This window comes from Rahnella selenatireducens, from assembly GCF_046449555.1.
Lineage (GTDB): Bacteria > Pseudomonadota > Gammaproteobacteria > Enterobacterales > Enterobacteriaceae > Rahnella > Rahnella selenatireducens.
On the sequence record NZ_JBKEZJ010000001.1, the window covers coordinates 115343 to 573847 of the forward strand.

General features: G+C 53.0%; 434 protein-coding genes, 14 tRNA genes, 1 other RNA gene, 4 pseudogenes and 2 riboswitches (2 of these 455 only partly in view). Of the genes and pseudogenes, 217 read left to right on the forward strand and 236 right to left on the reverse strand.

The genetic code is table 11. The features are described from left to right. A protein-coding gene (locus ACLBVC_RS00520; protein ID WP_410147480.1) for a DUF986 family protein crosses the window boundary here: on the forward strand, positions 1–357 show its 3' portion. It extends 102 nt beyond the left edge of the window; the window shows 357 of its 459 coding nt (coding positions 103–459); its start codon lies beyond the left edge, outside the window; its stop codon occupies positions 355–357. 166 nt (positions 358–523) lie between these two features. Here ACLBVC_RS00520 and rlmA read toward each other — a convergent pair whose 3' ends face one another. After that, the gene (gene rlmA, locus ACLBVC_RS00525) at positions 524–1345 is read right to left on the reverse strand and encodes a 23S rRNA (guanine(745)-N(1))-methyltransferase (RefSeq protein WP_410147481.1); all 822 of its coding nucleotides are present in this window, start codon (positions 1343–1345) and stop codon (positions 524–526) included. Between the two features lie 148 nt (positions 1346–1493). Here rlmA and pgeF point away from each other — a divergent pair, with 148 nt between their 5' ends. Continuing rightward, the gene (gene pgeF / locus ACLBVC_RS00530) at positions 1494–2195 is read left to right on the forward strand and encodes a peptidoglycan editing factor PgeF (RefSeq protein ID WP_410147482.1); all 702 of its coding nucleotides are present in this window, start codon (positions 1494–1496) and stop codon (positions 2193–2195) included. Positions 2196–2267: 72 nt separating this feature from the next. Here pgeF and cspE (ACLBVC_RS00535) read toward each other — a convergent pair whose 3' ends face one another. Next, positions 2268–2477 (reverse strand): transcription antiterminator/RNA stability regulator CspE, encoded by a 210-nt coding sequence (gene cspE / locus ACLBVC_RS00535; protein ID WP_002221949.1) that lies wholly within the window; start codon positions 2475–2477, stop codon positions 2268–2270. A 41-nt stretch (positions 2478–2518) separates the two neighbouring features. Beyond that, positions 2519–2635, reverse strand: a complete 117-nt coding sequence (locus ACLBVC_RS00540) for a DUF2627 domain-containing protein (protein ID WP_071823629.1) — start codon at positions 2633–2635, stop codon at positions 2519–2521. A gap of 139 nt (positions 2636–2774) precedes the next feature. Between ACLBVC_RS00540 and ACLBVC_RS00545 the strand changes: the two genes are divergently transcribed. Continuing rightward, entirely contained in the window at positions 2775–3107 is a 333-nt protein-coding gene (locus tag ACLBVC_RS00545) for a hypothetical protein (RefSeq protein ID WP_410147483.1), read from the forward strand. A gap of 656 nt (positions 3108–3763) precedes the next feature. Here the strand turns inward: ACLBVC_RS00545 and ACLBVC_RS00550 are convergent. Further along, positions 3764–4753, reverse strand: a complete 990-nt coding sequence (locus ACLBVC_RS00550; protein ID WP_410147484.1) for an MBL fold metallo-hydrolase — start codon at positions 4751–4753, stop codon at positions 3764–3766. A 186-nt stretch (positions 4754–4939) separates the two neighbouring features. Between ACLBVC_RS00550 and ACLBVC_RS00555 the strand changes: the two genes are divergently transcribed. Beyond that, complete coding sequence (locus ACLBVC_RS00555) at positions 4940–5230, forward strand: hypothetical protein (protein ID WP_410147485.1); 291 nt, start codon at positions 4940–4942, stop codon at positions 5228–5230. A 60-nt stretch (positions 5231–5290) separates the two neighbouring features. Here ACLBVC_RS00555 and ACLBVC_RS00560 read toward each other — a convergent pair whose 3' ends face one another. The 4 genes from ACLBVC_RS00560 to mgrB form a co-directional block, all read right to left on the reverse strand. Beyond that, positions 5291–5527, reverse strand: a complete 237-nt coding sequence (locus ACLBVC_RS00560; protein ID WP_104922655.1) for a DUF4060 family protein — start codon at positions 5525–5527, stop codon at positions 5291–5293. A gap of 135 nt (positions 5528–5662) precedes the next feature. After that, positions 5663–5965, reverse strand: a complete 303-nt coding sequence (locus ACLBVC_RS00565; protein ID WP_410147487.1) for a phage protein NinX family protein — start codon at positions 5963–5965, stop codon at positions 5663–5665. Between the two features lie 114 nt (positions 5966–6079). After that, a complete protein-coding gene (locus tag ACLBVC_RS00570) occupies positions 6080–6352 on the reverse strand; it encodes a YebO family protein (RefSeq protein WP_410147488.1) in 273 nt (90 codons plus the stop codon). Positions 6353–6488: 136 nt separating this feature from the next. Further along, positions 6489–6614: a PhoP/PhoQ regulator MgrB gene (gene mgrB / locus ACLBVC_RS00575; protein ID WP_410147489.1), complete on the reverse strand. Its 126-nt coding sequence runs from the start codon at positions 6612–6614 to the stop codon at positions 6489–6491. 802 nt (positions 6615–7416) lie between these two features. Between mgrB and ACLBVC_RS00580 the strand changes: the two genes are divergently transcribed. Both ACLBVC_RS00580 and ACLBVC_RS00585 read left to right on the forward strand, forming a co-directional pair. Then, positions 7417–10122: an autotransporter outer membrane beta-barrel domain-containing protein gene (locus ACLBVC_RS00580; protein ID WP_410147490.1), complete on the forward strand. Its 2706-nt coding sequence runs from the start codon at positions 7417–7419 to the stop codon at positions 10120–10122. 186 nt (positions 10123–10308) lie between these two features. Further along, positions 10309–10545, forward strand: a complete 237-nt coding sequence (locus tag ACLBVC_RS00585; protein WP_410147491.1) for a YobH family protein — start codon at positions 10309–10311, stop codon at positions 10543–10545. 51 nt (positions 10546–10596) lie between these two features. On the opposite strand, the gene ACLBVC_RS00590 is transcribed toward ACLBVC_RS00585, so the two are convergent. Beyond that, a complete protein-coding gene (locus ACLBVC_RS00590) occupies positions 10597–10842 on the reverse strand; it encodes a DUF2766 family protein (protein WP_104922661.1) in 246 nt (81 codons plus the stop codon). 201 nt (positions 10843–11043) lie between these two features. Here ACLBVC_RS00590 and ACLBVC_RS00595 point away from each other — a divergent pair, with 201 nt between their 5' ends. The 3 genes from ACLBVC_RS00595 (at position 11044) to ACLBVC_RS00605 (ending at position 13357) form a co-directional block, all read left to right on the forward strand. Beyond that, positions 11044–11235: a YdfD/YebW family protein gene (locus ACLBVC_RS00595; RefSeq protein WP_410147492.1), complete on the forward strand. Its 192-nt coding sequence runs from the start codon at positions 11044–11046 to the stop codon at positions 11233–11235. A 128-nt stretch (positions 11236–11363) separates the two neighbouring features. Beyond that, positions 11364–13004, forward strand: a complete 1641-nt coding sequence (locus tag ACLBVC_RS00600) for an ABC transporter substrate-binding protein (protein ID WP_410147494.1) — start codon at positions 11364–11366, stop codon at positions 13002–13004. 137 nt (positions 13005–13141) lie between these two features. After that, on the forward strand, positions 13142–13357 hold the full coding sequence (locus tag ACLBVC_RS00605; RefSeq protein ID WP_195814347.1) for a hypothetical protein: 216 nt from the start codon (positions 13142–13144) through the stop codon (positions 13355–13357). 68 nt (positions 13358–13425) lie between these two features. Here the strand turns inward: ACLBVC_RS00605 and ACLBVC_RS00610 are convergent, their stop codons facing one another. Continuing rightward, positions 13426–13713 (reverse strand): hypothetical protein, encoded by a 288-nt coding sequence (locus ACLBVC_RS00610; protein WP_101077160.1) that lies wholly within the window; start codon positions 13711–13713, stop codon positions 13426–13428. Positions 13714–14035: 322 nt separating this feature from the next. Between ACLBVC_RS00610 and ACLBVC_RS00615 the strand changes: the two genes are divergently transcribed. Beyond that, on the forward strand, positions 14036–14248 hold the full coding sequence (locus tag ACLBVC_RS00615) for a hypothetical protein (RefSeq protein WP_410147496.1): 213 nt from the start codon (positions 14036–14038) through the stop codon (positions 14246–14248). Positions 14249–14292: 44 nt separating this feature from the next. Here the strand turns inward: ACLBVC_RS00615 and ACLBVC_RS00620 are convergent, their stop codons facing one another. Beyond that, complete coding sequence (locus tag ACLBVC_RS00620; RefSeq protein ID WP_458351911.1) at positions 14293–15801, reverse strand: sensor domain-containing diguanylate cyclase; 1509 nt, start codon at positions 15799–15801, stop codon at positions 14293–14295. 373 nt (positions 15802–16174) lie between these two features. Between ACLBVC_RS00620 and ACLBVC_RS00625 the strand changes: the two genes are divergently transcribed. Further along, entirely contained in the window at positions 16175–16501 is a 327-nt protein-coding gene (locus tag ACLBVC_RS00625) for a DUF2623 family protein (RefSeq protein ID WP_410147500.1), read from the forward strand. A gap of 75 nt (positions 16502–16576) precedes the next feature. Here the strand turns inward: ACLBVC_RS00625 and icd are convergent, their stop codons facing one another. Beyond that, entirely contained in the window at positions 16577–17830 is a 1254-nt protein-coding gene (icd, locus tag ACLBVC_RS00630; protein ID WP_095921371.1) for an NADP-dependent isocitrate dehydrogenase, read from the reverse strand. Positions 17831–17962: 132 nt separating this feature from the next. Between icd and rluE the strand changes: the two genes are divergently transcribed. The 5 genes from rluE to purB all read left to right on the forward strand — a co-directional run bounded on the left by rluE (position 17963) and on the right by purB (position 22584). After that, the gene (gene rluE / locus ACLBVC_RS00635; protein WP_410147502.1) at positions 17963–18589 is read left to right on the forward strand and encodes a 23S rRNA pseudouridine(2457) synthase RluE; all 627 of its coding nucleotides are present in this window, start codon (positions 17963–17965) and stop codon (positions 18587–18589) included. Then, complete coding sequence (locus ACLBVC_RS00640; protein WP_410147504.1) at positions 18582–19028, forward strand: NUDIX hydrolase; 447 nt, start codon at positions 18582–18584, stop codon at positions 19026–19028. The genes rluE and ACLBVC_RS00640 overlap by 8 nt, the downstream gene beginning before the upstream one ends. Before the next feature lie 234 nt (positions 19029–19262). Further along, entirely contained in the window at positions 19263–20372 is a 1110-nt protein-coding gene (gene mnmA / locus ACLBVC_RS00645; protein ID WP_195822875.1) for a tRNA 2-thiouridine(34) synthase MnmA, read from the forward strand. Between the two features lie 191 nt (positions 20373–20563). Then, the gene (hflD, locus tag ACLBVC_RS00650) at positions 20564–21190 is read left to right on the forward strand and encodes a high frequency lysogenization protein HflD (protein WP_410147506.1); all 627 of its coding nucleotides are present in this window, start codon (positions 20564–20566) and stop codon (positions 21188–21190) included. A 23-nt stretch (positions 21191–21213) separates the two neighbouring features. Then, a complete protein-coding gene (purB, locus tag ACLBVC_RS00655) occupies positions 21214–22584 on the forward strand; it encodes an adenylosuccinate lyase (RefSeq protein ID WP_410147507.1) in 1371 nt (456 codons plus the stop codon). Positions 22585–22667: 83 nt separating this feature from the next. Here the strand turns inward: purB and ACLBVC_RS00660 are convergent, their stop codons facing one another. Beyond that, positions 22668–24032 (reverse strand): glycoside-pentoside-hexuronide (GPH):cation symporter, encoded by a 1365-nt coding sequence (locus tag ACLBVC_RS00660; protein ID WP_410147508.1) that lies wholly within the window; start codon positions 24030–24032, stop codon positions 22668–22670. Positions 24033–24319: 287 nt separating this feature from the next. Here ACLBVC_RS00660 and ACLBVC_RS00665 point away from each other — a divergent pair, with 287 nt between their 5' ends. Further along, positions 24320–25081 carry a GntR family transcriptional regulator gene (locus ACLBVC_RS00665; protein ID WP_410147509.1) on the forward strand — a complete coding sequence of 254 codons (762 nt, stop codon included), beginning with the start codon at positions 24320–24322 and terminating at the stop codon, positions 25079–25081. A 7-nt stretch (positions 25082–25088) separates the two neighbouring features. Here ACLBVC_RS00665 and ACLBVC_RS00670 read toward each other — a convergent pair whose 3' ends face one another. From ACLBVC_RS00670 to ACLBVC_RS00680, 3 genes are all read right to left on the reverse strand, one after another. Next, positions 25089–26060, reverse strand: a complete 972-nt coding sequence (locus ACLBVC_RS00670; RefSeq protein ID WP_410147510.1) for a PfkB family carbohydrate kinase — start codon at positions 26058–26060, stop codon at positions 25089–25091. Further along, complete coding sequence (locus ACLBVC_RS00675; RefSeq protein ID WP_410147512.1) at positions 26057–27076, reverse strand: ADP-ribosylglycohydrolase family protein; 1020 nt, start codon at positions 27074–27076, stop codon at positions 26057–26059. The genes ACLBVC_RS00670 and ACLBVC_RS00675 overlap by 4 nt, the downstream gene beginning before the upstream one ends. Positions 27077–27142: 66 nt before the next feature. After that, positions 27143–28396, reverse strand: a complete 1254-nt coding sequence (locus ACLBVC_RS00680) for a nucleoside permease (RefSeq protein ID WP_410147513.1) — start codon at positions 28394–28396, stop codon at positions 27143–27145. A 296-nt stretch (positions 28397–28692) separates the two neighbouring features. Here ACLBVC_RS00680 and phoP point away from each other — a divergent pair, with 296 nt between their 5' ends. The 3 genes from phoP to ACLBVC_RS00695 all read left to right on the forward strand — a co-directional run bounded on the left by phoP (position 28693) and on the right by ACLBVC_RS00695 (position 32121). Further along, a complete protein-coding gene (gene phoP / locus ACLBVC_RS00685) occupies positions 28693–29367 on the forward strand; it encodes a two-component system response regulator PhoP (protein WP_095921366.1) in 675 nt (224 codons plus the stop codon). A gap of 30 nt (positions 29368–29397) precedes the next feature. Next, entirely contained in the window at positions 29398–30852 is a 1455-nt protein-coding gene (gene phoQ, locus ACLBVC_RS00690) for a two-component system sensor histidine kinase PhoQ (RefSeq protein WP_410147514.1), read from the forward strand. 147 nt (positions 30853–30999) lie between these two features. After that, entirely contained in the window at positions 31000–32121 is a 1122-nt protein-coding gene (locus ACLBVC_RS00695) for a ribosomal protein uL16 3-hydroxylase (protein ID WP_410147515.1), read from the forward strand. 94 nt (positions 32122–32215) lie between these two features. On the opposite strand, the gene pepT is transcribed toward ACLBVC_RS00695, so the two are convergent. The 6 genes from pepT to lolC form a co-directional block, all read right to left on the reverse strand. After that, positions 32216–33451: a peptidase T gene (gene pepT / locus ACLBVC_RS00700; protein WP_410147516.1), complete on the reverse strand. Its 1236-nt coding sequence runs from the start codon at positions 33449–33451 to the stop codon at positions 32216–32218. Between the two features lie 114 nt (positions 33452–33565). Further along, positions 33566–33697: a hypothetical protein gene (locus tag ACLBVC_RS00705; protein ID WP_410147517.1), complete on the reverse strand. Its 132-nt coding sequence runs from the start codon at positions 33695–33697 to the stop codon at positions 33566–33568. Then, complete coding sequence (cobB, locus tag ACLBVC_RS00710) at positions 33681–34511, reverse strand: Sir2 family NAD+-dependent deacetylase (RefSeq protein ID WP_410147519.1); 831 nt, start codon at positions 34509–34511, stop codon at positions 33681–33683. Before cobB ends, ACLBVC_RS00705 begins: the two co-directional genes overlap by 17 nt. 51 nt (positions 34512–34562) lie before the next feature. Beyond that, the gene (gene lolE / locus ACLBVC_RS00715) at positions 34563–35813 is read right to left on the reverse strand and encodes a lipoprotein-releasing ABC transporter permease subunit LolE (protein ID WP_410147521.1); all 1251 of its coding nucleotides are present in this window, start codon (positions 35811–35813) and stop codon (positions 34563–34565) included. After that, positions 35813–36517 (reverse strand): lipoprotein-releasing ABC transporter ATP-binding protein LolD, encoded by a 705-nt coding sequence (gene lolD / locus ACLBVC_RS00720; protein WP_410147523.1) that lies wholly within the window; start codon positions 36515–36517, stop codon positions 35813–35815. Before lolD ends, lolE begins: the two co-directional genes overlap by 1 nt. Continuing rightward, on the reverse strand, positions 36510–37712 hold the full coding sequence (gene lolC / locus ACLBVC_RS00725) for a lipoprotein-releasing ABC transporter permease subunit LolC (protein ID WP_410147525.1): 1203 nt from the start codon (positions 37710–37712) through the stop codon (positions 36510–36512). Before lolC ends, lolD begins: the two co-directional genes overlap by 8 nt. A gap of 239 nt (positions 37713–37951) precedes the next feature. Between lolC and mfd the strand changes: the two genes are divergently transcribed. The 4 genes from mfd to ACLBVC_RS00745 all read left to right on the forward strand — a co-directional run bounded on the left by mfd (position 37952) and on the right by ACLBVC_RS00745 (position 47660). After that, positions 37952–41395, forward strand: a complete 3444-nt coding sequence (gene mfd, locus ACLBVC_RS00730) for a transcription-repair coupling factor (RefSeq protein ID WP_410147526.1) — start codon at positions 37952–37954, stop codon at positions 41393–41395. Positions 41396–41684: 289 nt separating this feature from the next. Continuing rightward, on the forward strand, positions 41685–42935 hold the full coding sequence (locus ACLBVC_RS00735) for a DUF2169 family type VI secretion system accessory protein (protein ID WP_410147527.1): 1251 nt from the start codon (positions 41685–41687) through the stop codon (positions 42933–42935). Further along, positions 42928–47259 (forward strand): PAAR-like domain-containing protein, encoded by a 4332-nt coding sequence (locus tag ACLBVC_RS00740; protein ID WP_410147528.1) that lies wholly within the window; start codon positions 42928–42930, stop codon positions 47257–47259. Before ACLBVC_RS00735 ends, ACLBVC_RS00740 begins: the two co-directional genes overlap by 8 nt. Positions 47260–47270: 11 nt before the next feature. Next, complete coding sequence (locus ACLBVC_RS00745) at positions 47271–47660, forward strand: Imm50 family immunity protein (protein WP_410147529.1); 390 nt, start codon at positions 47271–47273, stop codon at positions 47658–47660. Between the two features lie 62 nt (positions 47661–47722). On the opposite strand, the gene ACLBVC_RS00750 is transcribed toward ACLBVC_RS00745, so the two are convergent. After that, complete coding sequence (locus tag ACLBVC_RS00750) at positions 47723–48010, reverse strand: SymE family type I addiction module toxin (protein ID WP_410147530.1); 288 nt, start codon at positions 48008–48010, stop codon at positions 47723–47725. Positions 48011–48104: 94 nt separating this feature from the next. On the opposite strand from ACLBVC_RS00750, the pseudogene ACLBVC_RS00755 reads away from it, so the two are divergent. From ACLBVC_RS00755 to ACLBVC_RS00765, 3 genes and pseudogenes are all read left to right on the forward strand, one after another. Continuing rightward, positions 48105–49103, forward strand: a pseudogene (locus ACLBVC_RS00755) (RHS repeat domain-containing protein); the annotation flags it as partial. Positions 49104–49261: 158 nt separating this feature from the next. Beyond that, positions 49262–49768 (forward strand): Imm15 family immunity protein, encoded by a 507-nt coding sequence (locus ACLBVC_RS00760; protein WP_410147531.1) that lies wholly within the window; start codon positions 49262–49264, stop codon positions 49766–49768. Between the two features lie 404 nt (positions 49769–50172). Then, a pseudogene (locus tag ACLBVC_RS00765) lies at positions 50173–50511 on the forward strand (RHS domain-containing protein); the annotation flags it as partial. Between the two features lie 80 nt (positions 50512–50591). On the opposite strand, the gene ACLBVC_RS00770 reads toward ACLBVC_RS00765, so the two are convergent. The 3 genes from ACLBVC_RS00770 to ACLBVC_RS00780 are packed head-to-tail and all read right to left on the reverse strand — an operon-like array spanning position 50592 to position 55167. After that, positions 50592–51833 carry a c-type cytochrome gene (locus ACLBVC_RS00770; RefSeq protein WP_410147532.1) on the reverse strand — a complete coding sequence of 414 codons (1242 nt, stop codon included), beginning with the start codon at positions 51831–51833 and terminating at the stop codon, positions 50592–50594. Then, entirely contained in the window at positions 51833–52381 is a 549-nt protein-coding gene (locus tag ACLBVC_RS00775; protein WP_410147533.1) for a (2Fe-2S)-binding protein, read from the reverse strand. The genes ACLBVC_RS00770 and ACLBVC_RS00775 overlap by 1 nt, the downstream gene beginning before the upstream one ends. Further along, entirely contained in the window at positions 52378–55167 is a 2790-nt protein-coding gene (locus tag ACLBVC_RS00780) for a xanthine dehydrogenase family protein molybdopterin-binding subunit (protein ID WP_410147534.1), read from the reverse strand. The genes ACLBVC_RS00775 and ACLBVC_RS00780 overlap by 4 nt, the downstream gene beginning before the upstream one ends. A gap of 217 nt (positions 55168–55384) precedes the next feature. On the opposite strand from ACLBVC_RS00780, the gene ACLBVC_RS00785 reads away from it, so the two are divergent. Together ACLBVC_RS00785 and ACLBVC_RS00790 are read left to right on the forward strand one after the other, a co-directional pair. After that, the gene (locus ACLBVC_RS00785; protein WP_410147535.1) at positions 55385–55993 is read left to right on the forward strand and encodes a nucleotidyltransferase family protein; all 609 of its coding nucleotides are present in this window, start codon (positions 55385–55387) and stop codon (positions 55991–55993) included. Then, positions 55980–56963: an XdhC family protein gene (locus ACLBVC_RS00790; RefSeq protein WP_410147536.1), complete on the forward strand. Its 984-nt coding sequence runs from the start codon at positions 55980–55982 to the stop codon at positions 56961–56963. Before ACLBVC_RS00785 ends, ACLBVC_RS00790 begins: the two co-directional genes overlap by 14 nt. A gap of 75 nt (positions 56964–57038) precedes the next feature. Here ACLBVC_RS00790 and ACLBVC_RS00795 read toward each other — a convergent pair whose 3' ends face one another. The 22 genes from ACLBVC_RS00795 to yceD form a co-directional block, all read right to left on the reverse strand. Further along, positions 57039–57575, reverse strand: a complete 537-nt coding sequence (locus tag ACLBVC_RS00795; RefSeq protein WP_410147538.1) for a glycine zipper 2TM domain-containing protein — start codon at positions 57573–57575, stop codon at positions 57039–57041. Positions 57576–57916: 341 nt separating this feature from the next. Then, on the reverse strand, positions 57917–59221 hold the full coding sequence (locus ACLBVC_RS00800; protein ID WP_410147539.1) for an NAD(P)/FAD-dependent oxidoreductase: 1305 nt from the start codon (positions 59219–59221) through the stop codon (positions 57917–57919). 311 nt (positions 59222–59532) lie between these two features. After that, positions 59533–60075: an alpha/beta hydrolase YcfP gene (ycfP, locus tag ACLBVC_RS00805; RefSeq protein WP_410147541.1), complete on the reverse strand. Its 543-nt coding sequence runs from the start codon at positions 60073–60075 to the stop codon at positions 59533–59535. 52 nt (positions 60076–60127) lie between these two features. Then, positions 60128–61168, reverse strand: coding sequence for a beta-N-acetylhexosaminidase (nagZ, locus tag ACLBVC_RS00810; RefSeq protein WP_410148065.1), 1041 nt, complete (start codon positions 61166–61168; stop codon positions 60128–60130). Positions 61169–61200: 32 nt separating this feature from the next. Further along, the gene (locus tag ACLBVC_RS00815; RefSeq protein WP_410147542.1) at positions 61201–62103 is read right to left on the reverse strand and encodes a phosphotransferase; all 903 of its coding nucleotides are present in this window, start codon (positions 62101–62103) and stop codon (positions 61201–61203) included. Next, entirely contained in the window at positions 62069–62671 is a 603-nt protein-coding gene (lpoB, locus tag ACLBVC_RS00820; protein ID WP_410147543.1) for a penicillin-binding protein activator LpoB, read from the reverse strand. The genes ACLBVC_RS00815 and lpoB overlap by 35 nt, the downstream gene beginning before the upstream one ends. Before the next feature lie 21 nt (positions 62672–62692). Further along, positions 62693–63061 carry a YcfL family protein gene (locus ACLBVC_RS00825; protein ID WP_410147544.1) on the reverse strand — a complete coding sequence of 123 codons (369 nt, stop codon included), beginning with the start codon at positions 63059–63061 and terminating at the stop codon, positions 62693–62695. 8 nt (positions 63062–63069) lie between these two features. Then, positions 63070–63423 carry a purine nucleoside phosphoramidase gene (gene hinT / locus ACLBVC_RS00830; protein WP_152325607.1) on the reverse strand — a complete coding sequence of 118 codons (354 nt, stop codon included), beginning with the start codon at positions 63421–63423 and terminating at the stop codon, positions 63070–63072. Between the two features lie 200 nt (positions 63424–63623). Further along, positions 63624–65057, reverse strand: a complete 1434-nt coding sequence (ptsG, locus tag ACLBVC_RS00835) for a PTS glucose transporter subunit IIBC (RefSeq protein WP_195814023.1) — start codon at positions 65055–65057, stop codon at positions 63624–63626. 338 nt (positions 65058–65395) lie between these two features. Further along, entirely contained in the window at positions 65396–66190 is a 795-nt protein-coding gene (locus tag ACLBVC_RS00840; RefSeq protein ID WP_410147545.1) for a metal-dependent hydrolase, read from the reverse strand. Between the two features lie 39 nt (positions 66191–66229). Beyond that, on the reverse strand, positions 66230–67249 hold the full coding sequence (gene holB, locus ACLBVC_RS00845) for a DNA polymerase III subunit delta' (protein ID WP_410147547.1): 1020 nt from the start codon (positions 67247–67249) through the stop codon (positions 66230–66232). Next, positions 67246–67896, reverse strand: coding sequence for a dTMP kinase (gene tmk / locus ACLBVC_RS00850; protein ID WP_410147549.1), 651 nt, complete (start codon positions 67894–67896; stop codon positions 67246–67248). The genes holB and tmk overlap by 4 nt, the downstream gene beginning before the upstream one ends. Continuing rightward, the gene (gene mltG / locus ACLBVC_RS00855) at positions 67886–68911 is read right to left on the reverse strand and encodes an endolytic transglycosylase MltG (RefSeq protein WP_410147550.1); all 1026 of its coding nucleotides are present in this window, start codon (positions 68909–68911) and stop codon (positions 67886–67888) included. Before mltG ends, tmk begins: the two co-directional genes overlap by 11 nt. A 14-nt stretch (positions 68912–68925) precedes the next feature. Continuing rightward, the gene (gene pabC, locus ACLBVC_RS00860; RefSeq protein ID WP_410147551.1) at positions 68926–69723 is read right to left on the reverse strand and encodes an aminodeoxychorismate lyase; all 798 of its coding nucleotides are present in this window, start codon (positions 69721–69723) and stop codon (positions 68926–68928) included. A 218-nt stretch (positions 69724–69941) separates the two neighbouring features. After that, positions 69942–71183: a beta-ketoacyl-ACP synthase II gene (gene fabF / locus ACLBVC_RS00865; protein ID WP_152325601.1), complete on the reverse strand. Its 1242-nt coding sequence runs from the start codon at positions 71181–71183 to the stop codon at positions 69942–69944. Positions 71184–71282: 99 nt separating this feature from the next. Beyond that, the gene (gene acpP, locus ACLBVC_RS00870) at positions 71283–71519 is read right to left on the reverse strand and encodes an acyl carrier protein (RefSeq protein ID WP_015690190.1); all 237 of its coding nucleotides are present in this window, start codon (positions 71517–71519) and stop codon (positions 71283–71285) included. A gap of 153 nt (positions 71520–71672) precedes the next feature. Further along, the gene (fabG, locus tag ACLBVC_RS00875) at positions 71673–72407 is read right to left on the reverse strand and encodes a 3-oxoacyl-ACP reductase FabG (RefSeq protein WP_013576245.1); all 735 of its coding nucleotides are present in this window, start codon (positions 72405–72407) and stop codon (positions 71673–71675) included. Positions 72408–72421: 14 nt separating this feature from the next. Further along, positions 72422–73351: an ACP S-malonyltransferase gene (fabD, locus tag ACLBVC_RS00880; RefSeq protein WP_410147554.1), complete on the reverse strand. Its 930-nt coding sequence runs from the start codon at positions 73349–73351 to the stop codon at positions 72422–72424. Positions 73352–73369: 18 nt separating this feature from the next. Continuing rightward, complete coding sequence (locus ACLBVC_RS00885; RefSeq protein ID WP_195814031.1) at positions 73370–74323, reverse strand: beta-ketoacyl-ACP synthase III; 954 nt, start codon at positions 74321–74323, stop codon at positions 73370–73372. Positions 74324–74329: 6 nt separating this feature from the next. After that, complete coding sequence (plsX, locus tag ACLBVC_RS00890) at positions 74330–75364, reverse strand: phosphate acyltransferase PlsX (RefSeq protein ID WP_410147555.1); 1035 nt, start codon at positions 75362–75364, stop codon at positions 74330–74332. A gap of 48 nt (positions 75365–75412) precedes the next feature. Beyond that, positions 75413–75580, reverse strand: coding sequence for a 50S ribosomal protein L32 (rpmF, locus tag ACLBVC_RS00895; protein WP_013576249.1), 168 nt, complete (start codon positions 75578–75580; stop codon positions 75413–75415). Between the two features lie 12 nt (positions 75581–75592). Then, positions 75593–76117: a 23S rRNA accumulation protein YceD gene (gene yceD, locus ACLBVC_RS00900; RefSeq protein ID WP_195822849.1), complete on the reverse strand. Its 525-nt coding sequence runs from the start codon at positions 76115–76117 to the stop codon at positions 75593–75595. A 142-nt stretch (positions 76118–76259) separates the two neighbouring features. Here yceD and ACLBVC_RS00905 point away from each other — a divergent pair, with 142 nt between their 5' ends. Continuing rightward, complete coding sequence (locus ACLBVC_RS00905; RefSeq protein WP_410147557.1) at positions 76260–76853, forward strand: Maf family protein; 594 nt, start codon at positions 76260–76262, stop codon at positions 76851–76853. Between the two features lie 62 nt (positions 76854–76915). On the opposite strand, the gene rluC is transcribed toward ACLBVC_RS00905, so the two are convergent. Continuing rightward, positions 76916–77878, reverse strand: a complete 963-nt coding sequence (gene rluC, locus ACLBVC_RS00910; RefSeq protein WP_410147558.1) for a 23S rRNA pseudouridine(955/2504/2580) synthase RluC — start codon at positions 77876–77878, stop codon at positions 76916–76918. A 600-nt stretch (positions 77879–78478) separates the two neighbouring features. Here rluC and rne point away from each other — a divergent pair. Continuing rightward, complete coding sequence (rne, locus tag ACLBVC_RS00915) at positions 78479–81769, forward strand: ribonuclease E (protein ID WP_410147559.1); 3291 nt, start codon at positions 78479–78481, stop codon at positions 81767–81769. Between the two features lie 84 nt (positions 81770–81853). Here the strand turns inward: rne and ACLBVC_RS00920 are convergent, their stop codons facing one another. Next, a complete protein-coding gene (locus ACLBVC_RS00920) occupies positions 81854–82141 on the reverse strand; it encodes a putative quinol monooxygenase (RefSeq protein WP_410147561.1) in 288 nt (95 codons plus the stop codon). Between the two features lie 225 nt (positions 82142–82366). Between ACLBVC_RS00920 and pyrC the strand changes: the two genes are divergently transcribed. From pyrC to ACLBVC_RS00950, 6 genes are all read left to right on the forward strand, one after another. Continuing rightward, on the forward strand, positions 82367–83416 hold the full coding sequence (pyrC, locus tag ACLBVC_RS00925) for a dihydroorotase (RefSeq protein WP_410147562.1): 1050 nt from the start codon (positions 82367–82369) through the stop codon (positions 83414–83416). A gap of 82 nt (positions 83417–83498) precedes the next feature. Then, positions 83499–83753, forward strand: a complete 255-nt coding sequence (dinI, locus tag ACLBVC_RS00930) for a DNA damage-inducible protein I (RefSeq protein ID WP_013576257.1) — start codon at positions 83499–83501, stop codon at positions 83751–83753. Positions 83754–84098: 345 nt separating this feature from the next. Then, positions 84099–84353, forward strand: a complete 255-nt coding sequence (gene bssS, locus ACLBVC_RS00935) for a biofilm formation regulator BssS (RefSeq protein WP_013576258.1) — start codon at positions 84099–84101, stop codon at positions 84351–84353. Between the two features lie 143 nt (positions 84354–84496). Then, positions 84497–85612 carry an N-methyl-L-tryptophan oxidase gene (gene solA / locus ACLBVC_RS00940; protein ID WP_410147563.1) on the forward strand — a complete coding sequence of 372 codons (1116 nt, stop codon included), beginning with the start codon at positions 84497–84499 and terminating at the stop codon, positions 85610–85612. Between the two features lie 146 nt (positions 85613–85758). Continuing rightward, the gene (locus ACLBVC_RS00945; RefSeq protein WP_410147564.1) at positions 85759–86487 is read left to right on the forward strand and encodes a LuxR C-terminal-related transcriptional regulator; all 729 of its coding nucleotides are present in this window, start codon (positions 85759–85761) and stop codon (positions 86485–86487) included. Positions 86488–86657: 170 nt separating this feature from the next. Then, positions 86658–87122 (forward strand): MarR family winged helix-turn-helix transcriptional regulator, encoded by a 465-nt coding sequence (locus ACLBVC_RS00950; protein WP_410147565.1) that lies wholly within the window; start codon positions 86658–86660, stop codon positions 87120–87122. Here the strand turns inward: ACLBVC_RS00950 and ACLBVC_RS00955 are convergent. Genes ACLBVC_RS00955 through ACLBVC_RS00965 form a run of 3 tightly spaced genes read right to left on the reverse strand, consistent with a single transcriptional unit; the run spans position 87119 to position 92434 of the window. After that, complete coding sequence (locus ACLBVC_RS00955; RefSeq protein WP_410147567.1) at positions 87119–88159, reverse strand: AI-2E family transporter; 1041 nt, start codon at positions 88157–88159, stop codon at positions 87119–87121. The two genes, ACLBVC_RS00950 and ACLBVC_RS00955, sit on opposite strands and share 4 nt — an antisense overlap. A 27-nt stretch (positions 88160–88186) precedes the next feature. Beyond that, positions 88187–91282: an efflux RND transporter permease subunit gene (locus ACLBVC_RS00960; protein WP_410147569.1), complete on the reverse strand. Its 3096-nt coding sequence runs from the start codon at positions 91280–91282 to the stop codon at positions 88187–88189. A 9-nt stretch (positions 91283–91291) separates the two neighbouring features. After that, complete coding sequence (locus tag ACLBVC_RS00965) at positions 91292–92434, reverse strand: efflux RND transporter periplasmic adaptor subunit (RefSeq protein ID WP_410147570.1); 1143 nt, start codon at positions 92432–92434, stop codon at positions 91292–91294. Between the two features lie 553 nt (positions 92435–92987). On the opposite strand from ACLBVC_RS00965, the gene ACLBVC_RS00970 reads away from it, so the two are divergent. Together ACLBVC_RS00970 and ACLBVC_RS00975 are read left to right on the forward strand one after the other, a co-directional pair. Then, positions 92988–93533 carry a cytochrome b gene (locus ACLBVC_RS00970; protein ID WP_410147571.1) on the forward strand — a complete coding sequence of 182 codons (546 nt, stop codon included), beginning with the start codon at positions 92988–92990 and terminating at the stop codon, positions 93531–93533. A gap of 46 nt (positions 93534–93579) precedes the next feature. Next, positions 93580–94158, forward strand: coding sequence for a YceI family protein (locus ACLBVC_RS00975; RefSeq protein WP_101077223.1), 579 nt, complete (start codon positions 93580–93582; stop codon positions 94156–94158). A gap of 71 nt (positions 94159–94229) precedes the next feature. On the opposite strand, the gene trhO is transcribed toward ACLBVC_RS00975, so the two are convergent. Next, on the reverse strand, positions 94230–95285 hold the full coding sequence (gene trhO / locus ACLBVC_RS00980) for an oxygen-dependent tRNA uridine(34) hydroxylase TrhO (RefSeq protein ID WP_410147572.1): 1056 nt from the start codon (positions 95283–95285) through the stop codon (positions 94230–94232). A 231-nt stretch (positions 95286–95516) separates the two neighbouring features. On the opposite strand from trhO, the gene ACLBVC_RS00985 reads away from it, so the two are divergent. From ACLBVC_RS00985 to mdtG (ACLBVC_RS01000), 4 genes are all read left to right on the forward strand, one after another. Then, positions 95517–96614 (forward strand): NADH:flavin oxidoreductase/NADH oxidase, encoded by a 1098-nt coding sequence (locus tag ACLBVC_RS00985; protein ID WP_410147573.1) that lies wholly within the window; start codon positions 95517–95519, stop codon positions 96612–96614. Between the two features lie 350 nt (positions 96615–96964). Then, on the forward strand, positions 96965–97900 hold the full coding sequence (locus ACLBVC_RS00990) for a Kdo(2)-lipid IV(A) acyltransferase (protein ID WP_410147574.1): 936 nt from the start codon (positions 96965–96967) through the stop codon (positions 97898–97900). Between the two features lie 198 nt (positions 97901–98098). Continuing rightward, positions 98099–98533 carry a DoxX family protein gene (locus tag ACLBVC_RS00995; protein WP_195822837.1) on the forward strand — a complete coding sequence of 145 codons (435 nt, stop codon included), beginning with the start codon at positions 98099–98101 and terminating at the stop codon, positions 98531–98533. Between the two features lie 293 nt (positions 98534–98826). Further along, entirely contained in the window at positions 98827–100059 is a 1233-nt protein-coding gene (gene mdtG / locus ACLBVC_RS01000; protein ID WP_410147575.1) for a multidrug efflux MFS transporter MdtG, read from the forward strand. A 24-nt stretch (positions 100060–100083) separates the two neighbouring features. Here the strand turns inward: mdtG (ACLBVC_RS01000) and ACLBVC_RS01005 are convergent, their stop codons facing one another. Further along, positions 100084–100440 (reverse strand): hypothetical protein, encoded by a 357-nt coding sequence (locus ACLBVC_RS01005; RefSeq protein WP_410147576.1) that lies wholly within the window; start codon positions 100438–100440, stop codon positions 100084–100086. Between the two features lie 131 nt (positions 100441–100571). Then, positions 100572–100970: a VOC family protein gene (locus ACLBVC_RS01010; protein ID WP_410147578.1), complete on the reverse strand. Its 399-nt coding sequence runs from the start codon at positions 100968–100970 to the stop codon at positions 100572–100574. Between the two features lie 226 nt (positions 100971–101196). Between ACLBVC_RS01010 and ACLBVC_RS01015 the strand changes: the two genes are divergently transcribed. Beyond that, positions 101197–101604 carry a MysB family protein gene (locus tag ACLBVC_RS01015; RefSeq protein WP_410147580.1) on the forward strand — a complete coding sequence of 136 codons (408 nt, stop codon included), beginning with the start codon at positions 101197–101199 and terminating at the stop codon, positions 101602–101604. 15 nt (positions 101605–101619) lie between these two features. Here ACLBVC_RS01015 and ACLBVC_RS01020 read toward each other — a convergent pair whose 3' ends face one another. The 3 genes from ACLBVC_RS01020 to ACLBVC_RS01030 form a co-directional block, all read right to left on the reverse strand. Then, positions 101620–101865 (reverse strand): YceK/YidQ family lipoprotein, encoded by a 246-nt coding sequence (locus ACLBVC_RS01020; protein ID WP_410147582.1) that lies wholly within the window; start codon positions 101863–101865, stop codon positions 101620–101622. Between the two features lie 242 nt (positions 101866–102107). Next, positions 102108–104690, reverse strand: a complete 2583-nt coding sequence (gene mdoH, locus ACLBVC_RS01025) for a glucans biosynthesis glucosyltransferase MdoH (protein WP_410147584.1) — start codon at positions 104688–104690, stop codon at positions 102108–102110. Further along, positions 104683–106218 (reverse strand): glucan biosynthesis protein G, encoded by a 1536-nt coding sequence (locus tag ACLBVC_RS01030; protein ID WP_410147586.1) that lies wholly within the window; start codon positions 106216–106218, stop codon positions 104683–104685. The genes mdoH and ACLBVC_RS01030 overlap by 8 nt, the downstream gene beginning before the upstream one ends. Before the next feature lie 330 nt (positions 106219–106548). Between ACLBVC_RS01030 and mdoC the strand changes: the two genes are divergently transcribed. Beyond that, on the forward strand, positions 106549–107733 hold the full coding sequence (gene mdoC / locus ACLBVC_RS01035; protein WP_410147588.1) for a glucans biosynthesis protein MdoC: 1185 nt from the start codon (positions 106549–106551) through the stop codon (positions 107731–107733). A 98-nt stretch (positions 107734–107831) separates the two neighbouring features. Here mdoC and ACLBVC_RS01040 read toward each other — a convergent pair whose 3' ends face one another. Next, positions 107832–108866, reverse strand: a complete 1035-nt coding sequence (locus ACLBVC_RS01040) for an HlyD family secretion protein (protein ID WP_410147589.1) — start codon at positions 108864–108866, stop codon at positions 107832–107834. 58 nt (positions 108867–108924) lie between these two features. Continuing rightward, positions 108925–110535 (reverse strand): MFS transporter, encoded by a 1611-nt coding sequence (locus ACLBVC_RS01045; protein WP_410148066.1) that lies wholly within the window; start codon positions 110533–110535, stop codon positions 108925–108927. A 255-nt stretch (positions 110536–110790) separates the two neighbouring features. On the opposite strand from ACLBVC_RS01045, the gene ACLBVC_RS01050 reads away from it, so the two are divergent. Next, positions 110791–111555: an IclR family transcriptional regulator gene (locus ACLBVC_RS01050; protein ID WP_410147591.1), complete on the forward strand. Its 765-nt coding sequence runs from the start codon at positions 110791–110793 to the stop codon at positions 111553–111555. A 38-nt stretch (positions 111556–111593) separates the two neighbouring features. Continuing rightward, positions 111594–112040, forward strand: coding sequence for a universal stress protein (locus ACLBVC_RS01055; RefSeq protein WP_410147592.1), 447 nt, complete (start codon positions 111594–111596; stop codon positions 112038–112040). Between the two features lie 75 nt (positions 112041–112115). Here the strand turns inward: ACLBVC_RS01055 and ACLBVC_RS01060 are convergent, their stop codons facing one another. From ACLBVC_RS01060 to ACLBVC_RS01070, 3 genes are all read right to left on the reverse strand, one after another. Further along, positions 112116–112376, reverse strand: a complete 261-nt coding sequence (locus ACLBVC_RS01060; protein WP_410147594.1) for a hypothetical protein — start codon at positions 112374–112376, stop codon at positions 112116–112118. A 428-nt stretch (positions 112377–112804) separates the two neighbouring features. Then, complete coding sequence (locus tag ACLBVC_RS01065) at positions 112805–113146, reverse strand: DUF2502 domain-containing protein (protein WP_410148067.1); 342 nt, start codon at positions 113144–113146, stop codon at positions 112805–112807. Between the two features lie 251 nt (positions 113147–113397). Beyond that, positions 113398–113529: a hypothetical protein gene (locus ACLBVC_RS01070; RefSeq protein ID WP_013576285.1), complete on the reverse strand. Its 132-nt coding sequence runs from the start codon at positions 113527–113529 to the stop codon at positions 113398–113400. Between the two features lie 213 nt (positions 113530–113742). Here ACLBVC_RS01070 and ACLBVC_RS01075 point away from each other — a divergent pair, with 213 nt between their 5' ends. Further along, a complete protein-coding gene (locus ACLBVC_RS01075) occupies positions 113743–113955 on the forward strand; it encodes a YccJ family protein (RefSeq protein ID WP_152325570.1) in 213 nt (70 codons plus the stop codon). A gap of 70 nt (positions 113956–114025) precedes the next feature. On the opposite strand, the gene ACLBVC_RS01080 is transcribed toward ACLBVC_RS01075, so the two are convergent. The 3 genes from ACLBVC_RS01080 to ACLBVC_RS01090 all read right to left on the reverse strand — a co-directional run bounded on the left by ACLBVC_RS01080 (position 114026) and on the right by ACLBVC_RS01090 (position 115247). Then, positions 114026–114289: a hypothetical protein gene (locus tag ACLBVC_RS01080; RefSeq protein ID WP_226790063.1), complete on the reverse strand. Its 264-nt coding sequence runs from the start codon at positions 114287–114289 to the stop codon at positions 114026–114028. Between the two features lie 48 nt (positions 114290–114337). Next, positions 114338–114613 (reverse strand): hypothetical protein, encoded by a 276-nt coding sequence (locus tag ACLBVC_RS01085; RefSeq protein ID WP_410147597.1) that lies wholly within the window; start codon positions 114611–114613, stop codon positions 114338–114340. A gap of 127 nt (positions 114614–114740) precedes the next feature. Next, entirely contained in the window at positions 114741–115247 is a 507-nt protein-coding gene (locus ACLBVC_RS01090; protein ID WP_410147599.1) for a YlaC family protein, read from the reverse strand. Positions 115248–115429: 182 nt separating this feature from the next. Here ACLBVC_RS01090 and ACLBVC_RS01095 point away from each other — a divergent pair, with 182 nt between their 5' ends. Beyond that, positions 115430–115906 (forward strand): GyrI-like domain-containing protein, encoded by a 477-nt coding sequence (locus ACLBVC_RS01095; RefSeq protein ID WP_410147601.1) that lies wholly within the window; start codon positions 115430–115432, stop codon positions 115904–115906. A 6-nt stretch (positions 115907–115912) separates the two neighbouring features. On the opposite strand, the gene deoR is transcribed toward ACLBVC_RS01095, so the two are convergent. Then, positions 115913–116677, reverse strand: a complete 765-nt coding sequence (deoR, locus tag ACLBVC_RS01100; RefSeq protein ID WP_410147602.1) for a DNA-binding transcriptional repressor DeoR — start codon at positions 116675–116677, stop codon at positions 115913–115915. 84 nt (positions 116678–116761) lie between these two features. Beyond that, entirely contained in the window at positions 116762–117421 is a 660-nt protein-coding gene (locus ACLBVC_RS01105; RefSeq protein ID WP_410147603.1) for a metallophosphoesterase, read from the reverse strand. A gap of 226 nt (positions 117422–117647) precedes the next feature. On the opposite strand from ACLBVC_RS01105, the gene ACLBVC_RS01110 reads away from it, so the two are divergent. Next, positions 117648–117914, forward strand: coding sequence for a hypothetical protein (locus tag ACLBVC_RS01110; RefSeq protein WP_152325564.1), 267 nt, complete (start codon positions 117648–117650; stop codon positions 117912–117914). A 185-nt stretch (positions 117915–118099) separates the two neighbouring features. Here ACLBVC_RS01110 and ACLBVC_RS01115 read toward each other — a convergent pair. The 6 genes from ACLBVC_RS01115 to uvrY form a co-directional block, all read right to left on the reverse strand. Then, a tRNA-Leu gene (locus tag ACLBVC_RS01115) sits at positions 118100–118185 on the reverse strand. Positions 118186–118196: 11 nt separating this feature from the next. Beyond that, positions 118197–118270: transfer RNA gene (locus tag ACLBVC_RS01120), tRNA-Cys, on the reverse strand. Between the two features lie 58 nt (positions 118271–118328). Further along, a tRNA-Gly gene (locus ACLBVC_RS01125) sits at positions 118329–118404 on the reverse strand. Between the two features lie 147 nt (positions 118405–118551). Continuing rightward, positions 118552–119100 (reverse strand): CDP-diacylglycerol--glycerol-3-phosphate 3-phosphatidyltransferase, encoded by a 549-nt coding sequence (pgsA, locus tag ACLBVC_RS01130; protein WP_152325563.1) that lies wholly within the window; start codon positions 119098–119100, stop codon positions 118552–118554. Positions 119101–119156: 56 nt separating this feature from the next. Then, on the reverse strand, positions 119157–120992 hold the full coding sequence (gene uvrC / locus ACLBVC_RS01135; RefSeq protein ID WP_410147604.1) for an excinuclease ABC subunit UvrC: 1836 nt from the start codon (positions 120990–120992) through the stop codon (positions 119157–119159). Further along, positions 120985–121641, reverse strand: a complete 657-nt coding sequence (uvrY, locus tag ACLBVC_RS01140) for a UvrY/SirA/GacA family response regulator transcription factor (protein ID WP_410148068.1) — start codon at positions 121639–121641, stop codon at positions 120985–120987. Before uvrY ends, uvrC begins: the two co-directional genes overlap by 8 nt. Positions 121642–122416: 775 nt before the next feature. On the opposite strand from uvrY, the gene ACLBVC_RS01145 reads away from it, so the two are divergent. The 3 genes from ACLBVC_RS01145 to ACLBVC_RS01155 all read left to right on the forward strand — a co-directional run bounded on the left by ACLBVC_RS01145 (position 122417) and on the right by ACLBVC_RS01155 (position 123725). Further along, the gene (locus ACLBVC_RS01145) at positions 122417–122641 is read left to right on the forward strand and encodes a DUF2594 family protein (RefSeq protein WP_015697982.1); all 225 of its coding nucleotides are present in this window, start codon (positions 122417–122419) and stop codon (positions 122639–122641) included. A 133-nt stretch (positions 122642–122774) separates the two neighbouring features. Beyond that, positions 122775–122945, forward strand: a complete 171-nt coding sequence (locus tag ACLBVC_RS01150) for a hypothetical protein (protein ID WP_410147606.1) — start codon at positions 122775–122777, stop codon at positions 122943–122945. Positions 122946–122948: 3 nt separating this feature from the next. After that, complete coding sequence (locus ACLBVC_RS01155; RefSeq protein ID WP_410147608.1) at positions 122949–123725, forward strand: AraC family transcriptional regulator; 777 nt, start codon at positions 122949–122951, stop codon at positions 123723–123725. On the opposite strand, the gene leuA is transcribed toward ACLBVC_RS01155, so the two are convergent. Next, on the reverse strand, positions 123694–125364 hold the full coding sequence (leuA, locus tag ACLBVC_RS01160; RefSeq protein WP_410147610.1) for a 2-isopropylmalate synthase: 1671 nt from the start codon (positions 125362–125364) through the stop codon (positions 123694–123696). The two genes, ACLBVC_RS01155 and leuA, sit on opposite strands and share 32 nt — an antisense overlap. Before the next feature lie 192 nt (positions 125365–125556). Between leuA and ACLBVC_RS01165 the strand changes: the two genes are divergently transcribed. Beyond that, positions 125557–127323 (forward strand): sensor domain-containing phosphodiesterase, encoded by a 1767-nt coding sequence (locus ACLBVC_RS01165; protein ID WP_410147612.1) that lies wholly within the window; start codon positions 125557–125559, stop codon positions 127321–127323. Between the two features lie 72 nt (positions 127324–127395). On the opposite strand, the gene ACLBVC_RS01170 is transcribed toward ACLBVC_RS01165, so the two are convergent. After that, positions 127396–127809, reverse strand: coding sequence for a hypothetical protein (locus ACLBVC_RS01170; RefSeq protein ID WP_410147613.1), 414 nt, complete (start codon positions 127807–127809; stop codon positions 127396–127398). Between the two features lie 415 nt (positions 127810–128224). Further along, positions 128225–128300: transfer RNA gene (locus ACLBVC_RS01175), tRNA-Lys, on the reverse strand. A 372-nt stretch (positions 128301–128672) separates the two neighbouring features. Between ACLBVC_RS01175 and cycA the strand changes: the two genes are divergently transcribed. Then, on the forward strand, positions 128673–130073 hold the full coding sequence (cycA, locus tag ACLBVC_RS01180) for a D-serine/D-alanine/glycine transporter (RefSeq protein ID WP_410147615.1): 1401 nt from the start codon (positions 128673–128675) through the stop codon (positions 130071–130073). A gap of 53 nt (positions 130074–130126) precedes the next feature. On the opposite strand, the gene ACLBVC_RS01185 is transcribed toward cycA, so the two are convergent. Both ACLBVC_RS01185 and rutR read right to left on the reverse strand, forming a co-directional pair. Further along, positions 130127–131116 (reverse strand): metal-dependent hydrolase, encoded by a 990-nt coding sequence (locus ACLBVC_RS01185; protein WP_410147617.1) that lies wholly within the window; start codon positions 131114–131116, stop codon positions 130127–130129. Positions 131117–131126: 10 nt separating this feature from the next. Further along, positions 131127–131816 carry an HTH-type transcriptional regulator RutR gene (rutR, locus tag ACLBVC_RS01190; protein WP_410147618.1) on the reverse strand — a complete coding sequence of 230 codons (690 nt, stop codon included), beginning with the start codon at positions 131814–131816 and terminating at the stop codon, positions 131127–131129. A gap of 398 nt (positions 131817–132214) precedes the next feature. Here rutR and rutA point away from each other — a divergent pair, with 398 nt between their 5' ends. From rutA to ACLBVC_RS01255, 13 genes are all read left to right on the forward strand, one after another. After that, on the forward strand, positions 132215–133306 hold the full coding sequence (gene rutA, locus ACLBVC_RS01195) for a pyrimidine utilization protein A (RefSeq protein ID WP_410147620.1): 1092 nt from the start codon (positions 132215–132217) through the stop codon (positions 133304–133306). After that, positions 133306–134073, forward strand: a complete 768-nt coding sequence (rutB, locus tag ACLBVC_RS01200) for a pyrimidine utilization protein B (RefSeq protein WP_410147622.1) — start codon at positions 133306–133308, stop codon at positions 134071–134073. Before rutA ends, rutB begins: the two co-directional genes overlap by 1 nt. Positions 134074–134099: 26 nt before the next feature. Continuing rightward, entirely contained in the window at positions 134100–134486 is a 387-nt protein-coding gene (gene rutC / locus ACLBVC_RS01205; RefSeq protein WP_410147623.1) for a pyrimidine utilization protein C, read from the forward strand. Between the two features lie 41 nt (positions 134487–134527). Beyond that, the gene (rutD, locus tag ACLBVC_RS01210; RefSeq protein ID WP_410147624.1) at positions 134528–135367 is read left to right on the forward strand and encodes a pyrimidine utilization protein D; all 840 of its coding nucleotides are present in this window, start codon (positions 134528–134530) and stop codon (positions 135365–135367) included. Further along, complete coding sequence (gene rutF / locus ACLBVC_RS01215) at positions 135352–135897, forward strand: NADH-dependent FMN reductase RutF (protein ID WP_410147625.1); 546 nt, start codon at positions 135352–135354, stop codon at positions 135895–135897. The genes rutD and rutF overlap by 16 nt, the downstream gene beginning before the upstream one ends. 25 nt (positions 135898–135922) lie before the next feature. Beyond that, positions 135923–137278 carry a pyrimidine utilization transport protein G gene (rutG, locus tag ACLBVC_RS01220; protein ID WP_410147627.1) on the forward strand — a complete coding sequence of 452 codons (1356 nt, stop codon included), beginning with the start codon at positions 135923–135925 and terminating at the stop codon, positions 137276–137278. Between the two features lie 249 nt (positions 137279–137527). Next, positions 137528–139168: a TIGR04028 family ABC transporter substrate-binding protein gene (locus tag ACLBVC_RS01225; RefSeq protein ID WP_410147628.1), complete on the forward strand. Its 1641-nt coding sequence runs from the start codon at positions 137528–137530 to the stop codon at positions 139166–139168. A 16-nt stretch (positions 139169–139184) separates the two neighbouring features. Then, entirely contained in the window at positions 139185–140144 is a 960-nt protein-coding gene (locus ACLBVC_RS01230; protein WP_410147629.1) for an ABC transporter permease, read from the forward strand. Beyond that, entirely contained in the window at positions 140141–141004 is an 864-nt protein-coding gene (locus tag ACLBVC_RS01235) for an ABC transporter permease (protein ID WP_410147631.1), read from the forward strand. Before ACLBVC_RS01230 ends, ACLBVC_RS01235 begins: the two co-directional genes overlap by 4 nt. Then, complete coding sequence (locus ACLBVC_RS01240) at positions 141001–142620, forward strand: dipeptide ABC transporter ATP-binding protein (RefSeq protein WP_410147633.1); 1620 nt, start codon at positions 141001–141003, stop codon at positions 142618–142620. The genes ACLBVC_RS01235 and ACLBVC_RS01240 overlap by 4 nt, the downstream gene beginning before the upstream one ends. A gap of 31 nt (positions 142621–142651) precedes the next feature. Further along, positions 142652–143728 carry a putative FMN-dependent luciferase-like monooxygenase gene (locus ACLBVC_RS01245; protein WP_410147634.1) on the forward strand — a complete coding sequence of 359 codons (1077 nt, stop codon included), beginning with the start codon at positions 142652–142654 and terminating at the stop codon, positions 143726–143728. After that, a complete protein-coding gene (locus ACLBVC_RS01250) occupies positions 143725–144834 on the forward strand; it encodes an alkylhydroperoxidase domain protein (protein ID WP_410147636.1) in 1110 nt (369 codons plus the stop codon). Before ACLBVC_RS01245 ends, ACLBVC_RS01250 begins: the two co-directional genes overlap by 4 nt. Next, positions 144827–145687 carry a VOC family protein gene (locus ACLBVC_RS01255; RefSeq protein ID WP_410147637.1) on the forward strand — a complete coding sequence of 287 codons (861 nt, stop codon included), beginning with the start codon at positions 144827–144829 and terminating at the stop codon, positions 145685–145687. The genes ACLBVC_RS01250 and ACLBVC_RS01255 overlap by 8 nt, the downstream gene beginning before the upstream one ends. A 234-nt stretch (positions 145688–145921) precedes the next feature. On the opposite strand, the gene ACLBVC_RS01260 is transcribed toward ACLBVC_RS01255, so the two are convergent. From ACLBVC_RS01260 to ACLBVC_RS01270, 3 genes are read right to left on the reverse strand one after another with little or no spacing between them, the layout of a single operon-like run. After that, positions 145922–146857, reverse strand: a complete 936-nt coding sequence (locus tag ACLBVC_RS01260) for a phosphatidate cytidylyltransferase (RefSeq protein WP_410147638.1) — start codon at positions 146855–146857, stop codon at positions 145922–145924. Further along, positions 146854–147504, reverse strand: coding sequence for a lysophospholipid acyltransferase family protein (locus ACLBVC_RS01265; RefSeq protein ID WP_410147640.1), 651 nt, complete (start codon positions 147502–147504; stop codon positions 146854–146856). Before ACLBVC_RS01265 ends, ACLBVC_RS01260 begins: the two co-directional genes overlap by 4 nt. Continuing rightward, positions 147488–148180: a CDP-alcohol phosphatidyltransferase family protein gene (locus ACLBVC_RS01270; RefSeq protein WP_410147641.1), complete on the reverse strand. Its 693-nt coding sequence runs from the start codon at positions 148178–148180 to the stop codon at positions 147488–147490. Before ACLBVC_RS01270 ends, ACLBVC_RS01265 begins: the two co-directional genes overlap by 17 nt. A 294-nt stretch (positions 148181–148474) precedes the next feature. Between ACLBVC_RS01270 and ACLBVC_RS01275 the strand changes: the two genes are divergently transcribed. Beyond that, positions 148475–149956, forward strand: coding sequence for a sugar ABC transporter ATP-binding protein (locus tag ACLBVC_RS01275; RefSeq protein WP_410148069.1), 1482 nt, complete (start codon positions 148475–148477; stop codon positions 149954–149956). A gap of 11 nt (positions 149957–149967) precedes the next feature. Then, positions 149968–150963 carry an ABC transporter permease gene (locus tag ACLBVC_RS01280; protein ID WP_195814330.1) on the forward strand — a complete coding sequence of 332 codons (996 nt, stop codon included), beginning with the start codon at positions 149968–149970 and terminating at the stop codon, positions 150961–150963. 55 nt (positions 150964–151018) lie between these two features. Here the strand turns inward: ACLBVC_RS01280 and ACLBVC_RS01285 are convergent, their stop codons facing one another. Both ACLBVC_RS01285 and ACLBVC_RS01290 read right to left on the reverse strand, forming a co-directional pair. Continuing rightward, entirely contained in the window at positions 151019–151570 is a 552-nt protein-coding gene (locus ACLBVC_RS01285; RefSeq protein WP_410147643.1) for a GNAT family N-acetyltransferase, read from the reverse strand. A gap of 25 nt (positions 151571–151595) precedes the next feature. Beyond that, a complete protein-coding gene (locus ACLBVC_RS01290) occupies positions 151596–152165 on the reverse strand; it encodes a helix-turn-helix domain-containing protein (RefSeq protein ID WP_410147645.1) in 570 nt (189 codons plus the stop codon). A gap of 177 nt (positions 152166–152342) precedes the next feature. Between ACLBVC_RS01290 and ACLBVC_RS01295 the strand changes: the two genes are divergently transcribed. Genes ACLBVC_RS01295 through ACLBVC_RS01335 form a run of 9 tightly spaced genes read left to right on the forward strand, consistent with a single transcriptional unit; the run spans position 152343 to position 159252 of the window. Next, positions 152343–153203 (forward strand): MerR family transcriptional regulator, encoded by an 861-nt coding sequence (locus ACLBVC_RS01295; protein ID WP_410147647.1) that lies wholly within the window; start codon positions 152343–152345, stop codon positions 153201–153203. After that, on the forward strand, positions 153196–153648 hold the full coding sequence (locus ACLBVC_RS01300) for a nuclear transport factor 2 family protein (protein ID WP_410147648.1): 453 nt from the start codon (positions 153196–153198) through the stop codon (positions 153646–153648). The genes ACLBVC_RS01295 and ACLBVC_RS01300 overlap by 8 nt, the downstream gene beginning before the upstream one ends. Further along, a complete protein-coding gene (locus ACLBVC_RS01305; protein WP_410147650.1) occupies positions 153648–154364 on the forward strand; it encodes an SDR family NAD(P)-dependent oxidoreductase in 717 nt (238 codons plus the stop codon). The genes ACLBVC_RS01300 and ACLBVC_RS01305 overlap by 1 nt, the downstream gene beginning before the upstream one ends. Position 154365: 1 nt before the next feature. Beyond that, positions 154366–155721: an NAD(P)/FAD-dependent oxidoreductase gene (locus ACLBVC_RS01310; RefSeq protein WP_410147651.1), complete on the forward strand. Its 1356-nt coding sequence runs from the start codon at positions 154366–154368 to the stop codon at positions 155719–155721. Further along, positions 155718–156434 carry a DUF1365 domain-containing protein gene (locus ACLBVC_RS01315; protein ID WP_410147653.1) on the forward strand — a complete coding sequence of 239 codons (717 nt, stop codon included), beginning with the start codon at positions 155718–155720 and terminating at the stop codon, positions 156432–156434. Before ACLBVC_RS01310 ends, ACLBVC_RS01315 begins: the two co-directional genes overlap by 4 nt. Positions 156435–156436: 2 nt before the next feature. Further along, positions 156437–157669: a class I SAM-dependent methyltransferase gene (locus ACLBVC_RS01320; protein ID WP_410147654.1), complete on the forward strand. Its 1233-nt coding sequence runs from the start codon at positions 156437–156439 to the stop codon at positions 157667–157669. Next, entirely contained in the window at positions 157666–158166 is a 501-nt protein-coding gene (locus ACLBVC_RS01325; protein ID WP_410147655.1) for a DUF2878 domain-containing protein, read from the forward strand. The genes ACLBVC_RS01320 and ACLBVC_RS01325 overlap by 4 nt, the downstream gene beginning before the upstream one ends. After that, positions 158166–158693, forward strand: a complete 528-nt coding sequence (locus tag ACLBVC_RS01330) for a chalcone isomerase family protein (RefSeq protein WP_410147656.1) — start codon at positions 158166–158168, stop codon at positions 158691–158693. The genes ACLBVC_RS01325 and ACLBVC_RS01330 overlap by 1 nt, the downstream gene beginning before the upstream one ends. A gap of 22 nt (positions 158694–158715) precedes the next feature. Then, positions 158716–159252 (forward strand): DUF3833 domain-containing protein, encoded by a 537-nt coding sequence (locus ACLBVC_RS01335; RefSeq protein ID WP_410147657.1) that lies wholly within the window; start codon positions 158716–158718, stop codon positions 159250–159252. Positions 159253–159806: 554 nt separating this feature from the next. On the opposite strand, the pseudogene ACLBVC_RS01340 reads toward ACLBVC_RS01335, so the two are convergent. From ACLBVC_RS01340 to yedA, 4 genes and pseudogenes are all read right to left on the reverse strand, one after another. Next, a pseudogene (locus ACLBVC_RS01340) lies at positions 159807–160138 on the reverse strand (DUF6258 family protein). Positions 160139–160195: 57 nt separating this feature from the next. Next, positions 160196–160531 (reverse strand): Imm58 family immunity protein, encoded by a 336-nt coding sequence (locus ACLBVC_RS01345; protein WP_410147658.1) that lies wholly within the window; start codon positions 160529–160531, stop codon positions 160196–160198. Between the two features lie 5 nt (positions 160532–160536). Further along, complete coding sequence (locus tag ACLBVC_RS01350; protein ID WP_410147660.1) at positions 160537–164664, reverse strand: RHS repeat-associated core domain-containing protein; 4128 nt, start codon at positions 164662–164664, stop codon at positions 160537–160539. Positions 164665–164907: 243 nt separating this feature from the next. After that, a complete protein-coding gene (gene yedA / locus ACLBVC_RS01355; protein WP_410147662.1) occupies positions 164908–165825 on the reverse strand; it encodes a drug/metabolite exporter YedA in 918 nt (305 codons plus the stop codon). A gap of 224 nt (positions 165826–166049) precedes the next feature. On the opposite strand from yedA, the pseudogene ACLBVC_RS01360 reads away from it, so the two are divergent. Further along, positions 166050–166151 (forward strand): annotated as a pseudogene (locus tag ACLBVC_RS01360) (hypothetical protein); the annotation flags it as partial. A 63-nt stretch (positions 166152–166214) separates the two neighbouring features. Here the strand turns inward: ACLBVC_RS01360 and ACLBVC_RS01365 are convergent. From ACLBVC_RS01365 to osmF, 4 genes are read right to left on the reverse strand one after another with little or no spacing between them, the layout of a single operon-like run. After that, entirely contained in the window at positions 166215–166985 is a 771-nt protein-coding gene (locus ACLBVC_RS01365) for an ABC transporter permease (RefSeq protein ID WP_410147663.1), read from the reverse strand. Then, entirely contained in the window at positions 166982–167926 is a 945-nt protein-coding gene (locus ACLBVC_RS01370) for an ABC transporter ATP-binding protein (RefSeq protein WP_410147664.1), read from the reverse strand. Before ACLBVC_RS01370 ends, ACLBVC_RS01365 begins: the two co-directional genes overlap by 4 nt. Beyond that, on the reverse strand, positions 167923–169092 hold the full coding sequence (locus ACLBVC_RS01375) for an ABC transporter permease (RefSeq protein ID WP_410147665.1): 1170 nt from the start codon (positions 169090–169092) through the stop codon (positions 167923–167925). Before ACLBVC_RS01375 ends, ACLBVC_RS01370 begins: the two co-directional genes overlap by 4 nt. 60 nt (positions 169093–169152) lie before the next feature. Next, a complete protein-coding gene (gene osmF / locus ACLBVC_RS01380; protein WP_410147666.1) occupies positions 169153–170088 on the reverse strand; it encodes a glycine betaine ABC transporter substrate-binding protein OsmF in 936 nt (311 codons plus the stop codon). Positions 170089–170451: 363 nt separating this feature from the next. On the opposite strand from osmF, the gene ACLBVC_RS01385 reads away from it, so the two are divergent. Beyond that, the gene (locus tag ACLBVC_RS01385) at positions 170452–171948 is read left to right on the forward strand and encodes an MFS transporter (protein WP_410147667.1); all 1497 of its coding nucleotides are present in this window, start codon (positions 170452–170454) and stop codon (positions 171946–171948) included. A gap of 330 nt (positions 171949–172278) precedes the next feature. Here ACLBVC_RS01385 and ACLBVC_RS01390 read toward each other — a convergent pair whose 3' ends face one another. Beyond that, on the reverse strand, positions 172279–173385 hold the full coding sequence (locus tag ACLBVC_RS01390; RefSeq protein WP_410147668.1) for a suppressor of fused domain protein: 1107 nt from the start codon (positions 173383–173385) through the stop codon (positions 172279–172281). Positions 173386–173558: 173 nt separating this feature from the next. Beyond that, positions 173559–174455, reverse strand: coding sequence for a LysR family transcriptional regulator (locus tag ACLBVC_RS01395; protein WP_410147669.1), 897 nt, complete (start codon positions 174453–174455; stop codon positions 173559–173561). A 345-nt stretch (positions 174456–174800) separates the two neighbouring features. Here ACLBVC_RS01395 and ACLBVC_RS01400 point away from each other — a divergent pair, with 345 nt between their 5' ends. The 3 genes from ACLBVC_RS01400 (at position 174801) to abgT (ending at position 179186) form a co-directional block, all read left to right on the forward strand. Further along, positions 174801–176117: a M20 family metallo-hydrolase gene (locus ACLBVC_RS01400; RefSeq protein ID WP_101077292.1), complete on the forward strand. Its 1317-nt coding sequence runs from the start codon at positions 174801–174803 to the stop codon at positions 176115–176117. Beyond that, a complete protein-coding gene (locus ACLBVC_RS01405; protein ID WP_410147670.1) occupies positions 176117–177571 on the forward strand; it encodes a M20 family metallopeptidase in 1455 nt (484 codons plus the stop codon). Before ACLBVC_RS01400 ends, ACLBVC_RS01405 begins: the two co-directional genes overlap by 1 nt. Positions 177572–177662: 91 nt before the next feature. Next, entirely contained in the window at positions 177663–179186 is a 1524-nt protein-coding gene (abgT, locus tag ACLBVC_RS01410) for a p-aminobenzoyl-glutamate transporter (protein ID WP_101077294.1), read from the forward strand. Positions 179187–179188: 2 nt separating this feature from the next. On the opposite strand, the gene ACLBVC_RS01415 is transcribed toward abgT, so the two are convergent. Beyond that, a complete protein-coding gene (locus tag ACLBVC_RS01415; protein ID WP_410147671.1) occupies positions 179189–180076 on the reverse strand; it encodes an oxygenase MpaB family protein in 888 nt (295 codons plus the stop codon). A gap of 3 nt (positions 180077–180079) precedes the next feature. Continuing rightward, entirely contained in the window at positions 180080–180739 is a 660-nt protein-coding gene (locus ACLBVC_RS01420) for a TetR/AcrR family transcriptional regulator (RefSeq protein ID WP_410147673.1), read from the reverse strand. Between the two features lie 202 nt (positions 180740–180941). Between ACLBVC_RS01420 and ACLBVC_RS01425 the strand changes: the two genes are divergently transcribed. From ACLBVC_RS01425 to ACLBVC_RS01445, 5 genes are all read left to right on the forward strand, one after another. Further along, on the forward strand, positions 180942–181199 hold the full coding sequence (locus ACLBVC_RS01425; protein WP_410147675.1) for a hypothetical protein: 258 nt from the start codon (positions 180942–180944) through the stop codon (positions 181197–181199). Positions 181200–181616: 417 nt separating this feature from the next. Beyond that, positions 181617–181874, forward strand: coding sequence for a multiple stress resistance protein BhsA (bhsA, locus tag ACLBVC_RS01430; protein ID WP_410147677.1), 258 nt, complete (start codon positions 181617–181619; stop codon positions 181872–181874). Between the two features lie 167 nt (positions 181875–182041). Beyond that, positions 182042–182299, forward strand: coding sequence for a multiple stress resistance protein BhsA (gene bhsA, locus ACLBVC_RS01435; RefSeq protein WP_410147679.1), 258 nt, complete (start codon positions 182042–182044; stop codon positions 182297–182299). A 153-nt stretch (positions 182300–182452) separates the two neighbouring features. After that, positions 182453–182710: a multiple stress resistance protein BhsA gene (bhsA, locus tag ACLBVC_RS01440; protein ID WP_410147680.1), complete on the forward strand. Its 258-nt coding sequence runs from the start codon at positions 182453–182455 to the stop codon at positions 182708–182710. Positions 182711–182943: 233 nt separating this feature from the next. Further along, positions 182944–184155: an MFS transporter gene (locus tag ACLBVC_RS01445; RefSeq protein WP_410147682.1), complete on the forward strand. Its 1212-nt coding sequence runs from the start codon at positions 182944–182946 to the stop codon at positions 184153–184155. A gap of 56 nt (positions 184156–184211) precedes the next feature. Here ACLBVC_RS01445 and ddlA read toward each other — a convergent pair whose 3' ends face one another. Continuing rightward, positions 184212–185309: a D-alanine--D-alanine ligase gene (gene ddlA, locus ACLBVC_RS01450; protein ID WP_410147684.1), complete on the reverse strand. Its 1098-nt coding sequence runs from the start codon at positions 185307–185309 to the stop codon at positions 184212–184214. Between the two features lie 52 nt (positions 185310–185361). Then, positions 185362–185691: a DHCW motif cupin fold protein gene (locus ACLBVC_RS01455; protein ID WP_410147685.1), complete on the reverse strand. Its 330-nt coding sequence runs from the start codon at positions 185689–185691 to the stop codon at positions 185362–185364. A gap of 360 nt (positions 185692–186051) precedes the next feature. Here ACLBVC_RS01455 and ACLBVC_RS01460 point away from each other — a divergent pair, with 360 nt between their 5' ends. Continuing rightward, positions 186052–187431 (forward strand): NAD-dependent succinate-semialdehyde dehydrogenase, encoded by a 1380-nt coding sequence (locus ACLBVC_RS01460; RefSeq protein ID WP_410147686.1) that lies wholly within the window; start codon positions 186052–186054, stop codon positions 187429–187431. A 157-nt stretch (positions 187432–187588) separates the two neighbouring features. Continuing rightward, positions 187589–188710 (forward strand): ribosomal protein uL16 3-hydroxylase, encoded by a 1122-nt coding sequence (locus ACLBVC_RS01465; RefSeq protein WP_410147687.1) that lies wholly within the window; start codon positions 187589–187591, stop codon positions 188708–188710. 76 nt (positions 188711–188786) lie between these two features. Here the strand turns inward: ACLBVC_RS01465 and phnE (ACLBVC_RS01470) are convergent, their stop codons facing one another. The 4 genes from phnE (ACLBVC_RS01470) to phnC form a co-directional block, all read right to left on the reverse strand. Beyond that, entirely contained in the window at positions 188787–189710 is a 924-nt protein-coding gene (phnE, locus tag ACLBVC_RS01470; RefSeq protein ID WP_410147688.1) for a phosphonate ABC transporter, permease protein PhnE, read from the reverse strand. Beyond that, on the reverse strand, positions 189710–190573 hold the full coding sequence (phnE, locus tag ACLBVC_RS01475; protein WP_152325506.1) for a phosphonate ABC transporter, permease protein PhnE: 864 nt from the start codon (positions 190571–190573) through the stop codon (positions 189710–189712). Before phnE (ACLBVC_RS01475) ends, phnE (ACLBVC_RS01470) begins: the two co-directional genes overlap by 1 nt. A 67-nt stretch (positions 190574–190640) precedes the next feature. After that, on the reverse strand, positions 190641–191573 hold the full coding sequence (gene phnD / locus ACLBVC_RS01480; RefSeq protein ID WP_410147690.1) for a phosphonate ABC transporter substrate-binding protein: 933 nt from the start codon (positions 191571–191573) through the stop codon (positions 190641–190643). A gap of 113 nt (positions 191574–191686) precedes the next feature. Further along, positions 191687–192520, reverse strand: coding sequence for a phosphonate ABC transporter ATP-binding protein (phnC, locus tag ACLBVC_RS01485; protein WP_410147691.1), 834 nt, complete (start codon positions 192518–192520; stop codon positions 191687–191689). Between the two features lie 206 nt (positions 192521–192726). Here phnC and dld point away from each other — a divergent pair, with 206 nt between their 5' ends. Then, a complete protein-coding gene (gene dld / locus ACLBVC_RS01490) occupies positions 192727–194418 on the forward strand; it encodes a D-lactate dehydrogenase (RefSeq protein ID WP_410147693.1) in 1692 nt (563 codons plus the stop codon). Positions 194419–194494: 76 nt separating this feature from the next. Here dld and ACLBVC_RS01495 read toward each other — a convergent pair whose 3' ends face one another. The 5 genes from ACLBVC_RS01495 to ACLBVC_RS01515 all read right to left on the reverse strand — a co-directional run bounded on the left by ACLBVC_RS01495 (position 194495) and on the right by ACLBVC_RS01515 (position 199986). After that, on the reverse strand, positions 194495–195085 hold the full coding sequence (locus ACLBVC_RS01495) for a Yip1 family protein (protein ID WP_410147695.1): 591 nt from the start codon (positions 195083–195085) through the stop codon (positions 194495–194497). A gap of 200 nt (positions 195086–195285) precedes the next feature. Then, on the reverse strand, positions 195286–195900 hold the full coding sequence (locus ACLBVC_RS01500; protein WP_410147696.1) for a hypothetical protein: 615 nt from the start codon (positions 195898–195900) through the stop codon (positions 195286–195288). 228 nt (positions 195901–196128) lie between these two features. After that, a complete protein-coding gene (locus ACLBVC_RS01505) occupies positions 196129–197436 on the reverse strand; it encodes a c-type cytochrome (protein WP_410147697.1) in 1308 nt (435 codons plus the stop codon). Between the two features lie 2 nt (positions 197437–197438). Next, positions 197439–199211 carry a GMC family oxidoreductase gene (locus ACLBVC_RS01510; RefSeq protein ID WP_410147698.1) on the reverse strand — a complete coding sequence of 591 codons (1773 nt, stop codon included), beginning with the start codon at positions 199209–199211 and terminating at the stop codon, positions 197439–197441. A 55-nt stretch (positions 199212–199266) separates the two neighbouring features. Beyond that, entirely contained in the window at positions 199267–199986 is a 720-nt protein-coding gene (locus ACLBVC_RS01515; RefSeq protein ID WP_410147699.1) for a gluconate 2-dehydrogenase subunit 3 family protein, read from the reverse strand. A gap of 266 nt (positions 199987–200252) precedes the next feature. Between ACLBVC_RS01515 and ACLBVC_RS01520 the strand changes: the two genes are divergently transcribed. Next, positions 200253–200885 (forward strand): aspartate/glutamate racemase family protein, encoded by a 633-nt coding sequence (locus ACLBVC_RS01520; RefSeq protein WP_410147701.1) that lies wholly within the window; start codon positions 200253–200255, stop codon positions 200883–200885. Between the two features lie 108 nt (positions 200886–200993). Next, positions 200994–201077: a small membrane protein YohP gene (locus ACLBVC_RS24840; protein WP_019105993.1), complete on the forward strand. Its 84-nt coding sequence runs from the start codon at positions 200994–200996 to the stop codon at positions 201075–201077. A 196-nt stretch (positions 201078–201273) separates the two neighbouring features. Here ACLBVC_RS24840 and pbpG read toward each other — a convergent pair whose 3' ends face one another. The 4 genes from pbpG to ACLBVC_RS01540 all read right to left on the reverse strand — a co-directional run bounded on the left by pbpG (position 201274) and on the right by ACLBVC_RS01540 (position 205363). Further along, entirely contained in the window at positions 201274–202212 is a 939-nt protein-coding gene (gene pbpG, locus ACLBVC_RS01525; protein ID WP_410147702.1) for a D-alanyl-D-alanine endopeptidase, read from the reverse strand. Positions 202213–202452: 240 nt separating this feature from the next. Continuing rightward, complete coding sequence (locus tag ACLBVC_RS01530) at positions 202453–202878, reverse strand: VOC family protein (protein WP_410147703.1); 426 nt, start codon at positions 202876–202878, stop codon at positions 202453–202455. Between the two features lie 51 nt (positions 202879–202929). After that, entirely contained in the window at positions 202930–203859 is a 930-nt protein-coding gene (dusC, locus tag ACLBVC_RS01535; RefSeq protein ID WP_410147705.1) for a tRNA dihydrouridine(16) synthase DusC, read from the reverse strand. A gap of 58 nt (positions 203860–203917) precedes the next feature. Next, entirely contained in the window at positions 203918–205363 is a 1446-nt protein-coding gene (locus ACLBVC_RS01540) for an MFS transporter (protein WP_410147706.1), read from the reverse strand. Between the two features lie 120 nt (positions 205364–205483). Between ACLBVC_RS01540 and ACLBVC_RS01545 the strand changes: the two genes are divergently transcribed. After that, positions 205484–206131, forward strand: coding sequence for a helix-turn-helix transcriptional regulator (locus ACLBVC_RS01545; protein WP_410147708.1), 648 nt, complete (start codon positions 205484–205486; stop codon positions 206129–206131). 71 nt (positions 206132–206202) lie between these two features. Here the strand turns inward: ACLBVC_RS01545 and rhlE are convergent, their stop codons facing one another. Beyond that, on the reverse strand, positions 206203–207606 hold the full coding sequence (gene rhlE, locus ACLBVC_RS01550) for an ATP-dependent RNA helicase RhlE (protein ID WP_195814125.1): 1404 nt from the start codon (positions 207604–207606) through the stop codon (positions 206203–206205). 380 nt (positions 207607–207986) lie between these two features. Here rhlE and mdtG (ACLBVC_RS01555) point away from each other — a divergent pair, with 380 nt between their 5' ends. After that, positions 207987–209192 carry a multidrug efflux MFS transporter MdtG gene (gene mdtG / locus ACLBVC_RS01555; protein WP_195814126.1) on the forward strand — a complete coding sequence of 402 codons (1206 nt, stop codon included), beginning with the start codon at positions 207987–207989 and terminating at the stop codon, positions 209190–209192. 147 nt (positions 209193–209339) lie between these two features. Here the strand turns inward: mdtG (ACLBVC_RS01555) and ACLBVC_RS01560 are convergent, their stop codons facing one another. The 6 genes from ACLBVC_RS01560 to moaA all read right to left on the reverse strand — a co-directional run bounded on the left by ACLBVC_RS01560 (position 209340) and on the right by moaA (position 212901). Beyond that, a complete protein-coding gene (locus ACLBVC_RS01560; RefSeq protein WP_013576373.1) occupies positions 209340–210050 on the reverse strand; it encodes a Bax inhibitor-1/YccA family protein in 711 nt (236 codons plus the stop codon). Positions 210051–210168: 118 nt separating this feature from the next. Next, positions 210169–210621 carry a molybdopterin synthase catalytic subunit MoaE gene (moaE, locus tag ACLBVC_RS01565; RefSeq protein WP_152325490.1) on the reverse strand — a complete coding sequence of 151 codons (453 nt, stop codon included), beginning with the start codon at positions 210619–210621 and terminating at the stop codon, positions 210169–210171. Position 210622: 1 nt separating this feature from the next. After that, positions 210623–210868 carry a molybdopterin synthase sulfur carrier subunit gene (gene moaD / locus ACLBVC_RS01570; RefSeq protein WP_195823483.1) on the reverse strand — a complete coding sequence of 82 codons (246 nt, stop codon included), beginning with the start codon at positions 210866–210868 and terminating at the stop codon, positions 210623–210625. Further along, a complete protein-coding gene (moaC, locus tag ACLBVC_RS01575; RefSeq protein ID WP_410147710.1) occupies positions 210865–211368 on the reverse strand; it encodes a cyclic pyranopterin monophosphate synthase MoaC in 504 nt (167 codons plus the stop codon). Before moaC ends, moaD begins: the two co-directional genes overlap by 4 nt. A 2-nt stretch (positions 211369–211370) precedes the next feature. Then, entirely contained in the window at positions 211371–211883 is a 513-nt protein-coding gene (gene moaB, locus ACLBVC_RS01580) for a molybdenum cofactor biosynthesis protein B (RefSeq protein WP_410147712.1), read from the reverse strand. A 31-nt stretch (positions 211884–211914) separates the two neighbouring features. Beyond that, on the reverse strand, positions 211915–212901 hold the full coding sequence (moaA, locus tag ACLBVC_RS01585) for a GTP 3',8-cyclase MoaA (protein WP_410147713.1): 987 nt from the start codon (positions 212899–212901) through the stop codon (positions 211915–211917). Next, positions 212891–213048, reverse strand: a riboswitch (molybdenum cofactor riboswitch). Its footprint overlaps the gene before it by 11 nt. 296 nt (positions 213049–213344) lie before the next feature. Here moaA and ACLBVC_RS01590 point away from each other — a divergent pair. Then, positions 213345–214253: a gluconeogenesis factor YvcK family protein gene (locus ACLBVC_RS01590; protein WP_410147714.1), complete on the forward strand. Its 909-nt coding sequence runs from the start codon at positions 213345–213347 to the stop codon at positions 214251–214253. Between the two features lie 89 nt (positions 214254–214342). Here the strand turns inward: ACLBVC_RS01590 and ACLBVC_RS01595 are convergent, their stop codons facing one another. The 3 genes from ACLBVC_RS01595 to uvrB form a co-directional block, all read right to left on the reverse strand. Then, positions 214343–214867 (reverse strand): isochorismatase family protein, encoded by a 525-nt coding sequence (locus ACLBVC_RS01595; protein WP_195814132.1) that lies wholly within the window; start codon positions 214865–214867, stop codon positions 214343–214345. Between the two features lie 87 nt (positions 214868–214954). Continuing rightward, positions 214955–215323 (reverse strand): VF530 family protein, encoded by a 369-nt coding sequence (locus ACLBVC_RS01600; RefSeq protein ID WP_410147716.1) that lies wholly within the window; start codon positions 215321–215323, stop codon positions 214955–214957. Between the two features lie 52 nt (positions 215324–215375). Then, entirely contained in the window at positions 215376–217382 is a 2007-nt protein-coding gene (gene uvrB, locus ACLBVC_RS01605) for an excinuclease ABC subunit UvrB (RefSeq protein ID WP_152325483.1), read from the reverse strand. Positions 217383–218526: 1144 nt separating this feature from the next. Between uvrB and ACLBVC_RS01610 the strand changes: the two genes are divergently transcribed. Continuing rightward, positions 218527–219237 (forward strand): ABC transporter ATP-binding protein, encoded by a 711-nt coding sequence (locus tag ACLBVC_RS01610; RefSeq protein ID WP_410147717.1) that lies wholly within the window; start codon positions 218527–218529, stop codon positions 219235–219237. A gap of 9 nt (positions 219238–219246) precedes the next feature. Here the strand turns inward: ACLBVC_RS01610 and bioD are convergent, their stop codons facing one another. Genes bioD through bioB form a run of 4 tightly spaced genes read right to left on the reverse strand, consistent with a single transcriptional unit; the run spans position 219247 to position 222950 of the window. Continuing rightward, complete coding sequence (gene bioD, locus ACLBVC_RS01615) at positions 219247–219936, reverse strand: dethiobiotin synthase (RefSeq protein WP_410147719.1); 690 nt, start codon at positions 219934–219936, stop codon at positions 219247–219249. 47 nt (positions 219937–219983) lie between these two features. Further along, on the reverse strand, positions 219984–220775 hold the full coding sequence (gene bioC, locus ACLBVC_RS01620) for a malonyl-ACP O-methyltransferase BioC (protein WP_410147720.1): 792 nt from the start codon (positions 220773–220775) through the stop codon (positions 219984–219986). Beyond that, positions 220759–221910, reverse strand: a complete 1152-nt coding sequence (bioF, locus tag ACLBVC_RS01625) for an 8-amino-7-oxononanoate synthase (RefSeq protein ID WP_410147722.1) — start codon at positions 221908–221910, stop codon at positions 220759–220761. The genes bioC and bioF overlap by 17 nt, the downstream gene beginning before the upstream one ends. A 2-nt stretch (positions 221911–221912) precedes the next feature. Further along, complete coding sequence (gene bioB / locus ACLBVC_RS01630; RefSeq protein ID WP_410147724.1) at positions 221913–222950, reverse strand: biotin synthase BioB; 1038 nt, start codon at positions 222948–222950, stop codon at positions 221913–221915. A 136-nt stretch (positions 222951–223086) separates the two neighbouring features. On the opposite strand from bioB, the gene bioA reads away from it, so the two are divergent. Beyond that, positions 223087–224364, forward strand: a complete 1278-nt coding sequence (gene bioA / locus ACLBVC_RS01635) for an adenosylmethionine--8-amino-7-oxononanoate transaminase (protein WP_410147725.1) — start codon at positions 223087–223089, stop codon at positions 224362–224364. Between the two features lie 28 nt (positions 224365–224392). On the opposite strand, the gene ACLBVC_RS01640 is transcribed toward bioA, so the two are convergent. Continuing rightward, on the reverse strand, positions 224393–225355 hold the full coding sequence (locus tag ACLBVC_RS01640) for a LysR substrate-binding domain-containing protein (protein ID WP_410147726.1): 963 nt from the start codon (positions 225353–225355) through the stop codon (positions 224393–224395). A 157-nt stretch (positions 225356–225512) separates the two neighbouring features. On the opposite strand from ACLBVC_RS01640, the gene ACLBVC_RS01645 reads away from it, so the two are divergent. Continuing rightward, complete coding sequence (locus tag ACLBVC_RS01645) at positions 225513–226667, forward strand: methionine aminotransferase (RefSeq protein ID WP_410147728.1); 1155 nt, start codon at positions 225513–225515, stop codon at positions 226665–226667. A gap of 35 nt (positions 226668–226702) precedes the next feature. Beyond that, positions 226703–227482, forward strand: coding sequence for an ABC transporter substrate-binding protein (locus tag ACLBVC_RS01650; RefSeq protein WP_410147730.1), 780 nt, complete (start codon positions 226703–226705; stop codon positions 227480–227482). Between the two features lie 65 nt (positions 227483–227547). Here ACLBVC_RS01650 and aphA read toward each other — a convergent pair whose 3' ends face one another. After that, complete coding sequence (gene aphA / locus ACLBVC_RS01655; protein WP_410147732.1) at positions 227548–228261, reverse strand: acid phosphatase AphA; 714 nt, start codon at positions 228259–228261, stop codon at positions 227548–227550. A gap of 270 nt (positions 228262–228531) precedes the next feature. On the opposite strand from aphA, the gene ACLBVC_RS01660 reads away from it, so the two are divergent. The 3 genes from ACLBVC_RS01660 to ACLBVC_RS01670 all read left to right on the forward strand — a co-directional run bounded on the left by ACLBVC_RS01660 (position 228532) and on the right by ACLBVC_RS01670 (position 231743). Continuing rightward, positions 228532–229569, forward strand: a complete 1038-nt coding sequence (locus ACLBVC_RS01660; RefSeq protein ID WP_410147734.1) for an NADP-dependent oxidoreductase — start codon at positions 228532–228534, stop codon at positions 229567–229569. Between the two features lie 27 nt (positions 229570–229596). Further along, positions 229597–230292 (forward strand): type 1 glutamine amidotransferase domain-containing protein, encoded by a 696-nt coding sequence (locus ACLBVC_RS01665; RefSeq protein WP_410147735.1) that lies wholly within the window; start codon positions 229597–229599, stop codon positions 230290–230292. Positions 230293–230462: 170 nt separating this feature from the next. Beyond that, positions 230463–231743 (forward strand): putative acyl-CoA thioester hydrolase, encoded by a 1281-nt coding sequence (locus ACLBVC_RS01670; RefSeq protein WP_410147736.1) that lies wholly within the window; start codon positions 230463–230465, stop codon positions 231741–231743. A gap of 72 nt (positions 231744–231815) precedes the next feature. Here ACLBVC_RS01670 and ACLBVC_RS01675 read toward each other — a convergent pair whose 3' ends face one another. Together ACLBVC_RS01675 and pgl are read right to left on the reverse strand one after the other, a co-directional pair. Continuing rightward, positions 231816–233327, reverse strand: coding sequence for a methyl-accepting chemotaxis protein (locus ACLBVC_RS01675; protein ID WP_410147737.1), 1512 nt, complete (start codon positions 233325–233327; stop codon positions 231816–231818). 254 nt (positions 233328–233581) lie between these two features. After that, positions 233582–234583, reverse strand: coding sequence for a 6-phosphogluconolactonase (gene pgl, locus ACLBVC_RS01680; RefSeq protein WP_410147738.1), 1002 nt, complete (start codon positions 234581–234583; stop codon positions 233582–233584). 181 nt (positions 234584–234764) lie between these two features. On the opposite strand from pgl, the gene ACLBVC_RS01685 reads away from it, so the two are divergent. Then, positions 234765–235586, forward strand: a complete 822-nt coding sequence (locus ACLBVC_RS01685; RefSeq protein WP_152325467.1) for a pyridoxal phosphatase — start codon at positions 234765–234767, stop codon at positions 235584–235586. Positions 235587–235649: 63 nt separating this feature from the next. On the opposite strand, the gene ACLBVC_RS01690 is transcribed toward ACLBVC_RS01685, so the two are convergent. After that, positions 235650–235922, reverse strand: coding sequence for a helix-turn-helix domain-containing protein (locus ACLBVC_RS01690; protein WP_218520982.1), 273 nt, complete (start codon positions 235920–235922; stop codon positions 235650–235652). 143 nt (positions 235923–236065) lie between these two features. Here ACLBVC_RS01690 and ACLBVC_RS01695 point away from each other — a divergent pair, with 143 nt between their 5' ends. Then, on the forward strand, positions 236066–236320 hold the full coding sequence (locus tag ACLBVC_RS01695) for a helix-turn-helix domain-containing protein (RefSeq protein WP_195814147.1): 255 nt from the start codon (positions 236066–236068) through the stop codon (positions 236318–236320). Here the strand turns inward: ACLBVC_RS01695 and modC are convergent. The 4 genes from modC to ACLBVC_RS01715 form a co-directional block, all read right to left on the reverse strand. After that, on the reverse strand, positions 236317–237378 hold the full coding sequence (gene modC, locus ACLBVC_RS01700; protein ID WP_410147740.1) for a molybdenum ABC transporter ATP-binding protein ModC: 1062 nt from the start codon (positions 237376–237378) through the stop codon (positions 236317–236319). The two genes, ACLBVC_RS01695 and modC, sit on opposite strands and share 4 nt — an antisense overlap. 1 nt (position 237379) lies before the next feature. Beyond that, complete coding sequence (gene modB / locus ACLBVC_RS01705; RefSeq protein ID WP_104922867.1) at positions 237380–238069, reverse strand: molybdate ABC transporter permease subunit; 690 nt, start codon at positions 238067–238069, stop codon at positions 237380–237382. A 227-nt stretch (positions 238070–238296) separates the two neighbouring features. Next, complete coding sequence (modA, locus tag ACLBVC_RS01710; protein ID WP_410147742.1) at positions 238297–239070, reverse strand: molybdate ABC transporter substrate-binding protein; 774 nt, start codon at positions 239068–239070, stop codon at positions 238297–238299. A 184-nt stretch (positions 239071–239254) separates the two neighbouring features. Then, positions 239255–239413, reverse strand: a complete 159-nt coding sequence (locus ACLBVC_RS01715) for an AcrZ family multidrug efflux pump-associated protein (RefSeq protein ID WP_410147743.1) — start codon at positions 239411–239413, stop codon at positions 239255–239257. A gap of 188 nt (positions 239414–239601) precedes the next feature. On the opposite strand from ACLBVC_RS01715, the gene modE reads away from it, so the two are divergent. Then, entirely contained in the window at positions 239602–240384 is a 783-nt protein-coding gene (modE, locus tag ACLBVC_RS01720) for a molybdenum-dependent transcriptional regulator (RefSeq protein ID WP_410147745.1), read from the forward strand. Positions 240385–240630: 246 nt separating this feature from the next. Next, positions 240631–242100, forward strand: coding sequence for a molybdate ABC transporter ATP-binding protein ModF (gene modF / locus ACLBVC_RS01725; RefSeq protein WP_410147746.1), 1470 nt, complete (start codon positions 240631–240633; stop codon positions 242098–242100). A gap of 35 nt (positions 242101–242135) precedes the next feature. Here modF and ACLBVC_RS01730 read toward each other — a convergent pair whose 3' ends face one another. Further along, on the reverse strand, positions 242136–242900 hold the full coding sequence (locus ACLBVC_RS01730; protein ID WP_410147747.1) for a hypothetical protein: 765 nt from the start codon (positions 242898–242900) through the stop codon (positions 242136–242138). 137 nt (positions 242901–243037) lie between these two features. Here ACLBVC_RS01730 and ACLBVC_RS01735 point away from each other — a divergent pair, with 137 nt between their 5' ends. The 8 genes from ACLBVC_RS01735 to ACLBVC_RS01770 all read left to right on the forward strand — a co-directional run bounded on the left by ACLBVC_RS01735 (position 243038) and on the right by ACLBVC_RS01770 (position 250468). Then, complete coding sequence (locus ACLBVC_RS01735) at positions 243038–243943, forward strand: LysR substrate-binding domain-containing protein (RefSeq protein ID WP_410147748.1); 906 nt, start codon at positions 243038–243040, stop codon at positions 243941–243943. A 243-nt stretch (positions 243944–244186) separates the two neighbouring features. Further along, positions 244187–245203, forward strand: a complete 1017-nt coding sequence (gene galE, locus ACLBVC_RS01740) for a UDP-glucose 4-epimerase GalE (RefSeq protein WP_410147749.1) — start codon at positions 244187–244189, stop codon at positions 245201–245203. A 19-nt stretch (positions 245204–245222) separates the two neighbouring features. Continuing rightward, positions 245223–246272, forward strand: coding sequence for a galactose-1-phosphate uridylyltransferase (galT, locus tag ACLBVC_RS01745; RefSeq protein ID WP_410147751.1), 1050 nt, complete (start codon positions 245223–245225; stop codon positions 246270–246272). Further along, on the forward strand, positions 246272–247420 hold the full coding sequence (gene galK, locus ACLBVC_RS01750) for a galactokinase (protein ID WP_410147753.1): 1149 nt from the start codon (positions 246272–246274) through the stop codon (positions 247418–247420). Before galT ends, galK begins: the two co-directional genes overlap by 1 nt. Then, positions 247414–248460 (forward strand): galactose-1-epimerase, encoded by a 1047-nt coding sequence (gene galM / locus ACLBVC_RS01755; RefSeq protein ID WP_410147755.1) that lies wholly within the window; start codon positions 247414–247416, stop codon positions 248458–248460. The genes galK and galM overlap by 7 nt, the downstream gene beginning before the upstream one ends. 163 nt (positions 248461–248623) lie before the next feature. Next, a complete protein-coding gene (locus tag ACLBVC_RS01760; RefSeq protein WP_410147756.1) occupies positions 248624–248956 on the forward strand; it encodes a PsiF family protein in 333 nt (110 codons plus the stop codon). 205 nt (positions 248957–249161) lie between these two features. Beyond that, positions 249162–249914 carry a 2,3-diphosphoglycerate-dependent phosphoglycerate mutase gene (gpmA, locus tag ACLBVC_RS01765; protein ID WP_410147758.1) on the forward strand — a complete coding sequence of 251 codons (753 nt, stop codon included), beginning with the start codon at positions 249162–249164 and terminating at the stop codon, positions 249912–249914. An 83-nt stretch (positions 249915–249997) separates the two neighbouring features. Beyond that, entirely contained in the window at positions 249998–250468 is a 471-nt protein-coding gene (locus ACLBVC_RS01770; protein WP_410148071.1) for a GNAT family N-acetyltransferase, read from the forward strand. Positions 250469–250534: 66 nt separating this feature from the next. On the opposite strand, the gene aroG is transcribed toward ACLBVC_RS01770, so the two are convergent. Then, on the reverse strand, positions 250535–251587 hold the full coding sequence (gene aroG, locus ACLBVC_RS01775; protein ID WP_410147760.1) for a 3-deoxy-7-phosphoheptulonate synthase AroG: 1053 nt from the start codon (positions 251585–251587) through the stop codon (positions 250535–250537). A gap of 212 nt (positions 251588–251799) precedes the next feature. Here aroG and ACLBVC_RS01780 point away from each other — a divergent pair, with 212 nt between their 5' ends. Continuing rightward, a complete protein-coding gene (locus tag ACLBVC_RS01780) occupies positions 251800–252126 on the forward strand; it encodes a protein YbgS (protein ID WP_410147761.1) in 327 nt (108 codons plus the stop codon). 128 nt (positions 252127–252254) lie between these two features. Beyond that, positions 252255–253205, forward strand: coding sequence for a CDF family zinc transporter ZitB (zitB, locus tag ACLBVC_RS01785; RefSeq protein WP_410147762.1), 951 nt, complete (start codon positions 252255–252257; stop codon positions 253203–253205). A 62-nt stretch (positions 253206–253267) separates the two neighbouring features. Here zitB and pnuC read toward each other — a convergent pair whose 3' ends face one another. From pnuC to sdhC, 25 genes are all read right to left on the reverse strand, one after another. Then, the gene (gene pnuC / locus ACLBVC_RS01790) at positions 253268–253990 is read right to left on the reverse strand and encodes a nicotinamide riboside transporter PnuC (protein ID WP_410148072.1); all 723 of its coding nucleotides are present in this window, start codon (positions 253988–253990) and stop codon (positions 253268–253270) included. A gap of 41 nt (positions 253991–254031) precedes the next feature. Further along, complete coding sequence (gene nadA, locus ACLBVC_RS01795; RefSeq protein ID WP_410147763.1) at positions 254032–255096, reverse strand: quinolinate synthase NadA; 1065 nt, start codon at positions 255094–255096, stop codon at positions 254032–254034. A gap of 314 nt (positions 255097–255410) precedes the next feature. Continuing rightward, positions 255411–255486: transfer RNA gene (locus ACLBVC_RS01800), tRNA-Lys, on the reverse strand. 45 nt (positions 255487–255531) lie between these two features. Beyond that, a non-coding RNA gene (locus ACLBVC_RS01805) (RtT sRNA) lies at positions 255532–255652 on the reverse strand. A 14-nt stretch (positions 255653–255666) separates the two neighbouring features. Continuing rightward, a tRNA-Lys gene (locus tag ACLBVC_RS01810) sits at positions 255667–255742 on the reverse strand. Positions 255743–255937: 195 nt separating this feature from the next. Continuing rightward, positions 255938–256013, reverse strand: a tRNA-Lys gene (locus tag ACLBVC_RS01815). Positions 256014–256210: 197 nt separating this feature from the next. Continuing rightward, a complete protein-coding gene (gene cpoB, locus ACLBVC_RS01820; protein WP_410147764.1) occupies positions 256211–257005 on the reverse strand; it encodes a cell division protein CpoB in 795 nt (264 codons plus the stop codon). Positions 257006–257014: 9 nt separating this feature from the next. Beyond that, on the reverse strand, positions 257015–257524 hold the full coding sequence (gene pal, locus ACLBVC_RS01825; RefSeq protein ID WP_152326499.1) for a peptidoglycan-associated lipoprotein Pal: 510 nt from the start codon (positions 257522–257524) through the stop codon (positions 257015–257017). Between the two features lie 47 nt (positions 257525–257571). Next, positions 257572–258864, reverse strand: coding sequence for a Tol-Pal system beta propeller repeat protein TolB (gene tolB / locus ACLBVC_RS01830; RefSeq protein ID WP_104922885.1), 1293 nt, complete (start codon positions 258862–258864; stop codon positions 257572–257574). Between the two features lie 130 nt (positions 258865–258994). After that, on the reverse strand, positions 258995–260248 hold the full coding sequence (gene tolA / locus ACLBVC_RS01835; RefSeq protein WP_410147765.1) for a cell envelope integrity protein TolA: 1254 nt from the start codon (positions 260246–260248) through the stop codon (positions 258995–258997). A gap of 115 nt (positions 260249–260363) precedes the next feature. Next, entirely contained in the window at positions 260364–260795 is a 432-nt protein-coding gene (tolR, locus tag ACLBVC_RS01840; protein ID WP_410147766.1) for a colicin uptake protein TolR, read from the reverse strand. Positions 260796–260806: 11 nt separating this feature from the next. After that, complete coding sequence (gene tolQ / locus ACLBVC_RS01845) at positions 260807–261496, reverse strand: Tol-Pal system protein TolQ (protein ID WP_013576430.1); 690 nt, start codon at positions 261494–261496, stop codon at positions 260807–260809. Next, complete coding sequence (gene ybgC / locus ACLBVC_RS01850) at positions 261493–261897, reverse strand: tol-pal system-associated acyl-CoA thioesterase (RefSeq protein ID WP_095921211.1); 405 nt, start codon at positions 261895–261897, stop codon at positions 261493–261495. Before ybgC ends, tolQ begins: the two co-directional genes overlap by 4 nt. A gap of 151 nt (positions 261898–262048) precedes the next feature. Then, entirely contained in the window at positions 262049–262342 is a 294-nt protein-coding gene (gene ybgE / locus ACLBVC_RS01855) for a cyd operon protein YbgE (RefSeq protein ID WP_195814165.1), read from the reverse strand. A 2-nt stretch (positions 262343–262344) separates the two neighbouring features. Further along, the gene (gene cydX, locus ACLBVC_RS01860; protein WP_101077375.1) at positions 262345–262458 is read right to left on the reverse strand and encodes a cytochrome bd-I oxidase subunit CydX; all 114 of its coding nucleotides are present in this window, start codon (positions 262456–262458) and stop codon (positions 262345–262347) included. Positions 262459–262468: 10 nt separating this feature from the next. Further along, entirely contained in the window at positions 262469–263608 is a 1140-nt protein-coding gene (gene cydB / locus ACLBVC_RS01865; RefSeq protein WP_195814166.1) for a cytochrome d ubiquinol oxidase subunit II, read from the reverse strand. Between the two features lie 15 nt (positions 263609–263623). Next, positions 263624–265192, reverse strand: coding sequence for a cytochrome ubiquinol oxidase subunit I (gene cydA / locus ACLBVC_RS01870; RefSeq protein ID WP_218520691.1), 1569 nt, complete (start codon positions 265190–265192; stop codon positions 263624–263626). A gap of 717 nt (positions 265193–265909) precedes the next feature. Continuing rightward, positions 265910–266782, reverse strand: coding sequence for a succinate--CoA ligase subunit alpha (sucD, locus tag ACLBVC_RS01875; protein WP_195814167.1), 873 nt, complete (start codon positions 266780–266782; stop codon positions 265910–265912). Further along, positions 266782–267948 (reverse strand): ADP-forming succinate--CoA ligase subunit beta, encoded by a 1167-nt coding sequence (sucC, locus tag ACLBVC_RS01880; RefSeq protein WP_101077379.1) that lies wholly within the window; start codon positions 267946–267948, stop codon positions 266782–266784. The genes sucD and sucC overlap by 1 nt, the downstream gene beginning before the upstream one ends. Before the next feature lie 96 nt (positions 267949–268044). Then, positions 268045–269274, reverse strand: a complete 1230-nt coding sequence (gene odhB / locus ACLBVC_RS01885; protein ID WP_101077380.1) for a 2-oxoglutarate dehydrogenase complex dihydrolipoyllysine-residue succinyltransferase — start codon at positions 269272–269274, stop codon at positions 268045–268047. Between the two features lie 45 nt (positions 269275–269319). After that, positions 269320–272127, reverse strand: coding sequence for a 2-oxoglutarate dehydrogenase E1 component (gene sucA, locus ACLBVC_RS01890; RefSeq protein WP_195814168.1), 2808 nt, complete (start codon positions 272125–272127; stop codon positions 269320–269322). Positions 272128–272519: 392 nt separating this feature from the next. Further along, positions 272520–273236 carry a succinate dehydrogenase iron-sulfur subunit gene (locus tag ACLBVC_RS01895; RefSeq protein ID WP_195814169.1) on the reverse strand — a complete coding sequence of 239 codons (717 nt, stop codon included), beginning with the start codon at positions 273234–273236 and terminating at the stop codon, positions 272520–272522. A gap of 19 nt (positions 273237–273255) precedes the next feature. Further along, the gene (sdhA, locus tag ACLBVC_RS01900) at positions 273256–275022 is read right to left on the reverse strand and encodes a succinate dehydrogenase flavoprotein subunit (RefSeq protein ID WP_152326491.1); all 1767 of its coding nucleotides are present in this window, start codon (positions 275020–275022) and stop codon (positions 273256–273258) included. A 3-nt stretch (positions 275023–275025) separates the two neighbouring features. After that, on the reverse strand, positions 275026–275373 hold the full coding sequence (sdhD, locus tag ACLBVC_RS01905; protein WP_152326490.1) for a succinate dehydrogenase membrane anchor subunit: 348 nt from the start codon (positions 275371–275373) through the stop codon (positions 275026–275028). Then, positions 275367–275756, reverse strand: a complete 390-nt coding sequence (gene sdhC / locus ACLBVC_RS01910) for a succinate dehydrogenase cytochrome b556 subunit (RefSeq protein WP_104922897.1) — start codon at positions 275754–275756, stop codon at positions 275367–275369. Before sdhC ends, sdhD begins: the two co-directional genes overlap by 7 nt. Before the next feature lie 39 nt (positions 275757–275795). Here sdhC and ACLBVC_RS01915 point away from each other — a divergent pair, with 39 nt between their 5' ends. Then, positions 275796–276050: a hypothetical protein gene (locus ACLBVC_RS01915; protein WP_410147768.1), complete on the forward strand. Its 255-nt coding sequence runs from the start codon at positions 275796–275798 to the stop codon at positions 276048–276050. A 670-nt stretch (positions 276051–276720) separates the two neighbouring features. Further along, positions 276721–278004 carry a citrate synthase gene (locus ACLBVC_RS01920; RefSeq protein WP_152326489.1) on the forward strand — a complete coding sequence of 428 codons (1284 nt, stop codon included), beginning with the start codon at positions 276721–276723 and terminating at the stop codon, positions 278002–278004. A gap of 60 nt (positions 278005–278064) precedes the next feature. Here ACLBVC_RS01920 and nei read toward each other — a convergent pair whose 3' ends face one another. The 5 genes from nei to pxpB are packed head-to-tail and all read right to left on the reverse strand — an operon-like array spanning position 278065 to position 281850. Next, a complete protein-coding gene (gene nei, locus ACLBVC_RS01925) occupies positions 278065–278859 on the reverse strand; it encodes an endonuclease VIII (RefSeq protein WP_410147771.1) in 795 nt (264 codons plus the stop codon). Continuing rightward, on the reverse strand, positions 278859–279509 hold the full coding sequence (pcp, locus tag ACLBVC_RS01930; protein WP_410147772.1) for a pyroglutamyl-peptidase I: 651 nt from the start codon (positions 279507–279509) through the stop codon (positions 278859–278861). The genes nei and pcp overlap by 1 nt, the downstream gene beginning before the upstream one ends. A gap of 25 nt (positions 279510–279534) precedes the next feature. Continuing rightward, the gene (gene pxpA / locus ACLBVC_RS01935) at positions 279535–280272 is read right to left on the reverse strand and encodes a 5-oxoprolinase subunit PxpA (protein WP_410147774.1); all 738 of its coding nucleotides are present in this window, start codon (positions 280270–280272) and stop codon (positions 279535–279537) included. Beyond that, positions 280262–281191 carry a 5-oxoprolinase subunit PxpC gene (gene pxpC / locus ACLBVC_RS01940; RefSeq protein WP_410147775.1) on the reverse strand — a complete coding sequence of 310 codons (930 nt, stop codon included), beginning with the start codon at positions 281189–281191 and terminating at the stop codon, positions 280262–280264. The genes pxpA and pxpC overlap by 11 nt, the downstream gene beginning before the upstream one ends. Beyond that, positions 281185–281850, reverse strand: a complete 666-nt coding sequence (gene pxpB, locus ACLBVC_RS01945) for a 5-oxoprolinase subunit PxpB (RefSeq protein WP_410147776.1) — start codon at positions 281848–281850, stop codon at positions 281185–281187. The genes pxpC and pxpB overlap by 7 nt, the downstream gene beginning before the upstream one ends. 227 nt (positions 281851–282077) lie before the next feature. On the opposite strand from pxpB, the gene ACLBVC_RS01950 reads away from it, so the two are divergent. Continuing rightward, entirely contained in the window at positions 282078–283526 is a 1449-nt protein-coding gene (locus tag ACLBVC_RS01950; protein ID WP_410147778.1) for an MFS transporter, read from the forward strand. 116 nt (positions 283527–283642) lie between these two features. Here ACLBVC_RS01950 and ACLBVC_RS01955 read toward each other — a convergent pair whose 3' ends face one another. Beyond that, positions 283643–284386 carry a type 2 GTP cyclohydrolase I gene (locus ACLBVC_RS01955; RefSeq protein WP_410147779.1) on the reverse strand — a complete coding sequence of 248 codons (744 nt, stop codon included), beginning with the start codon at positions 284384–284386 and terminating at the stop codon, positions 283643–283645. Positions 284387–284515: 129 nt separating this feature from the next. On the opposite strand from ACLBVC_RS01955, the gene ACLBVC_RS01960 reads away from it, so the two are divergent. The 3 genes from ACLBVC_RS01960 to ACLBVC_RS01970 all read left to right on the forward strand — a co-directional run bounded on the left by ACLBVC_RS01960 (position 284516) and on the right by ACLBVC_RS01970 (position 286722). After that, positions 284516–285799, forward strand: coding sequence for an FAD-dependent oxidoreductase (locus tag ACLBVC_RS01960; protein ID WP_410147781.1), 1284 nt, complete (start codon positions 284516–284518; stop codon positions 285797–285799). After that, positions 285796–286068 (forward strand): ferredoxin family protein, encoded by a 273-nt coding sequence (locus ACLBVC_RS01965; protein WP_410147783.1) that lies wholly within the window; start codon positions 285796–285798, stop codon positions 286066–286068. The genes ACLBVC_RS01960 and ACLBVC_RS01965 overlap by 4 nt, the downstream gene beginning before the upstream one ends. Positions 286069–286155: 87 nt before the next feature. Continuing rightward, positions 286156–286722, forward strand: coding sequence for a glycerol-3-phosphate responsive antiterminator (locus tag ACLBVC_RS01970; protein ID WP_101075745.1), 567 nt, complete (start codon positions 286156–286158; stop codon positions 286720–286722). Here the strand turns inward: ACLBVC_RS01970 and ACLBVC_RS01975 are convergent. From ACLBVC_RS01975 to ACLBVC_RS01995, 5 genes are all read right to left on the reverse strand, one after another. Next, positions 286719–287678, reverse strand: coding sequence for an electron transfer flavoprotein subunit alpha/FixB family protein (locus ACLBVC_RS01975; protein ID WP_410147784.1), 960 nt, complete (start codon positions 287676–287678; stop codon positions 286719–286721). The genes ACLBVC_RS01970 and ACLBVC_RS01975 overlap by 4 nt on opposite strands. Next, a complete protein-coding gene (locus ACLBVC_RS01980) occupies positions 287675–288457 on the reverse strand; it encodes an electron transfer flavoprotein subunit beta/FixA family protein (RefSeq protein ID WP_410147785.1) in 783 nt (260 codons plus the stop codon). Before ACLBVC_RS01980 ends, ACLBVC_RS01975 begins: the two co-directional genes overlap by 4 nt. Beyond that, entirely contained in the window at positions 288454–289818 is a 1365-nt protein-coding gene (locus ACLBVC_RS01985) for an MFS transporter (RefSeq protein WP_410147787.1), read from the reverse strand. The genes ACLBVC_RS01980 and ACLBVC_RS01985 overlap by 4 nt, the downstream gene beginning before the upstream one ends. An 83-nt stretch (positions 289819–289901) precedes the next feature. Next, the gene (locus ACLBVC_RS01990; protein WP_410147789.1) at positions 289902–291356 is read right to left on the reverse strand and encodes an FAD-binding oxidoreductase; all 1455 of its coding nucleotides are present in this window, start codon (positions 291354–291356) and stop codon (positions 289902–289904) included. Positions 291357–291424: 68 nt separating this feature from the next. Further along, on the reverse strand, positions 291425–292210 hold the full coding sequence (locus ACLBVC_RS01995) for an SDR family oxidoreductase (RefSeq protein WP_195814185.1): 786 nt from the start codon (positions 292208–292210) through the stop codon (positions 291425–291427). A 319-nt stretch (positions 292211–292529) separates the two neighbouring features. Between ACLBVC_RS01995 and ACLBVC_RS02000 the strand changes: the two genes are divergently transcribed. Together ACLBVC_RS02000 and ACLBVC_RS02005 are read left to right on the forward strand one after the other, a co-directional pair. Further along, positions 292530–293819, forward strand: coding sequence for an MFS transporter (locus tag ACLBVC_RS02000; protein ID WP_410147791.1), 1290 nt, complete (start codon positions 292530–292532; stop codon positions 293817–293819). Positions 293820–293832: 13 nt separating this feature from the next. Further along, on the forward strand, positions 293833–295296 hold the full coding sequence (locus tag ACLBVC_RS02005) for an FGGY-family carbohydrate kinase (protein WP_410147793.1): 1464 nt from the start codon (positions 293833–293835) through the stop codon (positions 295294–295296). Between the two features lie 48 nt (positions 295297–295344). Here ACLBVC_RS02005 and ACLBVC_RS02010 read toward each other — a convergent pair whose 3' ends face one another. The 4 genes from ACLBVC_RS02010 to ACLBVC_RS02025 all read right to left on the reverse strand — a co-directional run bounded on the left by ACLBVC_RS02010 (position 295345) and on the right by ACLBVC_RS02025 (position 299236). Beyond that, the gene (locus ACLBVC_RS02010) at positions 295345–296328 is read right to left on the reverse strand and encodes an MBL fold metallo-hydrolase (protein ID WP_410147794.1); all 984 of its coding nucleotides are present in this window, start codon (positions 296326–296328) and stop codon (positions 295345–295347) included. Positions 296329–296359: 31 nt separating this feature from the next. Next, positions 296360–297790, reverse strand: coding sequence for a deoxyribodipyrimidine photo-lyase (gene phrB, locus ACLBVC_RS02015; RefSeq protein ID WP_410147795.1), 1431 nt, complete (start codon positions 297788–297790; stop codon positions 296360–296362). A 9-nt stretch (positions 297791–297799) separates the two neighbouring features. Beyond that, entirely contained in the window at positions 297800–298753 is a 954-nt protein-coding gene (locus ACLBVC_RS02020; protein ID WP_410147797.1) for a YbgA family protein, read from the reverse strand. A 276-nt stretch (positions 298754–299029) separates the two neighbouring features. Continuing rightward, on the reverse strand, positions 299030–299236 hold the full coding sequence (locus ACLBVC_RS02025; RefSeq protein WP_104924772.1) for a YbfA family protein: 207 nt from the start codon (positions 299234–299236) through the stop codon (positions 299030–299032). Between the two features lie 306 nt (positions 299237–299542). Between ACLBVC_RS02025 and ACLBVC_RS02030 the strand changes: the two genes are divergently transcribed. From ACLBVC_RS02030 to kdpE, 6 genes are read left to right on the forward strand one after another with little or no spacing between them, the layout of a single operon-like run. Continuing rightward, positions 299543–299632: a K(+)-transporting ATPase subunit F gene (locus tag ACLBVC_RS02030; protein ID WP_101075733.1), complete on the forward strand. Its 90-nt coding sequence runs from the start codon at positions 299543–299545 to the stop codon at positions 299630–299632. Further along, a complete protein-coding gene (kdpA, locus tag ACLBVC_RS02035) occupies positions 299633–301321 on the forward strand; it encodes a potassium-transporting ATPase subunit KdpA (protein WP_410147798.1) in 1689 nt (562 codons plus the stop codon). Positions 301322–301364: 43 nt separating this feature from the next. Beyond that, on the forward strand, positions 301365–303431 hold the full coding sequence (gene kdpB / locus ACLBVC_RS02040) for a potassium-transporting ATPase subunit KdpB (RefSeq protein ID WP_410147800.1): 2067 nt from the start codon (positions 301365–301367) through the stop codon (positions 303429–303431). Positions 303432–303461: 30 nt separating this feature from the next. Further along, entirely contained in the window at positions 303462–304055 is a 594-nt protein-coding gene (gene kdpC, locus ACLBVC_RS02045) for a potassium-transporting ATPase subunit KdpC (RefSeq protein ID WP_410148073.1), read from the forward strand. 11 nt (positions 304056–304066) lie between these two features. Next, positions 304067–306769, forward strand: coding sequence for a two-component system sensor histidine kinase KdpD (gene kdpD, locus ACLBVC_RS02050; protein WP_410147802.1), 2703 nt, complete (start codon positions 304067–304069; stop codon positions 306767–306769). Beyond that, positions 306766–307455 (forward strand): two-component system response regulator KdpE, encoded by a 690-nt coding sequence (gene kdpE / locus ACLBVC_RS02055; RefSeq protein WP_410147803.1) that lies wholly within the window; start codon positions 306766–306768, stop codon positions 307453–307455. Before kdpD ends, kdpE begins: the two co-directional genes overlap by 4 nt. Here kdpE and ACLBVC_RS02060 read toward each other — a convergent pair. From ACLBVC_RS02060 to seqA, 3 genes are all read right to left on the reverse strand, one after another. Then, positions 307445–308185 carry a PadR family transcriptional regulator gene (locus ACLBVC_RS02060; protein ID WP_410147804.1) on the reverse strand — a complete coding sequence of 247 codons (741 nt, stop codon included), beginning with the start codon at positions 308183–308185 and terminating at the stop codon, positions 307445–307447. The genes kdpE and ACLBVC_RS02060 overlap by 11 nt on opposite strands. Positions 308186–308357: 172 nt before the next feature. Then, positions 308358–310001, reverse strand: a complete 1644-nt coding sequence (gene pgm, locus ACLBVC_RS02065) for a phosphoglucomutase (alpha-D-glucose-1,6-bisphosphate-dependent) (RefSeq protein ID WP_410147805.1) — start codon at positions 309999–310001, stop codon at positions 308358–308360. 25 nt (positions 310002–310026) lie between these two features. Beyond that, positions 310027–310581, reverse strand: coding sequence for a replication initiation negative regulator SeqA (gene seqA, locus ACLBVC_RS02070; protein WP_410147806.1), 555 nt, complete (start codon positions 310579–310581; stop codon positions 310027–310029). A gap of 242 nt (positions 310582–310823) precedes the next feature. On the opposite strand from seqA, the gene ybfF reads away from it, so the two are divergent. Both ybfF and ybfE read left to right on the forward strand, forming a co-directional pair. Continuing rightward, positions 310824–311612 carry an esterase gene (gene ybfF / locus ACLBVC_RS02075; RefSeq protein WP_410148075.1) on the forward strand — a complete coding sequence of 263 codons (789 nt, stop codon included), beginning with the start codon at positions 310824–310826 and terminating at the stop codon, positions 311610–311612. A gap of 255 nt (positions 311613–311867) precedes the next feature. After that, positions 311868–312149, forward strand: a complete 282-nt coding sequence (gene ybfE / locus ACLBVC_RS02080) for a LexA regulated protein (RefSeq protein WP_104924773.1) — start codon at positions 311868–311870, stop codon at positions 312147–312149. 65 nt (positions 312150–312214) lie between these two features. Here the strand turns inward: ybfE and ACLBVC_RS02085 are convergent, their stop codons facing one another. Beyond that, positions 312215–313879 carry a methyl-accepting chemotaxis protein gene (locus ACLBVC_RS02085; RefSeq protein ID WP_410147807.1) on the reverse strand — a complete coding sequence of 555 codons (1665 nt, stop codon included), beginning with the start codon at positions 313877–313879 and terminating at the stop codon, positions 312215–312217. Positions 313880–314289: 410 nt separating this feature from the next. Here ACLBVC_RS02085 and fldA point away from each other — a divergent pair, with 410 nt between their 5' ends. Both fldA and fur read left to right on the forward strand, forming a co-directional pair. After that, complete coding sequence (gene fldA / locus ACLBVC_RS02090) at positions 314290–314817, forward strand: flavodoxin FldA (RefSeq protein WP_410147808.1); 528 nt, start codon at positions 314290–314292, stop codon at positions 314815–314817. 315 nt (positions 314818–315132) lie between these two features. Further along, the gene (gene fur / locus ACLBVC_RS02095; RefSeq protein ID WP_152326459.1) at positions 315133–315588 is read left to right on the forward strand and encodes a ferric iron uptake transcriptional regulator; all 456 of its coding nucleotides are present in this window, start codon (positions 315133–315135) and stop codon (positions 315586–315588) included. Between the two features lie 140 nt (positions 315589–315728). On the opposite strand, the gene chiQ is transcribed toward fur, so the two are convergent. The 4 genes from chiQ to nagE form a co-directional block, all read right to left on the reverse strand. After that, positions 315729–316070, reverse strand: a complete 342-nt coding sequence (gene chiQ / locus ACLBVC_RS02100; RefSeq protein ID WP_410147809.1) for a ChiQ/YbfN family lipoprotein — start codon at positions 316068–316070, stop codon at positions 315729–315731. A gap of 13 nt (positions 316071–316083) precedes the next feature. Beyond that, positions 316084–317496, reverse strand: coding sequence for a chitoporin ChiP (chiP, locus tag ACLBVC_RS02105; RefSeq protein WP_410148077.1), 1413 nt, complete (start codon positions 317494–317496; stop codon positions 316084–316086). 466 nt (positions 317497–317962) lie between these two features. Then, positions 317963–319633: a glutamine--tRNA ligase gene (gene glnS / locus ACLBVC_RS02110; protein ID WP_410147811.1), complete on the reverse strand. Its 1671-nt coding sequence runs from the start codon at positions 319631–319633 to the stop codon at positions 317963–317965. A 191-nt stretch (positions 319634–319824) separates the two neighbouring features. Continuing rightward, the gene (gene nagE, locus ACLBVC_RS02115) at positions 319825–321771 is read right to left on the reverse strand and encodes a PTS N-acetyl glucosamine transporter subunit IIABC (RefSeq protein ID WP_410147813.1); all 1947 of its coding nucleotides are present in this window, start codon (positions 321769–321771) and stop codon (positions 319825–319827) included. A gap of 487 nt (positions 321772–322258) precedes the next feature. On the opposite strand from nagE, the gene nagB reads away from it, so the two are divergent. The 11 genes from nagB to ACLBVC_RS02170 all read left to right on the forward strand — a co-directional run bounded on the left by nagB (position 322259) and on the right by ACLBVC_RS02170 (position 329353). Further along, positions 322259–323059, forward strand: a complete 801-nt coding sequence (nagB, locus tag ACLBVC_RS02120) for a glucosamine-6-phosphate deaminase (protein ID WP_152326454.1) — start codon at positions 322259–322261, stop codon at positions 323057–323059. A 149-nt stretch (positions 323060–323208) separates the two neighbouring features. Continuing rightward, on the forward strand, positions 323209–324348 hold the full coding sequence (nagA, locus tag ACLBVC_RS02125; RefSeq protein WP_410148078.1) for an N-acetylglucosamine-6-phosphate deacetylase: 1140 nt from the start codon (positions 323209–323211) through the stop codon (positions 324346–324348). Between the two features lie 20 nt (positions 324349–324368). After that, entirely contained in the window at positions 324369–325592 is a 1224-nt protein-coding gene (nagC, locus tag ACLBVC_RS02130) for a DNA-binding transcriptional regulator NagC (protein WP_410147814.1), read from the forward strand. 57 nt (positions 325593–325649) lie between these two features. Next, the gene (locus tag ACLBVC_RS02135; protein ID WP_101075809.1) at positions 325650–326402 is read left to right on the forward strand and encodes an HAD-IIA family hydrolase; all 753 of its coding nucleotides are present in this window, start codon (positions 325650–325652) and stop codon (positions 326400–326402) included. A 362-nt stretch (positions 326403–326764) separates the two neighbouring features. Further along, entirely contained in the window at positions 326765–328429 is a 1665-nt protein-coding gene (gene asnB / locus ACLBVC_RS02140; protein ID WP_410147815.1) for an asparagine synthase B, read from the forward strand. Positions 328430–328657: 228 nt separating this feature from the next. Then, positions 328658–328734, forward strand: a tRNA-Met gene (locus ACLBVC_RS02145). A gap of 8 nt (positions 328735–328742) precedes the next feature. Then, a tRNA-Leu gene (locus ACLBVC_RS02150) sits at positions 328743–328827 on the forward strand. 23 nt (positions 328828–328850) lie between these two features. Beyond that, positions 328851–328925, forward strand: a tRNA-Gln gene (locus tag ACLBVC_RS02155). Positions 328926–328990: 65 nt separating this feature from the next. After that, positions 328991–329065 (forward strand) — tRNA-Gln (locus tag ACLBVC_RS02160). 92 nt (positions 329066–329157) lie between these two features. Further along, positions 329158–329234, forward strand: a tRNA-Met gene (locus tag ACLBVC_RS02165). A 44-nt stretch (positions 329235–329278) separates the two neighbouring features. After that, positions 329279–329353, forward strand: a tRNA-Gln gene (locus ACLBVC_RS02170). Between the two features lie 106 nt (positions 329354–329459). Here the strand turns inward: ACLBVC_RS02170 and ubiF are convergent. Then, positions 329460–330644: a 3-demethoxyubiquinol 3-hydroxylase gene (ubiF, locus tag ACLBVC_RS02175; protein ID WP_410147817.1), complete on the reverse strand. Its 1185-nt coding sequence runs from the start codon at positions 330642–330644 to the stop codon at positions 329460–329462. 188 nt (positions 330645–330832) lie between these two features. On the opposite strand from ubiF, the gene miaB reads away from it, so the two are divergent. The 9 genes from miaB (at position 330833) to ACLBVC_RS02220 (ending at position 340266) form a co-directional block, all read left to right on the forward strand. After that, positions 330833–332257 (forward strand): tRNA (N6-isopentenyl adenosine(37)-C2)-methylthiotransferase MiaB, encoded by a 1425-nt coding sequence (gene miaB, locus ACLBVC_RS02180; RefSeq protein WP_410147818.1) that lies wholly within the window; start codon positions 330833–330835, stop codon positions 332255–332257. A 268-nt stretch (positions 332258–332525) separates the two neighbouring features. Then, the gene (locus tag ACLBVC_RS02185; RefSeq protein WP_410147820.1) at positions 332526–333602 is read left to right on the forward strand and encodes a PhoH family protein; all 1077 of its coding nucleotides are present in this window, start codon (positions 332526–332528) and stop codon (positions 333600–333602) included. Then, positions 333599–334072, forward strand: a complete 474-nt coding sequence (gene ybeY / locus ACLBVC_RS02190) for an rRNA maturation RNase YbeY (RefSeq protein ID WP_410147822.1) — start codon at positions 333599–333601, stop codon at positions 334070–334072. Before ACLBVC_RS02185 ends, ybeY begins: the two co-directional genes overlap by 4 nt. A gap of 111 nt (positions 334073–334183) precedes the next feature. Continuing rightward, positions 334184–335062: a CNNM family magnesium/cobalt transport protein CorC gene (gene corC / locus ACLBVC_RS02195; RefSeq protein WP_101075684.1), complete on the forward strand. Its 879-nt coding sequence runs from the start codon at positions 334184–334186 to the stop codon at positions 335060–335062. A gap of 7 nt (positions 335063–335069) precedes the next feature. Then, entirely contained in the window at positions 335070–336599 is a 1530-nt protein-coding gene (lnt, locus tag ACLBVC_RS02200) for an apolipoprotein N-acyltransferase (RefSeq protein ID WP_410147823.1), read from the forward strand. A gap of 437 nt (positions 336600–337036) precedes the next feature. Further along, the gene (locus ACLBVC_RS02205; RefSeq protein ID WP_165059420.1) at positions 337037–337933 is read left to right on the forward strand and encodes an amino acid ABC transporter substrate-binding protein; all 897 of its coding nucleotides are present in this window, start codon (positions 337037–337039) and stop codon (positions 337931–337933) included. Between the two features lie 190 nt (positions 337934–338123). Beyond that, positions 338124–338864, forward strand: coding sequence for an amino acid ABC transporter permease (locus ACLBVC_RS02210; RefSeq protein ID WP_410147825.1), 741 nt, complete (start codon positions 338124–338126; stop codon positions 338862–338864). A gap of 2 nt (positions 338865–338866) precedes the next feature. After that, positions 338867–339544, forward strand: a complete 678-nt coding sequence (gene gltK / locus ACLBVC_RS02215) for a glutamate/aspartate ABC transporter permease GltK (protein ID WP_195823554.1) — start codon at positions 338867–338869, stop codon at positions 339542–339544. After that, positions 339541–340266 carry an amino acid ABC transporter ATP-binding protein gene (locus ACLBVC_RS02220; RefSeq protein ID WP_195814211.1) on the forward strand — a complete coding sequence of 242 codons (726 nt, stop codon included), beginning with the start codon at positions 339541–339543 and terminating at the stop codon, positions 340264–340266. The genes gltK and ACLBVC_RS02220 overlap by 4 nt, the downstream gene beginning before the upstream one ends. 49 nt (positions 340267–340315) lie before the next feature. Here ACLBVC_RS02220 and ACLBVC_RS02225 read toward each other — a convergent pair whose 3' ends face one another. Beyond that, on the reverse strand, positions 340316–340813 hold the full coding sequence (locus ACLBVC_RS02225; RefSeq protein WP_410147826.1) for a zinc ribbon-containing protein: 498 nt from the start codon (positions 340811–340813) through the stop codon (positions 340316–340318). 269 nt (positions 340814–341082) lie between these two features. Between ACLBVC_RS02225 and leuS the strand changes: the two genes are divergently transcribed. The 14 genes from leuS to lipA all read left to right on the forward strand — a co-directional run bounded on the left by leuS (position 341083) and on the right by lipA (position 356127). Next, positions 341083–343665, forward strand: a complete 2583-nt coding sequence (leuS, locus tag ACLBVC_RS02230) for a leucine--tRNA ligase (protein WP_410147827.1) — start codon at positions 341083–341085, stop codon at positions 343663–343665. 14 nt (positions 343666–343679) lie between these two features. Beyond that, the gene (gene lptE, locus ACLBVC_RS02235) at positions 343680–344309 is read left to right on the forward strand and encodes an LPS assembly lipoprotein LptE (protein WP_410147829.1); all 630 of its coding nucleotides are present in this window, start codon (positions 343680–343682) and stop codon (positions 344307–344309) included. Then, positions 344306–345346 (forward strand): DNA polymerase III subunit delta, encoded by a 1041-nt coding sequence (holA, locus tag ACLBVC_RS02240; protein WP_410147831.1) that lies wholly within the window; start codon positions 344306–344308, stop codon positions 345344–345346. The genes lptE and holA overlap by 4 nt, the downstream gene beginning before the upstream one ends. Before the next feature lie 14 nt (positions 345347–345360). Next, positions 345361–346038, forward strand: coding sequence for a nicotinate-nucleotide adenylyltransferase (gene nadD / locus ACLBVC_RS02245; protein ID WP_410147832.1), 678 nt, complete (start codon positions 345361–345363; stop codon positions 346036–346038). A 205-nt stretch (positions 346039–346243) separates the two neighbouring features. Next, positions 346244–346561 (forward strand): ribosome silencing factor, encoded by a 318-nt coding sequence (rsfS, locus tag ACLBVC_RS02250; protein ID WP_152326436.1) that lies wholly within the window; start codon positions 346244–346246, stop codon positions 346559–346561. A 3-nt stretch (positions 346562–346564) separates the two neighbouring features. Further along, the gene (gene rlmH, locus ACLBVC_RS02255) at positions 346565–347035 is read left to right on the forward strand and encodes a 23S rRNA (pseudouridine(1915)-N(3))-methyltransferase RlmH (protein ID WP_013576495.1); all 471 of its coding nucleotides are present in this window, start codon (positions 346565–346567) and stop codon (positions 347033–347035) included. 38 nt (positions 347036–347073) lie between these two features. Beyond that, positions 347074–348978 (forward strand): peptidoglycan DD-transpeptidase MrdA, encoded by a 1905-nt coding sequence (gene mrdA / locus ACLBVC_RS02260; protein WP_152326435.1) that lies wholly within the window; start codon positions 347074–347076, stop codon positions 348976–348978. Between the two features lie 6 nt (positions 348979–348984). Beyond that, a complete protein-coding gene (gene mrdB, locus ACLBVC_RS02265; protein ID WP_112287630.1) occupies positions 348985–350097 on the forward strand; it encodes a peptidoglycan glycosyltransferase MrdB in 1113 nt (370 codons plus the stop codon). 9 nt (positions 350098–350106) lie between these two features. Continuing rightward, positions 350107–351255, forward strand: coding sequence for an endolytic peptidoglycan transglycosylase RlpA (rlpA, locus tag ACLBVC_RS02270; protein ID WP_410147833.1), 1149 nt, complete (start codon positions 350107–350109; stop codon positions 351253–351255). 153 nt (positions 351256–351408) lie between these two features. Continuing rightward, a complete protein-coding gene (gene dacA / locus ACLBVC_RS02275; protein ID WP_101075658.1) occupies positions 351409–352617 on the forward strand; it encodes a D-alanyl-D-alanine carboxypeptidase DacA in 1209 nt (402 codons plus the stop codon). A 113-nt stretch (positions 352618–352730) separates the two neighbouring features. Further along, a complete protein-coding gene (gene ybeD, locus ACLBVC_RS02280) occupies positions 352731–352994 on the forward strand; it encodes a DUF493 family protein YbeD (RefSeq protein ID WP_101075657.1) in 264 nt (87 codons plus the stop codon). Between the two features lie 72 nt (positions 352995–353066). Continuing rightward, entirely contained in the window at positions 353067–353750 is a 684-nt protein-coding gene (gene lipB / locus ACLBVC_RS02285; protein WP_410147836.1) for a lipoyl(octanoyl) transferase LipB, read from the forward strand. Positions 353751–353910: 160 nt separating this feature from the next. Next, entirely contained in the window at positions 353911–354852 is a 942-nt protein-coding gene (locus ACLBVC_RS02290) for a YbeF family transcriptional regulator (RefSeq protein WP_410147837.1), read from the forward strand. Between the two features lie 309 nt (positions 354853–355161). Then, complete coding sequence (gene lipA, locus ACLBVC_RS02295; RefSeq protein WP_152326431.1) at positions 355162–356127, forward strand: lipoyl synthase; 966 nt, start codon at positions 355162–355164, stop codon at positions 356125–356127. Positions 356128–356229: 102 nt separating this feature from the next. Here lipA and tatE read toward each other — a convergent pair whose 3' ends face one another. Then, a complete protein-coding gene (tatE, locus tag ACLBVC_RS02300; RefSeq protein ID WP_410147838.1) occupies positions 356230–356433 on the reverse strand; it encodes a twin-arginine translocase subunit TatE in 204 nt (67 codons plus the stop codon). A 257-nt stretch (positions 356434–356690) separates the two neighbouring features. Between tatE and ACLBVC_RS02305 the strand changes: the two genes are divergently transcribed. Further along, positions 356691–357755, forward strand: coding sequence for a diguanylate cyclase (locus ACLBVC_RS02305; RefSeq protein ID WP_410147839.1), 1065 nt, complete (start codon positions 356691–356693; stop codon positions 357753–357755). Positions 357756–357803: 48 nt separating this feature from the next. Here the strand turns inward: ACLBVC_RS02305 and ACLBVC_RS02310 are convergent, their stop codons facing one another. The 5 genes from ACLBVC_RS02310 to ACLBVC_RS02330 form a co-directional block, all read right to left on the reverse strand. Beyond that, positions 357804–358601, reverse strand: coding sequence for an amino acid ABC transporter ATP-binding protein (locus ACLBVC_RS02310; RefSeq protein WP_410147841.1), 798 nt, complete (start codon positions 358599–358601; stop codon positions 357804–357806). Next, entirely contained in the window at positions 358598–359581 is a 984-nt protein-coding gene (locus ACLBVC_RS02315; protein WP_410147843.1) for an amino acid ABC transporter permease, read from the reverse strand. The genes ACLBVC_RS02310 and ACLBVC_RS02315 overlap by 4 nt, the downstream gene beginning before the upstream one ends. After that, on the reverse strand, positions 359578–360486 hold the full coding sequence (locus ACLBVC_RS02320) for an ABC transporter substrate-binding protein (RefSeq protein WP_410147845.1): 909 nt from the start codon (positions 360484–360486) through the stop codon (positions 359578–359580). Before ACLBVC_RS02320 ends, ACLBVC_RS02315 begins: the two co-directional genes overlap by 4 nt. Positions 360487–360668: 182 nt before the next feature. Further along, positions 360669–361463 carry a deaminated glutathione amidase gene (locus ACLBVC_RS02325; RefSeq protein WP_410147847.1) on the reverse strand — a complete coding sequence of 265 codons (795 nt, stop codon included), beginning with the start codon at positions 361461–361463 and terminating at the stop codon, positions 360669–360671. Between the two features lie 13 nt (positions 361464–361476). Next, the gene (locus ACLBVC_RS02330) at positions 361477–362439 is read right to left on the reverse strand and encodes a substrate-binding domain-containing protein (RefSeq protein WP_410147848.1); all 963 of its coding nucleotides are present in this window, start codon (positions 362437–362439) and stop codon (positions 361477–361479) included. A 210-nt stretch (positions 362440–362649) separates the two neighbouring features. Here ACLBVC_RS02330 and ACLBVC_RS02335 point away from each other — a divergent pair, with 210 nt between their 5' ends. Next, the gene (locus ACLBVC_RS02335) at positions 362650–363996 is read left to right on the forward strand and encodes an aminotransferase class I/II-fold pyridoxal phosphate-dependent enzyme (protein WP_410147849.1); all 1347 of its coding nucleotides are present in this window, start codon (positions 362650–362652) and stop codon (positions 363994–363996) included. 3 nt (positions 363997–363999) lie between these two features. Here the strand turns inward: ACLBVC_RS02335 and ACLBVC_RS02340 are convergent, their stop codons facing one another. Then, complete coding sequence (locus tag ACLBVC_RS02340; RefSeq protein WP_410147850.1) at positions 364000–364431, reverse strand: GNAT family N-acetyltransferase; 432 nt, start codon at positions 364429–364431, stop codon at positions 364000–364002. 73 nt (positions 364432–364504) lie between these two features. Further along, positions 364505–364567, forward strand: a riboswitch (Fluoride riboswitch). Between the two features lie 64 nt (positions 364568–364631). On the opposite strand from ACLBVC_RS02340, the gene crcB reads away from it, so the two are divergent. The 3 genes from crcB (at position 364632) to ACLBVC_RS02355 (ending at position 367334) form a co-directional block, all read left to right on the forward strand. Further along, a complete protein-coding gene (gene crcB, locus ACLBVC_RS02345; protein WP_104922959.1) occupies positions 364632–365015 on the forward strand; it encodes a fluoride efflux transporter CrcB in 384 nt (127 codons plus the stop codon). A gap of 465 nt (positions 365016–365480) precedes the next feature. Then, the gene (locus ACLBVC_RS02350; protein ID WP_410147852.1) at positions 365481–366137 is read left to right on the forward strand and encodes a TetR/AcrR family transcriptional regulator; all 657 of its coding nucleotides are present in this window, start codon (positions 365481–365483) and stop codon (positions 366135–366137) included. Between the two features lie 9 nt (positions 366138–366146). Then, positions 366147–367334 (forward strand): multidrug effflux MFS transporter, encoded by a 1188-nt coding sequence (locus ACLBVC_RS02355; RefSeq protein ID WP_410147854.1) that lies wholly within the window; start codon positions 366147–366149, stop codon positions 367332–367334. Positions 367335–367409: 75 nt separating this feature from the next. On the opposite strand, the gene cspE (ACLBVC_RS02360) is transcribed toward ACLBVC_RS02355, so the two are convergent. The 4 genes from cspE (ACLBVC_RS02360) to ACLBVC_RS02375 form a co-directional block, all read right to left on the reverse strand. Continuing rightward, positions 367410–367619 (reverse strand): transcription antiterminator/RNA stability regulator CspE, encoded by a 210-nt coding sequence (gene cspE / locus ACLBVC_RS02360; RefSeq protein WP_009636912.1) that lies wholly within the window; start codon positions 367617–367619, stop codon positions 367410–367412. 177 nt (positions 367620–367796) lie between these two features. After that, a complete protein-coding gene (locus ACLBVC_RS02365; protein WP_410147856.1) occupies positions 367797–368540 on the reverse strand; it encodes a DUF2076 domain-containing protein in 744 nt (247 codons plus the stop codon). Between the two features lie 184 nt (positions 368541–368724). Continuing rightward, positions 368725–369858, reverse strand: a complete 1134-nt coding sequence (locus ACLBVC_RS02370; protein WP_410147857.1) for an ABC transporter substrate-binding protein — start codon at positions 369856–369858, stop codon at positions 368725–368727. A 189-nt stretch (positions 369859–370047) separates the two neighbouring features. Beyond that, entirely contained in the window at positions 370048–372165 is a 2118-nt protein-coding gene (locus ACLBVC_RS02375; RefSeq protein ID WP_410147858.1) for a prolyl oligopeptidase family serine peptidase, read from the reverse strand. Between the two features lie 299 nt (positions 372166–372464). Here ACLBVC_RS02375 and ACLBVC_RS02380 point away from each other — a divergent pair, with 299 nt between their 5' ends. Beyond that, on the forward strand, positions 372465–372710 hold the full coding sequence (locus tag ACLBVC_RS02380) for a hypothetical protein (protein ID WP_104922965.1): 246 nt from the start codon (positions 372465–372467) through the stop codon (positions 372708–372710). A gap of 42 nt (positions 372711–372752) precedes the next feature. Here the strand turns inward: ACLBVC_RS02380 and ACLBVC_RS02385 are convergent, their stop codons facing one another. The 4 genes from ACLBVC_RS02385 to ACLBVC_RS02400 all read right to left on the reverse strand — a co-directional run bounded on the left by ACLBVC_RS02385 (position 372753) and on the right by ACLBVC_RS02400 (position 377234). Then, entirely contained in the window at positions 372753–373271 is a 519-nt protein-coding gene (locus ACLBVC_RS02385) for a cupin domain-containing protein (protein ID WP_410147860.1), read from the reverse strand. A gap of 50 nt (positions 373272–373321) precedes the next feature. After that, on the reverse strand, positions 373322–373687 hold the full coding sequence (locus tag ACLBVC_RS02390) for a hypothetical protein (protein WP_410147861.1): 366 nt from the start codon (positions 373685–373687) through the stop codon (positions 373322–373324). Positions 373688–373737: 50 nt separating this feature from the next. Then, entirely contained in the window at positions 373738–374721 is a 984-nt protein-coding gene (locus ACLBVC_RS02395) for a diguanylate cyclase (protein WP_410147863.1), read from the reverse strand. Positions 374722–375047: 326 nt separating this feature from the next. Then, the gene (locus ACLBVC_RS02400) at positions 375048–377234 is read right to left on the reverse strand and encodes a TonB-dependent siderophore receptor (protein WP_410147865.1); all 2187 of its coding nucleotides are present in this window, start codon (positions 377232–377234) and stop codon (positions 375048–375050) included. Positions 377235–377752: 518 nt separating this feature from the next. Here ACLBVC_RS02400 and ACLBVC_RS02405 point away from each other — a divergent pair. Genes ACLBVC_RS02405 through ACLBVC_RS02415 form a run of 3 tightly spaced genes read left to right on the forward strand, consistent with a single transcriptional unit; the run spans position 377753 to position 380478 of the window. Beyond that, positions 377753–378598: a substrate-binding domain-containing protein gene (locus tag ACLBVC_RS02405; RefSeq protein WP_410147867.1), complete on the forward strand. Its 846-nt coding sequence runs from the start codon at positions 377753–377755 to the stop codon at positions 378596–378598. Continuing rightward, positions 378595–379515 (forward strand): PstS family phosphate ABC transporter substrate-binding protein, encoded by a 921-nt coding sequence (locus ACLBVC_RS02410; protein ID WP_410147868.1) that lies wholly within the window; start codon positions 378595–378597, stop codon positions 379513–379515. The genes ACLBVC_RS02405 and ACLBVC_RS02410 overlap by 4 nt, the downstream gene beginning before the upstream one ends. 57 nt (positions 379516–379572) lie before the next feature. After that, entirely contained in the window at positions 379573–380478 is a 906-nt protein-coding gene (locus ACLBVC_RS02415; RefSeq protein ID WP_410147869.1) for a MurR/RpiR family transcriptional regulator, read from the forward strand. A gap of 64 nt (positions 380479–380542) precedes the next feature. Here the strand turns inward: ACLBVC_RS02415 and ACLBVC_RS02420 are convergent, their stop codons facing one another. From ACLBVC_RS02420 to ACLBVC_RS02430, 3 genes are all read right to left on the reverse strand, one after another. Continuing rightward, complete coding sequence (locus tag ACLBVC_RS02420) at positions 380543–380938, reverse strand: (R)-mandelonitrile lyase (RefSeq protein ID WP_410148080.1); 396 nt, start codon at positions 380936–380938, stop codon at positions 380543–380545. A 294-nt stretch (positions 380939–381232) separates the two neighbouring features. Then, a complete protein-coding gene (locus ACLBVC_RS02425; protein ID WP_410147870.1) occupies positions 381233–381787 on the reverse strand; it encodes a sugar O-acetyltransferase in 555 nt (184 codons plus the stop codon). 33 nt (positions 381788–381820) lie between these two features. Continuing rightward, positions 381821–383260: a sugar porter family MFS transporter gene (locus tag ACLBVC_RS02430; RefSeq protein WP_410148082.1), complete on the reverse strand. Its 1440-nt coding sequence runs from the start codon at positions 383258–383260 to the stop codon at positions 381821–381823. Positions 383261–383582: 322 nt separating this feature from the next. On the opposite strand from ACLBVC_RS02430, the gene ACLBVC_RS02435 reads away from it, so the two are divergent. Beyond that, positions 383583–383918, forward strand: coding sequence for a hypothetical protein (locus ACLBVC_RS02435; protein ID WP_410147871.1), 336 nt, complete (start codon positions 383583–383585; stop codon positions 383916–383918). A gap of 17 nt (positions 383919–383935) precedes the next feature. Here ACLBVC_RS02435 and ACLBVC_RS02440 read toward each other — a convergent pair whose 3' ends face one another. After that, positions 383936–384826, reverse strand: a complete 891-nt coding sequence (locus ACLBVC_RS02440) for a LysR family transcriptional regulator (RefSeq protein ID WP_410147872.1) — start codon at positions 384824–384826, stop codon at positions 383936–383938. 137 nt (positions 384827–384963) lie between these two features. Between ACLBVC_RS02440 and ACLBVC_RS02445 the strand changes: the two genes are divergently transcribed. Further along, positions 384964–385923 carry a quinone oxidoreductase family protein gene (locus ACLBVC_RS02445; protein WP_410147873.1) on the forward strand — a complete coding sequence of 320 codons (960 nt, stop codon included), beginning with the start codon at positions 384964–384966 and terminating at the stop codon, positions 385921–385923. 46 nt (positions 385924–385969) lie between these two features. On the opposite strand, the gene ACLBVC_RS02450 is transcribed toward ACLBVC_RS02445, so the two are convergent. Together ACLBVC_RS02450 and ACLBVC_RS02455 are read right to left on the reverse strand one after the other, a co-directional pair. After that, positions 385970–386046 (reverse strand) — tRNA-Arg (locus tag ACLBVC_RS02450). Positions 386047–386192: 146 nt separating this feature from the next. Then, entirely contained in the window at positions 386193–387110 is a 918-nt protein-coding gene (locus ACLBVC_RS02455; RefSeq protein WP_410147875.1) for an L-lactate dehydrogenase, read from the reverse strand. 185 nt (positions 387111–387295) lie between these two features. Here ACLBVC_RS02455 and folD point away from each other — a divergent pair, with 185 nt between their 5' ends. Together folD and ybcJ are read left to right on the forward strand one after the other, a co-directional pair. Continuing rightward, entirely contained in the window at positions 387296–388168 is an 873-nt protein-coding gene (folD, locus tag ACLBVC_RS02460; protein ID WP_195823599.1) for a bifunctional methylenetetrahydrofolate dehydrogenase/methenyltetrahydrofolate cyclohydrolase FolD, read from the forward strand. 32 nt (positions 388169–388200) lie between these two features. Then, entirely contained in the window at positions 388201–388419 is a 219-nt protein-coding gene (ybcJ, locus tag ACLBVC_RS02465) for a ribosome-associated protein YbcJ (protein ID WP_152327959.1), read from the forward strand. 79 nt (positions 388420–388498) lie between these two features. Here ybcJ and ACLBVC_RS02470 read toward each other — a convergent pair whose 3' ends face one another. Beyond that, a complete protein-coding gene (locus tag ACLBVC_RS02470; RefSeq protein WP_410147877.1) occupies positions 388499–389569 on the reverse strand; it encodes a DUF1176 domain-containing protein in 1071 nt (356 codons plus the stop codon). A gap of 256 nt (positions 389570–389825) precedes the next feature. Here ACLBVC_RS02470 and ACLBVC_RS02475 point away from each other — a divergent pair, with 256 nt between their 5' ends. Continuing rightward, complete coding sequence (locus ACLBVC_RS02475; protein ID WP_410147878.1) at positions 389826–391001, forward strand: hypothetical protein; 1176 nt, start codon at positions 389826–389828, stop codon at positions 390999–391001. Positions 391002–391068: 67 nt separating this feature from the next. Here ACLBVC_RS02475 and nudK read toward each other — a convergent pair whose 3' ends face one another. Further along, positions 391069–391659, reverse strand: coding sequence for a GDP-mannose pyrophosphatase NudK (gene nudK / locus ACLBVC_RS02480; RefSeq protein WP_104922977.1), 591 nt, complete (start codon positions 391657–391659; stop codon positions 391069–391071). A 72-nt stretch (positions 391660–391731) separates the two neighbouring features. Beyond that, complete coding sequence (locus ACLBVC_RS02485; protein WP_195814246.1) at positions 391732–392022, reverse strand: winged helix-turn-helix domain-containing protein; 291 nt, start codon at positions 392020–392022, stop codon at positions 391732–391734. Positions 392023–392337: 315 nt separating this feature from the next. Here ACLBVC_RS02485 and acrD point away from each other — a divergent pair, with 315 nt between their 5' ends. Next, the gene (gene acrD / locus ACLBVC_RS02490) at positions 392338–395493 is read left to right on the forward strand and encodes a multidrug efflux RND transporter permease AcrD (protein ID WP_410147879.1); all 3156 of its coding nucleotides are present in this window, start codon (positions 392338–392340) and stop codon (positions 395491–395493) included. A 174-nt stretch (positions 395494–395667) separates the two neighbouring features. Here the strand turns inward: acrD and ypfM are convergent, their stop codons facing one another. Next, positions 395668–395727, reverse strand: coding sequence for a protein YpfM (ypfM, locus tag ACLBVC_RS02495; RefSeq protein ID WP_152328030.1), 60 nt, complete (start codon positions 395725–395727; stop codon positions 395668–395670). Between the two features lie 199 nt (positions 395728–395926). On the opposite strand from ypfM, the gene ACLBVC_RS02500 reads away from it, so the two are divergent. From ACLBVC_RS02500 to ACLBVC_RS02525, 6 genes are all read left to right on the forward strand, one after another. Then, positions 395927–396310: an ArsC family reductase gene (locus tag ACLBVC_RS02500; protein ID WP_410147880.1), complete on the forward strand. Its 384-nt coding sequence runs from the start codon at positions 395927–395929 to the stop codon at positions 396308–396310. Position 396311: 1 nt separating this feature from the next. Next, positions 396312–397439, forward strand: coding sequence for a succinyl-diaminopimelate desuccinylase (dapE, locus tag ACLBVC_RS02505; RefSeq protein WP_410147881.1), 1128 nt, complete (start codon positions 396312–396314; stop codon positions 397437–397439). Further along, a complete protein-coding gene (locus tag ACLBVC_RS02510) occupies positions 397436–398110 on the forward strand; it encodes a M15 family metallopeptidase (RefSeq protein WP_410147882.1) in 675 nt (224 codons plus the stop codon). Before dapE ends, ACLBVC_RS02510 begins: the two co-directional genes overlap by 4 nt. 15 nt (positions 398111–398125) lie before the next feature. After that, complete coding sequence (locus tag ACLBVC_RS02515; protein ID WP_152327950.1) at positions 398126–398311, forward strand: YpfN family protein; 186 nt, start codon at positions 398126–398128, stop codon at positions 398309–398311. Between the two features lie 129 nt (positions 398312–398440). Next, complete coding sequence (locus ACLBVC_RS02520; RefSeq protein ID WP_410147883.1) at positions 398441–399712, forward strand: ATP-grasp domain-containing protein; 1272 nt, start codon at positions 398441–398443, stop codon at positions 399710–399712. 2 nt (positions 399713–399714) lie between these two features. Next, complete coding sequence (locus ACLBVC_RS02525) at positions 399715–400815, forward strand: phosphoserine transaminase (protein WP_410147884.1); 1101 nt, start codon at positions 399715–399717, stop codon at positions 400813–400815. 66 nt (positions 400816–400881) lie between these two features. Here ACLBVC_RS02525 and ypfH read toward each other — a convergent pair whose 3' ends face one another. The 7 genes from ypfH to dapA form a co-directional block, all read right to left on the reverse strand. Continuing rightward, positions 400882–401532: an esterase gene (gene ypfH / locus ACLBVC_RS02530; protein WP_410147885.1), complete on the reverse strand. Its 651-nt coding sequence runs from the start codon at positions 401530–401532 to the stop codon at positions 400882–400884. A gap of 108 nt (positions 401533–401640) precedes the next feature. Then, complete coding sequence (locus tag ACLBVC_RS02535) at positions 401641–403680, reverse strand: tRNA(Met) cytidine acetyltransferase TmcA (protein WP_410147886.1); 2040 nt, start codon at positions 403678–403680, stop codon at positions 401641–401643. A 10-nt stretch (positions 403681–403690) separates the two neighbouring features. After that, positions 403691–404143, reverse strand: coding sequence for a DUF441 domain-containing protein (locus tag ACLBVC_RS02540; RefSeq protein WP_101075569.1), 453 nt, complete (start codon positions 404141–404143; stop codon positions 403691–403693). Between the two features lie 114 nt (positions 404144–404257). After that, complete coding sequence (gene ypfJ / locus ACLBVC_RS02545) at positions 404258–405136, reverse strand: KPN_02809 family neutral zinc metallopeptidase (RefSeq protein ID WP_195814254.1); 879 nt, start codon at positions 405134–405136, stop codon at positions 404258–404260. Positions 405137–405361: 225 nt separating this feature from the next. Beyond that, the gene (gene purC, locus ACLBVC_RS02550) at positions 405362–406075 is read right to left on the reverse strand and encodes a phosphoribosylaminoimidazolesuccinocarboxamide synthase (protein ID WP_410147888.1); all 714 of its coding nucleotides are present in this window, start codon (positions 406073–406075) and stop codon (positions 405362–405364) included. A 56-nt stretch (positions 406076–406131) separates the two neighbouring features. After that, positions 406132–407211 (reverse strand): outer membrane protein assembly factor BamC, encoded by a 1080-nt coding sequence (bamC, locus tag ACLBVC_RS02555; protein ID WP_410147889.1) that lies wholly within the window; start codon positions 407209–407211, stop codon positions 406132–406134. A 16-nt stretch (positions 407212–407227) separates the two neighbouring features. Next, on the reverse strand, positions 407228–408109 hold the full coding sequence (gene dapA, locus ACLBVC_RS02560) for a 4-hydroxy-tetrahydrodipicolinate synthase (protein WP_410147890.1): 882 nt from the start codon (positions 408107–408109) through the stop codon (positions 407228–407230). A gap of 145 nt (positions 408110–408254) precedes the next feature. On the opposite strand from dapA, the gene ACLBVC_RS02565 reads away from it, so the two are divergent. Then, a complete protein-coding gene (locus tag ACLBVC_RS02565; protein ID WP_152327942.1) occupies positions 408255–408821 on the forward strand; it encodes a glycine cleavage system transcriptional repressor in 567 nt (188 codons plus the stop codon). A gap of 25 nt (positions 408822–408846) precedes the next feature. Next, positions 408847–409314 (forward strand): thioredoxin-dependent thiol peroxidase, encoded by a 468-nt coding sequence (gene bcp / locus ACLBVC_RS02570; protein WP_165059358.1) that lies wholly within the window; start codon positions 408847–408849, stop codon positions 409312–409314. Positions 409315–409422: 108 nt separating this feature from the next. Here the strand turns inward: bcp and ACLBVC_RS02575 are convergent, their stop codons facing one another. After that, entirely contained in the window at positions 409423–410487 is a 1065-nt protein-coding gene (locus ACLBVC_RS02575) for an AI-2E family transporter (RefSeq protein ID WP_410147891.1), read from the reverse strand. A gap of 261 nt (positions 410488–410748) precedes the next feature. Between ACLBVC_RS02575 and bepA the strand changes: the two genes are divergently transcribed. Next, positions 410749–412284 (forward strand): beta-barrel assembly-enhancing protease, encoded by a 1536-nt coding sequence (gene bepA / locus ACLBVC_RS02580; RefSeq protein ID WP_458351912.1) that lies wholly within the window; start codon positions 410749–410751, stop codon positions 412282–412284. A 26-nt stretch (positions 412285–412310) separates the two neighbouring features. Further along, the gene (gene arsC / locus ACLBVC_RS02585; RefSeq protein ID WP_410147892.1) at positions 412311–412667 is read left to right on the forward strand and encodes an arsenate reductase (glutaredoxin); all 357 of its coding nucleotides are present in this window, start codon (positions 412311–412313) and stop codon (positions 412665–412667) included. 60 nt (positions 412668–412727) lie between these two features. Here the strand turns inward: arsC and hda are convergent, their stop codons facing one another. The 3 genes from hda to upp form a co-directional block, all read right to left on the reverse strand. Beyond that, on the reverse strand, positions 412728–413435 hold the full coding sequence (gene hda / locus ACLBVC_RS02590) for a DnaA inactivator Hda (RefSeq protein ID WP_410148085.1): 708 nt from the start codon (positions 413433–413435) through the stop codon (positions 412728–412730). Between the two features lie 165 nt (positions 413436–413600). Further along, positions 413601–414893 (reverse strand): uracil permease, encoded by a 1293-nt coding sequence (gene uraA / locus ACLBVC_RS02595; protein WP_410147893.1) that lies wholly within the window; start codon positions 414891–414893, stop codon positions 413601–413603. Between the two features lie 79 nt (positions 414894–414972). Beyond that, positions 414973–415599: a uracil phosphoribosyltransferase gene (gene upp / locus ACLBVC_RS02600; protein WP_104922995.1), complete on the reverse strand. Its 627-nt coding sequence runs from the start codon at positions 415597–415599 to the stop codon at positions 414973–414975. A 233-nt stretch (positions 415600–415832) separates the two neighbouring features. On the opposite strand from upp, the gene purM reads away from it, so the two are divergent. The 5 genes from purM to ppx all read left to right on the forward strand — a co-directional run bounded on the left by purM (position 415833) and on the right by ppx (position 422283). Continuing rightward, the gene (purM, locus tag ACLBVC_RS02605; protein ID WP_410147894.1) at positions 415833–416870 is read left to right on the forward strand and encodes a phosphoribosylformylglycinamidine cyclo-ligase; all 1038 of its coding nucleotides are present in this window, start codon (positions 415833–415835) and stop codon (positions 416868–416870) included. Between the two features lie 27 nt (positions 416871–416897). Next, positions 416898–417536 (forward strand): phosphoribosylglycinamide formyltransferase, encoded by a 639-nt coding sequence (gene purN / locus ACLBVC_RS02610; RefSeq protein ID WP_410147895.1) that lies wholly within the window; start codon positions 416898–416900, stop codon positions 417534–417536. 224 nt (positions 417537–417760) lie between these two features. Then, complete coding sequence (speG, locus tag ACLBVC_RS02615; RefSeq protein WP_152327934.1) at positions 417761–418336, forward strand: spermidine N1-acetyltransferase; 576 nt, start codon at positions 417761–417763, stop codon at positions 418334–418336. 304 nt (positions 418337–418640) lie between these two features. Continuing rightward, positions 418641–420710: a polyphosphate kinase 1 gene (gene ppk1, locus ACLBVC_RS02620; RefSeq protein ID WP_410148087.1), complete on the forward strand. Its 2070-nt coding sequence runs from the start codon at positions 418641–418643 to the stop codon at positions 420708–420710. 22 nt (positions 420711–420732) lie between these two features. Beyond that, complete coding sequence (gene ppx / locus ACLBVC_RS02625) at positions 420733–422283, forward strand: exopolyphosphatase (protein WP_410147896.1); 1551 nt, start codon at positions 420733–420735, stop codon at positions 422281–422283. 72 nt (positions 422284–422355) lie between these two features. On the opposite strand, the gene ACLBVC_RS02630 is transcribed toward ppx, so the two are convergent. Continuing rightward, entirely contained in the window at positions 422356–424587 is a 2232-nt protein-coding gene (locus tag ACLBVC_RS02630; protein ID WP_410147897.1) for a sensor domain-containing phosphodiesterase, read from the reverse strand. Positions 424588–425328: 741 nt separating this feature from the next. Between ACLBVC_RS02630 and mgtE the strand changes: the two genes are divergently transcribed. Both mgtE and ACLBVC_RS02640 read left to right on the forward strand, forming a co-directional pair. Further along, positions 425329–426768 (forward strand): magnesium transporter, encoded by a 1440-nt coding sequence (mgtE, locus tag ACLBVC_RS02635; RefSeq protein WP_410147899.1) that lies wholly within the window; start codon positions 425329–425331, stop codon positions 426766–426768. Positions 426769–426973: 205 nt separating this feature from the next. After that, positions 426974–429241 carry a PAS domain S-box protein gene (locus tag ACLBVC_RS02640; RefSeq protein ID WP_410147901.1) on the forward strand — a complete coding sequence of 756 codons (2268 nt, stop codon included), beginning with the start codon at positions 426974–426976 and terminating at the stop codon, positions 429239–429241. On the opposite strand, the gene alkA is transcribed toward ACLBVC_RS02640, so the two are convergent. Together alkA and cysS are read right to left on the reverse strand one after the other, a co-directional pair. Then, positions 429242–430105, reverse strand: a complete 864-nt coding sequence (alkA, locus tag ACLBVC_RS02645) for a DNA-3-methyladenine glycosylase 2 (protein ID WP_410148089.1) — start codon at positions 430103–430105, stop codon at positions 429242–429244. 73 nt (positions 430106–430178) lie between these two features. After that, a complete protein-coding gene (cysS, locus tag ACLBVC_RS02650; RefSeq protein WP_410147903.1) occupies positions 430179–431570 on the reverse strand; it encodes a cysteine--tRNA ligase in 1392 nt (463 codons plus the stop codon). A 228-nt stretch (positions 431571–431798) separates the two neighbouring features. Here cysS and ppiB point away from each other — a divergent pair, with 228 nt between their 5' ends. Then, entirely contained in the window at positions 431799–432293 is a 495-nt protein-coding gene (gene ppiB / locus ACLBVC_RS02655; RefSeq protein ID WP_152327925.1) for a peptidylprolyl isomerase B, read from the forward strand. Positions 432294–432304: 11 nt separating this feature from the next. Beyond that, on the forward strand, positions 432305–433027 hold the full coding sequence (gene lpxH, locus ACLBVC_RS02660) for a UDP-2,3-diacylglucosamine diphosphatase (protein WP_410147905.1): 723 nt from the start codon (positions 432305–432307) through the stop codon (positions 433025–433027). On the opposite strand, the gene miaE is transcribed toward lpxH, so the two are convergent. After that, positions 433011–433643, reverse strand: a complete 633-nt coding sequence (miaE, locus tag ACLBVC_RS02665) for a tRNA-(ms[2]io[6]A)-hydroxylase (protein WP_195823618.1) — start codon at positions 433641–433643, stop codon at positions 433011–433013. The two genes, lpxH and miaE, sit on opposite strands and share 17 nt — an antisense overlap. A gap of 180 nt (positions 433644–433823) precedes the next feature. On the opposite strand from miaE, the gene purE reads away from it, so the two are divergent. Then, a complete protein-coding gene (purE, locus tag ACLBVC_RS02670) occupies positions 433824–434333 on the forward strand; it encodes a 5-(carboxyamino)imidazole ribonucleotide mutase (protein WP_152327922.1) in 510 nt (169 codons plus the stop codon). Next, positions 434330–435394: a 5-(carboxyamino)imidazole ribonucleotide synthase gene (purK, locus tag ACLBVC_RS02675; RefSeq protein WP_410147907.1), complete on the forward strand. Its 1065-nt coding sequence runs from the start codon at positions 434330–434332 to the stop codon at positions 435392–435394. Before purE ends, purK begins: the two co-directional genes overlap by 4 nt. A 158-nt stretch (positions 435395–435552) precedes the next feature. Here purK and ybbP read toward each other — a convergent pair whose 3' ends face one another. Both ybbP and ybbA read right to left on the reverse strand, forming a co-directional pair. Then, the gene (gene ybbP, locus ACLBVC_RS02680; protein WP_410147909.1) at positions 435553–437985 is read right to left on the reverse strand and encodes a putative ABC transporter permease subunit YbbP; all 2433 of its coding nucleotides are present in this window, start codon (positions 437983–437985) and stop codon (positions 435553–435555) included. Then, positions 437982–438668 (reverse strand): putative ABC transporter ATP-binding protein YbbA, encoded by a 687-nt coding sequence (ybbA, locus tag ACLBVC_RS02685; protein ID WP_410147911.1) that lies wholly within the window; start codon positions 438666–438668, stop codon positions 437982–437984. Before ybbA ends, ybbP begins: the two co-directional genes overlap by 4 nt. Between ybbA and tesA the strand changes: the two genes are divergently transcribed. From tesA to ACLBVC_RS02710, 5 genes are all read left to right on the forward strand, one after another. Beyond that, entirely contained in the window at positions 438639–439268 is a 630-nt protein-coding gene (tesA, locus tag ACLBVC_RS02690) for a multifunctional acyl-CoA thioesterase I/protease I/lysophospholipase L1 (RefSeq protein WP_410148090.1), read from the forward strand. The two genes, ybbA and tesA, sit on opposite strands and share 30 nt — an antisense overlap. A 111-nt stretch (positions 439269–439379) precedes the next feature. Further along, the gene (locus tag ACLBVC_RS02695) at positions 439380–440156 is read left to right on the forward strand and encodes an SDR family oxidoreductase (protein WP_410147912.1); all 777 of its coding nucleotides are present in this window, start codon (positions 439380–439382) and stop codon (positions 440154–440156) included. Between the two features lie 135 nt (positions 440157–440291). After that, positions 440292–441149, forward strand: coding sequence for a co-chaperone YbbN (locus ACLBVC_RS02700; RefSeq protein ID WP_410147914.1), 858 nt, complete (start codon positions 440292–440294; stop codon positions 441147–441149). A 235-nt stretch (positions 441150–441384) separates the two neighbouring features. Next, the gene (locus ACLBVC_RS02705) at positions 441385–442305 is read left to right on the forward strand and encodes an SPFH domain-containing protein (protein ID WP_152327915.1); all 921 of its coding nucleotides are present in this window, start codon (positions 441385–441387) and stop codon (positions 442303–442305) included. Beyond that, positions 442305–442760 carry an NfeD family protein gene (locus ACLBVC_RS02710; RefSeq protein WP_410147916.1) on the forward strand — a complete coding sequence of 152 codons (456 nt, stop codon included), beginning with the start codon at positions 442305–442307 and terminating at the stop codon, positions 442758–442760. The genes ACLBVC_RS02705 and ACLBVC_RS02710 overlap by 1 nt, the downstream gene beginning before the upstream one ends. Before the next feature lie 9 nt (positions 442761–442769). Here ACLBVC_RS02710 and cueR read toward each other — a convergent pair whose 3' ends face one another. The 3 genes from cueR to ACLBVC_RS02725 all read right to left on the reverse strand — a co-directional run bounded on the left by cueR (position 442770) and on the right by ACLBVC_RS02725 (position 444935). Then, a complete protein-coding gene (gene cueR / locus ACLBVC_RS02715; RefSeq protein ID WP_410147917.1) occupies positions 442770–443171 on the reverse strand; it encodes a Cu(I)-responsive transcriptional regulator in 402 nt (133 codons plus the stop codon). An 86-nt stretch (positions 443172–443257) separates the two neighbouring features. Beyond that, positions 443258–443998: a molybdate ABC transporter permease subunit gene (locus tag ACLBVC_RS02720; RefSeq protein ID WP_410148092.1), complete on the reverse strand. Its 741-nt coding sequence runs from the start codon at positions 443996–443998 to the stop codon at positions 443258–443260. Between the two features lie 16 nt (positions 443999–444014). Then, positions 444015–444935, reverse strand: a complete 921-nt coding sequence (locus ACLBVC_RS02725) for an extracellular solute-binding protein (RefSeq protein ID WP_410147918.1) — start codon at positions 444933–444935, stop codon at positions 444015–444017. A 195-nt stretch (positions 444936–445130) separates the two neighbouring features. Here ACLBVC_RS02725 and copA point away from each other — a divergent pair, with 195 nt between their 5' ends. The 6 genes from copA to ACLBVC_RS02755 all read left to right on the forward strand — a co-directional run bounded on the left by copA (position 445131) and on the right by ACLBVC_RS02755 (position 453892). Beyond that, complete coding sequence (copA, locus tag ACLBVC_RS02730) at positions 445131–447680, forward strand: copper-exporting P-type ATPase CopA (protein ID WP_410147920.1); 2550 nt, start codon at positions 445131–445133, stop codon at positions 447678–447680. 49 nt (positions 447681–447729) lie between these two features. Then, entirely contained in the window at positions 447730–448530 is an 801-nt protein-coding gene (locus tag ACLBVC_RS02735; protein WP_410147921.1) for a TraB/GumN family protein, read from the forward strand. A 247-nt stretch (positions 448531–448777) separates the two neighbouring features. Beyond that, positions 448778–449257 (forward strand): Cys-tRNA(Pro)/Cys-tRNA(Cys) deacylase YbaK, encoded by a 480-nt coding sequence (gene ybaK / locus ACLBVC_RS02740; RefSeq protein WP_410147922.1) that lies wholly within the window; start codon positions 448778–448780, stop codon positions 449255–449257. 62 nt (positions 449258–449319) lie between these two features. Further along, positions 449320–450537 (forward strand): MFS transporter, encoded by a 1218-nt coding sequence (locus ACLBVC_RS02745; RefSeq protein ID WP_410147923.1) that lies wholly within the window; start codon positions 449320–449322, stop codon positions 450535–450537. Between the two features lie 230 nt (positions 450538–450767). Beyond that, positions 450768–452459 (forward strand): YbaL family putative K(+) efflux transporter, encoded by a 1692-nt coding sequence (gene ybaL, locus ACLBVC_RS02750; RefSeq protein ID WP_410147924.1) that lies wholly within the window; start codon positions 450768–450770, stop codon positions 452457–452459. A gap of 146 nt (positions 452460–452605) precedes the next feature. Beyond that, positions 452606–453892: a GGDEF domain-containing protein gene (locus ACLBVC_RS02755; protein WP_410147925.1), complete on the forward strand. Its 1287-nt coding sequence runs from the start codon at positions 452606–452608 to the stop codon at positions 453890–453892. A gap of 1 nt (position 453893) precedes the next feature. On the opposite strand, the gene ACLBVC_RS02760 is transcribed toward ACLBVC_RS02755, so the two are convergent. The 4 genes from ACLBVC_RS02760 to htpG all read right to left on the reverse strand — a co-directional run. Next, entirely contained in the window at positions 453894–455213 is a 1320-nt protein-coding gene (locus ACLBVC_RS02760) for an inosine/guanosine kinase (protein WP_410147926.1), read from the reverse strand. A gap of 38 nt (positions 455214–455251) precedes the next feature. Beyond that, complete coding sequence (gene hemH / locus ACLBVC_RS02765) at positions 455252–456214, reverse strand: ferrochelatase (protein WP_410147928.1); 963 nt, start codon at positions 456212–456214, stop codon at positions 455252–455254. Positions 456215–456443: 229 nt separating this feature from the next. After that, complete coding sequence (adk, locus tag ACLBVC_RS02770) at positions 456444–457088, reverse strand: adenylate kinase (RefSeq protein ID WP_101075522.1); 645 nt, start codon at positions 457086–457088, stop codon at positions 456444–456446. 216 nt (positions 457089–457304) lie between these two features. Then, positions 457305–458505, reverse strand: partial view of a molecular chaperone HtpG gene (gene htpG / locus ACLBVC_RS02775; RefSeq protein WP_410148094.1) — the 3' portion only. 665 nt of this gene lie beyond the right edge of the window; 1201 of the gene's 1866 nt are visible here — the last part of the coding sequence; the start codon falls outside the window, past its right edge; its stop codon occupies positions 457305–457307.

Consider the following 458505-nt stretch of genomic DNA (forward strand, 5'->3'; position numbering starts at 1 on the left):
CTGCGGGTGAACCTGCGACGCCGCAACAGACTGGATTCCATCATTTTCATTGGCCTGCTGGCGATCCTTCTGTACAACAATATCCATTCAAACGGCACGGCGATAACGAATTATCTGTTAATAGGTTTAGGGCTGATTGCCTTCTATTTGTCGTTTATTCGCTGGCCAAAAATGCTGTTCAAACCGCAGGGTTTTTATTTCGCTAATACATTCATCACCTACGACAGGATTCGTAGCATGAATCTTTCCGAAGATGGTGTACTGGTATTTGAGTTAGAGCAGAAAAAATTACTCATTCGCGTCAATGAACTGGACGACCTTGAAAGAATTTATAATTTAATGGTTAGCCATCAGTAAGTTGAATTTAAACCCTTATGTGTCAGTGATAACCTGGCGCATGACGCAGATGCCCATGTCTATGCCAGGCATTATGCTGGGCGGTTTATTGGCCCGCTGCCGGAGGAATGGGCCGAAGTGTTGGGAGGCGTGGGCTCGAAGGTTGACTGTGGAAAAACCAGCTCTGTTAGTCAGACTGACGCTGGTGCAGTCTGATCACAAAATCAGTCTCACATTCGAACGCAGACTGAGATTTTAAATTCGCCATCACCTCTTCCGTCGCCCGCCATGCGAACGGCGTCATTTGCAGCAAATCAAACGCTTCAGCACCTGTAAGTCGCATATCGTAAGCCAGCGTTTCTGTACTGATGCGCTCAAAACCTTCCAGCTGTTCATCCAGATCCGCGTGCAGCTGAACATCATGATAAATCATACCTTTCAGCTGATATAAATGGCGAGGCCCGGGTGCGACGGTCAGGACCACACCACCGGGTTTAATCGCACGGTAAAGCTCCTGCGCTTTGCATGGCGCATAGATTCGCACCACGGCGTCCAGAGAGTTGTCGGCAAACGGTAAACGGTGGCTGGAAGCAACGCAAAATGACGCATTGTGGTAGCGTTTAGCCGCGTAGCGGATGGCTACTTTCGCCACGTCCAGACCGAAGACATTCATCTTACGATGCTGCGATAAGCGTTCCGCCAGCGCGGTGGTGTAATAGCCTTCCCCGCAACCGATATCGAGCAACGTTTGCGTGTTTTCCGGCAGCGCGTTATTCAGAATATCAATCAGCCGGTCGCGCAATGGCTGGTAATGTCCGGTGTCGAGAAAAGCACGGCGCGAAACCATCATTTCAGTGCTGTCCCCGGGCTGTTTCGAGCGTTTATGCTGCACCGGCATCAGATTAACGTAGCCTTCTTTGGCGTTATCAAACTGATGATTAGCGGCACATCGCCATTGCTGGCCTGTCAGCTCAAGCGGCTGGAAACAAAGTGGACATTGATAAGTCATGCGGGAAACCTGCAAGGAAAGTCTGAAAGGGCGAAAATTCGCAACAGGGCTAAGTCTAAAGAAGGCGTACTGTTGTTGCAACTGCTGGAAAATCCGGTTCAAAGACGGCTACACTGAGTCGACAACATTTTTCTAACCGAGAAACGAGATGAGTGATAACTCAGCTTTACTCAGCCCTATCCCCGGGATCCTGCATGGATTCGGCGACAAAGAAAATCTGCTCCCCGCACATTTGCAAGCTTATGAATCCACCCGCCCTGAAAAGAAACAGGTTCACGGCACACGTATTGCGGATGTCGTCCAGCCCGGGCAAGACTGCGGCGAGGCCGATGGTTTTATCACGTCAACGCCCGGAATTCTGTTAGCTGTTTTCACGGCTGACTGTCTGCCGGTTATTTTTTGCCGCAAGGATGGTAAGGAAGTCGCGGCGATACATGCAGGCTGGCGCGGACTCATCGACGGTATTCTTGAAAAAATGGCTGAGCGGATTAATGAGAACGGCGATACCTCAAACTGGTTTGCGGCGATTGGTCCGGCGGCAGGAAACTGCTGTTATGAAGTCAGCCAGGAATTGGTGGATGATTTTATGCAACGCCTCGATTTGCCTCCTGCACTGATTTCACCCCGGCACCGGCATCTCGATCTGGCGGCAATCACCAGTGCCAAACTGCATTCCCTCGGCTTTGCGGGCATTGATCATGCCGGCAGCTGTACAATCTGTACCGAAGCGCCTGCCGGAAACGGATTTAAATACACCAGTTTTCGCCGCAACAGTCATCAGCGCGCAAAAGACCCGACGCATCCAGGGATCAGTGGCCGCAACCAGCAATCTGGCATTATGATCTTATAATCCAGAGAAACGGCGGATCAACAAGCACAAAAAAACCCGCGCATGGCGGGTTTTTTTACAGCTAAGCGCTGCTTAGATTGCAGTTACGTTAACTGCTGACGGGCCTTTTTGGCCGTCTTGGATTTCGAACTCTACGTTCTGGCCTTCAGCCAGAGTTTTGAAGCCGTTACCCTGGATTGCAGAGAAGTGTACGAACACGTCTTTGCTGCCGTCAGCAGGAGTAATGAAACCGAAACCTTTAGACTCGTTGAACCACTTAACTTGACCTTTGATCTTTGCCATCTTGAGTATTTCCTTTGGATTGTTTAAACCGCCCGAGGGCGTTACATAGACAAACTAGAGTCGTTACTGCTTGAGGCACTAAGATTAGAATCGGCAGAGAAGCGGTATTCAACGTGAACGTCTTTACTCAGAACTTCTATACTGAAAATGCCACACATATACAGAACTGTACCTCGTTTTACCCAGATGCGTTATCACATACTCTGAATTCGATGGCAAGCCATTTTTAATCAGCGATGGACATGTCGCACATATTTGAGCCGGTTAAAGGCACTTCGTGTTCAGTTATGCTGAAATATGTTGATAGACATGCTTTTTTCTGCTTTGCAGTTTTACCTGCATATCAAACAAAACAATAACGACCTGTTTTTGATTATTGATCATTTAATGCAGATCCGTAAGCGTAAAACACATCTTTATTTGAATTTTTATTGCAGCGCGCATTCCAGACTTCTTCCGGAAGTTGGGATTCTGCGTGATAGTCGGGCACCTTCCGGCAGGCAACACTCGGCTTATAGCCTGTCTGGCGGGCGAGTTGCACACTTGTCAGACAGATCGGGCATACCGACAGGAACATATCCGGATGGTATGACTGGTTATGCAATAATCAATTACGCCATAGATGGATAAAATGGTGCAAAACAAAGGGGATAAAGGAATAAATGCACCCAAACTGTGCGGCTTTATCTCAACAGGATAATACAGAGAAACACAGCCACCTGAGAGAATTCAATTCCACACCGGTACATATATAAATCCAATTTTTCGACATTCCGGATTTTGACATTATAATGAATTAAAGTTTGCGAGTTGGTTAAATCGAGATAACAGTTAATAAACATCCTCACCCAGACTTATTCAAATACTAAATATCGATATAAAAAATAAATATTAAATACCGTGATCGAAATCCCATCTTAGATTTATCACTTAAAGATATGAGTCACATAACCCTTTCAATCTTTCATCAGAAAACGACAACCAAGGTTGACTGATTCCTGCACACAGATGTCCAGTGTAGCACCCTATAATCTACTGTATAATCTAAAAAAATCGCGGTTAACGCTCAAAACAGCACATTGAGTATGTCCTGACACGCCATAATTCCTCACAGACATACTTCATTGGCCTGATAATTAATCAGCACCGGGATTATAATTAACAACTTCATAACCCCTCTTTTTTGTAGGCGTTTCGGGGAATCGACTCCTTTAATTGATAATACTTCTCATTTAATGATGAGCCATTTTCTTTTCGCCTCCTGTTTGCCTGATGAAAAATGAAATTCAACCTTTAGACATGCTTGCCCCAATTTTTAACGGTTTGAATTCCATTTCAGGCAAGTCACTTTGACTTATAGCCTGAGATAATTCTCGCAAAGGTTCATCAAGGGATTCATCCGCTAATTCAAAAACGCCCCAGTGAATGGGCACTGCTTTGTGACAACGCAATTCCTTAAACACTTCGACAGCCTGCTGCGGGTCCATGTGCTGCGCGCTCATGAACCATCTTGGTGCATACGCGCCAACCGGAATCGCCGCCAAATCAAATGGCCCAAGGCGTTGCCCGATTTTTTCAAACTGATCGCTGTAACCACTGTCCCCGGAAAAGTAGAACTTTAGCAAAGGATGACGCACTACCCATCCACACCACAGCGAACGGTTGCGATCCCACAGAGTACGCATACTCCAGTGGCGTGCCGGAACCGCGGAAATCGTGATCTCACCGAACGTTCGCTCTTCCCACCAGTCGAGTTCCTCGACGTATTTCGCACCATGTCGCGTCAGCCAGAGCTTCATTCCCAGCGGCACCATAAACTGCACATCGGGGAAGCGGCGCAGGAGACGAAGAACCGTCATACGATCCAGATGGTCGTAGTGATTGTGCGAAAACAGTACGACGTCGATTTTTGGCAGCTTATCGACGGAAGCCGCGACTGGCGTTTTCCTTTTCGGACCGTAAAAACTCAGCGGCGAAGCGCGGTCAGAAAGCGCCGGATCGGTCAGAATGTAACGACCCGAGACCCTAAGCAACAGGCAGGCGTGGCCTAAAAACCATAACCGGTCATCAGTTCCGCTGAAATCAGCCGCCTGCCACCACTGGCTGACAAAATGTGCATACCCTTTATTAGGAGGAACCGGCAAACCCTGTTCTCTGCGTTCTTTCCTCCAGCGTTTCAGGTCGCCTTCCTGTCGGTTTTGCGGTTCGGCATTAGTGAAACCCTCAGGCGTATGATGGGCTTTTGAAGGATCGTAATAGGGATTTTTACCAGGCATAAGGCTCCTGTGAGATGACGGTTCCGGCGTGCAGTTCAGGTCTGCAATATTGAATAACTATCATACTTGCAGGGTACACCACAGACAGAAAGTGCAAAATAATGTGGCAAATGAACGTTTAGCGGCCATTAAGAAAATCTTAATAACTCTGTGTTGTACTAGAGATGTTCTGAAAGGAGACGCTTTATGACAATGAACACAACGAAAAATCGCAAGTCGTTCAGTGCGCGACTGACGCACATTATGCAGATCCAGACACAATATGGACGTCTGTGGCTGCGCTCTCGCTTTCGCCGGTTCACGCTGCCGCCGGCGCTAAAACTAGTCATCCTGGCATTTGCCGGGCTTATGATTCTGGCCATCACGGGCACATTGCTGCTGATGATGGATCTCATCTCCCTGATGCTCAGGCTGATAAAACGCCCCTTCCCTCGCGGCAGCTTGCATCAGGTTCGCCTGTCAACGAAGACGGTGTAAAGAAAAACCGTGTCGGAAAATCCGGCACGGTTTTAAGTTTGAGACTCTTCATTCTGCTTATCAGGCAGGCATACCACAAAGTTTGGTCAGATTTCTGGCGCCGATCATGAGAGTTGCCACATAGGATTGTCTGCGGGTCACGACTTCGACCGCAACACGCGCATCTTTGTATTTAATGAGGTAGGTAGAAGGCCAGCCCTGACGGCGTTTGCCGTAGGCTTTTTCATGACTGTCGATAGCTGCATGAGCAACCACCAGATGGGAAAGATTTTTATCACCTTTAATGATGCGCTTCATAATGGACTCCGCCTTAGACACAACTGTCAAAATGAGGAAACATTAATCACTTGATACGCATCGCTTTATGCGATGCTTATTCGAATCACTTCTCTGCAAAACCTTGTCACAATCTGAGTATCTCTGCCCTTTTAATTATGCGCAAGTCTTACTAAGCAGGAAACATACCATTGCTGCACGAAGAGGCCGTTTGCTCTGCGCTTGCCATTGACCGTTCGGGCTGCTGATTTCTGCCAGCCAGAGAGGATCGTTCTGTAACTCTTTAAAATTTATGCTGATTTTGTTGGCGCAAATAATCGGCCACGCATCGGAGGGGTTGTTGCAATAATCTTTGCCTTTAATGCCGCCATAGGGATACCACTTCTCAGGCTCCTCTCCGGTCAATAAGGCAATGTTGTGGTTTACTTCACTGTCGTTTTCTTCAGACCATTTGATCATCTGTTCTTCCATCCTGCAGGGCACATGCGTGGAGACTACCGGAAGATTAAGACACTTTTGTGAATGAAAAGCATAAATGAAAAACCCGCCAATTGGCGGGTTAACAAAACGGAACTATCTTTCAGGAATAAATCCGCGCAGGCTGAGAGCAGAATCATCGTCTGCCTCAACCGAGGGCGCATTGCCCTTTGCCTGTGCAGCCAGAACCTTGAGCAACTCGGTTTGCTGGCGTTGCTGCTCAGCGATCTCGTGCAACAAAGCAATTTGCTCATTTGCTCTGACGCTGGCGCGGCTGACAAAAAACCATACCAGAAGGAATAACAGCGCTGAGAGTGCACACAGCACCAATGAAGCCAGGCTGTTTTGGCCCATTGCGAAATCAAACATTGACTACCCTACCACTGAATGTTCAGAGCAAGCATCTTACCATCCCCGGCAGGTCAGGGAAGCCATTCACAAAAAAACAGGGTTTTCTTACTGGTTTGCGAATCCCAAAGCTCGCAGATTCGTCTGGCAGCATTACTCAGAAGGGAATAAAGGAGGTGATAGAGCAAACACCAAGGTCAAAGTTGCCGCCCTGATCGCAATAGCTGTTGAGGGCAAGCAAGTACAGACCGATACAGATGAGCAGGAAAAGGACAAACATCATGATCCTCCTGACACTGAAAACAGGCTTTTTCAATTTGATGGCAGGTCTCTTTTGTTTTAAAAAGCGTCTATCAGGGCTCAAAGGGATAGTCCAAACATAGCAGAACAGAAACCCATAGTACGACGTAAATCCTAAACAACGATATAACGAAGTATCGCCTTTTACTCTCAGCGCACCCCGCAATTATCACATACAGAAATCATACACGATAATGCATAACCCTTATCAATTAATACCGAATAACTCCGGTTGATCTGCATCAAATAAATAAACATTTACTGCATACCTATCACCCCTATTGTTCATCAAAACAGTTTCCGATAAATAAATTTTTTTAACCAACACATTGCACAATGTAAGAAATTAAAAAAAACAGGTTATATACTCACCCTAACAATGCACCTCAGCAATTTTCACTCAAATAAACATGGCCAATATCCTGAAAAACCCTGTCCACAGGGGGCTTAGCGGATTATCACGCATAAAACCCCTTTACAGAGTCTGCCAGGCGAGGGGCTGCACAGAATCATAAATTCTAATATACCGAAATTATTCAGAAAACATAAAGAAAAACATTATTTAAAACACTCCAAATAAATTAAACCCAGAACTTTAAACAACAAGAATAATTCATTTTTCTTTCAGGTTTGTTTGAACTTCTTTATTGAATAACACCCTGCATTAAAATATCATCCCGCCGTCGAACAGCACTTCTGTCTCTTCGGTAATATAAATCAAAGCATAGTAACTGGAATTATTTCAGTTGGTTCATGCTGACTATTTTTTGTTGAGGGATTAATAAATGCATGCATGGAATAAAAAGTTCTTCGTTTCTAAAATAGCGCTGGCCTGCGCTGTTGCAGTAACAGCACCTGCGGCGATGTCAGCAGACATCTCCGGCACCGTATACGATACTTTCTACAGTGACTCGATTCAGTCTGGTTATATTGGTTATCACGGCTATGTGGATAATGATGGTGCCAATAACAGTTACACTGGCGGAGACATCTACTCTTCTATCAATAATGCAGTCGTAAACGGCGTTATCTCTACGCATTACCTGGGCTTTGATAGCAATACCAGCAATGTTCTGAATATCACCAATACCACCGTGAATGGCATGATCACTTCCCGTTGCGTTGGTTCTACGGACTCTACTTGTGGCTCTACAGCCCGCAATGAATACGATCAGTTACCCCTGCAGCTGACCATTGATAATTCTACAATCAATGATACTTACGAAAACTTCGGTTATGACGTCGTTGGCGCAGACAATAAAATTACGCATCAGCAATACCCAACTTCTGCTTTAGGTGTTGCCGTAACACTTGAGCAAGAAAGCAACATCGTTATCCAGAACAATTCCCATGTTGCTGGCATTGCGCTGACACAGGGTTATGGTTGGGCTGATACCACTGTTAATAATGGTAATACCTACGATACTAATATCACCGTTAATGATTCTGTTCTGACTTCAGGTTCATACAGTGAACTGAATAATAATAGTTTTTATGGTCAGTCTGATAAACCTAGCGATTACGGTTCCAGAACCGACGGCGCAACAGACCCTCGCGATGATGTTGCGCTATCTGTAGCAGCAACCGCACAAGATAACTCAATGAAGACTAACGCCGTCTTTAATAATTCCACCCTTAAAGGCGATGTCACTTTCGCAAGCTCATTTGACAATAATTATTATAAGGGTGGCCACGACAACAATGGCGACGGCAATCTTGATACTAATGGTTGGGATGACACCGACGAACTGAATCTGACCCTGGATAACGGCAGTAAATGGGTTGGTGCAGCGACTTCTAATGTCGACAAAGATTATACTTTGTATGACCGCTCGGCTAACAGCATCTGGCCGGATTCACTCTATAGCAATACTACTAACCTTTTAATCGGCGACAGCGTCTATCAGAGCGGTCTGTTCAATGTTGCTCTGAACAATGGTTCTGAGTGGGATACCACAAAGGCATCCAACATTGATAACCTGACCCTGAATAACCAGTCACAGATGAATGTTGTTGATTCGACTCTGGTTGCAGACAACATTTCTCTGACTAATCAGTCTAGCCTGAAAATTGCAGCACACGGCGGCGTTGCAACTGACGCGCTGAACCTGAACTCAGGCAGTAAAGCGACCCTGACCGAAGAAACTGCTTCACTGTACGCGAACACCATTACCGTTGGTAACGGTTCTCAGCTGAATTTAGGCGCTGGTGAGGTTGATACTCACAACATGGTGCTGACTGATGACGGTACCTTCAACGTTGGCAGCCGTGAGTATATTCTGAACTCCGACATGAACAACGCCCGCGACAAAACTGCTGCGGATTACGTTTACGACCGCGGTACTATCGGTATGAATTCCGATGGTCATCTGGCTGTTAATGGCGTAACTAACGGCAATTATCAGGTCCGTATTGATAACGCGACCGGCGAGGGCCGTGTTGCGGACTATCAGAATAAAGAACTGATCCGCACTTACGGTGGCAATGCAACCTTTACTCACGCAAATACCGCTGACCTGGGTCCTTATAAGTATCAGGCAGAACAAGTTGGCGATACCGTGGTTCTGGCTAAACAAGGCATCACTTCTACCGCTAACGCGGCGCTGAGCCTGCCTTCTTCTAATGCTGCAACCTGGCACATAGAGCAGGATACTCTGAGCAACCGTATGGACAGTTCACGTCACACCCAGGGTGATGACAAAGGAGGCGTATGGGTTAACTACTTTGGCGGTCAGCAAAACGGCGACAATGGCGTTGTTGATTACGATCAGGACGTTAACGGCATCATGGTTGGTTTGGATAAAGTCACTGAAGGTGGCGGCGATCGCCAATGGCTGGTTGGTATGGCAGCCAGCTTCGCGAAATCCAGCCTGTCTATGGACAACGCAAGCGCAGATACTGACAGCCAGTCAGCACGCGTTTACTCAAGCCTGGACTTCAAAAATGGCGTATTCATTGATTCGTCTCTGAGCTACAGCCACTTCAATAACTCCACTGACAGCACCATGAGCAATGGTCAGCAAGTGTCTGGTGATAACGCCACCGACGCATGGGGCTTCGGTCTGAAAGCCGGTTACGACTGGAAATTCGCACCTCAGGCTTATCTGACGCCTTACGCTAGCATCACTGGCGTATTCATCGGTGATGACGACTACAGCATGAGCAACAACATGCGCGTCAGCGATCAGGCTTATGACAGCATGCGTTACGAGCTGGGTACCAATATCGGTTACACCTTTGATCTGGGTGCCGATCAGGCCATCAGCCCTTACGCAACACTGGCATACGTTTATGAAGATGCGAACAATGACGCGGATATCAACGGTGACCGTATCGATAACGGCATCGACGGCTCAGCAGTTCGCGTTGGTTTAGGCGGTCAGTTCGACATGAGTAAAAGCTTCACCGTTTACGCGGGTGCTAACTACCTGGGCGGCAGCGATGTTGACCAGCCGTGGGCAGCAAACGTGGGTATGAAATACCGCTGGTAATTTCTGCCTGCTCTGTGTCAGACGCAGAGTTAAGTCATCAATTGGCCTCTTTTCAGGGGCCAATTTTTTTGCTTTCAGACCGAACACCGCGATTCAGAATTTGCTGGAATGACATTTACCCGGAAATAACTTCTACTAGACTTATCAATATCCTGAAACATCAGGATGAACATGGGGAGTTTTGGGATGAGTGTGATTAAAACAATTATTGTGTTGGCCGTTATTTACGCCGTTTTTCTTTTTTCCGGCTACGGTGTGACCGTCGGCAGCAGTGAAAATGCAGCGGGTCTTGGGCTAAAATGTCAGTATCTGACCGCACGCGGGATTGTCAGCTCGCAGTATATCCATTCCGACAGCGGCGTCATTGGCGTGGCTAATTGCCCGATCTTCAAACAAGTCGGCGATGTGGTGGATAATAAATAAAGAAAAGTTTGGCGTGTTATGCCCACCCCAGCGGCGGGCATAACAAAAGCATCAGCTGTCGTGTCGGGTAAATTTCAGTTCAATGAGTGAAATAGCCTTTTCTATAGCCCGCTTAGTGACCGGATCCGCTCCGGCAGGATGTTTACTGAAATCAATACTCTTCAGCTGGTGAGACATTTTCTCGCGAACTTCCGCTGGCGCAATAATTTCGATTACATCCAGAATTTGTTTGATTACCAGCTGGCATGCCACCAGATCAGATTCAATTTCCTGTTCTCTGTTTAAAGAATCGGACATCAGATACTCCTTCCACAAAAGCCATTCGTAAAAATTATGGTCGCGAGAATATCACGCGCATGGATGAAATTCTCTATCCCCGCCTTTCTTGTATTTCGCCTCGCTATAACTGGACAAAGAATCAGCAAACGAACCGCGTTTTGTGTCGTTACCGGAACATTCCTTCTATGCTTAATCAGGTGACAACGAAGGAGGAGCACGATGTTCGCACTTGTTTTGACCATCTGTTATCTCGGCGGTGGATGCGAAGATTTGGTCGTGGATGCCTTTGATACGAAGGCACAATGCACTGTCGCCATGCACCAGCAAGGTTTGCGCCAGGCCGGCTGTTACCCTATTGAAGATTTTATTGATGGTTACTGGATCCCGGCACATGAGAGTGTCGGTTATTAGCCCCTTGTGTCCGCTTTCACAACGTGGCGATAAAATGTTCCATATAGATTGCTAAAGTGTCAGAAGAGCGGTATGAATACCCTGTTACTCATTGATATTTAACCATATTGACAGGGCAGGAAATGGCAATGACGATACGTAAAACTTATGGCTGCTTTCAGAAACTTCCCCTCGCAGTCCTTCTTTCCAGTGCCTTTCTGGCACCTTTTACCAGCTACGCCGCGACCGTTCCCGCGGGAGTTGAGCTGGCAGCAAAACAAGAAATCGTGCGCAATAACGGGAGTGAACCGGCATCTCTCGATCCGCATAAAGTGGAAAGCGATGTTGAATTCAACATTCTGAGTGATCTTTTTGCGGGCCTAATTACCATTGATAACAAGGGCGATGCACAACCCTCGCTGGCCGCAAGCTGGGAAACGAAAGATCAGAAAACCTGGGTTTTCCATTTACGCCCCGGTATTGTCTGGTCTGACGGTTCTCCGATTACCGCACAGGATGTTGTTTTCAGCTGGCGTCGTTTGATCGACCCTAAAACCGCTTCACCTTACGAAAGTTATCTTGGCAGCATGCACGTCCTCAATGCCAATGAGATCATCGCGGGCAAAAAATCGGCCGACCAGTTAGGGATCAAAGCGCTGGATAAAAATACGCTGGAAGTCACCCTCGACCAGCCGCTTTCGTACTTCCTCGGCATGCTGGCGCACCCTTCACTTTCGCCAATCAGTCAGACCGATGTAGAAAAATTCGGCGATAAATGGACCCAGCCCGGCAACCTCACCAGCAGCGGTCCATTTAAACTGGATACCTGGACGGTTAACGAACGCATAACCGCAGTCCGTAATGCAACCTACTGGGATAACGCGCATACCGTCATCAATAAAGTTACCTATCTGCCAATTGCGTCCGGCACGGCGGATGTTAATCGTTATAAAGCCGGTGAAATAGACATTACCAATACCATCCCGGCGCCATTGTTCGCCTCGCTGAAAAAGGAGCTGGGTTCGCAGGTTCATGTCAGCCCATATCTCGCCGTTTATTACTACGCGATGAACACGCAGAAACCGCCATTTAACGATGTGCGCGTGCGTAAGGCGCTGAATCTGGCGATTGATAAATCGATTATTGCCGACAAAGTGATGGGTCAGGGACAAACGCCAGCCTGGCATCTGACGCCAGATAATACCGGTGGATTTACATTTGCCAAACCGAAAGATGCCAGCCTGACGCAGGACCAGCGCAACGAAGAAGCGAAGAAATTGCTGAAGGAAGCCGGTTTTGGTCCGGATCATCCTCTGAAATTCAATCTTCTGTACAACACGTCAGAAGCACATCAACGTATTGCCATCGCGGCGGCGTCTATGTGGAAAAAGAATCTCGGCGTGGATGCCGTTTTGCAGAATCAGGAATGGAAAACCATGCTGGATACCATGCATCAGGGGACTTACGAAGTGGTTCGTTACGCCTGGATTGCGGACTACAACGAGCCGTCCACGTTCCTGAATACGCTGCGAACCGGCAACAGCGAAAATACGCCTAAATTCAGCAATGCCACTTACGATAAGGCGCTGAACGATGCATTAAAAGCGACGGATAAAACCGATGTTGGCAAAGCGTATCAGCAGGCAGAACAGATTCTGACCGACCAGTCGCCTGTCATCCCGCTGTACCATTATGTTAGCACCCGTCTGGTGAAACCTTACGTCGGCGGCTTCAACGACAGCCTGCTTAATTACGTCTACACCAAAGATTTGTATGTGATTAAGCACTAAAGCATTGCGATAACCCCCTTCCGGCCTGCGTGCCGGAAGGAACTCATTTTTGCCCTGCCACCCAATCTCAGCCCGCACACTTGCCACACGCCACTCAGATGGTAGATTGTACGTAAATCACACAAACGGGAGCTATCATGAAATTCTCGGAAAGTGAGATCCAACCGCTTTGGGATGAAGTGGCGCGTATTATCGGTGATGGCGTGATTCAGATGCGTCACAGAGGGGAGCCTCTGAGTGCCGATGCGCTGATTGGTTATCTCGACGAGCAACTGGCCTGCGCCACCGGCGTTCAGCGTCGTATTTTACTTGGCGCAGCCATCAATATGTTAAAAACCGACCGCCGTTCCTGAAAAGGGGACAAACAAAATTCTCGTCGCCTTTTCAGGGAACGAGTCACGAATAAATCCTTCAATTGCCTTCACTTAGGCTGCGCTGCACGCCCCTGCGCGAATAAGAAAATGCGCTGAGTGATGTCATCCGCGCCGAGAATATTCCCTTTCTGCTCCAGATTTGCTTTGGCATAAGCCACATCGTGAGCCTGGTCTACCATGCTGATCACGCGATCGCGCGTAGGTTTATCCAGAATGCCCAATAACGTGGTCAAAATTGCCTGATAAGCATTTGAAGCATATGTCAGTTGCCTTTCACGTTGTTCCAGCGCGTCAATGCGAACCATCAGGGCCTGCAATTGTTCTTGATGCGTCATAGCGGCATCCTTCTTCACGGGTGGAAAATAACCGGATACAGCGAAGAAAGGGATCTTCGCCGGTTACTAATTTTAAGTTTAGCAGACTTAAAAAAAGTCAAGAGCCCGGCCAGCGGGATGCAAAGTAAACCGTTGTTCAATGAGCCGTTAACCGCTTCAGCAGTTGTAACCTGTCATTATCCCAAACGTCCTCACGCCAGCAGGGTTTTGCAGCATAATACGTAACATCAGCAGCACCTGCTTACAGATAGAAAAATGACAAACCAGCGCCTGTTATGACATTTTCTGCCACAGCACTAATTGTTCATTCAGGGGAAATCAGGTGAAAAAAACAATCTTCGCCGCAATCATTTGCAGCATGTTGCTGATGAGCTCATTTGCCCAGGCGGCAGGTTGTATCAAGGGCGCAGTCGTGGGAGGCGTTGCGGGGCATTTGAAACACCACGCGGTCATCGGCGCGGTAGCTGGTTGCGCTATCGGGCACCATCTTGCCGCGCAGGAAAAGAAACAGCAGGCCGCCGCTGCAGAGAAATAACCGGTTAAAATCAGGGCAGTTAATGCCCTGATTTCACGTGAGAATTACGGCTCAGAGACCACCACGCGGTTACGACCATCCTGTTTCGCTTTATACAGTGCCTCATCGGCTCTTTTCAACGACGTATCAGGATCACCCTGCAAATAGTGCCAGTGCGCCACGCCCAGAGAAATTGTGATAGGACGGATGCCCGGCAGTTCCAGACTTTCAACATTTTCACGAAGACGCTCCGCAATCATTTCCGCTTCAGCTAGCACCGTACGCGGCAACAGAACGAGAAACTCCTCTCCGCCGACCCGACACAAAATGTCTGTTTCCCGCGCGTTATGACGGATCTGTTCCGCCATGGATTTGATAACTTCATCGCCGACATCGTGACCATAAGAATCGTTGATAGATTTGAAGTGATCGATATCCAGTGCAATCACTGAAAACTGCTGACGGACTTGTGCCACGGATTCCAGCGTCATAGCCAGCCCACGACGGTTAAACAGCCCGGTCATCGGGTCAGTTTGCGCTTCGAATTTGAGCTTACCGATCTTTTTTTGCAGAAGACTGATGCCAATCAGCAGCGCGCGTTTCAGCTGGTTGGATTCGAAGTACCACGAGGGGATGTCGCGGATATTGAGGGAAACATCCGGGTTATCCATTTCGTTAGCATTACGCGCCAGCAGCCACAACGGGCGGGCGATCAGCCGCGAGAACAGCCAGACAAAAATTAATGTCAGCACAGCCAACGGCGTAAGATGTTTGAGTACCTTCACCATCAGCCCTTCCAGGGGTTTCAGCGTGGCATCCGTGGGGCGCAGGGTCACAATATCCCAGCCGGAAGACGGCACAACCGCATACCCTGCCAACATCTGCTCTCCAGCTACACCTTCCACCAACAGGCTGCCGTTAGACGCGGTTTTGACAATTTCAGTCATCGGGTGCGGCGGCATCACCTCGCCCACGCGGCTGGCATCATGGTGATAAAGAATACGCCGGTCTTCGTCGAGCACCGTAATGTATGAGCCGTCGCGATAAAAATGCTCGCCTAACAGTTCATTCAGGATGCTTTTTTGCTTGAGATAAATGGTTCCGCCAATATACCCAAGGTACTTTCCGTCACTGGTGATGACGGGTGTTGAGATGACAATGACCAAATTTTGAGCCGCGGAGATGTAAGGTTTGCTGATCAGCGGACGGCGCTCTTTCAGCGCTTCAAGAGCACCCGGTGTCGAGAGAATATGGCCGACCAGTTGCAGGCTGTCCGGCGATGTCGCCAGCACTTTCCCGTGGGAATTGGTGATCACCACAGAATTGAAGCTGTCCGTCTGGTATCTGAGGCGAGCGGTCTCGGACTGAAGAATAGCAGGATCGTCAAAATGGCTTGCCGCTATCACTGCGCTGTAGGCCAGTTGCTTTTGCATGCTTTTGATAAACTGTTCGGTGCTGGCCGCCAGTTTCGTCGCATAAACGCGATTTTCTTCAAGCGTATTGTCTATCAGCAACTGACGTTGAACACGGTAGCTGGCATAAAAGCTGTTCGCTAACGTCACGAAGGCGCTCATTACGGCTAAGATCAGAATCAGACGTCGAAGATCAATACGGAACACTGAGCTGGAAAGGAGTGAACGCAACAAAAGGTCAGTCCTGTGGCAAAAAGTCGCTCATATTTAACACCGCAGCCTGCGATGCACAATAAGACCGGAACAATAAACCCATATCTTGCTGAATCCTCGACAAAAAAAATCATAGTGCTAGCAAAACTTATCGCAAATTAGAGGGCGTCATATTTTTAACGTAAAACCCTCTCCGCAATAAATGCCCCATTTTCGCCCGAAGCGCCCTTCTCATCAAACCTCAATTCTCTTGCTGTAGGTCATTGCTTGAATAATCGCTATATGATTTATTACATAGCGCTTGTTCGACGAGGATTTTGGAATGCAAAACCATTTTGGGAAAGGGCTAAAAGCGGGCCTGACTGCCGAGAGCGCATGGCCTGCATCGCAAGTATCGAGCTACTGCAAAGAGTATTTGCGGGGGTTTGTACTGGGGTTCGCTCACAACCGGGCGCAAATCACCGGCGATGATAATAATGCCGCATTTGAAGCCGGGGTGTTGTCACGAAAATACAGTCTGGATAAAGATCTGTTGGCAGAATTCTTTTCTGCCAGCGCGCAGCATCCGTCCAGGGCATTTTTTCTGGTTGGCTACGAAGGCAAGCTGCAGGACAAGGACGATAATCTGCCGCAAAGCCCGCCCAGCTAAACTGTTCTTTCATACCCGTCAGCCAAAAAAAACGGGAGCATCAGGCTCCCGTTCATCTGCTTCAGCAAACTGAAATTACATATTTGCGATCATGTCGTCGGCAAACTCGCTGCATTTGCGCAGCTTAGCGCCTTCCATCAGACGTTCGAAATCGTAAGTCACCGTTTTGTTGGCGATAGCGCCTTCCATGCCTTTCACGATCAGGTCTGCGGCTTCGAACCATTCCATATGACGCAGCATCATTTCTGCGGACAGAATGATTGAGCCCGGGTTCACTTTGTCCTGACCGGCATATTTCGGTGCAGTACCGTGAGTTGCTTCGAACAGTGCGCAATCAGAACCGATGTTTGCACCCGGTGCGATACCGATACCGCCAACCTGCGCCGCCAGGGCGTCGGAGATGTAGTCACCGTTCAGGTTCATACAGGCGATAACGTCGTATTCAGCCGGACGCAGCAGGATCTGCTGCAGGAATGCGTCAGCAATAACGTCTTTAATGATGATGTCTTTGCCATTGTTAGGGTTCTTGATTTTTACCCAAGGGCCGCCGTCGATCAGCTCACCGCCGAACTCTTCACGCGCCAGCTGGTAGCCCCAATCCTTGAAGGCACCTTCGGTGAACTTCATGATGTTGCCTTTATGTACCAGCGTCAGTGAATCGCGGTCGTTGGTGATGGTGTATTCAATCGCCGCACGAACCAGACGTTTGGTGCCTTCTTCGGAGCAAGGTTTGATACCGATACCACATTCCTGTGGGAAACGGATTTTCTTCACGCCCATTTCGTCTTGCAGGAATTTGATGACTTTGTCCGCTTCAGCAGAACCGGCTTTCCACTCGATACCAGCATAGATATCTTCGGAGTTTTCACGGAAGATCACCATGTCGGTATCTTCAGGACGTTTAACCGGGCTTGGTGTACCGGTGTAATAACGAACCGGACGCAGACAGATATACAGGTCGAGTTGCTGGCGAAGTGCCACGTTCAGGGAGCGAATGCCGCCGCCAACCGGAGTGGTCAGTGGGCCTTTGATAGCAACACGGTAATCACGGATCAGGTCCAGAGTTTCTTCTGGCAGCCATACGTCCTTGCCGTACAGTTCTACGGATTTCTCGCCGGTGTAGATTTCCATCCAGGAGATTTTACGCTCGCCTTTGTAGGCTTTCTGAACAGCCGCATCAACGACTTTGATCATGGCAGGCGTCACGTCAACACCGATGCCATCACCTTCAATGAATGGGATAACAGGATTATTAGGAATGACCAGTTTACCCTGAGCGTCTACTGTAATCTTTTTACCTTCAGCCGGAACAACTACTTTGCTTTCCATTAACCTCTCCTTCGAGCGCATTTTTGTTAAAAATTTGTAAGATGCCGGTCGATATTACTCGAATATTTCTCGCTAGCCAATCCGAAACATTTTTCAAGTATAATGCGCTAATTCTCTCTAACTTCAATGCCTATGAACCCGCTATCTTTTAAAAATCACAACGTTAAACGTTTCAGCAAAAGGCCTGCCAAAGAACAATCTGCCCCAAAAGGGCCCAGAAAGGTGATTCTTTTCAATAAACCGTTTGATGTACTGCCACAATTCACTGATGAGGCGGGTCGGGCCACACTTAAAGATTACATTTCATTAACAGATGTTTATGCCGCCGGGCGCCTTGACCGGGACAGCGAAGGTTTACTGGTGCTGACCAACGATGGCAAACTGCAAGCTTCTCTGACACAGCCAGGTAAACGCACCGGCAAGATTTACTACGTACAGGTCGAGGGAGAACCGGATACCGCCGCCGTCGAAGCATTGCGCCGCGGTATCACGCTGAAAGATGGCCCCACCCTGCCTGCCGGTGCTGAAGTTGTCGGTGAGCCGGAATGGCTCTGGCCGCGAAATCCGCCAATCCGCGAACGTAAAGCGATCCCGACGACCTGGCTGAAAATCACTTTGTACGAGGGAAGGAATCGTCAGGTTCGTCGCATGACGGCACATGTCGGTTTCCCGACGTTACGCCTGATCCGCTACAGCATGGGCGAATTTTCCCTCGACGACTTACAACCCGGCCAATGGAAGGAGATCCCGCATGTTTAAACCGCACGTCACCGTCGCCTGCGTCGTTCAGGCGCAGGGAAAGTTTCTGGTCGTTGAAGAAACCATTCATGGGAAAGTGACATGGAACCAACCGGCTGGTCATCTCGAAGCTGACGAAACGTTGGTCAGCGCAGCAAAACGCGAACTGTATGAAGAAACGGGTATTCACGCCGATCCGCAGTCTTTTCTCGGATTGCATCAGTGGCAGGCGCCGGACGGCACGCCGTTTCTGCGCTTCGCATTTGTGATTGATTTGCCGGAAATTCTGAATACAGCGCCACAGGATGACGATATCGATCAGTGCCGCTGGGTCAGTGCTGAAGATATTATCGGTTCAGCGCAGTTACGCTCGCCGCTCGTGGCTGAAAGTATCCGCTGTTATCAGGCGTCTCCGCGTTACCCTCTGGAAATCCTGCACAATTTTAATCTGCCGGAGTAAGCACGCTTAAACCCCGCGCTGAAAAAGCCTCTCGTCCGGTTGTTGCCGTGCTAGGAATCAGCGATGCAGCGACCGGCCTGACGTGATAAAATATCGCGCTTCAGTATTGATGTAGTACCTCTCTGTTCGGGTTTCTGTGGTGTTTTTGTTGCGCGCGGCCTTCATCCTCGTGGGACAAGCATCAGAAAAACACCGTCAGTACCGGACAATTAATTCATGTGTTTCGGGACAATTATGTCTGACAACAGCCAGAAAAAAGTGATCGTCGGGATGTCCGGCGGTGTCGATTCCTCAGTCTCTGCGTACCTACTGCAACAGCAGGGTTACCAGGTTGAGGGCCTCTTCATGAAAAATTGGGAAGAGGATGACGACGAAGAGTATTGCACAGCAGCCACCGATCTTGCCGACGCGCAGGCCGTGTGCGACAAGCTGGGTATCGAACTGCACACCGTGAATTTCGCCGCGGAATATTGGGACAACGTGTTCGAATTATTCCTCGAGGAATACAAAGCCGGGCGCACGCCAAACCCGGATATCCTGTGCAACAAAGAGATTAAATTCAAAGCCTTCCTGGAATTTGCCGCAGAAGATCTTGGCGCGGACTACATCGCGACCGGTCACTACGTGCGCCGCCAGGATATCGACGGCATCAGCCACCTGCTGCGCGGCGTCGATGGCAATAAAGATCAAAGCTATTTCCTCTACACGCTGGGTCATGAACAGGTTGCACAAAGCCTGTTCCCGGTCGGTGAGCTGGAAAAACCGGAAGTGCGCCGCATCGCCGAAGAGCTCGATCTCATCACCGCGAAGAAAAAAGACTCCACCGGCATTTGTTTTATTGGTGAGCGTAAATTCCGCGATTTCCTGGGCCGCTATTTGCCGGCACAGCCTGGTGTGATTAAAAGCGTTGATGGTCAGGTGATGGGGCAACATCAGGGGCTGATGTACCACACGCTCGGCCAGCGCAAAGGCCTGGGCATCGGCGGCCAGAAAGAAGGCAGCGAAGAGCCGTGGTACACCGTTGAAAAGGATGTGGAAAACAACATTCTGTACGTCGCTCAAGGCCATGAACACCCGCGTCTGATGTCCGTCGGGCTGATTGCACAACAGCTTCACTGGGTTGATCGCAAACCGCTGACCGCGCCGCTGACGTGTACGGTCAAAACCCGCTACCGCCAGGAAGACATTCCGTGCGTCGTCACGCCGCTGGGCGAAGACCGCATTGAAGTGCGCTTTGACGCGCCGGTTGCCGCCGTCACACCGGGCCAGTCTGCCGTGTTTTACCTCGGCGAAATCTGCCTCGGCGGTGGCGTTATTGAACAACGTCTGCCGCTTCAGGCCTGATACCGCGCCAACAGGTGTATGAAAACGGGACGCTTTCGGGCGTCCCGCTTTTTTTCTGCCCGCCTGTGACGTTCTGCACTGATTCCGAACTGTGTTTAGGGTCAGTTTTATGGCATGATCTGTCGCCATTAGTTTGGGCTATCTTCTTTGTCACTGCGTCTCATCGTTTCAAAACGCTTACAGGAGTAAACGTGGCTAAAAATTATTATGACATTACGCTGGCGTTGGCGGGGATCTGTCAGGCAGCGCGCCTGGTTCAGCAACTTGCCCATGAAGGCAATTGCGCTCAGGAAGAAATGTCAGTGTCACTGCGCAGCCTGCTGGAGATGAATCCGGCGTCTACACTGGCAGTGTACGGTAATAATGAAGCGAATTTGAAGATGGGGTTGGAAACACTGTTGGGCGTGCTGAACGCCAACCGTCAGGGGCCGGGCGCTGAGTTAACGCGTTACGCATTAAGCCTGATGGTGCTTGAGCGTAAGCTCTATGCCAATAAAACCGCCATGAATCAGCTCGGTGAACGTATCGATCAGCTCGACCGCCAGCTGGCGCATTTCGAGCTCGAATCCGACACGATGATTAGCTCGCTGGCCTCGATTTATGTCGATGTCGTCAGCCCGGCAGGCCCGCGCATTCAGGTCACCGGTTCACCGACAATTTTGCAAAATCCGCAGGTTCAGGCGAAAGTCCGCGCCATTTTACTGGCTGGTATCCGTTCCGCCGTGCTGTGGCACCAGGTGGGCGGTGGACGCCTGCAACTGATGTTTTCCCGTAATCGCTTGTTTGAACAGGCGAAAAGTATTCTCGCTCATTGTTAATAAGACCCCAGGAGTTGCTACCGATGGAATTATCCTCACTGACCGCCGTTTCCCCCGTTGATGGACGCTACGGTGATAAAGTCAGCGCGCTGCGTACTATTTTCAGCGAATTTGGCCTGCTGAAATTCCGTGTGCAGGTTGAAGTACGTTGGCTGCAAAAACTGGCAGCCTGTGCAGAAATCAAGGAAGTTCCTGCTTTTGATGCCGACGCAAACGCTTTCCTCGACCATTTAGTGGCCAATTTTGATGTGAATGACGCTCAGCGCATTAAAGACATCGAAAAAACCACCAACCATGACGTCAAAGCGGTTGAGTATTTCCTGAAAGAAAAAGTGGCCGGTATCCCTGCCCTGCACGCGGTGTCCGAGTTCATTCACTTTGCCTGTACGTCTGAAGACATCAATAACCTTTCCCATGCGCTGATGCTGCAAACCGCGCGTCAGGACGTGGTGTTGCCGTACTGGAAACAGATCATTGATGGGATTAAAGATCTGGCGCACAAACACCGTGACATTCCGCTGCTGTCGCGCACCCACGGTCAGCCGGCAACGCCATCCACTATCGGTAAAGAGCTGGCTAACGTCGCCTATCGTATGGATCGCCAGTTCAGACAACTGCAAAACGTCGAAATCCTCGGCAAAATCAACGGTGCCGTCGGCAACTACAATGCCCACATCGTGGCGTACCCGGAAGTGAACTGGCATAAATTCAGCGAAGAGTTCGTAACTTCTCTGGGCATTAACTGGAACCCGTACACCACACAGATCGAGCCGCACGACTACATCGCCGAACTGTTTGACTGCGTGGCGCGTTTCAATACCATCCTGATCGACTTCGACCGCGATATCTGGGGTTACATCGCCCTGAACCACTTCAAACAGCGCACCATTGCTGGCGAAATCGGTTCTTCTACCATGCCGCACAAAGTGAACCCGATTGACTTCGAAAACTCCGAAGGCAACCTTGGCTTGTCCAATGCGGTGTTGCAGCATCTGGCCAGCAAACTGCCGGTTTCCCGCTGGCAGCGTGACCTGACCGACTCCACCGTGCTGCGTAACCTCGGCGTGGGTCTGGGTTATGCGCTGATTGCATATCAGGCCACCCTGAAAGGTGTCAGCAAGCTGGAAGTGAACGAAGCGAACCTGGCGAACGAACTGGATCACAACTGGGAAGTGCTTGCTGAGCCAATCCAGACCGTGATGCGCCGTTATGGCATCGAAAAACCTTACGAGAAGCTGAAAGAACTGACCCGGGGTAAACGTGTTGATGCGGCAGGAATGCAGACCTTTATCGATTCTCTGGAATTACCGGAAGAAGAGAAAGTGCGTCTGAAAGCTATGACGCCGGGCAATTACATTGGCCGCGCAACCATCATGGTTGACGAGCTGAAGTAAGACTACCCTTTCACCGAAGCGCCTCAAAACGGGGCGCTTCGGTGTATTTTTAGCGAGCCTATGAATTTTTGCCTTAGTACAGATTAACTCTGAGTCTGGAACTTGTTCTGACGTAAATCCCCAATAATGTCGTTCATCTTGTCTTCTGTTAAACGGTAATAACGAATTGAAAACGCCGTAATCAGGTAGAAAATAGCGGGTAATACCGTAAATAAAATCAACACACCGCGAATTGCTTCCGCCGATTGTTGTTCCATACCGGCCTGATAACCAAACCATGCCAGCCCCCACCCCGTCAGTGCGCCACCAATTGCCACGCCGAGTTTTATCACAAAAATATTAGCTGCGATGTTCATTCCCGTTATACGGCGTTGTGTTTTCCATTCGCCATAGTTATTGGCATCCGTAATCATCGACCATTGCAACGGTGCATTAATACCCTGCAATAAATTAAGGATTACATGAACCACAAATGCCGGGATCCAATATTCGGTCGGCAATACAAAGAATAATAATCCTGCCAGTGCGCTTAATACGTTAACCCACACAGAAGCCCGGATTTTACACATCCATGTCCCGAGTGATTTGGCAAATAAACTGCCAAATACTGAGGCCACTGTGGTTGCCAGCATAAATAGAGAAATTATGCCGCTCCCCTGATGCAAAACATATTGCACAAAATAGACCAGCAGACTTCCACGCACCACCACGCCGCAAAGCATCGCGAGGTTATAGACTGAAAGAATACGCCACTGATCATTTTTCATGAGAATACGTACATCACGCAGGATATTCATATTCTCTTCTTTCACTGGCGTAATTCGCTCACGTGTCGTCAGGAAGCAGGTGAGAAACATCAGGCAACCGATGACACCGAAAATCCCCATCGCCCATTGCATACCCGTTGCACGGTCACCCGGTGCAATAAAGTCTGCCAGCGGCAGGATTAACGCCGTACCCATCGCGCCACCTATCGGTGCGATCGCAAACCGCCATGACTGAAGGGAAAGATTATCCTGCGGGTCAGCGGTAATCGCCGCCCCTAATGAGCAATAAGGGATGTTTATTGCCGTATACATGATGGTCATAAAGATATAAGCCATAACCGCATACACAATTTTTGCGGTTTGCCCGAAATCGGGCGTGGAATAAACCAGCACGCAACTCACTGCAAACGGCACACAAATAATCAACAGCCACGGGCGGAAACGCCCCCAGCGACTTTTCGTTTGATCCGCGATCGCCCCCATGATGGGATCCGTAATGGCATCAAGTATTCGGACGACCAGAAATAACGTGCCCATGACAGCCGGAGAAAGCCCATAAATATTGGTATAGAAGTAAGCCAGAATGGCAACAGAGGAATCAAAAACGATATGACTTGCCGCATCACCCAATCCAAAACCCAGTTTTTCTTTGTTGGTGATTCTTTCAGTTAACGCTGACATGCATTCACCTTTTTTATTAAATTGAAATTCTGCCACCTTTATAATTCCTGCCATTCACACGAGATATTCTGATATTTCATTTATGTCTTATGCTTTTAATTAAATGTGACGCAAGCACGTTTGACTGATACCTTCGCGAGCGCGCCGGCGCGTTTAACCCGACCTTAAACGTTCCATATCCCTGTCCGGAGGCATTGATATGTGAACCCGGCGATAAAATGTCACTGCAAAAAATCTCCATCCTTCTAAAATAGAGGCCATACCCTCCGCATTGGAAGACCGACGTCATGAGCATGGACACCAACCAGCAGGTGCTGGAAAAACTGAAAACCGATCTGGCTCAGGCGGGCACAATGCCCCTGTATCTGTGCTTTAACGAATCGGTGCGTCAGGCAATGGAAGCGGGCATCTTACAGGATGGCGATTTTCTACCGAGCGAACGTCAGTTCACTGAAATTCTGGGCATTTCGCGTATCACCGTGCGAAAGGCGCTCGCCAGGCTGGAAGAAGACGGACATATAGGGCGCTCGCGGGGTTACGGCACCTTTATCAAAAAATCGACCGATGCCCGCCTGGCTTATTCTCTGGCCGGTGTGAAAGGGTTTTCCCGCGAAGTCATGCTTCAGGGGCGCAAGCCAGATACGCTTTGGATCAGCCGCGATCAAGTGCCCGCCTCGGCGCTGATTGCCAGCAAACTGGCGATCACCGAAAACACCCCGGTCTACATGCTCAAACGTATTCACTACATTGATACACGCCCGATGTCGGTGGCGGTTTCCTACGTCATCATGGACGCCATCCGCGACGTCGGGGATATCGGTGTTTCACTCTATGACTATTTTGGTCGCAATAATATTGAGCTTGGCGCGCTGCAAAGCCGCGTCAGCGCGGCGATGAGCGACGCGGAAACTCTGCAGGCGTTGCAGCTGAAAGAGGTGATGCCACTGCTGATCATCAAACAAACGCTGTTCGACGGACAAAACCGCCCGATTGAGTACAGCGAAAGTTTTTGCCGCAGTGACATGTATGAGTTCGTCAGCGAAGACTGACCGTTTGCTAACTGACACCGTCCAGTGAGGAAATCAGCTGAGACAGGGTAGGCGCGCAATCTCCGCCCGGTTGTGAAACCACGTAAGCCGCCACGCAGTTTGCCAGCATCATGCTTTGCCAGTGCGTCAGCCCCAGTGAAAGCCCGGCCAGTAACCCGGCGCAATGGCTGTCGCCCGCACCGATGCTGTCGGCCACGGTGATTTTGCGTGCTGCGATCCAGCCACAATCTTCCGCAGAACCGTAATAGTAACTGCCCTGCTCGCCGCAACGTAAAACCACCAGTTCGCGGGTTTTCTCGTGCAACTGACGGCAGAAACTTTCAGGCTCACCGGTAAAACCGAGCATGGCAGCCTCACGCTGATTCAGCGTCAAAATCACACCGGGGCGGATCAGCCGTTCGACGCGCTCTTTGGGCATCACATCCAGACGCGGGCCGAAATCCACCAGCACCTTTACGGCTTCCGGTAAGGTGTCGAGCCAGTCCGTCAGCACCGTTCCCTGTTTTGCACCTAACTGGTAGCCGGAAACATACACCAGGCCGTTTTGCGGCGTCGCCTGCGCCAGCCATGAAGGCTGCCACTGATTTTCGATACCGTCGACTGAGATAAACGTGCGCTCGCCGTCGGGTTCCACCAGCGCCAGACACCAGCCGTTATCCGCCCCATGCACCTGCAAGTCAGAAACGATTTCACGCGCAGCCATCTCCTTGCGCAGACGGTCGCTCCACATCCCTTCGCCGACGGGCAAAAGATTCTGACTGTGAATTCCCAGCTGTTTCAGCCCCAGCGCGATATTCAGCGCGCAGCCGCCGAGATGAAAACCGGTGACGTCGGCGGCAATATCCCCACCTCGCTCCGGCAACGCATCCGCGCGGGCAACCATATCCATTACTGCCGCGCCTATCACCAGAACCGGCGATTGCTGATGCCAGTTACCCTGCGTCAGGGTCTGCAAAAGTTCACGGTCCGCCTGGCTCATCCGGCCTCCTGGGCATTGCGGCGAAAACGCTGAAACGCATCGCTGTAGCGGGTCATGTCGTGCGGATTCACCCGTTTCAGTTCATCCAGCCACTCTTTCTTAAACGCTTCAATGCCGTTTAATGCACCACAAATCGCCGTCGCCATCGCACCGATGGTGTCAGTGTCGCCGCCAAGATTGGCGCATAAAATGGCGCACTGGTTCGGGCAGGTTCCTGCCAAATCCACCATCGCCAGTGCCGCAGGCACAGACTCAATGGTACTGACGCCCGCGCCAACCCGCTGATACACCGCTTCCGACGCCTGTTCTGTGCCTTCAGCTTTGGCCACCGTATCAAACGCCAGTTCGATACGTGCCGCCAGAGACGCGCTGAACGTTGTCGATTCCCGAGTCTGCGCGTATTTAGCGATACCCGGCAGCGCCAGACGGATTTCCGCCCAGCCAGCCCCTTCAATGGCGCGCGACACCGCCCAGGCAATCACCACCGCACCGGCAACGGCAATATCCGATTTGTGCGTCGGGCTTGAGGCCAGCCAGACCTGCTCACAGAAATGTTTCAGCGGAGCTGAAGGCAGCACGCAGCCGAGCGGCGAAACGCGCATCGCCGCGCCATTGGTCACACCGTTGTTTTCCAGTGCATCAATCGCGACACCTTTCTTTTGCTCCGCCAGCGCCAGTTTCGAGCTTGGCCCGAGAATGTTTTTGTTGAACGCGTCAAAGCTGTCCACCCAGCGGATCACGTTGCGCGCAATCAGTTCCGGGACAACTTTGCCTTCCGCTTCCAGCAGCGCATCGGCCAGCGCCAGCGCCATCGAAGTGTCATCGGTAAACTGCGCCGCCGTGAAATAACAGGCCGCATTGTTTTCCTCAGGGCCATCCAGAAAACGGTCGATCCAGCCGAAATGCTTTTTGACGCGCTCACGCGGCCACAGCTCCGACGGCATGCCCAGCGCATCGCCCAACATTTGTCCGTACAACGCGCCGAGCATGCGGCTCTCAAGTCCTGGTTGTTTCATCGATAACTCTCCCGAAATAAAATTATGGCGGGCTTGCCTGCCCGCCAGAAATGAAAAATGTGCCGTTTAAGAAGAGGCGCGCAGGTTGACCGGCGTAATCGTTTTGCTGCGTTCACGGAAGAACAGCAGGAACAGCAGCATCACGCCCGCCACCATCATCGCGCCGACACCCCAGACGGCAAACCAGTCGAAGGTCATGCCATTTTTTGGCGTACTCAGCGCGAAGGTGGTCATCGCCCGGCCACCGAGCCAGTTGCCGATAAAGCTGCCCAGCCCCTGACAAATCAGCGTGATCAGACCCTGCGCGGCGGTACGCATATGCGGCGGCGCTTTTTTATCGACGTAGATATAACCGGTGACAAAATAGAAATCGTAACTCACGCCGTGCAGCAAAATGCCGAGGAACAGCATGCTGTAAGCCCAGACGTCAGCCGTGCCGCCATAGATGAAGAAGACGTAACGGATTGCAGCGGTGATGAAGCCCAGCATCAGCACTTTTTTGATACCAAAGCGTTTAAGCAGGAACGGCAGCGCCAGCATCGCAAAGATTTCCGACACCTGCCCGAGCGTCATCCAGCCGGTGGCATTTGGCAAACCAACCTGCGTCAGATAGCCGTTGGCGAACTGATAATAGAACGCCAGCGGCATGCAAAAAAGAAATGAACATAAAGCGAAAATGGCGAACGAACGGTCTTTCAGCAAACCCAGCGCATTCAGGCCAAACAGGGCTTTGATGTCCACCGGCCCTTTACCTTTTGCCGGTGTATCCGGCAGCCAGAAGCTGTAAACCCCCAGCGCAAATGACGCAATCGCCGTGATCCACAGCGGCTGGCTGGTATCAGAAATATTGCCCATGCCGAGCAGCGGCGGCAGCAAAAAACCAATCACCAGACCGGACGCAATCCACCCCAGCGTGCCGAGCACACGTATACGCGGAAAATCCTTTTCGGTGTCATTGATGTTGGCGAACGCAATGCTGTTGGTCAGTGCGACGGTCGGCATATAGGTAATCGCGTACACCACCAGCAGCGGGAAGAACGTCGAAAATTCGGTTTGCAGCGCGATAAACCCCATCAGCACGCCGCCTGCCAGCAACAGCCAGCCGAGTACTTTCTGGGCGGCAAAATAGCGGTCTGCGATCACGCCTACCAGAACCGGAGAAAGGATCGCCGCAATCGCCGTGCTGCTGTAAGACCAGGCAATTTCCGACGGACTAAAACCTAATTTATTGAGATATTGCCAGAGCGGCACAAACCAGGCGCCCCAGATAAACCACTCAATAAACATCATAATGGACAGCTTCAGATGGGTACGTTTCATTATTATATCCTTGCTGAGTAAGGGATCCGCGCGGCGCCGTGGCACCAAAAGCGACGGATGAAATCAGGTATTCAAGATACCTTTAAAATACCTTAATAGTACCTTTGATTTTAATCAGCGATCCGTCTCACATTTTGTGTTTCTGCCGGCTCAGGGCGTTTATAATTCGTTTATGTTTTGTTGAGGTTTCTCCGCCCTGCGTTGAGTCTGGGTTGATTAAAATGTTTCAGGATCATTTAGACTTAAGCGCATCAAATTAGTCATCATTTTCCGCGTACTGAGAACAAGGAATCACCATGCGAATTTTAGTCATTGAAGATAACGCACTGCTACGCCACCACCTCTCGGTACAGCTGCGGGAAATGGGTCATCAGGTTGATGCGGCGGAAGACGCCAAAGAGGCGGATTATTTCCTGCACGAACATGCGCCTGATATCGCGATTGTCGATCTCGGTCTGCCGGGCGAAGACGGCCTGAGCCTGATCCGCCGCTGGCGCAGTCATCAGACCAATCTGCCGATTCTGGTGCTGACCGCCCGTGAAAGCTGGCAGGACAAAGTCGCGGTGCTGGAAGCTGGTGCCGACGATTACGTCACCAAACCTTTCCACCTCGAAGAAGTGCTGGCCCGTATGCAGGCGCTGATGCGTCGTAACAGCGGTCTGGCCTCGCAGGTCATCACTCTTCAGCCGTTCCAGATTGACCTCTCGCGCCGCGAACTGACCGTCAACGAGCAGCCGATCAAACTGACCGCTTTCGAATACACCATTATTGAAACCCTGATCCGCAACGCCGGTAAAGTCGTCAGCAAAGATTCCCTGATGCTTCAGCTTTACCCTGACGCCGAGCTCCGCGAAAGCCACACGGTCGACGTGCTGATGGGACGCCTGCGCAAAAAGCTGCAAGCCGAACATCCGGTTGATGTTATTACCACCGTGCGCGGTCAGGGTTATCGTTTCGATATCCGCCCGTAATTGACTGTTTTTGTTTCAAAAGGACGCGCCATGAAAGGACGTACCAAGAACCCTTTTTCTCTTCGCGTCCGCTTTATGATGGCGACCGCTGCGGTCGTGCTCGCACTGTCACTGGCTTACGGGCTGGTGGCGGTGGTGGGTTACATGGTTAGTTTCGACAAAACCGCTTACCGCCTCCTGCGCGGTGAAAGTAATTTATTCTTCAGTCTGGCGCAGTGGCGTGACAACAAGCTGACCATCAACGTACCGCCCGATCTGGATCTTAATTCCCCGACGCTGGTGTTTATTTACGACGGCGAAGGCAATCTGCTGTGGGCAGAACGCCGGATCCCCGAACTCGAAGCGCATATTGATAAAGCCTGGATGAATAAACCGGGCTTTTACGAACTGGATACCGACACGCAAATCAGCAGCGAAGTGCTGGGCAATAACCCGAAAGCACAGGACAAGCTGAAAAGTTACGACGACACCGATGCCAACGCGATGACCCACTCCATCGCGGTCAACACGTACAACGCCACATCGCGTTTACCGGCGCTCAATATCGTGGTGGTCGATACAATCCCGCAGGAATTACAGCGCTCGGATCTGGTCTGGGAATGGTTCAGCTATGTGCTGCTGGCGAATCTGTTACTGGTTGTTCCGCTACTGTGGCTGGCGGCTTACTGGAGCCTGCGGCCAATTAAACAGCTGATTCATCAGGTCGCCGAGCTGGAGACCCATGAACGTGAATCGCTCGATGAAAATCCTCCGCGCGAACTGCGCGGGCTGGTGCGAAACCTCAATATTTTGTTGCACGGCGAGCGCGGACGATATGACCGTTACCGCACCACGCTGGCGGATTTAACGCACAGCCTGAAAACGCCGCTGGCGGTGTTGCAGTCCACGCTGCGCGCGCTGCGAAATGGCAAACAGATGACCATCGAAGAAGCTGAGCCGGTCATGCTGGAACAAATCAGCCGCATCTCTCAGCAAATTGGCTATTACCTGCACCGCGCCACGCTACGCTCGGAACAGCATTTACTGATCCGCGAAGTACATTCCGTTCCCGCCATTCTTGACGGGTTATGTTCTGCGCTCAACAAAGTGTATCAGCGCAAAGGTGTGGTGATTACGGTCGATATCTCGCCGGAAATTACCTTTGTCGGCGAGAAAAATGACTTCATGGAAGTCATGGGCAACGTCATCGATAACGCCTGTAAATACTGCCTCGAGTTCGTAGAAATCAGCGCCGTTCATACCGAAAACGAACTGGTCATATTGATTGAAGACGACGGCCCCGGCATTCCGGAAAGTAAACGTGAAGTGATATTCCAGCGCGGTCAGCGCGCCGATACGCTGCGTCCGGGACAAGGTCTTGGCCTGTCGCTGGCGAATGACATTATCGAGCAATACGACGGTAAAATTGTTATCGGCGACAGCCCGCTCGGCGGTGCCAGTATGCAGGTTCATTTTGGATTGCAGCACGGCATCGAACTGGAGTAAGCGCCCGCAAATCAGAATGCTGCTGCATTCGCCCGCAAGTTTCGCCGCTTTCTTGCGCTTAACGTTAAATTTGCGGGTAAATGCCCAATGCAGCAGCAACACCTTCCGTTATAATCCTTAACAGTTCCCTCCCCTCATGGATATATTATGGATTATCAACTCGACCTCGACTGGAACGATTTCCTTCAGCGCTATTGGCAAAAACGCCCTGTCGTCTTAAAACGCGGCTTCAAGAATTTCGTCGATCCTATTTCTCCCGATGAGCTGGCGGGTCTGGCGATGGAAAACGAAGTGGACAGCCGTCTGGTCAGTCATCAGGACGGACGCTGGAATGTGAGTCACGGGCCTTTCGAAAGCTACGATCATCTGGGCGAAAATGGCTGGTCGGTGCTGGTTCAGGCGGTTGATCACTGGCATGAGCCGTCATCTCATCTGATGACGCCGTTTCGCCATATTCCTGACTGGCGGATGGATGATCTGATGATTTCCTTCTCGGTTCCGGGCGGCGGCGTGGGCCCGCATCTGGATCAGTACGACGTCTTTATCATTCAGGGTACGGGCCGTCGCCGCTGGCGAGTCGGCGAGAAAGTCGCCATGAAACAACATTGTCCGCACCCGGATCTGCTTCAGGTTGAACCGTTTGAAGCCATTATCGATGAAGAACTCGAACCGGGCGATATCGTTTATATTCCACCGGGCTTCCCGCACGATGGCTATTCGCTGGAAAATTCCCTCAACTATTCTGTTGGATTCCGCGCGCCAAATGCCCGTGAAATGGTCAGCGGTTTCGCCGACTTCGTACTTTCCCGCGAACTGGGCAGCCACCGTTACAGCGATCCGGATCTGGTTGAGCGCGAACATCCCGCGGAAGTTCAGCCTGCTGAACTGGATAAACTACGCGCTATGATGCTGGATCTGATTGGCAACCCGACGCACTTCAACAGCTGGTTTGGTGAGTTTATTTCCCAGTCGCGCCACGAACTGGATCTGGCTCCGCCGGAACCGCCTTATCAGGCCGGTGAAATTTACGAGTTGCTCGAATCAGGGGAAACGCTGGAACGTCTGGGCGGGCTGCGCGTGTTGCGCGTCGGCGACGTTTGTTACGTCAACGGTGAAGCGTTGACCACAGAACATATTGGTGCGGTAGACGCGATTGCCCGCCACAAAACCGTGACCAAAGAAATGCTGGGCGATGCGCTGGATGATCCGTCATTCCTCGCGCTGCTTTCCGCGCTGGTAAACAGCGGTTACTGGTACTTTAACGACTAACCGCCACGACCTGTCCATAAACAAAAGGGGCGATGTCACCAGACATCGCCCCTTTTGTTGCCGCCAGTTTTACCCGATTTTTATTTGCGGGATCTTAGTGTTTCAGCGCTTCTTTCGCCGTTAACTCGGCGATACGCATGATCACGGATACCGCTTTTTCCATGCCTTCCAGCGTCACAAACTCATGTTTACCATGGAAGTTATAGCCACCGGTGAAAATGTTCGGGCACGGTAAGCCACGGAAAGATAATTGCGCGCCGTCGGTCCCGCCGCGTATCGGCTTCATGATCGGCTCAATATCACAATCTTCCATCGCCTGCTGCGCCAGCGCAATAATGTGCGGATGCTGGGCCACTTTCTCGCGCATATTGTAATAGTGATCGTCCAGCGTCACTTCGATATAACAATCACGGTGCAGACCTTTGCCCACGACGTGCGCAATATCGATAATTTTCTGTTTGCGGGCTTCGAACTGCGTTTTGTCGAAATCACGGATGATATAGTGCATTTCCGCGCGTTCAACGTTGCCCTTGATGGTGGTCAGATGATAGAAACCTTCGTAGCCATCAGTATGTTCAGGCGTTTCTTCCACCGGCAGTTCATTGTGGAAACGCGTCGCCAGCGACAGCGCATTGACCATCACACCTTTCGCGCTGCCAGGGTGAACGTTGTTGCCGACAATCTTGATGGTCGCCGAGGCGGCATTAAAGTTCTCAAACTCCAGCTCACCCACGCCACCGCCGTCCACGGTATACGCCCATTCCGCGCCAAAGGCCGGAATATCGAAACTCTGCGCGCCCTTGCCAATTTCTTCATCCGGCGTAAAGGCAATACGTACCGGACCGTGCGCGATATTGCTGTTTTTCAGCCGCACCATCGCGGTGATAATTTCGGCAATGCCAGATTTATCGTCAGACCCCAACAGCGTTTTGCCGTCGGTGGTAATGATCGTATGGCCAAGCAACTGGTGCAGAACCGGGAACATCACCGGAGATAAAATCTCATCGCCATTTCCCAGCGCAATATCGCCGCCACGGTAATTTTCAACAATCTGCGGATTAACGTGTTTTGCGGTGAAATCGGGGGCAGTATCCAGATGAGAGATGAAACCAATGACCGGCACTTTCCAGGCCACATTGCCCGGTAGCGTCGCCATCACACAGCCTTTATCGCTGAGCGTAACGTGTGAAAATCCCAGTTCAGTCAGTTCATTACGCAGTACCTGCGCCAGCTTCAGCTGACCGTCGGTGCTCGGCGTATGTTTAACATTAGGCTTAGATTGGGTATCGAAAGAAACATAATTCAAAAAACGATCAAGCAACTTATCCATATAGGTATCCTCTGGCGGCTGGGTTTTATTATGCGCAGCATGAAAACCGTGAATATTGCGTCAGGTCATTTTTCACCAAGTTTAACGGGATAACTCTTCGGGGCGGGCGCAATTTTAGCGATAAAGATGAATAACGCTTAAGTTACCGGCGTTGCAACTGGCGATGAACTCCCGATGAATACGGGAAACAGGCATCGCCAGTTCGGCTGCAACGTCAGGTCTGGCGGGTTTATTGCCAGGCTTCATCTTTTTTGGTCAGGAATTTATGCACAAATTCGGGCACCACTTCACTTGCCAGCCCGTAATGCTTCATGTCGAATTCGCTTTCAACCTGGCTCGGTTCCAGATTCAGCTCAACGGCACAGGCACCGCCAATCCGCGCTTCATGTACAAATCCGGCAGCCGGATAAACATGCCCGGACGTGCCGATAGCCACAAAGAAATCAGCTTTTGCCAGCGCATCATAAATTTCGTCCATACCCAGCGGCATTTCGCCAAACCAGACTATGTGCGGACGCAGCGGCGCAGGAAACTGGCAGCAATGGCAACGGTCATCAACGGTTAAATCGCCCGGCCAGTCCAGAATCTGGCCTGACTGCGAACAACGCACTTTCAGCAATTCACCGTGCATGTGGATCACGCGGGAACTGCCTGCGCGCTCATGCAGATTGTCGATATTCTGTGTCACCAGCAGGAAGTTATCACCGAGCGCTTCTTCCAGCGTCGCCAGCGCATAGTGCGCGGCGTTCGGTTTGAGATCTTCCGACTGCAACTGGCGGCGGCGTTCATTATAAAAACGCTGCACCAACTCCGGATCACGGCGATACCCTTCCGGCGTCGCCACGTCTTCCACGCGGTGTTCTTCCCACAAACCATCGGCGGCGCGGAAAGTGCGGATCCCCGATTCAGCGGAAATCCCGGCACCGGTCAGCACCACCACAAACGGCTTTTTCAATGAAGCCGCCGCCATTGAGTCACGGTGGAAAATATTCGACCGGAAACGCTGATGCCGGATACGTTTGTTTTTGCGAAACCGACACAGACGATGACGTGTGCGCATGAAGTGCTCCTTACTCTCTGTGTCTGAAAGATTGTGTTGCGTAAACCATGGTTACTGGCCGCCGCTGAGTACGCGGGCGGGATCAATACGGCTGGCGCGCCGTGCCGGATACCAACTCGCCAGCAAACTCAGCACCAGCGCGGTTAACAGCACGCCTCCGACGTCCAGCCAGTGAACTTCAGAAGGCAGGAAGTCGATGAAATAAATATCCCCGGACAGGAACTGATGGCCGGTAAGTTTCTGTAAACCGTTAACGATATTGGTGAGCTGGAAAGAGGCAATCACACCAATCACCACGCCCGCGACGCTGCCGACCAGCCCCGCCAGTAAACCGTACCAGATGAAGACAGCGCGGATAAGCCCATCTTTCGCGCCCAGTGTGCGCAAAATCGCAATATCGCTGCTTTTATCTTTTACCGCCATCACCAGCGTCGACACGATGTTGAAACAGGCCACGCCGATCACCAGCACCATCGCCATGTACATAATGGCACGGACCATCTGGATATCGCGGTACATGTAGCCGTAAGTGCCAATCCAGCTACTGATGTAGACGTAAGCGTGGGTGACTTCACCGGCATCGTGCACCAGTTTTTGCGCGGCAAAGACGTCATTCACTTTGATATCAATGCCCGTGACGCTGGTGCCCATGTCCTGATATTGCTGCGCATCGGCCAGCGGCACCATGCCGAGGCTGTGATCAAGCTGACCGCTGAGTTGTAAAATCCCGGAGACCTGCAAACGGATGCGTTTTGGCTGCAACAGTTTCATTTCAGGGTCACTGTTAGGGATCATCACGGTCACCCAGTCACCCTGTTTCACCCCTACCGCATCCGCCACGCCTTTGCCGAGAATCAGCTGTTGCTGCCCGGCTTTAAAGTTTTGCCAGGCGTTATTCTGCACAAATTTCGGCGCGGCGCTAACACGCGGTTCGCTCTGCAGATCCACGCCTTTCAGCTGGATTGCACGCAGTTTGGCTCCGTGTTCAATCAGTCCGTTGAACTGAATGTACGGCGCAGCCGCCACAATACCCGGCACTTTTTCGACACGGTCGAGCACGCCCTGCCAGTCGTTAAACGGCTGATTCACCGGACGGATTTCACCGTGCGGCACGACGGCCAGCACACGCTCTTTCAGTTCGCGCTCGAAGCCGTTCATCGCACTCAGCCCGACGATCAGTACCGCCACGCCCAGCGCGATCCCTAACGTTGAGATCACTGAAATCAGTGAAACCATACCGCTGCGGCGACGGCCGCGGCTGAACCGAAGGCCAATAAGTAAAGAAAATGGAATGCCCGACATTACTTCGCTCCCAGCAACATCGAATCCTGCTGCAGCTTGCCGTCACGCATTTCCAGCTGACGTGTCAGACGGTTCGCCAGATGCAAATCATGCGTCACCACCAGAAATGCCGTGCCCTGACGCACATTCAGCTCGCCTAACAGTTCAAAAATACTGTCGGCATTGCGCTGATCCAGGTTACCGGTCGGTTCATCCGCCAGCACCAGAGAAGGATTATTGACCAGCGCGCGGGCAATCGCCACACGCTGACGTTCGCCTCCGGAAAGCTCAGATGGACGGTGATTGCTGCGATGTTGTAAACCCACGGCTTCCAGCATCGCCATCGCGCGTTCCTGCACTTCAGCAGATTTCTTTTTGCTGATCAGCAGCGGCATCGCCACGTTTTCCAGCGCGGTGAAGTCCGGCAGCAAATGGTGGAACTGATAAATGAAGCCCAGTTCGCGGTTACGCAGTTCTGATTTCGCCGAAGAAGACATCGCGTTCAGCGACTTGCCTTTAAAAATGACTTCGCCAGACGTCGGAGAATCCAGCCCTCCCAGCAAATGCAGCAACGTACTTTTTCCCGAACCGGACGTCCCGACAATCGCCATCATCTCGCCCGGCTGCATCGCGAAACTCACGTCGCGCAATACATCGGTGTGCATTTTGCCTTCCTGATAAGTCTTACAGAGGTTGTCACACTGCAATAATAATGAATTACTCATAACGTAAAGCCTCTGCGGGGTGGGTGGCAGCAGCGCGCCAGGAAGGGTAAAGCGTTGACAATAAAGCGATAGCCATCGCAACAATCGCGATGACGACCACCTGAACCGGTTCAATGTCGACCGGTAGCGAACCGCCATCCAGCATCAGACCGAGGGCAGGCATAATCGAGTTGAGCTGTGTGGCGAGCAGCACGCCGAGCAAGGCACCGAGCAGTGCGCCAATCACACCGGCACTCGCGCCCTGCACCATAAACAGCGCCATAATCTGGCGGCGGCTTAAGCCCTGCGTTTGCAGAATTGCCACTTCCGCCTGTTTCTCCATCACCAGCAAACCCAGCGACGTAATGATGTTAAACGCGGCAACGGCAACGATCAGGCTGAGCAGCAAGCCCATCATATTTTTCTCCATGCGCACGGCCTGGAACAGCTCGCCGCGGCGCTCGCGCCAGTCTTTCCAGCTGGCACCGTCCGGCAGTTTTTGCTGGCTCAGGGTATCAACGTCCAGCGGTTTATCGAGGAATAAACGCCAGCCCGTAACGTTACCTTTCGGATATAACATCAGGCGCGACGCGTCCTGAATGTTCACCAGCATCTGGTAACCATCGACTTCGCTATTGGCGGAGAAAGTTCCGATGACGGTAAACAGGCGCTGACTTGGCACACGCCCGACCGGCGTGAACTGGCTGACGCTGGTCACCATCAGACGCAGCTGATCGCCACGACGGACTTTAAGCTGTTGCGCTAACTGGTCACCGAGAATGATGTTGTATTTGCCCGGTTGCAGTTCCTGCTGGGCGACGCCAATCAGGTATTTCGCCAGTGGATCTTTCTGGTCAGGATCGACACCCAGCATGACGCCCACCGCCACGTTGCCGGGGCTTTGCAGCACCACGTCACCGGTGGTCATCGGCACGGCGCGGTTCACGCTTTTCAGCGCGGAAACCTGATCGTGGGTGATTTTCTGCGGGTCGAGTGAACCGTTCGGTGCCGTGATAAGCGCCTGAGGCATCAGGCCCAAAATGTTACCTTCCAGATCCTTCTCAAAACCGTTCATCACTGACAAGACGGTCACCAATGCCATCACCCCAAGAGTGATGCCAATGGTAGATAACCAGGAGACAAACCGCCCAAAGCGGTCCGAAGCACGCCCGCGCATGTAGCGCAGGCCTATAAATAACGCGACAGGTTGATACATGACTTCCGTTTTAAGTGCTTGGCCGCAAATAAGTGCATGGCGCAGACTAAAGTGATCAAGGATAATAAAGGCTAGCATCGCTTTATGGAACCACTAACCCAAAGTAATCGGTTTAAGTTTGTGACGCCGTTGACCCTTTTATACAGACAACGGGTTGACCCCGATTACCCCTGCAAAGCAAGATACGGTCTGCTAATTGGCCTCCGACAGCCGCCAAAAACGAGAACGCAAAACAGCCTATGTCTCAAGATTATCGTTATTCGCTGCCTGAACGCCCGGGCGATACCCGCCAGTTAGGGCAGCTTACCGGCTCCGCCTGCGCGCTTGAATGCGCCCAAATCAGTGAACGCCACGCGGGTCCGATCCTGCTGATTGCGCCGGATATGCAAAATGCCCTGCGCCTGCGCGATGAAATTCAACAATTTACCGATCATAAAGTCCTGAGTATTTCGGACTGGGAAACGCTGCCTTACGACAGTTTTTCACCGCATCAGGAAATCATTTCGTCGCGTCTTTCCAGTTTGTATCAGCTTCCGACGATGGAACACGGCATTATCATTCTGCCGGTGAATACGCTGATGCAGCGCGTTTGTCCGCATGAGTTCCTGCACGGCCATGCGCTGGTGATGAAAAAAGGCCAGCAGCTTTCACGTGACAAACTGCGATCACAGCTGGAACAGGCGGGTTACCGCAGCGTCGATCAGGTGATGGAACACGGTGAGTTTGCAACCCGTGGTGCCCTGCTTGATTTGTACCCGATGGGGAGTGAAGAGCCGTACCGCATCGATTTCTTTGACGATGAAATCGACAGCCTGCGCATTTTCGACGTGGACACCCAGCGCACGCTGACCGAAGTCGACCACATTAATCTGCTGCCCGCACACGAATTCCCGACCGACAAAAACGCCATCGAATTGTTCCGCAGCCAGTGGCGCGAGAAGTTTGAAGTGCGCCGCGACGCTGAGCACGTTTACCAGCAGGTCAGCAAAGGCACCTTCCCCGCCGGTATCGAATACTGGCAGCCGCTGTTTTTCAGCCAGCCGCTGACCACACTGTTCAGCTATTTGCCGGAAAACACGCTGGTGCTCAATACCGGCGATCTGGAGGCCGCAGCCGAGCGTTTCTGGCAGGATGCCTGCCAGCGTTATGAAAGCCGCCGCGTGGATCCGATGCGTCCGTTGCTGGAACCGGAAAATCTCTGGCTGCGCGTCGATGCGCTGCACGCCGAACTGAAAGCCTGGCCGCGCGTTCAGCTGCGTACGGATTCACTGCCGAAGAAAGCGGCCAACACCAATCTGAGCTACGAGAAACTGCCGGATTTATCCGTTCAGCCGCAAAACAAAGCGCCGATGGATAACCTGCGCCGGTTCAATGAATCTTTCGCGGGCAGTCTGGTGTTCTCGGTGGAAAGCGAAGGCCGCCGCGAAACGCTGCAAGATTTACTGGCGCGCATCAAACTGATGCCGGCCCTGATTACCCGCATTGAAGAAGCCGAAACGGCCGGTCGCTACATCATGATTGGTGCGTGTGAACGGGGTTTTCTTGATGCGGATAAACAGCTGGCGCTGATTTGTGAAAGTGATTTGCTCGGTGAGCGTGTGGCACGTCGTCGTCAGGACACCCGCCGCTCAATTAACACTGATACTCTGATCCGCAACCTTGCAGAACTGCGCCCCGGTCAGCCGGTGGTCCACGTTGAGCACGGCGTGGGGCGTTATCTTGGCCTGACCACGCTGGAAACCGGTGGCATTACCGCCGAATACCTGATCCTGACTTACGCCGGTGAAGACAAACTTTACGTGCCGGTGTCGTCCCTGCATTTGATCAGCCGTTACGCCGGTGGCGCGGATGAAAGTGCACCGCTGCATAAACTGGGCGGTGAAGCCTGGTCGAAAGCCCGCCAGAAAGCCGCCGAGAAAGTGCGCGACGTGGCTGCCGAATTGCTGGATATTTACGCCCAGCGTGAAGCCAAAACCGGTTTTGCCTTCAAACATGATAAAGAGCAGTACCAGTTGTTCTGTCAGGCATTCCCGTTTGAAACCACGCCGGATCAGGCGCAGGCCATCAACGCCGTTCTCACAGACATGACGCAGCCTCTCGCAATGGATCGTCTGGTGTGCGGCGACGTGGGCTTTGGTAAAACCGAAGTGGCGATGCGTGCGGCGTTTCTCGCGGTCTCCAACAACAAACAGGTCGCGGTTCTGGTGCCGACCACGCTGCTGGCGCAGCAGCATTTCGATAACTTCCGCGACCGTTTTGCCAGCTGGCCGGTGCGCATTGAAATGATGTCCCGTTTTCGCAGCGCCAAAGAGCAAAACGCGGTGCTGGAAGATGCGGTCGAAGGCAAAGTCGATATCATCATCGGGACGCATAAATTGCTGCAAAGCGATTTGCGCTGGAAAGACCTCGGTCTGCTGATTGTCGACGAAGAACACCGCTTCGGCGTGCGTCATAAAGAGCGTATCAAGGCGATGCGCGCGGACGTCGATATTCTCACCCTCACCGCCACGCCAATTCCGCGCACGCTAAATATGGCGATGAGCGGCATGCGCGATTTGTCGATTATTGCCACGCCACCGGCGCGCCGTATGGCGGTAAAAACGTTCGTGCGTGAGTACGACAGCCTGGTGGTTCGCGAGGCCATTCTGCGTGAAATCCTGCGCGGCGGGCAGATTTACTACTTATTCAACGATGTCGAAAATATTGAGAAAGCCACGCAGCGTCTGGCAGAACTGGTACCGGAAGCGCGTATTGCCATCGGCCATGGACAGATGCGTGAACGCGACCTCGAACGCGTGATGAATGATTTCCACCATCAGCGTTTTAACGTGCTGGTGTGTACCACCATTATCGAAACGGGCATCGATATTCCGACGGCGAACACCATCATTATTGAGCGCGCGGATCACTTCGGGCTGGCGCAGTTGCATCAGCTCCGTGGCCGCGTCGGGCGTTCGCATCATCAGGCGTATGCCTATCTGCTGACGCCGCCGCCAAAAGCGATGTCAACGGATGCGCACAAACGTCTGGAAGCCATCGCGTCGCTCGAAGATCTGGGTGCCGGTTTTGCGCTGGCAACGCACGACCTTGAAATCCGCGGGGCCGGTGAACTGCTCGGCGAAGGCCAGAGCGGCCAGATGACCAGCATCGGTTTCTCGCTCTATATGGAACTGTTGGAAAACGCCGTCGAAGCGTTGAAAGAAGGCCGCGAGCCGTCGCTGGAAGATCTGACCACCAGCCAGACCGAAGTTGAAATGCGCATGCCTGCGCTGTTGCCGGAAGATTTCATTCCTGACGTCAACACGCGTCTGTCGCTGTACAAGCGTATCGCCAGTGCCAAAACCGAAGGCGAGCTGGATGAGCTGCGCGTCGAGCTGATTGACCGGTTCGGCACGCTGCCGGACGGTGCGCGTAATCTGTTGCAGATTGCCGTGCTGCGCCTGAATGCAAAAACGCTGGGCATCAAACGTATTGAAGGTAACGAGCGTGGCGGATTCATTGAATTTGGCGATAAAAACCGCGTAGACCCTGGCTTCCTGATTGGCCTGCTGCAAAAACAGCCGCAGGTTTACCGCCTTGATGGCCCGACCAAACTGAAGTTTATGCTCGCTCTCACTGACCGGCCAAAACGCCTGAAGTTTGTCGGCGACATGCTAGGGGAGTTCGCAGAGCATCTGATCTGACGGTTTGATTTACAACGTTTCCTGAATGGAGATTGATAGCTCATTAAATTAATAATGAATATCAATCTCCATTTTTTATTTTAATAATCTCCATTACATTCACAAAGCAAATAAAACCTAACCCTTCTATAGCATCTGCACTCTATAAACGCCTCTGACTTAATAATTAACACCCAATTATTTTATTTAGCTTAGTGAAATCCATTAAATTCACTTAGTATCCGCTTTGGTAAATGTGAGTTTATTAACACCTTATTTTAAATATGGCGAACATAAGGATGCCTGAAAAATGGAATTCCGAAATCTGACGCCCTTTGCGGCGATGCAGTTCATGATGCGCGATCGGGAAGATAATGATAATTATGTGGTGATAATGAAAGTAGGTTACCGGCTGGAACCTGACGCCAGCGGAGGGTTCCGCGTTCGGGTCAGGGATGATGATGCGCCAGTGCTCAGCGTTCAGGATGAATATCTGGGTGAAATGAATATGTCTTCGGTTATACAGGAAAGTGATCTGGCTCCTTTTAAACCTTACTGCGATATCATTATTTCCGGAAGCGCCTGTGCCGATAAAGGCTCTCCGGTATTAAAGCAGACTGTCAGCGTAAAAATTAATAACGCATCTGGTCACTCTATTTTAGAAAAGAAATTAACCGTTAATGGAAAACGGAATTTCTTAAAAAATAAAATCACAAAACAATGGTCACTGAAAGAACCTGAACCGTTTATCCGCCAGCCTGTTATTTGGGAAGCGGCATTTGGCGGTGAGTGCAGAATAAATGAATCAGATGACGGCGCTGATTCTATCCCCAAAGCCTATCGTCTGACCGATATTCAGAAAGCCTGCAATCCCGATTCAGAAAATTTACCGCTTGCGCACAGCGTTTGCGAGAACAACCCGCTGGGTAAAGGATTTATCACGCCCTGGTACGCTCGCGCCACACAAGCGGACAGGTATCCGGCTCCGCAAATTACCGATCCGCGTTATCCGTTTACGGCTGAGGATTTTGAATCGCTGATCGCCGGTCGCGCTGACTCAAAGGCGAAACAGTTTCAGCCAGCCGGACTCGGTTTTACCGGGCGCGCCTGGCTGCCACGACGTCAAAAAGCAGGCACTTATGACGAGGCATGGCTGAAGACCCGGCATCCCGGTTTGCCTGCAGATTTTGATTATCACTACTGGAATGCGGCTCCCGCAGACCAGCAAATCCCCTTTCCAAAGCTTCCGCTCTCCGTGACGTTGCAAGGTTTCTCCCCGGAGGGCGCGATGCGTTTTTCACTTCCTGCTCATGAAGCGTTCGTGCTGTTGCGGATGGACGACGGCATGGTCATTCCCCGCGAGATGAACCTCGATACGCTGCATATTGCTGCCGACAGCCTTGACGTCACCCTGTGCTGGCGTTTTTTGCTTCCCGTCACTGTCCCCGTACGGGTCATCGAAGCCCGCTACGAAACAGGACCAGACAAGCTGCTGGAAAAATTATTTGGTTTTTCTCTGCCTGAAACACCAATAAACAAGGAGGTTCCCGCTCATGGCTGAGAACTATATGGCGCGTAAGGATGGCCTGTGGACGGTGGTTTGCCTGTTGCCCGACGTATGTAAAACGCCGATGGGTCCCGCCACGCCGCCGGTGCCTTATCAGGTTACGGCGAGCCTCGGTAATGCGGTGCAGGAAGTCAAAAAGGTGAAAGTGAATGGCTGCCCGGTGGTCGTTCTTAATCAGAGTTTTATCCCGACTACGCTGGGTGATGAGCCGGGCGTGGCGAAAGGCGTACAAAGCGGCACGGTCGGCGCGAAATGTGAACCGATGGAGCACAGCAAAACGGTACGGGTCAGTGGGAAACCCATATTGCGTCACGGCGACAAGTTCTGGATGAACGAAAAAAATACCACCGGGGTGATTATCGGGCAGCCGCCGGAGATGAATATTTCCCTGACGGAAATCAGTTCATCTGTCTTCCCTGAAACCGATGAAGAAAATGAATCCAACGGAAAAAATGATGGGAAGCTGCCTGATAGCGCATGGTACGGCGCTTTTCTGGCGACCGGTGCATTACGAAACGGTAGCCCGGGATCTTATGAGGTTATTGCCGCATCAGCGGGCCCCGATGCGTTGCGCGGGTTTCGTATTGCGATGGAGAACCAGTATGTTTTCCTGGCTGCCGCCATTGTTGTTGGCGGTGCTATCAGCGAAAAGCAGAAGAAACGGCAGGGATCAGGGGCAATAGTCCCTAAAGAAAATTCAATGCCTTCCGCCAACGCCTATCCTCCCAAACCTGCTAATTTGGGCGGCGGCGGAAAAGTTAAATTCCGCACCGAAGGCAACGGCAAAGCGTCCACCAGCAAACACGGCGAGCCGACGGTTTCCGACAATAAAGAAGGCAACTTCGGCGGCACCTGCAGCGTTAAAGGGGAACCCGTTGACGTCGCGACCGGCGATTTTCTGCAAAGCCTGCAAGTCATCGACCTGCCCGGTACGCTGCCGCTGACACTCACCCGAACCTACCGTTCCCGGTCTCAGGCTTCGGGGGTTTTCGGTGATAAGTGGGCCGATAACTGGTCGCATTCTTTGCTGATTGATGACAAGGAAATCCATTTCACCACAGAGGAAGGTTCCACCCTGAGCTACTATTCCGCCGCCGATAAAGACAACGTGGACGGGATTAATCTTCATCAGGCACACCTTCATCTGCACGGCAACCGCCGCGGCACGCTGTTTATATTCAATCACCACACCCAGCAAACGCTGTGCTTTGACGCACAACCTGGCCCGCACCGCCGCCTTTCCTCCCTGCACGACCGTGCCGGTAACCATATTGACTTTGTTTATCAAAACGACCGTCTGGCCGCGCTGACGCACAGCGACGGCTACCGCGTGGAGCTGCAATGGCAAGACGATCAGCTGATGACGATTGCGCGTGTCGATGCACAGCAACGCCAGTGGTTAGCGGAATGCCGTTACGACGACGGCGGCAGAGTCGCTGAGTGCAAAACCTTCCAGTTCACCCATCTGTATCACGAGTATGACGCCAGCGGCTTTATGACCCGCTGGAAGGACACGGATAAAACGGATGTAAGCATTCGCTATGATGCCAAAGGTCGCGTGACGGGCACGCAGGCAGCAGGCTATTACTATCACGACCGTTTTGCCTACGACGACGTCAACCGCGTAACCACTTTTCTCGATGGCGAAGGCGGCCGGACGCTGTGCGAATACAACGTTTTCGGGCTGGTGACGAAGGAAACAGATCCGCTGGGGCGCATCACGCTGACGCGCTGGGATCGCGGCAACAAAGTGTCACACACCGATCCTCTTGGGCGGGAAACCCGCTACCGCTATAACCCGCACGGGCAGATAATCCGCGTACAACGGGCCGGCGGCGATGTGACCTGCTATCAGTACGACGAGTACGGGCAGGTCATCAAACTGACGCAACCCGACGGCGGCGAATGGCTGTTTACCCGCAACGGCCAGGGAAAAATGCTCAGTCAGACCGATCCGCAGGGACGGGTTCAGCGGTTTGAATACAGCCAGCAGGGGCTGCTGACCGCTGATATCCGCCCGGATGGCGCTGAGCATCGCTACGTCTGGAATGCGTATTACCAGCTGAGCCAGGCGATTGCGCCGGATGCAGGTGTGACGCACTTCATGCAGGACTGCTTTGGTCGCCTGCAAAGCGTGACCGATCCGCTGGGGCAGATAACCCGCTATGTTCAGAGTGAACAGCACGCCGGGCCACAAGGCAGTGTAACGGCTGTCCATCTGCCCGACGGCGTCACACAAAAGATGCGCTATGACAGTGAAAAACGCCCTGCGACCCTGACCGACGGCGAGGGGAAGACCACCTGTTATACCTACGGTGCATTCGACCTGCTGCAGATGCAAACACGGCCTGATGGTCAGAAACTCCATTTTGGTTACGATTCGCTGACCCGGCTGAATCAGGTCACCCATGCCCGTGGCGAAACCTATCACTACGCGAGGGATGCCGCCGGGCAGGTGATCAGTGAAACTGACTTTACCGGCCGCGTGACACATTACGCCTACGACGACGCCGGAAGGCGGATTCTGGCGCGGCATGCGGACCATCGCCAGGTGCGCTGGCACTGGTCGGTTCGCGATGAATTGCTGCGTGAGGATGTCTGGCGGGAAGATGCAACGCAGTGCACGCTGCTCGCGACCACGGCCTGTCAATACGATGCTCAGGGAAGGATGACGCGGGCGCAAAACGACGACGCGCTGGTGGAATTTGAGTACGACGCCAGCGGGCATCTTGTGTGCGAACGTATCAATGGCCGCGAAGTGGTTCACGGTTGGGATGAAGTTGCACGCCGGGCGGTGTCACGCAAAAACGGTGCGCAGTCGTTGTCGTTTGACTACGACATCAGCGGCAGGCTGGAACAGATGCGGGCAGATGATTTTAACCCACTGGGGATGGAATACGACAGGCTCGGGCGTGAAACCCAGCGGCACAACGCCGCCGGATTTGCTCAGGCACAAGGTTTTTCACCAACGGGGAGGCTGCTGGAACAAACCGCCGGGCGTGAGTCTGCAGTGAACCGCCGCTGGGCGTACGACGGCGCGTACAACGTGCGACGCATCGACGACGCCCGCTGGGGAGCGTCTCATTATCACTACAACAGCAACGACCAGATAATCCACGCCGAACAAACCGGTACTCAACCGATGCTGGAGCTGTTCAGTTACGACGAGAACCTGAACATTACCGGCGCCGGATCGCGTACCGGAAACAACGACGGTATCCCTGAACGAATAAATCAGGTACAGCACGCCGGGCGGGTGGTACGGCGGGGAAATTGTGAATACCGCTACGATACCGCCGGACAGTTGGAGGAAAAACGCACTGAAATACCCGGTTTTCGCCCGCAGGTGTGGCGCTACCGGTGGAATGCTCAAAACCGGATGCGCGGACTCATCACTCCCGATGGCGAACGCTGGCAGTACGCCTACGATGCCTTTGGCCGCCGGATCAGTAAACGCCGTGAAGGTGGCAATGGCAACAAACCCGCGGGTTACGACTATTTATGGAGCGGCGACCAGCTTATCGAAGAAACGCCGGTTTACGCCGACGGCACCCCAGCGTATGAAGAAAGCATTCACTGGCTGTATGCACCGGGGGCATTAACGCCTCTCGCGCGCAGCGAAAAAGGCCGGCTGCATTATGTCGTCAGCGACCATCTGGGCACGCCACGCGAACTGTTGACCGAAAAAGGCGATGTCGCCTGGGCAAACCGGTTAAGTGCGTGGGGTAAAGAAACCCGCTACCGTCTGGCCGCCAATGATGACCACCCGACCTGCAACCTGCGGTTTGCCGGACAATACGACGACGAAGAATCCGGGTTGCATTACAACCGGCACCGTTACTATGATAGTGACACGGGGCAATACCTGAGTCCGGACCCGATAGGGTTAGCGGGTGGAATAAGGCCGTACTCATACGTTAAGAATCCGCTGAGGTGGATCGATCCGTTAGGGCTGGTTTGTTGTCCTCCAGAATATCCATCAAGAAATGCGGCGTTTAGAGCCGCAAAAAGAGATGCTGGGATACCTATGGGGCAACGGCCAACCACTGTTAATAAAGTTCCGCTAACTGACAAGAATGGCCATCAATTAATGGATGCAAACCATAATCCGATCTCCACAAGGGAATATCATTACACTCGTCCTGACGGTTCAAAAACTGTTATACAAGAACATTCGGCGGGACATAGTTATGGCCCACCAGGAACACCGGGCAATCAGGGTCCACACTTTAACCCGAGAGAATACGACCCTATATCAGGTGCAGGCTCAAGAAATGACAGCTTACCTGGATTACCTGAACATTATCCTTTCCCATGAGGGGAATAAATATGTGGTTTGATCACGCACAAGGAAAAGAGAAAATTAACTTCATGTTTGATAATGAGTTGCATCTCAATGATGTAGAGTTTCACTCATTCACATATCATGACATCTCAAAGTTATCACTCCGCTTTAACACAAAAATGATACCTGACATATTCCCAAGAAAATGGACAGTAAATCAGTTTAATAGCATATCAATATCATTGATTTTTACTGAAGTACAAATAATCAAAGTTAATTTAAATAACATCAACTTCATTTGCACTCCAAATATAGAGATGATTAATAATAGCATTCAATTATCAATCGAGGCTGAGGAAAATAGCTTTATGTGCTTAGCTAACTTTATGTTTATAGATGAAATAATGCCCCACTTAGATCATCGTAGCAAATAATATCTAAGATACATCCGGGAGGATATTATTCCTTCCCGGATTTTTATATTCATCCAAACCCACTAAGCAACCAACTCCTTCATCACCTTAGCCGCCTGTTTAAACTGATAAAGCTCAGCCCTTAGCGCCTGCTCTTCGTTGCTGTCGGCAATAATCATCAGGCACCCCTCTGATGTTTTCACCGTCACCCCCGTCCCGGTCTCAAATCCCGCTTCCGCCAGCCAGTCGCCCTTCAGGGTCAGGCTCGGGTGGCGCGAGTAATAACGTGTTCTGAAAGTCTGCGGATCGGCATGCCTCGCGGATATATAGCCGACACGGTAACGGCGCGCCGGGCCATACGAACGCAACAAAAGTTTGACCCGTCAGTGGCTGTACGACAACGCCTACAACCTGACGATGATAGCCGACTCCCTGCGTGGCACCGCGGTTCACACCCTGACCGCTAACGACCAGATAAGCCATTCCACCTGGACCGGCAGCAGCACCGTACCAATGTGCGAGGAGCGTTTTCACTACGACAAAAACCTCAACCTCACCCATCGCCAGACGTGGGTGAACGCGGTGCTGGACAGCGAAACGCATCAGCAGCATGGCCGGGTGGCTAGCCTTGAGCACAAGGCCTGGCGGCACACTTCCGACCGCATCAATCCCGACACCGGCATGCCTGAAGCAGGGAAATTTGTCCGGGTGGTGAACGTCCATGGCATCACATGGAAGTACGATGCTAACGGTCGGCTTGTCGAAAAGTGGGTCGATAAAGGCGGTTATCGCCCGCTGCAGTGGCGCTACCGCTGGGATGCAAAAAGTCAGCTGACGGGTCTTGAAACGCCTGACGGCGAACGCTGGGCATACAAATACGACCCGTTTGGCAGACACATCAGCAAACGCTGCAGCAACCGCGATAAGCTGGGCATGGATTTTCACTGGCATGGCGACCAGCTTATCGAAGAAACGCCGGTCTGCGCCGACGGCACCCCAGCGTATGAAGAAAGCATTCACTGGCTGTATGCACCGGGGGCATTAACGCCCCTCGCGCGCAGCGAAAAAGGCCGGCTGCATTATGTCGTCAGCGACCATCTGGGCACGCCACGCGAACTGTTGACCGAAAAAGGCGATGTCACCTGGGCAAACCGGTTAAGTGCGTGGGGTAAAGAAACCCGCTACCGTCTGGCCGCCAATGATGACCACCCGACCTGCAACCTGCGGTTTGCCGGACAATACGCCGACGAAGAATCCGGGTTGCATTACAACCGGCACCGTTACTATGATAGTGACACGGGGCAATACCTGAGTCCGGACCCGATAGGGTTAGCGGGCGGGTTGAACCCTTACGGGTATGTGCATAACCCGCTGAGTTGGGTTGATCCGTTGGGGTTGGCTTGTTGTCCGCCTAAAGATGCAAGAAATCAAGTAAGGAAAGGCCAGGGACCAAAAGAAGTTACAAGAATTGATGCACCAGAGGAAAGCGTTCCTGGTTCACAATGGCATGCACATGGTGAAAATGGCGGAGCAATTAATCAAAATGGTTCTATTCATGATGCAGATCCTAATTTTACCCGTAAGACATTAAAATGGCTTAAAGAACATGGTTGGGATATATAATGAAAAATTTTGAAGATGAATTTAACACCCTCATAAAAAAAGAGAAACTGAATGATTTATCTATTTATTTCAGTGACTATGAATCGTATGAGGAAATCCCACTATTCTCTCGATATAAAAACATATCTTTCCTTAGTGAATTATCTTTTAATGAAAAAAATAAAATATTAATTCGCAAAGGAATTGAACTCATTAGACATGTTAGTGAGGTATCTTTGAGTTATCTAAAGGAAGATGAAACGGAGGATTATTTTATCTGTTTATCTATAACGGATTGGGGTTTTGATGATTATAAGGAAATAAACTGTTTATCCCCGCATATATATATATCCAGAAAAAAAGAATGGCTTTTATCTTGTTTAGAACTAACACAAGAAAACTCCATTGAGGAGAACCTTGTTAAGGAGTATTTAACCTCTTTAGACTTAAATAGCTGTGATGTGTATGTTTCAGGAAAATGCACCAATACCAATAGGGTATATATATTAGATCAGCCTATTAACTGAGTTAGCATCCACCGGAAAGATCATCAAATCTTTCCGGCTCGTTTATCTAATTAGTCATTCCATGCAACACATTTTTAATATTTTGATTAGATAAATTAATATACCTAAATTGCTGGATAAGCAACACCTTATCATGCTTCAGGTTGTCCACTATGTCTCTATAAATAATAACCACAATACAGTCGCTCGTTATTTTAACGGTGAAGCGTGAATCCGTCTAAAACCCTATCTCGCGCTGCCATTTACCTTTTGAATGAATATTCTCCGTGCTGGTATCACCCCGACTTGGAATATATCCGACGATATACTACCGCTGTACTTTGGGAACTCTCCACGGTAGCATCAGCCACAAAACTGTCATCGACGACAACCTGAACATTACCGGCACCGGATGATGTACCGAGTATGCCTACGATGCCTTTGGCCGCCGTATCAGTAAACGTCGTGAAGGTGGCAACGGCAACAAACCGGCAGGCTACGACTATTTATGGAGCGGCGATCAACTCATCGAAGAAACGCCGGTCTACGCCGACGGCACCCCGGCGTATGAAGAAAGCATTCACTGGCTGTATGAACCGGGGGCATTAACGCCTCTCGCGCGCAGCGAAAAAGGTCGGCTGCATTATGTGGTCAGCGACCACCTGGGCACGCCCCGCGAACTATTGACCGAAAAAGGCGATGTCGCCTGGGCAAACCGGTTAAGTACGTGGGGTAAAGAAACCCGCTACCGTCTGGCCGCAAATTCTTCCATTGGCATCACACAAAAAAAAGCCCGATGAATATCTCATTCATCGGGCTTTTTTATACTTCTTCAACACATGCTTTACGGTTTACGCAACGCCTTTACCTGCTCGGACGTGATATCGCCCGGCAATCCGCCGAACGTCACGCGCAGGTAATTCACCATTTCAGCGATCTGCGCGTCGTTCAGGCGCTGCGCAAAGCCCGGCATTGACTGCATGCTTTCGCCGTTGGGGAATTCCTGTGCCGGTAAGCCTTCCAGTACGGAAACAATCAGGTTACGGCCATCAGGCTGACGCAGCGTTGCGTTGTTTTGCATCGCCACGGCAACGTGCGGTTTGCCGGAACCGTCGGCCATATGGCAGCCGGAACACTGATCCAGATACGTGATACGCCCGGCGTCATTGCCACCCTGCCCGATAGCTACCGGGACAGCCGCGGGCGGTTTGTCGCCCAGCAGATAAGTGACAATAGCGCGGTGATCGTCTTCAGTGAGATGACGGGTGCTGAGATCAACAACTTTGTGCATTTCATCAAATGCTGACCCCTGCGGTGCAATGCCGGTGGCGAGGAAACGGCTGAGATCTGCCGGATTCCAGCCGCGCTGCGCCAGCGCCTGCGGGGTGATGTCCGGCGCGGTGATCCGCCCCAACGTTCCGCCCTTCAGGTTGTTATCGGTATGCATCTGCCCCAGCGCACCGCGTGGTGTATGACATTCGCCACAGTGGCCGAGCACATCAGTCAGATATTGGCCGCGCTGCCAGTCGGCAGAATCTCCCTGAGAGCTGGCCGGGATCGGATCGGCAGTGCGAAATAACAGGTTCCAGCCGATCATCGCCATACGCTGGTTGAACGGGAACGGCATGTCGTTTTCCGGTACCGGCTGATTCACCGCCGGACGCGTCATCAGAAACGCGTACATGTCGTCTGAATCCTTACGGTTTACGCCTTTGTACGAGGTGTAAGGCATCGCCGGATACAGATGACGTCCGCCCGGCGCAACGCCTTGTGTCAGCGCCAGATAGAAATCATCCGACGTCCAGCGGCCGATGCCGTCATCCGCGGACGGCGTCAGGTTGCTGCCAAAGATTTTGCCGAACGGCGTTTCCAGCGGATAACCGCCCGCCAGCGGTGCGCCGCCGGACGCAGTATGGCACGCGGCGCAGTCGGACGCCTGAACCAGATAACGACCGCGTTCGATCTGTGCGGTGTCCGCCGTAACTTTTTGCACCGGCGCGTCCAGCGTGCGGTTTTCACGCCACCAGAGCACCGCCACGACGATGATAATCACCGCCAGCAGCAGGAGAAAAAGACGTTTTTTCATCACGCGTGCTCCCGGATCAGGCCTGGGGTTTTCATCACGACATCACGCACCGCTTCGTAATACCGCACGTAACCGGTACAGCGGCAGATGTGATTTTCCAGCGCCGCTTCAATCGCGCCTTCCAGCTCATTCAGCGCGATGGGATTTTTTTCCAGACGCTCAAGCAGCAGCGTCGCCGCATTCACAAAGCCCGGCGTGCAGTAACCGCACTGGAAACTGTAATGTTCCAGAAACGCCTGCTGAACCGGCGACAATGTGACGTCGCCTTTTTCATCAGTTTTGGCATGGCCTTCGACGGTACGGACTTTTTTGCCGTTAAAGAAATGTGCGCCGGTAATGCAGGTCCGCACTTCTTCGCTGGTGCCGCTTTCATGATCGACAATCGCCACGCAGGCGTGACAAATCCCCTGCCCGCAGCCGAGGCGGGAACCGGTCAGCGCCACATATTCGTGAAGAAAGTCGATCATCATCAGGCCTTCGGGAACGTCCAGCGGGCCGTAATGTTGATTGTTGATAGTCAGCGCTAAAGGCTGCGTTTTGATGCTCATTGTAAAACCTCACGAATATTTTCAGCACGGACGGGCAAATCACGGAAACGGTGGCCGGTGGCATGGGCGATGGCGTTCACCAGCGCGGCGACGACTGGGATCATCACCACTTCTGCCATGCCTTTCGGCGGATCGGTTTCCGACAGCGCAGGCAGGATGTCGCTGGTTTGTTTCCAGACGGCAACGTCGCTGGCGCGCGGCAAGTGGTAGCGGTTGAAGTTCCAGGTTCCGTTGCCTGGCCCGTCTTCGTACAGAGGCAAATACTCGTGCAATGCGTGGCCGATACCCATCGCCAGCCCGCCCTGCAACTGGCCGGAAACCAGTTCAGGCACGATCAGATTGCCGCACTCCATAATCGAATGATGCGTCAGCAACTCAACTTTACCGGTCGCGATTTCCACCGAGATTTCAGCCAGCGTACCGACAGCGCTGTAATAGGTCACCGACGCGTTATTGCGCTGGGTTGGCGGGTAATAGACGGCGTCGCGGTTGAGCGTCTGGTATTCGCCCGCGCCCTGACGCACGGACATCCCGTCAACAGGCACGCGCTGACGGGTATTATTCAGCGTGAAATCGGCTTCGGCCCACTGCCAGCGGTTGAAGACATGAACGGTCGCGCCGGTCAGGCCCTTCATTTCATAGGCTTTTTTCGCCAGCGTTTCGAGGCTGAGAATTTGCATTCCGTTGGCCGTCAGGCCGCCATCCACCCAGCGCGCATCTTCTTTGCGCACGATGTACGGCGCAGCCTGTCCGCCACCAATGCCGGTTTGCCAGATTGCCATCGCCGCGGGCCACAGGCCGTGGTCGAAGATCAGGCGCGCCGCTTCGCGGGTGCTGTGTGAGAAGTAATAGGCCGAGTTACTGGCGCTGGAAGGCGAGCAGTACGACGGCGACCAGCGCGGATTGGTTTGCAGTTTGTCCTGATCTTCCTGTGACATAATGTACGGATCACCACTGGTTTCCACCGGCAGAACGGACCAGTCGGTGACCGAGAAATGCGCCTGTTCTGCCGGTTTCCCCAGCCATTCAGCGCATAACACGGACTGCGAGGTGGACATTCCTGTGCCCATTTCTGCGCCGCTGTGCCACAGGCTGATTTGCCCGTTTTCGCTGACTTCCACGCGAGCAAAAGAGGTTTCTGCGCCGGTGCCGAAATCTTTCTGCACGCAGCCAAAACCGACGCCGTAGCGCTTACCCGGGTTCTGGCTTTCAAAGTCTGCCTTGCGTTTTTGGCGCGCCGTCCATAACGGATGAACGGCAGCTTTTTCCAGTACTTCATCCGCACGGATTGCACCCGCAGGAATCGCGCCCTGGGTATTTTTCATGCCTGATTTCAGGACGTTGCGCATGCGGAATGCGATCGGATCCAGCTTCAGTTCAGCGGCCAGTTCATCCATCATCATTTCGGTGGCGGCCATGCTTTGCAGCGTACCGTAACCGCGTGCGGAACCGGCATCCAGCGCCCGGGAAGCCAGCCCGACGGCGGATAAATCACTTTTCGGGAAATAGTAAATCGACTGCGCAGCGGTTGCGCCGACCATCACAACGGACGGCGTAAAGTTGCTGCGCCCGCCGCCGTCTGCGGTCATAGCGGCGTGGAATGACTGGAGCATGCCCGTTTCGCGGTTCACGGCAATATCGTAGTTCATATCAAACGCGTGGCGTTTGAGCGAAGACTGGAACTGTTCGAAGCGGTCGTTCGCCAGACGTACCGGCGCGCCGTCGCCGTACATCGCCGCCACAGCGCCGTAGTACGGGAAGTTATAGTGATCTTTCGAACCGTAACCGACGGTATAACACGGATGCAGGATCAGCGTTTTCACCGTGCGGTGACCTTTTGCCATCATTCGAGGCATTTCGTCAGCCACTTCCTGCGGCGATTGCGTTGGCACCACCATATGCAGCGTTTGCGAAGCGGCATCGTACCAGCCGTTGGCGTTGTCCGGTTCAAGCGCGGACGTATCCACCGATTGCGTGGTGAAACGGCGCGACATCACCAGCCAGCCCGGTGGTGGCGTTTTCAGCTCGTCGGCCATTTCACCGGCATAGAACATCCCCTGCTCGTCCAGCTTGCCGCCTTCGCGCCCTTCCGGCCAGACCGGCAGATGTTTGCGCATGCCCACCGGGAACACCGGCATATCTTTCAGGCTGGAGAACGTATCGTCTTCATACGCAGTTTCACCACCGACGCGGACAAAGCGGAAAGTCCCCCACGGATCACGTTCCAGCGGCCCGGTTTTATCGCCGTATCGCACCACGCCATCTTTAAATTTCAGGGCATTTTTAGCGAAACGGAATTTGGCAAAATCCTGATAGACCAGAATCGCCACGGCCTGCCCGAGATAGGCGGGCGTTTTGCCTTCCGGCAGGAGCATGTCTTCTCCGTAAAATGCCGGGAACGCCAGACCGTCGCGCGCCAGCACCTCGGCGGTCACCAGCTGATCTGGCTGTAAATCGTCGCCAAGCAGCGATAAATCCAGCCCGGAATAGACACGGTCAGCCTGCGTTACGCGCAGGATAAAAGCATGGGCCTGTTTTTGCGGCCAGTGCGGCATGTCTTTGGCGCGGATATCGCGGGCAAAGACTTTTTGCCCCATAACCTTCGCTTTGCCATCGATACGAAAACGGACGCGTTTGTTTTGCGCATCCCATTGTGGTGACTGGAGAATTTTCTCTTCGAACAGCGCGGCGTAGGCCTTGCTGTGCAATGGGGCGAGATAAACAGAGACGCCAGCGATCACGGCGCCTTTAACAAAGCGCCGCCTGGACGGGTTGAAATTGCTCATAAATTTCCTTGCTTCTTATTGTCTTTCTTATTTTTCGGCACATTACAGATTGCAACAAATGCTGCAAATACCACTTATCGCGGGCGATTATAGGTTTTCATTTCGAATTAAGTAATGATCGAATACACATTTTTAATATTTCGTTCACAAACTTGCGCAAAAAAATGGGATAATTATTTATGTTGCGCAAACAATGTACAAAAGGGATAGACGCAAAATGGCAGGTATCATTCTTCTCGCAGCGGGTTCAGGAAACCGGTTTATCGCGGCGGGCGGCACGGGCAATAAACTCAATGCGGTGATGACGGAAACAGCAGAAAGCTCTGTGACGGTTTTCGATGCCACGCTGGCGCAGACAATGGCCAGCGGAATGCCGGTTCACGTTATTACCCGCCCGGATAATTTGCCGGTTCAGGCCAGTTGCGCACGCGCGAAGGTGCCGGTGACGCTGGCCGAAACGTGCGGTACCGGTGACTCTCTTGCCGCAGGCGTGCGGGATACGCCGGACTGGGACGGCTGGTTAATTCATCTGGCGGACATGCCGTTTGTGACATCGGAGATTTTTATCACCGTTGCCGATACCCTGCGCCACGCCGCGGTTGTGCGCCCTTTCTGGCAAAACACGCCTGGACATCCGGTGGGTTTTGCGCCCTCACTCAGGGAAAAATTACTGCAACTGCGGGGCGACGATGGCGCTCGGGAACTGCTTCACGGCCATGAAATGTTACGCCTGAATTTTACTGATCCGGCGGTGATCCGCGATATCGATCTGCCTTCCCAACTTTCAGCGTATGTTTCGAACGGAAATATGTATGCAACATCTTGATAATCAGGTTATTGCGCAGGCCAGCGACTGGCTGACGCACCATCCGGTCTGGCTGTGTACCGTGCTGACAACTTACGGTTCTTCACCGCGTGCGCCCGGTGCGCTGCTGGTTGCTGCCAGCGACGGGCGATACTGCGGTTCGCTGTCCGGCGGCTGTGTGGAAGAGGATTTCTTACAACGCATCGCGGCGGGCGAATATCAGCAGGCCAGCCAGATTGTGCGTTACGGCGAAGGCGGGCTTACGCCTAATATCGCACTGCCGTGCGGGGGTTCTCTCGACGTACTGATTGAATATCTCTCCGCCACGGCTGGAAACCGTGAGTACCTGGAAAAAATGGGCAAAGCACTGGCCGGACATTACGCGCTGGACAAATCACTCACGCTGCCTGCGGCCTGCGATCATCTGACGCTGACGACTTACCGCAATTCCACTCAGGTGATGCGCAACGGCAACTGCGTGATGTTACATCTGGCTGCCCCGCCGCAGTTGCTGATCGCCGGGCTGTCGAGCGTCGCGCTGTATTGTGCGGATTTCGCCTGTGCGCTGGGTTTTGAAGTGGTGATTTGTGAATGCCGGGAAGAGGTTCTGGAAAACTTTTTGCCTGCGCTGAAACCGGAAGTCCGGCTGGAAAAACAGTTTCCTGCGCGGTATCTCGAACAACAAGGCTGCCATGCCAATACGGCAATAGTGGCGCTAACGCACGACCCGCGAATGGATGATTTAACGCTGATGGAAGCTATCAACACGCCGGCATTTTATATCGGCGCGATGGGTTCACAGCGCAACAGCGCCAGACGACGTGAGCGGTTACAAACCATCGCAGATTTCACGGCGCAGGATTTCTCTCGGCTTCACGCGCCGGTAGGTTTAGCCATCGGCAGCAAAACACCGGCTGAAATTGCACTGGCGGTGATGGCCGATATTGTGAAACACAAGAACGGAATTGCGCAGGAAAACACGGCGGCCTGAACCCGTGGCTGATTCCGGCGCACAAAAAAAGCCTGAGGGGAAACCTCAGACTTTTTTGTCGGGCTTACCGTCGAATTACGAACGGGTAAGCTGCAACTGACCGCTTTTATCCAGCGGAATTTGAGTGCCCGGATCGTGATCCATACGAACTTTCCCTTGCTGATCGCCTATTTTGTAGGTCACATCATACCCGAGCGTTTTGTCCGCTTTGTCGTACACGGTTTTACAGCGCTGCTGCTGCGTCGTATACGTATCATTTTCCTGCATGCTGCTCTGCACGCGGTTACCGGCGTAACCGCCACCCAGCGCACCTGCTACCGTCGCGACATCACGTCCGCGACCGCCGCCAAACTGGTGGCCCAGCACACCACCGGCAACGGCGCCCAGCACGGAACCGGTAATCTGATGTTCATCCTGCACAGGGCGACGGTGAGTGACCGTCACATCACGGCATTCCTGACGCGGAGTTTTGGTGGTCTCTTTGATAGGTGTCGCGCTGACAACCTGCGCGTACTGCGGACCCGATGAAAAAACGTTCATGCTCGCAACGCCAGCAATGCCCAACGCCGCAGCCACTCCGATACCGACCCCAGCTAACATTGACTTGTTCACAGGACTTCCTCCGAAAATGTTACCACGCAATTGTCCCGACATCGGGAACACCTCAGCGGACTGCAACACATCTGAGGACCGGCGTGCGTGAATCGCCGTCTGTAAACTTAGGTTAAGTTTGCACAAGGAAGCGGAGGTGGACAATAAGACAGAATCTGTAAGTGAGCGGAATGACGGGTGTAACGGGGTGTTTCAGAGAATTCTTAGCGGACAAACTAAAAAAGACAGAATCTCATGTGTTGACTGTGACTGGAGGACAAAAAAGAAAAAGCCTGTAAGAAACAGGCTTTTAGGTATGAAACGATTCAGCCAGCTCAGAAAAAAAAGCCGGGTATTCGGGATCAGTGCAGTTTCAGACGCGGACGGATCACACGGTTAATCCCGCCGACCAGCATCATCAGGCCGGTTTTAATGTAGCCGTGCAACGCAATCTGATGCATGCGGTACAGGGAAACATAAACCAGACGCGCCATACGCCCTTCGATCATCATCGAGCCGCGCATCAGGTTACCCATCAGGCTGCCGACTGTGCTGAAGCGCGACAGAGAAACCAGCGAACCGTGGTCTTTATAGACGTACGGTTTCAGGCTCTGGCCGTTACGCTGCGCCATGATGTTAGCGAAGCAGCGCGACGCCATCTGGTGCGCAGACTGCGCGCGCGGCGGCACAAAACCCCCGGAAGGCTGCGGGCAGGATGCACAGTCGCCGATCGCATAAATGTTCGGATCACGTGTGGTTTGCAGCGTAGGCTCGACCATTAACTGGTTGATACGGTTAGTTTCCAGACCGGCGATATCTTTCATGAAATCAGGCGCTTTGATCCCGGCAGCCCAGACCATCAGGTCAGCATCAATGAATTCACCGGACTTGGTATTCAGGCCGTTTTTATCGGCGCTGGTCACCATGGTTTGCGTCAGCACGCGAACACCCAGTTTGGTCAGTTCCTGATGCGCAGCACCGGAAATACGCGGAGGCAACGCAGGCAGAATACGCTCACCGGCTTCCACCAGCGTGACGTTCAGCGCATCGCTGTCCAGTCCTTCAAAACCGTAGCTGTGCAACTGTTTCACCGCATTATGCAGCTCGGCAGACAGCTCAACACCGGTCGCGCCGCCGCCGACTATCGCGATATTCACTTTCTTCTGCTTGTCAGCGCTTGCAGAGAATTTGAGGAACAGGTTCAGCATTTCGTTATGGAAACGGTGCGCCTGATGCGGGTTGTCCAGGAAAATGCAGTGGTCTTTCACGCCCGGCGTACCGAAGTCGTTCGAGGTACTGCCCAGCGCCATAACCAGAGTGTCGTACGCGATGTCGCGAACGGGGACCAGAACTTCGCCACTTTCATCACGGATTTCAGCCAGTTTAAGGGTCTGATTTTCGCGATCGATATCGGTCAGCGAGCCAATCTGGAAAGTGAAACCGTGGTTGCGGGCATGCGCCAGATAGCTCAGCGCGTCCACGCCGTCATCCAGGCTGCCGGTTGCCACTTCGTGCAACAGCGGTTTCCATAAATGGCTGTGGTTACGATCGACCAGAATGATTTCCGCTTTTTTCTTGCGGCCAAGTTTATGGCCCAGGCTGGTAGCCAGTTCCAAACCGCCGGCGCCACCGCCGATAATCACAATTTTCTTCATTGGTGATGTCAAAATGACCCCCTCAAATGTGAACCAATTGTTATATAAGAGTAAAAACATTATCCTTATATTACATAGGGTTGCTTAAGTTAAATCGGTATCTGAGACGGAGGATATCATGCGTGGTGATTTGGTCATACCAAAATTGATATAGGTCAATTTAAATTCACTTGATTAATTTGACTTAGTGAAATGGCATGTATTTTGACTGCTTTAAATCAGCCAGTTAGGTACAGACATGCGGGGAAAAAACGATTTGACGTCAGATTCAGACATAAAAAAACCACCGCGTAAAAGCAGTGGTTTTCAGCGGAAAATGTTAATCAAATGATATTTTTGAAGGCTTTGATACGTTGCAAGTGGGTCGAGATATCCTTGAATTTATGGGTCTGATGTTCGTCCCATTCAACCGGATAATAATGGTGCAATTTCTCCGCCGTTTTGCTGCTGTCGAGCACGCCATCTACACGGGATAAAATGACCAGACAACGGTCGCGGTTCTTCTCGCGAAAATCACTGATACATTTGGTGGCGATATCTTCGTACTCTTCCGGCCGGTCGATTTTCCCGGCCATATTATCCTGCGGCGATAAGTTCGGGTTGAACATCACCTGACGGATGCCGCACAGAAAACCGATGCGTTCCGCCCAGAACCCGCCGAGCCCTACTCCGCAGATCAGCGGCAATTTATCGGTGGTTTCATGCAGCACTTTATCGACTTCTTTCAGCAAATGTTGCATGTCATGACGCGGGTGCAGCGTGCTGTAACTGATAAAGCGCACGTCCGGGTCAATAAACTGGAGTTGCAGCACTTTCTCGTGGTTACCGGGACTGGTTGAATCGAAACCATGTAAATAGATAATCATCGTTTACCTCATCCTGAATGTGCGTTGACACCCTCAGACCCACTGAAAAATGTTAACGGGTCGCCTGTTTGTGCTCCTGCCAGCGGGCATCAAGCGTCGTTAATTCACGGTTCGCCTGTTTCCAGCGGCTTGAATTCATCAGGTCCTGACGGGCCTGTTTTCCACTGTACAGCCCCCGATGATACAACTGTGCAACACGCTCAGCTTTGACCGGTGACAGGTTATCCAGCACGCTGACGGCACCTTCGCGGTGATTGCACACCAGAATCATGTCGCATCCGGCATCCAGAGAAGCCTGCCCGCGTTCGGCATAGCTGCCCATAATCGCAGCGCCTTCCATCGATAAATCGTCGGAGAAGATCACGCCGTCGAATTTCAGTTCTTTACACAGAACTTCCTGCAACCAGTACGGCGAACCGCTGGCCGGACGCGGGTCAACCTGAGTATAAATGACGTGCGCCGGCATTACGGCATCAAGCAATTTACGCGCATTCAGCTGGCGGAAAATTGCCATGTCGTGCTCGCGGATAACGTCCAGCGGACGATCGTCGCGCGGCGTTTCTTTATGAGAATCGGCGGAGACCGCGCCGTGCCCCGGGAAATGTTTGCCGGTGGTTTTCATGCCCGCTGAATGCATGCCGAGAATATATTGCTCCGCCATGTCGAACGCTTTCTGCGGTTCGGCGTGGAAAGAACGTTCGCCAATCGCCGCACTGATGTGGCCGATATCCAGCACCGGTGCAAAACTGATATCGATGTCCATTGCAATCATTTCAGACGCCATCAGCCAACCCGATTCCTGTGCCAGACGTCCGGCTTCGTGCGCTTCATTGAGCGCAGCAAAAGACTGGGCGGCAGGCAGACGGGTGAAACCGTCGCGGAAACGCTGCACGCGGCCGCCTTCCTGATCAACGGCCAGCACCAGACGATCGTGCGAAGCGGCACGGATCTGGCGGATCAGTTCATGTAACTGGTCAACGTCATGGTAGTTTCGGGTGAACAGAATCAGCCCGCCAACCAGCGGGTGCTGCAAAATTTCACGTTCTTCGGCATCCAGCTCGTAGCCAGCCACATCCAGCATTACAGGTCCCAGCAAAATGGACGCTCCTTTTAAGTTTTCACATGTTAATCATGGGCGCGGCCAAACAGCCTGACCCGCAGCGGCTGCGCCCATTCACTGTATTTCTTATCAGCGGTCTGCGCCCAGCGGACTTCAAACCACAGCAGCATCAGATAATCCACCCACGGCAGCCAGCGGCTAATCTGCTGGCGTAAAAGCGGGAGATCCTGATAACCGCCCGCCTCTGCATATTCGCGAAGAAATGCGTCCTGCTGAAGCGGATCTAAATCATTGCCGCGGAACAGCGCCGCGAATTCGAGCGCGATATCACCGTCGGCGGCATATTCCCAGTCAATGATCCGCACGCTCTTCTCCGTTTCCAGCAGGTTTCCCGAGTGGATATCCATATGAAGAAGGGCCATTTTCAGTGGAACGGGCAATTTTTGCCGCATCATTTTCTGGTGTAGCGCCAGCCAGCTCGGCGTGAGCCTGCGCCGGTCAATATACTGCCAGTAACGGGCAAACTGACGGCGTAAATCCAGCGGATAACCGGAACATGCCAACCGGTGCAGTTTTGCCAGGCTCTCGCTGACGGATTTCTGCCCCTGCACCGAGACAAACGCCGCCTCACTGAGCGGCATACCTGCAATCCATTCAACCAGCAACCACGGCGGTGAACTGAGTCTGACACAAGGCCCCAGACTCTGCCGCGCAATATGCCGCAAAATGGTATGTTCACGCTGTCTTTCCACACCGACGTTCCGGCGTTCACCCGACTGATAGCGCGCCAGCATATCGCCTGCAGGAGAAGTCATTTTCCAGCTTTCGCCCGTCAGACCGGCCACGGGGGATAAATGAAAACCGGCGGTTTTCACCGCCGGATAATGTTGCTCAATCAGTTGCCGTAGCTGATTTTCAGGGCTGAGTTCAGGCTTAATTTTGAACTGCACCGCGACCTGACCAGACAATTTCACCGCTTGGCGCTGTCAGTAAACGCATCGACATTGTCGGCGCTTTCACATCGCCGCTCACCGTGCTGTAAAGCACGTACTGCGCTTTGACGATGTTGGCCAGCCCGATGGCTTTGCTTACAGACGACAGGCTGTCATCCGGCGACAAGCCGAGAGACTGCTTGGCGGAGGCCAGTTGATCCGCTGGCACCAGCTGGAACGTTGTGTTATTGGCCAGCGCACTGCGCAAAGCATCGGTCGCTTTGGAGGTTTGCAGTGTGCCGTTAGTGCTGTTTTTCACGCCATCGACCAGCAGAACGCTGCCAGCCTGGACGCCATTGGCTTTGAGCATTTTCGCCAGCATCGGCTCAACGGTGGAAGTCCAGTCAATACTGGCCAGTTTCGGCGGCTGCGGAACCGGCTGAATCTGCGGCTGCTCAGGAACAGGCGGATTGACCGGCTGCTGGGGTTGTTGCGGCTGCTGAGGTTGTTCAGGCTGCTGTGGCTGCCTTTGTTGTTGGTTTGGCAAAGTACAACCGCCCAGAATCAGTGCGGCCATCGCCACAATGAGAAAATACTTTTTCATCAACCTTCTCCGTACAAAAAATTAGAGATAAAGGTAAACACGCACACTGTACGCATCAAGATTACCGTTCTGCGAACTGATCTTTACGCTGCTATTTGCAGGCACGGTCACCGTCCGCGCTTCAGCGGCCGGGAATAAATCCAGCCCCTGTTTATCGTACCAGTAGAAACGATAATGTAAGGTCACAGGATGTGGCTGGTTGTTATCCAGTGTGCTGGTGGCTTTTTTCTGCCCGCCGGAATCCGACACCGATGGCGAACCTGGGATGATTCCCGCCGTCAGGACGGGAGATTCCATCACCACCCGTTGCTGATTGTTCAGTGCAATGCCCGGCTTGCTGCTACAACCTATCAGCAAAACGACCGGCAATAACGCCATCAATAAACGCATGTTTATCCTTACTGACGTGACAGCAATGGACCGAGCGCTCGGCCACCGACCAGATGCATGTGGATATGATAAACCTCCTGCCCTGCGTCACGATTGCAGTTGACGATCAGACGGTAGCCGCTTTCCGCGATCCCTTCCTGTTCGGCGATTTTCGCCGCGACCGTCATCATGCGGCCGAGAGCGGCTTCATGGCTGGCATCAACATCGTTCATCGTTGGGATCAGGACATTCGGGATAATCAGAATATGGCTTGGCGCCTGGGGAGAAATATCGCGGAACGCCGTGACTAACTCATCCTGGTAAACCACATCAGCAGGGATTTCACGGCGAATAATTTTGCTGAAAATTGTCTCTTCGGCCATCTTAACTGTCCTTAACAAAGTAAAAAGCGTTGTACGCAGTATGGGTTAGAATTTCCATCCCTTTCAACCTGATTACGCTTTTTGATGTTTAATTGACGCAGAAAACGCCACCCGAAGGCGGCGCTGTCTTTATCCACAAACCGCAGGCATGAAAAAAGGAGGCCGAAGCCTCCTTTCTCAGAACCAGACAGCGTTCACCATTAATGGTTACGCATGTACTCGTCCATGTCTGTTTTCAGGTTATCGGACTTGGTGCCGAAAATTGCCTGAACACCAGAACCTGCCACAACCACACCTGCCGCACCCAGTTTTTTCAGACCAGCCTGATCCACTTTAGAGACGTCGGCTACGCTGACACGCAGACGCGTAATACAGGCATCGAGGTTAGTGATGTTTTCTTTACCGCCGAAAGCCTGAACCAGAGAAGCGGACATTTCAGAACCGCCCTGAGTAGAGGTTTCGCTGGTAGCGTCTTCACGGCCAGGAGTTTTCAGATCCAGTTTAGCAATCAGGAAACGGAAGATGCTGTAGTAAATCACCGCATACACCGCACCAACGATTGGGAACAGCCAGATTTTGCTGCTGTTGCCGCTCAGTACGATGAAGTCAATCAGACCGTGGGAGAAGCTGGTACCGTCACGCATACCCAGCAGGATACAGATCGGGAATGCCAGACCGGCCAGAATCGCGTGGATCACATACAGGATCGGCGCAACGAACATGAAGGAGAATTCGATTGGCTCGGTGATACCGGTCAGGAACGCGGTCAGAGCAGCGGAGATCATGATACCGCCGACTTTGGCACGGTTCTCAGGTTTTGCTGAGTGCCAGATAGCAACAGCCGCTGCTGGCAGACCGTACATTTTGAACAGGAAGCCGCCTGAAAGTTTACCTGCAGTAGGGTCACCCGCCATGTAACGTGGGATATCGCCGTGGAAGACCTGACCGGCAGAGTTCACGTACTCACCGATTTGCATCTGGAATGGAACGTTCCAGATGTGGTGCAGACCAAACGGAACCAGCGCACGTTCAACCACACCGTAGATACCGAACGCAACGACCGGGTTCTGATAAGCAGCCCATTGTGAGAAGGTTTGGATACCTGTACCGATTGGAGGCCAGATGAAGGACAGAACCACACCCAGAATGATGGCAGCCAGACCAGAAATGATCGGAACAAAACGTTTACCCGCGAAGAAGCCCAGGTATTCAGGCAACTTGATGCGATAGAAACGATTGAACATGTATGCCGCGATCGCACCGGAGATGATACCACCCAGTACGCCGGTATCCGCCAGATGCTTAGCTGCAATTTCTTCAGCCGGCAAATGCAGAACCAGAGGTGCAACAACCGCCATGGTTTTCACCATGATGCCGTACGCAACAACCGATGCCAGTGCAGATACACCGTCGTTATTGGTGAAGCCTAACGCCACACCGATAGCGAAAATCAGAGGCATGTTAGCGAAGACTGAACCACCGGCTTCGGCCATAACATGGGAAACGATCATTGGCAGCCAGCTAAAGTTTGCAGAACCGACGCCCAGCAGGATACCTGCGATTGGGAGTACGGAAACTGGCAGCATTAGCGATTTACCGACCTTTTGAAGGTTTGCAAACGCGTTCTTAAACATAATTGAGTGTGCTCCTGAGTAATGATGCTTTTTGATACTTCATGCGATTTCGCCTGGTAGCGAACCGCTTTGCAAAGGCTCTGAGAGCCTTTTGCTGTCGGGTGTCTAAGCACCCCTTTTAATTTTTACGCAGGGTAAAATAATTCCCTTTGTTAATGTTTGATGGCAGTCACGTTTTTCTGAAAAATGCAGTAAGAGCGTATTAAAAACCCGCACTTACCCACACAAAATCCGAAAAACGCGCCCCTGACACCGTGAAAAACGGTGTCAAGATACCTCAATATGGCGATTAATTACGAGATGAAAAATAAATCCGGAATATATGACTTAGCGAAAGCTTAGGTCAGAGAGGATGCATCGATGTGAAATAATCGTGAAAAGTTTGCTGTTGTCACTTCGGCCAGCTGTTCGACACTGACGCCTTTCAAAACAGCCATGTAATCGGCCACATCACGCACGTAAGCAGGCTGGTTTTCTTTACCGCGATGCGGAACCGGTGCCAGATACGGAGAATCTGTTTCTACCAGAAGACGGTCTAATGGCACATAACGGGCGACTTCGCGTAAGGATTCAGCATTTCGGAAAGTCAGGATGCCGGAAAAAGAGATGTAGAAACCAAGATCTAACAGGAATTCCGCGGTCGGGATATCTTCGGTAAAGCAGTGCAGGACGCCACCACATTCACCGGCTTTCTCTTCTTTCAGTATATCGAGCGTGTCCTGACGTGCGTCGCGGGTATGTACGATCACCGGTTTGTTCAGCTCACAGCCAACGCGGATGTGCTCACGGAAAGAGTCCTGCTGCAATCTCAGCTGATGTGCTTCTTTCTGATAGAAGTAATCCAGACCCGTTTCGCCCATCGCCACCACTTTCGGGCTGGCAGCCAGACGCCGCAGCTCGGCAAAATCGTAGCCGTCATCAATGTTCAGCGGATGTACGCCGCAGGAAAAAGCCACTTCAGGACGATCGCCAATCAACTGCGCCATGGCCTCGTATCCCGGTAAAGTGGTCGCAACGGCCAGCATAAATTTCACGTCACGCTCGCGGGCTTTTTCCAGCACGTTATCAACGCCGGAGTGCAGCTCGTTGTAGTCCAGGCTGTCGAGATGGCAGTGGGAATCGACTAAAAACATAGTATTAACTCGTTACGGTCTGTTGATGATAATACGATTTCAGCGCGTCAGAGACGAACTGAAAAATGAGGAAGGAACGGAGCCGCGCAACATTTGCTCCCATTCCAGCAATTGCTCGGTCAGCAGCAGTTCGCGATTCACGCCCACTATGGAAAGCAACTGCTGGCGACAGTGCATCCACGCGTTGACGGATTGTTGCAGCGAAGCATTGGATTGCGCACCGGCAAGAAGACTTATCAGCGGCTGCTGGTCGTGATTGATGATGAAATGCCCGGCCTGTTGCTGCCATTTGACCGCATCAAGCAACAACGTTGCCAGCCAGTACAACCGGTCAGCGGCGTCGTCATGATTCAGTTGCGGCAACAACGAGAGCATATCCTGCTGCTGGCATTGGGTATAAAACTGCTGGCACAGCGCCACACGTTGTTTCCAGCGTTCCGGCTGTAATAACGCCAGTGCAGAAAGCGGCGCGCCGTTGGTCAGCCGTAATGCGGTCTTAATCGCCACCGGATCTGCGTTTAGCTGGCGGTTGATCCAATGTACTGATAGCGCTTCTTCTGGCACCGGCAGATGCCAGTAGAAACAGCGGCTGCGGATAGTGGCCAGCAACGCCGAAGGTTCACGGCTGCCCAGCAGGAAATAAGTCCCGGCAGGTGGCTCCTCGAGCGTTTTGAGCAAGGCATTGGCCGCGGCTTCCGTCAGCAATTCCATCTGCGGGATCCACACCACTTTCGCACCGCCCTGCTGCGAATAATTGTAGAGCGTTTCGATGAGCTGACGAACCGGATCAATGCCCAGCGAATTTTTGCCTTTTTCAGGCAACAACGTATGCCAGTCAGGATGGTTTCCGGCGATCATCAGCTGGCAGCTGTGGCATTTACCGCAACTCTTTTCACCGTCTTTATGCTGGCAAAGCAACCAGCGGCTCAGGCCATAGACCAGTGCGTCATCGCCCATTCCCGCCGCAACGTGCATCAGCAGGGAATGATGACCACGCCCGGTCTGATATTGCCCAATTAACTGGCGGTAAGGGCCGCTGAGCCACGGATACCAACTCATGACATCTGACCTTTTTCTGCCTGTTCGTCGAACCAGTTTTTCAGCGTCAGCTCGATGGCAGTTTTAACCTGTTCGATGGTCTGCGACGCATCAATAGTTTTGATGCGGCTGTCGGCGGCGGCAAGTTCGAGGTAACGCGCACGCGTACGCTCAAAGAATGGCAGCGCTTCCTGCTCGATACGATCCAGCTCACCGCGCGCGCGGGCGCGTTGCAGGCCAACAGCCGGTGGCAGATCGAGATAAAGCGTGAGATCAGGACGGAAATCGCCCAGCACTGTGTCGCGCAACGAACTCATCAGTTTTGCATCAATACCGCGTCCGCCGCCCTGATAGGCTTGTGACGAGAGATCATGGCGATCGCCCACAACCCAGGCACCACGCGCCAGAGCAGGCAAAATCACGGTTTCAACCAGCTGAACGCGCGCGGCATAAAGCATCAGCACTTCCGCTTTTACGGTAGGTTTTTCGCCGTCCACGCCACGTTTGAACAAATCACGTAGCTCTTCTGCCAGCGGCGTACCGCCCGGCTCACGGGTAAACACAATGTCTTCCACACCATGCTGGCGCAACGCATTCACAACCACGTCATGTGCGGTAGTCTTCCCTGCCCCTTCAAGGCCTTCGATTACAATGAAGTTACTTTTCATTCTTGTTTTTCAGAGCCTCTAAATACACACGAACCGCCTTGTTGTGGTTCACAAGGTTAGTGCTGAAAGTATGCCCGCCTTTGCCGTCTGCGACAAAATAAAGATAGGGCGTTTTTGCGGGGTGCGCCGCAGCCTGGAGCGAAGCTTCGCTCGGCATCGCGATTGGCGATGGCGGCAAACCGGTAATGACGTAAGTATTGTAAGGCGTCGGCGTTTCCAAATCTTTTTTGGTGATATTACCGGTGTATTTTTCGCCCATACCGTAGATGACCGTCGGATCAGTTTGCAGACGCATGCCGATACGAAGACGGTTGATAAAGACGGAAGCCACTTCCGGGCGTTCATCTTTTACGGCGGTTTCTTTTTCGATAATCGACGCCATCGTCACCATATCGGCGGGCGTTTTATACGGCAGTGAGTCCTCGCGGCCTTTCCAGATGTCGGCAACGGTTTTTTCCATCCGCACGTGCGCACGTTTGAGCAGCGAAATGTCGGTCATCCCGGCGGTGTAATGATAGGTATCGGGATAGAGCCAGCCTTCTGCATTTTTGGTGTCGGTAATGCCTAATGCCGCCGCAGTCTCTTCGCCACTCTTGCCGTTCAGCTCATGCTTCAGATATTCCGACTTCTCCAGCACTTTCATCCAGTCGCTCAGTTTGAAACCTTCCACAAAGCGGATGCTGAACTGCGCTTCTTTGCCGCTTTTCAGTAATTCCAGCATCTGACGGACGGTCATTCCCTTTTCGAGACGATACGTCCCGGCTTTGAACTCGCTCAGCTCAGGCTCAAGGCGTAATAACCACGGGAACCAGTGACTTGATTTAATGAGTTTTTTATCAATGAGCAGCGTTTCCAGCGCCACACGGCCCGTACCGGCTGGTAGGGTGAAAATGGTTTCGCTGCTGACGTTGATCGGACGATCCGCAAACTGCTTCACTTTATGGTAACTCAGCGCCGTCAACCCAAGCAGGATCAGGACAATCAGGGCGAAGAATTTCGTTTTTTTGTTCGTCATTGTTTGTTCACTTTTTAAAAGCTCTGGTGCAGGAAATTGTACAAATGCCGCCCGGCGTAATGACGTTCACAGGCTTCTGCCACCGGTAAAATGGGCATCAGTGCATTACAAATCAGGATTTCGTCAGCATCTGATAGTGTTTCGGGCTTTTCACGAACCTGATGTAAAACCCAGGGAGAGGCTGATTCAATCACGCGGATAAGTTGCTGACGCATAATCCCATCAACGCCAGACTGGGATAAATCCGGCGTAAAGACCTGATTTCCTTTGCGCCAAAATAAATTAGCCGCACAGCATTCCACCAGGCAACCGGAGGTGTCAACCACCAGCGCTTCATTGGCGTCTGTCTGGTCAAGATGCATGCGGATCATGACCTGTTCAAGGCGGTTGAGATGTTTAATTCCTGCCAGCAGGGGATTTTTGCTCAGCATAACCGGGCTTAACGCAAGCTTCACGCCGCGCTCGCGCCATTGGTGATACTGCGCTGGGTAACCCGATACCGACACAATACGGGTCGGGGTGCTGCATCCGGCAGTGCTGTAACCGCGCCCGCCCTGCCCGCGCGTCAAAATGGCTTTCAACACGCCCTCTTGCTCTGGCTGCACGGCCCCAACCATTTCACGCTCCAGCGCCTGCCAGTCCACGCCCTCAATTCGTAATACGCCAACCGCACGCTGCAAACGTTGCAGGTGGGCATCCAGAAACTGAATTTCGCCGTTCATCACTCTGGCCGTCGTAAAACAGCCATCGCCAAATTGCACCGAACGATCTCCTGCCGGCAATGCAGCTTGCGCCACACCGTTGATCCACATGGTTACTTCCTCCGGGCATTAAGATTCTCTGACTGAAGAGCCTGCGCGAGCGGGCCTGTTGCATCAAGTGGAGCATTCTTACTTTATCGTACCGGGCCAGGCAGAGCGCTGGAACACACCTTTTGTTGAACTGCCGTTTGGCACAAATCAAACCTTTTGTGCAGACAGCAAAAAGGCCCAATAACGGGCCTTTTCAGACGGAAAGGTTTTTACCGGATTCAGATCTTGCGGAATACCAGCGAACCATTGGTGCCGCCAAAACCAAAAGAGTTACACAGTGAGTAATTCAGTGCTTTTACCTGACGCGCTTCATGCGCTACGAAGTCCAGATCACAACCCTCATCCGGATTATCCAGATTGATGGTCGGTGGAACGGCCTGATCGCGTAAAGCCAGTAAGGTAAAGATGGATTCCACTGCGCCAGCGGCGCCCAGTAAATGTCCTGTCATGGATTTTGTCGAGCTGACCAGAACTTTCTTCGCATCCGCACCGAAGACAGACTTAACGGCCTGAGCTTCAGCTTTATCACCCGCAGCGGTAGATGTCCCGTGCGCGTTGATATAACCAATTTCGGAAGCAGAAATACCGGCATCGCGCAGTGCATTTTCCATTGCCAGAGCTGCACCCGCGCCATCTTCCGGCGGTGAAGTCATATGGAAAGCATCGCTACTCATCCCAAAACCAACAATCTCAGCATAAATTTTCGCACCACGTTTGCGGGCATGTTCGTACTCTTCCAGCACCATAATGCCAGCGCCGTCGCCGAGGACGAAACCATCACGATCTTTATCCCACGGACGGCTTGCCGCCTGAGGATTATCGTTACGGGTTGAAAGCGCACGTGCCGCACCAAAACCACCCACACCCAACGGTGTACTGGCTTTTTCTGCGCCACCGGCCAGCATGACGTCCGCATCGTTATAAGCAATGATACGGGCAGCGTGACCAATATTGTGTACGCCAGAGGTACAAGCCGTAGCAATAGAAATACTCGGTCCGCGCAACCCAAACATAATGCTCAGATGACCGGCAATCATGTTAACGATGGTTGAGGGAACGAAGAAAGGACTAATTTTACGAGGTCCGCCGTTAACCAATGAGGAATGGTTTTCTTCAATCAGACCAAGGCCGCCAATACCAGAACCAATCGCCGCACCAATACGCGTCGCGTTCTCAGCATTTACTTCAAGCCCGGAGTCTTGCATCGCTTGAATACCGGCAGTAATACCATACTGAATGAAGGCGTCCATCTTGCGTGCATCTTTGCGGGAGATGAAGTCTTCACAGTTAAAATCTTTCACTAAGCCAGCAAAACGCGTTGCATAGGCACTAGTATCAAAATGGTCGATTAGGCTAATGCCACTCTGACCGGCAAGGAGAGCGTTCCAAGTGGACTCTACAGTATTGCCGACAGGAGACAGCATGCCCAGTCCAGTCACTACAACTCGACGCTTAGACACGTGTGTCCTCCAGGGAGGGAAAAGTAGTAATACCGTGGGATATAAAAAACTTAGGCGGTCGAATGACCGCCTAACTATCTAAACTTAAAGCATGTACGCTTACTGTTGGCTAGCGTTGATAAAATCAATAGCTGCCTGAACAGTAGTGATTTTTTCAGCTTCTTCGTCAGGGATCTCGGTATCAAACTCTTCTTCCAGAGCCATAACCAGCTCAACGGTGTCGAGAGAATCAGCGCCAAGGTCGTCTACGAAAGATGCAGCATTCACTACTTCTTCCTGTTTAACACCCAGCTGTTCAACGATGATTTTCTTAACGCGTTCTTCGATAGTGCTCATACTCTTAAATTTCCTATCAAAACTCGCTTTCGCGATGGTTTTCGTAGTGTATAAAATGTTGAAAAAGATGCAACTAAATCCAGGCTGGTCAAACCACGAATTTGCTCTATTTTGCGGTTTTTACCGCAAAAAACGCAAATAATTTCGTAATTTTTAAATCATGTACATGCCGCCATTGACATGTAATGTTTCACCCGTAATGTAGCTGGCCTCGTCAGAGGCTAAAAAAGCAACGGCGCTGGCAATTTCTTTGGCATCGCCCAACCGGTTGGCTGGAACTGATGACAAAATGCCTGCGCGTTGATCATCTGTCAACGCCCTTGTCATATCCGTCTCAATAAAGCCGGGAGCGACGACGTTGACAGTAATGCCACGTGAAGCGACTTCACGTGCCAAAGACTTACTAAAACCAATCAATCCAGCTTTAGCCGCCGCGTAGTTCGCCTGCCCTGCGTTACCCATGGTGCCAACAACGGAACCAATTGTAATAATCCGTCCACACCGTTTCTTCATCATAGCCCGCATGACAGCTTTTGACAGCCGAAACACTGAAGTCAGATTCGTATCCAGGATATCCTGCCACTCGTCATCCTTCATTCGCATGAGAAGGTTATCACGGGTAATGCCGGCATTATTAACTAAAATGTCAATTTCGCCAAATTCAGCTCGAATCGTCGCCAATACTTGCTCAATAGATGCAGAATCAACCACATTGAGCATAATACCCTTGCCGTTTTCGCCTAAATATTCGCCGATTGCTTCAGCGCCTTTTTCGCTGGTCGCGGTGCCGATCACTTTTGCGCCGCCAGCAACCAGCTTTTCAGCGATTGCGCGACCAATGCCACGGCTCGCACCCGTTACCAGTGCAATTTTGCCTTCGAAGCTCATACTCATCCTCTTAATTACTGCTCAAGCGCCGCAGTCAGGCTTGCCGTGTCGTTTACCGCGGCCGCCGTCAGGGTGTCTACAATACGTTTAGTCAGACCGGTCAGAACTTTACCGGGTCCCACTTCTAATAACTGTTCAACGCCTTGTGCTGCCATGAATTCGACAGATTCAGTCCAACGAACCGGGCTGTACAACTGACGAACCAGCGCACTGCGGATAGCTTCCGGAGACGTTTCAACTTTCACGTCTACGTTGTTCACAACGGAATATTGTGGCGCACTGAAAGTCACATTTTCCAGCGCAACAGCGAGTTTATCAGCAGCAGGCTTCATTAATGCGCAGTGTGAAGGCACGCTGACAGGCAGCGGCAGAGCACGTTTTGCGCCAGCGGCTTTACAAGCAGCACCTGCACGCTCAACGGCTTCTTTGTTACCGGCGATAACGACCTGGCCCGGTGAGTTAAAGTTCACCGGCGAAACCACCTGGCCTTGCGCAGATTCTTCGCACGCTTTCGCGATCGCATCGTTGTCCAGACCGATAATGGCGTACATTGCGCCGGTACCCGCGGGCACGGCTTCCTGCATCAGTTTGCCGCGCAGTTCAACCAGGGAAATAGCCTGTTTGAAATCCATCACACCCGCGCAAACGAGCGCAGAGTATTCGCCCAGGCTGTGGCCGGCCATCAGAACGGGCTGAGTGCCGTTCTGCTGCTTCCAGACGCGCCAGAGAGCGACAGACGCGGCCAGCAAAGCAGGCTGTGTCTGCCAGGTTTTATTCAATTCTTCAGCTGGCCCCTGCTGCACCAACTGCCATAAATCATACCCCAGCACCGAAGAAGCTTCGGCAAATGTTTCTTCAACAATCGGGTATGCTGTAGCCAAATCAGCCAGCATGCCGAGCGTCTGAGAACCCTGACCAGGGAAAACAACTGCTGTTTTTGTCATTTTTATCTTCCTGTTAAATCAGAAACGTACCAGCGCCGAGCCCCAGGTAAAGCCACCGCCAAATGCTTCGAGCAGCACTAACTGCCCGCGCTGAATTCTGCCATCACGCACCGCTTCGTCAAACGCAGCAGGCACAGAAGCCGCTGAAGTATTACCGTGACGATCGAGAGTGACGACAACTTTATCCATCCCCATACCCAGCTTTTTCGCTGTCGCACTGATGATTCGCAGGTTCGCCTGGTGCGGAACCAGCCAGTCGAGTTCAGAACGGTCAAGATTATTTGCCGTCAGGGTTTCATCAACAATGTGTGCCAGTTCAGTCACAGCCACTTTGAAGACTTCATTACCCGCCATGGTGACGTAAGCCGGTTTTTCAGGCTCAGACTGACTTGGATAAGCCAGCGTCAGCAGGTTGCCATAATGGCCATCTGCATGCATGTGCGTAGAAATAATGCCCTGCTCTTCGGATGCGCCCAGCAATACTGCGCCAGCACCATCACCAAAGAGGATCACCGTACCACGATCTTCAGGATCGAGTTTACGAGACAGTACGTCAGAGCCGATCACCAGCGCATATTTCACGGCGCCGTTTTTAATGTATTGATCGGCAACGCTCAGTGCATAGGTGAAACCTGCACAAGCCGCGGCCAAATCGAAAGCTGCAGAATCCTTGATGCCCAGCATGTTCTGCACCTGGCAGGCTGAACTCGGGAATGCATGTGAAGATGAGGTTGTTGCAACAATGATCAGACCTACGTCGCTCGCGCTGACGCCGGCCATTTCGAGTGCTTTTTCTGCTGCGTGCAGGCCCATTGTGGCCACAGTCTCATCCGGTGCAGCGATACGACGTTCACGAATACCTGTGCGGGTGACAATCCACTCGTCGGAGGTATCCACCATTTTTTCTAAGTCGGCATTAGACCGAACTTGCACGGGCAAATAGCTCCCCGTACCGAGAATCTTTGTATACATGTACGATCAGTCACTCTTGGGTAATACAGCTTCAAGGCGCGCGGCAATCCGCTGAGGGACCTGCCGCTGCACCGCCTGCACAGCCTGTTCGATAGCAACAGCAAACGCACGCTGGTTTGCTCCGCCGTGGCTTTTAATAACGATGCCCCGTAATCCTAACAAACATGCGCCATTATACTGGTCGGGGTTGAGATGGCTAAAACGCTTTAGCAATTTTTTCTGTACTATCCGACCTAACCATTTCAGCCACCAGGCCTTCTTGCCACCCTCGCCAGAGGATTTTAACAGTGACAAAAACATCCTTATTACACCTTCCATGGTCTTGAGCGTAACGTTACCGACAAAGCCGTCACACACCATCACATCAGTCTTACCGGTCAGAAGGTCATTGCCTTCAAGATAGCCGATATAGTTGATTAGTGCGGTATTTTTTAAAATGGCAGCGGCTTCACGGATGTTATCCAGCCCTTTACTTTCCTCTTCACCGATATTCAGCAAGGCAACACGGGGGTTGGTAATACCCACCACCTGTTCTGCCATCACTGCACCCATAACGGCAAACTGGACCAGCATGGTGCTGTCACACTCAACATTGGCCCCCAGATCCAGCACCACGGTTTTACTGCGCTTCTGATTGGGCAATACGCTCATCAGCGCCGGACGCTCAATGCCATCCAGAGGCCTTACAACCAGTTTGGCTAATCCCATCAGTGCGCCGGTATTCCCGGCACTGACGCACGCCTGCGCGTCACCACTTTTGATCAGTTCCAACGCCACACGCATAGAACTTCCTTTACTGGCCCGAATAGCTTGCGACGCGCGGAGGTCATTGGCTATTACTGATTCAGCAGGAATTATCCGAATTCGTTCTGTTAAAGAAGGATCGGCTTTGGCTAAGAAAGGTGTGATTGCGTCGGGATCGCCGACCAGAAGAAGGTCTAATTCAGAATTAGAAATCAGTGCCTGCAATGAAGCAGGCACTGTGACGGAAGGACCGAAATCCCCGCCCATTACATCTAACGCGAGGGTTAGACGAGTCAAGGTATCGCCTTGCCAGCACTTATCACGTGAATAAGTTGCAGGCAAATATCAGCCGATTACCTTGCGACCGCGGTAGAAACCGTCGGCAGTGATGTGGTGACGCAGGTGAGTTTCACCAGAAGTCTTGTCCACAGACAGAGTGGAAGTGGTCAGAGCGTCATGTGAACGACGCATGCCACGTTTAGAACGGGTTGGTTTATTCTGTTGTACGGCCATGGACCTTACTCCTTAAGTACTTTTCTTTAAACTCGCTAATACGGCAAATGGATTTGGTTTCTCCGCCTCTGCAGGCAGTTTACCAAACACCATGTCCGCGTCGGACACTTCACAGTGTTCAGATTCATGTACCGGAACGACAGGCAGAGAAAGAATAATTTCGTCTTCAATCATTGCCAGCAAATCAACTTCGCCAAAATCATCGACTTCGATCGGCTCGTACGCTTCCGGTAATGCCTCAGCCTGCTCATCGTTATGGACAGGACTAAAACAATACGTTGTGTGAACCTGATGTTCAAACGTCTTACCGCATCTCTGGCATTCCAGAGTAACAGCAACATCGGAGTGGCCGGTAATCACAGCCAGGCGCTGATTGTCGATATTAAACGACAAAGAGGTTTGTACGTCAGAATCCACGCTAACCACTGATTGGGCAACCCGCGTCACCTGTTCTGCAGCATAGACACCTGTATAGTCTAAACGCTTCTGGGCAGTGCGGACCGCATCAACGGTCAGGGGTAATTTTACTTTTTGCATAGGGCGCGCATATTAACTTTGTAACGACATAGAGTCAAAGAAAAAGGCCTTTAAACCGCACCTTTCACCAATATTCGCTTCCACAGCGGCCGACAGTTTAAAATGTGCGATTCAATAACGCTACGCTTTGTGAAAAAAAATTATGCAAACATCACCGAAAAAAATTCTTTTAGCCTCCACTTCTGTCTACCGGAAAGCACTTCTGGCAAAAACCGGCCTCGAATTCTTAAGCGCATCTCCCGATATTGATGAAACACCGGTCGCGGGCGAAAAACCTGATGAACTGGTGAAACGGCTGGCTCAGTCTAAAGCTTCTTTACTGGGCGAAGACTATCAGGAACACCTGATTATCGGCTCTGACCAGGTTTGCGTAATCGACGGGCATATCACCGGCAAGCCTCATACCTTCGAAAATGCCTTCCGCCAACTACACGCAGCGAGCGGAAAAACAGTGACGTTTTATACCGGCCTCAGCCTTTATGATAGCCAGAAGAAACAGGCGCAGACATTGTGCGAAACCTTTGAGGTTGTCTTCCGGGCATTAACAGACGAAGAGATTTCAGGTTATTTGCATCGCGAACAACCTTACGATTGCGCCGGAAGTTTTAAATCCGAGGGGCTGGGTATCACGTTATTTGACAGCCTTTCAGGGCGCGACCCGAATACGCTGATTGGATTACCACTCATTGCCCTGCTGGGTTTGTTACGGGTGCACGGCGTAAATCCGCTTTTATAGGTAGACAGAAAGGAAAGGAGGCGCAACCTGTGCGCCCCTACTTATTATGTAATGCAGAATCGTTAACGCGAAGTGCTTTTACTACGCAGAATTTTCAGGCAGTTACGCAGTTTGGTATCCATCGGCGCTTCAATACGCAGTGTTTCACCGGTGTTTGGATGTTCAAATCGTAAAGCCGCAGCGTGCAGGAATAAACGATTCAATCCCGTGCCTGCCAGCTTCGCGTCAAAATCACGCTCGCCGTAGCGGTCATCAAAAGCAATCGGATGCCCCGCATGCAGGGCATGAACACGAATCTGGTGCGTTCTGCCTGTTACCGGGCTGGCTTTCACCAGTGTTGCGAATTCATAACGCTCTTCAATTTTGAAACGCGTTTCAGAAGGCTTACCTTCAGCATTAACCCGGACAACACGCTCGCCACTTTGTAAAATATTCTTCAGTAATGGCGCCTGCACGACTTTGCAATGCGAAGGCCATTCACCGCGAACCAGCGCCAGATAATCTTTCTGCATACTTTTCACACGCAGTTGCTCGTGCAAAGAACGCAACGCTGAACGTTTCTTGGCGACGAGCAACACGCCTGACGTATCACGGTCCAGACGGTGGACTAATTCCAGAAAACGCGCTTCAGGACGTAATGCACGTAATCCTTCGATAACGCCAAAGCTCAGGCCGCTACCACCGTGAACCGCGGTGCCAGAAGGCTTATTCAGTATTAATAAGTAATCGTCTTCATACAATATACAGTCTGTCAGTGCGGCGACTTTATCCAGTTTGGCAGAAACCGGCACTTCATCCCTTTCGGCTACGCGAACAGGCGGCACACGCACTTCATCACCCGCTAATAACTTATATTCAGGCTTAATTCTTTTCTTATTAACCCGGACTTCGCCCTTACGCACGATGCGATAAATCATGCTTTTCGGCACGCCTTTAAGGATTTTGAGTAAGAAGTTGTCGATGCGCTGACCGGCTTCATCTTCAGAAATGGGGATTAATTGTACAGTTGGGTTCTCAGTTTTCATGGCTCGCGATTCTAAATATCCGGCACGGTTCGCGCCACTGATTTTTATGTGCTTAACTCTTACTTTACCAGTAACTGCTGAGGAAAACCTGCCCGCTTCACCTGTTTTTATAGAATACAAAAGTTAAGACAATGCGGCACATATCTCATTGAGGTAAATATCTTACCCCCATGGGAAAAGTCACCTTGCTATCAGAGTGCCTGCAATGGAATAATGAAGTCACTTTCGGCGTTGTTTCTCTTAAGTTAGGGAAAACGCAGGAATTATACATTTGCCTGATCGCACAAAAACGCAGCAATGGCGTAAGACGTAATGTGAAATCAAGCAATTAGCGGGCTGCGGGTTGCAGCTTGGCCGGCGAACGGAATGAGATCTGTTAACGTAAATTCAGAAGCTATTCCCCTAATAAAAGTGCTGCTTTCATAACGCTGGTGTCTTTAATACAGCAAAAGCAGACTTACCGAAATAATGCGCCCCTATGCAAGCGACAGCCGTGAGGTTGACGATTTGCGAGAAGACTCGGGGCCAACGGTTTATCCGGTCATGAGGTCATTTTGCCCGCAGCTCTGTCAATAATGGAATAATAATGAGTAAGTTAAGATGAAAAGAATGTTGATCAACGCGACTCAGCAAGAAGAGTTGCGCGTTGCCTTGGTAGATGGACAGCGACTGTATGATTTGGATATTGAAAGTCCGGGCCATGAGCAGAAAAAAGCGAACATTTACAAAGGTAAAATCACCCGCATTGAACCAAGTCTGGAAGCGGCATTCGTAGATTACGGTGCGGAAAGGCATGGTTTCCTCCCTCTGAAAGAAATCTCCCGCGAATATTTCCCAAGTAACTATTCCTCCCATGGCCGCCCGAACATCAAAGATGTTTTGCGCGAAGGTCAGGAAGTGATCGTTCAGGTTGATAAAGAAGAGCGTGGAAATAAAGGCGCAGCGCTGACGACGTTTATCAGCCTGGCCGGTAGTTACCTGGTTCTGATGCCAAACAATCCACGTGCTGGGGGAATTTCCCGCCGTATTGAAGGCGACGACCGTACAGAATTGAAAGAAGCGCTGTCTTCACTGCAATTACCTGATGGCATGGGTCTGATTGTTCGTACCGCCGGCGTTGGCAAATCTGCTGAAGCTCTGCAGTGGGATCTGACTTTCCGCCTCAAGCATTGGGATGCCATCAAGAAAGCCGCTGAAGGCCGCCCTGCACCTTTCCTGATTCATCAGGAAAGTAATGTTATCGTCCGCGCATTCCGTGATTACCTGCGCCCGGACATCGGTGAAATCCTCATCGATAACCCTAAAATTCTCGATCTGGCAAAAGAGCACATTGCTGCACTTGGCCGTCCTGATTTCAGCAGCAAAATCAAACCTTACGTTGGTGAGATCCCGCTGTTCAGTCATTATCAGATTGAATCCCAGATTGAATCTGCTTTCCAGCGTGAAGTGCGCCTGCCTTCCGGCGGCTCGATTGTTATCGACAGCACCGAAGCCCTGACGGCTATCGACATCAACTCCGCACGTGCAACCCGTGGCGGCGATATCGAAGAAACCGCATTCAATACCAACCTTGAAGCAGCCGATGAAATTGCCCGTCAGTTACGTCTGCGTGACCTCGGTGGTTTGATTGTTATCGACTTCATCGATATGACGCCAGTTCGCCACCAGCGCGAAGTGGAAAACCGTCTGCGTGATGCTGTTCGTCAGGACCGCGCGCGTATTCAAATCGGTCGTATTTCCCGCTTTGGTTTGCTGGAAATGTCCCGTCAGCGCCTCAGCCCTTCACTGGGTGAATCAACGCACCACATCTGCCCACGTTGCGCAGGTACAGGTACCGTTCGTGATAACGAGTCCCTGTCGCTATCGATTCTGCGTCTGATTGAAGAAGAAGCGCTGAAAGAAAATACCAAAGAAGTTCATGCAATCGTTCCGGTTCCTATCGCTTCTTACCTGCTGAACGAAAAACGTGAATCGGTGAATGCCATCGAAAAACGTCAGGGCGGTGTCCGTGCAGTGATCGTTCCAAATGATCAGATGCAAACCCCGCACTACCATGTTCTGCGCGTACGTAAAGGCGAAGAAATCTCTGCACTGAGCTATCTGTTGCCACAAATTCACGAAGCGGAAATGCTGCAACCCTCTGAAGAGTTGCCAACTGAGCGTCGTCGCCCTGAGCAACCTGCACTGGCTGCGTTTGCCCTGCAAAGTGAAGCGCCTCCGTCCACCTTTGAGCAGGAAACAGCTGTTGAAGAACCGGTTAAAACCCGTACCACAACGGTTAATGCGCCAGCCGCACCAGCTGCTGAGAAATCCGGTTTTGTCAGCCGTCTGCTGAGCAGGCTGAAAAGCTTATTCGCACCGGAGCCACAGCAGGAAGTTAAACCTGTTGAAGCGCCGAAAGAAGCTGAAGCCACTGAAACAGAAAATCGTCGCAACAACGAACGCCGTAACCAGCGTCGTCAGGGCGGACGTCGTGATCGCAACGGTGAACGTGGCGAACGCAATGATCGTGGCAACCGTGGTGAAGGCCGTGAGAATAATCGTGATAATCGTGGCGAAAGCCGTGACAACCGCGAAAATAATCGCGAGCAGCGTGATGATCAACGCCGCAATCGTCGTAATCAGGAACCTGTTGTTAGCGAAAGCCGTAATGAAGATGTTGAAACTGCACCGCGTGAAGAGCAGCAGCAACAACCTCGTCGTGAGCGTTCGCGTCGCCGTTCTGAAGATAAGCGCAAAACACAGACTGAAGAAAAAATTCAGGATGCTGTTGTTGTAGAGCAAATCGCCGCGCCGGTCAGTGATGAAACGGAACAAGAAGATCGTCAACCAGCTCAGCGTCGTCAGCGTCGCCAGTTAATGCAGAAAGTTCGCTTTGAATCAGAAGAAGTTGATCACGAAGCAGAAGCTGCTGCACAGTTGCTGATTACCGGTACCCGCCCTGCGGCTCCCACATTTACTGAACAGGCACCTTCTGAAACGGAAGCTGTTAATGCAGCTGAAAGCGAAGAAAACCTGAATGACAACAACCGTGAAAACGGTATGCCACGTCGCTCACGTCGTTCTCCACGCCATCTGCGTGTAAGCGGTCAGCGTCGTCGTCGTTATCGTGATGAGCGTTACCCTACTCAGTCGCCAATGCCTCTGACCGGTGCGTTTGTTTCTCCTGAAATGGCGTCAGGCAAGGTCTGGATCACTTACCCGGTTGCGCAGTCATCTGAACAAAAATTTGCAGAAACTGAAACGCCAGAAGTGCTGACACAACAGGTTGAAATCGCTCAGGTCAATACGCCGGTTCTGAATGAAACAATTGAAGTTGAAGCCGCGCCGGTTGAGCAAACTCTTGCGGTTGAAGCAGTACCGGTTACTGAAGCTGTACAGTCGGAAGCACCAGCCGAAGAAAATGTTGTGCCTGAAATTGCACAGCCTGTTGCCGAAGAACCTGTTCTGGTTGAACCTGAAACTGCAGAGCCAGTTGAAGAGACACCGAGTGTAGAGGTTCCACCACAAGCTCACGAACCAGTTGTTGTTGAACCAGCGCCTGTTGTTGCTGAACCTGAAGTTCAGGATCCGGTAACCGCAGAACCTGAAGTTAACGCCGAGCCTGTTGCGCCGGTACAGCACGCCGCAGAAACAGCGCCAGAGGTGAAAGCGCCTGCTCATGTTGAAACTTCTGTCTCTAAAACTGTCGTTGCTGAACCACGCTTTAAGCATCATGCCACTGCACCGATGACCAGGGCGCCAGCGCCTCAGTATGTTCAGGAACCAGCCCGCCACAGCGACTGGGTTCGTCCTGAATTTGGTTTCGAGGGTAAAGGTTCCGCCGGCGGCCACGCAGCAGTAAGCACTGCGACGGCGCCAGCAAGCAAACCTGAAATGCCTTCTGAGTGATGCATTGAAAATGCTATAAACTAAAAACCCGCTTCGGCGGGTTTTTTATTATTGAGTGGTAATAACTGACTGAGTGAACCGTTTTCAGGCCAGAGTTTTCAGGCGGCGGATAGTGAGTTCCTCCAGCTTACCTTCGAGACTTTTGGCGAAATGCTGAAAATGTTCTGTCTTGTTGTGCTGATTCAGCGCTTCCTCGGAAGCCCAACGTTCGTAAAACACGAATGTCCCTTCCTTATCAAGATCCCCGTGCAGTTCATACTGCAGGCACCCAACCTCCTGACGGCTGGGTTCAATAACGTCAAGCAAAGCTTCTGTTACCTGTTTTTTAAACTCTGGTTTAGCAACAATTGTGGCAACAACTCTGATTTCCATACTGGTTCTCCTGTTGTTTTTTTGTCTTGCTTCCACATTGCCTGGAAGCACTTTGACTAAAATCTATGTCCACTATGAACCTTTCGATACATTGATTTCAATACGAACTTTATTTAACAGATGCAACACAACAGTTTTACGCTTATTCTTGTTCCCCGCCGTTAATGCTCCCATTACCGCACCTGATTCCCAACATCTTGTCTCTCAATGCCGGAGTTTTGCCTGATGACCGCCACACCGCAAGTTTTGAAAATCCGCCGCCCAGATGACTGGCATATTCACCTTCGTGATGATGAAATGCTCAGCACCGTTCTGCCTTTCACCAGTGAAGTCTTTGGCCGCGCGATTGTTATGCCCAACCTGACGCCTCCGGTGACGACTGTCGCAGCGGCAATTGCCTACCGCGAACGTATTATGGCAGCACTGCCGAAAGAACATAACTTCACCCCGTTGCTGACCTGCTATCTGACGGACTCTCTGGATCCCGATGAAATCTCCCAGGGTTTCGAGCAAGGTGTTTTCACTGCCGCAAAACTCTATCCGGCCAATGCAACGACAAACTCTCAGCACGGCGTTTCGGACGTTAAGGGAATCTATCCGGTGCTGGAGCGCATGCAAAAAATTGGCATGCCTTTACTTATTCACGGTGAAGTGACTCACAGCGAAGTGGATATTTTCGACCGGGAAGCGCGTTTTATTGATGAAGTGATGGATCCGGTGCGCCGCCAGTTTCCTGAATTAAAAATCGTATTCGAGCACATTACGACTAAAGAAGCGGCGCAGTATGTTATGTCCGGCAATCAGTATCTCGGCGCGACCATTACGCCTCAGCATCTGATGTTTAACCGCAACCACATGCTGGTTGGTGGTGTACGCCCTCACCTGTTCTGCCTACCCATCCTGAAACGTAACGTTCATCAGCAGGCACTGCGTGAAGTCATTGCCAGTGGCGCTGACCGCTTCTTCCTGGGCACAGATTCTGCACCACATACCAAAGGCCGCAAAGAATCTAGCTGCGGTTGTGCGGGCTGTTTCAACGCACCACTGGCACTTTCTGCTTACGCGACCGTTTTCGAAGAAATGAATGCACTTCAGCATTTTGAAGCTTTCTGCTCCCTGAATGGCCCGCGTTTCTATGGTTTGTCACTCAATGAAGATTTTATTGAGCTGACGCGTACATCCGTTACACAACCAGAAGAAATTGCGCTGGGCAACGAATCCGTTGTGCCATTCCTCGCAGGACAAACGCTCAACTGGAAAGTGACTTCGTACTAAAATACGATTCTGTACAACTCTGTATTGCGCACACCTCGATTTGACTGTATAAATATACAGTCAAATCTATTCGGGAGGTCCTATGCGTGTTGAAGTCACAATCGATAAAACCAAGCCTCTGCCTGCGGGTGCGTTAGACGCCTTATCGGGTGAATTGAGTAAAAGAATTAACAAACAGTTTTCTGATCGCGAAAATAAAATTCAGGTTCGCTACGCCGGTGCAAATAGCTTGTCCGTACTGGGCGGGGCCAAAACAGATCGTGATCTTATCGAAGAAATTCTCCAGGAAACCTGGGAAAGCGCTGATGACTGGTTTTCAAACCAGAATGATGAGTAACTGTATGAATTTTCGAAGAACAAGCTTTCATTCTATACTCTATTAATAATAATCAGGTTTATTAAAACCCGCCGTAAGGCTATTTGCGTATTTCACCGGGCGTCGCAGTCCGGTTTTTTCACTCTCTTTTATGTATAAAAAACACTCAGAAAAAAAAGTAATTTAGGTTAATCTTCAGAATATTCTGATCCCCGCATTATCGATACAAATTATTTACAATTAAAACCCCGCAAACCTCTCCATAAATTGATTTAACTGTTTATACTGAAATAGCTCACCCGATAATGAGCCGCATTGATCCTCAGATAGTCACTCACGTCAGTCACTACAATATAAGGGGTCTATATGGACAGAAATGATGAAGTTATTCAGACACACCCGCTTGTTGGTTGGGATATCAGTACCGTCGACTCTTATGACGCCATGATGATACGTCTTCATTACCTGTCTTCAAAAGACCAGACACCCGAGGATGCTCAGGTAGACAGAACTTTATGGTTAACTACCGACGTTGCCAGGCAGCTGATCAATATTCTTGAAGCCGGTATCGAAAAGATAGAATCTAACGAGTACGAATACAGTGATCACCGAAAACACTAAGCTTTACCTGTCAGCCTGAGGCACCAGCGATTTCATCCTGGTGCCTTTTTCTTTGCCTCCGCTCCCTTGCGTTCTCTGCCGTAAACTCACTATCATGCCCGAAGTCAATTTGTTAAAAAATTTCGACAGAGGAGAATTTGGTTATGGATTATGATCTCATCATCGTTGGCAGCGGTTCAGTCGGGTCGGCTGCGGGCTATTACGCCACGCGTGCCGGGCTGAAAGTGCTGATGATAGACAGCGCAATACCTCCTCATCAGGCAGGCAGCCATCACGGCGAAACGCGGCTTATCCGCCATGCGTATGGTGAAGGTGCCCGTTACGTTCCCATGCTGCTAAGAGCACAAACGCTCTGGAATGAACTGACAGAGCTAAGCGGTGATAAAGTATTTCACCGCAGTGGCGTGTTGAATATTGGCCCTGAAGATTCCGAATTCATCGGCAATGTGAAAACTAGCGCTGAAACCTACAACCTGAACACACAGTCTCTTAGCGCGGCTGAAATTCGCGAAAAATGGCCGCTGTTTACTTTACCAGACGGCTATTGCGGCGTTTTCGAACCTGACTCAGGTTATCTGCAAAGCGAAATCGCCATCAGCGCCTACATCCGCCTCGCGCGCGAAGCGGGCTGTGCGCAGCTGTTCAACTGCCCGGTCGACGATATCCGTTGGATTGATGGCGGTGTTGAGGTCTCCACAATCGATGGCGTTTATCATGGCAAAAAATTGGCCGTGACCGCCGGAACCTGGGTGACAAAAATCCTTCCCGAACTGCCCGTGAAACCTTTGCGTAAAGTTTTTGCCTGGTTTCATGCCGATGGTCGTTACAGCGAGGAAAATCACTTCCCGGCCTTCACGCTCGAAACCCAACAAGGGGACCAGTATTACGGCTTCCCTTCCGTAAAAGATTCCTTAAAGCTCGGAAAACATAATGGTGGTCAGTGGATCACAGAGCCGCAAGAGCGCAAAACTTTCGGCGGATTCAGCCAGGACGGAACCGAATCTTTCAACTTTTTCCGCCACTTTTTGCCGGGTGTTGGGGTAAGTTTACGCGGCGCGTCATGTACTTACGACATGACAGAAGATGAAAATTTCATTATCGATAGATTGCCGGGCAGAGAAAATACACTGGTCATTTCAGGCTTAAGCGGCCACGGATTTAAATTTGCCAGCGTATTAGGTGAAATAGTGACTGATTTCGCTAACAATCATCCTATTCCTTTCGAGCTTGAACCTTTCTCCCTTTCCCGATTCAATTAATGTAAAGATGTTTCAACCGTCGTTAATATTCTTTCGACGGTTGTCATTTTATTTCCGTGAAGAGTTATTTTTAAGTTTCACTTTGAACGAGATCAATAGACCGGTATTTCCGAATTGACAGCATTATAGAAAAAAATCTATGCTAGATGCAGAAATCACAGGAGTGGTTTCCACGCGTAAATGATACGCCTGAACAAGGACGTCGAATGAAACTCTCTATTATTGAACCCTGTGGATTCACCCGGTTAGGAATTTTCTCTTATCTTGTTGAGAATAATAATCTCGACATTATTGATACTGTGAATATTTCTCAAGCACTCAATTCACTGACAGAATTTCAACCTGACGTTATTCTCGTGAATATGACGCAGCATTGTCATAATGCTGAATTATCATTGGAGTTAAAGGCTTTCTTTGATTTCCGCCATACCGCCAGAATATACTGTTATATCGATGCGAATTATCCGGACAGTGATGAACCGATTGCTATCACGCGCGAAGTTTTCGTTCTCAATAAACAGTCATTAACGCAATTATTACAAGAGATTGCCGCAGCCCCTGAATCCTTTATGCCGGTAAATAACTTCGGCATTCCAAGAACCCTGTTTAGCGACCAGGAAATTCTGGTGATGGGATACTGGATGTCAGAAATGCCGAACTACCGGATTGCCAGAAAATTAAATATCAGCAGCCGCACCGTGTATGTTCATAAGCGCCATCTGGCTCAGAAAATTAAAGTCCGGAACCGGCTGGAATTCTGTTTTATTTACAATCTGATCAAGTATTTATTCTGGCCGATTGATGACATTTCTGCGACGCCGATTAGCCGCCAGATTAAAGACGATCTGTTAATGATTTACAAAGCACACAGCTAAGTCATTCACATAATGCCCTGAACAATCAGGGCATTTTTATATTCTTGCCTCCCTATTTTTCCATTACGTTTCACGCACTCAGACATCAGCGGATTAGGCTGTTGCACTCTGCCGGCAGAGGCATACAATAATCTTAAAATTAGCAGCCTTATCTTGAGCAGCCTCATAAAATGAAACACTCCGCTTCTGAAGATGTCACCCCAACAGAAATTACAGAAACGTTGCTTTCCGTAATCCGTCTGATGCGCAAACAAGTGGACGCGGCAATGTCCGCTCAGGGCCTATCCCTGGCTCGCGGAAAACTACTGTCCGCCATCGCGCATGAAGGTACCTGCCGCCCCGCAGAACTGGCTCTGGTGCTTCAGCAATCTCCCCGAACCATTACCGATGCAATTGATGCCATGGACAGGGACGGTTTACTGGTGCGCAGTCGTCATCCGACAGATCGCCGTTCACAATTGCTGGAATTAACGGAAGCCGGAAAACAGGCGTTAGAGCAGACTAAAAAACCGAAGCAGGATGCTATCGACCGGTTGTTTGACGGGCTGGATTTACCGGCCCGTCAGCAACTCATGGACTCTTTGCAAAGTATTGAAACGCGTGCAGTGCGCATTGAAGAGTTAAACAAGCTTTAGCGTTTTTGAGCGGCGCCATCGCCCAGCAGTACGGCAATCTTATGCCCGGCCGCCGTGGGTTCTAGCGCTATTTTCAGCACGATGGTCAGTGGCACGGAGAGCAGCATTCCGACCGGCCCCATCAACCATCCCCAGAAAATCAGGGACATAAAGACCACCAGCGTCGAAAGCCCCAACCCGCGCCCCAGAATTTTGGGGTCGATGATGCTGCCAAAAACAAGGTTAATCAGCACATATCCACCTGCCAAAACAATCCCTTCACTGAAACCGTTGAACAAGAACGCCTGGATAATCGGCGGGATTGCCGCCAGAAAAGAACCAATATTGGGAATGTAATTCAGCGCAAACGCCAGCATTCCCCACAGAAACGCAAACCGGATCCCTGTCGCTGCCAGCAGCGCCCAGACCGCCAGCCCGGTGACCACGCTGATTAACGTTTTGATCACCAGATAACGCGTCACGCTGTCGAGCGCCCGCTGAACGTTTGCCATCCCCTTTCCCGGTTCATCCGACATCTGTTCAATTTTATACGGCAACTGCGGCACTTCGAGCAGCATAAAAGCTACCGTCATCAGTAACAGAAACAAACCTGCCATCGCGTTAGATAGATAGCTGATGAGTTTACTGACCAGGTTCAACGTTGCTGCCGGGTCGATATAGCTGGCCAGCTGTTCAGGCGATAACGTCAGGTCTCGTTGCCCGGACAGTTCTTCGAGATAACTGAGCTTTTCGACGATCAGGCCGCGATACTGCGGCAGCGTGCGGGCAAATTCATTGAGCGTCACCAGCAGTTTGGTGGTCATGAAAACCATCAGGCAGATCACCAGCGTCGCCACCAGCAAAACGGCGAGTGCGCGCGGCACCCGACATTTCCCCAACAGCACAATCAGCGGATTCAAAACAAAAGCCAAAAACAGCGCCAGAATGAAGGGCACGATGATGTCCGCCGCAGATTTAATTCCCGCGAAAATCACCACCAGCATCGCCATCATTACGACGATTTTCAGTCCCTGAGTCGTCACGATCGTTTTACGCAAATCTTCCTCCTGATGCTGCCCGGTTTCTTAACGGGATTTCACCCATTCCCGCAGACGCTGAATATGCACATACAGCGACGGGATAAACAAGATCCCTACCGTCGTGGACAACAGCATTCCGCTAAATACCGTGACGCCAATAATGTGCCGGCTCATCGCACCGGCACCCGTCGCCAGTACCAGCGGTAAGACGCCCAGAATGAACGAGATCGCGGTCATCATGACGGCACGGAAGCGTTGCTTCGCACCATCCTGCGCCGCTTCGCGGATGGTTGCGCCCTCTTCCCTTCTGGCTTTCGAAAACTCGACAATCAGTATGGCATTTTTCGCCGCCAGCCCGATTAACAACACCATACCAATCTGAGCATATACGTCGTTGCTGAGCCCGGCCAGATGCAGGCCACCGATAGCACCAAACACCGCAAAGATCACCGAAATCATCACCACCAGCGGTATGCTCCAGCTTTCATATTGAGCGACCAGGAAGAGATAGGCAAAAAGCAGCGCCGCGGCATAAATCACAATAGCCTGACCGCCCGCCTGAATTTCCTGCAACGACATCCCGGTCCACTGATAACCATAACCGTCGGGCAGTTTCTCGCTCAGGATATGTTCCATTTGCGTCATCGCCTCCCCTGAACTCACGCCCGGCGCAGCGGAGCCGCTGATCGCCAGTGACGGGAACTGATTATATTGCGTGATAAATGGTGCGCCGAGAGACGGCGTCAGACTGACCATTTTCCCCAGACTAACCAGAGAACCGTTATCGCTGCGCACGGTCAGCGTCGAGATTTGATCTGCACGCTGGCGATCTTCCATCTCATTTTGCATCTGCACGTTGAACAAACGGTTGTTGATGATGAAATCGCTGACGTTAATCCCACCGAGCGATGTCTGCAACGTACCGAAGATCCGGCTGACCGGTACCTGCAATTGCGCGGCGCGATCGCGATCCACGCTGAGTGCAATTTCAGGAACGGACGCACTGAATGTCGTGAAGACACGGCTCAGCTGCGGATCCTGATTGGCCGCCTGAATCAGCGCCTGTCCGGTCGCCGCCAGCTCCTGCGGTGATTGTCCGCGTAATGCCTGTAAGCGCAAATCCAGCCCGGACGCAGTACCCAGCCCGGAAATGGCTGGCGGGTTTATCGCCATAATCATCGCAGAAGGAATGCCCGCCATCGCCGGTTGTAACCGTCCGATGACCTGATCCACACTGCTGCGCTCACCCCAGGGTTTCAGCAAAACAATACCAAAGGCTGAATTCGGTGAACTCCCGCCGCTCAGCAGGCTGAATCCGCTGATCGCGATGACATCTTCAACCGCATCATCTTTCCCGAGGATCGCCTTCATCTGTCCGAGAACCGTATCGGTACGGTTAAGGGAAGCGCCGTCCGGTAACTGCACATTCACGAAGAAATAGCCCTGATCTTCATCTGGCAGGAAAGATTTCGGCAAACTGCTGTAACCCCATGCGCACAAACCGGCGATCACAATCACGCTCACAATACTGGTCAGCACATTTTTGCTGATCCCACGTGCGGCTTTGACATAGGTATCGCGCATGCTGTCCAGCCCGTTATTAAAAAGCTGGAAGAAGCGTGCAGGTTTCTCCTGACGGGGCTTGAGCAATGTTGCGCACAGCGCCGGAGTCAGCGTTAATGCGTTAATACTGGAAAGCACCACCGACGCAGAAAGCGTCACCGCAAACTGACGGTACAGCGCACCGGTAATCCCCGGCAGCACGGCAATCGGCACGAATACCGCCAGCAGAACCACGGTAGTGGCAATAACCGGTCCGGCAATTTGTTTCAGTGCCAGACGGGTTGCGGCTACTCGCCCGAGCGACGGGTCTTCTACCATCAGCCGTTCGACATTTTCGACCACGACAATCGCATCATCGACCACGACCGTCAGCGCCAGAATAATAGCGAACAGACTCAGTGTATTGGCCGAATAACCAAAGATGTAGAGCACGGCAAAAGTGCCGAGCAAAGAGACGGGAATGGTCAGCGCAACAATGAACGTCGCGCGCAAACTTTGCAGGAACAGGAAAACAATGGTCAGAACGACGATGAACGTCAGCACCAAAGAAACAACGATTTCATCCAGCGTCGCGCTGACAAACCGTGTGGAGTCGAATTTGATTTCATAGGTCAGGTCGTCTGGGAAATAACTCGCCTGACGTTCCATTTCCGCGCGCACCGCATTCGCCACATTCAGCGCATTGGCACCCGGTGCAGGATAAACTGACAGGAAGGCGGACGGCGTCTGATTCAGCGTGGCGTTGACCTGATAATCCTGCGCACCCAGTTCTATACGCGCGACGTCATGCAAACGCACCGTCCCGCCGTTGGCATTTTTGCGCACAATAATATTGCCGAACTCTTCCGGTGTACTCAGACGTCCGGCCCCGCTGATGGTCAGCGTTTGTTGCTGCAGGGACGGACTTGGCGAAGCGCCAATCTGACCGGCCGCCGCCTGTACATTCTGGCTCTGGATTGCCGAACTGATTTCCATGCTGCTGACATCCAGCGCTTCCATCTTGCGCGGGTCTAGCCAGATTCGCATGCTGTAGTCACGGGAACCAAACACGCGGACGTCGCCGACGCCGTCAATACGCGCTAAAGCATCGCGCAGCTGAATGCTGGCGAAATTGCTGATAAACAGCATGTCGTGGGTATGTTTCGGGGATAACAGGCTGATCCCGAGTAAAATATTGGATGCCTGCTTACGCACGGAAACGCCGGAACTCAGCACTTCCGGCGGGAGTTGAGAACTGACCTGAGAGATACGGTTTTGCACTTCAACCGCCGCAGTATCAGGATCCGTTCCGCTGGCAAAGGTGATCGTCAGCGAGTAACTGCCGTTATTGCCGCTGTTCGACGACATATAGAGCATGTTGCTGACGCCGTTAACCTGCGCTTCAATGGGCGCGGCAACAGATTCTGCGACGTCACGCGCACTGGCGCCGGGGTAAATCGCGCTGACAGAGACGACGGGTGGCGTGATGTCCGGATATTGTTCCACCGGGATCACCTTGAGTGCCACGGCACCAATCAGCGCCGTGACCAGCGCGATGACCATCGCAAAGCGCGGTCTTTTAATGAATTGCTCGAGCATCGTTATTCCTTAACCTTTCTTTGCCGGCGTCGCAGGAACACCCAAGGCGTCGCGCGTATTCACTTTCATTCCTGGCTGGATCCATTGCAGCCCTTCGGTGACCACTTTTTCTCCTCCCTGCAAACCTTCCAGAACAAAATATCCCTGTCCGGTCTGCGCATCCAGGCGAACTGGCCGTTTCTCAACCTGCTGCTCAGCATTCACCAGCAAAACAAAGTGGCCGGTGGTGTCCTGCTGTAAAGCCGCGGCTGGCAGAACCGGAAGTTTCTGTCCGGAGCGTGGTGCGGCCAGCACATTAACGGAGCCACCCGGCAACAAACGGTGATCCGGATTCTCAACGGTCAGCCTGACGGGCAACGTGCCGGTTTGCGTATCAATGCGGTTTCCCAGGGATTCAAACTTCGGTGTTTTCAGGTACGGCGAACCATCTGATAAACGCAGCGAAAGCGTCATATTATCCGCCGCGAAAGCGTCCTCAAGCGAACCGCTGCTCTGGCTGGCACTGAGCACATCGCGTTCGTTAACTGAAATCACCACACGAACTGGATCGAGCTGAACAATTTCAGTCAGCGCGCCGCTCGCCGGATTCACCAGACTGCCGGTGTGATAATGGCTCACGCCAATGCGCCCGGAAATAGGTGCCGTAATGCGGGTAAAGCTCAGCTGTAATTCCTGAGTTTTCAGCGCGGCCTGAGCCTGCGCGACGGCGGCACGGGCAGTATCACGCGCAGCAAGTGCAGTATCGACATCCGACTGGCTGACCGTCCGTGCATCGCCCAGACGCTGAATACGGTTCAGGTGTGTCTGCGCATGTCGGGCCGTGGCGTTCGCACTGTCGAGCTGAGCTTTCGCTTGCGCGACTGCGGAGTGATGCAGTCCGGGGTCGATTTCGTAAAGGACATCCCCTTCTTTAACCAGCTGACCTTCCTGGAAAGCTCTCCTGGAAATAAAACCTTCCGTGCGGCTGACAACATTCACCGCCTGAACAGCTTCAAGGCGGCCGAGATAAGTGCGGCTGACGCCATCAGTTTGCGTTGCGATAGTCGATGTCGTCACCGTCGGAACAAATTGCGCATTCACGACAACCGGAAGAAATAAAAACAGGGCCAGCAGCGGGGATAAAACTGCATGACGGCATATTGCAGGAAACATAGTGTCACTCTCCGTGTCAGGTCGGATGCCGGTTCTGTTGGGTCAGGAAAGTGCACGCACCGGCTAATATCCATTTTAGTAGATAAAAAAATTCCTAATCAGAATTTTCGGTGATTATAGAGGTGATGACTTTCTATAAACTGATCCCGATCAGTTTGCGTAATATCCTGAGATTTCTTTACGTTATATTTAAGAAATATTTAGAATTAATATTCAGACGAGACTTAATCCGTAAATCAGATAACGTTTTTTATTTAACAACCTTCCAAAAATAACAATCACGGATGAAATTATTTTTTTACTCAAATTTTTAGTAATAAAGCAATCTTTACCGTCTATGACAAAACCTGACAAACCCGCATAGCAACTGGGTTTGTAACTACACCAACCTGCCCGTCTATTCAAAAACGAATAAGCTGAACAAGATAACCTCAATCAATTCAAAAATAATGAACAAGTTAAATTAATTGGCTATTTTGAAAATAATAGTTTGCCAGAATGTTTCCAAATGTTTATTTTCCAAAAAATAACTCTCACGATGAGCAACCAAATTATGTTTTGGAAAAATACGACTTTGCGCTTCGGGCATATTTCAATTCTGATCCACTGGATTGTTGCGCTGGCCGTTTACGGACTTTTCGCGCTGGGATTGTGGATGGTGGGGCTGGGCTATTACGACACCTGGTATCACCGCGCGCCGGAAATTCATAAAAGCATTGGCGTGCTGGTTTTCGCGGCCATGGTATTCCGGCTGGCCTGGCGCTTTATTTCGCCGCCACCAAAACCGCTGGCCAGCTACAGTGCCAAAACCCGGCTCGGGGCGTGGCTCGCGCATGTTCTGCTTTTTGCCGGTCTGTTCGGGATCCTGCTCAGCGGCTATCTCATTTCGACCGCAGAAGGCCAGCCGGTCAGCGTTTTCGGCTGGTTTGACATTCCGGCCACCCTGTTTGGGCTGGAGCAACAGGCGGATATCGCCGGCACCGTACATCTGTGGATGGCGTGGGGAATTGTAATTATCTCTGCGTTCCACGCGCTGGCCGCACTCAAACATCATTTCATCGACCGCGACAGCACGCTGACACGCATGCTGGGGCGCTGAACTGTTTCACCTTGCGATTCACTTAATGGATAAATGGAGAATAACCATGCTGAAAAAAACCACTCTGGGCCTGACACTGGCATCCCTGTTGCTGGCCGCAGGCACCGCAAGTGCGGCGAATTACAAAATCGACAAAGAAGGACAGCACGCTTTTATTGAGTTCCGCATCAAGCATCTGGGCTACAGCTGGCTTTATGGCAGTTTTAACGATTTTGACGGCGGCTTTACCTTTGACGAGAAAGACCCGGCAGCGGATAAAGTGAACGTGACCATCAATACCACCAGCGTGTTCACGAACCATGCCGAGCGTGATAAACATCTGCGCAGCGCGGAATTCCTCAATGTGAGCAAGCATCCGCAGGCCACATTTAAATCCACGTCGGTGAAAAAAGAGGGTGATAACCTGGCCGTTACCGGTGATTTCACCCTGAATGGCGTGACGAAACCTTTAACCTTGCAGGCTAAATTGCTGGGTCAGGGTAAGGATCCGTGGGGCGGTTATCGCGCCGGGTTTGAAGCCGCAGGCACGATTGCGCTGAAGGACTACGGGATTACCACCGATCTCGGCCCTGCATCGCAGGATGTCGAGCTGATCATATCCGTGGAAGGCGTGCAGGAGAAGTAATCCGCATCGCCAAAACAAAAGGCCCTGACGATATCAAACCGTCAGGGCCTTTTTTACGACTGCTCAAAAGCTCAGTCGTTTTCCGGAGCCGGAATGTGCATGGTTGTTTGCAACAGTCCTTTGGACTTGTTGAAAATCTTAATCCCATTTTCACGGCCAGCGCGCAGCGCACGCTGTTCTTCAACCGGCAGTTTCAGCTCAGTCATACAGATTTCGCTGCAACACCCCTCGAACTTCGCCGCACAGCTTGGACACTGAATGAACAGCAAATGGCAGCCATCATTTTTACAGTTGGTATGGTTATCGCATGCCGCGCCACACTGGTGACAATGCGCAATCACATCGTCAGAAATGCGTTCGCCCATGCGCTCATCAAAGACAAAGTTTTTGCCTTTGAATTTAACCGGCAAACCCTGCTCTTTCGCACGGCGAGCATATTCGATAATGCCACCTTCCACGTGATATACGTTTTTAAAACCGTTATGCAGCATGTAGGCGCTGGCTTTTTCACAGCGAATACCGCCGGTGCAATACATGACGATTTTCTTGTCTTTGTCTTCTTTCAGCATATCAACGGCCATTGGCAGCTGATCGCGGAAAGTGTCAGACGGGACTTCAATCGCTTTATCGAAATGCCCCACTTCATATTCGTAGTGGTTACGCATATCGACAAACAGCGTGTCCGGGTCGTCAATCATGGCGTTGACCTGTTCGGCTTTCAGATACTCGCCGATATTCGACGGGTCAAACGACTCATCATCGATGCCGTCCGCCACAATACGGTCACGCACTTTCAGACGCAGAACCCAGAAGGATCTGCCGTCATCTTCCAGCGCCACGTTCAGGCGGATGTTATCCAGCGCAGGATGGCTGGAAAATAGCTCGGTTTTGAACGCGTCAAACTGGCTTTGCGGAACGCTGATCTGCGCGTTAATCCCTTCTTTTGCCACGTAAATACGGCCAAACACATTCAGGCGTGTCAGGCTGATATACAGGGCATCGCGAAAAGCTTTCGGATCTTCGAGCTGAAAATACTTATAAAAAGAAACAGTCGTGCGCGGCTCGCTCTCAGCCAACATGCGCGCTCTGAGTTCCTCGTTAGAAATACGGTTATGTAACACTGGCATGGTGTACGTTCCTGTCTTTCAGGGGGATTTAACTATTGGAAACCAATAAGCTACTTTTGAAGCGGCAAGATTATACATTAAAGCAACACGAACGACATCTTCCGTTGCAAATTCATCACAAGTAAAACACCTGCTGCACCTTGCCCTTTCACTAAATACGGTAACCTATTCTCAGATGTTATCCATACTTGTGATCTATCCACCACACTGATTTCTTAAGGGGCAAGAAACATGAGCAAGCTTTTCGAACCAATTTCTTTGGGCAGCCTGATGCTCCCTAACCGCATTGTTATCGCACCAATGTGCCAGTATTCCTCCGACGAGGGGAAAGCGACTTCGTGGCACCACGCGCATCTCGGGCAATTGTCATTTTCCGGCGCCGGTCTGCTGATCCTCGAAGCCACAGCGGTGGAAGCCGTCGGGCGTATTTCAGCGCAGGATTTAGGGCTGTGGGATGATGAAACCGAAGCTGCGTTGAAAGGACTGATCGACGGCCTGCGCGAAAACAGCAATATTCCTCTCGGTTTACAGCTCGGCCACGCAGGACGCAAAGCCTCTCACGCCGCACCGTGGAAAGGCGGCGCGCAAATTTCTCAGTCCGCCGGTGGCTGGCAAACCGTCGCACCTTCCGCTATTCCGTTTGCCGAAGGAACGGAAGCGCCCGCGGCGCTTACTGCTGAACGTATCAGCGAACTGAAAAAAGCGTACGTGGATAGCGTACGACGTGCCGACCGCCTCGGATTTGATCTGCTGGAACTGCACGGTGCGCACGGTTATCTCCTGCACCAGTTCCTGTCTCCGCTTTCCAACCAGCGTACCGATCAGTACGGCGGTTCTCTGGAAAATCGTATGCGCCTGCTGCTGGAAATCTTCCAGGAAATTCGCGCGGCCTTCCCGGCGGATAAACCTATCGGCGTGCGCATCTCCGCCACCGACTGGGTAGAAGGCGGTTGGGATCTGGAGCAATCCATCGAACTCGCCAAAGCACTGGATAAGCTGGGTTGCAGTTATATTCATGTGTCCAGCGGCGGCCTGAGCCAGCATCAGAAAATCGCCGTAGGGCCAAATTATCAGGTGCCATTCGCCGACAGCATCAAACAGCACGTCAAAATGCCGGTGATCGCCGTGGGCTTAATCACTGAACCGGAACAGGCGGAAGCCATTGTCGGCACCGGACAGGCGGATATGATCGCACTGGCACGCGGTATTTTGTATAACCCACGCTGGCCATGGCACGCCGCTGCAAAACTCGGGGCAAAAGTTTATGCACCGAAACAGTACTGGCGCAGCGAACCTCACAGCGTGAAAGGATTATTCCTGCCGGAATAATCCCGGGCAGTTGACTAAACGTGATCACGGACAGCCCCCGGGCTGTCCGTTTCATTGACAAAAAGCCGTTCTCTGCGGATATTTGATTCGAAGACGCATGGAGAAAACAGCTGAACTGTTCACAAATAAATCACATTGTTTTTCATTCATGCAGTCCATAAGTTAAATGAGGTATTAGTGCCGTGAATTTTCACCTGATACCAAAAAAGTGCCACAATATGTCACTTTGCTACAAAAAATAACGGATAACACGCGCTCCATATCGGAATGTGGACGTATTTCTGTAGCGGGCTGCTGCATTAGACAGAGCTTATAAACTTTCTACTTCGATCCACTGACGCAGAGATTCTATGACTCAGGTACCTACCTTTAATCGTTCGTTATTGCATCCACGCTACTGGATCACCTGGATAGGTCTGGGATTGTTGTACGCGCTGGTATTATTGCCATATCCGGTCATTTACCGCATCGGTACCGGGCTTGGGCGCTTTTCAATGCGCTTTCTGAAACGTCGCTACAAAATCGCCCAGCGTAATATCGAACTGTGTTTTCCCGATATGCACCCGGAACAGCGGGAAGACATGGTCGTTAAAAATTTCGAATCGGTCGGCATGGGTTTATTTGAAACCGGCATGGCGTGGTTCTGGCCTGACTGGCGTATTGAACGCTGGTTTAAAGTCAGCGGTCTGGAACACATTCAGCGCGCCCGTGATAACAAACAAGGCGTGTTGCTGATTGGCGTTCATTTCCTGACGCTGGAACTGGGTGCGCGTATTTTCGGTATTCATAATCCAGGCGTCGGCGTTTATCGCCCGCATGACAATAAGCTGATGGACTGGATCCAGACCAAAGGCCGCATGCGTTCAAATAAAGGGATGCTGGATCGCAAAGACCTCAAAGGGATGATCCGCAGCCTGAAACAGGGCGACATTATCTGGTACGCGCCGGATCACGACTACGGCCCGCGTGCCAGCGTCTTTGTGCCCTTCTTTGCCGTGGATAAAGCCGCGACAACCACCGGCACCTATCTGCTGGCACGAATGGGCAAACCGGCCATTATTCCATTTACACCGCGCCGTCTGGCTGGCGGAAAAGGCTACGAGATGATTATTCATCCGCAGGTCGCTGATTTCCCGCTGGATGATGAAGTGGTTGCCGCCACGTACATGAACAAAGTGGTAGAAGACGAAATCCGTCAGGCGCCGGAGCAATACATGTGGCTGCATCGCCGCTTCAAAACGCGTCCGCAGGGCGAGCCTTCGCTGTACAAAGCCCTCAGCGAATAAACTTAAAGGCCGGTTCAGCGCATCCTGAACCGGTTTTTTGATTTGCTTCGACAGTTTTTTTGACAGACTTCTTCAAAGTTATCAGATTTTATCCCAGCGCGTTTAGGCCAATACTCTCCCCATGATTTCTCCACGTGATTACTCCCACACTTCTTGAGAGCCGCGTGGCCACTTTGTGACCTTCAAAAGGAATACATCATGTTGGCTAAACTGAACACTGCTTTTACCCGCGTTACCGATCATCCTGACTTTGGTAAGTTGCTGTTGCGTCTCACTTTCGGGATTTTGATTTTATTCCACGGTGTAGCGAAAATGGAAAATGGCGTGGGCTGGATTGCCAAAATGTTGCAGGCCGCTGGCTTACCGGGATTCATCGCTTATGGCGCATACATCGGTGAAGTGATTGCACCGGTTCTGATCATTCTGGGCATCTTTACCCGCCCTGCCGCGCTGGTGATGGCATTCAACATTTTAGTGGCAGTTCTGCTGGTGGTTGCCGGTAAATTCTTCACCGTGACCGATGTCGGCGCATGGGGTCTGGAAGGTGAAGCATTGTATTTCTTTGGCGGCCTGGTGATTATGTTCCTGGGCAGCGGCCGTTATTCTGTGATGAAAAACGCAGCCCTGCGTTAAACCCTGTTTTATTGCTGTGTCTGTCTTTTGGTTTGTATTTTAATTCTGTGTCTGTCGCGGCCAGCCTCATCGTTGGCCGTTTTTTTTTTGCACTTTCGTCCCCTCAGTTGATCTTCTTCATCACGCCCGCCGCGATAAAACGGTATTTTACTTTCGTTGTTACAGTTTATTAACATCATTGAAGTGGATGATAATTAGGCGCATAATTATCCAGCCAATTGATTGTTACTTGTGCTCTGCCTTGTTCCCATCGGTCATTCCAGAGCGAATCTGACCTTTTTTTTCGGTAATTTATGACTTCGGCATCTGAAAACGCACCAGAACCCATAAACTGGAAACGAAATCTGTACGTCGCCTGGATTGGCTGCTTCCTCACCGGTGCCGCGTTCAGCCTGATCATGCCCTTCCTGCCGCTTTACGTCGAAACTCTGGGTGTCACCGGCCACGAATCCCTGAACATGTGGTCGGGTCTGGTTTTCAGCATTACCTTCCTGTTTTCCGCGATTGCTTCACCCTTCTGGGGCGGGCTGGCTGACCGTAAAGGCCGCAAAATCATGCTGCTGCGCTCGGCGCTGGGCATGGCGATTGTCATGATGCTCATGGGCTTTGCGCAAAACATCTGGCAATTCTTAGTTCTTCGCGCGCTGCTGGGTTTGCTCGGCGGCTTTGTGCCGAATGCCAATGCGCTGATTGCCACACAAATTCCCCGCAATAAAAGCGGCTGGGCGCTGGGGACACTCTCCACAGGTGGCGTCAGCGGCGCACTGCTTGGCCCGCTGGTCGGCGGGTTACTGGCTGATAACTATGGTTTACGGCCGGTGTTCTTCATTACTGCAGCCGTACTTTTCCTCTGTTTTGTGATGACGCTGTACTGTATCCGTGAACAATTTGTTCCTGTGAACAAGAAAGACATGCTAAACCGCAAGCAGGTTTTTGCTTCGCTGAAAAATCCTAAGTTGGTGCTTTGCCTGTTTGTCACCACGATGATTATTCAGGTGGCGACCGGTTCGATTGCGCCGATACTCACGCTTTACGTGCGCGAACTGGCGGACAACACCGCAAATCTGGCGTTTATCAGCGGGATGATTGCGTCGGTGCCCGGCGTGGCGGCGCTGATGAGTGCGCCGAGGCTGGGGAAACTGGGGGACAGAATCGGGCCTGAAAGGATTTTGGTGGCCATGATGGGGCTATCGGTCCTCCTGCTGATCCCGATGGCATTCGTGCAAACGCCGCTTCAGTTGGGCATTTTACGTTTCCTGCTCGGGGCGACCGACGGTGCGTTGCTCCCTGCGGTGCAAACGCTGCTGATCTATAACTGCACCAATCAGGTGGCGGGAAGGGTCTTCAGCTATAACCAGTCTTTCCGTGATGTCGGAAATGTCACCGGCCCTCTGCTGGGTGCGGCGGTTTCGGCAAGCTACGGATTCCGTACAGTATTTTGCGTCACGGCGCTGGTGGTTCTTTTTAACGCCGTGTATTCCTGGTGGTGTCTGCAACGCCGGCCGCATCAGGCGATGGTCGATTAATGCCAGCCAGCATGTTGAAATGCCTTACTTAGCTTTTTCCGCCTGCGGAGGCACCGGCAGGTGGTCTGGTACTTCAACTACCGCCAGACGGACTTCATAATGTTTGCCCGCCGATGTCGCAGGAAGCACCGAAGTCAGTTTCTGAATCGTTTCCGTTGGATTATCGCTGGCCACGCTCGCACAGAATAATGCGCCCGGATGGCAGAGGCCCATCATCACCGGTGGCGGAGGGAGCATGCCTTCATGGTCGAATGGCGGCATACCGTGCGGGTGTTCCATCAACGGTTGCGGATGCGTGCTGTCAGCCGCCATACCGGCGACGCTGAAAAACAAACCAAGACCACACAGCGGCATAAGCAAAGTACGGGAAAGCATATTCATAGCAGTAACCTTATTCTTGAAAGTTCACCGCCACTCTACCCGCCAATTCTTCCCCGGACTGATGGTTTGCTAAACTTTTACCCTCTGCCACCGCCCTCTTTGCAAAGCTGAAGCTCTTCTGACATTTCTCTCTACACGGTCCAGTCACGTGAAGCCAGCACCACGCGATAACCGTCTAAATCTTCGAACGTTTGACCATTTTCATCCCAGTACGGATTGTACGAAGGAACGGCAATAAACCCGGCTTGTAGCATTGCGTCGCACTGTACCTGCCATTGCACAGGCTCCGGGATATAAAAAACCAGCAGGTTATCCTGCGTCGGCGCCCGCCCGACGGTTGTTCCGTGGTGATGTGTAAATTCCAGGTGATAGTGATGATGCGGATGGCCGATCAGAACGCCATCAAAATTATGATGATCGCTGAAACTACCAATCACCTCAAAGCCCAGTCCCTGACTGTACATCGCCGCAATCCGTTCCAGATTATCGGTCGGACGGGCAACTCTCAGCACCGCATTTCGTGAAACCATAGCCACCATAACTCCTTCAATTTACCGTGCTCCGGCATTAAGACTCAGAGAATAGCAGAAGAAAGGCGACCTGTTTTTTCATCTCAAAACTTGCATCCTGTCAGTTATCGACAACAATCATTTAATCAGAGTTTTCACTGTCAGATGGCTGTTACTTCTTCATTCCTAACGCTATTTACTATCAAGACTATTGACTATTTCCCCTCATTCAACTCAGGAGACAACAATGAGCATGTACGCAACGCTTGAAGAAGCTATTGATGCCGCCCGCGAAGAATTTCTCGAAGCCGCACAGGAAAGAGTTCAGAACGATGAAGAACCCGTTCCGGATCAGTTCAACCTGCAAAAATACATCATGCAGGATGGCGATGTAATGTGGCAGGCAGAATTTCTCAGCGATGAAGGCGACGCCATCGAAGCGCTGACGTTCCGCAGTGGCGCGGCCGCGCAAGCTATCTTTGACGAAGATTATGATCAGATCGAACTCGAAGAAGAATGGCAGGAAGAAGCGACGCTTTATGAATGGGATGAAGGTGAATTCCAGCATGAGCCGCAGCTGGATACGGAAGAAGGCGAAGCCGCCGCCGAAGAGTGGGATGACGAGGACGATTATCCGGGCCGGGATATCGACTAAACGTTTAAAACAGATTTATTCATAAGGCCCGTGGCGGGCGTCAATCGGCAACATGAAGGTATCAACAATCATGGACAGCGGAACATCGATAACAGTGACATACCGCCACGGGCTGTCACGTAAATCCCACTGCACGCCGGGATAATACTGGTTGCCATGCCCCTGCCCCGGCACCGTGCGGCTGATAATGCTGCCGCAACCTGTCAGCACGGTAGCCAGTAGCGCCAGTACACATCCACGAAAAATTACGCGATTAATCACTTACTCAACCTGTCGATTCAAATCAAAAGAAGCTCTTTTTAAGCGCTGAACAGCGCGCTCAGAATATCACACGCGTCATGTTCCCTGATGTTAAGGGGACGTAAAACTTTAAACGCTGCGGGCCTGAGAGTCACCTATTGTCTTTGCGGCGTGATGTTCTGTGCGGGTCTGTGATCGTGAAGAAATAAAATAAAAAGGGCAGCATGTTTTCACATACTGCCCTTTTCAGTCCACTAGTTAACTCAGGCGGGTTTAACTTCCAGCGTCTGCGTCACAGGGAAAGCCTGCACGTTACGTGGAAGCTGGTCGTAGTAAGCACCCCACGCCTGCTGATCGGGTTGCGTCCACACAGCGGAGTGTAAACGCGCCATCAGCACCGGGTCGCTCAGCAAGACCAGACGGTCAGCTTTGCCTAAATCTTTTGGCCCGGTTTTCAGAGCCTGTTCCAGACGCGCGCGACGGCCGTTTTCTACAGTTTCACGCAACAGGTGACGGGATGTCGCCATCGCCGTAGCCAGTGCGTTGAAGCCCGGATCAAACACCGCATGCATAAAGCCGTTTTGCAGCTTACGTTCACGGTTCAGCGCCAGGTATTCCTCAGTCGCGACCAGCTCGCGCGGCGGATCGTATTCTTCCGGGATCAGGAACAGTTTGGCTTTCTTACTCTTAATCCCCAGCGTTGCACGGCTAGAAAGAACCGAAACAATCGGTGACAGGATCAGAGAGAAGACGATTGGCGCCAGCCACCACAGGAAGCGCAAGTCCAGCCATGCCATACCGGCAGCCCAGACGGCACCGAGCAGAAGCTGCGAACCATGGCGTTTAAATGCTTCGCCCCACGGCGTGTCATCATCATCACGCTGCGGAGAGTTCCAGACCACTTCCCAGCCCAGGAATGCGCTGACCACGAAAACGGTGTGGAACAACATACGCACCGGCGCCAGCAGCACCGAGAACAGCATTTCCAGGAACATGGAAACCAGCAGACGGAATGCACCACCAAATTGCTTCGCTCCCTTCGCCCAGATCAGGACGATACTCAGCAGTTTTGGCAGGAACAGCAGAACCATTGTTGTCGAGAACAGGGCAATTGCCAGCTCAGGACGCCATTGTGGCCATACCGGGAACAACTGACGCGGTTGCAGGAAGTAAGTCGGTTCCATCAGCGTATGTACCACCTGCAATGCCGTGGATAATGCAAGGAACGTAAACCACAGCGGCGCAGAAAGATAGGACATAACGCCGGTCAGGAAGACCGCACGGTGAACCGGGTGCATGCCTTTAACCAGGAACAGGCGGAAGTTCATCAGGTTACCGTGACACCAGCGACGGTCGCGTTTCAGCTCGTCAAGCAGGTTTGGCGGTAATTCTTCATAGCTGCCCGGCAGATCGTAAGCAATCCACACACCCCAGCCCGCACGGCGCATCAGCGCAGCTTCCACAAAGTCGTGAGACATGATGGAACCGGCAAATGAACCTTCACCCGGCAACGGCGCAAGCGCACAGTGCTCGATGAACGGTTTCACGCGGATAATGGCGTTGTGCCCCCAGTAGTGGGATTCACCCAACTGCCAGAAATGCAGACCGGCGGTAAACAGCGGGCCGTAAACACGGGTCGCAAACTGCTGGCAACGCGCATACAGCGTATCCATGCCCGACGCTTTTGGCGCAGACTGAATAATACCGGCGTTCGGGTTCGCATCCATCAGACGTGCCAGACCGGTCAGACATTCGCCGCTCATGACGCTGTCCGCATCGAGAATAACCATGTAGGCATATTCCCCGCCCCAGCGACGGCACCAGTCATCAATGTTTCCGCTTTTACGCTTCACACGGCGACGGCGACGGCGATAGAAGATACGGCCATGACCGTCTACATCGCGGCACACTTCCATCCAGGCTTTCTGTTCAGCCACACAGATATCCGGATCGTAGCTGTCACTCAGCACGTAGATATCAAACTGATCTAAATCACCGGTAGCTTTTACGGATTCGTAAGTGGCACGCAGACCCGCGAAAACGCGTTCCACGTCTTCGTTACAAATCGGCATGATCAGCGCAGTACGGTTATTGGGGTTCAGCGGCTCATCGCCCTTCGTCGAGGCGGTGATGCTGTATTTGTCGCGCCCGATAAGTAATTGTAAAAAGCCCATCAGCGCGGTCCAGAAACCGGCAGAAACCCAACAGAACAGAATGGCAAACAACACCAGAATCCCGGTCTGCAACACATACGGCAGCAATTGCAGAACCGACTGCAACCAGTCCTGATTCAACATATCTGCGGGGTCGATCAGCGCCCAGCCTTGATAAGGCAGGATGGTTTTCATGTACCAGGTTGCGATCGCCGTCTGTACCAGCATCAGAACCAGCAGGACATAACGACGAACCGAACCGGCATGACGCCAGCGCTTTTCAGACTCGGGCATATCGGCAACGGTATGACGGGAAGCCGCGCTGCGCCCCATCAGGTTATCCCAGAAACGCCCTACCGGGTTGGTACGCCAGACATCCGGGAACATACTTGAACGCTTCACCGGCGGCATTGCGCTGGCGATGGTGCGCCCTTCGTTGTCCACTTCGTCCAGAGAACCGTTGGCCAGCGCATCCGGCCAGCTTGCGCCGACGCGCGCTTTCACCGAGAGCAAAGGTGCATCCGGTTCAGGGGCATTAGCAGAGGCTATCACATCACCGCCTAAGCGGTGATGTACGGTAGCAAAAGCCTGCTCATCTTCAGCGGGAAGCTGCTGAGTGAGCGCCGCTTTCTGGTCATCAGTAAGCGGCAAAGCTTCTACATAATCATGAGTAGAGTGCGTTGACTTATTCATTTGCAGGCAGCTGATAGCTCCAGGTTTCACTCAGTGTTTTATCGCCATTAGCCAGAGAAGCACGCATTTCGATCGCCTTCTTCGGATCTTTCACTTTCAGGCGCAGCGTCAGACGCCAGCCTTTGGTTACCGGATTATAGCGGACAGTGTTTTCAACCAGTTCACCGTTGTCACCCACGCTGACCTGAGACGCCACCGGAGTGTCGCTTTTCAGGGCTTTCAGATTTGGACCGACAAAATCAACCAGGAAAGCCACGCTGCCGTCTGGTTCACGGATCAGATTCGACTGTTTCACATCGCCGGTAGAACGCATGGTACGTTCAACCCACGCCAGATCAGGAGAATGTAATTTTTCTTCTTCACGGGTGAAATGCAGACGATAGTTCAGGCTCAGCGGTTTACCGGCATCCGGCAATTGTTCCGGTGTCCAGAACGCAACGATGTTGTCGTTGGTTTCATCAGCGGTTGGAATTTCCACCAGCTCAACTTTACCTTTACCCCAGTCGCCTTTGGTTTCAACCCAGCCGCTCGGACGCAGATCGTAACGATCGTCGAGATCTTCAAAGTTAGAGAAGCTGCGACCACGTTGCAGCAGACCGAAGCCTTTCGGGTTCTCCATAGAGAACTGGCTGACAGCAAGGTGTTTCGGATTGTTCAGCGGACGCCAGATCCATTCACCGTTACCGGCATGGATAGACAGACCGTTGGAATCATGCAACGCCGGACGATAGTTCATCACCGGAGAAGGCTGATTTGGCCCAAACAAGAACATGCTGGTCAGCGGTGCGATGCCCAGTTTGCCGACTTTGTCACGCAGATAAACTTGTGACTGCACGTCAACGGTCGCTTCTTTGCCCGGATACACATCCAGACGATAAGCACCGGTCGCACGCGGCGAATCGAGCAAGGCATAAATGACTAAATGTTTTTCGTCTGGATTTGGACGTTCAATCCAGAACTCGCGGAAACGCGGGAATTCTTCGCCGGAAGCCAGCGCGGTGTCGATCGCCAGACCACGGGCAGACAAGCCATAAACCTGGCCTTTACCGATGACGCGGAAGTAGCTGGCACCCAGCACACTCATAATTTCATCATCTTTGTCTGCTTTATTGATCGGATAAAGCACTTTGAAGCCAGCAAAACCAAGGTTTTTGACAGAGTCAGCGTCATGCTTAACGTTGCCAAAGTTAAAGTAGTCCGGGCTATATTTGATTTCTTTGACGGAGTCTGCCGTCACTTCGTTGATTTTTACCGGAGTGTCGAAGTACATCCCCTGATGGTAGAACTCAAGCTTGAAAGGCGTATTCAGGTTTTTCCAATACGCTTTGTCATGATTGAATTGAATTTGTTGGTAATCTGCGAATTTAAGATCGCGGAATTGAGACGGAAGATTGCTTTTCGGCGCTTCGTAACCTTTATCGGCTAATGCCTTCGCTTGTTTGGCAACATCATCTATAGAAAAAGCCCAGGCAGATGAGGTGAACATGGTCATCAACACTGCGGCACTTAGCAAACGGACTTTGATCATACGTGACCCTATGGAAAAATTTTTATCCGACACTTTGTCTCCTATGCGCGCTTCAATCATTTACTGTAACTATTTTATGGGAAGTGTCAGGTTTCCGACAACTTGAGCAGTCGATGGTTCAGCCATTGATGAACCGTTTAAGCGCAACAGGGTACAAGGATATCAATTCGTTGAAACTCCGGCTATGGAAACTTGTCCTATAACAATGCATGTTTTAAGGTGAGAAACTAAACTAATGTCAACGACTGTCATTTTTGGTTACCTGAGAAATTACCTCTTAAGACAAACTACGCTCTAAAATTAGGATGAGCCACATACAACGGATACGTAATGAAACCACAAAAACCACAACGTGAGTTTTTCCTGGACTCTATCCGCGCATATTTGATGCTGCTGGGTATTCCTTTCCATATATCATTGATTTACTCCAGTCATATCTGGGCGGTAAACAGTGCGGTGCCTTCGCACGGCCTGACAATTTTCAATGATATTATCCATGCCTTCCGGATGCAGGTTTTCTTTGTCATCTCCGGGTATTTTTCTTATATGCTGTATGAGCGCTACGACTCACACCAGTGGCTCAAGGTGCGCCTGGAGAGGGTTGCCATCCCGCTGGTGGCGGCCTTCCCGTTGATCACCATCCCACAACTCTATTTCCTGATGAAATTCACCAATAAATTCTCAGACTGGGGAAATATGGATTTCTATCAAAAGATTAACATTACCGTCTGGGAATTAGTGTCCCATTTATGGTTCCTGTTAACGTTAGTTATTCTGACCAGTATTTGTTTTTACCTCTTCAAATTTATTAAAGAAATTAAGACTAGTCGCATTCAATTAATAAAAAGCCGGACAAACACGTTAGGAAAACTCTCAATTGTTTTTTTATTTATCGGCTTAATTTATGCCGCGTTTAACCGTGGGTTGTATCTTTTTGCACCTAACTTACTTTCTAACGGTGCGTTTAATTTCGTCGTGATGCAGACATTGTTTTATCTGCCATTTTTCATCATCGGCGCGTTTGCTTATAAATTCTCCTGGTTGAAAGAGCTGTTCCTGAAGCCTTCAGCAACCGCCGGCGTGGTGAGTATCTTCCTGTTCGCTGCTTACATGTTTAATCAGCACGTAAATACTCCGCAGCTGTACTCGATGGAAATCGACGCCATCATCACCACCCTGCTGGGGATCCTGATGGTTAACGTGGTGTTCTCATTCAGCCATTATCTCCTCAATTTCCAGGCACCGTGGATCACGTATCTGGTGAACTCGTCGCTGTTTATCTATCTGATTCACCACCCGTTAACGCTGATTTACGGGGCATTTATCACGCCTAAGATCCACAGCGACTGGCTGGGCTTCTGGCTGGGTCTGGTATTTGTATTCGGCATTGCGTTTATCCTGTACGAAGTACACAAACGTATTCCGATTCTGCGATTCCTGTTCTCGGGTAAACCGCAGCATCCGACGAAAAAGGATTCATCGGACGCCACGCCACCGCAGAATCAGGCGTCCTGACGGTTCAGGTGGCGCAAAAACAAAAAGGGCCGTGCGGTTAAGCATGGCCCTTTTGCTTTCAGGGGCTGATTTTTGACGCAAAGAAAGACGAACGAAAATCAGCGTGACGCAGTATTTATCGTCGGGATCACCGACATTCCGACTTTCAGCCGCTTCGCATCAGCCTGACCTTTATCCAGCACAATCTTCACCGCCAGACGCTGCACCACTTTGGTATAGTTACCGGTCGCGTTATCCGGTGAAATCGGCGAAAACGTGACACCCGTGGCCGGAGAAATACTGTCCACTTTCCCTTTCAGCGTCACCCCCGGCAATGCGTCGATTTTGATATCAACCGGTTGATTTTTCTGTACATCACCCAGCTGCGTTTCCAGATAATTCGCCACAATATAGGCATCGCGAAGTGGCACGACTGCCAGCACGCGGGTTCCTGCGCTGACATAGCCGCCGATGCGCAGTGAACGCTGGCCGACCACGCCGTCAACCGGCGCCATGATTTCTGTATAGGAAAGATTGAGTTTAGCCTGCGACAGCGCAGTGGCAGCAGAATCAATTGCCGCTTTGGCCTGCGCCTGCTCCGCTTTCAGTACGTCAACCTGCTTTTCAGCGGCCTGCACGGCGGCCATATCACTTTGCTGGGTAGCCAGTTTTGAGCGCAAATTGGCATCTGATTCATCGCGCGCATCCGCCGTGCCGGAGCCATTTTGCAGCAAACGTTTGTAACGCTCAGCGCTCTGGCGGGCATATGCAATACTGGCAGAATCCGCATTCACCATGGCCTGCGCCTGCAAAATAGTCTGCTGCTGCTTCGCCAGTTGCGCGGTCAGGCTGAGCATTTGCGCATTTGCCGTTTCGAGGTTGGCCTCAGCGGTAAGCACTGCGTTGCGGTAATCGCGATCGTCAATTTTTGCCAGCACATCGCCTGCTTTAACGCTCTGATTATCGTGCACATACACATCAGCAATCGTTCCGGAAATCCGCGGTGCAACCAGTGTAGAGTCTGCCGATACAAAAGCGTCATCGGTTTCCGGTGCGCTCCCTGAAGACAACATCCGGAAGGCAATCACAATCAGTAATACCACCACCACGCCGGCAACCAGCCAGCTCAGGCGGACAGGCGATGTTTTTATCATGATGATTTTCTCTCGTACTTTCTTATAGTGAAATACATTCGTTCAGGTGATGCTTCATTCAGGGGCGTTTAACCAGAGACTGAGGCGGATAAGAGCGTTTAGGCAGGATGGCGGCCAGCACAATCAGCGCAAGCGCCAGGCCGATAATCAGCAAGTACATATCAGCCAGGCTCATAACCAGTGCCTGCTTCCTGACCAGCGTGGAAAACTGCGTAATGACTTCTGTTGAAATCGCAGAACCGTCAGCGTTCAGCGGCGCCAGAAAACTGCTGCCGCCGCCATAAGGCTGGGAAAGCAGATAATTCACGCCGCCAATGTGATTGAGTAAAACGTTAGAATGGAACTGCTCACGGTCGCTGACCATCACGCCCAGCATGGCACTTCCCGCAATACTCCCCATTCCGCGCGTTGTATTAAACATCGCTGCGGCAAACGGGCCTTCCTGCGGCTGAACGACGCTGGTTGCCCCGAGTAAAATGGGCAACACCGCCATCGGCTGGCCGAACGCCTGCATAATCTGAATCACATAAAAGTTGTCACGTACCCAGACGCTGGTGATTTGGGTTCCCCCGTAACAGGAAAGCCCCACCAGACCCAGCCCGCAGGCCAGAACCCAGCGGCTGTCGACCCAGCGGATAGTCAGGAAAAACGCCACCAGCGGAGCCAGAAGCAGCTGCGGCAAACCGATCGTCAGCACCAGCGGCCCGACCTGAACCGCCCGAAATCCCCCCACCTGCTGCATGAAATTCGCAGGCAATGCCGAACCGGATAAAAACAGGAACATCAGCGCAAAGAGCGTGATTAAACCGTGCGCCAGATTGTGGCGTTTCAGCATCTGCAATTTGAACAACGGCAACGGGTGATGCCATTCGTTAACCAGAAAAATCGTTAACAGGGCCAGCGAGGCGAAAAACATGACGGTAATCAGCGGCGAGTTGAACCAGTCCAGCCGTTCGCCCTGTTGAAGAACCAGCACCAGCAAGGAAATACCGCTGCATCCCGTCACCATGCCGACAATATCCATCTGTTTGAAACGCTCGAAACGCTGCGGATCCTGTGGCAAACCGTAACCAATCAGCCAATACCCCAGCACACACGGTGGAATAACCTGCCAGAACACCCACTTCCAGCCGACATAATCGGTCCAGATGGCCGCCAGGGAGGTCGCGATATTCGGCCCAAACGTTGCGGTCAGCGCATAAGCACTCAGCCCGTAAAGTTTGTATTGCGGCGGCATAAACCGCAGCGCCGCAGTCATCAGCAAAGGCGGCATCGCCCCGCCAAACAGCCCCTGAATCGCGCGCAGCGTAATAAACACCGGCAGGTTGGGTGAATACGGTAAAACGGCGGCGACCAGTAAAAAGCCCAACGTCACGAACAGCGTGAAGCGGCGCAGCGAAAACGTCACCGCCAGCCACGGAGCAATCATCATGGCCGCCACTTCGGCAGCCTGATAGGAACCGATCAACCATGAACCGGGATCGTTACTGATACTCAAAGCGCCACGAACATCAGCCAAAGCAATATCCGTGACACGGTCATTCAGGCCGGAGCAAAGTGCGACGATCAATACGCCCGCTAATCCGGTAACCAGCCTCGCGGTAAACGGCGGCGGTCCGGACATTCCGGCGCTGCTGGCGGCCGGTGCCTGTGCAATTTGCTGATTCATAGTTGTGCTCATTAACTTCGCCGCTTTATGTTGCGCCGATAGTGAGAAGACAGGTCTGCGCCGGGAAGGCGCGGTTCAGTGAGCAATATCACTTATATTTCGATGCAATGCACCGTATCGTGATACACACCAAAATACTATAATACGGTACAGTGTATTGCAATGTGATTAGGAATTGTTTTTCACCGGTTCAGCCATTACATTGGCAAGACAAGGTGTTGGCGGATGACACCGGATAATGAATAAGGAAAACGAATGGCACAGGATATTCCGGCAGATGAAGAGCGCAGCGGAGGGATCCAGGTGATCTCGCGAGCTGCATCAGTGCTAAATGCACTAGGCAAACATCCTCAGGGCATGAGCCTGGGAGCCATCGCGAATGATGTCGATCTTCCACGCTCGACGGTTCAGCGCATCGTTGCCGCGCTGGCAGAAGAAGGGCTGGTGCGTTCGGAAGGCAACGGCGGTGTCCGGCTCGGACCGACGCTGCTGAAACTGGCGTCCACAGTACACACCGACATGATCGCCATCGCCACGCCTTTGCTCCGCCATCTGAACGAAATAACCGGGGAGACCGTCGCCATTGGCCGCGCCAGCGGTCGTCAGATTGCCAATATTCACAGCATCGTATCGGAAACTGAGTTGCGCATTGTTCCCCGCGTTGGCCTGAATTTGCCGATTTACAGTACCTCCTCAGGCCGTGCGCTGCTGGCGCTAAAAACCGATGAAGAAATTCGAATTATTGTCGGCGAAGTACTTGAGCCTGCAACAAAAAATACCGTCAGCACAACTGCCGCGTTACTCGACATCATCTCCGAAGTGCGCCGCAGCGGGATCTCAATGGAAACCGGTGAAACCGTGGAGGGTGTATCCACGATCTCCATTGCCATCGACACAATTTTGGGGCGCTACTCGGTTTCCGTCTTGGTGCCCACTCCGCGTCTGGAGGCCAAACAGGACGTGATCCGTACCGCTCTGCTTGAGTGCAAAGAAGCGCTGACCAGCGAAATTGGCAAGTAACTCCGAACCTTAAAAATCAGGCTGTATAAGGAAAACAAATGTTTGACGTCATTTTGTTAGCCGTAGATGGCTCCAGACAAACGGGATTTGTAGTGGATTTAAGCTGTCAGCTTGCCGCTGACCATAACTCAACGGTCTATGTGACCTGTTGCATTGATGAGTCTTATGCGCTGGAAGAAAACGGTGATGTGCCCGGCGAAGTTATCGATTATCCGCCCGCCGAAGAAGAGCAAAATACCGCCCGCGCCGTGGTTGGTCAGGCATTGAAAACGCTGGCAGAAGCAAAGATTCAGGCGAAAGGCAATATCATTGTGGGTAACGCCGGGGAAGCGCTGGTGGCGGAAGCCGTGAAGAGACAGGCGTCTATTATTGTGATGGGTCACCGTCAGCTTTCGGCTTTTGGTCGCATCATGAAAGGTTCGGTCAGCGCAGAAGTTATCGCGCGGTCGCCCTGCCCGGTCATGGTTGAAGTGCGGGGAAACTGATTCTTCTTCAATCTGCGTAAGTGCCAGAACGTAAAAAGCGCCAAAAGGCGCTTTTTAAATGTCTGAAAAACAGGACTATTTCGTATTCATTAATCCCATCGATTTTGCCCATTCCGTAATGTGTTCACGATAGAAAAAGGCAATATCAAATTCCAGCGAACATTCTTTGGATGGCGTGACCGTTCCTAAACACGGATATTCCTGCGGGCGGCATTCAAATAAAAACTCATCCATTTCTTCGTCGGTCAGTAACGTATTGCCTTCTATCTTATCCTGATAAAAATAGGCATCTAACATCCAGAGACGGAACTCAAAATCGTTTTTAATCAGGCGCATAACGTTAATCTCAGTAAATGACAAATAGCGCACCTGAGTAAAAAAATCCTTAACACGTCAATATGATATCAGGCACGCATTGCGTTCAGGCCTTCCATTGCTGATTTCATATAACAAGAAATTAACACAACAATGACACTTAGCAAGCAGCACTTTCTCTGAAAAGTTTATGAGATAAGCGATTATTGCCATTCCTCACAATAATCGGCTTTAAATATAATTTTTGTGAATGATTTATATTTTAAATATTCAGCATGCGATTAATTTTGCAGGAAATTATCAGCGGCGGAGATTTTAAAAGCGATTCAAAACGAAAGGAACAGAACTGACATTGGGGATGCCTCGCATCGCCACTGCCAACCCTGTTCCCAAAATCTGTCTTTACTTTTCTTTCATGTTCTGACGCTTAGCCATTATGTAAAACGTGATTACCAGCGGCCAGGAGGTGGGCCTTCACGCCAGTGCCCCGGAGGGCCATCGTGCCAGTAGCCAGGAGGTGGTCCTTCGTGCCAGTGCTCGTGATGCCAATAGTGCGGCGGTGGCGGAGGAGCCGGTTCGTAATATACCCAATGCCCACGACCTTCATCACGATAATGGTTATCCCACCAGCCTGGCGGACGCCAGTCTCCACCATCCCAGTAATACCCACGATTGTCGCGGTCACCGATATGCAGTGACAACCCCGGCATATTAAGCCCTACCTCGACGTCTGCCTGTGCGATAGCTGGCAAAGTTAGCAAAACGGCGAGAACTAAAATCAGTTTTTTCATTGTGAACCTCACGACCTGCTCATCAGGTGGTGACAAATTACCGCCAGCTATCTTCCTGTTCTATAGGAATTTATCCCAAAAAAAATGTCCTGACGCTATCCTTACAGTTGCGTCAGAAGCACTGTCGGGAGACAGCGCTGCAACACTATGTCTGGAAAGGAGATTCAGCCAGAAATACCCAAAAAAGAATAAATGACAGATACAAAAAAACCGCCGAAGCGGTTTTCTGTTTGCTGCTTTGTTGTGCAAAATCAGATTTTGCAACCTTCGCAGTCACTTTCGTCCTGAACGGCTTCAGGCACTTCTGCTGCTTTCTCAGCCGCTTTAACTTCAGCTGTTTCAAGTGCAGCATCAATGTCAAAATCAAAAATATCGTCGCTCATTCTCATCACCTTAATTATTCAAAATCGCGTTCAGTATAAACGACTGTCCCCGCCCGGTGCCGGTTTTTTTGTGCCCTGCACCGGCAATAATCGCGGCTTTTCTGCCCTTCACTGTCGGGTGGATTTGCATTAACTCCGCTCAGAAACCATAGTTAACCTGAATATGATGGTGTCATGGAGACACTGTTGCGCTGAAAATACGAGGAGAACCGGATGACAACGTCAAACATCAAAGCTTGGGCCAACACACGTGAAACCTCTCATGAAATCGCTGAAGCCATTTTCGAACTGGCTAAAAATGATGAGAAACTGGCGCAGAAAATTTGGGAAGAAGGCAGCGATGAAGTCTTGCCCATCGCGTTCGCAAAAACCAAGGACGACTATTTGTTCTGGGGTGAAGAGAAAATCGACAGGAAAAATGTCTGATCAGTCGCCCGGCCATTCGCCACGAAACCCTGGGCTCTTCCCGGGGTTTTTTCGTTAACCGGATGCGCATTTAGCTGTCAAAACCAAAGCCCATTTTGTGTGCCCACTCAAACACCTGTTCTTTATAGAAGAATCGCGGTTCGCACACGCCAGGCTCACCGGGCGTCTGAATCATCACTGCGACGCAGGGATAAGCCACCGGACGCGCGTCAAAGATAAAATCTTCCACTTCCTGATCGGCAAACTCAGAGGTTTCGCCTACCGCACTTGCCTGGAATATTTCGTCCATGATCCACTGACGGTATTCAAATTCGTTGCTGATAAATTTCATCATTCACCCCTGTTCGGCTTTTACTTAACATGCGGTCAGGACCGGATTTATTCAATGGTGCTGGGCATCACCACCGCAGCAAGGGCACACTTCGGCACGGGAAACCGACATTGCGGCGCTGCCGTCGCTGTCCCATTCCACACGTAAAGGTTTGCCATTGTCGTTTTCGGCTTTGATAAAGCGATCAAAATGGATCGCCTGCCCGGTCATCGTTTCAGTCAGCAACAGTTCATCGCCAGCATAAATGCGCGCGATCGCCTGTGCATCCTGTTTTTCACCAGAAATGATTTTGTGCAGATGATGAATAGTGAGTTTGATTCGTTCCACTGTCGCTCCTGTAACGGCTGGCATCATTTTTCGCATGTACGATTCATACACGAAAATGATACCCGGCCGCTATTTTATCAGAGCATGCAGGGTAACGTCTGGGCAGAAGCCATGTTTAAAGGCGCGATCAGTGAGCTAACTGTGCTGTTCTGGTGGGATTTTGCTGCTGATTTTCCAGACGAGCCAGATCGTACACATCATAAAAGTCGATCGAGCCTTTGTTGCGTACAATCGATTCAATGCGATTTTTGATGCGCGAACTTACGCTGCCGGCGCTCAAAATTTGCTTAACCGCATCACCGGATAATTCGCGGCTGAAATACCATTCGCCGTTATAGCAAACGCGAAGATCTAACACGCCGATGTCTTCGTACCGGTAAACCGGTTTGATTTCGAGCAGCAGCATCGCCGACATAAACACCAGAAATGCGGTGAAGCCAATAAACCAGCCGATGCCCATGTACGGTGAAACATACATCACGATGCCGACGGCGATATAGCCGACCAGCATAGCCAGACACAACCACGGGTGGTTCACAAAGAACTCACCGTTGATGCGCGCCTTTCCGTCACGGCCTTCCTGACGGTTGATTCGATCTATTTCGCTGTTTAATACGTTTTTGATTACGTCCATCTCATAACCTCACTGCGTGACGACTATAATGCAATCTGATTACATAATTTTATCATGACAACTGTTATAGCGCGTAGAGCAGTTACCGTGAGTAAAACGGTGAACTGTTATAGATAAGCTTGGCATTGACGTTTTTACCACATGGAAACCACCCAATCTATGTCAGATAAAAGGAGATCATCGTGGCATTATCAATCGTAGAAAGACCGGCCAAAAAGCTGGTGAGCTACCGGGTTGTCGGCCCTTATCAGCAGTCAATCCACAGCGGCTTTCAGCAACTGACCAAATGGGTTGCGCGGCACCATCAGCCGCGTACCGAATGGCTGACCTGGTTTCATGATAACCCTGATACCACGCCGTCAGAGGCGTTGCGGGCCGATCCTTCGGTTTGCGTTGCCGATAATTTTATTCTGGATGAAGCAGAAGGTCTGTCGCTGCAAACGTTGCCAGGAGGTACTTATGCGGCCTATCACACCACTATTGCCGACGGTAATTTTGAGAAAGCCTGGCGCGATTTTTATGCTCAACTGCTGACCAGTGCGCACTACCGGCCCGACGGTAAAGCCTGTTTCGAACACTATCTAAGCGATGGTTCGAAAAATGGCATCTGGGAAGTTGTGCTTTATCAGTCTGTGGAGAAAATTCCCGCCATCCGCTAAAAAGGCTCAGACCAGAAGCGGAATGTCAGACTGACTGCAAAAATCGAGATAAGCCCGCGGTGGCTCAGCGTCGCTGACCAGTACATTGAATCGGGCAAGAGGTGCGATTGCCGCCGGTCGCACCTGATCAAACTTCGAGCTGTCTGCCACCAGAATGCTTTGCGCAGAACGCTCCATCGCCTGATGTTTCATCAGCAACTCATCAAAGTTGTAGCAAGTGACGCCGTGTTCAATACTGACACCGGCCGCTGAAATAAATGCTTTAGACGGACGGATATAATCCAGCTCACTGCTGCGGCCTAACGGGGTAAAAATACTGTTGCTGGATTTGAACGCGCCGCCACACAAAATCACGTCACAATGAGGCTTTTCCTGCAATACGAGAAAGGTATTAAGCGAATAGCAGATCGCCGTAAAAACGAGGGTTTCGGGAATACTTTCAATGACGTAAGGCATTGTGGTGCCGCAATCAAAAAACACCGTGTCGTTCGTCTGAATCAGCCCCGCAGCGCGAGAGGCCAGACGTTTTTTCTCCGCAACCTGACGCATTTTCTGTTCGCTGACGAAATAATGCGTTGCCGGGTTATTCTTGGGATCAATGACAATATAACCACCCAGCAAAATAACCGGCGCAGGCGCCACGTTAAGGTCACGGCGGATGGTCATTTCGGAAACATTGAGCAGTAAAGACGCATCTTTCAGATGAATTTTGTCGGTCTTTTTTAATGCCAGTAACAGACGCTGGATCCTGTCTTCACGCTTATTTTCCATGGTGTTATCTCACGCCTTTCCCGTTCGCAGCCGCTCACTATACCTTTGCCGCGCAACCACAGCAAACCCGCCCGCAGCCTGATATTATTGCAATTGCCGGATCGTCAGATAACCACCAAAGACCGCGCCGGTATCGACATAAAACAGGTTCGCAAATTGGAGTGCAGGTTCAACCGGCGTGTGCCCGAAATAGAATGCATCTGCGCCGGATATCTGCCCGTAACGTCCGGCAAGCGCGTAGTTGATACGATCGCGGTTCCAGATAGTTTCATAACTGTCGAGCGGCTTTCCGAAAACATATTCGTCCGAAATGTAGTCCGCATGCGCAATGACGATGCGTTTTCCTTCGCGCGTGTGGAGTTCGAGAACGTGCGGCAATTTGTCTGCCTGCAAAATCAGCCCTTTTGCCTGCTCCTGAACCTCATCTTCCAGTGCATAAAACCAGTCGCCACCGTTACGCAGCCATCTTGAGACATTCTCTTCATATATCGCGTCAATCGCCATCTGTTCGTGATTGCCGCGGACACAGGAAAACCATGGCTCATTGATCAGGCGCAGACACCCGACGCTGTCAGGCCCGCGATCGGCCAGATCGCCAACGGACAACAGCAAATCGCGTTGCGGATCGAACGCTATCTTCGCCAGTTCATGCTTGAGCAGGCTGAGGCATCCGTGCAAATCCCCCACGACAAAAATGCGATGGTAAAGAGAACCATCGATACGCTGATACAAAGCAGGCGTCATCTGAAACAGAAATCCATAAAAGCAGTGAATTCTTTAAGTGTAACGTATGAGAAGAAGGAGGAAAGAATGCGTGCAGCTGAGAAGAAAATTTTCGCTGCCCGTCAGCGGTTTGAGCGCTCTCTACACGTAGTTGGCGCTGAAATCCACTGATAATTAAATTATCGTTAAGTAACTGCCGCCTTTTTGTGCTAGACTACTGCCCGCTCTAAGTAAAACCGGAGGTTTTATGAGTTCCACAGTTGTAAGCGCTCAAGACGAGTGTCCGTTGTGCCAAAGCACGAATAAGACGTCGGTGAATATGTCGGCGAAAATTGTCACGGTGACCTGTACTTCATGTGGCCGCTACAGCATCTTCCGCAAAACTATGGAAGAAATTTCTATAGACCGGAAGAAACGCGTTGCCCTGCAGGCATTCTTCACCAGTCAGCCCAACTACCATCTGCCTTTATCTATCAGGGCACTGAGCAACACTGATTCACCGGGTGAATTCTAACCCTAAAAACGCCCCTCGGGGCTGTTTTAATTCCCTTCTCTGCACCTACTCCCCTGCACGCCACATGAAAAAGCATCATTGTGTATTCTTGTGGCTTGCCGAATTTCAGGCATAAAAAAACCACCCGAAGGTGGCTATAACGACATTACTACTTTATTGCTTTTGATTATTCAGCTAATTTTCCATGGTACCCGGGACGAGACTTGAACTCGTACAGCCATAAGCCGAGGGATTTTAAATCCCTTGTGTCTACCGATTCCACCACCCGGGCTCCGGGAAAATTGGAGGCGCGTTCCGGAGTCGAACCGGACTAGGCGGATTTGCAATCCGCTACATAACCGCTTTGTTAACGCGCCTTAAATCTTACTACTTGTCTTACACTTAAACCAATTCACGAACCAGTTTAAGAAAATTTGGAGCGGGAAACGAGACTCGAACTCGCGACCCCGACCTTGGCAAGGTCGTGCTCTACCAACTGAGCTATTCCCGCTTTAATCAGAACGTACTGATTTTTTTAACTATCTTCTGGCGTATAACTGGCTGCCTTCCGATGCGTTGCATTCTACTGACCTGACGGATTGAGTCAATAAAATTATCAGGTTCATGCGATCGTTTGACGTTTTTTACGTCAGTTTGATCAGGGTTCCAGCAAATCGTGTCGCGCAGCGTTCAAATACTGGAACATTGACCAGAAAGTCAGCACAGCAGCAATGTAAAGCGCAACCACACCGACACCCACCACGATGTTATCCGGACGCCACAATAACGCGACCAGGGACAGCATTTGCGCCGTTGTCTTCACTTTACCAATCCAGGACACCGCAACGCTGCTCCGTTTACCAATTTCAGCCATCCACTCGCGCAACGCCGAAATGATAATTTCACGTGCAATCATCGTCGCCGCAGGCAATGTAATCCACCATGAATGGAAGTATTCTGCGACCAGCACCAGCGCGATGGCGACCATCACTTTGTCCGCGACGGGATCCAGAAATGCACCAAAACGCGTTGTTTGCTTCAGGCGACGGGCAAGATAGCCATCAAACCAGTCAGTCACCGCTGCAAAAACAAAAATCAGCGCGCAGGCAAGTGATGCCCATGGATAAGGCAGATAGAAAGCCAGCACGAAGAACGGTATCAGTACAACGCGGAACAGGGTAAGGCACGTAGGTATATTAAATTGCATAGCGAAGGTAACTGTTTGTCCGGTGTGGATATTATGAGTATGTTGCTACATTGCCTTTAGTGTTTCAACGCATTATGAATCTTTTCTGCCAATGCGTTAGAAATACCCGGCACCTGTGCAATTTCCTCTACGCTGGCATTCAGTAATGGCTGAATGCCTCCCATGTATTTCAGTAAAACCTGACGCCGTTTTGGCCCGACGCCTTCAATTTCTTCCAGTGCACTGGTCGTACGCACTTTAGCGCGACGCTGACGGTGGCCAGTGATCGCATGATTGTGTGAGTCATCGCGGATATGCTGAATCACGTGCAATGCCGGAGAATCCGCCGGTAACGCAATCCCCTCACCTTCTGGCACAAAAAACAGCGTTTCCAGTCCGGCTTTACGGTCAGCACCTTTGGCGATACCAATCAGCAGCGGTTTAGATTTATCCCACTCAACATTCAGCGAATCAAAAACATCGCGCGCCATGCCGAGCTGGCCTTTCCCGCCGTCAATAAAGATGACATCGGGGATTTTCTTTTCATCAAGCGCTTTGCCATAACGGCGATTCAGCACCTGAGCCATCGCCGCGTAATCATCGCCTGGCGTAATTCCGGTAATGTTATAGCGACGGTATTCCGAACGCACCGGTCCGTTGCCGTCGAAGACTACGCAGGAAGCGACCGTTTGCTCGCCCATAGTATGGCTGATGTCGAAGCATTCCATGCGGTTAATTTCGGCAAGATGGAGTGTTTTTGCCAATTCTGCCAGCCGCTGATGGATGGTAGATTGCTGCGCAAGTTTTGTTGTCAGCGCGGTGGACGCGTTGGTGCGCGCCAGTTTCAGATAACGTGCGCGGTCACCGCGAGGTTTACTCTGAATCTGAACCCTGCGTCCGGCCATTTCACTGAGGGATTCCGCCAGCAAATCTTTTTCTGGCAGGCTGAAATCCAGCAGAATTTCGCCGGGGAGCGTACGCATCTGGCTACCCTGCAAATAAAATTGCCCGACAAACGTCTGCACGACTTCGCCCAGATCGGTGCCGCCCGGTACTTTCGGATAATAGCTGCGGCTGCCCAGCACTTTACCCTGACGAATAAACAGCACGTGCAGGCAGGCCATTCCCGACTCAAAGGCCACGCCGATGACATCCAGATCTTCGCTGTTGCCCGATACAAACTGACGCTCAGTGACGCGGCGAACGGCCTGAATCTGATCGCGGATCCGTCCGGCATCTTCAAATCGCAAATCTTTGCTGGCTTCTTCCATCCGATTGACCAGCTGCGTGACAACCTGCTGATCTTTCCCCGACAGGAACAGGCGCACATAATCGACCTGATCGTTGTATTCCTGATCGCTGACCAACCCTTTAACGCACGGGCCCAGACAGCGGCCAATCTGATATTGCAGACACGGGCGTGAGCGGTTGCTGTAAACACTGTTTTCGCACTGGCGGATAGGGAAAAGTTTTTGTAACAGCGCCAGCGTTTCACGAACAGCGTAAGAATTGGGGAAAGGCCCGAAATATTCGCCTTTCGCATGCTTCGCGCCACGGTGGACGGTAATTCTCGGATGGTTATCCGCGCTGAGGAAAATCAGCGGATACGACTTATCATCGCGCAACAAAACGTTGTAGCGCGGCTGATACAGTTTGATGTAGTTGTGTTCAAGCAGCAGCGCTTCGGTTTCCGTATGCGTCACGGTGACATCGATTTGCGCGATATTCTTGACCAGCGTTTCCGTTTTACGACTGGAAACCTGGACACGAAAATAGCTGGAAAGACGTTTTTTAAGGTCTTTGGCTTTACCTACATAGATTACGGTGCCACTGGCGTCATACATCCTGTAGACGCCCGGCTGGCTGGTGACCGTTTTCAGAAAGGCTTTAGGGTCGAAACGCTCATCACTCACTGCCTGATAAAGTCTCCGCGTTGAACAAGCCGTGTCGGATAGCCAAATGGGTTAACTCAACATCGCCACTAATATTTAATTTACTAAACATCCTGTAACGATAACTGTTAACTGTCTTCGGGCTCAAGTTCAGCTGTTCTGAAATTTCATTCACCTTTTGCCCTTTGGTAATCATAAGCATGATCTGTAATTCACGCTCGGATAAGGAATCAAAAGGCGTTTCAGATTGGGGTTCAATCTGGCTGAGTGCCATTTGCTGAGCGATGTCAGACGCAATATAACGCTGACCTGAATCAACCAGCCGGATCGCATTCACCACTTCCTGTGGTGCAGCCCCTTTACTCAGATAGCCCGAAGCCCCGGCCTGCATCACTTTGGCGGGTAACGGATTTTCAGTATAAATCGTCAGGATAATTATCTTGATGTCGGGAGAAAAACGAATGATTTTCTTCGTCGCTTCTAACCCGCCAATACCCGGCATGTTCATATCCATCAGGACAATATCAACATCGTTGGTGCGACACCATTTGACGGCATCTTCTCCGCACTGCGCTTCACCAACGACTTTGATGCCTTTGATATCTTCAAGAATGCGTCGGATCCCTGCGCGCACCAGTTCATGGTCATCAACAAGAAGAACGCTAATCAAAGAGAATTCTCCAAAAAATAAGGGCGACACACCGTCAGGTTCTTCAAGCCCGTCTTAACGTAATCATGCACGCTGAACATTAATAGTGTTCTCAGACCGCTTATAAACGAAGAGGAGGTGGCAATTAGAGGCCAGCATTAACAAACTCGCCCCACTACCGCTCATCGGCAGTGTTTTAAATCAGGAAGACAAAAGCATTATTATAGCCCGCGTATTTTACTCTATCATGCCGTCCTGACCAAGGAATGTCTGAAAAAAACTACTTTGCTGAATGTAAATGAGAAGTGCCATCACCTGTATTAATAATTCATTAAAAAAACCTGTCTAATCAACACAAAAGGCTGTTCAGAGGTCCGATGTTTTCAGCAGTAAAAAAATAATAACACCGGAATTTTCAGGTCTAAAACAGGCATTTTCTTAGACTGCTTATTTATCCGTCAATGTAGCCCTTTCATATATCTATGATATATCCGATTATTATTTTGGATAGCACGAATTGCTGATGGCTTATATGAATAAATCTGTACATCAACATGAAAGGTTCTCAGTTCGCTATTATGTTTAGTATTCTTTACGACCGCCCGAATAGTTTGTATGAATAATCCTATTTTACCGTTTTAGCGGCAACGGTTCCGCGCTGCGCTAAAACGTGCCAACTATGCTAAAATGCTGCCACTTTTCACCCGGCATAACGGCTGGGTTCTTTCTATCCTGTTCTTTTTACCGTTCAGAATTCGGCGTGCTGCCTGTCAGCGCGTCTGAGGAGATTGAAATAATGAGTAATTGCGATTTTACGACTGAAGCAAACGTTGAAACACTGGCGACCGAAGTTGCCTGCCTGAAAGCCACTCTGACCCTGATTTTAAAAGCCATTGGTCAGGCTGATGCAGGTAAAGTCATGCTGAATATGGAGCGTTTTGTGGCGCAGATGGAAGATGAGCAGCAGGCTGAAGTCTTCAAAAATTCCCTGCAACAAATCAAGTTCGCTTACCGCCAGTAAAAATATTTCGGAGCCTGCCACCCGGCGGGCTCTGCGTTTTCCCCGCACGCCTTCCGATTTCCACCCTGAATTCTGCCCCCCCCTAAATTCTGCTATAATAATGCCCTGTATTCACATTCTAAGGACAACCGTTATGAGCGAAAACAATAAAGAAAACAAAAGTAAGGCAGACGAAGTCCATGTCAGCGACGGGCTGGGAGAACTGATTCAAGCCGCCGAATTGCTGACAGAAGAAGAGATTGCGAAAGCGGCTGAAGAAGCCAAAAAGGCTGTCGAAGACGCCAAAAATCAGAAACATCACTGATTAATGCACCGCAACTTCCTTGCACAACATCAGGCCGTCGCGCCGCTGGCCATTGATTATCAGCATGGTGACAGCGAACCGGCACACAGCCACAACTGTTCGCAACTTATCCATACATTATCTGGCGTTGTGGAAGTAAACACCGCGCTCGGCACCTGGATGGTTCCGCCGGGACGCGGCGTCTGGCTGCCCGCATACTTAGAACACAGCCTGCGGTTTATCGGCAGCGTAAAAGCCCGTACCTTATTTGTCGATCCCCTTGCCCGCGCCGATTTACCTGCGCAATGTCAGGTGGTCCAGATTTCCCCCCTGCTCCGCGAACTTATCCTGACGTCTCTGACGATCCCGCACAACTATCCGCCGGGCGGTCGTGATGAACGGATTATGGAATTACTGCTCGACGAACTTCGGTTGCTGCCGAGGCTGCCACTTCATTTGCCCGAACCCAAAGAACAGGAGTTGCTGGTTCTCTGCCAGAGAATTCGTGACGATTTGAGCGCCCCCTGGGAACTTGCGGATGTGGCTCAGCGTCTGGATATCAGCAGCCGAACGCTTTCGCGGCGGTTTCAGCGCGAAACCGGATTGCGGTTCAGTGACTGGGTCAGACAGGCGAAATTACTCGAAGCGATTAACCAGCTGGCGGCGGGTCTTTCTGTGATTGATGTCGCGCTGGCACTCGGCTACGACAGCCCGAGTGCGTTCAGCGCAATGTTCCGCCGTTCCCTTGGCGTTTCGCCCAGCGAATATTTTAGTCAGACAGAATCCCGACAGCCGCATTAAACAGCGCCTGTACGGAAGCGCTGGACACATCGCTGTCGATTCCCACGCCGTAACTGGTTTCACCATGACGCCCCTGACAACTCAGGTACGCGACGGCGCGACTGTGGCTCTGGTGCCCTAACGTATGTTCGTGGTAATCGCCAATTTCCAGTTCCACATCAAAGCTGCGACGCAGTGCTTCGGCCGCACCGGATAATAATCCGTTGCCGCTGCCGGCAATTTGCTGTTCCTCGTTGCGGTAGCGGATGCGCGCACTGAAATGGCAGACGTTTTGCTCATCACTGCGGATATCGTAGCTCAGGAGTTTCACCACCGGTTGCTCGGTCAGGCCGTAACGCGCACGGAACAGCCGCCAGATATCGCTGGTGCTCATTTCTTTGCCATGCGTATCGGTTTCACGCTGCACGGCTTTGCTGAAATCTATTTGCAGGCCACGCGGCAGTTTCAACCCGTGATTCTGTTCCAGCAACCAGGCCGCCCCGCTTTTGCCAGACTGGCTGTTCACGCGGATCACCGCCTCGTAACTACACCCGACATCAGCAGGATCAAGCGGCAGATAAGGCACCCGCCAGACGTCACTTTCTGCGATTTTCTGCGCTGCAAAACCTTTCTTGATGGCATCCTGATGCGAACCGGAGAACGCGGTAAATACCAGTTCACCGGCATAAGGATGGCGCGGATGTACCAGCAGCTGATTGCATTCCTCAACCGCTTCTACAATCGCCTGCAAATTACTGAAATCCAGTTCAGGGTTTACGCCCTGCGTATAGAGATTCAGCGCCAGTGTCACGATATCCACATTCCCGGTACGTTCGCCGTTTCCGAACAGACAACCTTCGACGCGGTCTGCACCCGCCAGCATCGCCAGCTCGGCACACGCCACGCCGGTTCCGCGGTCATTATGCGGATGCACGCTGATAGAAACCTGCTGACGGCGGCTGAAATGCCGGCAAAACCATTCAATCTGATCAGCGTAAATATTCGGCGTACTGACTTCCACCGTGGCTGGTAAATTTATAATCATCGGACGCACAGCGCCGGGTTCCCAGACACTGGCCACCGCTTCGCAGACCTCCAGTGAAAATTCCAGTTCGGTAAAACAGAAGGTTTCCGGTGAATATTCGAATGTCCATTGCGTCTGAGAATACTGTTCGCAAAGCTGACGAATCTGCTGTGCGCCGCGCACGGCGAGTTCGCGGGTGGCGGCCTTATCCTGACTGAACACCACTTCACGGAAAACCGGCGCCGTGGCGTTATATAAATGGACGATGGCGCGCGGCACATCTCTCAGCGCCTCAAAAGTACGGGCAATCAGATCCGGGCGTGACGGCGTCAGAACCTGAATCACGACGTCATCGGGGATCAGCTTGTCTTCAATCAGCCCGCGTACAAAATCAAAATCGGTTTGCGAAGCTGAAGGAAACGCCACTTCAATTTGCTTAAAACCGCAGCGTACCAGCAGGTCAAAAAACTGACGCTTACGGGCATTATCCATCGGTTCCACAAGAGCCTGATTCCCGTCACGCAGATCACTTGAGCACCATTGCGGCGCTTTATCTAGCGTATTCCCCGGCCACTGACGGTCCGGCAAATTCACCGGGGGGAACGGACGATATTTTTGTGACGGGTCGTTTAACATACGATTCTCCTGAGGAATAAAGTGAGCGGCATTGCTCTGCAAATTCCATAGTACGCAAACGATATCTTTCTGCGCCTTGCTAACTGACAGCCACCCTCGCAAAACGGACAAAAAGAAAATGATTAATGAATCAGAGTCACGCTATAGTGCATAACTAAACGCGTTCAGATCGGCGATCAGAGGTCGTACAGAATGAAAAGGGTTCTGAATCCAAACGAAAAAAAGCGGCTTGCGGCGCTGCAAAAACTCAAGATTGCGGACAGCAATCCGGATGAAGTGCTTGATCTGATTACGCGGCTGACGCAGCAAATTTTCGATATTCCTATTTGCATCATTACTCTGGTTGACCAGCACCGTCAGTGGTTTAAATCCAAAACCAATATGGCGATTAAATACACTGCGCGCGACATCGCATTTTGCGATTACACCATCCGCTCTTCATCAGTCATGGTCGTCAATGATGCGACACGGGATCCGCGTTTTAACGAGAATCCGCTGGTCACCGCCGACGAAGGAATGCGCTTCTACGCCGGTGCCCCGCTTATCACGCGCGATGGTTTTGCGGTCGGCAGCCTGTGTCTCGCCGACAAACAGCCGCGAGATTTCTCCGTGCAGGAAGTAGAAATGCTCTCGGATCTCGCGGCTATCGTCATTGATATTATCGAATCGCGCAGTTCAATGAGCTTTGTGGATATCGTGACGCGTCTGCCAAACCGCCAGCGACTGATGGAAGACATCGCGAGAATCATCAAAACGCCGGATAACACCTCCTACCTGCTGATCCTGATTGATACGCTCGACACGCTTTATGCCTACGACATCGGACGCTCAATTGGCATTCCGAAAGTTGAAAACATTCTGAAAGACGTCGGGGCGTTTCTGCGCAGCGAACTGAATGAAAATGACAAAGTTTACAGCCTGATGCTCGGGCGCTTTGCGCTGATCAAACGGCTCGATGAACAGCAGGAAATTTTTAATCAGCTTGAAATCGCCGCGACAAAAATCCAGCGTAGCATTACCAGCGATATCCCGATCAATGTCCGCTTGCACGCGGGCTATACCGTCTTTTCGTCAACCTCATCCTGCGCGGAAACCACCATGCGCCAGGGCATGTCGTCGCTGCATGAAGCCATCAGCAATAATCAGCTGGTGATGCCGTATCAGCGGGAATCCGATGTTATCCAGCTGCGTGCCTTCAATTTGCTTAATGACCTGATGGCAACGGTAGCGTCCTGCGAAGATTTCCATCTGGTTTATCAGCCGAAAATCCGGCTGGCCGACAAAAAATTTCAGGGCGTCGAAGCGCTGATCCGCTGGCAGCACCCAACCCTCGGGATCATCTCACCGTCAGAATTTATTCCTCTTGCTGAAAAAACGCCGCTGATTACGCCGCTGACCAACTGGGTGATCACTCAGGCCGTGATGCAAATTGCCGAGTGGCAAAAACGCGGTGCACAGATTCAGGTTTCCATTAACCTGACGGCCAATAATCTGGTGGAACAGGATTTGGTTCAGCGTATTCATACCGCGCTGATCCTCCATCAGGTTTCCCCGTCAATGCTGGAAATTGAGTGTCTTGAAACCCAGACGCTGACGAATAACCCGCACGCAGTGGCATCGCTGGATGCGCTGAGACAAATGGGTATCAGCATTGCGCTGGACGATTTCGGTTCCGGCTACAGCAACCTCAACTATCTGCAAAAAATTCCGGCGGATACGCTGAAGCTGGATCAGTCTCTGATTCAGGGCATCAGCAATGACAGCAAAAGCAAAGTGATCGTTAAGTCTATGATTGAAATGGCGCATGCATTGAGCTATCAGGTGGTTGCAGAAGGGGTCGAGGACAACGACACACTGCTTTGTCTGGAAGAACTGCGTTGTGATTCTGTGCAGGGCTTCTATTTTTCCCGCCCGCTGCAACATGATCAGATACTGGAATGGTCGAAACCGTACACCTGATTTTCATCAGGGCTAAGTGGGCTTAACAACAGACATAAAAAAACCCGCTCAAATGCGGGTTTTTCATTTCGTTCATTCACCGGTTTTCTGTCGGATATTGTAGGTCCCGAAGAAACTGCGGTCTGTTTCCAGACTGACAGGTTTCCCGTTCGCATCTACAGTAATTGAACCGGTCGTTTTGGTCAGTGCGCAGGCAAGACGAACGTCGATAGTTCGCATGCCGTTAGGCACATTTAAATCCACATACTGATTAAAGTGCAGCGACGCGACGGTCTGACCATCTAAAATCACGATCAGCGGACAGGTCTTTTCAAAAGGTATCACCGACCACTGCTCGATGCGGTGCAATCTGACATGCGTCTGCCCCGCCGGCGGTGTGGTGCTGGCATTGGCAAACGACGATTTGACCTGAAGTGTCGGCTCGTAAGGATTAGCTGCGCACCCGGCTAAAAGTAGAGCAGCCAAGGCCACCAGTGTTTTTTTCATCGTTATCTCCCTGAGTTTATGCACGAATAATAGCAGCGTGCGCGCATTTGTCCGACTCTTTTTAGGAGAGATTGTTGCACCGGAAGCAGGCAGGGCAAAACAAAATCCCCCCCATGATTGCAACGTTAAAGCATACGGAAATTAATGCCATGCCAAAGAAAACCTTAATATTCCCTGTTTTAAAATGAAGCTCCTGAACCCGTCAAGTTAAACAGCTGCTACATAAAACTTATATCCCGCATTTCACCATATTCAACCACAGTAAAACTAATCCGAACTCACTGATTAAATTTAAGGCAACGAAAGATTTTTTATTTCCGGAACTAGAACTAAATAATAGCATTAACGGATCAGGAAGATAAAACAGAAAGGAATGACGAAAAGGGGAATCACAACTCATTGATAACTAGAATGTTGGTGGGTCGTGGCGGGTTCGAACCGCCGACCAATTGATTAAGAGTCAACTGCTCTACCGACTGAGCTAACGACCCAACGGGACGGATTATTCTCTTCTCAACGGATGATGTCAAACGCTTATCCATACTTTTTTTGTCGTTATTCTCAGTGATAATTGTGAGGCCCATCACAGTGAAAAACGGTATTATTCCCGTCGCTGTCACTGTTATTTGATTAATTAACACTCAGTTATCCACGTTGTAAAAAATACGATACATTTTTCCCAGCGGCATTTTTCATGCCAGTTATAATAAATGCGCATATAACATTACTATTACACCGGTCATCCCCGCTGTCGTTCCAGATGGGCTGACAAAAGAGCCATTGAGAGCTCAATTTACTGACATAAATAAATGCGATATGGCGGAGTTCATACGCAAAAAGCAAAAAACAGGAATCAATACAACATGCAAGAAGAGTCAAAAATCCTCACTCAGTCAGAGGAAGAGAACGCAGAAGGTTTGCGGCGAAACCTCTCTAATCGCCATATTCAGCTTATCGCCATCGGCGGTGCCATCGGTACCGGACTGTTTATGGGCTCCGGAAAAACCATCAGTCTCGCCGGTCCTTCCATTATTTTCGTGTATATGATCATCGGCTTTATGCTGTTTTTCGTGATGCGCGCGATGGGCGAACTGCTCCTTTCCAATCTTGAATACAAATCCTTCAGCGATTTTGCCGCCGACCTTCTCGGTCCTTGGGCCGGATATTTCACCGGCTGGACCTACTGGTTCTGCTGGGTCGTTACCGGCATCGCCGACGTCGTGGCCATCACCGCCTACGCACAGTTCTGGTTCCCCGGTCTTTCACAATGGATCGCCTCACTGCTCTGCGTTCTGGTTCTCCTCAGCCTGAACCTGGCCACCGTCAAAATGTTTGGTGAGATGGAATTCTGGTTCGCGATGATCAAAATTGTCGCCATTGTCGGTTTGATTATTGCCGGGCTGGTAATGGTTCTGACGCATTTCCAGACCCCAACCGGCACCGTCGCTTCTTTCAGTAACCTGTGGAACGATGGCGGATTCTTCCCGAAAGGCGTCAGCGGATTCTTTGCCGGTTTTCAGATTGCGGTGTTCGCCTTTGTCGGGATTGAGCTGGTGGGCACAACGGCTGCCGAAACGAAAGATCCGCAGAAATCGCTGCCACGCGCCATCAACGCGATCCCGCTGCGCATCATCATGTTCTACGTTTTCTCGCTGATCATGATTATGTCAGTCACACCGTGGAGCCACGTTGTCGCGGATAAAAGTCCGTTTGTTGAGCTGTTTGTTCTGGCCGGTCTGCCGGCTGCGGCGAGCATCATCAACTTTGTCGTGCTGACTTCAGCCGCCTCTTCCGCCAACAGCGGCGTGTTCTCCACCAGCCGCATGCTGTTCGGTCTGGCTCAGGAAGGCAATGCGCCGAAAGCGTTCGGCAAACTCTCCTCCCGCGCCGTGCCGTCTAACGGGCTGACCTTCTCCTGCATCTGCCTGCTTGGCGGTGTGGTGCTGATTTACCTGATCCCGAACGTGGTGACGGTCTTCACGCTGGTCACCACCGTTTCTGCGATTCTGTTTATGTTCGTCTGGACTATCATCCTCTGCTCGTATCTTGTCTACCGTCGTAAACGTCCGCAACTTCACGAAGCGTCCCTCTACAAAATGCCGCTCGGCAAAATCATGTGCTGGGTATGCATGGCGTTCTTCGCCTTCGTACTGGTACTGCTGACGTTGCAGGATGACACCCGCCAGGCGCTGATTGTCACACCGCTGTGGTTCGTGATCCTCGGCATTGGCTACTGGCTGCGATGCAGAAGCCGCCGCGCTTAACCGAATCGGTAATAGCAGAAAGGAGCCTTAACGGCTCCTTTTTCTTGGGTGATTTACTCCACATCCAGCGCCTGTCTGAACTGCCGCCACATTTTCAGCGCTGACGGTCTGGCCGAGGTCACTTTGACCGGTAAATCAGGCGATTCTCCGGCTTTCATCTCGCCAAGATCAAACACAAAAGTGTAATCCGGTTCCTGGCCCATGCGTAAATCACTGACCAGAATGTGCCCGTCCTGCTCTTTCACACTGAAAAATCCGTGGCTGAACCACGCGACGCGGGCAAGAAACGCATTGTCTTTATGCGCTTCGTAGAGCGCTTCTCCGCGTGGATAAAAGCGGAAACGAATTGGGGAATCCGGATGCAGCAGCGATGTAAACCCCTCGCCGTAGCTGTCTTTATTCATTACCACCACGCGCCACACCAGCGAGTTGAGCGGCGTCGGCGTCACCAGAACCTGCGTGCTTTCGATATTCTGCCGCTGCAACTCTTCACTGACGTGCACCGTCACCTCGTGCTGCTCAATGACCGTGCAGACCAGATACAAACAGCTCACGCCCAGCAGCACGTTATTCCACATAATCCCGCGCTGTTGCTCACGGTACAGCGCCAGCCCGACGCCGATGATCAGCGGCAAGGTATACAGCGGATCGACGATGAAAATGCTGCCGACCGCAAACGGATAATGCGTAAAAGGGATGCCAAGCTGCGTGCCGTAAACCGTCATTAAATCGAGCAGCGGATGCGTGATCAGCGCCAGCCAGACCGTGCCGCACCAGCGTCTGAAGTGCTGCCCGGCGCTGAAAATTTTCGCCATCATCCAGGCGAGCAGCGGCGAAACCAGCGTGAGATACAACAACGCGTGAGTCTCCGTGCGATGCAGCGTCATATTGCTGATGGCGTCGCCGTGATCGTAAAAAACATCCAGATCCGGTAACGTTCCGCAGACCGCGCCCGCCAGCGCGGATTTCCACACAGGCGTCCGCTTGCCCATCACCGCGATACCCACGGCGGCGCCCAAGACTAATTGTGAAACCGAATCCATCCTGACCTCTTCAAGCCCGAAGCTGTATGCCTTCGGTAATAATGTGCTGCACGTTGCTCACGGTCAGTTCGAAAAACTCAGGATCGTTGAGCGTTTTGCCGGTGATGGCTTCCACCTGCACACCAAAATCGGCGTAATGCTGAGTGGTTGCCCACAGCATAAAAATAAGCTGCATCGGGTCAACTGGCGCAATTAATTCATCTTTGATCCAGCCGCGGATCACATCCGATTTATCTTCAACCAGCGTTTTCAGGCTGCTGCCGAGTTCCTGTTTCAGCAGTGGCGCACCCTGCACCATCTCCAGACAAAACAGTCGGGACGCCTGCGGGTGATCGCGGGAAACACAGAGTTTCAGGCGGATATATTCACGTATCGCTCCCAGCGGATGCTGATCCCGTTGCAGCGCTTTCAGCGGTGCCAGCCAGATATCCAGCAGGCCTTTCAGTACCGCGATATACAGATCTTCTTTCGACGGGAAGTAATACAACAGATTGGTTTTTGAGACATCCGCACGCTCAGCGACCTGATCCAGGCTGGTGCCGTGAATACCGTACAGCGAGAAAAACTCCAGCGCGGCAGCCATGATATTGCCACGTTTGGCGGCGACCGCCCGCGAGCGGCGCGTCGGTGCTTTCACTCCGGTTTTGCGGGATTGACTTTCCCCGGCGGCGGGCTGAGGAGGTTCGACCAATGGCTTCACAAGGATTTCCTGAGACAAACAGCGAGGGGGAAATCATAACAAATAGGGATAAATGCGACTATCGCTATAAGTCCAGCCAATTAGACAACAAAACAATAACCACAACAATTGTGTTATTTAACAAAAATGCACCATTTACGGACATTCCTGCCTGATTTATGTGCAGTTTGTTTTGACCAAATGGTCTGAAACAGACCGTTTGCTCCACCACAAGTCAAAACACATTTTTAACTTACTGATAACCATCACATTTAAAAATGTGGCACTGCCCTTGCAATAGTCACCCCGTTAGGAAATTTCAGCACGGTGCAATTTGGAACCCGCAGGACGCACTCAAGCCGCGCAGAGATTTTCGCAAGCCCTTGTATTGAAAAATGAATCTTCAACTGAGGTGAGCTATGAAAATCGGTGTCTTCATTCCTATCGGCAACAACGGCTGGTTAATTTCTGAAACCGCGCCACAGTACAAACCGACTTTTGAACTGAACAAAACCATCGTGCAGAAGGCGGAACACTACCATTTCGACTTCGCGCTCTCGATGATCAAACTGCGCGGCTTCGGCGGTAAAACCGAATTCTGGGAACACAACATGGAGTCGTTCACGCTGATGGCGGGGCTTGCCGCCGTGACCTCCCGCATCCAGCTTTACGCCACCGCCGCCACGCTGGTGATGCCACCGGCGATTGTGGCGCGCATGGCCGCCACGATTGATTCCATCTCCAATGGCCGTTTCGGCGTGAACGTCGTCACCGGCTGGCAGAAACCGGAATACGAACAAATGGGCATGTGGCCGGGCGATGACTATTTCAGCCGCCGTTATGACTATCTGACCGAATATGTCAGCGTCCTGCGCGATCTCTGGGGCACCGGCCACTGCACGCTCGACGGCGAATTCTTCAAGATGGATGACTGCCGCGTGAGCCCGCGCCCGCAGTCGGAAATGAAAGTGATCTGCGCCGGACAAAGCGACGCAGGCATGGCGTTCTCCGCCAAACACGCGGATTTCAACTTCTGCTTTGGCAAAGGCGTTAACACGCCCACTGCGTTTGCGCCGACCGCTGCACGCATGAAAACGGCGGCGGAAGCCGAAGGCCGCGACGTCTCCTCTTACGTGCTCTTTATGGTCATCGCGGATGAAACCGACGCCGCCGCCCGCGCCAAATGGGAACTGTATAAAGACGGTGCAGATGCTGACGCACTGGCGTGGCTTACCGACCAGAGCAGCAAAGATACCAAATCCGGTGCCGACACCAATGTCCGCCAGATGGCCGACCCCACGTCGGCGGTCAATATCAACATGGGCACGCTGGTCGGCTCTTATGCCACCGTCGCCAGAATGCTCGATGAAATCGACACCGTACCCGGCGCAGGCGGCGTCCTGCTGACCTTCGACGATTTTGTGGAAGGTATCGAAAACTTTGGACGTTTCATTCAACCATTAATGAAAACCCGCCAGCACATTGCAACGCAGCAGAAAGAGGTGGCCTGATGACTTTGTTTGAGAAACCAAAAGCGGTTGAGGAACTGAACGTGGTTCGCCGCGAGCCGAAAAACAGCGGTGAGGAAACCATTCTTGCCGCCCGCCCGGAAGCCATTGCGTTTACACCGCAGCAAACGGCGCTGATTGTGGTGGATATGCAGAATGCGTACGCCTCGCAGGGCGGTTATCTGGATTTGGCCGGTTTTGACGTCTCCGCCACCGCGCCGGTGATCGCCAACATCAAAGTGGCGATTGCCGCCGCGCGCGCCGCGGGTATCAAAGTGATCTTCTTCCAGAATGGCTGGGACAATCAGTACGTCGAAGCCGGGGGTGCCGGTTCGCCAAACTTTCACAAATCCAACGCCTTGAAAACCATGCGTAAACGGCCGGAGCTGATGGGCAAATTACTGGCAAAAGGCGACTGGGATTACGACCTGGTGGATGAACTCCGGCCACAGCCGGGCGACATCGTGCTGCCAAAACCGCGCTACAGCGGATTCTTCAACACCCAGCTCGACAGCCTGCTGCGCAGTTACGGCATTCACCATCTGGTGTTTACCGGCATCGCCACTAACGTTTGCGTCGAATCCACGCTGCGTGACGGTTTCTTCCTCGAATATTTCGGCGTGGTGCTTGAAGACGCCACCCATCAGGCTGGCCCGGAATTCGCGCAAAAAGCGGCGATTTATAACATCGAAACGTTCTTTGGCTGGGTCTCCAGCGTGCGCAATTTCTGCGACGCCGTGGGTTATGACGCTAAACAAAATGCCGCATAACGGCTTTATGAAGAGGAAATAGCAATATGCCTAAAAGTGCCATTATTCCGGCTGGCAGCGGCGTTCCGCTGGCACCGTTTGTTCCGGGAACGCTGGCCGACGGCGTGGTCTACGTCTCCGGCACCCTGCCCTTTGATAAAGACAACAACGTCGTCCATCTGGGCGATGCCGCCGCGCAAACCCGCCATGTGCTGGAAATCATCAAAAGCGTGATTGAAACCGCGGGCGGGACGATGGATGACGTCACCATGAACTCAATTTTCATCACCGACTGGGCAAATTACGCCGCCGTGAATCAGGTTTACGCTGAGTATTTTCCGGGAGAAAAACCGGCGCGGTTCTGCATTCAGTGCGGGCTGGTCAAACCGGGCGCGCTGATTGAAATCGCCACCATCGCGCACATCGGCAAGTAAAACACCGGGATCCGCCCTCCTGAAAACCTTGAGGAAACATCATGTATTACAAGGTATTGGGTAAGAATAATGCAGACGCCGAAACCGTGGTGCTTTCCTCCGGCCTCGGCGGTTCAGGCAGCTTCTGGCAACCCCAACTGGCGATGCTGAGCGCGCATTTTCGCGTCATCATTTATGACCAGCACGGAACCGGCGTCAGTAAAGGCACGGTGCCCGCCGGTTACCGGATGGAAGACATGGCGGATGAACTCGCCGGGATGCTCAACGGGCTGGATATCACCCGCTGCCATCTGGTGGGTCACGCGCTCGGCGGCATTATTGGCCTGCATCTGGCACTGCGCTACCCCGCGCTGCTGCAAAGTCTGGTGGTGATCAACGGCTGGGCAAAGCTCGACAACCAGACGCGCCGCTGCTTTGAAGTGCGCCAGAATTTACTGCTCAACAGCGGCGTCGATGCCTACGTGCAGGCGCAACCGCTGTTTCTGTATCCGGGCGACTGGCTGTCGGCCAACGACACATTACTTCAGGAAGAGCGCCTGCATCAGGTGGCGCATTTTCAGGGAATGGAAAATCTGCTTCACCGATTGCAGGCGCTGATGAATTCCGACCTGACCGAAACGCTCGCGCAGGTTATCGCGCCCACGCTGGCGTTCAGCTGCAAAGATGATTTGCTGGTGCCGTGGATGCGTTCTGCCGATCTCGCCGAACGCCTGCCGAACGGCGAACACACACAAATACTGTATGGCGGCCATGCCATGAGCGTGACCGACCCGGAAACGTTTAACCCGATTTTACTGGAATGGCTGCAACGGCATTCATCGCAAAAACCTGCCGTGCCTTCCCATCACCTGCCCACGGAGACAACATGGCCGAAACATTAACCGCCACGCCAGCTTTACCGACTATTGAAAAACAACCCGCCGTTGAAAAACAAGCGTTCCGCGATGCGATGGCGCATCTCGGTTCCGCCGTTAACATCATCACCACCGACGGCCCCGGCGGTCGCGCGGGCTTTACCGCATCCGCCGTGTGCAGCGTCACCGACTCTCCGCCGACCCTGCTCGTTTGCCTGAACCGCTCGGCGTCGGTGTATCCGGCATTTACCGAAAATCAGGTGCTGTGCGTCAACACACTGGCTGACTGCCATGAATCGCTGTCGAATTTATTCGGCGGAAAAACGCCGATGGAACAACGCTTTGAAGCCGCCGAATGGTCATCCCTTTCCACCGGTTCTCCTATTCTCAGCGATGCGCTGGTCTCTTTTGATTGCAAAATCACACAAGTCACCTGCGTCGGCACTCACGATATTCTGTTTTGCGAAGCCGTTGCGATAACCCGCAACGACGAACGCCACGGACTGGTGTATTTCGACCGCCGCTATCATCCTCTGATGCGGCAGTCAGCCTGTTAACTCAACCTGATTAGGGAATTGCAGCATGGCAAATACCAATACCTCCTGGTTTCCAAAATGGCGTAAAAGAAAAGGCAATCTGGATGGCGCCGTTATTGCGCCGGACGAACGGCTGCCGTTAGGGCCGACGGTGATTATGGGGCTGCAACATACCGTCGCCATGTTCGGCGCGACGGTATTAATGCCGCTGCTGATGGGGTTTGACGCCAACATGGCGATCCTGATGTCCGGCATCGGCACCCTGCTGTTTTTCCTGGTGGTCGGCGGACGCGTGCCGAGTTATCTCGGATCAAGCGCAGCGTTTGTCGGGCTGGTGATTGCGGTGACCGGCTACAGCGGCCACGGCGCGAACCCGAATATCGGCGTCGCGCTCGGCGGGATTATTGCCTGTGGCGTCATTTATACGCTGATTGGTTTTGTGGTGATGGCGGTGGGTACGCGCTGGATTGAACGCCTGATGCCGCCGGTCGTGACCGGTGCGGTGGTGATGGCGATTGGTCTGAACCTCGCGCCGATTGCCATTAACAGCGTCTCGGCGTCGTCGTTTGACAGCTGGATGGCGGTGGTCACCGTGCTGTGTATCGGCTCTGTGGCCGTTTTCACCCGCGGACTGGTGCAGCGTTTACTTCTGCTGCTCGGGCTGGTGGCGGCGTATCTGATTTATATGCTGGTCACAAACGTCATGGGGCTGGGCGCGCCAGTGGATTTCACCGCCGTCGCGCAGGCGCCGTGGTTTGGCCTGCCGACCCTCACCACGCCGGTGTTCAGTTCCCACGCGATGCTGATGATTGCACCGGTGGCCGTGATTCTGGTGGCGGAAAACCTCGGGCACATTAAAGCGGTCGCGGGCATGACCGGTAAAAATCTCGATCCGTACATGGGCCGCGCGTTTGTCGGCGACGGGCTGGCGACATTACTGTCGGCCTCTGCGGGCGGAACCGGCGTGACCACCTACGCGGAAAACATCGGCGTCATGGCGGTCACAAAAATTTATTCCACGCTGATTTTCGTCGCTGCTGCCCTTGTTGCCATTGTGTTGGGCTTCTCGCCCAAATTTGGTGCACTGATCCACACCATTCCCGGTCCGGTATTGGGCGGCGCGTCAATTGTGGTGTTCGGATTGATTGCCGTCGCCGGTGCGCGCATCTGGGTACAAAACCAGGTGGATCTGGGTCTTAACGGCAATCTCATCATGGTCGCGGTCACGCTGGTACTGGGCGCAGGAAACTTTACCCTGAGCCTGGGCGGCTTCAGCATGGGCGGTATCGGCACGGCGACGTTTGGCGCAATTTTGCTGAACGCCTTCCTCAGCCGCAGCAAACAGGTAAAAACGCAGCCAGAAATAAAAACTGGCACAGAAGCTGCATTAAAAGATCACTGACGACCTCAGTTTCTCCTTAGCTCATCATTTTTGATGATCGCCAGCGGTTATCCGGTCCACCCGTCCGGATTAGCCGCTGGTTTTTTTCTTTCTGCGCCTCACACATTCCCACATTGCAGCTAAGTAATGCGAAATTCCTTCGTTCACCTCCCCTTTAAATTGGTTTGTTATGGAACCAGCACTTTCGTTCTATATGAATAAAAAGTGATTCATCTGCCAGACATCGCCAAAAATAAAAAGGGTCTTACTATGCACATTCTTCGCCGGAAAAACGCGGTCACACGCGCACTGGCTTTAGGGGTATTGATCACCAGTTCTTCCGCCGTTGTTGCTGCCGATTCAACACCGGTTCAGGGCGGAACGCTGGTTTATCTCGAACAACAGGCGCACACCAATTTGTATCCTCCGGCCGGTGGCTTTTACCCGAACGGCGGCATCCTTAATCAGATCACCGACAAACTGACCTATCAAAACCCCAAGACGCTGGAAGTCGAACCGTGGATTGCCGAGTCCTGGAGCTTCAACGCCGACAAAACCGAATACACCTTCAAACTGCGTCCGGGCGTGACCTTCTCCGACGGCACGCCGCTTGATGCCAACGCCGTGGCGAAAAACTTCGACACCTACGGGCTGGGCAATAAAGAACGCCATCTGCCTGTTTCCGAAGTGATTAACAACTACGACCACAGCGAAGTGGTTGACCCGCTGACCGTGAAGTTCTACTTCAAAAAATCCTCGCCGGGCTTCCTGCAGGGCACGGCGACCATCGGCTCCGGGCTGGTGTCACTGAGCACGCTGGATCGCAATTTTGATGCGCTGGGCGATGCGACGCACATCATCGGTTCCGGCCCGTTCGTCGTCAGCAAAGAAACGCTCGGTCGTGAAGTCGATCTGACGGCGCGCAAAGATTACAACTGGGGGCCGAAAAACCTCAAACAGCAGGGCCGCGCCAATCTCGACGGCATCAAAGTGATTGTCACCGGCGAAGACAGCGTGCGTATCGGCGCGCTTCTGGCCGGTCAGGCTGATTTTATCCGTCAGGTTCAGGCGTATGACGAGAAACAGGCCAAAGACCAGAACTTCCCGATTTATGCCGCGCCAACGAAAGGCGTGAACGACAGCATTTCGTTCCGCCCCGACAACGCGCTGGTGTCTGACCTGAAAGTCCGTCAGGCGCTGCTGCACGCCACCAACAGCAAACAGGTGGTCGATACGCTGTTCTCGCCAAACTATCCGCAGGCCACCTCCGTCATCGCCAAAACCGCCGCCGGTTATGTGGATCTGAGCAACAAACTGACTTATGACCCGACGCTGTCGAAAAAACTGCTGGATGAAGCAGGCTGGAAACCGGGCCCGAACGGCCTGCGCCAGAAGGATGGTAAAACGTTGTCACTGACCATTTATGAATCCCTGCCGCAGCCGCAGAACAAAGAAGTCTTGCAGCTGGTTTCACAGCAGTGGAATCAGGTCGGCGCGAAGCTGAACATTCTGGCCGGTGACGCAGGCAGCCGCGTGGCGGACAACCTGGATCCGGAAAAAACCCCGGCGAATGTGGTTGAAGTCGGCCGCGCCGATCCGGACGTCATCAAAAGCTCCTTCTACCCGACTAACCGCGATGCGCTGCTGCAAAAAGGCGGCCTGAGCAGCAAGGTGAAAAGCTTCCGTGACGACAAACTGAATGACCTGTTGGTAGCAATTTCCGCCGAAGTGGATCCGAAAAAACGTCTGGCGCTGGCCGGTGACGTGCAGAACTACCTGCTCGATCAGGCTTACGTCATTCCGATTTTCGAAGAGCCACAGGTCTTTGCCGGCGCGCCTTATTTCAAAGGCGTGAGCTTCGAAGCCGTTGGCCGTCCGAGCTTCTACGGCGCATGGCTTGAAAAGCACTAACAGGCAGGAGTGAATCATGAACCGATACGTTAGCGGTCGTTTTGGGCAGGCTTTGCTGGTGTTGTGGGCGGCGTTTACTGTCTCCTTCATTCTCCTGCAAGTACTGCCGGGCGATGCCATTCTGATTAAATTCCAGAACCCGGATATGGGACTAAGCCCGGCGCAAATCGCGGATATGCGCGCGGCCTACGGCGCGGATGTGCCGCTGGTGCAGCAATATCTGCACACGCTGGGGAATTTCCTGCGCGGGGATCTGGGCTATTCGATTCAGGCTGGCGTACCGGTCACGGAATTACTCAGCAGCAACTTTCCGCCGACTTTGCGGCTGGCGCTGATGGGCTTCGCACTGGCCGCCGTGGTGGCCTTTGCGCTGGCGTTTATCTCCAGCCTGCTGCATTTCGGCTGGCTGAAAAACCTGTTGCAGTCGGTGCCGTCGCTGTTTATTTCCATTCCGACCTTCTGGCTCGGCATCGCGCTGATTCAGTTTTTCTCTTTTCATCTGCGCTGGATCCCGGTGATTAATCCGGGTGAATGGGTCGGGCTGATTTTACCGGTGGTAACGCTGGCTGTGCCGATTTCCGCACCGCTGGCGCAGATCCTGATCCGCAGCATTGATCAGGTGCAGACCCAGCCGTTCGTCGCCGTCGCCCGTGCCAAAGGCGCCAGCCGCGGCGGCGTGCTGTGGCGTCATGTGGCGCGCAACGCCCTGCTTCCGGTACTGACTATCGCCGGTTTGCTGTTTGGCGAACTGATCGCCGGGGCGCTGATCACCGAAACGGTATTTGGCCTGAATGGCCTCGGTCAACTGACGCAGCAGGCGGTGAACAATCAGGACGTCGCGGTTTTACAGGCGATTGTAGTGATTTCCGCCGCCGCGTTTGTCGGCATCAATTTACTGGTCGATTTGCTTTATCCGCTGCTCGATCCGCGCCTCAAAGCTAACGCCTCGAACAACACAAAGGGAGCCACCACATGAGCAGCTTACCGCTGGGTAAAAGCACTCTTTCCCTGCCCGCCACACAGCGTCGCCGCTGGAAAGCGGCCTCTTTACAGCCGGGGCTGATCATCGCCTGGCTGGTGATCGCGACCGTGATTTTATGGGCGATCGCGCCCGGATGGTTTACCGATTACAGCGGCACCGAAGGCATCGCGGGCGCGCAGCGTCTGGCGCCGCAGGCCGGTCACTGGCTGGGCACCGATCAACTCGGCCGTGACGTGTACGCCCGCATCGTTTACGGCGCGTCGCATTCACTCTCCGGCGCACTGGTCGCCGTGGCGCTCGGGCTGGTGTTCGGCACCGCATTAGGGCTGGCAGCCGGTGCCAGCGGCGGCATTGTTGACGCCATTGTCATGCGCATCAACGACGTGTTGCTGTCGATTCCCGGCCTGCTGCTGTCGCTGAGCGTCATCATTTTGCTCGGCTTCGGCACGGTTCACGCGGCGATTGCCGTCGGTGTGACCTCTGTCGCCAACTTCGCCCGCCTCGCCCGCGCCGAAGTGGTATTGGTCCGCCACAGCGATTACGTCGAAGCGGCCTATGGCAGCGGCGGCACCTTCTTCTCGATCCTCTGGCGGCACATTCTGCCGAACTCACTGACCTCGGTCATCGCTTTCTCGGCGCTGCAATTTGGCAGTGCGATTCTGGCGATTTCCACCCTGAGTTTCCTCGGTTACGGCACACCGCCGCCGACGCCGGAATGGGGTTTGCTGATTGCCGAAGGCCGTAACTACATTTCAACCGCCTGGTGGCTGACGACCTTCCCTGGCGTCGTCGTGGTGCTGGTGGTGCTTTCGGCCAACCGCATCAGCCAGTCATTGCGCAGGAGAACACGATGAGCACACAGGCGATTTTGAATGACCACGCCGCACCCGTTCTTGAGCTGGATAATCTGACGATTTCCTACGACGGCAAAGCGGTAGTCCACAACGTCTCGTTTTCCATTAATGCCGGAGAAGTGCTGGCGCTGGTGGGCGAATCCGGTTCCGGTAAAACCACTACCGCGCAGTCGGTCATCGGCCTGCTGGCGGAGAACGGTCATATCGAACAGGGCGAAATCCGCCTGAATGGCACCGACATCAGCCAGTGGTCGCAGCGCCGCCTTGATGTCCTGCGCGGCGCACGCATCAGCCTGATCCCGCAGGACCCGACCAGCTCGCTGGATCCGGTAAAAACCATCGGTTCACAGGTGGCAGAAATTCTGGATATCCACCAGCGCCTGCCGCGTGTTCAGCGCGACGCCCGCGTGGTGGAACTGCTGACCCGCGTCGGCCTTACGCACCCGGAACAACGCGCGAAACAGTATCCGCACGAACTTTCCGGCGGCATGAAACAGCGCGTGCTGATTGCGATTGCCATTGCGCTGCAACCGGCGCTGATCATTGCCGACGAGCCGACCAGCGCGCTCGACGTCACCGTACAAAAACGCATTCTGGATTTGATTGACGATTTGCGCCGCGAATCCGGCACGGCCGTCTTGCTGGTCACGCACGATCTGGCAATAGCCGCCGAGCGGGCCGACCGTTTGCTGGTGTTTCGCAACGGCAAAGTACAGGAACAGGGCGTGACGGCAGAAGTGCTGAACGCGCCGAAAAGCGAATACACCCGCCAGCTGTTTGCTGACGTCCCTGCCCTTTCAGGCCGACACCGCGCGCATGTTGCCGCCGTTGCCGAACCGGTGCTGGTGGTCGAAAATGTCACCCATGATTTCTCACTGGGCGGTAAACATCAGGCGGCATTCCGCGCCGTCGATAACGTCTCGTTCAGCATTCCGCGCGGCACCACGCATTCTCTGGTCGGCGAATCCGGCTCGGGTAAAACCACGCTGGCGCGCATTCTGCTGGGTTTTCAGAAACCTGACAGCGGCCGCGTATTGATCGACGGCGAAGACATCACGCGCCTCAAGGGCGAAGCGCTGCGTCAGGTGCGCCGTAAAATCCAACTGGTCTATCAGAACCCGTTCGCCTCGCTTGATCCGTCACAGACCTTATTCAGCGTGATTGAAGAACCGCTGCTGAACTTCGAAAAAATTCCGTCAGCAGTCCGCCGTGAGCGCGTTCTGGATATTGCCCGCCGCGTGGCGCTGCCGGAAGAATTGCTGGGCCGCAAACCGCGTGAACTTTCCGGCGGCCAGCGTCAGCGCGTGGCGATTGCCCGCGCGCTGATCCTCGAACCGAAAGTGCTGGTGCTCGACGAAGCGACTTCGGCGCTCGACGTCACCGTACAGGCACAAATTCTGACCCTGCTTCAGCAGCTTCAGGATTCGCTCGGCCTCACCTATTTGTTTATCTCGCACGATCTGGCGACCGTCCGGCAAATCTCCCACAGCGTCTCGGTGCTCAACCGCGGGCAACAGGTGGATTCCGGCAACGTGGAAGACGTGTTTGCCCTGCCTTCCAGCGATTACACACGGCAGCTGATTGATGCGATCCCCGGCCGCCACCGCGCCGCCTGAGTCAGCACATGAAAAAGAAAAGAGGGACATTATGAGCAGCAAACGTCTTGGGTTTTTCACCCGACTTCTGGATAACACCAGCGCGCAGGAACGTTACCGGCTGGCGACTGAGCAAATTATTCACGCCGAGCAGCTGGGTTTTGACTCCGCATGGGTAGCGCAGCACCATTTTCACGAAGCGGAAGGCGGCCTGCCCGCTCCGCTGGTTTTCCTTGCACAGGTCGCGGCGCACACCCGCTTTATCCGTCTCGGCACCGGCGTGATTACGCTGCCGATGGAAAATGCGCTGCGCGTGGCGGAAGACACCGCCGTGCTGGATTTACTCTCCGGCGGACGTCTTGAAGTCGGGCTTGGCTCAGGCGGCACGCCTTCGTCATTTCTGCCGTTCGGCTTTGAAAGCAGCGAGCGCGGCGCGGTGTTTAGCCATAATCTGCAAACCCTGCTGACCGCCTGGCGCGGCGAACCACTGGCGGGGACCGATAACCGATTGTATCCGGCGGCACCGCATCTGGAAAAACGCGTGTGGCAGGCCACGTTCTCGGTAGACGGCGGTGCGCGTGCCGGGAAATCCGGCGACGGGCTGATGCTTTCGCGCACCCAGCCACGCCCGGCGAATGCGCCAGACCTGCGTCTAGACGAACTGCAAAACCCGATTATCGATGCCTATCTCGACGCACTGCCGGAAGGCGCTGCGCCACGCATCATGGGCTCACGCACGGCGTTTGTGACGGAAAACGGTGACGAAGCCCGCGAGCTGGCGCAAAAAGGTTTACGCCGTCAGGCCGAGAATCACCGTGCCAGCGGACAGAGTGTGAAAGGCGATACGCTGGATGATTACATCCGCGCCTTCGACGTTCACCTCGGCACCGCCGAGCAGGTCACCGCCACGTTGCAGGCCGACACCGCGCTGGCCCGCGTCACCGATCTGGCGTTTCAGGTGCATTCTATCGATCCGCCACATCCTTACATTTTGCGTTCCATTGAACTGATTGCGCGTCACGTTGCGCCCGCCCTCGGCTGGGTTCGCCGCCCGCCGCAGCGTCGTATTTCCACCGCTTCCGCCGACTCTACGTTCTCAAAGGCTGCATCTACACAGGACAACTTATGACCACTTATTCGACTGACCTGCTGGAAAAACTGGCTGAAATCGCACCTTCTTCAGAACTGAAACAGGCACGCGATAACCGCGACGCCGCGACCCGCCACGCGCAAGGCAGCTACGATGCGCTGTTTACCGAACAGGACGGCGTGGATTTCACGCTGGCCGAGCGTTTGCGTTTAGCGCAAAACGTCGCGCGCTGGCACGGCGATTCACAGCTCACCAATCACTATTCCGAGCGTTTGCAGGATTTGCCGGACATCGACGAAACCGCCCGTCTCGACGCCGCGCTCACTCACGGCGAACGCCTGAGTTTCAAGCCCGCCAGCGCCACGCCTGCACATTTACAGGCACTGAAAAAAGCCGGCTGGTCGGTGGATGCCATCGTCACAATTTCGCAGCTGATTGCTTTCGTCAGTTTCCAGAGCCGCGCGCTGCGCAGCTACCGTCTGATTGGTGGCAAACCGGTGGAAAACGCCAGCAATAAACCGGTCGGCGCCGCGTTCTGGCGCACTGAGCCCAATACCCACAGCGGCCGCGACGCGCCGCAGGCTTTCACGCAGGAAGAGCTTGGCTGGGAACCGTGGATCCCGTCCAAAAAACTGGAGGAATTTGATGAAGCCCAGCAGGCGATTCTGGCGAAATTCGGCCATACGGATTCCGACTATTTCCGCCTGTTAGGCCGCAACCTGCCGGTGCTTGAACAACGCACGCTGACCGACAAAGGCATTTTCTACACCTCCGGCGGCCTGCCGCGCAAGGAGCGCGAACTGGCGGCCACCGTGGCAAGCAAAATCAACGGCTGTATTTACTGCGCGTCGGTGCATTCGCGTAAAGCCAGCCAGCTTTCCAAACAAACCGAAGACGTTCAGCGGCTGATCGACACCCCGCCGGGCGGCATTCTCAGCAAAGAACAATCCCCGCGCTGGCAGGCTGAAATTGATTTCGCCGCCGCGCTCTCCGCCACGCCGCCGGTCGCCTCGCCGGAACACATTAAGGCACTGCGCGATCAGGGTTTGAACGAACTGGAAATCGTCGATCTGGCGCAGTCTGCGGCGTTCTTCGCCTGGGCAAACCGCCTGATGTTAACGCTGGGAGAACCGTTTAATGACTGATTCACAGACTTCTCAACGCCCGGTTCCGCAGCTCGATCACGTAGTGATTAACGTCGCCGAACAGCTCAACGGTGCGGAGCAGCAGTTCCGCCGTCTCGGTTTCCAGCTCACGCCTCGCGGCCATCATTCGCTTGGCTCCAGCAACCATCTGGCGATTTTCGGCGAAAACTATCTGGAACTGCTCGGCTTCGAACCGGGCAATGCGCATACGCGTAAAGATCTCTGGCAGGCTCCGCTCGGCCTCACCGGTCTGGTGTGGAAAACGCAAAATTCAAACGCCGTGTTTGATCATCTGCAACAGCAAAACATCGCGGGCTCGGCACCGGCAGAATTCTTCCGTCCGGTAGCGCTTAACGATGGCACATCGCCCAACGCCCGTTTCCGCACCGTCCCGCTGGCCGCCGACCGCGTACCCAATGGCCGCAGTTTCTTCTGCCAACATCTGACCCCGGAACTGGTATGGCGCACCGAGTGGCAAAACCACCCGAACGGCGTCGCGGACATCACCGGTTTTGTGATTTCCGCCGCCTCCCCGCAGTCCGCCGCGAAAGTGTACGGCGAACTGTTCGGCACAGAAGCCTTGCAGACGAATGCTGAAGGCGTGACTTTGCGCGCCGGTCGCGCAACCGTCCGGTTTGTGACGCCACAACAGGCGCAGGCTGAATTTGGCATCGTACCCGAGGGCGAAAACGGGAGTGCGCGGATGGTCGGGTTGGAGTTTGCGACCCGGTCGCTGGCGGCTGTCAGGAACAGCTTAAAAGTTGGTGAAATTCCCTTCGGGGATGACGCTACACGCGTGGTGGTTCGCGCAGCGGATTCGCTGGGTGTGGCGGTTAGATTTTGCGAAGAATAAATTCAACATCAACATCAACATCAAGGTCGTGGGCGTCGGCTCACACCGACTTGGGGGCGGCCAGGGGTATGTCATTCGAAAGATTGATGCTGGCTGGTTTTGATTTGCTCCTTCCCCTTGGCAAGGGGAAGGGCGGGATTCTCAAGGGTGGTGGCGATAGACCACCCTTGAGGCCGGTTTGGGTGGCAACACAAGGTTTTGCAGGTTTGGGCGACGAGCCCAAAGCCCTCACCTTCAGGTGAAGTAAAACCTGATCAGGTGAAAAAACACCGGTGCCGCAAAACACAACGAATCAATGCGATCCATCATCCCACCGTGCCCTTCGATCATCGCGCCGAAATCCTTCACGCCGCGGTCGCGCTTAATCGCCGACATACACAACCCCCCGGCAAAGCCGAGCAAGGTGATAATCAGCGAAATCAGCGCGGCCTGCCACGGGGCGAACGGGGTGATCCACCACAATAATGTCCCGACCAGCGTGGCGCTGAGGATCCCGCCCACAAAGCCTTCAAGGGTTTTGTTCGGGCTCAGACGCGGCGCAATCGGGCGTTTGCCGAACAGCTTGCCGAACACGTACTGCAACACGTCGGAAATCTGCACCACAATCATCAGGAACAGCAGCAATTTGATGTTCTGGTTTTCATAACCGGGAATGTTCAGCATCAGCAAGGCAGGCGCGTGACTGATGCAGTACACCGCCAGCATCATGCTCCACTGAATTTTCGCGCTGCGTTCGAGGAAGTTCACCGTGTCTCCGGCCAGCGCCATGCGGGTGGGGATAAACAGAAACGCGTAGACCGGAATGAAGATCGCAAACGTGCCGTACCAGCGTTCGCCGACCAGCAAATATTGCAGCGGCAGCATGATGAAGAAACACCAGAACAGCGCTTCGTGGTCACCGCGCCGGGTGGGCGTCAGGGTGATGCATTCGCGCAAGGCCAGGAACGACATCACGGCAAACAGCAGCGTCGAACCGATCGGGCCAAACCACATCGCCATCACCGATAAAATACACATCATCCACCAGGCGCGGATGCGAGCGTTTAGGTTGGCGACGACCGGCGTATTACCTTTCACCAGCGCGATCAGATAGCCAAGAACGCTCGCAATCAGCAGCAGACCGAACAATCCGCACAGTAAATAAACTAACGATTTATCCTGAAAATTCATGGTGCCATTGTCTCCAGAGCAGCCCGCGCACGAAGCAGAAATTCCGCTTTCTCTTCCCCTTCCCGGATACTTTCAACCGGTTCGCCAAACGTCGCCGAACACAGTATCGGTACCACCAGACGGGAACCTTTCGGCAGCACGCGGTTGAGATTTTCGAGATAAACCGGCACCAGTTCGACATCCGGATTCATTTTCGCCAGATGCCAGATCCCGCTTTTAAACGCCGAGATCTCTTCGCCGTTGCCACGGGTGCCTTCCGGGAAAATAATCAGCGACTGGCCTTTTCTCAGCGGGTCGTTCATCAGTTCCAGCGCATTGTTCGGCTGTTCCGACTGTTTTTCAGCAGGACGCCGTTTGATCAGCACCGCGTTAAACACACGGCGCGCAATGTAACGGCGCAATTTCGAGGAGAGCCAGTAATCTGCGGCCGCTACCGGACGAACCTGCGGACGCAGATGACCGGGCAGGCTGGCCCAAATCACCATGCCGTCGAGATGGCTGGAGTGATTGGCGTAGTAAATGCGGGACTGTTTTTCAGGTAAAGGTGCAAGCCAACGGGCACGGACGCCAGTCAGCAGACGGCAAAGCCGTACCAGAAAACCGGCCACCAGCCGGCCGTCCAGCGGTAATTTAGTGCGAGGTTCCATCGTTATCTCCCTCAGTTACGGCCTTTTCATGCAGTTCACGCAAAATACGCGCACCGCGACGCCAGCAGGTCACCAGTGCGCCGAGCGTAATGATCATCAGACAAATCAGCAGCAGGAGTTGCCCCCACTGCGACGGCAGGAAAATCGCAATCACCGCGCCCGCACACAGAATCGCCATGCGGTGCTGTTTTGCCATCGGCCCGAGAAATTGCTGTTTTAACCCGCAGGTTCCGCCCAGCAGACGCAAATACGCCGTCATCAGCGCCAGCAGCGCCGCAATCCAGCCCAGCGTGACGGCTTCCGGCATCGCCACCAGACCATAACCGACGCCAGCCAGAATCAGCGTATCGGAAACGCGATCCGGTAATTCGTTGTAAACCGGTCCCGCCGGGCTGGCCATGCCGCCTTCCACCGCCACCATGCCGTCGAGCAGGTTGCAGATGAGCCGCCCCTGAATCATCAGCGCCGCCAGCAGGAGAAGAAATCCGCGCCCGAAAGCCGTTTCACAATAAAATGCCAGCAGAAAACACAGCCCGGACACCAGCGCAAAACCCATGCTCGCCACAGAAATCTGATTCGGCGTAACCCCTTTATTCTTTAACCAGACCGCACTGTTTTTGGCCCAACGCTTGTCCCGGGTGGCGATCGGCCGCCGATCCTTGAGATTTAAGTCCATAAATAATATCCCTTTATTACTGATAACTGATGACCCTGATTTCTATAAGCCTTTGTATGGCATCCAGATAATAGTGAAGTTGCCTGCGCGGTGAAATATTTTTGTTCGGCCCTCACCCTGAAACCTTCCCGGCGGCTTATGCCGGTTTGAGCATTCCTTAGATCTTTTAATTGGTTGATTAAATCACACAATATGTTAAAACTCTGCTACACCGCATTTTAGACGGCTAAACGTCTGAAGCTCCACATCCCCCGTTTAGAAGGCCAACGTCCAGTGACCGCTTCCCGTCTTGAGATGCGCAACATCTCGATTTCATTTGCCGGTTTTCCCGCACTTCGCCATGTTGATTTGACACTGGAAGGCGGGTTCGTCCATGCGCTGGTCGGTGCGAACGGCGCCGGAAAATCGACGCTGATGGCTGTGCTTTCCGGCACGCACGATCATTACACCGGGCAGATCACCATCGACGGCGAGCCGGTGAACATTAAATTGCCGCACCACGCGCGCGCTCACGGTATTCATCTGGTCCAGCAGGAAGTGGATGTCGCGCTGGTGCCGACGCTGAACGTCGCTGAAAACATCATGCTGGACCGGCTTTCCGAGCCCGGCCATCTGCATAACTGGCCGCGTTTATACCGTCAGGCGCAACTGCTGACGCAACAGCTTGGCCTGAACATCAGCCTGAAAGCCCGTATCGAAAACTGCACGCTGGCCGAGAAACAGCTGATTTTGCTGGCGCGCGCGTTATCGCATAAATGCCGTTTCCTGATCCTTGATGAACCGACCGCCCCGCTCGATCAGGCAGAAAGCGCCCGTCTGTTTGCGCTGGTGCGCAAGCTGAAAGACGCGGGCATGGCGGTGGTCTTTATCTCCCACCGCATTCATGAACTGCGCGAAATCTGCGACCGTATGACGGTGCTGCGCGATGGACGTCTGGTCAGCGATGACAGCATGGACGGCCTGAGCAACGAGCAGATTATCGAGAAAATGATTGGCCATCAGCTCGATGATATTTATCCGCCGCGCCGTCCGCCGCACAGCGGAGAAACGCTGCTGCACATTCACGGCATGCACGACAAAGACAAACTGCGCGATATCTCGCTGCGTCTGCACCGGGGTGAAATCCTCGGCATTGCCGGGCTGGCGGGTGCCGGGAAAACCGAGCTGTGCAAAGCGTTGTTTGGCGCGACGCCCAGCCAGGTCGAAAGCGGTGAGCTGAACGGCAAACCGTGGAAACCGAAAGAGCCGCATCTTTCCGTGGAACAGGGTCTGGCGTTAGTGCCGGAAGAACGGCGCAAGGAAGGGATTTTCATTGATGAAAATATCCCGATGAACCTCAGCGTTACCGCCGATGACTCGTTTTCGCGCTGGAGTATTTTCAGTAAACGTCAGTCGCTGTCATGGGCGAAAGACATCATCAGCCGCTTAGGCATTCGCGCTTCCGGGCCGATGCAGAAGCTGGCGAGGCTTTCCGGGGGTAACCAGCAAAAAGTGGCTATCGGGAAATGGCTGCGCAGTGAGAGTCAGGTGTTGATTTTTGACGAACCGACCAAAGGCGTAGACATCAAGGCCAAAACGGACGTGTTCAGGCTGATTGACGGCCTGGCGCAACAGGGAAAAGGCATTATTTATGCTTCCGGTGAGTTCGCCGAACTGGTCGGTTTATGCGACCGCATTCTGGTGTTATGGGATGGCCGCATTGTGGCCGAACTGGACGCCGCAGACGTCGACGAAGAAACCTTATTAGTCTATTCAACCGGAGGAACACCCGCGTGAGCAAAGCCGTGGTGAGTAAAGAAAGTACATTGGCAGCGGGTCAGCCCTGGCGTCATCAGTTGTTCGAATTCTTGTATAAATGGGGGATGTTACTGACCGTTGTGCTGCTGATCGCCGGTTTTGGCGTGGCCTCGGATAACTTCCTTGAACCGTCGAACATCATCAATATTCTGCGTTCTATCGCTATCGTGACGGTGATTGCCATCGGCGTATCCATTTCACTTTCGGTCGGTGGCTTTGATTTGTCGGTCGGTTCAACGGCGTCGCTCGCCAATGCGCTGGTGATTTCGATGTTCGTCTGGCACGGGTTTGGCACAACAGAAGCAATTCTGATCACGCTCGCGCTGTGTACGCTGGTCGGTCTGTTTAACGCCTTCCTGATTGTTATCCTGAAAATCCCCGACATGCTCGCCACCCTCGCCAGCCTGTTCGTCATTCAGGGCGCAGCGATGACCTACAGCTACGGCGGTTCGATCACAGAAAACATGTTATTGCCGAGCGGCGACATGGCCGAAGGTACCGTTCCTGCGGTGTTCAGCCTGCTGGGTCAGGTGCCGGTGATTGTGATCGTGATGGCGGTGGTGACCGTCGCGGTACAACTGTTTATGTCCCTGACCAAGCATGGCCGACGCATGTACGCCATCGGCGGCAACCCGCTGGCCGCGCGCCTTGCGGGGATCCGCACCGCGCGTTACCGCGTGATTGCGTACGTGATTTCATCAGTTCTGGCAGGCGCTGGCGGTATTTTGCTGGCGTCGCGTATCGGTTCTTCGCAGGTGAACGCTGGTGGCGGTTATCTGATGGACGCCGTCGCCGCCGCATATATCGGTTTTTCCCTCGCCGGCTCCGGAAAACCCAATGCATTAGGGACACTGCTCGGCGCAGTGATTCTGGGCGTTCTGTCGAACGGGCTGGTGATGTTGTCGGTGCCGTATTATGCGATGGATATTATTAAAGGGCTGGTGTTGGCGGTGGCGCTGGCGCTCACGTACATACAGAAGCGGTAGCTTTTAAACTCCCTCCCAACCTCCCCCTTCGTAGGGGGAGGAGCAAATAAATCTTTCAGTCCAGCACCTTAAACATCACACTCGTCGACTCCAGCACGCCTCCCGTCGACATCGCGTAATGCGGGATCACTCCGCTCAGCGTAAACCCCTGATTCTCATATAACGTCTGCGCGGGGCTGCCGGTCACGGTATCGAGCACGAGCAGCGTTTTGCCTTCCCGGTGCGCCAGCGCTTCCACTGCGTCCATCAGCTTTTTCGCCACGCCTTTACGGCGTCCTTGCGGATGTACCATCAGTTTCACCACGTCACCACGATGCGCGCCGTTGGCGGGTTGATCGACCACCAGCTGGACGGTCCCGATGATTTTTCCAGCTTCACGGGCGACCAGAAGACGTTTCTCGCCCTGCTCAAAAGCAGGCAATAATTTTTGCCAGAAAGCCTGCGCCTGCACAAACCCAAAGGGCAGAATGAACCCGATGCTTGCACCGAGCGCCACCGACTGCATCAGGGTTTCGGCCAGTGCGTTCAGATCCGCCTCCGGCAATACGCCGCCCTGCACTTCGCTTATCGCTATATCGTTTATAACTACCGCCCTGCCGTTTTGCATAATGATGAACCTTACTTAGTCATATTTAAGGACGCGAAATCACAATGGCGTAGCGGGCATCCGCCGGGCCGGGAACGTGGAATGACGAGGTGCCGTCAAGATGGAAACGCAGGCAATCTCCGGCCTCTAGCCGATAAGTGCGTGAATCGAGCGTGAACTCCAGAATGCCTTCCAGCATCCAGATATGCTGCTCGAGGCCGTTCACCGGCGGGGAATCATACGAAATCGTGGCACCGGCTTTTAACGTGCCGGAGATCAGTTCGGCGCGAAAACCCGGTGCGGGCGGAGAAACCGAACGGCGCTCAAAACCGGTTTCGCGGTCATGCCACACCGGCTGCTGCGCGGCGCAGATAAGCTCCGGCGGGTTGTCTTCCAGCGCCATCAGCAGGCGCGAGGTGGTCAGCCCGTACGCCGCGCTCAGTTTGCCCAGCAGCGACGCGGTCGGGCTGGTTTCTGCACGCTCCACGCGGGAAAGCGTTGCGCGGCTGATCCCCGTGCGCTGTGCCAGTTGTTCCAGAGACCAGCCCTGGCTAACGCGTAATTCCGCCAGCCGTTCGGCCAGACGCAGATCGTGACTGTCCTGCCCTTCTTCCATTTCGTTCCCCACTTAAAATCTCAATAAAGGGAAAATATCTCTCATTTGAGAAATTAGCAAGTTAAAATAATGTAAGCCGAAAGTATTAGCCAAGTTGTACAAAAATAATAAAGTTGTACAGCTTTCAGATCAGGCGCTAGAGTTACGATAAGTTGGATGAATATTTTGGATTTAACTATGTCTCTTTACAGCATCGGCGAAGTCGCCCGTATTTGTGGTATCAACCCGGTCACGCTTCGCGCATGGCAACGCCGCTATGGTTTGCTTAAACCGCAGCGCACCGAAGGCGGCCACCGGCTTTTTAATGATGACGATCTCGATTCCATCCGCACCATTCTGGGCTGGATAAACCGCGGTATTCCCGTCGGCCAGGTGAAATCCCTGCTGGAAGGTAAAGTCGAGGCGTTACCCGGCGGCTGGTCGCAGGCTGAGCACCGTCTTCTGACCGAGCTTCAGGACGGACGCAGCAACAAAGTGCGTCAGCTGATGACCGAGCTCGGGCGGGAATATCCGGCGGCCTCGTTTGTGAATAATATTTTGCGCCCGTTGCGTGAGCGTCTGAGTTCCGGCGATTCACGATTGCTGATGCTGCGCAGCCAGCTCGACGGGTTAATCGTTGAACATTCCGTGATGACTATGAATGCCGCTAGAAAACGTCCGGGAAAACTGGCAACACTTGTTGGCTGGGGACAAATCGACAATACAGAGCTGTGGCTCGAAGCCATTGTGCGATGCGAAGAAGGCATGCAGGTTGACGTATTACCGGCTCCGCTGGATGAGCCGCATCTGGAAAATCTGAGCGGTTCTCAAATATTGCTGTGGTCGGAAGGCAAGCTCACACAAATTCAGCGACAACGCCTTCTGAACTGGGTGGAACAGGGTCTGTCGATCATTCTGCTAGGCAGTTCGGCGATTATTCTCAGCGCCGGTGAAAACGAACCTCACGAAGAGCCTGAACCAGATATTTTTCCACGCGATGACAGCCAGGCCACTCTGCAAATGGTGCCTTTGCGCAAAGAAGGAAAAAATAGTGATTAAACATTTTCCTGAACCCGCCATTGCTCCCGACGTTTTGTCGCGGCTTTGCGAATTTTATCGTCATCTTGAGATGAGCCAGCTGCCTCAGCTTTCACGCATCTATCACCCGCACGTGGTGTTTATCGATCCGGTGTCGCATTACGACGGTGTGGACGCGCTCGAACGCTATTTCTCACAGTTACTCAAAAAGGTGAATTATTGCCGTTTTGAAATCCAGCCTCCGCTGCTTCAGGGCGACGAAGCGTCCCTGTTCTGGCAGATGGAGTTTTCTCACCCGTCGCTGAAAAAGGGGCAGTCCATGTTTCTGCACGGCGCAAGCCATGTGCGCCTGAGTGACAACCGCATTATTTATCAGCGCGATTATTATGACCTCGGCGCGATGTTGTATGAACATCTGCCGGTGCTCGGCGGTGCCGTCCGTGCAGTTAAAGGCAGGTTGAAATAATGCGCCGCGTTCTGATTACCGGTGCCAGTTCAGGTATCGGAAAGCAACTGGCGCAGGATTACGCTGCCGAAGGCTGGGAAGTGACAGCGTGCGGGCGCAGTCAGGAAAAACTTATCAGCACGGCTGCCGCCAGTCCGCTGATCGTTCCGTTATCGTTTGATATCACCGATTTGCAGGCCACGCGTCAGGCGTTGCAGGGCGTTCAGGCTGATTTAGTGATTCTGTGCGCCGGAACTTGTGAATACCTGGATAACGGCGTGGTGGAAGCCGAAAAAGTCGCCCGCGTGATGAACGCCAATTTCATCGGCCCGGTCAATTGCCTGGACGCCCTGTTACCAGGCTTAGCAGCCGGAAGTCGCGTGGCGATTGTCGGTTCTACTGCGTGGCTGTTGCCCTTTTCGCGCAGCGAAGCGTATGGCGCATCGAAAGCCGCGCTGGCCTTTTTCGCACGTTCACTGAGCGTAGATCTGGCTCCGCGTCAGATTCACATTTCGCTGATCCAGCCGGGATTCGTGGAAACACCGCTGACGGAGCAGAACAATTTCCCGATGCCGATGATGATTACCGTCACGCAGGCTTCACAGCATATCCGTAAAAAACTGGCGCGCGGTGCCAGTGAAATTGCTTTCCCGCCCCTTTTTGCCGGTTTCCTCAAGGTTGCGTCACTGCTGCCGGTCAGCCTGCAAAAGTGGTTATGTCGAAAAATGGTGAAATAACATGACAACAAAAGTGGCGATCGTGGGAAGCGGTATTTCAGGCCTGAGCTGTGCGTGGATGCTGGCGAAAAGTCAGCCCGGCTGCGAGATCACGGTTTTTGAATCGTCGGCAACCTTAGGCGGGCATACCGCCACGCAGGACGTGATTTCGGATGGCAAAGCGTATGCCATCGATACCGGTTTTATTGTCTATAACTCGCGGACTTATCCGCATTTCATCGCCCTGCTCAAAGAATTGGGCATTGAGGGCCAGCCGACCGAGATGAGTTTTTCCGTGCGCAATCCGGCCACCAAACTGGAATACAACGGACATTCACTCAACAGTTTGTTTGCACAGCGGCGCAATCTGTTCAGACCGAGATTCTGGCGCTTTATTCTAGAAATTCTGCGGTTTAATAAACTCTGCAAAGCCCGGCTGCAGAACCCGCATAATGACGAAGATACGCTGGCCGATCTGCTCGATCAGAACGGTTTTACGCCGTTTTTCGCGCTGCACTATGTGTTGCCGATGGGCGCGGCGATCTGGTCCTCATCGCTGGGCGACATGGCGAATTTTCCGCTGTCGATGTTCCTGCGGTTCTTCGATAACCACGGGCTGCTCGATGTGACAAACCGTCCGCAATGGATGGTGGTGCCGGGTGGTTCGCGGGAATATATCCGTCGCTTACAGGCGCGTTTACCGGCCAGCGTAAAACTGCTGACTGGCACACCGGTCACTCAAGTCATCCGTTCCTCGTGCGGCGTGGTTGTGCATTCCGCACAGGGTGAAGCGCATTTCGATCAGGTGATTTTCGCCTGCCATTCAGATGAAGCACTGGCGATTTTGGGCGAACAGGCCACGGCTGACGAACGCGACATTCTCGGTGAGCTGCCTTATCAGGCTAACGACGTGATTCTGCATACCGATACCCGCCTGCTGCCACGTGAGAAACGTGCCTGGGCGAGCTGGAATTATCAGTTGCCGAATACGATCGGCGACGCCCTGCGCGGCGACATGCGCGATGGCAATCAGTCAAACACACGCCGCGCCAGCGTGACGTACAACATGAACATTTTGCAGGGGCTGGATGCGCCGAAAACCTTCTGCGTGTCGCTCAATCCGCTGACGCCGGTTGACGCCAGCCAGGTGCTTTTCCGCGCCACCTACATGCATCCGGTGCTCAACGTCGCCAGCCATCATGCACAACAGCAGCGCTACCGGATCAATGGCCATAACCGCACCTGGTTCTGCGGCGCTTACTGGTACAACGGATTTCACGAAGATGGCGTTAACAGCGCTCGCGACGTGGCCGAACAACTGAACCTGCAACTTGAACATGAAGACACCGCCGGGCAGGCCGAACGGGAGGCGTCATGAACAGTCAGCTGTACGTTGGCACCGTGCGCCATCGCCGGTTTACGCCGGTAGATCACCGTTTCGATTACGACATTTTTATGCCGCTGATTGATCTTGATGAACTGGAACAACTGCCTGCCCTTGGCGTAAAGCTGGAGCGTTTTTCGCCGGCCAGCTTTCGCCGCAAAGACTATCTGGGCGGCGGTGACATCAAAACCAAAGCACAGGACAGAATTGCAGAACTGACCGGCGATCGCCCCGACGGACGGGTGATGCTGCTTTGTCAGCTGTGTTATTTCGGCTGCTATTTCAATCCGGTCAATTTCTACTACCTTTATGATAAGACCGGAATTTTGCGCTGGATGCTGGCCGAGGTGCGCAACACGCCCTGGAATGAACGCCACACCTACGCCGTGCTGCCCGACGGTTCGCAGCCGGTCCCGAAAGCCTTCCATGTGTCGCCCTTTAATCCGATGGACATGGTCTATCACTGGCGTCTGACACCCCCGGGAAAAGAATTACACATCACTATCGAAAATCACCGCAAAGAACGTGAATTCGATGCTGCCCTGTCGCTGACCGCCCGCCCGCTCACCCGCGACGCGTTGCGCCAGCAATTGTGGCGGCTGCCTGTCATGACCGCAAAAACCGCCCTGACCATTTACTGGCAAGCGCTGAAACTGTGGCTCAAACGTGCACCCATTTATTCTCATCCTCCTGTTGATAAGGACTGATCATGAGCCAACCCGAAGTGCAACTCGCCCGTGATGCGGCGGTAAACCGGCGCAGCAAGGCTGCACGCGCACTGATTCTCGGCGTATTAAAAAATCTCAATGGCGCAGGGTTAACACTGCGTGAACCAGGTGAAGACGCGGTCTTTTTTGGCGACCCGGCAGCGCCTTTGCAGGGAGAAATTGAAGTCCACGATCTGCGGGCTTACCGGCGGGTATTGCTCGGCGGAAGTATCGCGGCGGGCGAAAGCTATATTGATGGCGACTGGACGACGCCCAATCTGACGACAGTTCTGCAACTGCTGGCTGAAAACATGAAGCTGGTGGATAAAATCGAAGCGCGTCTGAGCTGGCTAAGTGCACCGCTGAATAAGCTGATCCACTTTTTCCGCCGCAACAGCCCGGCGCAGGCACGCAAAAATATCTCAGCGCACTACGATCTCGGCAACGATTTTTATCAGGGTTTTCTGGATGAGAAGATGCTCTATTCTTCCGCCTGGTATCAGGAAACGCAGATGACGCTGGAACAGGCGCAGGAAGCCAAAATGCGTCGTTTGTGCGAGCAACTGCAACTGCATGCGGGCGATCATCTGCTGGAAATCGGCACCGGCTGGGGCGCAATGGCAGAATTTGCCGCCCGTGAATACGGCTGCAAAGTCACCACCACGACCATTTCCCGCGAGCAGTTTCAGTACGCCCGCGCTCGTATTGAAAAAGCCGGACTGAGTGACCGCGTGACCGTCCTGTTTGAAGATTACCGCTCCCTGCGCGGCCAGTTCGACAAACTGGTATCCATCGAAATGATCGAAGCCGTCGGGAAACGCTATCTTTCCACTTTCTTCAAACGCTGCAACGCCCTGTTAAAACCGCATGGAAGGCTGGCGATTCAGGCGATTACCATTGCCGATCAGCGTTACGGCAGTTACAGCCGTAACGTCGATTTTATCCAACGTTACGTTTTCCCCGGCGGTTTCCTGCCTTCTATCACCGCCATGAATGAAACCATGACCCGTTATACCGGGCTGGTGGTACGTGACCTGTTCGACATCGGTTTTGATTACGCCCGCACGCTGCACGAGTGGCGCGAACGGGTACAGCGTTACTGGAATACGCAACAAGACGGTGTGCAGGACGAACATTTCCGTCGCCTGTGGCTGTTTTATCTGTGCTACTGCGAAGCCGGATTCCGCGCCCGCACCATCAGCACCGTGCAACTCATCGCCGAGCGACGCGGATGAAAACGTGGCGCTTCTGGCTGCTGACGCTCGGCTTTGATGCCTGGTGGACGTTGGCCGTCTGGGGGCGCGACCGGTTTATCGTTTTTCTGGTGATCAGCAGTTTTCTGATGCTGGCGTTCACACCTTCGCCCCGCCGTTTATGGGTGGCGGTCGTCTGCACGCTGGGCATTATGCTGGATTCACTGTGGTGCATTGCCGGTCTGTTTGAATTTACCGACTCGCAGGCCGTTCCGCCGTGGATGATGGCGCTCTGGTTGGGGTTCAGCGCGTGGTGGCTGTGGCTGCTTGGCGTAATACGTCTCACATGGTACTGGCTGATCCCGCTCGGCGCGGTCAGCGGGCCGCTGGCGTATTTCCTCGGTATGCAGCTTGGCGCAATGCAGCTCATCGCCGCACCGGTTTACGTCTGGCTGGCACTCGCTGCCGGATGGGCCGTCTTCCTGCCACTGGTAAGTCTGCCGGTATTGCTCAGTAACGCCAGACTACGGAGAACCTGATGAAACGTTTTTCACTGCTGGTAATACTGCTGCTGCTTTCATTCTCCACCCTCGCCGCCACGCCGTGGGATCACTGGCGACAGGTCGGGCGCGCCACGCTGAGCTGGGGGCCGTTTGAAGTATACAACTCACAGCTGCTGACGCCGGAAGGTCATTATCAGGCGCAAAAATGGCCGCAGGCGTTAGTGATCGACTACCTGCGCAGCATTGACCGCGAGGAACTGACCAAAGCCACGGAAGAGCAGTGGCAGGCACTCGGGCTGCTGGAACAGGCGCGAAAAAATGACTGGCTGAACCGCGTTGAAAAAATCTGGCCTGACGTCAGTAACGGCAGCGAAATTGTTTTTCTGGCTGATGAGAACGGCGGCCAGTTTTACAGCCGGGCGCCTAACAGCGTGCTGATTCACCCCATCGGCGAACCGTTCAACCCGGCGTTTCGGGACGCATTCCTGGCCATCTGGCTTTCACCGGCCACGCAGTATCCAGATTTACGCAACAAACTCATCGGCGCGACGGCGTCCGATTAATGTTCATCCGACCGGAGGTTTTATGACTGCCCTGCGAAAAATGCTTCTCCCCCTTCTGGCGGCCTGCGCGCTGCTGCTGACCAGCTGCAGCGCCAGCATCAAAGATTACGCACAAACACAGCCGACGCTGGATATCTTCACCTATTTTTCCGGTGATACCGTGGCTTACGGCATGGTGCAAGATTACAGCCATAAACAAACCCGGCGTTTTACCGCAAAAATTCATGGCGATGTGGTGGCGGACACGCTGACGCTGCACGAGGATTTTGTGTATGACGACGGCGAGAAACAGACCCGCGTCTGGCGTATCCGCAAACTCGCGGACGGACGTTATACCGGTACAGCGGGCGACATTATCGGCACCGCGACCGGGCAGTCGGCGGGAAATGCGTTCAACTGGAAATACGTGATGGACGTGAAATCAGGCGGCAGCACCTACCGCCTGACATTCGACGACTGGATTTACCAGCAGGACGAACAGCATCTGTTTAACGTCACGTCGCTGAGAAAATTCGGCGTCGAAGTGGCGCGTGTAACACTGTTCTTTGAGAAGAAGTGAGGGGGTTTGAATTTTTGTGGGATTTGAAATATACCTAATTCCACTGATGAACATTAATCAACTGCCATAACCTGCTGACAGTTTACGTTTTTTCTTCGAACCTCCTGCCCGAAATTTCTGGTCAGGAGGTTTACTTTTCTAATTTCTTCACTCTAGAATTACCGTGAAATACAATATTTCGGCCAGTTCTTGGTTTTTTTGCGATTGAACACGTCACGAATTTTAATCTTAAATTTACACTATTGAGATTCACTCCGCAAAACTCTGGTAACTCTTCATTCTTAAATCTCTTTTACACTTCACTCGCCGTCATCTCATTGGCCATAAACATTTATGTCCTATTTGCAATTATGTATCATCTATCTATCCAGCTCATTTGAAGTAATAATCTTTGATTATTTTTAAGCCCCTCTTCTAAAATCCGTGATCATTTAGAAAACATCACGTAACCAATTAGCATGAAATTAATTTCTGCCAAGGTTTCATACTCAAAACCCACCATCTCTATGGTACTTTGTTTTGATGTTCATCTTCTAACCAGCAGTCTCCACACTTTATAGTGACTGTACTTTCCCGTTCACCTTTATATATTGATGTGGGCTGTCCAATGGTTGTAATGCAAAATTGAACACCGTTTTGATTTGAACTAAGTCATAATCAATTATATAATCACCCGGAATAATTCCTGCAGGTGAAATCTCCAGATAGTTAACCTCGGAAAAAACGAGAGCACCTTTTTCTATGTTCTCTTCTTCACAAAACCCCATTTACTACTTTCTTTTGAAATCCTTGATATTGAATCCACTCTAATTCTAACAATGAGATTTCCACTGTCGATATCAATACCTTTAACTGCACGATCACCTAAATAAAGTCTATTAATCATGGCAACCCCTTTAATTATCTAACTTCCTCATTAAACACACCGTTAAATAAATATCACCTACTCACCTACTTTAATTAATCTATCATTACTAAATGAAAGTTTTATGTTGCCGACCCAAATAACATTCCCATCATCTTTTTTAATTATTTCATTTTCATTCTGAGTGGATTTTAATTGAGTTTTAACTTTTTCCAGGACACTTTTCGTCGATTCCCCGAACCACTCCTTTTCAAGCAGTATTTCTAATGCATTAGTCGTTTGAGTGCTGTTATTAACGCATTTTTCACTATAAGACAGTGTGATCGAGCGATCGATCCATAAATAAGCAAAGCAAACACAAGATATTAGTGATAAAAAAAGTAAAATGGTAAGAATTGCCGTTGTTTTTTTCATAATTTTCACTCTCCTGCTTCTAATGCTTTTTCAGCAAAAGTTCTACATTGATTCGAACTCAACGGATTCCAATTGTATTTATCTCTATCTTTGTTTTTTGCAACATTTTCGGCATATTTGTAAACCTTGTTTTGGTCGGCGTTTGCATTACAGGTTAATTGCGCAGATGTTCCTTTACCTGCTTTAGTGGCTAATGAATCTAGCAACTTATCCATTGAGGCTTCCGTTGGGGAACCATCAGGTCCAATTTCTAGATTAGGGACAGAGATTTTACGAATATTTCCATCTTCTGATGGAAGTTTAGAGCCTATAACTCCCGCCGCACCAGGGTGATATCTTCCATATTCATAATATTGAGTTTTACCTTTTTTATCATATCCGAGAGAGCCAGCATGCCCACCAAGCCATGTGCTCGTTTTTCCTTCAGCATACTCTATTGGATAATCTGGAAATAAAACGGTACATGCAGCCAGACCCAAAGGGTCCATGCCAAGAACCGGATCCAACGCATACCCATATAAATTCCACCCGCCTCTCAACCCAATCGGATCCTGCGTAATATAGCGCCCCTGCATCGGGTCATAATAACGGTGGCGGTTGTAATGTAGCCCCGATTCGTCGTCATATTGCTGGCCCTGCATTCTTATGGGCTGCCGCAGTTTGTACGGGTTGAAAATATCTGTCGCATTGCCCCAGACGTCTAAAATCGCGTCCCATTCCACCTTGCCGGTTTTGTGATTAATCAGCGCAATCGGTGTGCCGAGGTGGTCGCAGTGGTACAGGTGCAGTTTGAGTTCACCGGCTTCCGGCAGCGGCTCGAGCCACGGGGCGAGGTTTTCTGTCTTCAGGCCCACGGAGGCCAGCCACTGCAGGTGCGCGTCGCTGACGTCGTTCCGGCGGATTTCCTTTTCGATGTCGTTAAATCGCTGATGAATATCGCCGGGGAACGGGCTGCCGGCGTCTTCCTCGAGCTTTTCAGCCAGCGAGCGGTGGCTGTCTTCCATCCGCGCGTGCTCGGCGCGCAGCAGCGGGACAAAGCTGTTGGGCTGATAAATGGTATGCAGCTGCGTGTCGCGGTTTTCCGTCAGCACCGGCCGGTCGCCGTCCCAGCCGAACCAGATATTTTGGGTTTCTGTTTCGCCGGACTGCGGATTGATTTGCATGACGTGCTTGCCGACGCGACGTCCGAGCGGGTCATAGATATACCGCGCCTGCGTCTGAATCTGGCCATCCTCTTCCATTTTCAGACGCGTCAGTCGGTGCGCCTGGTCGTAAGCGAAATGGCTGATGGCCCCGCGCGGTGCCTCCCGCCAGCCGGCGCGGTGCGGGCGTTTTTCCGTCAGGTTGCCAAATTTGTCGTGTTCATAAATATACCGCTCATCGCGCTGGATGCGGTTGTGATACCAGACCGGCAGCGTGTCGGCGAGCGGCGTATTCAGGTCGGGGTGCGTGCAGTTGCGGTTGCCGGCGGCATCGGTGAAGGTGGCGAGAAAACCGTCCGGCGAGCTGACGCTGTTCAGACGACCAGCCGGGGAATAAGCATAATGATGGTCGCCGAGTCCGGTGGTCATCTGCGTCATCTGCCCGGCGGCGTTGTAGTGATAATGGCGTTTCAGGTTTGGGTGGCCGTTGTCCGGCGTGCGCTGCGCGGCGAGTTGTCCGGTGAGCGAATAGACATTCTCGCTCTGCCAGCCGTCGCTGAACCGGCGGATGGTTTCGCGGTGCAGCCTGTCGCGGCTGAGTTCGAGCACCACGTCGTGCCCGAGCTTCACGCCCAGCAGGTGCCCGGGGCCGTAGGTCTGCCAGCGGATTTCCGGCAGACCGTCGTAGCGGGCTGAGGCCTCGAATCCGCGCGGGTCGAACTGGTGGCGCACGGTGTGCTGCCACAGCAAATCGCCGTGCGCGTTGCGGATAATCTGCCGCTCGCCGGTCAGGTTGTCATTGTCGTCGTACTGAAAGCGCACGGTGACCAGATGGGTTTCGCTGCGGTGGGCGGTTTCGTTGACGCGTCCGGCGGCGTCGTACTGCCACAGCACGTCGTCCGGGCCGTCGTTTGTCTCCGGTCGCTGCTGGCGGATAAGGTGGCCTTCGTCATCGTAGTGCCAGTGGGTTATCTGCCCGGCGTCGTCGCTGCGGATAAGCTGACCGGCGGCGTTGTACTGATAGCTCTGCACGCGCCCGTCGAAACCGACCTCCTGCGTCAGCCGGTCCATCACGTCGTAGCGAAATTTTGTATCGACGCCGTTTTCATTCACCAGCCGCATCAGCCTGCCCGCGCTGTCGAATTCGGTTTGTCGGGTCAGCCCGCCCTCGGTTTGTACGGTTGGATTACCGCGCTCATCATAGGTTTGTGTGGACTGACTGCAGTCCGGTCGGGTGACGGTGATGACGTCTCCGGTCGCGTTGTATTCCCAAACCGTTTTACCGCCAGCGCTGTCCTCGCGCGAAATCCGTCGCCCGCGCGCATCGTAGGCAAAGCGGGTTTTCATGCCCTCTTCGTGCAGGATTTCCAGCGGCTGGCCGTCGCGGTTGTAGCGGTAAGTCGTTTTGAAACCGGAGCAGTCGGTAAAACTTTCCAGCAAACCGGCTGCGTTCCATTCCAGCGTCTGACGCCCGCCCGCCGCGTCTTCGCTGGCGCAGGGCAAAGCGCTGATATCGTCTGCGTAATGGTAGCGTCGGGTCTGGCGCAGGGCGTCGGTGTCGGCTATCAGACGGCCAAACGCATCATATTCCCTGCTTACGCGGCGTCCGTCCGGCGCGGTGCTGCAAACCAGTTGCCCCTCCTGGTTGTAGTAGAACTGGCTGCGTTTTTCGCCGCCCGGATGCAAAATCGCGGTCAGCGTGCCGCTGGCCGGGTTGAGATGAAATTCGGTGGTGCGCCCGGCGGTATCAGTCTGCGAGGTCAGCCCGCCGCGGCTGTCGAAGGTGCTTTGTACACAACTGCCGTCGGCGTTGTCGAGCCTGACGACCCGCCGTAATCCGCGCTCACCCTCAAAATGATACACGCGCAGCCGCCCGAGGCTGTCGGTGACGCGAGTCTGGTTTTTGCTGTATTCAAACTGATAGCTCAGGCCGCCGGGATTGACCTGAGAAATGACCTTGCCGGACGCGTCGTAAACGTAATGTGTGGCAGGACGTCCGGCGTAGCGGTGGGCAATCATCAGACCGGTATTTTCACTGTGCCAGTCGAACTGCCGAACCATTTCGCCCGCGCGGTCATAGACGGTTTTTAGCTCGCCGCGCACGGTGTAGTCGTAGCGCACCAACGGTTTTGAAGGTAAATCCGGAAACGCGAAATCCTTCGTCAGCCAGACGGCGGAAAGCCGCACGCCGCCATCTTCGCCCCAGCCGGAATTCAGTGCGGGTTTGAAGTCAGGCAGCGTCATCAGTTCAAGGCGAAAACGCCGCCCGGCGCTGTCGGTGACGCCGGTGATGTGCCCGGCGAATTCCCCTCCGGTGTCGCGATGGTAACTGAGCGTATGGCCGAACCGGTCGGTTAGCCCGAGCAATAACCGGCTGGCAGGCAGCGGGCGCGGCAGCACGTCTTCTGCGGTTTCGGGTAACTGCACGCAGCCCAAAATCCACCACGGGCCGGTGGCGTCGTTAGCGACAAAATAATAGTGCGGGCTGTGGCGCAGTGCTTCCGGCAGCGCCTGCCAGAGCTTGCTGAGCGGATGAGCCTCGATTTGTTTATCGACGCCGCCGCGCGCCAGCCAGAGTTTTTCGCTGTGGCTGAAGGCAATCTGGCCGGGAGGCAGATGATGGAAATGAATGCTGCGCCCGGCGTTGTCGTTAAGGATAAGTTCATCGGTGCGGATTTGCAGGCGGATATCCGCCGCCGCCGACCAGCCGGGGCCGAACATGCCGACCAGTGCGGGCGTGTCCGTTTTATAGCTGCTGTAAGCACGCGAAAGGATAAACGGCAGCTGCGCGGGCAGCGCGATATCGGTCTCGCCGGGCAGGACTTTGGCACCGAACGACGGGTTAACCGGGTTGCCTTCCAGCACACCGCCGGGGCAGACGGAACACGCCACGCCGGTGGGCGCACCCATCATTACGCCCAGCGAGCCCTGCACAATCGGGCCGCCAATGGCGGTGTTATCGAACTGCCGGGCAGCGGGAAATCCGGTCATCGGTAAGTCCTTTTAAGTAAAGCGTCCGTGGAATGATTGATTTTAAGGTGGGGTATTTATCGTTTCATTCACGATATAAATACAACAAAATCAATCAGATGGAGGAATTTAAACTTTTAAAAGTATATGCGTTGTGAGGCGGTTCACAGGTGTGAGGAAAGCAGAAAAAGTGAAGGGGAACAGATAAAAAAATCCCCGGCGTAAGGTCAGGGATTCGCAAGAAAAAAATATTCAGGAGGGGTATTAAACCTTCACTTCTTTAATCACCGTTTTGCGGCGACCGAAGACGAATTTACCCAGCGTCACCAGCAGAACGGCGCAAAGAATTACACCTAACGCCACCCATTCGACCGGCGAAAGTGATTCGCCGGCGAAGCCGATACCCAGCAAAACCGCGACTATCGGGTTCACATAGGCATAGCTGGTGGCGACGGCCGGTCGGACGGTTTTCAGCAGGAACATGTACGCGCTGATGGCAATCATCGAGCCGAATACCACCAGATAGCCCAGCGCCAGAAAACCACTCAGCGTCGGCGCGGCAGCAAGATGTTCACCGCTGACACGGCTGGCAACCAGCAATACCACGCCTGCAATAATCATTTCCGCCGCACCAGCCATCAGGCCAGCGGGAAGGGTCAGGCGCGAACTCCACACAGAACCAAACGCCCAGCTCAGTGAGGCCAGCAAAATCAGTGCCGCGCCCCACGGGTTCCCTTCCAGATTGCTGCCGGTATTGAGCAGCACAATCCCGAACAGGCCAATCGCCACGCCGGTCCATTCCAGACGGCTGTTGGGCATTCCCCACAGACGGCTGAAACACAGCGTAAACAGCGGAACGGTGGCGACCATCACCGCAGCGATGCCCGACGGCACCTGCATATGTTCGGCGACCGTCACCAGACCGTTACCGACAGAGAGCAGCAAAATGCCCACCGCTCCGGCGGCCATCCACTGTTTCAGCGTCGGTATTTTATGCCCGCGCAGCAGCAAAAACGTGAACATAATGCATCCGGCAACAAAGAAACGCAGCCCGGCCATCATCAGCGGCGGCCAGCTTTCCACGCCCACGCGGATCACGAAATAGGTAGAACCCCAGATAAAATACAGCGCAAACAGTGCTGCGATTAACGGCAGCAGGGAACGGGTCACAGAGGCAGTCATAGGAATAACTTATTAGCGTGATAATAAAGGCAAACAGTTAACGCTATTGGCCTGATTACCGGCAAGGGAATCTGTGCGATCGCGTCAAAATGTTGCTAAAAAGTTTCTGCATATGACAAAAAATGAGAGGCATTGGCGGTTAACGTAATTAACGCATGAATAGTGTGTTGCAGGAGGAGGTAAACAACTTATAATTCGTCGTTCAAATTTCCGAGGTACTGCACATGAATTCGCTTGGCAAAAAATTATTTATCGCACTGTTCGGCCTGATGGCGATTGGCGCAATTGGTGGCGTGATGGTCGCGGGTTATGCGGTGGTGATTCAGGACGACGCCAAACCGGTCAGCGATAACGACGCCCCTTCCGTGGTTCCGGCGCCATCTTCAACGTCAGCGCACTGATTCACCGCCAGACCGCTGCTGCCACCGTTGCAGCCAGCGGCTCCAGCGTTCAAACAGCATATCCACGCAAATCGCCAGCAGCGCGACAATCACCGCACCTTGCAAAACATACGCCGTATTAAAACCGCTCAGACCGATAATAATCGGCGACCCCAGGCTTGATGTCCCGACCGTTGACGCAATCGCCGCCGTCCCGATATTGATGATCACTGACGTGCGGATACCGGCAATGATCACCGGCGCAGCCAGCGGGATTTCGACCTTTCTCAGCATCTGCCAGCGGCTCATCCCGACGCCCTGCGCAATTTCCCGTGCCGACGCTGGCACCGATTCAATCCCGGCAATCGTTCCCTGCAAAATGGGCAACAGGCCGTAAAGCACCAGCGCAATAATCGCCGGCTTTTCGCTGAATCCCATCACCGGCACCGCCACTGCCAGCACGGCGACCGGCGGAAAAGTCTGCCCCATCGCCACCAGTGTTTCGACCAGCGAGCGGAATTCCTTCCCCGCCGGACGCGTCACACCCACGCCCGCTGCTACGCCAATCACCACCGCAATCAGGCTGGAAACACCGACCAGCAAGAGGTGCGCTTCCACCAGCGAGGCGAAACTTTCCTGCTGATATACCGGCCTGCTGAGCGCGGGAAACATCCAGTGGAACAGGCCGCCCAGCGACGTCATCCCGAAAATCAGCGCCAGTAATATCGCCAGTACCCAGATGAAAGGATCCGCGAGAACTCGCTTTAAACCATCTTTCATACGCCGTTCCCTGTCGTGGTCAGATCCGCAAAATGCAGCACACCGACCGGCTGCCCGTGCTCATCCACCACCGGCAGTTGCTGAACCTGCTGCGCGACAAACTTTGACAGCGCCTGACTCAGGCTCATCGACGCCACCAGCGGTTTTTCATTACCGGCGTAATATTCGCCCTGCCGCGTGCGTGAACCCACTTCCTGCAAGGACAGCAAACGGATGCCCATATCGCTGCCGCCAAAGAAATCCCGCACGAACGGTGTCGCCGGTCTGGTCAGTAATTCCAGCGGCGTACCCTGCTGCACTACCTGCCCGTCGTTGAGCAGCACAATGCGGTCGGCCAGCGCCAGCGCTTCGTCGATGTCGTGCGTCACCAGCACAATCGTGCGGTGCGAGAGTTTATGAATGCGCGCCACTTCCTCCTGCAACGTCGCGCGCGTCACGGGATCGAGCGCGCCAAACGGTTCGTCCATCAGCAACACTTCCGGGTCTGAAGCCAGCGCACGCGCCACACCGACACGCTGCTGCTGCCCGCCGGAAAGCTGGTGCGGATAACGCGTGCGGAACTGTTTCGGCTCCAGACTCAGCAGTTCGAGCAATTCAGTCACGCGGTCGCGGATTTTGGCCTTCGGCCATTTCAGCAACTGCGGGACGGTGGCGATGTTCTCTTCCACTGTCCAGTGCGGAAACAGGCCAATCGACTGAATGGCATACCCCATCCGGCGGCGTAAATCCTGCGCACGAAATTTTGCAATCGGTTCACCGGCAAAGAGAATTTCGCCGCGATCGTGCTCTTCCAGCCGGTTGATCATCTTCAGCGTGGTGGATTTCCCCGAGCCGGACGTCCCGATCAGCACGGTGAATTCGCCTTTGGCCATTTCCAGCGTCAGGTCACGCACGACCGCCTTGCCAGCGAAGTGTTTACTTACCTGCTTGAAATGAATCATCTGCGTGAAGTTTCCAATATTGAGACTGCGAATTTAAAAATGCTGTCAACCACGACGGCCATCAGAACCGCCGGGATCACCCCGAGCAGCACCAGATCCAACGCGCTGCTTAACAGGCCCTGGAACATAATCGCCCCCAGCCCGCCCGCCCCGATCAGCGCCGCGACCATCGCCATTCCGACAGTTTGCACCGCCACAATGCGGATGCCGGTGAGAATAACCGGCAGCGCGATCGGCATCTGGACGCGGAAAAAGACCTGCCCGCGGTTCATGCCCATACCGCGCGCGGATTCAGTCACCGCCTCCGGCACGGAATCGAGCCCGGCAATCACGCCGCGCACCAGCGGCAACAGGGAATAAAGCACCAGCGCGATAATCGCCGGGGCCAGCCCGATACCGCTGATCCCATGTTCGGCCAGCCAAGGCAGCGCTTTTGCCAGCCCGGCCAGCGGCGCAAGCAGCAGGCCAAACAGCGCAATCGACGGCACGGTCTGAATAATATTGAGCACTGACAGCACCGGCACGCGCCAACGCGCATTGCGGTGGCAGAGCAAACCGACCGGCAGGCCGATCAGCACCGCAGGCATCAGCGTGCCGAACAAAATCCCCAGATGCTGCCAGAGTGCGTCGTTAAAAACGTCCGAGCGGTTATCGTACTCTTTGAGCAGCGACAGCTCCGAAAGCTGGCCGTAAAACAGCAGTAAAACCACCGGAATCAGCATCTGGATATTGAGCAAAATACGCAGGGTGTGATTACGGGTAAACCGGGAAATGGCGTCGGAGGCAATCAGCAGACACAGCGCCGCTGCCGCCCAGAAACCGCCGCCGAGCGAGGTGCGCGCAATGCTGTCTTCGTTGCCACCGGTCAGTTGCACCGCGGTGTGTCCAGCCAGCCAGACCAGCGCCGCCAGCAGAATCTCAGCCAGCAGCATCACCAGTAAATGGCTGCGGCCAAACAACGTAAGAAAAGCGCTCACCACCAGCAATATCAGCGGCAGAAGCACGAAAAAGGTATAACCGTGGAGCAGCGAGGCCAGTGAAATGCCCTGTCCCGACACCAGCCGGTTAGGCGCATGACTAAGAAAGGCCAGTCCGTAACCGGCCAGCAATAACAGGAAAACCAGCGTCAGCAATACGCGGTTTTTAACGGGTGAATGATGAGCCAAAACGTTACCTGATTTCAGTGAACACGGCCCGAAGGCCGCGTTCAGGGCGTCACTGCCCGATTATTTTTTAACGAAACCTTTGTCCTGCAAATACTTCGCCGCGACCTTCTTCGCATCCTGACCATCAACCGCAATTTTCGCATTCAGCGTTTGCAGCGTTTTGGTATCGAGGGAAGCAAAGACCGGTTTCAGCAGATCAGGAATGTTCGGATGCGCTTTCAGTGCGGCTTCGCGGATGATCGGCGCTGGCGCATAAATGGGCTGCACGCCTTTCGGATCTTCCAGCGTTTGCAGGCCGAGCGCGGCCACCGGGCCGTCGGTGCCATACGCCATCGCCGCGTTCACACCGGACGTTTTTTCCGCCGCCGCTTTTATGGTTACCGCCGTATCACCGCCCGCCAGCGACAACAGTTGTTGCTGATTCAGCTTGAAGCCGTAGGCATTTTCAAACGCCGGTAATGCATCCGGACGCTCGATAAATTCTGCCGACGCCGCCAGTTTGAAATCCCCGCCGCTGCTGATGAATTTGCCTAAATCGGCCAGCGATTTCAGATCATGCGCACTCGCCACATCCTGACGCACCGCGATAGTCCAGGTGTTATTCGCCGGAGACGGATCAAGCCAGACAATCTTGTTCTGGTCGTAATCGAGTTTTTTCACTTTATCGAAACCGGCCTGCGCATTTTTCCACGCCGGATCTTTTTCATCAGAGAAGAAGAACGCGCCATTCCCGGTGTATTCCGGGTAAATATCGATTTCCCCGGCGGTGATCGCACCGCGCACCACTTTGGTCGTACCCAGCTGCAATTTATTGGTGGTGTGAACGCCGTTGGCTTCCAGCACCTGAATAATGATGTTACCCAGCAAAGACCCTTCGGTATCGATTTTCGAGCCAACGCGCACCGTATCGTCTGCCGCGTGCGCGGTGAAACTGATGGCCGACAGCGCCAGCATTGCTGCGGTCAGTCCCCGCACCCGCCCTTTTATTGCAGTCATGGTATGTCCTCTTATTGATTTTTTTAAGATTGTGTCGCCGGGCGACAGACTTTCAAATTGGCTTTCATCAGTGAAAACAGCGTGCTAACAAGGATAGTCCAATTTTGCGCAGGCTGAAGAAGGGTAATGCAAAACCCCGGATTGCCGTATTGCCAAAAACTGCAAAGTATTTTCAATAAATTAGCATTGAATCAAGGCGCTAAGCGGGCGCGCCAAAACGTCGGTTTAATGATGAGGATTGGGTCTTAGATCACTTAGCTTTAACTTATAGCCATTTGTTTTACCTATCGCTGAATCAGGACTTGTGACCGGCATCACCTCGCCTCTATGCTGGTTTTTTTGTCAAAAAGCGTAAACACAACAATGTCTGATTCAATTGCGGCCTCTCCCGCCGCCTCTTCAGGGGATTACAACGCAGATTCTGCGTCTGACAAGCCGGTGGTGATTCGTTCCGCTGCCGATATTACTCAGTTAGTGAACCGTGGCGCCGCGAAAATAAGCGACGCGCGCATCGTGATTGCTATCGCACTCGGCGGCGTTTTCCTCGACGCTTACGACCTCGGCGCGCTGGCTTTCGGGATGAAAGATATCACCCGCCAGTTCAGTCTGACGCCTTCCGGAGCGGGCTTTGTGGCTTCCGCGATCACCTTCGGGGCGATTGTCGGCGCGCTTTTTGGCGGCTATCTGACCGACAAGATTGGCCGTTACCGCGTCTTTATGGCCGACATGTTCTTCTTCGTGATTGCCGCACTGGCCTGTGCTTTTGCGCCGAACGAATGGGTGCTCGGCGGCTCGCGCTTTGTGATGGGCCTCGGCGTCGGGATCGATTTACCGGTCGCGATGGCGTTTCTGGCGGAATTCTCCAAGCTTCAGGGGCGCGGCAATAAAGCCTCGCGCGTGGCGATGTGGTGCCCGACGTGGTACGCCGCCATCAGCGTTTCCTATTTGCTGGTTCTGCTGCTTTACGCGGTATTGCCCGCAACGCACACCGACTGGCTGTGGCGTTTAATTCTCGGTTTTGGCGCGGTTCCGGCCATTCTGATTATCGCTATCCGTCACCGTTATATGAATGAATCACCGGTCTGGGCGGCAAATCAGGGCGACCTGCAAAGTGCAGCAGCTATCCTGCGTAAATCCTACAACATTAATGCGGTGGTTGCAGATGACGCAGACAAAACGCCGCAGGTGAAGGTGCGTAAAGCCGCCTGGCGCAACTACGGCACGCTGTTACAGGGCGTTTACCTGCGCCGTACCGTGCTGGCGACGGTGACTGCCGTCGCATCGTCATTTGCCTACAACGCCGTGGCGTTCGGTCTGCCGGTGATTCTGTCGAGCTTCCTGCAACAATCGATGATCAGCACTATTTTGTTCTCGCTCGGCCTGAACCTTTGCTTCGCGTTTGTCGGCGGCCTGATTGCCGTGCGCTATGTGTCTAAATTTGGCGCATGGAAAATGACTTACGCCGGTTACGCCTGCCAGCTCGTCGCGATGATCGGTCTGGCGCTGGTTGGCCGTCCGGCCGACGGTGGTGAAGCGGCAATTTCCATCGCGATGCTGGCGTTGTTCTTGTTCGGTCAGGGCTTCGGCCCGGGTTCGCACACCATGACATTTGCCTCGCTAAGCTACCCGACGTCGCTGCGCGGCATGGGTGTCGGTTTCAACCAGACGCTGATGCGTTCCAGTTCAACGGTTTCCCTGTTCCTGTTCCCAGTGCTATCCGCCGCATTAGGCACAGGCGTGTTTTGGGTGATCGCGCTAGCGCCGCTGGCAGGGCTTATCGTGCTGACAGCAATACGCTGGGAGCCATCGGGGTATGACGTAGATGCTGAGGATTTTGATGTGCCGGTGCCGCGGCACTGACGGCTTAACATCTTTCAGAAAGGTGAAATTTTCTGAGCGCGCCAGATAACATTCTTCAAATATTACAATCATTTGGTTTGCTCCTCCCCCTGCGAAGGGGGAGGTTGGGAGGGGGTTTTGCAAACAACTCAGCTTTAAAGTTGCCATTTCGAACCCCATCCCGTCCTTCCCCTTGCCAAGGGGAAGGTGCAAATCAAAACCAGCCAGCACCAATCTTTCGAATTAAATAGCCATTGGCCGGTTTCGGCGCGAAAGCTCGCGTGATAACCGTTATTAAAAAACCGAAATATTCTCGATCCCTTAAAGCCAGTTTGGGTGCCAGCTCCGACTTCAGATCACCGCACTTCTCGGCGCAAACACAAACCCGATTCCATTCTCGATCATCGCCCCGACCAGCTCAAATCCGCCATTCGGTTTCCCTTTTGCGTATTCCAGTTCACTGGTAAATATCGGGCTGACCCAGAACTGATTCACCGGATCGCCGTAGATCTTTGGCATGTCCATTTTATCGGCCGGGCCGCACAGGGCGGAGGAAATGACGTGGCCTTCGAATCCCAACGGAGCCATCGGGGACATCAGTGTGTGGCCTTCGCCGAGCCAGCTGAGCGTGGTCCACGGGATTTGCGCATAACCGGACAGCGCGCTCGCCATCTGCACGGCGTTTTCTTCGGTGACGTATTCTTTCCCGACGGAAAATGCCAGTTCAATGCGGCGGTGCTTTTCGGCTTCATCGTTGAAAATGATGTCGATTTGCGGCATCGGGCGGATGCTCATACCGACGGTGAAGAAGTAATAATTCTCATCGTCTTCGTGCTGGGAAATCGCCATCGGAGGCCAGCTGCCCTGGTTAATCAGATAATACTTCAGCGAAGGGCCAAAGCGTTCTTCGTAGGATTCGAGCAGTTTGCGCTGGATTTTCGGCCACGGATTGCTGAATTCATTTTGCCAGTCACGCCAGAATAAACGGGTCTTTTCTGCCAGCTCGCACTGCGTATTCGTCGAGGCGGAACCAAGCGGGAAAGTCAGCGGGTTCTGCGCGATGCACCCGGCGGAATAACACACCGAGTGATCGATATACAAACTCCAGCCAGGGATCACCGCCAGCAGCAACCCCTGATACCACAACGCCGCGCCGTCATCGCTTTCGTTCCACAGAATCTGAATCTGCGACGGATCCAGCGGCGCTTCGCCTTCCAGATTGCGGCAGTAAGGCGCGGCGAGCAGTGGCGCGATGCCCTGTTCGGTGGCGGCGGTATCATCGTGCAAAGGTGCAGGCACCAGGTTACGCACCCAGCAGGCACGCATTTTCGGAAAGCGGTCACGCAAATCTTCGCGGGCGAAAATATAGAAATACACCACGCGGTTGTCCTGTTCGACCAGCGCGGTCAGGGTTTGTTTGTCGTTACTGACTTCAGCAACAATGTCGGACTGGCGCATATGACCTCGGCAATATTAGGAAGCTTATTATTCCCTGTGATGGTCAGTGTAGAACGGATAAGCCAGCCCGATAACGGGCAATATTCCCAAAAATCCCCGATAAATCATCAAAACATGCGCTTTTTACGCGAATGCGGTTTGTTACCGGCGATATTTTTTACGGGCAGAATTGATTACCTGCAATAAAGCCGGAACAGTTGCGCCAGATGAGCCGCCATCGGTGTCAGCGTGGTATCACGACGCTGAATAAGATAGAACGTCGCGGTCGGCAGCGGCAGATCCAGATCGAGCGCCACCAGGCTCTGGCCGATCACCGGGTCATTAATCACGTCCACGGATAACACGCTGAGGAAATCGGTTTTGGCAATCAGGCTGGTGCAGGACATAAATGTCTCGCAAATCACGCTGATATTGGGCTCGGCATCCATCTCACTGAACGCTTCACTGAGCAGTTTGTAATAACTTCCGCGCGGCGTCGGCATGGTCCAGTCGCAGTGAAGCAATTCTTTCATCGAACGCGCGTTTTGCATCGGGTGCCCGCATCTGGCGACCACGCGGTACTCTTTATCCATCAGCTTTTCATATAACAGTTCGTTATCAAAGGGCCCCTGATAATAGGTATTTACGGTGAAATCCAGTTCGCCCTGACGCAGTTCGGGGATCATCGACACCAGCTGGCCTTCGGCGATACGCACTTTCACATTGGGGAATTCCCGGTGAAAACGGTCGATCACTTCCGGCATGATGGTGCGTGCAATGCTGGCACCGACGCCGATATTCACCCTGCCGCTGGTGCAGCCGAGGCGCTGAGCGATGTCTTCCTGCGCCACGCGCAGCTCTTCCAGAATCAGGCTCGCGCGTTTAAAAAACGCGTCACCACAATCGGTTAGCGTCACACCCTGACGGCGGCGGACGAATAATCTCGCACCCAGTCCTTCTTCCAGCTCTTTAATCGATTTGGTCAGCGCAGGCTGGGAAAGATTGAGCAGACGGCTGGCGGCACGAATGCTGCCCTGCCGCGCCACGGACACAAACGCCCGCAGCTGATGCATTTTTATTTGTGATGGCATGAGATTCTTTGATAACCCCTGATTATCACTAAGAAGATTTTGGCATCTTATATGCCCTGATCGCTTTGTGTACATTGAAAAACACATAAGGCAGACGTTCGTCATAAACGCTGACCGATACGACGGCAAAAAATGCCGCGATGCAGTCCCTTCCGCCGGGCCTTTCTCTGCGGATTATTCCTCCAAACGGCAACAAATTACGGGTTACTGGTTTGCGCATCGCGCCTTCTGGTCTGGGTTTGTTGTGCCAGTTTTCGTGCTCCGGCGCGCACTCCCCCCAAACAATAATTCCTCCTTTCTGCTTCTGGCAGAAAGCCTGCATGTCTGTAAAAAAGAGAGTCCGTGATGGTTAATGAGATTTCTGAACACGTTGAACAGTTGTTCCCAGCCCTACAAACACAACGTCGTGACCTGCATAAATACGCCGAATCCGGCTGGCTGGAATTTCGTACGTCCACGCTGGTCGCCGACCGGCTGGAGAAACTCGGGTACGCGCTGAAACTGGGCAAAGACGTCATTGATGCAGATTCACGCATGGGTTTGCCTTCTGCCGCCGTGCTGGCCGAACACGAGCAACGCGCGCTGGAACAGGGCGCAATTGCCCGCTGGATGCCGCATTTTTCCGGCGGTTTTACCGGCATTGTTGCCACGCTGGAAACCGGACGTCCCGGCCCGGTGATGGGGTTTCGCGTGGACATGGATGCGCTGGATTTAAATGAAGTGCTCGACGAGGCGCACCGCCCGTTCCGCGAAGGATTTGCTTCTGCCAATAACGGCATGATGCACGCTTGCGGCCACGACGGGCACACCACAATCGGTTTAGGCCTGGCGGAAGTGCTGATGCAGGCGCGCGATAAGCTTTGCGGTACGATAAAACTGATTTTCCAGCCCGCGGAAGAAGGCACGCGCGGCGCGAAATCCATGGTCGCGGCGGGCGTGGTCGATGACGTCGATTACTTCACCGCCGTCCATATCGGCACCGGCGTTCCGGCTAATCATATTGTTTGCGGCAACGACACGTTCATGGCAACCACCAAGCTCGACGTGCGCTTCACCGGCGTAGCATCGCATGCCGGTGGCAAACCGGAAGAAGGCCGCAACGCCCTGCTGGCAGCGGCGCAGGCCACGCTCGGTTTACACGCCATTCCCCGCCACAGCGGCGGCAGTTCACGGGTCAACGTCGGGGTATTGCAGGCAGGCACCGGCCGCAACGTAGTCGCCTCTTCCGCCATGATGAAAGTCGAAACACGCGGTTCCACCAACGAGGTCAATGAATTCATTTATCAGCAGGCGCTGAAAGTGATTTCCGGCGCAGCCGAAATGCATCAGGTGAAATTCGACATCAAATTGATGGGCGCGGCGCAAAGCAGCAAACCGACGGCTGCGTGGGTGAATTACATCCATCAGCAGGCGGAAAAACTCGGTGAATTTGAAGAGATTATTGACCGTCAGGAAGGCGCGGCGGGCTCCGAAGACGCCACGTACATGATGGAACGAGTGAAAGCACGCGGCGGCGAAGCCTCTTACGTGATTTTCGGCACTGACCTGAGCGCGGGGCATCACAACGAGCTGTTTGATTTCGATGAAAAAGTGATGATGCAGGGCATCAAAACGCTGGCCGCACTAGCGCTGAATATCGCTGAATTCAAAGGGGAAAACTGATGGCTGCGCAGCAAAAGATTGTCAATTTCATCAGTGATTTTATCGATAACCAGCAACCGGCGCTGGCGGAAATCAGCGACGCCATCTGGGATCATCCGGAAACCCGTTTCGCCGAATCGTTCTCTTCAGCATTGCTGGCAGGCAAGCTGGAAGCCAGCGGATTCGCAGTGGAGCGCGGCGTTGGTGGCATGGAAACGGCGTTTATTGCCGGCTTCGGCAGCGGCAAACCGGTGATCGCCCTGCTTGGCGAATTCGACGCACTGGCCGGACTGAGCCAGAAAGCCGGATGCGACACTGCGCAACCGCTGATCGAAAACGGTAACGGTCACGGCTGCGGGCATAATCTGCTCGGGACGGCGGCGCTCGGTGGCGCACTGGCGGTAAAAGCGTGGATGGAACGCGAAAACATTCAGGGCACGGTACGGTTTTACGGCTGTCCGGGCGAAGAAGGCGGTTCCGGTAAAACGTTTATGGCCCGCGAAGGGTTGTTTGATGATGTCGATGCCGCGCTGACGTGGCATCCGGAAACCTACAGCGGCATGTTCAGCAACCAGACGCTGGCCAATATTCAGGCGTCGTTCAGCTTTAAAGGCGTGTCCTCACACGCCGCCGCTGCGCCACATCTGGGCCGCAGCGCGCTGGACGCCGTAACGCTGATGAACACCGGTTCCAACTTCCTGCGCGAGCACATTATTCAGGAAGCGCGGATGCATTACGCCATCACCAACGCGGGCGGAATTTCGCCAAACGTGGTGCAGGCCGATGCGGAAGTGCTGTATCTGGTGCGCGCACCGCAGAGGGATCAGGCGCAGGGGATTTTCGACCGCGTGGTGGATATCGCCAAAGGCGCGGCGCTGATGACCGGCACTACGATGTCGATGCGTTTTGACAAAGCCTGTTCCAATTACGTGCCGAACCGCACGCTGGAAAACGCTATGTATCAGTATGTTAAGGCGTTCGGCGCACCGCAATACACGGCCGAAGAGCAGGCGTTTGCGGCGTCAATTCACGCCACGCTGACGGAGCAGGATATCGACAATAATCTGCTGAATATATCCCGCACCAGCGGCGCAGAAGGAATAGTGTTCGCCGAAACGCTGCGCACGTCCCCCCTGACCAGCGCTGTCGCGCCTTATGCACCGAATAACAATATTCTGTACGGCTCAACCGACGTCGGCGATGTCAGCTGGCTGGTGCCGACCGCGCAGTGCTTCAGCCCGTGCTTTGCGGTCGGTTCGCCGCTGCACACCTGGCAAGTCGTGTCGCAGGGGCGCACATCAATCGCGCACAAAGGCATGTGTCTTGCGGCAAAAGTGATGTCCTCCACGGCCATCGAACTGTTTACGCAACCTGATTTGCTCGCCGCGTGCCAGAAAGAGCGCGATGCCCTGCGCGAACGTCGTCCGTATCACTGCCCAATTCCGGCGGGCGTAAAACCTTCGCCACTGAAATAAATCACGACGAGTAAACCGCCCGCTCATGCCCCGTTCCGGCAGAGACGGGCGGCATAAATATAAAAAATCAAACACGACAGAGGGTTAAGAGATGAGTATTGAAGCACAAGACTCCGGCCAGAGCCCGGGAGGTTTTCTCCAGTGGGTAGAACGTGTAGGTAATAAAATTCCCAATCCGTTTTTGTTATTTGTTTATTTGATTGCCATTCTGATGGTCGCCAGCGCAGTGATTTCGTGGCTGAATATTACGGCGGTAAATCCGAGTAACGGCGAAGTTATTCACGTTAAAAATCTGCTGAGCGTGGAAGGCATCCAGTGGATTTTGCCGAATGTGATTAAGAATTTCAGCGGATTCACCCCGCTCGGCTCGATTCTGGCGCTGGTGATCGGCGCAGGCCTGGCAGAGCGCGTCGGGCTGCTGCAAAGTCTGATGTATAAAATGGCGTCGAAAGTGAACGCCCGTTACGCCAGCTATATGGTGATTTTTATTGCCTTCTTTAGCCATATTTCGTCCGACGCCGCGCTGGTGGTGATGCCGCCGCTGGGCGCACTGATTTTCCTGGCGGTCGGGCGTCATCCGGTGGCCGGTTTGCTGGCGGCGATTGCCGGTGTGGGCTGCGGCTTTACCGCGAATCTGCTGATTGTGACCACGGATGTGCTGCTTTCCGGGCTGAGTACCGAGGCGGCAAAAGCGATTAATCCGGCGGTTCAGGTCAGCGTTATCGATAACTGGTATTTCATGGCCGCGTCAGTGATTTTACTGACGATTGTCGGGGCCATTCTGACCGACAAATTTGTCGAACCGCGTCTGCCGGTTTATCGCGGCGAACGTAACGAAGAGATGAAGAAGCTGACGCCGGAACAGAACCGCGGCCTGATGGCAAGCGGGATTGCGGCGCTGGTGTTCATCGGGCTGGTCGCGCTGCTGGTGGTTCCGGAAGCCGCGCCGCTGCGTAATCCCAAAACCGGTGGCATCATCCCTTCTCCGTTTATTCAGGGTATCGTGCCGCTGATCATTTTGTTCTTCTTCGTGATTTCGGTGCCTTACGGCATGGTGACGAAGCAAATCCGCAGCGCCAGCGATGTGCCGGATTTACTGGTTGATCCGATGAAGTCTATGGCCGGTTTTATCGTGATGGTGTTCCCGCTCTCCCAGTTTGTGGCGTTTTTCAACTGGAGCAATATGGGGAAATTTATGGCGATCGGGCTGACAGATGTGCTGGAAAATCTTGGCATGACCGGTATTCCGGCGTTCCTCGGGCTGATTTTCCTGTCGGCGTTGCTGTGTATGTTTATCGCCAGCGGCTCGGCGATCTGGTCAATTCTGGCACCGATTTTCGTACCGATGTTTATGCTGCTGGGGTTCCATCCGGCATTCGCGCAGATCGTATTCCGCGTTGCCGATTCCTCAGTGATCCCGCTGGCACCGATGTCGCCATTTGTGCCGCTGTTCCTCGGATTCCTCCAGCGGTACAACAAAGAGGCGAAACTCGGTACCTATTACTCGCTGGTGCTGCCGTACCCGATTGTATTTTTCGTGGTGTGGCTGCTGATGCTGGTCGGCTGGTATCTGCTGGGTTTACCGATCGGACCGGGCGTTTATCCGCATTTATAAATTCAGGAAGGTAAGCGGCCCATGCGGCGCATCGCGCGATGCCATGAGCCGTTTCTTACCGCCCAGCGCAGAACAGCGGCAATGCGGCGGGTGCCAAAACGAATCGTTTTGCGCTTAACCGGGGAAAGGGAAATCCCCAGTTGTTCCGCCGCCCAACCGGGCAAAAGCTCGATACCGGCCTGAATCATCAGGCTGCCGACCGGTTTAGCCAGACGACTTGGCGCTGGCGCATTACGCAATAACCGCACGACTTCCCGCGTTCTTTCATCGCAGCGTAATTGCGGCCGCATGGCCTGCAAATAGGCTTCTACTGCCGCAACGCTGTCAGGCACATTCACCGCCCCGAGGCTTTCTGCCACGCGGGCAAATTCCTGATAATAGCGGTCCTGTCCGGCTGAACTGAGTGAGGGATTGCGGTAACACAGATGAGATTGCAGAAAGCTGTACGCTTCCGCGACGTGTACCCAGACCAGTAAATCCGGGTCGCTGGCAGCGTAAGGCGTGCCGTACGCATCGGTGCCGGTCACGTGAAGATGAATGGATTTTACTTTTTCGATGAGCGCAGTAGCATCACGGGTCGGGGCAAATGTCGTTCCGGAAATAAACTGACTGGTGCGGCGCAGGCGGCCCAGCATGTCTTCGCGAAATGAGGAGTGATCCCAGACACCGGCGAGCGCCAGCGGGTGAAGCATTTGCAGCAGCAAGGCACTCACACCACCGCAAAGCATCGAAGAAAAGTCTCCGTGAATTCGCCAGGTTACGCTTTCAGGGCCAAACAGCCCCGGATCGCCCGTCGGATTCTCGAAGTCTATGCCGCCTAACGCCAGGCCCGAAATACTCAGCACCTGGCGTTCTATTCTCTTTCTTAATAACTGACGAAAATCGGACATTCGTTAATGCGCAGCAGTGATTTGCACGGTGTTTTTTGTCAGTTCCGGCCACAGATTCATGACTACGTCGATGAGACGATTAAGCTCAGCCGCCGTTGCGCCATCGCGCGCCTGGACAGAGAAACCCTGAATGGTACAGGCGAGGTATTTCGCCAACAGGGCACTGTCAGTCACAGTGGCCAGATTGTCGCTTTCTTTCTGTTTCTCGAAATATTCGAACAATGTCCTTTCCTGCGACAGGTGGTGCTCACGCAGCATTTCGGCAATATCCGCAGAGGATGAAGACATCCCGGACGATGCGCTGATCATGAAGCAACCGCTTGGCGTATCGCAATCAGTAAACAGGTTTGCAATCGCACGTAAATACTGGTCAATCGCCTGTTCAACGGACAAATCAGGTCTGCTCAGCAGACAGCGTCCTTTTTCGTAAAAATTTTTAACGTAGTGCTCAACGGCTGCTCGGAAAAGCCCTTCTTTATTACCGAATTCGGCATACAAAGTTGGCGCTTTTGCACCGGTTGCTTCGACCAAATCAGCTAATGAAGTGGCCTCGTAACCATGGCGCCAGAATAAATTCAGGGCCTTACTCAGAGCAGTTCCACGGTCGAACTGTTTTGGGCGACCGCGACTTTTCCGGACCAAAGCCGTCTGTTCAGTGCTCATACACCCTCCTTCCATCACCCTTGTGATAATGGTTATAAAAATTGTTTTTAGAAATAACTTAACGATCATTATTAAAAATAGTTGCGCACAAGTCCAGCGGAGTTTATCATTTAATTATCGAGCGATAAGAAAATCACTCACACCCGCAAAGCTGCACAGCTATAAGCGCTTTATAAAAGCAAAATACCCAGGACGAAACATCATGAGTAACTTCAAAATCCTTCTTGCAGTTCTGGCATTAACCGCTGTACCGGTTGCCAATGTTGCCGCACAGCAGGTTATCATGATGCCAGTACAGAGTCAGGAAGTGGCGATGGTCAATGTGACCGGTGACAGTAACTTCTGTAACCCGGCAACCTGTACGAACAAAAAAGTCGTGCAGGGCCGTATTTCCACTTCTCCAACTCAGCCACCTGCACCGATGACTTCAGGTCATAAACCGGCTTCCATTTACTACTAAGGAAACCGGCCACTGACGACAGAATGTCAGAGCAGGAATAATGATAAGGCGGCATTTGCTGCCTTATCTTTTTTCTAAGCCGCCCCTAGTTTTAACACCCTCTCCCGCCGGAACCAACCATTAACTTAGCGATCATTAAAGATTCATTCAGCACAATATTGGATAAGCCCGTACTCTATCTGTCAGGCGAATCATTTTAAAAACAAAAATTTAACAAAACCAAAACAACAATGCATTTTGGTGTGATGTTCGTCACAGCACAATAAGTTAACGCTCATTAAAAAAACATCTTGCACAAACTCTCAACACCCTTTACCATTTACTTATCGAACGTTAAGTAATAAATAACGTTGACCGAATAGCGGGGCTGCCGAAAACGTCACCCCAGACAAAAATTAACGAACAGGAATACAAATCATGAAAACTATCGCAATGACAATCGCTGCTCTGACACTTGCTACCGCATCTTTCTCTGCTCTGGCAGCCACTGAAGTTCAGTCCGCTCCAGCAGGCGAACAAACTATCGGGACTATCAGCGCTTCTTCAAACGGTAACCTGACGACTTTGCAGTCAAAACTGAATGCGAAAGCGACTGAAGCCGGTGCAACCTCATACCGCATCATCGGTGCCTCTGGTGAAAACCACATGTACGGTACTGCTGAGCTGTACAAATAAGTACAGAGATAGGGGTTAGCAGATTGTTCCGCACAATTAGTTAACGATTAATAAATAATTAAGTTGCACAGAATGTGATCCAGGTCTAAGATTTAATTATCGAACGTTAACAAATAACGTCTGACCTAAACCACCTGCTGATAAACAGATTAAACAGGAAGACCATTATGAAAAGCATCACCATGACATTAGCTGCAATTGCCCTTGCTACCGCTTCATTTTCAACTCTGGCGGCCACTGAAGTTCAGTCAGCACCAGAAGGCCAACAGGCAATCGGTGTGGTAAGTGCTTCTTCAAGCAATGATTTGTCCAGCCTGCAAAACAAGCTGAACGCTAAAGCGAACGAAGCCGGTGCAAGTTCATACCGCATCATAGGTGCTTCAGGTGAAAACCACCTGTACGGTACTGCTGAGCTGTATAAATAAGCACGAAGTACGATTTGATAAAGGGTAAAGCAGCATTTAGTTAACGATTAATAAGCTAGATGTTGTATCGGACAGAAGACAGCCTTGCACATTAAATGAACGTTGATGACAACGCCGGGCAAAGCTCAGATAAACGAAATCGAGGAAACTATCATGAAAAATATCACTATGACTCTCGCTGCCATCGTACTGGCCACTGCTTCATTCTCTACTCTGGCAGCGACTGAAGTTCAGTCTGCACCAGCCGGTCAGCAAGCAATCGGTGTGGTAAGCGCCTCTTCAGGTAACAATTTATCCAGCCTGCAGAACAAACTGAATGCAAAAGCCAGTGAAGCCGGTGCAAGCTCATACCGCATCATCGGTGCATCCGGTGACAACCATCTGTACGGTACAGCTGAACTGTACAAATAAGAGTCCTTAGTAGTAAGCAGAAGAGGCGGCATTTGCCGCCTTTTTCGTGTCTGCGATTTATGATTTTTTGAATTGACCATGCAACCCCTTCTCTTTGTGCTACATTTTTCTTCTCTCTCCGAAAAAGTATGCATTCCCAATGTAACGAACGCTCATCACTGACAGCTTGTTCCTTCTCTGCGTTGCCTCCCGGCAATACGGAGATTCCTGTTATTTCGATGAGAATATCGTCCATGAATTCGTTATTGATTGCGCTGATACACGCACTGCGTCGCCATCGCTGGCTGCGGCTTTTAGGTTGTGCCTTCATTTTATCGTCACTGGGAAATGGCCTGACCCAAGTGGTGGTTTTTGGTCAACTGCTGCGCTGGCACGCTTCCCCGTCAGTTCTCACTCTGGCTTATCTTCTTGCAATGCTTCCGGGCTTTTTGGGCAGTATGTGGGGCGAACGCCTTTGCAGAAGAATTCCGCCAGTCAGGGTACTGATTCTTTCTGAAATGCTCGGATTGCTGGCGCTGATTTTCCCGCTCTATGGTTTGCTTTCGCACAATATTCCCGCGCTGCTGGCTGTGCAGTCAGCCGAAGCACTGTTTACAGGAATGAGCTATCCGGCACTGACACTTCTATTTAAGCGCGGGTTGAGCACAGAAGAACTGCCTGCTGCGACGGCGATGGAAACACTGATCTTCGCTTCTCAGGTTTTGCTCGGCACGGGAGCAGGCATTTTGCTGTTCGATGTTGTGTCACCCCTCTCACTTCTGGCTCTGGATGGAATAAGCTTTGCAGGTTCAGCCAGCTTACTACTGGGAACTTCAGCAGTATTTCATCGACTTCATCACAATGAATCCCTGCCGACGACAGCTGAATCACCGGCGAAATGGCGAAATTTTTCTCCCATACAAAAACACAGCGTATTGCTGCTGCCGGCTCTCGCTGCGGTAGGTTCCCCTGCAATGGCGTTACTGCCTGCACTGGCCCAGCAAATCAGGCCGGATGAAACCACCGGGCTCGCATTACCGCTTTTATTTGCCCGAAGTCTCGGGCAACTTTGCGGCCCTTTGTTGCTCAGCGCTGAAAAATTGCAACATTATTCATCGGGCAACCGCTGCTTGTTGTTCTGCCTGATGCTCTTTCTCGCGGGCTATTTTCTTTTACCCCACTTTTCAGCATGGACGTCGGGTGCGCTCCTATTAATTTTCGCTGCGCATCTGGCCTCGAACATTGTTTTTGCTTTAGGGACTTACGGCGTACTGCGGCATTTTCCCGGTGAACAGGTTGCGGGCGCCAGTGCGATGGCGTGGCGGGGGCAAATTATCATTGCGACTGGCGTGACCGGTATCGCGGGTTTGCTCACCCAAAATATCGGGGCAGTGCATGCGCTTTATACCGTTTCACTCTTCACTCTGGCTGGTGTCGCCATTTTATTCTGGCGTTATCAGGTGTAATTAAATGCAAAAAGCAGGGATTTCTCCCTGCTTTTATTTACAGCACATCTTACAAATCAGTTCGCTGAGCTTTTGAGCTGGTTATCTTGTTCGTGCTGCTCCAGCGCCAGTTCGATCAGACGCGTGATCAGATCACTGTAATTTAAACCGCTGGCCGCCCACAGTTTAGGGTACATGCTGATGTTGGTAAAACCCGGCAGCGTGTTGATTTCATTGATAACGACGTCACCCTGTTCGGTCAGGAACACATCAACGCGCGCCATGCCCCGGCATTCCAGCACCTGAAATGCCTGCAAAGCGATGGCACGGATGCGGTCATGGGTTTCCTGCGGCAAATCGGCGGGAACGGCAATCGATGCGCCGGTTTCATTAATGTACTTGGTGTCGTAGGAATAAAACTCGTCGTGCAGGATGACTTCGCCGCATACGCTGGCCTGCGGATAATCGTTGCCGAGTACCGCGCATTCGATTTCCCGGCCTTTGATCGCGGACTCTACCAGCACTTTGTGATCGAAGCTGAAGGCTTTTTCCAGCGCATTCAGGAAACCCGCTTCATCGCCCACTTTGCTGACGCCAACGGACGATCCCTGATTGGCGGGTTTGATAAACAGCGGTAAACCGAGTTGCTTAGAAACTTCGGCGAACGTATATTTCTGGCGGTTCGCACAGGTCAGGGTGACAAAGGGCGCAACGGACAAACCGGCGTCCCGCAACAGACGCTTGGTTACATCTTTATCCATGCTGACGGCTGACCCCAATACGCCGGAACCTGCAAACGCTATGTTTGCCATGCGCAGCAGCCCCTGTAATGAACCATCTTCGCCGAGCGTTCCGTGAACAATCGGGAAGATCACATCCACCTGTGACAATGCGCTGGCGCTGTGCGTTTCAATCAGCTGATTTTCAGTCTGCCCCGGGATCAGCGCGACCTGGTTATTCGAGCGGTTAAGAGCAATCAGTGACGGATTTTCAGCATTAATCAGGTAATTGCTGGCATCGTTAATATGCCACTCGCCTTTCTTATCAATGCCCAGCAACGTCACGTCAAAACGTTCTTTATCAATGGCATCCACAATATTTTTTGCCGATTGTAATGACACTTCGTGCTCAGCCGATTTGCCGCCAAAAATGATGCCTACCCGTAATTTACTCACCTGCTGCTCCTTGTCGCCAGCCTCACGCTGGCGGCGATTTTTCTGTGTACGACTAATCAACGACAAACAATTTAGCCCCAACGGGGGTTGAGGAACGGTGCGCTTCCGCATTATCCGCCACCTGATAACTCATACCTGGCGAGAGGGTAAAGGTGCGGCCATCTTCCAGGCGCGTGTGCAATTCCCCTTCCAGGCAAAACAGCACATGCCCTTTACTGCACCAGTGATCGGCCTCGTATCCTGCGGAATATTCGACGATCCGCACGCGGATATCGCCAAATTTCTGTGTGCGCCACAGCGCCATCCCGACATCGCCGGGGTGTTGGGTTGGCGTCACGTCGTTCCAGTCGGTCGTGCAAAAAGGGATCGCATCAAGCTTCATGAGTTTCTCAATGTCGGAAAAGGAAGGAAAGCCAGCATAAAAGTGAGCGGTAAATTTATCAATCGCTTGCTGAAAACAATTCGAAAGCCCTTTCACCGCAAAGTTGAGTAAAGGCGATTGTTCCTAGAGACAGGCGGCAGCCCGCGGATGGCAAGGTTTTTGTGCAAGCCGCTAAAAAGCCTAAACCGCATGTGTTGCATGAGATGTCTGTGAGACAGGGTTCACGTTTTATCGACTATGCTTATTGGCAGTGTGACGAAACAAGCGTTAAGAAGCAGATCCGAGGCAGTAAATCGAACGCACCTCAATTCCAACGCGCTGATGACCTTATCCGGCGCGCCACAAAACAAGGAGCAACAGATGCCCTATCAGACGATAAATCCTTTCAATAACAAGCTCATCAAAGAGTACCCGACGCACAACGACAAGCAGGTTGAAGAAGCGTTGTCCACCGCGCATGCCCTGTATAAATCCGACTGGGCACAGGGAGATATCCAACAGCGGGTCAAAGTGCTGCACAAATTGTCCGAGCTGATGGCTTCGCGGGTCGATGAACTGGCAGAAGTGGTCAGCGTGGAGATGGGGAAACTCATCGGTCAGAGCCGTGGCGAAGTCCAGATCTGTGCGGATATTGCGAAATTCTACGCGGAACACGCAGAGGAATTCCTCAAACCTGTGCCGTATAAATCTGACCTTGGCGAAGCTTGGGTTGAGCATCACCCGATTGGTGTGATCATGGCCGTCGAGCCGTGGAACTTCCCGTTCTACCAGCTGATGCGCGTGCTTGCGCCGAATCTCGCGTCCGGTAACAGCGTGCTGGTAAAACACGCCAGCATCGTTCCGCATTGTGCTGAAACTTTTGAGAAACTGGTTTCTGAAGCCGGTGCGCCAAAAGGCGCCTATACCAATCTGTTTATTTCGCAGGATCAGGTCGCATCGATCATTGATGACGATCGCGTTCAGGGCGTCGCGCTGACTGGTTCGGAAAAAGCCGGCGCGATTGTGGCGGCGCGCGCAGCCGGGAAACTGAAAAAATCCACGCTCGAACTGGGGGGGAATGACGTTTTCGCGGTGCTGGATGATGCCGATATTGATCACGCCGCCAAAGCCGGTGCTCAGGCCCGCGTTTCCAACGCCGGGCAGGTTTGTACTGCCGCCAAGCGCTTTATCATTCATGAAAAAGTGGCCGATGAATTCCTGAAAAAATTCACTGAACACTTTAAGGCATTGAAAATCGGCGATCCGCTGGATAAAGCCACCACGCTGGGTCCGTTGTCTTCAGCAGACGCGGTGAAAACGCTGAGTAAGCAGGTGGACGATGCCGTTAAGCACGGCGCGAAACTGCATTTTGGCGGCAAGAAAGTGACGGGAAATCCGGGCAACTTCTTCGAGCCAACAATCCTCACGCACATCACGCGTGATAATCCAGCTTTCTTCGAGGAGTTTTTCGGCCCGGTCGCGCAGGTTTATATCGTCAAAAACGACGAGGAACTGGTGAAACTGGCCAACGACTCGCACTATGGTCTGGGCGGTTCGGTATTCACGACCAATCTCAACCGCGCCCGTAAGCTGGCGAGCCAGATTGAAACCGGGATGGTGTACGTCAATTCACCGACAGACACCGCCGCAGAACTGCCTTTCGGCGGAGTAAAACGCTCCGGTTTTGGCCGTGAGCTGTCAGATCTGGGGATCAAAGAGTTTGTGAACCAAAAACTGGTGGTGCTTGCCGCGAAGTCTTAATGCCTGTTTGCACTTCCCCGAAACACTTCCCTCTCCGCCCGGAGAGGGAAATTCTCTCCCTCCGCCGGTCTTTTGTGATCCCTTGATTAATGACAATGCAGCGCACCCGCCAGCCTCTTTATAATCAGGCCCGTTTGTCTTCCCACTGGTAAATCACATGGCGTATGAACTCAATCTGGACTGGCCGGAATTTTTAGAAAAATACTGGCAGAAACAACCTGTTGTATTAAAAAAAGCATTTACAAACTTTGTCGATCCGATCACTCCTGATGAATTAGCCGGCCTTGCGATGGAACCTGAAGTGGACAGCCGTCTGGTGAGCCATAAAAATGGGGAATGGCAGGCGAGTAACGGTCCTTTTGAGCATTTCGACGGACTGGGTGAAACCGGCTGGTCGCTGCTGGCGCAGGCGGTAAACCACTGGCATCAGCCTGCAGCTGAACTGGTTCGCCCGTTCCGCGTGCTGCCGGACTGGCGTCTGGATGATCTGATGATCTCCTATTCCGTGCCCGGCGGCGGCGTTGGGCCGCATATCGATCAGTATGACGTGTTTATCATTCAGGGGATGGGCAGCCGTCGCTGGCGTGTGGGCGATGCCTTGCCGATGCGTCAGTTCTGTCCACATCCGGCGTTACTGCATGTCGATCCATTTACGCCGATCATCGATGAAGATCTCGAGCCGGGCGATATTCTGTACATTCCGCCGGGCTTCCCGCACGACGGTTTTACCCATGAAACCGCCCTCAACTATTCCGTCGGTTTTCGCGGCCCGAATACCCGCGACTTTATCAGCAGCTTTGCCGATTACGCGCTGGAAAATGATTTAGGCGGCGACCACTACAGTGACCCGGATTTAACGCTGCGTGATCATGTGGGCAAAGTGGAAGAATACGAGCTGGATCGCGTGCGCAATATGATGCATGACCTGATCAATGAGCCGGAAGCTTTCAGACAATGGTTCGGGCGTTTTGCCACCACGCCGCGTCATGAGCTGGACATCGCGCCTGCCGAACCGCCATATGAAACGAACGAAATCGTGGATGCACTGATGCAGGGCGACAGCCTGACCCGGCTGAGCGGTCTGCGCGTGCTGAACGTCGGCGACCGTTTCTTCGTCAACAGCGAAGCGCTGGAAACCGATCAACATCAGGCGGCGGATGCGCTTTGCCTTTTCATGCTGATCGGTAAAAAAGAGCTGGGCGATGCCGTGCAGGATCCGGCATTTATGGCCATGTTCACCGATCTTGTGAATCAGGGTTACTGGTATTTCGACGAGTAATATTTTCTGTTGCCCGTTTATGATAAAAGGCGGCATCCTGTGGATGCCGCCTTTTAAATTTTATAACCGACTGAAATCAGGGCTTATACAATTCGACCGGCGGCTTCATTTTCCGCTCTTCCGGCACAAACAAATCAATCTCTTCACCCAGAATATATTTGGCACGCAGCATCGCTGAAATCTTGTCCATCATCATGACGATAGCCACCAGAATCAGCGTGATAAACATCACCACATCCCAGTTCCATAACCGCATGTTTTCCGCATAAACCAGACCAATACCACCCGCGCCCACAAAACCGAGAACGGCAGCAGAACGGGTGTTGGACTCAATCTGATACAGCGACAGTGCCAGAAACGTCGGGAAGGACTGCGTGAAAATACCAAAACGATGCGTCTGTAGCGGAGATGCGCCCAATGCCCGCAGACCGCGGCTTGGCGAGCGTTCCACGGCCTCGTGGCCTTCGGCGTAAAGCTTGCCGAGTAAGCCTAAATCTTGCATCACAATCGCCAGCACGCCGGCCAGCGGTCCCATGCCCACGGCGCGGACAAAAATCAGCCCCCAGATCGCCATATCCAGACCGCGAAGCACGTCCAGAATACGACGGATAATCAGTGAAACCGGCCGGAGAACCGGCGTGGACATCACATTTCGCGCCGCAAGAAAAGACAGCGGCAACGCGAGAAATGAGGCAGTGACCGTCCCGGCAAACACAATCGCCAGTGTGATCGCAATCTGCGAGAAGTAATACATAAACGGCCATTCGGAAATGTTGTGCCACACGAACATGCGCAGGAAATAACGCCCAACTTCGCGGGTGCCGCGCACCACTTCGCTCCACGGAATACCGAAATAGCTAAAGAAATAGAGGTAATACAACACAATCACGACAGCCAAAATTGCCAGATAACGCAGGTAACGGCGTTGTGCGGAAAACAGGTGCGCGTGCTGCTGTTTCAGACCGGCAATAACATGAGGATCAAGCGCGTCAGTTAACATCAGAAAGTGCCCTCCACCACGCGTTTGCGTAATTTACCCGACAGATAATCCATCCCGGAAACCACCAGAATAATCAGCAGTAACGTCATGCTGACCTGGTCATAGCGGTCGAGCTTGATGGACGTCATCAGCTCCTGACCAATCCCGCCCGCGCCCACCAGGCCGAGGATAGTCGACTGGCGGAAGTTAATTTCCAGACGCATGAAGCTGTAGGATAAAAAGATAGGTTTAACCTGAGGCCACATGGCGAAACGCATGCGCTGCAAGCGCCCTGCTCCGCACGCTCTCAGGCCTCGCACCGGTTTGTCCGACGCGGTTTCGATAGACTCGTAAAACAATTTTGTCAGGCTGCCGACGGTGTGCAAGGTCAGCGCGATAAAGCCCGGGATCGCCCCGACGCCAAATGCCATTACGCACATTACGGCCCAGGCCAGCTCAGGCATAGTTCGCAGGAAGGCCACAAACGTGCGGATACTGAATTTCACCCATTTTGGGGAATCCGTATTGCTGGCGGCGAGAAAAGCCAGAACAACGGCCAGCGCGGTGGACAAAATCGTTGAAGATAATGCCAGCTGAATAGTTTCCCAAATCAGCGGTAACTGAATATTGAGGCGGTATCCCCAGTAAGCCAGAGAACCTTCGGTGTGTCCGTCTGCGAATAATAATGACCAGTGCAGAACCGGAACCGTCTGACCGATATAATCAAAAAAGCTGGGAGCTGAAACAATAATAGTTTTCAGATTAAGTTCGGAAACATTGCCAGACCATAAATATAAGAGAAGCATCAGCCCTGACCAGATCAGCGCCTCACGCTTTTGCTTACCGCGTATATTCTGGTAATAACGATTGAAGTCTTTATTCAAAATAATATTTCCGGTTTACATGGAGATTTTTTATTCCTCCCCTGTGAAAGGGGAGGAAGTCAGGGTATTAACGACCACCCTTTGTCAATTCACGTTTCATATCAATAATCTGCTGATATTCCGCCAGAGACGTTTCGCCGATATGCTGTTTACCGCCAACGGCTTTCACGAAGCAGGCATGATCGTCTTTATCCAGTTTCTTAATGGCTGAAACCAGTTTCGCTTTAAATGCCGGCGGCAAATCGCTGCGAACCAAAATCGGGCCGTTAGGAATTAGCGGGGATTCCCAGATAATACGGATTTTCTTCATCAGATCCGGATGGTCCATGCGGATCATGCGGTTAAACGCGCCGGAAGTATAACCGGTTTCGCGATCGCCAATCATGGAAGCCCAGGTTACCGCGCCTTCAAACTGCCCGTTCAGCACGCCGAGAATATCCTGCTCGTGGCCGCCGGAGAAGGTCACGCTGGAGAAGAAGTTGTTGTATTTGTTATCCGTCGTACCGCCAAACTCTTTCTTAAAAGTCTGGTTCGGGATCAGATAACCGGACGTGGAATCCGGGTCAGCAAAGCCAAATGATTTGCCTTTCAGGTCAGACAATTTCTGGTACGGGCTGTCCGCTTTTACGACAACAACGGAGTGATAACCACGGGATTTGTCAGTGTCATCAATGACGATACCGACCAGATCCACCGCTTTCGGGTTATTAATATACACAGACGCGAAAGATGAAGGCGACATGCTTAATACCATGTCAACTTTCTTGCCTAATAACCCCTGAATAACACCTGAGTAATCGGATGAATTACGCAGTTTGGTATCCACATTTAATTCTTTATCGAAGAAATCTTTTACACACTGATTATCGCCGATTTGCTGAGTGGCGTTCTGACCACCCAAAATACCTAAATTCAATTCTTTAGGCGCATCTTCTGCCATGCTGTGCATTGCGGTAACGGAACCTGCAACAAAGACCGCCAGACGTAATAACTTCTTCATTTAATGATGACCTTGTGTAGATTGAGAGAAAGTGAAAATAAGTACGGCTTAAAATTATTTCCTAAATAAAAAACGGACTTTATTTATTAAAACGTTCATTACAGCACTGAGCATCAGGAATTAATGTCGTGCTCTTCGCCATATAACTGCTGCAAGATCCCGTCGCTTAACATATCCGGATGACCGTCAAAGATAATCTGCCCTTTCGCAATGCCGATAACGCGGGTGCAGTAATCTTTCACCAGTTCGACGGAATGCAGGTTAACCATCACCGCGATATTCTCTTCGCTGACCTTTTTCAGGGCATTCATGATGCGCAGGGTATTTTTAGGATCCAGCGAGGCAACCGGTTCATCGGCCAGCAGAATTTTCGGGTTTTGCATCAGGGCGCGACAAATAGCGACACGCTGCATCTGACCACCGGAAAGGTTTTCAGCACGCTGCAGCGCATGCGGCAACATGTGCAACCATTCCAGCAGGGAAATTGCGCGGGCACGGTCTTCATCATCGAACTGATTGAAGAAGGATTTAAACGTTGAAGTGTGACTGAGACGGCCCAGCAGCACATTAGTCAGTACGTCCAGACGTGGAACCAGACAGAAATCCTGGAAAATCATGCCGCAACCCGAACGCCAGCGACGCAGCGCTTTGCCGGTCAGCCCCGCCAGTTGCTGCTGCTCACCGTTTTCGTAATGACACACCACGCTGCCGTCGGTTAACGGGATCGTGCCGTTAAGGACGTGAAGCAAAGTCGATTTCCCTGCGCCTGAACGGCCAATGACCGCGACAAATTCACCGGCATGGAGGTCAAAGTTGATGTCATTAAGAACACGCTGGCCTGATTTATAGGATTTCACCAAGCCTTTTACGTCCAGCACTTTGTTCAGATGTTGCGGCCCGGTCTGAGGATATTCAGCCTGTGCCAGCTTAAGTTGAGCTTGCGCCATGATGCTGTCTCTCGGTTGCTTTCGTTATCTGGCGTTCATTAAGCGCGAGTTATGTGACACATCAATGACGATTTAGTGGACAGCGTATGACAAAAATGTAGCAACTTAAGAACAATCCCTCGGTAATTATCCTGAATGTTCTGTAGCCTGTTATGTGTCATTTAAGTCTATGATTGCAGAACCTGCGTCAAAAAAAGGAAGATGAAATGGATAATCAGTCACTCATCACCACGCTGAAAGAAATCGCCGGAAGCCGCCATGTACTGACCGGCGACAGCAATACCGAGCGCTACCGCAAGGGGTTTCGCTCCGGCGGCGGCAAGGCGCTGGCGGTGGTATTCCCGCAAACATTGCTGCAACAATGGCAATTGCTTAAAGCCTGCATCGCGGCCGACAAAATTGTCATCATGCAGGCCGCCAATACCGGACTGACCGAAGGTTCGACGCCGAGCGGCGACGATTATGACCGCGACATCGTCATTTTCAGCACACTGAAACTCGATCAGATTCAACTGCTCGACGGCGGCCATCAGGTGATCGGTTTCCCCGGCAGCACGTTGTATAAGCTGGAAAAAATCCTCAAACCGTATAACCGCGAGCCGCATTCAGTCATCGGTTCATCCTGCATTGGTGCCTCCGTCGTCGGCGGGATTTGCAACAACTCCGGCGGTTCACTGGTGAAACGCGGTCCCGCGTATACAGAAATGGCATTGTATGCGCAGATAGATGCACAAGGAGAACTGCGGCTGGTAAACCATCTGGGGATCAACCTGGGTGAGACGCCGGAAGAAATTCTGACACGGCTGGAAAAAGGCGATTATCTCGAAGCTGATATTCAGCACGATCAGCGGCTGGCTTCAGACCATGATTACGCGGCGCGTGTCCGCGAAGTGGATGCCGATACGCCATCACGCTTTAACGCCGATGAGCGCCGTTTATTTGAAGCCTCGGGCTGCGCGGGGAAGCTGGCGATTTTCGCTGTCCGTCTTGATACATTCCCGGCAGAAACCCAGCAGCAGGTTTTCTATATCGGCACTAACGATACGGCAGTGCTCACCGAATTACGTCGTCAGATCCTGCGGGATTTTGCGAATCTGCCGGTGGCTGGGGAGTACATGCACCGGGATATTTTCGATATCACCGAAGTGTACGGTAAAGATACGTTCCTGATGATCGACAAACTCGGCACAGACAAAATGCCGGATATGTTTACCGCCAAAGGGAAGTTTGACGCTCACGCCAGCAAAGTACCTTTCCTGCCGAAACACTTCAGCGACCGGGTAATGCAGTGCCTGAGTAAAGCGTTGCCGAACCATTTACCGCCCCGCATGAAACAATATCGCGACCGGTTTGAGCATCACTTATTGCTGAAAATGTCCGGCCCCGGAATTGATGAAGCCAGAACGTTCCTGACCCGTTTCTTCAGCGAAAATCAGGGCGATTTCTTTATTTGTTCCGCCGACGAAGGCAAAAAAGCGTTTCTGCACCGCTTTGCTGCGGCAGGCGCGGCCGTTCGTTATCACGCCGTGCATGAGAAAGAAGTAGAAGACATTCTGGCACTGGATATCGCACTACGCCGCAACGATCGCGACTGGTTTGAAACGTTGCCGGAGGATATTGATAGTCAGCTGGTGGCAAAACTTTATTACGGCCACTTTATGTGCCACGTTTTCCATCAGGATTACATTGTCAAAAAAGGCGTGAACAGCAAAGCGCTGAAACACCGTATGCTTGAGCTGCTGGATGCTAAAGGCGCTGAATATCCGGCAGAGCACAACGTCGGACATCTGTATATTGCCAAACCGCATCTGAAGGAATTTTACCGGCAGGCCGACCCGACCAACAGTTTTAACCCGGGGATCGGCAAAACCAGTAAGCTGAAAAACTGGCAGGAATAACACTGTAAAGTGCTTCTGACCAACCCTCCCCTTTTCAGGGGAGGGATACTACTTCACTCCGACCTCATCTCATTGGCTAGAACAATTTCGTTCCATAACCCCACATCAGCACGGTCAGTGCGAGTAACAACTCAAGAACCAGTACCCCCATCGCCAGCGTTGAGCTGGAGAACAGGAACCCCTCGCGGTGGTCAATGTTGAGGAAGTTTGGAATACCGAGGTACAGCAGATATCCACTGTAGCAAAGGCCAATCAGCCCGACAAACAGGCATAACCAGACCATCGGATAAAGCGCAACGATCCCACTGAGGAACATCGGCGTAGCAATGTAACCGGCAAACACAATACAACTGTTGAGTGTCGGGCGGCTGTCATAGCGACGCGCCATCCAGTAGATAATTCGCCCCATCAGAGCAACAGCGGCGAGCATCAGAACATAGAAGATTACAGCGATGTAGGACGCGGTGAACATGGACACCATCAGCGTCTGGCCGTCACCGAAATTCCAGCCCAGCTGTGTTGTCCCGATAAAGGAACAGACAACTGGAATCAGCGCCATCAGAAAAACATGGTGGGAATAAACATGTGAAACGGTTTCCCGTTCACGCTGGATTTGCTGTAATTCGGGACCTGGATGAGATAACAGTCCCCAGATATGATTTGCCATGAAACACCCCCTTGTGCGCCGAAAGCCGCCAGCGGCGTACGATGATAAACCTTCGGGAATGCCCGTTTGATAAAGGTCACAAGGGCACAGAGAAGGCGGCGGCCTGTTTATATTATAGCCGTTATTGGGTGATTTGCTGGCGGCGCAACATCCCCTGTTGCAGAGGATGTTGATGCCGGAGAATGGGATTTACCTGAAGGTCAGTGGATATAGCGGGCAGCGGTAAACACCACACCAGCCAGTGCCACCATCATGCCCATGATCCAATGGGTCTGTTTTGTAATATAGATGTGGAAAATATCCTTGGTCATGTAATTCGACTGAATAACCGCCAGCTGCGACTCCACGGAATTAAATCGTGCATCCATTTTGTCAAAGCGCTCATCTACCAGGTCAAATTTCTTATCAATGAGAACGAGATGATCGTCAATTCGCACCAGATGTTCATCAATCCTGACCAGATGCTTATCGATGCGAATAATACTTTCCTCCGTTTTCCCCGCGCGAACGCCGATATCCGTCACCGCATCGGTGAGTGTGACCATCTGGTGTTCGAGTTTTCCCACACGGAGATTGGTATCCGTAACGACCTCTGTAAGCTGAACAACTTGCTGTTCAACCTTTCCCATCCGCAAATTAAGGCCCGCGATTTCCTCACCGTTTTTGATTCCCTGCTTTTCGATACTGTTAATCTGGCTTTGCATTAACGCTTCCATAATCCATTCTCCCTTAAAGTCTTCCGGCACCGTCAGGGCACCGGGCAGATAGAGCATCGGGTTGACTGGCCAGCAATCTGGCATCCTGAGCTGAAACATGATGTGTTATCCCTCACGTAAGCTAATCCTTGTTTAGGCATCCTTAATCTGCTGTCAGTCTGCACTGTATAAATAAACACCTCAAATCAATTTCTTTCTCGTTCAGGGTGTGATTATTTATGAATCTATGTCTTATGGAATTGCATTGATAAAATGAATAAATACCAAATAAAAGAGCCGCTTACGCGGCTCCGTTACAGGGACTCCTGATAAAACGCTCAGGTTTTTTTACGGTGCAGGGTTATGCAACGCCGCCGCGCCGTCCTGCGTTTTTCTGGCTTTCGCCACATCGTCTTTACTGACCGCAGGCGCCTGATTTCCCCACGCATTACGGATGTAAGTACTGACATCGGCCATTTGCTGATCCGTCATTTTCCAGCCAAACTCCGGCATGTCCGCGCTGGTCGGATTGCTGGCCGTCGCCGCCCCCTGCGCACCATTCATCAGCACATGGAGAATGTTGGTCGGCTGGCTGGCCTGAACGCCGTTGTTGCCTTTCAGCGCGGGCACCATGTTGTGCACGCCTTCACCGGAGTTCTGATGACAGGCCGCACAGTTATCGGCATACAATGCTTTGCCATTTTCCATGGCTGAATTTTTCGCCAGTGGTGCAGACTCATCTTTGCTGCCCGGTAAGCTTTTCAGGTACACCGCAATAGCGTGAAGATCGGAATCCGACAGGTGTTGCAGCGAGTTTGTCACGGCTTCCGCCATCGGACCGGAGGCCACGGTACGGGCGTTAGCACCGGTTTTCAGGTACTGAACGATTTCATCGTTGCTCCAGTCGCCGAGCCCCTGACGGACATTTCCGGTGATTTCCGGTGCAAACCAGCCCTGAAGTTCTCCGCCCTGCAAATGCACCCCAAAGTTATCGCCGCCCAGCGGATTTTTCGCCGTATGGCACGACGTGCAGTGCCCCAGCCCTTCCACCAGATACGCGCCGCGGTTCCATTCTGCTGACTGCGCAGGATCGGCCTTAAACGGGGCGGTATTCAGGAACAACAGGTTCCAGCCAAACATCATCAGGCGGATGTTATACGGAAACGGCAGATCGGTTTTCGGCCCGTCGTAATGCACTGCGGGCACGGTATTCAGGTACGCTTTGATGTCTTTCAGATCCTGATCGCTGACCTTGGCATAGACGTTATAAGGCATCGCCGGATAGAGGTTTTCCCCGTTGATCCCTTTGCCGTTACGCACCGCATTAATAAATTGCTGATCGGTCCAGCCGCCGATACCGGTTTCTTTATCCGGCGTGATATTGGTGGCGTAAATCGTGCCAAACGGCGTGTTCAGGCCATAGCCTCCGGCAAACGGCTTGCCACCGCCCGGCGCGGTATGGCAGGCCACGCAGTCCCCTGCCAGCGCCAGATATTTACCGCGTTCGATGGCCGTTTTACCGGTCATCGTCGCCGATTCAGGTGCCTGAAATTCGCCGGACTGACTGGCGTTGTACCCCATTTTTACACCGACAAACCCCAGCCCGCCGATGACGACCACACCGGCAATCACCGCTAACGTTTTTTTCATTCTCATGCTTAAACCCTCACCAGCGGACCAGGGGATTTCAGATATTGGGTTTTAATCGCTTCTGCCGCCCATAAGGTCAGCGCGCCCACCGTGCCGGTCGGGTTATAACCGCCGTTATTGGCAAATGCCGATGCGCCACAAACAAACACGTTATGCACATCCCAGCTTTGCAGATAGCGGTTTACCGCGCTGGTTTTCGGGTTGTCGCCCATGCAGGCGCCGCCCGTGGTGTGGGAGGAAAGGTTATCCATTGGCGAAAACGGTTTAGCCGTTGGTTCCTGACGCACAACGGTTTTTGCCCCCATCGCATGCGCGATTTCAACCGAGCGGTCCGCCATGAATTTCGCTGAACGTTTGTCGTTTTCGATCCAGTCGAATGTGACGCGGAGCAGCGGCTGGCCGTGGCGGTCTTTGTATTCCGGGTCAAGATCGAGGAACACGTCGCGGTGCGGATAGCTGTTGCCCATGCAATAAATATTGTTGTAGTTCTGGTAGCTGTGTTTGACGGCTTTTTTCCAGTCAGCGCCCCAGCGCGGTGTGCCCGGCGGTACGTTGTTGGAATAACCGATCGGGCGTCCGTTGGTGGAATGCACCAGCGCCACGCCTCCGCCGATAAAGTCATGACCGGTATGATCGAAGTTATCGCCGTTGAAATCATCAATGGCCTGCGACAGCGCACCGGCACCGATGAACGGATTCATCATTTCATCTTCGAAGAAGAAACCTGCGCCGGAAATGGTCTGGTATGCATAGTTACGCCCGACCACGCCTTCACCGGTTTTGTGGTCGTAAGGCTGGCCGATGCCGGAAAGCAACATCAGCCGGACGTTATCCATCTGGTAAGCCGAAATCACCACGATATCCGCCGGTTGTTCCCACACGACGCCGTCGCTGCCAATGAACGTCACGCCGGTGGCGGTTTTGCCGTCCGGCGCTTTGTTGACGCGCAATACTTCAGATTCGGTGATCACCGTAAAGTTAGGGCGCTGCATCACCGCAGGCAAAATGCAGGCATTCGGGCTGCTCTTTGACCAGTTGCCGCAGCCGAAGAATTCGCAGTAACCGCAGTATGTGCACGGCGCCATGTTGACACCCAGCGGATTGGTGTACGCGCCGGACGTATTGCCCGCAGGCACCGCAAACGGGTGATAGCCCATCTCGCGCGTGGCTTTGTCGAAAATCATCGACAGCTGGGTGCGCTTGAGTGGCGGCAGCGGATAATCCCGGCTGCGCGGGCCTTCGAAGACGTTGCCGCCTTCAATTTTTTCGCCTTTGATGTTACCGGCTTTCCCGGACGTCCCGGCGTAACGTTCAAATTTGTCATAGAACGGTTCAACGTCATCAAACGTCACACCCCAGTCCTGAACCTGCATTCCTTCGAGGAATTTGTTTTTACCGTAGCGTTCCACCGTCTGGCTGTAGCTCTGGAAATCATACGGCAGGAAGCGCCAGGTCATGCCGTTCCAGTGCGTGCCCGCCCCGCCGACGTTCATCCCGAACTGATAAGTATTGAACTCACGCAGCGGCAGCGCCTGCTGGATCGGATTATTACGGAAGGTCAGGGTTTCTACCGCCGTGGGCTGCATAATCGCGCGACGGCTGACGAAGCGCAGTTCGTCGGTATCAATGGTGGTCGGAAAATCATTGCTGGTATCGCGCCATGAACCACGTTCAATGGCGACCACATTCAGTCCAGCCAGCGTCAGTTCATTGGCCATCAGCGAACCCGCCCAGCCGAGGCCGATAATCACTGCATCGACCTTCTCTCTTTTATTGCTCATACGACATGTACTCCTGAAAATATCTCAATAATAAAAGCCCGTGCGTTGCCGGTTTTTATGATTTTTCGTATTGGGTCAGCATGCTGACGGGTTCGATATGCAGATCTTCGCCACGGCGGTCGATGACATCACGGAAGTCATACCGCGCGCCGGGGAAGCCAATCATTTTCCAGCCAGCCATGTCTTTATTGCCGCCGTAAAGCGGGTCGGAGAAAAAGCCTTCGCGCATGTTCTGCACCAGCATATTGAAGAACAGCTGGCCGTTGACGCCGGTCAGCGGGATCTCGCCGGATTCCACGCGACGCAATAAATCGTCCTGCTGGTCACCGGTCAGTTCGATAAAGTTTTTGCCCGCATTACGCGCTTTCGCCACGCTGTTCAGCGCGGCCAGCCCCAGCCGGTAGCGTTCGGCTGGCGTATCTTTGTATTGCGGCCCGGCCTGCGGTAAACCGTCCTGGATCACCGGTCCGAGACGATAAGTGGTGACCGCGTGGCCATAATCCCCGCTCAGCTGACGGTCAAGAAAGACCGCACAGCCCGCCTCTTTACCGCCGATGCTCAGCTCGTCAGCCGGAATAATCCGGTCAGCCAGCGTTTCAATCAGGCTGACTTCACCGGCGGTGAAGAACGTCCATTCCCCGGCAACCACGGGTTTGGGCGGACGAACCGAATGGATAATCCATGGCATGCCGCCTGAGAAAATTTTGGCTTTAACCTTCAGAGCCGTACTGAATAACAGCACCGCCATTGAGGTCAGAAAGTGTCTGCGTTTCACGATATCTCTCCTGTTGATCCACATTGAAAATGTGACTTACCCACATCAGATATGGGTTTATATTTGTGACGGAGATTATACGAAGATGTTAGATGAAAGTAAGAAATTTCGAACCGTTGGGTACATTTTTTATTTATTTAAAATCAATGCGTTAATTATTCAGCATTGAGTTAGTACATTAATTAACAAATTTTTACAGGCAAAAAAGCCGACAAGGAGGCTCAAAAATCGTTAACGTAGAGGGATCACACTTCCCGGAGACGTCCATGCGCATTACCTGTTTACATACGGCAGACAGCAATATCGCGGTTTTTGAAAATGCAGCTCAGGAACTGGGGCTGAATCACCATGCATTCCGCCATATTTCCCGCCCGGATCTACTGACGGCGGCAGAACGCGCTGGCGGGCTGACGCCGGAAATCCTTGAAGAAACGGCGCAGGTATTGCTGGCGCTGAGTCAGGACAGCGATCGCGTTTTACTCACCTGCTCAACGCTGGGCGCAGCCGCCGCGGCTGCCGCTGAAAATACGCAGGTGCCGGTTTTGCGCGTTGATCAGGCGCTGGCCGAAGCCGCGATGAAAACAGCCGGAAAAGTGGTGGTGTTATGTGCGGTGGAAACCACGCTCGGCCCCACGGAGCAGCTGTTTAAACTAACAGAAAAACACCCCGACGCCGTGCTGGAAATGTGTCTGGTGGCGGGAGCATGGGACAAGTTTAAGCAGGGAGATTTAGCGGGATATTTGCAGACGGTCGCCGCAGCGGCCGACGCGGCCTATATCGATGGCGCAGCCACAGTGGTGCTGGCTCAGGCATCGATGACCGGCGCGGCGCAGTTCACGCAAAGGGGTAAACCGCTTACCAGCCCGGAATGCGGCCTGAGAGCGGTCGTCTCCATTTAAGACTGACGGAAAAGCGCAAATGGCAGGATTGGCTATACTGAAAGTGGAATAATCATTGGCTTAGCCAACTTAGCTGATGACGACAAATGGGTGTGATAAGGAGAAAACATGAAAATTATTCTGTGGATCATCGCCATCATCTTTATCGTCGGCTTACTGACCCTGACCGGGGTGTTTAAACTGATTTTCTGAAAATCGCCGGTCTGCGCATAAAACAAAAGTCCGGCACCTGCGCCGGACTTTTTAGTTTGAACAGTCTGAATACCCTAAATAATTCGTGTCCCAGAAAGGCTGCAAGTAAAGGAGTCTCGATGAGCTGACATTACGTCAGTGATTCGGGCTCCTGAGCGCGGCCAACGCCTCTGCGGCATGAAGTATGAAGGGTATTTCAATCGTCGGCTTCTTCAATCGAAGGCTGTGTTTTCTGCTGCTCTTTCTGCTTGCGATAGTTCTTCGCAATCTGCGGAACAGGCACAGTTTTACCGGTTTCCATCCAGGTGCGCAGACGGTTAGCATCCGCAAAAGCAGTAAATTTCCCGAACGCATCCATCACCACCAGCGTCACCGGTTTGCCGTTAATGGTGGTGCGCATCGCCAGACAATGACCGGCAACGTCGGTATAACCGGTTTTAGTCAGCTGAATGCTCCACGACGGATTCATGATCAGATGGTTGGTATTGCGGAACGGCAGCGCGTAGGCCGGATGGCTGAACACCGCCGTTTTCTCTGCCGTTGTACTGAGCTGGCCGATCAGCGGATAGCGCTGCGAAGCCAGCAGCAGCCGCGTTAAATCACGCGCGGTAGAAACGTTACGCGGCGAAAGCCCGGTCGGCTCCACGTAATGGGTATGCGTCATGCCGAGGGATTTCGCTTTGGCATTCATTGCGTTGATAAACGCTGAATACCCCCCCGGATAATGCGCCGCCAGGCTGGCTGCCGCACGGTTTTCGGAAGACATCAGCGCCAGCTGAATCATCTGGCGGCGGGTAATTTCACTGTTGAGTTTTACGCGGGAAAACACACCACGCATTTCAGGCGTATTGCTGATATCAACGTTGATCACTTCATCCAGCGGCAGATTCGCATCAAGCGTCACCATCGCGGTCATCAGTTTGGTCAGGGAGGCAATCGGCCTCACTTCATCCGGATTTCGGGAATAAATCACTTCGTGGCTTTTAAGATCCACCACCATGGCGCTGCCGGAAGCGATTTGAACAATAGGAGTGACAGCCTGCTCGTGCTTAGCAGCGAGCGCGGCAGGTGCAGACAACATGCCTGTATTTAAGGCTAATAAGCTCAGAACCAGAAGACGGATTTTCACATGCATTGCTCTGTATTTAAGAAAGTTGTCATGAAGTTATGTCGGAACAGCGGCGGGAATTATAAGTGACAGGAATAGTCTTAGCACTCGCAATTTTCAAATCTATTTGTCACAAAGTCTGTCACAACCACCCGCAGACCGTGCAATGGCGAGTTAGTGAACACTTGCGTAAGATTGAAGAGAGTTCAGACGACAACGGGCAGGGTTTCAGATCCCTGCCCGTTTTTATTATTGATTAACCGGTAATTACTGACGGTCGATTAAATAACCGATTTCCTGCCCGTAGGAAAGTTCGAGCGTATTGCCATCAGGATCATCGAGAAAAGCCCAATAGCCGACAGGCGCGCCGGAGTCTGTGGGTTCCTGACGCAAAACGCCCACATCACGCGCTTCGGCAAGTTTGGCGTCCATCGCTTCTTTCGAGGCACAGGCAATACCGAGATGCCCGAACGGGCCGAGTTGAGTGTCGGTAGAATGCGGGTCTTCTGCCAGAACCAGGGCAAAGTGGCGGGTCATGTCGCTGAGCCAGGCAACAGGCCGGGCGGGGGTGCCTTTTTCGCCGCGCCGGTGGATGACTTTCATTCCGGCAAATTGCTGATAGAAAGCGATACTGGCGTCGAGATCTTTAACGGCAAAAGCTATGTGACTCAGGCCGATGTCTTTATTGTCCATGATACTCCTCCATTTTTAAGCGTTGCCGCGTGGCGAAGTCATGGAACTCAGTCACCGGTTAATGCGTCCGGCGATTTCCTTCGACGTCTTCAGCACGCGCACTTCAGTAAATAACTCTGTCGCCTCTTCGTACTCTTTACGCAAATAACTCAGCCACTGTTTGATACGCGCAACGTGATACAAACCGGTATCGCCCTGCTTTTCCAGACGGGTGTATTTCTGCAACAGCGTCATCACATCCGCCCACAGCATGCGCGGTTCGTTGTATTTCACCACGCGGCTGAGGTTGGGAATATTAAGCGCACCGCGCCCGATCATGACGGCGTCACAGCCGGTAGTTTGCATACAGGCTTGAGCGCTGGCGTAATCCCAGATTTCACCGTTGGCAATCACAGGAATGCTCAGCCGCTGGCGGATTTCACCAATCGCCTGCCAGTTAATCCGCTCAGGTTTGTAACCGTCTTCTTTGGTACGCCCGTGTACGGTGAGTTCTGTCGCGCCCGCCTGTTGTACGGCGTCGGCGATTTCAAAACTGCGCTCCAGAGAATCCCAACCCAGACGCACTTTTACCGTCACCGGCAAATGTGCTGGCACCGCGGCTCGCATGGCTTTAGCGCCCTGATAAATCAGCTCCGGGTCTTTGAGCAGCGTGGCACCGCCGCCGCTGCCGTTGACCATTTTCGACGGACAGCCGCAGTTGAGATCCACGCCGTAAGAACCCAGTTCAGTGGCGCGGGCGGCGTTTTCGGCCAGCCATTCGGGATACTGACCGAGAAGCTGCACACGAACCCGCGTGCCGGAAGGCGTGCGGCTGTTGTGTTCTAATTCGGGGCACAGGCGATGGAAGACTTTGACGGGAAGCAGCTGATCCACAACACGCACAAACTCAGTGATGCACAAATCGTAGTCGTTCACTTCAGTGAGAAGTTCACGAACCAGGGGATCAAGCACACCTTCCATCGGAGCCAGTAATACGCGCATCGCAGTTCAACCCTTAAAAATGACGCGCAAGATTACCGCAAGGCCCGCCTCCGGGCAATTACCCCTGTGACAAATCGGCGCTTAACGTTTCCTTCACGCCAGTATTTTTTTGCCGCGCTCTGACGGAACGCAGGGCAATCCACACCGCCAGAAACGCCGGAACAGCAAACAGCAGGAACATCCAGAACGCGGCATTGGCAGCGCCCGCATCGCCCTGATTCACGCCGGAGAAGTTAGCCACCGTTCCGGCCAGTGCCGCTCCCAGCGCAGCCGCGAAAGACTGCACGACGGTGATCGACGCACCGGCTTTTTCGCGATCTTCTTCCGGTGCCTGTTGTAGCACGCGGGTCAGCAGGTGCGGCCAGCCCAGCCCGATGCCAAAACCGGCCAGCGTCAGCCCGAGCACTACGCCGCTGATATTCAGCCACGGCATTCCGAAAGCCACCGGTACGCTGAACAGCAATAACAGCAAGCCGACAGCCAGAATCAGCGGGCCGGAAACAATCGCAATATCAGCACGACGCCCCGTCCAGCCAGAGCTGGCGACTTCACTTAACGTCCAGCCCGCGGCGGCAGCGGCAGTAATATATCCGGCCGCCAGCGGCGTCTGGCCGTGCAAATGTTGCAGCAGATAAGGCACAAACAGCTCGCAGCCCAGGCCAATAATCAGCAAGGACATCACCAGATACAGGCCATAAAGCGGCGATGAACGGCGCAGCGCATTACGCGGCAACAGCCTGACGTCGGCGGTAAATTCCCGGTGACGCAGGATAAGGATCATCACCACCGCAATCACAAAACCGACCAGATTAATCAGCCCGTGCGAAGACAGGCTGCCCGCCGAAACCACCAGCACCGCGCCGGTCAGCAGCGCCAGTTGCATCAGCGGCAACGGTTCTTCCGGCTGTTTCTCCCGCTGAGATTTAGGCAGGATCCGCCAGACCCACAGGCCAAATAATGACGTGACTGGCAGAAGCAGACCGAACGCCCAGCGCCACGCGTGCAGCTCTGCAAAAATGCCGCCGACCGCCGGGCCGACCAGCGTCGCAATCCCCCACATGGCGGAGATCAGCGCCATCGCGCGGGGCCAGAGAGATTCTTTAAACAGAAGATTTATCATTGCGTAAGACAGCGCGAACAGGAAACCGCCACCCAGCCCCTGCAAGGCGCGCCCGATAAGCAGCACCGGCATATTCGGCGCAACGGTACAAAGCGCGGCACCGGCGATGAAAATACCGGTCGCCATAAGATAACTGCCGCGCGGTCCGGCGGTTCGCATCAGCCGGGCAGAAAGCGCCGAGCCGAGAATCGAGCAGACGACGTAAAGCGTGGTGTTCCACGCGTACCACGCCAGCCCGCCGATATCCTGCACAACGGATGGCAAAATCGTAATCACGATGTAGCTGTTGGTGGCGTATAGCGCGACGCCGGCGCTCAGTGTGATGGCGCTTCCCCGGTTTTCCGCACTGAATAAATCCTTCCAGCCGCTCTGACTTTCCGACATTTCTCTTCGTCCCTTTGGTTTATGTTTTCCGCACATTGAAGCACGTTGTGATTATGGTATGATTAAAACAAGAAATAACTTGGAATATGTTTTACATAATCTAGAACCCGGCGAGGCGATATGTCAAGCAACGACTTGGAAAATAAAAATGACGTCCGGCAAAGCGTCGCTGAGCGCTTAATGACGCTGCTGAAAACCCGCGGGGAAATGCAGGCCAGCGATGCGGGTCATCTGTTGGGCACAACCGGAGAAGCAGCGCGACAGCAATTTGTAAAGCTGGCAAAAGACGGTCTGGTGGAAGCGAAAGGCGTGTCACAGGGCGTCGGGCGTCCGGCGCAATACTGGCAGCTGACCGCCAAAGGGCATGCCCACTTCCCTGATGCGCACGCCGATCTGACCGTACAACTTCTTCAGCTTATCCGCACGTCGCTGGGCGAATCAGCGCTGGACCAGCTGATTACATCGCGTGAAAGCCAGACGCTGGATAATTACCGGCAGGCGATGAAGGGCGCGAATTCGCTGGAAGAAAGGCTGCAACGGCTGACGGCAATCCGCACCCGCGAAGGGTATATGGCGGACTGGACATTGCAGGAAGACGGCAGTTATCTGTTTGTCGAAAACCATTGCCCGATTTGCGCCGCCGCAACGACCTGTCAGGGTTTTTGCCGCGCCGAGCGGGATGTCTTCCGTGATGTCCTTGAGGCGAACGTTGAACGCACCGAGCATATTTTACAGGGCGCGCGCCGCTGTGCGTATGTGATCCGTTAACCGGATTTCAGGCGTAAAAAAACCGCCGGTTAAGGCGGTTTGTTGCAGATTTCGATACAAATCTAGAAATCTTATTTGTTACCGGTGCCGCCGTTGCCGGTGCGACGCTGGCCTGCATGTGCAGGACGCGAACGTGCCGGACGGTTTTCGCCGGAACCACGGTTTTCAGACGTGCCGCCGTTGCCGGTACGCTGACCGTTACCGCCCTGACGCGGAGCGCCGGAACGTGGAGCACCAGAGCGCGGTGCGCCCGGACGCTGGCCCTGGCGTGGCGCGCCACGACCGCCGCCGCCATTGCCCTGACGACCATTGATGATCGGCTCAGCTTTGATGCTCGGGTCTGGCTCGTAACCTTCCAGCGCAATACGCGGGATTTCACGTTTCAGCAAACGTTCGATATCACGCAGCAGTTTGTGTTCATCCACGCACACCAGAGAAATTGCTTCGCCGGTGGCTTCTGCACGACCGGTACGGCCGATACGGTGAACGTAATCTTCCGGTACGTTTGGCAGTTCATAGTTCACAACGTGTGGCAGCTGATCGATATCCAGACCGCGCGCGGCGATGTCGGTGGCAACCAGAACACGGATTGAACCGGCTTTGAAATCGGCCAGCGCACGGGTACGAGCGCCCTGACTTTTGTTGCCGTGAATTGCTGCGGCGGTAATGCCGTCTTTATTCAGCTGTTCAGCAAGATGGTTCGCACCATGCTTGGTACGGTTGAAGACCAGCACCTGTTTCCAGTCGCCTTCACCGATCATCTGAGACAGCAATTCTCTTTTACGTTTCTTATCAACAAAGTGAACGCTTTGTTCAATTTGCGCAGAAGCTGTGTTGCGACGGGCCACTTCAACAGAAGCTGGATTGGTCAGCAACTTGCTCGCCAAACCTTTGATCTCATCAGAGAAAGTCGCGGAGAACAGCAGGTTTTGACGCTTGGCAGGCAGTTTCGCCAGCACGCGACGGATATCATGGATGAAGCCCATATCCAGCATGCGGTCAGCTTCATCAAGCACAAGAATTTCAACCTGAGATAAATCAACAGCACGCTGATGTTCCAGATCCAGCAAACGACCTGGCGTTGCGATCAGAACATCCACGCCACCGCGCAGTTTCATCATCTGCGGGTTAATGCTTACACCACCAAATACGACCAGCGAACGCAGGGTCAGGTATTTGCTGTAAGCCTGTACGTTTTCGCCAATCTGCGCCGCCAGCTCACGGGTTGGGGTCAGGATCAGCGCACGAACCGGGCGACGTCCTTTGAATTGCGCGTTGGTATGGCTAAGCATGTTAAGCAGCGGCAGTGTAAAACCAGCGGTTTTACCGGTACCGGTCTGCGCACTCGCCATCAGGTCACGACCTTCCAGCACGACAGGAATAGCCTGACGCTGAATAGGCGTAGGTTCGCGATAGCCCTGTTCTTCAACAGCACGCAAAATTTCGGCACTTAAGCCGAGGGAATCAAATGACATATAAGGAAAAGCTCCAGTCCACTCTAACCCGAACGGGGTTCGGTGCAGTTTCAAGAATGGATGATCAGACGAGGCAAATGAGGCATTACCACGAGGATTCGGCACAAACTGCAGTGCGCCAGTTGTGCGGATACTAGCACAGAACGCCGTGCCGCGCGAAGTTATCTGCTCCCGGCCTGTAACCGGACGTGACAAATGAAAACTTTCGTGACGCTTTCTGGCGGCATAATCTGCGGTATTAATCCGAAACTTTGATACAGGATAATCAATTATAAAGCTGATGAATAGCTTCCCACTTTTTGCGTCCCAATACCCGGATTAGCTTGCTATGCTTCTTTCACTTTCACTCTCTTTTGTCCATAAGGCTACACCGCTGCAACATGGAAACCTGGAAAATAAACTTAATCTCCGTCTGGCTCGGGTGCTTTTTCACCGGCATGGCGATGAGTCAGATCCTGCCTTTTTTACCGCTTTACATCGAACAGCTGGGTGTTACATCTCATGAATCCCTGAGTTTGTGGTCAGGGCTGGTCTTCAGCGGTACTTTCCTGGTTTCCGCCATTGTCGCGCCGTTGTGGGGCAGCCTCGCTGACCGCAAGGGCCGCAAACTCATGCTGCTGCGCGCCGCACTGGGCATGGCGATTGTCATGATGTTGCAGGGTTTTGCGACCAACGTCTGGCAGCTTTTCATCCTGCGCACGCTGATGGGTTTAACGTCCGGCTATATTCCGAACGCGATGGCGCTGGTGGCTTCGCAGGTGCCGCGCGATAAAAGCGGCTGGGCGCTGGGGACGCTGTCCACCGGTCAGGTTTCAGGCGTCATCATCGGCCCGCTGTTAGGCGGTTTTATGGCTGACCACCTCGGTCTGCGTACGGTATTTTTCGTCACCAGCGGCATGTTATTTATCAGTTTCCTGATCACCCTTTTTCTGATCAAAGAGCGCGTGGTGCCGGTCACCAAAGCCAACCGCCTGAGCGGTAAAGCGGTATTTACCACACTTCCCTACCCGTGGCTGATTGTCAGCCTGTTCGTCACCACCATGATGATCCAGCTGGCGAACGGTTCCATCAGCCCGATACTGACTCTGTTTATCCGCGAACTTTCTTCGGATACCAGTAATATCGCGTTTATCAGCGGCGTGATTGCCGCCGTGCCCGGCGTGTCGGCATTACTGGCGGCACCCAAACTGGGTAAACTCGGCGACCGCATCGGTGCGCACCGGATACTTATCGCCGCGCTGGTCTTTTGCTTCCTGCTGTTCTGCCTGATGGCGCTGATCAAAACCCCCGTCCAGCTCGGCGTTCTGCGTTTTATGCTCGGTTTCGGCGATGGCGCGTTAATGCCCGCGGTGCAGGCATTGCTGGTTAAATACAGCAGCGATCAGGTTACTGGCAGGATATTTGGGTATAACCAGTCGTTTATGTACCTCGGGAATGTCGTCGGGCCGCTGATTGGTTCCAGCGCTTCCGCGCTGTTCGGATTCCGGTGGGTATTTATCGTGACCGCGATTCTGGTGCTGTTTAACACCGTGCAGGTGTGGTGGAGTTTCCGGCAGGTGCCGACAGGAAGAGTGAGGATTCCGTAATCGAGGGCTGGAGTCATTTGGAAATGGTGAAACTTTCTCGATCTGCTTTAAGCCCAGGCGTAGCCCCCAAGCCGCTAATGCCCGGAACTGGCATAAAAAAAGGGCGCTTTTCAGCGCCCCTCTCATAAAGTTTGAAATCAAAAACAATTACCGGCGGTTACCGAAAATCCGTAACAACATCAGGAACAGGTTGATGAAATCCAGATACAACGTCAGTGCGCCCACGATGGAATATTTGCGGAAATTATCACGGTCATCCGCCGACAATTGCGCACCCATGTTTTTCAGCTTCTGGGTATCGTAGGCAGTCAGGCCGACGAAGATCAGCACGCCTGCATAGGAAATGATGTTCGCAAGACCCGAGCTTTTCAGCCACATGTTGACCAGCGATGCCAGAACCAGACCAATCAGCGCCATGAACAACATGCTGCCGATGCCGGTTAAATCACGCTTGGTCACGTAACCGTAAACGCTCATTGCACCAAACATCCCCGCAGCGACGATGAATGTCCCGAAAATGGAATCACCGGTGTAGACGAGAAAAATACTGGAAAGCGTCAGACCGGTCAGGGCGGAATACAACATGAAGAGGCCGGTGGCGACCGTCCCGCTCAGGCGATTCACCATGCCGGAAATCACGAAGACCAGCGCCAGTTGCGCGATGATCAAACCAAAGAACGTAATCTGGCTGGAAAAAACAAAACTCATGATTTTTTCGGAGCCGGAAGCATACCAGGCAACAAATGCCGTCAGCAGCAAGCCACAGAACATCCAGCCATACACTTGCGCCATGTACGCCTGAATGCCCGTATTTGCGCGTTCAACAATTGAACCGTTACTGCGTGGATATCGATCCATGATGATTACCCTTTTGCATGGAGGACAATAATGAGGCCAAAATGGCCTCCCGATTTTTTAAAGCGTATCACAGTTGGCGGGAAAAGCATGGGAGGAGTCGGTGCGGTTGAACCACTATTTACCAGCGCGCCGCCGCAACTTTATCGCTGTCACGGGCATCAACCCAGCGGTCGCCCTCTTCCGTCGCCTCACGCTTCCAGAATGGTGCGCGCGTTTTCAGCTGATCCATAATAAACTCATTGGCCTCGAACGCCATTCCGCGGTGAGCGCTGGTGACACCGACAAAGACAATTTCATCGCCCGGATACATCGGCCCGACGCGGTGATAAACAGAAACACTTTGCAAAGGCCAGCGCGCGCGAGCCTGTTCAACAATCTCCGCCAGCGCTTTTTCCGTCATGCCCGGATAATGCTCCAGCGTCAGTGCCGTGACGTGGCTGCCCAGATTATGATTGCGCACTTTGCCGGTGAACGTTACCACCGCGCCGTCTGCGTCTGATTGCGCCAGCCAGTTGTACTCTTCGCCAACGTTAAACGGGGCGGCATCAACAATAATTTTTGTCCTGTCCATCTCAGCCCCCGGTCACTGGCGGGAAGAACGCCACTTCGTCGCCCGCTACCAGCGGATGCGCCATCGTAGTCAGCGTCTGATTGACCGCCACCAGCAATTTGCCGGATTCCAGCGCCAGCGCCCAGCGGTCGCCGCGTCCGGTCAGGGAATTGCGCAAATCTTCCACGGTGGAAAAATCAGCCGGCAATTGCAGGCTGGACGTCCCGGTTAATTCACGAACCTGGGCGAAGAATAAAATGTCGATCATATTTCCACCTTATCTTCAGCCTTGCTTTCCGCCTTAAAGTCGCCGGATTTACCGCCGCTTTTTTCCAGCAGGCGGATCGGGCCGATCACCATATCTTTCTGAACGGCTTTACACATGTCGTAGATAGTCAGCGCGGCGACGGAAGCCGCGGTCAGCGCTTCCATTTCCACACCGGTTTTACCGCTTAACCGGCAACGGGATTCGATACGAACGCGGTTATGTTCCGGCTGCGCTTCCAGATTGACTTCGACTTTGGTCAGCAACAGCGGGTGACACAGCGGGATCAAATCCCAGGTTTTCTTGGCAGCCTGAATTCCGGCGATGCGCGCGGTAGCAAACACATCCCCTTTGTGATGATTACCGTCGATGATCATCGCCAGCGTTTGGGCTGCCATCTCAACAAAAGCTTCGGCGCGGGCTTCGCGAACCGTTTCGGCTTTGCCGGAAACATCCACCATGTGGGCATCACCGGACGCATTAATGTGAGTTAATTCTGACATGCTTATTTCTTCAAATGTGGGGTGAAATTGCACGGACCCTGACGGGCATCGAGTTGCGCTTCAATGATATTTTCCCAGGCGGTCTGGCACGCGCGGGTCGAGCCCGGCATGGCAAAGATCACCGTCTGATTGGCAATACCGGCGATGGCGCGTGACTGAATGGTCGAGGTGCCGATATCTTCGAAAGACACCATACGGAACAGCTCGCCGAAACCTTCAATTTCACGGTCAAATAACGGCTTCAGGGCTTCCGGCGTGTTATTTCCGGTATTAAAACCGGTACCGCCGTTGATCAAAATGGCCTGAATCTTTTCATCTGCAATCCACGCAGAAACCACGGCGCGAATGCTGTAAATACTCTCTTTAACAATTTGCTGCGCCACGACGTGGTGGCCGCCTTCGGTCACGGCTTCTTTCAGGTAATGGCCTGAGGTGTCTTCCGCGTCAGTGCGGCGGTCAGATACCGTCATGATCGCGACAGATAAAGGCAAAAATTCTTTGCTGGCTTTGCTCATCAGTTTGCTCCTTAAACGATTAATGCCGGACTCAGCCGCCGATAAACGACAGGTTCTGGGTAATTCCGGTATTGCCTTCATGCAGGAAGTGCGTTTGTTTTTTACGGCTGAGGCCGCCCTGGATCCTGTCCATCAAATCATCCTGCTGAAGGTCGTCGGCCAGTAAATCGCGCAGAGGAATGCCCTGCTCGCCGAAAAGACACAAATGCAGATTGCCGATCGCGGACACGCGCAGACGGTTGCAGCTGACACAAAAGTCTTTTTCATACGGCATGATCAGGCCGATTTCGCCCAGATAATCCGGGTGGCTGAACACCTGCGCCGGGCCGTCGCTGCGTGAGCGGATCTGCAGCTGCCAGCCCTGACGGACAAGCTGTTCGCGCAGGACTTCGCCGGAAACATGATGTTTGCGGAACAGTTCGCCGCCGTCGCCGGTTTCCATCAGCTCGATGAAACGCAGCTGGATCGGACGGGTTTTAATCCAGTCGAGGAAGGTGTTGAGGCTGGCGTGATTCACATCGCGCATCAGCACGGTATTGACTTTGACCTTGCTGAAACCGGCGTCAAACGCGGCGTCAATTCCGGCCATGACCTCGCGAAATTTATCCTGCCCGGTGATGGCGTGAAACTGGCGGGCATCAAGGCTGTCGACGCTGACGTTGATGTTTGTCAGCCCGGCATCGCGCCATTTGCTGATATCACGCGCCATACGGTAACCGTTAGTGGTCACGGCCAGCGTTTTAATTGAGGGGTTTTCGCGAACGGCGGCAATGATGTCGCAAAAATCGCGACGCAGCGACGGTTCTCCACCGGTCAGGCGCACTTTTTCCGTTCCCAGATTGGCGAACGCGCGACTGACCCGACGGATTTCATCGAGCGAAAGAAAGCTTTTATTGCTGTGTCCGTGCGGCTTGTAACCGTCGGGCAGACAATAGGTGCAACGAAAATTGCACACGTCAGTGATCGACAGCCGCAAGTAATAAAACTTGCGGGCAAAAGCATCAGTAAGTTGAAGCACCTAAACACCTTTCCAAATACGGGAGATGCGGGCATTTCTGCCGTGCACCCTGGTGACTGATTGTCACGGCCAGAGCTCCATATTGTTTCTGTGGGAATAACGTCAGAAAGGCAACTTAGGAACCAAGGCTAGGAGTTGATTCAACACGTTCAGTGCAGAGCGATGAAGAATTCGGGTAACGGTCTACAGTTTAACGCTCTGAAGACCGGATCGCCAAGGTGGTTTTTCGTTATGCATTTTGATATATAACGATTTTTCACGACAAAAGAGAGCATTTTCAACGATAAAACCGCTTGATTTTGAAAGCGCTGAGAGTGCTGCGAAGGGATAACATCCTGTTGCAAAATTAGGTAAAATCTCCCGGCGAAACTATTATCTGCTGCATCGTTATTGTGCCCCGAGCACGTACTATTCTCACCTCTGGCCGCTTCACAAGGATCTTTATGCGCAATCGAACATTAGCTGACCTCGACCGGGTGGTGGCATTAGGCGGAGGGCACGGGCTGGGTCGCGTGATGTCTTCTCTTTCCTCGCTGGGCCCGCGTCTTACCGGCATTGTGACCACAACGGACAACGGCGGCTCAACCGGCCGCATCCGCCGCTCGGTAGGCGGTATTGCCTGGGGCGATATGCGCAACTGCCTTAACCAGCTGATCACCGAACCGAGCTTAGCTTCGGCGATGTTCGAATACCGCTTCAGCGGACAGGGCGAACTCGACGGACACAATCTTGGCAATCTGATGCTGCGCGCACTGGATCACCTGACTGTCCGTCCGCTGGAAGCGATCAATCTGGTGCGCAGTTTGCTGAAAGTCGACGCAGAGCTGATCCCGATGTCCGAGCACCCGGTTGATTTGGCCGCGATCGACGCAGCCGGTCAGCGGGTTCACGGCGAAGTAAATGTCGATAAACTGACGCAAATCCCGCGCGAATTACTGCTGGAGCCACAGGTTCCGGCCACGCGCGAAGCGTTACAGGCCATCGCCGAAGCGAATCTTATCCTGATCGGCCCCGGCAGTTTCTTCACCAGCCTGATGCCGCTGTTGCTGATGGAAGATCTTACCACCGCCCTGCGCCGCAGCCGTGCACACATCGTGTATATCGGCAATCTGGGGAAAGAGCTGAGCGTTGCCGCGGCTTCACTGACGCTTGACGACAAGCTGGACATGATCGAAAAACGCATTGGCCGTCGCGCTGACGCGGCGATTGTTGGGCCGAAAGTGACGCTGGGTGAAAGCGCCAAAGCGCATCTGATTATTCAAAGCCCGCTCGAAGCCAGCGATATTCCTTATCGCCATGACCGCGATATGTTGCGGACGGCGGTAGAAGAAGTGCTGCAAAAGATGCACTGAGTGCTGAGAAAATGATTCTGAAAATATAAAGACGAAGGCCGCGCAATGCGGCCTTTTTCATTAAAACCGTTTCACAAATTTGTCTGGAGTTATGCCCAGCCTGCCAGGATTTCAGCAGTGGTTTTCACCGTCACCGGATTTCCCGGCACGGATAACTCGCGCCAGACTTCGTTGTGCTGGCCTATTAACTGCTGAGCCGTGGCGTGGGTTCTGTCGCCAGTGGTGTGCGCATCGGAGGCAACGGTTACCGCGTAGCCTTTGCTGGCAGCGACTTTAATGGTGGTATCCACGCAGTAATCCGTGGCGCATCCGCACACCGTAAAGCCGGTCGCATTGAGATCTTTCAGCACTTCATCAAGACGGGTGCGGTAGAAAGAATCGCAGGCGGTTTTGGTGACGGAAACAGAACCCGCCGGCTGATGAAGTTCCGGCAAAACCTGCCAGAATTCGCTGCCTTCGGTCATTTCACCTTCGGCGTGCTGGATGAAAATGATGCGCCCAGCCCGGTCAATCAGCTGGTTAATTAACGCGGTGCGCCCGCTGCGGTCATAACGTGGCGATGCGAACACTCCGTTTTGCATATCCACCACAATAAGTACATTTTTCCCGGTCACATTTCTCTCCGCACAATAAAAAAGCCCCGCTTCACTTTACAGATTAAAGGGCTTTTTCACAGTTCAAAAAACCGGTGGAAACGGCTGTTATTTTTTGGTCAGCGGATGATTATTCCACGGGCTGTCAGCGGCAGGTTTCGCGGTACTGACTTTAGGTTTTTGCGGCTTTTCAGCGGATAACGGCGTGCGGCGTTTGCTGCGCGTCATATCAGGTCGCAAATGGCCTTCGATGAAATCCATATACAGGGTTTCCACCTCTTTGCGCGCCCACGGCGTACGGCGGAGAAATTTCAGGCTGGACTTGATACTCGGGTCGCTTTTGAAGCAGTTGATATTGACCTGCGAAGCCAGTGCGGGCCAGCCAAAATTATCCACCAGCGTTGTCAGCAGTTTTTCCAGCGTGACGCCGTGCAGCGGATCTTTCGCCGCAGCGGGATTTTGTGGTGTATCAGTCATTGGCTCGCTTTTCCTTATCAATTTTCAGGCCGCGCACTTTAGCATTTTTCCCTTACGAAAGAGCAATAAACTGCTCGCGCAGGGCGTGGAGTTCGTCGCGGGTATTGGCCGCTTCTTCGAATTCCAGGTTCTGGGCATGCGCATACATCTTGCTTTCCAGCTCCTTAATGCGCTGTTCCAGCGCTTTAGGCGTAAGCGATTTGTAGGTCTGCGCCGCTTCGGCATCGCGCTTGTCTTTGTTCTTTTTGGTCTTCGGCTGGCCCAGTTGCAAGATGTCGGAAATCTTCTTGTTCAGGCCCATCGGCGTAATGCCATTTTCCAGATTGTAAGCTTCCTGTTTCGCACGGCGACGCTCCGTTTCCCCGATAGCTTTAGCCATCGAATTCGTGATTCTGTCGCCGTAAAGAATGGCTTTACCGTTGAGATTACGCGCCGCACGGCCAATGGTCTGAATGAGCGAACGTTCTGAACGCAGGAAGCCCTCTTTGTCGGCATCAAGGATCGCCACCAGCGAAACTTCCGGCATATCCAGCCCTTCCCTCAGCAAGTTGATGCCCACCAGCACATCGAATTCACCCAGACGCAAATCGCGAATGATCTCCACGCGCTCCACGGTATCGATATCAGAGTGCAGATAACGCACCTTCTCGCCGTGTTCTTCCAGATACTCGGTCAAATCCTCGGCCATGCGTTTGGTCAGCGTAGTGACCAGCACACGCTCATTGATGGCCACGCGTTTGCGGATTTCCGACAGCAGATCGTCGACCTGTGTGGTAACCGGGCGCACTTCAATAATCGGATCCAGCAAGCCGGTCGGACGCACCACCTGATCCACCACGTCGCCGCCGGATTTATCCAGCTCGTAAGCGCCGGGCGTGGCGGAAACATAAATCGTCTGCGGCGCCAGCGCTTCAAATTCTTCAAAGCGCATCGGGCGGTTATCCAGCGCCGATGGCAGGCGGAAACCGTATTCCACCAGCGTTTCTTTACGCGAGCGGTCGCCTTTGTACATCCCGCCGATTTGCGGAATGGTGACGTGGGATTCGTCGACAATCAGCAAACCGTCGGCAGGCAGATAGTCAAACAGCGTCGGCGGCGGCTCGCCCGGACCGCGTCCGGAGAGATACCGCGAATAGTTTTCGATGCCCGAGCAATAGCCCAGCTCATTCATCATTTCGAGGTCAAACTGCGTACGCTGACTAAGACGCTGTTCTTCGAGCAGTTTATTATTATCCAGCAGCACCTTGCGGCGATCGGCCAGATCGACTTTGATCTCTTCCATCGCCTGCAAAATACGTTCACGCGGGGTCACGTAGTGCGTTTTCGGGTAAATTGTGAAACGCGGAACTTCGTGCTGCACCTGACCGGTCAGCGGATCGAAAAGGGAAAGCCGCTCGACTTCCTGATCGAAAAGCTCGATGCGCAGCGCCAGATCGTCCGATTCCGCCGGGAAGACGTCGATCACTTCGCCGCGCACGCGGAAAGTACTGCGCTGGAAAACCTGATCGTTGCGGGCATATTGCAGCTCGGCCAGACGGCGCACGATGGCGCGCTGATCGATAATCATCCCTTTGGTCAGATGAAGCATCATTTTCAGATACAGATCCGGGTCGCCCAGACCGTAGATCGCCGAAACGGATGCCACCACGATGACGTCGCGACGCTCAAGCAACGCTTTGGTCGCGGAAAGGCGCATCTGCTCAATGTGTTCGTTCACCGAGGAATCTTTTTCGATAAACGTGTCTGAACTCGGGACGTACGCTTCGGGCTGATAATAATCGTAGTAAGAAACAAAATATTCGACGGCGTTCTCCGGGAAGAACTCTTTCATTTCGCCATACAGCTGCGCTGCGAGGGTTTTGTTGGGCGCGAGAACCATCGTCGGGCGGTTCAGGTCAGCAATCACGTTCGCGACGGTGAAGGTCTTACCGGAACCGGTAACGCCAAGTAACGTCTGGTGCGCCAGACCGTTCTCCAGCCCTTCTTCCAGACGGCGTATTGCCTCAGGCTGATCGCCTGATGGCTTAAATTCGGAATGCAGTTTGAACTCTTTACTCATGACGGGCTACCTGGCTGAAATGAAAACGCATAAGGCCGTACGTAAGGCGCTCACGGAAAAACAGTATGAAAGACTCCGCGAATTTTGCCAGCCTTGATTTTACCACCCTATAATACTGTATATAAAACCAGCCTCCAATCGATAAAAATCACCAGTGATTTAACCAGTTGCTACATCTGCACTTTTTTAGGTTATTACGGAAAATAATTCTCACCATCAGGTGACAATTATCCCCAAACTTTTTCATTCGTTAACTTTCTGACCACAGGTTGACGAATTCTGACACAACTATGACGAACGAATTACGGGCGTATTGCTTTTAACTAACTCACTGATTATAAACAACATCATTAAAAAGCTGTGAATACGGGCAAAGTAAGCACAACCCGCGCCCTGACTCGTCTGTAGCATCTTTTCTTACTCTCATGCACATGGTTATCCACAGGAATAGTGGATAACTCTCAGCACGCCCCGTGCTGCGGGAGTTGGCAAAAAGTGCACTTCGGACGCAGGAGGAGGGATCAGCATCTTTTTTAGTTATTTTTTCCCTTTTTTCAGACTTTATTTATGCCTATTTTGCCTAGATTTTTAGGTGGATGTTTCTTGCATAATCCAAAAGTGCATCTCATCAGGATTTTTTAGCTTCCTGTTGTGGTATGACTTGCACCAAAACCAGAGTTAGCAGCACTGGCAAAGTGCAGATGCCCTTTTCCCCCGTCAGGGCGGTTCTGTTAAAACCTGAGCAACACTAATGAATAATCCTAAATCGCCCTGCGCCCCGCTGTTAACACCCGTGTAACTTCTCTTTTCTCTGTCACTTTTACAAACTTGGCCTGAGAGTTGCAGTGTCTCTGTAGGGAGCGATTCCTGTAGCCGGAACCGCTTTTTAAACCTGAAAGTGAAATCTGATGAATACCCTGTTTTTTGCTAAGCAAAGCCTTTTTTAGAGCAAGGAAAAAGCGGTTAACCCCATTTATCACTGGTTAATGGCTGTTTATCTGTAATTGATGCTGTGAGACAGGTCGGTAAAAAACGGGATTTAATTCTGTGTTACGGCATTAACAGCGGAACATAAATGTCAGAAATATGACAGTGGCGGTCAAAGCGAAGTTCAGCGGAATGCTCCGTGAGGGAGGGAGGTCTGATGTTAAGTGTAAAATCAGTTAATCAGTATTATGGGCAAAAACATATTCTGTGGGATATCAATCTCGAACTGTACCGCGGTCAATGTACGTGCCTGATCGGGCGAAACGGCGTGGGGAAAACCACGCTGGTGAACTGCATTATGGGCCATCTTCCGGTGAAAAGCGGGGCGATATACTGGCAGTCGCGCGACGAAGAACCTCAGAGTTTGTTAAATCTTCCTGTGGAAAGCCGTGCCCAAATCGGCATCGGTTATGTGCCACAGGGTCGGCAGATTTTTTCACAGATGAGTGTCGATGAAAACCTGCAAATTGCCATGATGGCCAGCCGGAATAAGACGCGTCGCGTGCCTGAAGAGGTCTACGACCTGTTTCCGACGCTTAAGGAAATGGGAACGCGTAAAGCGGGAGAGCTCGATGAGAGCCAGCAGCAGCAACTGGCGATCAGCCGCGCGCTGGTTCAGGAGCCCGAACTGCTGATCCTCGACGAACCAACTGAACACACCAGCGCATCGATGGCGGCGAATATGGGTAACATCATTCACCGCCTGAACCGTGATCTCGGTCTGACGCTGCTTCTGGTCGGGCATAAATTGCCGTTCATCCGCAGCGTCGCTGACCGTTTTTGTCTGGTGGACGGCGGGCGCAACGTGGCACAAGGCACGCTGGCACAGCTTGACGAGACGTTAATCAAAAATTATCTGACGGTCTGACGTCGGGCTTCATTCACCACCAGGAAGCAGATGTTCGAGAGCCAGATATTGCCCCAGATTTACGTCCAGACCGGCACTCAGGAACGGGATCTCGCCCAGCAGCGGCGCAGGCAGCATACGCGTGAGCGTCGCCATGTATGCCTGATGATGCTTCCCCGTTTCCTGCACATCATTGGCAATCCAGCCCGCCAGATGTAAACCACTTTGCGCGATGGCCTCCGCCGTCAGCACGGCGTGATTGATGCAGCCCAGCCGCATTCCCACCACTAACACCACCGGCAGTTGCTCGGCAATCACCCAGTCCGCGAACGTATAGTCTGCGGTCAGTGGCGTGTACCAGCCGCCCGCCCCTTCCACCACCACCCAGTCGGCCAGCGGTTCGAGATGGCGCAATCCGGCGGATAACACCTGCGGATCAATCGGGCGATTTTCCAGCTCGCTGACGATATGCGGCGACGTCGGTTCGATAAACGTACACGGATTCACTTCGTCGTAACGCAGCCCGACGGTGCTGTAAGCCTGAAGCGCCAGCGCGTCACTGTTTCGCGGGCCTTCGGCCGTCATTTCACTGCCTGACGCCACCGGTTTGTATCCGGCAGTTTTGTGTCCGGCGCGCGCTGCCGCCTGTAAAAATGCGGTTGTGGCAACGGTTTTTCCGACTTCGGTATCGGTGCCGGTAATAAAGTATTTTTGTTTCATGTCTTAGTTCTGCGTCGTGCCTGGTGTGTATAACTGTTTCTTTTAAATCAACGGGGAATGAGTTCTTCCACCTGCAAAATGCCGTAAACCAGCCGGTAGTTCAGCGGCAAAACGCCGTCGCGGCGGACGTAATGTTTCTCCAGCAATTGCAGACGCTCACGCCCGCCCAGTCCGCCAAGTCGTCCATTTTTAATGTGCGTCGCGCCGATGCCTTTGAGCGAACGCATCAGCGATATCACGTCCGGGAATTCGGCGATGTGATCGCTGAAGGTCACTTCATGGCGATACGGCGCACAGGCTTCGGCGATTTTGTCAGGCGTCAGGAACTGATTGACGTGACGGCGGCCATCGACTTTCATCCACGCGGCGGCCAGCTCATTGAGCGAACCTTCAGCCAGCGTGGAGAAGATCACCAGCCCGCCGTTGCGGGTGACGCGGTGCATTTCCTCCAGCGCACGCTGCAGCGCGTTACACCACTGCACCGCCAGATTGCTGAAACAGATATCAACCGAGTTATCGGCAAACGGTAAACGCTCGATATCTCCCGGCACATATTCATCGGCGGAATCCAGTTCACGGGCACGGCTCAGCATGCCTTCGGAGAGATCCAGCGCAATCACGTTTTTCCCCTGAGCGCGCCAGTAACGGCTGAAATAGCCCGTCCCGCAACCGGCGTCGATAACCGTTTTTCCTGCATCTTTCAGGTAGGGTTCTGCCAGCGACAGCAACGTTTCCCCCACATCACGCTGCAATTGTGCGGCGTTTTCATAACTGACGGCGGCGCGGCTGAACGCGTCGGCCACCGCTTGTTTATTCACTAATTCAGTGACTGCACCCATGAAGGGACTCCAGCAAAAAATCGATATCTTCCGGCCTGTGTGCCGCCGTCAGCGTAAGACGCAGCCGCGCGCTGCCCGGAGGCACCGTCGGCGGACGGATAGCACTGACCCACAACCCGCGTTCGCGCAATGTCGCCGCCAGATCTAAAGCAGGCTGATTTTCGCCTACGATCACCGGCTGGATAGCCGTTTGTGAAGCGGTCAGCCGGTAAGGCAATCCGGTAGCCCCGGCGCGGAAACGGGCAATATTGGCCGCCAGTTTATCACGCAGGCCGTCGTCTTGCCGGACTCGTGCCAGCGCGGCCTGTAACGCGCAAACCTGCGCCGCAGGCATCGCCGTGCTGTAAATCAGATGACGCGCGAACTGCAACAGGTAATCCGCGGTGGCATCATCACACAGCACCGCCGCGCCACTGCACCCGAAAGCTTTACCGAATGTGACCACCAGAAGTTCAGGCCGCACGCCCTGCTGCCAGCAACTGCCTCGCCCTTCTTCACCGGTGACGCCCACGCCGTGCGCGTCATCCACCATCAGCCAGCTTTCGTGCGATTGCGCGAGACGATGCAGTTCCGCCAGCGGTGCAGTGTCGCCGTCCATACTGAACACGCCTTCGGTCACCACCAGCGTTTCACCGCCCACCGGTTTTTTCAGCAAGCGTTGCAGGGAATCCGGCTGATTGTGATGAAAGCGCCGCAGTTGCGAAGGCGAATGGGCAGCGCCTTCCAGCAAAGAAGCGTGGCTGAGTTTATCCGCCAGCACGCGATCGTCGCCCTGCATCAGCGCGGCAAGAATGGCCTGGTTGGCCGCAAAGCCGGAGATAAACAGCAGCGCGCGCGGATAGCCCTGCCACTGCGCCAGCTGCTGTTCAAATTCGGCGTGCACCACGCTGTAGCCGGTGACGTGCCCGGAACCGCCGCTGCCCACGCCGTATTTTTCAGCGCCCTTCTGCCACGCGGCAATGACGTCGGCGTCCTGACTCAGACCGAGATAATCGTTACCGGAAAAATTCAGATACCGTTTGTCACCCTGTGTCAGAAACCGCGCACTGCCGCCGTTGTTCGGCTGACGCACACGAAAAGCCGCCGCTTCTCTGCGGGCGGCAACGGCATCGTTAATCCGCGTTTGCCAGCTCATGGTCAGACGGCGGCGTTGTAAAACTGTGTGGTATCAGCATGAACCAGCTGATCGGCCAGCGCAGCCTGTTGCTGGTTATCGCCCATTTCTGTTTCGAACACCTGCGGGTTAAGCCCCAGTTTGCCGAACAAAATGAGATCTTTATCTTCCGCCGGGTTCGGCGTGGTCAGCAGTTTGCAGCCGTAGAAAATGGAGTTGGCACCGGCCATAAAGCACATCGCCTGCGTCTGTTCGCTCATCTGTTCGCGACCTGCGGAAAGACGGACATACGACTGCGGCATCATGATGCGTGCCACGGCGATAGTGCGGATAAAATCAAACGGATCGACGTCGTCGTTATCGGCCAGCGGCGTGCCTTTCACTTTCACCAGCATGTTGATGGGCACGCTTTCCGGGGGCACCGGCAGGTTCGCCAGTTGCATCAACAGACCGGCACGGTCTTTGACGGTTTCACCTAAACCCACAATCCCGCCGGAGCAGACTTTAATGCCCGCACCGCGCACTTCCGACAGCGTATCCAGACGTTCCTGATAGCTGCGGGTGGTGATGATACTGCCGTAAAATTCCGGCGAGGTATCCAGATTGTGATTGTAGAAATCCAGACCGGCATGCGCCAGACGCTGCGCCTGCGTGGTGTTCAGCGTGCCGAGCGTCATGCAGGTTTCCATCCCCAGTTCTTTCACGCCCTGCACCATTTGCTCGAGGTACGGCATGTCACGGTCGTGCGGATTTTTCCACGCGGCGCCCATGCAGAAACGAGTCGAACCGGCAGCTTTCGCCTGACGGGCGGATTCAAGCACCTGCTCGACTTCCATCAGACGCTCAGATTCCAGCCCGGTTTTGTAACGGGAACTCTGCGGGCAGTATTTACAGTCTTCCGGACAGGCGCCGGTTTTGATCGACAACAGCGTACTGACCTGAACCTGACGCGGATCGAAGTGCTGACGGTGAACCTGCTGGGCTTCAAACATCAGCTCAAGGAAAGGTTTGGAAAACAGTGCCTGAGTTTTTTCAAGCGTCCATTGGGTGCGGGTAGTCATGCGACAACTCCAAAATAAATGTTTCGTGAACGTTTTTATGGTCGGTATACTGTCAACCATTCTCGATTCGTTTTGGTTTACGGTCAACGAGAATTACATTTTTTAGTTTACAACTTACCTCCCGCAGGAATCCTTTATGAGCCCCGCCGATATCGAATTCGACCAGCGCCACATCTGGCATCCGTACACATCCATGACCAAACCACTGCCCGCGTATCCGGTGGAATCGGCGTCCGGCGTGCTTTTACATCTGGCCGACGGGCGTGAGCTGGTGGATGGCATGTCGTCCTGGTGGGCGGCGATCCACGGCTATAACCACCCGCAGCTGAATCAGGCCGCGGTCGAGCAAATTGGCAAAATGTCGCACGTCATGTTTGGCGGTATCACGCATCCTTCAGCCATCGCGCTGTCGCGCCGTCTGGTAGAAATGACGCCTGCCGGGCTGGAATGCGTGTTTCTGGCGGATTCAGGTTCGGTGGCGGTGGAAGTGGCGCTGAAAATGGCGATGCAATACTGGCAGGCGCGCGGCGAGAAACGTCAGACGCTGCTGACGCTGCGCAACGGCTATCACGGCGATACTTTCGGCGCGATGTCGGTGTGCGACCCGCAAAATTCGATGCACAGTTTGTATCAGGGATATCTGCCGCAGCATCTGTTTGCCGACGCGCCCCAGAGCCGTTTTGACGGCGAATGGGACGAAGCGGACATTGCGCCTTTCGCCAAAATGCTCGATGAAAACCACAGCAAAATTGCCGCGGTGATTTTAGAGCCGGTGGTTCAGGGCGCGGGCGGGATGCGGATTTACCATCCGCTGTATCTTAAACGGGTGCGTAACCTGTGCGATCAGTACGGCGTGCTGCTGATTGCCGATGAGATTGCCACCGGTTTTGGCCGCACCGGCAAGCTGTTTGCCTGTGACCATGCGAAGATTTCGCCGGATATTCTCTGCCTCGGCAAAGCGCTGACCGGCGGCTATATGACGCTTTCCGCCACGCTGACCACGCGGCATGTCGCGGAAGTGATCAGCAACGGCGAAGCGGGCTGTTTCATGCACGGCCCGACGTTTATGGGCAATCCGCTGGCCTGCGCGGTCGCGAATGCCAGCCTGCGCTTATTGTCGGAAAACCGCTGGCAGGCGCAGGTGCTGAATATCGAAAAACAGCTGAAAAATGAATTACTGCCGCTGGCCGAACATCCGGCAGTGGCCGACGTGCGCGTGCTCGGCGCGATTGGCGTGGTGGAAATGCGCCAGCCGGTCAACATGGCTCAACTGCAAAAGCATTTTGTGAAACAGGGCGTGTGGATCCGTCCGTTCGGCAAGCTGATTTACCTGATGCCGCCGTACATCATCACGCCGGAAGAACTCCGTAAACTGACCGATGCCATTGCCAGCGCACTCGGCGCACTTTACTGATCGCATTTTATTGATAACACGGTATTGCTCACACGGCGCTGACCAGCCGGTGCGATGTTGATAACAGCGCGCTCAGCTTTTCCCGGCTGAGACGCGCCTGTTCATTGAGAAAATCAATCGCCACTTTCAGCGCGGGGGTCGGGTTCTCCGGATACAACAACGTATAAGACGCGCCGCTCGCCACGCATAACGGGAACGGCGCAATCACCCTGCCCGCCTGCAAATCATCTTCAATTAACGTCAGATCGCCGATCGCTACGCCATAACCCTGAAGTGCCGAATTAATCGCCAGATCCAGCGTGTCGAAATGCTGTGATTTCTCCGACGGCAGCCCCTGCACGCCCTCTTCACGCAGCCATAAAAGCCAATCGCGGCGGTCGCGGGTCGGGTGCAGCAGCGTTTTATCCGCCAGATCGGCAACCGCGGTTTTCCCTTTATGACGGGGCAAAAAATCCGGCGTGCAGACCGGCGTCAGCACTTCGTCAAACAGATGATGCGCGCGGCGCTGCGATTCCGGTGGCCGCCCGAAAATCACGGCTGCATCAAAATGCTCATTGCTGAAATCCACGCCGTGCGCAATCGAGGCGGTCAGTTCGATGCGCATATCAGGCCGGTCGTTTTGCAGCTGGATCACGCGCGGCAATAACCAGCGCATCGAACAGGTCGGGCATTTGATCCGCAGCGTGTCCGGGTGCGAACCGACGCGTTTCAGCGCATCACCCATCAGCGACAGCGCCTGCTGTACGGGCGTTAATAGTTGCGCACCGCGCGGGGTCAGCGTCAGCCCGCGGGCCTGGCGTAAAAACAACGGATACCCCAGCGACGTTTCCAGCCCGGTGATCTGGCGGCTGACCGCGCCCTGCGTAATGTGCAGCAACGTGGCGGCATGCGTCAGATTCAGGGTTTGCGCGACGACAGCAAAGGTTTTGAGCACGTTGAGCGACGGTAAATTCAGTGCATTCAGATACGACAGTTCAGGCGAAAGTGTCACAGATCCCCCGGTAAATTCAGCATTTAGCCATGACGGCTGATCATGGCGAGTATGACAAATTTTCCATTGTCGGCACAGTCGAACTGCTGCTTAATCGTTAAACACCCGTTTTAACCTTCTCATGGCCGCCCGGCCTGTTTCCTTTGGGGAAAATGCTATGAAAAGCGCGATGTCGCCGCAGTCTAAATTACCGGATGTCGGCACCACTATTTTCACCGTGATTGGCCAGCTGAGCGCCGAGCACAATGCCCTGAACTTATCGCAGGGCGCGCCGAATTTCTCCTGCCAGCCTGCGCTAATCGACAGCGTCGCCAAAGCCATGCGCGACGGTCATAACCAGTATGCGCCGATGAGCGGCGTGGCCGCGCTGCGCCACGCACTTTCCGCCAAAGTTGAAGCGCTTTACGGTTGCCATTATGACGCAGACAGCGAAGTCACCGTGATTGCCAGCGCCAGCGAAGGCTTGTATTCCGCCATCAGCGCGCTGGTGCATCCGGGCGATGAAGTCATTTATTTCGAACCGTCGTTTGACAGCTACGCGCCAATTGTCCGCTTACAGGGCGCAAAACCGGTGGCGATCGGCCTGTCGATGGAAGATTTCAGCATCGACTGGGATCAGGTTGCGAGCGCCATCAACAGCCGCACACGCATGATCATCATCAACAGCCCGCACAACCCGACCGGCGCGATTTTCACTGATTTCGACATCGAACGTCTGACAGCGCTGACCAAAGACACTGACATCGTGATTTTGTCGGACGAAGTTTACGAGCACGTGGTTTTCGACGGCGAACGCCACGAAAGCATGGCCTGCCATCCGCAGCTTGCCGAGCGCAGCGTCATTGTGTCGTCGTTCGGCAAGACCTATCACGTCACCGGCTGGCGCGTGGGCTACTGCCTGGCACCGGCGGAACTGATGGACGAAATCCGCAAAGTGCATCAGTTTATGGTGTTCTCCGCCGACACGCCGATGCAGGTGGCGTTTGCCGAAGCACTGGCCGATCCGCAAAGCTATCTCGGTCTGGCGGATTTCTATCAGCAAAAACGCGATTTGCTGGCGGAAGCGCTGAGCGAATCGCGCTTTGAATTACTCCCAAGCCGTGGCAGTTTCTTTATGCTGGCGCGTTTTAGTCATTTCAGCCCGCTGACCGACGATGAATTTGTGCTGAGCCTGATCCGGGATCACCAGATTGCCACCATCCCGCTGTCGGCCTTTTACAGTAATAACAAACCCACCGGGCTTATCCGCCTGAGCTTTGCCAAAGATAACGACACGCTGTACGAAGGCGCACGCCGTCTGTGTCGCGTCTGAGCCTACTTTCTGATACCGCAGGGGAATTGTGAATAATGAAAAAATTGAAAATCGCATTGCTGTTAGGTTGTGCCGTGGCGTCTTTTTCTGCGCTGGCAGACGGTTCAACGCTGAAATTCGGTCTGGAAGCGCAGTATCCGCCGTTTGAATCCAAAAGCGCCACCGGCGAATTGCAGGGCTTTGATATTGATTTGGGTAATGCCGTTTGCGCCGCGGCCAGCGTGAAATGCGAATGGTACGACACCTCTTTCGATGGCCTGATTGCTGCCCTTCAGGCGCGTAAATTCGATGCAATCAACTCCGCCATGAACGTAACCGAAAAGCGTCGTCAGGCGATTGATTTCACCAACGTGATTTACCGCGTACCGACGAAACTGATTGCCAAAAAAGATTCCGGCCTGCTGCCGACCGTTGATGCGCTGAAAGGCAAACACATCGGCGTGTTGCAGGGTTCGATTCAGGAAAGTTACGCGCAGGCGCACTGGGCACCGAAAGGCGTGGATATCGTTTCTTATCAGGATCAGAACCAGGTGTATCTGGACCTGTCCTCAGGGCGTCTGGACGGCACGTTAGTGCTGGCTCCGGCAGGCCAGAGCGGATTCCTGTCACGTCCTGATGGCAAGGATTACGGCTTTGTCGGCGACGCCGTGCGCGACGATAAAATCCTCGGCAGCGGTATTGCATTCGGCCTGCGCAAAGGTGATGCCGCGCTGAAAGAAAAACTCGATACCGCCATCGCCAAAGTACAGCAAGACGGCGTAGTGAAGACGCTATCGAAGAAATATTTCGGCGATATTGATGTAAGTGTGAAGTAATTTTTTTCTGCGCCTCACCTGTATTCTGGTGAGGCGCAAATCCTGCCACTGCCTTTCTTTTCTTCTCAGTACTCAGAATTCACAATCACTTCTTCGCCAAAGATGCCGGCCTGCGGTAACGGTTTATAGCTGGAGTTTGACGCGCGTAATACGCGGATGCCGCGCGCACCGGCGGCCTGTGCAGCGGTGATGTCGTTGTCCGAATCCCCGTAGAAAATCTTCATTTGCTTATCTTTCAGCCACTGCGTTTTGGTGTTCTGCCCGGCTTTGTCACCGGCAAAAATCACCGGATTTACTTTGTCTTGCGGGATCTGGAAATCATTCTGCAAGGTTTTGGTGACGGTTTCGGTTTTGGTTTCACTGCGCCCGGTAACGAAATAAATGCTGTCGCCGCGTTTGAGGTGCATGGCAATCAGGCTTTTCGCCACATCTTTCGGCATGCTGAACTCGTCCCAGCCGTTATTCATTTTTTCCCAGAATTTCGGGTTTTTCAGATAATCCTGTTTGCCCGGAGAAAATTCCAGCTGGCCACGGTAAAAACCCGGTGAAGAAAACAACACGGTGTCATCAATATCGAAGCCCACCGCCAGCGGCGGACGGCCTTGCAGGCTGTTTTCAATTTGCGCGACAGAAACCCAGTGAACCGGCGACTGTCGGGCGAGTTGTGCAACGTTAACGCCCGGAGACAGTGGCGCGGGCGCAGCGTCTGTTGCCGTTGCCGTTTGGCCAAGGCTGAGCAGCAGGAAAACGGCACTGAGTGCCAGAGGTGTTTTACGCATCGGGATCCCTTTTTTATGCTTATTAATCTGAAAGATAAAACGGAGCAAGTGGTCAAAAACCTTACCGAACATACCTGCGCCCTTCACAGACTCAAAGGGATTTCTCGGACAAAGTCATAGGAAAAGATGATGGTCACAGTTTGGGGATAAAACGCATGACTCATAAGAACATGGCATAAACCGCTTCATGCGAAAACAACTTCGCGTCCTATACTTATTCCCAATTACGTCGACTTTTAACTCTCTTATATGAAACGGGAAGGTATTGGTATGTCTCAATCTCAGTCTGAAAACCGCCGCATCGTTCTGGCGTCCCGCCCTCATGGTAAACCTGTTGATGACAATTTCCGTCTGGAAAAAGCCCCGCTGCCGGAGGCCAAAGAAGGCCAGCTTTTATTGCGCACCGTCTGGCTTTCTCTTGACCCTTACATGCGCGGGCGGATGTCCGACGCGCCTTCGTATGCCGCGCCGGTGCAAATCGGTGAAGTGATGACCGGCGGCGGGGTGTCACGCGTGGTGGAATCCCACAGCCCGGATTTCAAGACCGGCGATCTCGTCGTGGGCAGAACCGGCTGGCAGGATTACGCCGTTGTGAACGCGGATGAAGTGAAAAAGCTGGAAGGCGCTGCGCTTAAGCAACCGTCTCTGGCATTGGGCGTGCTGGGGATGCCGGGCTTCACCGCGTTTATGGGGCTGCTGGATATCGGCGAACCGAAACCGGGCGAGACGCTGGTGGTCGCCGCAGCCACCGGGCCGGTCGGATCCCTGGTCGGGCAAATCGGTAAAATCAAAGGCTGCCGCGTGGTAGGGATCGCGGGGGGTGAAGAGAAATGCCGCTACGCCGTGGAACATTTCGGCTTCGACGAATGCTTAGATCACCGCGCGCCAGATTTGGATCAACGTCTCAAAGCCGCCTGCCCTGACGGCATCGACGTTTATTTCGAAAACGTCGGCGGCGCGGTGTTTGACGCGGTTCTTCCGCTGCTCAATACCAAAGCCCGTATTCCGGTGTGCGGTCTGGTTTCGCAATACAACGCCACTGGCCTGAAAGAAGGACACGATCGTCTGTCATTGTTAGCCAGCACAATTTTGAGAAAACGTCTGCGCATGCAGGGTTTCATTATTTTTGATGATTACGGCCATCGTTATCCGGAATTTGCAAAACAGATGGGCGAATGGTTTGAAGCAGGGAAAGTGAAGTTCCGCGAAGACGTTGTTGAAGGGCTGGAAAACGCACCGCAAGCGTTCTTCGGTCTACTTGAGGGTAAAAACTTTGGCAAACTGGTCGTTCGTGTCGGGCAAGATTGACCCCTGACGGCGTCCACAGGAGGTAACATGAAATTACTGATTGTATTGACATCGCACGATAAACTCGGCGAAACAGGCAAGAAAACAGGTTTCTGGCTGGAAGAATTCACCGCACCGTATTACGAATTTCTGGATGCTGGCGCAGCGCTGACACTGGCGTCGCCGAAAGGCGGACAACCGCCCCTGGATCCGAAAAGCGATGAACCGGATGCCCAGACCGAAACCACGGCGCGTTTTCGTCAGGATAAAAGCGCTCAGCATGCGCTCGCCACAACGGTGAAACTGACGGAGGTGAATGCTGCTGATTTCGACGCTATTTTTTATCCCGGCGGCCACGGGCCGTTGTGGGATCTGGCGGAAGACGCGCACTCGGTCGGGCTGATTAAGGCTTTCTGGACGGCAGGCAAACCAGTTTCAGCCGTTTGCCACGCGCCCGGCGTTTTGCGCAATGTGCTGCTTGACGATGGCACACCGCTGGTCAAAGACAAGCGCGTCACGGGGTTCAGCAACAGCGAAGAGGACGCCGTCGGGCTGACGGACATCGTGCCTTTCCTGGTGGAAGACGAGCTGAAAAAGCACGGCGGCGATTACAGCAAAGCCGCTGACTGGCGTCCGTACGTTGTCACCGACGGCAAGCTGATCACCGGGCAGAATCCGGCGTCGTCCAAAGTCGTCGCACAAGCCCTACTGAAATTGCTCGGTGGCGCGGAGATCAGCAAATGATCTGACGCGGCTTGCGGCAAAGCATCACTGGCAGTGATATACAGCGGATTCCTGTGGTATAAAAGACGCAGAAAAGGTGGTCAGTTTTACTGGCCGCCGTTTTTTTATTGCGGCAATGGCCGCGACATTGAAAAAAAAGAATAACTTTCTTCATCAAGGAGTCAGTCACAGTGAAAATTTCCACCCTGTCACGCGCGTGCGCTATGTTGTCTGCCAGCCTGATTTTGGCGGCATGTAGCAGCAGCCATCAAGGCTTATCCAGCCAGGTTGCGCCGGGCACCGCGTCACTGCCCGTGTTATCAGCGGACGAAGCGGCCAACTTTACAGCGAAAAATTACCTGGCCTTTGGCGGCCCTTCTTTGCAGGTTCAGCAACAGGGCTGGTTCCCTAAACTGGCAAGCACTGACGCGGCGAAAACCAACTTTGTGGTTGGCCCGCAGTTAGGCACCGATGGCGCATCGTATTCCAGCGTACAACAGGCGGTGAATGCCGCACTGGCCGTGCGTAACCACGGTGAGCGTATCTTCATTAAAATCCTGCCGGGCACTTACAACGGCGCGGTTTACATTCCGGCTGGCGCGCCGCCAGTGACCTTATTCGGTGCCGGCAACAGCTCTGCGGATGTTACGCTGACGCAAACGCTGGAAGCCTCTACGGCCCCGGCGGCGTTCCGTGCAACCGTCAGCCCTAATGGCCAGTTCCTGCCGGGCGATCGCGCATTCTATATGTTCCAGAACTGTGCGAATCAGACAACCGAAACCATCGGCACAGGTTGTAGCGCGACCGTCTGGTCACAAAGCAACGGCCTGCAAGTGCAGAATCTCACCATCGGTAACGCCCTGCTTGATACCGTAGACGGCGGCGACCATTCTGCCGTTGCACTGCGTACCGACGGCGACAACGTGATTCTGGATAATGTGCGTCTGATTGGCCGCCAGAACACTTTCATGGTGAACACCGCCAACATCCACAACCAGACCGACAACAGCCGTTACAGCCGTGCTTACGTGCATAACAGCCTGATCGTGGGTGATGTGGATTACGTGTTTGGTCGTGCTAATGCCGTATTCGACCACGTTGAATTCCACACCGTCAGCAGCCGTGGCGTGAAACAGGCGTCCATCTTCGCGCCAAACACCCCTGCCACCGCGCCGTACGGCTTCCTGGTGATCGACAGCAACCTGACCGGCGACCGTGGTTTCGAGCAGGCAGCGAAGGCGAAAATGGGCCGCGCGTGGGATGCTAACGATGCCAGCAGCCAGCTGGTCATTCGTGACAGCAGCTTCGACAACAGCTACGACCAGATGAACCCGTGGGGCGACGCCGTCTTCTCCGGTCATCCGTTTGTGGGCAACGTGCCGAAAGATGAAAAACAGCAGCGCAACCTGAACGACACTAACTTCAACCGCCTGTGGCAGTACAACAACGTGCTGACTCAGCCTGCGAAGTAATTCAGTCTGACGCAATAAAAATGCCGCCGGAGGAAACTCCGGCGGCATTTTTTTTACCTGAAGCTCTTACGTTTATGCCCTTTCGTTGCCGAGACGGAATACCGAAACCGTACGCTCCAGATTCAGCGCCTGTTCATCCAGCGACGCCGCAGCACTGGCGGACTGCTGAACCAGCGCGGAGTTCTGCTGTGTCACGGTGTCCATTTCAGCCACGGCCAGCGCAATCTGGCTGATCCCCCGGCTTTGTTCATCCGACGCCGACGCAATTTCATGAATGATTTGCGTAACGTGACGGACGGAACCGACAATTTCTTCCATTGTATCGCCCGCTTTTTCCACCAGCGTTGAGCCGTTATTCACGTTGGTGACCGATTTTTCGATTAACCCTTCAATCTCTTTAGCAGCCTGCCCGCTGCGCTGCGCCAGGCTGCGCACTTCGCTGGCCACGACCGCAAAGCCACGCCCCTGTTCACCGGCACGCGCCGCTTCAACGGCGGCATTCAGCGCCAGAATGTTGGTCTGGAAGGCAATACTGTTGATGACGGTGGTGATTTCGGAAATTTGCTTCGAACTGACGGCAATCTCTTTCATCACGCCCACCACGTCGGAAACCAGTTTACCGCCGCGCGCTGCTGTATCTGCCGCATCGGAGGCCAGCTGGCTGGCCTGAGTAGCATTATCGGCATTCTGTTTCACCGTGGACGTTAACTGCTCCATGCTGGCGGCCGTTTGCCCCAACGCCGCCGCCTGTTCTTCGGTACGTGCCGACAAGTCAATGTTGCCCGCCGCAATCTCACTGGAGGCACGCGTGACCTGAGTCACTCCTTCGCGGATATCGCCGATGATGCCGTGCAGGTTTTTATTCATGCCTTCAATCGCCCGGGTCAGTTGCCCCACTTCGTCATGACTGTGGCTGGTAGCGTGCGTTGAAAGATCGCCTGAGGCAATCCGTTCGGCTGTCTCCAGCGTCTGGCGTAAGGGAAGCGTCAGTCCACGCGTCATCCGCCAGGCAATCAGAACGCTTGCAATAACGGTCGCCGCGATAATCGCCAGCATCTCCTGAATGGTCTGGCTGACCTCTTCATGAAGATTGCCCATTTCGTGATCCAAAAGCGTATTCGAGGCGGTGGTCAGTGCCAGCCCGGCCTGCGCCAGTTGCGCTGTGATTTGTTGCGGATCGCTGCCTGTCGGAGGATTAAGCGTTTGCTGCCAGCTTTCGCGATAACGGCGGATGTTTTCTGGCATGGCTTGCACCAGAGACTGATCTTCATCATCCCACGAATATGCCGCGACCTCGGCCTGCCGGGCTTCGAGTTTATCCAGCACCAGACGGTTCTCTTCAACAAATTTGGGGTCTTTGGTCGCCATATACGAAAGCCGGGAAAATTTTGCACCACTGAGCAAATCGTTAACCGTTTTCAACAGCGTGGCCTTTTCGGCGCGTTGGTTGATGCTGGTCAGATGATAAATACCCGACACAGCGATAAAGGACCCCAGCAGCAGAACCAGTGCAAAACTTGCACCGAGTTTGTTGCCGATGGTGGCATGGCTAAACCTGCCAGCGATCCCTGAAAGTACATTCATTTTCTTCTCCCTGATTTCCAAATGGACTGACTCTGAAGTGGCATTGCCACCGAAGAATAAGTGGATAACGGGAGAGTTATCGACCGGCAATGGTTAACATTTAGAGGGAAGTTAAAATATTTCTTATCAATCACCCGAAAGGTTCAGGTAATAAAAAAGCCCCTTATTACAGGGGCTTGATCATTATTCCATAGCGGTATTATTGGGAGATAAAACAAAAAACATTAGACAATCTCACCAATAAACCAGTGTAATTAATCAATTTCCAGAATGCTTACCCACATCGGCGCTTTGCCCACCGGGTAAGTTTTCAGCGTGGTAAGCTGGCCGTTTTGCGGATTAATTTTCGCCACTTCAATGGCATCGGATTTCTGGCCAGCTGTGATCACATACTGACCGGTGAAGTCGATATTGAAACCGCGCGGCTGCGTCTGCGTCGCATGGTGCCCTGTCAGCGTGAGTTCGCTGCCATCTTCGGAAACCGACAGCACAGAAATCAGGCTGGCCGTGCGGTCAGAAGCGTAGAGGAATTTTCCGTCCGGCGTGATGTGCAAATCAGCCGCCCAGCAGGTTCCGGCGAAATCATCAGGCATGATACCCAGCGTCTGAACCTGACGATATTCGCCGGTGCCGACGTCTTTCTGGTACACATCAACGCTGCTGTTGAGCTCATTTACACAGTAGGCAAAATGATGATTCGGGTGGAACGCCATGTGGCGCGGACCGGCACCCTCGACAGTCCGCAGCTCGCTGGCGGTCTGATGTGGCGTCGCTTCGCCCTTTTGGCTGAAGTCGTACTGACGAATGCGGTCTTCTTTCAGCGCCGGGATCATCAGCAACTGGTTGGTCGGGTCGATATTGGCAGAGTGCGGTGCCTGAATGTTTTCCAGAACCTGAACCGGAGCCAGCGCGTGGCCTTTTTCATCCAGCGGATGAATGCTGACGTTATTGAAGCTGTAAGAAGCCGAGAACACAAAGCGCCCCTGAAGGTCGATCCCCAGATGCGTCGGGCTGCCCGGCAGTGGAGCCATCGCGGCTTCTTCCAGTTTCCCTTCGTGATCAATGCGGTACGTCAGCACGCCAAACTCCGGGCGCACGCCGACATACAAACGATGACCATCAGGATGAATAACCATCGGCTGAACCTGTCCCGGTACTTCCACCGTTTGCAGCAGGCTCAGTTCACCATTATCCGCCAGACGAAAAGCGTGGATTTGCTGGCTATCAGGGCTGGCAACGTAGACGACTTGCTTCATCACATCTCCTTATTAAAACCGAATGAGTGGGTAGACTTTTAAAAAGCGTAGCTCAGGTTAACACGATAACTCAACGCACTGGCGGCACTAAAGGTGCCGGATCCAAGGTTTAATTAGCAGGCTTAACACGGTAACATGATGATAATTTCTTCGATCCACCCACAATTACGATGGACTGCTCATGACTTATCGCATTATTGCGCTCGATCTCGACGGTACCCTGCTGGACCGTCAAAAACGTATTCTTCCAGAATCTCTTGCTGCGCTGGCCGATGCCCGCGCACAAGGCATTAAAGTGGTTGTCGTCACCGGTCGCCATCATGTGGCAATCCATCCGTTTTATCAGGCATTAGAACTCGATACACCTGCTATCTGTTGTAACGGGACTTATTTGTATGATTATCAGGCACGTAAGGTGTTAACTTCCGATCCGCTCGACAGTGTGAAAGCGAAGAAAGTGATCGACCTGCTCGATCATCACGGTATTCACGGCCTGTTGTATGTCGATGATGCAATGCTGTATCAGCAGCCAAGCGGCCACGTGACCCGTTCGATTGCCTGGGGTCAAAGCCTGCCGGAACATCAGCGCCCAAATATCGTTCAGGTCAACAGCCTGCGTGAAGCCGCAGACGAAGCGCAGTCCATCTGGAAATTCGCCACATCGCATCAGGATCTGGACGCGCTGCACACATTTGCCGCACAGGTGGAAAACGATCTGGGTCTGGCCTGCGAATGGTCATGGCATGATCAGGTAGACGTGGCGAAAGGCGGCAACAGCAAGGGCCGTCGCTTGCAGGAATGGGTCGAATCTCAGGGGATGAGCATGCAGGATGTGGTCGCGTTCGGCGATAACTACAACGACCTGAGCATGCTGGAAAATGTCGGTCTGGGCGTGGCAATGGGCAATGCGGCGGATGCGATAAAAGAACGCGCGGCGCTGGTCATTGGCGACCACGAAACGCCGGGCATTGCAGACGTTATCCGCACGAAAGTCCTGAACTAATCCCTGCGCTTTTTCGCGCCTTCCCCTGTTACAGAGGAAGGCGTTTTTTCTGCCACAAAATCATCAGTCTGTCTTTAATTCGGGTTTGATTTTCACGGAGCGTATGCAGCGCGGAATTGACCGCATCTGTGCATCAAAATACCGGCTCGGCCAGATAGCCGAAGGTGGAACGCCCAACGCTTTAGCGATAATCATTTCGCCCTTTGCCCACGGACGCGCCAGCGCATTTGCCAGCGTCGAGGAACCTAAACCGGCTTCCCGCGATACCGCCGCCAGCGTGGTTCTTTTCTTACGTAACCCGGCGATGATATCTGCCGGGTGCCAGTCATCTTCCATTCTCATCGTTCATCCTTTGTTGTTTGTACGGCATTCAGGAAAGTGAACTACACTTTCACCTTACGATGTCTAGTAACTCTAAACAACAATGATGTTAAGTAATGCTAAACATAACGTCAATATTCTTTTTGTGGTTATTGACGATGATCTCATACAGACTGAAATCTGCCCGAACAAAGGCGAAACTGACGCAGGAAAAACTCGGCGTTATGGCAGGAATTGATGAAAGCACCGCGCGTTCGCGGGTTTCACAATATGAAAACGGCACCTACAGCCCGAACTTCGACACTATGTGTCATTTCGCCCGCGTGCTGAATGTGCCGGAGTGTTATTTCTATATTATCGATGACGAATTCGCCGAAAAAGTTCTGGCGCTGTATCACGCGTCAAAAGCTTAACGGTTCACCGACACACTTTTAATCTGCGCATACAACCACTGACCTGAACGCACCATCAGTTCATCGCGTGCCCACGGCGTAATGCGTGCCCAGAGAATATGATCGGCCATCGCCAGTTTCACTTCCACCTGATTGCCCACGTCCAGACATTCCAGCACTTTCGCGGGCAAAATATTGCGGATGCTGCTGTTGTTGGCGGTCGGTTGCAGCACCAGCGAAACGTCGGTGGAATTCACGCGCACGCGCAACGGCGTGCCGGGCGCCTCTTCCACTTTACTGATCCATAAACGCTGGTCGCCAATCGCCAGCGCCGTCATTTCGTAACGCGGATGATGTTCCAGCACGCTGACGTTCAGCACGCTGCTCTGCTCTTCTTTCGGCAGCCACGGACGCATGACGTTGCTCGCCCACACTTCCTCCAGCGCCCCCATCGCCAGCACTTTACCAGCGTCCAGCACCATCACTTTTTCCGCCAGACGCAGAATCTCATCCAGGCTGTGCGTCACATACAAAATCGGAATGCTGACTTCCTGCGCCAGACGCTCCAGATAGGGCATCAGCTCGCGTTTACGCGGAAGATCCAGCGCCGCCAGCGGTTCGTCCATCAGCAGAATTTCCGGTGCGGTCAGCAGCGCACGGCCAATCGCCACGCGCTGTTTTTCGCCGCCGGACAACGTCAGCGGGAAACGGTCAAGCAGAGCACCGATACCCAGCAAACGGACGATGTTGTCGAACTGGCCGCGCATCGACGTCGCCATGCCATATTGCAGATTTCCCTGCACGCGATAATGCGGAAAGAGGCGCGCATCCTGAAAAACATATCCCACGCGGCGTTTTTCAGGCGGCAGAAAAATGTTGTTCTGCGTGTCGGATAAAATTCGCCCGTTGAGCGCAATGCGTCCCTTGTCGGGTTTAGTCAGCCCGCCGATAGCGTTGATCAGGGACGTTTTGCCCGCACCGGACAATCCGAAAATCGCGGTAATACCCTGCGCTGGCAGTTCCTGTGAAATCTGTAAATCCAAATTACCCAGCTTCTGGCTGAAATCGAGTTCAAGCATTTCAGCCTCCCAGCCGTATGCGGCTGCGTTTTGCCAGCCAGTCAGAAATCAGTAGCGCCGCCAGAGACAACAAGATCGCCAGCACACAAAGCCGTGCGGCTGCACTTTCTGCGCCGGGGGTTTCAATCAGGGTATACATCGCCAGCGGAATGGTCCGCGTTTCCCCCGGAATGTTGGAAACAAACGTGATGGTCGCGCCAAACTCACCCAGTGAACGGGCGAAAGCCAGCACGATGCCGACGATGACGCCGGGCACCGAGAGCGGCAGCGTAATGGTGAAAAATACCCGCCACGGCGACGCACCGAGCGTCCGGGCAGCAAGCTCAAGTTTAGGATCGACGGCCTCAAGCGACTGGCGGATAGCCCGCACCATCAGTGGAAACGCCACAACAGCGGACGCCAGCACGGCACCGTGCCAGCTAAAACTGAAACTGAAGCCGAACCAGTTATAGAGCCACTGTCCCACCACGCCGCGTCGCCCCATCACCACCAGCAGCAAATAGCCAATGACCACCGGCGGTAATACCAGCGGCAGATGGATAATGCTGTCGAGCAGGGATTTGCCGGGAAAGCGGCAGCGGACCAAAATCCACGCCATCAGAATACCAAGCGGCAGACTGCAAACAACGGCCAGGCTCGAGACCTTCAAACTGAGAAGTACCGCCTGCCACTCATATTCACTCAACATCATGTCGGTTCATTTGTCCTGAATAAAATGTGAAGCCGTAAACATAAAATATCGGCAAAAAAGGTAAAGCCTTTAATCAGCCGCCACAGGGCGACGCAAGATTGGGTGCTCGGGGCATTTTGCGTTCGCGATATCAGGAAAGGATCAGCGCTTCAGTATTACATAACAACGTGGAACAAATATGAAGTCATCCCCGGAGGGATGACTTAAGGGTTTCAGCGAGAAACGGATTATCCGCGCGGAGTAAAACCGTATTTCCTGAAGATTTCAGCGGCCGCCGGCGTTTTCAGATAATCATAGAAACCGCTGACGGTGGCATTTTCGTGGCCTTTCACAATCGCCATCGGATATTCAACCGGCTTGTGGCTGGCTGCCGGGAAGATGCCCACCACTTTAACTTTTTTGCTGGCGACCGCATCAGAGCCGTAAACGATACCCAGTGGCGCTTCTTCGCGTTCTACCAGCGCCATGGCCGCACGAACGTCGCTGGCGCGCGCCAGTTTAGGTTCCAGCGTGGTCCAGGCACCCAGTTTTTGCAGGGCTTCCTTCGCATAAATACCGGCCGGAACGTGGTCCGGGTCGCCCACTGCGAGACGGCTGTCGCCCAGCAGCTTGGTCCATTCGGTTTTTTCAGAAATATCGACTTTATCGATTTTGCTGCTCTTCGCAGAAATCAGTACCAATTCGTTGCCCAGCAGGGTGTAACGGGTGTTATCGACGATTTCCTGTTTGCTGATGGCGTAATCCATCCACTGCTGATCGGCAGAGATGAACATATCCGCCGGTGCGCCCTGTTCAATCTGACGCGCCAGCGTTGATGAGGAAGCGAAAGAGGAGACAACCTGCACGCCCTTCCCTTTCTGATATTGCGTGGCGATATCCTGCAATGCATTGGTCAGCGACGCGGCGGCAAAGACCGTAATTTTTTCAGCAGCCTGAGCCTGAACGCCCAGACCGGCCACCATGACGGTCGCGGTGAGCAGTTTGCCCCATGAGGTTTTCATCAGTTTTCTTCTTCCTTATGAATAGATATTACGTTATGTAACCACCAATATAGCGGCGAAAAAAATGATGTCATCCGTTTTATCCCCGCAGGCGGGAAGAACCTGCGGTTTCTTGATCTCACCCTGAAAATAGAAAGCCCGGCGCAATGGCCGGGCTCTTCGAAAAGCGGGTTAACCCCTTCGCTTATTTTACTAACGGGGTATTTCGGGACTCTTTAGAGTGGCCGACTTTGGAGATAACGTTGAAAACTTCGCCCAGACCCCAGATCAGCCCCAGGATCACCGCGATGAAAATCGGTACCATGATGGCGGCGAAAAGCAAACTTTCTAATAATTCTAACATGATAGCCTCACTTAACTGGCTGAACGGCCCGAAGGCAGTGTTGGACTTCGTGCTTGAAGTCAAAACGAAAAATCAATCTGTTGCGGATAATAACAGTACGGGACTGTGATTACTTTAGCATTTAGCCAACTTGCCTGCGTGTGGGTTTAACGGCGACAATGAATAATGATTCTAATAAGGACGCTGCAATGCAAGCCGAAATTCTCTTAACCCTTAAACTTCAGCAGCGATTGTTCGCCGATCCGCGCCGCATCCAATTGCTGCGCCAGGTACGCCATACCGGCTCGATCAGTCAGGGCGCGAAACTCGCGGGCATCAGCTATAAAAGCGCATGGGATGCCATCAACGAAATGAATCAGCTGGCAGACCAGACGCTGGTTGACCGCAGCACCGGCGGTAAAGGTGGCGGAGGTGCCGTACTGACGCCTTACGGCGAACGCCTGATTCAGCTGTATGAACTGCTGGCGCAAATCCAGCAAAAAGCCTTTGATGTACTGAAAGAAGACTCCCTGCCGCTCGACAGCCTGCTTGCGGCGATTTCGCGTTTCTCACTACAAACCAGCGCCCGCAATCAGTTTTTCGGCAACGTTATTGACCGTTCGCATGAGGTTGTTCAGCAGCATATTGACATCATGCTGGCCGACGGCAAAACGCAAATTCGTGCGGCGATCACCGAGCAAAGCGCCGACCGTCTGGCACTGACGCCGGGCAAAGAAGTGCTGGTGCTGATCAAAGCGCCGTGGATCACGCTCGGCTATACGGCAGAAAATCCGCATAACGCGTTGCAGGGTGACGTCATCAGTATTCAGCGCGGTGAGAGCAACTGCGAAGTACTGGTGAAATTACCGGGCAGCGAAACGCTGTGCGCCACGGTGCCCAACAGCGACGTTGACCGTCTGGCACTGAAAACCGGCCAGAGTGTCTTTGCACAGTTTGATGATGACAAGGTGATCATCGCCACGTTGTGCTGAAAAGATAAAAAAATCAAAATCTTGCAGAATCAGCGTTAACATTTTGCATAATTGTCAATTGACTTGAGAGAGTGCAGCGCTTATCCCTTAATTTATCAATCAAAATTCATTTCCCTAAATAATTCGAGTTTCAGGCAGCCGGCAAGAGAGTGAATCCCGATGAGCTTACACAAGTAAGTGATTCGGGTGAGTGAACGTAGCCAACGCACATGTAACTTGAAGTATGACGGGAAAAAGGGATGAACAATGTCCTCGTTGCATATCTCGCAAGGCGTTTTTCGCCTCAGCGATACCCGAACCCTCGCACTTTCCGATCTCAGTATTCATCAGGCCGATAGCTGGGCATTCGTCGGCTCGAATGGCAGCGGTAAATCCGCGCTGGCCCGCGCACTGGCGGGCGATATAATCCTGCTGAAAGGTACGCGTGAAAACAGTTTTCCGCACATCGTTCGCCTGTCGTTTGAGCAACTCCAGAAACTGGTCGCCGATGAATGGCAACGCAATAACACCGATTTACTGAGTGAAGGGGAAGACGATACCGGCCGTACGACGGCGGAAATCATTCAGGAAGAAGTGCGCGATCCTGCCCGTTGCGCTGCCCTTGCCGCGCAGTTTGGGCTCGAAAAATTACTCGATCGCCGGTTTAAATACTTATCCACCGGTGAAACCCGCAAGACGCTGCTGTGTCAGATACTGATGCAGCGGCCAGATCTGCTGGTGCTCGATGAACCGTTCGACGGGCTCGACGTCAATGCCCGCGCACAGCTGGCACAGTTGCTGGAAACCCTTTCCGGCGAAGGCCAGACCATGGTGCTGGTGCTCAACCGCTTCGACGATATTCCGTCATTTGTGCAAAACGTCGGGGTGCTGGCGGATTGCACCCTGGCCTCCGTCGGCCCGCGCGAACAGGTCATGGCTGATGCGCTGGTCGCACAGCTGGCGCACAGCGAAAGCCTCAGCGGCATGGCAGTGCCGGAAGCAGAAGATCCGACGGCGCGCGTTACGCCGCCACAGGATTCTCCGCTGATCGTACTGCGCGACGGTGTGGTGCAATACAACGATAAACCGATCCTGCATAACTTAAGCTGGCAGGTTGATCACGGTCAGCACTGGCAGATCACCGGGCAGAATGGCGCAGGGAAATCGACGCTGCTCAGCCTGATCACCGGGGATCACGCGCAGGGTTACAGCAATGACCTGACGCTGTTTGGCCGCCGCCGCGGGAGCGGTGAAACCATCTGGGACATCAAGCGCCACATCGGTTATGTCAGCAGCAGCCTGCATCTGGATTACCGCGTTAGCACCAGCGTCCGCAACGTGATCACGTCGGGTTTCTTCGATTCGATTGGCATTTATCAGGCGGTTTCTGATCGCCAGAGATTGCTCACAAATCAGTGGCTGGAATTGCTCGGCCTCGTCGGCAATGCCGGTGACACGCCGTTCCACAGCCTGTCGTGGGGGCAACAACGTCTGGCGCTGATTGCCCGCGCGCTGGTCAAACATCCGGCGCTGCTGATCCTCGACGAGCCGTTGCAGGGTTTGGATCCGATAAACCGCCAGCTGGTGCGCCGTTTCGTCGATATTCTGATTGGTGAAGGCGACACACAATTGCTGTTCGTTTCGCACCACGCGGAAGATGCGCCGGAGTGCATTACGCACCGCCTGAGTTTTATCCCTGAAGGCGATATCTACTGTTATCAGATTGACGCGCTCTGATTTTTTTCCCGCCTTCCGGTTCACGGTGGGCGGTTTTACGCCTCGGCCATCAGCGCCACCACCATGCCCGCCAGGGCAAAAATCCCCAACAGCGTGAATCCGTTTTCCAGTCCCGCGTAACCCGGATAAATCGTCACAATCATCGTCAGCAACGCCAGTGTAACCACAGTGCTGGCGATAAGCGCCACGCCGTTGAGCCACCTTCCCTGCGCCGCAATCACCTGCAACCTGACATTTCTGGCGTGATTCGCCATCCCGAGCCCCAGACCGCTGAGGGTCATCGCGGGCAGCGGCGCCAGCCAGAACGCGCTGCCTTCCGGCATCACAGCAATCATTCCTGTTCCGGCGGCGACCAGCGTAAAGCCCAGAAGCAGGCGTTTATCACGGGTGAATTCGGCCTGAAGCTTTTCTCCCAACGCATGGCCCGCCCGGACCATCAGCAAGATCAGCGCAAGGCTTAGGAGAATTTGCAGCAAACCAAAACCGTAACTGTTTTTCAGCAGCCAGGCCAGCAGGAAGAAGGCCGGTCCGCAAAGGGCGGCAAAGAAAACGCTGGTCCAGAGGCTTATCTGCAATTCGGTGCAAACCCGCAAGGTCTGCGGCAAAAGCGGCTGCGGGTTATAACGCTCGCTGATCATAAACAGCGTGAAAAATATGGCCGCCGCGCCCGCAAAGCTGTGCGTTACCGGCGTGTCCAGCCCCTGATGCGCCACCCCCAGCAGCGTCATGGTTAGCGACAGAATAAACAAAGCGCCGAGCGAAAAGGCCAGCGCTGGCACCCGGAAATTAATGGCAGACATACAGTACTCCTTAATCGAAACCCTTCCATGTCAGGATGAACGTTATTCATCCTGATCGTGTTGATAAAGGAGCTTACACCGCCTATTTTAGGACATTCAAAGTCATAGATTTCAGCCAAGGATGAAAATAATTCATCATGAAGAAAATCCGTTTACCGCCTCTGGGTTCACTGAAAGCATTCGATGCGGTGGCGCAGGAGGCCAGCTTTAAACGCGCTGCCGAAGAAATCGGCGTGACGGCTACGGCGATCAGTCACCAGATCCGTGTTCTGGAAGAGGCGCTGGGCACCGCCGTTTTTGAACGCAACGCCCGCGAGGTGAAACTGACCGCCGCCGGGCAAGTTTTGCAGCAGGCGACGCGCCAGGCTTTTGCCGGTTTACAGGCTGCCGTGGAAGAAATTCATCACGCCGGATTACCGCCTGCGCTGACGCTGACGACCACCTCGAATTTTCTGACGCACTGGCTGGTTCCGCGGCTGGCAGATTTAAAACAGGCAGCACCGGCGATGGATTTGCGGCTGCACACCGGCATTGAACTGGTGGATTTAACGCGTAATACCGTGGATGTGGCGATCCGTTACAGCGAATCTGCCGATGCGTCGCTGGATCCCACACTGCTGTATCACGACACGTTTATTCTGGTCGCCAGCCCGGCGCTGGCGCTGAAAACCCCGGCAGACCTGACGGGCGTAACGCTGTTTCATGTTGAGAATCGTCACATTCCCCGCCCTTCACCCGACTGGGAAAACTGGCGTGCGCACTTCGGCCCGAAGGATCTCAACATCGACAACGGGTTGCGTTTTACCGATGAAACTCACGCGATTCAGGCTGCGATTGCCGGCCAGGGCGTGGCGATTGTCAGCAGTTTGCTGGCGCGTGATTTCATTGAAAAAGGCATCCTCACCGTTCCCTTCCCGCACCATCTCCCCGGTGCAAATTATTATCTGGTGACCACAAAAGAGAAAAGCACACGCGACGATATCAAGATCCTGCGCCACTGGTTGCTGGATAAAATGTCGGCGCTCCCTTCGGCTGGAGTCTGAAAAATGACGCAAAAACTTGCTGCGGGTAAATCACACCACAAAATGTAAGCGATTACACTTGGCGGTATTTATGGCTTCAGGCACGCTCCCGCAGGCTTTCTGTACGGCGCACAGCACCTGTATAGCGGCATTGAAAGGTGGTAAACTGTTTGTGTAAGCGATTCCATTTTATTGGGGATGGATCACCTTTTTCAGCCTTGCAGCGTGTTATCGTTGCATCATGATAATCATCGAGGAGCGAATATGTACGTCTTAGTCACAGGTGGTAGCGGTTACATTGGTAGCCATACATGCGTGCAACTGATTGATGCGGGCTATACGCCAATCATTCTGGATAATCTTCACAACAGTAAAGTCAGCGTTCTGGAACGTATCAATACGCTGACCGGCAAAACGCCACTGTTCTATGAAGGCGATATCCGCGACCGCGCGCTTCTCGATAAAATCTTCAGCGAACACCACATTCATTCCGTGATTCATTTCGCGGGCTGGAAAGCCGTCGGTGAATCCGTCGCCAAACCGCTGGCATATTACGATAACAACGTGACTGGCACGCTGGTGCTGGTTGAAGCGATGCGCGCAGCGGGCGTTAAAAACCTGATTTTCAGCTCATCTGCAACGGTGTACGGCGATCAGCCGAAAACTCCGTATGTGGAAGACTTTCCAACCGGCAACCCTTCCAGCCCTTACGGCCGCAGCAAACTGATGGTCGAACAAATTCTCGAAGACGTGCAACGTGCGGAACCGGAATGGAGCATGACTCTGCTGCGCTATTTCAACCCGGTTGGCGCGCATCCGTCTGGCCTGATGGGGGAAGATCCGCAGGGCGTGCCCAATAACCTGATGCCGTTTATTGCACAGGTTGCCGTGGGTCGCCGCGAATCAGTGGCGGTATTCGGTAACGATTATCCGACGCATGACGGCACCGGCGTTCGCGATTATATCCACGTGGTGGATCTGGCCGACGGCCACATCGCCGCAATGAAAACCCTGCACAACAAAGCGGGCGTACACATTTACAACCTCGGAGCTGGCTTCGGCCAGAGCGTGCTGGAAGTGATTAACGCCTTCAGCAAAGCCTGTGGCAAACCGGTGAATTACACGTTTGCACCGCGCCGAGAGGGTGACCTGCCTGCGTACTGGGCTGACCCGTCCAAAGCCGAGAAAGAACTCCACTGGAAAGTGACACGCACGCTGGAAGACATGGCCAATGACACCTGGCTGTGGCAATCGAAAAACCCGCAGGGTTACCCGGATTAAGGCAGACCAAGGAAAGTTTATGACGACGTTTAACCCGATTGATCATCCACATCGCCGCTACAATCCGCTGACCGATCAGTGGATTTTAGTGAGCCCGCACCGGGCCAAACGCCCGTGGCAGGGCCAGCAGGAAGCCGTTTCGCAGGAGGTTCTGCCTTCGCACGATCCGGACTGTTTCCTCTGCCCGGGCAATACCCGCGTAACGGGCGATGTGAACCCGAAATACACCGGCACTTTCGTGTTCACCAACGATTACGCGGCGCTGATGCCGGACACGCCGTTTGCGCCGGAAAACGATGACCCGCTGATGCGGGTCCAGAGCGCACGTGGCACCAGCCGGGTTATCTGTTTCTCGCCGGATCACAGCAAAACGCTGCCGCAGCTTTCCGTGGAAGCACTGACGGAAATCGTCAGAACCTGGCAGGAGCAAAGTGCGGATTTAGGGAAAACCTATCCGTGGGTGCAGGTTTTTGAGAATAAAGGCGCGGCGATGGGATGTTCTAACCCGCATCCGCATGGCCAGATTTGGGCGAACAGTTTCCTGCCTAATGAAGCCGAGCGCGAAGACCGTCTGCAACGCACTTATCTCGACGAGCAAGGTTCGCCCATGCTGGTGGATTACGTGCAGCGCGAGCTGGCAGACGGCAGCCGCACGGTGGTTGAAACCGAACACTGGCTGGCCGTGGTGCCTTACTGGGCGGCGTGGCCGTTCGAAACGCTGCTGCTGCCAAAAGTCCACGTCAAGCGCATTACCGAACTGACGGATGCGCAGCGCAGTGATTTAGCGCTGGCGCTGAAAAAACTGACCAGCCGCTATGACAATCTGTTCCAGTGCTCTTTCCCGTATTCCATGGGCTGGCACGGCGCGCCGTTTACCGAAGGCGACCACGAACACTGGCAGCTGCATGCCCATTTCTACCCACCGTTGCTGCGTTCAGCCACGGTGCGCAAATTTATGGTCGGCTACGAAATGCTGGCTGAGACCCAACGCGACCTGACGGCGGAACAAGCTGCCGAGCGTTTGCGGGCGGTGAGTGATATCCACTATCGTGAAGCCGGAGAACAATAATGAAATTGAAAACCAAAACCCTGGAAATCTTTGCCGACAAATTCGGTTACCCTGCCACGATCACCATCAAAGCGCCGGGTCGCGTTAACCTGATTGGCGAACATACCGATTACAACGACGGTTTCGTTTTACCCTGCGCCATCGATTATGAAACGGTGATCGCCTGCGCACAGCGTAATGACCGTGTGATCCGCGTGATCGCCGCCGATTACGACAACGAGGAAGATACCTTCTCTCTCGACGAGCCGATCCTGCACAGCGACGCGCATCCGTGGGCCAACTACGTGCGTGGCGTGGTGAAACACCTGATGCTGCGTAACAAAGATTTCTCCGGCGCGGACATGGTGATCAGCGGCAACGTGCCTCAGGGCGCAGGGCTGAGTTCTTCTGCATCTCTGGAAGTCGCCGTCGGCCAGGCGTTGAAATCTCTTTATGATTTGCCGCTGGACGGCGTGGCGCTGGCACTGAACGGTCAGGAAGCAGAGAACCAGTTCGTCGGTTGCAACTGCGGGATTATGGATCAGCTGATTTCTGCCCTCGGCAAAGAAAACCATTCCCTGCTGATCGACTGCCGTTCGCTGGAAACCCGTGCCGTGTCTATGCCGGAAAACGCAGCCGTGGTGATCATCAACTCCAACGTGAAACGCGGTCTGGTTGACAGCGAATACAACGCCCGCCGCGAACAGTGTGAAGTGGCTGCCCGCTTCTTCGGCGTGAAAGCCTTGCGCGACGTAGACCCTGCCCTGTTCTTCTCCATTCAGGATGAACTGGATCCGGTGGTTGCACGCCGTGCACGCCACGTGATCACGGAAAACGATCGTACTCTGGCAGCGGCTGACGCACTGGCCAGCGGCGACCTGAAACGCATGGGCGAACTGATGGCGGAATCTCACGCTTCCATGCGCGATGATTTTGAAATCACCGTCCCGCAAATCGACAAACTGGTCGAAATCGTCAAAGAAGTGATTGGCGATAAAGGCGGCGTGCGCATGACCGGCGGCGGCTTCGGCGGCTGCATCGTGGCACTCGTTCCGACAGAGATGGTGGAGAAAGTCCGTCACGCCGTTGAACAGCAATATCACGCCCACAGCGGCCTGAAAGAAACCTTCTACGTTTGCACCGCTTCCCAGGGGGCTGGCATATGTTAAAACCTGAAAACACACAGCTGGCGCCCGATGGCCAGCCGTTTGAACAGGTGACGCTACAGAATGCGGCGGGCGCTACCGCCACATTCATGGACTGGGGCGCGACCTGGTTATCCTTTACGCTGCCGCTGGCTAACGGCTCGACCCGTGAACTGCTGCTCGGCTGCCAGACACCGCACGACTATATGAATCAAAGCGCCTATCTTGGCGCGACCGTCGGGCGCTACGCCAACCGCATCGCCCGCTCGCAGTTTGAGATTGAAGGCAAACCGCATCTGGTCGTCGCCAATCAGGGCGTACATCAGCTGCACGGCGGCCCGGAGGGTTTTCATGCGCGTCGCTGGAAAATTCTTGAGCAAACCGCGCAGAAGCTGACGTTCGGGCTGTTTTCTGCCGACGGCGATCAGGGATATCCGGGCAATATGACGGCGAAAGTGCATTATCAGTTGACCGATGATAACCGTCTGGAAATCCGCTATGAAGCGACGGTAGATAAGCTCTGCCCGGTCAATCTGACCAACCATGCCTATTTCAATCTCGACGGCGAAGGCACAGATGCCCGACAGCACAAGCTGCAACTGTTTGCTGACCGCTTTCTGCCGGTCGACAGCGACGGGATCCCGTGTGCCGATCCGACGCCCGTTGAAAATACCGGCATGAATTTCACTGCGCCGAAAATGCTGGCGAAAGATTTCCTCAGCGATCGCGACCAGCAACGCGTGAAAGGTTACGACCACGCGTATTTGCTGAACCGCACCTGCAATGCCGGCACCAATCCGGCTGCGCATTTGTGGTCAGCTGATGGCAAAGTGAAAATGACGATGTTCACCTCAGCACCGGCAGTGCAATTGTATAGCGGCAACTTCCTCGGTGGCACGCCAAACCGCAGCGGCGGCGAATATGCCAGCTACAGCGGCGTTGCGCTGGAAAGTGAATTCCTGCCAGACAGCCCGAACCACGCAACCTGGCCGCAGCAAAGCTGCTGGATTAAACCGGGCCAGACGTACAAATCCGCCACGATCTACCAATTCTTCGCGCTGTAATCTTCTCAGGGCAGGTTCATCCAAACCTGCCCTTTACGCTTTTCCCTTCTGCAAATTTGTGACTCATCACGCATCTGCGTCAGCACTTTTTCAGCTAAAGCCGCCTCCCGCATCTACGCTTAGAGGGTGTCCTGCGAAAAGGACGTTCAAAAAGGAGTTCGTTATGCGTTTACCCGTTGTGTTATCCCTGCTGGCGACCTTGTGTACGGCGGGTTCTGCACTGGCCGCGGATCCCGTAAAAGTGCCTTCCCCCGCTCAGACTGAGCAGCGCCAGAAAATGACTGACTGTAATCAGCAGGCCACCACACAATCGCTTAAGGGCGATGAGCGCAAAAAGTTCATGAGCAACTGCCTGAAAGCCGAGGCTAAAACATACGATAAAATGAATCCACAGCAGAAAAAGATGAAAACCTGTAATGCTGATGCGGCGAAACAAGAACTTAAAGGCGACGCCCGCAAAACCTTCATGAGTACCTGCCTGAAAAAAGCCAGCTAATCCGCTGTCCTTTTGCACAAAACGCGCTGTCCGGGTGACCGTCTGCGCGTTTTGTTTTACATCGCCACAGCAAATTCGTTATGTTTAAGACAAACGGGCGTCACACATAGGTTTCCTGAATACATTCAGATTGCCGATCGGGATGCCCAGCCCCTATAATGATAACTGTTATCATTGAAAATTCAGTTAACTGAGGAGTTTAGCTATGGCTGTAACCAAGCTGGTGCTGGTAAGACACGGTGAAAGTGAGTGGAACAAAGAAAACCGTTTTACCGGTTGGCATGATGTTGAACTGTCCGACAAGGGCCGTACTGAAGCAAAAGCTGCGGGTCAGCTGCTGAAAGACGAAGGCTTCCAATTTGACTTCGCTTACACCTCTGTGCTGAAACGTGCCATCCATACTCTGTGGAGCGTTTTGGACGAACTTAACCAGCCATGGCTGCCGGTTGAGAAATCCTGGAAACTGAACGAACGTCATTACGGCGCGTTGCAGGGCCTGGATAAAGCAGAAACAGCACAGAAGTACGGCGACGAGCAAGTTAAACAATGGCGTCGTGGTTTTGCTGTGACTCCACCAGAACTGGATCGTGCTGATGAGCGCTTCCCAGGCCATGATCCGCGTTATGCAAAACTGTCTCAGGAAGAGCTGCCAACCACAGAAAGCCTTGCACTGACCATCGAACGCGTTATTCCTTACTGGACAGAAGTGATCAAACCTCGCATCGAAAGCGGCGAGCGCGTGATCATCGCGGCTCACGGTAACTCCCTGCGTGCGCTGGTTAAATATCTGGATAACCTGAGCGAAGACGAAATCCTGGAACTGAACATCCCTACCGGTGTTCCACTGGTTTACGAATTCGACGAAAACTTCAAACCAATCAAACGTTATTATCTGGGCAATGCCGATGAAATCGCAGCGAAAGCCGCGGCCGTGGCAAACCAGGGTAAAGCGAAGTAATTAGCGGTTTCTGAATCAATTCAGAAATGCGAAAAGGCATGCGAAAGCATGCCTTTTTTGCAGGTTTCATTAGGGAGAATTCTATGTCGATCAGACGAGCATCACCGCACGAAGCAGAACAGCTTTGGGAAATAAGGAATCTGGCTATCCGCCACGGATGCAAAAATACTTACGCAGAGTCAATCCTGACGGCATGGACACCTGATCAGATGCCCGCAGGATTCCCGAACGCGATTACCCGCAATCCTTTTTTTGTTGCCGACGCACCGGAAGGTTTTCCGGCCGCCACCGGATTTCTTGATGTTGAAAACGCAAGCGTTGAAGCTATTTTTACGCGTCCCGGATTTGAAGGGAAAGGCCTCGCGACGCAAATCCTCAACGCGATAAAAGCGGAAGCAAAGTCGCTGGGATTTTCTGAACTGAAGTTGTCATCGACGCCTAATGCTTTTGAGTTCTACAAAAGAAACGGATTCTGTCTGGTAAAGGAAAGCGTTTATCGCTCGGAACTGGCAAATGCCAGCCTGCTTTGCATGGATATGCGCTGCGAATTGTGAGCCGTGTTTTGCAGCCACAAAAAAGCCCCGCATTAACGGGGCTCAGTTCAGAATTGCTGTGACAGATTAGCCGCGGCGTGCTTTGACTGCGTTCGCGAGGCTACGCAGCAGCACTTCGGTATCTTCCCAGCCAATGCACGCATCGGTCACGCTCTGGCCGTAAACCAGCGGCTCGCCGCTGTCGAGGCTCTGATTGCCTTCTACCAGATGGCTTTCAACCATCACGCCCATAATCGCCTGTTCGCCACCGGCAATCTGACCGCAAACGTCTTCACAGACTTCCATCTGTTTTTTGAATTGTTTGCTGCTGTTGGCGTGGCTGAAGTCGATCATGATGCGGGCTGGCAGGCCGCCTTTTTTCAGGCCGTCTTTCACTTCCAGTACGTCCTGTGCGCTGTAGTTTGGTTTTTTGCCGCCGCGCAGAATGATGTGGCAGTCGTTGTTCCCGCTGGTGTTAACGATAGCGGAATGGCCCCACTTGGTCACAGAAAGGAAGCAGTGCGGCGCACCGGCTGCGTTAATTGCGTCGATCGCCACTTTAATGGTGCCATCAGTGCCGTTTTTGAAACCCACCGGGCAGGATAAACCGGAGGAAAGCTCACGGTGAACCTGAGATTCTGTAGTACGTGCGCCAATCGCGCCCCAGCTCATCAAATCCGCCAGATATTGTGGCGTGATCATGTCCAGGAATTCACCCGCCGCAGGCAGACCGGTGTCGTTAATATCCAGTAACAATTTGCGGGCAATGCGCAAACCATCGTTAATCTGGTAGCTGTTGTTCATGTGCGGGTCGTTGATCAACCCTTTCCAGCCGACAGTCGTGCGCGGTTTTTCGAAGTAAACCCGCATGACGACTTCCAGTTCACCCTGCAATTCTTCGCGCATTTTCAGCAGGCGTGCTGCGTACTCTTTAGCGGCTTTAGGATCGTTGATTGAGCAAGGACCGATGACAACGAGAAGACGATCGTCGTTTCCTTTCAGGATCTTATGAATCGCATTGCGTGCATGAGACACCGTCTTTGCCGCTTTGTCAGTGGCGGGAAACTTTTCCAGCAACGCTACAGGTGGCAAAAGTTCCTTAATTTCTTTGATGCGTAAATCGTCGTTTTGATAATTCATAACTGTTCCATTCGGGTGTTCATAAGAGACAAAGCGAAACGCTGACCGCGTTCAATCTAGCCGTATTGATAGCCGGTGTAAACCTACTTTGACACCTACGAATAGTCTCATTTTGATTCAGGACATGAATTCATTCGCTAAGCTTCCTAATCATTGGCTTCACCACGACGAGCACGAAAAAACGAATCACAACCAAAGATGGAGATGAGGTTATGAAGAGACTTGCAATAGTGTTACTGACCGCCACAATGGCCCTGGCTTCTGGCGCCGCATTCGCTGCGAGTACTGATGCGGGTTCAAATAACGGCGCGGCTAATGCGTCGGACAGCCCGGGTTCTGTTCAGAAAATCGCGCCGAACGGTGTTGATAACAGCAAAATCAACGATACCGACAAACCGATCAATGAAGTGCATAAAAAAGCCCATAAAACTGAGCACAAGATGAGTGAATCTCAGATCCATAAAAAAACCATGTGCAAAGACGGACGTTGTCCGAATCAGGTGCCGGGAACCAGTCAGTCTAAAGCCACCGGTAACTGATTTCAGTAGCGGTAAAAGGCTACAAAGGGGAACTTCGGTTCCTCTTTTTCTTCTCTGCCCCTTTCTTGCATCACATGACGATTACGTTATTGTAATGATCTATCTTCATCTCTTTTGTGAATACTGATATGTCTTCCTCTTTATTACCTCAGGATAAAAATGGACGCAGGCTGTTGCTGGCATTTCTGGTCACCGTGATTTTCATGGTGGCGGAAGTGATCGGTGGCCTGATATCCGGCTCGCTGGCGTTGCTCGCTGATGCAGGACATATGCTGACCGACGCCGCAGCATTGCTGGTCGCGCTGTTAGCCGTGCGTTTTGCAAAACGCAAACCCAACGCGCGGCATACGTTTGGTTATTTACGTCTGACCACCATGGCCGCGTTTGTGAATGCCGCCGCGCTACTGGTGATTGTCGTGCTGATCGTATGGGAGGCCATCGCACGTTTCTTCAGCCCTCAGCCGGTGATGGGCACGACCATGCTGGTGATTGCGATTGCCGGTCTTTTTGCCAATATTCTGGCGTTCTGGCTGCTGCATCAGGGCGAAGAGAAAGCCAATATCAACGTGCGCGCTGCGGCGCTGCATGTTCTGGGCGATTTACTGGGCTCCATTGGGGCGGTTACAGCGGCGCTGATCATTATGTACACCGGCTGGACACCTATCGACCCGATTCTGTCGGTACTGGTTTCGTGCTTAGTGCTCAGCAATGCCTGGAGGCTGATGCGTGAGAGTTTTCACGAACTGCTTGAAGGGACGCCGCAGGAAATTGATATCGATAAGCTACGCAAGGATCTGTCGATGAGCATCCCGGAAGTGCGCAACGTTCATCATGTTCACGTCTGGCAGATTGGTGAACAGCGCCTGATGACGCTGCACGTGCAGGTTGTTCCGCCGCATGACCATGACGCCCTGCTTGACCGTATTCAGCACCATCTGCTGGACAAGTACCGTATCGGCCACGCCACCATTCAGATGGAATACGGTCATTGTGAAACACCGGATTGTGAGATCAACGAAGTTCAGTCAGTAAGCTCCGGACACGATCACCACGGGCACAGTCACGCGCATCATCATTGATTCCGTGGTTTTGCGCCTGAAAGCAAAACGCCTCCGGTCGGAGTTTTTTTATGGGATACGGATCAGATTTTCTGCAATGGCCGCGAACCGTTCTGCCGGGCACTTTTGATCCACAGCCATGAGCCGTTGAGGGCAATCAGCGTCAGCAGAACATATTCCAGCGCCATGGCATAAACGCCCTGATAGGCAAAAATGGCCACACTGATGACATCAATCACCACCCACACCAGCCAGTTTTCGACGTATTTGCGCGTCATCAGCAGCATGGCGACAATCGACAGCACCATCATGGACGAATCCCAGAACGGGAACGCATCGGGCTGAAGCTCTGGCATATTGACGTTAAGCCCCACCGCCTGCATAACATTCACTGCAACGAGCGTGAGCGCGGCGAAAACGCGATCAATATTGAAGGTCATCAGCGCGATACCTGCCACGCAGATAACCCCCCATAACAACGCCTTTCCGCGCGACAACCAGCGGATCTGCAATTCCGCCTGCTGATCGGCTGTCTGTCGGCTCCAGGCGTACCAGCCGTAAATATTGGCGGCGAAGAAGAACACCTGAAGCAGCAAGCTGGCATAGAGCTGGATCTGGAAGAAGATAATTGCAAACAGAGTCACGTTGATCAGGCCGAACGGATAGTTGATCAGCTTTTCTTTGCTGGCGAACCAGATGCAAAGCAAACCAAAAATCGTCCCGACGGCTTCGATCCACGAAAGATCATAACCTCCTTTCCCAAGAGGAATATGAACCAGAATATTGCTGGTACTGAAAAAATCCATCATCGCATCCTTCCGTTAATTGTCCTGAAAATCTTGTCGGTTCAGAGCGCTTTGGTCTGCGCCCGCAACGTCAACTGAGCCGCGAAATCCAGCATGCGGTTCAGCGGGATCAGTGATTTCACGCGCAGTGCTTCATCCACTTCAATGGCATGTTCTGCTCCGCCATGTTCCAGTCCTTCTGCAATAGCTTTCAGGCCATTCATCGCCATCCACGGGCAATGTGCGCAGGTACGGCAGCTGGCACCTTCGCCTGCAGTTGGCGCTTCAAATAATTCTTTATCCGGACAAGCCTGCTGCATTTTGTAAAAAATACCGCGATCCGTTGCCACAATAAGCTGTTTTTGCGGCAACGTTTTTGCGGCCTGAATCAGCTGGCTGGTAGAACCGACGGCATCGGCCATATCCACGATCGCCTGAGGAGACTCAGGATGCACCAGGATAGCCGCATCAGGGTATAAACCCTTCATGCGGGTCAGCGCCTGGGTTTTAAACTCGTCATGGACGATACAGGCACCTTGCCAGCAGAGTACGTCTGCACCTGTCTGCTTACGAACGTAATTTCCGAGATGACGATCCGGCGCCCAGATGATTTTTTCACCCAAACTATCAAGGTGTTGAATCAGTTCTACCGCAATGCTTGAAGTGACGACCCAGTCAGCTCGTGCTTTTACCGCCGCCGAAGTATTAGCGTAGACCACTACGGTGCGATCAGGGTGACTGTCGCAGAAATCCGAGAATTCCTGTTCCGGGCAACCTAAGTCCAGAGAGCACTCCGCGTTGAGTGTAGGCATCAGAACCGTTTTTTCAGGGCTGAGGATTTTGGCCGTTTCACCCATAAACCGGACACCCGCCACCAGCAGCGTCGACGCCGGATGCTGGCTGCCGAAACGGGCCATCTCCAGTGAATCCGCGACGATACCGCCGGTTTCTTCTGCCAGCGCCTGGATTTCAGGATCAGTGTAATAATGCGCGACCATAACGGCGTCGCGCTCTTTCAGCAGTTTCTTAATCTTCTCTTTATAGAAGGTCTTTTCATCTGCATTCAGAACTGCGGGTTTAGGTGGGAAAGGATACACCGTCGCATTCAGATCCAATGTTTCGCTCATACTCTTTATCTCATTCTGTCAGGTAATGAACCTGAAGGCCGGAAGCCACAGCCGGTTTAACAGATTAAACCCACTGGTTTTGTATGCTAAACAAAATACCGTAAAAAAAGCGGTAAGTCGTCCAAATTTTGTTCTTATGGCTTTAAATGTTTACTAGACTTAAAAGAGAGGTGTATTGGGATTATGTGGATAAAGGCAGATTAAGATAATGTGAGAAATATAGAGGTCTGAATGCGAAAAAAGCGCCTAAAGGCGCTTTTTTCTGAATTTTATGAAGTAGACATCTTTGCAATTTAGATGGCTCACTTTAAAAGTGGTGGGCCGTGCTGGATTCGAACCAGCGACCAATTGATTAAAAGTCAACTGCTCTACCAACTGAGCTAACGGCCCATCTAAATGCTTTATACTACTTATTCAGGATTAACCACTTAAGAGTTGTGGGCCGTGCTGGATTGATTCGGTCTTCGACCTCACCCTGCGGGCAACGCTGCGCGTTGTCGTCTCGCTTCGCTCGGCTCGAACCCATGGTTCTCATCCATCACTGCTTCACTACATATATCCACTTAAGAGTGGTGGGCCGTGCTGGATTCGAACCAGCGACCAATTGATTAAAAGTCAACTGCTCTACCAACTGAGCTAACGGCCCTTCCTGAATACTTCTTACTGCCTTCGTGTCTTGCAGTTGGTGTGCAAGCCACTTGCTGTTTGTTTAGCTTTGTGGGCCATGCTGGATTGATTCGGTCTTCGACCTCACCCTGCGGGCAACGCTGCGCGTTGTCGTCTCGCCTCGAACCAGAGTTCTCATCCTTCACTGCTTCACTATATATATCCACTTTAAGAGTGGTGGGCCGTGCTGGATTCGAACCAGCGACCAATTGATTAAAAGTCAACTGCTCTACCAACTGAGCTAACGGCCCCTCTAAACCTACTGCAAATTGCCTAAATCTCTAACAGCGTTAGCCGTTTGGAGTTGTCTGGGCAACGGCGGCATATATTACTTATTTAACTTTTCAGTGCAACTTTAATTTTCACAAAGATGCTTAACTGCTGGACTTTCACACACTCAAGCCCAGAAAATGCACGATGTGTACATTTTCCGGTCCTGAATTGGGAACTACTTCGCAGATAAACGTTTTTGAGCTTGTTTTGCCGCGTCGGTGTTTGGGTACTGTTTTATGACCTGCGCGTAGACGGCTTTGGCTTTATCGGCCTGCCCTTTCTCCTGCATGATCACCCCAACCTTGAACATCGCGTCAGAACTTTTTGGGGACTTCGGATAGTTTTTGACCACAACCGCAAAATAATAAGCAGCGTCGTCTTTTTTACCCTTGTTGTAATACAACTGGCCTAACCAATAGTTGGCATTAGGCTGGTATGTAGAATCCGGGTATTTCTTAACGAAACTCTGAAAGGCAGCAATCGCCTCATCATATTGTTTCTTTTCCAGCGCCAGAGAAACAGCGGCGTTGTAGTCGCTGTTCACATCGCCTGTGCTTGCAGGGGCTTGCGCAGCACCTGCGTCAGGCGTTGCGGCTGCAGCATTACCAGACGCATCGCCAGTGGCTGCTGCAGCGCCCGTACTGGCGGCTCCGGCTGCACCCTGGCTCAGGCTGTCCATCTGGTTGAAAATCTGCTTCTGACGATCAGCAAGCTGACTCAACTGATACTGGTTCTCCTGGATTTGACCACGAAGAGTATCCATATCACGTTGGGAATCAGAAAGTTGTTGCTGGAGTTGAGTTAATAGCTGGCTGTGAGCGTTCGAAATACGCTCCAGAGAGGTGACCCGATCTTCTATCGAGCCTGAGCCGACATTACTGATTGGCGCTTGGGCAGTAGCGGCCCATGGGACCGCTACGCCAACCAGTAACGACAGACTCAACAGGTGAGTTCTGAAGTTACTGCTCATACTATTCTCTTAGTAAACCAGTACGGCACGACGGTTTTTAGCGTAAGCCGCTTCGTCATGGCCCAGTACAGCTGGTTTTTCTTTACCGTAAGAAACGATAGAGATCTGGTCGGCAGAAACGCCTTTACCTTGCAGGTACATTTTAACAGCAGTAGCACGACGTTCGCCCAGGGCGATGTTGTACTCTGGAGTACCACGTTCGTCAGCATGACCTTCAACAGTCACTTTGTAAGACGGGTTGCTACGCAGGAATGCTGCGTGCGCGTCTAACATCTGAGCGAATTCTGAAGAAACATCGTATTTGTCCAGGCCAAAATAAACGATGTTGTTTTTCTGCAGTTCTTGCATCTGCAGACGAGCTTGCTCTTCAGAAGACATGTTGCCGCTTTCTGCGCCAGTGCCAGAGTTCAGACCCATACCTGATTGGTCGTTGTCCGCGTTTTTGTGAGAACTACACGCAGCGACTGCCAGAACAGGCAATGCCAGCATCAGCCCTTTCAGCACTTTATTCAGTTGCATCTATTCGATCCTTTTATAATTTTTTGCCATACATAGTTTTCTATGCATTACAGATACGGCGACCAGGCAGGGAATTTGACCTGTCCATCAGTTGCCGGAAGACGCGCTTTGAAGCGCCCATCAGTCGATACCAGTTGCAATACAGAACCCAGTCCTTGAGAGGAGCTGTAGATAACCATAGTGCCGTTAGGTGCGAGGCTAGGCGTTTCATCCAGGAACGTGTCCGTCAATGTTTGAACGGCTCCCGTTGCCAGATCTTGTTTAGCGATGTGCTGTGTACCGCTGGCGCTGCTCACCATGACCAGGAATTTACCATCTGCACTTACGTCAGAGTCCTGATTCTGTGAGCCTTCCCATGTCAGACGCTGAGGCGCACCGCCATTAATATTAACTTTATATACCTGAGGACGACCGCCTTGATCCGACGTGAATGCCAGGTTCTGGCTATCCGGGAACCAGGTTGGTTCGGTATTGTTGCTACGGCCGTTAGTGACCTGAGAGATCTGACCTGAACCCAGGTTCATCACATACAGGTTAAGGCTGCCGTCTTTAGACAACGCGAATGCCAGTTTAGACCCGTCCGGAGAGAATGCCGGAGCGCCGTTGTGGCGTGGGAAAGAAGCAATCTGTTTGATAGCACTGTTCGCCAGTGTCTGCACAACCAACGCTGAACGACCGCTTTCGAAAGTCACGTAAGCCAGTTTGCTACCGTCCGGAGACCAGGCAGGAGACATCAGAGGCTCTGGTGAACGGTGAACAACGAACTGATTGTAACCATCGTAATCCGCGACACGCAGTTCGTATGGGAATTTGCCGCCGTTAGTCTGCACGATGTAAGCAATACGGGTGCGGAATGCGCCTTTAACACCGGTCAGTTTTTCGAAAACTTCATCACTGGCGGTATGAGCAGAATAACGCAACCACTGCTTGGTCACTTTATACTGGTTTTGTGCCAGTACGGTGCCCGGAGCACCAGAGGTGTCAACCAGCTGGTAAGAAACAACATAGCTGCCATCGGCTGCAGGCTGAACCTGACCGATAACAACGGCATCGATGCCCAAAGCAGTCCAGGCAGCAGGGGTAACTTCTGCCGCTGAAGTTGGCTGTTGTGGCATGCGCGATGCATCAATAGGATTAAATTTACCGCTGTTGCGTAAGTCAGCAGCAACAATGCCGCCAACATCTTCAGGTGGAGTACCCGGACCCGCCCATTTGAATGGCACAACACCAATCGGACGAGCGGTATCTACGCCCTGAGTAATTTCAATGCGAACTTCTGCATGTACTACAGATGCCCACATCATCAAAAGGCCGAACGCTACTCGAAATGCCTGCTTCATTGTATCTCCCTTATCTGGACGTATCTGCCCGCGATAATTTAGCAGAATTTTAACAAACCAACGCATACAAAACTAGAATTACACCCTGCAATCCATCGTAAAATTCTGAAAAGAAATTATTTTCGTCTTTCTACGGTTTAAAATCTATCGGAGCATTTTTAAATACTTCATAGACTGCTTCAGAAGGCGGTTTCGGGAACTTCGCCTGTCGGGCCGCGGCTAGCGCTGCCTGACAAAGTGCTGGATCCCCACCTTCCGCTGACACGCTGATAAGCGAGCCATCCGGGTTCATTTTAACGCGCAATGAACAGGTTTTACCCGCATACGATGACGCGTCATAGAATCTGCTCTCAATAGCCGCCTTTATCTGGCTGCCATAGTTAGCAATATCGGCACCGGATGCACCCGCCTTTTTCTGTGTTCCTTTACCTGCCGGAGCAGAAGCCCCACCGCCCGTTGAACCTTTCGGCGCATTTTTAGAATCGGCCAGCCCGTCAAATAAGTTATTGGCATCAGCAGATTCTTTTGCGGCGGCGGCGGCGGCCGCTTTCTTATCGGCTGCGGCTTTCTTGGCTGCAGCAGCCGCTTCAGCTTTTTTCTCAGCTGCAGCGGCGGCTTTCGCATCCGCAGCAGCTTTGGCGTCTGCGTCAGCTTGCGCTTTCGCATCGGCGGCAGCCTGAGCTTTAGCCTCTGCGGCAGCTTGTTTCTTCGCCTCAGCAGCCGCTTCTTTCTTCGCGTCAGCCTCGGCCTGTTTTTTCGCGGCCGCAGCCGCTGCGGCGGCTTCGGCTTCAGCCTGTTTCTTCGCTTCGGCTGCGGCTTTTTTCTGTGCATCAGCCTGCGCTTTTGCAGCTTCTTTCGCCGCATCGGCCTTAGCCTGAGCCGCTTCTTTTGCCGCTTCAGCTTTCGCCTGTGCGGCGGCAGCTTCGGCCTGCTTCTGTTGTTCTTTCGCCTGCTCAGCAGCCTGCTGCGCTTGTTTCTGTTGTTCAGCGGCTTGTTTCTGCTGCTGAGCCTGTTCCTGCGCCTGCTGCTTTGCATCTTCCTGTGCCTGAAGACGCTCTTTTTCAAGCTCTTTCAGGTGTTGCTGTTCTGCGGCCTGTTTCTGCTGAAGCTCTTCAGCCTGTTGCTCTGATTTTTTCTGACGCGCTGCGGCAGCACGCTGGGAATCAGCCTGCTGCTGTTGCTGACGGTTGTACTGATCGACCACAGCACTTGGATCAACCATTACGGCTGAGATATCGCTACCCCCGCCGCCACCGCTCATGCTGGTATCTTCGTCCAGCGATCCCCAAATCAACAGGGCTATAATGATGATATGCAGAACGACCGAAACAATAACGGCGCGTTTGAGCTTATCGTTTTGTTCAGTTGCAGTTGCCTTTACCAAAATAGATTTCCCAAGACAGGATTACTAAAAACCCGGGATCCTGTAGCGCCTGTCTTACTCTTTTAGCAAGCCAGGGAATGCCGGGTTTCAAATAAGTGTTACAAATTACCTATCCTCAGATAGGTTGTGTCATCAATCCGACTGACTTCACGCCAGCCTGATGCAGCATATTCAGCGCCTTGATGATCTCCTCATAAGGTACATCTTTCGCGCCGCCGATCAGGAATACCGTCTTCGGATTGGCCTGAATACGGCTGGTCGCTTCTGCGATAACCTGTTGTTCAGGCAGTTGTTCCATGCGCTGATGATCCACCACAATGGTGTATTGACCGACGCCTGAAACTTCAACAATCACAGGCGGGTTATCATCGCTGGACACCGTTTTAGAATCCGTTGCATCAGGTAAGTCAACTTCCACGCTCTGAGTAATGATCGGTGCTGTTGCCATAAAAATCAGTAACAGAACCAGCAGTACGTCCAGCAGCGGAACGATGTTGATCTCCGACTTACCTTCGCGCCGGTTACGACGACCTCGTGAACGAGCCATACTCTCCCCCTTTAGTTACTGCTGGTTTCGCGAGAGAAAGCCTGACGGTGCAGGATAGCCGTGAATTCTTCCATGAAGTTATCGTAGTTTTGCTCAAGCTTGTTCACACGCTGGTTAAGGCGGTTGTACGCCATAACCGCCGGAATAGCGGCGAACAGACCAATCGCCGTGGCAATCAGTGCTTCTGCGATACCAGGAGCAACCATTTGCAGGGTCGCTTGTTTCACGGAACCTAAACCGATAAAGGCGTGCATGATCCCCCAGACCGTACCGAATAAACCGATATACGGGCTGATGGAACCGACGGTGCCGAGGAAAGGAATGTGTGTTTCAAGGGATTCGAGTTCACGGTTAAAGGAAATGCGCATTGCACGTGAAGACCCTTCAATCACCGCCTCTGGCGCGTGGCTGTTGGCACGGTGTAAACGGGCGAATTCTTTAAAACCAGAATGGAAGATTTGCTCTGCCCCGCTCAGGGTTTCGCGGCGGCCCTGGCTTTCCTGATACAAACGGGAAAGCTCAATACCGGACCAGAATTTATCTTCGAACGCTTCTGCCTCGCGGGTGGCGGCATTCAGCACTTTCGTGCGTTGAATGATGATCGCCCAGGACGCGATAGAAAAGCACACCAGGACAAGCATAATCAGCTTAACCAGGATGCTGGCCTTCAAAAATAAATCAAGAATGTTCATGTCAGTCACTGCTTAAACTCCGCGACAATAGACTTAGGAAGCGCTCGGGGCTTCATTTGGTGTGGATCAATGCATGCAATCAACACTTCTGCAGAACTCAGAAGGTTTCCATGCGAATCAAGAATTCGTTGTGCAAAAGTAAGAGAAGCTCCGCGAATGGACGTAATCTCACTCTGAACATCCAGCAAGTCATCTAAGCGAGCTGGTGCAAAGTATTCGACCGTCATGCGGCGGACAGCAAAAGCGACATGTTCTCCCAGCAACTGCTGCTGGTGAAAATTGCGTTGGCGCAACATCTCTGTGCGAGCCCTTTCAAAAAAGGCGACGTATCGGGCATGGTAGACCACACCTCCCGCGTCTGTGTCTTCGTAATAGACACGAACCGGCCATCGGAACAACGAATTACTCACTCTACATCCCGTAATGCAATTTGACGGCACTACTATACGCAAGAGAATTGGGGTTGGGAATGGGTTGCAATGCCGGAACGAAAATAATTATGGGCCGGAACGGCCCATAGGAAGATTACTGTAAATCTGTGTATTTTTAAGACGATAAAAGTCAGCTGAAGAAGTAAAACAGACCCGCAGCCAGTGCAATCATCGCCAGTAACGGTGAAAAAAATGATTTCCACACCGAATTTTTCGGACGAAAACCCAGACCGTGAATAACACCGCTACAAACAGCCCATATCAGAATGAGCCCGTGCCACACTTCCAGCTGGCTGGTCGACGAGGCAAACATGCCCGGTTTCCAGAAAACACAACCGGCAAGCAGCAGCGACATCACAAGTGAAAGGGCCCTCAAGGGGCCCTTGTCTGTGATGGCGTAAACTTTATCCGCGATCACACTCATCGTTACTTCTCTTCTTTTGCAGCTTTATTGGCTTCGCTGTGCTCAAGCGCCAGCGCGGTCATGATACCAAACGAGCAAGCCAGCAAAGTGCCGAGGATCCAGGCAAAATACCACATGGTTTTCTCCTTAATACAGCGAATGCTTGTTGTTCTCGATGTACGCTTTATCGAGGCGCCCGAACATCTTGTAATACGCCCATGAGGTGTAAATCAGGATGATTGGCACGAAGATACACGCCACAACGGTCATCACTCTCAACGTCAGTAAGGTCGACGTTGCATCCCACATGGTCAGGCTGACGTTGGGATCAGTAATTGACGGCATAACGAACGGGAACATGGTGATACCGGCAGTCAGGATCACACAGGCGATAGTCAGTGAGTTACTGACGAAAGCCAGCGCCGCTTTATTCAGACGGGAGAACAGGATTGTCAGCAGCGGCAGAATCACACCCAGAGCAGGGATAGCCCACAGAGCGGGGATCTTGTTGAAGTTAGCCAGCCATGCGCCCGCTTCATGAGAAACTGTTTTGTGCAGCGGATTTGACGGGCCCGCGTGATCCAGTACCGAAGTCACGGTGAAGCCATCAATCCCTTTAACCAGCCAGATCCCTGCCAGCAGGAAGCAAACCATCATGATCAGCGCAGAAATCTGCGAGGCATTACGAGTACGCAAATGCAGTTCGCCGACAGTACGCATTTGCAGATACGTTGCGCCCTGCGTAATCAGCATGGTCAGGCTGACCAGACCGGCCAGAATACCAAACGGATTCAGCAGCTGAATCAGGTTACCGGTATAGAACAGACGCAAGTCGGTATCAATGTGGAACGGCACGCCCTGTAACAGGTTACCGAAGGCCACACCAAAGACCAGAGATGGCACGAAGCTACCAATGAAGATGCCCCAGTCCCACATTCCACGCCAGCGCGCGTTGTCCAGTTTTGAACGGTAGTCAAAGCCCAGCGGACGGAAGAACAATGCGCACAGTACAAGAACCATCGCCGCATAAAAACCCGAGAACGCTGCTGCATAAACCATCGGCCATGCAGCAAATAACGCACCACCGGCGGTGATCAGCCAGACCTGGTTACCGTCCCAGTGCGGGGCGATCGCATTGATCATGATCCGGCGATCGGTATCGGTTTTACCGATGATCCGCACCAGAATCCCCACACCCATATCAAATCCATCGGTGACCGCGAAGCCGATAAACAGCACGCCAATCAGCGCCCACCAGATGAACCGTAAACTTTCATAATCGAACATAGTCGGACTCCCTAATTACTGAGCTTGCTCAAGCGGGGCTGAAGGTTTTTCAAAATGATAGCGCCCTGTTTTCAGGCTGCTTGGCCCCAGACGTACATATTTGAACATCAGGAACATCTCAGCGACCAGGAACAGGGTGTACAAGCCGCAGATCAGGATCATTGATGACAGCACATCACCGACGGTCAGTGAAGAGTGCGCAATGGCCGTTGGTAAAACCTCACCAATCGCCCACGGCTGACGGCCGTATTCCGCAACGAACCAGCCAGACTCAACCGCAATCCATGGTAATGGCAGGCCAAACAACACGGCGCGATGCAACCAGCGTTTTTCGCCAATTTTGCCGCGAACCACAGCGAAGAATGACAGGCCAATCAGAACCAGCATCAGGATGCCGCAGGCAACCATGATACGGAATGCGAAGTACAGAGGCAGAACGCGCGGAATAGAATCTTTCGTCGCTTTCTGGATTTGTGCGTCAGTCGCATCGGTCACTTTGTCGGTATAGCGTTTCAGCAACATACCGTAGCCCAAGTCTTGTTTGGTTTTTTCAAAGTCACTGCGAACGGTTGGATCGGTATTCCCTGCGCGTAACTCTTCCAGCAGGTTGTACGCTTTCATCCCGTTACGGATACGCACTTCGTGTTGCGCCATCAGGTCTCTCAGACCGGTGACCGGCGTATCCACAGAACGCGTTGCAATCAGGCCGAGCAGGTAAGGGATCTGAATGGCGTATTCATTTTCCATTTTGTCCTGATTTGGCAGGCCGAACAGCGTAAAGCTGGCCGGTGCAGGTTGGGTATCCCACTCTGCTTCGATTGCCGCCAGTTTGGTTTTCTGTACGTCACCCATTTCGTAACCGGATTCATCACCCAGCACGATAACAGACAGTACAGCCGCCAGGCCGAAGCTTGCCGCGATAGCAAAAGAGCGTTTTGCAAAGCCCACATCGCGACCTTTCAGCAGGTAGTAAGAGCTGATAGCCAGAACGAACATCGCACCTGTCACATAACCGGATGCCACGGTGTGTACGAATTTAACCTGCGCAACCGGATTCAGAACCAGCTCGGAGAAGCTGACCATTTCCATGCGCATGGTTTCGTAGTTAAAGGTTGAAGCAATCGGGTTTTGCATCCAGCCGTTCGCCACCAGGATCCACAAAGCAGACAGGTTTGAGCCGAGGGCAACAAACCAGGTCACTGCCATGTGCTGAACTTTAGACAGGCGATCCCAACCGAAGAAGAAGAGGCCGACTAATGTTGATTCCAGGAAGAACGCCATCAAACCTTCAATCGCCAGAGGCGCACCGAAGATATCACCGACGTAATGTGAGAAATATGACCAGTTAGTCCCGAACTGGAATTCCATGGTTAAACCGGTAGCAACGCCAATTGCAAAGTTAATTGCAAAAAGTTTGCCCCAGAATTTGGTCATATCTTTATAAATTTGTTTGCCGGAAAGCACATACACCGTTTCCATAATTGCCAGTATAAACGCCATACCCAGCGTTAATGGGACAAATAGGAAATGGTACATGGCTGTTAAAGCAAACTGTAAACGCGACAGTTCAACGATATCAAACATCTTGACCCCTTGCTCCTCGGAGGAAGACCCCAAATTGCGATCTTTGACGAACCGGTTGCCGGAACGCCTCATGACTACCAGTATTCAAATGTGTGTAGAACAGAAATGCAGAGTTCAGCTGAGTGAAGCCGTTCAAGGCATTCTGATACCCGGAAAAGACACGACCAGCGAGCCTCTAAGAGGCTGATGAACGGGAAAATCTCGGGGAAAAATAAACATACAAAAACTGATGTTACAGGACCATTATGTTACGCCAGTAATCCCACACATTAAATAGGTTTTTTAGTGACCCAAAGCGGATTTCCGCGCACAGGTCAATTTAACGACAAAACAGCGTAGATCGTCGTAATTGATCTGACGCAATTTAAGCCTATCTCATTGTTTATTTCTATAATATCTACATCAATTTCTGAAAAAACATTTCAGAATGTTAACCGTTGGTTTCACTGATCTTTAATGGTGTATTTATTGTTAATTTGTTGTGCTTTTAAGGTTGTGTTTAATATCTAAATCGCTACCTTTTAAAACCCATTTATTAACCTTTTATTTCCAATGAACCTATCGTGCTCTGTTAATAAATATAGCTCATATCGGCAATTGTTAAATATTTTAGATAAAATAAAAAAGGCCACCCGAAGGTGGCCAACATGTCGAATCGTAAGTCATATGAAATGACTCAGGTCGTGCAGGAACATGGCCCGGCGCGACAGGTAATACTTACTGTGGCAGAACAGATTTCACGGCTTCGCCGATATCGGCCAGGCTGCGAACAGTCTTCACACCCGCAGCTTCCAGTGCAGCAAACTTCTCGTCAGCCGTACCTTTGCCACCAGCAATGATGGCGCCTGCATGACCCATACGTTTGCCTTTTGGCGCAGTCACACCGGCGATGTAGCCCACTACCGGTTTGGTCACGTGTGCCTGAATATAAGCCGCCGCTTCTTCTTCCGCGTTACCGCCAATTTCACCGATCATCACGATAACTTCAGTCTGCGGATCTTCCTGGAACAACTTCAGGATATCGATGAAGTTAGAGCCCGGGATCGGGTCACCGCCGATACCGACACAGGTAGACTGGCCATAGCCGTAATCTGTGGTCTGTTTAACCGCTTCATACGTCAGCGTGCCCGAGCGGGAAACGATACCCACTTTGCCCGGCAGGTGAATATGGCCCGGCATGATGCCGATTTTGCATTCGCCGGGGGTGATCACGCCCGGGCAGTTTGGCCCGATCATGACCGCATCGCTCTGGTCCAGTTTCACTTTAACTACCAGCATATCCAGCGTCGGGATACCTTCAGTGATACAAATGATCAGTTTGATGCCTGCATCCAGCGCTTCCAGAATGGAATCTTTGCAGAATGGCGCGGGAACATAAATCACAGACGCAGTCGCGCCGGTAGTCTCAACCGCTTCGCGAACGGTGTTGAACACTGGCAGACCCAGATGTTCGGTGCCGCCTTTGCCTGGCGTGACACCACCAACCATTTTTGTGCCGTAAGCGATGGCTTGTTCGGAGTGGAAAGTCCCCTGGCTACCGGTGAAACCCTGGCAGATAACTTTGGTGTTCTTGTTGATTAAAATCGACATTATTTCCCCTCCACTGCCGCGACAACTTGTTGAGCCGCATTCGTCAGGCTGGTCGCTGCAATGATGTTCAAACCGCTGTCTGCCAGTTTTTTGGCACCCAGCTCGGCATTGTTACCTTCAAGACGCACCACAACCGGCACGCTGACGCCCACTTCTTCCACCGCACCGATGATACCGTCGGCGATCAGGTCGCAACGAACAATACCGCCGAAGATGTTTACGAAGACGGCTTTCACTTTTTCATCGGACAGGATGATTTTGAAGGCTTCTGTTACGCGTTCTTTGGTCGCACCGCCGCCAACATCCAGGAAGTTAGCCGGTTCACCACCGTGCAGTTTCACGATGTCCATGGTACCCATTGCCAGACCGGCACCGTTCACCATGCAACCGATGTTGCCGTCGAGCGCAACGTAGTTCAGTTCCCACTGCGCTGCCTGAGATTCGCGGGCATCTTCCTGGCTGTAATCGCGCATTTCGCGCAATTCTGGCTGACGGAACAATGCGTTGCCGTCTGCGCCCAGCTTGCCGTCGAGGCAGATCAGGTCGCCAGCGGTGGTCACCACCAGCGGGTTGATTTCGATCAGCGCCAGATCGCGCTCAAGGAAGATGTTGGCCAGACCCATGAAGATCTTGGTGAACTGCTGAACCTGCTTACCGGTCAGACCCAGTTTGAATGCCAGTTCACGTCCCTGATAAGGCTGCGGTCCTGCCAGCGGATCCAGTGCAACTTTGTGGATCAGGTGTGGCGTTTCTTCAGCCACTTTCTCGATTTCCACGCCGCCTTCAGTAGACGCCATGAACACCACGCGGCGTGAGCTGCGGTCTACCACAGCGCCGAGGTACAATTCTTTGTCGATGTCTGTCGCGGATTCAACCAGGATCTGGTTAACCGGCTGACCCAGTGCGTCTGTCTGGTAAGTCACCAGACGTTTGCCCAACCAGTGTTCAGCAAAAGCACGAATTTCTTCTTTGCTTTTCACCACTTTCACGCCGCCCGCTTTACCGCGGCCACCGGCATGAACCTGACATTTTACCACCCACGGACCGGCACCGATTTTCGATGCAGCCTCTTCCGCTTCACGCGGCGTGGAACAGGCGAAGCCCGTTGGTGCTGGCAGGCCGTAGCGCAGGAACAGCTGTTTCGCCTGATACTCGTGTAAATTCATGATGTTCTATCCATTCTTTAGTAGGAAGGCTTATCAGGGCACAGCGGGCTGTGCCACAGATTTTTACGATCTCTATTTCTTTCGTTCCGCCGGGGACTAAACGTCCAGCAGCAGACGAGCCGGATCTTCCAGCATTTCTTTAATGGTCACCAGGAAGCCGACAGATTCGCGGCCATCAACCAGACGGTGATCGTAGGACAGTGCCAAATACATCATTGGCAAGATCACAACCTGACCGTTTACCGCCATCGGACGATCTTTAATGGCATGCATGCCCAGAATCGCACTCTGCGGTGGGTTGATAATCGGGGTCGACATCAGTGAGCCGAAGACACCGCCGTTGGTCACGGTAAAGTTACCGCCGGTCAGTTCTTCCACTTTCAGTTTGCCGTCACGGCCTTTGATCGCCAGCTCTTTGATTTGCTTCTCGATGTCAGCCATACCCAGCGTATCCACATCGCGCAGAACCGGCGTTACCAGGCCGCGAGGCGTAGAGACGGCGATGCTCACATCGAAGTAGTTGTGGTAAACCACATCTTCGCCATCAATAGAAGCGTTCACTTCCGGGTAACGTTTCAGCGCTTCAACCACGGCTTTCAGATAGAAAGACATGAAGCCCAGACGTACACCGTGACGTTTTTCGAAACCATCACCGTACTGCTTACGCAGATCCATGATTGGCTTCATGTTGATTTCGTTGAAAGTTGTCAGCATTGCGGTGCTGTTTTTCGCTTCAAGCAGACGCTCAGCAACACGTTTACGCAGACGAGTCATCGGCACGCGTTTTTCGCTGCGTGAACCCAGAGCCGGTGCAGCGCTGGTCGCCGCAGGAGCTGCTGCCGGAGCCGCAGCAGGTTTCGCGTCTTTGGCTTTCGCCAGGTGTTGCTCGACATCTTCACGGGTCAGACGCCCCCCGACACCACTGCCTTTGATCGCGTTGGCATCCAGAGAATGCTCAGCAATCAGACGGCGGATTGCCGGGCTGAGCGCGTCGTTGCTTTCTTCTTCCAGAGCGGCGGTATGGCGTGCAGCAGGAGTCGCTTCTTTATCGGAGCTTTTCTCAGTGCTTGGCTTACCGGAGCTGTTACCCGGACGAATGCGCGCCAGAATCTGACGGGAAATGACTGTTGCACCTTCATCTTCGATAATGCTGTCCAGAATACCGGCTTCACTTGCCGGCACTTCCAGAACCACTTTATCGGTTTCAATTTCTACCAGTACATCGTCACGCTCAACGCTGTCGCCCGGTTTTTTATGCCAGGTTGCAACCGTCGCATCTGCCACGGATTCAGGAAGGTCAGGGACCAGAATATCTACGCTACTCATTATAAATCCTTCTTATGTTCCATAGTGTTAACTCACGCCAACGCGTTATTTAACGTTCAGCGCATCGTTAACCAGATCTTGCTGTTGCTTCTGGTGAACGGACATGTAACCCACTGCCGGAGAAGCAGAGGCCGGACGTCCTGCGTAACGTAAAGAAGCCCCGAAAGGAATCACTTCACGGAAGTTGTGCTGGCTGCAGTACCACGCGCCCTGGTTCAGCGGCTCTTCCTGACACCAGACGAAATCATGAACGTGTGAGAATTTCTCAAGCACTTCCTGAATCGCTTTGTGCGGGAACGGATACAGCTGTTCGATACGAACGATAGCCACGTCGGTTTGCTCGTTTTTGCGACGTTGTTCCAGCAGGTCGTAATACACCTTGCCTGAGCACATCACCACGCGCTTAACCTGTTTTGGATCCAGTTCGTCTACTTCACCAATCGCTGGGAGGAAGCTGCCGTTGGCCAGTTCATCGAGCGTAGAAACCGCCAGAGGATGACGCAACAGAGACTTCGGCGACATGACAATCAGCGGACGGCGCATACCGCGCAACGCCTGACGACGGATCATGTGATAAACCTGCGCCGGGGTCGACGGGATACAAACCTGCATGTTTTGCTCAGCGCAGAGTTGCAGATAGCGTTCCAGACGCGCGGAGGAGTGCTCCGGCCCCTGCCCTTCGTAACCGTGCGGCAGCAACATCACCAGACCACACATGCGGCCCCATTTCTGTTCGCCGGAGCTGATGAACTGGTCGATAACCACCTGCGCACCATTGGCGAAATCGCCGAACTGCGCTTCCCAGATAGTCAGCGTACGCGGCTCAGCCGTGGCATAACCGTATTCAAACGCCAGCACCGCTTCTTCGGAAAGCACGGAATCCCAGACGTTGAACATGCCCTGACTGTTATGAATGTTCGACAGCGGCACATACACGGAACCGTTTTTCTGGTTGTGGATCACGGCGTGACGGTGGAAGAAAGTGCCGCGCCCCATGTCCTCACCCGACAGACGGATCGGAATGCCTTCGTCAACCAGCGTAGCGTACGCCAGATTTTCCGCGCCGCCCCAGTCGAATTTCTTATTACCTTCGGCCATCTCGTTACGATCGCCGTAAATCTTGGCAACGCGTGACTGCATTTCGATAGCATCCGGCACATGGCTGACGCGACGCGCCAGTTCCTGCAGGCGTTTCAGCTCAACCTTGTTCGGGTAAGCTTCATCCCACTCGTGGTTCAGATACGGTGACCAGGTGAAAGTGTGCATGTCATTCTGACGCCACTCTTCCACCACGCACTCACCCGCATCCAGCGCATCACGATACAAATTGACCATTTCCGTGGCATCTTCGAGACTGGCCACGTTTTGCTCGGTCAGAATGTCAGCATAGATTTTACGCGGCGTCGGGTGTTTCTTGATCTTGTTGTACATCAGTGGCTGGGTTGCGCTCGGTTCGTCGGCCTCGTTATGGCCGTGGCGACGGTAGCAAACCAGATCGATCATGACGTCACGTTTAAAGGTGTTACGGAAATCCAATGCCAGGCGGGTCACGAAAGCGACCGCTTCAGGGTCATCGGCATTGACGTGGAAAATCGGTGCCTGCACCATTTTCGCAATATCAGTACAGTAATCGGTGGAACGCGCATCTTTCGGATTCGAGGTGGTGAAGCCCACCTGGTTATTGATGACGATACGCACGGTACCGCCCACTTCATAACCGCGTGCCAGCGACATGTTCAGGGTTTCCTGAACCACGCCCTGACCGGTAATCGCCGCATCACCGTGAATGGTGATTGGCAGAACCATATTGCTGCGCGCTTCGTCCAGACGGTCACGACGGGCACGAACAGAACCGATAACCACCGGGCTCACGATTTCCAGGTGCGACGGGTTAAACGCCAGCGCCAGGTGAACCATACCGCCTTCGGTTTCCACATCAGACGAATAGCCCATGTGGTATTTCACGTCACCGGTACCCAGGTGTTCTTTATGTTTGCCGGAGAACTCGTCGAACAAGTCCTGAGGTTTTTTACCCAGCACGTTGATCAGCACGTTCAGACGGCCACGGTGCGCCATACCCAGCACCACTTCGCGCGTTCCGTTTTTGCCTGCATGACGGATCATGTCTTTCAGCATCGGAACCAGCGCATCGCCGCCTTCAAGTGAGAAGCGTTTTGCGCCCGGGAATTTCGCGCCCAGATAACGCTCCAGACCTTCTGCAGCGGTCAGCTCTTTCAGGAACGTTTTCTTCTCGTCATTGGTGAAGTTCGCACGACCTGCCACTGATTCGACGCGCTGTTGGATCCAGCGTTTCTCTTCGGTGTTGGTGATGTGCATGTATTCCACACCAATGGAACCGCAATAGGTTTGCTTCAGGGCTTTATACAGCTCGCCGAGCTGCATGGTTTCCTTGCCAATGGCAAAAGAACCGACGTTGAAGGTTTCCTGGAAATCAGCTTCAGTCAGATGATGGAACGCAGGATCCAGATCCGGTACATCGTCCAGTTTCCACAGGCCGAGGGGATCAAGGTTCGCGTTCTGATGACCACGGAAGCGGAAGGCATTGATCAACTGCAACACCTTAACTTGCTTGGCATCCGTTTCAGGATCGCTGATGGAGGAATTGTAACGTGACGCATCTTTCGCCAGGCGGCGGAAGTAGTCGCGAGTTTGAGAATGGAGTTGCTCTGGTTTCACACCCACTGTTGGTAGCTGTTTAAAAATCGAACGCCAGCTATCGTCAACGGAACCAGGATCGGTTAAGTAGTCTTCATAGAGTTGCTCTATGTAAGACTGGTTTGCACCCGCCAGATAGGAGGAATCCAGCCAGGCCTTCATTGCGCCGTTCTGCATCGTGATCCCTTAAGCTTTGAAGCTTTAGTTTTCGCCGTGGTTAATAATATTGACCGTGATACACCGCGGTAAAACGGTTTTCCATACTAAAACAGTTCGTTGGTTGAGCGTTTGGCTCTTCAAGGAACCTTCAGAAATCCGCCAGATGCGTGACTGATTTTTGAAGTTGCCCTGCTTCTTTTCCCCTTTTTTCCATCCCCCTGATTTTTACCCGGCTATCTTACTCCTGTCAGGCGCAACTTTGTTGCACTTGTTGCTACTTTGTTATTAAAAAATTACTTATTTGCTATCAAAGCCTCAGTTACGGCATTTGTAACTAAAGAAAGCGAAACCAAAAGCGGGTAAATAACAGCGGGAACCTGAGTTCCCGCTGATGGCATCACCTTATGAACTCAGGCGCCCCGCTGTAGCAGCATCGATTTGATGTGCCCGATCGCTTTCGTCGGGTTCAAACCTTTAGGACACACACTCACACAGTTCATGATGCTGTGGCAGCGGAATACGCTGAAAGCATCGTTCAGATCGTCGAGTCGCGGTTGCGTTTCGGTATCGCGGCTGTCGATAAGGAAACGGTAAGCGGCCAGAAGGCCTGCCGGACCGACAAATTTGTCCGGGTTCCACCAGAAAGACGGGCAGGAGGTCGAGCAACAGGCGCAGAGAATACATTCGTATAATCCGTCCAGTTTTTCGCGCTCATCCGGCATCTGTAAATGTTCGCGCGCCGGAGGATTTTTCCCATCATTCAACAGGTAAGGCTTAATCTTCTCATACTGCTTATAGAATTGTCCCATGTCCACAACAAGGTCTCGCACAACCGGCAATCCAGGCAACGGACGGATAACAATTTTCTTGCTGCCCTGACGTAACGTCGAGACCGGCGTGATACAGGCCAGTCCGTTTTTACCGTTCATGTTCACGCCGTCGGAACCACACACGCCTTCACGGCATGAGCGGCGAAACGCCAGCGTAGGATCCTGTTCTTTCAGCAAAATCAGCGCGTCGAGCAACATCATGTCGCGTCCGTCTTTGGCCTCCAGCACGTAATCTTTCATGTACGGAACGTCATCAACGTCCGGGTTGTAGCGATAAATCGAAAATTCGAGTTTCATAATCTGTCTCCGCTCCGCCCTAGTAAGTACGTGCTTTCGGCGGGAAGGCCGCGCGAAGCTTAGGCTGCATGTTCACCTCACGGCGGGTCATGCTTTCTGTTTCCGGCTGATACAGCGTGTGGCACAGCCAGTTCGCATCGTCACGTTCCGGGAAGTCGAAGCGGCTGTGTGCGCCACGGCTTTCGGTACGGTAGTTTGCGGAGACGGCGGTCGAGAACGCGGTTTCCATCAGGTTATCCAGTTCCAGACACTCGACGCGCTGGGTGTTGAATTCTGAGGAGGTATCATCCAGACGCGCGCTTTTCAGGCGTTCACGGATTACTTTCAGCTCTTCCAGACCTTTCGCCATTGCATCCCCTTCGCGGAAGACCGAGAAGTTATTCTGCATGCACGATTGCAGGTCTTTACGGATAGCCACCGGATCTTCACCCGAACGGGTGTTGTTCCAGCGGTTCAGACGTTCCAGAGAAACATCGATATCGTCCTGAGACGCATCGCGGCTTGCTCCCTGCTCCTGAATGGATTCCTGCAAGTGCATACCGGCTGCACGGCCAAAGACCACCAGATCGAGCAGTGAGTTACCGCCGAGACGGTTTGCACCGTGAACGGAAACACAGGCAATTTCGCCGACCGCGAACAGCCCCGGGATCACTTCATCCTGACCCTGTGCGTTCACACGCAGCGCCTGACCGGTCACTTTGGTCGGAATGCCGCCCATCATATAGTGGCAAGTTGGGATAACAGGGATCGGCTCTTTAACCGGATCGACGTGCGCAAAGGTACGCGACAATTCCAAAATACCCGGCAGGCGGGATTCCAGAACGTCTTTACCCAGATGATCGAGTTTGAGTTTGGCGTGCGGACCCCACGGACCTTCGCAGCCACGGCCTTCACGGATTTCGATCATGATGGAACGCGCCACCACGTCACGACCCGCCAGGTCTTTGGCATTTGGCGCATAACGTTCCATGAAACGTTCGCCATCTTTATTAAGCAGATAACCACCTTCACCACGGCAACCTTCTGTTACCAGAACGCCGGCACCGGCAATGCCGGTCGGGTGGAACTGCCACATTTCCATATCCTGCACCGGCACACCGGCACGCAATGCCATGCCCACGCCGTCACCGGTATTAATGTGCGCATTGGTGGTGGACTGATAAATGCGGCCTGCACCGCCGGTTGCCAGCACGGTCGCTTTGGCTTTGAAGTAAACAACTTCACCGGTTTCGATACAAATTGCGGTGCACCCTACGATCGCGCCGTCCTGGTTTTTCACTAAATCCAGTGAATACCATTCGGAGAAAATCGTGGTGTGGTTTTTCAGGTTTTGCTGATACAGCGTGTGCAGCAAGGCGTGACCAGTACGGTCGGCTGCCGCCGCGGTACGTGCCGCCTGCTCGCCGCCGAAGTTCTTCGACTGGCCGCCAAACGGACGCTGATAAATACGGCCGTCATCAAGACGGGAGAAAGGCAATCCCATGTGTTCGAGTTCCAGAATCGCTTCCGGCCCGGTTTTACACATATATTCAATGGCGTCCTGATCACCAATGTAGTCGGAACCTTTTACGGTGTCGTACATATGCCATTCCCAGTCATCCTCATGCGTGTTACCCAGCGCAACGGTAATACCGCCCTGAGCAGACACCGTATGGGAGCGGGTCGGGAAGACTTTGGAAATCAGGGCGCAGGACAGGCCCTGTTGTGAAATCTGTAACGCGGCACGCATACCGGCGCCACCAGCACCGATAACGACAGCATCAAACTCTCTGACTGGCAGATTCATTTACTACGCTCCCCAAACAACAATTGTTCCGTAAAGTAGGTAAACCACTAACGTGACGACGATGGCCAGTTGAAGCACCAGTCGGACAGCCAGCGGTTTGACATAGTCCGTTAACACCTGCCACATGCCGATCCACGCATGAATCAAAATCGACAGCAATGCCAGCAGTGTGAATACTTTCGTGATGGAGGAAGAGAAGAAGCCATGCCAGACATCAAAAGTCAGTTCCTGAGCCAGAACCACAAAGCCCAGAATATAAAGGATGTACAAGGTGAGGATGATCGCGGAAGCACGCAGTAACAGCCAGTCGTGCACACCATTGCGTCCCAATGCAGAAACGTTGCTTACCATACGAGGACTCCAGCCAGAATTGACAGCACGACGGTCAGACCGATTGCCACCTGGGCAGAACGGGTACCGGCAGCCAAACTCTCTTCGATATAGCCAAAATCCATCAGCAAGTGGCGGACGCCACCGCAAACGTGATAGGCCAGCGCAGTGAGTATTCCCCAAAAGATGAATTTGACGAAGAAGCTATTCATGATGGCAGCAGCCTGTGCAAACCCTTCAGGAGAAGAGAGAGACAAACCTAACAGCCAGAGGAGGATACCGACGGCGACGAAGGTTATTACGCCAGAGACTCGGTGTAAGATGGACGCTATCGCAGTAACGGGAAACCGGATCGTTTGCAGATCCAGATTGACAGGTCTTTGTTTTTTCACGGTTTTGCCCACACAGCTCTTATTATTTTACTTCCTCCGGCCCGGAGCAGTATGTCAGACAGCATCTATCCTTTGTTCTTTACGCTGCTGGTGCGTTGGCTGCGTTTACTCACCCTAATCACTGACTGGAGTCAGCTCATAGGGACTCGTTCGCTTGCCGCCTTCACGCAACGCAAATTACTTGGATATATCAGAGCTAAAAGCTCAACTTCTCCCGCGCTCAAACAACGACATCCGATGTGCTTAAACGGCGCGATAGTCAATTTTCAAAACCATTCGTGTTACGGCCAGGCGGCATGTTTGTGAAGCCCCGGGAGCTTACCTAAGTAAGTGACTAGGGTGAACAAATGCAGCCAACAACGCCATGGCGCGAAGGGCGAAGAAAATGATGCTGGGTGCTCCTACTTCGGATTGCCCGGAGACCTTGTAGGAGTATAGGTTGATCACATTCTTATTACAATTGCCCTACAAATGCTTTATTCACATTTCTTTTAAACAGTGAGTTAGCTCTCATTTTCCATAAAAGGCACAAAATAAATTATCCAGTTTGACATTTGATCAACATTTCCATTACATATGAGCTATCCCTATAGGACTGTGATACTGAGCACATACCGGCTGACACCAACCGCACCAAAAAGGTGAAAGTTTCTGAAGAATCAGTGGATCACACAATCGTGATGCAGGGTCTTCCCTGTAGCCCCAAGTTATGCAAAAGTGGGGATTGTGTAAATCCTCAACCTCTTCACAGGTACTGAGCGACAGAACAGTAATGATTTACCGAATCGTTAACAACGATGAAACGCCGCTTGTTGGTCACAGAGCAGTCTGAGACTGCAATTCGACTCAGCTCTACGTTCCCTCCCGATCCGACCGCAGAGTTAAGGCTGACAATAATAATGACCTTACAAGGCGTCGCTTCCAGGCATTTCTGTTGTTACTGATTTTTAAAAATAAGGCGCTAAGGAGACTGTAAATGGCTGATAAGAAAGCGACACTTACCCTACAAGGTCACGACCCGATTGAACTGAGCGTGCTCACCGGCTCGCTGGGTCAGGATGAAATTGATATCCGTACCCTCGGTTCAAAAGGTCTTTTTACCTATGACCCCGGTTTCACCTCTACTGCATCCTGCGAATCCAAAATCACCTATATCGACGGTGACGAAGGTATTCTGTTACACCGTGGCTTCCCGATTGACCAGCTTGCGCAAGAGTCAACCTTCCTGGAAGTCAGCTACCTGCTGCTGAACGGCGAAGCGCCAACCCCGGAGCAGTTCGAAGAATTCAAAACCAATGTGACCCGTCACACTATGGTTCACGAGCAGATCACCCGCCTGTTCCACGGTTTCCGTCGTGACTCTCACCCGATGGCCGTACTGTGCGGCGTAACCGGCGCACTGGCGGCGTTTTATCACGACTCCATCGACGTCGAAAACGAACGTCACCGCGAAATCGCCGCTTACCGTCTGCTGTCCAAAATGCCGACCGTTGCCGCGATGTGTTACAAATATTCTATCGGTCAGCCGTTTGTGTATCCGCGCAACGACCTGTCTTATGCCGGAAACTTCCTGCACATGATGTTCTCCACGCCGTGTGAAGAATATAAAGTGAACCCGATTCTGGAACGTGCGATGGACCGTATTCTGATCCTGCACGCCGACCATGAACAGAACGCCTCGACGTCTACCGTCCGTACCGCCGGTTCTTCTGGCGCTAACCCGTTCGCCTGTATCGCAGCCGGTATCGCTTCCCTGTGGGGACCTGCGCACGGCGGCGCAAACGAAGCTGCACTGAAAATGCTGGAAGAAATCAGCAGCGTGGATCACATCCCGGAATTCGTTAAGCGTGCGAAAGACAAAAATGATTCCTTCCGCCTGATGGGCTTCGGTCACCGCGTTTACAAAAACTATGACCCGCGCGCCACAGTGATGCGTGAAACCTGTCATGAAGTGTTGAAAGAGCTGGATCTGAAAGACAACCTGCTGGAAGTGGCGATGGAGCTGGAACATATCGCACTGAACGACCCGTACTTCATCGAGAAAAAACTGTATCCGAACGTCGATTTCTATTCGGGCATCATACTGAAAGCCATGGGAATTCCGTCGTCCATGTTTACTGTGATCTTCGCGATGGCGCGTACCGTTGGCTGGATTGCTCACTGGAGCGAAATGCACCAGGACGGCATCAAAATCGCCCGTCCTCGTCAGCTTTACACCGGCTACGACAAACGCGATTTCCATTCTCAGCTGAAAAAGTAAGTTCTGATTTCTCAGACTTTAAAGGCTCCCGCGGGAGCCTTTTTCATTTCAACGTTTTCATCACACCTGACAAACCGGGCACCAGAAAAATGGCCGTGAAGACACGCTGCCCTTTTTAATCGGATCGCCGCAACGCTCGCAGGGTTTACCCGTCCGCCCGAAAACTTTAAAACGAAACAGCGCACCGTGATGCACATTTTCATCCATTGTGCCGCGCGTGGCGTAGGACAAACGCGCGACGGACAAACAGGCATCGGCCAGTGCATCCAGCTCTGCGTCATTCAGCTCATTTGGTTTGTGGTCGGGAAGCAGTTTTGCCAGCCACAGAATTTCCGCCCGCAGATAATTTCCCAATCCGGCCAGAAATGCCTGATCGAGCAGCATGCCGCCAAGCTGACGGTTGCGGAATTTCGGCGAAAGTAACCGCTCACGAACCTGCGCGACCGTCAGGGTTTCATCCAGCACATCCGGCCCGATACGTTGCAGGAACGGATGATTTTCAATTTCCGCCGTATCGTAAAGCCCGATCTCAGATGCGCTGTACAGCAAGATCGCCGCGTCCGTGGTTTCGAGTTTTACCCGCAGCGAACGTTTGGTTTCCTTCGGTGTTTCACCGGCCTGAATCACCCGCCAGACGCCATAAAGCTGGTTGTGGCTGTAGAGCGTCAGGCCGTTGGAGAAGTGCGTCAGCAACGCTTTTCCGCGGGTTTCAATGGACGTGATTTTTGTGCCACGTAATGCCAGCTGGTATGGCTTCAGATTGGGAAAAGCGAACCAGACATCCGTGAGCGGCTTGTTAACGACCGCGGCTGCCAGCAAATCGGCAGCGCGGCGAATTTCGGGACCTTCAGGCATCAGTGAGTCGCACCCTCGGCAATACGCAAATCCTGCTCGGTATGCAGCGCGATAGCAATTGTCAGCTCAAGCGCATTCAGTACCGTATGAACCGACATACTCGGCGCGCCCGGATGACGCGCAGCCTGCTCCGGCAGATAAGGAATATGGATAAACCCGCCCTTCACCACTTTGCACGACGGCTGGGTAAGACGATGCAGCAGGCCATACATAATGTGATTACACACATAGGTGCCCGCCGTTTGCGAGACAGAAGCCGGAATACCGGATTCGCGTAACCCGTTCACAATGGTTTTGATCGGCAAGGTGGAGAAATACGCGGCAGGGCCGTCGGCGACAATCGTCTCATCTACCGGCTGATTGTTTTCGTTATCAGGGATACGCGCATCGTTGATGTTTATCGCCACGCGTTCGATGCTGAAATCACTGCGACCGCCCGCCTGCCCGACGCAAATCACCATTTCCGGCTGCACTTCATCAATAGCGACATTCAGCGCGTCGATAGCTTTGCCAAACACGCACGGCAACTGGCGAACCACAATCTTCGCACCGGACAACTCCAGATCGCCCAACTGCTTCACCACTTCCCAGGACGGATTAATTTTTTCACCATCAAACGGCTCGATACCGGTGACTAAGACTTTACGCATTGGTATTCCCCTGATTTTGCTGAAGTCAGCCTGCGCTGACCTGAATATCCTGCTCACCAAACGCTTCGCGCAGACGGCGCGCAAAGGTCAGTGCGTGCTCACCATCACCGTGAAGACAAACGGTGTCGGCCTGCACCGGAACCCAGGCGCCTTCGCGGCTGAGTACTTTCTGTTCCCGCACCATCGCCAGCGTCTGATCCAGCGCCAGTTCATCGCTCTCAATCATCGCATCCGGCTGGTTGCGCGGCACCAGCGTGCCGTTACTCTGATAACGCCGGTCGGCAAACACTTCCTGCCGCGTTTGCAGCCCGAGGCGTTCACCGGCGCGGATAAGTTCGCTTCCCGCCAGCCCGACTAAACGAAGGGTCGGGTCAACGTCATACACCGCGCGGGCAATGGCATCTGCCAGCAGCGCGTCGGTCGCCGCCTGGTTGTACAACATACCGTGCGGTTTCACATGCACCATTTTGCCGCCTTCAGCGCGGGTGATCGCAGCAAGTGCGCCGAGCTGGTATACCACCTGCGCGTACACGGTTTCCGGCGGAAGTTGCATGGCCGTCCGGCCAAAGTTCTCGCGATCCGGAAAGCTCGGGTGCGCGCCAATCGCCACGCCATACTTCAGCGCCCAGCGCACGGACTGCTGTATGGTCTGCGCGTCTCCGGCATGAAAACCGCAGGCAATATTCGCTGAGCTGACGAGCTGCAAAAGCGCCTCGTCATTGGCGCAGCCTTCCCCCAAATCGGCATTCAGATCAACGACCATACAGCCCCCATTTCACCTGTTCGATAAAACGTGATTGCTCATGCAACGCTTTCTGCGCTTCTTCCGGCGTGCATTTCACAAAGTGAATTGGCTCGCCAAGGCGGATTTGCGCCAGATTGTATAAATCGGCTTCGATGACGCAGGCAATGCGCGGATAACCGCCGGTGGTCTGCGCATCGGCCATCAGCACAATCGGCTGGCCGCCGTGCGGAACCTGCACCACGCCGGGAAGCAGCCCGTGGGAAAGCAGCTCACGGTCGGTTTCGCGTTTCAGCACATGCCCGTGCAGACGATATCCCATGCGGTTACTTTGCGGGCTGAGCTGCCAGGCGGCGCGCCAGAACTCTTCGCGGGATTGCACGCTGAATTCCTGATATTCCGGCCCCGGCAACGCGCGGATACGGTTACCGAATAACAACTGTTTAATCCCGCCAGATTTTTCAGGCGGATTATACGTGTCGCCCGTCGGCAGTTCGTCGCCGTCCTGCAACTGACGGCCATGAAAACCGCCGAACTTCGCTTTCAGATCGGTACTGCGCGAGCCCATTACTTCCGGTACTTCTATCCCGCCGGACACCGCCAGATAACTGCGCATACCGCGCGTCGGCGTTTTAAGCGTGAGGACTTGCCCCGGCCTGACGGCGTAACGCCAGCCGGTCCAGATTTCTTTGCCGTCGAGCTGCGCATGGCAACCTGCGCCGGTCAGCGCAATCCAACCTTCACGGTGGAATTGTGCGCTGAACTGGCCGAGCGTGATTTCCAGCCCGGCAGCGTTTTCGTCATTGCCGACCAGCAGATTGGCAATCCGCAGCGCGGGCGTATCCAGCGCGCCCGACTGGCTGATTCCCTGCTGGCGATAACCGCTGCGGCCCTGATCCTGAACCGTGGTCAGCATACCTGCGCGTAAAACCTTCAGCATACGCCCTCCTCTTGTGGCACAAAGCGCACGCTGTCGCCCGGCAGCAGCAGCGTAGGTTGTTCCCGCAGCGGGTCAAACATGGCAAGCGTTGTCTGGCCGATTAACTGCCAGCCGCCCGGCGTGGCCAGCGGATAAATCCCTGTCTGGCTACCGCCAATCCCAACGGAACCGGCAGGCACTGACAGGCGCGGTTCACCGCGACGCGGTGTCGCCAGTTTATCCGGCAATCCGCCCAGATACGGGAAACCTGGCTGGAAACCGAGAAAATAGACGGTGTAATCAATACCGGAATGCAGTGCCACAACGTCGCTCTCGGACATACCGGTGTGGCGCGCGACATTCCCGAGATCCGGCCCGTGCTCGCCGCCGTAAATCACAGGGATCTCGATTAAACGCGATTCAGGCACGATGGCCTCGCTCTCTTCCCACCAGGTTTGCAGGCGCTCAATCGCGTCCAGCGCAGAACTCTGGGCATCGGTCAGAAGAACGGTCAGATTATTCATGCCAGGAATGACTTCACGTACGCCGGGAAAGGCGGCGCGATCCTGCAAACGCTGGGTCAGCCCCCAGATCCGTTGCTGGCTCGCCAGCGATACCGGCGGTTCCAGCTCCAGCACTACTGCGCGTTCACCCAGCAGATAACATCGTGCTCGTTGCACTCAGGCACTCCTTAAAGAAAGGTTGTGGATCATCAGGTTATTCAGCAACTCAATGAATCGAAACTTACTCTCTGTTATGCGTGAAACCGACCGGACATGTCAACCTGTCCGCCCGTGCTTTCCCGACCTCAGGGTTTCCCCCGCCGCCTTCAACTGCTACTCTCAGAAATGTTGCTGTTTTTTTAGCGTTTGGATAACGCTTTCGTCACAAAAGAAAGGGAGACGTCGTGAAAAAGCCACTGGCCTTATTTTTTCCGCTCTACACCACCACATTACTGATGTTGTTGGGTTCCGGCCTGCTCACCACCTACATTTCCCTGCGGCTGTCGGCGATTAACGTCAGCGGCGCGATGATCGGTGCCATTATCGCAGCGAACTACATCGGGCTGGTGATTGGCGGCAAAGTCGGGCACATCCTGATCGCCCGCGTCGGGCACATACGCGCCTATGTATCCTGTTCCGGGATTATCACTGCCGCCGTCCTCGGGCACGGCCTGACCGACATTATCCCGGTCTGGGTGGTGCTGCGCCTGATCATCGGCCTGTGCATGATGGTGCAATATATGGTGCTGGAAAGCTGGCTCAACGATCAGGCAGAAGCCAATCAGCGCGGCGTGGTTTTCGGCTTTTATATGGTGGCGTCGTATCTCGGGATGTCGCTCGGTCAGGTCGTTCTGATGCTCAACAGCGATTTAGGTGTCAGCACGCTGATCGTCATCGCGCTGTGTTTTGCCCTGTGTCTGGTGCCGATTGCATTAACCACGCGCACCAACGTCGGCCATATGTCTCCCGCGCCGATGGAGCTGAAATTTTTCATCCGCGCCATCCCCAAAGTGCTGGCGATCACGCTGGTCATCGGCATGGTGGTCGGGTCGTTCTACGGTATGGCACCGCTTTACACCAGTCAGCAATCGCTCACTACCCAGCAAACCGGTCTGTTTATGGCGCTGGCGATTTTCGCCGGGCTGCTGGCCCAGTTCCCGCTGAGCTGGCTGTCGGATCGTTATAACCGCAACATGCTGATGCGGATTAACGCCATTTTGCTGGCGCTGACGGCGCTGCCGCTGGCGCTGTTCAGCCATATTTCTTTCCCTCTGCTGCTCGGCATCGGTTTTATCGTCAGCCTGATGCAGTTCACGCTCTATCCGCTGGTGGTCGCGCTGGCGAATGACATGATTGAGCCGGAGCGGCGCGTTTCGCTTTCCGCCTGTTTGCTGATGGCATTTGGCGTCGGTGCCTGTATCGGGCCGTTAGCCGTTGGCGCGCTAATCCAGCCGCTGGGCGGCAAAATTCTGTATGCCTTTTTCGCGCTGTGCGGCGCTGGCATTGTGGCGTTAAGCCGCACGTCGAAGAAAGAAGAAGAAACGCAAATGGCGGTCGATGCGCCCGTTCCGCACATCGCCATGCCGGACAGCCTGAGCAGTTCACCGCTGTCACCGGCGCTGAATCCGGCGTTTGACGAACAGATGATTCAGGACACCATGCCCGCCCCCGAAAACGTGGTTGAACCGGTTATCGAAGAGACAGACGAAGAGCCCGTCGAGGACGAAGAGGAAAGCAAATATCCACCGCAGGGCGCAGACCCTGAAGTGGATACCGGATTACAGCGGGCGTTTACACTGCTGGAAGACAGCGTTTCTGATGAAACGCAGAAGAAAACCACTTCATCAGAGTAAGGGCGCAATCGTTGCAGTCAGTTTGGATTCGGACAGCGCGCAGGGACGGGAGCGTACACTGAGTACGTGACCGTCACGAGCACTGCCCGGATTCAAAATGGCCAATAAGATAGCCCTTAAGCCGGGTTATCGATGTCGATAAACATCACATCTAACCCATGTTCCGCCGCCAGCCATTCGCCCAGCGCTTTCACGCCATACCGTTCCGTGGCGTGATGGCCTGCGGCGAAGAAATGCAGCCCCATCTCGCGGGCGATGTGAATTGTTTGCTCAGAAACCTCACCGCTGATAAACGCATCCACGCCAAACTCTGCCGCTTTCTGAATGTAGCCCTGACCGCCGCCTGAACACCACGCCACACGACGGATTTCCGCTGGTGCATTTTGCGCACTGTGCAGCACGCTGCGATCCAGAATTCTTTCGATACGCTGGCGAAACTCATTGCCGGTCAGCGGCGTGTCCAGCTCGCCATACGGCAGCAATAAAGCGATTTCGCCCTGCACGGTAATGCCAAACAGTTTTGCCAGTTGCGCGTTATTGCCCAGCTCCGCGTGGCCGTCGAGCGGCAAATGATAGGCGTACATATTGGTATCAGTCGCCAGCAACGTTTTAAGACGGTTGCGTTTCATGCCACGAATTTCGGTCGGTTCGTCTTTCCAGAAATAACCGTGGTGAACCAGAATCGCATCGGCTTCAACAGCGATGGCGGCATCCAGCAGATCCTGAGAAGCCGTCACGCCGGTCACGATGCGCTGCACATTGCTGCGGCCTTCGACCTGCAAACCGTTCGGCGCATAATCTTTGTAGTTGCTGATATCCAGTTTCTGGTTGATCAGCTTTTCAAGCTGGAAATTGTTCATGGAGTTTCACTTATCTGTCATGGCGAATGCAGCAGATAATATACGACAACGCCAGTCCTGCTCAAAATCAATGACGGGAACTGCCGGATTGTTATTCTGGTTTCCTCACTTTTCAACGGACTGAAGAAGATGCAGGAAAATGATTGCGACGTCATCATCATCGGCGGCGGAATAGCCGGTTGCACCAGTGCATTGCTGTTAGCCCGCGCGGGGCTCAGCGTTATTTTGCTGGAGAGAGGCGCACAGGCGGGCAGCAAAAACAGTTCCGGCGGGCGCATTTATACACATACCCTTTCACAAATCCTACCCGATTTCGCGCAAAGCGCCCCGCTTGAACGCCGCGTAACGCAGGAAAGGCTATCGCTGCTGACAGGCGACAGCATGACAACGTTTGATCACCGGCAGACTGCTGACGCCGCCTGCTCATGGACCGTATTGCGCGCGCGGTTTGATCCCTGGCTGATGGAACAGGCGCAGCTCGCCGGTGCGCAGTGCATTACGGATACGCAGGTCGAAGGGTTGATGAAGCAAGGGAACCGCGTGACCGGCGTCAGAATAGGCGATGAACAGTTGACTGCGCGCGCCGTTATTCTGGCGGAGGGGGCGAATTCGCTTCTGGCGCAACGGTGTCTCGCGTCGCCAAAACCATCTGCGGAAAACATGGCAACGGGCGTGAAAGAGGTGCTCGCGCTGCCGCGTGAAACGCTGGAAGAACGTTTCGGGCTGGAAGGCGATCAGGGCTGCGCATGGCTGTTTGCGGGGCAGCCGACCGCCGGAAAAGTCGGTGGCGGTTTTCTGTATACCCATCGCGACACCCTCTCGCTCGGTGTGGTCTGCAATCTTTCTCAGCTCAGCGACAGCGCGCGCAGCCTGCCGCAGATGCTCGACGACTTTAAACAACATCCCGCCCTGCGCCCGTTGCTTAAACAGGTTGAAGTCATGGAATACAGCGCGCATATGATCCCCGAAGGCGGACTGAATTCCCTTGCGCCACTGTCCGGCGATGGCTGGCTGGTTGCCGGTGACTGCGCCGGTTTTTGTCTGAATGCCGGGCACACGGTTCGCGGAATGGATCTGGCGATGATCTCTGCGCAGGCCGCGGCCGTAACGCTGATTCATGCGCACCGGATCAACGATTTCAGCGAAGCCTCACTTTCACACTACCGCCAGCATTTGCAACGCAGCGCGCTGTGGCCACTGATGACGCAATACCGCCATTTGCCCGCCGATCTACTCAGTTCGCCGCAGGCGTTCAGCCGCTATCCGCAACTTTCCGCTGATCTGCTGCACAGCCTGTTTCACGTCGGTGAACAACCGTCCGTGCCGCTTCGCCGCTTACTCTGGCGTCATGCCCGCAGTGCCGGGTTGTGGCAGTTACTGAAAGACCTGCGTAAAGGAGCGCGAAGCCTGTGAACCTGAACGACAAACTCGCCAAAAATTACTATCAGCCGGAAAATACCGCTCACATCCTGGTGGCCGACAACGCGCAGCAAAGCGCGCTGAAAACCCTTCTGAATGCCTGTCCGGCCGGGCTTTACCGGATGAACGTAGCCGGAGAAATCACCTTTGACCCGAACGGCTGTCTTGAATGCGGCACCTGCCGGATTGTCTGCCGCGACGAGACATTTTCCCTCTGGCGTTATCCGGCGGCCGGTTGCGGCGTGACATTTCGATTCGGGTAAAACTCTGGGAGGTGGCGCGGGGTTGTAAACACGGAAAGCTGCTATGTTTTCAGTTGCATAACATTACATTTCAACGGAGCTTCACCTGTGTCTATTTTGCAATTATTGAATCAACACCCGGTCATCGCCGCAGTGAAAGACACTGAAAGCCTGAACGCCGCCCTGCTGTCGGACTGTAAAATAATCTCGGTGCTGTACGGGAATATCTGCAACATCGGCGCGATTGTTCAGCGGATCAAAAAGGCTGAAAAATACGCGTTCATCCATGTCGATCTGCTGGACGGTACATCCAATAAAGAGATCGTGATTAATTTTCTGAAAATCGTCACTACGGCAGACGGCATCATCAGCACTAAAGCCTCGATGATCAAAGCCGCGAAAGCGCAGGGTTTTTTTGGTATTCACCGGATGTTCCTGCTCGACTCGATTTCATTTCACAATATCGATAAACAGGTGGCGCAGTCGAATCCGGATTGTGTGGAAATCTTGCCGGGCTGCATGCCGAAAGTGCTGGGCTGGGTATCGGAGAAAATTGATCTGCCGATTATCGCCGGCGGGCTGGTGTGCGATTTAGAAGATGCGACCAGCGCGCTGAACGCCGGTGCGGTGGCTGTTTCCACCACCAACACCGGCGTCTGGCAGCTGAAATTCTAAACGCTGGTGCAGGAATAACAGGCGGCGAGCGCAGACAAAACATCATCCAGATCGTCCACAATGCCGACGTCCGCCTGCGCAAAAATCGCGGCATGTGGGTCGGTATTGATTGCCACGATAAACTCACTGCGATCAATGCCTGCCATCAGCGCCGCGGCGCCTGAAGCTCCGGCCACGATGCACACGTCGGGCGCAGTGACCACGCCGGAAATCCCCACCATCCGCGACATATCGCACCAGGCATTCATCGCCACTGGACGGCTGTATCCCGGCTCCGCGTGGATTTGCCGGGCTAATGCCTCCAGCCGCCGCACTTGTTCCGCGCTGCCCGCGCCCTGCCCAATCACCAGAACGGCGGAGGCATTAAGCAAACCGTTATCCGCTGGCCGCATTTCCTGCTGAAATTCCACCAGCCAGCGGGCTGATGCAGGCGGCGGCGAAAAATCTGTTTGTTGCGCGTGAACCGGCGCGGTTAGTGCGGGTTTACCCCCCGTTGCCGCCACTGAAATACACAGAGGAGACCCGTTCAGCATGCGCGTCGCCCGCATCCGGTTGCCGTAAGCGGGTTTTACGACACTCCAGTGCGTTTCACTTTTTCCGATTTCGGCGACACCGGTTCCGCTGACACCACCGATCCGGTACGCCAGCCGCGTGGCCAGTTCGTCCGCCGCTTCACCGCTTGCGCACAGTAAAAGTTCTGCCGGACGCTGCTCAAACAGCGCCATCAGAGCCTCCAGCGCCGGTTCCGCCAGGCCATTTTCGGGAACGGAAATCCAGACGACGTGCCGGATATCACACGCCATTTGCGGTAACACATCCGGCTTATCTGCGTCATACAGCAACCACAGCTCAGCGGCACCGGACAACATCGGGTTCGCGCGGAGAAAATCATTTTGCATCTGCGCCTGAGACAAAAATCCCCGCTGGCGGCAATCCAGAATAATAGCGATATTCATCGGTTCCCCCGCGATTTCAGATAACCGGTATACAACATCCGGGCTTTGTCCGCCGGGCTGCCGCCTTCAATGATTATTGCGCCGCGTCGCGTATTTTTCAGAGCCAGCGTAACGACCGGCACCGGCGGTAATTTCGCAAGCGATTCTGCCCGCAGGACATCAAGAGGTTTACGCGCCGCCGCCAGTTTTTGTTTCAGCGTCGGAATACGCAGCAGGCGATCCTGCGCAGCCGTTCCGGCGATCAGCACCACCGGCGGTCTGACGGTCAGCGTTTGCACCGCTTCCGTCGTTTTCCTGACGACACGCAATAACGTTGGGTCTTCAGCGCGCCCGATATCGCTAACCTGCGTGATACACGGCCAGCCTAGCATTTCCGCCAGCAGCGGCCCGGTTTGCCGGTTCTGCCCTTCACTGCTCTGCGGGCCTAAAATAATCACCCCGGCTTTTTCGTCCTGATGATGGAAACCGGCGATCAACGCGGCAATGGCATCGGGATGAAAACGCAGATCTTCCGCAGCCGCGTCAAGGCGAACCGCACGCTGAAAATCCAGCGCCAGCAACGATTTCAGTACCGTCGCGGTTTGTTCACCGCCTACGGTGAGCAATGTCAGGCTGGCGTCCGTCAGACTCAGGGCCATTTCTGCTGCGCTCTGGTCAAATCCGCTCAGCTGCCAGCGGGAAAAATCATAGGGAATTCCCCCGTGCTCCGCTGTCTGCCAGTCGCTAACCGCAAGCATGGTCAAATCCGGTTCGACCTTTATGCACACGAGAATATTCATATGCCGCTTCCTTGTTTCACCACGGTGAGCGGTGAAGCCGCGCTGACCGACGATGCACCAACCAGCGTCATGCCTTTAGTTTCCGGTGCCCAGAGAATCGAAATGACTGCGCCCAGCAGCAATATTCCCGCCAGCAGCAGCGTGGTGTTTTGGATCCCCAGCGTCAGTACGGAAACCGGCAGTAAACCGGTGCCGATAGCCGAACCGAAACGGCTCATCGACGTCGCAAATCCGACGCCCAGCGAGCGGATATCGGTGGGGAAACTCTCAGCCGGAAACACGCCGACCAGATTGCTGACCGCTGAAATAGCCAGTGTGAACAGGGCGAACAAAAAGAGCGTTAATCCGGCATAACCGTCAGGAAGTACGCTCATCACCGCCAGACAAAACGTCAGCAAAAGGAACGAACCAATCAGAAAGCCGCGACGGGAACAGGTCACCGTCAGGCCAATTCCGACCAGTGAGCCCGCCACCAGCAATGTATTGAGGAGTAAATCCGTGCTCAGGCCGGGCGTCAGGCCAATGAGGGCGATAATGGCGGGCAGAAACGTATAAATCGCAAAATACGGCACCACCAGACAGACAAAGAACAGGCTGTTAAATGCCGTCCGCCGCCAGTATTTGGCCGAGAAAAGGGTTTTGAGATGATGCGAGGTTGCCACGGCGATCTCATCATTTAGCGTGACGTTCGGGCCAAAACAGCGCAGCACCACACGATGCGCCGCCGCGAACTGCCCTTTTTGCATCAGCCAGCGCGGGGATTCCGGCGTGCCGATGCGCAGCAACATAATCAGAACCGCCGGGATCGCCGAGGAGGCCAGAAGCCAGCGCCAGGCGTCCGGGCCGAAATCAGCCATCAGATGGCCGGTCAACGTGGCGCTGACGTAGCCGAGCGTCCAGAGAACGCTGAACGAACCGAGCAATATGCCCCGGTGTTTACGCGGGGAAAACTCCGCCAGCATGGTGTGCCCGACTGAATAATCACCGCCCAGCCCGATACCCACCAGCACGCGCAGCCAGAACAACTGTTCCGGCGTCTGGGCAAAAAACTGCCCCACAGAGGCCAGCGTGATGATAATAAAGCTGTAATTAAAGATTTTCTGACGGCCAATATGATCGGATAACCATCCCAGAACCAGACTGCCGATAAACAGGCCAAACAGTGCGGAACTGCCGATCAGCCCCTGCCAGAAGGGCGTCAGCTGCATTTGCGGCGTAAGCTGAACCAGTGCAAAACCAATCATGCCGAGCACATAACCGTCCGTCAGATGCGCGCCGAACGTCAGCCCGGCCATTTTGATGTGAAAGGCGTTGAGCGGGATGTCATCCATACTGACCTGAACCGTTTTATCTGCGGCCATGTTTCGCTCCGTGTCGAGTCAGGGACGTAAAACCGGCGGCCCGTTCCGGCCTTCCCCCTTGTGAGAGGGGAAGGCAAAAGTAACTACTTTTCAATGGGATAAATTGTACCCGCATTCATGATCCCTTTCGGGTCGTAAACGTCTTTCAGCGCATTCAGAATGTAGTAGGCACTGCCGTGTTCATCTTTGGTCCAGTGCGTGCGGTGTTTGCCGATGCCGTGGTGATGCACCATCGAGCCGCCCTGCTTAATGGTTTCCTCGACAATAATTTTGTTCAGCGGATTGTGGTACTTGTTGATTTCCTCTTCCGGCTTGCAGTCCATCACGTTGTAATCGTAGACAAAATACATGTTGGTGCCGTTGATGTAGCTGTGCGAGGAGTGACCGCCGAGCATGGTGATATCGTCCGCGTGCGGGAATTCATCGCGAATGCGGCGAATGACATTTTCATAAATAGTGTGAATGCTCGACCAGTTGCCGGAGACTTCCGTGGTGAAGCCCATGTTATTGGTTTTCAGGATTTGCTCGCGCTCTGCGGCCACTTTTTCCGGCCCCCAGTTCAGGTGGTTAAACCAACGTTCGATAAGCGCGCTGTCCACTTTCTGACATTCCGGATGCTGCGCCACAATCCCTTCGATGCCTGCACCAGTCGCCCGCGCAATGCCCGGCGTCCCTTCGGCCATGAAGATCAGCACGCATTTACCGTCGGCGAAATGCGTAAAATGCTGGCTGCCGTCTTCGGCGTCATACAGGCGGGCAATGGACGGACGATAACCGTCAACCATCACCTCACGCAGAATGTCGAAACCGGTCTGCATGTTTTCCAGCGTATAACCGTAGAACAGATTATTTTCCGGCATGTATTTGAAAATTTTCACTGTGACTTCAGTGATATAGCACAGCGCACCTTCGTTCCCGATAATCACATGACGGATGTCTGGCCCGGCGGCACGGCGTGGCACATTTTTAATCCGGGTGATTTCTCCGTTCGGGAACACGGCTTCCAGCCCGACCACCATGTCTTCAATTGCGCCATACAGCGTGGAAAACTGCCCGATGCTGCGCGTGGCGACCAGGCCGCCCATCTGCGCCAGCGGCTTGGACTGCGGCGAATGTCCGGTGGTGTAACCCTGCGCACGCAGCTGATTTTCCAGCACTTCCAGCGGCACGCCGCACTGCGCCGTGGCCTGCATATTGCGGATATCGATTTTGACGATTTTATTCAGACCTGAACCGTCGAGCACCACCGAGTTTTTCACCACGGTTTCCAGCCCGCCTTCAGTGGCGGATGCGCCGGTACGCGGCACGCAGTTAATTTCGTGTTTATTCAGAAACGCCAGCACGTCGGACACCTGCTGCGTGCTGTGCAGTTTCACGACCGCCGCAGGCAGTGGCAGCGTGAAAACGTTATGAATATCGGCATATTTACGGAAGCGATCGACGCTGTTTTTCTTCAGCACTTCCTCATCGGTAATGACCTGCGCCGGACCGACGATCTCTTTTAAATGATCAACAATGGCTTCACGGGATAACGACATAAATAATCCTTATTTTTTCAGTAAATTTAAATCAGACTCAGGAACCACCCTGAATACGCATAACAAAATTAACGGACTAAATAACCGCCATCGACAACCACAAGGTGTCCGTTAACATAATTTGACGCACGACTGGCTAAGAAGACCATTGTCCCCATTAAATCCTGGGTTTCTCCCCAGCGGTTTGCCGGAATGTGATCTAATACGCGCTGATTGGTGACCGGGTTTTTCCGGGTTTCAGCCGTAATGTCGGTGGCGTAATATCCCGGCGCAATCCCGTTGACCTGAATATTATATTGACCCAGTTCGTCGCAATACGCTTTGGTAAAGCCAGCCAGCGCATGTTTGGTGGCGGAATAAGCCGGAGACCATTGCCCGCCCAGATAAGAGAACAGCGAACAAATATTAATAATTTTCCCTTCGTTTTTCGGGATCATGATTTTCGCGGCTTCATGGCTTAATTCGAACGCCGCGGTCAGATTTATATTAATCATCGGATCCCAGTCTTCACGGCCAAAATCCAGCACTTTATTGAGCTTACAGATCCCGGCGTTGTTGACCAGGATATCCACCGTGCCAAAGGTTTTCAGGCATTGCTCAATCACACGCGCCGGTGCGCCTTTCTCGGTGATATCCACCTGCATAAACTCAACGCGACTTCCTTGTAATTCAATCAGTTCACGCGTTTCACCCTTGTCCATAATGAAACTTGGAATAAACAAATTGGCCCCGGCCTTGGCCAAGGCAACCGCAAAAGCCTGGCCCAAACCACTGTTTCCGCCAGTGACGATGGCCGTTTTTCCTTTCAGAGAGAAGAAATCCAGTGAAAACTCATTCAGCGCGTTCAACGACATAGTGAAGCTCCTTACCTGAAAAAATCCAAAAAAAAAGAGAAAAGCAATCTTCCCCGGAAATAAAGGGAAGCTACTTTTCTCATCGGCTCTAGTAACTGGCTTTAAGGTGTACCATGTTTAATTAGCCGGATTCCGTGAGCAGACTCACAAAAAACTCGTTTAATAATTCTGTGAGATTTCTCACGGTAAATTAATATTGCGGCATGCTATTACTATTCTCAGTTACCAGAGATCAAGAGAAAAGTAACTTCCCTCCTGCGGGGAAGTCTGCTTTTCTCTTTTTTTTTGCCTTAATCCGCTAAAAATACAGGGCAGCAATATGGAATCTTCTAATTTTCGTCGCTGGCTGACGCTGGCAATAATAAGTATCAGCGGCGGTGTCAGTTTTGACCTGGCTTACTTGCGTTATATCTACCAAATACCCATGGCAAAGTTCATGGGATTTTCCAATACCGAAATAGGGTTAATTATGAGCACATTCGGTATTACGGCGATTATTTTATATGCACCCAGCGGAATTATTGCCGATAAATTCTCACACAAAAAAATGATGAGTTTCGCCATGATCATCACCGGCCTGCTGGGCTTATTAATGGCCGTCTATCCGCCGTTCTGGGTGATGATCGTCATTCAGGTAGCGTTTGCCATTACCACGATTTTAATGCTGTGGTCCGTTTCCATAAAAGCCGCGTCGTTGCTCGGAAATCACGAGGAACAGGGCAAAATCATGGGCTGGATGGAAGGCCTGCGCGGTGTCGGCGTCATGGCGCTGGCAGTCTTTACCATGTGGGTCTTTTCCCTGTTCGCCCCAGAAAATCCGGCCAGCCTGAAAGCCGTGATCCTGATTTACAGCGGCGTTTATATCCTGCTGGGCGTGCTGTGCTGGTTCTTCGTGCAGGACGGTTTTACGGTGCGAAGCGACGAGAGCGGCACGCAAAAATTCAGCCTGAAAGACATCGCTTCGGTGCTGAAAATCAGTACCACCTGGTATTGCAGTCTGATTATTTTCGGCGTTTACACCATCTACGCGATCCTCAGCTATTCCACTAACTATCTGACGGAAATGTATGGCATGACGCTGGTCGCCGCCAGCTATATGGGCATCGTCATTAACAAGATTTTCCGCGCGCTGTGCGGTCCGCTGGGGGGCATTATCACCACATACACCCGGCTGAAATCCCCGACCCGAGCCGTTCAGTTGCTGTCACTTGTCAGCATTATCACGCTGGCCGTTTTGCTGATAACCAACGCGCATCCGTCATCAGTCTTCATTGGTATCGGGCTTATTTTGCTGCTGGCTTTCGCCTGTTACGCCTCGCGCGGGTTGTATTTTGCCTGCATCGGCGAAGCCCGCACACCGAAATACATCATGGGCACTACGGTCGGGATTTGCTCAGTGATTGGCTTTCTGCCAGACGTGTTTGTCTATCCGCTGGTCGGCCACTGGCAGGACACCCTGCCCGCCGCCGTGGCCTATCGCAACATGTGGCTGCTCGGCCTCGCGGCCACGGGCATGGTGCTCATTTTTACGGCATTACTGATCAGAAATATCCGCAGCCACGCCGTTCCGGCCGGAACCGCAAAGCAGCCAACACAGGAATTCATCTAACGGAGCGTTAAATATGGACAGCTTTTCAATGAACAAAAAATATCTGATGGGCGTGGATGTCGGCACACAGAGTGCAAAAGTGGTGATTTTCGATACGGAAGGCAATGTCATTTGCGAAGGCAAACAGGCGTTGCGAAAACTGGATATCCCCGCGCCGCTGCTGGCTGAACACCCGGACGATGACCTGTGGGATTCACTGAAAGTTGCCTTCGGCAAAGTCATGGACAACTTTCATGCGCAGGGTGGCGACGCGAGCCAGATTCTGGCGATGGGCGTGTGCGTCATCCGCTGCTGCCGCGTTCTGCTCAAAGGCAACGGCGAGCTGGCGTGGCCGGTGATCAACTGGATGGATAAGCGCCTGAATAAACCTTATCAGCCACTTGAGTGCTACGGCGAGGTGAAATATGTCACGACGACGTCCGGCTACATCACTCACCGCCTGACCGGTGAATTCAAAGATACCTGTGCCAATTACATCGGCTGGTGGCCGATGGACAATGACACGCTCGACTGGAGCACCGATCCTGCGCAATGGGAAAGCTGCAACCTGAGCCGCAGTCAGGTTTTCGATGTGGTGAAACCTGGCGAAAAGCTCGGCTATCTGAGTGAAAAAGCCGCGCGCCAGATTGGTCTGCCCGACGGGATCCCGGTGATTGCTACCGCGCACGACAAGGCCGTCGAGGCACTGGGCGCCGGCACGCTCGAACCGGGTATCGCGCTGATTTCGTTGGGAACCTACATTGGCGCAATGGTTCACGGCCACGAAAACGTGAAAAATGCGCAAAACTTCTGGCCGTTCCAGGCGTCAATTCCGGGGCGTTATTTGTATGAATGTATGGGCGTGCGCCGCGGAATGTGGACCATCAGCTGGTTCCGCGACCAGTTTGGTGCTGCCGCGCTGGCCGATGCGCAGGAAAAAGACCTGAGCATCGAAGAATTACTCAATCGTGAAGCGACGAAAATTCCGGCAGGCTGTGAAGGATTACTGACGGTTCACGACTGGGCACCGCCATCAGAAGCCGAGTTCCGTAAAGGCGCGATGGTCGGATTTGACGGACGCCATACCCGCGCGCACATGTACCGCTCAATGCTCGAAGGCATCGCTTTTACCATGAAAAATCATATGGATAAGATGGCAGACGAACTGGGCGTACCGTTCAAAGGCCTGATTATTTCCGGTGGAGGCGCAAACAGTGATTTATTCATGCAAATCTTCGCCGACGTATTTGGCGTGCCGACCCGACGTAATCTGATGAAAGGCTCGGCCGCCGTCGGGTGCGCGGTCAACGCCGGAATGGCCGCGGGTATTTTTGACAGTTACGAAAAAGCGACCGAAAAGATGGTGCGGATGGGCGAACATTTCACGCCCGACGGAAAAAATCATCAGCTTTATAACGCCCTGAATGCTGACGTTTATCAGAAAATGAATACCCATTTAGATCCGGTGTTGCAGGCGCTGAGCCCGCTGGTGGATTAACGCGATACACTTCAGAGGGAAACGATCGTTTCCCTCTTTTTTACACCCTTATTCCAGTGTCAGTCTGTCACCCTGCTGCATCCGGACAAACTTCACGCCCGGAGTATTGCCTTTCTCAAGCTGCGCCATGATCTCTTTTTCGGGATCGACACCGGCTTTCAGGCTTGGTTTGACATGGCTGATAATCACCGTCAGCCCGTTCAGCGAACCTTCGCCACCGGCGTATTGTTGCAGGTTGCCAAGTTCTTTGAGCAACCAGTCTGGGGTCAGATGTCCGAAAAGTTTGCTGTCGGGCAAGCCGTCCGGATAAGACGTTTCGATGATCATCCCTTTCAGGCGTTTTGCTTTGATCTCTTCGCCGAGCACGCGCCAGGTGGCGTCAAGGTTTTTCGATTTCTCCACTTCATCCGGGCCGGTATCCCCAAAGAACGCAAACGACTCTTTGTTGCGGCTGATCAGAATCATGCTCGACGGCGTGCCGCCGTGGCTGAGCGGGAAGATGCGGCCATCAAGGCCGGTCAGCCCCAGCGAAAAGCGCTGATCCGGGCGTTGCTGATTCAGTCGATACGTGCCGATACGCAGGCCGCTGCCGGAATCCGTGAAATTCGGCCAGACGCGTCCATTGAAGTAGTGCTGACGCAATGTGCCGATGGTATCCGCCGTGCCGTAAATCGGCTTTTTCGTGTCTTCCGGTGAGCTGATAATCAGTCCGGCCAGATGGTCGAGATGACCATGACTGATAAAATAACCGCCAATCAGATGACGGAAAACCGCGCCCTGCGGCGTCAGCGGCGCGGCATTTTCTGCCGTCACTTCAGGGAAATTGCCTTTCTCCAGCGCCTTGCGGATGCCCGGCAAAACCGACCCGGCATCCAGCCCGAGATACAGTTTCTGATCATCACTGCGCACCAGGTACGACGTCAGATTGCCTTCTTCCACGCCACCGTTCACGCCAAGGGCGATGACATCAAAGCCCGCCACCGCCGGGTTTATCCAGCCGCCAATCATCAGCGCCAGCAGATACTTTTTCATCACATCGCTCCTTGTCGTGGTGAGTGCAAGGTCATGCAGACCGGTTTTTTGCCGCCTCAAATGCCGCAAGCGTATCTTTACGCGCGCGGGCGTGGTCAATGACCGGCACCGGGTAGTCTAGCACGCGACGCTGTTTTTCAGCCCAACGATGCGGTTGATGAATGTCTCGTTCCGGCACATCCGCCAGTTCCGGCACCCAGGCTTTGATAAAACCTCCGGCTTTATCAAACCGTTCGCCCTGCGTGGTCGGGTTGAAAATACGGAAATACGGTGCAGCGTCAGTGCCGGTGGAAGCGCCCCACTGCCAGCCGCCGTTGTTGGCCGCCAGATCGCCGTCGAGCAGTTGCGACATGAAATAACGCTCGCCTTCACGCCAGTTAATCAGCAGATCTTTCACCAGAAAACTGGCGACGATCATCCGCAGGCGATTGTGCATCCAGCCAGTGGAATTAAGCTGGCGCATGGCTGCATCCACAATCGGATAACCGGTTTTACCGTCTTTCCAGGCCTGTAATTCATCGGGCGCGTGACGCCAACGCACATTGTCAGTCCATTCAATGAAAGGCTGATGTTTGCAAAGCTTCGGCCAGGCGACGATCAGATGGCGGTAAAACTCGCGCCAGACCAGTTCGTTCAGCCAGCCAAATGCGCCACCGTCGGTTTTTTCCAGCACGTCGGGGCATTCGGCGCGCAGACGGTTCAGGCATTGACGCGGCGAAAGCACGCCAATGGCCAGATACGGGGACAGTGAACTGGTGCCGTCAACTGCCGGTAAATCACGCTGTTCAAGATAATCCTGCACCTGCTCGCGACAAAAACTTCGCAACTGGTTGCGGGCGGCTTCCTCGCCGACAGCGAAATCATCACCAATATCCGCCAGCGGATAATCAAACGGCATCAGTTTATGCATCACCGTTTTTCCGGCATTTTCACGTGCCTGCGGCGCGGGCAGCGAGCGGCTGTCCGATTCCGTCAGGCGTGTCAAAAATGCCCGACGAAACGGTGTGTAAACCTTGTACATTTCGTTGTTGCCGGTGGTAACAGAACCCGGCGGCAGCAGCAGGCTATCGTCAAATGCGTGGCAAAGAACATTACCGCTAACGGCTTTTTCCAGCGCAACATCGCGCTGACGTTCGTTGATTTCATACTGTTTATTGTAAAACAGCGCGTTGACCTTTTCGCCCACACAGAAATCTTTCAGCCAGTTCACGCTGCCAGCAAAATCATCGCACTGGTGGTAATGCAACTCGATGCCGCGCTCCGCCAGGGAATGCTGCAACGCCTGAAGGTGCTGGTAGATAAACATCGCCTGACGCGGCGCCATCTCGTGCTGTTTCCACTGCTCCGGCGTGGCAACAAATATCGCGATCACACGCGCCTTCGGATCCTCACAGGCGGCATGTAAAGCACGGTTATCGGTAATGCGCAGGTCGTTGCGGAACCAGACTAAATGCGTGGTCATAATTGTCCTTTAATGTCCGTATCGTAAGCATAAGGCTTCAGGATAGGGCTCAAAATAACGCTGGCCCGAAAGGTAGGCGTCGGGATATTCCGACATGTAATGTTTCAGTAGGGTGATGGGCGCGAGTAGCGGCTGCACGCCCCGACGGTAACGGTCGATCAGCCCCGCCAGTTCCTGACGTTGCGACGAATTCAGCTGTTTACGGAAATAGCCCTGAACGTGCATCAGCACATTGGTGTGATTGCGCCGCGTGGCTTTGTGCTGCAACAGGTTCATCAGGCGCTGACGGTATTCCAGGAAGTATTCGTCGAGGGAATCCCACTCAGCCATCGCGGCGACAAAACGCCCCAGCTCGCGGTATTCCGGCTGTGAATGAGCCAGCAGGGAAAGTTTGTAACGGCTGTGAAACGCCATCAGTTTGCCGCGCGTCAGACCGCTTTCGCGCAGCTGATTCAGCTCGAACAGCGTGAAAACGCGTTCGACAAAATTCTCACGCAGGACAGGATCGTTTAGCCGCCCGTCCTCTTCCACCGGCAACCACGGATGCTGTTTCATCAGCTCTGCGGTGAAAAGTCCGGTGCCGCTTTTCTTCGCGTCTTTACCGTTGGCACTGTAAACCCGCACCCGCTCCATGCCACAGCTCGGGGATTTCGCGCAGACGATATAGCCGCAAAGTTGCGTCAGCGGCGCGACGCGCATTTCGGCATAATTCTGCATTTTGCTCGTGATATCAATGGTTTCGTCATTACTGAAACGCATCGCAACGCCGTCGTCCGTTCTGACCAGCCGCAGGGCGGGACGTGGCGTCGGCAGGCCAATGGCCATTTCCGGGCAAATCGGTTCGAAACGAACGTAAGGCGCGAGTTGCTCAACAGCAAACGCAAAACGCTTGTGGCCGCCATCGAAGCGAACTTTGTCACCCAGCAGACACGCGCTGATACCAACAGGAATTGTTTTCGTCATTGTCAGCCCCCGGCGTTGAAGTAAGAAATGGGAGTGTCTGGTGGATCATCACTCTCACGTATAACCTTAGCATAAGTTATACATAAAAATAATGTTGTACAGGTTTTCTGAAAGGGACAATAAAAAAACCCCGTTTGAGAAACGGGGTTTTTGGCTCCTCCCCCTGCGAAGGGGGAGGCCGGGAGGGGGTTTGACAGAACAAGTAACTGCCTACGCAAACTTCAAATCTGGCGTTTGGCCTTAATACCCCTCCCCTTCGCAGGGGAGGGAGGCAAATCAGTAAAAGTCTTGTGTCGCCATTTCAGCGTGGCTCAGCCAGACCGGTTTATCGCTGGTTTTCATCCACACGCGGTGTAAATAGCTGTAAAAGCGGGCGCGGTCTGAACGGAAAAGCATGACCGGCAGGGCCAGAACTCCGGCTGCCAGCACAAAAGCGCGGCGGGCCAGAATGCGGGTCATTGTGTACGGCGTGTAGTCAGTCATATCGGACATAGCGTTGCTCCTGTGCAAATTTTTCGGAAACTGGAAGTTGTGAAAAATTTTACTGCAATCGGTGAAATTTTACTACTCATCTGACCACTTGGAAGTGTAAATTTTCGCCATTTTTTGGCTATCGCTGTAATTGAGTTACAAAACCGTTAAATAAATACGCTATTTAAGTTTCTTAATGGTTTTTTATTTGCGCATTTTTATACTTTTTTTACACGTATATCCGATTTCTTTTCAGGATCTTTTCCCGCCTTTTCATATTCTCCTCCCAACATAAAAACACACCTGTGGAGGTGGATTGTGACTGTTGGCGTAATCTGCGGCGCATTGCTGGTTCTCCTGCTGCTCGGCTATCTGGTTTATGCCCTGCTGAATGCGGAGGATTTTTAAATGGCCGCAACCGGATTCTTAATGATTGCCAGTTTTATGCTGGTGCTTTTGCTGCTGGCAAAACCACTGGGTAACTTTATTGCTCAACTGATTGAAGGACAGCCCGGCGCACTTTTACAGCGCATTGAATACGGCGTATTACGCACTTCCGGCAGCCGCGAGGCTGAGATGAACTGGTGGCAGTACGCACTGGCGATCATGGTATTCAACATTCTGGGGATTATTGTCCTGACCGCCATGCTGATGGCGCAGGGCGTTTTACCGATGAACCCGCAGCATTTCGGCGGGATGTCATGGGATCTGGCGTTTAACACCTCCGTCAGTTTTGTGACCAACACCAACTGGCAGGCGTACAGCGGCGAAAATACGCTGAGCTATCTCAGCCAGATGGTCGGTTTAACGGTACAAAACTTCCTTTCTGCCGCCACGGGTATCGCCGTTGCCTTTGCGCTGATCCGCGCTTTCGCACGTCCTTCCGCGCAAACCATCGGTAACGCCTGGACAGATTTATGGCGCATCACAATCTATCTGCTGCTGCCGGTGTCATTCCTGCTGGCGCTATTCTTCGTCAGCCAGGGTGTGATTCAAAACTTTGAAGCGTATCAGCACATCACCACACTGGAAGGCTTGCAGCAAACGCTGCCGATGGGGCCGGTGGCGTCTCAGGAAGCCATTAAAATGCTGGGGACCAACGGCGGCGGTTTCTTCGGTGCAAACTCCGCACATCCGTTTGAGAACCCTACGGCGCTGACCAATATGGTGCAGATGCTGGCGATTTTCATCATCCCGTGCGCGCTGTGTTTTGCCTTTGGTCGCGTTGTCGGTGACAACCGTCAGGGCCACGCGCTGGTCTGGGCGATGTCGGTGATTTTCGTGGTGTCCGTCGTGGTGGTGATGTACGCCGAACTGCAAGGCAACCCGCACTTCACTGCGCTGGGTGCCACCAGCAACATCAACATGGAAGGGAAAGAAAGCCGCTTCGGCATTCTGGCCTCGGCAATGTATGCAGTGGTAACAACGGCGGCCTCCTGCGGCGCGGTTAACGCCATGCACGATTCTTTCACCGCACTCGGCGGCATGGTGCCGATGTGGCTGATGCAAATCGGTGAAGTGGTGTTCGGCGGCGTGGGTTCTGGTCTGTACGGCATGTTGCTGTTCGTGCTGCTGACGGTGTTTATTGCCGGGCTGATGATTGGCCGCACGCCGGAATATCTCGGCAAGAAAATCGACGTTTACGACATGAAGATGACCGCGCTGGCAATCCTCGTGACACCGACACTGGTGCTGCTTGGCACCGCACTGGCACTGGTCACCGACCCCGGTCGTGCGGGGATCGCAAACCCCGGCGCGCACGGGTTCAGCGAAGTGCTTTACGCCGTGTCTTCTGCCGCCAATAACAACGGCAGCGCATTTGCCGGGCTGAGCGTGAATACGCCGTTCTACAACCTGCTGCTGGCGGTCTGCATGTTCTTCGGACGCTTTGGCGTGATCCTGCCGGTACTGGCTATCGCCGGTTCTCTGGTGGCGAAAAAACGTCAGAAAGCCGGTAACGGCACACTGCCAACGTCTGGCCCGTTGTTTATCGGCCTGCTGGTAGGCACCGTGCTGTTAGTCGGCGCGCTGACCTTTATTCCGGCGCTGGCGTTGGGTCCGGTCGCGGAACATTTGCAGGTTTGGTCAGCACAGTAATGCTGCGTAATTCGTTGAATTAATGAATATAGAGATTAATAAAATGAGCCGTAAACAACGTGCATTATTTGAACCTCAACTGATCCGCACCGCCCTGCTGGATTCGGTGAAAAAGCTGGATCCGCGCGTTCAGTGGCGCAACCCGGTGATGTTCGTGGTGTATCTGGGCAGTATTCTCACCACGCTTATCTGGCTGGCGATTCTGTCACACCACACCGACGGCAGCGCCGCTTTTACCGGCAGCGTGTCGCTGTGGCTGTGGTTCACCGTGCTGTTTGCCAACTTCGCCGAAGCGCTGGCGGAAGGCCGCAGTAAAGCGCAGGCGCAGAGCCTGAAAGGCGTGCAGAAAACCAGCTGGGCGAAGAAGATTTACGAACCGCGCCCGGAATCACCGGTGATCAAAGTCGCGGCTGATACGCTGCGTAAAGGTGATTATGTCCTGATCGAAGCCGGTGACACCGTGCCGTGTGACGGCGAAGTGCTGATCGGTGGCGCATCCGTGGATGAAAGCGCCATCACCGGAGAATCCGCACCGGTGATCCGCGAATCCGGCGGTGACTTTTCTTCCGTTACCGGCGGGACACGTGTGCTGTCCGACTGGCTGGTAGTCGAATGTTCAGCCAACCCCGGCGATACGTTCCTGGATCGCATGATTGCGATGGTCGAAGGTGCGAAACGTCGCAAGACGCCAAACGAAGTGGCGCTGACCATTTTGCTGGTTGCGCTGACGCTGGTCTTCGTGCTGGCCACCGCCACGCTGTATCCGTTCTCGCTGTTTAGCGTAGACGCCAGCCACGCGGGCATTCCGGTGACCGTCACCGTGCTGGTCGCGCTGCTGGTTTGTCTGATCCCGACCACCATCGGCGGTTTACTTTCCGCCATCGGCGTCGCGGGGATGAGCCGCATGCTGGAAGCCAACGTGATTGCCACCAGTGGCCGTGCGGTGGAAGCCGCCGGTGACGTGGATGTGCTGCTGCTCGATAAAACCGGGACCATTACGCTCGGTAACCGCCAGGCTTCGCAGTTCCTGCCCGCGCCTCAGGTGACGGAACAGGAACTGGCCGATGCCGCGCAGTTATCATCGCTGGCCGATGAAACGCCGGAAGGCCGCAGTATCGTGGTGCTGGCGAAACAACGCTTTAATCTGCGCGAGCGCGATATTCATTCGCTGAACGCCACCTTTGTACCGTTCTCCGCGCAAACCCGCATGAGCGGCGTGAACGTCGGCGACCGGAATATCCGTAAAGGTGCGGTGGACGCCATTCGCCGCCATGTGGAATCCAACGGCGGTACGTTCCCTAAAGCGGTAGACGGGCTGGTAGAAACTGTGGCACGCAAAGGCGGTACGCCGCTTGTGGTGGCAGAAGGCGCGAAAGTGCTGGGCGTGGTCGAGCTGAAAGATATCGTTAAAGGCGGCATCAAGGAACGTTTCGCCGAGCTGCGTAAGATGGGTATCAAAACGGTGATGATCACCGGGGATAACCGTCTGACCGCCGCCGCGATTGCCGCCGAAGCGGGCGTGGATGATTTTCTGGCAGAAGCCACGCCGGAAGCCAAGCTGGCGCTGATCCGCCAGTATCAGTCGGAAGGCCGTCTGGTCGCGATGACCGGCGACGGTACTAACGACGCCCCGGCTCTGGCGCAGGCTGACGTGGCGGTAGCAATGAACTCCGGTACGCAAGCCGCGAAAGAAGCCGGGAACATGGTGGATCTGGATTCCAACCCGACCAAGCTGATTGAAGTGGTACACATTGGTAAACAAATGCTGATGACGCGCGGTTCACTGACCACGTTCAGTATCGCCAACGACGTCGCAAAATACTTTGCGATCATCCCGGCGGCCTTTGCGGCAACTTATCCGCAGCTGAATGCGCTGAACGTGATGCACCTGACGTCACCGTCGTCGGCCATTATGTCTGCGGTTATTTTCAACGCCCTGGTGATTGTATTCCTGATCCCGCTGGCGCTGAAAGGCGTGAGCTACAAAGCCATGAGCGCCGCGTCGCTGTTGCGCCGTAACCTGTGGATTTACGGCGTGGGCGGCCTGCTGGTGCCGTTCGTCGGCATCAAGCTGATTGATATAATTTTGACTGTTTTACACCTGAGCTGAAGTTTACGTTAACTGTCTGAGGAAACTATGATGTCTGTAACCCGTACTGCTTATGTCCGCCCTGCTCTGGTGATGACCGTTCTGCTGACGCTGGCCACCGGTGTGGTCTATCCGCTGCTGACCACCGGCGTTTCTGAGCTGGTATTCCGCACGCAGGCGATGGGCTCGCTGCTCAAAGACGGCAGCAATAAACTCGTGGGTTCCGCGCTTATCGGCCAGAATTTCACGCGCAATGATTACTTCTGGGGGCGTCCGTCCGTGATGTCGGATTCACCCTATAACGCGATGGCATCCGGCGGCAGTAACCAGGCCGCCAGTAACCCGGCGCTGGATCAGGCCGTGAAAGATCGCGTGGCGGCGCTGCGTAAAGTCAATCCGCAAAGCCCTGCTGAAGTGCCGGTGGATCTGGTGACCGCCAGCGCCAGCGGGCTGGATCCACAGATTTCCGTGGAAGCGGCGCAGTGGCAGGCACCGCGAATTGCCGCCGCACGCGGGCTGCCACTGGCGCAAGTGAATAAATTAATTGATGATAATACCTCATCACCGCTGATTGGTTTCCTGGGGCCGGACGTCGTGAACGTGCTCGGCCTTAACCGGGCGCTGGATGAGCTGAAAACGAATTAATTAAGGACGCTATGACCACTGAGGATAACAGGCCGGATCCCGACAGCTTACTGGCACTCGCCAATGAGAAGCCGCGCGGGCAACTGAAAGTCTTTTTCGGCGCCTGCGCGGGCGTCGGGAAAACCTACGCCATGTTGCAGGAAGCACAGCGTCTGCGCGCCACCGGCCTCGACGTGCTGGTGGGCGTGGTGGAAACCCACGGGCGGCAGGAAACGCAAATGCTGCTGCCCGGCCTGTCACTGCTTCCCCCGAAACGCATTCACCATCGCGGCCGTCAGGTTTACGAATTCGACCTCGACGCCGCGCTGGCCCGCCGCCCTGCCCTGATCCTGATGGATGAACTGGCGCACAGTAATGCTGCCGGTTCACGCCACCCCAAACGCTGGCAGGATGTGGAAGAACTTCTCGATGCCGGTATCGACGTGTTTACCACGGTGAACGTTCAGCATCTCGAAAGCCTGAACGACGTGGTCAGCGGCGTGACCGGTATTATTATTCGTGAAACGGTGCCCGACCGTTTATTTGATGATGCCAGCGAAGTGGTGCTGGTGGATTTACCGCCCGACTCCCTGCGTCAGCGCCTGAAAGAAGGCAAGGTTTATATCCCCGGCCAGGCCGAACGCGCCATCGAGCACTTTTTCCGGAAGGGGAATCTGATCGCCCTGCGCGAACTTTCCCTGCGCCGCACCGCCGACCGAGTGGACGATCAGATGCGGGAATACCGCGACGATCAGGGCGTCAGCCGCGTCTGGCATACCCGCGATGCGCTGCTGTTGTGCATCGGTCACGGCGGAGGCAACGAGAAATTAGTCCGCGTCGCCTCGCGAATGGCGGCGCGTCTGGGCTGCGTGTGGCACGCGGTGTATGTCGAAACGCCACGCCTGCACCGATTGCCGGAAAGCCAGCGCCGCGCGATTTTGCATTCCCTGAAGCTGGCGCAGGAACTCGGCGCCGAAACCGCCACACTGTCCGATCCGCAGGAAGAACAGGCGATTTTGCGTTACGCCCGCGAGCATCGTCTGGGCAAGATCATGATTGGCCGCCGCCGTGAAAAGCGTCGCCGGTTCAGCGCCAGTTTTGCCGATAAGCTGGCTGAAATCGGGCCTGATCTCGATCTGATTGTCGTCGGTCTGGAAGATACGCCCGTCAGTTCAGCCCGAAAAGAGCAGGATCCCCGGACTTTCGCTGACCGTTTCAGCCGCCAGATCCGCGGATGTGCGCTGGCCGTCGCGCTATGCGCCATCATCACCGTGCTTTCGCAATGGCTGGTGCCCGCGTTTGATCAGGCTAACCTGGTGATGGTGTATTTGCTCGGCGTAGTGATCGTGGCGCTGTTTTATGGCCGCTGGCCGTCGGTGCTGGCGGCTGTGATCAACGTCGTCAGTTTTGATCTGTTCTTCGTGCAACCCCGCGGATCGCTGGCCGTCACGGACGCGCAATATCTGGTGACGTTCGGCGTGATGCTGATCGTCGGGATTTTGATCGGGAATCTGACCGCCGGTGTGCGCTATCAGGCGCGCATCGCCCGTCATCGTGAAAAGCGCGCGCAGCATCTTTATGAGATGTCCAAAGGGCTGAGCCAGTCGCTGACGCCGGAAGCGATCGCGCAAACCAGTCGCCACTTTATTTCCTCCAGCCTGAACGCCAAAACGGCCATTTTGCTGCCTGATGAACACGGTGAACTGGGGCAACCGGCTGGTGAAATCACCTCGATTGTGGTCGATGACGCGATTGCCCGCTGGAGTTTCGATAAAAAACTGCCCGCCGGTGCCGGGACCGATACGCTGCCCGGCGTGCCGTATCAGCTTCTGCCGCTGGTGGCCTCGGGCGAATCGCGCGGTTTGCTGGCGGTTGAGCCGCCGAATATCCGTCAGCTTCTGGTGCCGGAACAACAACGGCTTTTGCAGACGTTTACGGTGCTTGTCGCCAACGCCCTCGAGCGCCTGCATCTGGCGGCCAGCGCGGAATCGTCACGTCTGGAAACCGAGCGTGAACAATTGCGCAACTCGCTGCTTTCCGCGCTCTCCCACGATTTGCGCACCCCGCTCACCGTGCTGTTCGGGCAGGCGGAAATCCTGACGCTGGATCTGGCCTCCGAAGGCTCGAAACATGCGCCACAGGCCAGCCAGATCCGCCAGCAGGTGCTGAGCACCACGCGGCTGGTAAATAATTTGCTGGATATGGCGCGCATTCAGTCCGGCGGTTTTAATCTGCGCAAAGAGTGGCAGTCGGTCGAGGAAATCACCGGCAGTGCCCTGCGTATGCTGGAACCGGTGCTGGCAAACGATACGATCAAAATCGATTTGCCTGCCGAAATGGTGCTGGTCAATTGCGATGCAAGCCTGATCGAACGGGTGCTGATCAATCTGCTGGAAAATGCCCATAAATATGCCGGTGTCGGTGCCACCATCGGCATCAAAGCCTTGCCGCTCGGCGACTGGCTGGAAATCGAAGTCTGGGATAACGGGCCGGGAATTCCGGAAGGCGCGGAGCATGCGATTTTCGAGAAATTCGCCCGCGGGAATAAAGAATCGGCAATTCCGGGTGTGGGTTTGGGATTAGCGATTTGTCGTGCCATTATTGAAGTACACGACGGACGTATTTGGGCTGAAAATGGCCCGGACGGCGGCGCGCGTTTCCGCTTCAGGCTTCCGCTGGAAGCACTGCCTGAGATGGAAACGGATATGGACACTGACATCGACGAGGCCACGTGAGCGCATCCCCGGTAAATATTTTAATTGTGGAAGACGAGAAAGAAATCCGCCGCTTTGTGCGCACAGCGCTTGAGGCGGAAGGATTGCGGGTATTTGAAAGTGAAACGTTGCAACGCGGGCTGATTGAAGCCGGCACCCGCAAACCGGATCTGATTATTCTGGATCTCGGTTTGCCTGACGGTGACGGCCTGACGTACATCCGGGATTTGCGCCACTGGAGCGCTATCCCGATTATTGTGTTGTCGGCCCGCACCCGCGAGGAAGATAAGATTGCGGCTCTGGATGCCGGGGCCGATGATTTTCTCACCAAGCCATTTGGCGTCGGTGAACTGCTGGCGCGCGTGCGCGTGGCGCTGCGTCGTCATGCGGGAAATTCACCGGAAAGCCCGCTGGTGACCTTTGCTGACGTTACGGTAGATTTGATCAACCGCCGCGTACAGCGTGAAGGTAAAGATTGTCATCTGACGCCGATTGAGTTTCGCCTGCTTGCCGAGCTGCTGGCAAACAGCGGCAAAGTCATTACTCAGCGTCAGTTACTGAGCCACGTCTGGGGCCCGAATTACGTCGAACACAGCCACTATCTGCGCATCTACATGGGGCATTTACGTCAGAAACTGGAGGCCGATGCCACCCGTCCGCGTCATCTGCTGACGGAAACCGGTGTGGGTTATCGCTTTATGCCTTAGGGGCAACCGGTGCGTCGGTGTCGGGCTTTTCATCCGCAAAAGCGGCTTCAATATCGCCGGCGGCCTGCTGCAAAATCGCGTTCACGCGCACGACCTGCTCCGGCGTAATATCGGCGCGCATCATGTTTCCGCGCAGGGCGTGTTTCAGACGCTGCATGGTTTCATGAATACCTTCTGCCAGATTATTGCCGCGCGGACGGGAAGCCCCGGCCAGACGGGCGAAAATTACATCGACAGCGGCCTGATGTTGCGCCAGTTCCGTTTTTCCGGCTTCGGTAATCTGATAGCTTTTTCGGCCATTGCCGGTGGCGACGGCTTCCAGGAAATCCTGTTCTTCGAGCAGCGTAAGCGTCGGGTAAATCACGCCCGGGCTGGGTACGTACAGGCCGGAAGACGCTTCTTCAATCGCTTTGATCAGCTCATAACCGTGGCTCGGTTTTTTAGCAACCAGCGCCAGCAGCACGCGGCGTAAATCACCGTGCTCAAACAGACGATGCACACCACGATCTCCGCGACGGCCTTCACCGCGCCCGCGACCTTCACCTCTTTCACCACGACGCCCTTCGCCACGTTCTTCACCACGATGACGACCGTCCCGGCGCAGCGCATGACGCTCGCTGTGATCGCCGTTCTGACCGTCAAAAGATGACTCATGGCGGCAATGACCGCGACGCCCTTCTTCTCTGCTACCGTGACCGCGATGGCGGCCTTCAAACATTTTGCTAAACATCGTTGATGTCCTATTTAGATATATCGAATTATTTCGATATATCTAAACTAGATCGAATTTCAGGATCTGGCAAGTTCGAATGCGCATTTAGATATATCTTTTTTACATCGAAATTGAGAGCAAAAAAAAAGCGCTGAATAATCAGCGCCTTCAGTGCAGTTAAGAAACGGTGCTATTTGGCGTCAGCGAGAACTTTGCTGACGATTTCCACGGCTTCTTTTTCAATTTGTTCGCGGTGTTCTGCGCCGAGGAAGCTTTCACAATAGATCTTGTACGCTTCTTCGGTACCGGAAGGACGTGCTGCGAACCAGCCGTTTTTGGTCATCACTTTCAGACCGCCGATAGACGCGCCATTACCCGGAGCGTTTGTCAGACGGGCGGTGATCGGGTCACCGGCCAGCGTGTCTGCTTTTACCTGTTCAGGAGAAAGTTTGGACAATGCGGCTTTCTGCGCGTGAGTCGCAGGCGCCTGAATACGGTTATAGCTTGGCGCGCCGAAACGGGCAGCCAGTTCGTTGTAATGTTCCTGCGGGTTTTTACCGGTCACGGCGGTAATTTCTGCCGCCAGCAGGCACATGATGATCCCGTCTTTGTCGGTAGACCACGGTGTGCCGTTGAAACGCAGGAAAGAAGCCCCTGCACTTTCTTCGCCACCAAAACCAAAGCTACCGTCAAACAGGCCATCCACAAACCATTTGAAACCAACCGGGACTTCAACCAGTTTACGGCCTAAGTCTTCAACAACGCGGTCGATCATCGCGCTGGATACCAGCGTTTTACCGACGGCAACGTCTTTGCCCCACTGCGGGCGGTGCTGGAACAGGTACTGAATTGCCACCGCCAGATAATGGTTCGGGTTCATCAGACCGGCAGGCGTCACGATACCGTGGCGGTCATAATCCGGGTCGTTTGCAAAGGCCAGATCGAATTTATCACGCAGCGCCAGCAAGCCGGCCATCGCAGATTCAGACGAGCAGTCCATGCGGATCACGCCGTCGTGGTCGAGATGCATGAAGCGGAAAGTCTGATCAACTTCGTCGTTAACCAGCGTCAGATCCAGTTTGTAATGCTCTGCGATACGCTTCCAGTATTCAATACCGGAACCGCCGAGAGGATCTACACCCAGTTTCAGACCGGCTTTCTGAATAGCGGCCATGTCTACGATGTCGGTCAGCCCTTCTATAAACGGCTGAACCAGATCCTGCGCCACCAGATGGCCACTCTTCCACGCCAGATCCAAAGACTGACGCTTGACGCCTGCGAGCTTCGCCGCCAGCAATGCGTTCGCGCGTTTCTCAATCACAGACGTCAGATTAGTATCTGCCGGGCCGCCGTTGGTCGGGTTGTATTTAATCCCGCCATCTTCCGGTGGGTTGTGCGAAGGCGTGATAACAATGCCATCGGCCAGTGCGCCAACGTTGCGGTTGTGTGTCAGAATCGCGTGAGACACCGCCGGAGTCGGGGTGAAACCGTTATCTTCCTGCACAATGACGTCCACGCCGTTGGCCGTCAGCACTTCCAGCACAGAGATAAACGCCGGTTCGGACAGAGCGTGGGTATCTTTCCCCACGTAGCACGGGCCGGTTGTGCCCTGCTCTTTACGCACTTCAGCAATCGCCTGCGCAATCGCCAGGATATGCGCTTCATTAAAGCTGTGACGCAACGAACTGCCACGGTGACCGGACGTACCGAATTTCACGGCATGTGCCGGGTTTTGCGGGTCCGGTTGCAGAACGTAATATTGTGACGTCAACTGCGCCACATTGATCAAATCGCTTTGCTGAGCAGGTTGCCCTGCACGGGGGTGATTAGCCACTGGCGTTTCTCCCTGACGCTGAAAATTAGAGGGTGCCGCACACTTTTTCAGTCAGTTCCGCCGGGAACTGCATGAGCTGCATGATGTGTTCGATCATGCTGCGTTTGCGACCTGTGTTGGTATTCGTAATAACCCAATACGGCGTTCCGGGAACGTGTTTAGGTTTGGTATGAATGCCGTTTTGCAGCAGAGTTTGCTGGTCACCGGCAAAATAGGTACGCGTGCGGCCGGTCAGGGACTCGGTCGCTGCGCCAAATTCTTTTGGGTTCAGGCAATACAAGGTCGACAGGATCAGCATAAAACGGTTAACCGCTTTGGTCTGCTCTGCATATTCGTCAGACAGCAACAGTTCGCGCACGGCACGAACTTTTTCACGCGACGTCGGCGCGGCAGCGGTGACAGGTTTTTCCTGCGCGACAGTTCCAGCAATAACGACTGGTGTTACTGGCGCGGCAGGAGCGGTCTGACCGGCAGTAAACTTCAACATACGGCGCAAAATATCAGACGCACTCTCACCGATGGCTTGTGTGTGGCTGGCAATGTAGCGGTAGAGTTCTTCGTCAACCTCAATAGTTTTCATCTTTATCCAGTACTGTTTTTTCTACTAAATTCATTCAAAAGGATTATACAAATTTCTACGCAGTAACAAACAGGGGAATTGCGCCGCGAAGCAAAATCCAGACTACTTACCGATTTTGCTGCATGCTGGCTCCGGCCCGCTTCGTTCCCGGTAGTCAAATCCCGCTCAGGCATCTGGCAGAAAACTTTCCGTTTTAAAAATTATCCGCCACTCATGATAACCTAATGAGATTGTTTATCTGTATGAACTTCGCCATGAAATTACATTATCGCGTGCATGAACCTGAAGTCGCTGGCAGCGATGCGCTGCCGGTTCTCCTGATCCACGGATTGTTCGGAACCCTTGATAATCTGGGCGTGCTCGCCCGCGACCTGAAACAACAGCATAGAGTGTTGCAAGTTGATTTGCGTAATCACGGGCAATCCTGGCGTTCACCGGAGATGTCTTACGCCTCGATGGCGCAGGATTTAATGGAAACGCTGGATGAAGTGGGTTTCCAAAAATTCATCGTAATTGGCCATTCTATGGGGGGAAAAGCGGCTATGGCGCTGACGGCTCTCATCCCCGACAGAATCGAAAAGCTCATCGCCATTGATATTGCGCCGGTGGATTATCACGTCCGTCGTCACGATGAGATTTTCGCTGCGATTAACGCCGTCACCGATGCCGGATTGCGCGACCGTACTTCTGCCACCGAATGTATGCATCAGTATATAAAGGAAGATGGCGTGATTCAGTTTCTGCTGAAATCTTTCCAGCAGGGCGAATGGCGCTTCAATGTGCCGGTTCTGCTGAGCGAGTATGCAAAAATTGTCGGCTGGGAGGAAGTTCCGGCGTGGGATCGCCCGGCGTTGTTCATCCGCGGTGGGGATTCCCCTTATGTGCAGGATGCGTATCGCGAAGATATTGGCCGACAGTTTCCACGGGCAAAAGCCTATGTGGTCGCCGGAGCGGGTCATTGGGTGCATGCAGAAAAACCTGACGCCGTCCTGCGCGCTGTGCATCGTTTCATCGATTCGCCTGCTGTTTAACATCCTGGGGATAAATTGTGCAAAAAGTCTGCACAACTTCGAAAGTTAACATGAAATCAGGGCTATTAAGCGTTGTGAACCCCAGGCGCGCCAGTGTATGATTGCGCGCTATAATTTTGCCGCCCCGTTTTACTCAGGTCGAGTTGCGGGGGGTAAATTGGGTCAGGGTTTCTTAGCCCGAAATGTGTGAAACGCTCGTCAGGAATCGGCTTGCCGTTTTCCGATGTAAAAACTTCCCTGGTTGTACCGCTACCTATGGCAAAAGAACAACTGGATCGCACGACGATTGATCTGTTCGCAGATGACCGCCGTCCGGGGCGTCCAAAAACTAATCCGCTTTCCCGTGATGAACAGCTCAGGATCAACAAGCGCAACCAGTTACGCCGCGATAAAGCGAGTGGTCTGCGTCGCGTAGAGCTGAAAATGAACGCCGATGCTGTTGATACCCTCAATAAGCTGGCAGAAGAACGCAATATCAGTCGTAGCGAACTGATTGAAGAGATGTTGCTGTCGCATCTTAACGGTCAGGAAGGCTGATAAAAAAGCGGATAACCTTCCGGTTATCCGCCTGTTTTCTTACCTTTTACTGCTTAACTCTCACCTCAGAACGTTTCCCAGTTTTCACTGCTTTTCGATGTCATTACACCGGTTGCAGGCCGTAACAACGGCTGAGAAACCGCGCTCGCGGGTCGTTTTCCGACATTCGTGATGCTGTCTTTGAGTTTGAACGTCGCAACAGCGTTGTTCAGTAATGAAGCCTGCTCTTCCAGAGAGACCGCGGCATGCGAAGCTTCTTCCACCAGAGCGGCGTTTTGCTGCGTTACGCTGTCCATTTGTGTCACCGCAACGGCAACCTGGCTGATGCCTTTGCTCTGCTCATCAGACGCCGAAGCGATTTCCGCCATGATATCGGTGACATGCGTAATTGAGCGCACCACTTCGTTCATTGTCTGCCCGGCGTTTTCTACCAGTTTAGAGCCGCTGTCAACGCGGGAAACGGATTCGCTAATCAGCGATTCGATTTCTTTCGCCGCCTGCGCACTGCGCTGTGCCAGGTTACGCACTTCACTGGCGACCACCGCAAAACCACGCCCCTGCTCGCCTGCGCGCGCAGCTTCTACCGCGGCATTCAGCGCCAGAATATTGGTCTGGAAGGCAATGCTGTTGATAACAGAAGTGATTTCCGCAATTTTCTTCGAGCTGCCTGAGATATCTTTCATGGTGCTGACGACGTCAGCCACAATGTTACCGCCCTTCTGCGCGGTAGAAGACGCTTCCATCACCAGCTGGCTCGCGTGATGCGCGTTGTCCGCATTGTGTTTTACCGTGGCCGTCAGCTCTTCCATACTGGCTGCCGTTTCTTCCAGTGCGGATGCCTGTTCTTCGGTACGGGAAGACAGATCGTTATTCCCGGCTGAGATTTCTGACGCGCCCTGATAGATGTGGTTGGTGCAATTGCGGATGGTCTGAACGGTATTTTCCAGACTGGACTGCATCACGTTGAGCAGCGGAATCAATTTACCCGCACAGTTTTTGCCGAACTCTTCCAGGTAATGCGTCAGGTCGCCGCTTGCAATCACGGCGAAGTGATCGCGAATTTTATCCAGCGGTTTCACCAGCGCCATCACCAGATAACGGTCGGTCAGCAGCAAAATAAGCAGGCCGAGAGAAAAAGCCGTCAGCAGAATAACTTTGCTGTAATAAGTCAGATGGTTAGATTTGGTCTGCGCTGCTTCAAAATCGACTGCAATCTGCCCGCTGACTTTGGTCATGGACACACCAAAGTTACGGCTCAGGGCAGGAACAGCATCGTTTGAGAGCTGATTATAGGCATCGAAATTTTTGCCGACGGCCGCCGCATACAACGGCGTAACGCCCTGCGTAACCAGACTCTCCCAACTGGAGACCAGTTCCTGAACCGAAGCCTCATCCAGCCCCGGATGCGGAGCCGTTTTGAAACTCGCCAGTGCCTGAGAAAGGCCATCGAGGGATTGCTTTGCCGTATCAAAAATTTCCGGCCCTTTTGACGGATCGGCCTGAAGTTGTGAGACGGCACGGCTTAAGCGTGTCACGGTACGAAAATACTGATCATTTCCTTTGCTGATCAGCGCCATATTGTTGACCAGTTCGGTACTGTTCTTCGTATTTTGTGTCAGCGTATTCAGTGAGGTAACGGTGTAAAGGGAGACACCTGCCCACATGACGCAGAAAATGCCTAAAATCGTTAATAATGCGGCCCTGATGGTGATATTTTTTAAAAACTGCACGATATGCCTCTCTCGAAACAAGGTTGTTTCTGGTCTGAGGATTGACGGGGATGCGGAGAATCAAGACAGGTAGCCAGCAGGCTTTCGCCCCCGGACATGTTTGAACACCTCTCCGGGCATCGATTTCTTTATTATGTTGAGATTCCTCTCGCTTCATCTATCGGCGGGTTGTTCTCAAAATTTAGTATTGTGAGAACATATTTCTTAATTTTGCTTTTGACCTCAATAAGCCTGAGGTTATTCAAAGCACACGAAGGCGATAACACTTAAAAAGATTGGCCGATAAACTTATCCACCAGTTAAGAAGGCGAGCTGAAACATATTCTCCGCCTCGCGAGTTTGCTATCATCTGCGTTATTATTGCCTGCAATGCAGAGCACTTCATTGAGAACAAGAGGTTAGGTAATCTTATGGCCGTAGTAGGTATCTTCTTTGGATCCGATACAGGTAACACCGAAAACATCGCGAAAATGATCCAAAAGCAATTGGGTAAAGATGTTGCAGAGGTGCATGACATTGCGAAGAGCAGCAAAGAGGATCTGGAAAAATTCGATATCTTGCTGATCGGAATTCCAACCTGGTATTACGGTGAAGCGCAGTGTGACTGGGACGACTTTTTCCCGACGCTGGAAGAGATAGATTTCGAAGGTAAGCTGGTCGCGCTGTTTGGCTGTGGCGATCAGGAAGACTATGCCGAATACTTCTGCGATGCGCTGGGTACTGTGCGTGACATCATCGAACCACGCGGCGCGGTGATTGTGGGCCACTGGCCAACTGAAGGCTATCACTTCGAAGCGTCTAAAGGTCTGGCTGATGATAAGCACTTCATCGGACTGGCAATTGACGAAGACCGTCAGCCGGAACTGACCAACGAACGTGTTGATACGTGGGTCAAACAGATCACAGAAGAGCTGAGCCTTTCAGAAATTATTGGCTAAAAACCCTGTTGGCCCTGAGGATTTATTCTACAATTGAAGGGCCAAACTATTACTGAAATTAACAATTTAACCGCTACAAAATTGTAACTTTCAGTGGTATCAAGGTACACTGAGCTCATCTGTTTTCCTATTGATCAAGTCGTTGCATTATCGAATGTGACAGGCATTTTGTGATCTTTATTAACAGGCTACGTTTTTGAGGATCGGCACACGTCTCAAAAGCGAAGAATCCTTAAGCGACAAATTTTTGTGCCGCCGATGCCACAGGCTGCATGCCTCAACTTGATTAGCACATAGTAACAGGACTGAATCCGCATGACTGACAACAACACCGCACTGAAGAAAGCCGGCTTAAAAGTCACGCTTCCGCGCCTCAAAATCCTGGAAGTGCTGCAAGCGCCGGAAGGTCATCACGTTAGTGCGGAAGATCTGTACAAACAACTGATTGATATGGGTGAAGAAATTGGCCTGGCGACGGTTTACCGCGTTCTGAACCAGTTTGATGACGCCGGTATCGTTACCCGTCATAACTTCGAAGGCGGCAAGTCTGTTTTCGAACTGACCCAACAACATCACCATGATCACCTGATCTGCCTGGATTGCGGCCGCGTTATTGAATTTCGTGACGAATATATTGAAGGCCGTCAGCGCGAGATTGCGAAGAAACACGGTATCAAACTGACCAACCACAGTCTGTATCTGTACGGCCACTGTGAGGCGGGCGATTGTCGCGAAGATGAATCTTTGCACAATGATAAACCTGCACAGTAATCTCTACGGTCAGTCCGAATAAATTAACCGCTGAAAGGCGGTTTTTTTGTGCCTGCGATTCAGGCGACGGATAAAAAAACAAACCCCGGCAAGCCGGGGTTTGTTTTTTCTTGCGATAGGTGCGCAGCGTTCGCGCCCGGTTAATTCACCGGTTTTGGCGAATTGTTAGAACGAATTTCCTGCCAGATTTTGCCACAGTCTGCCGCGTAAGCCTGACCATCGCCGGTTTTACGCGCCGTCAGACAACGCTGATAATCCACTACACGCACGGTTTCCAGCTCGGCAAACTGCTTGTGCTCCTGTTCCTGTTTTAGAACATCAAGGATCGTCTGGCACGACGCCACTTTATCCGGCGAGCCTTCTGCTTTAATGATGCAGCTGCTGTACGCCTGACGCAGTTTCGCATTTTCGGTTTGCGTAGCTGTTGGCGCACAACCCGCCAGTAACAGGGAAGTCACAACCATCATCAGTAATTTATTCATCGGTTTAGTATCCTCAGAAAATAGTGAATGGAGCGATAACGATGAATTTCACGTCTTTTTCATCCTGGAAAATGTTGCCGTAACCGCCTCCCCAGCTCGGGATATCCGAGTGGTTGTCATACTGGGTGTAATGAAGTTTGAACAGCGTCCCTTTTGCGCGGCCTTCCTGAATGGTGTAAAGCGCATCAAGGCTCCAGGCGCTTTCTTTGAGACGCTGGCTCTGATCATAGATTGGATTGGTACTCGGTTTGGCATCCCACGCATAAACATAAGAACCGCCCACTGCGAAGCCCGGCAGATCCCATTTCGCCAGGTCGTATAACACACCGGCGTAAACCGCTTTTTCGCCGTTAGCGTTGAAGTCAGAACGGTTGTCCCACCACACATCAAGACGTCCGTTAGAAGAAGAATACGTTGGGGTCATGCGTTGTAAAAAATAACCCTGATTTCCCTCAGCTTTGACCATTGTCCCTTCCAGACGCCAGTTGAACTGACCGGTGGTGTAACCGAAAGTCAATGCCTGCAACCAGGCCAAACCGTCATACAGACTGTTGGGATCGTTCTGGTTGCTGATACGATCTTCCGCGCCATAGAACTGGTAGCTGGTAGTGAGCGGATTGCCCATCAGATCAATTTTGTACGACGCTTTGGCGAAGTATTGATCGACGTAACTTTCTGCCTGACCGAAGGCCGCTTCCAGCACGAGATCATTTTTGAAGTCGTATTTCGCACCCAGCGAGTGTATATAGGAAACACCGGTTTTCTTGTCGTTCTGGCGGAAATCATCCATTTCCAGATGCCACGGCGATTTGTATTCATCCGCCCACATGTAGGAGAAACTCAGTTCGCCCGGATCGCCAAAATCATGTTTATACCCGGCTTCGGCACCGCGATAGGTACCCGGCATAAAGCTCCAGTGCGGGGCGATCAGCGTTTGTCCAGTGGGCTGAATGTAACCGGCATGGCCCCAGAATCCGCCATATTTGAATTTACCGGCCGCTTTGTAGAGGCTGACGCCGCCTTTATCACCGGAGTAGTCTTCGTCATACGCATGGTTTTTAGAGGAGAACGCGATTTCGTTCGGGTGACCGCTGTCGCTGGCTTCGGCTAATTCGATCGCGGTAAATGCGGCGAGATCGATACCGAACATGTCCCAGGCGTAGCCGGAAGAGAAATCAAGGTTCAGGTTGGCGGTCGCGTGTGAAAGGTTGGTGGCATATTTATCGTAATCGGGATTATTCACCGTGACTTTTGTGCCGTCAGGGCGGGTTTCTTCTTTCGTTTTGTTCAAATCTTTGCGGTCGCGTTCGCGCTGCCAGTAATACACACCGCCGGTCAGCGTCGAATCATCAATAAAGCCAGCCGCTCTGGCCTCTTCAGGAAACATCATTCCGCCGCCCAATAAAGTGCCAGCCAGCGTGTACATCACAGGTTTCAGGTAAGCCGATCCCCTGCCCCTGTTAAGGTGCTTGTGCATAGAAATTCCTCATTTTGACTAAAAAACGTGCAAAACCCAAACGGGTATTAAAAGCGGCCGCCAGAGGCGCAACCGTATAAAGCAGGATTAAGAGTATTTTTCGCGACGCGAATTATCAATGGGTAATTAAACCCTGATGGCTGAAGTATGACAAAGTGCACATAAAGATGAAAAAGTGTAACAAACAAGGAATGCGAAGGTTCAAATCAGTGGACTCTGGTAATCAATAACTAAAACAGTTAATTAAGGAAAAAACGTATTAATTTAAACGTTTCAGCACTCTGATATTCGGAAAGAAGAGTCTAAAAAGTAAACATGAAAAATGCATTAATTCGCGATGAAAAAGAAAATTCCGTGAATTTCTGACATAAAAAAACGCAGCCGGAGCTGCGTTTAGCAATCATTCATCGGTGACTTACGCGACGGGTTTAGATTCCCAGGTATCACGCAGGCCAACGGTACGGTTGAAGACCAGATTTTCAACGCTGGAATAACGGCTGTCAGCACAGAAGTAACCTTCACGTTCGAACTGCAGGCTGATTTCAGCCTGTGCAGCCACCAGAGAAGGCTCAACGAAACCGTGCGCGATCACCAGGGATTCCGGGTTGATCGTGGTCAGGAAGTCTTCTGCCTGGCCCGGGTTTGCCACGCTGAACAGACGGTCATACAGACGGAATTCCGCCGGTTTACCTTCAGTAGCGGAAACCCAGTGGATCACACCTTTCACCTTGCGGCCATCGGCAGGATCTTTGCTCAGCGTTTCGATGTCGTATGAGCAGAAGATCGTCGTCACATTACCTTCGGCATCTTTCTCAATGCGTTCCGCTTTGATGACATACGCATTGCGCAGACGAACTTCTTTACCCAGCACCAGACGTTTGTATTGCTTGTTCGCTTCTTCGCGGAAATCAGCCTGATCGATATAAATCTCACGGGTGAACGGCACTTCGCGGGTACCCATCTCCGGTTTGTTCGGATGATTAGGCATTTTCACCATTTGCACATCTTCACCGGTAAAGTTCTCAATGATCACTTTAACCGGATTGATGACGGCCATGGCGCGCGGTGCGTTTTCGTTCAGATCGTCACGGATACAAGATTCCAGCGCCATCATTTCGACGTTGTTGTCCTGTTTCGTCACGCCGATACGGCGGCAGAATTCACGTATGGAAGCAGCGGTGTAGCCACGACGACGCAATCCAGAAACAGTCGGCATACGCGGATCGTCCCAGCCTTCTACGATTTTATCCGTCACCAGCAGGTTCAGCTTACGCTTGGACATGATGGAATATTCGAGATTCAGACGGGAGAACTCGTATTGCCGCGGATGGCAAGGGATGGTGATGTTATCGAGAACCCAGTCGTAAAGACGACGGTTGTCCTGGAATTCCAGCGTGCACAGCGAATGGGTGATCCCTTCCAGCGCATCGGAAATGCAGTGGGTGAAATCATACATCGGGTAGATGCACCATTTTTTGCCAGTCTGATGGTGTTCCGCAAACTTAATACGGTAGATAACCGGATCGCGCATCACGAAGAACGGCGACGCCATATCGATTTTTGCACGCAGACACGCTGCGCCTTCAGCGAATTCACCGTTGCGCATTTTTTCGAACAGCGCGATGTTTTCTTCTACGCTGCGATCGCGGTACGGGCTGTTTTTGCCCGGAGACGTCAGCGAGCCACGGTATTCGCGGATTGCATCCGGAGACAGTTCGTCAACGTAAGCCAGACCTTTGTTGATCAGCTCCAGCGCATAGCCGTGCAGTTGGTCGAAGTAGTCAGAAGAATAGTGAATATCACCACTCCAGCCGAAACCTAACCACTGGACGTCGTGTTTGATCGACTCAACGAATTCGATGTCTTCTTTTGCCGGGTTAGTATCGTCAAAACGCAGGTTGCACTGCCCCTGATAGTCTTGCGCAATACCGAAGTTCAGGCAGATAGACTTCGCATGGCCGATATGCAGATAACCATTAGGCTCGGGCGGGAAACGGGTATGAACGGTATTGTGCTTCCCGGTCGCCAGATCTTCATCAATAATCTGACGGATAAAATTTGTTGGGCGGGCTTCAGCCTCACTCATTGTGCAATTCCTCTACGCAACATTGACTCTACAGATAACCTGTTATGTTCCAACAAGCCACGTCGGGAAACAACCGTTACTTGCATAAAATCGTGGTTATCTGCATACCGCGTGTCCGTAAGCAATAAAAAACGGGAAGAGATTGCTCTCTTCCCGCTAAGACCTAACTCAACTGAATCGGCGTCAGGAAATTATTTACCCTGAATCTCAAACAGTTTGGTCTGACCGGCGACGACTGAACCGCTGGCCAGTGAAATCACACCGGTGTAATCATCGATGTTGCTGACCACAACCGGGCTAATCATTGAGCGCGCGTTAGCGTTCAGGTAAGCCAGATCCAGTTCCAGTACAGGCTGACCGGTAGTGACCGTTGCGCCTTCTTCAACCAGGCGGGTAAAGCCCTGACCGTTGAGTGCAACGGTGTCGATCCCCATGTGCACCACGATTTCAGCACCGGAAGTGGTTTCCAGGCAGAACGCATGGTTGGTGTTGAAGATTTTCACCACGGTACCCGCAGCCGGAGCGACGACTGTTTTATCCGTCGGACGAATCGCGACACCATCGCCTACCGCTTTGCTGGCGAAGGCTTCGTCCGGCACCTGATCCAGCGCCACGATGTCACCCGTGACCGGAGCAACCAGCGTTTCAACCACGGTTTTAACGCTGTTTGGCACCGCTTGTGGAGCCGCCTTCACAACGACGGGCGCTGCTGCGCTGCCTGCCGCAACCGGGCCACGCGCCATCACTTTCTTCATGGCATCTGCCAGAGATTCCGCTTTTGCACCGACGATAACCTGAATGCTTTGTTTGTTCAGACGAACAATACCGGACGCCCCCAGACGTTTGCAGGCTGCATCATCAACTGTACCGGCATCTTTCACGTTCAGACGCAGGCGGGTAATACAGGCATCAATACCTTTGAAGTTATCAGAACCGCCCAGTGCGCTGATGTAGCTCACGGCCAGTTGGTTCAGACCTTCTTCAGTATTGCTGTTCGCTTCCGGCTCACCGATATGGTCGGCATCGTCTTCACGGCCTGGCGTTTTCAGGTTGAACATGCGGATAATTACGCTGAACAGTACAAAGTAGATGACGAAGAACACAACGCCCATCACCAGCAACATCCAGACGTTTTTACTTGCCGCCGGCAGGTTGTACATCAACGCGTAGTCAATCGCACCGGCAGAGAAGGAGAAGCCAGCGTGGATACCCAGCGCAGTTGCAACGTACAGGCTGATCCCGGTCAGGATGGCGTGTACTAAATACAGCAGCGGAGCAAGGAACATGAACAGGAATTCTAACGGCTCGGTCACACCGGTCAGGAATGCAGTCACCGCAACGGAGACCAGCATACCGCCCACCAATGGACGACGTTCTTTAGGTGCTGCGAAGTACATTGCGCACGCTGCGCCTGGCAGACCAAACATCATGATTGGGAAGAAGCCGGACATGAACATCCCTGCGGTGCCGTCACCCGCGTAGAAGCGGTTGATGTCGCCGTGGAATACGGTGCCTGCTGCGTTAGTGAAATCACCAATCTGGAACCATGCGATGGTGTTCAGAACCTGATGCAGACCGGTTGGGATCAGCAAACGGTTTACGAAACCGAAGATACCCGCACCGAATGCGCCAGCGCCTACGATCCACTCACCACCTGCGCGGATTGCATCCTGCACCGGAGGCCAGACGTAACCGAAGATCGCGGCCAGAATCAGACAGAAGAAGCCGGTTGCGATAGGAACGAAACGTTTCCCACCGAAGAAGCTCAGGAAATCAGGAAGTTTGATATCAGACCAGCGGTTGTAAACCATACCACCGACCAGACCGGTGATGATACCTGCCAGAACGCCCATGTTGACGGCCGGGTTGATGGTAATCATCGCTTTGGTCAGAATGAAATAACCGATACCACCCGCCAGTGCCGCAGCACCCGCGTTGTCTTTAGACCAGCTTGATGCCACACCAATAGCAAAAATCAGGGCCAGGTTATCGAAGATCCCGCCACCGGCTTGCGCGATGAACGGCATATTAAGAAGATCAGGCTGACCGAAACGCAGCAGTAACGCAGCGACCGGTAGCACGGCTATCGGCAGCTGGAGTGCTCTGCCTAAACGCTGAAAGAATCCAAGAATATTCACATTTCCCCCTATCCGCCGCCAGGCGAATCACCTAAGTAGTTTAATTAGTATGGTTACTACCTTTACTCACTTACCGTTCCGATTTAACCAACTGCTTTGCGAGTGTAAAAAGATTATTTCGTATCGCAAATTAAAACCTCTATTTTTGTGATTATTATCACCAAAAAGAGGTCATAACATGCCATCATGCTGGTCAACACACAAAACTTATTTTATCATTAAAAAAATCTAGACGGCATTGTGCCAGCCACAAACCGTCACGGTGGTTTACGCTTAACATGACCGCCTTTGAACTGACGAACTTAGTTTTTACTTTGACTCCGTATATCCGCAGTCATTGACGTTGCAGGAAGGCGGCAATCGAGTGAATCCCGATGAGCTTACACAGGTAAGTGATTCGGGTGAGTGAGAGCAGCCAACGCATCTGCAGCGTCAAGGACAAAGGATATCAACAGTATATTCAATATTCTGAAACTAGAGGTACGTGATGAGACTTATTCCTTTAAACACCACCACTGAAGTTGGCAAATGGGCAGCACGTCATATCGTTGAGCGTATTAACGCCTTCAAACCCACTGCCGACCGTCCGTTCATTCTGGGCTTACCTACCGGTGGCACACCACTTGAAGCTTACAAACATTTAATCGCCATGCATAAAGCAGGCCAGGTTAGCTTCAAGAACGTCGTAACCTTCAACATGGACGAATATGTTGGCTTACCGCAGGAACACCCTGAGAGCTATCATACGTTCATGTACAAAAACTTCTTTGATCACGTTGATATTCCACGCGAAAACATCAATCTGCTGAATGGTAATGCACCAGACGTCAACGAAGAATGTCGTCAGTACGAAGCCAAAATTAAGTCTTACGGTAAAATTCACCTGTTCATGGGTGGCGTGGGCAACGACGGTCACATTGCCTTCAACGAACCCGCGTCTTCACTGGCTTCCCGCACCCGTATCAAAACCCTGACACACGAAACCCGCATCGCGAACTCCCGTTTCTTCGACAATGACGTCTCTCAGGTGCCAAAATACGCCCTGACCGTTGGCGTAGGCACACTGCTTGATGCAGAAGAAGTGATGATTCTCGTGACTGGCCACGCGAAGGCGCAAGCACTTGAAGCCGCCGTCGAAGGGAACATTAACCACATGTGGACAATTAGTTGCCTGCAATTGCATGCAAAAGCCGTTATGGTGTGTGACGAGCCGTCCACCATGGAACTGAAAGTCAAAACTGTTAAATATTTCCGCGAGTTAGAAGCGGAAAATATGAAAAACCTTTAACAAAATTTATGCCCAAAGCCAGTCGCGTTGCAGCAAGGCGGCAACGAAGCGAATCTCCGGGAGCTTACTGAAGTAAGTGACCGATGTGAGTAAGGCAGCCAAAGCAGCAGCAGCGTGACTGGAGAAGGGCAAGCGAACGAGGGGGCATGATGTACGCATTAATTAATGGCCGGATCTATACCGGCCACGACGTTCTGGATAACCATGCGGTCGTGATTGCCGATGGCAAAATCGAACGTGTCTGCGCGGTCAGCGAGCTGCCGGACAATGTGGAAACCCGCGATCTGGACGGTACCATTCTTGCCCCCGGATTTATCGACCTGCAACTTAATGGTTGTGGCGGCGTGCAGTTCAACGATTCACTGGAAGCGATTTCCGTAGAAACGTTAGAAATCATGCAGAAAGCCAACGAAAAATCCGGCTGTACCAGTTTTTTACCTACGCTGATCACCTGTAGCGATGACTACATGAAACACGGCGTCAGCGTAATGCGCACGTATCTGGAAAAGTATCCGAATCAGGCGCTGGGCCTACATCTTGAAGGCCCGTATCTGAGCCCGTTGAAAAAAGGCACTCACAATCCGGCCTTTATCCGTAAGCCTGACGACGCCATGATTGATTTTCTGTGTGAAAACGCCGATGTCATCACGCAGCTGACGCTTGCGCCGGAACAGGTTGAAGCCCGCTATATCCGCCAGCTGCGCGCTGCCGGTATTGTGATTTCCGCAGGCCATTCCAATTCGACGTATGCCGAAGCCCGCGCCGGTTTTGCGGCCGGTATCACCTTCGCAACGCACCTTTATAATGCAATGCCGGCGATTACAGGTCGTCAGCCTGGCCTTATTGGTGCAATCTTCGATACACCGGAAGTGTATACCGGGGTGATTGCGGACGGTTTGCACGTCGACTACGCCAATATTCGCAACGCGAAAAAGCTCAAAGGCGAGAAACTGGTGCTGGTCACCGACGCCACTGCGCCAGCGGGTGCAAATATTGATGAGTTCATTTTTGCCGGTAAAACAATATACTACCGTGACGGACTCTGTGTGGACGAAAACGGAACACTGAGCGGCTCTGCGCTGACCATGATCGAAGCAGTTCAAAACAGCGTCGAACATGTCGGCATTGCACTCGATGAAACGTTGCGTATGGCATCGCTTTATCCGGCCCGCGCGATTGGCCTCGACGGCCAGCTGGGCAGCATTGAAGCAGGCAAAGTTGCCAACCTCACCGCGTTCACTCATGATTTTAAAATCACAAAAACTATCGTTAATGGTGACGAAGTTTAATTGAGCGGATAACAGCATTGATGACAACTGGCGGACAGCAGGCACAAATCGGCAACGTTGATCTGGTTAAGCAGTTAAACGGCGCGGCGGTTTACCGCCTGATTGACCAACAAGGGCCCATTTCGCGTATTCAAATCGCCGACATGAGCCAGTTAGCGCCCGCCAGTGTTACCAAAATTACCCGACAGTTACTTGAGCGCGGGCTGATCAAAGAAGTGGAGCAGCAGGCTTCCACCGGAGGTCGCCGCGCCATTTCCATCATCACGGAAACCCGCCCTTTTCATACCATTGCCGTTCGTCTTGGTCGCCATGACGCGACCATCACGCTCTACGATCTCAGCGCTAAGTCACTGGCCGAACAGCACTATTCTCTGCCCGAACGCACTCAGGAAACGCTTGAGAACGCCTTATTTGAGGCAATCGCACAATTTATCGAGCTGAATCAGCGCAAAATTCGCGAGCTGATTGCCATTTCCGTGATCTTGCCGGGCCTGGTCGATCCCAATAAAGGTATCGTCCGTTACATGCCGCATATCAGCGTCGGCGCGTGGAAATTAGTGGATGCGCTGGAAGCCAGATTCAAAGTCACCAGTTTTGTCGGCCACGATATCCGCAGTCTGGCTCTCGCCGAGCACTATTTCGGGGCAACCCGCGACTGTCAGGACTCCATTTTGGTTCGTCTTCACCGTGGTACCGGCGCCGGAATTATCGTTAACGGCCAGATTTTCCTCGGCAGTAACGGCAACGTGGGTGAAATTGGCCACATTCAGATCGACCCGCTGGGCGAACGGTGCCATTGCGGCAACTTCGGCTGTCTGGAAACCGTCGCCGCGAATGCCGCTATCGAAAATCGTGTGCGTAATCTGCTTACGCAAGGCTACGCCAGCAAACTCAGCCTGAATGATTGCTCTATTTCTGCTATCTGTAAGGCCGCTAATCGCCATGACGCGCTGGCAACAGAAGTGATTGACCACGTCGGCCGCCAGCTCGGCAAAGCCGTTTCCATTGCCATTAACCTGTTTAATCCGCAAAAAGTGGTGATCGCCGGTGAAATTACCGAAGCGGATAAAGTCCTGCTGCCTGCAATCCAAAACTGCATTAATGCACAGGTTTTAAAAGACTTCCGCCGCAATTTACCGGTTGTGACGTCAGCACTTAACCATCAGTCCGCAATTGGCGCTTTCGCACTGGTCAAACGGGCTATGCTGAATGGCGTTCTGTTGCAGCGCCTGATGGAAAATTAAGACGTGCTATAGTAATGGGCTGCCAGGAATGGGGCTGAAAATGTGGGTTTGGAAATCATGACAATAAAGAATGTAATCTGTGACATTGATGGCGTGCTTTTGCACGACAACACCGCTGTACCCGGCGCCGATCGCTTTCTGGCCCGAATTCAGGAACAGGGAATGCCTCTGGTAATTCTTACCAACTACCCTTCCCAAACTGCTCAGGATCTGGCAAACCGCTTCAGTGCTGCCGGGCTTGAAGTGCCGGAAAGTGCGTTCTTCACGTCTGCGATGGCGACGGCTGATTTCCTGAAACGTCAGGAAGGCAAAAAAGCCTACGTCGTTGGCGAAGGCGCTCTGATTCACGAGCTGTATAAAGCGGGTTTCACCATCACAGACATCAATCCTGACTTTGTGATCGTCGGCGAAACGCGTTCATACAACTGGGACATGATCCATAAAGCGGCGTATTTCGTAGCGAACGGCGCGCGCTTTATTGCGACAAACCCGGACAATCATGGCCACGGTTTTGTCCCTGCCTGCGGTGCGTTATGTGCGCCGATTGAAAAAATCACCGGGCGTAAGCCGTTTTATGTCGGTAAACCGAGCCCGTGGATTATTCGCTCTGCCCTCAACAAAATGCAGGCTCATTCCGAAGGCACAGTTATTGTCGGCGATAACTTGCGGACTGACATTCTGGCCGGTTTTCAGGCGGGTCTGGAAACTATTCTGGTCCTGAGCGGTGTTTCTTCACTGAATGATATTGAAGGAATGCCTTTCCGCCCGACCTGGATTTACCCTTCTGTGGCAGATATCGATATCATCTGACCGCGTCGGTTAACCCGGTAAAAACGAGCCTGGATCTGCATTCAGGCTCGTTTTTTTTCGCCTTGCTGACTGATTTTTATCCTCTTTTTCGTTTTTTTGAATTCCCTACAATTTTTCGGCATTAAAATGACAATCCATCAACGAAAACACCAATAAACTGAACACCCACTAACAAACCAGCCTAACCAACGCACTATTTATCAGAAGAGCGTTAAACTGCTTGCACAACACAGGGGTTTTGACGCATTTTCATAGTCAGCAACGCAACAAAGCCTGACTAAAACTGAAAGAACGGCAACGTTGATCCTCATTCGCAAACATAAAAATGACAGCCAGAGAAACGTCGTTAGGGAGATAGATATATGTGTTCAATTTTCGGTGTGCTCGATATCAAAACTGACTCCGTCGAGCTGCGCAAAAAAGCGCTGGAACTCTCGCGCCTGATGCGTCACCGCGGGCCGGATTGGTCCGGCGTATTCGCCAGCGACAAAGCGATTCTGTCGCATGAACGTCTGTCGATTGTCGACGTGAACAACGGCGCACAGCCTTTGTACAACGCAGCACATACCCATGTTCTGGCTGTAAACGGCGAAATCTACAACCATCAGGCTCTGCGCGCTGAATTGAGCGACAAGTATGAGTTCCAGACCGCGTCTGACTGCGAAGTCATTCTGGCGCTGTATCAGGAAAAAGGTCCGGCGTTCCTCGACGAACTGCAAGGTATGTTCGCCTTCATTCTGTATGACACAGAAAAAGACGCGTACCTGATTGGCCGCGACCATCTGGGCATCATCCCGCTTTACATGGGTTATGACGAGCACGGCAACATGTACGTGGCGTCAGAAATGAAAGCGCTGGTGCCGGTTTGCCGCACCATCAAAGAATTCCCGGCGGGCAGCTATCTGTGGAGCCAGGAAGGCGAAATCCGTGAGTATTACCAGCGCGACTGGTTCGATTTCGAAAACGTTAAAGACAACGTCACCGACGCTGCGGCACTGAAAGATGCGCTGGAAGAATCCGTGAAAAGCCATCTGATGTCTGACGTGCCTTACGGCGTGTTGCTGTCCGGTGGTCTGGATTCTTCCGTGATTTCAGCCATTACCAAGAAATTTGCCGGTCGCCGTATTGAAGATAAAGATCAGAGCGAAGCCTGGTGGCCACAGCTGCACTCCTTTGCGGTCGGCCTGGAAGGTTCTCCGGATCTGCGCGCGGCTCAGGAAGTCGCAAACCATTTAGGCACAGTACACCATGAAATTCACTTCACCGTGCAGGAAGGTCTGGACGCTATCCGCGACGTGATTTATCACATCGAAACTTACGACGTGACCACCATTCGTGCGTCAACGCCAATGTATCTGATGTCCCGTAAAATCAAAGCGATGGGTATCAAGATGGTGTTGTCCGGCGAAGGTGCCGATGAAGTGCTGGGCGGTTATCTGTATTTCCATAAAGCGCCGAACGCGAAAGAATTCCATGAAGAAACCGTGCGTAAATTGCTGGCTCTTCACATGTATGACTGTGCCCGTGCGAACAAAGCGATGTCCGCCTGGGGTGTGGAAGCCCGCGTACCGTTCCTGGATAAAAAATTCCTCGACGTCGCAATGCGCATCAACCCGAAAGACAAGATGTGCGGCAACGGCAAGATGGAAAAACATATCCTGCGTGAATGTTTTGAATCTTACCTGCCACACAGCGTCGCGTGGCGCCAGAAAGAACAGTTCTCTGATGGCGTGGGCTACAGCTGGATCGATACCTTAAAAGAAGTCGCGTCTCAGCAGATTACCGATCAACAGCTCGAAACTGCGCATTTCCGTTTCCCGTACAACACGCCGACGTCTAAAGAAGGCTATCTGTACCGCACCATTTTCGAGGAACTGTTCCCGGTCCCAAGCGCGGCAGAATGTGTTCCTGGCGGCCCGTCAGTGGCCTGTTCTTCAGCGAAAGCCATCGAATGGGATGAAGCGTTCAAAAACATGGACGATCCTTCCGGCCGTGCGGTTGGCGTGCATCAGTCCGCGTATAAATAATCGTTTTACAGGTAAATATCCTTGTTGCAAACGGGCCTCTTTTGGCCCGTTTTTTTATGGAGAAAGCCAGTAAAAATAATGTCCTTTGCCCAATTAATCACCAGAGTGGTTATAAGCCAGACAAATGGACGCTCTCACGCCTTTTTCTCCAAAAAAGGTGTTGACGCAAAACGGTCATATACGCATAATGCGCCCCGCAACGCCGATGAAGGTAGCGCGGAAAAAGATGGCTACGTAGCTCAGTTGGTTAGAGCACATCACTCATAATGATGGGGTCACAGGTTCGAATCCCGTCGTAGCCACCATCTTTTTTGCGGGAGTGGCGAAATTGGTAGACGCACTAGATTTAGGTTCTAGCGCCGCAAGGTGTGCGAGTTCAAGTCTCGCCTCCCGCACCATTTCATCGAGTCGGCAGCACAGTTGGGGTATCGCCAAGCGGTAAGGCACTGGTTTTTGATACCAGCATTCCCAGGTTCGAATCCTGGTACCCCAGCCATTTTCTTATCTCTCACGGTTTTATTGTGAAAGTGAGGAAAATCCAGTTTGAAGAAGTTGTACTGTTGGGGTATCGCCAAGCGGTAAGGCACTGGTTTTTGATACCAGCATACCCTGGTTCGAATCCAGGTACCCCAGCCATACTTCTTTCTGTATAATTGGTAAGCACTTGAAATTTATTATTAAGTTAGTTAAATTAGTGCTTGAAGTTTTGAAGTAAGTCAGTAAAATTTGGCTACGTAGCTCAGCTGGTTAGAGCACATCACTCATAATGATGGGGTCACAGGTTCAAATCCCGTCGTAGCCACCATTTTACCTGCAGTACACTGCTCAAAAGGTAGTGAGTTTTAAAATTGGGGTGTCGCCAAGCGGTAAGGCTCTGGTTTCTGATACCAGCATACCCAGGTTCGAATCCTGGCACCCCAGCCACATTAAGAAAGCCCGCCTCGTGCGGGCTTTTTGCTATTCGTCGGTTGGGTCAGAGTCAAAAAAAGGGCAAACCGACTTTCATCCGGCCTGCCCTTATCTCACTTCGTTAAATGCCTAATGCATATTTCAGCGCTTTGGTTTTCAGTGCGCCTGCACGCTGTGCCGTCATCAGTGCCAGATTTCTCAATGCTTTGACCGGCGCCAGGTCGTTACTGAACGCGGTATAGAACAAATCCATACCGCTTTGCATCAGCAGATTATCCAGGCGACGCTGACGCTGATAGCGCAGCAGCACGTTCTCGCTGCTCCACGCTTCATCGTGGTCACAGGCTTTTTCCAGCACCGAAAGCAATGCTTCTACGTCGCGATAACCCAGATTTACGCCCTGCCCGGCCAGCGGATTAATCGTATGCGCTGCATCGCCCACCAGCGCCAGCCCCGGCAAGACATAACGCTGCGCATGGCGGCGAACCAGCGGGAACGCGCCTGCTGCTATTGCATTAATTTTTCCAAGCCGCGGTGGAAATGCCTGCATAATCTCCGCCGTCAGCTGTTTCATGTTCAGTGTTTTCAGATAACGGATGCGCTGCGGGCTGTCGTACCACACCAGCGACGCCTGATTGCCAAACAACGGCAGGAACGCGCGCGGGCCGGAAGGGAAAAACTGCTGCCAGGTGACATCCTGATCCGGCGTTTCGGTTTCAACATTTATCAGCATGCAGTGCTGGCGATATTCCCAACCATCAACGCCGATACCCGCCAGCTGGCGTACCAAAGAATTCGCCCCGTCGGCGGCGACGACCAGCTTTGCACTCAGCAGTTCACCGGTCGTCAGTTGAAGTGACCAGGTTTTATCGTCATGCTGCAAGAGATGGCGCAGTTTAGCCGGACAGAAACGGGCCAGATTGGAGAAAGCATCAAACTGCTGCCAGAGCGCCAGCTGAAGCACGCGGTTTTCAACCATGAATCCCAGCTCCGGTAATCCGAGTGATTGCGCATCGAATTTCACGTCTGAACCGTCAACTTCCCAGGTTTCCAGGCGGCGATACGGCACCGAGCGCATTTTTTCAACAGCAGGCCACGCCTCTAATTTCTGCAAGAACCGCACCGAAGCGCAGCCAATCGCAGAAATTCTCAGGTCTGCCGCCGCGGATGCGTCAAATTCATCCGGCTCTTCATTTTCGATCAGCGCAACCTGGAGTCCCTGACGGGCCAGTCCGAGAGCCGCCGCAGCGCCTACCATCCCGCCACCGACAATCACTGCATCAAATGACTTCTCTGAATTATTCATTTTATTCCAGCTTTCTTTATCAGTTCATTATGCGAAGTGTACCGGATTTTTGTGTCAGCATCAGGGCCTAAGCTGCTTTCCGGCACTGGTCAGCGCTAAGGTGAGGGTTTACAATACTGCCCCTGAACAACGCTATGCACTGCGGCACTGCCGATCTAACGTTCCCCGTATTGAGTACTGACACGCTGATGACTAAAAAACTGCACATAAAAACCTGGGGCTGCCAGATGAATGAATATGATTCATCTAAAATGGCCGATCTTCTCGATAGCACCCACGGTTACCAGCTGACGGATAACGCTGAAGAAGCAGACATTCTGCTGCTGAATACCTGTTCAATCCGGGAAAAAGCCCAGGAGAAAGTGTTCAGCCTGCTGGGACACTGGAAATTATTAAAAAAGAAAAACCCGGATATTATTATCGGCGTCGGCGGCTGTGTGGCATCTCAGGAAGGGGAATTGCTGCGTAAGCGTGCGCCCTGCGTTGATATCGTTTTTGGCCCGCAAACCCTGCATCGCCTGCCAGAAATGGTCAACCATGTTCGCGGCACCAAAAGTCCTGTCGTGGATATCAGCTTCCCGGAAATTGAAAAATTTGACCGTCTGCCGGAACCACGCGCAGATGGCCCGACCGCATTTGTTTCCATCATGGAAGGCTGCAACAAATATTGCAGCTTCTGCGTGGTGCCTTACACACGCGGCGAAGAAGTCAGCCGCCCGTGCGATGACGTCCTGTTTGAAGTCGCTCAGCTTGCTGCTCAGGGCGTGCGTGAAGTTAACCTGCTGGGGCAAAATGTGAATGCCTACCGCGGTGATTCATTCGACGGCGGCATCTGCTCGTTTGCAGAATTGCTGCGTCTGGTGGCGGCCATCGACGGTATTGACCGCATCCGCTTCACCACGAGCCATCCGGTAGAATTTACCGACGATATCATCGAGGTCTATAAAGACACGCCTGAAGTCGTGAGCTTCCTGCATCTGCCTATTCAGAGCGGTTCTGATCGCATTCTGACTATGATGAAGCGCCCTCACACGGTGCTGGAATACAAATCGACTATCCGTAAATTGCGGGCTGCGCGTCCGGATATCCATTTCAGTTCTGACTTCATCATCGGCTTCCCGGGCGAATCCAATGATGACTTCGAACGCACCATGGATTTAATTGCGCAGGTCAATTACGACGTCAGCTTCAGCTTCATCTACTCTCCGCGCCCGGGAACACCTGCGGCCGACATGGTCGATGATGTGTGCATGGACGAGAAGAAAAAGCGTCTGGCGCTGTTGCAGGACCGGATCACGCAACAGGTGATGCGTTTCAGCCGCGCCACGCTGGGCACCGTTCAGCGCGTTCTGGTGGAAGGAACGTCCCGTAAAGACATTATGGAGCTGACCGGGCGCACCGAATGCAACCGCGTGGTCAATTTTGAAGGCACGCCGGACATGATTGGCAAATTCGTAGATGTCGAAATTGTCGATGTCTACGCCAACTCTCTGCGTGGCGTAGTCATCCGCACAGAAGAACAAATGGCGCTGCGTCTGCACGAATCACCGCAATCTGTTATTGCCCGCACACGCAAAGAAAATGAACTGGGCGTTGGGATCTATCAGCCCTGAATCATTGTAGCGAAGAATGACAGAACCCCACAGGGCGCTCCGGCGTCCTGTTTCTTTTGATAATTCAGACGTCAGACCGGCCTCAGGGGTTTAATTCTCCAGGAAAGGCCGCATATCCGGATGCAGGTTTATGTAACGGCCTGCAAGGCGCAGCATATTTTGCCAAGGGCATGTATTATTAACTCAGGTATGGTTGTCGGCTGAAAGCAGTTTACGGTCGTATGTCTCACTGAACGCCCCTGTTGCATAAAGGGTAAACTGGTCCAGAGTGACCCAAAGGATAAGTTTGAACGTTGTAACACAAGAGATTTTACTGGAGCCCGAAGACAATCAGCGTTTGCTGAGCCTGTGCGGGCCGTTTGATGACAACATCAAACAACTGGAACGCCGGTTGGGCGTTGAAATCAACCGTCGTGATAACGCATTTAAACTTGTTGGAAAGAGCCTGCCTGTTGCGGCAGCCGCTGATATTCTGCGCGACTTATACGTAGACACCGCGCCGCTGCGTGGTGAGACTCAGGATATCGATCCTGAAAAAATCCATCTGGCCATTAAAGAAAGCCGCGTGCTTGAGCAAACAGCTGAAAGCGTGCCTGATTTTGGCAAAGCGGTCATCATTAAAACCAAACGCGGCGTGATCAAACCGCGAACGAAGAATCAGGCGCAATACGTTGCAAATATTCTGGATCACGACGTCACATTTGGCATCGGCCCTGCCGGAACGGGGAAAACCTATCTGGCCGTTGCCGCCGCCGTTGATGCACTGGAACGTCAGGAAGTGCGCCGTATTCTGCTGACTCGCCCTGCCGTTGAAGCCGGTGAAAAGCTGGGCTTCCTGCCGGGCGATCTCAGCCAGAAGGTTGACCCGTATCTGCGTCCGCTGTACGACGCACTTTTCGAAATGCTGGGCTTTGAGAAAGTTGAGAAACTGATTGAGCGCAACGTCATTGAAGTCGCTCCGCTGGCGTATATGCGTGGCCGTACCCTGAATGACGCCTTTATCATTCTCGACGAAAGCCAGAACACCTCCATCGAACAGATGAAGATGTTCCTGACCCGCATTGGTTTTAACTCCAAAGCAGTGATTACCGGTGACGTGACGCAAATCGACCTGCCGCGCCATCAGAAATCCGGCCTGCGCCACGCCATTGAAGTGTTGTCGTCTGTCGAAGAACTCAGCTTTAACTTTTTCCACAGTGAGGACGTTGTCCGTCATCCTGTTGTCGCGCGAATTGTTGTAGCTTACGAAGCGTGGGAAGAAGAAGACCAGAAACGTCGCGATGCGATTGCCGCAGAGCGTAAACATGAACATCAAAACAACGCATCTCAGCAGGTCAGTGAATGAACACGGTAATCCTCGATTTACAGATCGCTTGCGAAGAAAATGCAGGCTTACCGTCAGAAAATGACTTCCAGACCTGGCTGGAAGCTGTGCTTCCACAGTTTCAGGAAGAGTCGGAAGTCACAATCCGTTTGGTCGATAGCCCGGAAAGTCATGAATTAAACATGACTTATCGTGGCATGGATAAACCGACCAACGTGTTATCCTTCCCGTTCGAAGCTCCTCCTGGCATGGAAATGCCGCTGCTCGGCGACCTGATTATTTGTCGTCAGGTCGTTGAGAAGGAAGCCAAAGAGCAGGAAAAAGAACTTTGGGCTCACTGGGCGCATATGGTTATTCACGGCAGTTTGCATTTGCTGGGCTATGACCATATCGTTGATGAAGAAGCCGAAGAGATGGAAGCGATTGAAACTGAAATCATGCTGGCCCTGGGTTATCCTGATCCCTATATTTCAGAAAAAGAAGACAACTGAGATTAGCCCGGATTCACACAGCGCCTGCGACGGAGATATGTCTCCCGCAGGCGTTTCAGGCTAAGAGTTGATCATAATGACCACCAACACGAGAAAACTAAACCAAACGCCATGAGCGATGACCATTCACAAAATAGTGACAGCCCCAGTCCCAAGAAGGGCTTCTTTTCCCTTATCCTTAACCAGCTCTTTCACGGTGAACCTAAAAACCGTGGCGATTTGGTTGAGCTGATCCGTGACTCAGAACAAAACGATCTGATCGACCCCGATACCCGTGACATGCTGGAAGGCGTGATGGATATTGCCGAGCAGCGCGTCCGGGACATCATGATCCCCCGTTCTCAGATGATCACGCTCAAACGCAATCAGCCGCTGGAAGAGTGCCTCGATGTCATCATCGAATCCGCACACTCCCGCTTCCCGGTGATCAGCGAAGATAAGGATCACATTGAAGGCATCCTGATGGCCAAAGACCTGCTGCCGTTTATGCGCACAGAGTCCGAGCCATTCAGCATTGATAAAGTGCTGAGAACCGCGGTGGTGGTTCCTGAAAGCAAACGTGTTGACCGCATGCTAAAGGAGTTCCGCTCACAGCGTTACCATATGGCGATTGTTGTCGATGAATTCGGTGGCGTATCCGGCCTGGTCACTATCGAAGATATTCTCGAACTGATTGTCGGCGAAATCGATGATGAGTATGACGAAGCTGAAGATCTGGATATCCGTCAGCTTAGCCGCCATACCTACACTGTCCGCGCGCTGGCGCCGATTGAAGATTTTAACGAAGTCTTCCAGACCCATTACAGTGACGATGAGGTCGATACGATTGGCGGTCTGGTGATGCAGTCCTTCGGCCATTTACCGGCACGAGGCGAAAGCATTGAAATTGACGGTTACCTGTTCAAGGTTGCGATGGCCGACAGCCGCCGTATTATTCAGGTTCATGTAAAAATACCGGACGACGCGCCGCAACCGATACTGGAAGAATAATTACTCCATGGCAATTGCCTCTTTATATCAACGCCAGCGGGTTCGCGCCCTGCTGGCGCTCTTATTCGGTGCCTGTGGCACGCTCGCTTTTTCCCCCTATGATTTCTGGCCAGCAGCAATCGTCTCACTCTGCGGTCTACTGGCATTAACACTGGATCGCCGTCCGGCGCAATCCGCGTGGATAGGTTTCTGCTGGGGATTTGGCCTGTTTGGAACAGGCGTCAACTGGGTTTACGTCAGTATCGCCACCTTTGGCGGCATGCCGGAAGCCATCAACCTGTTCCTGGTGATTTTGCTGGCGGCTTATTTATCGCTTTACACCATGCTGTTTGCCGGTATTTTAAGCAAACTGTGGCCAAAAACCACCTGGTGGAAACTGGCAATTGCCGCCCCTGCTCTGTGGCAAATTACTGAATTCCTACGCGGTTGGGTGCTGACCGGCTTTCCCTGGCTTGAATTCGGTTACAGCCAGATCAATGGCCCCCTGAAAGGCCTTGCGCCAATCACCGGTGTGAACGGCATTACGCTGTTACTGACTTCACTGAGCGGTCTGCTGGTATATGCCATCTACCAGCGCCGGAAAGCCCCGGGTATTATGGCGTTGGCAATGTTGCTGCTGCCATGGCCGCTGCGCTATATCCACTGGTATCAGGAACAGCCGGAGAAAGCTGTTGATGTTGCACTGGTTCAGGGCAACATTCCGCAGTCCATGAAATGGGATCCGAAAGCGCTGGAAAGCGCACTGCAAACGTATCTGGATCTCAGCCGTCCTTATCTTGGCAAATCCAGCATGATCATCTGGCCAGAATCTGCGATTTCAGATATTGAATCTGACCAGCAGGGCTTCCTGAGCATGGTGGATAATATTTACCGTTCGCACGGGACTCAGCTGATCACCGGGATTATCGACGCGCGCCGCAACGAACAAGGCATGAAGGTGTATAACAGCGCCATCGTGCTGGGCGGTGAACAAACTTATCGCTACCCTGACGACAACCGTTTCAACAAACACCATCTGGTGCCCTTTGGTGAATTTGTTCCTCTGGAAACGCTGCTGCGCCCTCTCGCACCGTTCTTCGATTTGCCAATGTCAGGCCTGACCAGCGGCGATTATGTGCAGAAGCCTTTGTTTGTCAGCGGCCTCAATCTGACTACTGCCATTTGTTATGAAGTGGTATTTGGTGAACAGGTGCGCGATAACCTGCGGCCGGACACCAACTTCCTGCTGACCATTTCCAACGATGCCTGGTTCGGACATTCGATTGGCCCGTGGCAGCATTTCCAGATGGCGCGTATGCGTTCACTGGAATTAGGCCGCCCGTTGCTTCGCAGCACCAACAACGGTATTACCGCCGTAGTGAATGCTCAGGGTGATGTGACCGCCCAAATTCCGCAGTTTACCCGTCAGGTACTGAACGTGAAGGTCACGCCGACAACCGGTATGACGCCGTATGCACGCGTTGGCTGGTGGCCGGTGTGGATAGTAACGCTCATCATGGCTGTCGCGGCACTGTGGCTGGGCCGTCGCAAAAAATGAATTTTCGTATTTTCTCTTTAAATCAGGCGTCTTCGGGCGCCTGAACTGTTTTGTCGCATCTTCTTTTTAGCCCCCGTAATCTTCCCCTTTTACCTGCTGTCGTTTGTGATAAACCCGGCATTAAGCGCTGATTATCTGACCGGTAATGAAGTTAAATCAGGCTTTCTGGCATGACTCTTGCTACATCTAATTGAAAGATATCTGATTAGTTACTTTTTATGACGTCGTGCATCATTTTGGAACAAAAAGGCTATTCCTCATGCACTCTCTAAGTGCATAGCCCGTTAATTGCTTTTAATTGGTGCGTGTCTCGTCTCAAAAAAGAAACAATGTGGTTTCATAAAATTCACATTCAGTTATTTTCTAGCTTCATATGACGAGGCATTAGCACTTTCTGATCCGTGATTTGGATCCCTAATGACAGCAAGGAGTTGGACATGCAATTGCGCAAATTGGCGTTATCCGTAGTGTTGGCAAGCGTTGCCGTAAGCAGCTTTGCTCACGCAGAAGAACTGACCGGCACCCTGAAAAAAATCAAAGACAATGGCGTTATCGTGGTAGGTCACCGCGAATCCTCCGTGCCATTCTCTTACTACAATAACGAACAGAAAGTCGTCGGCTATTCACAGGATTACTCTGACGCCATCGTTGACGCGGTGAAGAAAAAACTGAACCTGCCTAACCTGCAGGTCAAAATGATGCCAATTACTTCGCAGAACCGTATTCCGTTGCTGCAAAACGGCACCTATGATTTTGAGTGTGGTTCTACCACCAACAATCTCGAGCGCCAGCAGCAAGCCGCTTTCTCCGACACCATCTTCGTTATCGGCACCCGTCTGTTAGTGAAAAAAGGATCTGAGATTAAAGACTTCGCTGACCTGAAAGGCAAAACCGTTGTCGTCACTTCAGGTACCACCTCTGAAGTGTTGCTTAATAAGCTGAATGAAGAGAAGAAACTGGATCTGCGCATCATCAGCGCGAAAGACCACGGTGACTCCTTCCGTACGCTGGAAACCGGTCGTGCTGTTGCGTTCATGATGGATGATGCCCTGTTAGCCGGTGAACGTGCGAAAGCCAAAAAACCAGACAACTGGGAAATCATCGGGACTCCACAGTCCAAAGAAGCGTATGGCTGCATGATGCGTAAAGATGATGCCGACTTCAAAAAACTGGTCGATGACACCATCGTGAAAGCACAAACTTCCGGTGAAGCGACTAAGTGGTTTGAAACCTGGTTCAAAAAACCGATTCCTCCGAAGAATCTGAACATGAACTTTGAACTGTCTGACGACATGAAAGCCCTGTTCAAGGCACCAAACGATAAAGCACTGTAAGAAATACCAGACAGACGGGTATAACCAAGAGAAGTGTAATTAAAGAATAAGGCTGGACCACCAGCCTGTGATGATGCAGACCGGATGCGGGGTGGTCGTTCCCCACCCCGCATATCCTCCCAAATCATTTTTCACGCGGATCACGTCATCACTCAGATGGGTAGTTTATTACCCGGTTTACGGAGTTTTTATGTCAATAGATTGGAACTGGGGCATATTTTTGCAACAAGCCCCCTTTGGGAATACCACCTACCTGGGCTGGATTTGGAATGGATTTCAGGTCACCGTCGCGCTGTCGATTTGCGCCTGGATTATCGCGTTCTTCGTCGGTTCACTTTTCGGGATACTGCGTACCGTTCCCAACCGGATCCTTTCCGGCATCGGCACCTGTTACGTTGAACTCTTCCGTAACGTGCCACTCATTGTGCAATTCTTTATCTGGTATCTGGTTGTACCTGAACTTCTGCCTGAAAATATCGGCATGTGGTTTAAATCAGAACTGGCACCGAATGTGCAATTCTTCACCTCGTCTGTGATCTGTCTCGGTCTGTTCACCGCCGCCCGCGTATGCGAGCAGGTCCGTGCGGCCATTCAGTCATTGCCCCGCGGCCAGCGTAATGCCGGGCTGGCAATGGGTCTGACGCTGCCGCAAACCTATCGTTATGTCCTGTTGCCAAACGCGTATCGCGTGATCGTACCGCCGATGACCTCAGAAATGGTTAACCTGGTCAAAAACTCGGCTATCGCGTCCACCATCGGTCTGGTCGATATGGCGGCACAAGCCGGAAAGTTGCTTGATTACTCCGCCCATGCGTATGAATCATTTACGGCGATTACCGTTGCCTACGTCCTTATCAATGCCGTCATCATGCTCCTGATGCATTTTGTAGAACGTAAAGTCCGCCTGCCGGGCAACATGGGAGGTAAATAAGAATGCATGAATTTGACTGGAGCTCTATCGGCCCCGGCCTGCCGTATTTGTGGCAGGGCATGGTCATCACCCTGAAAATCACGTCGCTGGCGATTGTTGTCGGTATCCTCTGGGGTACGCTGCTGGCGGTCATGCGTTTATCGTCTTTCAAACCTGTCAGCTGGTTTGCCTCGGCTTATGTCAACCTGTTCCGCGCCGTGCCGCTGGTAATGGTGCTGTTGTGGTTCTATCTGATTGTGCCCGGCTTCCTGCAAAAAGTGCTCGGTTTATCCCCTAAAACGGATATACGCTTGATTTCAGCGATGGTTGCGTTCGCCTTGTTTGAAGCGGCCTACTATTCCGAAATCATTCGCGCCGGGATTATCAGTATTGCACGCGGGCAATCTTCTGCCGCGCTGGCGCTGGGCATGACCCAGTGGCAGTCCATGCAACTGGTGATTTTGCCGCAGGCCTTCCGCGCGATGGTGCCGTTGCTACTGACCCAGGCGATTGTCTTATTCCAGGATACCTCGCTGGTATATGTTCTGGGCCTCGCCGACTTCTTCCGCAGCGCATCCAATATTGGCGACCGTGACGGTACGCTGGTAGAGATGGTGCTGTTTGCAGGACTTATTTACTTTGTTATCAGCCTTTCCGCTTCCTTGCTGGTGCGTTATTTGAAGAAAAGGACCGTTTCATGATTTCACTGAAGAATGTTTCTAAATGGTACGGGCACTTTCAGGTGCTGACCGAGTGCAGCACCGAAGTTAAAAAAGGTGAAGTTGTGGTAGTTTGCGGGCCTTCCGGGTCGGGTAAATCGACGCTGATCAAAACCGTTAACGGGCTGGAGCCGATTCAAAAAGGTGAGATTCTGGTCAACGGTACACCGGTCAATGATAAGAAAACCAATCTGGCTCAGCTGCGTGCGAAAGTCGGCATGGTGTTCCAGCATTTTGAGCTGTTCCCGCATTTGTCGATCATCGACAACCTGACGCTTGCTCAGGTAAAAGTGCTGAAACGCGATAAAGCAGCCTCGAAAGAAAAAGGCCTGAAACTGCTGGAACGCGTGGGCTTATCCGCTCACGCCAACAAATTCCCAGGTCAGCTTTCCGGCGGACAGCAGCAGCGTGTCGCTATCGCCCGCGCATTGTGTATGGATCCTATCGCTATGCTATTTGACGAACCGACTTCAGCGCTTGATCCGGAAATGATCAACGAAGTGCTGGACGTAATGGTTGAGCTGGCAAACGAAGGCATGACAATGATGGTGGTCACCCACGAAATGGGCTTTGCCCGTAAAGTGGCGAACCGCGTGATTTTCATGGATGAAGGTAAAATTGTGGAAGACCGTAATAAAGACGACTTCTTCAATAATCCGGAATCAGATCGTGCCCGCGATTTCCTGGCGAAAATCCTGCACTAAACGCGTTTATTGCCCGCTCCCGGTTTGAATGGGAACGGGCAATAAAAAATCACGGTTCAAACGGGCGTCGGCTGAATTCGGTATTCCCGCATTTTGGGCATTTACTCAGAATCTCAGGCGTGTAGACCGCTAAGTGAAAATGGCAGTTTTCACAAACCAGATTTCCCAGCCCGACCACTTCCCCGCTGTGATAAATGCCGTGATGGCTGACGTCTTTAAACATCTCTTTCCATTCCAGCTGCGTTTTGTCCGTCAGGTCCAGCAGCTCTTTCCACAGACTTTCTTTAATTACGCGCAGAAACACACTGTCGGTTCCGTCATCTTCAGCCACTGCCCGCTGGCTCTCGCCGTAACTGCGCGCGAACTCATGCAGGTCGCGTCTGACTGCCGACGTTAACTGTTCAATTTGAATTTCTGACAATTTGCCTTCATCTTGCAGACGGACACGGGCATCCTGCACCAGTGCGCTGATATCACGTTCGCCATTTTTCAACCGCTCGGTCAGCGAAGACACTAACTGGCGGTAAGATTGCGTAATATTGCTCATAACTTCCTCTCCTTGAACTGACATGACCGCTTGCCCGGCGGGAGCGTATTGTCTTTATTTTAGACGTAAATCCCTGATACGTTGCGCAGATTATCCCGGGCTGGCTCGCAGATTATGAATAATGCGTCAGAAGAAGGCAGAAATCCCCGTTAGCCCTTCAGCGGGTGTTGTTGCACCCTCCGCTTATCGGCTATGCTATGCGGATCTTTTGATTAAAACTTTTTGAGCTACAGGCGTAGCTGTTTTCACTCACAGGACCACCGGCCGCCATGCAAGAGCAATACCGTCCAGAAGACATTGAGTCACACGTTCAGCTTCACTGGCAAGAGAAGCAAACCTTCAAAGTTACCGAACAACCTGGTAAGGAGAAATATTACTGTCTCTCCATGTTGCCTTATCCGTCAGGTCGTCTCCACATGGGACACGTGCGCAACTACACCATTGGTGACGTGATTTCCCGTTACCAGCGCATGCTCGGTAAAAATGTCCTGCAGCCTATCGGCTGGGATGCATTCGGCCTGCCAGCCGAAGGTGCCGCGGTGAAAAACAACACAGCACCGGCGCCGTGGACTTACGAAAACATCGAATACATGAAGAACCAGCTGAAACTGCTGGGCTTCGGCTATGACTGGGATCGCGAAATCGCGACCTGCAAACCGGATTACTACCGTTGGGAACAGTGGTTCTTTACCAAGCTTTATGAGAAAGGCCTGGTTTACAAGAAGACTTCCGCCGTTAACTGGTGCCCGCATGACCTGACCGTTCTGGCTAACGAACAGGTTATCGACGGTTGCTGCTGGCGTTGTGACACTAAGGTTGAGCGTAAAGAAATTCCACAGTGGTTTATCAAAATCACCGATTACGCCGATCAGCTGCTCAACGATCTGGACACGCTGGAAAGCTGGCCTGAACAGGTTAAAACCATGCAGCGTAACTGGATTGGCCGTTCCGAAGGTGTGGAAATCACTTTCGACGTGGCAGACAGCGACGAAAAAGTCACGGTTTACACCACCCGTCCTGATACCTTCATGGGCGCGACCTACGTGGCTGTTGCCGCCGGTCACCCGCTTGCACAACAGGGCGCCATCAATAATCCAGCCCTGAACGATTTCATCGACGAATGCCGCAATACCAAAGTTGCCGAAGCAGAAATGGCAACCATGGAGAAAAAAGGCATGGCAACCGGCCTGTATGCGGTTCATCCGCTGTCAGGTGAAAAACTGCCGGTTTGGGTCGCCAACTTTGTCCTGATGGAATACGGCACAGGCGCGGTGATGGCCGTTCCGGGCCACGACCAGCGCGACTGGGAATTTGCGACCAAATATAACCTGCAGATTAAGCCCGTCATCTTGAATCTGGATGGCAGCCAGCCTGACGTCACCGCAGAAGCCATGACCGAAAAAGGCACGCTGTTTAATTCCGGTGAGTTCGATGGTCTGAATCACGAAGATGGCTTCAATGCAATTGCCGACAAGCTGGTCGCGCAGGGCGTGGGCCAGCGTAAAGTGAACTATCGTTTGCGCGACTGGGGTGTTTCCCGTCAGCGTTACTGGGGTGCGCCAATCCCGATGATCACATTGGAAGACGGTACCGTTATCCCGACACCTGAAGATCAGCTGCCGGTTATCCTGCCGGAAGACGTTGTCATGGACGGCATCACCAGCCCGATTAAAGCCGATCCTGAGTGGGCTAAAACCACAGTGAACGGTATGCCGGGTCTGCGTGAAACCGACACTTTCGATACCTTCATGGAATCGTCCTGGTACTACGCGCGTTATACCTGCCCGCAGTATGACGAAGGCATGCTGGATCCGGCTGCGGCAAACTACTGGCTGCCAGTTGATCAGTATGTTGGTGGTATCGAACACGCCATCATGCATCTGATGTATTTCCGCTTCTTCCACAAACTGATGCGCGATGCGGGCTTGGTCGATTCTGACGAACCCGCTAAACGCCTGCTGTGTCAGGGCATGGTTCTGGCGGATGCATTCTACTACACCGGTAACGGCGGCGAGCGCGTCTGGGTTTCTCCGGCCGATGCTACCGTTGAGCGCGACGAAAAAGGCCGTATCACTAAAGCGACTGACCCGCAGGGCCGCGAGCTGGTTTATGCTGGCATGAGCAAGATGTCCAAGTCTAAAAACAACGGTATCGACCCGCAGGTTATGGTTGATAAATACGGCGCGGATACCGTACGACTGTTCATGATGTTCGCTTCTCCGGCAGAAATGACGCTGGAATGGCAGGAATCCGGCGTTGAAGGGGCTAACCGCTTCCTGAAACGTGTCTGGAAACTGGCTTACGAACATTCAGAAAAAGGCCCAACCGTTCCCCTTGATGCGGCTTCCCTGAACGAAGCGCAAAAAGATCTGCGTCGCGACCTGCACAAAACCATCGCGAAAGTCACCGATGATATTGGCCGTCGTCAGACCTTCAACACGGCAATCGCCGCGGTGATGGAACTGATGAACAAACTGGGCCGTGCGCCACAGGAAACTGAACAAGACCGCGCCCTGTTGCAGGAAGCTCTGCTGGCCGTTGTCCGCATGCTTTATCCGTTTACCCCGCACGTTTGCTTCAGCCTCTGGCAGGCGCTGAACGGTGAAGGTGATGTGGATACCGCGCCGTGGCCAAAGGCTGATGAGCATGCCATGGTGGAAGATTCCAAACTGGTCGTTGTGCAGGTGAATGGTAAAGTACGTGCTAAAATCACCGTAGCCGCTGATGCTACCGAGCAACAAGTGCGCGAGCGTGCGGCAGAAGAACATTTGGTCGCAAAATATCTGGATGGGGTTACGGTTCGCAAAGTAATCTACGTCCCGGGCAAACTGCTTAACCTGGTTGTAGGTTGAGTCAAGGAGGATCTGTGCGACATCCTATAATGACGCTGCTGCTGACCGCAGCAGTGCTGGTAACTGCAGGCTGTGGTTTTCACTTACGTGGAAAAACTAACGTTCCGGACGAGCTGAGAACCATCGTTGTGGACAGTAGTGACCCGTATGGCCCGTTGACGCGTGATATTCGTACTCAGCTGCGCCTGAGTAACGTGACTATCGTGGATGATCCGACGACTCAACAGCGTAAGGATATTCCTTCACTGCGTATCGGTGGTGAATCGACGGGCAGAAGCACCGCGTCAATTTTCCAGGACGGGAAAACGGCTGAATACCAGATGCAAATGGACGTCAGTGCATCAGTCCTGATGCCTGGTAAAGATCTTTATCCGATTCATGTAAAAGTATTCCGCTCCTTCTTTGACAACCCGTTAACGGCGCTGGCAAAAGATAACGAGCAGGACATTATTATCGGGGAGATGCGTCAGCAGGCGGCTCAGCAGCTGATCCGTAAGTTACTGACGGTGCATGCGTCAGAAATGCGCAAAGCGGATGAAGTGAATGGCCAGGTAGAAGTGATTTCTACCCGGTCATCTGCCAGCACGTCGTATGATACCTCTGAAGTATCGACCCCGGCTCCGGCAAGCACTTCCGCAAAATGATCCGAATTTACCCGGAACAACTTGCCGCGCAGCTCCGTGAGGGGCTGCGCGCCTGTTATCTGTTATGTGGCAACGATCCTCTGCTTTTGCAGGAGAGTCAGGACAGTATCCGTAAAGCGGCTCAGCTTTCTGATTTTCAGGAACACTACACTTTTGTGCTCGACGCCCATACCGAATGGGAGTCAATTTTCAGTATCTGTCAGGCGCTGAGCCTGTTTGCCAGCCGCCAGACCCTGATGCTGATCCTGCCTGATAATGGCCCGACTGCGCCGATGGCAGAACAATTGCTTAAGCTGACTACCCTTTTGCATGACGACATCTTACTGTTGCTGCGCGGAACCAAACTGACCAAAGCGCAGGAAAACAGCGCATGGTTTAAAGGGCTGAGTGATAAAGGCGTGTTTGTCAGCTGTCAGACGCCGGAACAGGCGCAGCTTCCTCGCTGGGTCACCCGCCGCGCTCAGGCGTTATCACTTGAACTGGATGAACCGGCAAACCAGCTTTTATGTTATTGCTATGAAGGCAATCTGCTGGCGTTAGCCCAGTCCCTCGAGCGGCTTTCCCTGCTTTATCCTGATGGAAAACTCACGCTGCCACGCGTTGAAACGGCCGTCAACGATGCCGCGCACTTTACGCCCTATCACTGGCTCGACGCACTGCTGGCAGGTAAAAGCAAGCGTGCCTGGCACATCTTGCGTCAGCTACAGCAGGAAGACAGCGAACCGGTTATTTTGCTGCGAACCGTGCAACGCGAACTTCTGATGCTGCTTAACCTGAAGCGTAAAGTGGATTCGACGCCATTGCGCACGCTCTTTGATCAGCAAAAGGTCTGGCAAAACCGCCGGACGCTGGTGACGCAGGCGTTACAACGTTTATCACTCGAACATCTGACGCAGGCTGTCCGTTTGCTGACTCAAATGGAAATCACCCTGAAACAGGATTATGGTCAATCTGTCTGGTCAGAGCTGGAAAGCCTCTCCATGTTATTGTGTGGAAAACCCCTGCCGGTTGATTATGTTGGTTCGGGTTCGTATTGAAGCAGGACACCGGTATGTCACTCAGCGCATCACATTCTTCTTCACGCCCGGCACAACTCCTGGCTTTCTTCGGCGGGACTTTCGATCCCATCCATTACGGGCACCTGAAACCTGTGACCAGCCTGGCTGAACAGGCCGGATTTGATCACGTAATTTTGCTGCCCAATAACGTCCCGCCTCATCGCCCGCAACCTGAAGCCAGCTCGCAACAGCGCCTACGCATGGTTGAACTGGCCGTGGCAGGTAAACCATTGTTTTCTGTGGATTCACGTGAGCTTGATGTCGATACCCCGTCCTACACCATTGAGACACTTGCAACGTTACGTAAAGAACATGGCGATGATTGCCCGCTGGCGTTTATCATTGGCCAGGATTCATTGCTGACCTTGCACAAGTGGCACCGCTGGGAATCGCTGCTCGATTTTTGTCATCTGGTGGTGATGGCGCGTCCGGGATATCAGGAACAGCTCGATACGCCGGCGCTCCAGCGCTGGTACGACGCACACTGGGTGGCCGATGCGGGGAAACTCAAACATAAACCCGCCGGATTCATTTTTCAGGCCAATACACCGCTGCTGGATATTTCAGCGACGGAAATCCGCGAACGGCGTCATGCGGGGCTTGATTGCTCAGATTTACTGCCATCTGCCGTTGAGCGGTATATAGAATCACAGGGCTTGTACCGCGAGTAGCTAACGCGTGGTATACTGCGCCGCTTAATTTCGGCTCTCGATAACGCTGCGTGATTAACCAATACAATATATTGATTGTTAAACGTTTTCAGTGTTTTCCTGATAACCGCTATGTTTATCCATCATGAGACGGGCCTTTGCTTCGGTGATTCACCGGCAGCTGTCTTGTGAGGTCAATTGTTTCAAACATCCCCAGGGGGAACCTTTGCAAGGTAAAGCGCTCCAAGATTTTGTTGTCGATAAAGTCGATGACCTGAAAGCACAAGACATCATTGCCATTGATGTTAAAGGCAAATCCAGTATTACTGATTGCATGATTATTTGTACCGGTACATCCAGCCGCCACGTAGTGGCTATCGCCGGACATCTGGTTGAAGAAGTGAAAGCGGCCGGTATGGACGCGATGGGTGTGAAAGGCATCAACGAAGCCGACTGGGTCGTTGTCGATCTGGGTGAAGTCATCGTTCACGTCATGCAGGAAGAAAGCCGTCAGCTTTATGAGCTCGAGAAACTCTGGGGTTAATGCGTGAAACTGCAACTTGTCGCCGTCGGCACAAAAATGCCTGACTGGGTACAAACCGGTTTTAACGATTACCTGCACCGTTTTCCGAAAGATATGCCGTTTGAACTGACTGAAGTTCCGGCTGGGAAACGCGGTAAGAACGCTGATATCAAACGCATTCTTGAAAAAGAAGGCGAACAGATGTTGGCTGCTGTCGGTAAAGGTAATCGCATTGTGACCCTGGATATTCCGGGCACACCGTGGGAAACCCCGCAACTGGCGCAACAACTGGAACGCTGGAAACAGGACGGACGAAATGTCAGCCTGTTAATCGGCGGCCCGGAAGGGCTGGCACCGGCCTGTAAAGCCGCAGCGGAACAGAGCTGGTCGCTCTCTCCGTTGACACTTCCTCACCCGCTGGTTCGGGTTCTGGTCGCGGAAAGTCTTTACCGCGCCTGGAGTATTACCACTAATCATCCATACCACCGCGAATAACGGGTGGTGAATGTCAGCAACATGAATTAAGTAGTGGGATGAAAATAGATCGTAACCCTTTTCGCGACTATACGGCTGAATCAGCCCTCTTTGTGCGCCGTGCACTGGTGGCGTTCATCGGCATTCTGCTACTTAGTGGTATCCTGGCTTTCAATTTGTATAACCTGCAGATTGTCCGTTTTCAGGATTATCAGACCCGTTCCAATGATAACCGAATCAAGCTGGTGCCGATTGCGCCAAGCCGCGGCATTATCTATGACCGCAACGGAACCCCGCTGGCGTTAAACCGCACTATTTATCAGCTCGAACTTGTGCCCGAAAAAGTCGATGACCTTCAGGCCACGCTCGAAGGGCTGAAACCTATCGTCGATTTAACCCCTGACGATATCGAGAACTTCAAAAAAGAGCGCCAGCGTTCGCGACGCTTTACGTCTATTGCCGTGAAAACAGCACTGACCGAAGTCCAGGTCGCGCGCTTCTCCGTGAACCAGTTCCATTTCCCCGGTGTTGAAGTCAAAGGTTATCAGCGCCGCTATTACCCGTATGGCTCAGCCCTCACCCACGTTATCGGCTACGTATCGAAAATTAACGATCGTGACGTTGAACGTTTGGATAAAGACGGCATTCTGGCGAACTACGCTGCAACGCATGATATCGGCAAACTCGGCATAGAACGTTTTTACGAAGACACGCTTCACGGCAAAACCGGCTATGAAGAAGTGGAAGTTAACAACCGTGGCCGCGTGATCCGCCAGTTGCATGAAGAGCCGCCGCAGGCCGGGAAAGATATTTATCTGACCATTGATCTGCCGCTACAACAATATATTGAAGTCCTGCTGACCGGAAGCCGCGCCGCCGTGGTGGTGACTGATCCGCGCGATGGCGCAATCCGCGCGCTGGTGTCTAACCCAAGCTATGATCCAAATCTGTTCGTCGACGGGATTTCCAGCAAAGACTACAGCTCGTTGTTAAATGATCCAAACAAACCGCTGATCAACCGTACTACGCAAGGCGTTTACCCGCCGGCATCAACGGTGAAACCGTATATTTCCGTGTCGGCACTGACGACCGGCGTGATCAACAAAAACACCTCTTTGTTTGACCCCGGCTGGTGGCAGTTACCCGGGTCAGACAAGCGCTATCGTGACTGGAAACACTGGGGCCATGGCCGCCTGAATGTGACCAAAGCCCTCGAAGAATCGGCGGATACCTTCTTCTATCAGGTTGCGTACGATATGGGGATTGATCGCCTTTCCGAATGGATGGGCAAATTCGGCTATGGTCAGTACAGCGGCATCGACTTATCAGAAGAGCGCAGCGGCAACATGCCTAACCGCGACTGGAAATTTAAACGCTTCAAAAAACCGTGGTATCAGGGCGACACGATCCCTGTCGGTATCGGCCAGGGCTACTGGACCGCAACGCCTGTGCAAATAATGAAAGCCATGACCACACTGATTAATGACGGCAATGTCAAAACACCGCACTTGTTGCTGAGCACGAAAGTGGATGGCAAACAGGTGCCGTATCAGCAGCAGGAAACCACGCAGATTGGCGATATTCATTCCGGATATTGGGAAATTGCGAAAGACGGGATGTATGGCGTTGCCAACCGTCCGAACGGTACGGCCCGTAAATATTTCGCCGATGCACCTTACAAAGCGGCCGCAAAATCCGGGACAGCACAAGTTTACGGTTTGAAAGCCAATGAAATCTATAATGCGCATAAGATTGCTGAGCATCTGCGTGACCACAAACTGATGACCTCTTTCGCGCCGTATGACAAACCCACCGTCGCCGTCGCCGTAGTACTGGAAAACGGTGGTGCAGGCCCGGCAGTCGGAACAATTTCGCGGCAGATACTCGACCATATCTTATTGGGCGATAACACGACACAACTGCCGGCTGACGCACCTGCGCCACCGGGAACTGAAGGTGATTAACCGGCAATGACTGAGAATCAACAAAAAAGATCATTGTGGTCGAAAATGCACATCGACCTGACCATGTTGCTGATCATACTTGCGCTGCTGACGTACAGTGCGTTCGTGATGTGGAGCGCCAGCGGTCAGGATATGGGCATGATGGAACGTAAAATCGGCCAGATCCTGATGGGTCTGGTAATCATGCTGGTGATGGCGCAAATTCCTCCACGCGTTTATGAAAGCTGGGCGCCTTATCTCTATATATTCTGCGTCTTTCTGCTGGTGCTGGTCGATGCGTTCGGCAGTATCAGTAAAGGCGCACAACGCTGGCTGGATTTAGGGATCATCAAATTCCAGCCCTCGGAGCTGGCGAAAATCGCCGTTCCGCTGATGGTTGCCCGCTTTATCAACCGCGACGTATGCCCGCCGTCTTTGAAAAATACGGCCATCGCGCTGGCGCTGATATTCATCCCTACCCTGCTGGTTGCTGCGCAGCCAGACCTCGGGACGTCAATTCTGATTGCCGCATCCGGCCTGTTCGTCCTGTTCTTGTCGGGCATGAGTTGGAAACTGATTGCCGTCGCCGCCATTCTGGTCGCCGCCTTTATTCCGATATTGTGGTTCTTCCTGATGCACGATTATCAGCGAGACCGCGTGATGATGCTATTGGATCCAGAGAGCGATCCGCTCGGCGCGGGCTATCATATTATTCAGTCGAAAATTGCGATTGGCTCCGGCGGCCTCTCCGGCAAAGGCTGGCTGCATGGTACGCAGTCGCAGCTGGAATTCTTGCCCGAACGCCACACCGACTTTATCTTCGCCGTACTGGCCGAAGAACTGGGGCTTATCGGCGTACTCGTGCTGCTCGGGCTGTATCTGTGCCTCATTATGCGCGGGCTGGTTATCGCGGCCAATGCACAGACCACATTTGGTCGTGTAATGTCCGGTGGTTTGATGTTGATTCTGTTCGTTTATGTGTTTGTTAACATCGGTATGGTCAGTGGTATTGTCCCGGTAGTTGGGGTACCTTTGCCTCTGGTCAGCTATGGCGGGTCAGCACTCATCGTGCTAATGGCAGGGTTTGGTATCGTCATGTCGATACATACTCATCGAAAAATGTTGTCAAAGAATTTATAGAGGTGAGCAATGCGTAAAGAGTGGCTTGGAGCTGTCATTATCGGTTTGCTGTTAAGTGGCTGCGCCACTGATGAGACTCAGCAACAACAACCGGCCCCGCAACAAGCCTACAACGGCCCTGTGGTGGAAATCGGCGGGGCTGATCCGCGTTACGAACCTTATAATCAGGGCACGATGCAGGATTACACCGTTAACGGTAAAACCTATAAAATCGTCAAAGATCCCTCAAACTTCTCACAAGTCGGTCAGGCAGCCTGGTACGGTCAGGAAAACGGCGGCAATACCACGGCGATTGGCGAAGAATTCGATCCGACAGCCATGACGGCGGCGCATCCTACCCTGCCAATTCCAAGCTATGTGCGCGTTACCAATATGGCAACCGGACGTATGTTGGTGGTGCGTGTAAATGACCGCGGCCCTTATGTTCCTGGAAAAATTATTGATTTGTCTCAGGCAGCAGCAGACCGTCTGAATCTGACCAATAGCACCAAAGTTCGTGTCGACTTCATCAATGTTGCACCGGACGGTACGATGTCTGGTCCGGGCACCATTGGCACGACCGTCGCTAAGCAATCTTATGCCTTGCCTTCGCGTCCAAGTCTCGGTGCCAGCGAGATGGGCACCCCTATGCTTTCCGCTGAACCGGTGAACACTTCTGACGTGCGTCCGATCAGCAACAGTACGCTGAGCAATCCGAACGCAGCGCCGCTGACCAATGATGAGGACAGTAGCAACGGAAATGTACCCGCAGCCACAACAATGTCAGGAAACAGCGGCGGTGGTGGTTTTCTGAGTGCGCCAACGCCACTGCGCGCGGGTGTACTGGAAGGCAGCGAACCGGCGGCGCCGGTGGTTACAGCCAGCGCTGCACCCGTTATCGCTTCTGCGGCACCGGTTGCCGCAGCCCCAGCACATACTGCCGCCATTCCAAGTTCTGGCTTTATGGTGCAGGTCGGTGCGCTGAGTAATCCACAGAATGCGCAGTTATGGCAAAAAAGCCTGAGCCAGCGTTTCAACGTTCCAGGCAAAGTACAGGCAAACGGCAGTACTTACCGTGTTCAGCTTGGGCCATTCACCACGCGCCAGCAGGCGGTACAGTTGCAACAACGGCTTGCCAGTGAAGCCCAGCAGCAGTCTTTTGTCACTGCCAGCATGTAAGCATTCTCCGGGGCTCAGGCCCCGGACTTATAAGCCCTTTTTCTTAAAGTAAAAATCAGTAAGCGCCGGTAATCGAAGATGTCTGACTTAGGACTCTTCTGCTATAGTGGCGCACGTTTATCACTTACCTCCACGGATGTTGTTGTCCCGATCATGAAACTTGTAAACACTTCACGTTTAGTCAAAAGCCTCGCATTTGGCACCGTAATCACTTTCAGTGCAGCGTCCGCCTATGCCGACGATGTTAATTTAAAAACAATGATCCCTGGCGTTCCGCAAATCGATGCGGAAGCCTACGTCCTGATCGACTACAACTCCGGCAAAGTTTTGGCAGAAATGAATGCCGATGCGCGTCGTGACCCTGCCAGCCTGACCAAAATGATGACCAGCTATGTCATCGGTCAGTCCATCAAAGCCGGCAAAATCTCTCCGACCGATATCGTCACCGTCGGCCCGGACGCATGGGCAACCGGTAACCCGGTGTTTAAAGGCTCTTCTCTGATGTTCCTCAAACCGGGCGATCGTGTGCCGGTTTCTGAACTCAACCGCGGTATTATTTTGCAATCAGGCAACGATGCCTGTGTGGCAATGGCTGATCACGTCGCCGGAAGTCAGGATGCGTTCGTTGCCATCATGAACAACTACGTGAACGCGCTGGGTCTGAAAAATACCCATTTCGGTACCGTTCATGGTCTGGATGCCGCCGGTCAGTACAGTTCTGCACGCGACATGGCGTTGATTGGTCAGGCACTGATCCGCGATGTACCAGAAGAGTACGCAACCTATAAAGAAAAAGAGTTCACGTTCAACAATATCCGCCAAATGAACCGTAACGGTTTGCTGTGGGACAACAGCCTGAACGTAGACGGCATCAAAACCGGCCATACAGATTCCGCGGGTTATAACCTGGTGGCATCCGCAACAGAAGGCCAGATGCGTCTGATTTCTGCTGTCATGGGCGGACATACGTATAAAGGCCGAGAAGTTGAAAGCAAAAAACTGCTGACCTGGGGCTTCCGTTTCTTCGAAACCGTTTCTCCGCTGAAAGCAGGTAAAGAATTTGCCTCTGAACCAGTCTGGTTTGGTGATACCGATCGCGTTGCGCTGGGCGTTGAGAAAGATGCTTATCTGACCATACCGCGCGGCCGCATGAAAGATTTGAAAGCCAGCTATGTGCTGAACACACCTGAACTGCACGCGCCATTGCAGAAAAATCAGGTCGTGGGTTCAATCAATTTCCAGCTTGATGGTAAAACCATTGATGAACGTCCGCTGGTCGTGATGAACGAAGTGAAAGAAGGCGGTTTCTTCGGCCGCATTGTCGATTATATCAAGCTGATGTTCCACCACTGGTTTGGTTAAGTTGTCCGCTTGAAAAAGTTTGCAACAATCCCCATATAATCGGTATAGATTATGGCTCCCGCTTCGGCGGGAGTTATACTTTCAGAGATAATACTTAATACGCTGGAGTGCACATGAAAACCAAACTGAACGAACTGCTCGAATTCCCTTGTTCCTTTACCTATAAAGTAATGGGCCTGGCACAACCCGAGCTGGTGGACCAGGTTGTGGAAGTCGTGCAACGCCATGCGCCTGGCGACTACAATCCTCAGGTAAAACCGAGCAGTAAAGGGAATTACCACTCCGTTTCAATTACGATCACCGCCACCCACATCGATCAGGTCGAAACCCTGTATTCTGAACTGGGTAATATCGAAATTGTCCGCATGGTGCTGTAAGCCCTTTCTGACCGACCCGCGCGAGAGAAATTCTGTCGCGCGTTTTCCCTCCTCCTACTGACGATAACTGCCGTGCAATCATATAATCCGCAAGAACGTATCGTACTGCGCCAGCTTGGCCTTCAGCCGTATGAACCTGTCTCTCTGGCGATGCACCATTTCACTGAGCACCGGAACGCCGACTCGCTGGACGAAATCTGGCTGGTTCAGCATCCGCGCGTCTTTACTCAGGGTCAGGCAGGAAAGGCAGAGCACGTTTTAATGCCCGGCGATATCCCGGTGATCCAAAGCGATCGCGGCGGTCAGGTCACGTATCACGGACCAGGCCAGCAGGTGATGTATGTGATGGTCGATTTGAAGCGGAAAAAACTGGGCGTCCGTCAGTTAGTCACGGCAATCGAACAAACCGTAGTGGATACGCTGGCGCACTTTTCTATCGATGCTTACCCGCGTGCCGATGCGCCCGGTGTTTATGTCGATGGAAAAAAGATTTGCTCCCTCGGCCTGCGCATTCGAAAAGGTTGTTCATTGCACGGTCTGGCATTGAATATTGATATGGATCTCGAGCCATTTCACCGAATTAATCCGTGCGGGTATGCAGGTCTGGAAATGACGCAGGCCAGCCTGGAAAAGCCGGGGCTAACCGTTGATCAGGTCATGCCGGTTCTGGTGAAATCCTTCAATCACCGTCTTGATTATCAGCAAGTGGATTATCTGCCCTGGCAAATTGAGCGGTACGCGACTTCTCCGCTCTGATTTCTGTGCTTTACCATCAGACTTATCAACGTTTTAGCAGTTTTACTTCGCATTCTGGTTTACTATCACCCGCTGAACTTTTTAGCATTTTATCGCTTACGGATAAGCACACTTCCCGGCTCATAACCGGGACAGTCCTTCACACTGCCGGGAAATATTTATGGATGATAAAGATATTAGTGCCAGCCTGAATAAGCTTCGTAACCTTGATCTCAATTTGCTCACCGTTTTCGAAGCGGTATATCTGCATAAAGGCATTGTTCACGCCGCCAAAGCGCTGAATCTGACGCCGTCGTCAGTCAGCCAGTCCATCCAGAAATTACGCAATACCTTTCCCGATCCGCTGTTTATCCGCAACGGACAAGGTATCAGCCCGACGGCGTACGCCATTAATTTGCATCAGCACATCAGTCAGGGATTGAGCTCGATTCTCACCGGTCTGGACTTCACGCACGACAACGACAAATCCCGCGTTCTGACCATCAGCTGTTACCCGTTTGTTGCACTACAAACATTTCCGCTGATCCTCAAAGAGCTGATGAAAATCAACAGCAACTACACGCTGAAGCATCTGCCTCTCAGCGATCCGGAAGATACGCTGATCCAGCATCGTGCGGATTTAGTGATTGATACCAGCCCGCTGTTTAACAAGTCGCTGATAGGCATACGGCTGATGTCAGATACCGCGGTATTTGTGTGCAGAAAGAATCATCCGACGCTGGATAAAACCATTACGCTCGAACAGGCGCTGGCCATGCCGCAGACTACCGTGATGACAAACGCCAGCGATCTCAAGCGTATACAGTTTGAAATCAGCGGCTCCCTGCCCGACCGCCCTATTGTTTTTACCAGCTATAACGCGATCAACATTCTCTCGATGGTTTCCAGTACGGATTTGCTGGGGATATTGCCGAAAAGAATGGTCGAATTGCTGCACAAAAGCTTTCCGGTCGATATCCTCGAATCGGATATTCCAGCAGTGTCATTTGATATCATCATGTATTACAACAAAACGGCAAAAAGCGATAAAACGCTGAGCATGATTATTGATGCGATCAAACTGGCTTTTTCACAAGATGAACCGCTGACGTCTTCCGGCTGAATTTTCGGTATAGGCGAAAATATTTACACACCATTAACACCGAAAGAAGATAACAAGAGACGAACTTAAAAGGTTATATTTATCAAAAAATTAAGTGATGAATATGAATGATTTTTAAAGGGTAAAGCCTTCTTCAGGTTAAATAAATGCAGCATTTAGCACTTCAGGCCATGTGTAAGGGCTGAATCCGGTGATGCTTCAATGATATAATTTCCGCATTATTTCTACTTTTTTTGATGAATCAGCCAGTTCATTGAATGTCCTGAAAAAACTCGAGTTACGAGAGACGAACCTGGAAGCTGCAAGATTATGAGTAAACCGATTCAGATGGAACGCGGCGTCAAATACCGCGATGCAGATAAGATGGCGTTAATCCCGGTGAAAACCGTGGTCAGTGACCGGCAGGAAATGTTACGTAAGCCGGCATGGATGAAAATCAAGTTGCCTGCGGACTCAACGAAAATTCAGGGCATTAAATCCGCACTGCGCAAGAATGGCCTTCACTCCGTTTGTGAAGAAGCCGCATGCCCGAACCTTTCAGAGTGCTTTAACCACGGCACCGCGACCTTCATGATCCTCGGCGCAATTTGTACCCGCCGCTGCCCGTTCTGCGACGTGGCACACGGTCGTCCGACCGCGCCGGATACCAATGAGCCGGAAAAACTGGCACAAACCATCGCGGATATGGGATTGCGTTATGTCGTCATCACCTCGGTTGACCGTGATGATTTACGTGACGGCGGTGCGCAGCACTTTGCCGACTGTATCACGGCGATCCGCGCTAAAAACCCGACCATCAAAATAGAGACACTGGTACCCGATTTCCGTGGCCGTATGGATCGCGCACTGGATATTCTCAACGCCAGTCCGCCGGATGTGTTTAACCACAACCTGGAAAACGTACCGCGTGTTTACCGTCAGGTTCGTCCGGGCGCTAACTACGAATGGTCACTGACGCTGCTGCAACGTTTCAAAGAAGCGCATCCGGAAATCCCAACAAAATCAGGCCTGATGGTCGGTCTGGGTGAGACAAACGAAGAAATCATCGAAGTGATGCGTGACCTGCGCCGCCACGGCGTCACCATGCTGACGTTGGGTCAGTATCTGCAACCCAGCCGTCACCACCTGCCGGTGCAGCGTTACGTCAGCCCGGAAGAGTTTGATCAGATGAAAGAAGCGGCGATGGAAATGGGCTTCACGCACGCCGCCTGTGGCCCGTTCGTGCGTTCGTCTTATCACGCCGATCTGCAAGCCAAAGGGTTAGAAGTTAAGTAATATCTCGTTACTTCTTGATGCCCGGAATGCAAAAAAGGTTGTTCGCAAGAACAACCTTTTTTAATGCCCGAAATGTGTAACCGGAATTAATTCCGTAAAAACTCAGTCTTTGTGTTCTACACGTTCGGCTGGTTTTTCTTCGGCAGTGGTTTTTTCAGCAGGTGTCGGATCATCATTCATGGCTTTCTTGAAGCCACGCAGTGCAGCACCCAGGTCACCGCCCAGAGAACGCAGTTTGCTGGTACCGAACAACAGAACGATCAGCACGCCGACCACCAACAATTTAGTAATACTTAGACCTTCCATACATACCTTCTTTACACTGAGTGCTGGAATACAGCAGTGACAATTTGCCGTTATTAACGGCCATTCGCGACGTTAATACAACCCAAAAATGTAACAGAACGGATCCAGAACTGTGCGCATTGTGAGCAGAGTAAGCTATTATGAGCTTGAATAGCACTCTCATAAAGACTTTCATTTTTTAAAATCTGTAAAACACCTTCAAATTTGATTTCGACCAGATTATTAGCCCGGGTTAACTGACCCTGTAATGAGAACCGATGCCGAAAAAGCTTCATACGACTCTGGTTAACGATACTCATCATTCCGGAATACGTTTTGCCAAAAGGACTTATTTGCCCCGCATCGTCGGGCTGGGCACGGGCAGTTTTTGTGTCGGTTCGGTGATGATTGAGCACACAACGCCAGTCTGGCTCTGGTTGTTGCTGTTTTTAAACGGATTCATCTGGCCGCACATTGCCTACTGGAAAGCGAAGCGTTCGGCGACCCCATTTAACAGTGAAATCAACAACCTGAAGGCCGACGCCATTTTCGGCGGCATCTGGATTGCGATGATGGGCTTCAACGCCCTGCCCTCCGCCACCATTTTTGCCATGATGGGGATGAATAATATCTCTGCAGGAGGCCAGCGGTTATTCATCCGGTGCCTTATCGCGCAAATCACGGTTGCCATCGCGCTGTTGCTTGTCGCCGATATTCCCTTCATGCCGGAAACGACGCCGTTCCAGCTCTATCTTTGCCTGCCGATGATCATGATTTACCCGATTTTTCTCGGCAATGTCACCTACCGCACGTCGCGAAAACTGGCCGAACATAAACAGGCCATCATGCAAATCAGCGTGCGCGACGGACTGACCGGGCTATACAACCGCCGACACTGGGAATCGTTGCTCAATACTGAACTGGAAAGTTTCCGCCGCTACCGGCATAAAACCACGCTGGTGCTGATCGACATCGATCACTTCAAGGCCATTAACGATAATTACGGCCACAGCATCGGCGATCAGGCCATTATTCTGCTGGCACAGGAATTACAGCACACCATGCGCGCCGCCGATATTATTGGCCGATATGGAGGTGATGAGTTCGCGGCAATTTTACCGCACAGCACGGAACTACAGGCCCGGCGAGCGATAGAACGTTTGCAGAGCCGTCTGGATAACAGCCTGTTTCCGCAACATCCTGACCTGAAAATTCGCATCAGCGCAGGCATTGCTGAATGTGATGACGTTCAGGAAACCGCGACACACTGGCTGAATGCCGCTGACCACGCATTGTATGAAGCCAAAAAAAACGGGCGAAACAGGGTGGAAACGGCAAGTTAATTTTGCCCGGTTCCCGGTTTCTGCCCGTCTGGTTTCCTGCTGTAACCGTCAGATAAAGCGGCTGAGAAACGCCTGCGTGCGCGGATGCTGTGGGTTGACCAGCACGTCATCGGCCGCGCCCTGCTCGACAACATAACCACGATCCATAAAGACCACCCGGTCAGCCGCTTCTTTCGCAAACCCAATCTCATGCGTGACCACAATCATCGTCAGCCCCTGCTGCGCCAGATCACGCATCGTCGCCAGCACTTCACCCACCAGTTCAGGATCGAGCGCCGACGTCGGCTCATCAAACAACATCAGTTTCGGTTTCACCGCCAGCGCGCGGGCAATCGCTACTCGCTGCTGCTGACCACCGGAAAGATGACGCGGATAAGCATCGGCTTTATCGCTCAGCCCGACTTTCTGCAGCAACTCACGGGCATATTTTTCGGCCTCATGGCGGCTTTCCTTATGCACGCCGACCGGCGCTTCAATGATATTTTGCAAAACGGTCATATGCGGATACAGGTTAAATTGCTGGAACACCATCCCGATATCACGGCGCTGACGCGCAATCGCCCGTTCGGACAATTTATGCAACCTATCGCCACGCAGCTCGTAACCAATTTGCTCACCACCCACCATAATTGAGCCACGGTCGATATCTTCCAGATGATTAATACAGCGCAGGAAGGTGGATTTCCCGGACCCGGAAGGCCCCAGTATCACCACCACCTCGCTGGGTTTGACATCCAGATCGATGCCTTTCAGCACTTCATTATCGCCATAACTTTTATGCACGTTGCGGGCAACAACCAAAGATGCCGTTTCGGATGACTGTGCGTCGGCAGACAGTTGACTCATAAGTCCTCCTTGCGGGCCAGGCCCGGTGGATTCATAACAGGAACCGCTTTTTCTTCCGCATTTTCCTGACGACGCTTGGCGCTCCCCACCGTGCGACGTGTGCCACGGGAATAATAGCGTTCAATTGCCGATTGCCCGAGGTTCAGCACAGACGTGATCAGCAGATACCAGACCACCGCCACCATCAGCATCGGCACCACTTCAAAAGTGCGGTTGTAAATGGTTTGCACCGAGTACAGTAAATCGCCCATCGCGATCACGCTGACCAGCGATGTCGCTTTGATCATACTGATCAGCTGGTTACCGGTTGGCGGAATAATCGAACGCATCGCCTGCGGAATAATGATCCGGCGCAGCGCACGGCCACGGCTCATCCCGAAGGCCTGCGCCGTTTCGGCCTGACCGTTATCAACGGACAGCAAACCGGCACGAATGATTTCCGCCATATAAGCCGCTTCATTGAGCGCCAGCCCTGCAATCGCAGCGGTGAGCGGGGTGATCAGATCATTGGTATTCCAGCTCATATATTCCGGGCCAAACGGGATGCCGATCACCACACGTGGGAACAGCGTCGACATGTTGTACCAGAATAAAAGCTGCACCAGCAGCGGCGTTCCACGGAAAAACCAGATATACAAACCGGCCAGTTTGCGTAGCAACAGGCTGTCGGACAGACGGGCAACCGCCAGCATCAGACCGATGAACACCCCGAGCAACATGGATACCACGGTAAGGCCGAGCGTAACGCCCAGGCCTTTGATGATCGTCGCTTCCGTGAACCACTGCGCTACCACATGCCATTCGAAGTTAGGGTTATGCGAAACGGCCCAAATCACATCGGCGGCAATCAGCAGCACAACAATCCACGCAATCCAGCGGCCTATGCTGCGCGGCGCGTGGGAGAATTCAACGTTACGTCGTGGATCCTGCGTATAGTCGTCCTTGACTGCCGGCTTTGAACTATACGTTTTATCAGTCATTTAGGTTGTGCCTTTGCCTGATTGATCCCCGGCGCCTGGATCATGTTACCTTCCAGCCCCCATTTTTTCATGATGATGGCGTAAGTCCCGTTATCGAACAATTTCTGATATCCCGCCAGAATCGCGTCGCGCACAGGAGAATCCTTCGCGACCACAGTGCCCTGGAAAATATCGCCAAAACCGTTGGATTTGCCCGTGCCGGTCAGTTCCAGCTGGCCATTTGCTTTCTCAACGAAATAAGTCAGCGGTGCCTGAGAAGAGAAGAACGCGTCCGAACGGTTAGAACGCACGGCCAGAATCGAGGTAGGCTGGTCAGAGAAAGATTGTACGGTGACCGCCGTTTTTCCGTCTTTCACGCACACTTCAGACTGCTTGCGGATCACCTGTTCAGCAGAGCCGCCTGCCATGACTGCGATGCGTTTACCGCAGGTATCATCCAGAGAATTGATGTTTTCCGGGTTGCCTTTGCGCACGCCGAACACGACGTACTCTTTCACAAAATCAATAAAATCATTTTTCGCCTGACGATCCGGGTAATCACCAATCGGGCCGATACCCATCTGATAACGCCCTGCCGCCATTCCGCTGAGAATGCCGGATAAACCGCTTACGGAAGCATGCTCAATTTTCACACCCAGCACTTCTGCCAGCGCATGCGCCAGATCCGCACTCGCACCGTCCAGGCCATTCGCCCCGGTCACGATTTCGTACGGAGGAAACGAGCCGTTGTTCACAGAGGTCATCACACCGGATTTTTGAATATCCGCAGGTAATTTGGCGTGAATTGCCGGATCCATTGTCTGAGCCGGGATCGCCACCGTTTCAGCAGCAAAGGCATTCATGGACGTTGCGGAAAGTAATGCAGCGGTCAGTGCAGCAGCCTGACGTAATTGTTTTGCCATCATTCTCTTATTCCTCTGTGTAAAAAGTCGGTCTGTGAGTTTATGAATGTTGTGTATTTATTATGAAAACCTTCCCTGGCTCAGATCTTGTTTAAGTCTTATGAAAAACGAGTTCCCTGGTAAGGCGCTCGGTACTGCTTTATTCACCGGACAGTGCAGCCGTTGAGGACCGGCTGCGGTCAGGTTCAGTCATTGCGTAGTTGCGGCAAACCGAAGCGGCGGTTCGCCAGCACAGGCAATACTTTACGGGCATGCGCCAGACGATCTTTGTCCAGCTCAGCAAAAACCAGTGCAGGGGCTTCAGACGCCCGCGCAATCGCCACGCCCAATGGATCGACCACCATACTGTTACCGATATTACGTTCGCCGCATTCGCCGACGGCGACCATATAGGTGGTATTTTCCAGCGCACGGGCGGTAACCAACACTTCCCAATGCATCTCTTTCAGCGGGCCTTTGACCCACGCGGCCGGTAAGACAAGCACGTCTGCGCCATCAAGTACCAGGCGGCGCGCCAGCTCCGGGAAACGCACGTCATAGCAGGTCATCAGGCCGACATTAAAGCCGGCAACCTCAACCAGCGGAGGTACATCACTGCCCGGCGTGACGTTTTTGGATTCCTGCGAGGAGAACGCATCGTAAAGATGCAGCTTACGGTACTCAGAAATGATTTCACCATTTCTGATAGAAATCAGTGCGTTCCACGCGCGACCATCGGGTGCTGGCGTATGAACGCTCATCATGGTCGTCATCTGATTGCCGCGGCTGGCGGCCACCAGCTGACTGACAAAAGGACCATCCAGCGGTTGTGCGGCTTTCAGAACCAGATCCGGATCGGTAATGTCGCGCGCCAGAATACCTTCCGGCAGCACCAGTAAATCCACGCCTGATTTCAGAGATTTCGCCATCAGCGAAAGGCAGGTTTCAACGTTGGCTTCCCATTCTCGGGAAACAGCAAACTGACCTAATGCAACTTTCATTTTTACTCTCCCGTCACTTTTGTGTGGCGAACTGAGGGAACAAATCAGCCGGTGTGAGGCGCTGCGCCGTCAGCTTCTGGGCATATAATTCATGTGCAAAATCGTCGATCATTTTTTCATTGGCGGCGAAACCGTTTGCGTTCCAGTCCGCAGGTAAATCAACCACCGTACGACGCAAGTCGTCCAGCAACCACGGTGTGGTATCAGCATATTTTGCGCGTTTATCCATCCAGACCTGATAAGAACGGTCGATGATTTCACTCAGCGACTGCGGCAGCCACGGATGTTCTTCTGCCAGGGCAGGTTTAATCGCCAGCAGGTGAATGCCGGGGATGTAACCCACGCGGTTGAAATAGGCGAGCTCTGCCGCACGGAAATCAGGCTGGAACTGACGGAAACCGGAATCAGGCTTGAAGAAACCGTCAGGCATGAATGGCGTGAATACGGCGTCCAGCCAGCCTTCCTGTAACAATTCCATCATCGGGCGCTCTTCCGGCACCGCTTCAATGCGCCCTTCGCGACCAAACCCGGCCAGACGATCGACAACCGGATGCGATTCCGTCAGACGTCCAACGTACCAGTTTGCGTCTTCAATACCGACGCCTTCCAGCGCCAGCAGCGTGCGGGTCCAGGTGTTGCCGGAATCCTGCCAGCCGGTCAGGCCGATGCGCTTGCCCGCCAGCTGAGAAAGTTCGGTTAGCGGGCTGTCTTCGCGGGTGATGATGCAGCGCTGGCGGAAGCCGCGCATCAGAAAGTGTGGGATCGCCAGCAGATCAGATTCACCGCGAGCCCGCCCCTGCGCATAACGGCTGAAAGAGACTTCGCCCGCGTCATATTTATCACTGGTCGCCAGATTATCCACCAGCGTTCCCACGCGATCTATCTCGAGATTAAACCCTTCAGGTTTAAGGTCGCCCAACGCCAGCGGCGTAAAATAATCCCAGTCACGAACAGCCAGCCTGATGGTAATCGTCACATCTATCCCCTTAAGTGTCAGCATGGTTGATATGCAGAAAGATAACTGTGCGTTTACAAACCTTATCGGAAACGCACCAAATTCTTTTACGAAGGAGATCATGTTCAGCGCGATGTGATTATTTTATCGCCTCCGTTGGCTAAGTTTGATACTAATGGCATAAATTAATATGTACAATAGAATATTTGTTACTGAACAAAAGGCAAAAACATGGCAGATAAACCCCTCGAAAAAACGCTGGATGCAGAATGGTTATCGACACAATTGCAGGATCGTTCGATGCGGGGCATTGCACTTGAAACAGCGGCGATGATCCGGTCCGGCGTCATCGAGATCGGCACGCATCTGCCCGCAGTCCGTGAACTGGCGCAGGCGCTGGGCGTCAGCCCGGCCACGGTATCTGCCGCCTGGGGTCAGCTCCGTCGCCAAAAAGTGATTGCCGGACGAGGCCGCAACGGCGTCTGGGTGTGCGGTGACATGCTGTCGCCCCGCCCGGCAAGGTTTGAAAAAATCGGTAACTTTGGCGAGCATATTATTGCAGATCTGGCGCTATCGTCGCCTGACCCGACGCTTTTGCCTGATTTGCGCGAAGCCATGCAGCACGGTGTTGGCGCAGATAATCTGAACACCTACCAACGCGAAGCCATCGCGCCTTCACTGCTGGAAGCCGCGCGTCACGACTGGCCTTACGACGCGCCGGCGTTTATGTCTGCCGACGGCGGATTTGACGGCATGAACCTCACGCTGCAAACCCTGCTGATGCAAGGCTCGGTCGTGGCGATTGAAGATCCGACCGCCACGCGTTTGCTAGACATGTTGGATAATCTTAGCGCGCAAGTGATCCCGGTAAAATGCGATGAGTTCGGCCCGACCCCGGAATCACTGAGTCTGGCGTTGTCCAAAAATCCGTCCGCGTTTATTTACCAGCCACGCACGCATTCTCACTGCGGTCACGCCATGAATGCGGAGCGTTACGCGGAGCTTGCCGAAATTCTCAGCCACACCAATACGCTGATTATTGAGGATGACGGTATCGGGCAGTTGTCCCGTTACGCGCCCGTCAGCATGGGCAGCGTATTGCCGGATCGCACGGTACACGTCCGTTCATATTCCAAAGCCTACGGGCCGGATTTACGGCTGGCGGTGATTTCCGGTTCGAAAGATTTAATCAAACAAATCAAATCATTCCGGAATTTCGGGGCGGGATGGTCGAGCCGTATTTTGCAGGAAGCCCTGGCATGGCTGATCAAAGATTCTAAAACGCAGGAAAGCATTGCGAATGCGAAAGCGGTTTACGCGCAGCGTCGTAAAGCAATGTCTGACGCCCTGCGCATTCGCGGGGTGAATATTCCGGAGCGCGACGGGCTGGCGATGTGGATCCCCGTTCCGTCTGAACAGTTTGCGCTGGTCACGCTGGCGGCACGCGGCATTGCTGTTCTGCCCGGCGAACGCAGCCGCATCGGTCCGGGGCAGTTTATCCGTATCAGCACCAGCCAGATTAAACCAGAGAAAGTGGACCTGATTGCCGACGCCATCGTTCTGGCGCTGGGCGCATGATGGTCAGCGGGGAGTCAGCTTTTTCATCAGATACTTAGGCGATTCTTCATATTTTGCACGGGCGTAAAATACGTGCGCGCGGACACGGCGCGTATGGCTGTGAACTTCCATACGGTCACAGCCACGGTCAGCAGCAAGCCTTTCAGCCTCATTGAGCAATTGTTGCCCGATACCTTCGCCGCGCGATTCACTGCTCACACATAAATAACTGATCCGGCAGAATTCACCGGCGAGGGCGATTTGCGGGATAAAATGCAGCGAAATAAAACCGACGGCGCGCCCTTCGCTCTCGGCTACCAGCAATCGGCTGTCCGGATTGGCGGCCATTACGACGATCCGCTCAGCGATCGCTTCCGGCGTATTGGGGTAATCCAGATCACCGAGTAATCCCGCTACAACCTGCGCGTCGTTCACATCACCTTCTCTGATTAACATGGCTATTTCCTTGTTAAAATCTGTTTCTCATTCGCGGCTACACAATCGCTATCACACACTGTAAACTTACCGCCTGCAATATGGAGATGACATTCCTCCCAAACCGCCTTTACCGGCTGATGATGTCTACGCAATCTCGTGAGAGGTTCGTAGCGTCGTGCCCGGGCCTTTCTGAATTTCACTTATATTTAAGGTTTTTTATGTTCAGTACCTTTCTTGCTGTGTTGATTGGTGGTGCGGTTGGCAGTGTCGCTCGCTGGTATCTCGGGCTCAAAATGAATGTGATCACACCCGTGGTGCCTCTCGGTACGCTGGCCGTTAATCTTATTGGCGCGTTTATTATTGGCCTGGCTATCGCGATTTTTGGCCGCATGAACAGCGTCGATCCGGTCGTTAAGGCCCTGATCACCACCGGTTTCTGTGGGGGACTTACCACCTTCTCCACGTTTTCTCTTGAAGTGGTCACGCTGTTACAAATGGGTCGTTTTGGCGATGCCTTGCTCAATATCGCGCTTAATCTTTTCGGCTCGATTGCCCTGACGTTGCTCGGCTTCATGCTGGTCAGCTGGTACACGGCGCACTGATCCTACCCTCCGGCGATGCCTTTTTTATGACAACGGGCATCGCCGTAACAAATTTGTGACACATCTTCACCTCTTCTCTGCGTTTCTTAATGTTTCCTTCATGTTATCTGCAGATAATGGCAAAACCCGCTCAGGTTTCTATATTGAGGTATGCCATGTTTTCTGTTCCAAAAACGTCTTCTGAATTTCTGGTTGTTGCCCTGTGCATTCTTACTGTAGTGGCTTTTTTACAGGCATATTTTGGTTAGACAGATGCGCCCTGTGCGCCCGTAATACTCCCTTTTACGCCGACGGCGCATTCCCTGATGGATGCGCCGTTTGCCTTTCTGAATCCGTGCAAAACGCGCTGAAACGAAACTTCACTTTTCATTCCATTCATAATACAAATATTTACCTGTTCCTCCTTATTGCCTATAATTGAGAATGATCGTTCACACTCATTTTCAACAGAGGTGCCAGGTATCCATGCTTCACCCACAACTTTGCAGTAAAGACGCGCGCATCAGTGCGCGACGCGACCAGATCATTGCTGCCGCCCGGCTGTGTTTTCGCAAACACGGTTTTCATGGTGCAGGTATGGCCGAAATCGCCAAAACGTCGCAACTCAGTGTGGGGCAGATTTACCGGTATTTCGCCAATAAAGACGCCATCATCGAAGAAATTGTTCGTCGAATTGTGATGAAGAAAATCCGCCTGATGACCGGCAACGCGCATAACTTGCAGCAGGTTGCTCACAATCTGGCACACCGCCGGATTGGCAATTTAAGCGCGCCTTATAAAGAAGATCAGTGTACTGAGCAAAAAGAACAGGCAGAGATTGACCACGCGCTGATGCTTGAGGTTGCCGCAGAAGCGACCCGCAATCCTATTGTGGAAAAAATCTGGCGCGATTCAGAAAAACAACTGTTCAGTGAAGCAAAATCCCTGCTCAGTGCCACTTTCCCGCAATTTTCCGAGGCTGAAATGACGGCGAAAGTCGAATCTCTGGCGGTGATCTGTGAGGGCACCGCATTCCGACGTATGACTACCGTTCACGCCGACGCAGAGTACCTGGAAGCTTTATATAATCGCTACTTTCAGGATCTCTTTGAAACGGATTTAACCACCAGCAAACTGGAATAAACTTCTACCATGAGCGCTCATCTGCAAGAAAAACGCCTCGGTTACGCCCTGGTACTCGGCTCGCTTGCCGCCCTAGGCCCGTTATGTACAGATTTATATCTGCCTGCATTGCCCGAAATGGCTGGCGACCTCCACACTTCCACCGCCAGTGCGCAACTGAGCCTGACCGCCGGTTTACTCGGCCTCGGTTTCGGCCAGCTATTGTTTGGCCCGCTCAGCGATCGTTATGGCCGCATGCGCCCTTTACTGTGGTCGCTGGCTTTACTGCTCGCGGCATCGGTCTGGTGCGCCGTCGCGCAGGACATCAATCAGCTGATTGTCGCCCGTTTATTACAAGGCATTGCGGGCGCAGGCGGCGCCGTACTTTCACGCGCCGTCGCCAGAGATTTGTATAACGGCCATGAACTCACACGGTTCTTCGCACTACTGATGCTGGTGAACGGACTGGCGCCGATTATCGCGCCGGTGCTGGGCGGTGCCATGCTCAGCTGGATGAACTGGCGGGGGATTTTCGCCGTACTGGCCTTTATCGCCATACTTTTATTCAGTTTCTCATCACTGAAATTACATGAAACCCTGCTGCCGGAACGCCGCGCGCAAGGCGGTGTTTTCAGCATGCTCGGTTCTGTATTCAGCCTGCTGAAACATCGTCCGTTTATGGGGCTATGCCTGACGCAAGGTTTTATCATGGCGGGAATGTTTGCCTACATCGGCGCTTCGCCTTTCGTACTCCAACAGATTTACCATCTCAGCCCGCAGATGTTCAGCCTGTGTTTTGCCATTAACGGTATAGGGCTGGTGATTTCTGCGCAGGTTTCCACGCGCCTCAGCCGTCGTTTCGGTGAAATGGCGTTGGTTAAAGCCGGTTTAGTGATTGCTGCAGTGGCATCTGTTGCACTGGTGATAGCTGCCAGCCTGAATGCACCGCTGGTAACGCTGCTGGTTCCCCTGTTCTTCTCGGTGATGGTGATCGGGATTATCGGGCCGAACGCCGGGTCGCTGGCGATGCAAAGTCAGGGGAAAAATGCGGGAAGCGCCTCGGCGCTTCTGGGTGTGTGTATGTTTGCGCTTGGAGCGATTGCCGTACCGGTCACCGGTTTTGGCAGCATGCCTGCGCTGTCGATGGGCCTGACGATTTTAGGCTGTTACGCGATCGCCATTTTGATGTTCGTGACGCTGGTGCGTAAAACCGCCTGATGTTTGCCGTTATACGCTCAATGTACAGGCAAAAAAAAACCCGCTTCGGCGGGTTTTTTAAGAAATCGGCTAAAGTCAGATAGCGATAACGTTAGCAGCCGACGGGCCTTTGGCACCATTGGTGATTTCGAACTCTACGCGTTGGCCTTCAGCAAGGGTTTTGAAACCGTTGCTGGAAATAGCAGAGAAATGAACGAAAACATCTTTGCTGCCATCTTCAGGGGTAATGAAACCAAAACCTTTAGATTCATTGAACCACTTAACGCTACCTTTAATCTTAGACATCAAACTTACCTTTACGTGAATGTTGGACACAAAACGTGTGTCAAATACAGTACAGCAACAGATTTAACTTTTGTCCAGAATTCTGATTGCAATAAGAGATAAAGCTCTCACTCTTTGCTTTCTGTCGCCGTTTTCTGCTGCCAGAACGGCCTTTAATAGCCGTCTGACATCAATCAGTTAGAAAAATGAATCGTCGTCGTTGCTGTAATCATCGGAATTAAAGTCGTCAGAACCAAACCCTAAATCCGAATTATCGTTACGCAGCGAGGCATCTTCCCAGGACGGAACATTGCTGTCGAAGCCCTGCGAGTTATCGAGGAAACTGCTGTCAGCAGGATTGAGATCCTGCACCGGCGGCTCTTCAATGATATTGACGATTTCCTGCGGCTGGCTGTGATGGAACATCCCGGTCAGCATATCTGCCAGCACAACCCCGCCCGCGACACCGGCTGCAGTTCGCAACGCGCTGCCCAGAAAACCCGGTGCCTGTGGTGCGGCCTGAGCCGGAGCCTGCTGTTGTGGCGCGTATTGTGGCTGTTGCTGCTGAGGCTGAGCGCCCCAAGCCTGCGTGCCCGGGATCGGCTGGCTGCCTTGCGGAGACTGACGCGCGGGTTCAGGCTGTGCCGAACCGCCACCAAATAACCCGGCGAGGAAACCGGTACTTTGCGGTTTCGCATTTTGCGCCTGCTGTTGCAACTGCTCGTTTTGCTGTTGCAGTTCCTTCAGCTGGGCATTCAGCTTGGTCAGCGCCGCTTCCTGAATAATCATCGCCTGCGCCATGTAGTAAGGGGCAGACGGTTGCTGGCGGATATGGGCCTGAATCACACGTTCAGCTTCCGCATCGCGCGGTGCCGTATTGGACTCAGCCTGTTGTAAGCGACTAAAAAGCCCGTCAATTAAACGCTGTTCTTCAGATTGCATAAATTCACCTTGTTGATGTGTCGAACTACGCCAGTTGGCGTTATGCAGATACAGTAATACAGTTATATTTTTGTATGAATTAACGGAGTGTCAACAAATGTGACGGAGGTAAAGTTTGTGCAGAAGCGCCTTGACGGGGGTTGAAAACCCGCCTGCGAGGCCACAGGCGGGGAGACTCAAAGATTTACTTCTTCGGCGACCAACCCAGAATGAAATCCTGATCCGGCAGATTGGTGTAGTTACGCACCAGGTCGTGGTAGGTTTTTGCCGGATCCAGATTTTTAAACTGTTCCGGATAAATGAATTTCGCCAGATATTCCATCCCGACGATATTGTACGGGTGGTTGTAGAACTGGTGGTAAACGCCGTAAACGTGCTGGCTGCTGACCGCCGGGATCTGCGCAACGCCAGTGCGGGCAAGCAGAACTTTCGCTTCTTTGCCGATGCTGGCTTCATTCGCGCCATAACCGAACGGCAGAATGTGGGTCACCGAACCGTTTTTACTCGGGCGTGCGGAACCGGTCATGATGTAAACATCTGGTTTCATGCTGATCACTTGCTCCAGGGAAACCGTGCCTGATGCGCCCGGCAGCAATTTAGTGCCGATATTATCCGCACCTACCGCCTGAATCAGTTTGCCCCAGCCCGCGTCTCCGTGGGTGAAACAGCAGGAATCATCGCGACCAGCAATCGGCTCGATGAATACGTTAGGTTTGTTTTTAATGGCCGCAACAGCTTTCTGAATGCTCTGGAAGTGCTCGTTATAGAACGCGGTGTACGCGCGGGCATTGTCTTCCTGATTCACAATTTTACCCAGCAGCTCAATGCTCGGTGCCGTGTCTTTTGCCGGATCCGCTTCGTAGTCTACGAACACAACCGGGATATGCAGCGCGGCAAGTTTGTCCAGAACACCCGCCTGTGCCAGGGAATTTTTGGCACGAACCTGCGCAATCATCAGATCAGGTTTTTTGGAAATTACGGTTTCCAGATCAACCTGCCCTTTGTCCGTGAAACCCATATCCAGAATTTTGGACGACTCAGGCCATTTGCTTTTCAGCATGTCCCAGGTGCCGCTGTCGGTGGTTTTCAGCAGATTATTCCAGGCCACGACGCGCTTAAACGGATCGGCTTTATCCAGCACGGCGAGCGCGAGAATATCACGGCCATCCTGCAAGATGATGCGCTGCGGGGCTTTATCGAGCGTCACTTTCTGCCCGCTGAGATCGGTAACAGTCAGCGGATAGGTGGTAGCAAAAGTGGAAAATGAGGCGGCCATCAGACCTGCGACAGACAGCACGCGAGCGGTGTTCTTTAACATGCAAATCCCCGAAAATGAGAATGAATAAGAAATGATTTTGATAATTGTTATCAAATGAAGCGGAAATAATAAACAAGGAATGAATTGCGAGGCAATGGTTTTAAAAGGGAAAAAGCCTGATAAAACATGTCGAAATATGACTGAGCAGAAGATTACCCCCGCTCAGTCGATATGCGTCGCGCGCAAAAGTTACGGTTTACGCCCGATGAAATGCAGCAGGAACTCGCTCACCAGCGCACGTTTAAACGCCGACTGCGTTTTGTCCGCCGCCGCACTGTGGCCGCCTTCGGTGTTCTCGTAGAAATACACGTCAGGAATGCCCAGCGCCTGCATTTTTGCCGCCATTTTACGCGCATGGTCAGGCCCGACGCGGTCATCGCTGGTTGCCGTGGAGAACAATACTGGCGGATATTTTTTCTGCGGATCAATATTGTGATACGGCGAGAATTCCCGGATATACGCCCATTCTTCCGGTTTTTGCGGGTCGCCATATTCGGCAATCCACGAGGATCCGGCGGAAATCTGCGTATAACGACACATATCCAGCAACGGCACTTCACAGACAATCGCGCCGAACAGTTCCGGATAACGTGTCAGCATATTGCCCACCAGCAGCCCTCCGTTGCTGCCGCCCTGCGCCGCCAGATGCACCGGTGACGTGATTTTGCTGGCAATCAGCGCCTTAGCCACTGAAGCAAAATCTTCATACGCACGCAGGCGCTTTTCTTTCAACGCAGCTTTATGCCACTCAGGCCCGTACTCGCCACCGCCACGAATATTCGCGACCACGAAAACGCCTCCGCGATCCAGCCACGACACACCGCTGACGCCCAGATAATAAGGCTCCAGCGACACTTCAAAACCGCCATAACCGTATAACAGCGTCGGATTTTTACCGTCATAAACCACATCTTTGCGGCTGACGACGAAATAAGGCACGCGCGTTCCGTCGTCAGATTGCGCAAAATGCTGGCTGACCTGATAGCGTGAGGCGTCAAAATGCGACGGATCCTGTTTTAGCAATTCGGCTTCGGCGTCAGCGCCGTTGTCCAGATTGCCCAGCGAAAGGCTCGCGGGTTGCAGGAAACCGCTGACGCTCATGAAGTATTCGTTGGTTTTATCATCCACGCCCCAGGCGCTGATTTTACTTAGCGCCGGCACATGCCCGAACGGTTGACGCTGCCATTCGCCATTCTTTGGCGTCAGAACTTCAAGACGATTCACCACATCACGGGTAAGACTGAGAATGATGTGATCGCGGGTATGGGAGAAGCCGTTAAGCTGATCGCGAGTTTGAGTCACGCCGCTGAGCGCTGAACCAGTATCCGGAACAAACAGCGGTTTCAGCGTGCGCTCACCGGCCATAAAAGCGTCGAAATTCATCGTCAGCAGTGAACCTGACGGCCAGCGCTGGCCATTCACCTGCCATTCGCTGGACGGTTCGATAAGGATCCATTCCTGCCAGGTGATAAATTTGGCATCGTCCGGAATGTCGATTTTGATCAGCGTGCGGGTATCGTCCACCAGAAAAACTTCGCGATGATAGAAGTCGATAACCCGCACCACGTAATTGCGTTTGATGTCCCCGCCGGATTCCTGATAACCCGCAGCCATCATGTCTTTTTGCCCGGCACTGTAAACCGTCACCGCTTCGCTGAGCGGCGTTCCGCGTTGCCAGATTTTCACGATACGCGGGTAGCCGGAATCGGTCATCGAGCCTTCGCCAAAATCGGTGGCAACAAACATATGGTCGAAATCAATCCAGCTGATGCGACTCTTGGCGACTGGCAGATAAAAACCGCCGGTGACAAATTCTTTAGTTTTCAGATCAAATTCGCGGACTTCGCAGGCATCGCCGCCGTCCGGTGAAAGCACCACGAAAGCGCGCTCAAAGCCCGGTTTCAGGTTCCAGAAACCAGAGAAAACCCATTCAATATTTTCAGCTTTACCCAGCGCGTCGACGTCAAGCACCGTTTCCCAGCGCGGTTCGGCTTTGCGGAATTCATCGAGCGTGGTTTTGCGCAGTAATCCTTTTGGATTTTTCGCATCCTGCCAGAAGTTGTACCAGTCGTTATCGCATTTCCAGACACCCGGAATTTGCTCCGGGGAATTCAGCCCCTGAAGGACTTTTTCACGGATCGGATCAAAATCTTTTCCGTGTGTAAAAGCAGAGAGCGTGACCGAATTTTGCTCATGTGCCCAGGCCAGCGCTTTTTCATTGCGCAATCCTTCCAGCCAGATAAATTCGTCCAGCCCGATTTCTGACACTGTTTTGCGTAAATCTGTTTCGCGTGAATCTGTGGTCATAGTGTTGCGTCCTTCCCGTCCTGAGAAAAAATCAAAAGTCAGACTTGGGGTTTAGATAACTGTTTTGCTCACGCTATTTCAAGCGTTTTTCAAACACTGATGATTCACATTCTTTCCGAAAAATCTGAATATGCGATCCCGGCGGCCTGTCTTGCCTTCTTTTTGTGAGTCAGTTCAAGCATTCAAATTATCTGAACGCCTATAAAGAAATCATTACCTTGTGATGACAAAAAATGACGTGGATCTGAGGTAGAAAAGGGGACACAGAAATCAGGCAGCAACAGGAAAGGAGCGAGAATATGGAATGGAAAATCATTGATATCCTGAGTATCCCACAGACCGGACTGAAATATATCTGCATTCAGGCATTCAAAAATCTGAAGCTGATCCTGTCTGTCGATAACGACTTTACCCTGCAAACCGGCGACACCTTAGAAATTACGCCGGAGGGTTATTCCCTGAACCGCCATCAGGCACAGAGCCTGAAAATTCATCGCATGATGCCGTATTGTCAGCAACGCTGGCAGTCACTGGGTATCCAGTAAGCGCTTCTTCAATTTCATGAATGAATCCCGAAAAGCCGGTTTTTACACCGGCTTTTTGTTTGCTTCCCTCAGGGAATCTGAAATCCCGTCGTGGTCACCGAACGCCTGTTCCGGCACGTTCAGCCAGCGATCTTTACGCGTCGCTTCATATTCCTGATCCAGCGGATAATAAATGCGGTTTTCCGGCTTATTCGCTTCGCCAACGACCAGCAGACGCACTTCATCTTCACTGTTATTGATGAAGGTATGGCAGATGCCGGTGCCGTGGGGAAATGCCACCGCGTCGCCGGGTTTGAGCCGGTGCAGGTGGCCATTTATCCACGCGTCCGGCTGGCCTTCCAGCACATAAACAAACTCATCTTCAGAACTTTCGGCATGTGCGTAACAGGTACGTCGCCCCGGCAGCAAGCGTTCATGATGAATGCCGATACGCGTCAGCCCCAGCGCTTTGCCGAGCGGTGCACCAATCGACATCAGTTCATTATCGCCCGGATAACTGCTGTCGTCCGCCCCTTCGAGCTCTCGCCAGTTGGCGATAAAGTCAGGTCTTTCCTTATTCATCGTTGACTCCGTTTCCCGCCGGTCGCTGCATCCGTTTCACTCAGCCAGCCTCAGTACAGCGACGGGGATTTCTGTTGTGTCGAATAGGTGCTTTGGTTGGAATAGGTGCTTTGCGTCGCCGGTTTCGGCAGGCACGCAAATCTTATATGTACCCGGTCACCGTCATTGCTTTCACCCAGCGTCTGGAATTTTCCGGTGCAAAAATCGAAAATCTTTTTATAGGTATCGGCACGGCGCTGACGTTCCAGAATGGAAAACACGGAAGACGCATAGCTCGCCTGCCCCTGTGCAAAAGAGGCATCAAAGTTTGCAGGCCGGTAAACTTCCGCGCCTACGGGTTCATCAATCGATGAGCATCCTGCCAGTAAAGTCGCTGCTGCCACTGCTGCTACCATCATTATTTTGATATTTTTCATTATTTATCCCGAGACATCTTCCATTCTATTCAGTGTAGATGAACAACGGCCTAAGCCCTGCCCGCGCTGCCAATGCTGTTTTTGCCATTCTTTTTCACACTCACCAATGCCCGTTCGGCGGCGGCCAGCCACTGATTGTAATTCTCATGATTTCTGGATGTCGCAACGCCAATGCTCAATGAACACTGGAAACCAGAATCCTGAGACAGACGGATTTCCGAGGTTTTCAGCAGAAGCCGGTAACCGACCGCATACGCTTCTTCTTCAGAAATACCTGGCAGTATCACCACAAACTCGTCACCGCCCAGTATGGCCGGGAAATCGTGCTCAGCCGTTTCCTTACGCAAAATAGTCGATACCGATCGTAAAACGTAATCGCCTGCTTCGCGTCCGAACAGGTCATTCACCATTTTCAAATCATCGACACCCAGCACCATCAGACAGGCCAGATCCTGCTTTGAACGTTCAAATTCCAGCATCAGGCGGCGATCGAGTAAACGCCGGTTCGGCAGGCCGAGAAAAGGATCCATCAACGCCGATTTTTCCAGTTCGTGCTGCTTATCGCGCAGTTTTCGGGAAATGGAATAATTGGCAGCGCTGAACGCAACAATGTAAATCGTGGAAAGCGGTAGCGTCAGCCACAACGTCCGGTCGCTCACTTCGGTATAAAGGCTCATCCCGGAAAGCGGCCAGCACAGGATAAATCCGGCACAGTAAAACAGCGCGGCGCGGCGCAGTAATTGCCAGCCACCGGCAGAAAACCGGTCGGCAACCAGAATAGACGTAATAATCGCAGAAGGCAGCGGACACACGCCCATCAGCGCAACCCACGCGCCACCGGCAATGGCGTCGAACGCCAGATTTCTGAACTCAGCCTGATTAGGATGTTTGGAGCGGCGGGAAATTAGCATCGCTGCGTGCGGCCAGACAAACGCATTCAGCACCAGAAAACCCAGCGGGATCCAGGATACTTCACGTTCTAAAAGCACCGAGGCAATGGGGAAAAAACAGAGAAAAGTGCCCAGTATGCGCATTAAGTACATTCGTCGTAAGAAACGATCAGAACGCTCACGAACGAGACTTTCATCTGTAGAAAAATATGCCATACCAGAAAAGACTCTATGATTGATTTTTATTTATAGTAGTCGAGTTGGATATCACAGAGCTACTGAAAGCACCGGTTTTAATGAGCCGAACAACGAGGTTTTTTTAGCTTAAATAAAACGGCTCAGCGAATAACCGGATAATTTGGGATAAAAAGATGAAAACGAAATGCTGCGCGCGGAATTTTTACTAAGGTGAGAAGGCAAATGTTAAAACGGACGGCTTATTTGCCGCCCGTACTGAATTGCACGTAATGTTAAAATTCGAATGTCGAGGAAAGTAGTAACGTTCTTGGCATCCCGACCGCCAGCTGGCCGCTGCCTGCCGCACTCCAGTAGCGTTTGTCGGTCACATTATTCAAGGTTGCCTGGAACGTGGCCTTGGTTCCCGCCAGTTTTGTGGTGTAACTCGCGCCTACGTTATACGTCGTATAACCGGCCACAAACGCCTGATTCTGGGCATTAATCGGCCGTGATCCGACATAATATGCGCCACCGTTAATAGCCAGCCCGTCGATGAAATCCAGCTTGTGGTTAATGAATATATTCGCCACCTTTTTCGGTGTATTTTCCGGCGTTTTACCCAGCAGCTTGTCATTAGTTGTTGAGGTGACTTCCGCACTCAGCAACATGACAGAACCCATCACGGACGTATATTCCGTGATGTCGCCCTGAAGCGAGAATTCTCCACCGCGGAATCGTGCTTCGCCATTCAGGGAGTAAATCAGATCATCGCCGGTACTGGCAGACGGTTGTTTCAGCTCGAAATAAGCTGCTGACGCATAAAGTCCGCCGTAAACCCTTGTCCGGATCCCCACTTCCTTCTGTTTGCTGACCGCCGCTTTCAGGGATTCCCCAGCGTTAGCCGCGGTAGACGGTGCCGTTCCCGCCGATTCCAGACCTTCCACATAACTGGCGTACAGGCTGATATCCGGCGTGACTTTATAAAGTACACTGACGGCTGGCGTAACCGCGTGAACATCTTCGGAAGCCGCATCAAGCTGCTGGCTGGTATAGCGCCCGTAACGTACAGCACCGGTCACCTGCCACTGATCGTTGAGCGTGATCCAATCTTGCAGGAACAGGCCGCCGTCGCGGATAGTCTGTTCTTTAAAGCTGCGGTCAGTCAGCGTTTTTTTGCTGTTTTTAGCCGCGCGCGTCAGCGATGTAATGGTCACCGGGTCATATATATTCTGCGCAGCAGAATACATGTAGGTCTCAAAACTCGGCTGGTAAAGGCGGTTCTGGCTGCCGCCAAACAACAGTTCATGCTCAAGGGAACCGGTATCAAACGTGCCTTTAATTTCCGCCCGGACGTTCTGGTTCAGATAATCCTGGCCAGGCTGATCGGCACCATAAACCTCTCCCTCGCCGGTCTGCGCATTGTAATTATCAAATACCCACAACCAGCGGTCACGCTTGGTACGCGATTGCCCGGCGCTGACTTTACCCGTCCAGTTATCGGTCAGGGCATATTCAGCCTGAAGTAAGTGAGTTTCTGCTGAGGAATGTGTGTCTTTTCCTTTCATCGATAACAACTTTTTCGGATCAGGTATCGAAGGAATGGTCATGACGCCGTTAACGGCGGTCGGCGTGGCGATTGCTGCCTGCTCGGTAATGCGCGCGCGGATTGATTCATAGTCATATTTGAGCAAAAGCCGGTCCGTCGCCTGCCAGTCCAGCGCTGCACTGAACATCCGGCGGTTACCATTATCGTCGTCTATCGGCGTATGGATATTATTGGTGACGGCATTGATGCGGACGCCAAAATTCTTCTCTTCACCAAAGCGATCCGCCAGATCGACGTGCGCGAGGGACGAGCCATTATCATCGGTCGAAAAAGTTACCGCTCTGACAGGCTGCTGCCCTGCCCGTTTGGTCACCATATTCACCACGCCGCCGGGCGCGACAAAACCATAATAAAGTGCCGATGCGCCTTTCAGCACTTCCATCCGCTCTTTATCTTCCATCGGGATCGGCAGGTTATTATCAAAAGGCAGAACGCCGTTAAACATATAACTTGAGCGGTTATCCAGATTAATACCGCGAACGGAAAGCTGGTCGTAAGCAATTCCGCTTTGTTGCTGTCGAACAATACCCGCCACATTTCGCAAAGCGTCAAATAAGCCGGTGCCCTGCTGCGCATGAATAATATCTTTGGAAACGACGCTGACTGACGCGGGAACATCCATCATATTGCGTCCCTGATAAGCCCCTACGTCGGCATAGCCGGGAATATATCCTGAAGGTTCGCTGTAAGAGATTCCGTTAACTTCAATGGTATCGTCTTTCGGCTGATTTTTATTATCACTACTTTTTTCAGGGTAATTACCGCTATATTCGCCCGAAAGTGTTTCAGCCAGACTTTCCCTTACAGGAAATAAAATAGGAACGCAGGCAATACACAGAGCCAGCGCATTTTTTTTCATTTTGTTGAAGTTCATACAATCCCCAAAAACATCCGTAAAAGTATTTAAATCAAAATTAATTTCAGGCCGGCTTTTATTATTCTGTCAGCACATCCGCGCCGACTTTCTCAGGAAAAAACCTGATGCGTTATTAGGTTATTGCGCGAAATACCGTGTGCCGCTGGCCAGTTCCCGCTCAATGTTGCAGTAATCAAAAGGCTCACTAAATTAGAATGATTATCATTCCATCACACGATACTGTAGTAGTAAACGTCAGGCTTTGAAGTGGAAAAAAGAGAAGTCCTGCGGGGTAAAAACCGGGATTTTATTTTTTATATCCCTCTGAAATTAAATATATTATTTTCATAATCTGTTCTGCAGAACCCGCCCGGGGAAGCCCTGATTATCCGGCACACCTTCGTAGCGTTGACTACTACAGTTACGTACTTCATCATGATTCTTAAAAGATAATGATAATTCTTCTCATAAAGTATTGGGAAGAGTTCCACACGATCCGCGCAAGTTTTAAAGACTCAGCCAGAAGGAATAACAGATTGAACCCGGACAGCTCCCTGCCCGCTCCAGCGCAGTACACCACTGAAAAGAAAAGCGTTATCAGAATTACCGCCAAGCCAGAACTCGCGCCGCTGGTTGATAAAATCATTACTGCATTCCGTCGCGCTCACCCTGATATTCCGGTCGCTGCCACTTTTTGCCATGACGATGCCGCGTTTGCCTTTCTGATTAACCGTCGTGCCACGATGGCGCTGATTGATAGAGAAATTACGCCCACGGAGTTCGTGCCGTATAAAAAGCAGCGCGGCTCAGCACCGTTTTCTGTGAAGCTTGCGGTCAGTCCGGCAACGCCAGCCGTGTACGTGCATCACAGTAATCCGCTGAGTGAAATTTCGGTGACCCAGCTTTCACAGATTTTCACGCGCGGAAATGCACAAGGTGATTTTTCGAGCTGGGGACAACTCCTATCGTTTTCTCACGATGCCAGTATTCTGCCGCTGAGCCTGCCGGAGGACAGCGCCCTTCAGGTGTTCATACAAAAGCATTTATTTGCCGGACGTGAGCTGACTGCGCGGACTGAATATGTGCCGGATTCAGCCACGCTTCTGGCGCGGCTTGAGAGTACGCCAGACGGCATTGGCATTGCTGACACCGCAGGAGAACATCCGCTTTTACGTAAAGTGCCTCTGAGCGGTCAGGCGCGCGACCCGCTTTCCCGTTTTCTGCATCTTTATCTGCCCGCCGGTGAAGGCCCCGACGCACATAAACTGGCCGGTTTCCTGCTTTCCGATAAAGGTCAGGCAATTATCGCAGATACAACCTGTCTGCCTCTGGAACCTGCTGAACTCGCTCAGCAGCGTGCAATAATCGCGGTGCATTCATGAATTCAAAGACAGTAAATCTCCCGCTGCCGGTTGTCGGAAATGACGGCATGGCTTCTCTGGTTCTTCCGTGGTGCGCACTTTTTTGCGAAGCGAATCCGGCAATTTCTTTCGATTGCACGCTGGAAGGCTCGTCCACGGCGATTATGGCACTGGCGGCTGATGCCAGCTGGCTGGCACCGATGTCACGCGCGCCGTGGCCTCATGAACTGGCGGCTTTTGAGCGCGTAAAAGGCTACCGACCAACGGAAATTCATGTCGGATATACCGGCCACGGGCCGCGTCCGGAAGCCAAAAGTCCGCCTGCGATTTATGTTCACCGCGATAATCCTTTACCGGGGCTGACCATGGCGCAGCTGGCCTCGGTTTTCTCTTCAGGGCATAGCAGCGGAGATATCACTGACTGGCAACAACTGGGGCTGGAAGGCAAATGGCACAACCGGCGCATTCATCTTTATGGCCTGCGGGATAACGGGAAATACGCCACCGCATTCCGGCACGCACATCTGGCCGGGCATCACTATCCTGCGCATTATGAAGGTCTCGCCGATCGCCGCGCCGTGATTGAAGCCGTCGCGCAAGACCCGTTCGGGGCGGGCTGTCTGGGCTGGTGCAACGCGGCACTGTTCTCTGACGACGTGCGTATTTTGCCGCTGGCCTCAGAAGCAAACACCGAATTTTATTCGCCGGATTTAGTCAATGTGGCGCAGGGGAACTATCCGCTTTCAAGCTATGTTTCGCTCTTCTTTGACTTGCCGCCGGGAGCCACGCTGGATCCGCTGGTTAAAGCCTGGCTGGAAATGGCGCTGTCTGATGCCGGACAAGCTATTGTGGCCGCACAAACTCACAGCCCGGAAGGATACGTGCCGCTTGAACCGTCAATGCTGGCTCATCAGCGGCAAAGACTGGCAAGCCTGTAAGTCGCTCCCGAAGTACACTGTAAAAAATGGCAGCAATGTGAATGAACAGGCACAACTGTGAAAAACCCGAAGACTAAACCCAACCGCTCCGGCCCGGATCTCTACGGCGAACGTTTCCGCCTGCGTAAAAACCAGTTATCGCCGCGCCTTTTTGCCGTCGCGCAATATATTCATACTCACCGGGGCGCAGTGCTGGATAAAACCGCCATGGAAATCGCAGCGGATACCCAAAGCTCGGATGCTACGGTCGTGCGTGCCATTCAGGCGCTGGGATTCTCCGGCCTGCGCGATCTGAAAAATGTGCTGGCCAGTTATCTCGGGGAGACGCTGACGTCATCGGCAAAAATGGCAACAACGGTGAGTTCCCTGACGCCGGATACCAATTCGAGCATTGATTTCGTGCTCGACGGCTACCTATATACCTGCCAGATGCTGTCGGAGGAGAAGAACCGGCTGGCGCTTTCGCGTGCCAACGCGTTGTTGCAGGCCGCCGACCGGATAGCCATTTTTGGCATCGGGGCTTCCTCGCTGCTGGCGGAATATACTGCCCGTTTGTTCAACCGTAACGGGACGCCCGCGTATGTGCTTAACCGTACGGGCGCGTCGCTCAGCGAGCAACTGATCGGCATGCGTCCGGGCGATGTGCTGATTATGATGGCGCAACGAAGCGCCCATCGGGAAGGTGTCACAACGCTGGCCGAAGCCAGACGTCTGGGGATTTCAACGATTTTACTGACCGGCTCGGCGGAATCCGTTTTTATTAAAGAAGCGGATTGCGTGGTTTTTATCCCGCGCAGCGCTGATGCGGAAAAAATTCCCGTCCACGGCACGCCTGTCATTTGCCTTGAAATTCTGGTGCTGGCGCTGGCCGCCTCGTCACCAAAAGTCCCGCTTCAGACCATGAACCGGCTATATGAGCTGAGTAATTCCATGACCAAGCCCCGCAAAAATCCGCGCGGATGAAAAAACGCAGAAATCCCGTCCGGCACAACCGGACAGGATCGCGTTCATTTCAGATGCCTAAAAATCACCTCTGATACTGAGCGTCTGTCACTTTTTCCAGCCACTCAACCGGGCTGCCGTTAAGAGATTCGGCAATCGCAATGTGGGTCATTGCATTTTCCGGCGTCGCGCCGTGCCAGTGTTTAACCCCTTCAGGGATCCACACGATATCGCCGACATTCATTTCGCGAATTTCACCGCCCTCTTCCTGCAACCACCCACGACCGTGAGTGATGACCAGCGTCTGGCCCAGCGGATGCGTGTGCCATGCCGTGCGCGCGCCCGGTTCAAACGTCACGGTTGCGCCGCCAACACGCGCAGATTCAGTACCGCTGAACGGCGCATCGATGCGCACTTTGCCGGTAAAATAGCTTTCCGGGCCATTCTGCGAAGGAACAGAACCGCTTTTGGTAATTCTCATTTTGTCAGACATTTTATTCTCCGTTTTCTCGTTCTGATAAAAGGTACAGACATTCCGTTTAAACGACTAGATGACAAAATATGAAAGGAGTTATGAGCAGGATTCATAAATAAAACACAAGGTACGGCTGATGCAATATTAGAAAAATTGATAATTTATTGATTTTTATTAGAATTTCATTCATCCTTTGCGGACTTTAAGAAATATTGTATTTTTCGCATTTGCGGCCCGCCTGGAGCGGGCTTTTTTATGTTTTTAGCACTGAAATTTGACTTAGGAATTTCTTTAACACAATTAATCTACCCGACGAACTACCCGGCACGGATTACCACAGGCAATAACGCCCTGTGGAATAGAACGAGTCACCACGCTGCCAGCACCAATTGTACTTCCCGCTCCGATAGTGACGCCCGGCAGAACGATGCACCCTCCGCCAATCCAGACATCATCACCGATTGTGACCGGCTGCGCGCTCCCGATATGTTCCCTGCGTAAATCAATATCCAGCGGATGTTGAGCGGTATAAATTTGCACGTCCGGCCCGATAAAAACGTTATTCCCAATACACACCGGCGCGCAATCGAGCAGGACAAAATTGAAATTGATAAAAACGTTGTCCCCGATCGTTGTATTAATACCGTAATCGATGCGCATGCCTTTTTCAAAATGAACGTTATTCCCAACCTGACCGAATATTTTTCCGATCAGGCTGTCTTTCTCAGCCACCTGACGTGCACCGAGTGCATTAAAATCGTCCACTTTGTCCCGCGTCTGGTAGCGGATTTCAATAAGTTCTTCATCATTAATTGGATAATCCAGACCGTTAACCATGTTCGTCAGCGCAGACATAATCTTCTCCCTGTTCAAAATTTTTTAACCGGCTTACTGCCCGATATCCCGCAGTTTTTTCCCTGCCATCAGATTTCTTTCAATCTGTTCAAGCGTTACGTTTTTCGTTTCAGGAATGAGAATAAAAGTAATCACAACAAAAGCGAGATTCAGCGCGGTGTAAAGCCAGAATGTTCCGGCGGCGCCAATATTGTCCATCAGCGTCAGGAACGTCGCACCGATAATCATGTTGGAAATCCAGTTGGTGGTCGTTGAGCAGGTGATCCCAAAGTCGCGGCTTTTGAGGGGCTGAATTTCAGAACAAAGGATCCACACCACCGGCGCAGCACTCATGGCGTACCCGGCGATACACATCATCGTCATCCCCACCGATAGCCAGGAAAGCCCGGCTCCCGCCGTTCCGTGATTAAACTGCTGAAGGCAATATCCCAGCACCAGCGTCCCGAGCGCTATCACGCTGAAACCTATTTTCAGCGCAGGTTTACGCCCGGCTTTATCAACCATGCCGATGGCAATAAAAGTCGCCAGCACAAACGTCAGGCCGACAATAATCGTGGCAATCATCTGTGCCCGCGTGCTTGTAAATCCGGCCAGATTAAAAATTTTCGGCGCGTAATACATGATGATATTCATGCCGGTAAATTGCTGCATGGCCTGCAACAACATGCCAAGATACACCGCCCGACGCACATTGGTGTTAGCCTTGAATAAATTCCAGCCACCTTGTTTTAACTTCAGACTCTCACGGATTTCATTCAGCTCCTGACGAGCCTTTTCTGAGGTATCACGCAACATCCGCAGCACACGTTCCGCTTCAATATGCTGACCTTTCGCTGCCAGCCAGCGCGGGCTGTTGGGTAAAAAGCAGACCGCCAGCATCAGAATTAATGCGGGGATCGCCAGAACCCCCAGCATGGCACGCCAGTCACCGCTTGCGCTAAATGCTGTATCAGACAAAAAGGCCACTAAAATACCGAGAGTCACCATCAGCTGATACATCGCAATCATTTTTCCGCGAATAGTTTCTGATGCCATTTCTGAGAGATACAGAGGTGCAGTATAAGAGGCTATGCCAACTGCAAATCCGAGGATCAGACGAGAAACCATCAGAATTTCAACACTCGAAGCAAACGCTGAGCCAAGCGAACCGAGAACAAACAAAAATGCCGCGGCCATCAGGCTGTATTTGCGCCCCAGCCGGAAAGAGAGCCAGCCATTGGCAAGCGCCCCGAAAGCCGCGCCGAGCATCATTATGCTGACAACCCATTCCTGCTGCCGGCTGGTAAGGACGAAATGGTCAGTAATAAAGGGAAGCGCACCAGAAATTACACCGATATCAAGACCGAACAACAGCCCGGCCATCGCCGCCGCGAAAGACACAAAGAGGTTCATCATTTTGGTATTTTTTAGCGGATTTTCAGTGAGTTTTACTACATCGGATGACGACATTTTTTTCTCCGGATAGAAGGAAATACAGCGACGGACATCAGAAAAAAATAAATCTGGTCTTCACGATAAGCACAACTCACCCCAGCAGTGAGAGCAGGACGGGTACATATATACACAATCGTGCTGCGCCGGATTTTTTGTGATCAAGATCACCAGCCCGCAGCAATCGCAGCAAGTAAACGTGTCAACCGTACCCTCAAGATTTGCGAGGCACTTTCCAGATTTGAATTAAAAGTACTGTAAATACATACAGCCCATTTCTTTATTATCCGGTCAGGAATAGAGTCAACCCGATTAAAGGCGGCCCGAAAGGCTACTTCAATTTTACTGACGCGGGATAAACATCATGATGAATTTCGAAAGCGGCACAGCATTTCAGCAAAACTCAGTCACCGTTTTTCGCTCGCTGGTTGCCGGGCTGGATCTGGGGAATTTTAACGAGGGGCAGCTTTACGATCTGAGCGCACTGGCGTCCGAGTCAGCAGAAGGTTTGTGTCAGGGTTTGTTGTGCCTGAGTGAAGGACTGGAAAACGCAGAGATGTTACCGCCGGAAGGCATTTTGCAGGTCAGTGCGTACCTGAAAGCCTCGGCGCATATCTTGCCGGTGCTGTTTGAATTATCAGAAAAAGCCAGCGACAAGCTGGGGAAAGTGAAGAAAAAGATAACTTACCCGATGATGTGATTGCCAGCAGCAGGCGTTCAGGACTGCGGGATTAATTCCTGCATAAAATACTCGAAGAAGGATGAAACCACGGTAGCAGCAGGCCTTATTGGCAAACGGAGTAAATGCATTGGTCTGGAAACCGGTGCGAAATCAGGCAAAACGCGGTGCAACCGTCCGGCATCGATATCATCTTGCAGCGTCACGCAGGAATGCATAACTACGCCCAGACCAGATAACGCGGCCTGACGGATAGCTTCACCGGAATCCACGGTAAGGCGCGGGACGATATCTACATCAATCTGCCCCTCCGGCCCCAGAAGTTGCCAGCGGTGAGCAGAGCGCCACTGGCTGAAACTGACACAATTATGTCGGCCTAAATCAGCGGGCGTTGCCGGTGTTCCGTGAGTGTCCAGATACGACGGCGATGCTGCCAGCACCATCTCATAAGGCGGTAAAGGAACGGCGACATAACCTTCGTCCTGAAGATTACCAATGCGTATCGCTATCTGAAAACGCTCTTCAATCATATCCACCCGGCGGTCGCTCAGAACCAGATCGGCATTGACGGCGGGATAGCGTTGCAGAAATTTCGACAATATTGGCGTGAGGATACGCTGACCAAAAGCAACTGGCGCACTGATGCGCAGCATGCCCGTCACCTGTTCGTTAAGATGGCGAGCCAGAGAATCGGCATCTTCAATCGTTGCGAGGATCTGCACTCCGTAAAGATAAAAACGGTGCCCTGCTTCCGTTAGTCCCTGACGCCGGGTCGTCCGGTTAATCAGCACGCAGCCCGTGCGGCTTTCCAGCATCTGGATGTGCTTACCGACCATTGCGGGCGTAATGCCGAGTTTATCGGCAGCGGCCGTAAAACTGCCGGATTCCGTCGCGGTGATGAAGGATTCAACGCATTTTAGGTAATCCATTGCTCTGCTCTGTGAAGGTAAAGTAAGCCATTATAAATTTTAATTATCGAATAAATAAAGCAGACCTCTGTTTATCTCCTGTGCAGGCTTCACGATAATCGCCGCAATATTCACAAAAATTGAGTTAAGGAAAGGCGATGAAAGCACTGGTTTTTGAAAATGCAGGTTCAGCGGATGTCTTGCACATGCACGAGGCTGCCGATCCTGTTCCGGCTTCCGGAGAATTGCTGGTTGCAGTTGCCGCTGCAGGGCTGAATTTTGCCGACATTTACCGCCGTCAGGGCCGTTATCCACTGGCCGGGACTTCGCCGTATATCGCGGGCTATGAAGGCGCAGGCCGGGTCATTGCGGTCGGGGAAAATGTAACAGGCTGGAAAACTGGCGATCGCGTTGGTTTTGCTGATGTCCCGCTGGCACACGCCAGCCATATCCGGGTGCCGGTCGACCACGCAATCCGCTTACCTGAATGGCTGTCCGAGACCGATGCTGCTGCTGTTTTGCTGCAAGGCCTGACCGCCGATTATCTGCTTCACGATGTACTGCCTTTGCGCGCCGGAATGAACGTCGCCGTGCTGGCCGCCGCGGGTGGCGTCGGGCGTTTACTGCTTCAGATGCTAAAACATCAGGGCATCCACGCCTTTGCTGTGGCATCAAGCCAGGAAAAGCAGAAAGTTTGTCTGGAGCTTGGTGCAGATTCTGCTGCAAATTATGACACCTGGCCTGAGCAGGTACGTTTGTGGCAGAGCGCGGGTTGCGATGTAGTATTCGACTCCGTAGGAACAACGCTTACCCAAAGTCTGGATTCCCTGAAAGACGGCGGCCGCGTAGTGCTGTTCGGTATGTCCGGCGGCGCGCTTGCTGAATTCAATCCGTCCCGCCTCCAGCTCAGCTCTCACGGCATACTTGGTGCCGATCTCTGGACGTATCTGACCTCTGCCGAAGAGCGGCAGCGCCGCGCAGACCGGCTTTTTGCCCTGATTAAAGCAGGCAGCGTCGTTCTTCCGCCGGTCACTCAGTTCGCATTATCATCCGGCGCAGATGCGCACCGCCTGCTGGAAACCCGAAGCTTCAGCGGCAAGATTGTATTGGTACCATAGAGGAAATTGTTTAGCGGATTTTTGAAGACGTTAAAACAAGTAAGGATGGTACGCCCTACAGGGCTCGAACCTGTGACCTACGGCTTAGAAGGCCGTTGCTCTATCCAACTGAGCTAAGGGCGCATTGCTTGTCCCAAATTGGGAGCGTTGCGGGTTCGGATTATACGGGCAGACCGGGTTGAGTCAATGGCTTTCGAACTCTCTGCTTAATGCCTGAACAATTTACAGTTATTCCCGGTATGCCGATAAGACGATGTCATCCGCGATGGTTATTTTTCGTGCTCAGATTTCAGTGCAGCAGTGATAACGCGCGCGGAGGCGTGGTACGCCACGCCTTCGTAGGCGGTCAGTTCGGGTTGCAAAGTTTGTGCGATACCGTTTTTGCCGATCACCGCTGGTTGCCCGATATACACGCTAAGTTCTTCATCCCACGCGGAAACCGGGTATACGCTCTGCGCATTGGATAGCACGGCATCCACCAGACGTGCCGTCGCGGTCGCGATGCCGAAGCTGGTCCAGCCCTTCCCTTGCAGGATTTCCCAGCCGCCACCGCGAACGGCGTCGTCCATTTTTGCCCAGTCAACATCGCGATCGCCTGCCAGTTCAGCGACCGGACGTCCGCCGAGCGTGACGGTGCTCCAGGCGACAAACTGCGACTCACCGTGTTCGCCCATCACGTAGCCCGTGACGCTTTTCGGGTCAAAGCCGAAAAACTCGCCGACGACGCGTTTCATCCGTGCGGTATCCAGAGACGTGCCGGTGCCGAAAACCTGCGAGTCCGGCAGGCCGCTGGTTTGCTGAATAATCTGGGTGATCACGTCGCACGGGTTGGTGATATTGATAATAACGCCGCCAAAACCGCTGGCGATGACACGGGGAATGACTTCACGGACTGCCGCACGGGTTTCAGCCAGCTCTTCCAGACGGTCTTCGCGTAACAGCGTTTTAGGGCCGACGGCGATGACCAACACGTCGGCGTCATGCAATTCGCTGTAATCGTTAGCGATGACCTGAACGCGCGAAGCAGTCAGTGAAGCCATATCGCGCAGTTCGAGCGACTGGCTCGCAGCCTTCTTTTCATTTTCATCCAGCAGAACAATGATGTCGCACAAGCCCTGTGTGACCAATGAAAACGCGACGTCAGCGCCCACGTGCCCAGCACCGATGATTCCCACTTTACGTGTCATTTATTCCTTTCCTCATGATTTAAAAAGAGTCACATCTAAAATAGACACTTTTTTCGCCACTGTCTCAGGTTAAATTCTCACCCGCCGATAACAAGTTATTCGCATTCAACGCCTGACAGCGCCCGCCGCTTCTGACAAAATAGGCGCATCCCCCTGCATTTTTTAATTGATGGATTTATTCCCTGATGGCAGCAAAGATTATTGACGGTAAAACGATTGCGCAGCAAGTCAGAAACGAAGTTGCGGCGCGTGTTCAACAACGACTGGCGGAAGGGAAACGAGCTCCCGGGCTGGCTGTCGTGCTTGTCGGTGAAAATCCGGCATCGCAGATTTATGTCGCCAGCAAGCGCCGTTCTTGCGAGGAAGTCGGGTTTATTTCCCGCTCTTACGATTTACCGGCGACGACCACCGAAGGCGAACTGCTTGGCCTAATCGATCAGTTGAATAACGACAATGAAATCGACGGTATTCTGGTTCAGCTTCCTCTGCCAGCGGGCATTGATAACATCAAGGTTCTCGAGCGCATTCATCCGGATAAAGACGTCGACGGGTTCCATCCGTACAACGTTGGCCGTCTGTGCCAGCGCGCGCCAACGCTGCGCCCTTGTACGCCGCGCGGTATCGTGACACTGCTCGAACGTTATGGCGTTGATACTTTCGGGCTGAACGCCGTGGTGATCGGCGCATCCAATATTGTTGGCCGCCCGATGAGCATGGAATTACTGCTGGCGGGCTGCACCACGACGGTTACGCACCGCTTCACTAAAAATCTGCGACATCACGTCGAAAACGCCGATCTGGTGGTGGTTGCCGTCGGCAAACCGGGTTTTATTCCGGGCGAATGGATTAAACCGGGCGCGATTGTCATTGATGTCGGTATAAACCGTCTGGAAAGTGGTAAAGTTGTCGGCGATGTGGAATATGATGCCGCCGCAGAGCGCGCTTCCTTTATCACACCGGTGCCGGGCGGGGTTGGCCCGATGACGGTCGCGACGCTGATCCAGAATACCTTGCAGGCTTGCGAGGAGTATCACGACATCAGCGCCAATAAGTCTTAAACAATTAGCACTACGCAAAAAGTCAGGAACACATGGAAACTTTTTTTCTCGAAAAACATCCGCACGTTGAACTGTGCGACCTGCTCAAATTTATGGGCTGGTGTGACAGCGGCGGTACCGCTAAAGCGGTGATTGCTGAAGGCCAGGTTAAGGTCAACGGTAAAGTCGAAACCCGTAAACGCTGCAAAATCGTTGCTGACCAGAACGTTGAGTTCGCCAGCAATAAAGTCGTGGTGAAGGCGTCAGTATAATCTTCTGACCCAATCCGGCTTCGAAAAAATGCCCTGCAAGCTTCATGCTGACAGGGCATTTTTTATGTCTGCTTTTTATCTAGGGAGCCTGTGTGACCCACAACACCGGCCAGTCGCCGCCGCTGCTGTAGCCGTCACAGCTTGGCTCTGACGCAAACGCGGCCAAGCGGAATGCTTTGCCATCGAATATCCAGCGGGAAGAGACGCCGCAATCTCCGACGCCACGGCCTTTATCGTAGGTCGTCAGCAATCCGGTTTTAGGATCAAAATCAGCATTGATCAGTTCCGGGGACTGATCGTCTTCACCCAGTTTGAACGGCAGAGTCAGCGCCAGATCGTCCATTTTATACGGTGACTGACGCGAAACCAGGAATCCCAGCGCGTAAAGGTTATACGCGCCCATATCGCAGTTCACCGTCATCAGCGCTTTCTCGTTGCTGAGTGCAAAAATATGCACTTCGCGCTCCGACGGGTCGAGACTGCAATCGTTGTTCTCAATGGTAGTCGCGGCATTCTGCGTAATCGCCGAAATCTCAGTGTCAGAAAGCGCATGAGGTTCGCTAAAACGCGGCAGAACCGGCGTTGCCGGGATCGGCGGAACGGCATTCACCGGCTTCGTTCCGCGGTTCGCCCAGGCAGTTTTCGAGCCTACGCGTCCCTGCTGTGCATCAATTGCCAGCAAAGCGGCCTTCAGCCCTTTCAGTGAAATAACCGGCTTGACCGGCTGCGCGGTATCGGCTTTACCGGCCAGCTGAATGCTGCTGCCTTCACGGATAGCGGCAATAAAATCATTTACCACCAGACGGTTACCGGTAGAAAGGTGTTTTTTGCTGACATCCCATTCGCGATGATTAAAGCTCAGCGTTTTACCATTCATCTGCAAACGGCTGGCGATTGGCGCTTCAGCCGACTGTTCATCGCTGTTGCGCTGGTAATCAATGCTGACAGTCGATTTGCCTTCCGGCCCGGCTTCGCGGGTAATTTTCATCACCAGCTCCTGCCCGTCCTGAGAATTTCGTGCGACGCAGTGATTGAGATTGTCGCAGCTGACCTGCCAGTCGTTATAGATAGCCTGCGTCGGCTCAGCCTGTGCATTAAAAGCCAGCATTCCGGCCAGCAGGCATAAAGGGGCGGTAATCCATCTGCTCATTATGAGTTTCTGCTCTGTTCGAAATTATCTTTTTTGATAATAGCGTAACCGCCGCCAAGACTCTGCCAACAATGCAGCATTTTTTATTCGAAATAAGAAAGAGATACTTTGCCGGATTTATTTTTTTGCAGGCATTTATTTTTCACCACTTACGAAATCACGTAATGGTGACGTAACGAAACTTTCAGTACACTGACTCCGCCAATAACGTAAAAAAATGGCGAAAGGATGATGTTCATTTCTCCGGGAGATTCAGATGAAGTTATGGATTTGGCTTATAACGTTGTTCTCTCTGTCCGCGTGGGCGGAAGAGCCGCCGGTGGTGTATACCGGCACACTGGGAAAAACCAGCATAGTGGTTGAGCTGGACATGAATAAACCTGACGAAGTGACGGGCCGTTACTTTTATCAGAAGTACCATCTGGATTTGCCGCTCAACGGCACGCTGGACGGGCAGGAACTCAAACTTCAGGAAGGGCTGGACGATTTTGACGATACGCCACGTCCTGAATTTACTCTAACAAAAGATGAAAATGGTGCCTGGCAAGGCAACTGGACCAACCCGCAGGGCAAAACGCTGCCGGTGACGCTAAAACCTGCGCAACTTCCGGCGACGGCTGCCGACGACAGCTACCTCGGTTCGCTGATTCATACCGATCCTTACGAGTATTTGCGGTTATCGGAATTGCAGCTGAAGGCCGGTAAAAGCGAGAACTTCATGGGTTATCAGCTGCAATGGTGGGTTGAGCCTCAGTCGAAAATCACGCTTTTCGAGATTGTGTCCGGTTATCCGGACGCCAGTTTGCAGGCGATGAACCAGAAACTGCGCACCCGTTTATGGCAGGAAGTCAGCGGATGGCATGCGTGTATGCTCGGCGCCAGCCGGTTTGGTCAGGGCGAATATCGGCAGACGGTTACGCCGGAATTCATGAGCCCGGAAGTCGTCAGCGTCAGTCTGTTCACGTCCTATGATTGCGGCGGTGCGCATCCTGATTTCGGCGAAGCGCCGGTCAATATGAACGCCCAAACGGCGGATACACTGACGCTGGAAGATATCGTGTGGGTCGGTGACGGCGCGCCGTTCCATTATCTCAATGCGGAAGATCGCGCATCACCGGGCAAAAATGACGTGGATTTCGATACCTTCGCCGCGTACCGCGATAAAAAATGGGCACCGTGGCTGGTAAAACAGCTTACTGCGGCGCATCCGGAACAGATGAAGAAGCCGAACGATGATAGTGATGATGACTGCGATTATTCGGATCCATCCGTCTGGCAGTTCCCTGCGTGGTATTTCACACCGAAGGGCCTGTATTTTGATCCGACGTTCGCCCGCGTACAACGTTCGTGCGAAAGCCCTGAGTGGTCAGTTTTGCCATGGTCAGCATTGAAAGGCCACGCAGGCAGCACCGCCATCACTCTGGAACATTAAAACAACAAAGGCACCTGCGGGTGCCTTTGACTTTTAAGATAACAGTGACTTTTCGGGATTAAAACTTTTACGCCAGCCAGCCTTGCAACTGCGCGTATTGCAGCAACATAATCGTTTTACCGTCTTTGATGCGGCCATCTTTGATCATCGCCAGCGCTTCGGTGAACGGCACTTCCAGCACGTCAATATCTTCATCTTCCACGCCGCCGCCGGCATTCGCCCGCTGCGATTCATCATATTCCGCGGCAAAAAAGTGAACGATTTCCGTCACACTGCCCGGCGACATGTAGCATTCGAAAAGTTTCTCGACGTGCCCGACGGCAAAACCGGTTTCTTCAATCGCTTCTTTACGGATGCAGTCTTCCGGAGAATCGTCGTCCAGCAAACCTGCACAGGTTTCCAGCAACATGCCGGTCGGGTTGCCGTTGACATACGTCGGCATACGGAACTGATTGATCAGCAGAACGGTTTTCTTTGGCCGGTTATAAAGCAGTATGGTCGCGCCATTTCCCCGGTCATACACTTCACGGGATTGCGGCTGACGTTCACCGTTGCGTTTGATTAAGTCGTAGGTGAATTTTCGAAGAACATACCAGTTATCAGAGAGTAACTCGGTCTGGACGTTTTCAATTTGAGATGACCTGCCATGAGATGACATTTAGCGTGCCTCCGCTCAGAAGTGGTGAGAGAAGCCCGATATCATAGCCGCAATAGTACGCCTCTGCCAGCGTCAGCCGTGCTCAATTGCGTCGAGAAGTTGCCCGCGATGTCGGGCAATCCATTGAGGATCCAGCGGTCCCCAGCCGGAAATCTGATAGTAGCCGTCGTTATTGCGAACGCCCTGCTGCACAAACTCCAGTTCGATACCCATACCCGGTAACGCTTTCAGCACGTCCTGCAAAGTGCGGCGCGGCCAGCCGGTAATCTCCATCAGTTTAGGCACATTCGGTTTCTGTTCATTATCGAGCAACCAGCAAAGATAGAGACGGCGCGCAAACACCGAATTCAAAGTCAAACTCATCTGGACGACCCCTGCGTATTGTCATAAAAAGAAGATAGCCAAAGCGTAGACTGTTTAAGCGAATACGTGTGAGACATAACCCTGTGTGCGGGGAGGCTTTTTTACATTATCTCCTTTATTTCTCCACGTTTTATCGGGAATGAGAAGGTAAAGTGCATTGACGTAGAACGACACTCTAACACTCGCTCAGTCCTTTCCGGACGGTACTGCCTCTGAGAAAACCTTTTCAGGGGATTTTTTTGTCAGATTACTGACGCTCTGTTTGTTTGCTGATGTTAGTCACTCACGCCAGAGTGACAACGAGGTTCTTGACGCATGGCTAACTTTTTTATCGATCGCCCGATCTTTGCATGGGTTTTAGCGATCATCATTTCCTTGTCCGGCGCACTGGCTATTTATTCTTTGCCCGTTGAACAGTACCCCGATCTGGCGCCGCCAAATGTGCGTATTACCGCCACTTATCCGGGCGCATCAGCTCAGACGTTAGAAAACACGGTGACACAAATCATCGAGCAGAACATGACCGGGTTAGACAACCTGATGTACATGTCTTCTCAGAGCAGCAGCAACGGCAAGTCACAGATTACCCTGAGTTTTGTGGCCGGAACCGACCCGAATGAAGCTTTACAGCAGGTACAAAACCAACTGCAACAGGCGATGAAACGATTGCCGCAGGCGGTGCAAACACAGGGGGTCACCGTCTCAAAAACCGGTGATACTAACCTGATGACCGTCGCATTCGTGTCCACCGACGGCAGCATGGATAAGCAGGATATCGCCGACTATGTAGCCTCTAATATTCAGGATCCGTTAAGCCGTATTGACGGCGTCGGCAGTATTACCGCTTACGGCACGCAATATGCGATGCGTATCTGGCTCGATCCGAACAAGCTGACTAACTACCAGATGACCACCAGCGATGTGGTGACGGCGATTGAAAACCAGAACAGTCAGGTGGCCGTCGGGCAGCTCGGCGGCGCGCCGGCGGTTGATTTGCAGGCGCTCAACGCAACGGTTAACGCGCAGTCGCAACTGCAAACACCGCAACAGTTTCGCGATATCACCCTGAAAGTGAATCAGGACGGTTCGCAGGTCAAACTCGGCGATGTCTCAACCGTCGGTCTGGGTGCCGAAGACTACAGTATTCTCAGCCGCTATAACGGCCAGGCCGCATCCGGTATGGGCGTGCAACTGGCGTCCGGCGCCAATGAACTGCAAACCGACAAACTGGTTCGCGCACGTCTGACGGAACTGGAAAAATACTTCCCGCACGGGCTCGAAACCCGCATCGCCTATGAAACTACGCCATTCGTCAAAGCGGCGATCACCGACGTGGTGAAAACGCTGTTCGAAGCGATCGTGCTGGTGTTCCTCGTGATGTATCTGTTCCTGCAAAATATCCGCGCCACGCTGATCCCGACCATTGCTGTCCCGGTGGTTTTGCTGGGGACGTTCGTGGTGCTGCATCAGTTCGGTTATACCATCAACACCCTGACGATGTTCGCGATGGTGCTCGCCATCGGGCTGCTGGTCGATGACGCCATCGTGGTGGTGGAAAACGTCGAGCGCGTGATGAGCGAGGAAGGGTTAAGCCCCAGAGACGCAACGCGAAAATCGATGGGGCAAATTCAGAGTGCGCTGGTGGGTATCACCCTGGTGCTGTCGGCCGTATTTATCCCGATGGCATTTTTCGGTGGCACAACCGGTGCGATCTACCGTCAGTTCTCCATCACGATTGTCGCCGCGATGGTGCTCTCCGTTTTTGTCGCGCTGACTCTCACACCGGCGCTGTGTTCGACCATTCTCAAGCCGATTGCAAAGGACCATCATCACGGCAAAACCGGCTTCTTCGGCTGGTTTAACCGCACATTCGATAAGAATGCTCACCGTTATGAACGCGGCGTTGGCAGCATTCTCCGTCACAGCGTGCGTTATATGCTGGGTTATTTGTTGATCCTCGGCATTCTGGCGTTCCTGTTTGTGAAACTGCCGACGTCATTCCTGCCGCAGGAAGATCAGGGCGTACTGACCGTTCAGGTTCAGCTGCCGCCGGGTTCAACGCTGCAACAGACGCAAAAAGTGGTCGAGAAAATCGAGCACTACTTCCTGACGGAAGAGAAGAATGATGTGGTTTCCGTGTTCTCCACGCTGGGTGCAGGCCCGGGCGGTAACGGTCAGAACGTCGCCCGTCTGTTTATCAGCCTGACGGACTGGGACAAACGCACCTCCGGCCATAACTCTGTCTTCGACATTATTGACCGCGCAACCAAAGAATTCCGGCACATCCGCGAGGCACGTGTGATCGCCAGCGGACCACCGGCCATCAACGGGCTGGGGACGTCTGCCGGTTTCGATATGGAATTACAGGATCACGCCGGGAATGGCCATGACGCACTGATGGCCGCGCGCGATCAGCTTCTGGAAATGACCAGCAAAGACAGCTCGCTGAGCCGCGTTCGTCATAACGGTCTGGACGACAGCCCGCAGTTGCAGATCGACATCGATCAGGTAAAAGCGCAGGCGCTGGGGGTTTCCGTTGCGGATATCAACAGCACGCTGAGTACCGCATGGGGTTCCACGTACGTGAATGACTTCGTTGATCGCGGACGTGTGAAGAAAGTTTATGTTCAGGCCGCCGCACCGTTCCGTATGCTGCCGGACGACGTGAATAAATGGTACGTACGCAATTCCAGCGGAACGATGGTGCCGTTCTCCGCATTCACCACGTCGCACTGGCAGACCGGTTCGCCACGTCTGGAACGCTACAACGGCTATTCTGCGGTAGAAATTGTCGGTGAAGCTGCAACGGGCGTCAGCAGCGGTACGGCGATGGACGAGATGGAGAAACTGGTGGCGAAACTGCCTGCCGGATTCGGCCTTGAATGGACCGGGCTCTCTTATCAGGAACGCCTTTCCGGTGCGCAGGCTCCGGCGCTGTACGCCATCTCCCTGCTGGTCGTATTCCTGTGTCTGGCGGCGCTTTATGAAAGCTGGTCGATTCCGTTCTCGGTCATGCTGGTGGTGCCATTAGGCGTGATCGGTGCGGTGATTGCAACGTGGCTGCGCGGGCTGGAAAATGACGTTTACTTCCAGGTCGGGATGTTAACTATCATCGGTTTATCGGCCAAAAACGCCATTCTGATCGTCGAATTTGCCAATGACCTTAACCACAAAGGCAAAGCGCTGGTGGAAGCCACGCTCGAAGCCTCAAGAATGCGTCTGCGCCCTATTCTGATGACGTCGCTGGCGTTTATCTTCGGGGTCTTGCCGATGGCGACCAGCACCGGCGCGGGTTCTGCGAGCCAGCATGCAGTCGGCACCGGGGTTATCGGCGGGATGATTTCTGCCACCGTTCTGGCAGTCTTCTTCGTTCCGTTGTTCTTTGTGCTGGTCCGCCGCCGCTTCCCGGGGAACACCGGTGAACCAGTCATCTCGGATATCGTCGCCACCGCGCCGCACGAACACAAATAACAGGCACAAAAAAGGCGTTAATGTGAATTAACGCCTTTTTTATTAATGATTTATTGGCTGGTGTAAATCGTCGCTTAATGGACGTAATGGTCTTCCTGAACAAACGTTTTTATTATGACGCGCTGACACGGTGAATAAATCTTCTCTTTGCTTTGTCGCTGGTACTGTGGGCAATTACGCTTTCAACATACGGTCGATAAAGTCTTTCCAGTTACCTAATTCTTGCTCTAACATTTTTCTCCCCTTGATTGGACGGGATCATTATACGTCTATTTTTTGTACACACAAAAATTCATTCGCGATTGTTTAATCGCGATCACAATCCCGCCCCGTCTGGATCCTGCCCGCGTTTTGCCTCATTATGTGAATTATTCGTGTCCCGCTTATTGCGCTGGTCAAAAGTTCCTTTATTACTCACAGGTTATGTTTTTTTATGGCAACGACGTCTGCTCAAACCACTTTTATTCTTTACGGCATTAAAAATTGCGATACCGTCAAAAAAGCCCGCCGCTGGCTGGAAGAAAATGGCGTTGAATGCCAGTTCCACGATTATCGGGTTGAAGGTCTGGACGACGCGCTGCTGCAAAACCTCATCAGCAAACAGGGTTGGGAAGCGATGCTCAACACGCGCGGCACCACCTGGCGCAAGCTGGATGACGCCACGCGCACGGCCTGTGATAACGAAGCCAGCGCCAAAGCCGTGATGCTTGAACATCCGGCAGTGATCAAACGCCCTTTCTTACTGGCGCCAGATGGTCAGTCTCTGCTGGGATTCAAACCAGAAAGCTATCAGCAATTTCTCGCACAGGTGAAGTAACATGAGTTGTCCGGTTCTCGATTTAGCCCAGCAGTTAATCCGCCGCCCTTCCCTCAGCCCGGACGATGCAGGCTGCCAGGAAATTATGATTGCCCGCCTGCAGGCCATTGGTTTTCACGTTGAGCCGATGAATTTTGGCGATACCCTCAATTTTTGGGCGACGCGCGGTGAAGGCAAAACCCTGGCATTTGCCGGGCACACTGACGTTGTACCGACCGGCGATCACAATCTGTGGGTGACCGGCCCGTTCGAGCCGACCCTGCGCGATGGCATGCTGTATGGCCGCGGTGCTGCCGACATGAAAGGTTCGCTGGCGGCGATGGTGGTCGCGGCTGAACGCTTTGTGGCAGCAAACCCGAATCACAAAGGCCGTCTGGCGTTTCTGATTACTTCCGATGAAGAAGCCAGCGCCGTGAACGGCACCGTCAAAGTGGTTAACGCCCTGATGGAACGCAAAGAGCGCCTGGATTTTTGTCTGGTCGGCGAGCCGTCCAGCACCACGCGCGTGGGCGATATTGTGAAAAATGGCCGTCGCGGCTCAATGACCGCTAACCTGCACGTTCATGGCGTTCAGGGGCACGTTGCCTATCCGCATCTGGCTGATAATCCGGTGCACCGCGCAATGCCTGCCCTCAACGAACTGGTCGCTACGGTCTGGGATAACGGCAACGAGTTCTTCCCGCCGACCAGCATGCAAATCGCCAATATCAATGCCGGTACCGGCAGCAATAACGTGATCCCCGGCGAGCTGTATGTGCAGTTTAACTTCCGTTTCAGCACGGAACTGACCGATACCATCATTAAGCAGCGCGTCGCTGAACTGCTGGATCGCCACAATCTTCAGTACACCCTGAACTGGGTGGTGTCCGGCCAGCCGTTCCTGACGTCCCGCGGTGAACTGGTTGACGCCGTCGTGAATGCCGTTCGCCACTACAGCGAAATCACGCCAGAACTGCAAACCACCGGCGGAACCTCCGACGGGCGTTTCATCGCGCTGATGGGTGCTCAGGTGGTTGAACTGGGGCCGGTGAATGCCACCATCCACAAAATCAACGAATGCGTACATGCCGCCGATTTGCAGGTTCTCAGCCGTATGTATCAGCGCATCATGGAACAGTTAGTCGCATGATCAGCCACGAAATGCTGACCGGCCGCTCAGACGCGCACCTGGTCACATTGGGCGAAGGCCCGCACCGGTTACAAAAAACTGCCGCCGGTGCCTTTGCAGAAATGCAAAAAGCAGCGGCGCAGGCCGGGTTTAATTTGCAGCCCGCCAGTACTTTTCGTGATTTCAGTCGCCAGCAGGCCATCTGGAATGGCAAATTTCGCGGCGAGCGACCAGTATTAGATAAGAACAGCCAGCCGGTGGACACCAGCACGTTGTCTGCCGCTGAACGTTGTGAACTGATCCTGCGCTGGTCTGCACTGCCGGGCGCAAGCCGCCATCACTGGGGCAGCGATCTGGATGTTTACGATCCGTCGTTGCTTCCGGAAGGCAGGACGCTGCAACTGGAACCGTGGGAATTCGAGGAAAACGGCTATTTTCATCCGCTGAACCTCTGGATGTCGGCGCACATGGAAGCGTTTGGCTTTTACCGGCCTTATGCGCAGGATCGTGGCGGCGTTGCCGTTGAACCCTGGCACCTGAGTTATCGCCCTCTGGCACAGCAGTGCGAATCACAGCTGACGCAAGAGGTGCTGATCAGCGCATGGCAGGGCCAGGATATCGCCGGTTCTGACTGGGTCATCAGTGAGATAGCGACAATTTTTCCGCGTTTTATCGCCCTAAACCCTACATAAATTAAGGAGCACGCCATGGAGTGGATTAAAGATTACTGGTGGATCGTTCTGATCATTCTGATCGGCATGTTTATCAGCGGCATGAAAGAGTTACGTCGTGTGGACGTAAAGAAATACCTGAAAGATAAACCTGAACTTCCACCGCATCGCGACAACAATGCCGAGTGGGATAAAGACGATGACTGGCCGAAGAAAAAGTAACACCGGTCAGCACTGCAAAAAAACCTAATCAATATTAGTCGGCGGATTATGTAGCGATTCTCCGCCGATTGACTCTCTCCCCGGCCAGTATCATGTGATGTGAAACTGACGTACGGAGAGACGAGTCCTTTGCCAACTTTAACAACCCCGACACCAGAGAAGGCGACGTTCGACGCCACGCAATTTCTGGGGCTTGCTCCATTTTTACGCATGAGCATAGCCGGTGACGAGTGCACCGCGATCGCGCAGGAACTGGTCACGCGTGCGCAGCAAAATCCTGATGATGCCATTTTGTGGATGAACCTTTCCACGGTGATGCTGTGCCTGCAACGCACCGATCTGGGTCTGACTATCCAGAATCAGGCGCTGGCGATGCAGCAGGTCTATACCCTCAGCGCGGCGCAAAAACCGGCAAAACTGCGTTTACTGATGCTGATGGTGCCCGGCACGCTGTCTGCCAACCTGCCCCTCGACTGTCTGCTGGAAAACAGCGACATCGACCTGATTTATTACTACATCACACCGGAAGCGCCGTTTGAAGCGCCCATTCCTGAACATGATTTGCTGATGATTGGCATCAGCGCGACCACCGAAAATCTGTTCCTGTTGCAACAACTGGAAACCGTAACCCGCCAGTGGCCGGTGCCGGTGATCAACGCTCCCGAGTGGATTCCGAATTCAGAACGCCACATCGCCAGCCGCGTTTTACAAAACAAACCGGGGCTCATCATTGCGCAGGCGTATCCGGTGACGCACGCGCTGCTTACTGTGGTCGCCAGCGGGCAAATGGCGCTGAGCGATGCATTACCGGACAGTGATTTCCCGGTGATCCTGCGCCCGGCGGGTTCGCACGGTGGCCACGGTCTGGAGAAAATCACCCGGCAGGACGAACTGGCGGGTTACCTTGCGCGCGTTGGCGTTGAAGATTATTTCCTGTCGAAATTCATTGATTACAGCAACGCGGACGGCCAGTTTCGTAAATATCGTATATCGCTGATCGACGGTAAACCTTACGCCTGTCATATGGCCATTTCGTCGCACTGGATGGTGCATTACGTCAATGCGGCGATGTATGAAGATCACAAAAAACGTGAAGAAGAAGCGGCTTTCCTGACGAATTTCCACGAATTCGCCGCGCGCCACCAGGCCGCGCTGAAGGCCATTTATGACACAACCCAACTCGATTATGTCGGGATTGATTGCAGCGAAGCGCCCGACGGCTCGTTGCTGGTCTTTGAAATTGACCCGGCAATGGTGGTTCACGCCATGGATCTGGAAGTCATGTTCCCGCACAAACAAATCCATATGAATAAAGTTAAAACAGCATGCCGCGAGTTGCTGTTATCCCGTGCCTTTGCGCACGCCGACACTTCCGCTGATGCACTAACAGGACAAGAATAAACATGATTTCACGTAACGCCCTGAATTTCTCTGGTGGTCCCGGCGCATTGCCGGAAACGGTTCTGGCGCAGGTCGAGGCCGCCATCAAAGAAGTGCCGGAGGTTGGTCTGTCGATCCTCGGGATCAGCCACCGCTCAGACTGGTTCGCTGCCGTCGTCGAAGAAACGGAAAATAACATTCGTACCCTGCTCGGCTTGTCCAAGGATTTCCATATTCTGTTTCTGCAAGGCGGTGCGACGCAGCAGTTTTCCATGGTGCCGATGACGTTACTTCGCGGCCAGAAACATGCGGCTGAATATCTGGATACCGGTTACTGGAGCAGCAAGGTGGTGACCGAAGCGCGTCGCGAAGGCCCGGTAAAAGTGCTGTGGAGCGGTGAGTCCTGTGGTTTTAACCGTCTGCCAACTGATGACGAACTGGACTTTTCACCGGACGCACCATATCTGCATTACGTTTCGAACGAAACCGTGGAAGGGCTGCAATTCCAGCGCGTTGTGGGCCGCGACGACGTGCCGCGCGTCTGCGATATGTCCTCTGATTTCCTGTCTAAGCCGTGCGATGCCAATAAATTCTCGGTGATTTACGCTCACGCCCAGAAAAACATCGGCCCGGCTGGTGTGACTATCGTGCTGGTTCATGACACCGTAGTGAAAGCGTCTTCCGACGAACTACCGACCTTCCTCAACTACCGCCGTCAGGTTGAATCCCATTCCAATCTGAATACGCCGCCGGTCTTTGCGATTTACGTGGTTCTGCTGGTCACCCGATGGCTACTTAACGACGTTGGAGGTCTGGAGAACATGGCCCAAACCAACCGCCATAAAGCCGAATTGCTGTATGCGATGCTTGATAACAGCGACGGTTTCTACAAAGGCTGGAGCAGTAAGGAAGACCGTTCACAGATGAACGTGGCGTTTAAATTGCCGGATGAAACGCTTGAGCAAAAGTTCCTGGCAGAAAGCCATGAAGCCGGTTTCTCAGGTCTGGCGGGCCACCGCGCCATTGGCGGTATCCGCGCCTCAATCTATAACGCCCTTTCACTGCCAGCGGCAGAAAAACTGACCAACTTTATGGATGACTTCCTGCGCCATAACCGCAAATAAATCTCTTTGTCATCAATAAAAAACCCCCGGCTGATCAACAGGCGGGGGCTTTTTTACGGCTAAAAATCAGTGCTGATGAGACTTCGGTTCGTAGTTTTTCAAATGCGCAATCGCAGTATTGATCATGTGTGAATCCAGCCCGTGGCCCATGCCCGGCTGAATGTTCAGGGTGCAATCGCAGCCTAATGATTTGAGGCGCTCAGTGGCACTTTTTGACTGGAACGGATTAATCACCGGATCCTGTTCACCGTGAATAAAATGCACCACCGTACCGGCAGAAATCGGTTTTTCCGGCAGAACGGAGAAACGTCCGCTGAAAGCCACAATGCGCGAAGCCAGATGTTCTTCCACTTTGGTGGATTCCAGCGCCATGATGGTCCCCTGAGAGAAACCAATCAGCGTGGTATGTTCCGGCGGCACGCCGGTTTTCTGCTGCCAGTCGCGAACAATTTCGACGAATGCGGGCATCGCCGCATCGACACGCGGCTGACGGTTTTGCTCAGTCACGCCCTGCACTGAGAACCACTGGAAACCACGGCCAAAATCACAGATGTCCGGGCTGCCGACGCTGATAACCTGCGCCTGTGGAAAAGAAAGCGCAAAAAACTTGCCGATCTCGCCCATGGAAATCGGGTTATCGCCCACGCCATGAAACAGTAAAATCAGCTGGTTAGCTCTTTCTTCCGGTTGCTGCACAATAATCTGTTCTGAGCTCATGAATTTCTCCCGTTGTAGGCTAATGGCCTTACTATACGCCGCCCGCCGGTCAGTGAAATCGGGTTTTATTGAATGAGTCTTTCCATTTTTTGCAATGAAACCGTGGGTTTAATCGCCAGCGTATGGGGAAATCACCCGCTGATGCCAAATCTCACACGCCGCCGCGTCCGTGGCTTTCAGCGCCAGTGCCGTTTCATGACGCCAGTGAACCAGCAGGTCTTTCCGGCCATTCAGTCGCAGCATCTGCACAATGTCGGCGACACTTTTCCCCTGTTGCAGGTAAGCGCGCAGGCCGACCAGCGGCAGGGAAAGTTGCAGTAAGAGGCGGTTCAGCGCCGGTAAGCTGCTTTCCAGCGGCCGGTGCGCAAACGCGAATCCGGCCAGTTCGCGCCAGTCAGCTTCATCTAATAATAAATCGCCCGTTAACGGCAGCGGCAGCTGGCTGTCAATCTGCGGTGCCAGCCAGCGCCAGTCGCGGTTGATCTGCAACTCTGCGGCATCCGTCAGCGCCTTTCCGGCAGGGCTTAACGGTAACAGCGCCATCGCGGCGTAACATCCGCTGCTGGCCTCTTTCTGCGTACTCACGCGCACCAGACGAAAACCGGCCTGCTGCCACAACGCGGCGAGCTCATCGGTATACCCGAAACTGACCGACATAAAATCCAGCCCCTGTTGCTGAGCGCTGTGTTTTTGCTGCATCAGCAACTCGCGGGCAATTCCCTGACGCCGGAACGCCGGATGAACAGCAATACGGCTGATGCGGCGCGAACGCAAAACCGCCGCCTGCGGAAAACCTGCGTGCGCGGCAAGGGATTGTGCGACCAGATTCCCGCGCGGACGCCGCCTTCCGGCCCAGACTTCATGCGCAAGTTCCGCACTCAGCCCGCCCTCTTCCACCAGCCACAACGCACCGGTCAGCGTGTTCTTCTGCCGGGCGGCACTGAAAATCATGCCCGGTGCATCGAGCAGGCGGCGCAAATCCAGTGGCGAAGTGCGGTAATGCGCGCTGGTCAGTAAACCGTAAAACTGCTGCAAAAGCGCAGGTTCACGCAGCCAGTCGCTGGCATCAATGGAGAATATTTCGGACGTTCCTGTCGTGGTATCTCCGGCAGGAATTTCTTCCGAAAACAGCAATAACTCGCTGATGAACGGCTCCAGCAGATCGCCTGAGGACCAGCGGACCGGTTCGGTCAGACGCAAATCATGCCAGTGCGGCAGCGAGGCGCAGAATTTAAGCAGAAAACCGCGGCCGGTGCCTTCATAGCCCTGAACCGTGGTGGTAAGTAAAACACGGGGAAACGACGCGATCAGCGCAGAGAGCATCGGTGCGGGGATCGCCGCCGCTTCATCGATAATCAGCCATTCGGCGTCCGTCACCGGCTCAGCGCTGCATAGCGCGAGCAAGGCATCCGGTGCGCTAAAACAGGCCGATTCCGGAAGATGACTTAGGATTTGATTTGCAGACGCTTTCCCCGGCGCAGTTATCCGGCAGGTGCCCGGCCAGCGGCTGGCAAGCATGCCGGCCAGCGTTGATTTGCCGCGGCCACGCGGTGCCGTCAGCACCCAGACGCCGGAGTCCGCGTTCATCAGCTGTTGTAAAATCAGATGCTGTTGAGGTGTTGGCTGGCCGTCGGGCGGCGTCCATGCAACGGCGGGCGATAATGGTGGAATGGCTAGAGGCGCATTCTGACGACACACGGAAATTTCCGGATGGCTACATAGTAAAGTTTGAAAACGTTGGATAAAACGCGGAGCCGGGATCGCCTGCGGCCGTTCGCTCCAGCGCAGACTGTCGGCATCAGGACGCTGCGGCCAGTCATCCCATTCCGGCACCAGTAAAATCAGCCAGCTTCCCGCTTTCAGAATGCCGGAAAATACTGCCAGTGCGTCGGCATTCAGCCCGGTTCGTGCGTCGAATACACCGTGCTGTTTTTCCTGCCCCAGCAACGTGTGTACCGCAGAAAAAGTCACAGACTGCGCGCCTGCCGGGGAATCCCCGCCGACCCATACCCAGTCGCCCGGTTGTCCTTGTGCGAACTGCTCCGCCTGCGCCGCGCACCATGCGGCATCGCCGCTGAAAACCAGCAGCCGGCGAACGCCTTGTTCAAGCATCTGCTGTTGCAGGGTATTTTTTAGCGCAATATCCATGGGTTATCGCTCAGGTTTTTCCCACCAGCATCGACAGCAGACCTGCCGCAATCAGCGGCCCGACCGGAACGCCTTTAAACATCGCCACGCCCAGCACCGTCCCGACCAGCAGACCCGCCACCAGATGCGGCTGACTGCCCATCAGTGTCAAACCGCGTCCGCCCAGCCATGACACCAGCACACCCACCAGAATTGCCAGAATGGATTTCCAGTGGAAGAAAGAGTGAACCACGGTACTGGCGCTGATTTTGCCGCTGGCAATCGGTGCCATCACGCCGATGGTTAAAATAATAATGCCGATGGTGAGACCGTATTTTTCAATCCACGGAAAGAAATTATTGAGCGGTGTAATGCGCACCGTCAGGAGAAAAAACATTGCGATTGTGACGGCACTGTTGTGACTGATAATTCCGAGACCGGCAAAAACCAGCAGAATTAAAAGGGTTGGATCGAGAAAAGCCATGGCGTTCCCAGCGGTTCAACATGCAGATGAAAGAGAGGTTCAGTGAGCCTCTCAAAGTCGGACATTGATTATTGAACAGTTTTTACTGGCAGACCAGAGCTTATTCTCACTTAATCAGCGGCTGGCGAAGGTGTTGCACTGATCAGGATTACCGGTGTCGAACCCGCGTTTAAACCAGGTGTAGCGCTGTTGAGACGTGCCGTGCGTAAAGCTGTCTGGCACGACGCGCCCCTGACTTTGCTGTTGCAAACGGTCATCGCCGATCGCCTGCGCGGCATCCAGCGCTTCTTTTAAATCGCCTTCTTCCAGGACGTTTTGCTGTTGCATCGCGTGGCCCCAGACACCGGCGTAACAGTCGGCCTGAAGTTCCATTTTTACGGAAAGCTGATTCACCACGGTTTGCGAAGCGCCCTGCTGCATCTGACGAACTTTGCGCTCGGTGCCCAGAAGGTTTTGCACATGGTGACCGACTTCGTGCGCAACCACATAACCCTGCGCAAAATCGCCGCCCGCACCGAGCTTATTCTGCAAATCCTGATAGAAAGACAGATCGATGTAAACCGTGCTGTCCGCCGGGCAATAAAACGGCCCCATGACCGACTGACCGGTGCCACACCCGGTTCGGGTTGAGCCGCGGTACATCACCAGTTTTGGCTCGCGGTAAGTCATCCCCTCTTTCTGAAAAATTTCTTTCCAGGTATCTTCTGTTGACGCGAGGATCACGGACGTGAATTTCGCCTGCTCGTCATCTTTCGGGCTGATGGATTGCGATTGCGTCTGACGCTGTATGTCGCCGGACTGACCGCCGTCGATCAGCGGCGTCAGGTCGATGCCGTAATAACCGGCCACCAGCACGACAATAATAATCACAATGCCGCTTTTGCCACGAATAGGCAGGCGCATTCCGCCACCGCCCATTCCCGGCCCGCCGTTAGATCCTTCTCCGCGTCTGTCTTCTACATTGTCGCTTTCGCGACGCCCTTGCCAACGCATACCCCACCTCCAGACTGTTTTTTTAAAGACTAGCCAGCGCACACGATTAATACCATCTGCGAAGGGACGTAATTTTAGGCGAGGAATATTTAAATGAAATAAAACAGTGAGGAAAAGGGAAAATAAAACGTAAATAAAATAACGGGTGATGATTTTCATCACCCGTTGAACACCGGGCCGCACCGCGTAAACGATTGCGCAGACCCGCTAAAAAATAGCGTTCGCTTAGTCCAGTTTTACACCGATGCGATGCGCAACTTCTTCGTACGCTTCGATCAGGCCACCGAGGCTCTGGCGGTAACGGTCTTTATCCATCTTGTTCAGGGTCTCTTTATCCCACAGGCGGCTGCCGTCCGGGGAGAATTCATCACCCAGCACCACTTCACCGTTGAACAGACCAAACTCCAGTTTGAAATCGACCAGGATCAGACCCGCATCGTCAAACAGTTTGCTCAGAACGTCGTTCGCTTTGTAGCTCAGCTCTTTCATGCGCGCGAGGTTTTCCTCGTTTACCCAGCCAAAAGTCTTGCAGTAAGACTCATTGATCATCGGGTCGTGCATCGCATCATTTTTCAGGAACAAATCGAACAACGGCGGGTTCAGTTCCAGACCTTCTTCAATGCCCAGACGTTTTACCAGCGAACCAGCAGCACGGTTACGGATAACGCATTCAACCGGGACCATATCCAGTTTTTTCACCAGCACTTCGGTGTCAGACAGCAGGCGTTCCATTTGCGTTGGGATACCCGCTTCTTCCAGCTTAGCCATGATGAAATGGTTAAATTTGTTGTTAACCAACCCTTTACGGTCGAACTGCTCAATACGCTGACCATCCAGTGCTGACGTATCGTTACGGAACTCCAGTACCAGAAGGTTCGGGTTTTCGGTGGTGTAGACGGTTTTCGCCTTGCCGCGATACAACTCAGCTAACTTTTGCATCTTTACTTACTCCAGTGGAAAAAACAGATGTAAAAAGGGGCCGGAGCCCCTTGGTATTATTTTGCGCTGCTCTGGCTAAACGCGGCCTGCATGACCGCCACCATCGCGTCGTTCTGCGACTGGCTGAGAGCATGTCCTTTCGGATCAAGGAACTGCAAGCTACTGCGGTTATCGAGATCGCCGACCTGAATTTTGTAATCACCGGAAGTGAGGCCCGGATCTTTCGCACCCAGTGTCTGCCACGCGTCGTCGTTCAGCGGTTTGTAGGTCACGGACAATGTGCCCTGCGGACGGCTGCTGTCGGTGACTTTCATGCCGGCTTTCGCCAGGGCATTCGGCAGGCGATCCCAAACGGTACCGTAGCTCGCTCGAATAATCAGCACCGGTAAACCGGTATCATCCGCGCCACTCTGGACATCAATCTCACCCACACGACGGTTGTCGAGGCGTGCCTGAGTATCCTGCTGCACTTTATCCAGATTCGCCGTGATGGCGTTCATCATCTGGCTGTTATAACGCTGGATTTCAGCTGTTGTTGTGACCGCTTTATCCTGCTGTTTCAGCTCAAGCGTTTTCACGGTCAGCGCTAACTGGTAGCTCTGCTGTTTCACGCTGATCTGATAACGGCCCTGATACTGGAAGTCTTCATCTGCACGATTCCAGTTAACGAAATCAGTGGTCAGAGTCTGGTTAGCATCATCACGGTTAGCAATTTTGTAATTATTTTGTTCAACGGCTTTCACTACGCTGTTCCACAGGTCGCGGTTTTGCGGCGTGTTTTCCAGCAGCACGGTGCTGCTATCACCAGAGAACTGGGTCTGAGAACCGTTAAGTAAGGCCAGAGGCTGGGACGGCGGACGAATGTCGAGTTGTTTACCGACAGCGCCCTGCATTGAACCGGCCTGAATTTCATACGTACCGTTCTGAACCGGTAAAATCATGCCCGCTGGCGCCTTCAGCTCATGCAGCGCAGCGGCGTCCAGATAGGATTCATCGCCGCTTACCTGGCGCTTATAACGTTGATCACTTGAACACGCGGCCAGCAACATAATCAGGGAAACCCCGACCACTTTTGCTACGGCAGACTTCTGCAAATGGGTCATCTGGAAACTATTCTTGTCAAATAAAGAGGCCATCAAATCTTCCTAAGAGTTACAGCAAACCGGCGTTTTTTAATGCTTCTTCCACGACCGGACGGGCAGCATCTGTTAACGGCGTCATAGGCAGACGCAGAGTATCGGTTGCCATCAAACCCAGTGCCTTACAGGCCCATTTCACCGGGATTGGGTTTGCTTCTACAAACAAATGCTGATGCAACGGCATCAGGCGCTGATTCAGGCGACGCGCTTCGGCAAAGTTACCGGCGGCCGCCAGCTCACACAGTTGAGCCATTTCACGGGCAGCTACGTTGGCAGTGACGGAAATGACGCCCTTGCCGCCGAGTTGCATAAAGTCCAGACCGCTGGCGTCATCGCCGCTCAGCAGAATGAAATCTTCATCATCAACCAGCACTTGGATCTGACTAACACGACTTAAGTTCCCTGTTGCCTCTTTAACAGCAACAATATTCTTCAATTTTGCTAAACGCGCGATGGTCGGCGGCAACATATCGCAGCCGGTACGTGAAGGCACGTTGTAGAGAATTTGCGGCAGAGACGTGTTTTCAGCAATCGCTTTGAAATGCTGATACAGGCCTTCCTGCGTCGGGCGGTTGTAATACGGAGTGACTGTCAGGCAGCCAACAACGCCACTTTTTTCAAAGCGTTGTGTAAGAGAAATCGCTTCAGCGGTGGCATTTGCCCCTGTGCCTGCGATAACAGGAATGCGCCCATCGGCCAGTTCCAGCGTCTGAAGAACCACGTCACCGTGCTCTTCATGGCTTAACGTTGCCGACTCACCGGTCGTGCCAACGGAAACGATCGCCGCAGTACCACTGGACACATGATAATCAATCAGTTTTTTCAGACTCGCGCGATCGACAGCACCTTTGGTGTCCATCGGCGTAACCAGTGCAACAATACTTCCCGTAAACATTGACCTTCCCCTCCACAAACAGGTCACTCATGGTACTTTTGACACCACTGCAAAAGCAAGCAAACAACGAGCGGTAAGCGCTTGTCCGGCGGTTTTTTTTATGTTTACCTTGGGAATACTCCCAAGCACGACAGGAAGACACAATTTGCCGCAGCCACAACAACATTATCTGGTTATTACCGCATTAGGTGCCGATCGTCCGGGTATCGTGAACACCATCACCCGTCAGGTCAGCAGCTGCGGCTGTAATATCGAAGACAGCCGTCTGGCGATGCTCGGTGATGAATTTACGTTTATTATGCTGCTTTCCGGCAGCTGGAATGCCATCACGCTGATTGAATCTACCCTGCCGCAAAAAGGCGCAGAGCTGGAATTATTGATCGTGATGAAGCGTACCAGCGCACATGAACGCCCGCCGATGCCTGCTACGGTTTGGGTAAAAGTGGATGTCAAAGACTCCCCTCATCTGATTGAGCGTTTTACTGATTTATTCGATACACATCAGATGAATATCGCCGAACTTGCGTCAAAAACACGTCCGGCCGATGCGACCACGCCTGCGCAGTTATCTATTCAGATGACCGCGCACAGTGCCGCCAATACCGACCCGGCAATTATTGAGCAAGCTTTCCATCAGCTATGTACAGAACTGAAAGCGCAAGGCAGTATTAACGTCGTTAGTTATTCTGAGAATGAAGATAAACTGCAGTAACCGCTAAGAGATACGGAGAAAGACAATGAGCCCACTGAAAGCCGGTGATCCTGCGCCGCAATTTAGTTTGCCCGATCAAGATGGTGAACAAATTAATCTGGCCGACTTCCAGGGACAGAAAGTCCTGGTCTATTTCTACCCTAAAGCGATGACGCCGGGCTGCACCGTGCAGGCCTGCGGTCTTCGCGACAACATGGATCAGTTGAAAAGCGCAGGCGTTGAAGTGTTGGGGATCAGCACCGATAAGCCAGAAAAACTGTCACGCTTCGCAGAAAAAGAGCTGCTGAACTTCACATTACTGTCCGATGAAGATCATCAGGTTTGCGAACAGTTTGGCGTCTGGGGTGAAAAATCCTTTATGGGGAAAACCTACGACGGCATCCATCGCATCAGCTTCCTGCTCGATGGAAATGGCAACGTTGAGAAGGTCTTCGACGACTTTAAAACCACCAACCACCACGACATTGTGATGGCTTACCTCAACGGCAACTGAGCCAAAAGGTAACCTTCACACCATCACAAGGTTGGCTTGCGGTAGTGGAAAATAAAAAAGCGCAGACGCGCTTTTTTTATTGCTGCTAAACCAAAACCCGCCGCTCTTCTAAACGGTTTCGTTCAGGGATTCATCCGGCCAGACATGAACCACGGCCTTGACCAGTGTGGCAAGCGGTATCGCGAAGAATACGCCCCAGAATCCCCACAGTCCGCCGAATACCACCACCGACAGAATAATCACCAGCGGATGCAGGTTCACTGCTTCCGAGAACAGCAGCGGCACAATAACGTTGCCGTCCAATCCCTGAACCACCAGATATGCCACGATCAGCGTCCAGAAATCCGCACCAAGCCCCCACTGGAACATCGCCACAATGACGACCGGAATGGTGACCAGCATCGCGCCGATGTACGGGATCAGAACCGATACGCCCACCAGAACGGCCAGTAAGAGCGAATAACGCAAGTCCATAATCCAGAACACCAGATAGGTCGCCACACCCACGATGATCATTTCCAGCACTTTTCCGCGGATATAATTGGTGATTTGCTGGTTCATCTCTGCCCAGACTTGCCCGGCCAGACCGCGATCGCGGGGCAAAATGCGGCGCACAGCATTCAGCATCTGCTCTTTATCCTTGAGCAAAAAGAACACCATCATCGGCACCAGAATCAGGTAGATCGCCAGCGTTAGTAACCCGACCAGCGACGCCAGTGAATACTTCACTACGGATTCGCCCAGCCCCGACAGCTTGCTGCGCAGGTTTTCGGCCATCATATCAATGATGCCCGCATCCACCAGCGCCGGATAACGTTTGGGCAACGTGGCGGCAAAATCATAGAAACGGTTAAGCATACTCGGCAAATCGGCCAGCAAATTGACGCCTTGCTGCCACGTCACCGGCGCCACCACAAACATGCCGAGCAGTAAAATACCGGCAAATATAATCAGCACTACACTGACCGACAGCGTGCGCGTCAGCCCGATATGTTGCAGCCGCACCGTCGGCCATTCCAGTAAATACGCCAGCACAATCGCCACTAAAAGCGGTGCCAGAATGCCGTTGAGGAAATAAAGAATACAAAAACCCGCCACCAGAATAGCCAGCAGCGCGATGGCCTGCGGGTCAGTAAAACGGCGGCGATACCATTGCAATAACATGTCCAACATCGTGAGAACACTCCTGTAAATTCCGGGTCTGGCGGGTTTGCGCTGTAGGTTCCCTGCGCGCTCAGACACAAGTAACTATCTTCAAATTTCGTTGTCACACAACTGTAGCTGCGGAGTGTTTTAAACTCTCACGAGGATAGCTACTATAGAGAGCAGAGCAAAGAAAAGCGTCACAAAATAGCAATGTGACCAACAGTTCATGGACGAAAAGCTCTTAATGCTTATCGGCATGGCGGTTAACTTATTGGGAAGCAAATGTTTATGGTAATGCGGTTGAAAAAAACGGTGATCGCCCTGTGTCTTGGCAGCCTGTTCACTGGCACAGTCCTACCCGCAGGAGCCGACGACAGTTCATTCTGGTCGACGCCCGTTGGTTCTTCATCCCAAAACACCCGTTCACCGTCAGCGCCAGTGTCAAGCGATCAGCTTCCTGATATCGGCACAACAGCAGGCGGGACGCTCAGTATCAATCAGGAATTGCAGATGGGCGATTTTTACGTCCGTCAGATGCGCGCCAGTACGCCGCTGATAAACGATCCGCTGCTGAATCAATACATTAACGCGCTCGGACAACGTCTGGTCGCCCACGCATATTCCGTCCGCACGCCTTTCCATTTCTTTATCGTCAACAATGATGAGCTGAACGCCTTTGCCTTCTTCGGCGGCAACGTGGTGCTTCACTCGTCGCTGTTCCGTTATACCGATAACGAAAGCCAGCTGGCTTCTGTGATGGCGCACGAAATTTCTCACGTAACGCAACGCCATCTGGCGCGTGCGATGGAAGATCAGCAGCGTAACGCGCCGCTGACTTGGGTTGGCGCGCTCGGATCGATTCTTCTGGCAATGGCCAGTCCGCAAATGGGTATGGCGGCGCTGACCGGCACGCTGGCCGGAACCGCGCAGGGGATGATCAGTTTCACACAGGCCAACGAACAGGAAGCTGACCGAATCGGGATCCAGGTGTTGCAGCGCTCCGGGTTTGATCCGCAGGCGATGCCCGCATTCCTGCAAAAGCTTGCCGATCAGGCCAGTTATTCGACACGTCCGCCGGAAATGCTGCTGACGCACCCGCTGCCTGACAGCCGTCTCGCCGATATCCGTAACCGCGCCAACCAGATGCCGCATATGTTCGTCCAGTCGTCACAGGACTACGTGATGGCGAAAGTGCGCATCCTCGGGATGTACGGTTCAGAAAGCTATCCGCTCTCCGATGACTATCTGAACAAACTGAGCAATGGCAACATCCGAGAACAGCTGGCAGCGAAATACGGCCACGCGTTACAGTTCTATAAAGCGAAAAAATTCGATCAGGCGCGCGCCATTCTTGAGCCGCTGCTGACAACCTATCCGGGCAACGAATGGTTGCTCGATTTATCCACCGATAATGACATCGACAGTAAACGCGCTCCGCAGGCGATCGCCCGTCTGGAGCAAGCTGGTGCTGCGACCAGTTCCAACCCTGTTTTGCAGCTGAACCTCGCAAACGCCTATCTGGAAGGCGCAAAACCGGCGAATGCCATGAAAATTCTGAACCGTTATACGTTCAATTATCCGGGCGACCCGAACGGCTGGGATTTATTGTCTCAGGCTGCCGCCGCGCAAGGCTTGCGTGCTCAGGAACTGGCCGCACGCGCTGAAAGTATGGCGCTGGTTGGACGTCTGGATCAGGCAATTGAAATGCTGAGTAATGCCAGTGCATTGCAGAAATTAGGCAGCCTGGAACAGGCACGTTACGACGCACGTATTGATCAGCTCCGCCAGTTGCAGGGGCGTTTCCGTCAGTATCAGAAAGGCTGATGTCTGAATCTATCAGGGAGAAAGTTATGTCAGGTGAAGTTGCGATTTATCACAATCCGCGCTGCTCAAAGAGTCGCGAAACGTTGAAACTGCTGGAAGATGAAGGCATTACGCCGGAAGTGATCCTGTATCTGGACATGCCTCCGTCTGTCGAAACGTTGCAATATTTGCTGAAAAAACTGGGCTTCAGCTCTGCGCGGGAGTTAATCCGTAAAGGCGAGGAGATTTATAAGACGCTGAATCTGGCCGATAAAAATCTGAGTGAGGCCCAGCTTTTACAGGCGATGGTGGAAAACCCGAAACTGATTGAACGTCCGATTGTGATCGCCAACGGCAAAGCGCGTTTAGGCCGGCCACCGGAACAGGTGAAAGAGATTTTGTAATTGCCCGCGTCAAATTCGGGTTCGTCACACGAACCCGGATCCTCTCCGGTCCCCCCTGATTTACAGCCCGAGAATTTCTTTCACAAACGGGATCGTGAGTTTCCGCTGCGCTGTGATGGACGCGCGATCGAGCTGATCCAGCGTCATGAACAATGTCCGCATTTCGCGATCCAGACGTTTTAACAGGAAACGCCCCACATCCTCCGGCAATTCAAAACCGCGCAGTTTGGCGCGCAGCTGTAATGCCTGAAGTTTTTCTTCATCGGAAAGCGGTTGGAGTTTGTAGATTTGCCCCCAGTCGAGGCGGGAAGCGAGATCCGGCAAGCTGAGATTCAGCTGGCGCGGAGGACGATCGCCGGTAATAAACAGGCGCGTGCGGCCAGTTTCGAGAATGCGGTTATAAAGATGGAAAACGGCCGCTTCCCATTCATCATCTCCGGCAATCCCTTCGATATTATCAATGCAAACCAGCGCCAGATGCTCCATGCCGTCCAGCACTTCAGGGACGAAATAAGCGCGCTTGTCTAAAGGCACATAACCCACGGCTTCACCGCGTTGCGATAATTCGGCGCAGGCTGCATGTAAAAGATGGCTGCGGCCACCGCCTTCACGGGACCAGAAATAAATGTACGTGCCGTGTTCCTGTTGCAATGCGGTCTGAATCGCAGAAAGCAGAGAAGAGTTTTCCCCCGGATGAAAACTGGCAAAAATCTCATCATCGGGCAGATAAAGTGGCAGGGAAAGCTGTGCCGGCGTATTCAGAAGCACCTCAACCAAAGCGGTATGAAGACCGCAGATGTTGTCACGTCAATAAAAGGAACTGCCGAATTCTAGCAAGGATCCGCGGTGAAATGAACTGTGCCCGGTGCAACCGCTTGCGATCCGAGCACCAGACCGGTTGCGTGCTGGCAAACCGGTCAGGAATGATCCCCCTCAGGCTGGCGGATTTTCCCGCTCGTCTTCAACATCAATGATCTGTTCTTCGCCACGGAAAATCTCAATCACTTTGAACAGCAGGCTCAGGAAGATACCGACAATCGTGGCCAGCGCCATGCCTTTTAGCTCCGCCGCACCGATGTGGATCTTCGCGCCGCTGACGCCGATGATCAGGATCACCGCAGTCAGGATCAGGTTCTGCGCTTTGTTGTAATCCACTTTAGATTCAATCAGCACGCGGATACCGGACGCGCCAATCACACCGTACAACAGCAGAGAAACGCCACCCATCACCGGAACCGGAACGGCCTGAATTGCCGCTGCCAGTTTTCCGATACAGGAAAGCAGAATTGCCAGAATCGCCGCGCCGCCGATAACCCATGTGCTGTAAACCTTGGTGATCGCCATCACGCCAATATTTTCGCCATACGTGGTGTTTGGCGTAGAACCGAAGAAACCGGATAACACGGTAGAAAGGCCGTTAGCCAGCATCGAGCGGTGCAGGCCCGGATCACGCAGCAAATCTTTCTTCACAATGTTGGCCGTCACGACTAAATGCCCGACGTGCTCGGCAATAACCACCAGCGCTGCAGGCAAAATGGTCAGGATCGCCACCCATTCGAAACGCGGTGTGTAGAAAGTTGGCAGAGCAAACCAGTGCGCGTTTGCAATCGCAGAAACATCCACAACGCCCATAAAGAAGGACAGCGCATACCCCACCAGCACGCTAATCAGAATCGGGATAATGGCGAGGAATCCACGGAACAGAACGGAGCCCAGAATAGTCACCGACAGCGTCACCAGAGAGATGATGATCGTCTTGGAATCCACCGGCACGCCGTCAGCCGGCAACAAACCGGCCATATTGGCAGCCACTCCGGCCAGCTCCAGCCCGATGACGGCAACGATTGCGCCCATCGCCGCAGGCGGGAACATCACGTTAATCCAGCCAATCCCGGCTTTCTTAACAATCAGCGCCACCAGGCAGAACAACAGGCCGCAGGCAATGAATCCGCCCAGCGCCACTTCATACCCCATCGGTAACAGCAACAGCACCGGTGAAATGAACGCGAAGCTTGAACCCAGATAGGCCGGTATTTTCCCTTTACAGACAAATAAATACAGCAAAGTCCCTATGCCATTGAACAGCAGCACCGTTGCCGGGTTAATTTTGAACAGAATGGGAACCAGAACGGTGGCACCAAACATGGCAAACAGATGCTGGAAACTCAGGGGGATTGTCTGCAGTAAAGGCGGACGTTCGCTTACCCCGATGACACGACGGGTCATAAATTGATCCTCTGTGAATGATGACGAGTAAAAAAAAATCAAAAAAAAGCCGACTTCTCAGTCGGCTATTGCTTGCTGCTTACTTGGTACCAAATATCTTGTCGCCCGCATCGCCGAGCCCCGGCATGATGTAGCCTTTCTCGTTGAGCCCCTGATCCACCGAGGCGGTGTACAGCTCGACGTCCGGGTGCGCAGCTTCGAGAGCGGCGATCCCTTCCGGTGCCGCCACCAGCACCAGAACTTTAATGCTCTGGCAGCCCGCTTTTTTCAGCAGGTCGATGGTCGCGATCATGGAACCGCCGGTTGCCAGCATCGGGTCAACCACCAGCGCCAGACGTTCTTCGATGTTAGACACCAGCTTCTGGAAATACGGCACAGGCTTCAGGGTTTCTTCATCGCGGTACACGCCTACCACGCTGATACGCGCGCTCGGGACGTGTTCAAGTACGCCTTCCATCATGCCCAGACCGGCACGCAGAATTGGCACAACGGTAATTTTCTTGCCCTTGATCTGGTCGATTTCAACCGGACCGCACCAACCTTCGATAGTCACTTTTTCAGTTTCTAAATCGGCAGTCGCTTCATACGTCAGAAGACTACCCACCTCAGAAGCCAGTTCGCGAAAACGTTTCGTGCTGATGTCGTTTTCACGCATCAGGCCCAGCTTGTGTTTCACCAGCGGGTGTTTCACCTCGACGATCTTCATTATTTATTCTCCTAAGGTGGTTGGGCTGCAAAAAAAAAATCGCGAGATTATAACGCCATTTTTTTTGAACGCCATACGAATTAGCCTGATCTGGATCATCAGGAACCCGGTTAGAGTATAGTCAGCCTGAAAACATCATCCGAATAAGGCGCTCGCAAACGTTTGCTTCCACTGTTAGAATTGCCGCGCATTATTTTTCAACCACCAACCCAAACCGCCGTGGGGACTTCGCAGTGACCGACAAAACCTCTCTCAGCTATAAAGACGCAGGCGTAGATATCGATGCCGGTAACGCATTGGTAGATCGCATTAAAGGTGTAGTAAAACAGACCCGTCGCCCGGAAGTTATGGGTGGATTGGGCGGTTTTGGTGCTCTCTGCGCGCTGCCGCAAAAATACCGCGAACCCGTGCTGGTTTCAGGTACCGACGGCGTTGGCACCAAGCTGCGTCTGGCAATGGATTTAAAACGCCACGATACCATCGGTATCGACCTGGTCGCGATGTGCGTCAACGATTTGATCGTTCAGGGCGCTGAACCGCTGTTCTTTCTCGATTACTACGCCACCGGCAAACTGGACGTTGATACCGCCGCCAGCGTGATCACCGGTATTGCAGAAGGCTGTAAACAGTCTGGGTGTGCGTTAGTTGGCGGCGAAACCGCCGAAATGCCGGGGATGTACCACGGCGAAGATTACGACGTCGCGGGCTTCTGCGTCGGCGTGGTGGAAAAATCAGAAATTATCGACGGCAGCAAAGTAGCTGACGGCGACGTGTTGATCGGCCTGGCCGCCAGCGGCCCGCATTCCAACGGCTACTCACTGGTGCGCAAAATTCTGGAAGTCAGCAAAACCAATCCGGAAACTACCGATCTGGCAGGCAAATCGCTGGCCGACCATCTGCTTGCACCGACCAAAATTTACGTAAAATCGATCCTGAATCTGATCGAAAACGTCGAGGTGCACGGTATCGTTCACCTGACCGGTGGCGGCTTCTGGGAGAATATTCCGCGCGTTCTGCCGGAAAATACTCAGGTCATCATTAATGAATCAAGCTGGCAGTGGCCGGATGTCTTTACCTGGCTGCAAACCGCCGGTAACGTCAGCCGTCACGAAATGTATCGTACCTTCAACTGCGGTGTCGGCATGCTGGTAGCACTTCCGGCTGAGCTGGCGGAACAGGCGATTGCTTTACTGAACGATAATGGCGAAAAAGCGTGGAAAATTGGCTACATTAAAGCCTCTGACTCCGCTGAACGTGTTGTCATCCAGTAATTCAACTCACTGAAGACAGGTATAAAAATGAAAAGGATTGTGGTTCTGGTATCGGGCGAGGGAAGCAATTTACAGGCCCTGATCGATGCCTGCCAGCAGGGAAGAATCAACGCAGAAATCTGCGCTGTTTTCAGTAATAAATCCGCCGCTTACGGGCTTGAAAGAGCCCGTTCAGCCCACATTCCGGCGCATGCGCTGGATGTGAAAGCCTACGAAGATCGGGCTGCATTTGACGTCGCACTGGCCGATGCCATTGATTCGTTCCAACCTGATCTGGTGGTACTTGCCGGGTATATGCGCATCCTCACCGCAGAGTTTGTCCAGCGTTTTGCCGGACGAATGATCAACATCCACCCTTCCCTGTTGCCGAAATATCCGGGTCTTCACACTCATCGTCAGGCGATTGAAAATCAGGATACTGAACACGGCACGTCGGTGCATTTTGTCACAGAGCAGCTTGATGGCGGCCCGGTCATATTACAGGCGAAAGTCCCGGTGTTTACCGAAGATACAGAAGAAGAGCTGGTGGCGCGTGTGCAAACACAGGAACACAGCATTTATCCGCTGGTGGTCAGCTGGTTTATTGAAGGACGTTTGTCCCTGAAAAATGGTCAGGCGTTACTGGATAACAATCCACTACCTGAACAGGGTTACGCGGCAGATTAATCTGCTTAATCGCGATGATTTCACTATAAACCGGCTCCGTGCCGGTTTTTTATTTTCTACCATTTGACACTTGTTTACATTTCACCCGATATAATGCCCATCCCGGCGCACGTTTAAACGTCGTTTGTGCGCCGACCTTCATCTGAAACACGGTTGTTTCAGATCTCATATTCACGAAGGTTACCTCAGGTAAAACGGCTTTTTGATTTTTTGAGGAACACCCCATGTTTAGCAATAACAGCGTCAGATTACGTCCACTGGAAAAGGATGACCTGTCGTTTGTTCACCGTCTTGATAATAACGCCAGCATCATGCGTTACTGGTTTGAAGAGCCTTACGAGGCGTTCGTCGAACTGACAGATCTCTATAACAAACATATTCATGACCAAAGCGAGCGTCGCTTTATTATTGAATTCCAGGGCGGGCCGGTCGGATTAGTCGAACTGGTCGAAATTAATCATATTCACCGCCGCGCGGAATTTCAGATAATCATCGACCCGCAGCATCAGGGCAAAGGCTTTGCCGGTGATGCCGTCCGCCTGGCCATGGATTATGCCTTCTCCGTTCTGAACCTCTATAAACTGTATTTAATCGTCGACAAAGAAAATAAAAAGGCGATTCATATTTACAGCAAACTCGGATTTGAACTGGAAGGTGAACTGAAGCAGGAATTCTTTGTGAATGGTGAATATCGCAGCGCCATCCGCATGTGTATTTTCCAGCCGCAGTTCCTGGCGAAATACAAAACCAAGCCTGTTCAGGTCAAACCTGAATCTCTGATTGGTGCCAGCGCCGTCTGATTTCGCATAAATACCTTACCGGTGAGGGCGACAATGCCTTCACCGGTAAGACTTTTCCCGCTTTTTATCCGCATTTATTCCCCCTGTAAAAACTCTCCTGAATTCATCCCCTGTAGTGTTGGACTTTCCTGTCAATCTTTCGCAATATTGGTAGTAGACACTAGGCCCTCTCATAAAAGGCTTCCTGTTGCGCCCGGCATTAAAACGGACGGGAAACATGAAGATCACGTTGAGTTAAATTGCGGTGTTTTCAGGCAAATTTGCCTGTATGGGCCAGGTTGTAAGCCAAATGAACGGAGTGAAAATGGGTCAGGAAAAGCTTTATATCGAGAAAGAACTAAGCTGGCTGTCCTTCAACGAGCGCGTCTTGCAGGAAGCGGCAGACAAAAGTAATCCCCTGATCGAAAGGATGCGTTTTTTAGGGATTTATTCCAATAATCTGGATGAGTTTTATAAAGTCCGGTTTGCTGATCTAAAACGGCGGATCCTCATCAGCGAGGAACAAGGTTTTCTTGGCGCATCCCGTCATTTGCTGAAAAAAATTCAGGCAAAAGTACTTCGCATTGATCAGGAATTCGACAGTCTCTACAACGATTTACTGCTGGAAATGGCACGTAATCAAATTTTCCTGATTAACGAACGTCAGGTGTCGGAAAACCAGCAAGCCTGGTTACGTCAGTATTTCAAACATCAGCTGCGCCAGCACATTACGCCGATTCTGATTAATCACGACACCAATCTGGTGCAGTTCCTCAAAGACGATTACACCTATCTGGCGGTAGAAATTATCCGCGGCGAAGAGATTCACTACGCCCTGCTGGAAATCCCGTCCGATAAAGTTCCACGTTTCGTCAATCTGCCGCCGGAAGCACCGCGCCGCCGCAAGCCGATGATCCTGCTGGATAACATCCTGCGTTATTGCCTCGACGACATTTTCAAAGGCTTCTTTGATTACGATGCGCTGAATGCCTATTCGATGAAAATGACCCGTGACGCCGAATACGATCTGGTGACGGAAATGGAATCCAGCCTGCTGGAACTCATGTCATCGAGCCTGAAACAACGTCTGACCGCCGAGCCGGTGCGTTTTGTCTATCAGCGTGACATGCCGGATGAAATGGTGGAATTGCTGCGCGGCAAGCTCGGTATTTCCAACTACGATTCCGTGATTGCCGGTGGCCGTTACCACAATTTTAAAGATTTCATTGGCTTCCCGAACGTCGGCAAAGCCAATCTGGTCAACCGCCCGCTGCCACGCCTGCGTCATTTGTGGTTTGATAAATTCCGTAACGGCTTTGCTGCCATCCGCGAGCAGGACGTGTTGCTGTATTATCCGTACCACACGTTTGAGCACGTTCTCGAACTGTTGCGCCAGGCGTCGTTTGATCCGAACGTTTTATCGATAAAAATCAATATTTACCGCGTGGCGAAAGACTCACGCATTATTGAATCGATGATCCACGCCGCGCATAACGGCAAGAAAGTGACGGTAGTCGTTGAGTTGCAGGCGCGTTTCGATGAAGAAGCCAACATTCACTGGGCGAAACGTCTGACGGAAGCCGGTGTACACGTTATTTTCTCTGCGCCGGGTTTGAAAATTCACGCAAAACTCTTTCTTATCTCGCGCCGCGAAGGCGATGAAATTGTCCGCTATGCTCATATTGGGACCGGTAACTTTAACGAGAAAACCGCCCGACTTTATACCGACTATTCGCTGCTGACCGCCGATGCGCGTATCACTAACGAAGTCCGCCGCGTTTTCAACTTTATTGAAAACCCTTACCGCCCTGTTTCTTTCGAACATCTGATGGTGTCGCCGCAGAACTCGCGGGACATGCTTTACCGGTTGATCGACAAAGAAATCGCCAATGTCCAGGCCGGCGGAACCGGTGGTATTACGCTGAAGATCAACAATCTGGTGGACAAAGGGTTGATTGATCGTCTGTACGTCGCGTCAAATGTGGGCGTTAAAATCCGCCTTCTGATCCGTGGCATGTGCTCGCTGGTGCCCAATTTACCCGGCTTCAGCGAAAACATTCAGGTCACCAGTATCATTGACCGCTATCTCGAACACGATCGCGTTTATGTCTTTGAAAACGGTGGCGATACCAAAGTCTTCCTGTCTTCTGCCGACTGGATGACCCGAAATATCGATTACCGTATTGAAGTGGCAGTCGCCCTGCTCGACCCGCGCCTCAAACAGCGCGTTCTGGACATTCTCGAATTACTGTTCAGCGACACGGTAAAAGCCAGAGTGATTGATAAAGAACTAAGCAACCGGTATGTTCCACGCGGAAATCGCCGCAAAGTGCGCGCACAACTGGCGATTTACGAATATCTCAAAGATCTGGAACAACAAAGTCAGCAAGTCTGAACCCCTGGAGCGTTACACAACTATGCCCCTTAAAAGCAGCAGCCCATTGAATGCCAAGCCACAGGAAATTGCTGCAATCGACCTCGGGTCGAACAGTTTCCATATGGTCATTGCGCGCGTCGTTAACGGCGCATTGCAGGTGTTGGGACGCCTGAAACAGCGCGTTCACCTGGCCGATGGCCTCGACAATAAAAATGTGCTCAGTGAAGAAGCCATTCAACGCGGGCTGGATTGCCTGGCTTTATTCGCTGAACGCCTGCAGGGTTTTCCAGAAAATAACGTCACCATCGTTGGAACCCATACGCTGCGTCAGGCGGTGAATGCTGAGGAATTCCTCAAGCGCGCCGCCGAAGTGATTCCGTATCCGATAGAAATTATTTCCGGACAAGAAGAAGCTCGTCTGATTTTTATGGGCGTTGAACACACGCAGCCGGAAAAAGGCCGCAAGCTGGTGGTCGATATTGGTGGCGGTTCAACTGAACTGGTCATCGGCGAAGATTTCGAGCCACTGCTGGCCGAAAGCCGCCGTATGGGCTGTGTCAGCTTCGCACAGATGTTTTTCCCGGAAGGTGAAATCAGCCGCAGCAATTTCAAACGCGCACAACTCGCCGCCGCACAGAAACTCGAAACGCTGGCGTGGCAGTATCGTCTGCAAGGTTGGCAGTATGCTCTGGGCGCGTCTGGCAGCATCAAAGCCGCCCATGAAGTGCTGGTTGAAATGGGTGAGAAAGACGGTCTGATTACCCCTGAAAGGCTGGAAATGCTGACCGAAGCCGTGCTGAACTTTAAGAATTTCAGTGCGCTGGATCTACCGGGATTGTCAGAAGATCGCAAGTCAGTCTTCATTCCCGGCCTGGCTATCCTGCGCGGCGTGTTTGATGCACTGGCTGTGAAAGAATTGCGTCTTTCCGACGGTGCGCTGCGTGAAGGCGTGTTGTACGAAATGGAAGGCCGTTTCCGTCACCAGGATATCCGCACCCGCACGGCGAAAAGTCTGGCTGAGCATTACAATATCGACCGGGAACAGGCGCGCCGCGTGCTGGAAACGACCGAACAGTTGTATGCCCAATGGCTGGCGCAAAATACCAAACTGGTGCAACCGCAGCTGGAATCTCTGCTTAAATTCAGCGCCATGTTGCATGAAGTTGGCCTGAGCATTAACCACACTGGTATGCACAAGCACTCTTCTTATATCCTGCAAAATACTAATTTGCCGGGCTTTAATCAGGAGCAGCAAACGCTGCTGGCGACACTGGTACGCTTCCACCGCAAAGCCATCAAGCTGGAAGAACTGCCGCGCCTGAATTTGTTTAAGAAGAAGCATTATATTCCGCTGATTCAACTGTTGCGTCTGGGGGCGTTGCTCAATAACCAGCGTCAGTCGACAACCACGCCGGAATCCCTGCGGTTATCGACCGATGATAATCACTGGACGCTGCGTTTCCCGGCCGGATATCTGGCCCAGAACAACCTGGTTCAGCTCGATTTCGAACGCGAACAAAGCTACTGGAACGATGTCACGGGCTGGAAACTGATGCTCGAAGAAGAGGACGCCGACCCCTCCGACAAGTAAATCCGGTGATATAAAAAAGCCCTCTGGCATTTTGTGCTCAGAGGGCTTTTTATTTTTCAGCGTACTGATAAATCAGTTTTTTTGAAATTCCAGCAGCGAAGCCAGCGGCTGGGGCTTGCCCACCAGATACCCTTGCATATAATCCACGCCCAGTGCGTGAAGTGCCGCTTTCTGCTCTTCGGTTTCCACGTATTCCGCCACAATCGACAGATGTTTCATGCGCGCCACCTGACAAATTGACTGCACGATATAACCGTCCAGCGGATCGGTCAGCATGTTGCGCACAAAACTGCCGTCAATCTTCAGAATATCGGCCTGAATCGCCTTGAGGCGGCCATAGCTGGCGTAGCCGGTGCCGAAGTCGTCAATCGCAATCCGGCAGCCATAAGAGCGCAGTTCGCGCATCGCGTAGTCCGCGTATTTCATGTTCTGCAGTAGATGCGATTCCGTGACCTCTAAAACGATCTGGAACGGTTCAATCTCATATTCCAGCATCAGCATTTTGAAATCGCGGGTGAACGTCGGCCGGCACAGCGTGGATGGCGTAAAGTTCACGGCAAACCGCAGGCTGGGAAGACGCACGCGGTTCTGATGAATAAACATCAACGTATGCCGCAGAACCCACATATCCATCTGATAAGAAAGACCAAACTCATGTACGACAGGCAGGAATTTGTCCGGTGTTACCAGCGATTCCTGCTCACCGTCAAACAGACGCAACAGAATTTCATGATAGCTGTCACCGCGTACGCCCAGTATCGGCTGTGCCATCAGCACAAAGCGGTCATCATCAAGCGCGCGCTGTATTTTATGCAGCATGTCGACTTTCTCTTTGATCTCCAGCTGTACCTGGCTGTGGTCGCTTTTATTGGATTCCGGCTGGCCGGTGGTCAGGGAAACTTCCGCAATACCGCTCAGTTCGCCGAGCAAAATCGGCAAATGCTCAACCGGTGAATACACAGTGCAATAGGATAAACCGATGTTTGGATGCAGCGGCAGCCCGTTCCAAATCAAACGAAAATCTTCCAGATAATCATGCAGGTTCTGCAATTTTGTGTCGGCATCCTCACAGTTAAGCCGCAGAACCAGATCATATCCCGGAAGATGATAAACACGTTCCCCGTCCTGCAGATAAGGTTTCAGCCCCAGCGCCAGTTGCTGTTTGAACTGGATACGCAGTTGCATACCGTAGTTGCGGCTCAGCACATCCATATCCGAAACACGGATGAAACAGAGCATAGAGCGCGGATGCCGGGCTAAATCACGGTTAAACGCACGCAGGTTTGGCAGGCCAAATACCGGATCCTGCAAAGCAGCAGCACTGAATTTCTTCATCAGAAGACGCTGACGGGAAGAAAGCACCGACATCATCAACAGCGTCACGGTATAAACCAGCATTAGCGCCGAAACAAAGACCAGATTATGGATAAATCCGTGTTCCGAGATAAACCCCTGATAGTTATTAAATAAAACAGTGAGCGTAATCGTCCAGACAATACTGATGAAGTAATAGCCATAACGCAGAGCGCCAAACAGCAGCACCGGGAACAGCAGCGTCAGTGTGTAGTCGCTGAGCAGAATTTTGGTAAACGGCTCGCTGAGACCTGGTAAGCACAGCAACGTCACCATGACAGTCAGCACGACAAACCACAGCAATACTTCGAGAGTTTTCACGCCCGGCGCACGTTGTTTTCTCAACATCATGCGTAGCACGCGGAAGTAGCGTGGCTGACGTATCAGACGGATAACCAAGTAGATCAGGTGAGAGTTAAGCAGTATGCCCAGAATCATCGCCTGCAAATTGACCAGCGTTCTGAGAGTGACGAATTCTGCGGTCGCCATGCCCAGATAGCCCGGCAGCAGCCCGCTCTCCACAACAATCTGCAACACGATAATAAAAAAGAACGTCAGGAAAATCAGTAACCAGGCGACACGGACTTTTGCCAGCGTCATTAATCCCAACGGTGCAGACCAGCGGCTCCCGGCCTGCCAGCGGTATCCCAGCCACGCGAGAAACAGTGACGTGAAGTAAATCACCGTCATCAGCACACTCATGTCGAAACCGATCCGCAGGTAATAACGCAGGAAAAGCGTCAGGACAATGCCGGGGAAAGCCGCCCAGTCAAATACCATCAATAAGGCAACGCACGTTGCCAGCGGCATGTAGATCAGATACGTCCGGCCTTCCGGCAGCATAATGATCGGCGAAAGCCATGACGTCACTGGGATCAACACCAGCGCGCAAATAACGGGAAGCCCCCACCATTTGTGGCGCAGGTCATACCAGGAGAAATTTTTACGCATCAAGTCCATCTATGTTTGCGCATGAACTTCATGCAGCAGTGTTTGGTTTAGGGTGTAACGAACGCCAGACAGGCAGTCCGGTAGCAATGGCGACAGCTCCGCTCTCAATTATCGTTGCATTAATGTCATTTCACAGAAAAGTGCGGAAGAAAAAAGAATACAGCGGACGAAATCCGGGTCGCAGATATTTAAAATATGGCTGGATTCTAATGCGACTTATCTTAAATCTTTTGACGCAGATCATTAAATAGAATCTTTAGGGTTTTCACTAAAAACCGTCAAAGACAAATTAATCACGTGATGAATGAAAGGAAAAATCTTATTCGATTTATCAGAATCTTGAAAAAAAAAGAGAAATTATTTAGAGCATTGAGCACCCGCAATAGGATTGTCACTGAGTTTGTCACTTTTTCCGATTATCTGGTTGCCCGTTTAGTTCTGTTATATATTGTAAATATTATCATTTATCCTCTTTCATTCCCGCCACCGGAGCAAAGACTCACTTAAGCGAGCTTAATTATGTCTCGAAAATCCAACATCAAGATGACGAAAATCGTTTTATCGATAAGCTTCATTATTTTGTTCGGACGTCTCATTTACTCTGCTTTCGGCGCGTATTCGCATCATCAGAATCAGAAACAATCCGAAACGCCAACCGAAAGCCGACAAGATCAGACACCCGATAAAACATGTACCGGTACGCTGAAAAGTTGCCGCTACTTCAAGGAATAAGGACCCCAAATGTCTGCCGAAAAACCTAAGAATTACGGCCAAAAGCTGGCGGAAAGCCGCAGCAGGATCCTCGATCTCCTTCTCAATACCGATAATCTGGCTGAGAGCATTCTGGGCGAAAACCCGGAAGTCAATGACGAAACGCGCGCCGCACTGATGGATCACACCGCAGAGCTCAGCGCACGCGTCCAAAAACTGCATGCGGCGGACGTCGCCGACGTACTGGAAGCTTTGCCTATCCGTGAACGTCTGGCGCTGTGGAGTCTGGTTGACCCCTCCGCACGCGGTAAAGCCCTGGTCGAAGTGTCAGAAACGGTCTGGGACAGTCTGATCGAAGAAATGAGCGATAAAGACCTGCTGAAAGCCATGTCACTGCTCGACGTGGACGATCAGGTTTATCTCGCCGAATACCTGCCTCGAGACCTGATTGGCCGGGTTCTGACATCCCTTGACCCGCGTCAGCGCGATAAAGTCCGTGAGGTCATGAAGTTCAGCAAAGAATGCGTGGGCCGTATCATGGATTTCGAGCTGCTCAGCGTTCGTCCCGATGTCACGCTGGGCACCGTGCAGCGCTTTCTTCGTCTGCGTAAAACTATCCCGCAGGCGACCGATAAGTTATTCATTACAGACAGAAAAAATACGCTTCTCGGCGAACTTCCGCTGACCACGATTTTGCTAAACCCGCCTCATACGCCAGTTTCTGACGTCATGATCACCGACTTCACCAGCTTTGAGCCGGAAGATAAGGCCGAAGACGCGGCCAGCGCATTTGAGCGTTATGATTTGATTACCGCCCCGGTGGTGGATAAAAAGGGCAAGCTGATGGGGCGTCTGGCAGTGGAAGAGATTGTTGATTTCGTGAATAACGATACCGACAGTAATCTGCGCCGTATGGGCGGTCTAAGCCCGGAAGAAGATGTGTTTTCTCCGGTCAGCAAAGCCGTGCGAAACCGGTGGGCGTGGCTGGCCATCAATTTGTGTACGGCTTTTGTCGCCTCGCGTGTTATCGGCCTGTTTGAACATACCATCTCGCAGCTAGTGGCGCTGGCCGCACTGATGCCGATTGTCGCCGGGATTGGCGGTAACACCGGTAACCAGACGATCACAATGATTGTCCGCGGGCTGGCGCTGCACCACGTTCAGGTGGGCAACCTGAAATTTCTGATGTTCAGGGAGCTTGGCGTTGCGCTGATTAACGGTCTGGTGTGGGGCGGGCTGATGGGCATCGTCACCTGGTTGCTGTACAGCGACTGGCAAATGGGCGCGGTTATGACGCTGGCGATGGTGCTGAATCTGCTTCTGGCCGCGCTGATGGGCGTGGTTATTCCTCTGACCATGGTTCGCCTTGGCCGTGACCCTGCCGTCGGTTCCAGCGTGATGATCACCGCGCTAACGGACACCGGTGGTTTCTTTATCTTCCTGGGTCTTGCCACCATTTTCTTGCTTTGACGCACACTTTCCGGCTTTCGGGCCGGAATATTCGTTATCTATTACAACGTAATGTAGAATTTATATTAATAATTCATTCTGATTTTCCGATACTGATAACACGCCGCCGCGCGATCAACACACTGCCGCGACGAGTGAAAAATACAACAATAGTCATCATCGCATTTGTTTGTCATTAGCCGCCGGTCAGAAAAGGGTTTTCATAGTGGAAAGAAGCCAACCACCTTCTCTCATTATTCACAGGGCTGACTGGAAAGCCTCCCTGCTTTTAGGCATTGCTATCTGCCTGCTCGCGCTCGCGTGCATGAACATTATTCAGAGACAGTCCAGCCTGGCGGGTCTATGGCTGCCGACGGCGTTGCTCATTCCGGTCCTGTTTCATCATCATTTTCGCCAGTGGTTGCCGCTGCTTTGCGCCGCGTCTGTGGGCATTGCCGCCGCCCACGCGGTCATGGGCACGCCGTTTCCGCGCTATGTTCCTTATCTGCTTAACAACCTGATTGAAGCGTCTTTGTGTGCCGTCTTGTTGCGCCGGATGTTGCCGCAGCAGGATCCGCTTTCCGGCCTGAGTTCCTGGGTGAAATTTTTGCTGATTGCCGTCGTTTTCTGTCCGCTGGTCAGTTCTGTGATCATGATGTTGTTTATTCTGCACATTCATTCACCCGCTGAACTGCAAAACCGTTTTGCCACCTGGTTTATGTCCGAGGCCGTGGCGATCCTGGCGCTAACGCCGCTGGGGCTGATTTATCAGCGGGGTTATTTCAGCAAGAACCTCACGTCGCAGCGTTTTTTTGAGCTATTCCTGACGTTTACACTGACGTTGCTCGCCGGTTTTCTGGCGCTAAAATGGCTGCCTTATACCTTCGCGTTTATTACTATTCCTCTGCTGTGGTGCGCCATCCGTTTGCCGCGTATTGAAGCCTTCATTATTTTCCTGTCGATGACGCTGATGATTGCCCTGCTGCACACCAGCGGGATAATCACCGTCCAGCCCCATACAACCGTGCAGATCCCCCAGGGATTAATTTTCCTGCCGCTGCTGCTGATCCTGATGCCTGCTAACGCGATGGCGATGGTGATGCATTCCCTGCGCACCGAGAAATCACATATTACTCAGAGCGAAAACCGCTTTCGTAATGCCATGGAATATTCGGCCATCGGGATGACGCTGGTTTCCCCGCAGGGAAAACTGCTGCAGGTCAACAAAGCGCTGTGTCATCTGTTGGGCTATGAAGCCGATTATCTGATCACGCTGACGTTCCAGGAAATCACCTATCAGGAAGATTTGGGCAAAGATCTCACACTGTTCCAGCAGTTGCTGAACGATGAAATTCAAAGCTACACCATGGAAAAACGCTATTTACGCCGCAACGGTGAAATCGTCTGGGCGTTACTGGCCGTTTCACTGGTACGCGATGAGCATCACAACCCGCTGTATTTCATTTCTCAGGTTGAGGATATTAACGAACTCAAACACACGGAAATGACCAACAAACGGCTGTCTGAGGCTCTGCACGAAGAAAAAGAACTGCTGCATATCACTTTGAATTCAATCAATGAAGCCGTGATTTCTACCGATCGGAATATGAATATTACGTTCATGAATCCGGTGGCGGAGAAAATGACTGGCTGGACAGAACAACAGGCGCAGGGGCAGCCGGTAAACCGTATCGTCCTGATCAGCAAAGGACCTGACGGGCCGATGATCGATAACCTGATGCAGTTCGATATCAACGAAAATCTGCACTCTTCCGTCGAAAGTTCTTTAGTTCTGCACGGTCACGCCACGGGTTTATTCGATGTCCAGCTGGCCGTTTCGCCGCTGCGCACGCTGAAAGATGAACCGATCGGTATCGTGCTGGTGCTTCAGGACGTCAGTAAATCCCGCGAGCTGATGCGCAAACTCAGCCACAGCGCGTCACACGATTTGCTGACCGGGCTGGCAAACCGGGGCAGTTTTGAATCAAGTCTGAAAAAAGCACTCAACCTGACGGCGACGCGTCAGCAGATCCATACTCTGGCGTTTATCGACCTTGACCGCTTTAAAGCCATTAACGACAGCGCCGGTCACGCGGCGGGCGATGAGCTGTTACGCCAGCTGAGTGCGCTGATGCAGGAACACATCCGTAACAGCGACCGTCTGGCGCGTCTGGGGGGCGATGAATTTGCGCTGATCCTGTTTGATTGTCCGATGGAACAAGGGCTCGGCATGGTTCAGCAACTGGTGGATAAGATCAACGCGTACCTGTTTATATGGGAAGAGAAAACCTATCGCATTGGCGCCAGCGCCGGGCTAACGCAGATTTGTAATCCGTACACCAGCGGCAGTGAGTTTATGGCACAGGCAGATATGGCCTGTTATACCGCCAAACGTAACGGACGCGGACAGGTTTTCAAATATGAAGCCGATCAGAAAACTGCCACCGCCCATGCCCCACATTCTTCACAGCCGCCTCAGACCGGTACGGAATAATCAGGGCAAATCAGGCTGCCAGTCATTGTTAAACCATAAATGCAACGTGGCGTACGTGCGCCACGGTGTCCAAACTTCGGCGTAACGGGCGATTTTCCCCGGTGTCATACCAGGAAAGCGCTGCTTAATCAGATAATCGCCGCCCAGAAAAACATCCGGCGCAGACCAGGCGCGCATCGCGACATAGCTCGCCGTCCAGCTGCCAATGCCCGGCATCGCCAGCAATTGCTTCACGCCATCCTGCGCATCATTCATATCATCGAGCGGCAAACGCCCCGCTTCCACCGCCTGAGCGATACCAATGAGGCACGCGGCGCGTTTCGCCTGTACGCCAATCCCGCGTAAATCGTCCACGGTCAGCTGAGCCACACTCGCCGGAGAGGGAAAAAGATGCGTAAGTGCCGGGAAAGGCGTGGTGACCGGTTCACCCCATTTCTCCGTCAGACGGGTCGCTAACGTTGCTGCCATTTTCACGCTGACCAGTTGCCCGAGAATTGCCCTGACCGTCAGTTCAAACCGATTAACGCAGCCCGGCAATCTCAGACCCGGCGAGTTTTCGGCGAGCCGCCCTAAACCCTGCGCAATCACGTCCGGCTGCGCATCGAGATCCACCAACCGCCGCACCTGCTGCGCCACGTTTTCCGCAACCACTGCCAGCGAGGGCGAAACCTCCAGCTCGACAACGTTTTTCTCCGGCAAGGGACGCAGCCGCAACCAGCCGGTCAGCCGATTGCCGTTGTGCATAACAGCCAGCGTGCGCTGATAAAACTCGCCGTCCTGCTGCTCGACGCCCTGCAAGGCGCGTGCGCCAAGAAAAGTGCTCATCCACTGCCAGTCGTACGGCGGCTGATAAGCCAGAAGCATTTTTGTCACAGGACGATCCTTATGAAAAAGCCTCCGGAGAGGAGGCTTTATGAAATCAAAAGTATGAAGGAGATTATTTTCTGCGCCAGGTGGTGCCTGCTGCCCCATCTTCCAGAACGATACCCATTTCATTCAGACGGTCACGCGCTTTATCTGCCATGCCCCAGTCTTTACTGGCACGGGCGTCGTTACGCTGTTTGATCAGTGATTCGATTTCAGCCACTTCTTCGTCGTTATCCGCCTGCGCACCGGATTTCAGGAACTGTTCAGGATCCTGCTCCAGCAGACCCAGAACGCCCGCCAGCTGGCGCAGCTCTGCGGCCAGACCGTTTGCCGCAGACAGATCTTCGGTTTTCAGGCGGTTGATGTCACGCGCCATATCAAACAGCACGGAATACGCTTCAGGTGTGTTGAAATCATCGTCCATCGCCGCGCGGAAACGGGCCACGAACGCGTCACCACCGGCTAGCGTTGCGCTGGCATCTGTGCCGCGCAGTGCGGTGTACAGACGTTCCATCGAGGTACGTGCCAGTTTCAGGTTTTCTTCGCTGTAGTTCAGCTGACTGCGATAGTGGCCGGACATCAGGAAGTAACGCACGCTTTCTGCGTCGTAATATTTCAGCACGTCGCGCACGGTGAAGAAGTTATCCAGTGATTTGGACATTTTCTCACGGTCAATCATGACCATACCGGAGTGCATCCAGGTATTCACGTACGGGCCGTCGTGTGCGCAGCTTGATTGCGCGATTTCGTTTTCGTGGTGCGGGAACATCAGGTCAGAACCGCCACCGTGAATATCAAAATGCGCGCCCAACTGCTTGCAGTTCATGGCTGAACATTCGATATGCCAGCCCGGACGGCCTTCGCCCCACGGAGACGTCCAGCTCGGTTCGCCCGGTTTAGACATTTTCCACAGCACGAAATCCATCGGATTGCGTTTCACGTTGGCTTCCACTTCCACGCGCGCACCGGCCTGAAGCTGATCCAGATCCTGACGGGACAGCAAACCGTAATCCGGATCGCTTTCGACCCAAAACATCACATCACCGTTTGCCGCAACGTATGCGTGATCGCGGTCGATCAGCTTCTGCACGATATCGATGATTTCAACAATGTGCTGCGTAGCGCGGGGTTCTGAATCTGGCGGCAAAATATTGAGCGACGCAAAGTCTGCATGCATTTCAGCAATCATGCGGTCGGTTAATGCCGTAAAAGATTCGCCATTTTCAGCGGCACGTTTAATGATTTTGTCGTCGATGTCGGTGATGTTACGCACATATTTCAGGTCATAACCGAGGTAACGCAGGTAACGCGATACCACGTCGAAAGACACAAAGGTGCGACCGTGGCCAATATGACACAGGTCGTAAACAGTGATCCCACACACGTACATCCCGACTTTACCGGCATGAATTGGCTTGAATTCCTCTTTTTGGCGACTCAGGGTATTAAAAATCTTCAGCATCAGGCTATTCCGTGTGTTGGGCGTAGAAAATGACGTTGGCGCCTTTTCGGCGTCACTAAGGCTCATAATATAACGAAAATGGCTTTACCGAAACGGCATAAGGCCGCCGGACGGGCTTTAGTCACCACAAAGCCAGTGCTGACGGCAACTTTTGAGTTATGGTATAAGAAAAGGCTATAGTAGCCGCTCTGACAGAGAGCACACATTAACATTAGCAGGATGATAAATATGGTCACTTTCCACACCAACCACGGCGACATCGTCATTAAAACCTTCGCTGACAAAGCGCCAGCCACGGTTGAAAACTTCCTGAACTATTGCCGTAAGGGCTTCTACGACAACACAATTTTCCACCGTGTGATTAACGGTTTCATGATCCAGGGCGGCGGTTTTGAGCCAGGCATGAACCAGAAAAACACCGACGCACCTATCGATAACGAAGCGGATAACGGCCTGAAAAACACCAAAGGCACGCTGGCAATGGCGCGTACCAATGACCCGCATTCCGCTACCGCGCAGTTCTTCATCAACGTCACTGACAACGATTTCCTGAACCACAGCGGCAAAAATGCGCAGGGTTGGGGTTACTGCGTATTTGCAGAAGTGGTTGAAGGTCAGGACGTGGTTGACGCGATCAAAGCCGTGAAAACAGGCCGCAGCGGTATGCACCAGGACGTTCCAAAAGAAGATGTTGTGATCAAAAGCGTCACCATCAGCGAATAATTAGCGTCGGGATGACCACGTTTTTTATCGCAGATATCCATCTTTGCGCACAGGAACCGGCAATCACTGCCGGTTTTCTGCGTTTTCTTCGCGAAGATGCGCCGCAGGCTGATGCGCTGTACATTCTCGGGGATTTATTCGAAGCCTGGATTGGCGATGATGACCCGGAACCGTTACACGCAGAAATCGCTGCGGCGTTAAACCAGCTCCGCCAGCAAGGCGTCCCCTGCTTTTTCATCCACGGTAACCGCGATTTTCTGCTCGGCAGACGTTTTGCGCGTGAAAGCCTGATGACGCTGCTGCCGGAGAAAAAAGTTCTCGAGCTTTATGGCCGCCGCGTGCTGATCCTGCACGGCGACACGCTGTGTATCGATGACATTGCCTACCAGAATTTCCGCAAAAAAGTTCACAACCCGTTTATCCAGAAATTATTCCTGATGCTGCCCCTGAAATGGCGGCTGGCGATTGCCGCAAAAATGCGCGCCAACAGCAAAGCGTCTAATCAGGGAAAATCGCTGGAAATTATGGACGTGAATCCGCAGACGGTGATCAGTGAAATGCAGGCGGCAGGCGTCGAGTGGATGATCCACGGCCACACGCACCGCCCGGCTATTCATGACGTGCCTTTAGAAAATAAAACCGGCCACCGCGTGGTATTAGGTGCATGGCACGAAGAAGGCTCAATGGTGAAAGTCACCGCCGATAACGTGGAACTGATCAGCTTCCCGTTTTAAGGCTGCAAACGGGAACACCGCTGTGGAAGCGGAATTGTTCATCAGGTGACAAAATCAGTTCCGCTTCAATCCGGCCAAACTCCTCCACGCGTTCACTGATATCCGTTCCCGCATACTGCTCTGCCAGCGCCAGATAATCGGCAAAATGCCGTGATTCTGAGCGCAGCAGCGACGTATAAAAACGCGACAGCGTTTCATCCAGATACGGCGCTATTTTGGCGAAACGCTCGCAGGAACGCGCTTCGATATACGCCCCGATAATCAGCCGGTCGACCAGAATATTCACATCATCATGATGACGCGTATGCTTAATCATGCCGCTGGCGTAGCGCGACGGCGAAAGCTGGGTGTAAGCGATATTGCGCTTTTGCATGATTTCCACCACCTGCTCAAAGTGGTGAAGTTCCTCGCGGGCCAGGCGCGCCGCACAAAACAGCAGCTCGGTGCGATCGAGATATTTTGTCATCAGGCTCATGGCCGTGGCCGCCGCTTTTTTTTCACAGTTGGCGTGGTCAATCAGCAACACCGTCTGATTTTCCAGCGCAACATCCACCCAGAGAGCCGGTGTTTCACAGTGAAGAAAATCGTAAATCGGTGCCAGTAAAGCCTGCGTCATAGTTCAGTTTCCAGTGGGGATGGCGAATATTATTGTGGCTGGGATTATACAAATCTGCCGCTCACTTCTCATCAAAAATGCACCGTATTCCAGCTACGCAACCGTTTTCCTCGCTTCGTGAGCGTGATATCATTTGCGCCCTCGCACGCTTTACATCCGAATCACAGGAGCTATACAGACATGTCATCCAACGTTACCCCGGCAAAAATCGCCATCGTTATGGGGTCTAAAAGTGACTGGGCGACCATGCAGTTCGCCGCCGAAGTGCTCACAACGCTGAATATTCCTTTCCATGTCGATATCGTCTCCGCACACCGCACGCCGGACAAATTGTTCACCTTTGCTGAACAGGCTTCCGCTAACGGGTTTGATGTGATCATCGCAGGTGCCGGCGGCGCGGCACATTTGCCGGGCATGCTGGCGGCGAAAACGCTGGTGCCGGTGCTCGGCGTGCCGGTGCAAAGCGCGGCGCTTAGCGGCATCGACAGCCTGTATTCTATCGTCCAGATGCCACGCGGTATTCCGGTCGGTACGCTGGCGATTGGTAAAGCCGGAGCCGCCAACGCCGCCCTGCTCGCTGCACAAATTCTCGCACTCCATGATACCGAAATTGCTAAAAACCTGGCCGCGTGGCGTGTCGCACAAACGGATGAAGTGCTGAATAATCCCGATCCGAGGGAAGAAGCATGAAACCGGTTTGCGTGCTCGGAAACGGTCAGTTAGGCAGAATGCTGCGTCAGGCCGGTGAACCGCTGGGGATCGCTGTTTATCCGGTGGGTCTGGATGCGGAGCCGGAAGCGGTGCCTTTTCAGCAAAGCGTGATTACGGCTGAAATTGAACGCTGGCCGGAAACCGCCTTAACCCGCGAACTGGCAACGCATAATGCGTTCGTTAACCGCGATATTTTCCCGCGCCTGGCCGATCGCCTGACGCAAAAACAGTTACTCGACCAGCTCGGTCTGGCGAACGCACCGTGGCAGTTGCTGGCCGGTGCCGCTGAATGGCCGCAGATTTTCGCCACGCTCGGTGAACTTGCGATTGTGAAACGCCGCGTCGGCGGTTACGACGGCCGCGGGCAATGGCGTCTGCGTTCCGGCGAAGAAACCACGCTGCCGCAGGATTGCTACGGTGAATGCATCGTTGAGCAAGGCATCAATTTTTCCGGCGAAGTTTCACTGGTTGGCGCACGCGGTCACGACGGGAAAACCGTCTATTATCCGTTGACGCACAATCTGCATCAGGACGGTATTTTGCGCACCAGCGTTGCACTGCCTGAGCCGGACGCTGCGCTGCAACAGCAGGCAGAAAGCATGCTGTCAGCAATTCTGAACGAACTGAATTACGTCGGCGTGATGGCAATGGAATGTTTCGTTGTTGCCGAAGGTTTGCTGATTAATGAACTGGCACCACGCGTTCACAACAGCGGGCACTGGACGCAAAACGGCGCATCCTACAGCCAGTTCGAAATGCACCTGCGCGCAATCCTCGGGCTGCCACTGCCGAAACCGGTGGTCAGCACGCCATCAGTGATGGTCAATCTGATTGGCACAGATGTGTCAGAACACTGGCTGAACCTGCCGCTGGTGAATCTGCACTGGTACGAGAAAGAAGTGCGTCCGGGTCGTAAAGTCGGACACCTGAATCTCAACGACGCCAGCGCCAGCCTGCTGAAAGAAAACCTGAACGCACTGGTGCCGATGTTGCCGGAAGAATACGCCAGCGGAATCGCCTGGGCGGTTGAGAAGCTTTAAATCCAACAGCTATCCCCTTTGACGGGAAGAGCCGTTGGGAACCTAAATAATTCGGGTTGCGGGCAGGCGGCAAGTAAAGGAGTCCCGATGAGCTTACTCCAGTAAGTGATTCGGGTGACTGAACGCAGCCAACGCATCCGCAGCTCGAAGTATGACGGTTACGCGTCGTATTGCCTGAACAGCGCCCGTCCCCGCAATAATCTCACGCCCAGCCAGCCCCCGCAGACTGAGAGCAGCAAAGCGCTGACCATTGGAACGGCGATCCACATCAGATAATTGGGCTGCCACGGAAAATCGAACACTTTGCGCTGCAACAACCATAACGCCACTTCGGCACCTATCGCCGCCGCAATGCCCGCCACCAGCCCGAGAACCGCAAATTCGCACCAGAGAGTACGGTGCAGCATTTTTTTACTCGCGCCCAACGTGCGGTAAACGATCAGTTCCTGACGGCGCTGACGCATCCCGACCTGAATCTGGGCAAGCAGCAGCAAACCGCCGCACAGCATCACCAGAATCACCATCACTTCCAGTGCCCGGCTGACCTGCTGTAAGACCTGCCCGACCTGACGCAGAATCGACCCCACATCCAGCAAACTGAGTGTCGGGAACTGACGGTTCAGCTGCGTAATGGTGCTGTCATCGCCGTGATAACGGAAACTGGTCAGCCAGCTTTGCGGCTGGGCATCCAGCGCGCCCGTCGGGAAGATAAAGTAGAAATTCGGCTTCAGGCTGTCCCAGTCCACTTTTCGCAGGCTGGTAATTTTGGCGGTGAAATCCTGCGTATCGCCGGTGAACGTTACCGAATCGCCAATTTTAAGCCCGAGACGTCCGGCCAGCCCATCATCGATGGACACTTCTCCCGCTTTCGGTGCGCCATTGCCCGCTGTCAGCGGATTATGATCCGGCAATCCGTCCATCCAGGTCAGATTCAGCTCACGGTTTACCGCTTCCCCGCCTGCATCGTCCGGCTTGATTTTGTCCGTCGCGGCTTCGCCGTTAATCTTCGTCAGACGCGCCCGAACAATCGGATAGAACGTTTCCGGCTGCGCGTTGTGCTGATGCAGGAAATCCGTCACCTGAGGAACCTGCTCTTTGGTGATGTTGAGCAGAAAGAAGTTTGGACTGTCCGGCGGAAGCTGTTGCTCCCAGCGGTTCAGCAGATCCCCTCGCATCACCAGCAGCAGCGCCAGCAGCATGAACGACATGGAAAACGCCGCCAGCTGGCTGAGCGTTACCCACGGCTGTCGCAGCAGACGGTTGACCGCCAGACGCAACGGAAGCTGGCGGAAAGTCAGGCGGCGCAGCAAAAGCAAAGCGCCCCAGCCGATCACACCCAGCAGCAGCGATAACACCAGAACGCCGCCGAGCAGCGACCACAGCAATGCACTACCGCCCATCAAGGCGGCCAGAAGCCCGACAACAACCAGCACCATTACCGGCAGGAAATAGCGCAGCGGCCAGACGTTCGCCACAACGTCATTTCTCAGCACGCGCAGCGGTTGCGTGGCCAGCAACTGACGGTAAGGACGGATGCCAATCAGCAGTGAAATCACGACCATTGCGCCCATCGACCAGACCCATGGCCAGCCACCGGCAGGCGGCAATTGCGCGGGAAGCACCGGCGCGAGCACTTTCATCAGAACGGCTTCAAAGGCCAGCCCGACGATGCTGCCGCAAATCCCCGCAAGCACCAGAACCGCCAGCCACTGACCAATAATCAGTTTTCGCAGCGCCTTTTTCCCGGCGCCTAATGTTTTCAGAACCGCCACCAGATCGTACCGGCTGCGGCAGTAATGCCCCATCGACACGGCAATGGCGGCAATCGACAACATCAGCGTCAGCAGGGCTGACAACGTCAGAAATTGCTGTGAACGCTGCAATGATTTGCCCAGCGCGCCGTCGGAATCCTCCATGCCGGTCCAGCGCTGATCGGGTTTCAGCAGCCCTTTGATGGCATCGCCGTAGGTTTGAATGGCCTGCGGGGAACCGGCAAACATATAACGGTACGTCAGGCGGCTGCCCGGCTGAACCGCGCCGGTTTTCGGCACATCATCCAGATTCATGATCACGCGCGGCGCAGTCTGGAACGGGTTAAAACCTGCATCCGGCTCCTGAACAATCACACCGGCAATTTTCAGCGTACTGTCGCCGACATCCAGATCATCGCCCACTTTCACGTTCAGCAGCGCCAGCAAACGGGGAGCCACCAGAACGGTGCCCGGCTGCGGTTTCAGCCCGGCCGGTTCCGTCTGCAACGCGCCGTATAACGGGTACGCCAGATCGGTGGCTTTTACCGACGCGAGCTGTGGCGTGTTTCCGGCAAAGGTCATGGTCATGAAAGAGAGCTGACGGCTGACTTTCAACCCCTGCGTTTCGGCATCCTGCAACCAGGCTTCCGTAATCGGATGAGAAGATCGCAGCACGCGGTCGCCCGCAATAAACTCGCGACTTTGCTGGCTCAGCCCTTTGTCCATGCGGTCGCTGATACTGCCCAGCGCCAGCACGCAGGCCACCGCCAGCGTAAGCGCCAGCCAGACAATCAGCAGCGAGGGCGATCGCCATTCCCGCCAGAACCAGCGCCAGATCATGCTTCCTCCCACAATTTCCCGTCACGCAGACGCAGACGCCGCTGACAACGCGCCGCCAGTTGCTCGTCATGCGTGACCAGGATCAGCGTGGTGGCCGCATCGCGGTTCAGTGAGAACAGCAGATCAACAATACGTTCGCCGGTGGTGCGATCCAGATTGCCGGTCGGCTCATCGGCGAACAGCAGTTTAGGTTTACCGATAAATGCACGCGCCAGCGCCACACGCTGCTGTTCGCCACCGGAAAGCTGCGCTGGAAGATGATTCAAACGCCCGCCCAGCCCGAGACTTTCCAGCAACTGCACCGCCTGCTGACGGCTGTTGCTGTCACTTTCACCGCGCAGCAACGCCGGAAGTTGCACGTTTTCCAGCGCGTTGAGCGTCGGCACCAGCATGAAAGACTGAAATACAAAACCGACGTTTTTTGCCCGCAGCGCGGCGCGCCCTTCCTCATTGAGAGAGTTCAGGGATTTGCCGAGCAACATCACGTCACCCGAGGTGCCGTCATCAAGCCCGGCGAGGATCCCCAGCAGCGTCGATTTACCGGAACCGGATTCGCCAATCAGGGCAATTGTCTGGGCAGGTTTGACAACCAGCTCGACACCGGACAGGATGGTGAGCTGACCTTCACCCTGACCGACGTGCTTACTAAGATGATGAACTTCAAGAACGTTTTCCGCTGGCATCTCCCCTTCCTTATGTTGTTGGGATTGCTGAGTTTTCGCGCCGTATCTGCTGATAACTTACTGATTATCGGCGACAGTTTAAGCGCCGTCTATCGCCTTCCGGTAGCCGAATCCTGGCCGTCGTTGCTCAATAATAAGTGGCAAAAAGAAGGGGATAAACCCACGATTATTAACGCCAGCATCAGCGGAGATACCGCCGAACAAGGGCTGGCCCGTTTACAGACTTTGCTGCAACAACATCATCCGCGCTGGGTGCTGATTGAACTGGGCGCGAACGACGGACTGCGCGGCTTTCCGCCGCAGAACATTTCACAAACGCTGACCCGGATTATCAGTCAGGTAAAACAGGCCAACGCCGAACCGCTGCTGATGCAAATCCGTCTGCCGCCAAACTATGGCCGCCGTTACGGTGATGCGTTCTACGCCATTTATCCGGCGCTGGCAAAGCAGGAAAACATCCCGCTGGTGCCGTTCTTTATGGAGCAGGTCGCCGCAAAACCTGAGTGGATGCAGGACGACGGTTTGCATCCGGCACTGGCGGCACAATCTTTTATCGCCGACTGGATGGCCGACAAACTCGCGCCGCTGGTGACGCAGTAGGGTTACAAAAAATAATACCGTGACGTGATTAAAACCAAGACGTTACCTTTTTCACCCGACTCCCTAGTAAATCACAGCCATGAAAAATAGGGACACCTCACAGGTAAAGTTATGCAAAAAGCAGTATTAATTACCGGTTGCTCCAGCGGAATCGGGCTGGTTGCCGCACAAGATTTACGGACTCGCGGTTACCGTGTGCTGGCCGCCTGCCGTAAAAGTGCGGATATCGACACGCTCAGCCAGCTCGGTTTTGAAACTATTGCGCTCGATCTTGATGACAAACATAGCGTAGAACTCGCCGCCGCGGAGGTCATCGCGCTGACCGGCAACCGTCTTTACGGCCTGTTCAACAATGCCGGATACGGTGTTTACGGCCCGCTGAACACCATCAGCCGCGAGCAGTTTGAGCAACAATTTTCCACCAATCTGTTTGGTACGCATCAGCTGACACAGCTTTTACTGCCCGCGATGTTGCCGCACGGCGAAGGCCGCATTATTCAGACAAGCTCGGTGATGGGACTGGTGACGACGCCGGGCCGCGGAACCTATGCTGCGAGTAAATTCGCGCTCGAAGCCTGGTCAGATACGTTGCGCATGGAGCTGCACGGCACGGGCATTCAGGTGAGCCTGATTGAGCCCGGCCCGCTGAGCAGCAACTTTACGGCTAACGTGAATCAGTCACAGGCCGACCGGCCGGTCGAAAATCCGGGGATCGCGCGGCGTTTTACGCTGCCGCCTGAGGCCGTTTTGCCAAAATTGCACCATGCTTTAGAAAATCCGAAGGCGCGTCTGCGGTATCCGGTGACGCTGGTCGCCCACGCACTCGCCGTACTCAAACGCCTTTTACCCTCGCGTTTGCTGGACAAAATATTGCGCGGAAACAGCTAAGTAAAAGCTGCCTGGGGTTGAAGCCGTAAAAGCTGCCCCCATTTGCTCTTAAATACTTTAAATTTCTATACCCTAAATAATTCGATTCGCCTGAAGGCGTCTCGAAGTATGACGGGTAGCGGAGAGACAGAATTCATGCTTGCACAACCTACTGTTATCGATATCAACGAAACCAATCTGCATCAGACGCTGGAACAATCCATGTCGGTGCCGGTGATGTTTTATTTCTGGTCTGAACGCAGCCAGCATTGCCTGCAACTGGGGCCGATCCTCGACAAACTGGCGGTGGAATATGCCGGTCAGCTGATTCTGGCGAAAGTGGACTGCGATGCCGAGCAGATGATTGCCCAGCAGTTTGGCCTGCGTTCTATCCCGGCGGTTTACCTGTTCAAAGACGGTCAGCCGGTGGATGGTTTCCAGGGGCCGCAGCCGGAAGAAGTGATCCGCGAATTGCTACAAAAAGTTCTGCCAAAAGAAGAAGAGCTTAAACTCGCTCAGGCACAGGAACTGTTGCAGGCAGGCAATGCGGCGGAGGCTTTACCGCTGCTGAAAGAGGCCTGGCAGTTAAGTAATCAGCGCAGTGATATCGGGCTGCTGCTAGCAGAAACCCAGATTCACCTTAATCGCACCGACGACGCGGAATCCGTGCTGGCGACCATTCCGTTGCAGGATAAAGACTCCCGTTATCAGGGGTTGATTGCGCAAATAGAATTGCTGAAACAGGCGGCTGATACCCCTGAAATTCAGCTGCTGCAACAGGAATTACAGCAGGATCCTGAGAACGCCGAGCTGGTGGTTAAACTCAGCCTGCAATTGCATCAGGTCGGGCGTAACGAAGAAGCGCTGGAACTGCTGATGGCTCCACTGAAAAAAGATTTAGGTGCGGCTAACGGCGCTGCGCGCAAGACGCTGATGGATATCATGTCGGCGCTCGGCACCGGCGACGCGCTGGCGGCTAAATATCGTCGCCAGTTATATTCCCTGCTGTACTGATTCACGCTAAAAATTTCTTACGCACGTCGGGCACTTCCCCCTTCCTGACGTGCGTTTTTTTTCGCCTTTTTCCCTGCCTTTTATCCTCTGAACTATCCTTTATTAATACGACGCGTTAGTTATTTGTGCGACAATTGCGCACGCGCCTGACTTTCGGTGAGTGCGCCAGGGACATGTTTTTACTCGAATATTCCGCCGGAATATTCAGGACACAGTTTTACAGGAGTTTCATACTATGTTTGACCTCATTCCCATTCCTATCCTTATTCTGATCGTACTGGCATTGCTGGTGGTTTACGCCGGGATCAAAATCGTGCCACAGGGCTACCAGTGGACCGTCGAGCGCTTTGGCCGTTATACCAAAACCCTGATGCCGGGGCTGAACCTGGTTGTGCCCTTTGTTGACCGCATTGGCCGCAAAATCAATATGATGGAACAGGTTTTGGATATCCCTTCTCAGGAAGTGATTTCCCGCGATAACGCCAATGTCGCCATCGACGCCGTGTGTTTTATCCAGGTTATTGATCCGGCGCGTGCCGCCTATGAGGTCAGCAATCTGGAACAGGCGATCGTGAACCTGACCATGACCAACTTCCGTACCGTGCTGGGTTCGATGGAGCTCGACGAAATGCTGTCACAACGCGACAACATCAACGCACGTTTGCTACATATCGTCGATGAAGCCACCAATCCGTGGGGTGTAAAAATTACGCGTATCGAGATCCGCGATGTGCGTCCACCGGCTGAACTGATTTCTGCGATGAACGCACAGATGAAAGCGGAACGTACAAAACGTGCCGACATTCTGGAAGCCGAAGGCGTTCGTCAGTCCGCCATCCTGCGTGCGGAAGGTGAAAAACAGTCGCAGATCCTTAAAGCCGAAGGTGAGCGTCAGTCGGCGTTCCTGCAAGCAGAAGCCCGTGAACGTGCGGCAGAAGCGGAAGCGCAGGCCACCAAAATGGTCTCTGAAGCGATTGCTGCCGGGGATGTTCAGGCCATTAACTACTTCGTGGCACAGAAATATACCGATGCGCTGACCAAAATCGGCTCGGCAAACAACAGCAAAGTCATCATGATGCCGCTGGACGCCACCAGCCTGATGGGCTCGATTGGCGGGATTGCTGAGCTGCTGAAAGAAACCAAAGGCGGCAAATAATGCTTCGCGATTTCATAGCAAGTCCGCATGTATTCTGGCTGTCTTTGGGCGGCCTGTTGCTGGCGGCAGAGCTGGTGGGAGCAAGTGGTTACTTACTGTGGAGTGGCGTAGCAGCGGCGCTGGTCGGGCTGGTGACGTGGATTTTGCCGCTGCCGTGGGAATGGCAGGGCGTGGCGTTTGCCCTTCTGACCATTATCGCCGCCTGGTTGTGGTGGAAATGGCTGAACCAGCGCACGGACAAAACCAGCGGTAATTCGGCGCTGAACCAGCGCGGCCAGCAGTTAGTGGGTACTTACGCCACCGTGCTGGAACCGCTGAAAAATCAGTACACGCGGGTGCAAATCGGCGACAGCAGCTGGCGGGCGTCATGCGCTTCGCCGCTGGAAGTCGGTGATAAGGTAATAATTACCGGTGTCGAGGGCGCGACGCTGCGCGTGGAACGCCCTGCGCCGTAACGGCTAACGTTAGTGTTTGTGGCAACAGCCAGAAAGATTATCGATTATCGGGCAGTCTGCGCCATCATCACCGGGGCAGGATTCCGCCAGCGTCAGCAGGCGCTGGCGCATCAGCTGAAGTTCTTCAATGTGCCGCTCAATTTCGGCGGCCTTTTCTAAAGTGCGTGCTTTCACATCTGCGCTGTGGCGATCAGGATTATGGAATAACGCCACTAACTCCTGACACTCTTCCAGCGTAAACCCCACCTGCCGCGCCTGACGAAGTAACGTCAGTTCTTCAATATGTTTTTGTGCATAGCTGCGGTATCCGTTCTCGCTTCGCGCCGGTGCCGTCACCAGCCCTTTCTCTTCGTAAAAACGAATTGCCTTGCTGGTCAGCCCGGTTATTTTCGCCACATCACTGATATTCATTTCGCCTCCGCGTCGCCCTGTTTTGCACTTTATCTGAGCAGTATACGCGTTTACGGCATTGCGGCTTTACGGTTTTACGAAAATGCTCAGCTGTAATGCACGGTCTGTTTTTTGGTGCGCATCAGCAGCCACATGGGCAGCGGTAACGTCACGATAAGCAGGATCCACAGCAGAGAATAAACCGACGTCACGCCGTCGTTTTGCAGGTTGATAAACATTTTGACCGGTATACCCTGCGGGAAATAACAGAACACCATGACAATGCCGAATTCACCAATCGCCCGCACCCAGGCAATGGCGATCCCGGCGGCAATTCCGCGTGAGGCCAGCGGCAACGTGAGCCGGATAAGCACCTGAAAAGGCCGTGCGCCCAGCGTCTGCGCAGCCTCTTCGACATCGCGCGGCACCGCTTCCAGTGCGCCGCGCGCCGAGAGAATGAAATAAGGCAACGCCCCATAAATCTGCGCCAGTACAAACGCAGGCGCATTGTTATTGAGCGTCATACCGATGGTAGAAAGTGTTTCACCGACCGAACTGTAAGGCCCGTAAACCGACACCAGCAAAATCCCCATCGCCAGCGGAGGCGTCAGCAGCGGGATCAGCACCAGCACTTCAACCAAAGTGCGCCAGCGCGAGGTCGTTTTTGCCAGCCAGAACGCGACCGGCAGCCCGAGCAAAATAATCAGGCCGACCGATATCAGACTCAGGCCGAGCGAAACCACCACCGCATGGCTGTCGCCGTAAGCCAGGTGAAAATCTGACCACGGCGTAAGGAAAAGCAGCGTGACAAAAGGCACCATCAGCAGTGCCAGCGCGGGAACCGCCATTCCTGACGCGCGCAACTTAAAGGTTTCCGCCTTTAGGTTTGTCGTAGCCGTTTTGTTCAAACAGTTTCTGGCCCTTGGCGCTTTGCAGGTAAGCGATAAATTCTTTCGCCAGTTTCGGATGCGGCGCGTTGTTCAGCACCACCGCGTAGAAGACCAGCGGCTGCGTGCTCAGCGTTTTCTCTTTGCCGTTAGAATCTCTCACGTTGAAAGTCACTTGGCTGTACCAGTCTTTCGACATCTGCGGATTGCTCAGGTTGATTTCATCTGGCAGTTTGATGTACGGCAGGTGCGCAGAAATCGTGGCGCTTTCGTAGCCCGACGCGGCATCAACCTGACCAGCTTCCAGGCGGGTCAGAAGACCGCCCTCGCCCGAAATCTGCTTAGTATTCTGCACATCGCCCAGCACGGCTTTTTCCAGACCCGGCTGTTTGTAGTAATTTTCGGCCAGCATCATGGTGAAAATAATGTTCTGGCCCTGAGGATCGCTGACCGGATCGGTGCGGCCGAATTGTAATCCCGGGGTTTGCAGCACTTTCCACCACGGCTCAGCGCCCGCTTTGCCTTCCTTTATCGCGGCAAATTTTTCGGCATACTTTCCTTTCGGATTATAAGCAATGACCATGCTGGTGCTGGCCACCGGGATCGCCTGCCCGGCCATGCCCGCTTTTTGCAGGATTTCAACCGGCCCCGGTGTGATGGAAACAAAAACGTCCGCCACCACTTTTTTCGACGCCAGCAGGTTTGCCATGCCGTACGCACCCTGCCCCTGGCCCTGATAATTCACCTTGTTCTGCTTCGCAAAATCCGGCCCCAGATACTTATCCATCACCACGCCCATAGAACCGGCATAGGTGACGCGAAAATCATCCGCAGCCTGGGAAGCCTGCGCCGCCATTAACCCCGCCATAATCAGAAGTGTTGTCTGCATTTTTGCCATTGAAAATCCCCTTACCCTTCATCGCTATATAATTTTGGAGATAACGATAAGCCAATCCGCAAGGGAATTTCTAAATAAAGTGTAAATGAGAGAAAAATGAAAAATACCGGTAAGGCGAAAACCGTTGCTTGACCTTCCCCTTGCTGGAAGGTTTATCCTCTGTCATGAGTGAAAGCTAACCCAAGGAAAATAACCATGACCACCACCGTATTATCTCTGCAAGGCCTGTCCTGCGGGCATTGTGTGGCCTCAACGCGTAAAGCGCTCGAAGCGGTTGACGGCACCACCGCCGTTGAAGTTTCTCTGGATAAAGCCATAGTAAAAGGCGACGCCAGCAGCCAGAGCCTGATCGACGCCGTCGTGAATGCCGGGTACGAAGCCCAACTGCTGGAAGACGCGTCCCCAAAATCTGAGCCGCTGACCGATAAGGCGAGTGTTTTGCCGGAACCCCTGTCAGCGGCCGCGTCACCTGTTCCGGCTGAAAACCATGTGTTTCAAACCTCGGCCGCCGACGACAGCGTGCAGCTGCTGCTCAGCGGCATGAGCTGCGCCAGCTGTGTCAGTAAAGTGCAGCGGGCGCTGGAAGGCGTGAATGGCGTCGAACGTGCGCGGGTCAATCTGGCGGAACGCAGTGCGCTGGTCAGCGGTGATGCTGACCAGAATGCCCTGATTGCAGCGGTTGAACGCGCGGGTTACGGTGCTGAAATCATTATTGATGAAACAAAACGCCGCGAGCGCCAGCAGCAAACGGCGCGCAGAAGCATGATCCGTTTCAGCTGGCAGGCGGCGGTCGGGCTGTCGGTGGGTATCCCGCTGATGTTGTGGGGATTGCTGGGCGGAGAAATGATGGTCACCGCCAGCAACCAGACCGGCTGGCTGATTGTCGGCCTGCTGACGCTGCTGATAATGATTGTAGCAGGCGGCCATTTCTACCGCAGCGCGTGGAAAAGCCTGATGCACGGTAGCGCCAATATGGACACGCTGGTGTCACTCGGCACCGGTGCGGCGTGGATTTATTCCATTTCCGTCAGCCTCTGGCCGGATGCCTTTCCGATGCAGGCGCGGCATCTTTATTACGAAGCCAGCGTGATGATCATCGGCCTGATTAACCTCGGCCATGCGCTGGAACAACGCGGGCGTCAGCGCTCGTCACAAGCTCTGGAACGCCTGCTGGATCTCACACCGCCAACGGCGCGTGTGGTGACTGCGGAAGGCGAAAAAACGCTGCCGCTGGCCGATGTGCAGCAGGGTATGACGCTGCGCCTGACCACAGGCGACCGCGTTCCGGTTGACGGCGAAATCCAGAGCGGCGAAGCGTGGATGGATGAAGCGATGCTGACCGGCGAACCTGTCCCGCAACAAAAATCTCAGGGCGAAAAAGTGCATGCCGGCACGCTGGTCAGAGACGGCAGCGTGTTGTTCCGTGCGGATGCGATTGGCAGCCAGACCACGCTTTCGCGCATCATCAAACTGGTGCGGGAAGCGCAAAGCAGCAAACCGGAAATCGGCAAACTGGCGGATAAAATCTCGTCCGTCTTCGTACCCGTCGTGGTGCTGATTGCCCTGTTCAGCGGGGCAATCTGGTATTTCCTCGGCCCGCAGCCACAGCTGATGTATACGCTGGTGATCGTCACCACGGTACTCATCATCGCCTGCCCTTGCGCACTGGGGCTCGCGACGCCGATGTCTATTACTGCCGGAGTCGGACGCGCTGCTGAGTTTGGTGTGCTGGTTCGTGACGCCGATGCCCTGCAAAAAGCCAGCACGCTTTCAACGCTGGTTTTCGATAAAACCGGGACGCTGACAGAAGGCCAGCCGAAAGTGACGGAGATTCACACCTTCGGCGGTGTCACTGAACAGCAGGCACTGCGCTTTGCCGCAGCGCTGGAGCAGGGCTCGCACCACCCGCTCGCGCAGGCGATTGTCGATAAAGCGGAGGATCTGGCGATACCTGACGTGCAGAATTTCCGCACGCTCGGCGGGCTGGGCCTGCGCGGTGAAGCAGAAGGCAAAACGTTGTTGCTGGGGAATCAGGCGCTGATGCAGGAAAACGGCGTCGGTACGCAGCAGGCCGATGCGCTGCTGGAAGCGATGTCAGAGCAAGGTGCAACGCCGGTCCTTCTGGCGGTAGACGGTGAAATTGCTGCGCTGTTCGCCCTACGGGATCCGCTGCGCAATGACAGCATTGCCGCGCTGCAACGTCTGCATCAGCTAGGTTATCAGCTGGTGATGCTGACCGGCGATAATCAGCGCACAGCACAAGCTATTGCCGCGCAGGCAGGCATCGATACCGTGATTGCCGGTGTGCGTCCGGAAGGAAAAGCCGAGGCGATTAAAGCGTTGCAGGCCAAAGGCCAGCAGGTTGCGATGATTGGCGATGGCATTAACGATGCGCCCGCACTGGCGCAGGCGAATGTCGGGATTGCAATGGGTGGCGGCAGCGATGTGGCGATTGAAACGGCAGCCATCACGCTGATGCGGCCAAGCCTGAACGGCGTTGCCGATGCACTGGCGATGTCACAGGCCACGCTGCGCAATATGAAGCAGAACCTGTTAGGCGCGTTCGTGTATAACGTGATTGGCATTCCGGTTGCCGCAGGCGTGCTCTACCCGCTGACCGGCACATTGCTCAGCCCGGTTGTCGCAGGCGCGGCGATGGCGTTGTCTTCCATTACTGTTGTCACTAACGCAAACCGCCTCTTACGCTTTACCCCGAAAAAACAAGACGTTTCCTCTGTTCGCTAAAACGCTGACGCGTTAGCATGGTCTCTCATTTTTCGGGAGACCATGCGATATGGCGCAGTTTTTCAACCAGGCTTTCAGCTGGCTACGCAGGCTGTTTCCTGTCGAGTATTCATATCCTGCCATGGATATCCGGCTGCCCGGCAACCGCTCGCTGCATCTGGTCGGCAGCATTCATATGGGCACGCAGGATATGCAACCGCTGCCCGCGGCTCTCTTGCACCGCCTGCAAAAAGCCGATGCCCTGATTGTCGAAGCCGATATCAGCGGAACAGAATCCCCGTTCAGCATGTCCGGTGAATTTCCGGCTCTGGCCGATCGTCTGACCGAATCCGAATATCTCCACGTTGAACGCTTATGCGAAGAGCTTGGCGTTTCTATGTGGACGCTGAACCCGCTTCCTTCGTGGCAGGTCGCGCTGATGTTGCAGGCAACACAGGCGCAGCGTCTCGGATTGCGCGGGGATTACGGCATCGACTATCAGTTGCTGCAATCAGCAAAGCAGCAGAACACACAGGTCATCGAACTCGAAGGGCCGCAGGAACAGTTTGAACTGTTGCAGCAACTGCCCGACGGCGGCAGAGCGCTGCTCGAAGACACGCTGACGCACTGGCACACCAACGCCCGATTGCTGCAAACCATGATCAGCTGGTGGCTTGATGCCAAACCGGGTCTGCCGATTGAACAGCTGCCGAATACGTTCAGCAACGATCTCTACGATATTCTGATGAATCAGCGCAACCTGCGCTGGAAAAAACAGCTTTCCGAACTTCCGCCGGGAAATTACGTGGTCGCCGTCGGCGCGCTGCATTTGTATGGTGAAGGGAATCTGCCGGAATTGTTGAAAGGATAAAAAAATGGCCGGTTTTTAAGGCCGGCCAGTCAAAGAGGAATTTCATTTTTTTGTTATAGCTTCAGTGCAAGCCTTTTCAGGCACAGCACCGGCGCGCACAGGGTAGCAACCTGTAGCGGGTCTTGGCAATAACCATTCATTGCTCTACTATTTCCCCTCCGCGTAATAAAGATACTTTGTTGTTAAATTTCATCAGATTGAGCTGATGACGTTTTTTCGAACAAAAAAGCAAAATAAGGAGACAGGTATGACCCCTGCCGTATTGCTCCTGGAAAAAAATAAAGTCAGTTTTACCCTTCACCCGTATGAACACAGCAGCGACGAAACCAACTTTGGCGACGAGGCGGTGAAAAAGCTCGGGCTGGATGCGCGTCAGGTCTACAAAACATTGCTGGTTTCACTGAATGGCGATCCCAAAAATCTCGCCGTTGCCGTCACGCCGGTGGCATCAATGCTGGATCTGAAGAAAGTCGCCAAAGCGCTTGGCGCTAAAAAAGCCGATATGGCCGATCCCGTCATAGCACAGCGCGTAACCGGTTATCTGGTGGGCGGCATCAGCCCGCTGGGGCAGAAAAAGCTGCTGCCGACGGTGATAGATAGCACGGCGCAGACTTTCTCCACTATTTATGTATCAGGGGGTAAACGCGGGCTTGATCTTGAACTGGCGGCAGGCGATCTTTGCCGCTTACTGAAAGGCCAGTTTGCTGAGATCGCTAAAGCCGGCTGACCGGATCGACGCATTCCCGACACGCATTCCCTATATGCACAAATAAGACAGGTTCATCTGCTATGACCGACAATACGGCCACGCCAGACAGCCCGCAGAAAGACGCAGTCAAAAAGACTGCATTTTCTATTCTGGCGGCGATCAGCGTTTCTCATTTGCTCAACGACATGATTCAGTCGCTGATTCTGGCGATCTATCCGTTGCTGCAAAACGAGTTCTCACTCAGTTTTACCCAGATTGGCCTGATCACGCTGACGTATCAGATTACCGCGTCGCTGCTGCAACCGCTGATTGGCTATTACACCGATAAACATCCGCAGCCGTATTCGCTGCCCATTGGCATGGGCTTTACGCTCTCGGGCCTGCTGTTGCTGGCCGTGGCGCAAAGTTTCCCGGTTGTGCTGCTGGCCGCCGCACTGGTCGGTACAGGTTCGTCGGTGTTCCATCCGGAATCGTCACGCGTGGCACGTATGGCTTCCGGCGGACGTCACGGGCTGGCACAATCTCTGTTCCAGGTGGGCGGGAATTTCGGGGCATCCCTCGGTCCATTGCTGGCGGCATTAATTATTGCACCTTACGGCAAAGGCAACGTCGCGTGGTTCTCACTGGCAGCGCTGCTCGGCATTGTCGTTCTGCTGCAAATCAGCAAGTGGTATCGCCAGCAGCATCAGATCGCGAAAAAGCACGGGCCGGTGAAAAATACCGTGACCGTGTTGCCGCGTAAAACCGTGGCGATGTCGCTGGGGATTTTACTGGTGCTGGTGTTCTCGAAGTATTTTTACCTGACCAGCCTGAGCAGTTACTACACCTTCTATCTGATTCATAAATTTGGTGTTTCAGTGCAAAACGCGCAAATCCATCTGTTCGTTTTCCTGTTTGCCGTGGCGGCCGGGACCATTATCGGCGGCCCGGTCGGGGATAAGATTGGGCGCAAATACGTCATATGGGCGTCAATTCTCGGCGTCGCGCCATTTACCCTGCTTTTGCCGCACGCCAATCTGATGTGGACCAGCGTTCTGAGCGTCATTATCGGCGTGATTCTGGCCTCAGCATTTTCGGCGATTCTGGTGTTTGCGCAGGAACTGATGCCGGGGAAAGTCGGTATGGTTTCGGGGCTGTTCTTCGGCCTGGCTTTCGGCATGGGCGGCCTCGGCGCTGCGGTTCTGGGCTATGTGGCAGATAAAACCAGCATCGAACTGGTTTATCAAATTTGTGCCTTCCTGCCATTGCTGGGGATTTTGACGGCATTCCTGCCAAATATTGAACGTAAACAGGCCTGAAGCATTCCCTTCCGCTGCCGATATTCATTTATCGGCAGCAAAAAAAGCCGTTGCCTCTTGAGATTCACCCGCGAAAACCCATTTAAATCGTCCGTTCGATTTTTTTTTATGGCCTGTCGGGCATTTAACGCAAAAAAGGCCAAAAAACACCAACGCGTAAACGATTTTTACCATAAACTTAGAAACAATCTGCAACACATTTGTGCCACGCATAACCAGAAGGAGTCTGAATGCATCATTCTACGCCTCTTATCACTACCATCGTCGGCGGTCTGGTACTCGCTTTCCTGTTAGGAATGCTCGCCAACCGCCTGCGAATATCCCCTCTGGTTGGCTATCTCGCCGCAGGCGTGCTGGCCGGGCCTTTTACACCGGGCTTCGTTGCTGATACATCTCTTGCTCCGGAGCTGGCAGAAATTGGCGTCATCTTGCTGATGTTTGGCGTCGGTTTGCATTTCTCCATGAAAGATTTACTCGCGGTAAAGTCGATAGCCATTCCCGGCGCTGTAGCGCAAATCGCGGTAGCGACGCTGCTTGGGATGGGGTTATCACATCTGATGGGCTGGGATTTAGCGACCGGTCTGGTCTTCGGGCTTTGTCTGTCCACTGCCAGTACCGTGGTTTTACTGCGGGCACTGGAAGAACGGCAACTCATTGAAAGCCAGCGTGGACAAATCGCCATCGGCTGGCTGATTGTTGAAGATCTGGTGATGGTGCTGACGCTGGTTCTGTTACCGGCTTTCAGCGGCATGCTGGAAAGCCATCATTCAAGCCCGGTGGAACTGCTGACCGGCCTGGCCGTGACGATCGGCAAAGTGATTGCTTTCATGGTGCTGATGATGGTGGTTGGCCGCCGCGTAGTGCCATGGATCCTGGCCAAAACCGCCAGCACCGGTTCACGAGAGCTGTTTACGCTGTCGGTTCTGGCACTGGCGCTGGGCATCGCCTACGGCGCAGTCGAATTCTTCGACGTATCGTTTGCTCTGGGTGCGTTCTTCGCCGGGATGGTGCTGAACGAATCCGAACTCAGCCAGCGTGCCGCGCACGATACCTTGCCGCTGCGTGATGCTTTCGCTGTGCTGTTCTTCGTGTCAGTCGGCATGCTGTTCGATCCGATGATTCTGGTGCGTGAGCCCCTGACGGTTCTCGCCACGCTGGCGATTATCGTGCTCGGTAAGTCGGTTGCCGCTTTCTTCCTGGTAAAAATGTTCGGGCACTCGCGGCGTACGGCGCTGACGATTTCAGTCAGTCTGGCGCAGATCGGTGAATTCGCGTTTATCCTTGCCGGTCTGGGGATCTCCCTTGGGTTGCTGTCAGAACATGGCCGTAATCTGGTTCTGGGGGGCGCAATCCTGTCGATAATGTTTAACCCGTTGCTCTTCAGCTTGCTGGAAAAGTATCTGGAGAAAACCGAGACCATCGAAGATCAGAGCGTTGAAGAAGCCGTGGAAGACGAAAAGCAGATCCCGTTTGATCTGTGTAATCACGCCCTGCTGGTCGGTTATGGCCGCGTTGGAAGCCTGCTCGGCGAGAAGCTTCAGGCTGCCGGAATTCCGCTGGTGGTCATCGAAAATTCCCGCCCACGCGTCGAAGCCTTGCGTGAACAGGGGATCAGCACGGTACTGGGGAACGCCGCCAATCAGGAAATTATGGATCTGGCACGTCTTGACTGCGCACGCTGGCTGCTGGTGACAATCCCGAACGGTTATGAAGCCGGTGAAATCGTCGCATCAGCCCGTACCAAACGCCCGAATATCGAGATTATCGCCCGCGCGCATTACGATGACGAAGTTACGTATATTATGGAGCGCGGCGCCGACCGCGTGGTGATGGGCGAGCGTGAAATCGCCAACAGCATGATCGATATGCTGCAAATCGATATCATGACTGAAGAAGAAAAACGGCCTTTCTGCCCGATCTGATCGGGCAAAAAACAGAGGCTCAGTACACTGACTGAGCCTCTTTTTCCTCTGCGCATTATTCCTTTAACTCCCCTCTGTAAAAATATTCGAATTCAAATCAATTCTCTGTATTCTGTGTTTATGCCAAATAGTGATCGGTAGGCGCAATGTTGTTATCCCATCTGGAAACGTTAAACATTTTAAGTACGCCGGTCTGGATCGTTTCGGCGCACAGCCAGCACATTCTTTTTGCCAACACTGAGGCAAGAAAGCTGGCAGGCAACAGCCTTTTGGGGCCACTGCGCAACGGCCAGTACTCTGTTTATTCCCAGGAATCTCTCGAAGCCTATCTGCCCAATTTAAAGAAAGGCGACCAGATTGTTGAAATCTGGACCATCCATAAAGAAGGCCGCGCATTTCCGCTAAGTTGCCGCGTTTCTCTTGCTAAATTCGGGATTCAGGAACCGGCCATCGTGTTCGAAGGCTCGCACGCCTCGTCCGCCAGCGCTCCGGTTATTACCCCTTTCCCCGATGAAACCAAGCCTTATCGTCGCGACGAAAGCGGTTTCTATGAACGTTTCTTCCAGACCAACAGCGCACCGATGCTGCTCATCGCGCCTGAAAATAATGGTCAGATTGTCGATGCCAATCAGGCCGCTACACGGTTTTATGGCTATTCACGCGATGAAATGTGCCTGAAACACACCTGGGAAATCAATGCGATGGGGCAGGACGTGTTGCCCGTGATGCATGAAATTGCCCGCCTTCCCGGCGGCCATAAGCCCCTGACGTTTGTACATAAACTGGCAGACGGAAATCTGCGCCATGTGCAGACTTACGCCGGGCCGGTGGTGGTGGACGGCACGCGGCTGATGCTGTGCATTATTCATGATATTACTGAACAGAAGCGCCTTGAGCAGGAGCTGGAGCGTGCGGCGTTGCTGGATCCGCTGACCGGCGTGGGAAACCGCCGTCAGTTTATGCAACTGGTGGAAAATGCCCGCACGCAGAATCCGCAAAGAACGCACAATTTCAGCCTGATGCTGGTCGATGCCGATCATTTCAAAGCCATTAATGACCGTTACGGACACAACAAAGGTGATGACACGCTGGTGATGCTGGCAAGAACGCTGGAAACGGGGATCCGTGAAACAGATACGGTTTTCCGCTGGGGAGGCGAGGAGTTTTTGATTTTACTTCCGCTGACCGGTCTGGAAGGTGCGATGCATGTCGCCGAATCGTTGCGAAAAATAGTCGAGGAACAGGCAGTCCCGGGGATCCCGCCGTTCACAGTCAGCGTGGGCGTAGCACAGTATGAAGCCGGAGAGGATTTTACCCGTTTGTTTAAACGCGTGGACGACGCGCTTTATCAGGCAAAAACCTCCGGCAGAAACCGGGTTCAGGCTGCGTCAGCCAAAGATTCGCTAACGGGGGAACGCCCCCCGTCACACTAACTTAACGCTCCCAGTAACTCTCTTCGAGGCTGTCTTCACGTTCCGGCAAACCCCGCGTCAGGCGCGGTGAATGCTGATTCAGCACCTGATAACTCACGCGGTTGGCGTATTTACACACCTGCGCCAGCGACGAATAGGTCAGGTATTCACGCGCATGTTTGCTGGAATTAGGCACCGAACTGCGGTGGAATCCGTTAGCCGCGATATCGTGCAACAGTGCTGATAACGCGCCATCACCCGCCCCGTTGGTATTCATGATTTTTTCCGGCCCGCCCATATACGGCGCGATATGCGAATAAATTTTCATCGGCTGCTGGCAGCAGTCACGGCGCATGGCACGGCTGAATTCATACTGGTTGAATTCAGCAATCGCGCCCGGCAACAAAGGATGTTGCGTGGTACGCTTAAATTCTTCTTCGGTGTAACTCGCCATGAACAAACCGTTTGGCCCGGCGGTACACAACACCAGATCCACCCACTCCAGCGCCTTGTCTGCGGCCATCAGCGGGTCTTTCAGACCGGTCAGCGCGAAACCCTCGTCTTCGTTCATCGCCAGAATCGAAACGTGATCACGCAGGAAATCACGCCAGGCCTGCGGATCGTCGGCAATAACGTATTGCGTACCGAGCGTTAAGACCACCGGTACCTGATGTTTTTTCGCGTATTCAATCGCCTGCATTGTCGCTTCCGGCATCGGTTCGCCGGGTTTGCTGCGCAACAGATAAGACGTCAGCAGCAGCGCAGACGCGCCGGCAATGACCTCTTCCGGCACGCTTGAGGCGCGGAGTTCGTTCATTTTACCCGGGCTGATGGCAAAAGTGCGTTCGCCGGTATCGCTGATCAGCGTGAAGCATCGGCCAATTGCGCCGTCGACGCCTTGCAGATAATTGAGATCGACACGGCTGGACGTGTTACACAGATAACGGTAGGCGTAATCGCCAATCTTCACGTTGCTGCACATCACGCCGAGCAGGACGGAACGGTCATCGGCCAGCACGGAATAGTTGTGTAACGTATTGCCAACGGTGCCGCCCGCAAACTGATGAGAAATGAGATCATGACTTCTCAGTTCCTGGTAAAGCGCTTCCGACATTTCATCATTCAGAATGTTGGATTCGCCGGGTGTCAGCCCGTAGCGGGCCACAAAATTTTCATCCACGCGCGCTTCAATATCTACCATGGTCTGGTCGATACCCACGATATAAGACGCGCCGCCTTCTGATTCCGGCTGCATCTCCTGCAACATGGAATCACGCAGCAAAGGGTCACGTGCGCTGACCGGAAAATAGTGTTTAGACTTACGTTTACCAGGAAATTTCATGCATTATTCTCAGGATATTCAATAAGCTCAGGCTTCATTCAGAAGTGCTGAGTCACCAGCTGTTGCAACAAATCGATATGCTCAGACTGGTCGTTTAAGGCGTCAATATATTCGAAGCGCTCGCCGCCTGCATGAATAAAAATCTCACGATTCTCTTCTTTGATTTCTTCCAGCGTCTCCAGACAGTCCGCCGCAAAGCCCGGGCAGATAATCTGAATGTGCTTAACGCCCTGAGCCGGAAGGCCTTTCAGCGTTTCATCGGTATACGGCGTCAGCCAGGGTTCGCGGCCAAAACGCGACTGGAACGTCAGCATAATTTTGCCGGCCGGCAGTTGCAGCGCCTCGATCAGCGCCTGCGCCGTTTCATGGCAGCGTTTTTCATAATCATCGCCTTCCGCAACAAAACGTTTCGGGATCCCGTGGAAGGAGAGCACCAGACGGTCAGGTTCACCATGCTGAGCAAATGAACGTTCGATGCTGGCTTTCAGCGCTGAAATGTACGCCGGATGCGTGGCGTAATCGCGGATAAAGCTCAGGGAAGGCAGACGGCGCTTAGATTTAAGCACGCGCGCCACGCCATCAAACACGGCCGCGCTGGTGGAACAGGAATATTGCGGATAAAGCGGCAGAACGACCATTTTCGTTACACCCTGCGACAGCAATTTTTCAATCGGATCTTTCATGCCCGGTTTGCCATAGCTCATTGCCAGTTCCACCGGCGTGCCTGGCAGACGTTCTGCCAGTGCCTTTTGCTGACGGCGGCTGTACACCATCAGCGGTGAGCCTTCTTCCATCCAGACTGCTTTATACAATTTGGAAACGCGCGGGGAACGCAGGGGCAAAATCACGAAATTCAGAATAGGCCACCACAGCAGACGTGGGGTATCCACAACGCGGATATCACTCAAAAACTCAGCCAGATATTTTTTAACGGCCTGCGGAGTTGGTGCTTCCGGTGTCCCGAGATTGACCAGAAGGACACCAAATTTGGTCTGCGTCATGCGGAATTTCCTACATTGAAGGCCCTGAAGCCGTTGTGAAAAGATGGGCGCCGCCGTTTAGTTGTTCATCACAAAGTGGCGCACGTCATTGTAACCAAAACAAAGACGAACGGAACAACGGCATTAGCTATCAGTGCGAATTGCTATTAATTACCCGTAATACTTCGAGGGGCACAAAAACAAACGGGGCGACCGAAGTCACCCCGTGGTAGTGCAGAACCGGTGAGGATTAGCCTAAAATTTTAGCCAGTTCATCACGCACTGCGGAAACCTGCTGTGTACCGTCAATTTTGACGTATTGGGTGTTACCCGCAGCGGCTTCTTTGCTGTAGTAGGAAATCAGCGGCTCAGTCAGCTCATGGTATTCCACCAGACGTTTACGCACGGTTTCTTCCTGATCGTCTTTACGGGTGATCAGTTCTTCGCCAGTGACATCGTCTTTGCCTTCAACTTTCGGCGGGTTGTACTGGATGTGGTACACGCGGCCAGAGCCAGGGTGTACACGACGGCCAACGATACGGTCAACGATCAGTTCGTCAGGCACATCGAATTCCAGCACGTAATCCACGCTGATGCCTGCGTCTTTCATGGCGTCAGCCTGTGGGATCGTGCGCGGGAAACCGTCTAACAGGAAACCGTTACGGCAATCTTCCTGCTGAATACGTTCTTTCACCAGCGCGATAACCAGTTCATCGGTGACCAGTTTACCGGCATCCATAATCTCTTTTGCTTTCTTGCCGAGCTCACTTCCGGCCTTCACAGCGGCGCGCAACATATCACCGGTAGAAATTTGCGGAATGCCAAATTTCTCCATGATGAATTGAGCCTGAGTACCCTTACCTGCGCCCGGAGCGCCCAGCAGAATGATACGCATTGCGTAAATCCCCTTGCATGTAATTTTTATAGAATTCGAAAAACGGTCAACCATACCATTCCGGGCGAAGATGCTCAAGGAACACGCCTTTCGGGCAGCGGGTTATGCCCTGTATTGACGGGGATAAACATCTGTCAGACCGTGCAAAAATACCCTGTAAAAAAGGGCATCGCTTGCGCGACGCCCTTCTTGTCTCTGTTCAATCAGACCGGAAAATTACGCCTGTAACAGCGTATTCATGCGGCGGATAAATAGGTTTGGATCTTCCAGCGTGCCGCGTTCAGCAAACAGCGCCTGATCGAGCAACAGTTCGATCCACTCGCTGAACTGGGCTTCTTCGGTGACGTCGGAAGCCCGTTTCACCAGTGCGTGTTCCGGGTTCAGCTCGAAGATGTATTTCACTTCAGGCGCGTCCTGGCCCGCAGCGGCAAACAGTTTCGCCATCTGCGTGGTCATTTCGTCCGCGCCGGTGGTGACGATAGCTGGCGTGTCGGTCAGACGGTGCGTCAGACGCACTTCTTTCACGCGTTCGCCCAGCAGCGTTTTCACACGTTCAACGAACGGCTCCAGCGCTTTCTCTGCTTCTTTCTGCTCTTCGCTTTCGTCAGCCAGTTTGTCCAGCGTTTCGTCGGCTTTGCTGACGGATTGGAAGGTTTTGCCATCGAACTCAGTCAGATAGCTCATCATCCATTCGTCGATGCGGTCAGACAATAGCAGAACTTCAATGCCTTTTTTGCGGAACAGTTCCAGATGCGGGCTGCTCTTCGCGGCGGCATAGCTGTCGGCAGTGATGTAATAAATCTTGTCCTGACCTTCCACCATTTTCGCCACATACTCTTCCAGCGACAGAGTTTGCGCGCTGTTGTCGTTGCGAGTGCTGGCGAAACGCAGCAGTTTGGCGATGGTTTCTTTGTTCGCGCCGTCTTCTGCCGGGCCTTCTTTCAATACCAGACCAAACTGTTTCCAGAATTGCAGATATTTCTCGTTGTCGTCTTTCGCCAGTTTTTCCAGCATTTGCAGAACACGCTTGGTCAGCGCGCTACGCAGGTTCTGGGTAATACGGCTGTCCTGAAGGATTTCACGCGAAACGTTCAGCGGCAGATCGTTGGAATCTATCAGACCCCGCACGAAACGCAGGTAGTTCGGCATGAACTGCTCGGCTTCGTCCATGATGAACACGCGCTGAACATACAGTTTCAGACCGTGTTTGTGATCACGGTTCCACATGTCCCACGGTGCCTGTGAAGGGATGTACAACAGGCTGGTGTATTCCTGTTTGCCTTCAACGCGGTTATGGCTCCAGCTCAGCGGATCACTGAAATCATGGGAAATGTGTTTGTAGAATTCGTTGTATTCTTCGTCGGTCACTTCCGATTTACCGCGGGTCCACAAAGCCTGCGCTTTATTGATTTGTTCC

Bases quoted from the DNA above. Each gene is read 5' to 3' on its own strand.
- ACLBVC_RS02455 (WP_410147875.1), bottom strand. From the start codon at position 387,110: ATGACACGTAAAGTGGGAATCATCGGTGCTGGGCACGTGGGCGCTGAC.
- ACLBVC_RS01715 (WP_410147743.1), bottom strand. From the start codon at position 239,413: ATGTTAGAATTATTAGAAAGTTTGCTTTTCGCCGCCATCATGGTACCG.
- ACLBVC_RS00995 (WP_195822837.1), top strand. From the start codon at position 98,099: ATGTTGGCTAAACTGAACACTGCTTTTACCCGCGTTACCGATCATCCT.
- ACLBVC_RS02630 (WP_410147897.1), bottom strand. From the start codon at position 424,587: ATGCGTAAAAATTTCTCCTGGTATGACCTGCGCCACAAATGGTGGGGG.
- ACLBVC_RS01455 (WP_410147685.1), bottom strand. From the start codon at position 185,691: ATGAAGCTTGATGCGATCCCTTTTTGCACGACCGACTGGAACGACGTG.
- phoQ (WP_410147514.1), top strand. From the start codon at position 29,398: ATGAAAGGACGTACCAAGAACCCTTTTTCTCTTCGCGTCCGCTTTATG.
- ACLBVC_RS01260 (WP_410147638.1), bottom strand. From the start codon at position 146,857: ATGAATTTTCAGGATAAATCGTTAGTTTATTTACTGTGCGGATTGTTC.
- mdoC (WP_410147588.1), top strand. From the start codon at position 106,549: ATGAAACCACAAAAACCACAACGTGAGTTTTTCCTGGACTCTATCCGC.
- ACLBVC_RS02390 (WP_410147861.1), bottom strand. From the start codon at position 373,687: ATGAAAAATATCAAAATAATGATGGTAGCAGCAGTGGCAGCAGCGACT.
- ACLBVC_RS02575 (WP_410147891.1), bottom strand. From the start codon at position 410,487: ATGTTGGACATGTTATTGCAATGGTATCGCCGCCGTTTTACTGACCCG.
- ACLBVC_RS00760 (WP_410147531.1), top strand. From the start codon at position 49,262: ATGAAAAATTTTGAAGATGAATTTAACACCCTCATAAAAAAAGAGAAA.
- ACLBVC_RS00565 (WP_410147487.1), bottom strand. From the start codon at position 5,965: ATGATCAAATGGTCTGAAGAAAACGACAGTGAAGTAAACCACAACATT.
- sdhD (WP_152326490.1), bottom strand. From the start codon at position 275,373: ATGGTAAGCAACGTTTCTGCATTGGGACGCAATGGTGTGCACGACTGG.
- ACLBVC_RS02320 (WP_410147845.1), bottom strand. From the start codon at position 360,486: ATGATGGCAAAACAATTACGTCAGGCTGCTGCACTGACCGCTGCATTA.
- bepA (WP_458351912.1), top strand. From the start codon at position 410,749: ATGGTAATGCGGTTGAAAAAAACGGTGATCGCCCTGTGTCTTGGCAGC.
- ACLBVC_RS01560 (WP_013576373.1), bottom strand. From the start codon at position 210,050: ATGGATCGATATCCACGCAGTAACGGTTCAATTGTTGAACGCGCAAAT.
- ACLBVC_RS02535 (WP_410147886.1), bottom strand. From the start codon at position 403,680: ATGGATATTGCGCTAAAAAATACCCTGCAACAGCAGATGCTTGAACAA.
- ACLBVC_RS01075 (WP_152325570.1), top strand. From the start codon at position 113,743: ATGACAACGTCAAACATCAAAGCTTGGGCCAACACACGTGAAACCTCT.
- uraA (WP_410147893.1), bottom strand. From the start codon at position 414,893: ATGACCCGTCGTGTCATCGGGGTAAGCGAACGTCCGCCTTTACTGCAG.
- pgl (WP_410147738.1), bottom strand. From the start codon at position 234,583: ATGAAGCAAGTCGTCTACGTTGCCAGCCCTGATAGCCAGCAAATCCAC.
- modF (WP_410147746.1), top strand. From the start codon at position 240,631: ATGTCCTCGTTGCATATCTCGCAAGGCGTTTTTCGCCTCAGCGATACC.
- rutC (WP_410147623.1), top strand. From the start codon at position 134,100: ATGCCTAAAAGTGCCATTATTCCGGCTGGCAGCGGCGTTCCGCTGGCA.
- gltK (WP_195823554.1), top strand. From the start codon at position 338,867: ATGCATGAATTTGACTGGAGCTCTATCGGCCCCGGCCTGCCGTATTTG.
- phnE (WP_410147688.1), bottom strand. From the start codon at position 189,710: ATGTTAACTGACGCGCTTGATCCTCATGTTATTGCCGGTCTGAAACAG.
- ACLBVC_RS01225 (WP_410147628.1), top strand. From the start codon at position 137,528: ATGCACATTCTTCGCCGGAAAAACGCGGTCACACGCGCACTGGCTTTA.
- ACLBVC_RS00620 (WP_458351911.1), bottom strand. From the start codon at position 15,801: ATGAGCGCCTTCGTGACGTTAGCGAACAGCTTTTATGCCAGCTACCGT.
- rne (WP_410147559.1), top strand. From the start codon at position 78,479: ATGAAAAGAATGTTGATCAACGCGACTCAGCAAGAAGAGTTGCGCGTT.
- ACLBVC_RS01465 (WP_410147687.1), top strand. From the start codon at position 187,589: ATGGCGTATGAACTCAATCTGGACTGGCCGGAATTTTTAGAAAAATAC.
- ACLBVC_RS01770 (WP_410148071.1), top strand. From the start codon at position 249,998: ATGTCGATCAGACGAGCATCACCGCACGAAGCAGAACAGCTTTGGGAA.
- ACLBVC_RS02305 (WP_410147839.1), top strand. From the start codon at position 356,691: ATGCCGAAAAAGCTTCATACGACTCTGGTTAACGATACTCATCATTCC.
- ACLBVC_RS00885 (WP_195814031.1), bottom strand. From the start codon at position 74,323: ATGTATACAAAGATTCTCGGTACGGGGAGCTATTTGCCCGTGCAAGTT.
- ybfF (WP_410148075.1), top strand. From the start codon at position 310,824: ATGAACTTCGCCATGAAATTACATTATCGCGTGCATGAACCTGAAGTC.
- ACLBVC_RS01335 (WP_410147657.1), top strand. From the start codon at position 158,716: ATGACTGCCCTGCGAAAAATGCTTCTCCCCCTTCTGGCGGCCTGCGCG.
- ACLBVC_RS00735 (WP_410147527.1), top strand. From the start codon at position 41,685: ATGGAATTCCGAAATCTGACGCCCTTTGCGGCGATGCAGTTCATGATG.
- ACLBVC_RS02225 (WP_410147826.1), bottom strand. From the start codon at position 340,813: ATGAGCAATATTACGCAATCTTACCGCCAGTTAGTGTCTTCGCTGACC.
- ACLBVC_RS00985 (WP_410147573.1), top strand. From the start codon at position 95,517: ATGAGCAAGCTTTTCGAACCAATTTCTTTGGGCAGCCTGATGCTCCCT.
- phoP (WP_095921366.1), top strand. From the start codon at position 28,693: ATGCGAATTTTAGTCATTGAAGATAACGCACTGCTACGCCACCACCTC.
- corC (WP_101075684.1), top strand. From the start codon at position 334,184: ATGAGCGATGACCATTCACAAAATAGTGACAGCCCCAGTCCCAAGAAG.
- ACLBVC_RS01255 (WP_410147637.1), top strand. From the start codon at position 144,827: ATGACTGATTCACAGACTTCTCAACGCCCGGTTCCGCAGCTCGATCAC.
- ACLBVC_RS01370 (WP_410147664.1), bottom strand. From the start codon at position 167,926: ATGATTCATTTCAAGCAGGTAAGTAAACACTTCGCTGGCAAGGCGGTC.
- upp (WP_104922995.1), bottom strand. From the start codon at position 415,599: ATGAAGATCGTCGAGGTGAAACACCCGCTGGTGAAACACAAGCTGGGC.
- ACLBVC_RS02385 (WP_410147860.1), bottom strand. From the start codon at position 373,271: ATGAATAAGGAAAGACCTGACTTTATCGCCAACTGGCGAGAGCTCGAA.
- ACLBVC_RS00540 (WP_071823629.1), bottom strand. From the start codon at position 2,635: ATGTGTGGCATTTTCAGTATAGAAGTTCTGAGTAAAGACGTTCACGTT.
- gpmA (WP_410147758.1), top strand. From the start codon at position 249,162: ATGGCTGTAACCAAGCTGGTGCTGGTAAGACACGGTGAAAGTGAGTGG.
- ACLBVC_RS01995 (WP_195814185.1), bottom strand. From the start codon at position 292,210: ATGTCGTTGAACGCGCTGAATGAGTTTTCACTGGATTTCTTCTCTCTG.
- ACLBVC_RS01055 (WP_410147592.1), top strand. From the start codon at position 111,594: ATGTTTGACGTCATTTTGTTAGCCGTAGATGGCTCCAGACAAACGGGA.
- ACLBVC_RS02540 (WP_101075569.1), bottom strand. From the start codon at position 404,143: ATGGCTTTTCTCGATCCAACCCTTTTAATTCTGCTGGTTTTTGCCGGT.
- dapE (WP_410147881.1), top strand. From the start codon at position 396,312: ATGAGTTGTCCGGTTCTCGATTTAGCCCAGCAGTTAATCCGCCGCCCT.
- ACLBVC_RS01245 (WP_410147634.1), top strand. From the start codon at position 142,652: ATGAGCAGCAAACGTCTTGGGTTTTTCACCCGACTTCTGGATAACACC.
- yceD (WP_195822849.1), bottom strand. From the start codon at position 76,117: ATGCAAAAAGTAAAATTACCCCTGACCGTTGATGCGGTCCGCACTGCC.
- purE (WP_152327922.1), top strand. From the start codon at position 433,824: ATGTCATCCAACGTTACCCCGGCAAAAATCGCCATCGTTATGGGGTCT.
- lpxH (WP_410147905.1), top strand. From the start codon at position 432,305: ATGACCACGTTTTTTATCGCAGATATCCATCTTTGCGCACAGGAACCG.
- mfd (WP_410147526.1), top strand. From the start codon at position 37,952: ATGTCTCAAGATTATCGTTATTCGCTGCCTGAACGCCCGGGCGATACC.
- ACLBVC_RS02340 (WP_410147850.1), bottom strand. From the start codon at position 364,431: ATGTTAATCAGAGAAGGTGATGTGAACGACGCGCAGGTTGTAGCGGGA.
- hemH (WP_410147928.1), bottom strand. From the start codon at position 456,214: ATGACGCAGACCAAATTTGGTGTCCTTCTGGTCAATCTCGGGACACCG.
- ACLBVC_RS02720 (WP_410148092.1), bottom strand. From the start codon at position 443,998: ATGGCGGTTCCCGCGCTGGCACTGCTGATGGTGCCTTTTGTCACGCTG.
- ACLBVC_RS01230 (WP_410147629.1), top strand. From the start codon at position 139,185: ATGAACCGATACGTTAGCGGTCGTTTTGGGCAGGCTTTGCTGGTGTTG.
- lnt (WP_410147823.1), top strand. From the start codon at position 335,070: ATGGCAATTGCCTCTTTATATCAACGCCAGCGGGTTCGCGCCCTGCTG.
- ACLBVC_RS01150 (WP_410147606.1), top strand. From the start codon at position 122,775: ATGAGCGAAAACAATAAAGAAAACAAAAGTAAGGCAGACGAAGTCCAT.
- tesA (WP_410148090.1), top strand. From the start codon at position 438,639: ATGAACTTCAAGAACGTTTTCCGCTGGCATCTCCCCTTCCTTATGTTG.
- rlpA (WP_410147833.1), top strand. From the start codon at position 350,107: ATGCGTAAAGAGTGGCTTGGAGCTGTCATTATCGGTTTGCTGTTAAGT.
- ACLBVC_RS01325 (WP_410147655.1), top strand. From the start codon at position 157,666: ATGAAAACGTGGCGCTTCTGGCTGCTGACGCTCGGCTTTGATGCCTGG.
- ypfH (WP_410147885.1), bottom strand. From the start codon at position 401,532: ATGAGCTCAGAACAGATTATTGTGCAGCAACCGGAAGAAAGAGCTAAC.
- ACLBVC_RS01530 (WP_410147703.1), bottom strand. From the start codon at position 202,878: ATGGACAATAAAGACATCGGCCTGAGTCACATAGCTTTTGCCGTTAAA.
- ACLBVC_RS02445 (WP_410147873.1), top strand. From the start codon at position 384,964: ATGAAAGCACTGGTTTTTGAAAATGCAGGTTCAGCGGATGTCTTGCAC.
- ACLBVC_RS01975 (WP_410147784.1), bottom strand. From the start codon at position 287,678: ATGAATATCGCTATTATTCTGGATTGCCGCCAGCGGGGATTTTTGTCT.
- ACLBVC_RS01500 (WP_410147696.1), bottom strand. From the start codon at position 195,900: ATGTTTCAGCTCAGGATGCCAGATTGCTGGCCAGTCAACCCGATGCTC.
- rutF (WP_410147625.1), top strand. From the start codon at position 135,352: ATGGCCGAAACATTAACCGCCACGCCAGCTTTACCGACTATTGAAAAA.
- ACLBVC_RS02290 (WP_410147837.1), top strand. From the start codon at position 353,911: ATGGATGATAAAGATATTAGTGCCAGCCTGAATAAGCTTCGTAACCTT.
- modC (WP_410147740.1), bottom strand. From the start codon at position 237,378: ATGCTTGAACTCGATTTCAGCCAGAAGCTGGGTAATTTGGATTTACAG.
- tmk (WP_410147549.1), bottom strand. From the start codon at position 67,896: ATGAAAAGTAACTTCATTGTAATCGAAGGCCTTGAAGGGGCAGGGAAG.
- ACLBVC_RS00665 (WP_410147509.1), top strand. From the start codon at position 24,320: ATGAGCATGGACACCAACCAGCAGGTGCTGGAAAAACTGAAAACCGAT.
- bcp (WP_165059358.1), top strand. From the start codon at position 408,847: ATGAGCCCACTGAAAGCCGGTGATCCTGCGCCGCAATTTAGTTTGCCC.
- asnB (WP_410147815.1), top strand. From the start codon at position 326,765: ATGTGTTCAATTTTCGGTGTGCTCGATATCAAAACTGACTCCGTCGAG.
- moaB (WP_410147712.1), bottom strand. From the start codon at position 211,883: ATGAGCAAAGCCAGCAAAGAATTTTTGCCTTTATCTGTCGCGATCATG.
- galM (WP_410147755.1), top strand. From the start codon at position 247,414: ATGTTAAAACCTGAAAACACACAGCTGGCGCCCGATGGCCAGCCGTTT.
- mgtE (WP_410147899.1), top strand. From the start codon at position 425,329: ATGTCTGCCGAAAAACCTAAGAATTACGGCCAAAAGCTGGCGGAAAGC.
- ACLBVC_RS01310 (WP_410147651.1), top strand. From the start codon at position 154,366: ATGACAACAAAAGTGGCGATCGTGGGAAGCGGTATTTCAGGCCTGAGC.
- ybeY (WP_410147822.1), top strand. From the start codon at position 333,599: ATGAACACGGTAATCCTCGATTTACAGATCGCTTGCGAAGAAAATGCA.
- ACLBVC_RS02380 (WP_104922965.1), top strand. From the start codon at position 372,465: ATGGAATGGAAAATCATTGATATCCTGAGTATCCCACAGACCGGACTG.
- purB (WP_410147507.1), top strand. From the start codon at position 21,214: ATGGAATTATCCTCACTGACCGCCGTTTCCCCCGTTGATGGACGCTAC.
- ACLBVC_RS00640 (WP_410147504.1), top strand. From the start codon at position 18,582: ATGTTTAAACCGCACGTCACCGTCGCCTGCGTCGTTCAGGCGCAGGGA.
- leuS (WP_410147827.1), top strand. From the start codon at position 341,083: ATGCAAGAGCAATACCGTCCAGAAGACATTGAGTCACACGTTCAGCTT.
- ACLBVC_RS02395 (WP_410147863.1), bottom strand. From the start codon at position 374,721: ATGCGCATACTGGGCACTTTTCTCTGTTTTTTCCCCATTGCCTCGGTG.
- dinI (WP_013576257.1), top strand. From the start codon at position 83,499: ATGCGTGTTGAAGTCACAATCGATAAAACCAAGCCTCTGCCTGCGGGT.
- ACLBVC_RS02005 (WP_410147793.1), top strand. From the start codon at position 293,833: ATGGACAGCTTTTCAATGAACAAAAAATATCTGATGGGCGTGGATGTC.
- rlmA (WP_410147481.1), bottom strand. From the start codon at position 1,345: ATGACTTATCAATGTCCACTTTGTTTCCAGCCGCTTGAGCTGACAGGC.
- ACLBVC_RS00550 (WP_410147484.1), bottom strand. From the start codon at position 4,753: ATGCCTGGTAAAAATCCCTATTACGATCCTTCAAAAGCCCATCATACG.
- cspE (WP_002221949.1), bottom strand. From the start codon at position 2,477: ATGGCAAAGATCAAAGGTCAAGTTAAGTGGTTCAACGAGTCTAAAGGT.
- alkA (WP_410148089.1), bottom strand. From the start codon at position 430,105: ATGCTTCTGGCTTATCAGCCGCCGTACGACTGGCAGTGGATGAGCACT.
- pgeF (WP_410147482.1), top strand. From the start codon at position 1,494: ATGAGTGATAACTCAGCTTTACTCAGCCCTATCCCCGGGATCCTGCAT.
- ACLBVC_RS01015 (WP_410147580.1), top strand. From the start codon at position 101,197: ATGAGCATGTACGCAACGCTTGAAGAAGCTATTGATGCCGCCCGCGAA.
- rutG (WP_410147627.1), top strand. From the start codon at position 135,923: ATGGCAAATACCAATACCTCCTGGTTTCCAAAATGGCGTAAAAGAAAA.
- bamC (WP_410147889.1), bottom strand. From the start codon at position 407,211: ATGGCCTCTTTATTTGACAAGAATAGTTTCCAGATGACCCATTTGCAG.
- ACLBVC_RS01330 (WP_410147656.1), top strand. From the start codon at position 158,166: ATGAAACGTTTTTCACTGCTGGTAATACTGCTGCTGCTTTCATTCTCC.
- fabD (WP_410147554.1), bottom strand. From the start codon at position 73,351: ATGACAAAAACAGCAGTTGTTTTCCCTGGTCAGGGTTCTCAGACGCTC.
- cysS (WP_410147903.1), bottom strand. From the start codon at position 431,570: ATGCTGAAGATTTTTAATACCCTGAGTCGCCAAAAAGAGGAATTCAAG.
- rutD (WP_410147624.1), top strand. From the start codon at position 134,528: ATGTATTACAAGGTATTGGGTAAGAATAATGCAGACGCCGAAACCGTG.
- ACLBVC_RS01275 (WP_410148069.1), top strand. From the start codon at position 148,475: ATGCGCAACATCTCGATTTCATTTGCCGGTTTTCCCGCACTTCGCCAT.
- ACLBVC_RS01730 (WP_410147747.1), bottom strand. From the start codon at position 242,900: ATGTCTGCCATTAATTTCCGGGTGCCAGCGCTGGCCTTTTCGCTCGGC.
- ACLBVC_RS01090 (WP_410147599.1), bottom strand. From the start codon at position 115,247: ATGGACGTAATCAAAAACGTATTAAACAGCGAAATAGATCGAATCAAC.
- ACLBVC_RS01350 (WP_410147660.1), bottom strand. From the start codon at position 164,664: ATGACCGGATTTCCCGCTGCCCGGCAGTTCGATAACACCGCCATTGGC.
- bioB (WP_410147724.1), bottom strand. From the start codon at position 222,950: ATGACTACCCGCACCCAATGGACGCTTGAAAAAACTCAGGCACTGTTT.
- cydB (WP_195814166.1), bottom strand. From the start codon at position 263,608: ATGTTCGATTATGAAAGTTTACGGTTCATCTGGTGGGCGCTGATTGGC.
- ybaL (WP_410147924.1), top strand. From the start codon at position 450,768: ATGCATCATTCTACGCCTCTTATCACTACCATCGTCGGCGGTCTGGTA.
- moaC (WP_410147710.1), bottom strand. From the start codon at position 211,368: ATGTCAGAATTAACTCACATTAATGCGTCCGGTGATGCCCACATGGTG.
- osmF (WP_410147666.1), bottom strand. From the start codon at position 170,088: ATGACTGCAATAAAAGGGCGGGTGCGGGGACTGACCGCAGCAATGCTG.
- ACLBVC_RS01265 (WP_410147640.1), bottom strand. From the start codon at position 147,504: ATGGAACCTCGCACTAAATTACCGCTGGACGGCCGGCTGGTGGCCGGT.
- lolD (WP_410147523.1), bottom strand. From the start codon at position 36,517: ATGAGTAATTCATTATTATTGCAGTGTGACAACCTCTGTAAGACTTAT.
- ypfJ (WP_195814254.1), bottom strand. From the start codon at position 405,136: ATGCGTTGGCAAGGGCGTCGCGAAAGCGACAATGTAGAAGACAGACGC.
- nadA (WP_410147763.1), bottom strand. From the start codon at position 255,096: ATGAGCGAAACATTGGATCTGAATGCGACGGTGTATCCTTTCCCACCT.
- ACLBVC_RS01895 (WP_195814169.1), bottom strand. From the start codon at position 273,236: ATGAAACTCGAATTTTCGATTTATCGCTACAACCCGGACGTTGATGAC.
- ACLBVC_RS02210 (WP_410147825.1), top strand. From the start codon at position 338,124: ATGTCAATAGATTGGAACTGGGGCATATTTTTGCAACAAGCCCCCTTT.
- mrdB (WP_112287630.1), top strand. From the start codon at position 348,985: ATGACTGAGAATCAACAAAAAAGATCATTGTGGTCGAAAATGCACATC.
- ACLBVC_RS01235 (WP_410147631.1), top strand. From the start codon at position 140,141: ATGAGCAGCTTACCGCTGGGTAAAAGCACTCTTTCCCTGCCCGCCACA.
- ybeD (WP_101075657.1), top strand. From the start codon at position 352,731: ATGAAAACCAAACTGAACGAACTGCTCGAATTCCCTTGTTCCTTTACC.
- modE (WP_410147745.1), top strand. From the start codon at position 239,602: ATGCAAGCCGAAATTCTCTTAACCCTTAAACTTCAGCAGCGATTGTTC.
- ACLBVC_RS00600 (WP_410147494.1), top strand. From the start codon at position 11,364: ATGACGATACGTAAAACTTATGGCTGCTTTCAGAAACTTCCCCTCGCA.
- nei (WP_410147771.1), bottom strand. From the start codon at position 278,859: ATGCCTGAAGGTCCCGAAATTCGCCGCGCTGCCGATTTGCTGGCAGCC.
- ACLBVC_RS02135 (WP_101075809.1), top strand. From the start codon at position 325,650: ATGACAATAAAGAATGTAATCTGTGACATTGATGGCGTGCTTTTGCAC.
- ppx (WP_410147896.1), top strand. From the start codon at position 420,733: ATGCCCCTTAAAAGCAGCAGCCCATTGAATGCCAAGCCACAGGAAATT.
- ACLBVC_RS00905 (WP_410147557.1), top strand. From the start codon at position 76,260: ATGCAAACATCACCGAAAAAAATTCTTTTAGCCTCCACTTCTGTCTAC.
- ACLBVC_RS01590 (WP_410147714.1), top strand. From the start codon at position 213,345: ATGCGCAATCGAACATTAGCTGACCTCGACCGGGTGGTGGCATTAGGC.
- ACLBVC_RS02700 (WP_410147914.1), top strand. From the start codon at position 440,292: ATGCTTGCACAACCTACTGTTATCGATATCAACGAAACCAATCTGCAT.
- ppk1 (WP_410148087.1), top strand. From the start codon at position 418,641: ATGGGTCAGGAAAAGCTTTATATCGAGAAAGAACTAAGCTGGCTGTCC.
- ACLBVC_RS01045 (WP_410148066.1), bottom strand. From the start codon at position 110,535: ATGAATCAGCAAATTGCACAGGCACCGGCCGCCAGCAGCGCCGGAATG.
- ACLBVC_RS02020 (WP_410147797.1), bottom strand. From the start codon at position 298,753: ATGACGAAAACAATTCCTGTTGGTATCAGCGCGTGTCTGCTGGGTGAC.
- ACLBVC_RS00740 (WP_410147528.1), top strand. From the start codon at position 42,928: ATGGCTGAGAACTATATGGCGCGTAAGGATGGCCTGTGGACGGTGGTT.
- fur (WP_152326459.1), top strand. From the start codon at position 315,133: ATGACTGACAACAACACCGCACTGAAGAAAGCCGGCTTAAAAGTCACG.
- ACLBVC_RS01080 (WP_226790063.1), bottom strand. From the start codon at position 114,289: ATGATGAAATTTATCAGCAACGAATTTGAATACCGTCAGTGGATCATG.
- ACLBVC_RS00990 (WP_410147574.1), top strand. From the start codon at position 96,965: ATGACTCAGGTACCTACCTTTAATCGTTCGTTATTGCATCCACGCTAC.
- ACLBVC_RS00970 (WP_410147571.1), top strand. From the start codon at position 92,988: ATGTTTTGGAAAAATACGACTTTGCGCTTCGGGCATATTTCAATTCTG.
- ACLBVC_RS01390 (WP_410147668.1), bottom strand. From the start codon at position 173,385: ATGCGCCAGTCCGACATTGTTGCTGAAGTCAGTAACGACAAACAAACC.
- ACLBVC_RS01495 (WP_410147695.1), bottom strand. From the start codon at position 195,085: ATGGCAAATCATATCTGGGGACTGTTATCTCATCCAGGTCCCGAATTA.
- dusC (WP_410147705.1), bottom strand. From the start codon at position 203,859: ATGCGCGTATTACTGGCTCCGATGGAAGGTGTGCTTGATCCCCTGGTT.
- ACLBVC_RS01985 (WP_410147787.1), bottom strand. From the start codon at position 289,818: ATGGCCGCAGATAAAACGGTTCAGGTCAGTATGGATGACATCCCGCTC.
- ACLBVC_RS01520 (WP_410147701.1), top strand. From the start codon at position 200,253: ATGCGCATTACCTGTTTACATACGGCAGACAGCAATATCGCGGTTTTT.
- ACLBVC_RS00675 (WP_410147512.1), bottom strand. From the start codon at position 27,076: ATGAAACAACCAGGACTTGAGAGCCGCATGCTCGGCGCGTTGTACGGA.
- ACLBVC_RS01155 (WP_410147608.1), top strand. From the start codon at position 122,949: ATGCACCGCAACTTCCTTGCACAACATCAGGCCGTCGCGCCGCTGGCC.
- ACLBVC_RS02425 (WP_410147870.1), bottom strand. From the start codon at position 381,787: ATGTCTGCGCTGACGAACATGGTTAACGGTCTGGATTATCCAATTAAT.
- ACLBVC_RS00960 (WP_410147569.1), bottom strand. From the start codon at position 91,282: ATGCTCGAGCAATTCATTAAAAGACCGCGCTTTGCGATGGTCATCGCG.
- bssS (WP_013576258.1), top strand. From the start codon at position 84,099: ATGGACAGAAATGATGAAGTTATTCAGACACACCCGCTTGTTGGTTGG.
- solA (WP_410147563.1), top strand. From the start codon at position 84,497: ATGGATTATGATCTCATCATCGTTGGCAGCGGTTCAGTCGGGTCGGCT.
- ACLBVC_RS00840 (WP_410147545.1), bottom strand. From the start codon at position 66,190: ATGTTTTTAGTCGATTCCCACTGCCATCTCGACAGCCTGGACTACAAC.
- mdtG (WP_195814126.1), top strand. From the start codon at position 207,987: ATGGAAACCTGGAAAATAAACTTAATCTCCGTCTGGCTCGGGTGCTTT.
- yedA (WP_410147662.1), bottom strand. From the start codon at position 165,825: ATGACTGCCTCTGTGACCCGTTCCCTGCTGCCGTTAATCGCAGCACTG.
- ACLBVC_RS02025 (WP_104924772.1), bottom strand. From the start codon at position 299,236: ATGACTGACTACACGCCGTACACAATGACCCGCATTCTGGCCCGCCGC.
- ACLBVC_RS00570 (WP_410147488.1), bottom strand. From the start codon at position 6,352: ATGTTTGATTTCGCAATGGGCCAAAACAGCCTGGCTTCATTGGTGCTG.
- ACLBVC_RS02220 (WP_195814211.1), top strand. From the start codon at position 339,541: ATGATTTCACTGAAGAATGTTTCTAAATGGTACGGGCACTTTCAGGTG.
- ACLBVC_RS00595 (WP_410147492.1), top strand. From the start codon at position 11,044: ATGTTCGCACTTGTTTTGACCATCTGTTATCTCGGCGGTGGATGCGAA.
- bioF (WP_410147722.1), bottom strand. From the start codon at position 221,910: ATGAGCTGGCAAACGCGGATTAACGATGCCGTTGCCGCCCGCAGAGAA.
- ACLBVC_RS01060 (WP_410147594.1), bottom strand. From the start codon at position 112,376: ATGCGCCTGATTAAAAACGATTTTGAGTTCCGTCTCTGGATGTTAGAT.
- crcB (WP_104922959.1), top strand. From the start codon at position 364,632: ATGTTCAGTACCTTTCTTGCTGTGTTGATTGGTGGTGCGGTTGGCAGT.
- lolE (WP_410147521.1), bottom strand. From the start codon at position 35,813: ATGTCGGGCATTCCATTTTCTTTACTTATTGGCCTTCGGTTCAGCCGC.
- ACLBVC_RS01415 (WP_410147671.1), bottom strand. From the start codon at position 180,076: ATGTCCGATTTTCGTCAGTTATTAAGAAAGAGAATAGAACGCCAGGTG.
- mdoH (WP_410147584.1), bottom strand. From the start codon at position 104,690: ATGAATAAGTCAACGCACTCTACTCATGATTATGTAGAAGCTTTGCCG.
- ACLBVC_RS01960 (WP_410147781.1), top strand. From the start codon at position 284,516: ATGCAGGAAAATGATTGCGACGTCATCATCATCGGCGGCGGAATAGCC.
- kdpC (WP_410148073.1), top strand. From the start codon at position 303,462: ATGTCTGTAACCCGTACTGCTTATGTCCGCCCTGCTCTGGTGATGACC.
- ACLBVC_RS00770 (WP_410147532.1), bottom strand. From the start codon at position 51,833: ATGAAAAAACGTCTTTTTCTCCTGCTGCTGGCGGTGATTATCATCGTC.
- ACLBVC_RS01735 (WP_410147748.1), top strand. From the start codon at position 243,038: ATGAAGAAAATCCGTTTACCGCCTCTGGGTTCACTGAAAGCATTCGAT.
- pepT (WP_410147516.1), bottom strand. From the start codon at position 33,451: ATGGATAAGTTGCTTGATCGTTTTTTGAATTATGTTTCTTTCGATACC.
- ACLBVC_RS02710 (WP_410147916.1), top strand. From the start codon at position 442,305: ATGCTTCGCGATTTCATAGCAAGTCCGCATGTATTCTGGCTGTCTTTG.
- dapA (WP_410147890.1), bottom strand. From the start codon at position 408,109: ATGTTTACGGGAAGTATTGTTGCACTGGTTACGCCGATGGACACCAAA.
- ACLBVC_RS01315 (WP_410147653.1), top strand. From the start codon at position 155,718: ATGAACAGTCAGCTGTACGTTGGCACCGTGCGCCATCGCCGGTTTACG.
- ACLBVC_RS02335 (WP_410147849.1), top strand. From the start codon at position 362,650: ATGGCAGATAAACCCCTCGAAAAAACGCTGGATGCAGAATGGTTATCG.
- fldA (WP_410147808.1), top strand. From the start codon at position 314,290: ATGGCCGTAGTAGGTATCTTCTTTGGATCCGATACAGGTAACACCGAA.
- ubiF (WP_410147817.1), bottom strand. From the start codon at position 330,644: ATGAATAATTCAGAGAAGTCATTTGATGCAGTGATTGTCGGTGGCGGG.
- ACLBVC_RS01610 (WP_410147717.1), top strand. From the start codon at position 218,527: ATGTTAAGTGTAAAATCAGTTAATCAGTATTATGGGCAAAAACATATT.
- ACLBVC_RS01030 (WP_410147586.1), bottom strand. From the start codon at position 106,218: ATGATCAAAGTCCGTTTGCTAAGTGCCGCAGTGTTGATGACCATGTTC.
- ACLBVC_RS01105 (WP_410147603.1), bottom strand. From the start codon at position 117,421: ATGACGCCTGCTTTGTATCAGCGTATCGATGGTTCTCTTTACCATCGC.
- ACLBVC_RS01365 (WP_410147663.1), bottom strand. From the start codon at position 166,985: ATGAAAGATGGTTTAAAGCGAGTTCTCGCGGATCCTTTCATCTGGGTA.
- bhsA (WP_410147680.1), top strand. From the start codon at position 182,453: ATGAAAAATATCACTATGACTCTCGCTGCCATCGTACTGGCCACTGCT.
- fabG (WP_013576245.1), bottom strand. From the start codon at position 72,407: ATGAGCTTCGAAGGCAAAATTGCACTGGTAACGGGTGCGAGCCGTGGC.
- ACLBVC_RS01040 (WP_410147589.1), bottom strand. From the start codon at position 108,866: ATGATAAAAACATCGCCTGTCCGCCTGAGCTGGCTGGTTGCCGGCGTG.
- ACLBVC_RS02350 (WP_410147852.1), top strand. From the start codon at position 365,481: ATGCTTCACCCACAACTTTGCAGTAAAGACGCGCGCATCAGTGCGCGA.
- ACLBVC_RS01980 (WP_410147785.1), bottom strand. From the start codon at position 288,457: ATGAATATTCTCGTGTGCATAAAGGTCGAACCGGATTTGACCATGCTT.
- ACLBVC_RS00585 (WP_410147491.1), top strand. From the start codon at position 10,309: ATGAGTGTGATTAAAACAATTATTGTGTTGGCCGTTATTTACGCCGTT.
- chiQ (WP_410147809.1), bottom strand. From the start codon at position 316,070: ATGAATAAATTACTGATGATGGTTGTGACTTCCCTGTTACTGGCGGGT.
- acpP (WP_015690190.1), bottom strand. From the start codon at position 71,519: ATGAGCACTATCGAAGAACGCGTTAAGAAAATCATCGTTGAACAGCTG.
- ACLBVC_RS01650 (WP_410147730.1), top strand. From the start codon at position 226,703: ATGAAAAAATTGAAAATCGCATTGCTGTTAGGTTGTGCCGTGGCGTCT.
- ACLBVC_RS02000 (WP_410147791.1), top strand. From the start codon at position 292,530: ATGGAATCTTCTAATTTTCGTCGCTGGCTGACGCTGGCAATAATAAGT.
- ACLBVC_RS00950 (WP_410147565.1), top strand. From the start codon at position 86,658: ATGAAACACTCCGCTTCTGAAGATGTCACCCCAACAGAAATTACAGAA.
- phrB (WP_410147795.1), bottom strand. From the start codon at position 297,790: ATGACCACGCATTTAGTCTGGTTCCGCAACGACCTGCGCATTACCGAT.
- ACLBVC_RS02440 (WP_410147872.1), bottom strand. From the start codon at position 384,826: ATGGATTACCTAAAATGCGTTGAATCCTTCATCACCGCGACGGAATCC.
- ACLBVC_RS00590 (WP_104922661.1), bottom strand. From the start codon at position 10,842: ATGTCCGATTCTTTAAACAGAGAACAGGAAATTGAATCTGATCTGGTG.
- mdtG (WP_410147575.1), top strand. From the start codon at position 98,827: ATGACTTCGGCATCTGAAAACGCACCAGAACCCATAAACTGGAAACGA.
- ACLBVC_RS02375 (WP_410147858.1), bottom strand. From the start codon at position 372,165: ATGACCACAGATTCACGCGAAACAGATTTACGCAAAACAGTGTCAGAA.
- ptsG (WP_195814023.1), bottom strand. From the start codon at position 65,057: ATGTTTAAGAACGCGTTTGCAAACCTTCAAAAGGTCGGTAAATCGCTA.
- ppiB (WP_152327925.1), top strand. From the start codon at position 431,799: ATGGTCACTTTCCACACCAACCACGGCGACATCGTCATTAAAACCTTC.
- ACLBVC_RS00780 (WP_410147534.1), bottom strand. From the start codon at position 55,167: ATGAGCAATTTCAACCCGTCCAGGCGGCGCTTTGTTAAAGGCGCCGTG.
- ybgE (WP_195814165.1), bottom strand. From the start codon at position 262,342: ATGAGTGTGATCGCGGATAAAGTTTACGCCATCACAGACAAGGGCCCC.
- ACLBVC_RS01145 (WP_015697982.1), top strand. From the start codon at position 122,417: ATGAGTAATTGCGATTTTACGACTGAAGCAAACGTTGAAACACTGGCG.
- pbpG (WP_410147702.1), bottom strand. From the start codon at position 202,212: ATGCATGTGAAAATCCGTCTTCTGGTTCTGAGCTTATTAGCCTTAAAT.
- ACLBVC_RS01660 (WP_410147734.1), top strand. From the start codon at position 228,532: ATGTCTCAATCTCAGTCTGAAAACCGCCGCATCGTTCTGGCGTCCCGC.
- ACLBVC_RS02400 (WP_410147865.1), bottom strand. From the start codon at position 377,234: ATGAACTTCAACAAAATGAAAAAAAATGCGCTGGCTCTGTGTATTGCC.
- ACLBVC_RS01070 (WP_013576285.1), bottom strand. From the start codon at position 113,529: ATGAGCGACGATATTTTTGATTTTGACATTGATGCTGCACTTGAAACA.
- lpoB (WP_410147543.1), bottom strand. From the start codon at position 62,671: ATGAAAAAGTATTTTCTCATTGTGGCGATGGCCGCACTGATTCTGGGC.
- dld (WP_410147693.1), top strand. From the start codon at position 192,727: ATGGATAATCAGTCACTCATCACCACGCTGAAAGAAATCGCCGGAAGC.
- chiP (WP_410148077.1), bottom strand. From the start codon at position 317,496: ATGTACACGCTGGCTGGCACTTTATTGGGCGGCGGAATGATGTTTCCT.
- cueR (WP_410147917.1), bottom strand. From the start codon at position 443,171: ATGAATATCAGTGATGTGGCGAAAATAACCGGGCTGACCAGCAAGGCA.
- cycA (WP_410147615.1), top strand. From the start codon at position 128,673: ATGCAAGAAGAGTCAAAAATCCTCACTCAGTCAGAGGAAGAGAACGCA.
- copA (WP_410147920.1), top strand. From the start codon at position 445,131: ATGACCACCACCGTATTATCTCTGCAAGGCCTGTCCTGCGGGCATTGT.
- ACLBVC_RS02325 (WP_410147847.1), bottom strand. From the start codon at position 361,463: ATGAAAGTTGCATTAGGTCAGTTTGCTGTTTCCCGAGAATGGGAAGCC.
- ACLBVC_RS02310 (WP_410147841.1), bottom strand. From the start codon at position 358,601: ATGAGTCAACTGTCTGCCGACGCACAGTCATCCGAAACGGCATCTTTG.
- ACLBVC_RS02745 (WP_410147923.1), top strand. From the start codon at position 449,320: ATGACCGACAATACGGCCACGCCAGACAGCCCGCAGAAAGACGCAGTC.
- sdhA (WP_152326491.1), bottom strand. From the start codon at position 275,022: ATGAATCTGCCAGTCAGAGAGTTTGATGCTGTCGTTATCGGTGCTGGT.
- rutB (WP_410147622.1), top strand. From the start codon at position 133,306: ATGACTTTGTTTGAGAAACCAAAAGCGGTTGAGGAACTGAACGTGGTT.
- ACLBVC_RS01285 (WP_410147643.1), bottom strand. From the start codon at position 151,570: ATGCAAAACGGCAGGGCGGTAGTTATAAACGATATAGCGATAAGCGAA.
- ACLBVC_RS24840 (WP_019105993.1), top strand. From the start codon at position 200,994: ATGAAAATTATTCTGTGGATCATCGCCATCATCTTTATCGTCGGCTTA.
- ACLBVC_RS01010 (WP_410147578.1), bottom strand. From the start codon at position 100,970: ATGGTTTCACGAAATGCGGTGCTGAGAGTTGCCCGTCCGACCGATAAT.
- ybfE (WP_104924773.1), top strand. From the start codon at position 311,868: ATGGCAAAAGAACAACTGGATCGCACGACGATTGATCTGTTCGCAGAT.
- cpoB (WP_410147764.1), bottom strand. From the start codon at position 257,005: ATGAGCAGTAACTTCAGAACTCACCTGTTGAGTCTGTCGTTACTGGTT.
- seqA (WP_410147806.1), bottom strand. From the start codon at position 310,581: ATGAAAACTATTGAGGTTGACGAAGAACTCTACCGCTACATTGCCAGC.
- ACLBVC_RS00975 (WP_101077223.1), top strand. From the start codon at position 93,580: ATGCTGAAAAAAACCACTCTGGGCCTGACACTGGCATCCCTGTTGCTG.
- ybaK (WP_410147922.1), top strand. From the start codon at position 448,778: ATGACCCCTGCCGTATTGCTCCTGGAAAAAAATAAAGTCAGTTTTACC.
- ACLBVC_RS00775 (WP_410147533.1), bottom strand. From the start codon at position 52,381: ATGAGCATCAAAACGCAGCCTTTAGCGCTGACTATCAACAATCAACAT.
- speG (WP_152327934.1), top strand. From the start codon at position 417,761: ATGTTTAGCAATAACAGCGTCAGATTACGTCCACTGGAAAAGGATGAC.
- ACLBVC_RS01645 (WP_410147728.1), top strand. From the start codon at position 225,513: ATGAAAAGCGCGATGTCGCCGCAGTCTAAATTACCGGATGTCGGCACC.
- tatE (WP_410147838.1), bottom strand. From the start codon at position 356,433: ATGGAAGGTCTAAGTATTACTAAATTGTTGGTGGTCGGCGTGCTGATC.
- cobB (WP_410147519.1), bottom strand. From the start codon at position 34,511: ATGCGCACACGTCATCGTCTGTGTCGGTTTCGCAAAAACAAACGTATC.
- ACLBVC_RS00695 (WP_410147515.1), top strand. From the start codon at position 31,000: ATGGATTATCAACTCGACCTCGACTGGAACGATTTCCTTCAGCGCTAT.
- rutA (WP_410147620.1), top strand. From the start codon at position 132,215: ATGAAAATCGGTGTCTTCATTCCTATCGGCAACAACGGCTGGTTAATT.
- purK (WP_410147907.1), top strand. From the start codon at position 434,330: ATGAAACCGGTTTGCGTGCTCGGAAACGGTCAGTTAGGCAGAATGCTG.
- ACLBVC_RS01185 (WP_410147617.1), bottom strand. From the start codon at position 131,116: ATGGATTCGGTTTCACAATTAGTCTTGGGCGCCGCCGTGGGTATCGCG.
- ACLBVC_RS02500 (WP_410147880.1), top strand. From the start codon at position 395,927: ATGGCAACGACGTCTGCTCAAACCACTTTTATTCTTTACGGCATTAAA.
- ACLBVC_RS01955 (WP_410147779.1), bottom strand. From the start codon at position 284,386: ATGAACAATTTCCAGCTTGAAAAGCTGATCAACCAGAAACTGGATATC.
- ACLBVC_RS01915 (WP_410147768.1), top strand. From the start codon at position 275,796: ATGTCAGACAGCATCTATCCTTTGTTCTTTACGCTGCTGGTGCGTTGG.
- tolB (WP_104922885.1), bottom strand. From the start codon at position 258,864: ATGAAGCAGGCATTTCGAGTAGCGTTCGGCCTTTTGATGATGTGGGCA.
- ACLBVC_RS00560 (WP_104922655.1), bottom strand. From the start codon at position 5,527: ATGAAGCGCATCATTAAAGGTGATAAAAATCTTTCCCATCTGGTGGTT.
- purN (WP_410147895.1), top strand. From the start codon at position 416,898: ATGAAAAGGATTGTGGTTCTGGTATCGGGCGAGGGAAGCAATTTACAG.
- ACLBVC_RS01675 (WP_410147737.1), bottom strand. From the start codon at position 233,327: ATGAATGTACTTTCAGGGATCGCTGGCAGGTTTAGCCATGCCACCATC.
- deoR (WP_410147602.1), bottom strand. From the start codon at position 116,677: ATGGAAAATAAGCGTGAAGACAGGATCCAGCGTCTGTTACTGGCATTA.
- ACLBVC_RS01395 (WP_410147669.1), bottom strand. From the start codon at position 174,455: ATGCCATCACAAATAAAAATGCATCAGCTGCGGGCGTTTGTGTCCGTG.
- ACLBVC_RS01540 (WP_410147706.1), bottom strand. From the start codon at position 205,363: ATGTCGGAAAGTCAGAGCGGCTGGAAGGATTTATTCAGTGCGGAAAAC.
- trhO (WP_410147572.1), bottom strand. From the start codon at position 95,285: ATGCCAGTGTTACATAACCGTATTTCTAACGAGGAACTCAGAGCGCGC.
- holB (WP_410147547.1), bottom strand. From the start codon at position 67,249: ATGAGTTGGTATCCGTGGCTCAGCGGCCCTTACCGCCAGTTAATTGGG.
- ACLBVC_RS00660 (WP_410147508.1), bottom strand. From the start codon at position 24,032: ATGTCAGCGTTAACTGAAAGAATCACCAACAAAGAAAAACTGGGTTTT.
- sucC (WP_101077379.1), bottom strand. From the start codon at position 267,948: ATGAATTTACACGAGTATCAGGCGAAACAGCTGTTCCTGCGCTACGGC.
- moaD (WP_195823483.1), bottom strand. From the start codon at position 210,868: ATGATCGACATTTTATTCTTCGCCCAGGTTCGTGAATTAACCGGGACG.
- ACLBVC_RS00945 (WP_410147564.1), top strand. From the start codon at position 85,759: ATGCAGAAATCACAGGAGTGGTTTCCACGCGTAAATGATACGCCTGAA.
- ACLBVC_RS01545 (WP_410147708.1), top strand. From the start codon at position 205,484: ATGTCAAGCAACGACTTGGAAAATAAAAATGACGTCCGGCAAAGCGTC.
- odhB (WP_101077380.1), bottom strand. From the start codon at position 269,274: ATGAGTAGCGTAGATATTCTGGTCCCTGACCTTCCTGAATCCGTGGCA.
- rpmF (WP_013576249.1), bottom strand. From the start codon at position 75,580: ATGGCCGTACAACAGAATAAACCAACCCGTTCTAAACGTGGCATGCGT.
- uvrB (WP_152325483.1), bottom strand. From the start codon at position 217,382: ATGAGTAAAGAGTTCAAACTGCATTCCGAATTTAAGCCATCAGGCGAT.
- nagA (WP_410148078.1), top strand. From the start codon at position 323,209: ATGTACGCATTAATTAATGGCCGGATCTATACCGGCCACGACGTTCTG.
- ybcJ (WP_152327959.1), top strand. From the start codon at position 388,201: ATGGAAACTTTTTTTCTCGAAAAACATCCGCACGTTGAACTGTGCGAC.
- ACLBVC_RS01050 (WP_410147591.1), top strand. From the start codon at position 110,791: ATGGCACAGGATATTCCGGCAGATGAAGAGCGCAGCGGAGGGATCCAG.
- ACLBVC_RS00670 (WP_410147510.1), bottom strand. From the start codon at position 26,060: ATGAGCCAGGCGGACCGTGAACTTTTGCAGACCCTGACGCAGGGTAAC.
- holA (WP_410147831.1), top strand. From the start codon at position 344,306: ATGATCCGAATTTACCCGGAACAACTTGCCGCGCAGCTCCGTGAGGGG.
- ACLBVC_RS02435 (WP_410147871.1), top strand. From the start codon at position 383,583: ATGATGAATTTCGAAAGCGGCACAGCATTTCAGCAAAACTCAGTCACC.
- ACLBVC_RS01005 (WP_410147576.1), bottom strand. From the start codon at position 100,440: ATGAATATGCTTTCCCGTACTTTGCTTATGCCGCTGTGTGGTCTTGGT.
- pxpC (WP_410147775.1), bottom strand. From the start codon at position 281,191: ATGCTGAAGGTTTTACGCGCAGGTATGCTGACCACGGTTCAGGATCAG.
- bioD (WP_410147719.1), bottom strand. From the start codon at position 219,936: ATGAAACAAAAATACTTTATTACCGGCACCGATACCGAAGTCGGAAAA.
- ACLBVC_RS02470 (WP_410147877.1), bottom strand. From the start codon at position 389,569: ATGAGCAGATGGATTACCGCCCCTTTATGCCTGCTGGCCGGAATGCTG.
- bioA (WP_410147725.1), top strand. From the start codon at position 223,087: ATGAGCCCCGCCGATATCGAATTCGACCAGCGCCACATCTGGCATCCG.
- ACLBVC_RS02485 (WP_195814246.1), bottom strand. From the start codon at position 392,022: ATGAGTTTGACTTTGAATTCGGTGTTTGCGCGCCGTCTCTATCTTTGC.
- ACLBVC_RS01295 (WP_410147647.1), top strand. From the start codon at position 152,343: ATGTCTCTTTACAGCATCGGCGAAGTCGCCCGTATTTGTGGTATCAAC.
- pnuC (WP_410148072.1), bottom strand. From the start codon at position 253,990: ATGGATTTTTTCAGTACCAGCAATATTCTGGTTCATATTCCTCTTGGG.
- ACLBVC_RS02510 (WP_410147882.1), top strand. From the start codon at position 397,436: ATGATCAGCCACGAAATGCTGACCGGCCGCTCAGACGCGCACCTGGTC.
- nadD (WP_410147832.1), top strand. From the start codon at position 345,361: ATGTCACTCAGCGCATCACATTCTTCTTCACGCCCGGCACAACTCCTG.
- aroG (WP_410147760.1), bottom strand. From the start codon at position 251,587: ATGAATTATCAAAACGACGATTTACGCATCAAAGAAATTAAGGAACTT.
- ACLBVC_RS01170 (WP_410147613.1), bottom strand. From the start codon at position 127,809: ATGAAAAAAACACTGGTGGCCTTGGCTGCTCTACTTTTAGCCGGGTGC.
- ACLBVC_RS00605 (WP_195814347.1), top strand. From the start codon at position 13,142: ATGAAATTCTCGGAAAGTGAGATCCAACCGCTTTGGGATGAAGTGGCG.
- ACLBVC_RS01425 (WP_410147675.1), top strand. From the start codon at position 180,942: ATGAGTAACTTCAAAATCCTTCTTGCAGTTCTGGCATTAACCGCTGTA.
- ACLBVC_RS00745 (WP_410147529.1), top strand. From the start codon at position 47,271: ATGTGGTTTGATCACGCACAAGGAAAAGAGAAAATTAACTTCATGTTT.
- adk (WP_101075522.1), bottom strand. From the start codon at position 457,088: ATGCGTATCATTCTGCTGGGCGCTCCGGGCGCAGGTAAGGGTACTCAG.
- ACLBVC_RS02205 (WP_165059420.1), top strand. From the start codon at position 337,037: ATGCAATTGCGCAAATTGGCGTTATCCGTAGTGTTGGCAAGCGTTGCC.
- ACLBVC_RS01405 (WP_410147670.1), top strand. From the start codon at position 176,117: ATGGCTGCGCAGCAAAAGATTGTCAATTTCATCAGTGATTTTATCGAT.
- bhsA (WP_410147677.1), top strand. From the start codon at position 181,617: ATGAAAACTATCGCAATGACAATCGCTGCTCTGACACTTGCTACCGCA.
- ACLBVC_RS01345 (WP_410147658.1), bottom strand. From the start codon at position 160,531: ATGAAAAAAACAACGGCAATTCTTACCATTTTACTTTTTTTATCACTA.
- leuA (WP_410147610.1), bottom strand. From the start codon at position 125,364: ATGTTAAACGACCCGTCACAAAAATATCGTCCGTTCCCCCCGGTGAAT.
- nagC (WP_410147814.1), top strand. From the start codon at position 324,369: ATGACAACTGGCGGACAGCAGGCACAAATCGGCAACGTTGATCTGGTT.
- ACLBVC_RS02705 (WP_152327915.1), top strand. From the start codon at position 441,385: ATGTTTGACCTCATTCCCATTCCTATCCTTATTCTGATCGTACTGGCA.
- kdpA (WP_410147798.1), top strand. From the start codon at position 299,633: ATGGCCGCAACCGGATTCTTAATGATTGCCAGTTTTATGCTGGTGCTT.
- kdpD (WP_410147802.1), top strand. From the start codon at position 304,067: ATGACCACTGAGGATAACAGGCCGGATCCCGACAGCTTACTGGCACTC.
- ACLBVC_RS01165 (WP_410147612.1), top strand. From the start codon at position 125,557: ATGAAAAGGGTTCTGAATCCAAACGAAAAAAAGCGGCTTGCGGCGCTG.
- ycfP (WP_410147541.1), bottom strand. From the start codon at position 60,075: ATGATTATCTATTTACATGGTTTCGATTCAACCAGTCCCGGTAACCAC.
- sucD (WP_195814167.1), bottom strand. From the start codon at position 266,782: ATGTCGATTTTAATCAACAAGAACACCAAAGTTATCTGCCAGGGTTTC.
- galE (WP_410147749.1), top strand. From the start codon at position 244,187: ATGTACGTCTTAGTCACAGGTGGTAGCGGTTACATTGGTAGCCATACA.
- ACLBVC_RS02735 (WP_410147921.1), top strand. From the start codon at position 447,730: ATGGCGCAGTTTTTCAACCAGGCTTTCAGCTGGCTACGCAGGCTGTTT.
- lipA (WP_152326431.1), top strand. From the start codon at position 355,162: ATGAGTAAACCGATTCAGATGGAACGCGGCGTCAAATACCGCGATGCA.
- ACLBVC_RS01250 (WP_410147636.1), top strand. From the start codon at position 143,725: ATGACCACTTATTCGACTGACCTGCTGGAAAAACTGGCTGAAATCGCA.
- miaE (WP_195823618.1), bottom strand. From the start codon at position 433,643: ATGACGCAGGCTTTACTGGCACCGATTTACGATTTTCTTCACTGTGAA.
- ACLBVC_RS01400 (WP_101077292.1), top strand. From the start codon at position 174,801: ATGGTTAATGAGATTTCTGAACACGTTGAACAGTTGTTCCCAGCCCTA.
- ACLBVC_RS01320 (WP_410147654.1), top strand. From the start codon at position 156,437: ATGAGCCAACCCGAAGTGCAACTCGCCCGTGATGCGGCGGTAAACCGG.
- arsC (WP_410147892.1), top strand. From the start codon at position 412,311: ATGTCAGGTGAAGTTGCGATTTATCACAATCCGCGCTGCTCAAAGAGT.
- ACLBVC_RS02695 (WP_410147912.1), top strand. From the start codon at position 439,380: ATGCAAAAAGCAGTATTAATTACCGGTTGCTCCAGCGGAATCGGGCTG.
- ACLBVC_RS01110 (WP_152325564.1), top strand. From the start codon at position 117,648: ATGAGTTCCACAGTTGTAAGCGCTCAAGACGAGTGTCCGTTGTGCCAA.
- rhlE (WP_195814125.1), bottom strand. From the start codon at position 207,606: ATGTCATTTGATTCCCTCGGCTTAAGTGCCGAAATTTTGCGTGCTGTT.
- hinT (WP_152325607.1), bottom strand. From the start codon at position 63,423: ATGGCCGAAGAGACAATTTTCAGCAAAATTATTCGCCGTGAAATCCCT.
- galK (WP_410147753.1), top strand. From the start codon at position 246,272: ATGAAATTGAAAACCAAAACCCTGGAAATCTTTGCCGACAAATTCGGT.
- ACLBVC_RS01760 (WP_410147756.1), top strand. From the start codon at position 248,624: ATGCGTTTACCCGTTGTGTTATCCCTGCTGGCGACCTTGTGTACGGCG.
- ACLBVC_RS02370 (WP_410147857.1), bottom strand. From the start codon at position 369,858: ATGTTAAAGAACACCGCTCGCGTGCTGTCTGTCGCAGGTCTGATGGCC.
- ACLBVC_RS01600 (WP_410147716.1), bottom strand. From the start codon at position 215,323: ATGACTGATACACCACAAAATCCCGCTGCGGCGAAAGATCCGCTGCAC.
- acrD (WP_410147879.1), top strand. From the start codon at position 392,338: ATGGCTAACTTTTTTATCGATCGCCCGATCTTTGCATGGGTTTTAGCG.
- ACLBVC_RS00825 (WP_410147544.1), bottom strand. From the start codon at position 63,061: ATGCGTTTATTGATGGCGTTATTGCCGGTCGTTTTGCTGATAGGTTGT.
- icd (WP_095921371.1), bottom strand. From the start codon at position 17,830: ATGGAAAGCAAAGTAGTTGTTCCGGCTGAAGGTAAAAAGATTACAGTA.
- ACLBVC_RS00545 (WP_410147483.1), top strand. From the start codon at position 2,775: ATGTTGATAGACATGCTTTTTTCTGCTTTGCAGTTTTACCTGCATATC.
- ACLBVC_RS01420 (WP_410147673.1), bottom strand. From the start codon at position 180,739: ATGAGCACTGAACAGACGGCTTTGGTCCGGAAAAGTCGCGGTCGCCCA.
- pal (WP_152326499.1), bottom strand. From the start codon at position 257,524: ATGCAACTGAATAAAGTGCTGAAAGGGCTGATGCTGGCATTGCCTGTT.
- bhsA (WP_410147679.1), top strand. From the start codon at position 182,042: ATGAAAAGCATCACCATGACATTAGCTGCAATTGCCCTTGCTACCGCT.
- folD (WP_195823599.1), top strand. From the start codon at position 387,296: ATGGCAGCAAAGATTATTGACGGTAAAACGATTGCGCAGCAAGTCAGA.
- sucA (WP_195814168.1), bottom strand. From the start codon at position 272,127: ATGCAGAACGGCGCAATGAAGGCCTGGCTGGATTCCTCCTATCTGGCG.
- ACLBVC_RS00610 (WP_101077160.1), bottom strand. From the start codon at position 13,713: ATGACGCATCAAGAACAATTGCAGGCCCTGATGGTTCGCATTGACGCG.
- abgT (WP_101077294.1), top strand. From the start codon at position 177,663: ATGAGTATTGAAGCACAAGACTCCGGCCAGAGCCCGGGAGGTTTTCTC.
- ACLBVC_RS02355 (WP_410147854.1), top strand. From the start codon at position 366,147: ATGAGCGCTCATCTGCAAGAAAAACGCCTCGGTTACGCCCTGGTACTC.
- ACLBVC_RS02420 (WP_410148080.1), bottom strand. From the start codon at position 380,938: ATGAGAATTACCAAAAGCGGTTCTGTTCCTTCGCAGAATGGCCCGGAA.
- ACLBVC_RS01690 (WP_218520982.1), bottom strand. From the start codon at position 235,922: ATGGAAGATGACTGGCACCCGGCAGATATCATCGCCGGGTTACGTAAG.
- nudK (WP_104922977.1), bottom strand. From the start codon at position 391,659: ATGTCATCTCATGGCAGGTCATCTCAAATTGAAAACGTCCAGACCGAG.
- mgrB (WP_410147489.1), bottom strand. From the start codon at position 6,614: ATGATGTTTGTCCTTTTCCTGCTCATCTGTATCGGTCTGTACTTGCTT.
- ACLBVC_RS01990 (WP_410147789.1), bottom strand. From the start codon at position 291,356: ATGTCGTTATCCCGTGAAGCCATTGTTGATCATTTAAAAGAGATCGTC.
- rluC (WP_410147558.1), bottom strand. From the start codon at position 77,878: ATGAAAACTGAGAACCCAACTGTACAATTAATCCCCATTTCTGAAGAT.
- ACLBVC_RS02060 (WP_410147804.1), bottom strand. From the start codon at position 308,185: ATGTTTAGCAAAATGTTTGAAGGCCGCCATCGCGGTCACGGTAGCAGA.
- ACLBVC_RS01460 (WP_410147686.1), top strand. From the start codon at position 186,052: ATGCCCTATCAGACGATAAATCCTTTCAATAACAAGCTCATCAAAGAG.
- ACLBVC_RS00555 (WP_410147485.1), top strand. From the start codon at position 4,940: ATGACAATGAACACAACGAAAAATCGCAAGTCGTTCAGTGCGCGACTG.
- ACLBVC_RS01920 (WP_152326489.1), top strand. From the start codon at position 276,721: ATGGCTGATAAGAAAGCGACACTTACCCTACAAGGTCACGACCCGATT.
- ACLBVC_RS01270 (WP_410147641.1), bottom strand. From the start codon at position 148,180: ATGGACTTAAATCTCAAGGATCGGCGGCCGATCGCCACCCGGGACAAG.
- ACLBVC_RS02515 (WP_152327950.1), top strand. From the start codon at position 398,126: ATGGAGTGGATTAAAGATTACTGGTGGATCGTTCTGATCATTCTGATC.
- ACLBVC_RS02365 (WP_410147856.1), bottom strand. From the start codon at position 368,540: ATGCAATCTGAAGAACAGCGTTTAATTGACGGGCTTTTTAGTCGCTTA.
- ACLBVC_RS01240 (WP_410147633.1), top strand. From the start codon at position 141,001: ATGAGCACACAGGCGATTTTGAATGACCACGCCGCACCCGTTCTTGAG.
- mltG (WP_410147550.1), bottom strand. From the start codon at position 68,911: ATGACGAACAAAAAAACGAAATTCTTCGCCCTGATTGTCCTGATCCTG.
- ACLBVC_RS02725 (WP_410147918.1), bottom strand. From the start codon at position 444,935: ATGGCAAAAATGCAGACAACACTTCTGATTATGGCGGGGTTAATGGCG.
- ACLBVC_RS01695 (WP_195814147.1), top strand. From the start codon at position 236,066: ATGATCTCATACAGACTGAAATCTGCCCGAACAAAGGCGAAACTGACG.
- kdpB (WP_410147800.1), top strand. From the start codon at position 301,365: ATGAGCCGTAAACAACGTGCATTATTTGAACCTCAACTGATCCGCACC.
- galT (WP_410147751.1), top strand. From the start codon at position 245,223: ATGACGACGTTTAACCCGATTGATCATCCACATCGCCGCTACAATCCG.
- glnS (WP_410147811.1), bottom strand. From the start codon at position 319,633: ATGAGTGAGGCTGAAGCCCGCCCAACAAATTTTATCCGTCAGATTATT.
- pxpA (WP_410147774.1), bottom strand. From the start codon at position 280,272: ATGGTCGTTGATCTGAATGCCGATTTGGGGGAAGGCTGCGCCAATGAC.
- dacA (WP_101075658.1), top strand. From the start codon at position 351,409: ATGAAACTTGTAAACACTTCACGTTTAGTCAAAAGCCTCGCATTTGGC.
- ACLBVC_RS01665 (WP_410147735.1), top strand. From the start codon at position 229,597: ATGAAATTACTGATTGTATTGACATCGCACGATAAACTCGGCGAAACA.
- ACLBVC_RS01445 (WP_410147682.1), top strand. From the start codon at position 182,944: ATGAATTCGTTATTGATTGCGCTGATACACGCACTGCGTCGCCATCGC.
- cydX (WP_101077375.1), bottom strand. From the start codon at position 262,458: ATGTGGTATTTTGCCTGGATCCTCGGCACTTTGCTGGCTTGCTCGTTT.
- mrdA (WP_152326435.1), top strand. From the start codon at position 347,074: ATGAAAATAGATCGTAACCCTTTTCGCGACTATACGGCTGAATCAGCC.
- miaB (WP_410147818.1), top strand. From the start codon at position 330,833: ATGACTAAAAAACTGCACATAAAAACCTGGGGCTGCCAGATGAATGAA.
- modA (WP_410147742.1), bottom strand. From the start codon at position 239,070: ATGAAAACCTCATGGGGCAAACTGCTCACCGCGACCGTCATGGTGGCC.
- ACLBVC_RS01290 (WP_410147645.1), bottom strand. From the start codon at position 152,165: ATGGAAGAAGGGCAGGACAGTCACGATCTGCGTCTGGCCGAACGGCTG.
- moaE (WP_152325490.1), bottom strand. From the start codon at position 210,621: ATGGACAGGACAAAAATTATTGTTGATGCCGCCCCGTTTAACGTTGGC.
- bioC (WP_410147720.1), bottom strand. From the start codon at position 220,775: ATGGGTGCAGTCACTGAATTAGTGAATAAACAAGCGGTGGCCGACGCG.
- purC (WP_410147888.1), bottom strand. From the start codon at position 406,075: ATGCAAAAGTTAGCTGAGTTGTATCGCGGCAAGGCGAAAACCGTCTAC.
- ybbP (WP_410147909.1), bottom strand. From the start codon at position 437,985: ATGATCTGGCGCTGGTTCTGGCGGGAATGGCGATCGCCCTCGCTGCTG.
- aphA (WP_410147732.1), bottom strand. From the start codon at position 228,261: ATGCGTAAAACACCTCTGGCACTCAGTGCCGTTTTCCTGCTGCTCAGC.
- pyrC (WP_410147562.1), top strand. From the start codon at position 82,367: ATGACCGCCACACCGCAAGTTTTGAAAATCCGCCGCCCAGATGACTGG.
- modB (WP_104922867.1), bottom strand. From the start codon at position 238,069: ATGATGTTGAGTGAATATGAGTGGCAGGCGGTACTTCTCAGTTTGAAG.
- ACLBVC_RS01685 (WP_152325467.1), top strand. From the start codon at position 234,765: ATGACTTATCGCATTATTGCGCTCGATCTCGACGGTACCCTGCTGGAC.
- ybbA (WP_410147911.1), bottom strand. From the start codon at position 438,668: ATGCCAGCGGAAAACGTTCTTGAAGTTCATCATCTTAGTAAGCACGTC.
- pabC (WP_410147551.1), bottom strand. From the start codon at position 69,723: ATGTGGATCAACGGTGTGGCGCAAGCTGCATTGCCGGCAGGAGATCGT.
- phnD (WP_410147690.1), bottom strand. From the start codon at position 191,573: ATGAAGAAGTTATTACGTCTGGCGGTCTTTGTTGCAGGTTCCGTTACC.
- ACLBVC_RS00790 (WP_410147536.1), top strand. From the start codon at position 55,980: ATGCAACATCTTGATAATCAGGTTATTGCGCAGGCCAGCGACTGGCTG.
- cydA (WP_218520691.1), bottom strand. From the start codon at position 265,192: ATGTTTGATATCGTTGAACTGTCGCGTTTACAGTTTGCTTTAACAGCC.
- ACLBVC_RS02525 (WP_410147884.1), top strand. From the start codon at position 399,715: ATGATTTCACGTAACGCCCTGAATTTCTCTGGTGGTCCCGGCGCATTG.
- tolR (WP_410147766.1), bottom strand. From the start codon at position 260,795: ATGGCTCGTTCACGAGGTCGTCGTAACCGGCGCGAAGGTAAGTCGGAG.
- ACLBVC_RS00625 (WP_410147500.1), top strand. From the start codon at position 16,175: ATGCAAAACCATTTTGGGAAAGGGCTAAAAGCGGGCCTGACTGCCGAG.
- nagB (WP_152326454.1), top strand. From the start codon at position 322,259: ATGAGACTTATTCCTTTAAACACCACCACTGAAGTTGGCAAATGGGCA.
- ACLBVC_RS01065 (WP_410148067.1), bottom strand. From the start codon at position 113,146: ATGAAAAAACTGATTTTAGTTCTCGCCGTTTTGCTAACTTTGCCAGCT.
- ACLBVC_RS00705 (WP_410147517.1), bottom strand. From the start codon at position 33,697: ATGAAGCCTGGCAATAAACCCGCCAGACCTGACGTTGCAGCCGAACTG.
- ACLBVC_RS02760 (WP_410147926.1), bottom strand. From the start codon at position 455,213: ATGAAATTTCCTGGTAAACGTAAGTCTAAACACTATTTTCCGGTCAGC.
- ACLBVC_RS01385 (WP_410147667.1), top strand. From the start codon at position 170,452: ATGTCTGATTCAATTGCGGCCTCTCCCGCCGCCTCTTCAGGGGATTAC.
- pcp (WP_410147772.1), bottom strand. From the start codon at position 279,509: ATGCGTAAAGTCTTAGTCACCGGTATCGAGCCGTTTGATGGTGAAAAA.
- ACLBVC_RS00580 (WP_410147490.1), top strand. From the start codon at position 7,417: ATGCATGCATGGAATAAAAAGTTCTTCGTTTCTAAAATAGCGCTGGCC.
- pgsA (WP_152325563.1), bottom strand. From the start codon at position 119,100: ATGCAATTTAATATACCTACGTGCCTTACCCTGTTCCGCGTTGTACTG.
- ACLBVC_RS00785 (WP_410147535.1), top strand. From the start codon at position 55,385: ATGGCAGGTATCATTCTTCTCGCAGCGGGTTCAGGAAACCGGTTTATC.
- mnmA (WP_195822875.1), top strand. From the start codon at position 19,263: ATGTCTGACAACAGCCAGAAAAAAGTGATCGTCGGGATGTCCGGCGGT.
- rluE (WP_410147502.1), top strand. From the start codon at position 17,963: ATGAACCCGCTATCTTTTAAAAATCACAACGTTAAACGTTTCAGCAAA.
- ACLBVC_RS02410 (WP_410147868.1), top strand. From the start codon at position 378,595: ATGAATTCAAAGACAGTAAATCTCCCGCTGCCGGTTGTCGGAAATGAC.
- ACLBVC_RS02010 (WP_410147794.1), bottom strand. From the start codon at position 296,328: ATGAAAAAGTATCTGCTGGCGCTGATGATTGGCGGCTGGATAAACCCG.
- ACLBVC_RS02755 (WP_410147925.1), top strand. From the start codon at position 452,606: ATGTTGTTATCCCATCTGGAAACGTTAAACATTTTAAGTACGCCGGTC.
- ACLBVC_RS02475 (WP_410147878.1), top strand. From the start codon at position 389,826: ATGAAGTTATGGATTTGGCTTATAACGTTGTTCTCTCTGTCCGCGTGG.
- ACLBVC_RS01305 (WP_410147650.1), top strand. From the start codon at position 153,648: ATGCGCCGCGTTCTGATTACCGGTGCCAGTTCAGGTATCGGAAAGCAA.
- ACLBVC_RS00680 (WP_410147513.1), bottom strand. From the start codon at position 28,396: ATGAAACGTACCCATCTGAAGCTGTCCATTATGATGTTTATTGAGTGG.
- cspE (WP_009636912.1), bottom strand. From the start codon at position 367,619: ATGTCTAAGATTAAAGGTAGCGTTAAGTGGTTCAATGAATCTAAAGGT.
- ACLBVC_RS02315 (WP_410147843.1), bottom strand. From the start codon at position 359,581: ATGACTGATAAAACGTATAGTTCAAAGCCGGCAGTCAAGGACGACTAT.
- ACLBVC_RS00920 (WP_410147561.1), bottom strand. From the start codon at position 82,141: ATGGAAATCAGAGTTGTTGCCACAATTGTTGCTAAACCAGAGTTTAAA.
- ACLBVC_RS00965 (WP_410147570.1), bottom strand. From the start codon at position 92,434: ATGTTTCCTGCAATATGCCGTCATGCAGTTTTATCCCCGCTGCTGGCC.
- lolC (WP_410147525.1), bottom strand. From the start codon at position 37,712: ATGTATCAACCTGTCGCGTTATTTATAGGCCTGCGCTACATGCGCGGG.
- ACLBVC_RS01780 (WP_410147761.1), top strand. From the start codon at position 251,800: ATGAAGAGACTTGCAATAGTGTTACTGACCGCCACAATGGCCCTGGCT.
- phnC (WP_410147691.1), bottom strand. From the start codon at position 192,520: ATGGCGCAAGCTCAACTTAAGCTGGCACAGGCTGAATATCCTCAGACC.
- ACLBVC_RS01505 (WP_410147697.1), bottom strand. From the start codon at position 197,436: ATGAGAATGAAAAAAACGTTAGCGGTGATTGCCGGTGTGGTCGTCATC.
- ACLBVC_RS01510 (WP_410147698.1), bottom strand. From the start codon at position 199,211: ATGAGCAATAAAAGAGAGAAGGTCGATGCAGTGATTATCGGCCTCGGC.
- zitB (WP_410147762.1), top strand. From the start codon at position 252,255: ATGTCTTCCTCTTTATTACCTCAGGATAAAAATGGACGCAGGCTGTTG.